Annotated in this window: 383 protein-coding genes, 1 pseudogene and 1 riboswitch; of the genes and pseudogenes, 115 read left to right on the top strand and 269 right to left on the bottom strand. The window is 47.3% G+C overall.

Annotated features, from left to right (window positions below; translation table 11 throughout):
* Positions 1 to 259 precede the first annotated feature (259 nt).
* The 53 genes from PAEAM_RS17580 to PAEAM_RS17310 form a co-directional block, all read right to left on the bottom strand.
* On the bottom strand, positions 260 to 442 hold the full coding sequence (locus tag PAEAM_RS17580) for an aspartyl-phosphate phosphatase Spo0E family protein (RefSeq protein ID WP_100528416.1): 183 nt from the start codon (positions 440 to 442) through the stop codon (positions 260 to 262).
* A 280-nt stretch (positions 443 to 722) separates the two neighbouring features.
* Positions 723 to 2,093 (bottom strand): helix-turn-helix domain-containing protein, encoded by a 1,371-nt coding sequence (locus PAEAM_RS17575; RefSeq protein ID WP_100528415.1) that lies wholly within the window; start codon positions 2,091 to 2,093, stop codon positions 723 to 725.
* Between the two features lie 422 nt (positions 2,094 to 2,515).
* Positions 2,516 to 2,893, bottom strand: coding sequence for a hypothetical protein (locus PAEAM_RS17570; RefSeq protein WP_100528414.1), 378 nt, complete (start codon positions 2,891 to 2,893; stop codon positions 2,516 to 2,518).
* 357 nt (positions 2,894 to 3,250) lie between these two features.
* Positions 3,251 to 3,973, bottom strand: coding sequence for a response regulator transcription factor (locus PAEAM_RS17565; protein WP_026081439.1), 723 nt, complete (start codon positions 3,971 to 3,973; stop codon positions 3,251 to 3,253).
* A gap of 7 nt (positions 3,974 to 3,980) precedes the next feature.
* Positions 3,981 to 5,141, bottom strand: a complete 1,161-nt coding sequence (locus PAEAM_RS17560) for a sensor histidine kinase (RefSeq protein ID WP_036612500.1) — start codon at positions 5,139 to 5,141, stop codon at positions 3,981 to 3,983.
* Positions 5,142 to 5,188: 47 nt separating this feature from the next.
* A complete protein-coding gene (locus tag PAEAM_RS17555) occupies positions 5,189 to 7,912 on the bottom strand; it encodes a stalk domain-containing protein (protein WP_100528413.1) in 2,724 nt (907 codons plus the stop codon).
* A gap of 303 nt (positions 7,913 to 8,215) precedes the next feature.
* Entirely contained in the window at positions 8,216 to 11,941 is a 3,726-nt protein-coding gene (locus PAEAM_RS17550; protein ID WP_100528412.1) for an Ig-like domain-containing protein, read from the bottom strand.
* Between the two features lie 216 nt (positions 11,942 to 12,157).
* Positions 12,158 to 13,360 (bottom strand): methionine adenosyltransferase, encoded by a 1,203-nt coding sequence (gene metK, locus PAEAM_RS17545; RefSeq protein ID WP_100528411.1) that lies wholly within the window; start codon positions 13,358 to 13,360, stop codon positions 12,158 to 12,160.
* Between the two features lie 255 nt (positions 13,361 to 13,615).
* On the bottom strand, positions 13,616 to 13,888 hold the full coding sequence (locus PAEAM_RS17540; protein ID WP_017691962.1) for an alpha/beta-type small acid-soluble spore protein: 273 nt from the start codon (positions 13,886 to 13,888) through the stop codon (positions 13,616 to 13,618).
* 148 nt (positions 13,889 to 14,036) lie between these two features.
* Positions 14,037 to 14,630, bottom strand: a complete 594-nt coding sequence (locus PAEAM_RS17535; RefSeq protein WP_047840684.1) for a hypothetical protein — start codon at positions 14,628 to 14,630, stop codon at positions 14,037 to 14,039.
* A 140-nt stretch (positions 14,631 to 14,770) separates the two neighbouring features.
* Positions 14,771 to 17,368 carry a hypothetical protein gene (locus PAEAM_RS17530; protein ID WP_100528410.1) on the bottom strand — a complete coding sequence of 866 codons (2,598 nt, stop codon included), beginning with the start codon at positions 17,366 to 17,368 and terminating at the stop codon, positions 14,771 to 14,773.
* A gap of 151 nt (positions 17,369 to 17,519) precedes the next feature.
* Positions 17,520 to 20,492, bottom strand: coding sequence for an S-layer homology domain-containing protein (locus tag PAEAM_RS17525; RefSeq protein ID WP_161799402.1), 2,973 nt, complete (start codon positions 20,490 to 20,492; stop codon positions 17,520 to 17,522).
* 603 nt (positions 20,493 to 21,095) lie between these two features.
* Positions 21,096 to 21,437: a hypothetical protein gene (locus PAEAM_RS17520; RefSeq protein WP_047840687.1), complete on the bottom strand. Its 342-nt coding sequence runs from the start codon at positions 21,435 to 21,437 to the stop codon at positions 21,096 to 21,098.
* Between the two features lie 206 nt (positions 21,438 to 21,643).
* Positions 21,644 to 25,543 carry an S-layer homology domain-containing protein gene (locus PAEAM_RS17515; protein ID WP_100528408.1) on the bottom strand — a complete coding sequence of 1,300 codons (3,900 nt, stop codon included), beginning with the start codon at positions 25,541 to 25,543 and terminating at the stop codon, positions 21,644 to 21,646.
* Between the two features lie 162 nt (positions 25,544 to 25,705).
* The gene (locus tag PAEAM_RS17510; protein ID WP_036612523.1) at positions 25,706 to 26,833 is read right to left on the bottom strand and encodes a glycosyltransferase family 4 protein; all 1,128 of its coding nucleotides are present in this window, start codon (positions 26,831 to 26,833) and stop codon (positions 25,706 to 25,708) included.
* Positions 26,834 to 27,206: 373 nt separating this feature from the next.
* Complete coding sequence (locus tag PAEAM_RS17505; RefSeq protein WP_100528407.1) at positions 27,207 to 27,968, bottom strand: WecB/TagA/CpsF family glycosyltransferase; 762 nt, start codon at positions 27,966 to 27,968, stop codon at positions 27,207 to 27,209.
* A gap of 7 nt (positions 27,969 to 27,975) precedes the next feature.
* Entirely contained in the window at positions 27,976 to 29,157 is a 1,182-nt protein-coding gene (gene csaB, locus PAEAM_RS17500) for a polysaccharide pyruvyl transferase CsaB (protein ID WP_076328737.1), read from the bottom strand.
* Complete coding sequence (locus tag PAEAM_RS17495) at positions 29,133 to 31,154, bottom strand: DUF5693 family protein (RefSeq protein ID WP_100528406.1); 2,022 nt, start codon at positions 31,152 to 31,154, stop codon at positions 29,133 to 29,135. Before PAEAM_RS17495 ends, csaB begins: the two co-directional genes overlap by 25 nt.
* 411 nt (positions 31,155 to 31,565) lie before the next feature.
* Positions 31,566 to 33,287, bottom strand: a complete 1,722-nt coding sequence (locus PAEAM_RS17490) for a phospho-sugar mutase (RefSeq protein WP_091036315.1) — start codon at positions 33,285 to 33,287, stop codon at positions 31,566 to 31,568.
* A gap of 111 nt (positions 33,288 to 33,398) precedes the next feature.
* The gene (gene fabZ, locus PAEAM_RS17485) at positions 33,399 to 33,830 is read right to left on the bottom strand and encodes a 3-hydroxyacyl-ACP dehydratase FabZ (protein ID WP_036613058.1); all 432 of its coding nucleotides are present in this window, start codon (positions 33,828 to 33,830) and stop codon (positions 33,399 to 33,401) included.
* 487 nt (positions 33,831 to 34,317) lie between these two features.
* Positions 34,318 to 34,545: a DNA-directed RNA polymerase subunit beta gene (locus PAEAM_RS17475; protein WP_100528405.1), complete on the bottom strand. Its 228-nt coding sequence runs from the start codon at positions 34,543 to 34,545 to the stop codon at positions 34,318 to 34,320.
* 12 nt (positions 34,546 to 34,557) lie between these two features.
* Positions 34,558 to 35,397, bottom strand: a complete 840-nt coding sequence (locus PAEAM_RS17470) for a flagellar hook-basal body protein (protein ID WP_076319216.1) — start codon at positions 35,395 to 35,397, stop codon at positions 34,558 to 34,560.
* 640 nt (positions 35,398 to 36,037) lie between these two features.
* On the bottom strand, positions 36,038 to 36,922 hold the full coding sequence (locus PAEAM_RS17465) for a flagellar hook-basal body protein (protein ID WP_076209801.1): 885 nt from the start codon (positions 36,920 to 36,922) through the stop codon (positions 36,038 to 36,040).
* A 100-nt stretch (positions 36,923 to 37,022) separates the two neighbouring features.
* Positions 37,023 to 38,021, bottom strand: a complete 999-nt coding sequence (gene mreB / locus PAEAM_RS17460) for a rod shape-determining protein (protein WP_036612542.1) — start codon at positions 38,019 to 38,021, stop codon at positions 37,023 to 37,025.
* A 219-nt stretch (positions 38,022 to 38,240) separates the two neighbouring features.
* Positions 38,241 to 38,528 carry a sporulation transcriptional regulator SpoIIID gene (gene spoIIID / locus PAEAM_RS17455; protein WP_024632710.1) on the bottom strand — a complete coding sequence of 96 codons (288 nt, stop codon included), beginning with the start codon at positions 38,526 to 38,528 and terminating at the stop codon, positions 38,241 to 38,243.
* A 170-nt stretch (positions 38,529 to 38,698) separates the two neighbouring features.
* Positions 38,699 to 39,439 (bottom strand): M23 family metallopeptidase, encoded by a 741-nt coding sequence (locus PAEAM_RS17450; RefSeq protein ID WP_100528404.1) that lies wholly within the window; start codon positions 39,437 to 39,439, stop codon positions 38,699 to 38,701.
* A gap of 1,036 nt (positions 39,440 to 40,475) precedes the next feature.
* On the bottom strand, positions 40,476 to 41,816 hold the full coding sequence (gene spoIID, locus PAEAM_RS17440) for a stage II sporulation protein D (protein ID WP_100528402.1): 1,341 nt from the start codon (positions 41,814 to 41,816) through the stop codon (positions 40,476 to 40,478).
* 467 nt (positions 41,817 to 42,283) lie between these two features.
* On the bottom strand, positions 42,284 to 43,630 hold the full coding sequence (murA, locus tag PAEAM_RS17435; protein ID WP_017691942.1) for a UDP-N-acetylglucosamine 1-carboxyvinyltransferase: 1,347 nt from the start codon (positions 43,628 to 43,630) through the stop codon (positions 42,284 to 42,286).
* Positions 43,631 to 44,152: 522 nt separating this feature from the next.
* Positions 44,153 to 44,410: a DUF1146 family protein gene (locus PAEAM_RS17430; protein ID WP_017691941.1), complete on the bottom strand. Its 258-nt coding sequence runs from the start codon at positions 44,408 to 44,410 to the stop codon at positions 44,153 to 44,155.
* 606 nt (positions 44,411 to 45,016) lie between these two features.
* Positions 45,017 to 45,421 (bottom strand): F0F1 ATP synthase subunit epsilon, encoded by a 405-nt coding sequence (locus tag PAEAM_RS17425; protein WP_036612555.1) that lies wholly within the window; start codon positions 45,419 to 45,421, stop codon positions 45,017 to 45,019.
* Positions 45,422 to 45,483: 62 nt separating this feature from the next.
* On the bottom strand, positions 45,484 to 46,887 hold the full coding sequence (gene atpD, locus PAEAM_RS17420) for a F0F1 ATP synthase subunit beta (RefSeq protein WP_036612557.1): 1,404 nt from the start codon (positions 46,885 to 46,887) through the stop codon (positions 45,484 to 45,486).
* Positions 46,888 to 46,980: 93 nt separating this feature from the next.
* On the bottom strand, positions 46,981 to 47,853 hold the full coding sequence (atpG, locus tag PAEAM_RS17415) for an ATP synthase F1 subunit gamma (RefSeq protein WP_076319219.1): 873 nt from the start codon (positions 47,851 to 47,853) through the stop codon (positions 46,981 to 46,983).
* 129 nt (positions 47,854 to 47,982) lie between these two features.
* Positions 47,983 to 49,497: a F0F1 ATP synthase subunit alpha gene (gene atpA, locus PAEAM_RS17410; RefSeq protein WP_036612563.1), complete on the bottom strand. Its 1,515-nt coding sequence runs from the start codon at positions 49,495 to 49,497 to the stop codon at positions 47,983 to 47,985.
* A 16-nt stretch (positions 49,498 to 49,513) separates the two neighbouring features.
* On the bottom strand, positions 49,514 to 50,062 hold the full coding sequence (locus PAEAM_RS17405) for a F0F1 ATP synthase subunit delta (RefSeq protein ID WP_100528401.1): 549 nt from the start codon (positions 50,060 to 50,062) through the stop codon (positions 49,514 to 49,516).
* Complete coding sequence (gene atpF / locus PAEAM_RS17400) at positions 50,059 to 50,547, bottom strand: F0F1 ATP synthase subunit B (protein WP_036612568.1); 489 nt, start codon at positions 50,545 to 50,547, stop codon at positions 50,059 to 50,061. The genes PAEAM_RS17405 and atpF overlap by 4 nt, the downstream gene beginning before the upstream one ends.
* Positions 50,548 to 50,660: 113 nt before the next feature.
* Positions 50,661 to 50,885, bottom strand: a complete 225-nt coding sequence (gene atpE / locus PAEAM_RS17395; protein ID WP_017691934.1) for a F0F1 ATP synthase subunit C — start codon at positions 50,883 to 50,885, stop codon at positions 50,661 to 50,663.
* 77 nt (positions 50,886 to 50,962) lie between these two features.
* Positions 50,963 to 51,781 (bottom strand): F0F1 ATP synthase subunit A, encoded by an 819-nt coding sequence (gene atpB, locus PAEAM_RS17390; RefSeq protein ID WP_017691933.1) that lies wholly within the window; start codon positions 51,779 to 51,781, stop codon positions 50,963 to 50,965.
* 45 nt (positions 51,782 to 51,826) lie between these two features.
* Complete coding sequence (locus PAEAM_RS17385) at positions 51,827 to 52,204, bottom strand: ATP synthase subunit I (RefSeq protein WP_017691932.1); 378 nt, start codon at positions 52,202 to 52,204, stop codon at positions 51,827 to 51,829.
* Entirely contained in the window at positions 52,197 to 52,451 is a 255-nt protein-coding gene (locus tag PAEAM_RS17380) for an AtpZ/AtpI family protein (RefSeq protein ID WP_017691931.1), read from the bottom strand. The genes PAEAM_RS17385 and PAEAM_RS17380 overlap by 8 nt, the downstream gene beginning before the upstream one ends.
* 185 nt (positions 52,452 to 52,636) lie before the next feature.
* Complete coding sequence (gene wecB, locus PAEAM_RS17375; RefSeq protein ID WP_100528400.1) at positions 52,637 to 53,794, bottom strand: non-hydrolyzing UDP-N-acetylglucosamine 2-epimerase; 1,158 nt, start codon at positions 53,792 to 53,794, stop codon at positions 52,637 to 52,639.
* Between the two features lie 223 nt (positions 53,795 to 54,017).
* Positions 54,018 to 54,647: a uracil phosphoribosyltransferase gene (upp, locus tag PAEAM_RS17370; protein WP_017691929.1), complete on the bottom strand. Its 630-nt coding sequence runs from the start codon at positions 54,645 to 54,647 to the stop codon at positions 54,018 to 54,020.
* A gap of 425 nt (positions 54,648 to 55,072) precedes the next feature.
* Positions 55,073 to 56,320, bottom strand: a complete 1,248-nt coding sequence (locus tag PAEAM_RS17365; protein ID WP_164783303.1) for a serine hydroxymethyltransferase — start codon at positions 56,318 to 56,320, stop codon at positions 55,073 to 55,075.
* A 218-nt stretch (positions 56,321 to 56,538) separates the two neighbouring features.
* Positions 56,539 to 57,132, bottom strand: coding sequence for a TIGR01440 family protein (locus PAEAM_RS17360; protein ID WP_100528399.1), 594 nt, complete (start codon positions 57,130 to 57,132; stop codon positions 56,539 to 56,541).
* 141 nt (positions 57,133 to 57,273) lie between these two features.
* A riboswitch (ZMP/ZTP riboswitch) is annotated at positions 57,274 to 57,355 on the bottom strand.
* 96 nt (positions 57,356 to 57,451) lie between these two features.
* Positions 57,452 to 58,024 (bottom strand): low molecular weight protein arginine phosphatase, encoded by a 573-nt coding sequence (locus tag PAEAM_RS17355; RefSeq protein WP_036612575.1) that lies wholly within the window; start codon positions 58,022 to 58,024, stop codon positions 57,452 to 57,454.
* A gap of 58 nt (positions 58,025 to 58,082) precedes the next feature.
* The gene (locus PAEAM_RS17350) at positions 58,083 to 58,643 is read right to left on the bottom strand and encodes a manganese efflux pump MntP (protein ID WP_076209792.1); all 561 of its coding nucleotides are present in this window, start codon (positions 58,641 to 58,643) and stop codon (positions 58,083 to 58,085) included.
* 175 nt (positions 58,644 to 58,818) lie between these two features.
* On the bottom strand, positions 58,819 to 59,991 hold the full coding sequence (locus PAEAM_RS17345; RefSeq protein WP_243391390.1) for an L-threonylcarbamoyladenylate synthase: 1,173 nt from the start codon (positions 59,989 to 59,991) through the stop codon (positions 58,819 to 58,821).
* A gap of 458 nt (positions 59,992 to 60,449) precedes the next feature.
* The gene (gene spoIIR / locus PAEAM_RS17340) at positions 60,450 to 61,109 is read right to left on the bottom strand and encodes a stage II sporulation protein R (protein ID WP_100528397.1); all 660 of its coding nucleotides are present in this window, start codon (positions 61,107 to 61,109) and stop codon (positions 60,450 to 60,452) included.
* A 255-nt stretch (positions 61,110 to 61,364) separates the two neighbouring features.
* Positions 61,365 to 62,585 (bottom strand): FtsW/RodA/SpoVE family cell cycle protein, encoded by a 1,221-nt coding sequence (locus tag PAEAM_RS17335; RefSeq protein ID WP_100528396.1) that lies wholly within the window; start codon positions 62,583 to 62,585, stop codon positions 61,365 to 61,367.
* Positions 62,586 to 62,855: 270 nt separating this feature from the next.
* Positions 62,856 to 64,076 (bottom strand): FtsW/RodA/SpoVE family cell cycle protein, encoded by a 1,221-nt coding sequence (locus tag PAEAM_RS17330; protein WP_036612586.1) that lies wholly within the window; start codon positions 64,074 to 64,076, stop codon positions 62,856 to 62,858.
* Between the two features lie 85 nt (positions 64,077 to 64,161).
* Positions 64,162 to 65,046 (bottom strand): peptide chain release factor N(5)-glutamine methyltransferase, encoded by an 885-nt coding sequence (prmC, locus tag PAEAM_RS17325; protein ID WP_100528511.1) that lies wholly within the window; start codon positions 65,044 to 65,046, stop codon positions 64,162 to 64,164.
* 24 nt (positions 65,047 to 65,070) lie between these two features.
* Entirely contained in the window at positions 65,071 to 66,138 is a 1,068-nt protein-coding gene (gene prfA / locus PAEAM_RS17320; protein WP_076319226.1) for a peptide chain release factor 1, read from the bottom strand.
* Positions 66,139 to 66,774: 636 nt separating this feature from the next.
* On the bottom strand, positions 66,775 to 67,875 hold the full coding sequence (gene ychF / locus PAEAM_RS17315; RefSeq protein ID WP_017691917.1) for a redox-regulated ATPase YchF: 1,101 nt from the start codon (positions 67,873 to 67,875) through the stop codon (positions 66,775 to 66,777).
* Between the two features lie 121 nt (positions 67,876 to 67,996).
* The gene (locus PAEAM_RS17310) at positions 67,997 to 68,467 is read right to left on the bottom strand and encodes a GNAT family N-acetyltransferase (RefSeq protein WP_100528395.1); all 471 of its coding nucleotides are present in this window, start codon (positions 68,465 to 68,467) and stop codon (positions 67,997 to 67,999) included.
* Between the two features lie 213 nt (positions 68,468 to 68,680).
* Here PAEAM_RS17310 and PAEAM_RS17305 point away from each other — a divergent pair, with 213 nt between their 5' ends.
* Entirely contained in the window at positions 68,681 to 69,115 is a 435-nt protein-coding gene (locus PAEAM_RS17305) for a hypothetical protein (RefSeq protein WP_100528394.1), read from the top strand.
* A gap of 59 nt (positions 69,116 to 69,174) precedes the next feature.
* Positions 69,175 to 69,627, top strand: coding sequence for a hypothetical protein (locus PAEAM_RS17300; protein ID WP_100528393.1), 453 nt, complete (start codon positions 69,175 to 69,177; stop codon positions 69,625 to 69,627).
* A gap of 149 nt (positions 69,628 to 69,776) precedes the next feature.
* Here PAEAM_RS17300 and fni read toward each other — a convergent pair whose 3' ends face one another.
* The 9 genes from fni to PAEAM_RS17255 all read right to left on the bottom strand — a co-directional run bounded on the left by fni (position 69,777) and on the right by PAEAM_RS17255 (position 80,391).
* Positions 69,777 to 70,844: a type 2 isopentenyl-diphosphate Delta-isomerase gene (gene fni, locus PAEAM_RS17295; RefSeq protein WP_100528392.1), complete on the bottom strand. Its 1,068-nt coding sequence runs from the start codon at positions 70,842 to 70,844 to the stop codon at positions 69,777 to 69,779.
* Positions 70,845 to 71,177: 333 nt separating this feature from the next.
* Positions 71,178 to 72,659, bottom strand: coding sequence for a phytoene desaturase family protein (locus tag PAEAM_RS17290; RefSeq protein ID WP_100528391.1), 1,482 nt, complete (start codon positions 72,657 to 72,659; stop codon positions 71,178 to 71,180).
* Entirely contained in the window at positions 72,656 to 73,804 is a 1,149-nt protein-coding gene (locus PAEAM_RS17285) for a glycosyltransferase family 2 protein (protein WP_100528390.1), read from the bottom strand. The genes PAEAM_RS17290 and PAEAM_RS17285 overlap by 4 nt, the downstream gene beginning before the upstream one ends.
* Before the next feature lies 1 nt (position 73,805).
* On the bottom strand, positions 73,806 to 74,567 hold the full coding sequence (locus PAEAM_RS17280) for a lysophospholipid acyltransferase family protein (RefSeq protein ID WP_076328725.1): 762 nt from the start codon (positions 74,565 to 74,567) through the stop codon (positions 73,806 to 73,808).
* Complete coding sequence (locus PAEAM_RS17275) at positions 74,536 to 75,303, bottom strand: carotenoid biosynthesis protein (protein ID WP_100528389.1); 768 nt, start codon at positions 75,301 to 75,303, stop codon at positions 74,536 to 74,538. Before PAEAM_RS17275 ends, PAEAM_RS17280 begins: the two co-directional genes overlap by 32 nt.
* Positions 75,303 to 76,175, bottom strand: coding sequence for a phytoene/squalene synthase family protein (locus PAEAM_RS17270; RefSeq protein WP_076328724.1), 873 nt, complete (start codon positions 76,173 to 76,175; stop codon positions 75,303 to 75,305). Before PAEAM_RS17270 ends, PAEAM_RS17275 begins: the two co-directional genes overlap by 1 nt.
* Positions 76,172 to 77,635 carry a phytoene desaturase family protein gene (locus PAEAM_RS17265; protein WP_100528388.1) on the bottom strand — a complete coding sequence of 488 codons (1,464 nt, stop codon included), beginning with the start codon at positions 77,633 to 77,635 and terminating at the stop codon, positions 76,172 to 76,174. The genes PAEAM_RS17270 and PAEAM_RS17265 overlap by 4 nt, the downstream gene beginning before the upstream one ends.
* The gene (locus PAEAM_RS17260) at positions 77,632 to 79,182 is read right to left on the bottom strand and encodes a phytoene desaturase family protein (protein ID WP_100528387.1); all 1,551 of its coding nucleotides are present in this window, start codon (positions 79,180 to 79,182) and stop codon (positions 77,632 to 77,634) included. The genes PAEAM_RS17265 and PAEAM_RS17260 overlap by 4 nt, the downstream gene beginning before the upstream one ends.
* Before the next feature lie 264 nt (positions 79,183 to 79,446).
* Positions 79,447 to 80,391: a MerR family transcriptional regulator gene (locus PAEAM_RS17255; RefSeq protein WP_100528386.1), complete on the bottom strand. Its 945-nt coding sequence runs from the start codon at positions 80,389 to 80,391 to the stop codon at positions 79,447 to 79,449.
* A 267-nt stretch (positions 80,392 to 80,658) separates the two neighbouring features.
* On the opposite strand from PAEAM_RS17255, the gene PAEAM_RS17250 reads away from it, so the two are divergent.
* The 9 genes from PAEAM_RS17250 (at position 80,659) to PAEAM_RS17215 (ending at position 92,116) form a co-directional block, all read left to right on the top strand.
* Entirely contained in the window at positions 80,659 to 82,134 is a 1,476-nt protein-coding gene (locus PAEAM_RS17250; RefSeq protein WP_100528385.1) for a phospholipase D family protein, read from the top strand.
* 126 nt (positions 82,135 to 82,260) lie between these two features.
* Complete coding sequence (locus PAEAM_RS17245) at positions 82,261 to 82,884, top strand: TetR/AcrR family transcriptional regulator (RefSeq protein ID WP_100528384.1); 624 nt, start codon at positions 82,261 to 82,263, stop codon at positions 82,882 to 82,884.
* Positions 82,881 to 83,222, top strand: a complete 342-nt coding sequence (locus PAEAM_RS17240; protein ID WP_017691902.1) for a DMT family transporter — start codon at positions 82,881 to 82,883, stop codon at positions 83,220 to 83,222. Before PAEAM_RS17245 ends, PAEAM_RS17240 begins: the two co-directional genes overlap by 4 nt.
* On the top strand, positions 83,222 to 83,536 hold the full coding sequence (locus tag PAEAM_RS17235; protein ID WP_017691901.1) for a DMT family transporter: 315 nt from the start codon (positions 83,222 to 83,224) through the stop codon (positions 83,534 to 83,536). The genes PAEAM_RS17240 and PAEAM_RS17235 overlap by 1 nt, the downstream gene beginning before the upstream one ends.
* Positions 83,537 to 83,839: 303 nt before the next feature.
* The gene (locus PAEAM_RS32520; RefSeq protein WP_279303093.1) at positions 83,840 to 83,971 is read left to right on the top strand and encodes a hypothetical protein; all 132 of its coding nucleotides are present in this window, start codon (positions 83,840 to 83,842) and stop codon (positions 83,969 to 83,971) included.
* A gap of 230 nt (positions 83,972 to 84,201) precedes the next feature.
* Complete coding sequence (locus PAEAM_RS17230) at positions 84,202 to 85,131, top strand: TetR/AcrR family transcriptional regulator (RefSeq protein ID WP_165789952.1); 930 nt, start codon at positions 84,202 to 84,204, stop codon at positions 85,129 to 85,131.
* A gap of 33 nt (positions 85,132 to 85,164) precedes the next feature.
* Positions 85,165 to 88,389 (top strand): efflux RND transporter permease subunit, encoded by a 3,225-nt coding sequence (locus PAEAM_RS17225; protein WP_100528382.1) that lies wholly within the window; start codon positions 85,165 to 85,167, stop codon positions 88,387 to 88,389.
* Positions 88,390 to 88,561: 172 nt separating this feature from the next.
* Positions 88,562 to 90,154: a hypothetical protein gene (locus tag PAEAM_RS17220; RefSeq protein WP_133120456.1), complete on the top strand. Its 1,593-nt coding sequence runs from the start codon at positions 88,562 to 88,564 to the stop codon at positions 90,152 to 90,154.
* Between the two features lie 321 nt (positions 90,155 to 90,475).
* Positions 90,476 to 92,116: a PucR family transcriptional regulator gene (locus tag PAEAM_RS17215; RefSeq protein WP_100528510.1), complete on the top strand. Its 1,641-nt coding sequence runs from the start codon at positions 90,476 to 90,478 to the stop codon at positions 92,114 to 92,116.
* 16 nt (positions 92,117 to 92,132) lie between these two features.
* Here the strand turns inward: PAEAM_RS17215 and PAEAM_RS17210 are convergent, their stop codons facing one another.
* From PAEAM_RS17210 to PAEAM_RS17160, 11 genes are all read right to left on the bottom strand, one after another.
* The gene (locus tag PAEAM_RS17210; protein ID WP_062836929.1) at positions 92,133 to 92,360 is read right to left on the bottom strand and encodes a hypothetical protein; all 228 of its coding nucleotides are present in this window, start codon (positions 92,358 to 92,360) and stop codon (positions 92,133 to 92,135) included.
* Positions 92,360 to 93,805 carry a dihydropyrimidinase gene (gene hydA, locus PAEAM_RS17205; RefSeq protein WP_100528380.1) on the bottom strand — a complete coding sequence of 482 codons (1,446 nt, stop codon included), beginning with the start codon at positions 93,803 to 93,805 and terminating at the stop codon, positions 92,360 to 92,362. The genes PAEAM_RS17210 and hydA overlap by 1 nt, the downstream gene beginning before the upstream one ends.
* Positions 93,802 to 95,097 carry an NAD-dependent dihydropyrimidine dehydrogenase subunit PreA gene (gene preA, locus PAEAM_RS17200; RefSeq protein WP_100528379.1) on the bottom strand — a complete coding sequence of 432 codons (1,296 nt, stop codon included), beginning with the start codon at positions 95,095 to 95,097 and terminating at the stop codon, positions 93,802 to 93,804. Before preA ends, hydA begins: the two co-directional genes overlap by 4 nt.
* A gap of 662 nt (positions 95,098 to 95,759) precedes the next feature.
* Positions 95,760 to 97,127, bottom strand: a complete 1,368-nt coding sequence (locus tag PAEAM_RS17195; protein WP_100528378.1) for an NAD(P)-dependent oxidoreductase — start codon at positions 97,125 to 97,127, stop codon at positions 95,760 to 95,762.
* Between the two features lie 49 nt (positions 97,128 to 97,176).
* Positions 97,177 to 98,058, bottom strand: a complete 882-nt coding sequence (locus tag PAEAM_RS17190) for a nitrilase-related carbon-nitrogen hydrolase (RefSeq protein WP_100528377.1) — start codon at positions 98,056 to 98,058, stop codon at positions 97,177 to 97,179.
* Between the two features lie 4 nt (positions 98,059 to 98,062).
* The gene (locus PAEAM_RS17185; protein ID WP_100528376.1) at positions 98,063 to 99,352 is read right to left on the bottom strand and encodes a M20 family metallo-hydrolase; all 1,290 of its coding nucleotides are present in this window, start codon (positions 99,350 to 99,352) and stop codon (positions 98,063 to 98,065) included.
* A 97-nt stretch (positions 99,353 to 99,449) separates the two neighbouring features.
* Entirely contained in the window at positions 99,450 to 100,823 is a 1,374-nt protein-coding gene (locus PAEAM_RS17180; protein ID WP_100528375.1) for an aspartate aminotransferase family protein, read from the bottom strand.
* 21 nt (positions 100,824 to 100,844) lie between these two features.
* Positions 100,845 to 101,909 (bottom strand): ABC transporter substrate-binding protein, encoded by a 1,065-nt coding sequence (locus tag PAEAM_RS17175; protein ID WP_100528374.1) that lies wholly within the window; start codon positions 101,907 to 101,909, stop codon positions 100,845 to 100,847.
* 144 nt (positions 101,910 to 102,053) lie between these two features.
* The gene (locus tag PAEAM_RS17170; protein ID WP_243391389.1) at positions 102,054 to 102,992 is read right to left on the bottom strand and encodes an ABC transporter permease; all 939 of its coding nucleotides are present in this window, start codon (positions 102,990 to 102,992) and stop codon (positions 102,054 to 102,056) included.
* A complete protein-coding gene (locus PAEAM_RS17165; protein WP_100528373.1) occupies positions 102,989 to 103,801 on the bottom strand; it encodes an ABC transporter permease in 813 nt (270 codons plus the stop codon). The genes PAEAM_RS17170 and PAEAM_RS17165 overlap by 4 nt, the downstream gene beginning before the upstream one ends.
* Complete coding sequence (locus PAEAM_RS17160) at positions 103,782 to 104,606, bottom strand: ABC transporter ATP-binding protein (protein ID WP_100528372.1); 825 nt, start codon at positions 104,604 to 104,606, stop codon at positions 103,782 to 103,784. The genes PAEAM_RS17165 and PAEAM_RS17160 overlap by 20 nt, the downstream gene beginning before the upstream one ends.
* A 364-nt stretch (positions 104,607 to 104,970) precedes the next feature.
* Between PAEAM_RS17160 and PAEAM_RS17155 the strand changes: the two genes are divergently transcribed.
* From PAEAM_RS17155 to PAEAM_RS32515, 3 genes are all read left to right on the top strand, one after another.
* Positions 104,971 to 107,196: a methyl-accepting chemotaxis protein gene (locus PAEAM_RS17155; RefSeq protein WP_347707881.1), complete on the top strand. Its 2,226-nt coding sequence runs from the start codon at positions 104,971 to 104,973 to the stop codon at positions 107,194 to 107,196.
* Positions 107,197 to 107,315: 119 nt separating this feature from the next.
* Positions 107,316 to 108,317, top strand: a complete 1,002-nt coding sequence (gene moaA / locus PAEAM_RS17150; RefSeq protein ID WP_100528370.1) for a GTP 3',8-cyclase MoaA — start codon at positions 107,316 to 107,318, stop codon at positions 108,315 to 108,317.
* 375 nt (positions 108,318 to 108,692) lie between these two features.
* Positions 108,693 to 109,529, top strand: a complete 837-nt coding sequence (locus PAEAM_RS32515) for a methyl-accepting chemotaxis protein (protein ID WP_036612668.1) — start codon at positions 108,693 to 108,695, stop codon at positions 109,527 to 109,529.
* A 212-nt stretch (positions 109,530 to 109,741) separates the two neighbouring features.
* Here PAEAM_RS32515 and PAEAM_RS17140 read toward each other — a convergent pair whose 3' ends face one another.
* Positions 109,742 to 110,350: a LysE/ArgO family amino acid transporter gene (locus PAEAM_RS17140; RefSeq protein ID WP_100528369.1), complete on the bottom strand. Its 609-nt coding sequence runs from the start codon at positions 110,348 to 110,350 to the stop codon at positions 109,742 to 109,744.
* Between the two features lie 135 nt (positions 110,351 to 110,485).
* Between PAEAM_RS17140 and PAEAM_RS17135 the strand changes: the two genes are divergently transcribed.
* Positions 110,486 to 111,979, top strand: a complete 1,494-nt coding sequence (locus tag PAEAM_RS17135) for an aminotransferase-like domain-containing protein (protein WP_100528368.1) — start codon at positions 110,486 to 110,488, stop codon at positions 111,977 to 111,979.
* A 160-nt stretch (positions 111,980 to 112,139) separates the two neighbouring features.
* Here PAEAM_RS17135 and PAEAM_RS17130 read toward each other — a convergent pair whose 3' ends face one another.
* From PAEAM_RS17130 to PAEAM_RS17105, 6 genes are all read right to left on the bottom strand, one after another.
* Positions 112,140 to 112,967 (bottom strand): carbohydrate ABC transporter permease, encoded by an 828-nt coding sequence (locus tag PAEAM_RS17130; RefSeq protein WP_100528367.1) that lies wholly within the window; start codon positions 112,965 to 112,967, stop codon positions 112,140 to 112,142.
* On the bottom strand, positions 112,964 to 113,848 hold the full coding sequence (locus tag PAEAM_RS17125; RefSeq protein ID WP_100528366.1) for a carbohydrate ABC transporter permease: 885 nt from the start codon (positions 113,846 to 113,848) through the stop codon (positions 112,964 to 112,966). The genes PAEAM_RS17130 and PAEAM_RS17125 overlap by 4 nt, the downstream gene beginning before the upstream one ends.
* A gap of 179 nt (positions 113,849 to 114,027) precedes the next feature.
* Complete coding sequence (locus PAEAM_RS17120) at positions 114,028 to 115,308, bottom strand: ABC transporter substrate-binding protein (RefSeq protein WP_100528365.1); 1,281 nt, start codon at positions 115,306 to 115,308, stop codon at positions 114,028 to 114,030.
* Between the two features lie 147 nt (positions 115,309 to 115,455).
* The gene (locus PAEAM_RS17115) at positions 115,456 to 116,565 is read right to left on the bottom strand and encodes a response regulator (RefSeq protein WP_243391388.1); all 1,110 of its coding nucleotides are present in this window, start codon (positions 116,563 to 116,565) and stop codon (positions 115,456 to 115,458) included.
* Positions 116,562 to 118,352, bottom strand: coding sequence for a sensor histidine kinase (locus PAEAM_RS17110; RefSeq protein ID WP_100528364.1), 1,791 nt, complete (start codon positions 118,350 to 118,352; stop codon positions 116,562 to 116,564). The genes PAEAM_RS17115 and PAEAM_RS17110 overlap by 4 nt, the downstream gene beginning before the upstream one ends.
* 290 nt (positions 118,353 to 118,642) lie before the next feature.
* On the bottom strand, positions 118,643 to 120,646 hold the full coding sequence (locus PAEAM_RS17105) for a beta-galactosidase (protein ID WP_100528363.1): 2,004 nt from the start codon (positions 120,644 to 120,646) through the stop codon (positions 118,643 to 118,645).
* A gap of 245 nt (positions 120,647 to 120,891) precedes the next feature.
* Between PAEAM_RS17105 and PAEAM_RS17100 the strand changes: the two genes are divergently transcribed.
* A complete protein-coding gene (locus PAEAM_RS17100) occupies positions 120,892 to 121,866 on the top strand; it encodes a helix-turn-helix domain-containing protein (protein ID WP_347707880.1) in 975 nt (324 codons plus the stop codon).
* Here PAEAM_RS17100 and mobA read toward each other — a convergent pair.
* Positions 121,836 to 122,465, bottom strand: coding sequence for a molybdenum cofactor guanylyltransferase (mobA, locus tag PAEAM_RS17095; protein ID WP_100528361.1), 630 nt, complete (start codon positions 122,463 to 122,465; stop codon positions 121,836 to 121,838). The genes PAEAM_RS17100 and mobA overlap by 31 nt on opposite strands.
* Before the next feature lie 157 nt (positions 122,466 to 122,622).
* Here mobA and PAEAM_RS17090 point away from each other — a divergent pair, with 157 nt between their 5' ends.
* Complete coding sequence (locus PAEAM_RS17090; protein WP_036612688.1) at positions 122,623 to 123,816, top strand: MFS transporter; 1,194 nt, start codon at positions 122,623 to 122,625, stop codon at positions 123,814 to 123,816.
* A 692-nt stretch (positions 123,817 to 124,508) separates the two neighbouring features.
* Here PAEAM_RS17090 and PAEAM_RS17085 read toward each other — a convergent pair.
* Positions 124,509 to 126,242, bottom strand: a complete 1,734-nt coding sequence (locus PAEAM_RS17085) for a glutamine--tRNA ligase/YqeY domain fusion protein (protein WP_074092566.1) — start codon at positions 126,240 to 126,242, stop codon at positions 124,509 to 124,511.
* Between the two features lie 259 nt (positions 126,243 to 126,501).
* Between PAEAM_RS17085 and PAEAM_RS17080 the strand changes: the two genes are divergently transcribed.
* The gene (locus PAEAM_RS17080; RefSeq protein WP_076253656.1) at positions 126,502 to 126,765 is read left to right on the top strand and encodes a DUF2164 domain-containing protein; all 264 of its coding nucleotides are present in this window, start codon (positions 126,502 to 126,504) and stop codon (positions 126,763 to 126,765) included.
* 127 nt (positions 126,766 to 126,892) lie between these two features.
* The gene (locus tag PAEAM_RS17075) at positions 126,893 to 127,441 is read left to right on the top strand and encodes a GNAT family N-acetyltransferase (protein WP_036612698.1); all 549 of its coding nucleotides are present in this window, start codon (positions 126,893 to 126,895) and stop codon (positions 127,439 to 127,441) included.
* A 113-nt stretch (positions 127,442 to 127,554) separates the two neighbouring features.
* Here the strand turns inward: PAEAM_RS17075 and PAEAM_RS17070 are convergent, their stop codons facing one another.
* Complete coding sequence (locus tag PAEAM_RS17070; RefSeq protein ID WP_100528360.1) at positions 127,555 to 128,343, bottom strand: SDR family oxidoreductase; 789 nt, start codon at positions 128,341 to 128,343, stop codon at positions 127,555 to 127,557.
* A 26-nt stretch (positions 128,344 to 128,369) separates the two neighbouring features.
* Positions 128,370 to 128,870, bottom strand: coding sequence for a GNAT family N-acetyltransferase (locus PAEAM_RS17065; RefSeq protein WP_100528359.1), 501 nt, complete (start codon positions 128,868 to 128,870; stop codon positions 128,370 to 128,372).
* A 267-nt stretch (positions 128,871 to 129,137) separates the two neighbouring features.
* On the opposite strand from PAEAM_RS17065, the gene PAEAM_RS17060 reads away from it, so the two are divergent.
* A complete protein-coding gene (locus tag PAEAM_RS17060) occupies positions 129,138 to 130,337 on the top strand; it encodes a methyltransferase domain-containing protein (protein ID WP_165789951.1) in 1,200 nt (399 codons plus the stop codon).
* A 79-nt stretch (positions 130,338 to 130,416) separates the two neighbouring features.
* Here the strand turns inward: PAEAM_RS17060 and PAEAM_RS17055 are convergent, their stop codons facing one another.
* Together PAEAM_RS17055 and PAEAM_RS17050 are read right to left on the bottom strand one after the other, a co-directional pair.
* Entirely contained in the window at positions 130,417 to 133,809 is a 3,393-nt protein-coding gene (locus tag PAEAM_RS17055) for a GH36-type glycosyl hydrolase domain-containing protein (protein ID WP_100528358.1), read from the bottom strand.
* Between the two features lie 161 nt (positions 133,810 to 133,970).
* On the bottom strand, positions 133,971 to 134,960 hold the full coding sequence (locus PAEAM_RS17050; protein ID WP_100528357.1) for a LacI family DNA-binding transcriptional regulator: 990 nt from the start codon (positions 134,958 to 134,960) through the stop codon (positions 133,971 to 133,973).
* A gap of 389 nt (positions 134,961 to 135,349) precedes the next feature.
* On the opposite strand from PAEAM_RS17050, the gene PAEAM_RS31605 reads away from it, so the two are divergent.
* The 4 genes from PAEAM_RS31605 to PAEAM_RS17035 all read left to right on the top strand — a co-directional run bounded on the left by PAEAM_RS31605 (position 135,350) and on the right by PAEAM_RS17035 (position 140,261).
* Complete coding sequence (locus tag PAEAM_RS31605; protein ID WP_133120455.1) at positions 135,350 to 135,580, top strand: hypothetical protein; 231 nt, start codon at positions 135,350 to 135,352, stop codon at positions 135,578 to 135,580.
* A 101-nt stretch (positions 135,581 to 135,681) separates the two neighbouring features.
* Entirely contained in the window at positions 135,682 to 137,331 is a 1,650-nt protein-coding gene (locus PAEAM_RS17045; RefSeq protein WP_100528356.1) for an AraC family transcriptional regulator, read from the top strand.
* Between the two features lie 110 nt (positions 137,332 to 137,441).
* A complete protein-coding gene (locus tag PAEAM_RS17040; RefSeq protein WP_076253663.1) occupies positions 137,442 to 138,470 on the top strand; it encodes an ABC transporter substrate-binding protein in 1,029 nt (342 codons plus the stop codon).
* Positions 138,471 to 138,548: 78 nt separating this feature from the next.
* The gene (locus tag PAEAM_RS17035; RefSeq protein ID WP_100528355.1) at positions 138,549 to 140,261 is read left to right on the top strand and encodes an ABC transporter ATP-binding protein; all 1,713 of its coding nucleotides are present in this window, start codon (positions 138,549 to 138,551) and stop codon (positions 140,259 to 140,261) included.
* Positions 140,262 to 140,314: 53 nt separating this feature from the next.
* Here PAEAM_RS17035 and PAEAM_RS17030 read toward each other — a convergent pair whose 3' ends face one another.
* The 11 genes from PAEAM_RS17030 to PAEAM_RS16980 form a co-directional block, all read right to left on the bottom strand.
* On the bottom strand, positions 140,315 to 141,889 hold the full coding sequence (locus PAEAM_RS17030) for a hypothetical protein (RefSeq protein ID WP_100528354.1): 1,575 nt from the start codon (positions 141,887 to 141,889) through the stop codon (positions 140,315 to 140,317).
* Positions 141,890 to 142,086: 197 nt separating this feature from the next.
* Positions 142,087 to 143,379, bottom strand: a complete 1,293-nt coding sequence (locus tag PAEAM_RS17025) for an ABC transporter substrate-binding protein (protein ID WP_100528353.1) — start codon at positions 143,377 to 143,379, stop codon at positions 142,087 to 142,089.
* Complete coding sequence (locus PAEAM_RS17020) at positions 143,358 to 145,133, bottom strand: sensor histidine kinase (protein ID WP_100528352.1); 1,776 nt, start codon at positions 145,131 to 145,133, stop codon at positions 143,358 to 143,360. Before PAEAM_RS17020 ends, PAEAM_RS17025 begins: the two co-directional genes overlap by 22 nt.
* A 92-nt stretch (positions 145,134 to 145,225) precedes the next feature.
* On the bottom strand, positions 145,226 to 146,875 hold the full coding sequence (locus PAEAM_RS17015; RefSeq protein WP_100528351.1) for a type 2 periplasmic-binding domain-containing protein: 1,650 nt from the start codon (positions 146,873 to 146,875) through the stop codon (positions 145,226 to 145,228).
* A gap of 27 nt (positions 146,876 to 146,902) precedes the next feature.
* A complete protein-coding gene (locus PAEAM_RS17010) occupies positions 146,903 to 147,772 on the bottom strand; it encodes a carbohydrate ABC transporter permease (RefSeq protein WP_100528350.1) in 870 nt (289 codons plus the stop codon).
* A 15-nt stretch (positions 147,773 to 147,787) separates the two neighbouring features.
* The gene (locus PAEAM_RS17005) at positions 147,788 to 148,648 is read right to left on the bottom strand and encodes an ABC transporter permease (RefSeq protein WP_481856115.1); all 861 of its coding nucleotides are present in this window, start codon (positions 148,646 to 148,648) and stop codon (positions 147,788 to 147,790) included.
* 332 nt (positions 148,649 to 148,980) lie between these two features.
* Positions 148,981 to 150,528 (bottom strand): response regulator, encoded by a 1,548-nt coding sequence (locus PAEAM_RS17000; protein WP_100528348.1) that lies wholly within the window; start codon positions 150,526 to 150,528, stop codon positions 148,981 to 148,983.
* A gap of 269 nt (positions 150,529 to 150,797) precedes the next feature.
* Positions 150,798 to 151,712 (bottom strand): class I SAM-dependent methyltransferase, encoded by a 915-nt coding sequence (locus PAEAM_RS16995; RefSeq protein WP_100528347.1) that lies wholly within the window; start codon positions 151,710 to 151,712, stop codon positions 150,798 to 150,800.
* 205 nt (positions 151,713 to 151,917) lie between these two features.
* The gene (locus PAEAM_RS16990; RefSeq protein ID WP_100528506.1) at positions 151,918 to 153,141 is read right to left on the bottom strand and encodes an MFS transporter; all 1,224 of its coding nucleotides are present in this window, start codon (positions 153,139 to 153,141) and stop codon (positions 151,918 to 151,920) included.
* 192 nt (positions 153,142 to 153,333) lie between these two features.
* Positions 153,334 to 155,397 carry a molybdopterin-containing oxidoreductase family protein gene (locus PAEAM_RS16985; protein WP_100528346.1) on the bottom strand — a complete coding sequence of 688 codons (2,064 nt, stop codon included), beginning with the start codon at positions 155,395 to 155,397 and terminating at the stop codon, positions 153,334 to 153,336.
* A gap of 424 nt (positions 155,398 to 155,821) precedes the next feature.
* Positions 155,822 to 156,673, bottom strand: coding sequence for a formate/nitrite transporter family protein (locus PAEAM_RS16980; RefSeq protein WP_100528345.1), 852 nt, complete (start codon positions 156,671 to 156,673; stop codon positions 155,822 to 155,824).
* 378 nt (positions 156,674 to 157,051) lie between these two features.
* Here PAEAM_RS16980 and PAEAM_RS16975 point away from each other — a divergent pair, with 378 nt between their 5' ends.
* Positions 157,052 to 162,619 (top strand): S-layer homology domain-containing protein, encoded by a 5,568-nt coding sequence (locus PAEAM_RS16975; RefSeq protein ID WP_100528344.1) that lies wholly within the window; start codon positions 157,052 to 157,054, stop codon positions 162,617 to 162,619.
* Between the two features lie 210 nt (positions 162,620 to 162,829).
* Here PAEAM_RS16975 and PAEAM_RS16970 read toward each other — a convergent pair whose 3' ends face one another.
* Positions 162,830 to 164,191, bottom strand: a complete 1,362-nt coding sequence (locus PAEAM_RS16970; protein ID WP_100528343.1) for an FAD-dependent oxidoreductase — start codon at positions 164,189 to 164,191, stop codon at positions 162,830 to 162,832.
* Positions 164,192 to 164,613: 422 nt separating this feature from the next.
* On the opposite strand from PAEAM_RS16970, the gene PAEAM_RS16965 reads away from it, so the two are divergent.
* From PAEAM_RS16965 to namA, 5 genes and pseudogenes are all read left to right on the top strand, one after another.
* On the top strand, positions 164,614 to 164,925 hold the full coding sequence (locus tag PAEAM_RS16965; protein WP_100528342.1) for a hypothetical protein: 312 nt from the start codon (positions 164,614 to 164,616) through the stop codon (positions 164,923 to 164,925).
* 19 nt (positions 164,926 to 164,944) lie between these two features.
* Positions 164,945 to 165,705, top strand: a pseudogene (locus PAEAM_RS16960) (DMT family transporter); the annotation flags it as partial.
* A 303-nt stretch (positions 165,706 to 166,008) separates the two neighbouring features.
* Positions 166,009 to 166,320 (top strand): ArsR/SmtB family transcription factor, encoded by a 312-nt coding sequence (locus PAEAM_RS16955; protein ID WP_100528341.1) that lies wholly within the window; start codon positions 166,009 to 166,011, stop codon positions 166,318 to 166,320.
* A 180-nt stretch (positions 166,321 to 166,500) separates the two neighbouring features.
* Positions 166,501 to 167,397 (top strand): alpha/beta hydrolase, encoded by an 897-nt coding sequence (locus tag PAEAM_RS16950; protein ID WP_100528340.1) that lies wholly within the window; start codon positions 166,501 to 166,503, stop codon positions 167,395 to 167,397.
* A 51-nt stretch (positions 167,398 to 167,448) separates the two neighbouring features.
* A complete protein-coding gene (namA, locus tag PAEAM_RS16945; RefSeq protein ID WP_100528339.1) occupies positions 167,449 to 168,468 on the top strand; it encodes an NADPH dehydrogenase NamA in 1,020 nt (339 codons plus the stop codon).
* Positions 168,469 to 168,909: 441 nt separating this feature from the next.
* Here the strand turns inward: namA and PAEAM_RS16940 are convergent, their stop codons facing one another.
* The 3 genes from PAEAM_RS16940 to PAEAM_RS16930 are packed head-to-tail and all read right to left on the bottom strand — an operon-like array spanning position 168,910 to position 170,929.
* Entirely contained in the window at positions 168,910 to 169,584 is a 675-nt protein-coding gene (locus tag PAEAM_RS16940; RefSeq protein ID WP_100528338.1) for a DsbA family protein, read from the bottom strand.
* 37 nt (positions 169,585 to 169,621) lie between these two features.
* Positions 169,622 to 170,254 carry an NAD(P)-dependent oxidoreductase gene (locus PAEAM_RS16935; RefSeq protein WP_100528337.1) on the bottom strand — a complete coding sequence of 211 codons (633 nt, stop codon included), beginning with the start codon at positions 170,252 to 170,254 and terminating at the stop codon, positions 169,622 to 169,624.
* A 36-nt stretch (positions 170,255 to 170,290) separates the two neighbouring features.
* Positions 170,291 to 170,929 (bottom strand): FMN-dependent NADH-azoreductase, encoded by a 639-nt coding sequence (locus tag PAEAM_RS16930; RefSeq protein ID WP_100528336.1) that lies wholly within the window; start codon positions 170,927 to 170,929, stop codon positions 170,291 to 170,293.
* 186 nt (positions 170,930 to 171,115) lie between these two features.
* On the opposite strand from PAEAM_RS16930, the gene PAEAM_RS16925 reads away from it, so the two are divergent.
* A complete protein-coding gene (locus PAEAM_RS16925; protein ID WP_100528335.1) occupies positions 171,116 to 171,544 on the top strand; it encodes an Rrf2 family transcriptional regulator in 429 nt (142 codons plus the stop codon).
* 337 nt (positions 171,545 to 171,881) lie between these two features.
* Positions 171,882 to 172,787, top strand: coding sequence for a pectate lyase (gene pelA, locus PAEAM_RS16915; protein WP_100528333.1), 906 nt, complete (start codon positions 171,882 to 171,884; stop codon positions 172,785 to 172,787).
* Positions 172,788 to 172,898: 111 nt separating this feature from the next.
* Here pelA and PAEAM_RS16910 read toward each other — a convergent pair whose 3' ends face one another.
* The 10 genes from PAEAM_RS16910 to PAEAM_RS16865 form a co-directional block, all read right to left on the bottom strand.
* Positions 172,899 to 173,378 carry a glutathione peroxidase gene (locus PAEAM_RS16910; protein WP_100528332.1) on the bottom strand — a complete coding sequence of 160 codons (480 nt, stop codon included), beginning with the start codon at positions 173,376 to 173,378 and terminating at the stop codon, positions 172,899 to 172,901.
* A 152-nt stretch (positions 173,379 to 173,530) separates the two neighbouring features.
* Positions 173,531 to 174,343, bottom strand: a complete 813-nt coding sequence (locus PAEAM_RS16905) for a (2Fe-2S)-binding protein (RefSeq protein ID WP_100528331.1) — start codon at positions 174,341 to 174,343, stop codon at positions 173,531 to 173,533.
* A 93-nt stretch (positions 174,344 to 174,436) separates the two neighbouring features.
* The gene (locus PAEAM_RS16900) at positions 174,437 to 175,324 is read right to left on the bottom strand and encodes an ABC transporter ATP-binding protein (RefSeq protein ID WP_100528330.1); all 888 of its coding nucleotides are present in this window, start codon (positions 175,322 to 175,324) and stop codon (positions 174,437 to 174,439) included.
* 659 nt (positions 175,325 to 175,983) lie between these two features.
* Positions 175,984 to 179,190, bottom strand: coding sequence for a GAP1-N2 domain-containing protein (locus PAEAM_RS16895; protein WP_100528329.1), 3,207 nt, complete (start codon positions 179,188 to 179,190; stop codon positions 175,984 to 175,986).
* On the bottom strand, positions 179,187 to 180,446 hold the full coding sequence (locus PAEAM_RS16890; protein ID WP_024632789.1) for a TRAFAC clade GTPase domain-containing protein: 1,260 nt from the start codon (positions 180,444 to 180,446) through the stop codon (positions 179,187 to 179,189). The genes PAEAM_RS16895 and PAEAM_RS16890 overlap by 4 nt, the downstream gene beginning before the upstream one ends.
* A gap of 90 nt (positions 180,447 to 180,536) precedes the next feature.
* The gene (locus PAEAM_RS16885) at positions 180,537 to 181,184 is read right to left on the bottom strand and encodes a beta-mannanase (protein ID WP_076209731.1); all 648 of its coding nucleotides are present in this window, start codon (positions 181,182 to 181,184) and stop codon (positions 180,537 to 180,539) included.
* Positions 181,185 to 181,203: 19 nt separating this feature from the next.
* The gene (locus PAEAM_RS16880) at positions 181,204 to 182,487 is read right to left on the bottom strand and encodes a vWA domain-containing protein (RefSeq protein ID WP_100528328.1); all 1,284 of its coding nucleotides are present in this window, start codon (positions 182,485 to 182,487) and stop codon (positions 181,204 to 181,206) included.
* A gap of 85 nt (positions 182,488 to 182,572) precedes the next feature.
* A complete protein-coding gene (locus PAEAM_RS16875; protein WP_100528327.1) occupies positions 182,573 to 185,020 on the bottom strand; it encodes a transcription initiation factor TFIID in 2,448 nt (815 codons plus the stop codon).
* Position 185,021: 1 nt separating this feature from the next.
* Positions 185,022 to 188,411, bottom strand: a complete 3,390-nt coding sequence (locus PAEAM_RS16870; protein ID WP_100528326.1) for a tubulin-like doman-containing protein — start codon at positions 188,409 to 188,411, stop codon at positions 185,022 to 185,024.
* Positions 188,412 to 188,690: 279 nt separating this feature from the next.
* Entirely contained in the window at positions 188,691 to 190,484 is a 1,794-nt protein-coding gene (locus tag PAEAM_RS16865) for a vWA domain-containing protein (RefSeq protein WP_100528325.1), read from the bottom strand.
* Between the two features lie 262 nt (positions 190,485 to 190,746).
* Here PAEAM_RS16865 and PAEAM_RS31845 point away from each other — a divergent pair, with 262 nt between their 5' ends.
* Together PAEAM_RS31845 and PAEAM_RS16860 are read left to right on the top strand one after the other, a co-directional pair.
* A complete protein-coding gene (locus PAEAM_RS31845; protein WP_164783298.1) occupies positions 190,747 to 190,890 on the top strand; it encodes a hypothetical protein in 144 nt (47 codons plus the stop codon).
* A gap of 2 nt (positions 190,891 to 190,892) precedes the next feature.
* Positions 190,893 to 191,825 (top strand): hypothetical protein, encoded by a 933-nt coding sequence (locus PAEAM_RS16860; protein WP_100528324.1) that lies wholly within the window; start codon positions 190,893 to 190,895, stop codon positions 191,823 to 191,825.
* 490 nt (positions 191,826 to 192,315) lie between these two features.
* Here the strand turns inward: PAEAM_RS16860 and PAEAM_RS16855 are convergent, their stop codons facing one another.
* The 20 genes from PAEAM_RS16855 to PAEAM_RS16760 all read right to left on the bottom strand — a co-directional run bounded on the left by PAEAM_RS16855 (position 192,316) and on the right by PAEAM_RS16760 (position 214,384).
* Positions 192,316 to 193,923 carry a DEAD/DEAH box helicase gene (locus PAEAM_RS16855; RefSeq protein ID WP_100528323.1) on the bottom strand — a complete coding sequence of 536 codons (1,608 nt, stop codon included), beginning with the start codon at positions 193,921 to 193,923 and terminating at the stop codon, positions 192,316 to 192,318.
* A gap of 1,408 nt (positions 193,924 to 195,331) precedes the next feature.
* On the bottom strand, positions 195,332 to 196,783 hold the full coding sequence (locus tag PAEAM_RS16850) for a SulP family inorganic anion transporter (RefSeq protein ID WP_100528322.1): 1,452 nt from the start codon (positions 196,781 to 196,783) through the stop codon (positions 195,332 to 195,334).
* Between the two features lie 518 nt (positions 196,784 to 197,301).
* A complete protein-coding gene (locus PAEAM_RS16845) occupies positions 197,302 to 198,972 on the bottom strand; it encodes an ABC1 kinase family protein (protein ID WP_036667829.1) in 1,671 nt (556 codons plus the stop codon).
* Positions 198,973 to 199,353, bottom strand: coding sequence for a phasin family protein (locus tag PAEAM_RS16840; protein WP_036612779.1), 381 nt, complete (start codon positions 199,351 to 199,353; stop codon positions 198,973 to 198,975). It abuts the gene before it with no gap.
* A 72-nt stretch (positions 199,354 to 199,425) separates the two neighbouring features.
* Positions 199,426 to 200,064 carry a ThuA domain-containing protein gene (locus PAEAM_RS16835; protein WP_036667831.1) on the bottom strand — a complete coding sequence of 213 codons (639 nt, stop codon included), beginning with the start codon at positions 200,062 to 200,064 and terminating at the stop codon, positions 199,426 to 199,428.
* 43 nt (positions 200,065 to 200,107) lie between these two features.
* Entirely contained in the window at positions 200,108 to 200,830 is a 723-nt protein-coding gene (locus tag PAEAM_RS16830) for an SDR family oxidoreductase (RefSeq protein ID WP_235193706.1), read from the bottom strand.
* 178 nt (positions 200,831 to 201,008) lie between these two features.
* Positions 201,009 to 202,508: a cobyrinic acid a,c-diamide synthase CobB gene (locus PAEAM_RS16825; RefSeq protein WP_243391387.1), complete on the bottom strand. Its 1,500-nt coding sequence runs from the start codon at positions 202,506 to 202,508 to the stop codon at positions 201,009 to 201,011.
* 206 nt (positions 202,509 to 202,714) lie between these two features.
* A complete protein-coding gene (locus tag PAEAM_RS16820) occupies positions 202,715 to 203,545 on the bottom strand; it encodes a uroporphyrinogen-III synthase (RefSeq protein WP_100528320.1) in 831 nt (276 codons plus the stop codon).
* A 130-nt stretch (positions 203,546 to 203,675) separates the two neighbouring features.
* Positions 203,676 to 204,878, bottom strand: a complete 1,203-nt coding sequence (locus PAEAM_RS16815) for a GerAB/ArcD/ProY family transporter (protein ID WP_100528319.1) — start codon at positions 204,876 to 204,878, stop codon at positions 203,676 to 203,678.
* Positions 204,879 to 204,935: 57 nt separating this feature from the next.
* A complete protein-coding gene (locus tag PAEAM_RS16810; RefSeq protein WP_100528318.1) occupies positions 204,936 to 205,157 on the bottom strand; it encodes a hypothetical protein in 222 nt (73 codons plus the stop codon).
* A complete protein-coding gene (locus PAEAM_RS16805) occupies positions 205,150 to 206,349 on the bottom strand; it encodes a Ger(x)C family spore germination protein (protein ID WP_100528317.1) in 1,200 nt (399 codons plus the stop codon). Before PAEAM_RS16805 ends, PAEAM_RS16810 begins: the two co-directional genes overlap by 8 nt.
* A gap of 4 nt (positions 206,350 to 206,353) precedes the next feature.
* Complete coding sequence (locus PAEAM_RS16800) at positions 206,354 to 207,949, bottom strand: spore germination protein (RefSeq protein WP_100528316.1); 1,596 nt, start codon at positions 207,947 to 207,949, stop codon at positions 206,354 to 206,356.
* 174 nt (positions 207,950 to 208,123) lie between these two features.
* On the bottom strand, positions 208,124 to 208,459 hold the full coding sequence (locus PAEAM_RS16795) for a hypothetical protein (RefSeq protein WP_036667838.1): 336 nt from the start codon (positions 208,457 to 208,459) through the stop codon (positions 208,124 to 208,126).
* A 44-nt stretch (positions 208,460 to 208,503) separates the two neighbouring features.
* A complete protein-coding gene (locus tag PAEAM_RS16790; RefSeq protein ID WP_100528315.1) occupies positions 208,504 to 209,205 on the bottom strand; it encodes a pirin family protein in 702 nt (233 codons plus the stop codon).
* Positions 209,206 to 209,502: 297 nt separating this feature from the next.
* Positions 209,503 to 209,916 (bottom strand): DoxX family protein, encoded by a 414-nt coding sequence (locus tag PAEAM_RS16785; protein ID WP_100528505.1) that lies wholly within the window; start codon positions 209,914 to 209,916, stop codon positions 209,503 to 209,505.
* 50 nt (positions 209,917 to 209,966) lie between these two features.
* Positions 209,967 to 210,827, bottom strand: a complete 861-nt coding sequence (locus PAEAM_RS16780) for a M56 family metallopeptidase (RefSeq protein ID WP_036667841.1) — start codon at positions 210,825 to 210,827, stop codon at positions 209,967 to 209,969.
* A gap of 1 nt (position 210,828) precedes the next feature.
* Positions 210,829 to 211,245 (bottom strand): BlaI/MecI/CopY family transcriptional regulator, encoded by a 417-nt coding sequence (locus PAEAM_RS16775; RefSeq protein WP_017691824.1) that lies wholly within the window; start codon positions 211,243 to 211,245, stop codon positions 210,829 to 210,831.
* Positions 211,246 to 211,453: 208 nt separating this feature from the next.
* Entirely contained in the window at positions 211,454 to 212,917 is a 1,464-nt protein-coding gene (locus tag PAEAM_RS16770) for a catalase (protein ID WP_100528314.1), read from the bottom strand.
* A gap of 289 nt (positions 212,918 to 213,206) precedes the next feature.
* Complete coding sequence (locus PAEAM_RS16765; RefSeq protein WP_036612804.1) at positions 213,207 to 214,013, bottom strand: winged helix-turn-helix transcriptional regulator; 807 nt, start codon at positions 214,011 to 214,013, stop codon at positions 213,207 to 213,209.
* Positions 213,989 to 214,384 (bottom strand): Fur family transcriptional regulator, encoded by a 396-nt coding sequence (locus tag PAEAM_RS16760; RefSeq protein ID WP_036612807.1) that lies wholly within the window; start codon positions 214,382 to 214,384, stop codon positions 213,989 to 213,991. The genes PAEAM_RS16765 and PAEAM_RS16760 overlap by 25 nt, the downstream gene beginning before the upstream one ends.
* Before the next feature lie 272 nt (positions 214,385 to 214,656).
* Between PAEAM_RS16760 and PAEAM_RS16755 the strand changes: the two genes are divergently transcribed.
* Positions 214,657 to 215,769, top strand: a complete 1,113-nt coding sequence (locus PAEAM_RS16755) for a GGDEF domain-containing protein (RefSeq protein ID WP_100528313.1) — start codon at positions 214,657 to 214,659, stop codon at positions 215,767 to 215,769.
* A gap of 139 nt (positions 215,770 to 215,908) precedes the next feature.
* Here the strand turns inward: PAEAM_RS16755 and PAEAM_RS16750 are convergent, their stop codons facing one another.
* Together PAEAM_RS16750 and PAEAM_RS16745 are read right to left on the bottom strand one after the other, a co-directional pair.
* A complete protein-coding gene (locus PAEAM_RS16750) occupies positions 215,909 to 216,847 on the bottom strand; it encodes an aldo/keto reductase family protein (RefSeq protein WP_100528312.1) in 939 nt (312 codons plus the stop codon).
* Positions 216,848 to 217,000: 153 nt separating this feature from the next.
* The gene (locus PAEAM_RS16745) at positions 217,001 to 218,638 is read right to left on the bottom strand and encodes a hybrid sensor histidine kinase/response regulator (protein ID WP_100528311.1); all 1,638 of its coding nucleotides are present in this window, start codon (positions 218,636 to 218,638) and stop codon (positions 217,001 to 217,003) included.
* A 481-nt stretch (positions 218,639 to 219,119) separates the two neighbouring features.
* On the opposite strand from PAEAM_RS16745, the gene PAEAM_RS16740 reads away from it, so the two are divergent.
* The 3 genes from PAEAM_RS16740 (at position 219,120) to PAEAM_RS16730 (ending at position 222,645) form a co-directional block, all read left to right on the top strand.
* The gene (locus PAEAM_RS16740) at positions 219,120 to 221,081 is read left to right on the top strand and encodes an anaerobic ribonucleoside triphosphate reductase (RefSeq protein ID WP_100528310.1); all 1,962 of its coding nucleotides are present in this window, start codon (positions 219,120 to 219,122) and stop codon (positions 221,079 to 221,081) included.
* Positions 221,078 to 221,587 (top strand): anaerobic ribonucleoside-triphosphate reductase activating protein, encoded by a 510-nt coding sequence (nrdG, locus tag PAEAM_RS16735; RefSeq protein ID WP_100528309.1) that lies wholly within the window; start codon positions 221,078 to 221,080, stop codon positions 221,585 to 221,587. Before PAEAM_RS16740 ends, nrdG begins: the two co-directional genes overlap by 4 nt.
* A 218-nt stretch (positions 221,588 to 221,805) precedes the next feature.
* Positions 221,806 to 222,645 (top strand): methyl-accepting chemotaxis protein, encoded by an 840-nt coding sequence (locus PAEAM_RS16730; RefSeq protein ID WP_100528308.1) that lies wholly within the window; start codon positions 221,806 to 221,808, stop codon positions 222,643 to 222,645.
* Between the two features lie 152 nt (positions 222,646 to 222,797).
* On the opposite strand, the gene PAEAM_RS16725 is transcribed toward PAEAM_RS16730, so the two are convergent.
* The gene (locus PAEAM_RS16725; RefSeq protein WP_100528307.1) at positions 222,798 to 225,620 is read right to left on the bottom strand and encodes a glycoside hydrolase family 3 C-terminal domain-containing protein; all 2,823 of its coding nucleotides are present in this window, start codon (positions 225,618 to 225,620) and stop codon (positions 222,798 to 222,800) included.
* 368 nt (positions 225,621 to 225,988) lie between these two features.
* Between PAEAM_RS16725 and PAEAM_RS16720 the strand changes: the two genes are divergently transcribed.
* The 5 genes from PAEAM_RS16720 to PAEAM_RS16700 all read left to right on the top strand — a co-directional run bounded on the left by PAEAM_RS16720 (position 225,989) and on the right by PAEAM_RS16700 (position 230,439).
* Positions 225,989 to 227,533, top strand: coding sequence for an FAD-dependent oxidoreductase (locus PAEAM_RS16720; protein WP_100528306.1), 1,545 nt, complete (start codon positions 225,989 to 225,991; stop codon positions 227,531 to 227,533).
* 296 nt (positions 227,534 to 227,829) lie between these two features.
* On the top strand, positions 227,830 to 228,159 hold the full coding sequence (locus PAEAM_RS16715) for a PadR family transcriptional regulator (protein WP_036667851.1): 330 nt from the start codon (positions 227,830 to 227,832) through the stop codon (positions 228,157 to 228,159).
* Positions 228,152 to 228,745, top strand: coding sequence for an HAAS signaling domain-containing protein (locus PAEAM_RS16710; protein ID WP_100528305.1), 594 nt, complete (start codon positions 228,152 to 228,154; stop codon positions 228,743 to 228,745). The genes PAEAM_RS16715 and PAEAM_RS16710 overlap by 8 nt, the downstream gene beginning before the upstream one ends.
* Complete coding sequence (locus PAEAM_RS16705) at positions 228,742 to 229,641, top strand: DUF4097 family beta strand repeat-containing protein (RefSeq protein WP_100528304.1); 900 nt, start codon at positions 228,742 to 228,744, stop codon at positions 229,639 to 229,641. The genes PAEAM_RS16710 and PAEAM_RS16705 overlap by 4 nt, the downstream gene beginning before the upstream one ends.
* A gap of 78 nt (positions 229,642 to 229,719) precedes the next feature.
* Entirely contained in the window at positions 229,720 to 230,439 is a 720-nt protein-coding gene (locus PAEAM_RS16700; protein WP_017691809.1) for a 3-ketoacyl-ACP reductase, read from the top strand.
* Between the two features lie 293 nt (positions 230,440 to 230,732).
* Here the strand turns inward: PAEAM_RS16700 and PAEAM_RS16695 are convergent, their stop codons facing one another.
* A complete protein-coding gene (locus PAEAM_RS16695) occupies positions 230,733 to 231,272 on the bottom strand; it encodes a helix-turn-helix domain-containing protein (protein ID WP_036667855.1) in 540 nt (179 codons plus the stop codon).
* Positions 231,273 to 231,336: 64 nt separating this feature from the next.
* Positions 231,337 to 231,702, bottom strand: a complete 366-nt coding sequence (locus PAEAM_RS16690) for a glyoxalase superfamily protein (RefSeq protein WP_076328698.1) — start codon at positions 231,700 to 231,702, stop codon at positions 231,337 to 231,339.
* Positions 231,703 to 231,930: 228 nt separating this feature from the next.
* Here PAEAM_RS16690 and PAEAM_RS16685 point away from each other — a divergent pair, with 228 nt between their 5' ends.
* The 6 genes from PAEAM_RS16685 (at position 231,931) to PAEAM_RS16660 (ending at position 237,463) form a co-directional block, all read left to right on the top strand.
* Positions 231,931 to 232,605, top strand: a complete 675-nt coding sequence (locus PAEAM_RS16685; RefSeq protein WP_100528303.1) for an alpha/beta hydrolase — start codon at positions 231,931 to 231,933, stop codon at positions 232,603 to 232,605.
* Positions 232,605 to 233,375, top strand: a complete 771-nt coding sequence (locus tag PAEAM_RS16680) for a DODA-type extradiol aromatic ring-opening family dioxygenase (RefSeq protein WP_100528302.1) — start codon at positions 232,605 to 232,607, stop codon at positions 233,373 to 233,375. The genes PAEAM_RS16685 and PAEAM_RS16680 overlap by 1 nt, the downstream gene beginning before the upstream one ends.
* 529 nt (positions 233,376 to 233,904) lie before the next feature.
* The gene (locus PAEAM_RS16675) at positions 233,905 to 234,501 is read left to right on the top strand and encodes an SMI1/KNR4 family protein (protein WP_076328695.1); all 597 of its coding nucleotides are present in this window, start codon (positions 233,905 to 233,907) and stop codon (positions 234,499 to 234,501) included.
* Positions 234,502 to 234,645: 144 nt separating this feature from the next.
* The gene (locus PAEAM_RS16670) at positions 234,646 to 235,647 is read left to right on the top strand and encodes a cation diffusion facilitator family transporter (protein WP_100528301.1); all 1,002 of its coding nucleotides are present in this window, start codon (positions 234,646 to 234,648) and stop codon (positions 235,645 to 235,647) included.
* 62 nt (positions 235,648 to 235,709) lie between these two features.
* Positions 235,710 to 236,558: an Abi family protein gene (locus tag PAEAM_RS16665; RefSeq protein ID WP_165789950.1), complete on the top strand. Its 849-nt coding sequence runs from the start codon at positions 235,710 to 235,712 to the stop codon at positions 236,556 to 236,558.
* A 404-nt stretch (positions 236,559 to 236,962) separates the two neighbouring features.
* Positions 236,963 to 237,463 carry a hypothetical protein gene (locus PAEAM_RS16660; protein WP_100528299.1) on the top strand — a complete coding sequence of 167 codons (501 nt, stop codon included), beginning with the start codon at positions 236,963 to 236,965 and terminating at the stop codon, positions 237,461 to 237,463.
* A gap of 375 nt (positions 237,464 to 237,838) precedes the next feature.
* Here PAEAM_RS16660 and PAEAM_RS16655 read toward each other — a convergent pair whose 3' ends face one another.
* From PAEAM_RS16655 to PAEAM_RS16640, 4 genes are read right to left on the bottom strand one after another with little or no spacing between them, the layout of a single operon-like run.
* Positions 237,839 to 238,912, bottom strand: a complete 1,074-nt coding sequence (locus PAEAM_RS16655) for an ABC transporter substrate-binding protein (protein WP_100528298.1) — start codon at positions 238,910 to 238,912, stop codon at positions 237,839 to 237,841.
* Positions 238,909 to 239,718 (bottom strand): ABC transporter permease, encoded by an 810-nt coding sequence (locus PAEAM_RS16650; RefSeq protein ID WP_036612847.1) that lies wholly within the window; start codon positions 239,716 to 239,718, stop codon positions 238,909 to 238,911. Before PAEAM_RS16650 ends, PAEAM_RS16655 begins: the two co-directional genes overlap by 4 nt.
* The gene (locus tag PAEAM_RS16645; RefSeq protein WP_017691799.1) at positions 239,693 to 240,526 is read right to left on the bottom strand and encodes an ABC transporter permease; all 834 of its coding nucleotides are present in this window, start codon (positions 240,524 to 240,526) and stop codon (positions 239,693 to 239,695) included. Before PAEAM_RS16645 ends, PAEAM_RS16650 begins: the two co-directional genes overlap by 26 nt.
* Positions 240,516 to 241,625 (bottom strand): ABC transporter ATP-binding protein, encoded by a 1,110-nt coding sequence (locus PAEAM_RS16640; RefSeq protein WP_036612848.1) that lies wholly within the window; start codon positions 241,623 to 241,625, stop codon positions 240,516 to 240,518. Before PAEAM_RS16640 ends, PAEAM_RS16645 begins: the two co-directional genes overlap by 11 nt.
* 255 nt (positions 241,626 to 241,880) lie before the next feature.
* On the opposite strand from PAEAM_RS16640, the gene PAEAM_RS16635 reads away from it, so the two are divergent.
* Complete coding sequence (locus tag PAEAM_RS16635; RefSeq protein WP_100528297.1) at positions 241,881 to 243,242, top strand: MFS transporter; 1,362 nt, start codon at positions 241,881 to 241,883, stop codon at positions 243,240 to 243,242.
* A gap of 49 nt (positions 243,243 to 243,291) precedes the next feature.
* Here the strand turns inward: PAEAM_RS16635 and PAEAM_RS16630 are convergent, their stop codons facing one another.
* Together PAEAM_RS16630 and PAEAM_RS16625 are read right to left on the bottom strand one after the other, a co-directional pair.
* A complete protein-coding gene (locus PAEAM_RS16630) occupies positions 243,292 to 244,503 on the bottom strand; it encodes a nitric oxide synthase oxygenase (RefSeq protein WP_100528296.1) in 1,212 nt (403 codons plus the stop codon).
* 127 nt (positions 244,504 to 244,630) lie between these two features.
* Entirely contained in the window at positions 244,631 to 245,110 is a 480-nt protein-coding gene (locus PAEAM_RS16625) for a Dps family protein (RefSeq protein WP_100528295.1), read from the bottom strand.
* A 406-nt stretch (positions 245,111 to 245,516) separates the two neighbouring features.
* Here PAEAM_RS16625 and PAEAM_RS16620 point away from each other — a divergent pair, with 406 nt between their 5' ends.
* Positions 245,517 to 245,756, top strand: a complete 240-nt coding sequence (locus PAEAM_RS16620; protein ID WP_207765577.1) for a hypothetical protein — start codon at positions 245,517 to 245,519, stop codon at positions 245,754 to 245,756.
* Positions 245,757 to 245,827: 71 nt separating this feature from the next.
* Here PAEAM_RS16620 and PAEAM_RS16615 read toward each other — a convergent pair whose 3' ends face one another.
* The 9 genes from PAEAM_RS16615 to PAEAM_RS16570 form a co-directional block, all read right to left on the bottom strand.
* Positions 245,828 to 246,568 (bottom strand): HAD family hydrolase, encoded by a 741-nt coding sequence (locus PAEAM_RS16615; RefSeq protein ID WP_100528294.1) that lies wholly within the window; start codon positions 246,566 to 246,568, stop codon positions 245,828 to 245,830.
* Positions 246,569 to 247,291: 723 nt separating this feature from the next.
* On the bottom strand, positions 247,292 to 248,050 hold the full coding sequence (locus PAEAM_RS16610) for a hypothetical protein (RefSeq protein ID WP_133120454.1): 759 nt from the start codon (positions 248,048 to 248,050) through the stop codon (positions 247,292 to 247,294).
* A 594-nt stretch (positions 248,051 to 248,644) separates the two neighbouring features.
* Positions 248,645 to 250,384, bottom strand: coding sequence for an adenine deaminase C-terminal domain-containing protein (locus PAEAM_RS16605; protein WP_100528292.1), 1,740 nt, complete (start codon positions 250,382 to 250,384; stop codon positions 248,645 to 248,647).
* Between the two features lie 176 nt (positions 250,385 to 250,560).
* On the bottom strand, positions 250,561 to 251,619 hold the full coding sequence (locus PAEAM_RS16600) for an ABC transporter ATP-binding protein (RefSeq protein ID WP_100528291.1): 1,059 nt from the start codon (positions 251,617 to 251,619) through the stop codon (positions 250,561 to 250,563).
* Between the two features lie 18 nt (positions 251,620 to 251,637).
* Positions 251,638 to 252,429: an ABC transporter permease gene (locus PAEAM_RS16595; protein ID WP_017691790.1), complete on the bottom strand. Its 792-nt coding sequence runs from the start codon at positions 252,427 to 252,429 to the stop codon at positions 251,638 to 251,640.
* Between the two features lie 4 nt (positions 252,430 to 252,433).
* Positions 252,434 to 253,255 carry an ABC transporter permease gene (locus tag PAEAM_RS16590; RefSeq protein WP_036612869.1) on the bottom strand — a complete coding sequence of 274 codons (822 nt, stop codon included), beginning with the start codon at positions 253,253 to 253,255 and terminating at the stop codon, positions 252,434 to 252,436.
* 279 nt (positions 253,256 to 253,534) lie between these two features.
* Positions 253,535 to 254,473 carry a nucleoside hydrolase gene (locus PAEAM_RS16585; RefSeq protein ID WP_100528290.1) on the bottom strand — a complete coding sequence of 313 codons (939 nt, stop codon included), beginning with the start codon at positions 254,471 to 254,473 and terminating at the stop codon, positions 253,535 to 253,537.
* A 99-nt stretch (positions 254,474 to 254,572) separates the two neighbouring features.
* Positions 254,573 to 255,643: an ABC transporter substrate-binding protein gene (locus tag PAEAM_RS16580; RefSeq protein ID WP_100528504.1), complete on the bottom strand. Its 1,071-nt coding sequence runs from the start codon at positions 255,641 to 255,643 to the stop codon at positions 254,573 to 254,575.
* A gap of 250 nt (positions 255,644 to 255,893) precedes the next feature.
* A complete protein-coding gene (locus tag PAEAM_RS16570; protein ID WP_100528288.1) occupies positions 255,894 to 256,238 on the bottom strand; it encodes a Na-translocating system protein MpsC family protein in 345 nt (114 codons plus the stop codon).
* 374 nt (positions 256,239 to 256,612) lie between these two features.
* Here PAEAM_RS16570 and PAEAM_RS16565 point away from each other — a divergent pair, with 374 nt between their 5' ends.
* The 3 genes from PAEAM_RS16565 to PAEAM_RS16555 all read left to right on the top strand — a co-directional run bounded on the left by PAEAM_RS16565 (position 256,613) and on the right by PAEAM_RS16555 (position 260,614).
* Complete coding sequence (locus PAEAM_RS16565) at positions 256,613 to 257,527, top strand: zinc ribbon domain-containing protein (RefSeq protein WP_100528287.1); 915 nt, start codon at positions 256,613 to 256,615, stop codon at positions 257,525 to 257,527.
* 364 nt (positions 257,528 to 257,891) lie between these two features.
* Positions 257,892 to 258,623 (top strand): DUF3105 domain-containing protein, encoded by a 732-nt coding sequence (locus tag PAEAM_RS16560; protein ID WP_165789949.1) that lies wholly within the window; start codon positions 257,892 to 257,894, stop codon positions 258,621 to 258,623.
* Positions 258,624 to 258,895: 272 nt separating this feature from the next.
* Positions 258,896 to 260,614, top strand: a complete 1,719-nt coding sequence (locus PAEAM_RS16555) for a methyl-accepting chemotaxis protein (RefSeq protein ID WP_100528285.1) — start codon at positions 258,896 to 258,898, stop codon at positions 260,612 to 260,614.
* A 149-nt stretch (positions 260,615 to 260,763) separates the two neighbouring features.
* On the opposite strand, the gene PAEAM_RS16550 is transcribed toward PAEAM_RS16555, so the two are convergent.
* On the bottom strand, positions 260,764 to 261,717 hold the full coding sequence (locus tag PAEAM_RS16550; protein ID WP_017691781.1) for a nucleoside hydrolase: 954 nt from the start codon (positions 261,715 to 261,717) through the stop codon (positions 260,764 to 260,766).
* A 269-nt stretch (positions 261,718 to 261,986) separates the two neighbouring features.
* Positions 261,987 to 264,218 carry an MMPL family transporter gene (locus PAEAM_RS16545; protein ID WP_100528284.1) on the bottom strand — a complete coding sequence of 744 codons (2,232 nt, stop codon included), beginning with the start codon at positions 264,216 to 264,218 and terminating at the stop codon, positions 261,987 to 261,989.
* A 178-nt stretch (positions 264,219 to 264,396) separates the two neighbouring features.
* Here PAEAM_RS16545 and PAEAM_RS16540 point away from each other — a divergent pair, with 178 nt between their 5' ends.
* Complete coding sequence (locus PAEAM_RS16540) at positions 264,397 to 265,023, top strand: TetR/AcrR family transcriptional regulator (protein WP_100528283.1); 627 nt, start codon at positions 264,397 to 264,399, stop codon at positions 265,021 to 265,023.
* Positions 265,024 to 265,181: 158 nt separating this feature from the next.
* Here PAEAM_RS16540 and PAEAM_RS16535 read toward each other — a convergent pair whose 3' ends face one another.
* Positions 265,182 to 265,979, bottom strand: a complete 798-nt coding sequence (locus PAEAM_RS16535; RefSeq protein WP_100528282.1) for an MORN repeat-containing protein — start codon at positions 265,977 to 265,979, stop codon at positions 265,182 to 265,184.
* Positions 265,980 to 266,309: 330 nt separating this feature from the next.
* On the opposite strand from PAEAM_RS16535, the gene PAEAM_RS16530 reads away from it, so the two are divergent.
* Complete coding sequence (locus PAEAM_RS16530; RefSeq protein WP_100528281.1) at positions 266,310 to 266,900, top strand: GNAT family N-acetyltransferase; 591 nt, start codon at positions 266,310 to 266,312, stop codon at positions 266,898 to 266,900.
* A 40-nt stretch (positions 266,901 to 266,940) separates the two neighbouring features.
* Here PAEAM_RS16530 and PAEAM_RS16525 read toward each other — a convergent pair whose 3' ends face one another.
* A complete protein-coding gene (locus tag PAEAM_RS16525) occupies positions 266,941 to 267,837 on the bottom strand; it encodes a diacylglycerol/lipid kinase family protein (protein WP_100528280.1) in 897 nt (298 codons plus the stop codon).
* A gap of 547 nt (positions 267,838 to 268,384) precedes the next feature.
* Between PAEAM_RS16525 and PAEAM_RS16520 the strand changes: the two genes are divergently transcribed.
* Positions 268,385 to 268,978, top strand: a complete 594-nt coding sequence (locus PAEAM_RS16520) for a hypothetical protein (protein ID WP_036667883.1) — start codon at positions 268,385 to 268,387, stop codon at positions 268,976 to 268,978.
* Between the two features lie 656 nt (positions 268,979 to 269,634).
* On the opposite strand, the gene PAEAM_RS16515 is transcribed toward PAEAM_RS16520, so the two are convergent.
* From PAEAM_RS16515 to uxaC, 4 genes are all read right to left on the bottom strand, one after another.
* Positions 269,635 to 271,512, bottom strand: coding sequence for an ABC transporter ATP-binding protein (locus PAEAM_RS16515; RefSeq protein ID WP_076253716.1), 1,878 nt, complete (start codon positions 271,510 to 271,512; stop codon positions 269,635 to 269,637).
* The gene (locus tag PAEAM_RS16510) at positions 271,509 to 273,236 is read right to left on the bottom strand and encodes an ABC transporter ATP-binding protein (RefSeq protein WP_076253717.1); all 1,728 of its coding nucleotides are present in this window, start codon (positions 273,234 to 273,236) and stop codon (positions 271,509 to 271,511) included. Before PAEAM_RS16510 ends, PAEAM_RS16515 begins: the two co-directional genes overlap by 4 nt.
* Positions 273,233 to 273,775: a MarR family winged helix-turn-helix transcriptional regulator gene (locus PAEAM_RS16505; RefSeq protein ID WP_036612904.1), complete on the bottom strand. Its 543-nt coding sequence runs from the start codon at positions 273,773 to 273,775 to the stop codon at positions 273,233 to 273,235. Before PAEAM_RS16505 ends, PAEAM_RS16510 begins: the two co-directional genes overlap by 4 nt.
* Before the next feature lie 400 nt (positions 273,776 to 274,175).
* Complete coding sequence (gene uxaC, locus PAEAM_RS16500; protein ID WP_100528279.1) at positions 274,176 to 275,618, bottom strand: glucuronate isomerase; 1,443 nt, start codon at positions 275,616 to 275,618, stop codon at positions 274,176 to 274,178.
* Between the two features lie 203 nt (positions 275,619 to 275,821).
* Between uxaC and PAEAM_RS16495 the strand changes: the two genes are divergently transcribed.
* Positions 275,822 to 276,565, top strand: coding sequence for an MBL fold metallo-hydrolase (locus PAEAM_RS16495; RefSeq protein WP_100528278.1), 744 nt, complete (start codon positions 275,822 to 275,824; stop codon positions 276,563 to 276,565).
* Positions 276,566 to 276,740: 175 nt separating this feature from the next.
* Here the strand turns inward: PAEAM_RS16495 and PAEAM_RS16490 are convergent, their stop codons facing one another.
* The 3 genes from PAEAM_RS16490 to PAEAM_RS16480 form a co-directional block, all read right to left on the bottom strand.
* Positions 276,741 to 277,373 carry a hypothetical protein gene (locus PAEAM_RS16490; RefSeq protein WP_133120453.1) on the bottom strand — a complete coding sequence of 211 codons (633 nt, stop codon included), beginning with the start codon at positions 277,371 to 277,373 and terminating at the stop codon, positions 276,741 to 276,743.
* 547 nt (positions 277,374 to 277,920) lie between these two features.
* Entirely contained in the window at positions 277,921 to 279,402 is a 1,482-nt protein-coding gene (locus tag PAEAM_RS16485) for an alpha-amylase (RefSeq protein ID WP_076253720.1), read from the bottom strand.
* A gap of 204 nt (positions 279,403 to 279,606) precedes the next feature.
* Positions 279,607 to 281,919: an ATP-dependent DNA helicase gene (locus PAEAM_RS16480; protein ID WP_100528276.1), complete on the bottom strand. Its 2,313-nt coding sequence runs from the start codon at positions 281,917 to 281,919 to the stop codon at positions 279,607 to 279,609.
* Positions 281,920 to 282,088: 169 nt separating this feature from the next.
* Here PAEAM_RS16480 and PAEAM_RS16475 point away from each other — a divergent pair, with 169 nt between their 5' ends.
* The 4 genes from PAEAM_RS16475 (at position 282,089) to PAEAM_RS16460 (ending at position 285,346) form a co-directional block, all read left to right on the top strand.
* Positions 282,089 to 282,301, top strand: a complete 213-nt coding sequence (locus tag PAEAM_RS16475; protein WP_036612923.1) for a helix-turn-helix transcriptional regulator — start codon at positions 282,089 to 282,091, stop codon at positions 282,299 to 282,301.
* Entirely contained in the window at positions 282,291 to 282,605 is a 315-nt protein-coding gene (locus PAEAM_RS16470) for a hypothetical protein (RefSeq protein ID WP_100528275.1), read from the top strand. Before PAEAM_RS16475 ends, PAEAM_RS16470 begins: the two co-directional genes overlap by 11 nt.
* Before the next feature lie 92 nt (positions 282,606 to 282,697).
* Complete coding sequence (locus PAEAM_RS32510) at positions 282,698 to 283,195, top strand: antibiotic biosynthesis monooxygenase family protein (RefSeq protein WP_100528274.1); 498 nt, start codon at positions 282,698 to 282,700, stop codon at positions 283,193 to 283,195.
* A 171-nt stretch (positions 283,196 to 283,366) separates the two neighbouring features.
* On the top strand, positions 283,367 to 285,346 hold the full coding sequence (locus PAEAM_RS16460; RefSeq protein ID WP_243391386.1) for an LTA synthase family protein: 1,980 nt from the start codon (positions 283,367 to 283,369) through the stop codon (positions 285,344 to 285,346).
* A 184-nt stretch (positions 285,347 to 285,530) separates the two neighbouring features.
* On the opposite strand, the gene PAEAM_RS16455 is transcribed toward PAEAM_RS16460, so the two are convergent.
* Entirely contained in the window at positions 285,531 to 286,478 is a 948-nt protein-coding gene (locus PAEAM_RS16455; RefSeq protein WP_347707879.1) for a LysR family transcriptional regulator, read from the bottom strand.
* 113 nt (positions 286,479 to 286,591) lie between these two features.
* On the opposite strand from PAEAM_RS16455, the gene PAEAM_RS16450 reads away from it, so the two are divergent.
* Complete coding sequence (locus PAEAM_RS16450; protein ID WP_100528272.1) at positions 286,592 to 287,449, top strand: alpha/beta fold hydrolase; 858 nt, start codon at positions 286,592 to 286,594, stop codon at positions 287,447 to 287,449.
* A 159-nt stretch (positions 287,450 to 287,608) separates the two neighbouring features.
* On the opposite strand, the gene PAEAM_RS16445 is transcribed toward PAEAM_RS16450, so the two are convergent.
* The 4 genes from PAEAM_RS16445 to cidR form a co-directional block, all read right to left on the bottom strand.
* Positions 287,609 to 288,280: a GNAT family acetyltransferase gene (locus tag PAEAM_RS16445; RefSeq protein WP_100528271.1), complete on the bottom strand. Its 672-nt coding sequence runs from the start codon at positions 288,278 to 288,280 to the stop codon at positions 287,609 to 287,611.
* Positions 288,281 to 288,326: 46 nt separating this feature from the next.
* Positions 288,327 to 289,001, bottom strand: a complete 675-nt coding sequence (locus PAEAM_RS16440; RefSeq protein ID WP_100528270.1) for a GNAT family N-acetyltransferase — start codon at positions 288,999 to 289,001, stop codon at positions 288,327 to 288,329.
* Positions 289,002 to 289,255: 254 nt separating this feature from the next.
* Positions 289,256 to 290,113, bottom strand: a complete 858-nt coding sequence (locus tag PAEAM_RS16435) for a carbon-nitrogen hydrolase family protein (RefSeq protein WP_036612939.1) — start codon at positions 290,111 to 290,113, stop codon at positions 289,256 to 289,258.
* Between the two features lie 112 nt (positions 290,114 to 290,225).
* Positions 290,226 to 291,110: a cidABC operon transcriptional activator CidR gene (cidR, locus tag PAEAM_RS16430; protein WP_100528269.1), complete on the bottom strand. Its 885-nt coding sequence runs from the start codon at positions 291,108 to 291,110 to the stop codon at positions 290,226 to 290,228.
* Between the two features lie 161 nt (positions 291,111 to 291,271).
* On the opposite strand from cidR, the gene PAEAM_RS16425 reads away from it, so the two are divergent.
* The 5 genes from PAEAM_RS16425 (at position 291,272) to PAEAM_RS16405 (ending at position 294,684) form a co-directional block, all read left to right on the top strand.
* On the top strand, positions 291,272 to 291,643 hold the full coding sequence (locus PAEAM_RS16425) for a CidA/LrgA family protein (RefSeq protein WP_017691758.1): 372 nt from the start codon (positions 291,272 to 291,274) through the stop codon (positions 291,641 to 291,643).
* Positions 291,640 to 292,320 (top strand): CidB/LrgB family autolysis modulator, encoded by a 681-nt coding sequence (locus tag PAEAM_RS16420; RefSeq protein WP_076251772.1) that lies wholly within the window; start codon positions 291,640 to 291,642, stop codon positions 292,318 to 292,320. The genes PAEAM_RS16425 and PAEAM_RS16420 overlap by 4 nt, the downstream gene beginning before the upstream one ends.
* A gap of 105 nt (positions 292,321 to 292,425) precedes the next feature.
* The gene (locus PAEAM_RS16415; RefSeq protein WP_047840820.1) at positions 292,426 to 292,944 is read left to right on the top strand and encodes an AbrB/MazE/SpoVT family DNA-binding domain-containing protein; all 519 of its coding nucleotides are present in this window, start codon (positions 292,426 to 292,428) and stop codon (positions 292,942 to 292,944) included.
* A gap of 127 nt (positions 292,945 to 293,071) precedes the next feature.
* Entirely contained in the window at positions 293,072 to 293,767 is a 696-nt protein-coding gene (locus PAEAM_RS16410; RefSeq protein ID WP_100528268.1) for a Crp/Fnr family transcriptional regulator, read from the top strand.
* Between the two features lie 77 nt (positions 293,768 to 293,844).
* Positions 293,845 to 294,684, top strand: coding sequence for a DNA alkylation repair protein (locus PAEAM_RS16405; RefSeq protein ID WP_243391385.1), 840 nt, complete (start codon positions 293,845 to 293,847; stop codon positions 294,682 to 294,684).
* A gap of 125 nt (positions 294,685 to 294,809) precedes the next feature.
* Here PAEAM_RS16405 and PAEAM_RS16400 read toward each other — a convergent pair whose 3' ends face one another.
* Entirely contained in the window at positions 294,810 to 295,190 is a 381-nt protein-coding gene (locus PAEAM_RS16400) for a DoxX family protein (protein WP_051447288.1), read from the bottom strand.
* A gap of 423 nt (positions 295,191 to 295,613) precedes the next feature.
* Between PAEAM_RS16400 and PAEAM_RS16395 the strand changes: the two genes are divergently transcribed.
* Positions 295,614 to 295,913: a winged helix-turn-helix transcriptional regulator gene (locus tag PAEAM_RS16395; protein ID WP_026081419.1), complete on the top strand. Its 300-nt coding sequence runs from the start codon at positions 295,614 to 295,616 to the stop codon at positions 295,911 to 295,913.
* A gap of 104 nt (positions 295,914 to 296,017) precedes the next feature.
* Here PAEAM_RS16395 and PAEAM_RS16390 read toward each other — a convergent pair whose 3' ends face one another.
* The 5 genes from PAEAM_RS16390 to PAEAM_RS16370 form a co-directional block, all read right to left on the bottom strand.
* The gene (locus tag PAEAM_RS16390; protein WP_100528267.1) at positions 296,018 to 297,022 is read right to left on the bottom strand and encodes a Gfo/Idh/MocA family protein; all 1,005 of its coding nucleotides are present in this window, start codon (positions 297,020 to 297,022) and stop codon (positions 296,018 to 296,020) included.
* Between the two features lie 68 nt (positions 297,023 to 297,090).
* Positions 297,091 to 298,749 (bottom strand): glycerol-3-phosphate dehydrogenase/oxidase, encoded by a 1,659-nt coding sequence (locus tag PAEAM_RS16385; protein WP_100528266.1) that lies wholly within the window; start codon positions 298,747 to 298,749, stop codon positions 297,091 to 297,093.
* Between the two features lie 401 nt (positions 298,750 to 299,150).
* The gene (gene glpK / locus PAEAM_RS16380; protein ID WP_100528265.1) at positions 299,151 to 300,638 is read right to left on the bottom strand and encodes a glycerol kinase GlpK; all 1,488 of its coding nucleotides are present in this window, start codon (positions 300,636 to 300,638) and stop codon (positions 299,151 to 299,153) included.
* Positions 300,639 to 300,666: 28 nt separating this feature from the next.
* On the bottom strand, positions 300,667 to 301,236 hold the full coding sequence (locus PAEAM_RS16375) for a glycerol-3-phosphate responsive antiterminator (protein WP_026081418.1): 570 nt from the start codon (positions 301,234 to 301,236) through the stop codon (positions 300,667 to 300,669).
* 192 nt (positions 301,237 to 301,428) lie between these two features.
* Positions 301,429 to 302,196, bottom strand: coding sequence for a GTP cyclohydrolase II (locus PAEAM_RS16370; RefSeq protein ID WP_100528264.1), 768 nt, complete (start codon positions 302,194 to 302,196; stop codon positions 301,429 to 301,431).
* Between the two features lie 323 nt (positions 302,197 to 302,519).
* Between PAEAM_RS16370 and PAEAM_RS16365 the strand changes: the two genes are divergently transcribed.
* From PAEAM_RS16365 to gntK, 4 genes are all read left to right on the top strand, one after another.
* On the top strand, positions 302,520 to 303,794 hold the full coding sequence (locus tag PAEAM_RS16365) for an ABC transporter substrate-binding protein (RefSeq protein WP_100528263.1): 1,275 nt from the start codon (positions 302,520 to 302,522) through the stop codon (positions 303,792 to 303,794).
* 128 nt (positions 303,795 to 303,922) lie between these two features.
* Positions 303,923 to 304,789, top strand: coding sequence for a carbohydrate ABC transporter permease (locus PAEAM_RS16360; protein ID WP_036613110.1), 867 nt, complete (start codon positions 303,923 to 303,925; stop codon positions 304,787 to 304,789).
* Between the two features lie 20 nt (positions 304,790 to 304,809).
* Positions 304,810 to 305,637 (top strand): carbohydrate ABC transporter permease, encoded by an 828-nt coding sequence (locus PAEAM_RS16355; RefSeq protein WP_036612996.1) that lies wholly within the window; start codon positions 304,810 to 304,812, stop codon positions 305,635 to 305,637.
* Positions 305,638 to 305,758: 121 nt separating this feature from the next.
* A complete protein-coding gene (gntK, locus tag PAEAM_RS16350; protein WP_100528262.1) occupies positions 305,759 to 307,309 on the top strand; it encodes a gluconokinase in 1,551 nt (516 codons plus the stop codon).
* 600 nt (positions 307,310 to 307,909) lie between these two features.
* On the opposite strand, the gene PAEAM_RS16345 is transcribed toward gntK, so the two are convergent.
* On the bottom strand, positions 307,910 to 308,299 hold the full coding sequence (locus PAEAM_RS16345; RefSeq protein WP_100528261.1) for a nuclear transport factor 2 family protein: 390 nt from the start codon (positions 308,297 to 308,299) through the stop codon (positions 307,910 to 307,912).
* Positions 308,300 to 308,653: 354 nt separating this feature from the next.
* Here PAEAM_RS16345 and PAEAM_RS16340 point away from each other — a divergent pair, with 354 nt between their 5' ends.
* The 3 genes from PAEAM_RS16340 to PAEAM_RS16330 all read left to right on the top strand — a co-directional run bounded on the left by PAEAM_RS16340 (position 308,654) and on the right by PAEAM_RS16330 (position 310,928).
* On the top strand, positions 308,654 to 308,971 hold the full coding sequence (locus PAEAM_RS16340; RefSeq protein ID WP_076329268.1) for an ArsR/SmtB family transcription factor: 318 nt from the start codon (positions 308,654 to 308,656) through the stop codon (positions 308,969 to 308,971).
* Positions 308,972 to 309,034: 63 nt separating this feature from the next.
* Positions 309,035 to 309,850 carry a hypothetical protein gene (locus PAEAM_RS16335; RefSeq protein ID WP_100528260.1) on the top strand — a complete coding sequence of 272 codons (816 nt, stop codon included), beginning with the start codon at positions 309,035 to 309,037 and terminating at the stop codon, positions 309,848 to 309,850.
* A gap of 118 nt (positions 309,851 to 309,968) precedes the next feature.
* Positions 309,969 to 310,928, top strand: coding sequence for an MraY family glycosyltransferase (locus PAEAM_RS16330; RefSeq protein ID WP_036613004.1), 960 nt, complete (start codon positions 309,969 to 309,971; stop codon positions 310,926 to 310,928).
* Between the two features lie 121 nt (positions 310,929 to 311,049).
* On the opposite strand, the gene PAEAM_RS16325 is transcribed toward PAEAM_RS16330, so the two are convergent.
* From PAEAM_RS16325 to PAEAM_RS16315, 3 genes are all read right to left on the bottom strand, one after another.
* Positions 311,050 to 311,868 carry a carbohydrate ABC transporter permease gene (locus tag PAEAM_RS16325; RefSeq protein ID WP_100528259.1) on the bottom strand — a complete coding sequence of 273 codons (819 nt, stop codon included), beginning with the start codon at positions 311,866 to 311,868 and terminating at the stop codon, positions 311,050 to 311,052.
* Positions 311,868 to 312,761, bottom strand: a complete 894-nt coding sequence (locus tag PAEAM_RS16320) for a carbohydrate ABC transporter permease (RefSeq protein ID WP_036613007.1) — start codon at positions 312,759 to 312,761, stop codon at positions 311,868 to 311,870. The genes PAEAM_RS16325 and PAEAM_RS16320 overlap by 1 nt, the downstream gene beginning before the upstream one ends.
* A 138-nt stretch (positions 312,762 to 312,899) precedes the next feature.
* A complete protein-coding gene (locus PAEAM_RS16315) occupies positions 312,900 to 314,243 on the bottom strand; it encodes an ABC transporter substrate-binding protein (RefSeq protein ID WP_100528258.1) in 1,344 nt (447 codons plus the stop codon).
* Positions 314,244 to 314,733: 490 nt separating this feature from the next.
* On the opposite strand from PAEAM_RS16315, the gene PAEAM_RS16310 reads away from it, so the two are divergent.
* Positions 314,734 to 315,765: a LacI family DNA-binding transcriptional regulator gene (locus tag PAEAM_RS16310; protein WP_100528501.1), complete on the top strand. Its 1,032-nt coding sequence runs from the start codon at positions 314,734 to 314,736 to the stop codon at positions 315,763 to 315,765.
* A 200-nt stretch (positions 315,766 to 315,965) separates the two neighbouring features.
* Here the strand turns inward: PAEAM_RS16310 and cydC are convergent, their stop codons facing one another.
* The 4 genes from cydC to PAEAM_RS16290 are packed head-to-tail and all read right to left on the bottom strand — an operon-like array spanning position 315,966 to position 322,232.
* On the bottom strand, positions 315,966 to 317,903 hold the full coding sequence (gene cydC, locus PAEAM_RS16305) for a thiol reductant ABC exporter subunit CydC (RefSeq protein WP_100528257.1): 1,938 nt from the start codon (positions 317,901 to 317,903) through the stop codon (positions 315,966 to 315,968).
* 1 nt (position 317,904) lies between these two features.
* On the bottom strand, positions 317,905 to 319,815 hold the full coding sequence (gene cydD / locus PAEAM_RS16300) for a thiol reductant ABC exporter subunit CydD (protein WP_100528256.1): 1,911 nt from the start codon (positions 319,813 to 319,815) through the stop codon (positions 317,905 to 317,907).
* Position 319,816: 1 nt separating this feature from the next.
* Positions 319,817 to 320,872, bottom strand: a complete 1,056-nt coding sequence (gene cydB, locus PAEAM_RS16295; protein ID WP_243391384.1) for a cytochrome d ubiquinol oxidase subunit II — start codon at positions 320,870 to 320,872, stop codon at positions 319,817 to 319,819.
* On the bottom strand, positions 320,817 to 322,232 hold the full coding sequence (locus PAEAM_RS16290) for a cytochrome ubiquinol oxidase subunit I (RefSeq protein WP_047840834.1): 1,416 nt from the start codon (positions 322,230 to 322,232) through the stop codon (positions 320,817 to 320,819). Before PAEAM_RS16290 ends, cydB begins: the two co-directional genes overlap by 56 nt.
* Positions 322,233 to 322,614: 382 nt before the next feature.
* Between PAEAM_RS16290 and PAEAM_RS16285 the strand changes: the two genes are divergently transcribed.
* The 4 genes from PAEAM_RS16285 to PAEAM_RS16265 are packed head-to-tail and all read left to right on the top strand — an operon-like array spanning position 322,615 to position 327,110.
* The gene (locus PAEAM_RS16285; protein ID WP_100528254.1) at positions 322,615 to 323,907 is read left to right on the top strand and encodes a tetratricopeptide repeat protein; all 1,293 of its coding nucleotides are present in this window, start codon (positions 322,615 to 322,617) and stop codon (positions 323,905 to 323,907) included.
* Complete coding sequence (locus PAEAM_RS16280) at positions 323,904 to 324,899, top strand: glycosyltransferase (RefSeq protein WP_243391383.1); 996 nt, start codon at positions 323,904 to 323,906, stop codon at positions 324,897 to 324,899. The genes PAEAM_RS16285 and PAEAM_RS16280 overlap by 4 nt, the downstream gene beginning before the upstream one ends.
* A 1-nt stretch (position 324,900) precedes the next feature.
* Entirely contained in the window at positions 324,901 to 326,442 is a 1,542-nt protein-coding gene (locus tag PAEAM_RS32355) for a glycosyltransferase family 4 protein (protein ID WP_243391382.1), read from the top strand.
* Positions 326,439 to 327,110 carry a class I SAM-dependent methyltransferase gene (locus PAEAM_RS16265; protein WP_100528252.1) on the top strand — a complete coding sequence of 224 codons (672 nt, stop codon included), beginning with the start codon at positions 326,439 to 326,441 and terminating at the stop codon, positions 327,108 to 327,110. Before PAEAM_RS32355 ends, PAEAM_RS16265 begins: the two co-directional genes overlap by 4 nt.
* Before the next feature lie 313 nt (positions 327,111 to 327,423).
* Here PAEAM_RS16265 and PAEAM_RS16260 read toward each other — a convergent pair whose 3' ends face one another.
* The 5 genes from PAEAM_RS16260 to PAEAM_RS16240 all read right to left on the bottom strand — a co-directional run bounded on the left by PAEAM_RS16260 (position 327,424) and on the right by PAEAM_RS16240 (position 335,884).
* Complete coding sequence (locus PAEAM_RS16260) at positions 327,424 to 329,460, bottom strand: glycosyltransferase (protein ID WP_165789948.1); 2,037 nt, start codon at positions 329,458 to 329,460, stop codon at positions 327,424 to 327,426.
* 108 nt (positions 329,461 to 329,568) lie between these two features.
* On the bottom strand, positions 329,569 to 331,539 hold the full coding sequence (locus PAEAM_RS16255) for a tetratricopeptide repeat-containing glycosyltransferase family 2 protein (protein ID WP_165789947.1): 1,971 nt from the start codon (positions 331,537 to 331,539) through the stop codon (positions 329,569 to 329,571).
* Positions 331,496 to 333,778 carry a glycosyltransferase gene (locus PAEAM_RS16250; RefSeq protein WP_165789946.1) on the bottom strand — a complete coding sequence of 761 codons (2,283 nt, stop codon included), beginning with the start codon at positions 333,776 to 333,778 and terminating at the stop codon, positions 331,496 to 331,498. The genes PAEAM_RS16255 and PAEAM_RS16250 overlap by 44 nt, the downstream gene beginning before the upstream one ends.
* A gap of 78 nt (positions 333,779 to 333,856) precedes the next feature.
* The gene (locus PAEAM_RS16245; protein ID WP_243391381.1) at positions 333,857 to 335,341 is read right to left on the bottom strand and encodes a DUF6385 domain-containing protein; all 1,485 of its coding nucleotides are present in this window, start codon (positions 335,339 to 335,341) and stop codon (positions 333,857 to 333,859) included.
* A gap of 45 nt (positions 335,342 to 335,386) precedes the next feature.
* On the bottom strand, positions 335,387 to 335,884 hold the full coding sequence (locus PAEAM_RS16240) for a DUF6385 domain-containing protein (RefSeq protein ID WP_091012617.1): 498 nt from the start codon (positions 335,882 to 335,884) through the stop codon (positions 335,387 to 335,389).
* A 230-nt stretch (positions 335,885 to 336,114) separates the two neighbouring features.
* Between PAEAM_RS16240 and PAEAM_RS16235 the strand changes: the two genes are divergently transcribed.
* Positions 336,115 to 336,648 (top strand): hypothetical protein, encoded by a 534-nt coding sequence (locus PAEAM_RS16235; RefSeq protein WP_100528248.1) that lies wholly within the window; start codon positions 336,115 to 336,117, stop codon positions 336,646 to 336,648.
* A 30-nt stretch (positions 336,649 to 336,678) separates the two neighbouring features.
* Positions 336,679 to 337,260 carry a hypothetical protein gene (locus tag PAEAM_RS16230; protein WP_100528247.1) on the top strand — a complete coding sequence of 194 codons (582 nt, stop codon included), beginning with the start codon at positions 336,679 to 336,681 and terminating at the stop codon, positions 337,258 to 337,260.
* Positions 337,261 to 337,405: 145 nt separating this feature from the next.
* Here PAEAM_RS16230 and PAEAM_RS16225 read toward each other — a convergent pair whose 3' ends face one another.
* The 8 genes from PAEAM_RS16225 to PAEAM_RS16190 all read right to left on the bottom strand — a co-directional run bounded on the left by PAEAM_RS16225 (position 337,406) and on the right by PAEAM_RS16190 (position 346,207).
* Positions 337,406 to 338,200, bottom strand: coding sequence for an ABC transporter ATP-binding protein (locus tag PAEAM_RS16225; protein ID WP_100528246.1), 795 nt, complete (start codon positions 338,198 to 338,200; stop codon positions 337,406 to 337,408).
* A 2-nt stretch (positions 338,201 to 338,202) separates the two neighbouring features.
* Positions 338,203 to 339,063 (bottom strand): ABC transporter permease, encoded by an 861-nt coding sequence (locus PAEAM_RS16220; protein ID WP_051154091.1) that lies wholly within the window; start codon positions 339,061 to 339,063, stop codon positions 338,203 to 338,205.
* 193 nt (positions 339,064 to 339,256) lie between these two features.
* Complete coding sequence (locus tag PAEAM_RS16215) at positions 339,257 to 340,306, bottom strand: ABC transporter substrate-binding protein (protein ID WP_047840843.1); 1,050 nt, start codon at positions 340,304 to 340,306, stop codon at positions 339,257 to 339,259.
* Positions 340,307 to 341,039: 733 nt separating this feature from the next.
* Entirely contained in the window at positions 341,040 to 341,687 is a 648-nt protein-coding gene (locus tag PAEAM_RS16210; RefSeq protein WP_081745846.1) for a helix-turn-helix transcriptional regulator, read from the bottom strand.
* A 12-nt stretch (positions 341,688 to 341,699) separates the two neighbouring features.
* Positions 341,700 to 342,587, bottom strand: coding sequence for an oxygen-dependent tRNA uridine(34) hydroxylase TrhO (trhO, locus tag PAEAM_RS16205; protein WP_036606654.1), 888 nt, complete (start codon positions 342,585 to 342,587; stop codon positions 341,700 to 341,702).
* A gap of 240 nt (positions 342,588 to 342,827) precedes the next feature.
* Complete coding sequence (locus tag PAEAM_RS16200; protein ID WP_100528245.1) at positions 342,828 to 343,934, bottom strand: TolB family protein; 1,107 nt, start codon at positions 343,932 to 343,934, stop codon at positions 342,828 to 342,830.
* Between the two features lie 60 nt (positions 343,935 to 343,994).
* A complete protein-coding gene (locus PAEAM_RS16195; RefSeq protein WP_100528244.1) occupies positions 343,995 to 345,500 on the bottom strand; it encodes a sensor histidine kinase in 1,506 nt (501 codons plus the stop codon).
* Complete coding sequence (locus tag PAEAM_RS16190) at positions 345,497 to 346,207, bottom strand: response regulator transcription factor (RefSeq protein WP_036671592.1); 711 nt, start codon at positions 346,205 to 346,207, stop codon at positions 345,497 to 345,499. Before PAEAM_RS16190 ends, PAEAM_RS16195 begins: the two co-directional genes overlap by 4 nt.
* A 394-nt stretch (positions 346,208 to 346,601) precedes the next feature.
* Here PAEAM_RS16190 and PAEAM_RS16185 point away from each other — a divergent pair, with 394 nt between their 5' ends.
* The 3 genes from PAEAM_RS16185 to PAEAM_RS16175 all read left to right on the top strand — a co-directional run bounded on the left by PAEAM_RS16185 (position 346,602) and on the right by PAEAM_RS16175 (position 347,819).
* A complete protein-coding gene (locus tag PAEAM_RS16185; protein ID WP_100528243.1) occupies positions 346,602 to 346,931 on the top strand; it encodes a hypothetical protein in 330 nt (109 codons plus the stop codon).
* Positions 346,932 to 347,111: 180 nt separating this feature from the next.
* Positions 347,112 to 347,534: a sigma-70 family RNA polymerase sigma factor gene (locus PAEAM_RS16180; protein ID WP_100528242.1), complete on the top strand. Its 423-nt coding sequence runs from the start codon at positions 347,112 to 347,114 to the stop codon at positions 347,532 to 347,534.
* A gap of 84 nt (positions 347,535 to 347,618) precedes the next feature.
* On the top strand, positions 347,619 to 347,819 hold the full coding sequence (locus tag PAEAM_RS16175; RefSeq protein ID WP_100528241.1) for a helix-turn-helix domain-containing protein: 201 nt from the start codon (positions 347,619 to 347,621) through the stop codon (positions 347,817 to 347,819).
* 81 nt (positions 347,820 to 347,900) lie between these two features.
* Here the strand turns inward: PAEAM_RS16175 and PAEAM_RS16170 are convergent, their stop codons facing one another.
* The 11 genes from PAEAM_RS16170 to lspA all read right to left on the bottom strand — a co-directional run bounded on the left by PAEAM_RS16170 (position 347,901) and on the right by lspA (position 360,882).
* Positions 347,901 to 348,797, bottom strand: a complete 897-nt coding sequence (locus tag PAEAM_RS16170; RefSeq protein ID WP_100528240.1) for a helix-turn-helix transcriptional regulator — start codon at positions 348,795 to 348,797, stop codon at positions 347,901 to 347,903.
* Positions 348,798 to 349,019: 222 nt separating this feature from the next.
* On the bottom strand, positions 349,020 to 350,429 hold the full coding sequence (locus PAEAM_RS16165; protein WP_100528239.1) for an MATE family efflux transporter: 1,410 nt from the start codon (positions 350,427 to 350,429) through the stop codon (positions 349,020 to 349,022).
* A gap of 236 nt (positions 350,430 to 350,665) precedes the next feature.
* Entirely contained in the window at positions 350,666 to 351,529 is an 864-nt protein-coding gene (locus PAEAM_RS16160; protein ID WP_047841074.1) for a carbohydrate ABC transporter permease, read from the bottom strand.
* Between the two features lie 216 nt (positions 351,530 to 351,745).
* The gene (locus tag PAEAM_RS16155; protein WP_036606643.1) at positions 351,746 to 352,627 is read right to left on the bottom strand and encodes a carbohydrate ABC transporter permease; all 882 of its coding nucleotides are present in this window, start codon (positions 352,625 to 352,627) and stop codon (positions 351,746 to 351,748) included.
* A gap of 38 nt (positions 352,628 to 352,665) precedes the next feature.
* Entirely contained in the window at positions 352,666 to 353,985 is a 1,320-nt protein-coding gene (locus PAEAM_RS16150; protein ID WP_036671596.1) for an extracellular solute-binding protein, read from the bottom strand.
* A 114-nt stretch (positions 353,986 to 354,099) separates the two neighbouring features.
* Positions 354,100 to 354,894, bottom strand: coding sequence for a response regulator transcription factor (locus PAEAM_RS16145; protein WP_036671597.1), 795 nt, complete (start codon positions 354,892 to 354,894; stop codon positions 354,100 to 354,102).
* On the bottom strand, positions 354,884 to 356,656 hold the full coding sequence (locus tag PAEAM_RS16140; RefSeq protein ID WP_165789945.1) for a cache domain-containing sensor histidine kinase: 1,773 nt from the start codon (positions 356,654 to 356,656) through the stop codon (positions 354,884 to 354,886). Before PAEAM_RS16140 ends, PAEAM_RS16145 begins: the two co-directional genes overlap by 11 nt.
* Positions 356,657 to 356,984: 328 nt before the next feature.
* Positions 356,985 to 357,812 carry a carbohydrate ABC transporter permease gene (locus PAEAM_RS16135; protein WP_036606635.1) on the bottom strand — a complete coding sequence of 276 codons (828 nt, stop codon included), beginning with the start codon at positions 357,810 to 357,812 and terminating at the stop codon, positions 356,985 to 356,987.
* On the bottom strand, positions 357,812 to 358,678 hold the full coding sequence (locus PAEAM_RS16130) for a carbohydrate ABC transporter permease (RefSeq protein WP_100528237.1): 867 nt from the start codon (positions 358,676 to 358,678) through the stop codon (positions 357,812 to 357,814). The genes PAEAM_RS16135 and PAEAM_RS16130 overlap by 1 nt, the downstream gene beginning before the upstream one ends.
* A gap of 24 nt (positions 358,679 to 358,702) precedes the next feature.
* Positions 358,703 to 359,893: an ABC transporter substrate-binding protein gene (locus PAEAM_RS16125; protein ID WP_481856114.1), complete on the bottom strand. Its 1,191-nt coding sequence runs from the start codon at positions 359,891 to 359,893 to the stop codon at positions 358,703 to 358,705.
* Between the two features lie 497 nt (positions 359,894 to 360,390).
* Positions 360,391 to 360,882, bottom strand: coding sequence for a signal peptidase II (gene lspA, locus PAEAM_RS16120; RefSeq protein WP_036606631.1), 492 nt, complete (start codon positions 360,880 to 360,882; stop codon positions 360,391 to 360,393).
* Positions 360,883 to 361,120: 238 nt separating this feature from the next.
* Between lspA and PAEAM_RS16115 the strand changes: the two genes are divergently transcribed.
* Complete coding sequence (locus PAEAM_RS16115; RefSeq protein WP_100528498.1) at positions 361,121 to 361,588, top strand: heme-degrading domain-containing protein; 468 nt, start codon at positions 361,121 to 361,123, stop codon at positions 361,586 to 361,588.
* A gap of 77 nt (positions 361,589 to 361,665) precedes the next feature.
* Here the strand turns inward: PAEAM_RS16115 and PAEAM_RS16110 are convergent, their stop codons facing one another.
* The 10 genes from PAEAM_RS16110 to PAEAM_RS16070 form a co-directional block, all read right to left on the bottom strand.
* Positions 361,666 to 362,613, bottom strand: a complete 948-nt coding sequence (locus PAEAM_RS16110) for a nucleoside hydrolase (protein WP_100528236.1) — start codon at positions 362,611 to 362,613, stop codon at positions 361,666 to 361,668.
* A 58-nt stretch (positions 362,614 to 362,671) separates the two neighbouring features.
* Entirely contained in the window at positions 362,672 to 363,076 is a 405-nt protein-coding gene (locus tag PAEAM_RS16105; protein WP_017691702.1) for a DUF350 domain-containing protein, read from the bottom strand.
* The gene (locus tag PAEAM_RS16100; protein WP_100528235.1) at positions 363,058 to 364,458 is read right to left on the bottom strand and encodes a glutathionylspermidine synthase family protein; all 1,401 of its coding nucleotides are present in this window, start codon (positions 364,456 to 364,458) and stop codon (positions 363,058 to 363,060) included. Before PAEAM_RS16100 ends, PAEAM_RS16105 begins: the two co-directional genes overlap by 19 nt.
* A 4-nt stretch (positions 364,459 to 364,462) precedes the next feature.
* On the bottom strand, positions 364,463 to 364,747 hold the full coding sequence (locus tag PAEAM_RS16095; protein ID WP_036671603.1) for a hypothetical protein: 285 nt from the start codon (positions 364,745 to 364,747) through the stop codon (positions 364,463 to 364,465).
* Entirely contained in the window at positions 364,747 to 365,214 is a 468-nt protein-coding gene (locus tag PAEAM_RS32125) for a hypothetical protein (protein ID WP_100528234.1), read from the bottom strand. The genes PAEAM_RS16095 and PAEAM_RS32125 overlap by 1 nt, the downstream gene beginning before the upstream one ends.
* A gap of 393 nt (positions 365,215 to 365,607) precedes the next feature.
* On the bottom strand, positions 365,608 to 367,689 hold the full coding sequence (gene abc-f, locus PAEAM_RS16085; RefSeq protein WP_100528233.1) for a ribosomal protection-like ABC-F family protein: 2,082 nt from the start codon (positions 367,687 to 367,689) through the stop codon (positions 365,608 to 365,610).
* Between the two features lie 98 nt (positions 367,690 to 367,787).
* A complete protein-coding gene (locus PAEAM_RS31835) occupies positions 367,788 to 367,949 on the bottom strand; it encodes a hypothetical protein (protein ID WP_017691697.1) in 162 nt (53 codons plus the stop codon).
* A 113-nt stretch (positions 367,950 to 368,062) separates the two neighbouring features.
* On the bottom strand, positions 368,063 to 368,347 hold the full coding sequence (locus PAEAM_RS16080; RefSeq protein ID WP_100528232.1) for a hypothetical protein: 285 nt from the start codon (positions 368,345 to 368,347) through the stop codon (positions 368,063 to 368,065).
* A 53-nt stretch (positions 368,348 to 368,400) separates the two neighbouring features.
* Positions 368,401 to 369,399, bottom strand: coding sequence for a glycosyltransferase (locus PAEAM_RS16075; RefSeq protein ID WP_047840852.1), 999 nt, complete (start codon positions 369,397 to 369,399; stop codon positions 368,401 to 368,403).
* Between the two features lie 18 nt (positions 369,400 to 369,417).
* Positions 369,418 to 370,401, bottom strand: coding sequence for an aminoglycoside phosphotransferase family protein (locus PAEAM_RS16070; RefSeq protein ID WP_100528231.1), 984 nt, complete (start codon positions 370,399 to 370,401; stop codon positions 369,418 to 369,420).
* A 160-nt stretch (positions 370,402 to 370,561) separates the two neighbouring features.
* On the opposite strand from PAEAM_RS16070, the gene PAEAM_RS16065 reads away from it, so the two are divergent.
* Positions 370,562 to 371,152: a TetR/AcrR family transcriptional regulator gene (locus PAEAM_RS16065; RefSeq protein ID WP_036671691.1), complete on the top strand. Its 591-nt coding sequence runs from the start codon at positions 370,562 to 370,564 to the stop codon at positions 371,150 to 371,152.
* Positions 371,153 to 371,462: 310 nt separating this feature from the next.
* Positions 371,463 to 372,041, top strand: a complete 579-nt coding sequence (locus PAEAM_RS16060; protein ID WP_076251861.1) for an NAD(P)H-dependent oxidoreductase — start codon at positions 371,463 to 371,465, stop codon at positions 372,039 to 372,041.
* A 599-nt stretch (positions 372,042 to 372,640) separates the two neighbouring features.
* Here the strand turns inward: PAEAM_RS16060 and nikE are convergent.
* The 10 genes from nikE to PAEAM_RS16010 all read right to left on the bottom strand — a co-directional run bounded on the left by nikE (position 372,641) and on the right by PAEAM_RS16010 (position 383,463).
* The gene (nikE, locus tag PAEAM_RS16055) at positions 372,641 to 373,441 is read right to left on the bottom strand and encodes a nickel import ATP-binding protein NikE (protein WP_100528230.1); all 801 of its coding nucleotides are present in this window, start codon (positions 373,439 to 373,441) and stop codon (positions 372,641 to 372,643) included.
* Between the two features lie 160 nt (positions 373,442 to 373,601).
* Positions 373,602 to 374,408: a nickel import ATP-binding protein NikD gene (gene nikD / locus PAEAM_RS16050; RefSeq protein WP_100528229.1), complete on the bottom strand. Its 807-nt coding sequence runs from the start codon at positions 374,406 to 374,408 to the stop codon at positions 373,602 to 373,604.
* Between the two features lie 39 nt (positions 374,409 to 374,447).
* The gene (gene nikC, locus PAEAM_RS16045; protein ID WP_100528228.1) at positions 374,448 to 375,278 is read right to left on the bottom strand and encodes a nickel ABC transporter permease subunit NikC; all 831 of its coding nucleotides are present in this window, start codon (positions 375,276 to 375,278) and stop codon (positions 374,448 to 374,450) included.
* The gene (nikB, locus tag PAEAM_RS16040; protein ID WP_100528227.1) at positions 375,275 to 376,219 is read right to left on the bottom strand and encodes a nickel ABC transporter permease subunit NikB; all 945 of its coding nucleotides are present in this window, start codon (positions 376,217 to 376,219) and stop codon (positions 375,275 to 375,277) included. Before nikB ends, nikC begins: the two co-directional genes overlap by 4 nt.
* Positions 376,220 to 376,294: 75 nt before the next feature.
* Positions 376,295 to 377,929: a nickel ABC transporter substrate-binding protein gene (gene nikA, locus PAEAM_RS16035; RefSeq protein ID WP_100528497.1), complete on the bottom strand. Its 1,635-nt coding sequence runs from the start codon at positions 377,927 to 377,929 to the stop codon at positions 376,295 to 376,297.
* A 295-nt stretch (positions 377,930 to 378,224) separates the two neighbouring features.
* Positions 378,225 to 379,166 (bottom strand): glycoside hydrolase family 113, encoded by a 942-nt coding sequence (locus PAEAM_RS16030; RefSeq protein ID WP_100528496.1) that lies wholly within the window; start codon positions 379,164 to 379,166, stop codon positions 378,225 to 378,227.
* A gap of 5 nt (positions 379,167 to 379,171) precedes the next feature.
* Positions 379,172 to 380,209: a glycoside hydrolase family 130 protein gene (locus PAEAM_RS16025; protein ID WP_100528226.1), complete on the bottom strand. Its 1,038-nt coding sequence runs from the start codon at positions 380,207 to 380,209 to the stop codon at positions 379,172 to 379,174.
* 22 nt (positions 380,210 to 380,231) lie between these two features.
* Complete coding sequence (locus tag PAEAM_RS16020) at positions 380,232 to 381,065, bottom strand: carbohydrate ABC transporter permease (protein ID WP_036606605.1); 834 nt, start codon at positions 381,063 to 381,065, stop codon at positions 380,232 to 380,234.
* Positions 381,066 to 381,067: 2 nt separating this feature from the next.
* Positions 381,068 to 381,955: a carbohydrate ABC transporter permease gene (locus tag PAEAM_RS16015; protein WP_017691677.1), complete on the bottom strand. Its 888-nt coding sequence runs from the start codon at positions 381,953 to 381,955 to the stop codon at positions 381,068 to 381,070.
* Between the two features lie 194 nt (positions 381,956 to 382,149).
* A complete protein-coding gene (locus tag PAEAM_RS16010) occupies positions 382,150 to 383,463 on the bottom strand; it encodes an ABC transporter substrate-binding protein (protein ID WP_100528225.1) in 1,314 nt (437 codons plus the stop codon).
* Positions 383,464 to 383,876: 413 nt separating this feature from the next.
* Between PAEAM_RS16010 and PAEAM_RS16005 the strand changes: the two genes are divergently transcribed.
* The 3 genes from PAEAM_RS16005 to PAEAM_RS15995 all read left to right on the top strand — a co-directional run bounded on the left by PAEAM_RS16005 (position 383,877) and on the right by PAEAM_RS15995 (position 387,465).
* The gene (locus tag PAEAM_RS16005; protein ID WP_100528224.1) at positions 383,877 to 385,067 is read left to right on the top strand and encodes an AGE family epimerase/isomerase; all 1,191 of its coding nucleotides are present in this window, start codon (positions 383,877 to 383,879) and stop codon (positions 385,065 to 385,067) included.
* Positions 385,064 to 386,248 (top strand): glycoside hydrolase family 130 protein, encoded by a 1,185-nt coding sequence (locus tag PAEAM_RS16000; protein ID WP_100528223.1) that lies wholly within the window; start codon positions 385,064 to 385,066, stop codon positions 386,246 to 386,248. The genes PAEAM_RS16005 and PAEAM_RS16000 overlap by 4 nt, the downstream gene beginning before the upstream one ends.
* Positions 386,249 to 386,388: 140 nt before the next feature.
* Entirely contained in the window at positions 386,389 to 387,465 is a 1,077-nt protein-coding gene (locus tag PAEAM_RS15995; protein ID WP_076320107.1) for a substrate-binding domain-containing protein, read from the top strand.
* 76 nt (positions 387,466 to 387,541) lie between these two features.
* Here the strand turns inward: PAEAM_RS15995 and PAEAM_RS15990 are convergent, their stop codons facing one another.
* The 3 genes from PAEAM_RS15990 to PAEAM_RS15980 all read right to left on the bottom strand — a co-directional run bounded on the left by PAEAM_RS15990 (position 387,542) and on the right by PAEAM_RS15980 (position 390,787).
* Positions 387,542 to 388,219, bottom strand: coding sequence for a hypothetical protein (locus PAEAM_RS15990; protein ID WP_100528222.1), 678 nt, complete (start codon positions 388,217 to 388,219; stop codon positions 387,542 to 387,544).
* Between the two features lie 336 nt (positions 388,220 to 388,555).
* Positions 388,556 to 389,983 carry a pectate lyase family protein gene (locus tag PAEAM_RS15985; RefSeq protein WP_036671620.1) on the bottom strand — a complete coding sequence of 476 codons (1,428 nt, stop codon included), beginning with the start codon at positions 389,981 to 389,983 and terminating at the stop codon, positions 388,556 to 388,558.
* A 288-nt stretch (positions 389,984 to 390,271) separates the two neighbouring features.
* Positions 390,272 to 390,787 carry a DUF2179 domain-containing protein gene (locus tag PAEAM_RS15980; RefSeq protein WP_036671622.1) on the bottom strand — a complete coding sequence of 172 codons (516 nt, stop codon included), beginning with the start codon at positions 390,785 to 390,787 and terminating at the stop codon, positions 390,272 to 390,274.
* A 346-nt stretch (positions 390,788 to 391,133) separates the two neighbouring features.
* Here PAEAM_RS15980 and PAEAM_RS32505 point away from each other — a divergent pair, with 346 nt between their 5' ends.
* Positions 391,134 to 392,348, top strand: coding sequence for a Leu/Phe/Val dehydrogenase (locus PAEAM_RS32505; RefSeq protein ID WP_279303094.1), 1,215 nt, complete (start codon positions 391,134 to 391,136; stop codon positions 392,346 to 392,348).
* 428 nt (positions 392,349 to 392,776) lie between these two features.
* On the opposite strand, the gene PAEAM_RS15970 is transcribed toward PAEAM_RS32505, so the two are convergent.
* The 14 genes from PAEAM_RS15970 to PAEAM_RS15910 form a co-directional block, all read right to left on the bottom strand.
* A complete protein-coding gene (locus PAEAM_RS15970; RefSeq protein ID WP_100528220.1) occupies positions 392,777 to 394,444 on the bottom strand; it encodes a hypothetical protein in 1,668 nt (555 codons plus the stop codon).
* A gap of 1 nt (position 394,445) precedes the next feature.
* Entirely contained in the window at positions 394,446 to 395,231 is a 786-nt protein-coding gene (locus PAEAM_RS15965) for an ABC transporter ATP-binding protein (protein WP_100528219.1), read from the bottom strand.
* A 234-nt stretch (positions 395,232 to 395,465) separates the two neighbouring features.
* Positions 395,466 to 396,974, bottom strand: a complete 1,509-nt coding sequence (locus PAEAM_RS15960; protein WP_100528218.1) for an RICIN domain-containing protein — start codon at positions 396,972 to 396,974, stop codon at positions 395,466 to 395,468.
* A gap of 35 nt (positions 396,975 to 397,009) precedes the next feature.
* Positions 397,010 to 397,252, bottom strand: a complete 243-nt coding sequence (locus PAEAM_RS15955) for a hypothetical protein (RefSeq protein WP_165789944.1) — start codon at positions 397,250 to 397,252, stop codon at positions 397,010 to 397,012.
* An 84-nt stretch (positions 397,253 to 397,336) separates the two neighbouring features.
* Positions 397,337 to 397,933 carry a PepSY domain-containing protein gene (locus PAEAM_RS15950; RefSeq protein ID WP_165789943.1) on the bottom strand — a complete coding sequence of 199 codons (597 nt, stop codon included), beginning with the start codon at positions 397,931 to 397,933 and terminating at the stop codon, positions 397,337 to 397,339.
* Positions 397,934 to 398,204: 271 nt separating this feature from the next.
* Complete coding sequence (locus tag PAEAM_RS15945) at positions 398,205 to 399,005, bottom strand: PepSY domain-containing protein (RefSeq protein ID WP_165789942.1); 801 nt, start codon at positions 399,003 to 399,005, stop codon at positions 398,205 to 398,207.
* Between the two features lie 78 nt (positions 399,006 to 399,083).
* The gene (locus PAEAM_RS15940) at positions 399,084 to 400,460 is read right to left on the bottom strand and encodes a sensor histidine kinase (RefSeq protein ID WP_076329244.1); all 1,377 of its coding nucleotides are present in this window, start codon (positions 400,458 to 400,460) and stop codon (positions 399,084 to 399,086) included.
* Complete coding sequence (locus PAEAM_RS15935) at positions 400,457 to 401,212, bottom strand: response regulator transcription factor (RefSeq protein WP_100528216.1); 756 nt, start codon at positions 401,210 to 401,212, stop codon at positions 400,457 to 400,459. The genes PAEAM_RS15940 and PAEAM_RS15935 overlap by 4 nt, the downstream gene beginning before the upstream one ends.
* Positions 401,213 to 401,267: 55 nt before the next feature.
* The gene (locus PAEAM_RS15930) at positions 401,268 to 401,912 is read right to left on the bottom strand and encodes an SDR family oxidoreductase (RefSeq protein WP_100528215.1); all 645 of its coding nucleotides are present in this window, start codon (positions 401,910 to 401,912) and stop codon (positions 401,268 to 401,270) included.
* 99 nt (positions 401,913 to 402,011) lie between these two features.
* Positions 402,012 to 402,152, bottom strand: a complete 141-nt coding sequence (locus PAEAM_RS31830; protein WP_165789941.1) for a hypothetical protein — start codon at positions 402,150 to 402,152, stop codon at positions 402,012 to 402,014.
* Between the two features lie 77 nt (positions 402,153 to 402,229).
* A complete protein-coding gene (locus tag PAEAM_RS15925) occupies positions 402,230 to 403,411 on the bottom strand; it encodes an NAD(P)/FAD-dependent oxidoreductase (RefSeq protein ID WP_036606574.1) in 1,182 nt (393 codons plus the stop codon).
* 24 nt (positions 403,412 to 403,435) lie between these two features.
* Positions 403,436 to 403,882 (bottom strand): DUF1641 domain-containing protein, encoded by a 447-nt coding sequence (locus PAEAM_RS15920; protein ID WP_017691658.1) that lies wholly within the window; start codon positions 403,880 to 403,882, stop codon positions 403,436 to 403,438.
* Positions 403,883 to 404,572: 690 nt separating this feature from the next.
* Positions 404,573 to 406,372 carry an RNA polymerase sigma factor gene (locus PAEAM_RS15915; RefSeq protein WP_100528214.1) on the bottom strand — a complete coding sequence of 600 codons (1,800 nt, stop codon included), beginning with the start codon at positions 406,370 to 406,372 and terminating at the stop codon, positions 404,573 to 404,575.
* Positions 406,360 to 407,343, bottom strand: coding sequence for a hypothetical protein (locus PAEAM_RS15910; protein ID WP_100528213.1), 984 nt, complete (start codon positions 407,341 to 407,343; stop codon positions 406,360 to 406,362). Before PAEAM_RS15910 ends, PAEAM_RS15915 begins: the two co-directional genes overlap by 13 nt.
* 192 nt (positions 407,344 to 407,535) lie before the next feature.
* On the opposite strand from PAEAM_RS15910, the gene PAEAM_RS15905 reads away from it, so the two are divergent.
* Positions 407,536 to 407,712 carry a CsbD family protein gene (locus PAEAM_RS15905; protein ID WP_100528212.1) on the top strand — a complete coding sequence of 59 codons (177 nt, stop codon included), beginning with the start codon at positions 407,536 to 407,538 and terminating at the stop codon, positions 407,710 to 407,712.
* Positions 407,713 to 407,877: 165 nt separating this feature from the next.
* Here PAEAM_RS15905 and PAEAM_RS15900 read toward each other — a convergent pair whose 3' ends face one another.
* Positions 407,878 to 408,879 (bottom strand): NAD-dependent epimerase/dehydratase family protein, encoded by a 1,002-nt coding sequence (locus PAEAM_RS15900; RefSeq protein ID WP_207765576.1) that lies wholly within the window; start codon positions 408,877 to 408,879, stop codon positions 407,878 to 407,880.
* Between the two features lie 152 nt (positions 408,880 to 409,031).
* On the opposite strand from PAEAM_RS15900, the gene PAEAM_RS15895 reads away from it, so the two are divergent.
* Positions 409,032 to 409,550, top strand: a complete 519-nt coding sequence (locus PAEAM_RS15895; protein WP_100528211.1) for a cupin domain-containing protein — start codon at positions 409,032 to 409,034, stop codon at positions 409,548 to 409,550.
* 277 nt (positions 409,551 to 409,827) lie between these two features.
* Here the strand turns inward: PAEAM_RS15895 and PAEAM_RS15890 are convergent, their stop codons facing one another.
* From PAEAM_RS15890 to PAEAM_RS15855, 8 genes are all read right to left on the bottom strand, one after another.
* Entirely contained in the window at positions 409,828 to 410,907 is a 1,080-nt protein-coding gene (locus tag PAEAM_RS15890; protein ID WP_100528210.1) for a DUF1835 domain-containing protein, read from the bottom strand.
* Positions 410,908 to 410,970: 63 nt separating this feature from the next.
* Positions 410,971 to 411,606, bottom strand: a complete 636-nt coding sequence (locus PAEAM_RS15885) for a TVP38/TMEM64 family protein (protein ID WP_240662165.1) — start codon at positions 411,604 to 411,606, stop codon at positions 410,971 to 410,973.
* A gap of 292 nt (positions 411,607 to 411,898) precedes the next feature.
* Complete coding sequence (locus tag PAEAM_RS32735) at positions 411,899 to 413,551, bottom strand: HNH endonuclease (RefSeq protein WP_481856113.1); 1,653 nt, start codon at positions 413,549 to 413,551, stop codon at positions 411,899 to 411,901.
* Positions 413,552 to 413,934: 383 nt separating this feature from the next.
* A complete protein-coding gene (locus PAEAM_RS15875) occupies positions 413,935 to 415,107 on the bottom strand; it encodes an acyltransferase (RefSeq protein ID WP_100528208.1) in 1,173 nt (390 codons plus the stop codon).
* 281 nt (positions 415,108 to 415,388) lie between these two features.
* The gene (locus tag PAEAM_RS15870; protein WP_100528207.1) at positions 415,389 to 416,735 is read right to left on the bottom strand and encodes a cryptochrome/photolyase family protein; all 1,347 of its coding nucleotides are present in this window, start codon (positions 416,733 to 416,735) and stop codon (positions 415,389 to 415,391) included.
* Positions 416,736 to 416,770: 35 nt separating this feature from the next.
* Positions 416,771 to 417,967: a response regulator gene (locus PAEAM_RS15865; RefSeq protein WP_243391378.1), complete on the bottom strand. Its 1,197-nt coding sequence runs from the start codon at positions 417,965 to 417,967 to the stop codon at positions 416,771 to 416,773.
* 62 nt (positions 417,968 to 418,029) lie between these two features.
* Positions 418,030 to 421,125, bottom strand: coding sequence for an ATP-binding protein (locus PAEAM_RS15860; protein WP_100528205.1), 3,096 nt, complete (start codon positions 421,123 to 421,125; stop codon positions 418,030 to 418,032).
* A gap of 240 nt (positions 421,126 to 421,365) precedes the next feature.
* Entirely contained in the window at positions 421,366 to 421,794 is a 429-nt protein-coding gene (locus tag PAEAM_RS15855) for an SRPBCC family protein (RefSeq protein WP_100528204.1), read from the bottom strand.
* A 227-nt stretch (positions 421,795 to 422,021) separates the two neighbouring features.
* Between PAEAM_RS15855 and PAEAM_RS15850 the strand changes: the two genes are divergently transcribed.
* Positions 422,022 to 422,789 carry a class I SAM-dependent methyltransferase gene (locus tag PAEAM_RS15850; protein ID WP_100528203.1) on the top strand — a complete coding sequence of 256 codons (768 nt, stop codon included), beginning with the start codon at positions 422,022 to 422,024 and terminating at the stop codon, positions 422,787 to 422,789.
* A gap of 311 nt (positions 422,790 to 423,100) precedes the next feature.
* On the opposite strand, the gene PAEAM_RS15845 is transcribed toward PAEAM_RS15850, so the two are convergent.
* Positions 423,101 to 424,135, bottom strand: a complete 1,035-nt coding sequence (locus PAEAM_RS15845) for an NADH:flavin oxidoreductase/NADH oxidase (protein WP_100528202.1) — start codon at positions 424,133 to 424,135, stop codon at positions 423,101 to 423,103.
* A gap of 48 nt (positions 424,136 to 424,183) precedes the next feature.
* The gene (locus PAEAM_RS15840) at positions 424,184 to 424,375 is read right to left on the bottom strand and encodes a tautomerase family protein (protein WP_017691642.1); all 192 of its coding nucleotides are present in this window, start codon (positions 424,373 to 424,375) and stop codon (positions 424,184 to 424,186) included.
* Positions 424,376 to 424,817: 442 nt separating this feature from the next.
* On the opposite strand from PAEAM_RS15840, the gene pepT reads away from it, so the two are divergent.
* Entirely contained in the window at positions 424,818 to 426,056 is a 1,239-nt protein-coding gene (gene pepT / locus PAEAM_RS15835) for a peptidase T (RefSeq protein WP_036671635.1), read from the top strand.
* 136 nt (positions 426,057 to 426,192) lie between these two features.
* Here the strand turns inward: pepT and PAEAM_RS15830 are convergent, their stop codons facing one another.
* Positions 426,193 to 426,885, bottom strand: a complete 693-nt coding sequence (locus PAEAM_RS15830) for a Crp/Fnr family transcriptional regulator (protein WP_100528201.1) — start codon at positions 426,883 to 426,885, stop codon at positions 426,193 to 426,195.
* 282 nt (positions 426,886 to 427,167) lie between these two features.
* On the opposite strand from PAEAM_RS15830, the gene PAEAM_RS32500 reads away from it, so the two are divergent.
* Entirely contained in the window at positions 427,168 to 428,007 is an 840-nt protein-coding gene (locus tag PAEAM_RS32500) for a methyl-accepting chemotaxis protein (protein WP_100528200.1), read from the top strand.
* A 145-nt stretch (positions 428,008 to 428,152) separates the two neighbouring features.
* Here the strand turns inward: PAEAM_RS32500 and PAEAM_RS15820 are convergent, their stop codons facing one another.
* Positions 428,153 to 429,589, bottom strand: a complete 1,437-nt coding sequence (locus PAEAM_RS15820; RefSeq protein ID WP_100528199.1) for an alanine/glycine:cation symporter family protein — start codon at positions 429,587 to 429,589, stop codon at positions 428,153 to 428,155.
* A gap of 329 nt (positions 429,590 to 429,918) precedes the next feature.
* Here PAEAM_RS15820 and PAEAM_RS15815 point away from each other — a divergent pair, with 329 nt between their 5' ends.
* The gene (locus PAEAM_RS15815) at positions 429,919 to 430,848 is read left to right on the top strand and encodes a response regulator (RefSeq protein ID WP_100528198.1); all 930 of its coding nucleotides are present in this window, start codon (positions 429,919 to 429,921) and stop codon (positions 430,846 to 430,848) included.
* 173 nt (positions 430,849 to 431,021) lie between these two features.
* Here the strand turns inward: PAEAM_RS15815 and PAEAM_RS15810 are convergent, their stop codons facing one another.
* Positions 431,022 to 431,198 carry an aspartyl-phosphate phosphatase Spo0E family protein gene (locus PAEAM_RS15810; RefSeq protein WP_017691636.1) on the bottom strand — a complete coding sequence of 59 codons (177 nt, stop codon included), beginning with the start codon at positions 431,196 to 431,198 and terminating at the stop codon, positions 431,022 to 431,024.
* A 435-nt stretch (positions 431,199 to 431,633) separates the two neighbouring features.
* Here PAEAM_RS15810 and PAEAM_RS15805 point away from each other — a divergent pair, with 435 nt between their 5' ends.
* A complete protein-coding gene (locus PAEAM_RS15805; RefSeq protein WP_036671640.1) occupies positions 431,634 to 432,257 on the top strand; it encodes an acetate uptake transporter in 624 nt (207 codons plus the stop codon).
* Between the two features lie 212 nt (positions 432,258 to 432,469).
* The gene (locus PAEAM_RS15800; RefSeq protein WP_026081401.1) at positions 432,470 to 432,982 is read left to right on the top strand and encodes an acyl-CoA thioesterase; all 513 of its coding nucleotides are present in this window, start codon (positions 432,470 to 432,472) and stop codon (positions 432,980 to 432,982) included.
* Between the two features lie 41 nt (positions 432,983 to 433,023).
* Here PAEAM_RS15800 and PAEAM_RS15795 read toward each other — a convergent pair whose 3' ends face one another.
* Both PAEAM_RS15795 and PAEAM_RS15790 read right to left on the bottom strand, forming a co-directional pair.
* A complete protein-coding gene (locus tag PAEAM_RS15795; RefSeq protein ID WP_100528197.1) occupies positions 433,024 to 434,100 on the bottom strand; it encodes an anthranilate phosphoribosyltransferase in 1,077 nt (358 codons plus the stop codon).
* Positions 434,101 to 434,118: 18 nt separating this feature from the next.
* Entirely contained in the window at positions 434,119 to 434,712 is a 594-nt protein-coding gene (locus PAEAM_RS15790) for an ANTAR domain-containing response regulator (RefSeq protein ID WP_100528196.1), read from the bottom strand.
* Between the two features lie 590 nt (positions 434,713 to 435,302).
* Here PAEAM_RS15790 and nirB point away from each other — a divergent pair.
* From nirB to cobA, 4 genes are read left to right on the top strand one after another with little or no spacing between them, the layout of a single operon-like run.
* Positions 435,303 to 437,744 (top strand): nitrite reductase large subunit NirB, encoded by a 2,442-nt coding sequence (nirB, locus tag PAEAM_RS15785; RefSeq protein WP_100528195.1) that lies wholly within the window; start codon positions 435,303 to 435,305, stop codon positions 437,742 to 437,744.
* A 16-nt stretch (positions 437,745 to 437,760) separates the two neighbouring features.
* Positions 437,761 to 438,078, top strand: a complete 318-nt coding sequence (gene nirD / locus PAEAM_RS15780; RefSeq protein ID WP_036612155.1) for a nitrite reductase small subunit NirD — start codon at positions 437,761 to 437,763, stop codon at positions 438,076 to 438,078.
* Positions 438,079 to 438,115: 37 nt separating this feature from the next.
* Positions 438,116 to 438,997 carry a formate/nitrite transporter family protein gene (locus PAEAM_RS15775; RefSeq protein WP_100528194.1) on the top strand — a complete coding sequence of 294 codons (882 nt, stop codon included), beginning with the start codon at positions 438,116 to 438,118 and terminating at the stop codon, positions 438,995 to 438,997.
* The gene (gene cobA / locus PAEAM_RS15770) at positions 438,994 to 439,764 is read left to right on the top strand and encodes a uroporphyrinogen-III C-methyltransferase (RefSeq protein WP_100528193.1); all 771 of its coding nucleotides are present in this window, start codon (positions 438,994 to 438,996) and stop codon (positions 439,762 to 439,764) included. The genes PAEAM_RS15775 and cobA overlap by 4 nt, the downstream gene beginning before the upstream one ends.
* A 234-nt stretch (positions 439,765 to 439,998) precedes the next feature.
* On the opposite strand, the gene PAEAM_RS15765 is transcribed toward cobA, so the two are convergent.
* The gene (locus tag PAEAM_RS15765) at positions 439,999 to 440,637 is read right to left on the bottom strand and encodes a TetR/AcrR family transcriptional regulator (protein ID WP_100528192.1); all 639 of its coding nucleotides are present in this window, start codon (positions 440,635 to 440,637) and stop codon (positions 439,999 to 440,001) included.
* Positions 440,638 to 440,832: 195 nt separating this feature from the next.
* Here PAEAM_RS15765 and PAEAM_RS15760 point away from each other — a divergent pair, with 195 nt between their 5' ends.
* Positions 440,833 to 441,600, top strand: coding sequence for an SDR family NAD(P)-dependent oxidoreductase (locus PAEAM_RS15760; RefSeq protein WP_036612166.1), 768 nt, complete (start codon positions 440,833 to 440,835; stop codon positions 441,598 to 441,600).
* A gap of 585 nt (positions 441,601 to 442,185) precedes the next feature.
* Here PAEAM_RS15760 and PAEAM_RS15755 read toward each other — a convergent pair.
* From PAEAM_RS15755 to PAEAM_RS15745, 3 genes are all read right to left on the bottom strand, one after another.
* A complete protein-coding gene (locus PAEAM_RS15755) occupies positions 442,186 to 442,473 on the bottom strand; it encodes a hypothetical protein (protein ID WP_370511430.1) in 288 nt (95 codons plus the stop codon).
* Positions 442,474 to 442,638: 165 nt separating this feature from the next.
* A complete protein-coding gene (locus PAEAM_RS15750; RefSeq protein ID WP_100528191.1) occupies positions 442,639 to 443,988 on the bottom strand; it encodes a sensor histidine kinase in 1,350 nt (449 codons plus the stop codon).
* Positions 443,988 to 444,665, bottom strand: coding sequence for a response regulator transcription factor (locus PAEAM_RS15745; protein WP_100528492.1), 678 nt, complete (start codon positions 444,663 to 444,665; stop codon positions 443,988 to 443,990). Before PAEAM_RS15745 ends, PAEAM_RS15750 begins: the two co-directional genes overlap by 1 nt.
* Positions 444,666 to 444,919: 254 nt before the next feature.
* On the opposite strand from PAEAM_RS15745, the gene PAEAM_RS15740 reads away from it, so the two are divergent.
* Genes PAEAM_RS15740 through PAEAM_RS15730 form a run of 3 tightly spaced genes read left to right on the top strand, consistent with a single transcriptional unit; the run spans position 444,920 to position 448,745 of the window.
* Positions 444,920 to 445,738, top strand: coding sequence for a polyphosphate polymerase domain-containing protein (locus tag PAEAM_RS15740; protein WP_100528190.1), 819 nt, complete (start codon positions 444,920 to 444,922; stop codon positions 445,736 to 445,738).
* Positions 445,731 to 446,411 (top strand): DUF4956 domain-containing protein, encoded by a 681-nt coding sequence (locus PAEAM_RS15735; RefSeq protein ID WP_100528189.1) that lies wholly within the window; start codon positions 445,731 to 445,733, stop codon positions 446,409 to 446,411. The genes PAEAM_RS15740 and PAEAM_RS15735 overlap by 8 nt, the downstream gene beginning before the upstream one ends.
* A gap of 27 nt (positions 446,412 to 446,438) precedes the next feature.
* The gene (locus PAEAM_RS15730; RefSeq protein ID WP_207765575.1) at positions 446,439 to 448,745 is read left to right on the top strand and encodes a carbohydrate-binding domain-containing protein; all 2,307 of its coding nucleotides are present in this window, start codon (positions 446,439 to 446,441) and stop codon (positions 448,743 to 448,745) included.
* A gap of 231 nt (positions 448,746 to 448,976) precedes the next feature.
* On the opposite strand, the gene PAEAM_RS15725 is transcribed toward PAEAM_RS15730, so the two are convergent.
* Both PAEAM_RS15725 and PAEAM_RS15720 read right to left on the bottom strand, forming a co-directional pair.
* The gene (locus PAEAM_RS15725; protein ID WP_100528188.1) at positions 448,977 to 449,555 is read right to left on the bottom strand and encodes a class I SAM-dependent methyltransferase; all 579 of its coding nucleotides are present in this window, start codon (positions 449,553 to 449,555) and stop codon (positions 448,977 to 448,979) included.
* Positions 449,556 to 449,581: 26 nt separating this feature from the next.
* A complete protein-coding gene (locus tag PAEAM_RS15720; RefSeq protein WP_047840896.1) occupies positions 449,582 to 450,253 on the bottom strand; it encodes an FHA domain-containing protein in 672 nt (223 codons plus the stop codon).
* A 234-nt stretch (positions 450,254 to 450,487) separates the two neighbouring features.
* On the opposite strand from PAEAM_RS15720, the gene PAEAM_RS31825 reads away from it, so the two are divergent.
* The 3 genes from PAEAM_RS31825 (at position 450,488) to PAEAM_RS15710 (ending at position 451,905) form a co-directional block, all read left to right on the top strand.
* Positions 450,488 to 450,643, top strand: coding sequence for a hypothetical protein (locus PAEAM_RS31825; protein WP_165789940.1), 156 nt, complete (start codon positions 450,488 to 450,490; stop codon positions 450,641 to 450,643).
* Between the two features lie 260 nt (positions 450,644 to 450,903).
* Complete coding sequence (locus PAEAM_RS15715) at positions 450,904 to 451,407, top strand: SMI1/KNR4 family protein (RefSeq protein ID WP_100528187.1); 504 nt, start codon at positions 450,904 to 450,906, stop codon at positions 451,405 to 451,407.
* 171 nt (positions 451,408 to 451,578) lie between these two features.
* Entirely contained in the window at positions 451,579 to 451,905 is a 327-nt protein-coding gene (locus PAEAM_RS15710; RefSeq protein WP_100528186.1) for a hypothetical protein, read from the top strand.
* 126 nt (positions 451,906 to 452,031) lie between these two features.
* Here the strand turns inward: PAEAM_RS15710 and PAEAM_RS15705 are convergent, their stop codons facing one another.
* Both PAEAM_RS15705 and PAEAM_RS15700 read right to left on the bottom strand, forming a co-directional pair.
* Complete coding sequence (locus PAEAM_RS15705; protein WP_100528185.1) at positions 452,032 to 454,620, bottom strand: DUF2339 domain-containing protein; 2,589 nt, start codon at positions 454,618 to 454,620, stop codon at positions 452,032 to 452,034.
* A 189-nt stretch (positions 454,621 to 454,809) separates the two neighbouring features.
* Complete coding sequence (locus PAEAM_RS15700; RefSeq protein ID WP_347707876.1) at positions 454,810 to 455,853, bottom strand: LCP family protein; 1,044 nt, start codon at positions 455,851 to 455,853, stop codon at positions 454,810 to 454,812.
* Positions 455,854 to 455,965: 112 nt separating this feature from the next.
* Here PAEAM_RS15700 and PAEAM_RS15695 point away from each other — a divergent pair, with 112 nt between their 5' ends.
* The gene (locus tag PAEAM_RS15695; RefSeq protein WP_100528183.1) at positions 455,966 to 456,940 is read left to right on the top strand and encodes an aldo/keto reductase; all 975 of its coding nucleotides are present in this window, start codon (positions 455,966 to 455,968) and stop codon (positions 456,938 to 456,940) included.
* A gap of 144 nt (positions 456,941 to 457,084) precedes the next feature.
* Here the strand turns inward: PAEAM_RS15695 and PAEAM_RS15690 are convergent, their stop codons facing one another.
* The 3 genes from PAEAM_RS15690 to PAEAM_RS15680 form a co-directional block, all read right to left on the bottom strand.
* Positions 457,085 to 457,546, bottom strand: a complete 462-nt coding sequence (locus PAEAM_RS15690) for a MarR family winged helix-turn-helix transcriptional regulator (RefSeq protein WP_036612197.1) — start codon at positions 457,544 to 457,546, stop codon at positions 457,085 to 457,087.
* Positions 457,547 to 457,680: 134 nt separating this feature from the next.
* Positions 457,681 to 458,358, bottom strand: coding sequence for a TIGR00266 family protein (locus tag PAEAM_RS15685; protein WP_017691614.1), 678 nt, complete (start codon positions 458,356 to 458,358; stop codon positions 457,681 to 457,683).
* Positions 458,355 to 458,750 (bottom strand): winged helix-turn-helix transcriptional regulator, encoded by a 396-nt coding sequence (locus PAEAM_RS15680; protein WP_017691613.1) that lies wholly within the window; start codon positions 458,748 to 458,750, stop codon positions 458,355 to 458,357. Before PAEAM_RS15680 ends, PAEAM_RS15685 begins: the two co-directional genes overlap by 4 nt.
* A gap of 164 nt (positions 458,751 to 458,914) precedes the next feature.
* On the opposite strand from PAEAM_RS15680, the gene PAEAM_RS15675 reads away from it, so the two are divergent.
* Both PAEAM_RS15675 and PAEAM_RS15670 read left to right on the top strand, forming a co-directional pair.
* Complete coding sequence (locus PAEAM_RS15675; protein WP_100528182.1) at positions 458,915 to 460,129, top strand: MFS transporter; 1,215 nt, start codon at positions 458,915 to 458,917, stop codon at positions 460,127 to 460,129.
* 196 nt (positions 460,130 to 460,325) lie between these two features.
* Complete coding sequence (locus tag PAEAM_RS15670) at positions 460,326 to 461,183, top strand: aldo/keto reductase (protein ID WP_100528181.1); 858 nt, start codon at positions 460,326 to 460,328, stop codon at positions 461,181 to 461,183.
* Positions 461,184 to 461,373 lie beyond the last annotated feature (190 nt).

The raw sequence follows: 461,373 nt of genomic DNA, 5'->3' as shown, positions 1-461,373 counted from the left end.
CCCGGCTGTTCGCCGGAGCATGTGCTTCATGTCCATATTCCATCTTCGTATGATCAATCTACTTATCACTATACCAATTGAATCTCGACTCTACAAATTCAGTCATTCAAAAAGTTTATTTCCCAACTCGAATTAAAGGTTGCTGATCAAGTGCTGAACAACTTCTAACCAGACTATTATATATATATCATTTAGATGAACCTTACTCTACGATGTATGTTTACTTCAATCATATTGGTCTGAAATGTCCAGGAACCAGTTATGTATTACTTAGTTTGGAGATGCCTGAGAACATTCGATTATATCGATTAATCAACTCATCTAAAATCTCGGATTGCTTAATTACGATTGGATGTTGTAAACCATAAATCGCAACCAACGCGTGCAAACTTTCCCGTTCACGTTCCAAGTCACTTTCCTGATTGTTCACAACATATTTCATAGCATCCTCACCTCTATGAAATAGTGTAACCCCTTATGTAAAAACCAAGATTCATGTCAGATATACAAAAAACCTATAAGAAAATGAAATGTGGCCATTCTCTCACAGGTAACTCTCTATAATCTATAAAATAAGATCTACCAACCACCTTGACCATGAGAATTAGTCGTCAAAATTTCTGGAACTTCAGGTGGTACATTCTCCGTAGCAGAAGACGTGTTAAATGGTACCACCATTGTTGTAATGGTAATTATGGTAGCAATGATTATGAATTTTATCTTCATCTCTCTTTTCGAACCTCCTTCAGCAGTGTAGTGTACTTATGAAGCTCTTCGTTTGTTGCTAAATGCCGAATGGAATCAAATGTACAGAACCCTCTGACCATACAAGCATCATTATTAATTCTAGCTGAGATTGCCAAACTATCCAGTATAAATTGAATCCCAACCCGAATCCGGTCTGAGTTTAGATAATAATCCGCTACATCTGCCAAGAAATTCACGAACTGATCATCTATAATCTGATTGGTATAAGACCCCACCTTCTCATGTGTGATCATAAATGATGATATTGTGGTCTTAAAGCGCTCCAACACATGATCCATATTCATATTATAATTTAGTGCTGCCTTAATAAGCTTAAATAACCCACGTAGAATCTCATTTTCTTTTGTAGATAAATAATCCACATACTCATCTAAAATCTCAATTCTTCCTGCCATTATTTCAAAGAGGTACCTATTTGCTGTTGCCCACTCCCGAAACTGACTCTTTGTAAGCTCCGCCTCAAGATCATTCTCAATAATCCATTCGTGATTTTCATAGCATGAGACATAGTATAACGCCTGCTGATATTCATTCTTTTCTCCATATATTGATGCTATGATCAAATCCGAGTATAAAATATAACCAAACAAAGGTTTGGAAGGCTCCTGATAACTCTTCCCCCTTCTAATCCGTTGCTGTTTGATTTTGTACTGCACCCTCGCCAGTTTGCCCATTCGTGTTGCCAGTTGTTCCGCTTTGTCCCAACGACGCAATGAGAGGTATAGATTCATCAGATCTTTCAGCGCATCCAGTTGATCCAACTCATTAAGGCGCACGACATACGGATCAAATTGCACAGCACATTCCAGATTATTCTGCTGATCATCATTAATCGAGAGCTTGAATATTCGATACTGACAGATCGCCAATCTTTCGGCATGCTGGTACCGTTCCCCTTCACACACTTTACGATATATAATTAGCGCAGCTGCCGCGCTCCCTTCGGCATTAAATGATTCGGCACAATCAAACAAAGGTTTGATATACGAAGGATTTTCCATCATTAGATCTACTGTTCTTTCAATACAATCGTTTTTCCCAAGCTCTGCACAGCGAGTGATAAACGGACGCAGTCGTCTCCAGTTCATTGTAAAATCATCAAACAACTCACTCACATACTGTTCATAAAAATATCCTTCTTCCAACCCCATATATTCTGTCATAATATCCAGGATTTTTACCGATATAGGCTGTGAACCATTAATCACTCTACTTAGCGTTCCAGAGTTAATGCCTGATTTCTCTGCAAAATGATAAAGAAGGATTTTGTTTTCCTCTATGTAATGTAAAAATTCTGTTCGGATCGTCTTATCTATTACACTCAAGAAGATACCCCCTTCCAGAAACACACTTTTCTCACGTCCAACATCCATTTTAAGTAATTATATGGTTTAATATACCATTGGTCAATATAATGGAAGAGTCTGCTTTCATTTTATGGGCTGATCTATCCCCTCTAGTACACTCACACCAATTCTGCTAATAACCAGAATCTTTCTATAAAATTGCGAAACTTTTTCCAATCTGAATCGTCTATACTTTTAAATTAAGATTTCTGACTTCGAAAATCTTATTTCTGTGATCAAGAACTCCTCATACCCAGACAATAACCATAGATTGCATAAAAACCCATTTTTAATTTAAAAGCAGACTTGGCTACAATTACAAAAAAAGACTACAGCTTCTGCTGTAATCTTTTCACTGTAGATCTGCGAAATGCTAATCCCATTTCCGTTCACATGATGATTTACTGCTCTGACTCACGCAAATCAATCAGGCGAAACGTGTGACCGGTCTGTGCTACCCGTTCAATATCAGCAGGGACAGCAGGCAGATAAGATGTCTCCATGCCTTGCCTTTGCATAAGCTTTTCAATAATCGTAATCGTTTCCGCTTCTGTACGATCAGCAACAACTGTTAATCTGAAGCTCTTACCACGGTATAATAATTCCCGGCAAAGTTCTCTTACAATGCCTTCGATCCGCCCTGCCTGATTGGAAGGGATGAGCAGGATATGCTCGAAACCTTCAGATTCCGGACGGGAAAGATGGCGCTGGTGCATGGCATGAACGGCCATTGCCGCCAGGAAGTATATGAGCAGAATCATAGTCAGATGAGCAACCATGGCAACTGCACCTCCTCGGAAGGTCATGCTCACCCATGGCGAACATCCCTGTATACAACAAGTATATGCTGTACTTCCTGAAGGGTTACACTTGCATTTCCTATCACTCATATTCCACGCTGATCGACACCGGACGAAGAAAGACAGGCCAGGTCATTCATTCACACCTAAGCTTGAACATATGTTCCGCACAACCTTACACTTTGCTCATTTGCAGTGATAAAGTCCATTAACCCGCAGACCAATCCAACATTCTGGAAAGGGCGCGAGTGAACACCAATCTATACTTCATCTAGGTTGAATCAACCAATGGACTGACTTACCGTAAGAATACTGCTTTACAAAAAACATAAGGTATTAGAGCGTAACCCAACCATATTTGATCGAATTGATAACAGCTTGAGTACGGTCGTCCACTTCCATCTTCTGCAGAATGCTGCTGACATGGTTTTTTACTGTTTTTTCACTGATGAACAGGAATTCACCAATCATTTTGTTGCTCTTACCTTCTGCCATCAAGCGAAGCACTTCAGCCTCACGACGTGTAAGCGGGTTATTGTCGCCAGCAACAAATTTAACACCTGCTTCCTTCGAAGCTCCTTCACTCATTGCCCCTGTTTCATTAAGATACGTCATACGACGCAGCTGCATGATCAGTTTGCCTGTTACTTTCGGGTGTATGAACGCATGTCCTTCATGCACGGAACGAATCGCATTGATCAGAGACTCGGCCTCCATATCCTTCAGCAAGTATCCGTTAGCCCCTTTACGAAGCGTCTCAAATACATAACTTTCATCATCATGAATGGACAAGATAATCACTTTGACATCAGGGAACAGCTCACGCAATTTCTCCGTTGCTTCAACCCCATTTTCGATTGGCATGTTGATATCCATCAATACGATATCAGGTTTATCCTGATTGCAGAATTCGAGCACTTGAATTCCATCGCCGCATTCGCCGATGACCTCAATGTCGTCCTCCATATTTAAAATGCGTTTCAGTCCCTCACGGAACAGCTGATGATCATCAGCCAAAAGAACTTTAATCGATGCTTTACCAGTATCACGGTTTTCCATCATCCTGCTACTCCTTTCCCTTATCCACGTTTGTCGGGATATGAATCACTATTTTGGTTCCTTGATTTTCTCCGGATTCAATCTCTATTCTTCCTTCTAACAGTTCAACCCGTTCTCTCATCCCAATCAGACCGAAGTGGGTATGATCCTTGCTTTTCTTCGCAAGAAGCTCCGGTTTGAACCCAAGCCCATTGTCCTGAACGACAATTTTGACGAGCTGAGCCTGGTATGTAATTTCCACTACAACATATGTGGGATAAGCATGCTTTGCAGCATTCGACAGACCTTCCTGCACAAGGCGGTAGATTGCAGCCTCCATGGCTGAAGATAAACGATGTTCCTTACCTCTTGTTTCAAAAAGCGACCGGATTTTCGTTTTTACCTCAAAATCCTGCACGTACTTCCGAAGCGTTGGAATCAGTCCCAGATCATCCAGTGCCATAGGACGCAGATTGAAAATAACTTTTCTCATTTCTTCAAGACTGGAACGAACCTGGCCTTTCAAATCTACTATTTCGGCCTGGACCATCTTAAAATCCTGCTTAATGAGCATTCTTTCTACAATTTCCGTCCTAAGCACTAGATTGGCGAGCATCTGGGCAGGCCCGTCATGAATTTCACGAGCAATACGTTTCCGCTCTTCTTCCTGGGCCAAAATTATTTTCAAACCAATCATTTGTCGATTTTTGGCATTTTCAATGATCCGGGTCACTTGACCTAGTTCACCTGACAGGTATTCGAGTACAACACCCATCTGCGAACCGATGGTCTCGGCACGCTCCACAGAAGCTTCCACATTTTTGGCACGCTTCTGTAGGTCATCCCGACGGGCCTTCAGATACATTTCCTTCTCACGATAAATCATCAGATCCAGCTGCAGCTGTGTTGCTTTCTCATATGCCTGCTTGATATCATGCTCGGAATAACGGACAAAGTCGCGGCTAACCTCAGTCAGCCGGATCCGGGAACGGCGGTAGTTCAGCTCCAACTGATCTACTTTCTCGATCGTTTCCGCCGTCTCCTTCAACACCGACTTCAACTCCTCGTTGAGCGTTTTCAGCTCATCGCGAGTCGAGTCCATGATTTCGAACATTTGATATTTGCTGTTTTCCATGACTTGTATGGCGTTTTTAATGACGCGGTCTATGGCATCGGCTTGTAAATCCACGTTTGTTCGACTCCATTTCTATCGTTTCCGGTATATATCATACCATATCACGATGAGATGGTAACGGTCTTCGTTTTCTGTTCCCATTTTACAGTCAGTCCAAGTTGCTCGGAAACGAGTCTGAGCGGGACTAAAGTCCTACCACCCGTTACGTATGGTGCAACAGTTGCGCTCTGTCTTTTACCATTCAGAATGAATTCTTTCTGCCCTACAACCAGATCAATCAGCTTGCCACCACGTAATACCGTGATCCGCTGATTTTTGCTATCCCAGCTTGCCTGACCACCAAAAGCGTCCAAAACATGTTTGATTGGCACATACGTTGTACCATTTTTAAGGACCGGTGCTGCATCAATCGCTTTTTTCGTTCCGTTCACCGTCATCGATTTCTGTCCAAGCACAAGTGAGGCAGTCCCCGTAGGCAATCCGACTTCACTGGACTTGGAAGGCATCGTGAATGCGATATTGTCAAAAGCAACCGTACCTGATTTCGCACGCTCATCCTGACCTTCCTCCACGTTCACCACATAGACCCGCTTCAGCTTCGCCGGATAGGCGATGTTCAGTCCATTCAGGTCCACGCTCAGCTTCTTCCACCCGTTCCAGTCAATCGCCTTGGCGAGATCGGCATATACCGTTTTGCCATTGGCATCCGTGAATTCGGCACGCAGCCAGTTCAGGCTTTTATCTCCCATAACATCCATTGACATCGATGTAGCTGCAGCAGATACCTCTCTACCGGTAGAGCCATTCAGTTGTGCATAAGCGTACATTTTGCCTGTTCCAGCAGTCATATCATAACCGAGTTGCAGTACATTGGAGCCGGCTTTTTCACCAGTTCCTGCTGTGACTGTTGCCGTACCAGTTACACCCGCTGCGTTCGTTGTGAAGTTAATCGGATAATTCACGTTCTCGAAGTTCTCCCAGATCGTTTCGCTGGCAGAAGCCGAGAGTACAACAACCGTGCTGTAACCATCATAACGACCAATCGCATATCCTACTTGTGCACCAGAATTGACGGAAGATACGGTTAATTGGTCAGCAGTAACTTTACCTTTGAATCCGATAAATTCCCATGTCAGTGAGTCTGCCGGAACCGTCACACTTTGTCCGCTCTTCGTTGTTGCCGTTACCGGAATGGACATCGTTGTGCCCGCTTTGAGGGAACCGAGACCTGATCCTGCTGTCAGGGAAGCCAATTCACTTCCACCCAGTACCGATACTTTAATGGAGGATGAAGCTCCATTGCTCGTTGCCGTCAGCGTTGCTGTTCCTGGCTTCACGCCTTTGATTGTTCCGTTGCTGACACTCACGATACCGTTGTTGCTGGACTTCCAGGACATGCTGATATCGCCTGTTGCGATTGGGTTGTAGTAGGTGTCATATCCTTTGGCTGTGTACTTGCCCTCTTGCCCCACCAGCAACGTTTGGCTGCCACTCACGGCAAAGCCCTTCAGTTTACCTACAGGAGCCGTAGAGAACACACCCAGCGTGTTTACAACCTGACGTTGCTCGGTGCCATACTCTGTGTTGAACGTCAGACCAGCGGTTTGCTCACCTAGCGGACGTGTTACCATCGTTGTGGAGCCGCCTCCGTCCAGGTTCATGCCTTTCCAGACACCCACACTGGTCATAAAGGATTGTAGTTCCGTCAGTGACATCCCGCTGCTGTTACTGTTTTTCTCCGCTGCAATGATGTAGACATACCGACCATCCTGGGAGTATCCTACTGCCGTTCTTGCACGAATGCCACCGATGCCTGAAGATGCGATATCGCGGGAAAAAGATGCTGCCTTTCCACCGTTCACCAAAATGGTGTGACCACCAATCATCATCTCCAGATTACTTGGATCGACCGATTCCCCGGTTGTTTTAGCTTTCAGTTTGTAATCCGCATCCAAGGTTTGACCAACGGACAGATGGCTCATGATCCATGTGGCTGCTGTTCCATGTGCACGCAAAATGTACCCATCCTTCGGCACCGTCATGTTAAGCGCTTTTTTATCCGAGATTTGGGTAATTACTCCGTTCTGCACGAGAACCTCTGTTGGCGTTGTGGAAGGATCATTTGGTCGTTTGCTCGATGTCCATGCCGGTGTATAAATATACATCGAGTTGGCATGACTATATTTCACTGCACCCGACTCTACCGTATAATCCTCTTTATTTATCCCACGCAAAGCAAAGGTTGAACCATCCTGTGCCTTCACTGTTCCGTCAAAGGAATACTCGTCGATCATCGGTTTGCCATCCTTGGTCACCGTCAGGGCATACATGCCTGACAGCTCAGAAGGTGTGGAGACCAGCACGCCATCGGAGACCTGTCCACCAATGGGGGCGAGCTCCCCGGAAACATTGAAATAATCGCCATTCACAGCAGCTACTGCACCATTTTCCTTAGCCATGGCTCCTGTGCTCTGTTTACTGTTCAGATTACCGCCCTTGCCTGTCATTACATCCAGCTTCACATTCGGGTTCTGCAGATCCACCTGGACTACATCCGCCAGTACGTTGACCTTGGAACCGGAACGTGTTGTTGTATATCTGTATTTCATGAGCTTCGCACCCGAAGTCAGAATTTCTTCACTCAACTTGCTTGTATTCGTAGATGCTGCAGCGGCCACCGATTGCCACGAAGTGCCTGACCACATCTGCCCGCCTGCGCTCATCACCGGTGCAATCCAGATCACACCCGCCAGCGTCACAATCGCCCATTTCTTCACCTTACTGCCCTTAACGTCTTCCAGCTGTTTCTCATGTTTCCCCAGCATGTCTGAAACGTCTCTCCCATCTTGTATATCAATCTTAGACATCACGAACACTGCCAAATAGGCAGCCGATAGCGAGATCTCTAGTATACTCTTCTATTAATAGACTGCTTTTTGTGGAAAAAGTTACGTTTGTCCCCTATATTAGCATGCATTCATTATGAAAATAGCACACTTTCATATCTCGGATGTAATATTCCTTTCATTCATATATAGGTCTATATAAAAAGAAACACATCAGCGTGAGTAGTTCGGCTGATGTGCTTTTTAGATACCTAACAATGATTTTGTCTTTAAGATTATCGGTTAAAGATAACCAATTCTATTTAGCATACGTTTTAGCATGACTGCCGCTTGTGCTTTTGTTGCATGTGCCAGCGGCTTAAATTCAGTATCCGACACACCATTAATAATTTCTGTCTGTACTGCTTTGGCAACAATGTCCTTGGATTTAATAGACTTCTTATCCTTGAATTTAGATAAGGTATCCTCAACTGACAGTTGAAGGGGTGCTGATTGCCCAGCATAATTCATTGCTCTCATCAACATAATGGCCATTTGTTCCCGGGTGATGAATCTATTGGGTTGGAATTTATTATCGCCAACCCCCTCAATAATTTTCGCCTCCACTGCAGCGCCTATATATGCATAAGTTGAACTGTTTGCATTCAAATCTCGGAACTGTTGTGCAGCTGCACGATTGCCTTTTAGCCCTAATCCTTTGGCAATCAACTCAGCAAACTCTGCTCTAGTAATTTTCATATCTGGCTTAAATGCAGTAAGGTTATCAGCACTTATGATCCACTTGGAGGCCAACTCTGTAATAGCATCTCGTGCCCATGGTTTTGCATTCGGGAAACTTACCAAATGAGTCACGGGGGCTACGATCTGATTACCGTTTAATTTACCTCTAGCAACCATTCCAGATGTTGTAGTTCTGAAAGTTGTTGGTACATAGGATAAAGTCTGTGTATTCGAATCCACAGCAGTGAATCCGGATAAAACTGTTGACGTGTTTCCAGGAAGTTGTATCCAAAACTGACTTTTGATATTCTGTTCTACAGTTTGCCCAGTATTTCCGTTATAGAGCTCAATATGAACTTCTGTCACGTTAGCCAGTCGCTGAGCGTTCGAACTTGTTAGCATATACTCTAACGTTCCTAAGGAGAATATAGGAAGGGCCTCTAACTGCACATATAATATGGCAGTACCAGGGGCTGTTGTTATCCCTGCACTTTGTCCCATAGCCACAACTTCCAGTTGCGACAAGGGCACAAGCCAGACACTATCACTATATTTAATGCCAAATGAACCAGTGCGGTAAGTTGCAGCTATCCGAGAGAGCGTATGAAACGGGATTCCCACAGATGCTGTTGCTTCACTCTCTGGAACTTCGAACATGACGGGTTGGTTTAGTTTCCCGCTTGAATACGCATATTCAAATACTTGGGCAAGCTTGGTCTCATCAATGGTAAACTGCCGTGTTGGACGATTGTTCCGTGAAGTTATAGTTTCGACAGCAGCTGTATCACTTTTCATAATGTACATTGATTGTCCAAAACCGGATTCAGCTGCACCTACTTCACTAATCCATGAGGGACGGCCCTCCAATGGAGCAGTGGGTGTGGGTGTAACTGTATCTACCTCTTTTATTTGCAATGTCAGTGGACCAAAAGCATCTACTTCAGTATTAAGAGCATCCCGAAGCGAAACTGCACCCGGTGTATAACTAACGATTCCTGTTTGTCCTGCAGATGCAGAAGTGGGCAACTTTAAAGTAACAACTGAGCCGGATGCCGATGCGGAGCTAACAGCTACGTTATTGCTACCAATCTGTACTCTGAACTGAGCTGGACTTAATGCAGACTCTGCCTTTAAAGCATTACGGAAGTTAATGAGTATCGTGTCTCCTTGTAACACACCAGACAGGATCGTTCCATTTCCATATGTGTACGTCACGGGGGTTAAATTCAAGTATCCCGCCGGGTTTCCGTTTAGGTCCGTTAGACGGCTCGTTCCAGGAACGTAAGATAGCGTCACAGTCTGTGTACTTGTAACTGGCGAGGCCAATGTCAGTGTAACGACATCATCTTCAATTTCCGAATCATTAACAAACACAGCTTTCCCGTCTACCAGCACCGAATACTGACTTTTCAAAGGTTTATTTGATCTACTTAGCGGTTCGTTGTAGCGAATCCATAGTTTATTGCCGCTGACCTCCGCGCTTTGGAACTCAGGGTTCTTCGTGTCAATACTATTACGAACGTAAAATTCGTTAAATCCGGCAAGCGCTTGACCGCGACTATCCTTTACAGCCCATTCACCCGGCTGATAGGATACACGGACGACTTCACCATTCGTAATCGAACGACTAAGGTTCAGGGTGATAAGTGAACTGTTATTGGTAGAAATGCTACTTACACCCACAGAAGTCCCATCCGCAGTCACGCTGAATTGTTTATATGCTTCACTAGAGTTAATATATACGGTCTCAGGATAATAGAGATTGAGCGTACTGTTATAGACGCTGCCTTCTCTAGGCTTGGACATGATTGATTCCAAACTATTTTCCACATCTCTGGCTCCGAAGGCAGCTGCCGAATTCATAGATAAATCCTGAATTTTGCGCGTTGATGTTCCAGGGGAGTATCCAATGCGAACCACTTGTCCTACTGCTACACCTGTATCTAGAACTACGTAAACACTATCTCCAGACACATAAGACGTAGATACACTACGTGACTCCCCATTAACAGTAACGGAGAAACTGGATGGCAGAGGATCAAGACTTGAGAGCAATTTATCATAGGTCAGACGAATGATGGTATTACTGTACATTTTGGAGGTTTTGAGCACAGGAGCAGTTCGATCTAACGTTAGTGTACGGAATGTCCACGATGTGGCTCCGTTAAGTCCTGTATACAGATTACCTGATTTGTCTCGCAACACTCCTCCTGGAATATCCACGGTATAGCTTGTATTGCTAGTTAGACTACTCGATGGGATAATTCGCAGCTGTCGATGATTCGAGCTATTGACAGACGTAGATGTTGTTATTACTGCTCCGTTCGCATTTCTTAGCGTTACTGATCCGGGATAGCGAGGATCAAGCTCTTTGTTATATGTAACTGTCAGCTCTCCTGTCAGCGCGACTCCACTCGCTCCGTTAGATGGTGATAGAGAAGATACCACTAAGGAAGTTGGGTCCGATTGAAAAACTGTAAATTGCCACCCGTTAATTCCTGTTCCAGCGACATCATTCCCTGCCTTGTCTCTTAAAGCTCCTTGATCTATGTCAACTGAGTATGTAGCATTATTGGAAAAACTTTTCACGGGATCAATTGTAAGCGTATTGCCGCTAATCACGACACGAGACTGCGGTAGAGCCATGTCATACTGCTCAAACTCAACGCCGCCTTCGTAAATTACGATTTCTCCCACACCAGCCTCAATTGGATTGCTAAAAGTTACTTGTAAATTTGAATCACGAGTAACAGAAACTGCACCGTTAATTGGGAATAAAGAATTTATAGTCGTAGCCCCTAGTCCCAAGGTATAGAATGACCAAGCTTCTTCATTTAAGCCATCAAAAGGCTCATTATCTCCGTATTCAAAGGATTTCGCTCCAATTCGAATGGCGTAGTGCCCACCTTTTAATGCTTCGTTCAACTGAAAATTAATGATTTTTCCTACACCCGGGATATCAGCGGAATCGGCTAAAACATTTACTGCAGAATTCACAGGAACTTCTGCAACCAGCTTGTTCTCCGGTAATCTGTATATGGATATGTTCTCTAGCGTACCTGTAACTTTTCTTACTGGCTTCTTGAAGACAAGACTAAATGGTAATGTACTATCAACGTTTCGAGCACCTAATGCTGGCATAGATGACTCAATCCCCAAACCCGTTAAATCATCATCTGCATATGCAGTACTCTCTTTCAACCCCAAACCACTATACCAACCTTGCGTAGTCAATAATACAATTAACAATCCGATGATCCCCTTGCGGATCATTCCTTTTATACTCACCTTTCGTTCCTCCTCATCCAGATTCAACTGTTTATTCCATGTATAGACCTCTTTATGTATTTCGGCAAAAAGGAAATATTTGATTAGCGAATAGTTATTATATGTAAATATAATTTCCTTTTTTGTAATGAAGAGATATCCATAATACTAATGCAAAAAAAGAAGCCCAAGATTCCTTATAGGAATCTTGGGCTTCTACACGTGTTGAACAGAAGCTTACAGACCTGCTTGAGTTTTCAAAAAGTCTACTTTGTCCACTTGTTCCCAAGGTACATCCAGATCTGTACGGCCGAAGTGACCGTAAGCAGCCGTTTGTTTGTAGATTGGGCGACGCAGATCCAGCATACGAATGATGCCAGCCGGACGAAGATCAAAGTTGTTGCGAACAAGCTCAACCAATTTCTCTTCGCTGACTTTGCCAGTTCCGTATGTATCCACGTTGATCGATACCGGGTTGGCTACACCAATCGCGTAAGCGAGCTGGATTTCCACTTTGTCTGCAAGTCCTGCAGCTACAAGGTTTTTCGCTACGTAACGAGCCGCATATGCTGCGGAGCGGTCTACTTTTGTTGGATCTTTACCAGAGAACGCACCACCGCCGTGACGTGCATAACCGCCGTAGGTATCTACGATGATTTTACGTCCAGTAAGGCCTGCATCTCCCTGAGGTCCGCCAATAACGAAACGTCCTGTTGGGTTGATAAAATATTTAGTCTGCTCATCCAGCAATCCTGCTGGAACGACAGGCAAGATTACATGTTCTTTGATATCTTTTTGGATCTGCTCCAGCGTAGTCTCTTCAGCGTGCTGAGTAGACACAACGATTGTATCCACACGTACCGGTTTGTCACCGTCGTATTCAATCGTTACTTGCGTTTTACCATCCGGACGAAGATATTCCAATGTACCGTTCTTACGCACTTCCGCCAGACGACGCGCGATACGGTGGGACAGAGCGATTGGCAAAGGCATGAGTTCAGGTGTTTCGTTCGTCGCAAAACCGAACATCAGACCTTGGTCACCTGCACCAATGTTCTCTGTTTCACGAGCGACTTGTTCCGGGTCACGGTTCTCAAGCGCTGCGTTCACGCCTTGGGCAATATCAGCGGACTGCTCATTCAGAGAAGTCAGAACTGCACAAGTGTTATAATCAAAACCGAACTTGGCACGTGTGTAGCCAATATCCTTAATTGTATTACGAACGATGGACGGAATGTCCACGTATTCAGAAGCTGAACTGATTTCACCGATGACAAGCACTAAGCCTGTGGCCACGGAAACTTCGCAAGCTACGCGAGCATTGGGGTCGTTTGCAAGAAATGCGTCCAATACGGCGTCTGAGATCTGATCGCAGATTTTATCCGGATGTCCTTCAGTTACAGACTCCGATGTAAATAGATGCCGGCCTTTAACAGACATGAAGTTTCAACCTCCCATAACTAGTAGTATGGCGATTGCCCGAACAAAACATGACAGCGATTCGTTCACTGTACCCTCGAAGCTTTCCAAAATGGAATAAGGACGCAGGGTCCGCAGTACCGAAGATAAGGATTTTTCAGGTAATTGCCTCAAACGAAAATCAACCTTTCCCTAGTGGAAAAGGTTGCATACCTCAAGTGCCATCTTAACGTATTTGTCAAGACGTGTCAAACGAAATGGGGTAAGGAAAATGCCCTATAAGTGCTGTTCTGCCTGGCGAATTAGCCTTTTTGTGATCTCTCCACCAACCGATCCATTCTCGCGGGAAGTCAGATGTCCCCACCCTTTGTATTGCCCATAGGAGTGATCACTCACTTCACCCAGTTCAGATCCAAATTCTGTATCCGCACCAGCCAAACCTCTGCCACCATAACCTACATTGAGACCAAACTCTGCAGCAATCTCATACTTCATCTGATCCAGCATTTGACGACTTTCGGGTACCACTTTGCGATTGCTTCTAGCCATGATTCCTGCACCTCCATTAATTGATTGTCAACAGTTATAGAGTGAGCAGGAACAAGGTTGGCTAGCCGTATTAATGTTTGTTAGAACTGGGTAATCTGAGCAAATGAAATGTATGACTAATGAATAATTCCTTTAACAGCTACAAAAACTATTTCAGAGTATATCCACCACGAACCATTACGGTTAAGCTGTATTTGTTTCCTTCCAATACCGTGATCCCCCGTCCATCCCTTGGAAAAGAGAGCAGGTGATTGGTCGGCGCCGCCTGTCCATTCGTCAGGTCAATCCCGTCCGTCAGATCAGCTACACCATTCGTACCCTCACTGACGATCACAGCTTTGCCGCTACGTACAATGAACTCCGCGCCAGACTTGCCGATCAGCTGTTGACCCGGCTTCACCGTTACGATCTCAACGGCTTCAGAAGCGCCCGAGACCAGTGGAGGAAGGGATGTGTCTCCACCTGTGCTACCGGAGTTACCGGTTCCTGTAGAGCCAGTGTTGTTACCATTTCCTGCATTGCTGTCTGTTCCCTTATTGGTACTTCCTCCTCCAGTCGGGATCTTACCGCCCAAAGCCTGTTGGATCTGCTGATCTACATAACTCTTTGTTACAACCGGATCATCTGCTGTTCCTGGCTGGCTTGTACCTGCACCGATGGCTGTATTACTGTATACCGACCCAACCCAGACGCCAACACCAATGGCGAGCGCAGCGAGAGATACTTTCATATAAGGTTTCATGTGAATCATTTTCCTCCTCTGGTAATCTATTAACTTTAACTATAGAGAAAAAATAGACATGCGACAAGCAAAACCTCGTTTCCATTGGGGAAGAAACGAGGTCTTGTGGACAAATCTAACGATTATTCGAATATCTGCATTTATCTCAAATCGACAGGTTCTTCCTTCGGAAGCTTGGTCAAATCATATCCGTAGCTCTGATCTGCAAGACGAAGACGTTGTCCCTGGAACTGATCATCTACGCTTAAGCGATACGAACCACCACGCAACTTCTCGTAGAAGCTATCTTCTACGCTCCAGCTCAGTGTCTGGTTGGTTCCCACTTTCAGATCGGTTCCCAAAGTCAGCTCTTTCTCATATGATTTACCTGCTTGGTCCGTCATTGTAAGGATTAACTTGTGCTCGTTCTCACCCATCTCAATCTCTTCATTACGGGATAAGCTGTAATTCATCTCGATCTGTACAGACGAACTCCCTGCCAGATATGCTCTCACACTGTTGGCAGTCCAAGAGTAAGGATAAAGATCAACATTGGTCAACGAGCCTTGAACACTAATGGAGGTTGGCGGCACTTCAAATGCCAGAGCATTCACATAAGCAGTCGCTTCACCTTCACCCGTTACAAACTTGCTGTCTGCAATACCTTCACCCACAATCAGGCGCAGGTCTGAGAAGGTAACGGACTTCGGAATCTTAGCCCAGAACGTAACAATCGACTTTTGACCTGGTCCAGGCAGACGCTCTGCTTGCTTCGCTGTTGCTCTGTAATACTGGCCATCCGATGTTTTGAAGTAACCTACCAGTTTACCGAGACCACTTTGACGTAGTGATTTGTTCGTCATCTCGAATTCGGTATATACGATGTCCGATGACGTTCCCGGATAACGAATCGTTCTCCGCACACCCATTTCGGTCTCTTTATCAGCAGTACCCGATGTGTATGTCTTGCCGCTTCCAACATAAGATACAGGCGGAATTAATCCAGACGTATTTAACGTAATCCACTCATTCGTCTCTTCTTCACTAACTTTCTCGTTTAGACTAAGTTCGAGACGAGATATACGTATTTCAGAAGGAATCTTGGTCAAAAGGTAAGCCTCGGTTGTCATGCCGGCTCCAAGTAGCTTGCCACTTTGTGTGTAGATTAACTTCTTGTCTCCTTCAATCTCAGCAGAATCAATCATAAACATTGCTTCAAGTTCAGGAAGTTGAACTGTTTTGTTACCTGCATTACGAATGGTCACTTTTGCGGCGATAATATCACTATCAAGCCACGGCAACCGCTGTAACGATCCAAAAGACACACCAAATGTACCTTTGTTATTCTTAATGACCGTTTCGGTTGTCAATCCATCTCCACTGGATACCGATTCAGGAATCCCATAGACACCTACAGGATAGGAGAAGACAAATCCATTTGTAGGAGAAGACGTTGTGGATTCTGTGCTTTCATTTTTGTCTACCGGACTCATCACATACAACTTGATTTTGCTCGTATCTCCATCACCCTGAAGGGTTGCACTGAGCTTAATGGTCTTGATATCACCCGGGTTCAACTTCAATGTATCCAATGCTTTAGTTTCAATCGGATAGACTGTTCCGTCTGTATTTCGTACCTCGAAGGTATATGTCGGCACCTTAATGGCTTTCTTACCTTCATTCTTGAGCTTCATTTGAAGATTAAGGCTATACTCACCATCATCGATTCGGACTTTAGCGGATTCAAGCAATGTGGATAGTCGTTGTCCTTCAACTGAAATAATGTTTGGTTGATTGGCAGCAACCTCTACATTCGTTTTGCTAGCCTCTGGCAATTGCAATGCAGCAACAGGCAGAACACTCTTCTCTTCACCCTGTTCTTCTACCAGCAACAACTCAGACTTTTGAAGCTTCACTGACGTAGGAAGAGATGCCATCAAACTGAGGGCCTTATTAGCTTGAGCCTGGATGCTGACACTCGTGCTGTCTTTATCCGGAGTTAACGGATAGTTGGTTCCACTTGGTGTACGCAAGATCCATTTGATATTCGGATTTTCAAGCAATTTATAACTAATATTGTTTAAATTCACGCCAATTTTCACATACTGTTTCTTATCCTCACCTGGAAACACTTTAATACCTGATACTTTCACCTTCACGGCAGAATCGCTTAGACGAACCGTCTTTGGTTTGCCTACAGGTGTGGTAATACTATAGGATGCGGGCACGTTAAACTTACCCAGCGTACGTTCATAGTTAGCTTGACTGAAATCCCATTTCACGATGAGGAAGTTCAGATCACTGAGTTTCACCTCGCGACCCACTTTCATGACATAGGTCAACTCAACTGTTGATCCAGGGGCGACCGTTTTCTTTTCCTGATCCTTCGCAATCAGTTTAGGTGCGAACGATGTTCCACCCTTGGTTTTCACCTTGCTCCAGTAATCGAGCATCATCATTGGGGTGCTGTCATTGTTCTTATAAGACAACGTATACGTAACCACATTGCCATCGTCCTGCGCCAAGATATTTACATCTGTTAATCTTACGGAACTTCGTGCAGTCACTTTAACAGCCGATAGGTTACCGAGTGTATGTACAACCTGTTTCGTGGTTGATGTCGTTTTCTTCGATGTGCTGCTATTTGAACTGGTGGCAGACGTTTTATTGGTTGTGCTCGCCGCCATAGCAATGCCAGCCGTTGAACTAATCAACATCGCACTCGCGAGCAAGCTCACAAACATTTTCTTTTGATCCACTTCCAAACCTCCCATAAGTTGCTTGTTGCTCTTATAGTATAAACGTTTGGAAAGGTGAGAAAGTTACGATGTTGTTGTGATTTATCGAATAAACCACAATAAAAAAAGACCCTTAGATTTCTCTAAGGGTCTTCTCTAAAAAACTTATAAATTAGTACTGTCTTTGTACGGAAACGTTGGAAGCATCAGCAGCGTTACCGGATTTGTCAGTTACAAATTTGTTAGTTGCATTTGTAGAATTGAGGTACAGTTCTACATAAGAACCAGTCAACTGTGTAGTACCAGCAGCTTCAAATGTAACTACTACTTCATTACTGTTAGTACCAGCAGCAACTGCAGTAACGGTAGCTTCAGATCCGCCAAGGCGAGCCAAGAAGCCAGTAGTGTTGTTAGCAACATTCAAAGCTTCGTTGAATGTCAATGTAGCTGTGTATTGTTTCTTACCATTGGTTTGGACTGTACCTTCAACTACGTTGAAGTTACTGTTTGCTGCCAACTTAGGCGCGATACCATCTGTCAAACCTTCGTTAACAGTACCAACTTTAATACCATTAGGGCTTACAGATTGGATGTTTTCAACAGAACGAATTGTTACAAAGTTAGCTGTGGAAGCTGTTGCATCCAAAGATTGACCTGTAGTGATTTCGAAGTGAGCCAAAGTGTTACCATCTTTAGTCTCAACACTGTTCAATTTCAAACCGTAAGTTGCGCTAGTCGCACTGATAGCGAAGTCACTTGCACTTACAGAGGACAAGTATCCATTGAATTGAACTTCAATTTTTTTGTCAGATACAGCTTTAGCTGACTCAACACCAATTTTTCTGGAGTCTTTAGCTACAACAGGCGTAGAAACTACGTTTCCAGCGATGTAGTTATCTTTAGTATCTGCTACATTAGCGATACGCAGATTCAGAGTATCAGTTGTAGCCAAGTATCCATTTTCTTTGGCAGGCAAGGAAATGCGCACTTGTTGTGCATTTACTTGAGTTACCTCAGTATTGTTAGGAAGTGGCAACAAAGGACCATTGCCGATTTGATAGTTATATTTGTTTGGATCAATCGCACTACCGTTACCACTTACAGCCATTTCTTTGCTGAATGTAACGTAGATATCCAGATCTTTCAAAGATCCATTACCAGTGTTTTCTTGAACGAACCAAGCATCGTTAACTTTTGGTTTAGCAACGTCACTTACATCTACAGTAGTAGTGTACGGCAACATTGTGTTTGCAATCGCAGCGATATCACGGATACCAGCGATTTCCAAAGTATATTTACCTTGTGGCAACTCACCGATTGTAGTGATTTGAACACGCTTGTTACCAGTACCATCTACGAATTTAGGAGCATTAACTGGGTGACCAGCAGCTGTGAAGCCTCTAGTTGTAACCAGTTCGCCTTTTTCATTCTTCAAAGTGAAGTTAGCGTTTGCTGTTTTCGCAACATCAGTAGCTTCAACAGCTTTGCTGAATTCAATAGTGAATACGTGGTTGTTGTTGTAAACTTCAGCAGTTACAGAAGCAACTTCTGGACGAGTAGTGTCAATCACTGGAGTCACTTTAGAAGTACGTGTAGCAGAGTTGTTGCTATAGTCTGTTACGCCTTCCAAAGTAATTGTGTTTTCACCCAAGCTAAGCTTGTTGTCGTTTTCGAAGTCAACAGTTACTTTGTTATCTTCAACAGTAACAGTTCCTGTTTTACCAGAAGACGTGTGGTAAGCTTTGCTCACGGATTTAACAGACTCGTTAAATTCGATTTCTACTTTGTTCAGGTTTGTAGCTTTAGCACTAACTACTTCTGGAGCTGTAGTGTCTTCAACTACTTCGAACTCAACTTCTTTTTGTAGAAGTTTGTAACCTGCATAGTCTTCAACACCATTTACTGTCAATGTGTGTTTACCAACGCTCAGGTCAGTTGTGATAACTGCAACACTTGGATAAGTGAAGTTAACATATCCAGAAATTGCTTTACCGTCGATGCGGAAGTTAGAAGTTGTGTTTACAGAAGAAGCTTTAACCGGCTCAGAGAATACAACTTTGAAAGCTTTAGTTCCGAGGCCTTTTACTTCTGAAACTTCTGGCAAAGTAGTGTCAACTGGAGTCACTGTTACTGTCTCTTTGAACACTTTTGATTTGTCAGAGTTTTTAACATTGCTTACATTCAACTTGTAAGCTTTTTGGGAAGTGAATGTTTGCTCTGCTGGCAGCAACAAAGTTACTGTTTTCTTGTCAGAAGACAATGTAGCAGATTTGAATTTGAATCCGTCTACTGTGTAGTTAGACTCAAGCTCAGCGCTATCAGCATCAACATCACCATCAAATGTTACAACAACTTGTTTAAGGTTGTTAGCAGTTGCACTAACAACTTTTTGAGCTGCAGTTACAACATAAGTAACTTTTTCAGTGAAAGTTTTATCTTTGTAAGTAAATTTCACTTCAGTTTCTTTGTTAGCTTCAAGAGCTTTATCCAAAGTTACTTTTACAGTTTCGCCGTCGCTGATTTTGAACTCAACTACTTTACCAGCTTCGGATACTGTGTAAGATTCAACTTTAATGCTTTGAGCTTGATCGATGGAGTAAGCTGCACCTACCAACAATTCACGGGAAGCATTACCAGAGAAGTTAGCGTTAGCGTCGATCAGACCTGCGTTGATCGCTGCTTGAACATAACCTTTAGCCCATGCTGCTGCATTGTTGTTAGTTTCAGTTGGGATTTCAAGATCAAGTGCACGAGTCAAGATTGTAGCCATTTCAGCTACTGTCACTTTACCGTTGAAGTCAAAGATTTTTTTCTCTACGTTTTTACCTTCCATGATACCTGCAGCAGTTACTGCTTCGATGTAAGGTACAGCCCAGTTTTTAGCTGTGTAGTTTTTGTCAGTGTAAGAAAGAGTTCCAGTGATCTCTTTCAAACCAAGCAATTTAGTGATAACTTTTGCGAACTCAGCGCGAGTCATCTCTTTGTCCAGACCAGCTGTGCCATCTGGGTAACCATTGAAGATACCTTTTGCTTTCAATGCATCAAACTGTTGTTGTGGTGTTACTGCTGTGTCACCGAATGCTACAGATGCAAACATTGAGAATGCCATTGCTGTAGACAGTGCTACGGATAAAATTTTCTTCATAACCTTTTTGTCTCCTCCTTGGGCGTTCATAACATTGGAATTTTCTTTAATAGGGTCGCTCGTATTCCTCATTCTATTGTCGCACCCCCTTTCCAGAGTTATGAGCAAGTTAATATAAATGATGTCTGTGAGCATATCACAGAAACTTGTAAACAAAAATAAATGATAGAATCATACGTAAATAGAGTAGTTTCCTAATCCTACCTTACGTATTATACAATGGGTCTCTCGTGCCGTAAAGCAATTTTTTCTAATAAATAGACAAGATTCTTCACGAGGTCATTCTTGGTAAGTTGCCCAATGTTTTCGACTCTACATCTTAAACGCAGCAGATTTCAAAAAGTTGCGGATTCATCAAAAAAAGTTTTGAATTTATTTATGTATTGATGCAGTGCGGGTCTTTATTAGGTTTGAAACCTTTATCACAGCTGTACTTATCACGATATTTTCTAAGAACATCTTGCGTAAGAAATGATTTAGTCGTTTATGTATACCCGTTATGTTCCACGATGAAGCGACAAATTCTACAAAATTAAAAATAAAAGAAGAGGTGCCCCTCGGGGCACCTCTTCTTTTAACACTACAATTGCTATAAGCTAACGATTAACGAATTTTCATTGCCAATTCAATAATCTGAGCACGCATATTCGGATCACTATTCAATCTCAGATACATATCGTCAATTGGTTGTCTGTTCTCCCGGTATGTCTTCTCATGCTTCATCGTGGTGTGAGACCATTCAATCAATTCATTCTCGGCCAGAACCAGACTGTTATACGCATCATGGAAGCCAGTGGACTGTACAAGTCCTTCCATTACTTCCTGAGAGATCTCCTCTTTCTTACGTGTATCTTCCAACTTTTTCTCCAGAATGACTGCCTGCTTCTCGAACTGTGTCTTTGCCTTCATGTAACCCAATTGGGCTCTCGAATAAATCGGTTTCATTAGCTAACTTCACCCTCTAGATCATTGTGTATTTACCGTTATTGTATCTTAATCTCTAACAAATTACAAAAATAGTTATTGGTAAAAAACAGATCTCTTCTATTATAAAAGAGTTCTATATCAGTTGCTTCACAGTCATAAAAAGAACCCACCCCTTGCAGAATGAGGGGCAGGTCCTTCCTAAAATGCATTAATCCATCTCAAAACTAGCTTAAGTTTTTAGGGAATACTTTTGTGCTCTTTTTGAGCAATTCAACTGCAATTTTACCCGCTTCTGCACGTGTCAGATTGCCTTTGGGATTAAATGCAAATTGTGGTTTGCTCTGACCTGTTACTGTGACTGGTGAGCCTTCCATAATCTTCGCTTTGGTAACAGCTTGTACCGAAGGTCCCGCATAGTTTTCCATGCTACCTGAGTCAATGAAAGACTTGGCCAATGCACTTTGGAGTTTACTATCATTTGTGGCTAATTTGAGTTCAAGCGCTCTCGCAATCATAACAGCTGCCTGCTCACGTGTGAGAGGACGGTCCGGACCAAATACTCCATCGGTCAAACCGGTAATAATCCCTGCTCTAGCTGCTGTTTCAATACTGTCATAATCCCAAGTGAAGGAACTCGTTCCAGGAGCTACATCCGTAAAGGTTCTTCTGCTGTCCGAAGTGATAGGCAAATTCAATCCTTTTACCAGAAGTGTAGCAAACTCACCTCTGGATGTCCGATCATCTGTGCCGAATTGTTCAAATCGCAATGGTGTCATAAAGCCTTTGGCATACAATGCATTAAGAATATTTCTGGCCCATCCATGGTTCGTAATATCGTTATAACTTCTTCTCAATTTCATTACTTTGTAATAACCAAAATTATCAAATGGTACAGTAATTGTGTGTTTCTTGGAATCAACTTCTCCACCGATTCGTTTCCATTCTCGACTTGGAGAGTAGTAGAAGACCGATATTGTAGAACCAGCATCATCAACGACATTTGAATCGTATGTCAATGTCAACGAACCACGAACAGAGGGTTTAATTTTGCGTTCAGTAGGCGTCAAAGGATTACCATACAAAGAATCCAAAGTATACGGACCAATCCCATTCGTTGGCTCCTTGTAATTATCAGTGCCTCTGGTTCCAGATTCTCCGAGACCACCACTAATCCAATAAATCTCTGAGATTGGACTAAAGTTTACAGAATCACCTGTTATAGCAGAGAATCTTCTATAATATTCGTCTGGTACGCTTAATGGATTAGGATCTCCATCCTCTGTTTTAAAACCAACGATACTGCCATAGTCATTGCGACGTTCCACAATTCCCGTATTCGGGTCTGCAATACCAAATAGCAACTTGTTATTCGGGTAAAACTTAGCAATTCCACTATTGTCTGTACTCTCCATTACTGTCCCTTTTGGAAAACTCAGCTCTAATTGCTTGTTGAATGCAGAGTATTTATTTGCAACTTTAGGTGCCATATACTGTGAATCCACACCTGCAGCACTCGTATAATACACCTCGATTGTATCGGTGGTCTTTACACCACTACGATCAATAGTAAGTTTAATTTTATTCACTTTATCCGCTTTGAGTCCAACATAGTCGAGAGCAAAACGGTCAGATTCCGTTCCTTGAAGTTTTTTAGCCGTTTCTTTGTCTATGACAATCGAAGTTGCTCCCTCAGCTTCAATATCAAAGTGAACAAAGTTTTTGTTAACGACAATTTGGCTACCGGAAGTGGGTTGTGGGGATATAATGCGATAACCAGCAGCTTCCCTTACCACTTCAATCTTTTGACTTGTTTTAGCACCAGTTTTGTTATACAGGTCAAGGGTATAGATATATGTGCCCGGAGTTTCTGCCTTCAAATCTCTTAGACGTACTACAAAATCCTGTTGTCTACCGGTACGATCAACAATAACTGTACCGTTGTTCAAAGCATACTCAGCAGAGATTTCTGGGTCTTCCCATGTTGTACTTCCGGCAGACCCTTCTGGTATGTTCAGTGTAAATATATTTTGGGTACCCATACTCAGACTCATACGGGTAGCTCCTGCACCACGAATAGCCAAATCGAAATTTTTAAGACTTGTGGTGTACTTCTTATCAGCAAATGTAAAATCGGTGGAAAGGTTGAATAAATTCTTCACCCATTGATCGTCAGGATTAAAGGGTTCCAAAAATGTTGAACGAGCTCTACTTGGTGACGGCTGTAGATTTTTAATGGTAGACACATTATTGTCATTGATATAAATGCGCAATTCTTTGGAAACTTCGTTTAACTGCCCCTTATCTCCCGTACCGGTACCTGTAAGTACAATACGGTTCTCCCCAAAGTAAAGAGGTCCCGTGTCTCCGTCTACTTTAATAATAGCCTTAAAGCTACCATCGCTACCCAAGGTAAGCAATTGTTGTGGTGCTGTTGTCCCAGTTGGATTCTGGGGATGAGTAGAATATACTTTGACACCATTTGCAAAAATTTCAGCTACGAAGAAGTTGCTATCCAGTGTCGCAAAATCTACATATTTACCTTCAACTGTAATTTCATCGGTCGCCTTTGAGTTCATATCATATGTTTGACCATCCGATAAATTACTTACGAAAATATAATTTTTGGATGCAAACGAAATGGTTGCATTGCGACTTGACGCCGATCCATCAAATTTAAACTGAACTGTCTGATTTCCGTTTTTGAAGCCTTTAATTTGATAAATATATTTGGTTGGCGTAACTTGCTGAACGAACTGCAGATCTATCGCACTAGTTCCTCTTGGAAGATACTCAGCTGATAACACTGCACCGTTTGGGTTTCTACTTGTCTCAACCAAAATGTAGAAATCCGCCGCATTGACACTTGCACCTGTCAAAGGCACACCATCAGGAATTGCACCTGTTCCTTTATAATCTCTGAGATACTTCAGATCTGTAATGACTGTCTCATTTGCCAAGTACTGAAAGTTCATATTTGTTGTTGCCGTGCTTTTACCATATTTCACAGTAAGTGAGTGATTCTGCAAACGATCCAATTCCGCAGGAGTTCCGGAGCTGGTAAAAGTAATGGATGGGATATCAAAAGAAATCAAAGCATAGGACGGTGTATTGACTCCAACACTCGGTATCGGTACAACATTTGGAGTAATTGTAGAGTTGATTGCACCATCAATTGTAATTTGTGGTAAAGCATTTGTCTCATCGTCTGGGACAAGCAATTCCACCTTCACATTGGCTTCCGCAGGATTTCCTCCATAAGTCGGTCTAGTAGATAACATGCTTTGAGCCAAAGCACCTGGAGCCACGCCCTCTATCAGATCCAATTTAGAGTATGGATTGGTTTCATCATAGTATAACAATGAGTAATTGAAGACGTTCTTGTCCACGCCACTCTCAATAGTTATTTTCACATCATTTAAACCAGCCTTCAGTCGCATCATCGGAGAATAAAATTGTCCATCCGGTTGCAAAGCGGTTGGAAGAGACTCACCATTATTCAGGGAAACCGTAACTTTGGATGAGTTTTTGGCAACACCACTAAGTGTTACTTCGCCTGTATCTACGACCACTTGAGATCCTTCATTCAGATCAAGGTTGTCTGCTCCTCCAAGAACTTGCAATTTTTCAATATATGGAACAGAATCATACAAAATATAAAAACTCTCTGATCTTTCACTTGGTCCTTGTGAACCTGTGAACGTAACTTTATTCATACCGGCAAACAATGTTAGTGTTGCTTTAAAGCGGTTATCCGGACGATCCGGATCAACGGTTACAACTGCTGGTGCTACTCGTGTGCTATCTGGAACCCAAGTTCCGTCTTTAAGATTCATGAGTTGAACGTTGGCCCCCAAAGTGGAGCCTGTAACATTGGTGAACGTACCAGTTACAGGCTGTTCACTACTAGTTACCACAAAAGCAGTTGAACGTGATAGCACATCCGTGCCGGTTCCAGTCAATTTGAGGCCTACTGTATCTTTCAATTGGACATTCCCAGCATTATCAGGAGTAAAGTAACTTGTCTGTCCCGCCGCCGATGCGACTGGTGCAAGGCCAGCTGGTATTAGAGATACAACCAGTGCCACCATCATCAGCCAGATTAACGGCTTCTTCGTACGTTGCATTCAATCATCTCTCCTCTTTTAAGTCAGTTACCATTATATATCGGCAAAAGGTTCCAATTATTTAGTAAAAATCTCAAAATAAACAAAAAACCTTATCCACAAGGGATAAGGTTGGGTCTGGAATAATATTCAAGAATAGCTGTAACCATTACATTTATCTATTTATGATTTCGAACGGGTCTCCGGATTCAGCTTGACGCGCATACGCATCAGGAAGTTAATAACCGGTCTTCTCGTTTTGCTAACAAGCCCGATGACTTCTGCTCCCACTTGAAGGAAGAACATCATGATACAGATGACCACAAATGTTACCCAGTTGGCTTCGAACATAGCAGCGGACGATTGGATAATCGCCAGAACTCCGAAGAATGCGGCAATTCCGTATATGATCAGTACCGTCTGACGGTGACTGAATCCAAGTTCACGCAAGCAGTGATGCAGGTGACCTTTATCCGGTGCGAAAATCGGTTTCCGTTGTACCGCACGACGGATAATCGCGAAGAAGGTATCCGAGAGCGGCACACCGATAATGATCAGCGGTGTGATAAAGGACACGATAGCAATTTGTTTGAAACCCAGCATGGACAGCATCGCAAGAGAGAAACCAAGGAATAGTGATCCGGTATCCCCCATGAAAATCTTGGCCGGGTGGAAGTTGAAGAATAGGAATCCGATAATACTACCCAGCAATACAAGACACATCAAGGCAATCATCATGTTACCCATCAGGAAGGACATCACGGCAATAGTACCAATCGCGATACCAGATACACCAGCTGCCAGACCATCCAGTCCGTCAATCAGGTTAATCGCATTCGTTACACCAACGATCCATAAGATCGTCAGCGGAATGGATACCCAAGCTTCGAGTGAAGAGTAGGAATCCTGAAACGGAATGTTAACGAAATCTACCCGGATATTAAATCCGAATACAACGACAGAAGCAGCAACGATCTGACCAAGCAACTTCACTTTGGCTGACAGTTCAAACCGATCATCGAGTGCTCCGATCAGCACGATAATTGTTCCACCAATCAGAAACGCGCTGACAAAACTCATATCCCGAGTCGTGAACCATGCCGATACAAACGGAAGCAATGCAGCAACTGTAATAATAAAGGCCAGGAATATCCCCAGACCACCAAGACGAGGCATGATCCGTGTGTGTACTTTACGTGCATTCGGCGTATCCATTGCGCCAATGCGGACTGCGAACTTTTTGACAAGTGGTGTCAGGGCAAGAGCCAGTCCCATTGACACGATAAATCCAATGATAAAGATCGCTACCATTTGAACATTCGACCCCCAATTATAATACCTGTACGAAATTATAAATCCCCTGATCTCTTTTTATATATAAAAAATATTTGTTAGTCACTTTTGATGAAAAATTTTGTTACACGATAACGGAGAGTGCAAGGAAAACTAGAGAAGTGTAACGTTCGCATTTATCACCGGATTTCATCCTTTGGAAAAGGATAAAAGGAAATCTGGGGATAACGGCGATCGACAGGTTGCCTTGCAATCGTAGTGCCAAGTGTAACGCTTCTGTTTTCATGGAGTGGCACACATGTAATCCGGAATGAATTATACGCTCATCACACCCGAAAAGCCATCCTCAATTTCTAGCAAAAACACGCATTTATCTCGCAATTACCTGTTTTTAACGGACTTTCGTCACGTTTTCTTTGTCACGCATCACCTTAACAGCGAATTTCGGAAGCGCAAGCATCCGTCCAGCCCGGCTTGGTTCACGCAATAAGCGATAGAACCACTCCAGTCTTAACTTTTGGAACAGCATAGGCGCACGTTTGGTTTTGCCCGAAATCACATCAAAGCTGCCGCCAACGCCCATGGTTACGGGAACTTGCAGTGCATCTTTGTGTTTGTGAATCCACGGTTCTTGGGTGTCGGCCCCACGTGCTACAAACAACAGATCAGGTGCTGCTTCCCGAATGGAAGCGACGACCTGTTCATCCTCAGCCGGACCAAAATAACCGTCGCGATAACCCACAATTCGAATCGCCGGATATTGCTGTTGTAACCGAACTGCCGTTTCTTGAATCACCTCAGGGGTGGAACCAAGCAGATATACGCCCCATCGATAGTTTTCTCCAACACGCAGCAATTCATGTAAAAGCTCAAAACCCGGCACTCGCTCAGCTACAGGATCTCCACAATAGTTTGCAGCCCATACGACACCTGTTCCATCAGGAACAATCAATTCCGCAGCTTGCATGACTTCCATGATTGCGGGATTTTCCAATGCGGCCATAACCATAATGGGGTTGGCTGTGATGACCTGATGTGGTGTCTGCTTGGACAGCACAGCTTCCTGGAGAACCTTTACCGTTTCTTTCATCGTCAGTTTGGAAAAAGGAATGCCGTAGATCGAAACGGTAGGTATTGATCCGGTCTGACTCATCTTTATCTCATCCTTTGCGGCCTAAATAGTTAATAATCTGCTGTGCAGGCACTCTGGCTTCCTGCTTCAGTTGGGTGATGCCTTCTTCATGTTCCTTCAACCACTGTGAACGTTGATCCAGCAGTCCAACAACAGTCTTGGCGAGTTTGTCGCCATCGAGTGTATCCGTATTGCCTGCTGGTTCACTGTCCAGACGAAGCAGGAATTGATCAATTTTCGGATCATACGAGATACCCACCGGAGGCACATATTGCGAAGCCGCATAGATCAGACTGTGCAGACGCATACCGATGACGAGATCACACTTGCTGACTTCCTCCAGCATAAGCTGAGGGTCGGTCAGATCTTCTGTGATGCTAATCTCGCTGCCTTTGCTGGTCACATCACCTAGCATTTCAATAAGGAATCGTGATGCCTGTTCATCCACTGGCAGATGAAATGGTAGAAAACGCAAGTGCACCGCTCTTTTGGAGCACAGCTTTTTCAATCCGGCGGCAATAGCCGTAAGTTCCTTCCGGTCTGACTCCCAGAAACGTACCGATACGCCGATCACAGGAAGCTTGGTATGTCCTCCAGTTGAAGGTTCCACTCGATTAGCTTGAGTAGCAGCATTTGCTGAGACAGCACCTGCGCCCCTCTCAACTTTTGTTTCAGGTAATGGCAAACCCATTACGGGGTCAGGTACAACATGGATCTGATTCCACTGTAACCCGAGCCCACGCAGGTAGTCTGCAGATTGTTCATCCCGAACGGATACATAGGTGCAGGCCTTAAAGACCGATTTGATCATCGGATTAAAAATTTTACGATTCACAGGGCCAATCCCCTGTGCATAGATAAACGTTGGTTTTTTCAGCCACTGGGCCAGCTTGATTACACCCAGATAATAAGGAATGGATTTCAGTCCAGTTGCATCTTGCAAAAGACTTCCTCCGCCACTGATTAACCCGTCACTCTCCTTGAGTGCTTCACGGACTTCCTTCAATTTCATACGATGCACGGAGCGCACACCGTACATGGCGGTTGTCGACTCGGGATCACCCGAGAGAACAATAGGTTCAATCGTTATGTTCGACCTTTGGCTTTCCTCTTCCAGCGCTGTCAAAATCGACTTTAGCACCGCTTCGTCTCCGCTATTGCGGAATCCGTAATACCCCGAGATGACTAACTTTTGAGAAGTGGTGACCATTTTTTCCAACATCCTTCCGCTACTTGCCACACACCCACAGCAATGATACCGAAGATTAAGCCAAGTCCCAATCCCATCACTCCACGAATGAGTGACAATACAGCCGGCGTATGGATATGCGCGAACGTATCCACCATGGACAACTGTCCAATCGCTGCAATAATGAGCACAAAGATGACTTTACGATATTTTAAAGCGGCGAACACGCCAACGATAAACAGCGGGTGTCCCAGCATAAATTCTTTGAATCTCGGACGTACACCGAACGTATCTTCCAACGTGGTACGAAGGAACATCTCTAATGGTGTTACTGAACCCGAGTTGCCTGTACGGCTCAAGTAATAGTACCCAACAACGGCAGCAACAAGCGCCAAAACAACCATTAACACATTAATTGGCATACGAAGCATTTCTTTAATTTTCTTAATAGAGAATGAACCCGAGCCACGATAAAACACAATATAGATCGCTACCAGTGCCATAGGTGCAAAGTGCAACAGACTCACGCCGCGGAACTGGTTAATGACCAGACTGTACGTAATGCTGTTAAGCAACGCGATGACAAAAGGTACCGCCAGGAATGACAGAATCGAAGTTCTTACATATAAAACTAATGTCTGTTTCAAACGACGACCCGCAGATGCGTCGGGTTGACGCTGTTGCTGATAGTTCACTGTACGAACGGCCAGCACCATCGCTATGGTCGGCGCGGCGATTGCCACAAGCAAGGCAATTCCTTGCTCCAGCAGCGTTGGTTTCAAAAGGAACAATCCTGCACTGCCCACCAAAGCGACCACAAATGCGATCAAAGTCAGTAGTGGGATAAAATAAGAAACCATAAGTGCAATCATGGCAATTGCACCAACAAGAGCAACCAGCTTGGCATAACGCTGAATCGAAGAATCCTTAACTGTAAATGCTTCAGCTTGTCCTAGCTCGAATCCATGCTTCGCCATGCGTTCTACCGCATGACCCGGCTCACCCAGACTATTGATCAGATTCTCAATTGGATCTGTAATCATAGCCTTTGCTGTATTCCGGCTTGGCGATGCATTCATGTAGAGCATACGAATATTGCGATCCTTGGTTGCGAGAACAAAACGGTCAGCAATCGTGTCTACGTCCAGATTGGCATCTCCATCACTAAGCGAGTACAGACGCGTAACGTTGTAATCCGTTTTATACGCAAGAGTCTGGAAACCAGACTGTGGTTTCTTCAAGTTCTCGATGGCTGCAAGACCAATATTGTGCTTGTTCAGCAACTGTGCGAATTGGTCGAGACTTTTCATCTCTTCATTATCATTGTACCCTTTCACAGCATCACCATCAAACAAGATGCGCTTTACGCCATTCTCTTCGAAGAAGGTAAGCAAGCGCTCCATCGATCCCTGGCTGTATGGCACACTGTCCGAGATCCGCGGCAAAATGTAGAAACCTTTATCACGCAGCATCTTCACGGCAACCGGATCGGGCTGCAAAGGCTGCATGTTGGCATTCTCCGGAGGAGTCTGCAATATTAAGCCGCTACGACCTTCATATTCCCAAGGCACTACCGGAATCTGCCGATCAGCGAACGTTTGTTCAATAATAGGGGTATACGTCTGTGCGTTTTCCTCCGATGTAAATAACACATACGTGTAATTCGCATTAGAAGGGATCACATCTTTGGTCAGGTTCGCGAGATCCTGGCCGTTATATACCATTAGTCGGCGTGTCTTTCTCAGCTCGTCCAATGTACTTTCGAACACAGCCATCGTTGTTACGCCTGCGTCTTTTAGACGAGTCAATTGTTCATTCATGAAATCTTGCGGATGTGCCTGATAGGCGGAAATATCCAGCAGACCTCGATAGTTGAAGACAAGCTCCACCTTTTTGGCAGAAGATTCTGTCTGCACCCGATCACTGATTACAGGGATGGACGCGACCAGACCGATAATAACGACGAGCCACAACCACTTCCGAGAAGCGTTATTCCAATAAAGCCATTTTTGACGCACTACATGTACCTCCTCAAGTGTTGGAACCAAATGCACGTTCAGCTCAAGTAATTCGTTCATTTAACATTTATACAATAGGTTACAAACAGCTTGTGTCAACAAGCCCTCTTATATGCTATATAGATTGAACTAAAACATTATTTACACTCGCCACTTCGATGGCAGAACAACCTTCCGATCGCTGTTATCCCCCGATTTTTTTGATTCACTTTTAATAAAGGTGAAAATCTGGTGATAAAGGCGAACGTTTCACTTCTTCAGGTTATTTCTGCCCTCTACGTTCTCGTGTAAATGTTCAGTTCAATTTATATAGATCCATCTGTAATATTATTTCAAAGAAAAACCCCTCCGCCAACCAACCTTACGGTGCGGAGAGGCCTTCTCATGTTCTTGCTCATTGTTGCATTTGTATTATTGTGCGTCTACACGCGACATCACTGTAGTCACCAGACGCTCGATCCGGCTTTCCGCATCTTCCAAATTCTCTCCACGCACGGCGAAGTATACTTTGATCTTCGGTTCTGTTCCTGAAGGACGCAAGCAGAACCATGAACCATCTGCCAAGATGAACTTCAGTACGTTCTCCTTCGGAAGACCGTCCAGACCAAGGGAGTAGTCCAGCACATCTTGTACCGCAATTCCCGCTACTTCTTGTGGCGGATTGGAACGCCAGTCCGTCATTTTGGCTTGAATCTGAGCTACGCCGTCTTTGCCTTTCAGCGTACGGGACTCCAGCTTCTCCAAGAAGTATCCGAATTGGTTGTACAGCTCTTGCAAGACATCATACAGCGTCTTGCCTTGGCTCTTATAATACGCAGCTGCTTCAGCAATCAGCATCGAGGCAAGGACAGCATCCTTGTCACGGGCATAGTTGCCTGAAAGGTAGCCATAACTCTCTTCATATCCGAACAAGAATGTATGACTGCCTGTTGCTTCGAACTGGTTCATTTTTTCACCAATATATTTGAAGCCCGTCAGTGTGTTCATCACTTCTGCACCGTAATGTTCAGCAATAACAGCACCCATCTCACTTGTTACGATTGTTTTGACAACCGCACCATTGCTTGGCAGTGTACCTGTCTCTTGCAGGCGACTGAGCAGGTAATGTACCATAATGGCACCAGACTGGTTACCGGACAAGACGAAATATTTGCCATCATTGTCTTTCACAACAGCACCCATACGGTCTGCATCCGGATCTGTTCCGATCAGAATGTCAGCGCCCACAGATTCGCCCAACTTCATTGCGAGGGTAAACGCTTCGCGTTCTTCCGGGTTAGGGGATTTCACGGTGGAGAACTCAGCATCCGGTTGTTCCTGTTCAGCTACAATGTGCACTTGCTCGAATCCGATCTGCTCCAGTACGCGACGTACAGGAATGTTACCTGTTCCGTGAAGCGGTGTGTAAACGATTTTGAAATCACGGCCTATGCCGGATTGGATCAGTTCACGGCTCAGACTGCGGCTTGCTACGGTATCCACAAACGCTTGGTCTTGGTCTTCACCCAACCAGATCAGGAGTCCTTGAGCTTCTGCTTCTTCTTGCGTCAGCTTTTTCACGTCAGCAAGGGAAGGCACTTCCTGGATGTACTGAATGACTTTTTCCGCTTCATCCGGTACCAATTGACCGCCCTCATGATTGTATACTTTGTAGCCGTTATATTCCGGTGGGTTATGGCTCGCTGTTACAACGATCCCTCCAGTTGCCTTCTGATGACGCACTGCGAATGACAGCTCAGGAGTTGAACGCAGGGATGGGAACAGCTTGGCTACAATGCCGTTTCCAGCCAGTACAAGCGCAGCATCCAGTGTGAATTCAGGTGAGAAATGACGGGAATCATGAGCAATGACAACAGAAGGTTTGCCTTCTTGGTCACCATGTTGCTCAAGCAGATAACGCGCAAATCCTTGCGTTGCCCGACCTACGGTGTAACGGTTCATCCGATTGCTTCCGGCACCAATGACTCCGCGCAATCCACCTGTACCAAACTCCAGGTTTCTGTAAAAACGTTCCTCCAGCTCTTTCGGCTGATCCTGCAAGTCACGAAGCTCCTGTTTCGTTGCTTCATCAATCGAAGCATCCTCCAACCATTGCTGCAACGTCTCTGCTGCTGCTGTGCTTAACTGTTCCATTCCGATAAACCCCTTCCGTCTATATAAATTCAGGTGTGCTGAGTTACTTCAGCATCTTGCATCATTCGGTCCGTCTACGTTCCTACATGATGTAAATGCTCACGTATGTAATCAGCTTGGGTCAGACAGTGCAAACATGATCTCGCCTTCAGCGACCACTTTGTCGTTCACTCGGGCAGTTGCTTTACCTTTACCAATAGAACCCTTCAGACGTGTAATCTCCACTTCCAGAATCAACGTATCTCCGGGCACAACTTGTCCACGGAATCGGAAGTTGTCCAGTCCCGCCAAAAAGCCTATTTTTCCTTTGTTGCCTTCCAAATTCAGAATGGCTACTGCACCAACTTGCGCCAGCGCTTCTGTAATCAGTACACCCGGCATTACCGGATACTCTGGGAAATGACCAATGAAGAAAGGTTCGTTAATGGTTACGTTTTTCAAACCAACGGCACGTTTGCCATCCTCAATCTCTAGAATCTTGTCCACCAGCAGAAACGGGGGGCGGTGCGGGATGATTTCTTGAATCTGTTTGATATCGAGCACAGTGTAATCTCCTCTCGGGATGTTTATATGAGCGTTCTTCATCATGGATTTTTCATGTGCGCATAGGTGACCGTTACGGTTACGGATCGTTCTTTCGATCGCTGTTGTTTCCTAATGTTTCTGAACTATTTTTCAGATGGATAACATTAGGAAACAAAGGCGAGCGCTTCGCTTCTTTCGAACGATTCCGTTCCCTTCACTGACTTTAGTGCGGACATGGAAAACCTGATTATGATCAAGTCGAAGCTCATATAAAAGGTTTTTAATTTTAAATTTTGTATGGAAAGCATATTTTCGGTTAACACTAGTTATATCCTTCATGACTGCAGTAGTGAAGGTTAAGATAAGGGGTCTCTCTTCGCGATGACGAATGTCTTTCGCAGGGGAGGCCTCTTTTGTGACGTCAAACGTCATCCATCATTATACTGTTTTCAACGTCAAAAAGAAAACTCCTGCCTGCGCAGGAGTTTTCGCTTTACTCGTTACATTATGGAGCGAATACCAGATTATATACATGTTCCCATGTACTCCATTGCCATACGGAACCGATATCCTGTTTGCCCAGTACCACATATCCAGCTACCATTCCGCCAGCAAGGGCAAGAACAAGCAGGACCGGAACCAGGAACCATCTTGCGATGCGCCATCCACTCTTCTTCTTCTTCTTGACTTCCTTTTTCTCCGGCTTACTGTTCTGCTGCTGTGTTTCTGTCATCACATTCACCTTTTACGCTCTCATATTGTTGGCAAGACCCAACATGGAATCACTTGAAGTTAGCGCCTTTGCCGCCAGCTGATATGTCCGCTGTCCTTGCATAAGCAAAGACATCTCCTGTGTCAGATCAACATTGGATTGCTCCAGAAATCCTGGTCGGATCAAGGCCGCTGCTTGACGTGTAGCTGCATTAGCGCCAAATACATCATCTTCGGTTAATCCCGCATCCAGACCAAACAGGTTATCCGCAAACTGCACCAGACCCTCAGGACGTTCAATGTCTACCACTTGCAGCTGTGCTCCAATGGTTGCGTTTGCCGCATTACCGCGTCGGATTAACAGGTTGCCATTTTCATCAAAAGCAACTTTGCTATTATTCGGTGCCGTAATACGATTGCCTTGACGATCCAGGGCAAAGTGGCCTTCGCCATTGACCATCACCATCATATCAGGTGAATTCGGAGTAGGCTTAGGTCTTGTATCAGGTACAAAATGAAATGCACCCTGACGTGTCCACATTTTCTCCCCATTCGCTTCAACTGCAAACATCGCATTTCCTTCAATGGCCAGATCGGTCGGAAGACCAGTCTCGTTCAAGGGGCCTTGAGACATATCCTTCGTTACATCTGCCAAACGAGCACCAAAACCGAGGTTATATCCCATCGGTGTGGAACGTCCATCCAGTTTGTACTTGTCCGGTTGTTGTTGAACCCGGGTCAGCACATCCTCGAATGCCGCCTGCTTGCTCTTATAGCCTGCCGTATTCACGTTGGCAATATTATCGGAAATGACATCCAGACGCTGCTGTATGGCAGTCATGGAAACCTTGGCACTAATCATGGAATTATTCATTGGTGGTATACCCTCCCTTGTGTCCTGTCCACCCTCCCAAACCCTCCCTAGTAGGGAGGGCCCCAGATGGCGCTGCCCTCTGGACTCCCGAAACAGGCGGATTAGGTAAGTGGGGTACGATCTTGCTAAGTGACGGTGGTGTGTGTTCGCCGCGACTGCCCGACTATGATTCCCGCCATCGTTTCACATGGCTGAATCATAGTCGGGCACGCTCTTTATGCGGCGTGTAGCTCCGCGTGGTCTCTTCCCTGCTTTGCTTCGCAAAGGGCTGTCGAGACCGTCGCTTCGCTCAGGTATTGCTACGTATTCCTCGCATAGGCTCGGATGCGATTGGTTTGCGCTTCGCGTGGTCTCTTCCTTGCTTTGCTTCGCAAAGGGCTGTCGAGACCGCCGCTGCGCTCAGGTACTGCCACGCATTCCTCGCATAGGCTCGGCTGCGTCTAGGCTCTTGCGCTCCGCGGGGTCTCTTCCTTGCTTTGCTCCGCAAAGGACTGTCGAGACCGTCGCTGCGCTCAGGTACTGCTACGCATTCCTCGCATAGGCTCGGATGCGTTTGGTTTGCGCTTCGCGTGAGCCTCTCTGCTTTGCTACGCAAAGGGCGTTTGGCTCTCCGCTGCGCGGTTATATTTAAACGTCGGCGTTATACACGCCCGACTTCATTGACGGCTTTATCAAGACTGCGGTCGTAAAATTGTACGACCTTCTGGTTCGCTTCATACGCACGGAATGCAGCGTTCATATCAACCGTTGCCTGTGAGGCATCAACATTGGAACCTTCCAGGTAACCCTGACGGATCTGCACATTATCACCAGCAGCCATCATCCGGGACGTTGCCCCGTTTGCATCGCTGAGACTGAAATTGCCATTACCTTGACGAACCAGTTGATTCGGCTGGTCAATGACACTAATGCCAAGAGTAACCCCTGTTGGTGCACCCGTTGCTGCATCTACCAAACGGCCTTGCTCATCCACTTTAAATTGCTCCACAGAACCTGTCAACACTACAGGTTGTCCATTATTATCCAACACTTGTGAACCTGTTGAACTCAGCAATTGTCCCGTTCCAGTGATCTCGAAGTGACCATCGCGTGTGTATCCGGTGTTACCTTCTGCATCCTGAACTGTAAAATACGCCTGAGGCTGGTAAGTCACCGTGCCGTCGGCCCGTACAAATTTGCCTGATGCGTCAAACGGGACAGGTTGTCCAGTCTGCGGATCATTGACAGTCATATTGGATGAAATGGAAAAATCATTTTTCTGCCCAGTCTCCATAATGGTCCCCTGCAAATTCATGGACAAACTCTCTTCCGCGAACACCCCCGTGTTCAGCTTGCCCAGCCGCTTTGTTGGAAGATTTGCATCTCCGCCTACCAAAGTAATGAGCATTTCCGGGAAGGAACGGCTTACGCTGTTCACCTGTTTATATCCCGTGGTGTTCATATTTACGATATTCTGTGTTGCTGTGTCATGGCGGCGTTGTTGCGTAATCATTCCCGCAGTAGCGGTGTACAGACCTCTTAACATGAATTAACCCCTCTCCTCAAGCGCTTGACCTGTCACAGGTTGGCTGCTTGTCCGTTCTGCTTTCCGAGCATGGCGAACCTTTGCTATTTATATCGGCAGATTAGAACTTTTTCTTAACCACCTGATCCAAATTATTAAGCATTATGCCTGTCCCCTTCACGACACAGTGCATTGGATCTTCCGCCACCCATACCGGTACATGCAATTCATTGGACAAAAGCTCGTCCAGTCCGTTCAGCAATGCACCTCCGCCAGTCAATACAACACCACGGTCGATAATGTCCGCTGACAATTCAGGCGGTGTACGTTCCAATACCGATTTGGCTGCCACGATGATGGATTGCACGGAATCCCAAAGTGCTTCCTGTACTTCATTTCCCGATATCGTTACGGTAACAGGAAGGCCGGATACCATATCGCGTCCGCGAATGTCCATCTCTGTTTGATGTCCACCCGGATGTACGGTACCAATCGCAATTTTGATATCTTCAGCGGTCCGTTCACCGATCATGAGCTTGTACTTGGCTTTGATAAACTTGATAATGGCTTCGTCGAACTTGTCCCCTGCGACTTTAATAGAAGAGGCGGTGACCACGTCGCCCATAGAAAGGACTGCAACGTCAGTCGTACCGCCGCCGATATCCACGACCATATTGCCGCTCGGCTGAAAAATATCCATTCCCGCACCGATTGCTGCCGCTTTCGGCTCTTCTTCCAGAAACACTTCTTTGGCACCGCTGCGTTCTGCCGCCTCACGGATGGCCTTCTGCTCCACGGAAGTAATGTTCGTTGGTGCACAGATCAGAATTCGAGGGTGGCTGTACCAGCTTCTTGCACCCACACGATTAATGAAATGTCTGAGCATCGCTTCTGTAATCTCGAAGTCCGCAATAACGCCGTCACGCAGCGGTCTAATGGCAACAATGTTACCTGGAGTACGCCCCACCATACGACGCGCTTCTTCCCCAACAGCAAGGACACGCTTCGTATCTCTTTCAATGGTCACGACGGAAGGTTCATCGAGGACAACCCCACTTCCTTTCACGTGAATAAGCACGTTGGCCGTGCCAAGATCAATACCGATATCCTTGCTAAACATAAAAGAGCCCCCAAAGTGATATTATTTGGTCAGCGTATCCTGTGAAAAAGAGTCCCTTATCACGTCACCGCTCGTTCGACAAAGTGCAACATATATATGTAAAAATCGGGCTGATAAGATGTCATAATTCGATCCTGTACCAGCATTTAACATATCATACTTCAGGGGAGGGATTCAATGCATGTGTGAGCTTTTTGGCCTACGTCTTTGTGAAGATGCTTACGATTTGGCGGAAGCCAACACCTCACGTTTCTTGCCACTCGTTTTTTTGTATTTAATTTTGGTCGCTTCACCGCCCCGCAAATGGCGGATCGACTTGTGATACTCCAAAATGTGTTTCACCTGGTCAGCAAGATCAGGGTTGATTTCCGGCAGACGCTCCGTCAGATCCTTATGCACAGTACTCTTTGACACGCCGAATTCTTTGGCTATGGTACGGACCGTATTCCTCGTCTCAACAATGCAGCGACCAATTTTGATGGTCCGTTCCTTGATGTAATCGTGCACGCTCCCGCCTCCCTACTGTGTGGATAGTTTGGTACATTATATGAGGAGCATGCCTATATATTCGCGGTTTAGAGGTGTGACAAGCTTCGAAGGTCCCATTATTTTCTGAAAAGCACAAAAAGAGCAGAGGTTTAACCCCCTGCCCGTCATGTTGCTGCGGTAAAATTCATTTATTTTTCCGGAAGATATCCTTGAGGGTTAACCGGCTGTCCGTCTTCGTACACTTCAAAGTGAAGATGGTTGCCAAGCGTTTTACCCAATTCATTGACGCCAGCGGATGCAATCGCATCTCCCTGTTTCACTTCGTCGTCCTGTTTCACTTTGACGTCTGCCAAGCTTTGGTATACCGTTTTCAGGTTATCGCTGTGTGTGATTTCCACAACTTGACCTGTGAGCGGATTTTGCTCAACCCGGGTAACTTTACCGGCAAGCGCTGCTTTTACTTCAAACGTTTTGTTATCCCCACGTGCCAGATCCACACCTGTGTTCGGGATGAATGTATCATTGTACTGCACCATTGCCGCTTCATGTTCCTCGGTTGAAGCTTCGCTATCATAGAAAGGTTTTACTACCGAAATTTCAGACGGTACCGCTACCGGCCATACAAAATTCTCCGACTTTGCAACAACTTCCACACTTTCTTCTTCTCCGCCTACTGCTGTTCCTTCTGTACCCGCCGATGCGCCTGTTTCTACTACCCCGCTAGCAGGGTCCGAGTTCAGCGTTTTGTCGCCTGTGCCCTGATAGACCCACACTAAGGTTAGTATAATGCCTGCTGCTGCGATGTAGGCTGCCGGGAAGACCCAGCGTTTGGACATTGCTCTTTTCCATGAAGAGGGCTGACTAGCCGGTACTCCTTGAGTTGTTTTAGGAGTTTCTTCTTGGATTGTTTTTTTGTTTTGTTCATTCATGTTAATCACCTCAGTAACAAGTGTTACCGGGTGCAACTCTTTTATACACGCGCGACTCTAATTATTTTCACGGAGGTTTCAGAGAGTGCTATATATGTGGGGGAGGAGTGATTAGTGCGTGCGCCGCTTCGGGGCCAGAAAACCTTTCGACCGGCTGTTATCCCCGGATTTCCTGATTATTTCTCCCAATGGAGAAATCCGGTGATAAAGGCGGCCGCTTCGCTTCTACAGGTCTTTTCTGTCCCCTGCGCTCCCCATACGCTAGCACTCTCCTCATATATAGCCGAATCTCGAAAGCTCCGGAAAGGGTGGTTGGTAGACTGGTCTGGATTGGCTGTAGAGGCCAATCCTTCTATGAAGTGCATTTATCGGTGAGAGCGAAATGATATAGGATGTGACTGATGAAATACCCTTTAAGCCACCTTAGGTTCGTTAAAACGAGATATGAGATTAGAGATTGGCGACGCCACATCAACAATAACTGTTCAATACAACATCTAGATTTAAAAGAAGCTGGATCATGAATGGTTACAGTATAGTTAGAAGTTGCTTAAAGGACTGGGAACATAAATCAAATTTGTAAGCTTAGGGCTTGGGAACTTGATTTCAACGTTCTGATTTTATTTTTGGTTCGGCTGCTTATTGCGAATGAGCATGTAGTGAATGACAGCACCCTCAATTTTGCTAATGATTAGATAATAAAATACTTCTAACGAACTCAGACGGCCTTATTGGCGGGGAAATCGTAGCTTAGGAATTCTAACGAACCGTAGGCACGCTAATTACTCTTTTGGGCGCTATTATCGAATCAGTTTGGTGGTATGTCGTGATATAACGTGTCTGAGATTCGTTAGAATTTCCATTCGTTGTGATATCGCCTGATAAGGTCTCTCAGATTCGTTAGCGCGCCAATGGTATGTGGGAAGTCTGATGAGTTCCAAACCTAAATTGCTCTCATTCCCATACTTTTGCACACATTCGCACATATTCCTACCCATTCGAATTATTTCGCTTTATCCATCCGTGTTCATCTCTCCTACTTCGATGCAAGCATCTTGGATGCCTGTCCGAATGAAATGCCGGTATAGTAGTGTTTGAGAATTTGGGTGGCCGTGTGTCCCTCCTGCGCCATGCCGTTTGCTCCCCATTGGCTCATGCCAACCCCATGACCGTACCCGTAAGTTGTAATCTGGATTTCGTCACCTGTGGTCTTCCAACTGAACTGGCTGGATCTTAATCCAAGCAGTTTACGAACCTCGGGTCCGCTGAATGTCTCACCTGCGATCTGCATTTCCTTAATCCGATGCCCTTTGGTTGTAGACAATACTTCCATCCACGATCCACCCTTCTGGGCGGTAACCGGAATGGCATCCAAGTTTAACTTCTGCAGAATATCATTACGCTTCATGGTGACGGTCTGCTTGAATCCTGGTGCCAGGTTTTTGTCCCACGGACTGTCTACACTTTGCAGATACGGCACGGCGTTCCCCCATACATCCTCGGCATTCTCGGTATACCCATTACTTGTGGAAAAAAAGGATGCGGTGATTGCCTTGCCCTGATATGTCATCACCGTATCTCGACTTTCGCGCACAGCCTGTTGCAGCTTCTCCCATTCCTTTGCCTTCCCTAGACGCGTCCAATCCGATTCCACCTGATCTGGCGGAATAAACACCTGATGGCTGACCGTATCCGTCACATCCGCCGCACCTGATGGAACACCGCTTGTATCACTCGCAGCTAACCTACGCACGATAAATGTACGAGCTGCTATTGCCTGCGCCTTTAACGCCTCCAGTCTGAATTCCGCAGGCATCTCAGCTGCCACCACCCCGGTAACATAGTCTTCCAATGGCAGATTCATCGTTGTGCCCGTTGCAGACAGGTATACGCGCACTTTAGGTTCAGGGTACGTAACAGGAACGGCTGGCGCAGGAGCTGGGGTTCTTGTACTGCTTGAATCTGTTGGAGCAGGGATCGGCTTAGGTGATTCGCTTGTCCGCGGCCATACCAGAATTACCGGAATCAGTAACGCCATTGCCAATAAGGCAGATACAGCGGCAGCAGGTTGCCATCGTGTCGTATTACGTCCCCATCGGGGTTTTCGTCCAAACGTCCTCATTCGGCGACGCTTCACTCGGCGGAACTGGTCCAGCTCAATAACAGGTATATGAATATGCTCGGTTGCCTTTCGGTTCAGTTCATCTGCCGACACCCGTCCTGGATTGGATAATCTTGCAGGCTGTGATGGAGCAGTCCTCAGGTTCAATGGGGAAGGCTTGTCTTTTTCCACTCCAGAAACGGTATTTCCCTCTGGCTCTTGCATACCTGGACGAGGGACAAGGGGTACCTTTACCTGTACACGAGCTTCTTTCATTCGAATATAACCCTCCGTTATCTATGGCCGGTCATGTACCGGTCGTGTTGTTCAAATCCATAGTTTAGGTTATGAGCTGGCTTGATCTGATAGAACCTGATTTGAGAGAAACGAGGCCCTTTTCGTTCTGTTCAATTTCTTATTTTCTTTTGCTATGTACATCTTAGAAACGTTGATCTGTCGCTGTATACCGGTGTTTAGCTGGATCCGACACCCATATAGAGTATGCTCTTTCATTTGGTTCAGAATCGATACAGAATACGATGTTATGCTATACAAGTTAGGACCAGCTATTAATAGAATCAGGTATCAAATATCTCGTCATCTTCTTAAAAGTAAACACAAAAAAAGCCAAGCCAGATGGCTTAGCTTTATCATTTTTTACAATATACGTTCCATCGCATTCATAATCCACACAACCGTGTGACTCATAATAGAGGAACATATTTTTTCTATTCAATCCAGTGTTAAGCCAAAGTTGGTTGTACCTTAAACATCGGTACTTCTTTCTCCACTTTTTCACTAGGTGCTTTGGTTGCTTCCAGCTTAGGCTCATCAACCGAGATCCGATAGATGTCAGCGCCAAGTCCGTTAAGCTTCTCAGCGAGATGTACATAGCCACGGTCGATGTGATGAACACCGCCCACTTCCGTTGTACCTTCAGCAACAAGACCTGCAATAATGAGTGCGGCACCCGCACGCAAATCGGTAGCCGTTACTTTGGCACCCTTCAGTTTGGCATTACCTGTGACGATGGACGAACGTCCTTCGACTTTGATCTCCGCATTCATCAATTGGAATTCATCCACATGCATGAATCGGTTTTCAAAAACAGTCTCTGTCACGACACTTGTTCCTTCAGATGCAAGCAAGAGTGCCATCATCTGGGATTGCATATCGGTCGGGAATCCTGGGTATGGTAATGTTTTTACATCCACAGCTTTAAGAGGGCGATCTGCGATTACACGCACGCCATTCTCATCCGGTTGGATTGTAACACCCATCTCTTCAAGCTTCGCGATAACGGAGCCTAAATGATCAGAGATTGCACCTTCAATGTACACGTCACCACCAGAAATTGCAGCAGCAGCCATATACGTACCAGCTTCTACCCGATCCGGAATAACGGTGTGTGTAACACCTGTCAGTTTCTCCACACCTTCAATGCGGATCACTCCAGTACCAGCACCACGTACGATGGCACCCATTCCATTCAGGAAGTTGGCAAGATCCACAATCTCAGGTTCTTTTGCCGCGTTCTCCAGAACAGTTACACCTTCGGCCAATGTTGCAGCCATCATAATATTTTGAGTGGCACCTACGGAAGCCACATCCAGATAAATTTTCGCGCCACGCAACCGACCTTGGCTACGAGCTTCGATATAACCTTGGCCCAAGCTGATCTCTGCGCCCATGGCTTCAAAACCTTTCAAATGCTGATCAATAGGCCGTGTACCGATGGCACATCCACCAGGAAGTGAGATTCTTGTATGACCCATACGAGTCAACAAAGGCCCCATGACCAGGAAAGACGCCCGCATTTTACTTACCCATTCATACGGGGCTTCACAGGAAGTAAGTTTCTCCGCATTTACGGTAATCACTTCGTCCCGGTATGTAACTCCCGCTCCTAGCGATTCCAACACCTTGTTAATCGTCATCACATCGTCTAGAGGAGGCGCGTCAATAATAACGCTTTGTCCTTCTTCCCCTAAGAGAGAGGCAGCGATGATCGGAAGAACAGAATTTTTAGCGCCGCTAACTTTGACACTTCCGGTCAACCTTTTGCCACCGCGGACGATAAATTTGCTCATCATGGTTCCCTCCGCGCTTTTATTCCCTTTTCTTCATTCCGGAATACGTAAGCCCCACTATGCTAGAAAGGACTGTTGCTGTGTGTGGAATTTCGACATATTCTGGCATATTGCCACAGATGTCTGTTCAGAAAAGAATTGGTTTTTATAATCCATATCAATGATACCATGTGCCGTGCATCTTGCTATTCAGCATGTAAAAATCAGTGTCTTACAAGCCAGCAGAGCATCAGAACAGACAGAGTGGGATGGTTATTAGCCGGCATGAACCGGATATCCCGTTTATAACTACAAAATAAGTGAACAATTGTGAATTCCCTAACTTCCATCATAACATTGTTGAATTGTACGATACAAGCATTTTTACATAAAACATCTCAAATTCATCCAATTTTACGTCACATTTTTTTCTTAATTTCTTTACCGACAACTCATACTCTAATTGTTAACACAATTAATCGATGTTATTCGACAATGAGCAGCTTGAAGAACCTAACAGATGATTAACCAACCATCTCAACATTAAAACAAATTACGCAACATTTGAGTCCAGGACAAGTAGTCAATGACAAAGCCAGCAACGGCATGCCCCAAAATGATGGCGAGCAACAAATGCAACAGTCTTCCCTGAGCACCTCGTGGCTGCCTGATGATTAAATCCAGTTTGAGATTTGTCAAAGCCCACCAAGACAACGCTATACATAACAGGGAGACGATGATTGAGACCAAGCCATTGGTGCTTAGAGCCTGGTTCACCTGATTCGTCAGATCAGTATCCATATATTCTTTACCTCCACATTTGTTGCAGCGATCAGCATATCATATGCCCGGCACCCATAACTTGTTAGTATACTGGAATGTCTTGAGCACAACATACTGAGCGTACTGTCAGATTTACTCCTGCCAGGCAGGAATCTCCTGATGCCCAATCACCGATCAGCAACAATGCGGCTGTGCATGACTATGGAATCTACTACGCAGCTTCCTGCTTCTGCTGACTCTATGGAATATAGGCTCTTTCATCATACATTGTCAATTACATTGATTTCCACTTCTAAAATATTTTAATTTTAAAATGCCGGGATTTTGTGACTAAAACGACATAAAAGAGCGCTATTTCGATATCGATTCTGTCATTTCCTCGGAAATAATTTAAATTTACTCATGAAAAAAATGGTTCTCTTAGTGGTAAATACGCCCACTACTTTAGTCCTACATTCTATTCAAATCCTCATAATTGGTGAATATTTTGCTTAAAATACTTCTGTTTACTGAAGGGATAGGATGGATTTGTGGTCAGCCCTTTTGATATATTCGATAAAACAATTCTATTAAACAAACTCAAAAAAGCCCGGCAGACTAAGCCGCCAGGCTTCAAAGAATCGTTTATTTGCCGAACACATTAATCCGGTTAACCGCTTTTTGCAGCGCAATCTCTGCACGACGGTGATCAAAGTGGTCCTGATTGCTTTGGCTTGCAAGCCGACGTTCTGCCCGCTCTTTCGCCGCACGCGCACGATCCACATCAATGCTTTCCGGGAATTCAGCACTCTCTGCGAGTACAACAACCTTATCTTTACGAACTTCGATAAACCCGCCACCGATAGCAACTCGTTTATTTTCTTTTCCGTTATGGATATAGATTGGTGCAATCTGCAAAGGTGTAACCATAGGAATATGACCTGGCAGAATGCCCAGTTCCCCTTCAATACCACGAGCCGTAATGCTATTCACCTGTTCTGAATAGACCAAACGCTCGGGTGTTACGATTTCCAACAAAAAGGTGCTCAATTCCATCCCTCCTGAAATATCCGAAGGATAGCCCGCTTCATAAGGACAATCCTGGATTCAGACTAAACCAGTGTTTTGGCTTTCTCCACTGCCTCTTCAATTGTACCAACAAAGAGGAAAGCTGCTTCCGGAAGATCATCATACTTACCTTCGAGAATCTCTTTAAAGCTGCGCACCGTTTCTTTAACTGGAACGTATTTACCCGGAATACCGTTAAATGCTTCAGCAACGTGGAAAGGCTGGGACAAGAAACGTTGGATTTTACGAGCACGGTATACAAGCGCTCTATCTTCTTCACTCAACTCGTCCATACCCAGGATTGCAATGATATCTTGCAATTCATTGTAACGTGCCAAGATACGTTTAACGCCTTGAGCTACGCTGTAGTGTTCTTCACCTACAACTTCAGGGGACAAGATCCGGGAGCTGGAAGCCAGTGGATCTACCGCAGGGTAGATACCCATCTCGGAAATTTTACGCTCCAAGTTCGTCGTTGCATCCAAGTGGGCAAACGTCGTTGCAGGAGCCGGGTCAGTGTAGTCATCCGCAGGCACGTAGATGGCCTGGATGGATGTTACAGAACCTTTTTTCGTTGATGTGATACGTTCTTGCAGTTGACCCATTTCTGTTGCCAGTGTAGGTTGGTAACCTACCGCGGAAGGCATACGTCCAAGCAAGGCAGATACTTCTGAACCCGCTTGGGTGAAACGGAAGATATTATCGATAAAGAGCAACACGTCACGGCCTTCTTCATCACGGAAGTATTCCGCCATCGTCAGACCTGTGAGGGCTACACGAAGACGTGCGCCTGGAGGCTCGTTCATTTGTCCGAAGACCATTGCTGTTTTGTTGATAACGCCGGAATCACTCATCTCGTGATACAAGTCATTACCTTCACGTGTACGCTCACCAACACCCGCAAATACGGAGATACCGCCGTGTTCTTGTGCGATGTTGTTGATCAATTCCTGAATGGTTACCGTCTTACCTACACCGGCACCACCGAAGAGACCGATTTTACCACCTTTAGCGTAAGGAGCAAGCAAGTCGATAACTTTGATTCCTGTCTCCAGCATTTCTGCTTGGGTAGTCAGTTCATCAAATGCAGGTGCTGAACGGTGAATCGGGTTCTTGTGCTCAGCAGCTACGGCACCGCCAGTATCAATTGCTTCGCCGAGTACGTTAAATACACGACCCAGTGTTGCTTCTCCGACGGGTACAGAGATTGGTGCTCCTGTATCTAAAGCTTCCATACCACGAACAAGTCCATCCGTGGAGGACATCGCAATACAACGTACTCGGTTGTCACCCAGATGTCTCGAAGCTTCGAGTGTAAGGTTCACACTTACGCCGCTCTCACTTACTGTAGTGATCGTAATGGCATTGAGGATTTCCGGCAGACCGCCGCGATCAAACTCGACGTCAACAACCGGACCCATGATGCTCACAACGCGTCCTTTGTTCATCTTAACGTTCCCCTCCTACAAGCCTGCTACTTTTGCAAAAATAATGTACCGTTCGTTTATCTTTGCTCTGCAAGCCTTCATTAATAAAAACAGTTAGCCTTGTGCTGCGTTGGCACCTGCCACAATTTCCGTAATCTCCTGCGTAATCGCCGCTTGACGGGCACGGTTATAGGTCAATGACAATTCGTTAATCATTTTGGATGCATTTTTGGTTGCATTACCCATCGCCGTCATTTTCGCGCCTAGCTCACTCGCCTTACCGTTCAAAAGCGCACCATAGATCAGCGTTTCCGCGTAACGCGGAAGCAAAACCTCCAGTACAGCCTCAGCAGACGGCTCGTATTCGTAGCTTGCCGTTGGTCCTTCCGCAGCAGTTACCTCAGGTGTTTCCATCGGAAGAAGTTTTTCTACCGTAGGAATCTGGGTCAACGCATTCACAAAGCGGTTATAACAAATGTACAATTCATCAAATTCAGCCAGTTCAAACCCATGAACAGCCTCGTGTGCGATGGATTTGATATCTGCAAATGAAGGCGAATCCGACAGATCCGTTGTTGTGGATGCCATCGCCATTTCACGACGTCTGAAGTAATCGCGTCCTTTACGTCCAATGACGAACAATTCGTAGTCATCTTGGGAGTTGTGGCGCTCTTTGAGCGTCTGATTAACCTGACGCAAAACGTTCGCATTGTATCCACCTGCAAGACCACGGTCCGATGTAATGATCAGGTAAGCTGTCTTTTTGACCGGACGGCTCTCCAGCATCGGATGCTGTATACCTTGCGTGCTTGATGCAATACTAGCTACAACTTCTTTCAGCTTCTCCGAATAAGGACGGGCTGCTTCCGCTTTTTCCTGCGCTTTACGCAGTTTTGCAGCAGCTACCATCTCCATTGCTTTGGTGATCTGCTTGGTGCTTTGTACGCTTTTAATTTGCCGCTTAATTTCGCGCATGCCTTTTGCCATGATTTCACCACCTTAAAGTTTTGACAAAGTCAAAACTACATCGTAAGCATCATCTTTTTTGACAGAGTCAAAGTATTACATGCAGACATGCGGAATCGGTTAGACAACTCCGCACCTGCAGTCATTTATTTAGACAGAGACAGCAAAGCTCTTTCTGAACTTCTCAATTGCACCTTTCAGTGCATTTTCGTTGTCTGCAGTCAATTCTTTAGTATCACGGATGGATGCAAGAATTTCCGGATGACTGCTCTCCATGAAGGCAAGGAACTCACCTTCGAAACGAGTCACATCACCTGTAGGAATTTCATCCAGGAATCCTTTAACGGCTGTGTACAAGCTGACCACCTGTTGTTCTACGGCCAGAGGCTGGTTTACACCTTGCTTCAGGATTTCCATCATACGTGCACCACGATTCAGGCGAGCCTGAGTCGCTTTGTCCAGATCGGAACCAAACTGGGAGAACGCTTGAAGCTCACGATATTGAGCGAGGTCGAGACGCAGGGAACCTGCAACCTTTTTCATCGCTTTGATCTGAGCAGAACCACCGACACGAGATACGGAAATACCTACGTTGATCGCCGGGCGTTGTCCAGCATTGAACAAGTCAGCTTCCAGGAAGATTTGTCCGTCCGTGATGGAGATTACGTTCGTTGGAATGTATGCTGATACGTCGGAGGCTTGTGTTTCAATGAACGGCAGTGCGGTTAAAGAACCACCACCCAGTTCATCATTCAGCTTCGCAGCACGCTCCAGCAAACGGGAATGCAGGTAGAAGACGTCACCCGGATAAGCCTCACGGCCCGGTGGACGACGAAGCAACAAGGAAAGCTCACGATATGCAGAGGCTTGTTTGGTCAAGTCATCATAGATAACCAGAACGTGCTCGCCTTTGTACATGAAGTACTCACCCATCGAACAACCGGAATACGGTGCGATGTACAAGAGTGGTGATGGATCGGAAGCTGCTGCAGTTACAACGATTGTGTACTCCATTGCGCCTTTACGACGAAGAGTTTCCACAACTTGAGCAACCGTAGACTGTTTCTGACCAATAGCCACATAGATACACTTCATGCCGCTACCTTTTTGGTTCAGGATCGCATCAATCGCGATGGATGTTTTACCTGTTTGACGGTCACCGATGATCAACTCACGTTGTCCACGACCGATTGGAACCATTGCATCAATGGCTTTGATCCCTGTTTGCATCGGCTCATGAACCGATTTACGATCCATTACGCCTGGTGCTTTACCTTCAACCGGACGGAATTCCGTTGTAGCGATTGGCCCTTTGCCATCTACAGGAATACCGAGCGGGTTCACAACGCGTCCAATCAATGCTTCGCCTACAGGCACTTGCATGATTTGGCCAGTACGTTTCACTTGGTCACCTTCACGAATATCGTAGTAAGGTCCCAAGATAACGACACCGACATTGCTTTCTTCGACGTTCATGGCGAGTCCCATAACACCGCTTGGGAATTCAACCAACTCGTTGGACATGACGTTCTCAAGTCCGTAAACACGAGCGATACCATCACCAACCTCGATTACCGTCCCGACTTCGACTACATCGATATCGGTCTTGTATTGTTCGATTTGGCTCTTAATTAATGTACTGATTTCTTCTGGTTTGATACTCAAGTGTCCTCACCCCAATCTACTGTACTCGTCTGTTAAAAGACTGCTCAAGACGTTCGAGCTTGCCAGCCAAGCTGCCGTCATAGATCGTATCGCCAATGGCGACTTTCAATCCGCCCAGCAGAGTCGGATCAACAATGTTCTCGATACGAATCTTTTTATTCACACGGCCACCGAATTCACGGGTTACCGCTTCTTTTTCTTCATCATTCAACGCATAAGTGGAGTAGACACGTGCATCAGCGATGCCCAGCGACTCACCTTGGATCTTCCGATAATCATTCAGCAAGTCTCCCAGCAATTCAACGCGTCCGCGTTCAATTAACAACAAAACTGTACGAAGGACAGGTTCGGATACCTTACCATCAAGACTTGAGTGAAGCACGTTCTGCTTGACTTCATCAGAGATATTAGGAGATACGATAAATTTCTCGATATCTGCATCTCCGGTCAATGCACTGACTACCGCAACCAGTTCCTGTTCAACCTCAAGCACCTGCTGTTGCTGAAGAGCAACTTCGAACAATGCTTTCGCATAACGCTTGGCAACTATCGTATCGCGGCTCATTGTCGGCCTCCTACCTCATTGAGGTATTGGTTCACAAGTTCTTCTTGTGCAGGACCGTTCTCAACTTCTTTTTTGATCAACTTGGATGCAATCTGAACGGAAGCTGTACCCAGTTCGCTGCGAAGTGCTGCGACTGCTTTGTTCTTCTCGCTCTCGATTTCGCGTACTGCATCGTCTTTCAGACGATTAGCTTCAGCTTTTGCATCAGCCAAAATCGATTCAGCTTGTTTGCCACCTGTTTGTTTGGACTGTTCAATGATGTCGTAAGCATCTTGACGTGCTTGTTCAAGAGCTTGTTTTTGTTCCTCCACATAGGCAATGGCCTGTTCCCGAGTCTGTGCAGCCTCATTCATCTGCGTCATCACGAGTTCACGACGTTTTTCCATAATGGAGAACAAAGGCCCGAAGGCATAACGGCTAAGCAGCCAATATAAAATTGCAAATGCAACAATCGCAAGAAGCGTATTTTCCCATATGAAACTCAATCTGTTCACTCCTTCCTGGAGGTATCCTTGAAACGTCATCCGTTAGAACGGACATTACCTAAAAAGAAGGCGCGGATGGCTATGGCCTTCCCCGCCAAACCTTTAAAATTTGATTAAGCCATACCGTAGAACATGAACGCGAGTACCACACCGATGATCGGCAATACCTCGATCAAACCTACACCGATAAACATTGTTGTTTGAAGAGTGGATTTTGCTTCCGGTTGACGGGCAATACCTTCCACCGTTTTGCTGATTACCATACCGTTACCAATACCTGCGCCAAACGCGCCCAGTCCTGCAACAATTGCTGCTGCGATTAATGCCATTGCTCCCATTTGTATATCCTCCTTAAAATGATAAATCGAATTTTTATTGTTCAGCCTGGTGAAGAAATCTTCGTAGGGCTTGAAACTTAATGCTCGTCATGCGTCTCGATGCTCTGTGAAATGTACACCATCATCAAGATAACAAACACAAATGCCTGGATCGCGCCGATAAAGATACTAAAGCCTTGCCACACCATAAGTAGCGGAATCGCTGCAATAGCACCAAACACTTTGAATGTGGTCAGTTTCAGGATCGTTGCGATCAGTACCTCACCTGCAAAGATATTCGCGAATAAACGCATACCGTGTGTCAACAGCTTGGATGCCGTCTCAATCAAGTTGATTGGCAAGAACAAGGCAAATGGCTTGAAGTAATGCTGGAGATACCCTTTGGTGTTACGGAACAATCCAAGTCCATGAGATACAAGGAACGCTACGAGAGCAAGTCCCATCGTTACAGACAAGTCGGCTGTTGGTGATTTCCACCAGGCCAGTTCAACGTGTGGGTGTGCTTCAGGGTCCTTGGCATGCGCTTTTTCAAACGCCTCCACCGCTGTAACAATCGGCTTACCGAATACCTGTGCCTGATTAACATCTGTTACCTCAGATACAGCCACGAGCGGAAGGCCCAGCATGTTCCCTACAAAAATGAACATAATCATGGAAAGAGCGAGAGAGATAAAATGTTTACCTTTCTTCATATCCATTGTACTGGAAATCAGATTGCGGACGAATTCTACTGCCCACTCCATAAAATTTTGCAGCTTGCCGGGATTTTCAACGGATAATCTCCGTGTTGCCAGTACAGCAAAAATAAAAACAATTGCACCTGTAACTACCAGCATCAACAGAACCGATAGATCCAGTCGAAATCCGCCAAGCATAATAATTGGAGCTTCATGCATATTTTTCTCACCCCTTTCTCGACTTGAAAGCTGCAGCCCTTAACATCATTCTGCTCTGCGGGAATAGACAATCCCTATAATCAATAAGGAATATTGTGCAATGACGAGACCGCCTGCAACCGCATATGTATTGAAGTACTGCGGAAAGCGCATCGATATGAATATACCGAGCACAGCGAATGCCGCTCTTGTCAAAAATCCCAAGTTGACACGCTTCAAGTTACCTTCTGCCGCATCATCAGACATTTTCCTTACTTTGTAGCCCAGGTAAAATGCATTGATCCAGCTAACTCCTGTACCCAGGGCCAGTCCCAAAGCAATTGTCTCCACACGTGGCATAAAGGCCGCTGCGAGAAAACAAATCATAAGAAAGTACATGACGAAAACAGTCATCGATCTGCGGTATCTGGTTAGTTCACTCATCACTTTCCCCCATGATTTTTTTCGCGATAAAGTAGATGCTTACACCGCCTGCCGCAAGAAAAAAGAGAACGCTTACGGCGATCCATATTCCGTTACCTCCGATGGTCTTGTCCAACCAGGAGCCAGCGTAATATCCGGCAACAGCGAGAATGGCAATCTCGATCCCAAAAGCTGTCACGAGTCCCATCGCTTTCCATACATTATCGTCATGGTTACGGGATGAATTTGGTTTGTTCGAATCGGCCATTTTCCACGCCACCCTTGCAATCCCAGTTAATTTTACTGAATGATGAGAGCCTTTGTCAATTGAATGATTTTAGCGTTTTAAAGGGGGAAACGACGGGAATACAGACCCTCAAAGCCCATAAACCCGCGTAAACCGTACAGTTTAACTGTATGCTTGCCCTTTATAAATCCGTCAGAAAAAATGTATTATTTTTTGAATTTTCTGTGAAATGATTCCGGACGCTCACTATTTACGCCGAAATGATGCAAAATCGCATTGACAATTCTTTCCGAAGCATGTCCATCACCGTATGGATTGGCAGCCTGACTCATGCTTTCATACAGGGTTTTGTCTGTAAGCAGAGCTTTGGTCCGTTCATACACACGTTCCTCTTCGGTACCTACCAATTCCAGCGTTCCGGCTTCAATACCTTCCGGGCGTTCTGTTGTATCGCGCAATACGAGCACAGGCACACCAAACGAAGGAGCTTCTTCCTGCAAACCGCCTGAATCGGTCAAAATCAAGTGAGTGTGCGGGTAAAAGTTATGCAAATCCACCACGTCTAGTGGATCAATTAATTGAATACGGGGATGATTCCCCAAGATCGCGTGAGCCGGCTCCTTCACAGCAGGACTTGGATGCACCGGGTACACGATGGCAATATCTTCGAATTCGTCGGCAATCCGTTTGACGGCCTGGAAAATGTTGCGGTGAGGCTCGCCTTGAGATTCACGGCGATGAGCTGTCATCAGCACAAGGCGTTTGCCTTGGGCCCAATCAAGTACCGGGTGTGTGTAGTCCTCCCGTACAGTATATTGAAACACATCTGTTACCGTGTTGCCTGTGACGTACGTACTAGACTCCGATTTATTTTCTTTGGCAAGATTGGAAGAAGACCAATCCGTAGGCGCAAAGTGTAGATCAGCCAGTACTCCCGTCAGCTGACGGTTCATCTCTTCCGGATATGGAGACAGCTTGTTCCATGTCCGCAGCCCCGCTTCCACATGTCCTACCTGAATCTGTTGCAAGAATGCTGCGTAGCTCGCTACAAAGGTAGTTAATGTATCCCCGTGAACCAGTACAATATCCGGCTTCGCTTCAGCTAACACTGGTTCCAGACCACCAAGCACACGAATTGTAATTTCATTCAATGTCTGACGGTCCTTCATCACATCCAGATCATAATCGGGATGAATGTCGAAAACTTCAAGTACCTGATCTAACATCTGGCGATGCTGCGCAGTTACGCAAACAATAGATTCAATAGACTCAGGGTGTTTCTGCAATTCCAAAATAAGCGGAGCCATCTTGATGGCTTCCGGACGCACCCCGAAGATCGTCATGACTTTAATTTTGTTGGACATTCGAGCAAAGCCCCTTTTCTATAAGTTCATGTTCAAAAAGTCCGGTTTTCAGTACCAAGAATATGGAATGAAGGTAGAAATGGAGTAGCGGAGCGTAGGGAAAACTACGTGAGCCACGGACATTTCGGCTGAATTTCATATTCGATGCCGATGATGCCCTTGGGCATCCTTCGTAATCAAAATTGGACTTTTTGAACAACCTCTTACAAAGCATGCGATATGCTTATTTAGTGCCGTATAGACGGTCTCCTGCATCTCCAAGCCCTGGAACGATATAACCATGATCATCCAGACGGTCGTCCAATGCTGCTACATAGATGTCCACATCGGGATGTGCATCTTGCACAGCTTTTACGCCTTCCGGTGCCGCAACCAGGTTCATCATCTTGATTTGGGTACAGCCACGTTTTTTGAGCACGTCAATAGCTGCAATTGCCGAACCACCGGTTGCCAGCATCGGATCAATTACAATCAATTGACGCTCTGTTACGTCTGTAGGCAGTTTGGTGTAGTATTCTACCGGTTGCAGTGTTTCCGGGTCACGGAACAGACCCACATGTCCAACTTTTGCCGCTGGCAACAATTTCACAACGCCATCCAGCATTCCGAGTCCTGCGCGCAGAATCGGCACCAGTCCGAGCATACGTCCAGAGATGACTTTACCTTGTGTTGCAGCTACAGGTGTCTGTACATCAATCGTTTCCAGTTCAACATCTCTTGTAATCTCATAAGCCATCAACGTTGCTACTTCATCCACCAATTCACGAAAATCTTTCGTATTCGTACGCATGTCGCGTATAAACGTCAGTTTGTGTTGAATCAAAGGGTGATCACATATTACTAATTTTCCCATCTAATTTGTCCCTCCGGTAAGTTCTTCATGTTCAGCATTTCCAAATATACCTAGCCGCCATTCATGGGCTCGATAAATCCTGTATATTATATCATCACCAACAACGAATTACACCATCAAAGGGCACCCAATCATTACAGATTACCGAATCCTATAAAAAACAGGACCGGAAAATGATCCATCCGGTCCTGTTTTGCTCCTGCTGTTATGTCATTGAGTATGTTCAAAAACGTGTAACCACTGATGATGCTCCGCAAACCGAATGACCTTCCGATCGCTGTTATCCCCTGATTTCTTTGATCCAATTATAATTGTTGAAATCTGGGGATAAAGGCGAGCGCTACGCTTCTTCAGGTTCTTTCGGTTTACTCCGTCCGAGTGTTTACATTGAAAAACTCAAATACAAACACCATGAGCAAAGTTTTTTAGTATTTAAGATCTGTATAGAGCGGGAATTGGTCTGTCAGTGCAGTCACTTCTGCACGAGCTTCATCCAGCTTCGCTGTATCTTTTGGATTTTTCAGCGTTTTGGCAATGATCTTACCGATCGCTACCATCGCTTCTTCGTTCATGCCACGGGAAGTTGCAGCAGGTGTACCAATTCGAATACCACTCGTTACAAACGGGCTTGTAGGGTCGAATGGAATTGCATTTTTGTTCACGGTAATACCGATGGAATCAAGCACATGCTCAGCTTCCTTACCTGTGATGTTCACACTGCGTGTGTCGATCAGCATCAAGTGGTTATCTGTACCACCGGATACGATGTTCAATCCTTCAGCGATCAGTGTTTCAGCCAGAACCTGTGCGTTTTTCACGACATTCTCTGCATACGTTTTGAACGAAGGTTGCAAAGCTTCACCGAATGCTACCGCTTTGGAAGCGATCACGTGCATCAAAGGTCCACCTTGGGAACCTGGGAATACGGCTTTATCAATCGCTGCTGCCCACGCTTTGCGGCACAGAATCATACCACCACGAGGTCCACGCAGCGTTTTGTGTGTAGTTGTTGTTACGAAATGCGCATGTGGAACCGGGTTTGGATGCAAACCAGCAGCAACCAATCCTGCGATGTGAGCCATGTCCACCATGAACAAAGCGCCAACATCATTGGCGATGGAAGCCAGCTTTTCAAAATCAATGGTACGCGGATATGCACTTGCACCTGCAACGATCAGACGAGGACGGTGTTTGAAAGCCGCTTTGCGTACTTCATCATAATCAATCAGGAATGTATCTTCCTGTACGCCGTATGCCACAAAGTTGTACAGCAAACCAGATGCGTTAACCGGGCTACCGTGTGTGAGGTGTCCACCATGGGCAAGGTTCATACCAAGTACAGTATCACCAGGTTTCAACGCTGCAAGATAAACTGCCATGTTCGCTTGTGCACCGGAGTGAGGTTGAACATTCACGTGTTCTGCTCCGAACAATTCTTTTGCACGATCACGCGCGATGTCTTCAACGATGTCCACATGCTCACAACCGCCATAGTAACGTTTACCTGGATATCCTTCAGCGTACTTGTTGGTCAGAACAGATCCCATTGCTTCGATTACTGCTTCACTTACGATGTTCTCGGATGCGATCAGTTCGATGTTGTTCTGTTGACGTTTCAGTTCAAGATTCATCGCTTCCAGTACTGCCGGGTCATTCTTGCGCAATTGTTCCATGATTAAATTCCTCCCAGTTATAAGTGAAGTTATAAAGTGAAACTAATGTTTACACGAAAACGGCGAGTGCAACACCAATCTGAAGAAACGAAGTGGTCGCCTTTATCACCGGATTCCCCCTTTAAATAGGGAATTAAAAAATCTGGGGATAACAGCGATCGGAAGATGGTGATGCAATCAAAGTCAGGAGTGTAACCCAATTAGTCTCGCTTTATATGTTAGTCACAAAATGTCGAATCTGGTTGTTCTTCCATACGATACACCGCGCGTTCGCCGCCAATCAACTTCGGACGGGTCAACGCTGTGGTTACACGAGCATCTCCAACATAGCGAAGCGCTGTACGATAGGGTACGGCTACATGCCGGAGATGCATCCCAATCATCGTCTCCCCAATGTCCAGTCCCGCATGGGCCTGCACATGTTCAGCCAGGCATGGATCGGTCAGCGAACGATATGCTGCGGATGCCATTGAACCTCCGGCCTTGGGCACGGGTACTGCACCAACCTCGGTCAATCCAAGTCGAGTAAGCACAGAACGTTCCATTACCAGCGCACGGTTCAGATGCTCACAACATTGGAATACCGTGTCAAAACCGAACTCTTCCTGCACCTCGCGTATACCCGCAAGAAGCTGATGCGCCACTTCAATGGCACCACTCGTACCAATCCGAGCGCCTGCGACTTCACTTGTGCTTGTACCGATCACAACGATCTGTCCAGGCCCAAGCTGTCCGGCAAGCGCCAGTTCATGCAGAATAGACGCGGTCTGTTCCTGCAATCCGGGTTGTTCCGAATCTAACTCTATAGTCATCCTATTATCGCCTCCCGATAAAATCATGCCCGCTGTCTCTTGGTTGTCCTTCGTATTCTTGCACGGCATCTCAGGTACTATTATAGCGAATAATCAGATGAAAGACGAAAAAAAGAGCAGTCTGCGGGTAACGCAGAATTGCTCTTTTGCCCAGGCGACCGGCCGTTTGTTCCGGTGCTCCATCGTGGTTATGCCCACTTCGTCGCCAGTTACACCGGATCCCTGTTTTCCCCTTCATCATAAAACAACCCGCGGCTAAAATCAACGGTTAATTTACATCACGTGTCCTATTTCTATAACCTGCCTCGCAGGATCAGAATTATCCCAGCTTATCCAAAAGCCGGTCCAATGCCGTCCGAATCTCAGCTGCAGCTATATTGTAATCATCACGACTTCCTCCAAACGGATCGGAGATGTCGAAACTTGGAATTCGTTGTCTAATCTCAATGGCTCGCTCACGCTCCGATGCCAGGATCTCTTGGCCAAGGGCACGTTTCATCTCAAGCGTTGCAAACAGGCTGTCCAACTCCTGAACATCACTTAATACCTGTTCATCATCCTCCACATATTCTTTCAATGTATAAGTTTTGTGGACTGAATCGGGAAAAACCTGCATGACATGTTGCTTATGACTCCGTGTTAACGTAAGAACCAGATCGGCCCAACCTACCAGGTTAGAGCTAAGCTGTGTGGAATGAGGTGGACCTTCAACGTTATGATCTCTCAAAACCGCTTCAGCATGTCGGGAAATCGGCATACCCGACGTTGCTGCCACCCCTGCGGAGCGAACCTCTACCTGAATGCCGCGCTCCGATGCCAGTTTTCGCAAAAGCCCCTCTGCCATGGGGCTGCGGCACGTATTTCCTGTACATACGAATAAAATATGTTTCATTGTGTTAGCCTCCCCATTTTACATATGATGCGAATGATATGATATCTCAAGTTTTATTCTAAAATATAAACAAAAGTCCAAACGCAAGCAAGATTGCGCCACCAATGGCTTCGCCGTAATCCCCGAGATTCTGGCTCACCCGACGGCCTAATAGCAGACCCATAACCGACATCACCCCGCCACACACACCGAAAGCAAGTACAGTTAAGATCAGATCACTGCTGAACATCCCTAAGGATACGCCAACGGAGAATGAATCCACACTTACGCTGAGGGAGAACAAAACAACGCCGAGCAGGGAACGGTGGTCCACCAGCTTTGTATCGCCTTCACGGAATGCATTCAGAATCATATGAGCACCCAGCAAAACAAGCAATCCACCTGCCGCATACGTCGTAATGTCACCGAGCAGGGAGCTAACGTATTTGCCCATATACATGCCGATGAGCGGCATGATGATATGAAATAGCGCCGTTACAATACTGATTCGCAATACATCCCGCAGCCGAATGCCCTTCATGCCAATTCCGATCCCGAGTGAGAACGCATCGAGGCCAAGCGCAATAGCCATGATCAAAATGGTTACCAACTGCCCTACATGGGCAGACACATCCCACATCCCCATACCCCCAAGTCACGTAAAGGTTCTTGTACACGATATGCGGACAAGGACCTAAACATGACCGATGAAAGGCAAACGGCGACGGATGTCTGGTCAGTTGCTGGCTTTATAGAATCTTGATTTTGTTTTGGAAAAAGAGTGATTACTCTCCTGACTGTATGATCAGGAGAGGTTATGAGGGTTGCTGGTTGCCAACTTGTATGAGTTGGTTCCCCGCAGCCTTGAGCAGCCGATTCATGACGGCTGCTCCCAGCCCTTCGCGTGAGCAGGCTTCAGCCACAATATATGTGGCGCCTTGCTCATCGCAGCTGCGCAGCGCGGCGTATAGCCGGCGCGCTGCTTCTTCCAGCTCGCTGGCGTCACCCAGCGAGAACACGGCATCGGCGCGGTACTGCTCCGCGTGCTCGGCGAACGCCAGCACAGCGGTGCGCTCTCCGCGCTGCGCCGCCTCTGCGAGGGCGGCGCTGATCCAGGCCGCCACCGCTGCGGGCGGCCCCTCCACCACGCACAGCGCCCCTGCGGGTGCATAGTGCGAGTACTTCATGCCCGGCGAGCGCGGCGCCGGGCTGCCCACGCCATCGGCCCCCTCCGCGAGTAGCGCGGGGTCCGTGGTGACACGGGCGGCAACGGCGGACAGTTGTTCCGCCGTAATGCCGCCAGGGCGCAGGATGGTGACGCTACCGTCGTCACCGACCTGCACAACCGTGGACTCGACGCCCACCCCGGTGGGGCCGCCGTCCACAATGCCGCCGATGCGGCCATCCAGATCCTCGCGCACATGAGACGCGAGTGTGGGGCTTGGCCGCCCGGAGCGGTTGGCGCTTGGCGCAGCTACAGGGCATGCCGCCGCCGCGATCAACTGCAAGGCCACCGGATGGTCCGGCATGCGCACGGCCACCGTGTCCAGACCGGCGGTGACACGCGGGGATACCGCACCCGGCCTAACCGGCAGCACCAGCGTCAGTGGTCCTGGCCAGAAGGCCGCCATCAGCGCTTCCGCCGTTTCATTCACTTCCGTGACCAGCGCATCCAACTGGTCACGGTGGGCGATATGCACAATCAGTGGATTGTCGGAAGGTCGGCCTTTGGCGACAAATACAGCCTCCACGGCTGCTGTGCTACGCGCATCAGCACCCAAGCCATAGACCGTCTCGGTCGGAAAGGCCACCGTCTGACCTTGACGAATGCAGGCTGCGGCAGCCTGCAAGTCGGCGAGCGCCTGTTGATCGGCGCTCCCCTTTTTCACATCCAATAATTCAATATTACCCAATCCGTGATCGTTCTCAGCGCTCACCAAGACACGTACATCCCACATCTCGGTGACCAGCTCTCCCGGAGCTTTCATATCACGTTCTTCTCTACCATCCCTCATCTCAGAGGTGTGTTGCACTGGTTCGTTTTCTCTGCTCATATATCATCATTCCTAAACTTCAAGTAGGTTAGTTCATATCCATATTCAATATAAGAGGTTGTTCAAAAAGTACGCTTTTGATTACGATAGATGCCTAGCGGCATCATCAACGTCGAATATGAAATTCAGCCGAAATAAGCGGGAGGCTTACGAAGTATTTTTCCGAAGAAAACATTTTGGTTGCTCACGTAATTTTCCTACGCTCCGCTACTCCATTCCATCTTCTTGGTACTGAAAAACCAGACTTTTTGAACACGCACTATAAGTAATTATAACATACCTGTCCCAACTCGGATGCCCTTCATACTTCGCTCGGAATTTCACCACTAATTCATATTAAAAGGGCAGCTCCCTGAATCGAAGTCGCCCTCTACTGTATTATAAATACGTTGTTATGCGAACAATCTAGTTACCCAACTCCATAGTTTCACAGCCATATCCCACAGAAAGAATCTCGCTTCCGGTGTGTCTCCCTGCACAGATGCCTCTGCATCTCCTGGTTCAGCCGCTGCGGCTGATACCGTTGAAGGTTTCGCCAGTGCATCCCCGGTCCCTGCATCAATGAAGCACAACGGCGGGAACAACACACACCACCAGTTCTGACCTTTGCCTTCCCCCAGCGTGATCCGAACCGCTTCATAATCTCCGGCAGGATAGACGGTACCCCCATACAGCTTGGTCGGGAACGGAACGGAACCCAGCTCCACCTGATACTCATAATTTAAACCGCGACTGGCCAACTCTTCTCCTACTCTATTCTCAATCTCGGACAAATGCTCACGAATAACCTTGCGCGCTTCATCCAGACTTTGCGGATTCTCCAGTTCGGCTACCCACTCGCCCATCTGAGCAACGACCGCATCCCGAATCTCGCGTTTCACCAATTGATCTCCCGGTGCATCCGAGTTTGCTAGAATACGCAAGCGAATCGATTGTTCTGGAATTGCTGTGGCCGCCACAGCTGCATCCGTTTTCTGACCTTCCCACATCATGATAATCAACATAAGACATACAATAATAAGTCCAATTTGCTTTACAATTCTTCTGCTCATTCCGTTCTCCCCCTCGGCTCTCTGATCACGTTGCCTGCAACTCTCTCATGTCTATCAGTATGCCCGGTAGAGACGGAAGTAAACCTAGCATTTGCAATAAATCTACTAAATCGTTTCTATGATTTACACTTTCTCACCTATCATGTTAAAAAGGCTGATCTGCACCTGGTTACAGGGCAAATCAACCTCTTTATTTCTATGAACGATCACTTTATACGTCACACCGCTTTACTTTTCACTACACCGACTCAACAGTTACACAGCACTTTTCTCTTTCTTGAGCATATTCCATAAACGTTCCGACAACCGGGGTTGCTGCTCTCCCATCAGAAGTTCATCCTCCTCTTCTTGCCCGTACAACTTAATGCTCATGACTACACCGATGCAAGCCATATTTATAAGCAAAGAGGTGCCGCCGTAACTGATGAACGGTAACGTAATACCTGTGAGTGGCATCAGTCCGAGGAACGCCCCCACGTTTTCAAACACCTGATACAACAACATTCCGATAATACCTACAATGATGACGGGTCCCGCGCGATCTCTGCATGCCAGAGCAATCAGCACCATGCGGTGGATCAGGATAAAGTACAACAGAATCAGTACGGATGCACCAACAAACCCAAACTCCTCTGCGATCACAACAAAAATGGAATCAGAATACGTATAGGGGACTCGTCCACTCTGAACGGATGTTCCTTGCAAATAACCTTTGCCGATGATGCCCCCTGAACCGATGGCTAAACCTGCATTTTTCGTATGCCAGGAAGCCTTTGAGGTAGCCTTTTCTGGTACAAGCCAGGGATCAATTCGCTCCGCCCAATGCTCACGTTTTATCTTTTCAAGAAAAGTGAAAACTTCACCATGGTAGAAGGTATAGGCTTTAACAAAACCAAAGAACGCCACTCCCACAATCGCCAGTGTAATCAATGCGTGCTTCAGCCTCATATTTCCGATCCAGAATACCGCAGCCAAAATCACCACATACCCCAGCGCATTCCCCAAATCATTCTGAGCCATAACAAGGGCAAACGGAATAAACGCCCAACAGCCAATCGGCACAATATCTCTCCAAAATTTCAGCGTGCCTCGTTGTCTCTTCACGATCAAATGGGCGAGAAATAGAATCAGAATCATCTTGAACAGCTCTGCCGGTTGAAAAGAAAAGTTCTCGCCCAGCTTCAGCCAACCGTTGGCGTTATTGATTGAACTTCCCAGGACATTGGCCAGGATCAGTAGTATGATCCCCAAGCCATACAAATAAAACGCATATTTCACGTATAACTTGTAATTCACAAGCCCGATCACAAGCACCGCAATGAACCCGGCCACATAGAAATACATCGTTTTGACATGATGATTCGCCAGATTGGCATCTGTCTGCGTTCCGCTATAAATCGCAAATACACTAATAATCATGAGTAACAGCATTACAAAAAGAATAACACCGTCCATCTTTTTCAACATTCTCAACATGACTCTGTCCATCCCCCTGAAATCTAGCATTCTATGATTTCCAATTGAACTCAATATTACCATTGTATATAATTGGATAATAAAATGGAAATCAGGGTCGTTTCAGGTTAAAAAACGAACTATTCAACGGCCTGAATTACGCCGTAAAAACAATAAAAACCCCAAAACATCCACCCAATGTAACTTGGGTTGGTCTGTTCCAGGGTTCTATAGTTATCTAGCTTATATACATAAATCTGACGTGCTATTTCACGGTTTGACTCAGAAACGTTATTGCTCCTGCTGGGATGGCTTGCGTCTTAGCAATTTCCTCACCAGATCCGTAATACTCGGTTGTTCCGCAGAGCCAAGAATATCCTCATTCTCTTCCGTGTGGACCTTAATACTCATCACAAGACCCATGCTGATCATGTTGATCATAATGGAGGTACCACCCGAACTGATAAACGGCAGCGTAATCCCTGTCAACGGCATCAGACCAATGAATGGACCAATATTAACAAAGATCTGGTAAAGCAGCATCGCTATGATCCCAACAATGAGATAAGGCCCCGCGCGATCCTTACACTCCAGTGCAATCAGCACCAGCCTGTGAATCAGGATAAAGTACAGGAGAAGCAGTACCGAGGCACCGATGAAACCAAATTCTTCCCCAATCTGCACAAAGATGGAGTCAGCATAGGCCAGCGGCACCCGATTTGACTGAATCGTTGTGCCTTCCATATAACCTTTGCCTGTAATCCCACCAGAACCAATTGCAAGCTTTGCATTATACGTCTGCCAGAGTACATCTCTTGAGGTCAGCTCTGGTACAAGCCAAGGATCAAAACGATCCGCCCAGTGCGAACGTCCAATGTCATTCAGGAATTTAACAATCTCATCATGGTAATGAATATACGCCTGTGTACCACCGATAAAAGCAGCCACTGCGATCATAAAGCCAATGAGGGCATGCGTAAATTTAATGTTACCAATCCACAGTAGGCCCACAAGAATGACTATATAGCTTAACGCATTTCCCAAGTCATTTTGAAGCAATACGAGTAGTAACGGCGGCAGAACACAGAGTGTAATCGGGATAACGTCACGTCCAAAATAGAGCGGACGGTTCTTCTTTCGGGCCAAAAAGGCCGATAAAAACACAATCAGGCATAACTTGAACAATTCAGCAGGTTGCAAACTGACCCCGAAGATGGACAGCCAACCTTTTGCACCATAATACTCCTTACCAAAGAACATAACGAATATAAGCAGGAGCATCCCCACGCCATAGATATATAAATAATTTTTGATTATGAATTTATAGTTGATCATCGACATCCCAAAAAAGACTACGAAGCCCAAAATATAAAAGATCACTGCGCTTTTCGGGAGTCCCTCCAGCTTTGGACGACCAAACGTTGTACTGTAAATCGATAAAATACTGATACCCATCAGAATAACGAGTATAAAGACAATAGAATAGTCTATCTTTTTAAATTTGTGCAGCATGTAATTATGTTCCCCCAAGCATTCAGAAATCTTCGGTATATCTCATTGTAGAGGATTTCACGGCAAAAAGAAAACCCGCAGAACCTTACATTTTCGTCACCTGTTCCGAAGTACGAACACCCAGGACATGCCGCTCGATTCCGGCAAGGTCCGGTACAATGATAATTTCCGGCCAATGTCCCGCCGTTTCAAGCAAAGCTGCAATGTCGCGAGCCTGCCCTTGGCCCAGCTCAAAACCAATGATCTGCGGCGGCGCAGGCAACAGCGCCAACTGCTCCAGCATGATACGGTACGGTGCAAGCCCGTCCGGACCGCCGTCCAATGCCATGCGCGGCTCATGATCGCGCACCTCTTGCTGTAACCCGGCGATATCAGCCGCCGGGATGTATGGCGGGTTGGACACCAGGATGTCCACCCGTGCCCCGGCGAACGGGGCCAGCAGATCGCCTTCACGGAAGTCGATCTGTACCCCGTTCGCAGCCGCGTTCCGCGCGGCCACTTGCAGGGCAGCCGACGAGAGATCCCCGGCGCCAACCTGCCAGCGCGGGCGCAGTGAAGCCATCGTCACCGCGATGGCGCCACTGCCCGTGCCAATATCGACGGCGAGCGGAGCGCCGTCAGGAAACACGCGGTCGGCTTCGCGTAGCACAGCCTCGACCAACAGCTCGGTCTCCGGCCGCGGAATCAGCACGGCCGGCGTGACCTCGAACGGCAGCCCATAGAATTCCTGGCTGCCGATAATGTATTGCGCCGGCTCACCCGCAGCCTTGCGCGTGACGGCGTCCTCCCAGCGGCTGCGATGCTCGCTGGGAAAAGGCTCCAGCTGCATCATGTAGTACTGGGCGCCATAGACGCCGAGTACATGTTCCAGCAGCAGCCGGGCATTGTTTTGCGGCTCGTACACGCCGCACTTCTCCAAAAAAGAGGAAGCCTCCACGAAGGCTTCCCGACAGCTCTGTTCCGGCGTCATGACAAACTGCGCGCGGGTCACAGATTATTCTCCTCTATCCATCAACTCGGTCTGCTGAGCAATCGTCAGTGCAGACAAGATATCTTCAATCTCCCCGTTCATGATCTGATCCAGCTTGTGCATCGTCAGGCCGATACGGTGATCCGTCACACGGCTTTGCGGGAAGTTGTACGTACGAATACGCTCACTGCGGTCGCCCGTTCCCACTTTGCTCTTCCGCTCAACAGAGATCTTTGCTTCCTCTTCCATACGTTTCATATCGAAGATACGTGTACGCAGAACCTGCAACGCTTTTTCCTTGTTGGAGTTCTGTGATTTTCCATCCTGACATGTCGCCACGATTCCCGTTGGAACGTGCGTTACCCGTACTGCGGATTTCGTGGTATTAACCGATTGTCCACCTGCACCACTGGAACAGAACGTATCAACACGGATGTCTTTATCATGAATTTCGATATCGAAATCTTCGGCTTCAGGCATAACCGCAACCGTTGAAGTTGACGTATGAATACGTCCGCCTGACTCAGTTGTTGGAATACGCTGCACACGGTGTGCGCCGCTTTCGTATTTCATTTTGCTATAAGCGCCGCGTCCGTTGATCAGGAAAACAACCTCTTTGAACCCACCGAGATCATTTGTGTTAACGTCCATCAGCTCTACACGCCAGCCTTGTGCATCTGCATAACGTGTGTACATCCGATACAGATCTGCTGCAAACAACGCTGCCTCATCTCCACCAGCTGCTCCGCGAATCTCAACAATAACGTTTTTGTCGTCATTCGGATCTTTTGGCAACATGAGTACACGAATCAATTCGTCCAGTTCCTTCTGGCGAGTGCTTAGTTCGTCAATTTCCATTTTGACCATTTCGCGCATCTCATCGTCCAGTTTTTCGCCCTGCATTTCCTTGGCGGCATCCAGATCCTCACTTACCTGTTTGTACTCATTGTACGCTTCATAAGTCGGTTGCAGATCAGATTGTTCTTTGGAATATTCCCGCAACTTTTTGTTGTCACTTGCCACATCCGGGTCACACAAAAGCTCACTCAACTTGTCATAACGGTCGGCTAACGCCTGTAATTTATCCAACATGTATAGTCACCTCACACATTATTTTGTCCATGCAAATATCGTTTTTAATAATTATTTCGGTTTCATTATTCATAACATCTATAATCTATATTCCACAACGCACAGGATTCTCACCGAATCCCCTGACCGCAGCATGTATTCACATTCCTGTATGATCGACGTATAACATCGCTACAACGTCATCAAATCCTTTACTTTTAAAGTGAAATCAAGAAATCGCGTACCCTGTATGAAACTCGCTTAAGCTCATCTGTCCAAGCGCGAATCTTAACGTGGTATACGACTCTTAATTATAGCATATTCTTATGGTTCTGAATAGTAACTGTTCCGCAGCGGATGAACTAATTTTTAGTGCTGCGAAATACAAAATGAAATTGTTGTTCGATGTTGTTCCGAAATGTAAAATAAACAAAAGCCACGATGCGCTAACATCGTGACTTCTCTAACAAAGGCCGGTGGGCGACCACGGCGAATTTCAATCAAACGAATGAAAAACCACCGGATTGCAAGGCGACTAACCTAATCCCGGTGGTTTTTCTTGTTCCGCACTGCAAAACTCTAAGTCAAAGACCCCACGAACTTCACGAGAAGGTCGCAGGGTCATGTTATTGAATCTAAATATAAACGAGTAACAACTTATACGTTGAAACGGAAGTGCATAACGTCGCCGTCATTTACAACGTATTCTTTACCTTCAAGACGAAGTTGTCCACGCTCTTTGGCACCGTTCATGGAACCCGCTGCAACCAGATCGTCGTAGGAAACAACTTCTGCACGGATGAATCCACGTTCGAAGTCGGTGTGAATGACACCCGCTGCGCCAGGCGCTTTTGTTCCTTTACGAATTGTCCACGCACGAACTTCCTGTACACCTGCTGTGAAGTATGTGTACAGACCGAGCAATTTGTAAGCCGCTTTGATCAACAGGTTCAGACCGGAATCCTCGATACCGAGTTCTTCCAGGAACATTTGTTTATCTTCGCCTTCCAGCTCAGAGATCTCTTCTTCAACCTTCGCACTGATTGGCACCACTTCTGCGTTTTCAGCAGCTGCGAATTCTCTTACTTTTTGCACGTAAGCATTGTTCGCCACGTCGCCGATTTCGTCCTCAGCTACATTTGCTGCGTACAGAACAGGCTTCAGGGTAAGCAAGTGCAGATCGCGCACGATCAGAAGCTCATCATCCGTAAGTTCCATGCTGCGTGCCGGCTTGTCATCGTACAGAACAGCCTTCACTCTCTCCAATACTTCTACTTCTTGAGAGGCAGTCTTGTTGCCGCCCTTCATGTTTTTCTTGGAGCGATCGATTTTCTTCTCAACACTCTCGATATCGGCCAGGATCAGCTCCAGATTGATCGTCTGGATGTCGCTCACCGGGTCAATTTTACCATCGACGTGTGTAATGTTCTCATCTACAAAGCAACGTACCACGTGTACAATTGCATCTACTTCACGAATGTGGGCAAGGAACTTGTTACCAAGACCTTCGCCTTTGCTCGCCCCGCGAACAAGACCCGCGATATCTACAAACTCAAACGCCGTTGGTACTGTTTTCTTAGGTACAACGAGTTCTGTCAGTTTGTCCAAACGCTCATCGGGTACTTCAACAATCCCCACGTTAGGGTCAATTGTACAGAACGGATAGTTTGCCGATTCGGCACCTGCTTGTGTAATTGCGTTAAACAACGTAGATTTTCCGACGTTCGGAAGCCCTACAATTCCTGCTTTCAAAGCCATGTATATGACAACTCCTCATTGATTACTTGTTCGGTATGGATAATCCTATACATTATATATGACAAACCTCAAGGCATCAAGGAACTTTGCCAATTCGACCAGAGTCCCATCCGCTATTGGTTTACCCTTTGATTTCCTTGTACATCGTCAGGTCCGTTACCTCATATCCCATCTTGCGATATAGGCTGCTCGCCCGCACATTATGTCCAAAGACATGCAAACCAATGCGATCCACGCCAAGACTCAAGGCCGTCTGTTCAAGCGCCTGCATCGTCTCTGTTCCGTATCCCTTACCACGGTGCGCTTCTTCAACCACAATATCCAGCAAAAAAGCATCTTTCCCGCGACGATTATCCGTGATATTAAACCAGATATACCCTACATTGCCGTCCACAGGATGCACCAGATTGTAGAGATACGCTCCGGGTGTGTTCAAGCCTTCTGGCAGATAACGTTCATAAGATTCCTCCGCCAGTTGCTGTGCCTCTTCCTCAGCCCAGGTGCCCGCTTCTACTTTTTCCTGTGCAAAATCCTTAATCGATCGAATGCGAAAACTCGCATAATCTTCCTGATTCATTGGAGAAAGTTCCATGTTGTTTACCTCCTTATTTCGAGTGATCTTAATTATGTATCATCTCTGTGCAGTCCTTTTTGCACTACTAGTATCTTATTGTATCCTGTTCTTCCGCTTAGCGCATAAAGTTATTCTGACGATTCGGTTTTCAATTTTCATATTTATCCATTTTAATCAAAACTTTTGATCTCATCCCATCGTTTATACCTCATAGGAAAGGAGTGGATCTTATTGAACACACGTCGCCGATTCTCCAAAAAGAAAATGATTATCTTATCCGCTATCATACTCGGAATCGCCATAGTCGCTTTTATGAGCTTTCTGAATGCAATGGATCCCTTTCGCCACTTAAGAATCACGATCCACAATCAGTCCGACTATGACCTCACCAATATTCAGGCTAGCCTAGTCCAAGGCGACAACTCGTTAAACAACAATGAGAGTGGCTCCACCTACGTATTCAATAAGGATATTCCCAGCGGAGCAAACGTGAAATTCGCCCCGCAACTGAAACTTTCCGGGGAGGGGGTCGTCTCCTTGGCGTTCACGGACAGTCGCGGAAAAACCTATAACAAAACGGTTTGCGGTTATACGGAATACTTGTCCGGCAATTCGTACGTTACTGTAACCAATGAGAATGTCACCGTGAAAGAGGAATGTATGTGATATTTTTGTGAATTATTAAAACATTTTTACATACCACTAGCATAGAGGAGGAAATTAGATTGATATTCAACGTAATTTTAGGTGCAGGCGTAGCTTTGTCCATATTACTTTCTGCACATCCAGCTAGTGCTGTTGATTTAGAGGATAGAGTGCAAGATGCTCTTACTACTTCTCCGATCACTATGGAGAACACTGAGGATCCGATTATTAATCCAATGGATGTACAGCTTATCAGACCATTCAATTACAGCAGTTACAGTGCATACGAAAAATCCTTCACATTGGATTCTGACAATGGAGAAGATGCCGATGTTTGGATTCAGAACAATAGTACGGATACTATTTATGCCAAACTTACTGTGGGCAATCTTTCCCCAATTGATATTCCAATCAAAAAAGGGACTCAAAAAACAACAAGAATAGGTGTCATAGGCACAACAAACGTCAAAGTTTATATCTATAGTTCAACAGGTCATAAAGTGGATATGAATATCAGTGCCCGCCAATTTTAATATTATAAATAGTGTAGAGGATACTTCTTAATGAAGTAACCTCTACACTATTTTTGTTTCAGATTATATAGGAAGCAATATGAGTAGACTCAAAATATATAATTAAATAACTCCAATGAAGTTTATATCATCTTCATTATAACCCCGGCCTAACGCCGTTCCACCAAACGTGTCGTCTGCTTCAAATCCTCGATCCGCCCAGCCCCGATGCCAAACATGACGGTACGCAGTTCAAATTCAACCTGTTCCAACCGCTCATTCAGAGCATCATCGGAAGCTACTGCGGATTCGAGAAGAGATCGACCAAAACCAGCCAGATCCGCACCGAGCGCGAGGGCTTTGGCCGCATCCACACCAGTGTAAAGTCCACCGCTGCCGATCAGGGCACCAGTAGGGTTCAACGCTCGTACTTCCTGAATACACTCCGCTGTGGGAATGCCCCAGTCGGCAAAAGCTTCAGCTGCTGCCCGGCGTACCGGGTTATTGTTACGGTACTTCTCTACCTGCACCCAGCTTGTGCCCCCTGCTCCGGCTACATCAATGAACGCGACACCCGCTTCATATAGGCGTTGAGCCGTCACACCATCGATGCCAAAACCTACTTCTTTCACGCCAACAGGCACGTCTAGCTCACGACACAAGTTTTCAATCCGCTGAAATAATCCGCTGAAGTTGGTGTTACCTTCCGGCTGGAAAACTTCCTGCAACGTGTTCAGGTGAAGGACGAGCATGTCCGCACCCGCAATATCTACGGCGCGCTGGAAGTCAGCTGTTGTGAAACCATAGTTCAGCTGCACCGCACCCAGGTTGGCAATGACCGGGATGTCCGGTGCCCAGCGCCGCACATCGAAGGTACTCGCGAGTTCCGGCTGTTCCACGGCAGCCCGGATCGAACCTACACCGAGCGTCCAGCCTCTGGCGTTCGCTACTCGCGCGAGGCGCTCATTGATGGCGCCTGTTGTTTTGCTTCCACCCGTCATCGAACTGATGAGCAAGGGTGTACGTACTTTTTTGCCAATAAACGAAGTCTCCAGATGCACCTCTTCAAAATCCAGTTCCGGCAGTGGGTGATGGCGAAACGCAAACCGCTCCATACCGCTGGTTACCCCTTCTCCTGCCACATTCTCCTCAAGACAGAGGCGCACGTGCTCCAGCTTCCGTTCTCCCGTAGCCACTTCGGGAAGCAGCCGCTCGCCGGCTCGCTCTTGTTCATTCATGATGAGACCTCCTATGTGAGAATCGTGCGGATCGACAGGATAACCTGCCTGTTCCTAGCTTCTATGTATATACGTCTTTTGCAAAAGACAAAAACATTAATCCTATAAGCATTGCAGCTCAGCAGTTTAACTCTATCCAGTATAACGTTCCAAACCATCTATTGAAAGGATGCCCCGACACCAAATGTCTCACTTAAATCCCGGAGCACCACTATTTTATGCCTACTCAAAAGCACGGATCATCTGTCGCACCTTCAAAGCTGGTTAGCACGGACGATGCACACGCACATGGATCAACAGAACACATTTCACTCCATCATCCTGCACAACGAACTATCTCAAGATTTCCGATGCCAATTGCTCACCAACAAGCTGTCCGGACAACGTCACTATGGGGGTTCCGCCTCCAGGATGCGTTGTTCCGCCTACGTACCAGAGTCCTTGTACATCTTTGCTTCGGTTGCCCGGTCGCATGAAGGTCTGTTTTACCGAATTGGACGAGATGCCGTAGATCGACCCTTGATGCGCCAAGGTATCCCGTTCGATATCTCGCGGTGTGTACCGGATCAGCACATCGGATTCATTCAACCCGGTAATTCCCCGCGCCGCCAATTGTTCCAGTACAAACGCTCCGTAACGTTCCGTCTGCTGCTCCCAATTCCATGAATCCGACAAATAGGGGGCATTGACCAGAATGAACAGATTACTGGCTCCCGCCGGAGCCATGCCTTCTTCCGAATAACCGGAGTAACAGATGTAGATCGTGGGATCGGCGGGCATTTTACGGTCACGGAAAATATGGTCGAACTCCGGTTCATACCGTTCCGGGAAAAAGACCGTATGGTGCAGCAGTGCATCATATTGTCTTCTCACACCTGCCAGCGTCACAAATCCTGAAATGGAGGGCTCATACTTCCGTATGCGGGCATCGCTCATTTCTTTCCGATGTTCCGGTGCGAGCAGCAGTCGATTTACGCTAAGCACATCTCCATTCGCAACCACTTGATCTGCTTCGCGGAAGCCTTGATCCGTGTCTACACCTGCCACTTTACCATTCCGAACAACAATCTGCCGGACCTCTGTGCCGGTAATGATCTGTACACCTTTTTCCCGAGCCAGCCGGGTCATTCCTTCGATCAGTTGATAGGTTCCACCTTTGACCCCGTAGATGCCGACTTCTGCTTCCACATGCCCCATCATGGCAAAAATGGAAGGCGATTGATACGGCGATGATCCCACATAGGTCGCGTACCGTCCGAACATAGCCAGCGTATGCGGATGTCGGAAATACGAGTGCAGCAACTTATCCAGCTTCACCGTTGGCCGCACGCGGAGCAGGCTGCGCAGCATTTGGAGATTGTATTTGTCAAAAGGAGACAGCAGCAACTTACCCAGAAAATGACGATTGGCTTCCGCATACAGTGCAGCAGACTCATCCATAAATGCATCATAACGAGCCGCATCCTCCGGACTGTACGCTGCGATCTGCTCCTTCATCCACCCGCGATTGCCTGACAAATCTACCACTGTGCCATCTGCAAATACATTACGCGTGCGCGGCTCTAGCTCATATAACTGTACGTAATCTTCCATTGCTACACCCGCATGGTCGAAGACTGAACGAAAGGTCGATGGCATCGTGATTGTGCTCGGTCCCCGGTCAAAATGATACCCGTCCCGCTCAAAATGCTGTAGCTTGCCACCTACGTGTTGCTGCCGTTCCAGAATGGTCACCTGCACACCTTGTGAAGCCAGTCGTATTGCACACGACAGACCTCCAAATCCTGCACCGATTATAATGACGTTACCTCTCAACTGTACCGCCTACCTTTCCATACATACCCCTTGCCGGAGCGGCCTGCCTGCCAGGAAGCGAATCCGATGGCAATGACACAGGCCATGCTGACCGGTTGCAGAAGGGCAAGCCACCAGGGTTGTCCGCCAGCATGATCCGCTACTCTTTTCACAGCCATACCTAATAATGTTCCTAACAATCCATACAGAATGGACACCGAACTACCCGTCATGAGTCCAATAATCAAGCCCAGCGGAGGCACAATATACATTAGCGTATACATTAACATCGTGCCAAGCAGCAGCACGTCTTTGCGCCCCATACCTTCGTACATGTTTTTCTTATATCCGTTCCATACTTCTGCACCGTTCTGATACATGCGGGTATTCGTTACGTCATGCACGTCTGTCAGCATTACCGGATGACCTGCACGCTTAACCGCTTTGGCGAGACTCATGTCATCCACCAGATGCGCCTGAATGGCAGCATGACCACCGGAAGCCTCGTAACTGGAGCGATGAATCAGCAAAAAAGCCCCCGTAGCGGCCACAAACATCGGACTGGATGATCTGCGTATCATAAAAATGGGCAGATGACTGATGATGGTGAAGACCATCATGGGTACAACAAGCTTTTCCATCCACGTCTTCGTTACTTGATAAGGAAAACCGGTTACCAGACCCCCGCTCTGCTCACACCCTGCCGCAAGAGTCTGCCGAATGGCACTTGGCTCCAGACGCACATCCGCATCCACGAACATATACCATTCTCCCTTGGCCTCCTGAACCAGCCTGTGACACGCATGGGATTTCCCCATCCAGCCTTCGGGAAGATCAACGCCATGCAGCAAACGCACACGCGTATCACGATCCGCAATCGCTTGTACCATGGCCGCTGTCTCATCTTCGGAGCGATCATCCAGCACCAATACTTCCATCCGGAATCCTGACGTATCGCTCGCGAGCACACTTTCCAGACATCCTTCGATATGTAGTCTTTCATTTCTGGCTGGAATCAGCACCGAGACCAGCAGGTCTGGTGGTTGTATTGAGTCTGCTCGGAATGAACGCACTTTGGGCAGACAGGAGACGTTCCATAGAGCGAACATCAACTGTATGCCCAATATGCAGGTAAGCACAATCCAGAAGATTTCAGATGCATTCATGCTAACGGTTCACCCGCTTTCGTGCCGCATCGTATTTTTCACTTGTCGAACGTACATGACGAATCAGTGGAATCGCATCTGGCAAACTTCCCTGCCCCATCCGTATAAGCTCTGATCTATGATCGTCTAACTGCTGTTCCAGCACATGGCCGAGTCTGGCGGCAATCTCTTCACTCTTCAACGCCTTCCAGTCTTCCATCACAGCTGGGCCCGCCTGCATCGATATTTCCGGTAAATCATGCTGGACCATCCCATGACACAAGGTTACCGGTACGGCGATGGCATTCGGAGAACGACGAAGCAACAATCCGATGCCTGGACGGAACTGAATCGGTCTGGCCTCCTGATGCAATATTTCTCCTTGGGGAAAAATCCAGACCCTTTTACCTGAATCCAATAATTCACTGGTGTACTGTAGAGAGGTCCGAATACCGGACGCACTCTCCTTATTGATCGAATACGCACCCAATTTACGAAAAAAAGCATATTGCTGAAGCTGTTGCTCCTCCATCATCACATAATGATCACCCCTCGATGTCTGCCTGGCCGCATGATAGAGCAGCAGACCATCCCACCAGGAGCTGTGATTCATGAAATAGATCACCGGACGAGTCGGTTCAATCGGGGAGTTGTCCCTGATGTCCACCTGTGGATCCAGTGACCCTGTGAGCGTGAAGGAGCGGAAGCGCCGACGTAGCAGATAATAGTGATTGTATAAGGCAAAAATACGATTAAACGGTTTTGATTTTACGGCGCGAATCATAGAGCCAGCTCCCTTCGGCAAGAAGCACACCAGCAATGGCGATGATAAAACTGCCTGTAATCCCTTCCTTTAGAGCAAGCAGGCCGAACAGAAGAATAAACAGCTGATACAACCATTTTGCACGCAGCAATGAGCTACGGTCATTAGGCATGGCCGGAAGGAAAAGAGATAAGAATGCACCCATCATAAACCAGCTTATGTAATTGGTCCACGGAACACCGTAGAATCCACCTGCGGCTTGCCACTCCCAGAATCCTCTTGCATGCGCAACAGGGTCGAGCACCAGATCAAGAACAATCGCCCAGAACCCGGTCTTCACTGCTCGAAGCAGTCTGCCAGTCCACGTTGAACCACCGCCACTTAACAGCGCCGAGTTACCCACCACTGCGATCCAGGCGAAACCCAGCGTAACTGGCACACTGAACAGATGAATCCCGAAGAAGTCTGAGTAAGCATACTCACCAAAGGGCCAATGCGTATGAACGCCTACCCACTCTACGCCCATACCTCCAAGCCAGATAATCACAGAGGATATCCAGAGTCCGGGTTTCAGCCAGATGACTGACTGGTCGGACAGGCCTGTCCGATTACGCCCTTGATAGATCAGATCCAGCACATACAATGCGTAGAAGATTAGAAATAAACCATTCGAAAAAGATAATACGTCAGGCACACCGATCGTTAGCATCAAGGTTGCTCCAATGACATACCACGCCCAGTAAAGCCACTGGATCATCAGGATACCGCCGTTCGGGAGGCTTGATAGGCCAGCATCGGGTAACGTTTCACAATCGCACCCAGCATCTCCAGTTTCAATTCGTCGCTAACATATGCCCGCTTGGTATATACGTCATAGTCGTTGCGTTCAACGGCGTGTAGAATGGTGGAGTAAAAGGCTGCTGCCAGCTCGATGGAAAATGCACTTTCCGTTGGGTACGTATCCAGACGATCCATGCCAATACGGAACCAGTTCAATGCTGCAGCTTTTAATTCATGAACAATGGCAATAAAACGTTCGTCCACAACCCCGTCTTCAAAGTCCTGCTCGGTGTAACCATGCTTCTCCATGATCTCCAGCGGAACATACCGGCGCACTCTGGCCCGATCTTCACCAACATCCCGAATAATATTAACGATCTGCATTCCTTTACCCAAAGCAATCCCGTTCATGGCTACTTCCGCTCCATTATCATCCCGCAATACAGGCAACAACATCTCGCCTACGGTTCCGGCTACCAGATAACAATAATGCTCCAGTTCCTGCATCGTTGTATAATGCGTTACTTTAAGATCTGTGAGCTGCCCTTCCATCTGACGGAAAAATGGCCCCTTATCCAGATGAGGGAAACTGCTGAATAACCATCTCAGTGCTGGCCAGATAAAGTGTCCTTCCGCGTCATCCAACTGATCAAACAAATCATGGATCTCGTGAATTGTATAGGGCGAATGTTCCGGCTCGTCTACACTGTCATCAATCATGCGGCAGAAGGCATAAATGACATATACCGCTTCCCGACGTGGACTAGGCAGCCCTCTAAAGGCCTGATAAAAAGAGGAAGAACCCTTTTGCATCAACTCTTCACACCTGCTCAAAATCGCTTCATTCATGTTCCCATCTCCTTCATGAGTTGATTGACGGCCATCCGTGCACTCTGCATTACAATCGGCACTCCGCCACCTGGATGTACAGATGCTCCTGCGGCATATAATCCCTTTATATTAGGGAATGGTTTGGGTTGCGGTCGGTATACACCGGACTGGAATAATACAGGTGCTATACCAAAGCTTCCGCCCCCATAGAGCCCGTCTCGCTCTGCGTCAGCGGGTGTACGTACCTTTTTCCACTTGATCGCTGCACGAAGTCCCGGGAATCCACGCTGCTCCGCTTCTTCCAGTACCCGTTCTGCCAATGCTTCACTCTCCTGATCCCAGTCGACACCTTCGGCATCTGGTACGGGAATGAGGAAATATAATACACTCTGTCCTTGAGGCGCTGCAGTTTCATCCAATGCGACCGGATTAAAAACGTAAAATGAGGACTTTGCCGGAATGCGTCGCTGATTGAACACTTCCTGCAAACTGCCTTCAAGACTCGGTGGCAGGAAGAACTGGTGCGTCGTTGCATCTTCCCAGGTTTTGTCCACGCCCACATAGAGCAATACACATCCGGAAGAGGGACGATACGGTTTTCTTTTACGTGCTACCTCTGGTGATTGTCCAAGCAAACCTGATAGATGGGGGAAATCACCATTGTAGATAACTGCATCCACATTTTCTGCGCCTGCTGCCGTTTCTATACCTTCACACACACCATTTTTAATCTTGAGTCCGGTCACTTCCGAATTCAGCACGACACGTCCACCACGTGATATCAGTTCCTGTTCCAGCATGGCCGGCAATGCTGCATATCCACCTTTGACCATCCAGATGCCATATTCATGCTCTGCGTAAGGTAAAAGGGAATAGATACCTGGCGTCCCAAACGGTGATCCACCAATGTATAAACTTTGCAGTGAGTATGCATCGAGCAGTTCCTCATGCTCAAAATAATCGCCTACCGCTTTCCGGACACTTTTGTGTGCACGCAATCTGCCCATGAGGGACATGAGCGAAGGGGTGAAGAAATCCCTTTTGCGCGGAAAAGCCCTTTCCAGAAACGCTGCCCTGCCTGCCGGAAACAACGTGTCCATATCTTTCATGAATCGTGTGAATCCCCGGCTCTCTCCCGGGAACAAACGCTCAATCTCCGCCGTCTGCTCTTCACGTGAGGTCATCTTGGTCATGACACGACCACTGTGGTAGTGGACTCTGTATAACGGATCACAGCGAAGTAACTCAATCTTCGAACGATCTACGCCTGCTTCCTCTATGATGCCAAGTAACATCTCCGGCAGCAGTACGATCGTTGGCCCCTGATCGATCCGATACTCGCCTTCCTGCTCATATCCAATGCGTCCGCCAACGCGGGAACCCCGTTCATACACGGTGACATCCCAGCCTTGACGGTTCAATAACAGTGCCGAAGTGAGTCCGCCAATCCCTGCGCCTACAATAGCGGCCCGCTTCATGAATGCCCTCTGGCTTCTGCCGTCTTCACATAAGAGGATGGCTTGGAACGTGTGCGTGCGTCCTCTTCCTGAATCAGTCTGACACTGATCCGTGCCGATTCGAAAATCGTGGGCAACCCGCTGCCCGGATGTGTTCCGCCGCCTACCAGCCATACACTTTTCAACTCTTCAAACTGGTTATGGGGACGCAGATACATCATCTGACCCAGGTTATGTGCCATATTAAACGTTGCTCCGCGATACACATCTAGTTCAGTCTCCCAATCAAGTGGAGTGAACAGCATACATTCTTCAATACGGCTGCGTATGTCTGCCAGCTCAGGAATTCCTTCCATTCGTTTCATCATGGCCTCCTGCACATTCTCCCGTTCTGCCTCCCAATCAATGTCTGCGGTAAGGTTAGGCGTAGGCATAAGAACATACAAAGCAGATTTCCCTTCCGGTGCCAGCGTCGAATCAAGTCTGGAAGGGTTATGAATATATAGAGATGGATCGGCTGATAACATTTTATGCTTTGTGATCTCATCAACGTTTAACCGGTAGTCCTCGGGAAAATAGATCGAGTGATGCGGCAGGTCCACCTCACCATCCACGCCCAGATACAGCATTGCTGTAGAGCAGGAATACTTTTTGCGTTTCATTTTCTCCGGGGTATATTTCTTAAGCACGCCTGGTTCGAACAGATGGTTAACCGCATGTGCAAAGTCGGCGTTCACCACCACATGGTCTGCTTCGATGCGTTCACCGTTCTCAAGCAACACACCTTCTGCACGACCATTGCGAACGATGACCTGTTTCACCGGAGTGGAAGTATGTATGCGTCCTCCGTGTTCTTCCACGACATCGGCCATGGCTTGGAAGATCCGATTCACGCCGCCAATGGGGTGGAACAATCCGTAGTGATGCTCAATAAACGATAGTATGGTAAAGGTGCCCGGACAATCCCAGGCAGACATGCCAAGGTATTTGGATTGAAATGTAAATGCCCAGCGCAGACGCTCGTCTGTAAAATAGCGGGACAAGATTCCATAGACTGTATTGTGGACATCAAGCTTAGGTAGAGCTGTTACCGCATCCTTGCGTAGATAGTCAGTCAACTTGCCAAAAGGACGACGGAGCAGAGGCATGACTTTGCCAAACTTCACTTCTTCTTCTTGCATGAACCGAAGGTAATTGTCTTCATTGCCCGGAAACAATTCCTTAATCTGCGCAGCTGTGTCTTCCCGATTACGAGAAGGCGTGAACACCTTATCACCAAAGTTCAGTGCGTACAGTGGGGTTAGCTCTTTCATATGCACATAATCGGATAACTTACGCCCCACCACGTCGAACATCTCTTCAATCAGCTGAGGCATCATCAAAAATGTAGCACCCCGGTCGAATCGATATTCACCCAGTTCCAATCTGGCAGAACGCCCCCCGATGACTGGCTGTTTCTCATACACATCTACCTCGTACCCCTGACCGGACAATAACATCGCTGCTGCAAGTCCACCCGGACCTGCACCAATGACAGCTGCACGTTTGCGTTGTTGATTCGGTATCATGCCACTCACCTTTCTATGTAGGGAATTCCTATAGTTCTCTAGCCCCTAACCTATTATTAAACCGCCCAAGAACACTTTAAGCGGTAACTAGTAAAAACATTATACAAATATAATACAAATATTATACGAGCTTGTAAACCAAAAAATGACCCGTCGGTCAAAATACCTGGTAATCCATTTATAAACACAAAAAACACCCTTTGATCACTTTCGTCAAAGGATGTCCTTTATACACTAACCTATTCATATCATTTGAGATTATGTTTAATTATTGGCTTGTCCGAACCGTGCACCAGGTGATCGCTCGGAGAGATATTCACGCTCCATCCACGACTGCCAGTCCGCAGAACTCTCCGGCATAATCCATTGCGGATAACGCGCATGCTCTGCACGCTCATAGCCTTTACCTCCAAGTACAAAGCGAATATGTGGGAACTCGTTCATAATCCGCTCGACGAGCTGATCACACCGTTCAAGAAGCCCTGGACTTGTGATCGACAGGCAGACCAACTTGATCTTTTGCTCCCGAATAATCGGGAAGATGCCTTCTTCTGGCGTGTTCGCACCGAGATACAGTACTTCCGCTCCATTTTTGCGCATAAAGAGAGAGAACAGCAGCAACCCAACCTGATGGTGCTCCCCTTCCGGACACAACGCCAGAACTTTGGGCAGATGCGGATAGATCGGGAACAGATGGAAAAACTGATAAAACCGCTGTGATATCAGCTGTGTCATGAAGTGTTCCTGAGCCACCGAAGCCCTGCCTTGCTCCCAGGCATCTCCAACCCGGACCAGAATGGGCACCAACACATGATAGAACATCGAGTCATACCCATACATGGTGAACCCAAAATCAATCAAACCATTGGCACGTTCACCCTGAAAGTTGTAGAGCGAGTCATAGATCTGATCAGCCATGCGTGCGTAGGCTTCTTCCATCGTAGGCACCGGAGCCATGATCGGCGTGGGCACAGCCTCGGGCGGATTTAATTTGTTTACTTTCAACATCCGTACCGCTTCCGAAATATTGGTCTGATGTAGCTCAACCTGTTCTTTCAACCAGCGCAGATCCGCAACATTCTCTTCGGTATACATTCGATAACCCGATTCCGTCCGCTCAGGGGTGACCGCACTATACCGATTCTCCCAAGCCCGGAGCGTCACCGTCGGGATACCGAGCATGGCAGCGACTTGTTTGATGGAATACACCTTATTACCCACTTTCTTTCCTAAATGTCCAGATTTCAAAGGTTATATCATTGGTTCCCCGTCCTTGTCAGGCATATGAAAACCCTAACATTCTACAAAAATAATACACTCATTATACACAACGCTCAGACACCTGTCGATTGCATACTGCCAATTTTGCCATATGCATTTTAACGCTACAGTCGTTATGCTAGCGGGTTCTCCTGCGTCAACGTTATCATCCGTGTGGTAATAGAAGTCAGCAAGTACAGAAGGGGGAGTCCACCGTTGGCCTCATTACGCCGCCATACATCAGACCGCAAGTCTTCACGCGGCAAATTTCCATACATACGAACAGGACTTGTCCTATTGGTCCTATGGCTCATCGCCGTCATGCTCTATCAGACCTACAAACCATTACCAGCGGGCATTTCCTACGAAAGTCCGGAGTATCGTGTGGATCAAATCGAGTTCCTGCATGACCTCACTTATCCTTCCTCCGACGGACAGATGCAGCATGAACAACAGATATTCCAGCGCATGATGCAGATTGTCGAGGAAGCAGAGCAGTTTGTCCTGGTGGATATGTTCTTGTTCAATAATTATCAACATAAGGGACAGAACTTTCCTCCCGTGAGTACTGAATTCACCGAAGCGCTGGTCACCAAAAAAAATCAGCATCCTGATATGGACATCTGGTTCATTACAGATGAAGTAAATACCAACTATAACTCAGCACCCAATCCGTTGCTGGAACAAATGAAACAAGCAGGCATTCATGTGGTCATCACGGATGTGGACCCTTTGCGTGATTCAACTCCAGTATACTCTGCGGTCTGGCGTACCTTCTTCCAATGGTTTGGCCAATCCGGAGATGGCTGGATCAAAAACCTGATGGCCACGGATGGTCCGGATGTCACTGTGCGTTCCTATCTCAAGCTGCTCAATGTGAAGGCCAATCATCGCAAAGTTGTTGTTAGTGAGAAGACGGCAATTGTCTCTTCTGGCAATATTCATGATGCGAGTGCCTACCACTCGAATATTGCATTTGAAGTAACAGGTCCAATCATTGGCGATATTCTTCAGTCAGAGCAAGCTGTTCTCGACATCTCAGGCGGAGGTAAGGTTCCTGCCTACACAGCTCCTTCCTCGAATTCAAACACGGGAGATTTGCGAATACGCTATTTAACTGAAGGCAAAGTGAATGACGCTGTACTCCATGAGATCAATCAGGCTGGCAAAGGTGACACCTTATGGATGGGCATGTTCTATGTGGCCTCTCCGAAAGTATTAGAAGCCCTGCTGGAAGCCGCAAAACGAGGAAGCGAGATCCGGCTTGTACTAGATCCAAATGAAAATGCCTTTGGTCAGGAAAAGATCGGTATTCCGAACCGTCCTGTCGCTGCTGAATTGCATGATAAATCCGACGGTAAAATACAGATCCGCTGGTATAACACCACCAAGGAGCAATACCATACCAAGATGATCTATCTTGCCAAAGCAACCGGAGATCATATTGTCCTAGGGGGTTCAACCAATTTCACCCCCCGAAACATGAATGACTACAATCTGGAGAATGATCTATGGGTTGCTGCACCTCCAGACAATAAGTTCACACTTGATATCTCGAATTATTTTGAGCGTATCTGGAATAATAATGATGCCGAGTTCACGTTAGACCTGGATGAGTTCCAGGAGAAGACTACGTTTTTGAAAGGTATCCTATATAAGCTGCAACTGATTCTGGGTCTTACGACCTTTTGATCAGAAACCACATCCATACCTGTTATATCCGCCTGTACTCTACTGTGCAGGCGGATATTTTCATCTTGACAGGTGATGTAAAGTGTGGAAATATAATTACCTAACGACCGTTAGGAAGGTGATTGAATGACTGCACAATCCATTCGGGATGCAGCCCTGTTCCATTTTGCCAGAGATGGCTATGAGGGAGCTTCTCTAAGAGCTATTGCTGATGAAGTCGGGATTAAAAAACCGTCCATATATGCGCATTTCAGCTGCAAGGATGACTTGTTTTTACACACACTGGACTTTGCATTTCACGAGGTAACACGGCACACACTGGAATATTTCCGTGATCATGCGGATCTGCCATTGGAGCAGAGGCTGAAAGGCTTGTTGATCTGGTTCGAACAAGAATACAATGCCCATGCTTCGGCTCGTTTGATGTTGCGTAATTGTTTTTACCCCCCCCTTTCTCTGTATGGCGAAGTGATGGATCAAGTGTATCCGTTTATCGATGGTATGGAACGTGCACTGACTCGTCTGCTGCAAAGGGCAATGCGTAATGGAGATATTCCGGCCATTCCCGCGGAACAGGCTGCCATTGCATTCATGACGTTTCTCGACGGTATTACCGTAGAAATTATCTATGGAAGTTCCCGTCGATACAAGAGACGGTTGGAAGCAGCCTGGCCTGTATTTTGGCATGGCATTCATCATTTGAACGGAGAGGCACAAAGCGTTGTGCCGAAAGGAGATTTAACAACATGAACCGCAACTGGTTATATGTATTTATCGGTGGAATTATTGAGATTGTCTGGGTAAGCGGGCTGAAACATGCCTCGAATGCCTGGGAGTGGACTTTAACGGGGATTGCCATCGTGATCAGCTTTGGACTGATCATTGCCGCTTCCAAAAGGCTGCCTGTGGGTACGGTGTATGCCGTCTTTACGGGAATTGGTACGGCGGGTACCGTCCTGACGGAAATGGTACTGTTCGGTGAGCCGTTCCGCTTGGCAAAAGTATTGCTCATCGGGCTGCTGCTCTGCGGCGTAATCGGACTGAAGCTGGTTACGGATCAGCAAGAAGCCAAAGGAGGTGCAGTATAATGGCTTGGATGGCAATTGTAGGTGCAGGGATATGTGAAATTTTCGGCGTAATCGGTATTAATGGTGCTTCCACCAAGAAAGGATGGCCATACATCGTACTTATGCTGGTGTCGTTTGTGTTCAGCTTCTCGTTGTTGTCCTACGCCATGACGTCTATTCCGATGGGCACAGCGTATGCCGTGTGGACCGGGATCGGGACGGTCGGCAGTACGTTAACAGGCATGTTCCTGTTCGGTGAACGGAAAGAAGCGAAGCGTATCCTGTTTATCGCGATGATTTTGGTGGCAGCCGTTGGGCTGAAGCTCATCACGTAACGGAACAACTGAATTACACTCTTATATCTCCGATTGCAGTCCCACTTTCCGATCGCTGTTATCCCCAGATTTCTTTGATTCCCTTTGAAGAGGGATAAATCTGGTGATAAAGGCGAACACTTCGTTTCTTCAAGTCGGTTCTGCAACCTCCGTTATCGTGTAATTCTTAGCTTCCATATATGATATCTATTAAATCTTGTAATATAAATTAGACGACTTCGATCAGAAAGTCGTCTTTTTTGGGGAATGATATAAATAGGGAACCTCTTTATACTTTGCCACGTAAGAAAGGATGTCGTAATCATGAGAAAATTATTGGCACGCATGGGCTCTTTTACCGGGTATACCCTTCTGATCGCCATGGCCATTTTCTATCTCATCGCTCTAGTCGCTATTATTATGCTTGCCTTATACGCCTTCACTGGAGGAAACTAACTTAAACGTTCTTGATACCTTATCCCTATCGTACATACAAGCTCACCTTGTTACTTGCCGTCTCTCCTTCCCTTTGATCAGCCACTTTTCCCCATATACATTTTCCAATTTACTCCCATTTGAATTCCTTTAACCAGATCGTTTATACTTGTTTTGACCTTAAAGTCAATTCAAGAACTCACAAGTTCCCTGATGAGGTGAAAGTATCGTTAATGAACCCTATACATGAGATGAATGAGAAGAAAAAACTCATCATTACTACAGCACTCAAGCTATTCTCGGCCAAAGGCAGTGCCGCAACCTCCATGCAAGAGATTGCAGAATTATGCGGGATGTCCAAAGGTAGCCTCTACATCATGTTCAAATCCAAAGAGGAATTAGAAGCCAGTACTCTGGAGTACTGCATGTACACGCTCATGGACGAGATGACACAGATTGAGCATGAAACCAGCCTTACCTCGCGTGAACGTCTTCACAAGCAAATTGAGACACTGTTGATCCATGTTGCCGAGCTCAAGGAATTTTTGCGAGTACAGATGCGCAGCATGATGATGGATGATGAACAGCAACGCAAGGAACAATGCCATCCGCTGCAAAGAGATCTGGAAGTCCGTACCTTACATTGGTTTAAGGATAAGCTGGAGGAGCAGTACGGATCGGAGATTGAACCTTATACGATTGACCTTATTTTGCTGACACAGGGGCTATTCCTTTCCTACGTCAAGATCTGGTTTACAGAGATGCCGTCCCTTACTGTTACCAAAATGGCAACAAATTTACTGCAAATGATGGATTATGCAGCGCACGGATTCCTTAAGCAGCGACCTTTGCCTTTGATTCCTTTGGAGGACTGGCCTGCATGGATTACCGAACCCCATCCGGATTCCACGGTGATGCGGCATCCTATTCATATTATCAAGCAAATGCAGGATATTGCTGCCTCCGAATTGCCTGCTGGGCAACCAAAGAATGATGTACTTGAGACCATTGCCATTCTCCGGCAGGAGATGATGGAATTCACACCGCGGCGTGCCATTATTCTGGGCATGATGCACAATCTGGAGAACGTAACTGCCATTCAATCTTTGCACTCCGAGCTTCAGCATATTCTGGATGCCATGTATAGCCGGTTCATCCAAGCTGACTCGTCACACACATAAACAGGAGAAACAGAGAGGAGAAGAAACCATCGTATGAAAGGTATTATTAATTTTTCACTGAACAACAAGTTTGCGATTTGGATTCTGACGATTATCATCTCTTTCGCAGGTTTGTACAGCGGATTGACGATGAAACAAGAGACAATTCCGAACATCAACGTACCGTTTCTGAATGTCACTGCCATTGATCCGGGGGCTGCACCGGAGGGAATTGTTGAGGATGTCACGAAGCCGCTGGAAGTAAAACTACGCAATGTAGATGGCGTGAAGACGGTGACCTCCACTTCCATGGAGAACGCAGCATCGATCACACTCGAATTTGATTATGGAACAGATCTGACCAACGCAACTGCAACCGTTCGTGAGGCACTGAATGAAGTTCAACTGCCTGACAGTGTGCAGAAGCCGACCATTTCCAAGTTCAGCATTAACTCTTTCCCGGTTGTATCTCTGAGCCTGTCCGACAAGGACGGCGGTGACCTGGAACAATTGACACGACTGGTTGAATCGGATATTCAGCCTGCACTCGAAGACATTGACGGTGTAGCTCAGGTTCAGGTGTCCGGTCAATATGTGAAAGAAGTTCAATTGAAGTTTGACCAAGCCAAAATGGCCGAGCTGGGCCTAACGGAAGATACGGTAAACGGCATCGTTCAAGGTTCATCCATTCGTGTGCCCCTTGGACTGTTTGAACTGGATAAATCCCAGAAAGCCGTTGTTGTAGATGGTAACATCATCGACATCGATGATCTGAAAAACCTTGCCATTCCAGTTGTACCCGGCGGTGCCGGTGCTTCCACAGGCAATGGTTCAAACGTAGCCCCACAAGGCTCTGGAGCACCAACTGGTGAAGCTGGTCAAGGTACCGCTCCAGGTGCTTCACAAGGAACGGACCAAGCCGCTGGTGGTAATGCCGGTGTAGGTAGCCCTTCAGGTGCTGCCAACGCAGCTGGTATCCCGACAGTAAAATTAAGTGAAATTGCCAAGATCGAAGTCATCGGTCAAGCGGAATCCATTTCCCGGACAGACGGCAAGGAATCGATTGGTATTTCCATTGTAAAATCCAACGATGCCAACACGGTTGATGTCGTTAACGCAGTCAAAGATAAAGCGGAAGAGTTGCAATCGCAGTTCAAAAATGCTGATTTGACTGTCCTTCTTGACCAAGGTAAACCGATTCAGGACTCGGTGAACACGATGTTGGGCAAAGCCGTTTTTGGTGCCTTGTTCGCCATCCTGATCATCCTGCTCTTCCTGCGTAATATTCGTTCAACCATTATCTCCATTATCTCGATCCCGCTCTCCTTGCTCATGGCATTGACTGCGCTCAATATGATGGATATTACTTTGAACATGATGACGCTGGGTGCGATGACGGTTGCCATCGGACGGGTTGTCGATGACTCCATCGTTGTTATCGAGAACATCTACCGCAGATTAACACTCAAAGGTGAGAAACTGAAGGGCCGTGAACTGGTTCGTGAAGCAACGCGGGAGATGTTTGTTCCTATCCTTTCTTCCACGATCGTAACAATTGCGGTATTCCTGCCACTGGCATTGGTAAGCGGAATGGTCGGTGAGTTATTCACACCATTTGCACTGACCATGGTATTCGCTTTGCTGGCATCCCTGATCGTTGCCATTACCATTGTGCCGATGCTTGCGCACACCCTGTTCCGTGGAGGGTTGAAGAACAAACAGAATCACGAAGAAAAACCAGGCAAAATGGCGGAAGGTTACAAACGCTTGCTGAACTGGACCCTGTCACACAAACTCATCACCGTCAGTATTGCAGTGATCTTGCTGGTCGGCAGTTTGTTCCTGTACCCGTTCATCGGTGCAAGCTTCTTGCCAGAACAACAGGATAAATACGTGACTATTACGTACAGCCCACAAACCGGAGCTTTGCGTGAAGATGTCGAAAAAGAAGCACTTGTTGCCGAGAAGTGGTTGCTGGAACAACCGGGTCTGGAGAAAATGCAATATTCCATCGGCGGCACGAACCCACTGAGCAGCATGGGTGGCGGTGGATCCAACTCGGCTCTATTCTATATTGAATATAACGAAGATACGAAAGACTTTACCAAAGTGAAGGAACAGCTTGTAGAAGGTCTGAAGAAAGAAGTTACCGTAGGTACCTGGAATGAGCTCGACATGTCCGGCGGTCTGGGTGGTAGCGGCCTGAGTCTCTCCATCTATGGCGATAATGTAGAGCAACTCAAACCTGTATCGGATGAAATTCTGAAACTGGTTGAAGCGGATAAGGATAATTTTGAAAAAGCAGACACTACACTCGCTGACACCTACGGGCAGTATACGCTCGTGGCGGATCAGGAGAAATTAAGTTCCCTGGGCCTGACTGCAGGCCAACTGGCGATGACGCTGAGCCCGGCACGGGAACGTCCTGTGCTTACGGAAGTCGATATTGATAACAAAACGTACAAAGTATATGTAGAGACAGACAACAAATCATTCAGCAGCATTAAAGAGATTGAGGATGAAACCGTCACTTCACCGCTTGGCATCGAGGTACCAATCAAAGATGTTGCCAAAGTGGAAGAAGGTACATCCCCGAACTCCATCATGCAAATTGATGGTAAAGTTGTTGTACAAGTCACAGCCAACATCCTGGCTTCGGATGTAACGAAAGCTTCGAGTAATCTACAGGCTGAGATCGACAAGCTGGATCTGCCTGATGGCGTTGAAGTGAAGTTCGGCGGTACAACCGAACAGATTAATGATACCTTTACTCAACTGGGTCTCGCCATGCTGGCGGCCATCGCCATTGTATACTTCGTGCTCGTTGTTACATTCGGCGGCGGATTGGCACCATTCGCAATCCTGTTCTCCCTGCCATTTACGGTCATTGGTATTATGGTAGGTCTGTTCATCGCTGGTGGTACGCTCGACGTCTCCGCCATGATGGGTGGACTGATGCTCATCGGTATCGTGGTCACCAACGCTATCGTGTTGATCGACCGTGTTATTCACAAGGAAAAAGAGGGTATGCCTACCCGTGAAGCCTTGCTGGAAGCCGGTGCAACTCGTCTGCGTCCAATCCTGATGACCGCTCTCGCGACCATTGGTGCCCTGTTGCCGCTGGTAACGGGTCTCGAAGAGAGTGCGGGTATCATCTCGAAAGGATTAGGAATTACCGTAATCGGTGGTCTGATCAGCTCCACGCTGCTCACGCTGGTTATCGTACCGATTGTGTATGAGTTCCTGATGAAATTTAAAAAGAAAAGAATCGAAGATTAAGAAGTCGTTGATTGTACTCATGTAACGGTTCGAGTACAACTTAAATGTAGACTATAATATTAGCTTCTCGCCCCTTAGCGCATATTGGAATGGTTATAAATTCCGATATAAAGCTAAGGGGCTTTTTTTTTGAATGAGAGCTCTAATTTTAATAAACTATAGGAGGGCATAGTTGTATATGTTATTTAGGTCCAGAACAAGTCTTTACACCTGTTGTTTACTTGTTATCTTTCTTATTTCTATCACAGTTGTCGGTATTCCAGGCACAGCACTCGCATTACCCATTGAAGAAAAGGAACTTCCCCAGGTCTCATCCAAGGAACATTTACGGTTTCGGGCTACATTTAGTGGAGATGTACAGAATGGTCAAATGGTTGTGACAGTAAAAATGAGTACGACCAGCTTTGACACGGGTGAACGAATGAATGAGAAGTTTACATTTAATCAGCCGCCAATCAAAAATATGAAGAAGTCATCAATAGATCTGAATTGGAGGAATCGAGGGCAAGGCGAACTTACGATGACACCTGCCGGATTGAAGGCCTATGGAATTATCGATCCTGAGGATGGTGTCGGTGGAGTACTCTTTGAGTTTAATCTCAAAACTGAGACATTGAGAAAAGTTGTGGATCTACCTACTGACGCTACGGTGTTCGTATATCCTTCAGCAGGCGCATATATGCTAGAAAGTAATTCTATTCGCAATCCGGCATCCTACTTGTATCGCATTACAGATAGCAAACCCATTCCTACAGCCACACGTTATCCAGACCGATTTAGTGGTGTTGGTGAGAGGTTCATGCCCTGGTTCAAAAAATATCCAAGTTATGGAACTCACATTATTAGTAGTACTGATTCAAAGAATCCAACCATGTTTACCTTGATTGATGGTCAACTAAAGAAGCTGGCAATTCAGGCTTCTACCGAGGAGTCCAATATTGGATATACACGCAGAATCATTCCTTTTAAGAAAGAGCAATTGGAGCTATACATGCCTCATACATACACTCCTTTTTCTGAAAACACAATAACTCTCAGCTACACTAAGGGAAAAAAGAAAAAGATCCTGTTCAAAGGCAAAGGATATCTGATGACCTTTATGTCACCGAATCAAAAATACATGTTGCTCTCTCAGGAAATCGTGGAAAAGGGAAAGCTCCAGCAATTAAGAATGTATCTATATGACTTATCCGGCGAACCCAAATTGGTACGTGAAATCAAACCTCATTATGGGTTGGGAAGTCGCGACGTAGTATGGTTCTCCGATGATTTAATGATGATTAATTATAGCACTGGTATGCCAAACACATTTCCACCTGTCTTCTATTCAGTAACAAGTGATTATGCCATACCTGCAGATGATCAGACCTTCATGTTTTATAAGTCCTATAGTCATCCAGAGAATTACTGGGACAATTTCAGCTATGAACAATTAAATTCACTTAACGATCCTGTACCTTTTATCTACAATGGCAAATATCTTGTTTTTAAAGGGCAGGGACCCTTCTCGCTAAAAGGAAAAACGTACTTTCCGATTAAAGCATTTGCCGAACAAACCGGGGTAACCCTAACAACAGATGCTACGCATGTCAATTTAACAAAAGACAATAACGCTGTGACTCTATTCAAAAAGGATCTTCCAAAATCATTTGGTAATTTATATATGTCTACCGGAGATCTTCGAAAGCTCGGTTTTAAATTTACAGATGCCGGTGCACACGGATTCGAATTTAACGACTCAAGTTCTACCGTTCAAACAGAATAACTACATTCACTTGTACTTCCGGATTCGCATGAAGCATCGTCCGGAAGTGCTTTTCGTTCATGATAGCGAACTCATCGTTAAATAAACGTCATATAGACTGACATACAAATTCTTCATTTTAATCAAAATCACAAAAAGAACAGTCCCATTTGTCATTTGAAACAAATGAACGTTAGATTTCAGCCCATTGGCTGTAAATAGACTTATAATATGGATTAATTATGTAAGTTGACGGATTCCAGACTCCAGATAGATCACATGTGATTGGGGAAGGATGGTGGTTGTGTGGGGGAGACAACGCTTCATATTCAAGTCAGAGACATGTTAAAACGTCCTGTGTTTCGCAAGGCAGAAGTCCTGGCCAGTGATCGTGCGCTGGAGCGGTATGTTCGCTGGGTTCATATCATGGAGGTTCCAGAAGTAGGGGACTTGCTCAATGGCGGGGAATTGGTGCTGACAACAGGCATTGGCTGGCAGGAGGGTGAGCAGCAAGGCCTGTCTTTTTTGCGTCAGTTAATTGCACGTGGGGCTGCCGGACTCTGTATGGAACTGGGGGATCACACCAAGTCGCAGCTCAGGGCTATGAAAGAAATTGCAGTAGCAGCGGATTTTCCGTTGATCTGGTTCCACGAACAAGTCCGTTATATTGATATTACGCAAGACTTGCATTTCACCCTGATTCGCAGTCATCAGCGGATGATTGCCGAACTCGACAGTCTCACCACCTCCTTTAACCAACTTCTTCTGAATGGAGACGGGGTACAACCCCTGCTTCGATTATTGTCACGAACAACCGGATATGCCGTGGCGTTATATCCACTTGAAGGGGAAGCAAGTAGCGTTCCCTACTGCTCTCCAGAGCAGCTGGAGAAGCGACGGCAGGATTGGTTTTTGCAGCGGGAACATTTGGCGGGGGAGGATATTTCGAATTTAATGCAGCTGTCAGATAACACATTGGATGTGATCAGCATGCCTGTTCAGGCGTTGGACTACACCTTTGCCGACCTTGTGCTGATGCATCAAAAGCTGACGGATCAAGATTCAAGCATACCGATCAAACCTTCGGATGAATTCGTCATTCAGGCACTGGAACGATGCGCGGCCGCGATTGCTCAGGACTGGATGCGAACCAAATACATGGAAGAGAAACGCCGCTACAAAGAAGATATGTGGGTCATTGATTGGCTTAACGGACACCACTCCACGAAGGAAATCCATGAATATATATCTACCGTTAATCCCCTTCTCGCAACGAGCAAAGCCACTATTATTTTATTCGACAGCAATCCAGCATACACAGATAGCCTCAGACTTCAGAAGTTATTGATCCAACGTAACATCGTCGCCCGGTCGGTATTTGCTCGGGAGAACTTCACCCTCTACAGCACCGTTCTGAACCACCAGATCATTCTTATCATTCTCGACCCACTACCTGGATCTCAGCGCAAAAGCAGTCTCTGGCGCTGCATCGAACAGCTACAGCAGCACGAGCAGGAACAGACCCACTGCCTCTTCTCAGGCTTGATCGGTATCAGTCATAACTGCACAGACCTCTCCCGTCTCAAGGATAGTCTGGAATCCGCGAAGGAGACACTGCGAATTCAGAAGGACATCGGTGTGATGCAGCAGCCCTTTTACAGTAATCTTCATTGTTACCGCATCATCGCTAGTATGAAGCAGAGTGGCAATCTGGATGATTTCATCGAAGAATATTTGGGGCCGCTCATTCGTTACGATGTGGAGAAAGGAGGTCAGCTGCTGCGGACCCTCAAGCAATATTTGGTCCTGTGCTGCTCCAAGCAAGAGACGGCCACCGCTCTATATATCGTCAGACAGACACTGTATCACCGTTTGGACAAAATCGAAGCCCTTTTGGGAGAAGACTATATCCTCCCCGAGAAAAGGGTCGCGATCGAACTTGCCATCTACGCTTATGAGTACGTACACGGCCCGATCGCATGAAGAGCTTCAGTATGATCTACGCTCCCCGTTGCTCCTGAAGCTGGCGAATCAGGATGTGACTGAACCACTTCCGTCCAGACGCCGTGCCTACGTATTGCTCTTGTTTCTCTTCGGGAAGATCCGGGTGCCCCCATATGACGTGAGCACCCTCCAGATGTTCCCGTACCGCATAGATCCGATAACCCTGTGCAACCATTCGCTCTATGGCGATCCTCTCGGCCTCAAACACATCATGATCCGACATCAGCTTCTCCCTCCATTCACTGCCGTCACAGGATGTTTCATCGGTATGGGCGCGCCTGCATCATACTTGTTGCGCTTCACATATTGGCCTGCCCCTGCTGTTCCGGTATACTGCCGATCTCGAATGACATACTCCCCGCGGCACAACACCGTCACCGGACATCCCTGTACCTGCATACCTTCAAATGCACTGTAATCCACGTTCATATGATGCGTATCTGCCGAGATCACCCTGTTTACAGAGGGGTCAAAAATAACGATATCCGCGTCTGTCCCGACAGCGAGAGTCCCTTTCTGCGGAAATAGTCCAAATAACTTGCTCGCTCTTGTCGAACATAGATCAACCCACTGATTCAGTGTGATCCTTCCTTTGACTACACCTTCGGAATACAGAATGCTGAGACGATCTTCGATGACAGGCCCCCCGTTAGGAATTTTGCTAAAATCATCTTTGCCCAAGTCCTTCTGCCCCTTGAAATTAAACGAGCAATGATCGGAGCCAATCGTTTGCAGTTGACCACTTTTCAATGCATTCCACAACACTTCCTGATGCGCTACTTCCCGCAGCGGAGGTGACCAAACATACTTTGCACCCTCAAAGTCCGGCTGATCCATGATCGATTGATCCAGTGCCAAATACTGAGGACAGGTCTCCCCCCAGATCCGGTAGCCCATTTCACGCATACGCGCAATTTGCTCCACTGCTTCCGCACAGGTCACGTGCACCACATACAGCTGTGAATCCGCAAGTGCAGCCAGACGCGCCGCACGCCCTGTTGCTTCTCCCTCCAGCATGGATGGACGAGTCAGCGCATGATGAATCGGCTCCGTGCGCCCTTCGGCGAGCGCCTGTCGAACCAGCAGGTCAATGACATCCCCGTTCTCGGCATGAACCATGACGAGTGCGCCGTACTCTTTTGCCTTTTGCAACGTCTGGAAGAGAATTCCGTCATCCGCCTGAAACTGGTTTTTATACGCCATGAACACCTTGAAGGATGACACACCCTCTTCTTCAATGATCTGCGGCAGCTCTTCTAGCACCTGATCATTCATCTCGCCAATCATGAGATGGAAACCGTAGTCGATGGCAGCTTTACCCCCGGCTTTGGCATGCCACTCCTGGAGAGATTCGATTAATGGACGGCCTTTTTGTGTCAGACAAAAATCAATGATCGTCGTTGTACCGCCAAAAGCTGCCGCTGTCGTTCCCGTCGCAAAATCATCCGCCGTTACCGTTCCACCGAAGGGCATATCCAGATGCGTATGCGGATCGATCCCGCCCGGAATGACGTAACAGCCCGCTGCATCCACAACTTCCGTTCGTTCATCTGGCACCAGCCCGATGCCAATCTGTGTGATTTTACCCTTTTCGATCAAAATATCTGCTTCAAAGGTATCTGACGCTGTGACCAACACACCGTTACGAATCAATTTGCGGGTACTCATGATATCGCCTCCTTGGTTGATTGATCTCTAACCGATTGCAACATCGCAATCGCAGACTGCCGTTCATTCCAGGTTACAGGTTCCTGCTCAGGCACAAGCTCAACCATCTCAATCGCCCCATCCACCGGGCAAACAATCGAACACAGATTACAGCCAACACAGTCCTCTTCCACCACTTCCAGATAGGAGCCGGACGGGTCGGTCAACATATCAATACACTGATGCGAGGTGTCCTCACAAGCAATATGGCATTTGTTGCAATTGATGCAGACATCGCGGTTGATGCGGGCGACCACTTTGTAGTTCAGATCGAGATTGCCCCAATCCGAGTAACGTGGAACCGTCTGACCTACCAGGTCTGCTACACTGCTCAGACCCTTTTCATCCAGATAATCGTTCAGCCCATCAATCATGTCTTCCACAATGCGAAATCCATGATGCATCGCTGCGGTACATACCTGAACCCCTGTAGCGCCCATGAGCAGAAACTCTGCGGTATCCCGCCAATCAGATATGCCGCCTATGCCAGAGATCGGCACACCCACCTCCGGATTACGTGCACACTCCGCAACCATGTTCAGTGCAATTGGCTTCACAGCTGGGCCACAGTATCCACCATGCGCTCCTTTGCCGCCCACATGGGGCACGGTATTCCACGAATCCAGATCCACACCTGCCAGGGAGTTAATTGTATTGATCAGGGAGATCGCATCCGCGCCACCTCGTACAGCTGCCCGGGCTGTCGCCGTAATATCCGTGATATTCGGCGTGAGCTTCACAATCACCGGTGTGGTCGCCACTTCCTTCACCCACATCGTCTGGAGTTCGACCAGGTCAGGTTGCTGACCAGAGGCAGCTCCCATGCCACGTTCAGCCATGCCATGCGGGCAGCCAAAATTCAGCTCCAGGCCATCGACGCCGACGGCTTCCACCTTCTTCACAATCTCATGCCACTTCTCTCGCGTAGGTTCCACCATCAGTGAAGCGACAACCGCACGATCCGGGAAGCGTTTCTTGGTCTCGGCAATCTCCCGCAGATTCACTTCCAGCGGACGATCGGATATCAATTCAATATTATTAAACCCCGCCACCCGTTGCCCACCAAAATGGACCGCCGCGAAACGGGAGGATGTATTGATAATTGGCTCACCCAGCGTCTTCCACACCGCCCCACCCCAGCCCGCCTCGAACGCACGCTGAACCTGATATCCCGTATTGGTCGGTGGTGCAGAAGCCAGCCAGAATGGATTGGGTGATCGAATACCTGCCAGATTAATGGATAAGTCAGCCATAACGATCCCTCCTTGGTGTTGTTTGAACTTACTATATAAGTTGAACTAAAGATTATTTACACTGACACTACGATGACAGAATAACCTTCCAATCGCTGTTATCCCCAGATTTTTTTGATTCCCTTTTCCGAAAGGGAAAATCCGGGGATAAAGGCGAACGCTTTGCTTTTTCAGGTTTTTTCTGTCCTCTCCGTTATCGTGTAAATGATTAGTTCAACTTATATAGTTACACTGGAATATTTGGTCGTGCTCAGGACCTCTGCGTAGTAATGGTGTTTCTGGATAGTACGCACCTAAATTCTAACGAACCGCACGCCTCTTATTCGGGACCTATGGGGCAATTTCAGGACCTAACGAATCTTAGAAAGCTTATTTGGCTGTAATCGCTCATTTCGGCTTCATTTCAACAGGTATTCGTCAAAATAAGACGTGTGAGATTCGTTAGATTTTCCAATCCTCCATAATTGCCACTATAAGGTGTGCTGGGTTCGTTAGCGCGTCAGGGACACGAAGAATTGATGTACCACACTTCTTGCTCAGATCTGATCTACACCTCTATCACTCTAGCAGTCCCTTACGCCCTCCCACCCATACTCTCTCCTTGCATGCTTTCATTTCACGCTTTCCGTGTACTCTCCACTTTTCCTTGTCTCCCTCACAACTCACGCCGTCTCTTCCACCTGCCCAGGTAGTGCCTTCATGACTGCGGCGGCAGCCAGCTTACCCTGCTGTGCAGCCGAGACAACCATCGCCTCACCCTGGCCCTGACCAAAAATGACATCTCCTGCCGCATAGATCTGAGGATGCGAGGTACGGTACGTATGCGGTTCGATCTCAACGACGCCCCATTGGTGACGCAGCCCAAACGCTTCGATTAATGGTAATAACCGATGCTGCCCAATCGCCCGGATGACCGTATCACATTCAATCATGAACTCCGATCCCTCCACAGGCACGGGCAACGCACTCCCACCACCAGGCGGGGTAATTAGCTCCATTTTCACGCATTCCACAGCTTGAACCCGACCGTTCTCGTCTCCAATAATACGCTGCGGCATCGTAAACCACCGGAACTCTACACCCTCCTGCTTGGCAAACGTATATTCAAACGCATAAGCCGTCATCTGGCTTTCCCCGCGCCGATATAACATCTGCACCCGCTCGGCACCAAGACGTACCGAACAGGTTGCTGCATCTACCGCCGTATTGCCCGCGCCAATAACGGCGACCTTCAGACCATTCAGCGCGGGCGGAACACCCTGCTTGGTAGACTCCACCAGTTCAATCGCATCATAGACACCTTCCAATGTCTCCCCTTCAATGCCCAGCATAGGTACTGGACCCATGCCACAGGCCAGAATGACCGCTTCATGCTGCTCCAGCAACTGCGAAGCAGGGATATCCACACCAATGCGCACCCCATAACGGATCTGTACACCAAGTGCCTCCACCTGCTCCACTTCCCATAGCGCAACCGATTCGGGCAGACGGAAGGACACGATGCCGTACGTATTCAACCCGCCACCTTTGGGTTTGGCCTCGTAGATCGTCACCTCATAACCCGCACGCCCTAGTTCACGTGCCGCCGACAGTCCTGCTGGCCCCGCTCCCACAACAGCAACGGTTCTCCCATTGGCAGGTGCTGCCTGGAATAACGGCTCATTCTTCGCCCGCGCCCAGTCGGTGGCGTAACGCTGCAAGTCACCAATGCGAATCGGCTTCGACGATTCGTTCAGCACACATGCACCTTCACACAATTCCTCTGTGGGACACACGCGTGCGCAGCTGGCTCCAACCGGATTTGCATCCATGATGGTGCGGGCCGAACCTTTCAGGTGCCCTGTGGATATTTTGCTAATAAAAGAAGGGATATTAATGTCGGTTGGACAGGCTTTGATACAAGGTGCATCGTAACAGTACAGACAGCGGTTTGATTCCTCCATCGCTTCCTTGCCTGTCATGGCGGGTTTCATCTCGGCAAAACGACTCTCCCACCCATAATCGGATAACGTTGTTCCTAAGCTGTTCATCAATGTCATGCACCTCCTGAAGTTTGATCCACGCAGCTTCCAGCTACTTTTACAGACTAACCAGATGTTCGTACGTTTCCGGCCTGCGATCTCGGTAGAACTGCCACACATTACGCACCTCACGAATCATCTCCGTATCCATCTCGCCAATAACGATCTCATCCTGATCCCGGCTGCCGATCGCTACCATCCTGCCTCGCGGGTCCACCAAGTACGACTGCCCATAAAATTCACCCATATTCCATGGTGCTTCCACGCCAACACGGTTAATGGCCGCTACATAATAGCCGTTAGCTACCGCGTGAGCAGGCTGTTCCAGTTTCCACAGATATTCCGATGTACCCGCAACCGTAGCGGACGGATTGAACACTATCTCTGCCCCCGCCAGCCCGAGCAATCGTGCCCCTTCCGGAAAATGACGATCATAACAGATGTACACGCCGACTCTGGCGTAGGCCGTATCAAATACCGGAAACCCGAGGTTGCCTGGTTTGAAATAATACTTTTCCCAGAACCCATTTGTACCCTCACCTGCTTCCACATGCGGGATATGATGTTTGCGGTATTTGCCCAGATACGTACCATCCGCATCTATAACGGCTGCCGTATTGTAATACGAAGCAATGCCCTCCACCTCGTATACAGGTAAAATAATCACCACCGCAAGCTCCTTTGCCAGCTCCTGAAAACGTCTGGTCGTGGGCCCTTCCGGCACCGGTTCAGCGGATGCATACCATTTGGGATTCTGCTCTGTGCAAAAGTACGGCCCGTAGAATACTTCCTGCAACCCGATGATCTTGGCCCCTCTTGCAGCAGCTTCACGAACCAGCGCAATGTGCTTCTGAACCGCAGCCTCCTTATGCACCTCAACGGGAGCCGAACCTTCAATCTCATGAGAAGCCTGGATTAATCCGATGCTGATTTTGCCCATAACGTCACAACGCCTCCTCAGTTAAAATGGTTGGTTCATTCTCTCCACTGCACATCCTCCGAATAGTGCGATACAATACTTCCGTACCCAATCCAATATCCTCCGGGGAGGAAAATTCACTGGGATGATGACTGATGCCGTCTTTGCTGCGGACAAAGATCATGCCATAATCACACACAAGCGAAAGGGCCAACGCATCATGGAACGGACCACTCATCAGTTCTGGCAAAGTAACCCCAATCTCTTCCGCGGATGAACGAATCACCGACTTGATTGACTCTGCACAATACCGCGGCTCACTATTCGTATCCTCTGTCAGCGAGTAGGTTAGACCATATCGGAAACTCACGTCATCCAAAATGTTCATCAATCGGGCTTCAAGCCGGTTCCTGCGTTCCATCTCCATGTCTCGTAAATCAACCGTGAAGCTGACTTCCTCCGGGATAATGTTACGCGAGTCTGGAAACACCCTCAGACTTCCCACCGTACCTACAGTTGGAGCTTCCGGGTCTTCTCTCACCATATCGTCAAAAGCCGCAATGACTTTGGCGCTACCTACCAGAGCATCATGCCGCATTCCCATCGGAACGGAGCCGGCATGACCCGCCATGCCTTTCATCGTCACCGTAAGCCACAACGGACCCGAGATGCCCGTCACCAGACCTACTGGTGCATTCATCGCTTCCAGCACCGGCCCCTGCTCAATGTGCAACTCCAGATAACTGCCTATGGAACCTGGCGGATAGATCGCTTCTTCAAAATCCGAAGGAGAACAGCCGAAGGCTTCCAGCGCCTCCCGACGGGTCACTCCGTTTTTATCCTGCCGCTCCAGTTCGCCTTCTTCCAACTGACCGGTTATACCACGTGAGCCGAACAGGCCTTTGTTAAAACGGGAACCCTCTTCATCGCAAAAGGCAATTATCTCAATTGGCATATGGGGCTGAATGCCATTTTCGATCAGGCACTGCACGGCTTCGAGTGCACCGAGCACACCAATCGCTCCATCATATCGACCGCCATAAGGCTGAGAGTCGATGTGGGAACCAATCATGAGGATCGGCAGTGCCTGATCCGCACCTTCCAGACGACCTATCAGATTACCGAAGGGATCAAGTCGTGTCGTCAGACCGGCATTTTCCATCCAGAGACGAACTTGTATGATGCCATCCATATCTTCCGGGGTCAGGGCAAGTCGGCAAACACCCGTCTCCGAGATTCGGCCAATCTGTGACAACTGCTCAATTCGCTCATTCAGCCGAAGCTGATTAATGACTTTGCCTGTTGTGGTCTGCATCCTTCCTCGCCTCCTTGCGCTTATTTTCGCGTAATGATATGAAAATTTTCATTTTGCTTGCTAAACCGTAAACGCCTGTCGTACCTGTGTATGGCAACTAACCTGCGTCCAGACTACGTAGCGCAATGAGCAAACTTCCAGCGATCAGATCCAGCTCATCCTCGGTGGTGACAAACGGCGGAGAGATCGTCAAAATGTTTGCAAACCCCGGTACGGTATCGCCGTTCTTGCCAATCAGGATGCCATCCCTTTTACAACTGGCGAGTACCTTCATTACTTTATCCGCCTCCGCAGGAGATCCGTCTGCTTCAATCAATTCAATGCCACAGGCGAATCCGAATGAACGGATATCCCCCACAATGGACAGCTCCAGTAGTGGCCCCAGCTTCTCACGAAGCAGGTATCCCAGCTCTTCCGCCCGGCTGACCAGATTCTCTCGTTCCAGAATTTCCAGGTTCGCAAGTGCCACCCGGCAGGACACCGGATTTCCACCAAAGGTATTCACATGGCGAAAATGGGCATCCGGTCCGGGCTCTCGGAACGTCTCATACAGATCGGCTCGCACCGCCGTTGCTGATAGCGGTGAATACGCACTGGTCATGCCTTTTGCCATCGTCACGATATCTGGCTGTACACCATAGTTCTGATGACCAAACTTCTGCCCGGAGCGGCCAAAACCACAGATTACCTCATCTACAATGAGCAGCACGCCATAGCGCTGACAGATCTCTTGCACGGTGCGCATATAATCCGGCGGGGGCACAATCATGCCGCCTCCTGTAATCACTGGCTCCATAATTACTGCGGCAACCGTCTCAGGACCTTCCCAACGAATCACCTCTTCATAGATGGTTGCACATTCGAGTCCGCATCCATCCTTGTTTCGTCCAAACGGACAGCGGTAACAATACGGTGGCGGAACATGAGAGAACCCTACGCCGAGCGGCTCGTATTTGATCTTGCGAGCAGCTTGACCGGTGGCGCCCAGTGCGCCCATGGAGTTGCCGTGATAGGCACGGTGACGGGAGATGAATTTGTGCCGATTAGGCTCACCATTCTGATGGTGATACTGACGGGCTATTTTGAAAGCCACCTCATTTGCATCTGAACCTGAGTTGGAGAAGAATATTCGATACTCCCCCTCCAGCCATTCATTCAGCTTCTCCGCCAGCAAAATCGCTGGTTCGTGACTCTGTGTCATCGGTACATAAGCAAGTGCTTTCATCTGTTCATAGGCACTCCGCGCAATCTCCTCACGGCCATGCCCCACATTCACACACCACAGTCCCGACATCGCATCCAGATAACGCGTACCATCCTGATCGGTAATCCAGCTACCCTCCCCACTCACTGCAATCATCGGATGATCGTTATGAGGCGAGATGTGATGCCATACGTATTTGCGATCCTTCTCCAGCCATTCTTCCTTCGTACTGCCAAGCGGCTGAGGCTGCTGATCCACAGAACTCATTCGTCATCCTCCTCCACGCGCTTATTTCACAGCTTCTTCATAGATGCTTTTCTCCAGCGCTTCGTCCAGATTGGCGGCTTTTTTGATCAAGCCATAGTTCAGTGCAATATCTGCAGTTCGGGTATATGACTCATCTACAAAGCTGCCGACTTGCTGCTCCGTAAATCCTTCCGGGCGAATCAGCTTTGCAATCTCTTCGAGCATCGTGACCTGATGTTCACGGGTGGTGCTGCCATCCGTCACATTACTCATCACGATATCCACCGTTTCATCCTGTTGATCAATGGCGTAGTTCCAGCCTTTCAGAATGGCACGGGTCACTTTAACCGCAAGCTCACGGTTGTTGTCTACCCAATCCTTCTTGGCAATCAGCGTATCCTCCAGCATGCCAACACCGGCATCTTCAATGTTGAACACATCCAGATCAGATTCTTTCATTCCACTTTCCAGCACCACGTGAAATTCGTTATAGATTGTTGCCGTCGCTACATCTACCTGATCATTGAAAAACTGATCCATTGTGAAGCCCTGCTTCACCAGTTCAATATCTTTCTTCGGATCGAGTCCATTCTTCTCCATAAACGCGAGCACCTGAAACTGCTGACTGCCAAACCAGGTACTGACCTTCTTACCTTTCATCTGAGCCGGATCAGTAATGCCTAGGGACTTCTTGGCAATCAAGCGATAACTACTCTTCTGCGAGATCTGGGCGAGCGAGACGAGCGGCAGACCGTTATCCCGGCTGACCAGCAAACTGTCTACACCCGTAATGCCCACATCGGCCGCACCATTGACCACCTGCTGCTCTATCACGATATCCGGACCACCCGGAATAATCTCGGCATCAATGCCTTCATCTGCAAAAAAACCTTTTTCCTTCGCTGCATAGATCCCGGCAAACTGCGCCTGCGGCACCCATTTCAGTTGAATTTTCACTTTGGTTAAGGGTTGATCTGCTTCGCCCGCCCCTCCTGAACTCGCAGCAACAGGCTCAGCCGCCGGCTCGGACTTCGTAGAACATGCGCTCAGCATCGTAACAACCAACAGGACCAATACCAGCAAACCCGGCTTCAACGTTTTGTACATGTACAGAACAACCCCCTGTTTATATACGATTTATCAAGCATCAGTCCGTGTTCAAAAAGTCTGCTTTTCAGTACCGTGGACTTTTTGAACAACCTCTATCAGGTATTAAGATCTATGGATGGATGGTTGTTACCCAGATGTACGTTAGTGATCTGTGCGTGCACGATTCCATGGAATGAGTCGCTTTTCTGCCAGGACAACCGCTTCATACAACACAATGCCGAGCGCGGCTGCGATAACAATGCAGGACCAGGCCAAGGGCATGTTTGCCAGTCGAATCTGATCCGAGAGCAAGTACCCCAGCCCCTGGGAGGCGATGAAAAATTCACCCACAATGGCCCCGATAATACTGGTCGACATGTTGATCTTCAGACCGGCGAAGAGGGAAGGTAGCGCATGAGGCAGTCTCAGCTTCCAAAAAAACTGCATCCTGCTCGCGGCTAGACCACTCAGCAGATCACTGTACTGCGGCTGAATGGAAGTCAGTCCTTTGAACAGGCTGACGGCCATGGCGGCCATCGTAATCACCGTGACGACTGCAATACGAGACCAGATCCCATCACCGAACCAATTGTTCATAATCGGGGCAAGGGCCACAATCGGAACTGCGTTCAGTGCCGACAAAACCGTAACCGCCGCCCTGCCACTTGTTGGAAAGAATGATGCACCTGCCGCTGCCAGAGCACCCAACAATGAACCGAGCAAAAAACCTCCCAGCATTTCGGTTCCGCTATACATCGCGTATCGAAAGAGCATATTGGCATTTTCCTGAATGGATGCCGCAATCGCGGAAGGCACAGGCAGTTGGTAGCTTTCCAGCGAGAATATCCAATGAAACAACCTGAGCTGCCAGAGGGTGAGAAACAACACACCCGCACCCCAAGGAAGCATGCTCAGTACAATTGAGCGCCTGCGAACGCCAGAGCCCAATCTGGCCTTTTCGGCTTGTCCCTGTTGTCCATGAATTTCTGATCCTGGAGCAGATGTTATCTGTGAACCCGTGAGGGGCGTAGCCGCGCCAGTTACAGCAGCAATAGCCACACCTTCATCACGCTTCCGTTGCAAAACTCTACCTTCACTCATGTGGCATCGCCTCCTTTGGCCCTGAATTCAGGCTGCCAGGGGGTTAGCCAACGTTCAGCCAGACTGATGGCCAGATACGAGATCAGGCCAATGCCAATGCTAAGCATGATGGTGGCCCAGAACATGCCAACTTGGGCATGGCCGTAATATAACGAACTGACCATCAGGACGCCGAGCCCATCGGGGGCCCCCATCAATTCCACAACGATGGAGGAGGTCACCGCCAGCGGAGCGGCTATTTTCATACCAGAAAATAGTCCCGGCAGTGCAGAAGGCAGCAGACATTTGATATATCGTGCAGTCAATGAAGCTCCACAGGAACGCATAAGCTCCAAATGCTCTGGTGCTGCACTTTTCAATCCTTTTAATGTATGGATGATGATCGGGAAGAAAGTGACATACGCGGCCATAACAATTCGGGCCCACTCCGCATTGTGGATGATCCCGTACACAATTGGTGCGAGACCAATAACCGGAACCATCTGTGAGGAGACAACATATGGAGATAACGTGCGCTCTAGCCAGACAGCCCCGCTCATGAGTAGAGCCAGACCCAGACCAAGCAACGTTCCCCCTCCAAAACCAATGGCTGCATTGCCAAACGTGACAGCCCCCTGCTCTGCGAGCGTACTCGAGTAACGAAACAAGGCTGCAAGGACTTCGTGCAGATAAGGAAGGCGAGACGCCGCCTGCTGGGGTGACAAGAACAGTTGGAGTATCCAGGCGATTCCTTCCCATAGCACCAATATGGTCATAATCCAGATGACAACCCAGGATCGATATCCCGGTTTAAAGAACCGCAGGGACATGAGATTCATCACGCTCCTCGTAGAAGCAGTTGCGAATGGTTGTAATCATGTGGTAGAAGGCTTCCGTTTCTCTCAGTTCACTATGACGTTCGGAAGGCAGATTGACGGAATGAATGGAATGTACTTGCCCCGGATGTGCCGAGAGCACGATGATCCGGTCGGACAGAAATACGGCTTCGGGGATGCTGTGTGTGACAAAGAGGAAGGTCTTGCCTGTTGAGCGCTTGATCTCAAGTAGCTCCAATTGAAGTTTTTCTTTCGTGAATTCGTCCAAGGCAGAGAAGGGTTCATCCATGAGCAGCAATGGTGGATCAAGTGCAAGCGCACGTGCAATGGATACACGTTGCTGCATCCCTCCACTGAGTTGCCATGGATAATGGTCGGCGAAGCGGGTTAGCCCTACCATTTCAAGCAGTTCACCGCTAATGCGGCGGCACTCCTTACGGCGGGTACCGAGCAGTTCCAAGGGCAATTCCACATTGTGACGAACGGTGCGCCAATCGAACAAGGCGGGGGTCTGGAAGACAATGCCGAACTGCCGCTGTAGCCGAGCCCGCTCAGGCTCCTGGCCTGCAATGCGTACGGTGCCTGAGGTAGGTTGAAGTAAATCACCCACCAGCCGGAGCAAGGTCGACTTGCCACAGCCGGAAGGGCCCAGCAGAGAGACAAACTCATTAGACTGGATCTGGAATGTAACATCCGACAAGGCAGTCACTTGTTGTGTACCTGTACCAAAAACAACGGACACATGATCTACATCAATATGGCAGGCTTCGGGGACTGTGGCTGAGGATATGGAGGACATGGGCATTCTCCTTTGTGGGAAGTTGTTTTCATTGCACACCAAGGCTGAATGGGAGGTTTATATACACAAACGTAACAGGTTTTGCTTGTTAGATAATACTATATCGCTTTGGGCGGAGATTACATTATACAGTGTGTTTTGAGTATGGGCCTGTTCATGTTACACAATGTAAAATGAGACGGATTCTCAGATACATACATGTGAGTTTTCTTCGTAGATAGCTAACATTCATTTCACCTAACAACAAGCGCACAATCATTTGTATTTATTGATTAAATATTCGGAAAATATGACATATCCCCTCGTATTCTTGTTCGTTTTCTTGTATAAAGATTGAATAGAGAATCCAGAAATCGGGGTGGTCATGATGTTTGATTGGCTGGGATGGAGAAAAGGATTGCCGCTGTGGCGATCGTATCGGTTGAACGCACATATAAAGGAAGATGTGGAACAGATTTTTGAGGGGATTGCCGAAACGAGACGGCAGCTTATGATGGACTGGGCAGATGAACAATGGAATCACCTGGACCGTTTGCTCCAACAGATACAGTCGGTCCAATTACAGGATGTATTACAAGGTTCACAGCAACGAAGCAAACTAGATGCATGGTTTCAATCCAGTTATATTCGAGCCGTAGACAGTACGGAGCTATTTATGCTGAACGAACAGAATCTGGTGGTATTCTCTACATATAAGAAACATATTGGACAGATCTATGAAGATTACGAAGCTTTAATTGGACCAGGATTGAAATACTCCAGAGCAGATCGTCATGGCAAAAAATGCTTATATGGCCCATATTCTGATCCACTGACGTTGGATATTGGTCCACGCTCGTCCGCTTTTCACGATGATGTCACCTTGCTGTTTATCTCCCCAATCCTGCAGGAAGGTCGATATGTCGGTTCATTATGCAGCCGTGTTCCCGGGGATGTACTCGGTGACCTGATCCAACGAGAATCAGGTCATATCTATCCCGATTCCGGTGACAATTACCTCTTTATGGCTGAGTCGATATTACGGCCCCATCTGCAACCCGGCACCGCCTTATCCCGAAGTCGATTCGAAGACCGTACCTTTACACATGGGGAAAATCTCAAAGATGGTGTCACCACCGAATGGGGTATCGTTTCCGTTAAGGAGCATACCGAGCTGGAACTCATGTTCACTGATCCATCGACCGGAGAACTACACCCCGGAGTAGCAAACACCATTCAGAATGGTTCCAATCTGTTCGTAGCCTTTCCCGGCTACTCGGATTACCGCCATATTTCTGTGATCGGCAAAGGCATCACCTTCCAGCTGCCACACTGTCCTGATCGCTGGGGCATGATGTGTGAAGGGGATCTGGAGGAAGTGTATCGGATACGAAGCATCGGCTGGCGCCAGTTCAAGCAACACAGTCTCTTCACGCTTTTGTCAGGCGTTGCAGGAGCAGCTCTTGTCTATGCCTTCACTGGTAGTGGTTGGAGCGCGGCAGCAATGGCCGCTTTTAACGTGTTATTCGGATTCTTCACTGCATTACAGCTGCATCGTAGCCAATATCAACGAGTTCATGAAGACTTGCGTCGCATCAGCCGATTTATTCGAATTAACGCCGAAGGCAGGGGTGATCTGACCCAGCGCCTGAACACGTCTGCTTTTGCCCAAGATGAATCAGGTGAACTGGCGAAGTGGATCAACAACATGATTGATTCTCTCGAAGGCATTATGCTGAAGGTACAACTTGCCACGGTAGACGTTATGGACAACCAGTATCAGATGCGAACCTCAACAGAGACAACCCAAGGCACGACTGAACGTGTGAACTACAAGCTTGGTTCGATGATTCAGGCCATTCGCACCCAACTGGAAGATCTCGACCAGGCCAAGATCGCTGCTGATCACATGCGCATAACGCTGCAACAACTGGAGACCTCTGCTACCGAACAGATCAGCGTCGCCCAGCAGGAAGTGGAACGAATCGGCGATAAAATGACCCAAATCTCAGGAGCGGTATCCGATACTAACCGGACCATCCTGTCCTTCATGGATACCATGAAAGAGATCTACCGTGCACTGGCTATCATTGATGAAATTTCAGCTCAGACCAACCTGCTGGCTCTGAATGCCACCATTGAAGCTGCACGCGTGGGCGAACATGGCCAAGGGTTCTCGGTCGTGGCAGGGGAAATCCGCAAGCTAGCCGAGTTATCCCGCTCTTCAACTGAAAATATTCATCAGATTCTGGACCGAATCTCAACGGCAGCAGGAGCTGCATCTCAATTGATCACAGAGGGTGATCAGGTACTTGCTGAAGGAACAACACTGGTTCAGGCCGCTTCGCAACTTCTGCAAAATGCTACTGCTGAAGAACCTGAGCGCACTCAAGTCGTGGATCAAGTGGTCATGCTGATGGAGAATATTGCTGCAATTAGTCATCAAAATCGGGCGACTTCTGCCGAGGTAGAAGCAGAAATGATGGAGCTGATCCGTGATATGTTGCAGGTTCAGCATTCTTCGCATAACGTGGAAGCCATTACGGTTTTTCTGCAACAACTCGTGGGACAATTCCATCTGAATCACCCCGCCAAAAATGCTGTCATCTGACGTCATCGTTGACGCGGATTGGAGAAATAGCTAAAATTTGATGCAACTGTTCCTTTTGAAATTGTCGTATCATTTATAATAGAAGATTTCCAATCTGAACCGATGAAAGGGTGGTCTGCATGGAACTGCTTCAGGATTCATTTGGCCGGATACATGACTACATCCGTATTTCTGTTACGGACCGCTGTAATTTACGCTGTGTGTATTGCATGCCCGCAGAGGGTATGGAGTTTGCTCCACATGATGAGATTATGAGCTACGAAGAGATTGCACAGGTGCTGAAAGTGCTTGCTCCGATGGGCATGCGTAAAGTTCGGCTCACGGGGGGCGAACCGCTGGTACGGAAGGATCTGCACAAGCTCGTCAGCATGATCTCGGCAATTGACGGGATTGACGATATTGCTCTGACTACCAACGCTCTTCTACTGGACAAACAAGCTCAGGCGTTGAAAGATGCTGGGTTGAACCGGATTAACATCAGTCTGGATTCCCTGCGCGCTGATCGCTTCTCCATGATTACCCGCGGCGGAGATGTGAACAAGGTGCTGAAAGGCATTGAAGCTGCAACTGCCGCTGGCCTTGCTCCGATCAAGCTGAATGTTGTGCTGATGAAGGGTATCAACGATGATGAGATCAAGGATTTTATTGCAATGACGATTGATCAACCTCTTCATGTGCGTTTTATTGAATATATGCCGATTGGACAGGCTTCGGATTCATGGCGCAAATCTTATTTGCCGCTGGAAGCCGTGACAGATGTATGTGCTGAAGCAGGCTGGACGGTAGAGAATACAACAGGCCCTGCGGGCAATGGCCCATCACGCAATATGAAAATTGCGGGCTCCGAAGGCACATTTGGATTGATTCATCCCGTGAGCGATCACTTCTGTGACAATTGCAACCGACTTCGGCTGACCGCTGATGGACATATCAAAGCTTGCCTCTACTGGTCAGATGAGTATAATGTCCGCCGCTTCGTGGATGATCCGAATGCCATGGCGGCACTTTTCCTCAAAGCGCTGGGTACGAAACCGAAGAATCATGAGATGGCTCTGGCTTTGGAACAAAAAATGCAATCTCATACACCGACGGTACGACGCATGTCCCAGATTGGCGGATAACAACAGTACGCATATAACACAACCGGGCATTCCTGCGTATGGATATATATCTGTACCGTCAGGATGACCTCCTCACACAACGGAAGAGGTAACGCTGGCTCGGTGACCCCTTACGTGAATCAGCATTCATAACGTGAAGTGGAGCGTGTCACAAGGAATAGGCGAATACCCAAAGCAGACAAGAACATGATGTTCTTGTCTGCTTTTTCGTTATATTTTCATAATTTTCTGAAAATCATCAATTCTCCTGTTTCATTTGTTGAAAATTTAATTAATATACGTTATGCCCTTATCAGGCCTTCAAGATCAACCTCATTCTGACGATGTATACAATACATCTAGATGATACACATACATTATAGGAGCTGAACCTTATTGAACATCGTTGAGGCACTCGTTGCAGCAAGTCCATATTTTAAAATTATGCTGAAAGAACACGATATCATGATTGCAGTAACCGACACGGAGAAGTTCTGGTATTATGTTCCCAGCAACGAACTCGATCTGGGCATCAAGGCTGGAGACCCCGTTTCCCTCGATGACCCTACACTACGCCGGGCACTTATACATGGGGAAACTTCAGCGAACCGTATTGATGCGAAATTCTATGGCACATCAATCAACTCGGCGGCCACCCCACTTCGAGATGAACAAGGAAATATCGTGGGCACACTTGCCATTGGTTTCTCTCTTCAGAACGAGGAAAAACTGGAGTACTTCACAGAATTGATCGGTGGTATCAGCGGAAAATTAACAGATATGGTGCAGACGGTAGCCGCCCAATCCGAGCAATTGACGGCATCTTCCACGCAGATTTTGGATAATACCCGCATGGCTGTGCAGAACTCAGGCGAAGTCAACAAAGTCGCCGCATTCATCCGTGAAATCTCAGAACAGACCAATCTGCTAGGCCTGAATGCAGCCATCGAAGCGGCCCGAGCAGGTGAAGCAGGTGCCGGATTCAGCGTCGTTGCATCTGAAGTACGTAAACTTTCTACAGGTACCAAAGAAGCTACGGTGAATATCGAACGTTCCTTGAAAGATGTTCAGCATTCCATTCAGCAGATGGAGCAGGAGATCACATCCATCTCACAGTCTAGCAACCAACAAGCGGTGCTGGTAACCGAGTTCAGCGAGGTCATTGATCAGTTGAACAGTGTAAGCCGTGATCTGAAAGTGTTTATTGAATCCATGCTGCTGAAGGCGGAATAGATCCGATTACGATGACCCTAATTCAAATGACCAACCATATATAAGAGACACAACACCAAAGCGTTATCGAGCACTACAGTTCCAACTCAATAACTTGATCACCAGGCATGCTGATAATCACATTCAGCATCCACATTGAACTCCCTGCGCGATAGACGTCACGGGGAGTTTTTTTATTTTAAATAAAATTAGCCCGCTACATCACGGTCCTTCTATGCATAGATGAGCTTCCACAGCATCATAACCGCCAGTCCAACCATGACCAAAGCGGAAAACCGATTAAACACCAGACTGATGCGTCCAGTTCGATCCGTTCTGCCAATCACCCTGCCTGCGCCTGCAAGTCCCAAGAACCATATCCACGATACAGCCGCGGCTGTTAGGGCAAAATAGATGCGCTCCACCCCTTCATACTGAAGTGAACTGGTGCCAATCACGGCAACCGTGTCCAGCAGAGCATGGGGATTGAGTAAAGATACCGATGCGGCGAACGCAATCTGTCGCCCCGCTGACATTACCGTCTGGGAACCTTCCACGGATTCCGACGACCTCCAAATACTCCATGCCATATATAGCAGAAACAGGCTTCCTACTGCATACAACACATTCGCTAGCAATGGCCATTGCAGCAAAATGAGCGACACCCCTCCAACGGCTGCCCCGATCAACAACGTATCACTGACCCCTGCCGTTATTACAGCAGGCAGGGCATGTATATAACGCCTCTGTCTCATGCCTTGGTTAAAAATAAATACATTCTGCACACCCAGTGGCAAGATCAGGCCAAACGCCAGAACCACTGCGTGAATAACAACCTCCATCGCGCTTCCCCCTTATCTCTGTATTCCATAGTAGGGCAGATGATGGCTGACGTAACCAACCACTTGGATGGCATCAGACCCAACCAAATGATATAGTGTTCGTTACAAAGAAAAACGGAGGTGATTCTGCCAGTTATGGAACGTTCTGATTCTCGGCTAAGCATGGGGTGGAAGCCGAACCCTTCTCTCGACTTGCCCTTATATCGCCAGATTGAAGCCTATATCCGGCAGAAAATCACAACGGGCGAATGGTCCGCAGGATATCGTCTCCCCTCACAGCGAATGTGGGCTGAGTCCATGGGGGTGAACCGCAGTACATTAGTCACCGCCCTTGATAATCTGGCCGCCGCTGGTCTGATTGAAGGCAGACATGGCGGGGGAACCTATATTTCCGGCTCCGGTTGGCATGGTATGGCTCACGAAGCGATGCCCAACTGGAATGAAGCCATTGAGGAGGGCTGGTATTATCCCAACCTGCCCGAGATCCAGCAGATTAATCAGGCTGAATTCCGACCTGGCATCATACGTCTTGGTACAGGGGAGCTTGCCCCGAAGCTGATGCCTCAGGATGCTTTCAACGACATTCTGTACTCCCTGTCCCATCGTTCTCGTACACTCAACTATCTGGAACCTCAAGGAAGCTTGGAGCTTCGTGAGGCTTTATCCGTCCATTTGCAGACTACCGGCATTCAAGCCTCTCCAGATTCCATACTGATCGTATCGGGTTCTCTTCAGGCACTGCATTTGATTTCGGTCGGACTGCTCCCTCGCGGATCAGCGGTTCTGCTGGAAAAACCGTCGTATCTCTATTCGATTCACGCCTTTCAGTCAGCAGGGTTGAAAATGAGTGGTATCCCGATGGATAACGAAGGCGTTCACATTGCACGTCTGGAGGACGCGGCGCAGCATGTCAAAGATCAAGACCACATCTCGCTTCTCTATACGATCCCGAGCTTCCATAATCCCACCGGCTCTGTGATGAGTGATCACCGCCGGGAAGAACTCATGACCACCGCTCGAACAATAGGCATCTCCATACTGGAAGATGCCGCCTACAGTGATCTGTGGCTGGATACACCTCCTCCGTCATCGCTGAAGGCGCGTGACCAGGAAGGACGGGTGCTGCATATGGGCACCCTGTCAAAGGCAGTCAGTCCTGGACTGCGCCTCGGATGGCTGGTTGGGCCAGAGCCGGTCATTCGTCGTCTCGCAGATATCAAGATGCAGACCGATTATGGTACCAGTTCACTCGCCCAAGAAGCTGCTGCCCTGTGGTTCGCAGAAGGACATCACGCTGGACATATGGAACGCCTTCGTCCTGAACTACGCAAACGCAGAGACTTCATGCTGGAGCTGCTTCAACGTCACTTCCATGGGATTGCGGAGTGGGAAATACCCGCTGGCGGGTTTTACATCTGGCTGCAATTCACTGTCTCTCCGCTCTCTATCCGCCAATTGTTCCATACCTGTCTGGAGCAAAATGTACTTATCCACCCGGGTTATCTGTATGACCGGTTAGATGCGAGTCATATTCGGCTGTCTTACGCTTATGCTTCCCCCGATGAGATGGAGCGTGGACTACAATGCCTGGCAGAGGCTGTCCACAGGCTTATGGATTCTGGCTCCTGACTTCGACGAATGCTTTTTCCTGATTTCACAATCAAAAAAACAGCCTTGACCTTGAAGGACCACGTCCTTCAGATCAAGGCTATTTGCGTAAGTTTCGTAAGTGTGTTCGAATAACAGAACGGGCAAACACCAGATGCGCTGCGGGATTCCTTTGAACGTTCTATCCTTTGACCGCACCCTCCGCAATACCCTCCATGATGAACTTCTGGAAGAACGCATAGATCAGAATAACCGGAATCGCAGTCAGTACCAGGGAGGACAGAATCAATGGCCATTCCTTATTATATTCACCAAACAGCATGTTTGTGGACAGAATCAGCGTATAACGATTCACATCGGTCAGCATGAGCAGTGGCAACAAGAAGTCATTCCAGATCCACAGGAAGTCCAGAATCGCGATGGTGACTGTGATCGGCAGCAAGAGTGGGAAGATAATCTGGAAGAATGTCTGTAACTCATTACATCCGTCCATCTGAGCTGATTCTTCCAATTCACGCGGAATGGACTTCACAAACCCGTGATAGAGGAAGATTGCCATGTTCACGCCAAGTCCTATATAGATCAGGGCCAATCCGTACGTGCTTCCTTGCACCCCCATGCCTTTGGCTACCCGTGTCAGCGGAATCATGATCGAGTGGAACGGCACCAGCATGGATGCAACAAACAGGAAGAAGATCAGGTTGCTCAAACGTCCGGAGGTACGTGACAGCTTGTATCCCGCAAGTGAGGCACAGAATACGATTCCCCCAATCCCCAGAAAGGATACAATTGCCGAGTTCATGGAACTGCCCAACAGATTGATTTTGTTAAACGCGTCCGAATAATTCTCCCAGTGCAACGTTGTTGGTAGCGCGAGAAAAGATTGGAACATCTCACCCTGTGTTTTGAAAGAGTTCACAACCGCCATGTAGATCGGCAGCATAGCGACGAGAGAGCCCAGAATCAGCAGCAGTCGAATCAGATAACTGTTCAGTCGTTGCATACTCATGCTTCCACCTCTTTCTTCTTCATGACGGTGATCTGGATGAGTGTAAAAATGAGTACGATGATGAACAGCACAACCGATTTGGCACTCGCATAGCCATATCTGAAGTTGTTGGAGAACGCTTCTTCATAGATATTCATCGTGATCACCTGCGTGGCCCGGCCCGGTCCACCACCAGTCAGTCCATACACCACTTCGAACACTTTGAATGCTCCGTTCAGCGTCAGGAAGAAACAGATGGTCACGGCATGAGTAATCATCGGCAACACCACATTGCGCAGTACTTGGAATGCGTTGGCCCCATCAATAACAGCTGCTTCCTTGAGACTTTTCGGGACACCCTGGAGAGCAGCCAGATAGATGATCATCATATACCCCACACCGTTCCAGAGCGATACGATCATAATGGAGTAAAATGAAAACTTCGGATCACCCAGCCATTGCTGGTCGAGGAACGAGAAAGCCAGTTTCTCTGCGAGCTGTGGCAGCACCTGAGAGAAGATGAATGTCCACATGAAAGCACTGATGATTGTACTGATCATGTTAGGCATGAAGAACAGCGTCCGGAAAAGCCCTTTGCTACGCGTCCGTGACTCAATCAACACAGCGAGCAGCAAGGCAATTCCATTTTGCAGAATCAGCATAAATATTACATATTTCATCGTGAACCACAGAGAGTTCAGAAAGTCAGGATCTTCTTTGAACAATTCCACGAAGTTGCCCAGACCGATAAAGCTGTAATCCTGATTAAGTCCGTTCCAATCCGTCAGACTATAGAACATGCCACTAAACGTGGGATACAGCAGGAAAATCGCATAGATGACAAAGGCCGGCGCAGTGAACGCGAGCAGTGACAGATACTTCTTGAACACATTCGTAGCCATTGGTTCTCCCCCTTTTCACTCGAAGCGGATGATTGTAAACGAGGGAACGAAGAACGTTCTGCCTGCCGTATCATCTGCTTGGAGACTCTGACGAAACAAAGTACCGCTCATTTGTTGACAAAACTCTCAGACCGTTGAGATTTGCCAACAAAAGCGGATACTCCATTCCTCACAGCTCCTTACTTGTTGACTTTGTTGTAGGATTTCCACGCCTTGTCGAGCGCATCGATAACCTGCTGTTGATTTAATTGCCCAGAGTAGTAGCCTTGCAACGCTTTGCCTGACTCGTCTTTCACCGCTTGAGGGAGGGATGGGTCCTCATAAGCTTTACCTTCACTCACATATTTCTGGGCATCGTCTACCCACGGGAAGCTCTTGAAGTCATGGATCTTGGCAATCGGATTAAATTTGAGCGCTTCGAAGAATGCACTTGAATCCTTGTCATCGAGAATGTAGTTCACGAAATCGAGTGCCACTTCTTTGTTTTTGCTAGATGACGATACTGCCAGCGAAGTGGAGGTGCTCAGATTGATTTTGGTATCATCCGGATTGTCATTGATCGGCATTGGTGCTACACCAAAGTTCAAGTCCGGGTTGGACTTCAGAATGGTTTCGGCAAACCAGGGTCCCTGAATCCACATCGCGGCGCTTCCTGATGCGAAGGCTGCTGAACCATCATCTCCGCCCACTTCCAGCGCTTTGTCCGTTCCATTGGCATTGACGAGATCAAAGATATCAAACAATGCTTTCATATCGGAGAAGGAGCCCTGATCCTGATTCATCTTCTCCACGAAGTCTTTGTGCTCAGACTGAGTTAATGCACCCACGGTAAGTGGCAGGAATAATTGCGGAATCCAGGCTTCTTTGTAGGACAGTTCAAACGGTGTAATGTTGGCTGCTTTGAGTTTCTCCACGACCGCTTTCATTTCCGTTAACGTCGTTGGCACTTCCAGCCCTTGCTCTTTGAAAATATCTTTATTGTACAGATAGCCCCATGATACTGTTTCCAATGGAATAGCTACGATTTTACCCTCCGCATCCGTTATGGAAGGTTTAACCGAATCCAGCAGCTTATCGACAAAAGGTTGGCCCGACAGGTCTTCCAGATAACCAGCTTTGCTGAATGGTGGAATCTCATTGACTGCATGCAGGGCGAACACATCTGGTGCATCATTGGAGGCGAGACGAGTCTTCAGAATCTGAGGGGCATTGTCCGCTGGCGGCATCTCCAGTTGCACGTTCACCTCAATGTTTTTCTCTGCTTTCTCCTTGGCTTTGAACTGTTCTATATATTTATCGTAATGTTCTTTCAGCCGAGGTTGTGCAACGAATACTTTGAGTGATACCGTGCTGCCTGATGCCGATTCCTCCTGCCCATTGTCCGTTCCTGCATTGGAACCGCAACCTGCGAGCAGAACACTGACCAGTACTGCACTTGCTACGCTTTTCCATACTTTCATCTCTTATGACCTCCCGGTGTGTAACTGGTTTGTCTTTCATAGGCTCATTATATATCAGAAAATGAAAGCGCTTCATTGGACAAAATTAGACTTGTGTATTGGATTATTTTAAACCTTAATCCTGCCGCAAATGCTCTATCAAACGGCTCATTCCGTGCTACTGGCTGAATTGCCTGATATACGAGCCTGTCCCTTCCGCATCTCCCCTGGAGATATTCCGAAATGCTTCTTAAACACTCGATAGAAGTAGGACACATCCTCATAACCCGCCATCTCGGCAATATGCTTGAACGGAATCTGTTCATCCATCACCCATTCTTTCGCTCTCGTCATACGTAATTGGACAACATAGTCGGTCACATTCACCTCATACTCTTTCTTGAATACCTTGCTGAGATATTCCTTGCTGACAAAAAAGATCTGGGCGAGCTGCTCCAGCGTAATCATCTCCATACAGTGCTGCTCAATGTATTGTTTCACCTCGTCCAGGTTCAGCTTATTCTTGAACTTACGCTGCGCAATCAGCTGCTCCAAAGCCTGATAGTACGGAGTCGAAATCCATGTGATCGTGGATTCGATGGAAGCCAGCGCAGACGCAGGAGGTAGCGCCGTTGCTTCGGGCCGCTCGTACAAGCCATTGGAGACGCACAGTTCGTCCAGCAAAGCCTGTAATTCATGAGCCACCCTTCCAAGCTGCCGAGGTCTGTTAATCTCGCATCGTTCCAGCTTCTGCTGTAATTGCTGGAACCACTCCCGCAGACTCTGAACGTTTAGGTCATTAAACCGCAAGCGAGCCTGCTGCTGAAACAGGGAGAACTCACCTGCGAACGAAGATGGGTACGATTCCCATGATTCAGGTGCTGATTCAACCTTTTCCAATTCCTTTGCACATTTAGCAAGTACACCATTCAGTTCATCCGGATTCACCGGTTTGAGCAGATAATCTGCAGCCCGATGCCGGATCGCATGTTTTGCATAATTGAAGTCATCATATCCGCTCACCACGATCACCTTGATCTGTGGGTATTGTCCGCTAAGCGTCTGCAACAGCTCCACACCGTCTGTGCCGGGCATGCGCATGTCCGTAATGATAATGTGAGGCTGATGCTGCTTGACCAGTTGAATGGCCTGCTCGCCATCCTCTGCCTCACCTGCAACGGTCATGCCGAGTTCATTCCAATCTCCCAGGTTGCGCAAAATATCCCGGTTCCACGGTTCATCATCCACCAACAGCACTCTGTACAGTTCCTTGTTCACAAGGCTTCGCCTCCTGTATTGCAGGGGATTCGTACCGTAACGCTTGTCCCCTGTCCGTATTCACTTTCTATGCTCATCCCATATTCAGGTCCAAAATGCATTACAATTCGTGAGGCCGCATTAACCAGTCCAATACTTGTACCTGAACTCCACACCCGATCTGCCTGCCGGGTAAGCCGCTCCAGTCTGGACTGCATCTCCGTTAGTTTCTCAGCATCCATACCCACGCCGTTATCACAAATTCGAATGGTTACATCTGTAGGTTCACAGACGACCTTAATACCCAGCTTCCACTCGCCCTGTCTCTTCTCCAGACCATGCAAAAATGCATTCTCCACAATGGGTTGCAAAGACAACTTGGGGATATAACACGCCCGAAGTTCTCCGGTGATTTCCAGTGTATATTCAAGCCTGCCGGCAAAACGCTGCTTCTGAATCAGCATATAATGCTCCAGCTGGTCCAGTTCAGACTGTAGGGGTACAAGTCCATCCGGCGCTCGCACAATATAACGAAACATCTCGCTTAAGGCTCGAATGACCTTGTAACTGTCTGCCGGTTTTTGCGAGTAGACCATGCCGCCAATCATCTGCAACGTATTTTGCAGGAAATGCGGATGGATCTGAGATTGCAGTGCTTTGAGCTCGGCCGTCTGCTTCTCCAGATTCATTAGATAGTTGTCGCGAATATGTTCCCGAATACGACTAGCCATGCCGTGCAGATTTTTCTCCAGCAGACCAATCTCATCTACCCGACCGCTTCGCACCACTTCCCTGTCCTTGATCAGTTGAATACCCTTCATGGAATTTGCCAATCTGACAATGGGCTTCGATGTACGCCAGGCTACGAGCGCAGCTAGTCCTACAGATATGACAGTGGCCAGGCCACCCACAACCAATCCGTATTTCATCGTTTCCAAGGCACTTTCGTTAACAACATGGGCAGGTACAATCTTGATCACACGCAGTCCTGACGGCTCAATGGAATGAAAGAATACGTACTCCTTGGCTGTACGGATAAACCCCGAACTTTCTTTTGTGCCTGCCAATTTCCCCAGTGCTTCCGCTGAAGGCTGAATATCTTGGTTTGGCTGATAGACCGGACTGCCCGTGCTGTCAGCAATGTATACCGCATAGTCACCCCGGCTATCCAGCAGCTCCAGGGTCTGGTTGAACTCAGCCCACTTGACCTCCAGACTGATGGCGCCGATCTGTGCCTGATCCTCGAAGCGGTTCATGCTGCGGGTCATGTGAAACTTTTGCGGATCGTCCGGATCATTGATAATCGTAAAATCTTTATGTTGTGCAAAAAGCTCATGATATCCTTCCGGTATTTCCGATACCGCTTTGATGCGAGAATCCATCGAGTTGAAGGTGAATAAGGTGTCCAATTCCTTCAGGTACAGTTCAACGCCAAATACATAATTGCCAGCCGAATAGTATACACTGTTCAGCATATTGAACATGGCCTTCTGTTCATCGAACCGACTGGCTGCCGGCGCTTCCTCGTTCAACGCCAGATATTGATGCAATTCGTCACTGATCTGAATCGAATAGATAATGTTGTTCATGCGCGCGAACTGTTCACCCAGATAGATGGAGGCCCAGTTCATATTGGCTCGGTTGGTCTCCATAATCTCCTCTTCCATGGAAGAGCGGGTATTCTCAGCAGCCATAGCGGTCATGGCAATGACGGGCAGAACGGCCAGCAGCGTCATGGTAAGAATCAATTTATTGCGAATGCTACGTTTGAAAGGATCTATCAGCTTCCGATAACATTCGGTAAACACAGCGCATCCACTCCTGAGCTAAAATAGACAAACGCCCCAGCATGGAAGCTGAGGGCGCTTTGGTCTTTATATTCGTTTGGAAATGTTACAACTAATGCTATTTACACGGACACTTCGATGACAGAACAACCTTCGATCGCTGTTATCCCCAGATTTTTTCTGATTCCCTTTTTGAAAAGGGAAAATCCGGGGATAAAGGCGCACGCTTCGCTTCGTTAGGTTATTTCTGTCATCTCCGTTTTTGTGTAAATTTATAGTTCAACATCCATTGCCTACTCTATTATTTCCTATTATTGTTCGACAATCCGTATGCCCCATGGCTCCAGTTCGATCTTCTCTCCAGCAGCAATCGGGGTTCCTGCCAGAAGTTCAGTCCCTTCTCCATAAGCATTCACGAAAGATGTTGCCTCATCCGAATAATTGAAATAGTAGCGAATCGTGTTCCCCTGATCGTTCACACCTGTCTTCACAATGATAGGAAAAGCCAGCTCCTGATCCGCTCCCCATACGCCCGCTTCCTTCATGACACGTTCCAACAACTTACGGATCACCGCAGAACTGGTATAACAGCCGACATAGGTTGCTTTGCCTTCTCCATAGGCATTCTGGGTAATTGCCGCATATTCACCCCAATGTGGATGATCATACCAAGCGAGTACTTCAGCCGTTGTTGGTGTAATCAGTTCCATCCAGGTGTGAATCTGGTTCTGCTCCTCACCAACCTCGAATGGATCATTGCGCAGCGAAACATGTTTTGGCTCTACAAAAAGGTTATAACTGATCCCGCATGCCTCACTAATCAGGCCGGGCTGGCGGGTAGAGCGTACCTTGATATGCTCATTTGCAAATCCGCTTTTGAACGAGTAGACGATATGTCCGCCATCCTCTACGAATTGATTTAATTTTTCCAGCAATGCATCCGAAGCAGCATACAGAGCAGGTACAACGAGCACATCATACTCCGTATAACTCTCAACCGATGGGTCGATGAGGTCACAGCCAATGTTCATTTTATACAATTCATCGTACATCCAGCGCACCACGTCATTGTAGTTCTTGTCACTGGTGAAGTTAAACCCAAACCATTTGATTGATGTCAGTGCCTCATTGCTGAACAGCACAGCCACCCGATTCGTTTTCTTCAGATTCACGAGCTTTGGACTCAGCCTTGCAAAATCCCTGCCAATGGTCTTCGCTTCGTTGTACACCGGATTCGGTTCAAAGTCATGACTGAGCAATCCTTTCCAGTACGTCTCAAACGAATTGTGCAACGAATGCCAGTGCCAGTAGGCAACCATATTCGCTCCTGATGCCAGATGACTGAATGCCTGCAAGCGCAGCTGCCCCGGATAGGGAACCCAATGCCAGAAAGCCTGCGCTTCGGTCTCCAGTACCAGATAATTCGATTGTTTGGTCGAACGCGCCACATCCCCGCCGAATGAAATTTCAATGCCCGTCAGATCATCTTGGGAAGGATGGTAGATGTCCACACTGGTGATGTCAAAAGGTTTCGATGCGGCAAAATGGTCCACATCCCCTTGAATGCCGTAGGAATATCCACGCCAATCGAAGTCAAAGTTCTGGGTAACAAACTGTCCTTCCTGTTTGTATTCATTCACGATCCCCACTTGCCAAGCCAAAAAATTGGTTACCAGCAGACGCTGGAACTTGGCAAACTCAGCGCCCAGACTGCCGTTAATCGTTCCTACAACAGACGGAAAGTCCTCCCAGCTATTGATCCGATTGCTCCAGTAATCAAGGCCAAATTCCTTGTTGAGTTCATCCAGAGAACTGAACTTGTTACGCATGTATTTCACGAATTGCAGTTGTACATTATCTCCAGCCGTATTGTAATGCTTCGTCTCGTTATCTGTCTGATAACCGATTACCGCTGGATGTGTGCTTACCCGAGAGATCAGCTTGCGGATGATCCGCTCGGCATAGAATAGATAGGTTGGATGTGTAATGTCCATGATCTGTCTTGCGCCATATTTGCCAGGTCCCTGTGAGGTTGTAGCCAGAACGTCCGGATGTTCCTTGACCATCCACGTTGGAACAGCATACGTTGGTGTGCCAACGATAACCTGAATCCCTGCCTCATGCATGGCATCCAACACGCGGTCTACGGAAGAGAAGTCAAATACACCATTCTGCGGTTCATGGGTACTCCAGGTTGATTCTGCAATGCGGACCACGTTGATCCCTGCATCCTTCATCATCTGAATGTCCTTGTCCAATCTTTCGTAGGGCATATATTCATCATAATAAGCTACGCCATATAATAATTTGTCCATGATTTAATCTCCTTTTTAGGTGGAAAATATAATGATCTTGACGTGTGCAAGAGTTGACATATTCCAATCCATAATGGTAGCGTTTACATTAATGTCGGTTGAAGAACTTGGATTGTTCAGCAACCACTTCAAACGCTGATGTATTCCATGGATTATCCATGCTTGCGTTAAACTGATTATAATGAAGTATACTACGGGTGCCGATTGTATAAGGCAAGTTGTTTTTACCCTTTTCCGAGGTGAATATGATGGATATCCGATCACAGCTCCGAGAAATGCCTCACCATACGCTGGCCCACTGGCTGCCTATTATCGACTGTAACATCAAATTCTATGGTGCTCACAGCCAACAAGTACCCTATGGATGGGCGATGCCGGAGGAATCACATCCGGGCTTTGAGATTATGTTGATCATCGAAGGTACGCAGGAGAGTGTGATTCACGGGTATACCTATACCGTGGAGGAAGGTTCCATTCTTCTCATTCCTCCCGGGTTCAAACATACAAATCAATGTGTATCCACGGAAGGCATGACTTATTTTAGCGCTCACTTTAATGTGGATGATCCCGTCTTCACTCTGAAGCTGATGTCACAGCACAGCCGAATCTACGCAGCAGGTACGGCAGATAATAAGAAGATTCGCGTTGTGCTGGAGAGTTGGATGGACATGATTAACGTATCTGAGGCCTATACCTCCACCGACAAAATGATCATGCAGGCACGCATGTTTGAACTGTTCGCCCTGTTGTCCCAAGCTGCTGACAATGAACCGGAGTCCACCACTTCCGTTGCTGCTTCACATGCACCAGCGCCAACAGCCATGCATTATGCGGGAGCTATAGCGGAGGCGATCAAGCAGGCATTCCATGCCCAGCTTCGAACCAAGGAAAGCAGTGTAACCACGGTCAAAGTAGAGCAGATTATATCCTCGTTTGGCATCAGCCCGGGATATGGTTTGCAGGTCTTTCGCAAGGTGTACGGGCGTTCCCCCAGGGCTTACCTGTCCAGCTTGAAGTTGCAGGAGGCCAAAGTGCTGATCGAACAGCCAGAGCTGTCGCTCGGGGAAATTGCGTGGAAGCTCGGTTACACCCATCTGTCCCATTTCAGCAGACAATTCAAACGTTGGACAGGCCAAAGCCCGCTTCAATATCGCAATCATCATGCAGATACATCAGGCGCTCCTGTATCCTACAGATCGGAATCGAGTCCAGAATCTTGATTACGGATACGCTCGTACTCTTCCGGCGTGTTCATATTACTCATTTGCATCGCTACTTGGTGAACACCCGCTCTCTCAAGCTCTTCCGCTTCGACATAACAGCAACCGATCTCTTCAAGCCATCGCATGACTCGAAGATGATCCTGTATCAGACGTTGCTCCAGATCAGGGAGCACTCGCTTGTGATAAGCACCTGCAAGTGGATGGACACGTCCATCCACGCGTGGAACGATAGCAGAATAAGAGTCATGCGACTCGGCCAGCTTTTTTATCCCATCAAAAAAGGACGTTTGCAGGAGCGGCATATCGCAGGCGCATACCAGATTCCAGTCTGTATCGGAAGCTTCCAGCGCCGCGTGAAGACCGGCGAGTGGCCCCTTCCCCGGATAGTGATCCTGAACGCAGTCGTAGCCTATTGCACCGTAGGTTGTCACATTGGGTCCGGCAGCCACGATGATACGGGATACGGCGGGTCTCATGGCCTTTGTGACATGTTGCAGTACAACGGAACCGTTCAGTTCCAACATGGCTTTGTTGGTCCCCATGCGGCTGGATAACCCCCCTGCCAATATGATGCCTGTCCATTCACGCGTGTTCATGTTGTTATCCTCCCTCCTGGTATGTGTTTGACTACATCAATTTCAAAACGTTCGCTATGCATTGAATCCCCTTTCAACAAATGATACATTGAACAATATGCATTTGAAAGGAATGGCTTAATTGGACAGACCTGCACCTTCAAGAGGCAATCCCTCATTGGTTTCTCTGAAACTATATAACTTTTTCATATATGGAGCCATCTCCATCTTCGCCGGATTCCTGCAGTTGTATCTGCAAGAGATTGGTATGACCAAACTGGAGATTGGCAGTCTCATGGCGATTGGACCCTTTGTATCCTTGTTTGCCAACCCGTTCTGGGGTTTCTGGAGCGATAAATCTCGCAACATTCGCATCATTCTGATGATTATGATGGGAGGCACATTTGTGCTCGCCCAGGGTGTATTCTATGCGCCCACATATACATGGATCTATGTAGCCATGATTTTCTTTTATTTTTTTCAAAGTCCATTATTTGCTCAAACGAACAGTCTGATTCTTGGATATATCGATGGTACAACCCAGAAATTTGGATCATTCCGGCTCTGGGGTTCACTCGGTTGGGCGCTGACTGCCGTCGCAGCCGGACCGCTCATTGACCGTTTTGGCATCGGCAGTGTATCCATTATATTTGCGTGCATGATTGCCACCGCCTTTGTATTATCCGTATTTCTACCCAGACAGCCGATTGCTTCGGATACACCGGTGGTTACTTTTCGGCGGTTTGGCAAAGTCATGTTCAATCCGTATTTTATGGCATTTATCGGCCTGGGTGTACTCGTATCGGTGCCTAATGCCATGAACAGTACTTTTATGTCGCTATACATAGTAGAGATGGGTGGCGATAAACAGATGGTCGGCTGGGCCATCTTCACCTCATCCATTCTCGAAGTCGGCGTATTCCTGCTGCTCGACCGTTTACTCAAACGCAAAATGAGCATGCTCCTGGCATCTCTCATTCTGATCAGTGTGCTGTTTGCACTTCGCTGGCAGCTCATGGCAATGGCTAACAACCCACTGGAGATTGTATTCATTCAGTTGATGCACTCCATTACGTTTGGTGGGTACTTCTATGTAGGTACGCAACTGACCATGCTGTTTATCCCAAGACCTTATCGTTCTTCCGGTCAAGCGGTGTATACGATGGCCTGGGGCGGTCTCTCCGGCGTCATTGCCGGTCTGTTCGGCGGCTGGTTGTTCCAAAGCTTCGGTGCAGAAATCATGTATAGCATTGGCGTATTCTTCTCGCTCATCGGCGCTGTCGGATTTAGCATCATGTGGTTATCGAATCGACGTAACGGCTATCAGCCGGTTGTGTTGACGGAGATGGGCAATATGGATGAGGACAGATAATCTTTTGTTTGAAAAAGTTGAGAGATCGTTTTACACAAGAGCACTACGATGACAGAATACCCTTCCGATCGCTGTTATCCCCAGATTTTTTGATTCCCTTTTCAAAGGGTAAAATCCGGGGATAAAGGCGAACGCTCTGCTTCTTCAGGTTATTTCTGTCCTCTCCGTTATCGTGTAAATAAACCGTTCAAACATTCAAACAAAAGATTAAGCATAGGTGCAGTAAAGAGAAAAGGCGTCTAAGGTTTGTTGCTCCTAACGAACCTTAGACGTCTTATTTGCAGCAATTTCACGAAATTCTAAAGCTAAGGAATCCCAGACACGTTATTTCGCATAAAAGACGCTAAAAATCCAAAAAAGACAGACCGAACGAGGAAATAAGGTGTCTACGATTCATTACGTTGCTGGAATGTCCAAATACACTTAAATAACGTGTCTTCGGTTCGTTAGATTCTTGCCTCATACGCACATCTATGGCCTTAGCTCATGTTCATGTTCATGTTCATGTTCATGTTCATGTTCATGTTCATGCGAAATTGTATTACTACGTCTAAAACTGTATCTAGCTAGACCCAGAAAAACAAAAAGGGCATCCTTCGCCATGATCATGACGAAGGATGCCCTCCCTTTAATTTATAACTTGGCTGCTTACCAGCACTCTGATGAACAGACCTTAAGTTCTTCCAACGGCATTATGCCTTCGGCAGTTGGAACGAGCTTTTCAGGGATACGACCCGGTTAAATACCGGACGACCTGGCTCGGAGTGTTTCGGATCTACACTAAAGTAACCGTGACGGAAGAATTGGAATTTATCCTGAGCGTTTGCTTCCTTCATCTCTTGTTCCACATACCCATTAACAATCTCAAGGGAGTTCGGGTTCAATTGATCCAGGAACGTTTTCTCCGGTTGCTCTTCCACAACCTCAGCTTCAGCCCCAGCTACTGCCACTTCAACCTCTGCTTCCGGTGCTTCATCCAGGATCAACGGCTCATACAGACGGAATTCAGCAGGTACCGCTTGAGTCGCTTCTACCCAGTGGATTGTTCCTTTGACTTTACGGCCAGTGAATCCACTGCCGCTCTTCGTCTCCACATCATAGGTACAATGAATCTCGGTTACATTACCTTCTGCATCTTTGATCACATCGTTACATTTAATGAAGTATGCATGTTTCAGACGAACTTCGTTGCCAGGGAACAAACGGAAATATTTGTTCGGCGGATTTTCCATGAAATCGTCTTGTTCAATATAAATCTCACGGGAGAACGGAATTTGGCGATTACCCATCTCTGGGTTCTCCACATTGTTCTCTGCTTCAAGCCATTCCACTTGCCCTTCAGGGTAGTTGGTAATAACCACTTTGAGCGGATGCAACACAGCCATCGTACGTGGAGCTTTCAGTTTCAAGTCTTCACGTACAAAGTGCTCCAGCGTTTGCAGGTCGATAACTCCATAGTTTTTGGAAATGCCTGTCTCATATACAAAATCACGAATAGCTTCCGGTGTATAACCCCGGCGGCGCAGACCCGAAATCGTTGGCATGCGCGGATCATCCCATCCATCCACATGTCCTTCATCTACGAGCAGTTTCAGCTTCCGCTTACTTGTCACCATCTGAGACAGATTCAGCCGACCAAATTCATATTGATGCGGTTGGTTCTCCATCTCACACTCGGCAATAACCCAATCGTAGAATGGACGTTGATCCTCGAACTCCAGGGAACAGAGGGAATGCGTTACACCTTCAATTGCATCTTCAAGCGGGTGAGCAAAGGCGTACATTGGATAGATACACCATTTGTCGCCCGTGTTATGATGGTGTGCATGTGAAATCCGGTAAATAACCGGATCGCGCAGATTGATATTCGGTGCAGACATATCGATCTTGGCACGCAGCACTTTCTCTCCGTTCTTGAATTCGCCTGCACGCATACGTGTGAACAGGTCGAGATTCTCTTCCACCGAACGATCACGGTACGGGCTGTTCTTACCCGGCTCCGTCAGCGTTCCGCGCATTTCACGGATTTCGTCGGCGCTTTGGTCGTCGATGTAGGCTTTACCTTTTTTAATCAACAAGACAGCACGGTTGTACATCTCGTCAAAATAATCCGAGGCAAAACGTTTCTCGTTCCACTCATATCCGAGCCATTTCACGTCTTCCTGAATCGATTGAACGTACTCTACATCTTCCTTGACCGGGTTTGTGTCATCAAAGCGCAGATTCGTTTTGCCGCCAAATTCGCCGCCCAGCGTAAAGTTAATCCAGATCGCCTTGGCATGGCCGATATGCAGATAACCGTTCGGTTCCGGAGGAAAACGGGTAATAACTTCCTGGACTTTCCCAGACCGGAGATCTTCGGTAATAATATTTTTGATAAAGTTAGGTGGGGTTGTACGATTGTCCACAGGTATCAAACCTTTCATGAATGGATTGGAGCCTTAGGGAATTGCAGCAATTCCGGCTATAATTCCTTAATAACGAAGTCATTTCCTGAAAAAATCTATTTTCTTGGAAAGTTTCGTACGCGTTTCATTTAAATATACCTTTAACGGGGGAGGAGTTCAATAAAGAACGGCACCAAAGTCAGGATTAGCCGTGCATAAATAGGCCCTAAACCATTTTGACGGGTTCGCTCGAATCATGTAGCATGATAGTAAAAACAAATTAAAGGGAGGGTTTCCCATTCCATCGAACTCGCTTAAACTGACCAAAGAACAGCAGGATGAAGCCATTCGCACCATCCAGTCGTATTTCGAAGAGGAACGTGGCGAAGAACTCGGCGATCTGGCCGCTTGGGGTGTCCTCGACCTGTTCATGACACAGCTCGCTCCCTACATATATAATCAGGCACTCCGTGACGCACGCACAACGGTTAATCAACGCATGGCCTCAATGGAAGAAGACCTGTTTGCACTGGAACAAAAGTTGCCCAAGACCTCACGTTAATCCACTACAAATACGTGTTCAAAAAATCTGGTTTTCATATTCGATGCTGATAATGCCATTAGGCATAATTCGTAATCAAAAGTGGACTTTTTTGAACAACACTATACAAAGAAAGAAGGTTGCATTCATGTTTACCTATTCATTGGATGAATATACCGAACTCCGGCCACTGGCCATGGAACATACCAAACCACTGTTCGAACTGACGGATCGCTCGCGGGATCAACTGAGACATTGGTTGCCGTGGGTGGATCATGTGACAGAAGTGGAACACACCTCGAACTTTATTACCAACGCGTTAAAACAAGGTGCCGAGAATGGCGGATTCACCGCCGGAGTATGGTCAAAAGGGGATCTAGCCGGCGTCATTGGATTCCACGAAATTAACTGGACCAATCGCTCGGTAAGCATCGGATATTGGCTTGGCAAAGGTTTTGAGGGTCAAGGCTTGATGACAAGCGCTTGTCGCGTTCTGGTTGATTATGCTCTGGTGACCCTGGACCTGAATCGCGTCGAGATTCGCTCGGCAACAAATAACAAACGGAGTCGCGCTATCCCTGAAAGACTCGGATTTGTTCTCGAGGGGGTCATTCGTCAGGCAGAGAAACTGCCTAAAGGTTACGTGAACCATGCGGTGTACGGCATGCTTCAGCATGAATGGGAACTCTTGCGCTAATTCGCCTACATAATAAATCGGAGTGATCTCTCCCAACATAATGGATCAACACGAATACCCTCGATCTCCACGTAATGTGGTGACAGAGGGTATTTTATTGTATTCAATGACTTTTATAGTGCTCGGACCATACCACCATCCACGATCAATGAGGTTCCGGTAATGTACGTATTGGCTCCGGATAACAGGAATACAACCGCTTTGGCAAACTCCTCTGGTTGACCATAACGGCCCAGTGGAATCTCTTTACGGAATTGGTCAGATACCTCTTCCTCACTGATTCCATTCTGCTCAGCCCGTGCTGCATCCAGCTCACGTATACGGTCTGTTGCAATACGTCCTGGTGCCACCGTGTTGATCAAAATTCCGTATGGAGCCAGCTCCTGGGATAACGTCTTCGCCAATCCAAACACGCCAGTACGGAACGTGTTGGACAGCACCAGACCCGGAATCGGCTGCTTCACCGAAGTTGAAGCGATATTGACAATGTGTCCTCCGCTTTCTTTCATATAAGGAAGAGCACCGCGAATCAGCCTTACATAACTGAGCACATTTAATTCAAATGCACGTTCCCAATCTTCATCCGTCAGTGACTCAAATGAACCCGATGGCGGGCCACCCGAATTGTTCACCAGAATATCAATCTGTCCGAACATTTCTGCTGTCTTGTGAATCAGAGCCTCAATATCTTCCTTGCGTGTCACATCGGTTGCACAATATTCCACACGTCCGCCACCACCATGCGCCAGAAGCTCCTGCTTCACTGCTGCGAGCTTTTCTTCGCTCCGGCTGGCGAGCATGACGTCAGCACCTTCTGCTGCCAATTGAGCGGCTACGGCTTTGCCCAGTCCTCGACTGGAAGCCAGCACCAGTGCTTTTTTACCTTGAAGTCCCATGTCCATCGTTGTTCCTCCTCCTCAGCTACTTTCTATTTGTTCTGGATAAAATAACCCATAAGAATATCGTCCACATATTTGCCTCCGATATAAAACTCGGACACCAACCTGCCTTCCGTCACAAATCCACACTGTGTATAAAACGTGATGGCTCCCGGATTGCTGGAAAGTACGCGCAGCCTGAGCTTGCGAACGCCTTGTTGGGCCGCATGCTGCTTAATGGCATCCATCAAAGCTGTGGCAATGCCACAACGCCGATCATGAGGATGAACCGCAATATGAATCTCGTAGACATGACGGTTGACGGGCATGCCTGTGGCTGGATTAAAGCCCACATAACCACATACCCGCTCTCCCTGCACCGCAATCAATTGACTGCCTGGCGGGCAATGCTGCAGATATTGTTGTCTGGAACGCCATTGCATCGGTGCAGGAGAGGTGTATTTGTCCCATACCAGGGCATCCAACTCCATTAGCTGGGCTGCATCTTTAATCTCGGATGGACGAATCGTAAATGTATGGCTGGTAAGCATAATGATTCAACCTTTCGTGCTATAGTCGACAACGCTGTGCGTTACAACGTCGGGAAAGTTAAGAGAGTTAAGAACGTTGAGAAACTTAGGAATAGGAAGACATTGTTCGTTTACTCCACTATTTAAGTTTTTTGTTCTATATATTGTAGCATAGCCTCAGCTTTGACTAAAATTCCACTCGGTATTGAACCTTTTCGCAAAATGAAATAAACACTTAACCTTGCCGTAACGTCATGGTTTATACTGATTCGATAAGGAGGGGGATGCATGATGAACATCAAAGAGGCAGCAAGCAGGCTTGGTATATCGGCGAGAGCCATTCGTTTTTATGAGGAAAAAGGATTAATTCTCCCCGCCAAACAGTCCAGTAACGGGTATCGTACCTATACGGAGAATGATATCTGGCGGCTTCAGACCATTGCTGCGCTGCGTGAGATTGGCATGTCGCTACAGGATATTACACATGCGCTCGGAGAGATTGATCAAGGGAATCAGCAGCGGCTGGAAGAATATCTGGAGCTGCAACAGGCCGTCATGTATGCCCAGTGGATTGAGCTCAAACGTATGATGGATACAACCCAGCGCATGATTGACCTGAATCGTCAGGACGGCCCGTTGGATGTCAGCCATCTGCACGATCTCGCAGACAGTGCCCGTCGCCTGCGTGAAGCACGGCAGAACTGGCATGATCGGTGGAATTATGACATGCAGGCAGCCATCCATGATCAGCGAGTGCAGGCAGAAGGCAGAGTCAGTACTGAACACCCCAATTCAGAGGACAGGCATCATTCGGCCAACCCCTCGCCTATAAGCGATGAGAATGAAGTTTCACATCCAAACCATAATGCAGGTCATTCCACGCCGGGCGATTCCAATGATACGGTACAGTCTTCCTTTTATCTGTATCACAACTATGACGAAGCGCTCGAACAGACAGCTCATTGGATCTCTCCCGCCCTTGGTGAGAAAGGACTTGATATTGGTACAGGCACAGGTAATCTGGCTGGGAAACTGCTACAGCACGGCGCAGACATGACTGCAATCGACCAATCCCGGGAGATGCTACGCAGATGTCGTACCAAATATCCTGAGATGCATGTGAAACTTGGTAATTTTCTGGCGTTGCCTTTTACCGATCATTCCTTCGACTTTGTTGTATCCAGCTTTGCTTTCCATCATCTAAGTCCAGATCAGCAACTATTGGCTTTACAGGAGATGCAGCGGGTATTAACCTCGCGTGGACGTATCGGTCTAACGGATCTGATGTTTGTTGATGCGACTCACCGTGATTCCTATATTCGGCAGGCAGAAACCACAGGACACGAGGAACAGCTGCTCGCCTTACGCCAGCGTCACTTCCCTCTGCTGGATGAGCTATGCGGCTGGCTGGAGCAACAGGGCTACGTAACAAAACATGTGCGGCATAACGAGCTGTTACATACGTTGTTGGCGGTTCCACTGCGCTAGTGGATTATGAGCATATGCCAAAAAGGCCATCCCGCCTTGATTAAAGGAGGATGACCTTGGTATACATCATGCTACAAAATTACATATAGATATCAACAACCGTACGCTCAGTTGCACTGCGTGCTTGTCTGAACTCATCCAGTGAGATGCTTACTCCGCCTTGACGGTAACGGTTCGCTGTACGCTCAGTACGAATGTCTTTGCCATTCACCGCTACACGGCTCACAGCACCTTCGTTCAAGTGATAGATAAACGTCACCGGCTCACCCGCATACTCAAATTCGAATTGCATGCCGTTCAGCTCAGCTGGCAATACCGGGTCAATGACCAGATCGCCGCCCTCTTGACGAATGCCAAGCGCATTGGAAATCAGCTGGTTCATGTAGATTCCAGGGCCGCTGGAGTAGATTCTCCATCCGCCTTTCACTTGTACAGTCCCTTTACGAAGCTGGTCAAAATGCTCCTGTGCCTCGTAACGCGTATTAAACTTACCGTCCGAACTACTGAAGTATGAGTTCGCTTGGCGAATCTCCGCGTTAGGTACAACCTCGCCGATACCAACCGGGTTGATCATCGCGAGACCATTCCACACCTGATCTGTCTTACCCAGCTTCGCCATCGCTTCCACGTAACGGATATGGGCGTGCACATATTGCAAACCAATCTCACGTCCGAAGTTGGACGCTTGCTCTGCACGTTTGAAGTGTGTGCTTACACCACCAGCATATTGAGCTGGACGATTCATCAGACGCACGCCATCCGGGCATAGGAACTGCTCACGGATCAAGGCATAATGCGATTCTGCTTGCTCCGCATTCAGCAATTCACCGATCATGCTGCGCGTCATTGGCAACAGTCGATATTGAATGCCTGTCTCTGTGTCTGTTGGATGAAGCATCAGCTTCGCTTTGTCCGCTTCTTCCATGTATACAAAGCCTGGAATCACATCTGTGCCCAGCATGTAACGGTTAAAGTCCTCACGAATGCCTTGAGCCAGCACATCAAGCTCCTGTGCAAAGTCCGCATCCTTGAATTTCAGCGCTTGCGAGAGCACATTCACGGACTGATACGTCAATGCCACCGTCCAACTGCTTACCATGTATTGCTTCAGCTGTGCATTGGCTGGTTGGAGCGTATCATCCCAGTCGCCATCTCCGTAGGAAGACAGGAACGTATCGTGCAGGAAGTGCGAACGGATATATTCAATCTCTTTTTTCGCGTGATCCAGTACCGTTGCCGTCTCTTCCGTGAACCCGAAGCTATGCTTGACGGTATAAGGTACTTTCTCATCCAGGATTGCATAGTCGCGAGTCGCTGTCAGGTAGTCCGCCAATACTTTCAACGGCCATACGATGATATCGCCATGGCTCTCTTCCTGTTGAATCGCAAAGTATTTATCAAACATGAACCATTGCGGCCAGTTGCCATCATCTTCATATTGGTGGGTATAAACCATTTTGATGATATCGCGAACTTGCTCATATTTTTGCGTTGCCATAAAGTACTCCACCGGACCTTGGCACACATCTCGTGTACCCCAAGCCGCGCCACCGTACTGCTCCAAACCGTGAGGCACAGAATAGTGAACCAGCATATTGTGGGTGTACCACCAAGCCAGCGCATTTACTTTGAACAGATCCTCAGCACTCTGGCCTTCGCCACGGGACAAACGGAACCCGTTCATCACACCTGCGAAGAACTCGCGGTATGCCTGCACTTCCTCCTCAAACGTCAGACTTGAACCTGCTACCACTCCGCTGTCCGCTTGGCCTTCCAATACCCCTTGTACCTTCAGCGTCCATTCAGCACTCGCTTCCAGACTAAGCGTAACCAGTGATGCGGAACCACTGCGGATACCACTTGCCAGCAACGTTTCGTCCCCTACATTCACAGCTGCGCCATCCACCGACATGCGGTATTGCAGATCTGGATACGTTCCAGCACTAATCGCTTGTGGATCAGCCTTGAAGATCAAAGTATCGCCATCCTGCGTCATATGCAGCGGATACTCGTATTCATTCACATTCATCGTAATCTGGTTTGTTACCAGGTAACGGTATGCTGTGCCACTTGTGGAGCGTACGTTCATGCTCACTTCGGTGGTGTGTGCCCCTGTATAGTTCGTCACGATGATCGTATCGGATGCCGTTTTGTAGATCCAACGTACATAGTTGAAGCCAATTTCGAACAGGGAAGGCATCGTCAGCAGACGATATTGTCCGTCCATTTCCACATAGATGCGTTGTCCCGCCGTTTTCGGCACGTTTAATGCATTGCGAGCATTACTGATCATTTTATTAAAATTGGTGTTACCAATAACTAGTTGTGAGTTGAAAATACCGTACATATATGATGTTGTTGTAATAACCTGTGCTCCAAGTTGCACGTTGCCACCACTCATCAGAATGTGACCGTGTGGACGCTCTACGAGCAATTCTTTTGCTTTCAGAACGATATGCTCATAGCTGCCTGTGAAGAAGGACAACAGTTCCTCACCACTGTGCTCTTCCTGATGACGATCAGGAAACAGATCATGAATCTCATCTTGTGTCAGATCAAGTGTAACCAGTGGTTCACCCAGGAAGGAGGACAGTTTCACCTGTTCCAACGTATCGCCGTTTTCCACAGTCAGAGCCTGTACTTCATTCCATGCTGCTGTAACTTCATCTCCAAATTCCAGTGCAGAGATTCCTTCGGCATGATTAGGCTTCGCCAGTCCATAGAAGACCACCTGTGCTTCTCCATTCAGATTCACCAGTTCAGATTGCAATGCCGTATAGGCAAATTCATACTGATATGTCTCATTTGCCAGCGTTGGGCGATTCAAGCCCTCTGGTTGATTCGTTTCCTTGTACGACAGACCGAAGAATTGGAATCCATCTGTGGAGTAACCAACTGCTTTGGTCAGGGAACCTTGTTGCATATATGGAAATGCGCCGCCCTGAGGCTGGTTTTGACGGGAACAAACGACATAACCTTTCGCTTCATCTTCAAACACCGTGTGGTCAATGTATTGTGACAGATAAGCTTCATTACTGCGTACCGCACCTGGATCAGCAAGCCCTACATCCTGTCCGTACACCACGTCTACGTTATCTTGTTGTCCTGTGAGCTTCACATCCCAGAACCATACACCTTGAGGTGTAGCAGTAAATACGACCTGGTAGCCAATACCTTTTTCGCTACCTTCCAGCTGGACTGTGCCCTCCCAGATCAACTGATTGCTGGATTGTGTTTTGCTTGTAATCACCTTGCTGTTCGAACGTACACCGAGCAACGGGAACGAGCTGATATTCTCTCCCTCGTGTACACGCAGGTACAGGTTGTTCAAAGATCCATCAATCTGGTTGCTGAGCAACTGGTTTAACATCGTTGTGCCGGATGTAGCTTGGTATAGGTCGCCACTGTTCAAAAAGGTAAAGGATAACTCTCCGGCACTTAACCGGATCGGTTCATTAATCATCGTTGTCATAAGGTTCACTCCTTGAATTAGTTAAAATCGAAACGTTTCGATAAATCTGAAAAAGAATAGGGGCCTCTTCAAACCGGCTTTTTACAGCCCGTCCGGACGATAACCCCATCATTAAACTTTTACTTCAGCATGCAGGCAGTTCTTTGTTGTTCAGACTCGGTCTAAACCGAACGTACAGAGCTGCGCTCGATCATATTAATCGTTAACGTATATGAAGGGTCAACCGCTTCGCCATTGAGCATCTGGAATAACAGATGTCCGGCGAGCGACCCGGCTTCATGCTTCGGCTGGCGTATCGTTGTCAGCGGTGGATGCACATATTCGGACAACTGAATATCGTCAAAACCGATCACGGAAATATCATCCGGCACCGATACACCACGCTCTTCCAATGCCTTCAGGCCACCAATCGCCATCTCATCATTACCGTAAAATACCGCTGAGGGAAGATCGCCCTGCATGATCATCATTTTGGTTGCACTGTATCCGCCCTCACGCACAAAATTGCCGTTCAGACGCCATTTGGACTTTTCTTCAAGTCCCGCTTCCCGCATCGCTCGCAGATACCCTTGGTAACGGAGCGCGTTGTCATACGAGTTGGATGGACCGCTGATATAAGCAATCTTCTGATGTCCTGCCTGGATCAGGTGGCGGGTTGCAAGGTAACCACCCTGCTCTCCATCCACCAACACGTTGACCAGATGGTCACTCGACAGCTGACGATCCATCACAATGATCGGAAAACGATGACCGGCAGATTCTACCAGAATATCATCATGGATGTTATGCGCCAGGATGATGGCTCCATCTACTCTTTTTTCACGCAAAAATCGCACTGCCGTTGAATCCCGTCCACCCATGGAGCTGCAAGCAATAAGGTCATACCCGTTCGCAAGGGCTACATCCTGTACACTACGGATCAACTCCGAGTAATACGGGCCCGACAGATCGGTCAGGATCAAAGCGATCGTGTTTGTCCGGCTCCGTTTCAGGTCCATGGCAAAGCCGTTCTTGCGGTAATTCAGTTCTCGTGCTGCCTCAAGCACTTTAGCCTTGGTCTTGGCACTAACCTTGCTATCCCCGCTCAGCGCATAGGAAGCAGTCGAGAGTGCTACACCTGCCAGCTTTGCCACATCCTTAATCGTTGCCATTCCACGTTCGCTCCTTCTAAACTATATATAAATTGAACTACAGAATATTTACACTGACCACTCCGATGACAGAACAACCTTCCGATCGCTGTTATCCCCAGATTTTTTGTTTCCCTTTTATAAGGGTGAAAATCCGGGGATAAAGGCGAACGCCTTGCTTCTTCAGGTTCTTTCTGCCCTCTCCGTTTTGTGTAAATGTTAGTTCAATTTATATAAAACAAATTCAAGGTTACCCCACATTTTATACGGTACATGGTTAGAACAACCACTAAATCCTTCATGATCGTTTATTAATCTTTATACATATCATAGCGATGGATGTCAATCGAAACGTTTCGAGGTGTTCTCAAAAAAAATCCTCGTTCCCATCCTTATGGGGCCACGGTTGAATGCGTCCCGTTCCAATCCATACCATTAGTGATGGTGGTGACACGTCTTTCAATCTGGCGCTCTATAAACAGTTCGTGCCTAATACAATGAAACTGGCAGTAAACGCCAGATTGAAACGTTTCGACATTTTCATTATAGTCGGTGTTGATAGCGATTTCAACCACTTTATCTATTTTTCACAGAAAAAGTTGAATTGTCCAATCTGTCCATCCACGTCACTCCGTTTATAGTATATACTGCATAATAGTCGAGATCCGAGAATTACGCCAGTACACCAGGGGCATGAGACGAAAAATGCCCCTGCTGACTTATGTAAGGAGACAGTTATCTAATGAATATTTCCAAGCCTATTTACCATAAAAAATCGCTGTCCCGCCCCATTTCCTTGCAGAAGATTCAGTCTGTACCTGTTGCCCTCTTCAAGCTATGCCATCTGGTGCAGCTTCACGACCGCGAGGCATTCTCCCGCATCGATGAGATGTGGAGCACTCTTCATGTGTTATACGTCATTACTGCTGGCCAGGCCAGGCTGATCAGTGCAGAGGGTAAACTGACATTAAATGCGGGCTCCGCAGTGGTTCGGCAAGCCGGAAGCCTGCTTCAGCACGAGAACAAGCGCGGCTCCCTGTCGCCAGTACAGGGCATTGCTATTGCTTTTGATTCCACTGAAAATGAACAGCTGTTCTGGCCGTTCGGGATACCAGTTCCCATTGCGAGTCGCACTCTCACCGACAGGGCAGTAGAGCTGGTTCAAGCCAGTACGGCAGGCCGTGATTCCAGCCCCTTCAGGCCACATGTGCTTTTCTATGAGTTACTGGATATTTTACGGGATCATGTGGCTCATTCTGCTCATGAAGATCACTCCTGGCTTGATGCCGTGCTTAGACATATCCATCAGATGTATACCCATCCGCTGACCCGCGAACAATTGGCACGGGATGCAAATGTAAGTCCTGAGCATTTTTCACGGGAGTTCAAGAAACATACAGGTCTTACGTTTGTTGAATATGTGACCCGTCTCAGAATCAGGATGGCTCAAGAACATCTGTTGTTCGCGAACCCTACCCTACAGGAAATTGCACAACTGACAGGCTACAGGGACACCTTTTATCTGAGCCGCAAATTCAAACAGATGGTTGGATCAGCACCAACACACTACCGAAAAATGCCCAAGAAGATTGTATCTTTGACTTACAATTATACAGCCTCACTTCTGGCACTGGGCTATACTCCCCACATGGGCGCCGTCGCCAGCTGGATGGAAGAAAAACTGGGGGAACATGATCATGATGGTCATGAACCATTTGAGCGACATTCCGAATATGAGCTGGTTAGACATACGGATCTGATTGCACACGCTCAGCCTGATGTCATTATCGGGTATGCACCGCATCCCGCTTCCGATGAACTACGTCTGATCGCACCGACCATTCTGATGCCCTTTGAGGAAATTGATTGGCAGGAGCAGCTTCTTCTTTTGGGCCGAATTACCGGGCTTGAGTCCAATGCACAGGCGTTGTTAGATCAATATCATCAACTTGAGCAAGAAGCCAATCATACGTTGGACCAACAGATGGAAGGAGGAACACGAGGGTCCGCTGTTTGCATGTTTATGATTGGAGAGGACGGCGCTTATATCTATGGTCATGGCTGGGGCAGAGCTTCTCATGTACTGTATCAATCGCTGGGCTTCACCCCACCTTCACGGATGGAGCAGGATGGGCAGTTACTCACGGGATACATTCATGTTCCGTTGTCTGAGATTCACTTGTATGCCGCAGATCACATGTTTGTCGCCTTCCCTGAGGAACCTACCGAACGAGAAATGCTGGATAACTTGCTGAATCAGGAATCTTGGGGCACCCTCTCTGCCGTTCGTGAAGGACGCGTATACGAGATTGATGCCGACATGTTCTATGGATTTGATCCCTTGTCCGTTATGGAGCAGTTGCAGCATATCATGCGTCACCTCACATCATAATTGTCCATGCAGTAGTGATCATAGTTGTCCATGTACAAATATCACATCTTCCTCTATGTTATTAATGAGAATAATAATCATTATTGATTATACACAGGGGGAACAAAAATATGTTTGCTGCAAAAAAACGCTTTTCTGGCTTGCTTCTTATGCTCGCCATCATTATGATTCTGGCTGCATGTAGTAGCGGAACAGGCTCGACTGCCACTGAACAGACATCGGCAGCGGGAACCGAAACAACAACAGCCTCTTCCGAGACGAACACAGACACGTCGTCCGGTTCAGACAATTCAAATGCTACACGGATCTACAAGTCATTAAGCGGAGATGTTGAAATTCCGGCTGAACCGAAACGAATCGTTACCGATATGTACGTAAGTGATCTGCTCGCACTGGGTGTGAAACCCGTTGGTGCTGTTCAATATTATTTGGAAAACCCGTTCTATGCAGATCAGGTAGCGGGCATAGAGAGTATTGGTGATCGGGCGGCGGTATCCATGGAGAAGGTTGTTGCCTTGAACCCGGATCTGATCATTACCTACTCTGATCAGGCCAGCGAAATTGAGAGTTATCAAAAAATCGCACCGACCGTGGTCATTCCGTATGGTACTTTCACCAATGTACATGACGAAATCCGGGGATTCGGAGAGCTGATGAACAAATCCGAAGCAGCCGAAGCTTGGCTGAAAACGTACGATGAACGGATTGAAGCCGCTCGCGCTAAGGTGAAAACAGTCATTAAACCGGAGGAAACCTTCTCCATCCTTGAAGTATCCGACAAGAGTTATTATGGATATGGAGACAATTTTGGTCGAGGAGGACAAGCGGTCTACAGTGCTTTGCAACTTGCCCCACTCGAAATCACCAAAAAAGAACTGATGGGTGATACCCAATGGAAAGAAATTTCGCGTGAAGTTGTTGGTGATTATGCAGGGGATCATATCTTCTTAACCGTTGGAGAGAACAATAAAAATTACCAAGGCGATTCCATCTGGCAATCCCTGCCGGCTGTGAAAAACAATCAGGTGTATGAATTGCTGGAAGACCGTTACTGGTACTTCGACCCGATTGCGATTCAAGGTCAGGCTGAGGAATTCGCCGATATGATCGTAGAACGTGCCGAGCAAAACCGTAAATAACATAAGCATGAATACAGGTGTCCGGACAGGCTAATGAGCCTGCTCGGGCATTTATGTCATATTGAGGAGGACTTACATATGCTTCGCCGTTTTATGTCTTATTATCGTCCTTACAAAAGACTCTTTATCTTGGACTTCTCCTGTGCCATCGCCGCCGCGCTGCTGGAGCTGGCCTTTCCACTCGCCGTTAACCGGGTGGTCGATCAACTGCTTCCGGCTGGCAATTGGTCCATGATCTTAGCGGCATGTGTCGGACTACTCGGTATCTACCTGCTCAGTTCCTTTTTCCATTATGCAGTCACCTATTGGGGCCACAAGCTTGGTATTAACATCGAATCCGATATGCGGCGTGAACTGTTCCAGCGTGTACAGAAACAGTCCTTCCGCTTCTTCGATAACAATAAGACCGGACATCTGGTCTCCCGCATGACCAACGATCTGATGGATATTGGTGAGATCGCGCATCACGGACCCGAGGATCTATTCATTGCCCTCATGACACTCGCCGGAGCTTTCGGGATTATGCTGGGGATCAACTGGCAGTTGGCTGTGATGACGTTCATCATTGTGCCGCTGATGATCTACCTGTCGCTGTATTTCAGTCGCAAAATGTCCAAGGCGTTCAAGCGCATGTTTGCGGATATCGCCGATTATAACGCACGAGTAGAGAACAATGTGAGCGGCATCCGTGTGGTACAGGCTTTTGCCAATGAAAAACATGAAGTAGGACGTTTCGTTGAGAACAACGAACGTTTCCGGCTTACAAAACTAATTACCTACCGTATTATGGCCTGGAACTCTTCACTCAGCTTCATTCTGATGAAATTTGTATCCCTGTTTGTACTGGTATGTGGAACATGGTTTGTCATTCAAGGAAGTATGACTTACGGGGAGTTCATCGCTTTTGTAATGCTGTCCAATGTATTCCTCGGACCGATCGAGAAGATTAACTCCGTCATTGAGACGTATCCCAAAGGCATCGCCGGTTTCAGACGTTATCTGGAGCTGCTTGAGGCCGTGCCGGATGTAGAAGATACACCACAGGCAAAACCAATTTCGGATGTGAAAGGCGATATTGCCTTCCATAACGTCACCTTTTCTTATGGAGAACATAAACCTACGCTGTCTGAGGTCAACCTTAATGTTCAGGCAGGCCAGACAGTTGCTCTGGTTGGACCTTCAGGCGGAGGTAAAACGACGCTATGTAGTCTGATCCCACGTTTCTACGATGTGGATGCGGGACATATCTCCATTGATGGCATTCCCGTGAAGGACATGACCCTGGAATCACTGCGCTCCCATATCGGGATTGTGCAGCAGGATATTTTCCTGTTTGACGGAACGATTCGTGAAAATATTGCATACGGCAAGCTAAATGCTTCCGATGAAGAAATCTGGCAAGCCATTCGCCGGGCCCAACTGGAAGAACTGGTACAATCCCAGCCAGATGGACTGGACACCATGATCGGTGAACGTGGCGTGAAACTCTCTGGCGGACAGAAGCAACGTCTATCCATCGCCAGAATGATCCTGAAGAACCCGCCTATCCTCATTCTGGATGAAGCCACCTCCGCACTCGACACCGAGACGGAAGCTGCCATTCAACTAGCCTTATCCGAGCTGGCTCAGGGACGTACAACATTGGTGATTGCCCATCGACTGGCGACCATTAGACACGCCGATCGCATCGTGGTGGTGGAGAATGGCAGCGTTGCTGAACAAGGAAGTCATGAAGAACTGCTCGCGCGTAAAGGCTCGTACAGCCGACTGCATCAAGCCCAATTTGGTTAAATGCAATGACAGAACAACCCTCCCTCTTGTAATAGAGGTGAAGGTTGTTTTGTTCATTTCAGGTATCCTTTGGATTTCCAAAATCGTTTTGCAAATGATTCAGCAGCGTAAGGCAGCTCCCCATTCAGTAAATCCTCATTCGCTTGAATGAGCACTTTGCGTCCATGTTCCAGCAAGTGAACGGCATGCAGTAACTGAGAGCCGCCGATGTAATGAAGTTCAAGCAACAATGGATCTTCTTCCTCGTCATCCTGAGCCGAGTATTCGATCAACACACTTTCCGAGCCGTCCGCATGTTGGTGCAGGGTATAATAGTATTTCTCCACCTGCGTCTCCCCTTGAGCATCCACATACTCTCTTCCAATACGTAGCATAGCTGGCTGGGGAACACCATCAGACATCTGACCTGCTTGTCGAAATGCATAATATAACTCTCCAATCCACAGCCCGTGCCGATCATCATCATAATAATCGTCATATGGCTCCACGACAGGCAGTGCTAATAAATCGTGGATCAGTTGGTGCGAAATTAAGGAACGGGCATACTGATAATTCGATACAGACTGCAACAAGGTGCTCCATCCTTGCTCGCTTAACTGCTGAATATCAGCAGGTGAGTTCTCCGAAAATACGTTCCATTCCGAATTCTCATTGTGAAGATAACGATATGCTCCTGAGATCATCCAGACAGGTTCACCCGGTTGTACGATATGTTTATCAGGAGAGTTGGAACCTTGATCTGATGGCTCCATCTTAAGCAACAATGCACAATTGTGGTCATCCTGAAAATACAGACTACGGAAATACCCCTCCGTATGCTCATCTCCATAGACCGATACTCGGCAAAATTGCTCGTCCAACCAAAATTCATAGCTGTTCAGTAACTCATCCTCCTCTCTTACAGGTAACAAAGATGGATGAGTAAGACGCTCTATGTTCTCAGCGGTAATCCGATGATCTTCGAACCAATCCGGCGCATCTGGCTCTGATTCATCAGCATGAATGTACTTTCGGTTGATTACAGGTTGTCCTTGCTGCAGCCTCTTTAACATTTCTTCTCGCCAAGGAAACGGCTCTGTATCTTCATCAATCACACATTCAGGAACCAATAACGCCAACATGTCAAAGCCCCGCCATGGTCCGAGATCCTCCCATTCTTCAAGCTGACGCTTCACATTACGCTGTCCTTGAACCTGAATCGTATATTGATCGGTACTTACCAGCAATCCACCTTCTACATTCCCTCTCACTGTCAATTCTCCATGGTTATAATCCCCCCAGAACATATCCTCCACATAGAGATTACCTGTAATATATATTTCCTGCCCACCCACGATCATATAGGGCGTTATGAGATTCCCAAGTACAACCAGATTTGAACTGGCCGCGTCGGAACTTGTATTTCCAATATAACGATCCACTGTCAGATTTCCTTCAACTAAGATCAAAAAGGGTCCTTCATCCAACAACAGTTCACTGATATGAAGATCACCAGAATGTAACCATACTTCCTCGGCTTCAAATTCACCGTTGTGCGCTTCATTCTGAGTGTACATCCAGCTCTCCTGAGGCAACTTCGTTTTCATATCGGCAAAAGACACCTTGTGACCTATCTGATGTATGGACATGTCCTGACACTCCTCATCCATTAATATATGGATAGAATCTATCTAATCTACAGATAGGACAACTACCCATTTTCATTATACTAGAGGAAATATACACCATTCCATAACAAAAACCCTCACCCGAGTAGAATGAAGGTTGAGCTTGTGAACGACAACAGCCCCAAGTCCATTAAATACATATATGATCTAGTCCATTCTTATAACTTCCCACCCAGAATGGCATTCGCCCGTTCACGAAATTCCACCGCCGCTTGCTCAGGCGTAATTTTGCCAAACAGTAGCAGATCATACAACTCACGTAATACCGCAGTGACCTCTGGCGCACCTACGGGATCAGGCGGGTCCATCTGAGTGCTGTTATCCGCAACCCAATCGATATAATCAAACACCTGCGCCAGCTCCGGTTCAACCACCAGCTTCATCCGCTCTTTGACACTGGATGAGACGGGCACACCCCGCTCCCCTTTGAGCAGCAGATTGGCATCCAAATCATTCACAAAAAAGCTGATGAACTTGGCAGCTTCCTCCTTATGTCTGGAATTACCCGCCATGGAGAAAAACATGCCTGGCTTCAAGAACAATCCATCCTGACTGTTTGGCCCAGGCATTGGGGAGATGGTTAAGGGTTTGCCATAACGCTGAGCGGTGCTGATAAATTGGTTGGAATACCCCCAGCTAAACAAAGCCTCTCCCAGATAAAACGGGTCGTTATCAGGCTGGCCAATATCTGATGTCCAGATATCCGGTGCAAAAATAAGCTTCTTCTCTGCAAGCTGCTGCATCCTGCCAAAGTATTCAATAAATAGCCCATCATCCTCATAACCCAACCTCTTGCCATCCTCCGCGTATAGCTTGGAACCATACTGTCTCAAGTAATACGCGAAAAACTGTTCCGGCGTAAAATAGGTTCCCAGATAGATGCCTTTCCCGAGCAATTGCTCGCCCATCCGGTCAAAATCCGCCCATGTCCACGTATCCGTTGGCAATTCAATATCATTGGCCTTTAACACTTCCGGATCATAGATGCTGAGCATGGCGTTAACCCCCAAACTGAGACCATAGGTTTTTCCATTCAGGCTACCACTCTCCAGCTGTTCCTTCTCAATATCTGTCGCGTCAATCAGTCCGCTCTGCATGTACGGCGTCATATCCTCCAACAGTTGCAGCGAGCTGTACTGGGACAGATAGGAGATGTCCATCTGGATAATGTCGGGCAACGCATTGCCTGCTGCATGTGGGGCAAGTTTTCTCCAGTATTCGTTGAAACTGCTATATTCGTATTCAATGTTCACATGTGGATTCAACTTCTCATACAGGTCGATAACGGCAATCGTTGCATTGTTGCGGAACTCTCCACCCCACCAAGCGATTCGCAGCGTTATCGGCTCTTCTTCCACAATCATGCCTGGCCTTTGATCCAACTGGTTCACGCAGCCAGGAAGAGTCAGCATAAGGCAGAGCATGCCTATCATTCGCATCCATCTTCCCATAACTTCTCCTCCTTACCTGGTGATGGGGGTGGCAGCAGCACCGTTACTCTCGTTCCAAGCCCCGGCCTGCTCTCCAGCAGAACATCATATTCTTCGCCAAAAGCCAGACGTACCCGCTCCCTGATATTCAGCAGACCAATACCTGTTCCTCTGGTTTTCACTTCACCGCGCAGCACCTGTTCCACATATTCGGGTTCCATGCCGGGGCCGTGATCCTCCACGATAAGAGCCAGCTTGCCACCGGATATCTCGGCATACACTCGAATCAGACATGATCCAACCTGTGGTTCCAAACCGTATTGAATGGCATTCTCCAGTAGTGGCTGTAGGGTCAACTTGGGAATGGCACAACCCAGATAAGAAGCAGGCACATCCATACGGAAATCCAGCCGTTGCCGGAAACGGTAGGTCTGAATGGTGATGTAATGGTTGACAATCTCCAGTTCTTCGGCAATGGTAATGATATTTTGCTTGAAGCTGATGGAGGAACGCAGCAAATATCCGAGTGATAACACCATACTGGAGATTTGCTCCTGCCTGTTCTTTTTGGCGAGCCAATGGATCGAATCCAGCGCATTATACAAAAAGTGAGGATTGATCTGTGCCTGTAGCGCCTTGAACTCCGTTTCTTTAATGACCAACTGGCTTGCATAATTTTCTTTGATCAATGTATTAATATGTGTAATCATCAGTCGATACGTACGCTGTAGTAACCCCAGTTCATCCATGTGCTGGTGCGTTGGAATGGACAGATTGGCGTCTATATTCTCCAGATCCCCATACTGAACCTCCTTCATCTGACTGATGAGCTGCCTGATCGGCCTTGTCAGACTTCGTGCGAACACCATACCAAGCGCGAGAACAACCAGAATGGCGATAAGATAAACGACGATCAGTATATTTTTCAACCATATAATGCGTTCAAAAATTTCATCATAAGAGGCCATATTATAATACACCCAGTCGGTGTATGCGGATTTCTTCTGGGAAAGAAATATCTCCCTCCCATCCAGATTCTTGATCTCATATCCCCCACTGCCTGGAAGTGGATTCAGTCCGGCGGACACCGCTTCTGGAAGCTGGCGATAAGGATACACCACATCACTACCTGCTTTTAAAATAATGTCACTGTCCTGGCTATCGATGCCCGCATACTCCTCGACGAGTCGCTCGATATTAATACGCAGAAACAGTATGCCTACCGGTTCCAGGGTCATCGGTTCATAGGCTCGCACTTGACGCACCATAACCAGCATCGGGTCATCGTCATCCGGGTATAACCAGCGCACTGCACCATTGGCCTGCTCCGCAGCCGCAATCATCCGATCATATTTTTCCTGAGATACGGTTAGTGTCTCGCCATATTTATTGACTCTTCCCCTGGAATCAATCAGATGAACGGACTGCACATATCGTGCAGCCCCACTAATATGCTCCCATAGCCGATCCGTGATCTTTTTTCGTTCAATAAAGCTTGAATATGCGCTATCGTCATCCAGCAACGACTTCAAGGCTCTTTGAATCTGCGTATCGGAGATCATGTTTAATGATAACGCTTCCAACTTCTGAAGTTCAACATCCACTGTAGACGAAGAAAGGTTCAGAAGTCGGGACGACTTATCAAACAGCTGTTTGTCATACTCCGAGTACGTATAATACAAGGACCCAAACGCGAGGATGATGACAAACGCCATCATGAACATAATCATCAGAAACATTTTCATTTTGATGCTGAGTTTGCGGTAGGCTGTCATGACCAAAGCGCTCCTTTGAACCACGTGATACTACTAGGTATATCACATACAGGAAGGTTTCCCCAAAGTTTTAGCGCTCGATTTCTCACGTATTATTTAGACTGATATCGATCATACGCAGCCTGATGAACCTCAATCGCCCGGTCAATATCCATGCTCTTGATTGTTTCGGCCATCTTGTCAAATTCGGTGATCGGCTTCTGTCCGCTAATAATGGCAGTCATCGTCTCATTCAAATACGTATTCACCTGACTCATGATGGATGTACTTGTGGTCACCTCATCTGTTGACAAACGAATTGGAGGAAGCGTTAATGCTGAGCTTGCTTTCATCCATTCCGCATTTGCCGCACGCTGTCCATCGTCAAATAATAATGCATCCAGATAACGACTATCCTGATTGATTGGACCGTCCATAATGGATAAGGCATAGGAAGCCAGTGCCTGGTCATACGTTAGACCGTTCGGATTATCAATGATGGTATCTGTGAATTTGACACCTTCCCCGTCACGAACATAGCTGTCATTTTCGATACCAAAGTTGAACAGATCACTACCCTCTTCGCTATAGTTGTAGTCCATCCACTGTACAATGTATTTCAATTTGTCTTCGTCTGCGGAAGCCGTAATGGCCTCACCATAAGACAACACTTTAGCGTCCAGATTAAATGTCGCATACGAAGTTCCATCCGGAGATACAGGCCATGGTACACCCGTCACGTTAAAGTTCGGATCCGTATCTCTCATCAGATTGAAGTATTTCCCCATGCCGCTGAACACACCACCCTGATATGCGCCTGCCAGATTGCTGGTGACCTTGTAATCGAAAGCTTTACCGTCATTGGTCATGATCTCGGGATCAATCAGCCCTTCTTTGTACCACTTGGCCATGGTCTCCAAGAAATCACGGTAGCCCGGCTGAATCGGTCCGAATTCCACCTTGTCTCCATTCATCTGGAAGCCACCAATGACACCAAAGGCCGCGGCAAAATCATGAAGCTTGGTCAGGTTACCCGGTCCCCAGTTTCCGGTGAATGGTAGCTCATCTGGCTTGCCGTTGCCGTTAGGGTCCTGTTCCTTAAATGCCTTAAGCACCGTATACCACTCATCGATGTTGGTAGGTACCTTGAGATTTAATGCATCAAGCCAATCCTGGCGCATAATTAAACCAGAAGTGGCATTCAGCTTCAATGCATCCAGCTTCAGCAGCGGGAACATATAGATCGTGCCATCATCGAGTGCAATCTGTTTTTTCACATCCGGATCGGATTCAATAATCCGCTTCAAGTTCGGTGCATAACTGTCGATCAGTTCGTTCAATCGAATGATTCGACCATCCTTGATCATTTTTTCCGGTCCGCCAACGGCATCTGCCCAGTTATAATAAATGACATCCGGCAGCTCCTTCGTGGAGATCAGCAGATTGAACTGGTCACGCTGTTGTCCAAGCGGAGGATGTGTGAACTTCACTTGGATGCCTGTTAGCTTCTCCTTTTCCTTATAAGCCGCCATATCGCCAAAATTGTTCAAGGAAGCTGTCAGTTTGGCATCATTGGCGCGCCAATAGTCAATAGTAAATGGCTCACTTATAATCGGTAGCGGAATCTCGGTCAACGCCTGAACCGCAGGTTCTGTTCCTTCTGCTGGCTCTGCGTTACCTGGTTCATTATCACCTGTACAGCCCGCCAGTAAAGACATGGTAAGTAGCGATGACAACAGGATGGACCCCATTCTTTTTTTCACGTAATTCGCCTCCATAGGATACATTTTTTATTGTTTCACAGCACCGATTAGAGCGCCCTGAACAAAATAACGTTGGATGAACGGATATACCAGCATGATCGGCAGTGTGGAGATAATAATAGTCGCATATTTGATGTTCTCCCCAATGGCAAAGCCGGTATCGGCGCCAGCGCCCATGGCCTCTGTACTGCTGCTGATCAGAATATCACGCATAATAATCTGTATTGGATATAACTCCTGACTACGCAGGTAGAGCATTGGTCCGACATAATCATTCCAATGGTCAACCGCATAATACAGCATCATGACCGCCAGGATCGGTTTCGACAAAGGCAATACAATTCGGAACAAAATCAGAAAGTCATTGGCACCATCAAGCTTCGCCGATTCGATCAGACTGATCGGAATGCCCTCAAAGTTTGTTTTCATAATAAGGAAATAAAACGTGCTGATGGCACCCGGAATAATAAGCGCAAAACGGGTATCCACCATGCCCAGATTCTGAATCAGCAGAAAAGTTGGAATCATACCCCCGCCGAAGAACATCGTGAACGTAATTAATTTCATCAGCGTTTTTCTGCCCATCAGATCACCGCGTGACATCCCATATGCAGCCAGCGAAGTCATGAGCAGATTGATGGCAGTACCCACCACAACATAGAACAAGGTGTTCATATATCCCGTATAGATGCGAGTATCCTGAAATACCGACTTGTACGCTCCCAGCTGAAAACCTTCAGGAATGAGCATCAGTGAACGGGAACGCAGCATCTGATCCGGGTCGCTGATTGAAGAATTGAACACGTACAGCATCGGGTAAAAGCATAAAACCATGATCACCAAGAGCAGCAGTGTATTAAATACATCAAAAAGTCGTTCCCCTATAGACTGTTTCATCGCTTCACCTTCCGATTACCATAGACTGGTTGAGTTAAGCTTTCTGCTGATCGCGTTTGCGATAATGAGCAGCGCGAAATTAATGACGCCGTTAAATAGTCCGATGGCGGTTGAGTACGTATAGTTCCCCTCCAAAATACCGGATCGATAAACAAAGGTGGATATGACATCCGATGTCTCATAGGTCGGTGCCGTTTGCATCAGCAATATTTTCTGAAAATCCGCGTTCATGACCGCCCCCATACGCAGAATTAACATGATCACAATCGTGGGCATAATGCCCGGCAGTGTAATATGTAACAGCTGTCTCCAGCGACCTGCACCGTCGATTTTGGAAGCCTCATACAATTGAGGATCAATACCACTTAGTGCTGCCAAAAAGATAATCGAGGCCCAGCCTGCGCCCTGCCATATGTTGGACAGGATGTACATCGGACGGAACATATCTTTTTCCGCCAAAAACATAATTGGCTGCAGATCAAAAAAGTCACGAATGATGTTAAATAACCCACCGTCCAGAGATGAGAACGTTTTCAACATTCCAACCACGACGACAACCGAAATAAAATGCGGCATATAACTGATGGTCTGTACTGCACCTCTGAACCACTTCTTCCGGACTTCATTCAGCAACAGCGCTAGTAGAATCGGAGCCGGGAAACCAAACACAATACTGTAAAAACTCAAAATCAGTGTGTTCTTAATCAGTCGCCAGAAATAATAACTTTCAAAAAACATGGTGAAGTTGTCAAATCCGACCCATTCGCCTGCCAAGATTCCTTTGATCGGGTTGTAGGATTCCTGAAATGCCATCAGTAGCCCGTACATTGGCCCATAGCTGAAAATCAGATAGTAGGCTACCACAGGAACGAGCATCAGATAGACGTATCTGTTGCGGACAAGTTCCTTTTTCACCGAACTCCATTTGCCAGCTGGCTTCAAACGCCCAGGTTCAATCCCCCGGCTTCGATTCAGCTCCATCCACTCAACCTCCACTCTCGATGTTCATTCACTAACATGACACTTCTAATGATAGAAGCGAGCGCCTTTTCTTCCCATGCTCATTTCCGATAAATGGATGTTCAAAACCGAGTTCCGTCCGACAAAAAAAGACCCTGCTGCCGATGAATGGCATACAGGGCCCGATCACAGATTAGATGTAGATCGGATATAAAGATTAGCTATGTAGAAGCGACAGCAACGCTGTCTTAGGGTACTTTTTTATACTCGGAAGGGGAGAATCCCGTGTATTTCTTGAACATTTTGCTGAAATACGGCCAGTTGGCACCAAAGCCTGTCTGTTCGGCAAGCGAGGATACAGTGTAGTGCCCGTCCTGCTCCAGAAGCTCCAACGCTTTACGGATGCGGTAGCTTAACACATAGTTCGTAAATTTCTCACCGGTTTCTTTTTTGAACATTTTGCCGATGTAGTCTGGATTCATGTATATTTCCCCAGCGATGGACTGGAGTGTTAATGTCTCGTCCTTGTAGCGTTTCTCTACCAACTGTTTCACACTGCCTACCATCTGCGATTGTCTGGAGCGATGTTGGTCATAGCGGCGCAAGGTGATTTCTTTGGCGACGGCAAGCAGAAACTGTTGAAAAGAATGCAGGGTGCTGGATTCAATCATGCCTGGCAACTGGTCCATATACCTTTTCATCTCGGCAGAGCCACTGAGTCGAATCATCTCCATAAACATCTGAATAAGATAGGACTTCGTTTGGGATATATCGTATCGCAAGCTGGCAAGCAGCTGAAACATCCGGTTCAGCTCTGATCCAACTTCCTGCCAGTGTCCCGCCTTGATTGCAGTAACCATCCGCTCCGGATCGTATTCGAATTCGGAAAGAATGCGCTCTCCGGGAGAGTAAATATCCCGTTCCATAATGAGACTGCCCTCACCGAGGTAAAAGCGGTAATTGAGATAAACCAGCGTCTGCATGTACAAATGGCGTGCCTGCGATAGGTCTCCTGGCTCGCTTAGCGCTATCGTGAGATCATCATGATAATATCGGGTAAAGGTGGCGCGAATCTCATCGATATTATGGAACAACTGCGTTTCAGACAACTTGTCCTCCATAATTAGTAGCACATGCCTTCCAACCGTGGCACTTAATATTGGATTGTAAAAAATATCTTCGGCAATGTTCTTCACCGCGAACAAGTGCAAATACTCATGATCCCCCTCAATCTCTACCAGCAGCAACCGCACACGCTGATCCTGAAACTGTACATCGAATAATTCCTCGAAATACTTCCATTCCTTGACCCCGTATGTTCTGTTCGTGACTAGCTCTTTCAGAAAATATTCCTTGGCATGTGGCAGTACTCGCTCCAGATTATATTGGATCGACTGCACAAAACGCTCCTGATCGGTTAACTCTCGCTTCTCACTGACCAATTCACTGATAGCCTGTACAAGATGCTCTTCACTGCAGGGCTTGAGCAAATAGTGCTTCACACCATACTGCATGGCCGTTTTCGCATATTCGAACTCCGTAAAACCCGTGAGCATGATGAATGAGATATGCTGATACTTCTCTGCCACAGCTTCAACCAGCTGTAACCCATCCATTCCCGGCATGCGAATGTCCGAGATGATGATATCCGGGCGTTGCCGCTCGATTGAAGCGAGCGCTTCCAATCCATCTTGAGCAATGCCGATCAGTTCTGTTCCTAATCGGGACCAGTTCACCACACTGGAGATCCCGTCCGAGATCATAAATTCATCATCAACCAGCAAAACCTTGTACATCGTATGCATCCTCCTGCCTTTAACCAGTTCCATTCTATTATATGGGCATTATGCACAAATAGAGGGGAGGACATTGAATGACATGGAATTGCACCCTAACAAGTCTGATTGTTGAACATTTGTATCACGTGTGATGTTATTGGCTACAGAATCATGGTTTGTGCTGTTCCTTTGATCAAACCAAACAACCTTCACCCTGCCACAGGGTGAAGGTTTGCCGCTGCTATGCAAATGCGGGCTATATAGTTGACTTACATGCCCGGGGCGATTTATTTTTTTACTGCGTGAATGAAATGTATCGTTTCAAATGCCCTTAGATGATCGATTCGATCCTGGAAAAACTGTTCCTGAATCGCCTCGGGAGTCAGATGCTCATAAATAAGTAGCCCTGCTTCATCAAGCAAGGCCTCCATCTCCACATATGCATAGCCGGATTGCATGGGCTCACCACCCATTGCAGCCATTTTAACCATATTTTCAACCCGATTAAACATTCCTTTTTCCTCAAAAAGGTGCTCATCTGCATAATCCAGAACTATAGAGCTTCCGGTTGGCAGGTTCGCAAACACATGACGAATCACGTTAAACAGATCATTCTGGGGCAAATAATACGAAACACCCAAGAGACTAGCCAACGTCTTCCGTTTCTTCAAACCTTCAATAGTCAAGCTGTCATTCGAAAGCTCACGCGTAAAATCCATGGGTACAAAGTGAAGATTGTCCGGAATAGTCAGCTCGGCCTGATTCAGCCGCTCTTTCTTGAATTGCTGTGTAGCCGGATAATCCACTTCAATGATATCCAGCGTGTCCTCCAATTCCGGATGCCTCAAAGCAAACGTATCCATCCCGGCGCCAAGAATGACTACCTGCTTCAATCCCAACGCAACTTCATGCAAAAGTACATGCTCACAGTAAGCGGCCCGAGCCAGAGTTATTGGAGATAACTGTACCTGGGTAATCCATTTTAGAACCTTTTCCGGGTCGTCCTTGAGCTGGTGAGCCATATCCGGGTTGAAAAAATGAATGCCTCTAACCATGTTATTGCTGATATCTGAAAACTCTTGAGGAGAGATCAGCAATCTCGCCATAAAATCGTCAAAAATGAGGGGTCTGTCATGTTGGCTGTGATAGGCTCGGCCAAAAGTCGAAATCAATGATGTGATACTGGATTCATTTTGCTTCATACTTATTCCTCCCGTACAAACAAAAATAAGATTCCCCTGGCCAGGAGAATCTTATTATATACGGAATATTTTTATATGTAAATTATAGCATAAATATATTTTTTTGTCAACTGTAATTTACGGATGAGCAGACAGATTACAGTGGATTTACCGTCCACTTCAACGCGTTCTTCCTTCCGCATCCTACCCAACCCGATTATATCTATTAGGCGTCCATCCCATACTCCTTCACTTCACGATTACGGTTCAACACTGCATGCAGCACAAAACCAAGTACCGCAATCGCCGCTGTGCCTGTTGCCAGCCACGCTACAGGAATAAGTCCCTGTTTGTCATACATAACCCCCATCGCGTAGGGTCCGATAACCCGTCCAACAGCACCAATTCCACCCGATATCCCGATGTAAAAAGGGGCTGCCCTGCCCGCATGCTCGGAGATAAATGCTGGTGTTGCAGGGGAGATCAGCATCTCTCCAAACGTGGCGAGTACCATTGCAAGCACCATGCCTAGATAGCTGTACATGGTAATCATCACAATGTAGGCCATGCCATAGAATACCGCACTCGCCGTCATCTGGGCAGTGGAGGTACGGGCCATGGTCCGTTTCACCCAGCTGGTAAAAGGTTGGCCCACAAAGATCAGCACCCCGTTCAGGGTCCAGAGCAGACCGTACATTCTTTTTTCCATACCCTCAGAGATGATATACGGGGACACACCTGTGTTCCAGATGGAGTTGCCGAATAACAGGAAGAGTACGCCCAAGCTCATAAACAGATATAGTCGGGTATTACCCAGCAATGCCCAGACGCCCGGCCCATCGGGGACGGTTTTCCGTTTGGTCAGATGTACTTCCCCCTGATCCGGTTCAACCCGCGACAGATAATACCAGAAGAAAATTGCAAATCCGGCTGAGGTCACCCCGTTCAGTACAAAGCTAAGGTGATAGGAAAAGTCAGCCAGAAAACCGCTCAACGCCGTACCAATCGCCACCCCGATATTGTTCGCCACATAGATAATATTGAATAATTCACCGCGTCGCTCCGCAAACCGGAAGCCAATAAAGGCTTGAATCGCTGGTAGCGACAATGAACTGAACAGCCCAATCCAGCCCATGGCACATATAAATACGACCCAATACGCACTAATCCACGGCAACGCAAACAAACCTAACGCATTAAGCGCCAGTGAACCAATGATCAGCTTCTTCACGCCCACCCGATGGTACAACGAACCACCCAGCAATTGTCCAAAGATGCCACCCAGTGACTGAATGAGGATCACAAAACCGGCGTTGGCCATCGTTCGTCCAAGCTCATCAAACACATACATGGTGGTCAGCGGCCACATCAAGGCACTGCCTGTTGCGTTAACCAGACTTGCTAATAAAAATATTCTCACTTCTTTTGGATAGTTATCCAGCCATCTCATCATCTCTAGTTCATTCTCCTTAGTACCTCTGCACATACAAATGGCCATAAAAAATAGACCTTTGCCCTGACGGCATAAATATAACCAGCCAGAGCGAAGGTTTTATGAAGTGTTACATCAATTGCACTATAATCCTGCTCAAATTCTAGCCTTTGTTCATCTTACCTCAAAAAAATCATGCTGCAAGCACACTCATTGACGCTTCACTTCAACAGTGGCTGAGAAGAAGGTCGCCCCGTTCCCCATGTCCGACAACCGATTGGACGTCAGTGAATTCGCCCGCTGCTTCTTGCCGTCACCATCCCACCATAAGCCTTGGCTAATCACTGTTCCCGGCAGCATGGCTTCACTCACCTTGGCGGTAAGTTCAATGCGCCCACGATCATTCCATACGACCACTGCATCTCCATCCTCCAGGTTTCTACGGATGGCGTCCTCGGGGTGTATCTGCAATAGAGGCATCTTTTCCAAACGCTGATGTTTGGCTGAATTACCAAAGGTGGAGTTCAGGAAATTATGGTTTGGCGGCGACAGGAACATCAATGGATACGTATCGGCAGGTCCAGCCGGATGCTCCCCATCATATCCTTCAACCAGAGCACTATAGGTAGGGAGCGGCGGAAGCCCTCTCTGTTCCATCGTCTCGGAATACAATTCAATTTTGCCTGAAGGTGTGGGCAGCTGATCCAGATATGCAGCATATGGCGTCATATCAAGCTTCACGAATCGATGTTCCTTCAGTCCTTCCAACGTGACCCCATTCATGTAGGGGTTGCCTGTGCCCTGAAGTGCGTCCTCAATCATCTGTTCCGGTGTTTCTCCGAAGATTGCAGGATCGTACCCCATAGCCCGCCCAAGCAGTGAGAACAGTTCCACATTGCTCTTGCTCTCCCCAATCGGTGCAATCACCGGCTCTTGCAGATGAACGTACTGATGCCAATAAGAGGTGTACAGGTCCGTCGCTTCAAATGAAGATGTGGCTGGCAATACGATATCTGCATACTTCGCCGTATCCGTCATGAACAGATCATGCACAACCGTGAACAGATCCTCCCGTGCAAAACCTCGCTCCACCCGCTCGGTATCCGGTGCCACCACCAGTGGATTGCTGCAGTAAACCATCATCGCTCGGATTGGCTGCTCTGCTTCCAGCAACGCTTCACCAATCCGGTTCATGTTCACCACTCGCGGCTCGGGATTCTGCCGGAGCTCCGGACGTTCGAGCGCGTCGCTATTTGTGCTCGCGTAGCTGTTAGTGCGAACGGCACCGCCGCCTTGCTTCAGCCATTGCCCTGTAATAGCAGGCAGACATGCAACGCTACGCACGTTCATCCCCCCATTATCATGGTGCTGGAGGCCATTGCCGATGTGAATATGAGCTGCTTGTGCGTTGCCGTATAGTTCGGCCAGCTCCACAATCGTTTCCTCCGGCACGCCCGTAATGCGTGCAACACGTTCAGGGGTGTAACTGCGGACATGATCACGTAGTGCCTCATGACCTATCGTATACTTTTGCATAAACGCTTCATCCGTTAGTCCCCGTTCGAACAACACATGCATTAATCCTAGCGCCAGTGCACTGTCCGTGCCCGGATACAGCGGAATAAACCAGTCGCCCCATTGGGCCGTGCGATTGCGATGAACATCGATTACGACGATCTTGGCGCCTTTCTTGCGTGCTTTCTCAGCCAAAACGACCTGATGCATATTGGTACTGACGATATTGCCACCCCACACCAGGATGAGATCTGCATGCTCCGTATCTTCCGGCACTGTTCCCCGATTGGCGCCCATCGTATATTTCCAGCCGGTATTTCCAGCGGAGTTACAGATCGTCTGCTCCAGTACACTCGCACCAAGCGCATTGAAGAAACGCCGATCCATGCCGTCTACGCCGAGAATACCCATGTTACCGTAAAAGCTGTAGGGCAGGATGCTCTCCGGGCCGTAGGTTTCGGACAATGCAGTGAATTTGGTCGTAATCTCACGAATCGCTTCATCCCAACTGATTCGTTCAAACTTGCCTTCACCTTTGGCTCCTACACGTTTCATCGGATATTGTAGACGCTCGGGGTGATATACCCGCTCGGTCATATTTCTGACTTTATTACAAATGGCACCCTTGGTGATCGGATGATCCGGATTGCCTGCCACCTTCACAATTTTGCCGTTCTCTTTATGTAATAACAGACCACAAGTGTCCGGACAGTCGAGCGGGCACACCGCCGCAAATACACCATTCTCCTGATCGATCATCGTAAGGCTCCCCTCTTTAAAAGCTATCCCTATATCATATCTTCTTCGAGGTTATCGCGTAAAGAGAACAGTATGTTTTTGCTTCATATTCACCGCTATAGCGGCTTTAAATTATTTTCAAAAAAATGTTTTTGAGTTTGATTCAACTTCAGAATTCAGGGGTAAATTAAAAATAAGGCATTAGGCTAGTGTTTCCCCACTTCCTCCTCATGCCATATCATGGACCACTCCCGAAATTCGCCATGAACAGGTTTCGTTCCCCCGAACCTTGTCATGGCGAATTTATTTTGCGTTAAACTCCAACAAGGACCTCATACAAAAAACGATCCCGCCCTGCTCCATCACAGCATATTCGCCATGAACCGAGCAAGATCAGAATCGTCTTTACTTCTAATATACGTGTATCCATACCTCGCTGTGCCCTCTATGCTTGTTTGCTCAACATTACTCTAGCCTCCGTCTCCATAGGTTCGATCGACGTCGCCATCTCTGGTTTCACTTTTGGCTCGGCTTGGCGCAGGTACACCACCCAATAGGCTGCAGCTACAAACAGAGCTCCCCCAGTCAGATTCCCGAGCCATACTGGAATAAAATTCATGACGTATTGTCCCCATGAATAATACCCTTCGAAGATTGCTGCTGGGATGAGAAACATATTGGCAACAACGTGCTGGAATCCAATGGCCACAAATGCCATCGTTGGAAACCAAATGCCCAGTACCTTGCCACTCATCGTATCTGATGCATAAGATAGCCACACCGCCAGCGCAACCAGCCAGTTACAGCCGATGCCGGAGATAAAAGCTTGCAAGAAGCCGTCATGCAGCTTATGCCCAGCCATATCCACCACTTTCGCCAGATAAACACCCTCTCCGGTCAGACCGAGCACATGTCCAAATGCGTATGCCACAAACAAAGCTCCAACAAAGTTACCAATCGTCACTAAGGTTAGATTTTTCAACATGCTACCTGCGGATAATTTCCGTGCAATCGTCGCGAGTGGAACAGCCATCATATTTCCCGTCAGCAACTCGCCACCACCGATGAGTACCATGATTAATCCCACCGGGAACACCGCTGCTCCAATCAAATTAACCAGACTCCCCCACTCTGCCGGAGCAGATGCAATCACCCGGATATCCAGTAGAAAACCCAGCGCAATAAAAGCCCCTGCCAGAAAACTGAGCACCAGTACAGAAGACACCGGATATTGAGCTTTCTTCATACCTGTTTGCGCCGTATATTGTGCAACCTCAAGAGGTGTTTTTGCTGCCATATCACTCATCCTCTCCTTCATTGTTCATCATTGGATAAAACCACCTGAAATTCATTAGTTTTGCGTTGAATGCCACATCCTAATTGTATCTCGGTCCTACACAAAACTTTGTGCAAATTATCACAATGTTGTTTACAAAGAAGATTTTAAAATTATGGTTTTCAGGCAAATACGATTGCTATAGAAACTTATACATATGAAGGAAATTGCTCAGAATTTGTTCAGAATCAATTTATATAATAGGCACACATATCGAATTTACATCTGTTGGGCAGGGTCGGATTTGGGTCAAAAACAGTTCCATGTTGTGTATGTCATCAAAATGATGTTCTGTAGGTCATTTCATAGCATATCTACGGACAAATAGGAGGTTCAAACATGTTCAAACACTCTTTACGCTGGAGAACAATTATGATGTATGTTTTGATATTCACTCTGGTTCTCCCCAATGTCCTTCTTCCCCAAGCTCATGCTTCCACTAACGGAAATGTGAATATATTGTCCGCAGTCAATAACAACGTCGATCGTAATCTGGTAAACGTTGTTTATGCTAACGGGAAATACACCGCAGTAGGTGAAAAAGGACGTATTGTTCAGTCCATAGATGGATTAAACTGGGCTGTAGTGAATACAGGAGTTTCTAACGAAAAAACATCATGGAGAAGCCTCGTGTATGCAAACCATGTATATGTCGCAGTCGGGGTGGAATCTACTCCTAATAAAGCAAGATTGATCGTTTCGTCTGATGGAGAAACATGGGTCGACAAATCATCAGGAATTAATGGAGACATTTTGCAAAAAGTCGTTTATACAAACGGCAATTTTTACGCTGTTGGTGGAAAATGGCATGCCAGTGACCGCGCGCAAGATGTAGGCATTATTTATTCATCTTCGGATGGGGTGACATGGACGTTATCGAGTACTGTACCAAAAATTTGGCCATCCAATGGTACTTCAAGCTCACCCTTTCATTTGACAGATATGGCCTATATATCAGGTAGATACGTTGTCGGAGGTAATGTATTTTCTGGATACGCTTATTCAAGTAACGGAAGTAGCTGGACGAATGTTTTTTTGAATGGCACTTCCTCCTTGGAACGATTCTCGATCTATAATGGGAAGCTTTATCTTATTAAAAATTCAACGATTGGCTACTCCAGCAGTGACGGAATAACGTTTGCACCTGATGCCTCTTATAACAATGCAATGAGTACTGTCAAAGCCGGATCAACACTCTACCGTTTTGGTCAGGCAGGCAAACTGGACTCATCCACGGATAACGGCGTCAATTGGACTTCAGAGCCTACGGTAACCAATATGACCATCCAATCTGCAGCTTCGAATGGAACGGGTATGGTCCTTGTCACCTCGGCTCCTAATAGTCTTGTCGTTACTGCGGACAAATCCGAGTGGAAAAAAACCGCGGCGAATCTGCAGGGTATCGCTTATAACGGCAGCACATGGGTGGTTGTCGGTGATTCATTATATGGCAGTGATACAACAGATAGCCTTATATTGAATTCCAACAGCGACTGGGAGCATCTAAGTACAAATAGCCAGTTGCTTCCTAAAGAGGCTTTTTCCAAAGTTGCATACGGCCATAACACTTTTGTCGCCATGGGTAAAAAAATTGGGGTATCCTCCGATGGCGAACATTGGACACTCAGCAATCTTCCCGCTGGTGTAACCGGCAGAGTAGTAGCGCTGACCTATGGTGCAAGTGGAGGTTTTGTTGCAGTAACGGGTACAGGCGATACGCTCAACTCCGTTGACGGATTATCTTGGACGAAAGGTGATAACCTGGGGAGCACGTATGGCATTAATGTGACATTTATAAATGGAGAATATTGGGCTTTTGGTGAGAGTGGAGTTTGGCAGGCGGGTGCAGGCGGATTGGAATGGGAGCCTGTAACTTCACTTAATGATTATGACGATCCAAACTATTACATGTTTAGTGATATTACCTACGCTAATGGGAAATATGTGGTCACCGGCTCAGATGAATTTGGTAAACCATTTGTCTTGGAAACGCCCGGGGGTTTGAATAATAGCTCAACATGGACCAAACATAACATCGATAATGTCAACGTAGTCGATTTAAAATCAATCGTATACGGAGAAGGCACCTATGTAGCAGCAGGTGTTTTGTATGACGAAAACTATAACGAATACTATATGATGTATTCTTCCTCGGATCTGATCAATTGGACGGCGTACGATGAGAACACACTAGGCATAGTCGGAAAAGGTTTAAACACCGTTTATTATCATGACGGAAAGTTCTATATTGCAGGTAACGACAATGCACGGATTGTATTAGGGAGTGCTACAATGGGCAGCAATAATGCTGGTCTGACAACTGTACTTGGACAGACTGACAGTGCTCCAGGAGGCGGAGATGGAACGACATCTGGGACAGCGGTTAACTGGGCAGTTAACGTGCCTAACACAACCTCAACACTGGGATTAGCCAATCTTGTACTGGCAGACAATCAGGCCAAGATGGAGTTGTTCAGCAACAGTGACTATTCCACTGGTGCAGTTACAGGAAACTCAACGATCCCGCTCACAGCAGGTGGAGCTATCACTGCATATATTAAAGTGACGGCAGCCGACAATACGACCGTACAATACTATGCAGTAACAGTAAACCGCACAGCTACACTAGAAACGACACCAGCCGCTGTCATCAGCTATGTAGATGAAAAGCTGACAGGACTCGTCCCTAATGCTGCATACTCCATTAATGGAGCGAATGCTGTAGCAGATGGTTTAGGACATATTACTATCGACAACAGTTGGATCGGAACCACGTTGTCCATCGTGAAGAAAGGCAATGGCACCTCAACTACAGATAGCTCAGCTCAAACCTTGGTCATCCCATCTCGTCCTGCAACTCCAACTGGCATTAGTAAGACGGATGAAACATCGAACGGTGCCCATGATGGAACGATCACGAATGTAACCGATCAGATGGAATACAAAAAAGACATCAATGGTTCATGGACAGCTATCGATGACACTTCAGTTACAGGACTCGCACCAAGTACGTACTATATTCGTACAAAAGCAACCTCCTCTGCATTTGCATCACTGGAAACGCCAGTGACCATTGGTTCGGCATCTGCTACACCAGAAGCAACACCAGCCGCTGTAATTAACTATGTGGACGAGCAATTGACTGGGCTCGTGCCTAATGCAGCATACTCGATCAACGGAGCGAATGTTGTTACAGATGGTTCAGGATATATCACCATAGATAACAGTTGGATCGGAACTACTTTGTCCATTGTGAGAACAGGTAACGGCATCACAACAACGGACAGTTCAGCTCAAACATTGATCATTCCATCTCGTCCTGCGACTCCTTTCGGAATCGGCAAGACCGATGAAACCTTTGATGGAGCGAATGATGGAACGATCACAAATGTCACAGATCAGATGGAGTACAAACAAGACGTCAACGGTTCATGGACAGCTATTGATAACACTACGATTACAGCTCTCACACCAGATCGATACTATGTGCGTATCAAAGCAACCTTTTCTGCATTTGCATCGGCCGAAGCACCCGTGACCATTGGTTCGGCGTCTGCTACACCGGAAACGACACCGGAGGCTGTCATCAGCTATGCAGATGAGCAACTGACAGGACTCGTGCCTAACGCTCCATATTCCATCAACGGAGCAAGTGCTGTTACAGATGGTTCAGGTCAGATTACGATCGACAACAACTGGATCGGAACCACATTGTCTATCGTGAAAACAGGCAATGGCACCACGACTACAGATAGCTCAGTTCAAACACTCGTCATTCCATCGCGCCCTGCGGCTCCAACAGAAGTCGGCAAGACCGATGAAACATCAAACGGCGCTCATGATGGAACCCTTACGAATGTAACTGATCAAATGGAATACAAAAAAGACATCAACGGCGCATGGACAACTATCTATGACACAACAGTTACAGGATTGGAGCCAAGTACGTATTATGTTCGTACAAAAGCAACCTCCTCTACGTTTGCATCATCAGAAACACCAGTGACTGTAGGTTCCAGTGCATCGGTCCCTGCTGCACCGAATGTCACTGCGGATGACCAGAACAACACCATTATCGGTTTGGACACTACCATGGAATATCAAATCGACAATGGAGCCTTTGTCCACTTTAACGACTCTAATACACCGGATCTCAGTGGTGAACACACAGTTAAGGTGCGTGTGGCTGCGAGTGGTTCAGTTCCAGCCGGGACGGAGAAAACACTTCACTTCACAGCGAATCTTGCAACCGACCTGATCGTGGTCGCTGTTGATCCTAGCGGGTCAACAAATGACGGAAAAACACTCATTACAGTAACCCCTGCAATTCAGGCTATTGGACATCGTTTCGTTTATAAAAACTTCGGTACCGGAAATATCAACGTGCCAGCTATTGGTGATGTAGCTACAGACTACGAAAACTGGCCGAACAATGGTCTAATCAACGCAGCAAACGGAGATAAAATCGCTGTTGCCGAAGTAGATGCCGAAGGCAAGATTGTAAAATCCGGATGGACTTCATCTGTAGTAACGAATGAGCCTGCACCAGGGACCAATAATCCCGATGTTCCCGTCGTCTCTCCGCCCTCAGGGGGAAACAACACGACGAATCCGACTACCAATAACGGTAACAATAGTAATACCAATGCAAGTGACGAAGATGTCATCATTATCGTCAACGGCAAAACTGAAAATGCAGGGAAGATGAAAACAACAGAAGCCAATGGTGTTAAAACCACGGTACTTATCGTTGATCCGGTGAAGTTACAAGCGAAACTGGATGCCGAAGGCCCTCGGGCAATCGTCACCATTCCGGTTAAATCATCCTCCAATGTCATCGTTGGCGAGTTGAACGGCCAGTCGGTGAAAAACATGGAACGTCTGTCTGCAACACTGGTTCTCCAGACAGATCAGGCGAGTTATACGCTCCCTGCTTCAGAAATTAACATTGATGCTCTTGCCGAAAGTCTCGGCAACGGTCTGAACCTGGAAGATATCGTGGTTCGTATTACGATAGCCAAATCTTCCGATACCATGAATCAGGTTGCAGTGAATGCAGCAGCTCAAGGTGATTTTACACTCGTTGCCTCACCTGTTGACTTCACGGTAACTGGACAGTACAACGGCCAAACGACTGAAATTACGAAGTTCAACGCATACGTTGAACGCAGAATTGCATTGTCTCCCGAGATCGATCCGAATAAGATTACAACCGGTATTGTTGTAGAGCCTGACGGTACAGTGCGACATGTACCAACCAAGGTTGTTGTGGATCAGGGAACATTTTATGCGGAGATTAACAGTTTGACGAATAGCACGTATGGAATTGTATGGAACCCGCTAACATTTGCGGATGTAGAGAAACACTGGGCGAAAGATGCGGTAAACGAGATGGGTTCCCGGATGGTCATCCAGGGCGTTAACGATACGACCTTCAACCCGAACAAAGCGATTACACGAGCTGAATTCGCAGCTATCATCGTCCGTGGATTGGGTCTCAAGCTGGGGGAAGGTACACAACCATTCCGGGATGTCACTACGAATGATTGGTATTCCAGCGCGGTTCAGACTGCGGCTTCCTACGAACTGATTAATGGGTTTGAGGATGGTACGTTCCGTCCGAATGACACGATTACACGGGAACAGGCCATGACGTTAATCGCGAGAGCGATGAAGTTGACAGGTCTTGCAGACCAATACGCTACTCTGGATGCTAACGAGATTCTCTCTACATTTAAGGATAGCGCTAATGCCGGCAACTGGGCGAAGGATAACATCGCACTGACAGCCAAAGCAGGCCTCATCAGTGGACGTAGTGATGGTAATCTTGCGGCAAAAGCCAATGTTACACGTGCAGAAGTAGCGACTCTGATTCAGCGTCTATTGAGCAAATCCGATCTAATCTAAAGATTATGAGTTTGCTCGAAGATCGGCCCACTTCATAAGAGTGGGCCGGTCTTATTTATTTTGACAACTTATGTGATATGTAAATTCATGTACTCTAGCTGTGATACAACCAGCAGCAATACACACACAAAAGAAGAAGACTGACGATATACTCGCCAGTCTTCTTCGCGTCTTTATACTCATCTATTATGATTCATTCATTCTGCTTCCTTACACCATTGCTGGTGCTTTTACTTCAATTGGAGGCAGTGCTTGCAGACCCGCCGTGTTCAGGAAGTTCCATGGTTTGTTGTAATGTGGCTGGAAGAAGAAGTCGATGAAGGCCAGCTCATCTACGGTCATGTTGTTTTGGATGCAGACCGAGATCGTATTAATCGATTGGGTCAGATCAACCTGAGACATCACCTGTGCTCCGACGATCCGACGAGTTGCCTGCTCATATACCACTTTAAGCAACAGTTTCTCAGCCGTTGGCATGAACTCCGGACGGTAGCTGTCTTCCAGTACAACAGCTTCCACAATCAGACCTTCTTCAGCAGCAGACATTTCCGTCATGCCTGTACCCGCGATATTTTGCTCATAAATTTTGATACCCGATGTTCCTTGCGTACCCATATACGGTGTCGTAGGACGTACCAGGTTGCGAGCTACCAGTGTACCCATCCGCACGGCGTTAGTCGCCAGTGGAATGTATGCTGCTTTGCCTGTCGGGTTGTAATGAATAGCACAGCTGTCACCCGCAGCGAAAACATCTTTTTGACTGGTTTGCATATATTTATCCACGACGATTGCACCGTTCGGCAGCATATCCACTTGACCTTTGAGTAATTCGGTATTTGGACGGAAACCAATGCACAGAATAACCAGATCGGTTTCAAACTCCCCTTTGGACGTGATTACCTTAGTCACTTTGCCATTCTCTCCAGTAAATTTCTGTACCGTTTGACCGAGAGCCAACTTGATGCCGCGTCCAGTCAACGTTTCTTCGATTGCATCCGTGAATTCAGGGTCCAGGTATTTGTTCAAAATCCGGTCCACACTGTCGATCAGGGTAACTTCCTTGCCGTTCATCTGGAACGCCTCAACCAGTTCAACGCCGATATATCCTGCACCCACAACGGTAACGCGTTTGGCATCTTTGGCTTTTTCAATAATCGTGTTGGAGTGATTGTAGTTTTTGCAAAGTAAAATGTTATCCATCTCAATGCCTTCAAGCTTCGGAACGACAGGCCATGAACCCGTTGTCACGATCAGTTTGTCAAACGTATCTTCAAATTCTTCCCCAGTTTGCAGGTTTTTAGCCTGAAGGGTATGACCCTTGGCATCAACTGCTGTTACTTCATGAAGCATCTTGGTCACTACACCGAGATCTGCCAGTTGATTAGGCGAAGAATAGAACAAACCGTCAGGGTCTTTCACAACTCCACCTACGTAGAGCGCAATGCCACAAGATAGGAAGGAGATATTATCATTGCGCTCATACACCGTGATGGTAGCATCCGGGTACAATTTGGCGGTGTTTACGATGGCTGCGGTCCCTGCGTGTGTACATCCGATAACTGCGATTTTCATTAAAAGTTCCTCCTCGAAATATATAAATGAGTTTGAATATAAGGTTATTGTAGTTGTGAAATATTTCACTTCTTAATCGATACTGTGTATGTGATTTATTTCACTTTATACACTCATTATAATGTGATCTTTTTCACATTGCAATAGGTTGAGCAAAAAAAGTTTGTCGAAAGAGGTGTTTTCCCTGTATTCAAGCCTTTCTTCCCTTCGTTTTATTGATTTCATTTTCCCCGGATTCGAGTCGATTTATGCTATGCAAAGGCTTACGCGTTCCCTGTATGGACGCTTGTAGGTAGAACCTTCTTCTCCATTCACGTTTTACTTGTACAAAAATTAAATGGCTTCAATTTTCAATACAGGGTTGATTTTTAAATCGGTAAGCGCTTACAATAATAAAAAATCCTTACAGAGCTGATGTTATTGTGTCTGGAACAGTTATTTCTCAAGAAGTAAAAAAAGACTTTGAAGGATTCCCTGTCACAAATACTACCATTCGGGTTCAAACTGTTTATAAAGGAGAACCTGATGAAACAGTAACAATACGGGTTAAGGGTGGGGAAACAGATAATATGATTTACACCTTCAATGAAGAAGCCTCTCCTACATTTAAAATTGGAGAAGAAGCCATTGTATTTCTTACTGGCAATAAAGGATCGAGACCGGATAAGAACGATTTCGGCTATTATTTAGTAGGACAAGCTCAAGGAAAGTTTGATTCAACTTTACAAAACTAAAAAAAAACGTCTAATATATATCGGTGGGGCCATTTTAATGATTTTTGCTCTACCTAAATACAAATCATTGCGATTTAAAGAAAACTGGCGTATTTATGTAATTTCATCTTTGTTTAATATTATTTTATATTATGGTCTTCAGACGGTTGGTTTAAATTATATGCCTGCTGGATTATTTTCAGCTGTTGTATTTCTCCAACCTGTCCTTTTAGGACTATTTTCATGGATTTGGTTGGGTGAGACGATGTATGGCCTAAAGATTATAGGTTTAATCTTAGGTTCTATTGGTGTGTTTACATTGAGTGCAACTAGTTTTAACGGAAACGAATCATCGGTCTCGGGTGTGATTTTAGCGCTATGCACCGCTCTTTTCTGGAGTTTTGGAGTTGTGTATACGAAAAAAACAATGAAAGAGTAGATGCAACTTGGGCAACAGCACTCCAACTGCTCATTGGTGGGGTGATTTTAACGGGAACAGGATCAGTATCTGAGAATTGGAATGATGTTGTTTGGAATGCACCCTTCATTTCCTATTTACTTATTATAGGGATATTTGTGATTGCAATTGGTTGGTTAATTTATTTCACACTTATTGGTTCTGGAGAAGTAAGTAAGGTAGGTTCTTATACATTCTTAATACCAGTTGTCTCTATAGTGATAAGTGCGCTATTTTCACATGAAAATATAACTATAAATTTATTAGTGGGACTACTGTTAATTGTAATAAGTATATTGCTAGTTAATATAAACCAAAAATCAATTCAGAAAAGTCGAACGTAAGATTAAGCTGACTATAATGGGCTAAACAATAATCTTATCTTCGTTCAACTAACTAATACAACTAAGAAAGCAGCTGACACAATGTGATCGGCTGCTTTTGTGCAACTAACGGGCAAGTTAGTGGAAAAAGAGAAAACGCATGTATTCTAATATGACGATTTATAAATATCTCAGGTTTGATGTAAACATTAGATATATTTGAAATTTGATAAAATCTATTTTATCCTTGAATTAGTAAGATGGTTATAAATAAATGACTTCTTCCTATTTGGTCAATATTATAGAAATGGAGATATTTAATAAATGGATGAATTAAAAGTATTAAAAGCTATATCAAATGAAACTCGTCTCCAGATATTAAAATGGCTAAAAGACCCTACAGAAAATTTCGAGCCACAATCACATTCATTAAGCACAAATAACTTTCTTGGAGGTGTTTGTGTAGCAAGTATAAAAAAAAAGGTCGGTTTGTCCCAATCTACTGTATCTATTTACCTTTCATTATTACATGAAAGTGGATTATTAGAGGCAAAAAATATTGGACAATGGACTTATTACAGAAGAAACCAAGAAGCTGTAGAAAAACTAGCTGACTGGTTAAAATTTGATTTGTAAAATTTCGAAAGTAACCTAAAATTTTTCACACTCACCCTATATGTTAACGGTGAGTTTTTTTATTATGCTTGACACAATTAAGAATGAGGTTTATTATTCACTCTTATATCGATATAATACGATTTAATAAATCTATTTTTTTAGATCAATAAACCACTTAACATGAAGGAGCTTTTATAAATGAGCAGTTATAAAGATAGACAAAAAGCAAGTAATTTCTTTAAAGATAATATGCCTGACTTCTCTATACCTGTTAACGAATTACGAGCACAAGCTGAAAAAGCATATGGAACATTACCAGTTGCCGATGATGTTGTAAGAGAAAAAGTAGATATTAATGGGATGGAGGGTGAGTGGCAAATAGTTCCTGAATCCCAGGATGATCGTGTACTTCTTTACCTACATGGTGGAGGTTTTCTATTTGGAAGCATTGCAACTCATCGCGGAGAAACGAGTGAATTAGGAAGAGCAGCCAAAGCACGCACCCTGGCTATTAACTATCGCCTGGCACCTGAACATCATTTCCCTGCTCCACTGGACGATGCAATGAACGCCTACATGTGGTTATTAGATCAAGGTTATAAAGGGAAAGATATTATCGTTGCTGGTGAATCAGCAGGAGGCAGTATGACTGCTGGGTTGTTAATGAGCATCCGTGACAATCATCTCCCTCTTCCATCAGCAGGAGTAATGATTTCCCCTTGGATTGATTTGGGGCAAACTAGTGAAACTTATATAACAAAAGAAGGAATTGATCCAATGAATTCAACTGCAGGTGTTAAATATTTAGCAGAAACATATTTGAATGGTGTTTCACCAGAGGTTCCTTTAGCATCGCCAATTTACGGTGATTTAAGAGGATTACCACCCCTTTATGTAATGGTGGGAGAAGTTGAAGTGATGTTAAGTGAAGCTTTAACATTTGTTAGCAATGCTGCATTAGCAGGAATTGATGTAAGATTTAGATCCTTCCCTGGTATGGTTCATAATTGGCCAGCATTTCATTCTTTCCTAGAAGAAGGCAAGGAAGCTATTGAAAGTGCTGGAGCGTTTATGGATGAAATTTTTTCAAAGTAATTATTTTGAGTAAACAAAGAAAATATAATTTTTTGATGAGGAGTCGAAACGATGCTTTTCTCCCCCTATAAAATAAAGGACTTAACACTAAAAAATAGAATCGTTATGTCCCCTATGAGTATGTACGCTTGTGAAGATGAATCAGGAATTGTGCAGCCTTGGCATAAAATTCACTACCCTGCTCGTGCGGTCGGAGGTGTAGGACTTATATTGGTAGAGGCTACCGCTATCACAATGCAAGGACGGATGACACCTCAAGACCTTGGTATTTGGAACAATTCCCATATCGAAGGACTTAGCGAGCTTACAGGTCTTGTTCACGATTTGGGTACTTCTATTGGAATACAGCTTTCACACGCTGGACGTAAGGCAAAAATAGATGGTTCAATTATTGCACCTTCACCTATTCCATATGAAGAAGGTCAAAAAGTGCCAGAGGAGATGACTAAAAATCAAATAAAAGAAGTAATCCATGGCTTTGTAGAAGGAGCGAATCGAGCTAGGAAAGCTGGTTTTGATGTTATAGAAATCCATGCGGCACATGGGTATTTAATTCATGAGTTCTTATCTCCTTTAAGCAACAACCGTCAGGATGAGTATGGTGGGTCTCGTGAGAATCGTTTTCGTTTCTTGAAAGAAGTAATTGAAGGTATTAAAACAGTTTGGGAAGGACCTTTATTTGTACGTATTTCTGCTGATGAATACCATCCTGAAGGGAGTCTACCAGAAGACTACGTGTATTATAGTTCCTTAATGAAGGAACTAGGCGTTGATTTAGTAGACGTCAGCACTGGTGGATTGGTTGGTATTCGACCGCAAACTTACCCAGGCTATCAAGTACCATTTGCAGACATGATTCGAAGTAAAGCCAACATCCCAACAGGAGCTGTTGGTTTAATAAAAGAACCAGAACACGCTGAAGAAATTTTACGGAATAATCGTGCCGACTTAATATTCCTCGGCCGTGAGTTAATGTGGAACCCTCATTGGGCATACATGGCTGCAAGTCGTTTAGGTGTCAAACTAGAACTTCCTAAATCCTATTCATGGTCGTGGATAACCAAGCTATAAAAACTGATATAAAATCGATGATTCCAACTTTACGAAACAACTTTCTTTATTCAAAGAAGAGAAGTCAGCCGATCAATGTGATCGGCTGCTTTTCATTTGGGGATTCGATCATTACGCTAACGGAAAACGTTAGCTTAATGAAAAAAGAATCAACGTGATCAACTGCGTTTTACAACTAACGGATGACAATAGGGATCGTTGCAGAAATGCTAACGATCCTTTTTTGTATACCTTTACAGAAAGTAGAGAACAGGAAAATTATATTAGGATGATGAGCTCCTCATTACGCTAACGGGCAGGTTAGTTTAGTCTTGTATTATGAGTGCATTTTATTGTTCGAAATAGCAAGTCGTGCTCGGTTTCTAGCAGAGGAGACGTCATTAGAAACTCAAAAAGCTCTGACCGCACGAATGCAGACAGAACTTTCCTTCTCAGCTGATATCAACAGCCGTTTTTATTATCTATTGAACAAAATACCGCTGTGGTATCTTGTTCTAAATTTGTGCGAGCTAAACGCTCTTCAAGCTCCTCAATGTCCATAGTCCCAGCAAGTGAGATTATCTCTTTGCCGTTACGGAGAAGGAGGGTAGGAAAGCTATTTATCCCTAAGTTTCTTACTTTGGTGAAGTCTTCGCGTGCTGCAGCGGCTCCCGATGGGTCTTTCAAAAGTTCCATTACAGAGTTTGGATCAATATTATTATCAACGGCAATTTTACGATAAGTTTCTGGATCACTGAGACTCAAACCATCGTAATAAAATGCATGCTGCATTGCGCAGGCGAGATAGATGGAACGATCCGGGGCTAGGGATCGCAAAGCATTAAATCCAATTGCTGATGAATTAGAATCCATAACGAAGCTTCCCTCTTTTAGGAGTTCCTGATAAGCTGTTCCAAACTCGGCTCCAGTAAGTTGACTAATCCGTTTATTAGCTTCTGGAATATGAGGGAATGAACCCATTGAATGACTTTGATCACCAATAAACAGACCACCGCTCAATACGGTAAGTGGCAGTTCTGGGTGATTTTCATGCAACGTACGGATGGTTTTTGAAAACCCATAACACCATCCACAATAGGCGTCCCATGCATAGATAAGCTCTTTGTCAGTATTCACAACTACTTCTCCTTTCTAAATCAATCTTTCCGCCTCGCTAACCTACTACCGTAAAGCGTTTATTTTGGTGCTGTGGTTTCTCAATTTCATCAAGCATTGCAATGGCAAAGTCAGGATAACTAATATAACTTTCACCAGCTGCGTTTAAAATGACGTAATCAGAGCCTACTTGATATGAACCAGTTCTTTTACCATCTGGGTCAAAAACTCCCCCAGGGCTAAGATATGTCCATTGAATATCATTGGTTTCTTGTAAATCCTGAAGATTTTTCCACATGTTCGTTGCGGTTGGAAAGTATGCCTCTGGGAATCCAGGTGCTTCGAATTTCCGGAGAGTTTTCGTTTCGTCAAGATACAAACTTCCTGCTCCTCCGACCACAACCAATCTTGTATTAAGAGCTCCTTTTAGCGCTTTGATTAGTACTTTTCCAGCTTCTACATGTTGATGTTCCTGACCATTTGGAGCTTTGAAGGCATTTACGATAACATCGTATTGCTTCAAATCGGACTCGTTTAAGTCAAAAATGTTCTTCTCCAACACTGATACGTTATCATCTTGAATTTTAGCAGCATTTCTTACAATCGCTGAAACTTCATGTCCCCTTTTTAAGGCTTCCTTCAAGATATAATCGCCTGCTTTACCACTTGCACCAATAATTCCAATTCTCATCTTCGGTTCCTCCTTATATTCACCTGTTTTGTCTAATTAGAACGTTTGAGCAAGATCTTTTGCACGGCGGAGTGCATCTTCCTTGATTTCCTGAGCTTTATCGCGGGCTTTATTGTGGCCCTCAACGAACAATCCTTCAAAAGAAGGAACACCAAAGAAATTCATAATGACTTGGAGATGACGATGGCCCATTTCAAGTTCTGATGCTGGTGCCTCAGAATAAAATCCACCACGTGCTTGGATGTGTAATGCTTTTTTGTCAGTCAAAAGCCCTACAGGTTGCCCTTGTTCGGTGTATCTGAACGATTTTCCGGCTACAGAAACTGCATCAATGTAAGCTTTCATAATAGGCGGATATGAGAAGTTCCAAAAAGGAGTAACAAATACATATTTATCAGCTTGGATAAATTGATCAGACAATTCAGCAAGACGTGTTACTTTATCTTGTTCCTCTTTTGATAATTGATTAAATTCTGTACCTGAACGAAGTTTCCCCCAACCGCTAAATACATCTGCGTCGATATAAGGGATATATTCTTTATACAAATCAACAGCGATTACTTCATCCTGTGGATTTACTGCTTTATAAGATTCAATGAACGTGCTGCCAACTGCCATGCTGTAGGACTGAGTTTCATCATGTGGATGCGCTGTGATATACAATACTTTTGCCATAATTGGTACCATCCTTTATAATGTATTTTGTATCCTGTAACCATTTAGATTACATGTAATTATAATAGTTACAGGATGAGCACTTGTCAATACTAAATTGTATATTGGCATTTACGTTATGCATTCATGCAGTTGTAATCAATCTATTACTGCTAAAATAGTTAAAGTATTAAGGAGGGATAAGCAATGTCGATCAGCAGTCGTTTCTCAGTAGGAATTCACATTTTATCGTTGCTTGAGGTAAATAAGACAGGGGTTAACTCATCGGAGGCAATAGCCAACAGCGTTAACACTAACCCTGTTGTAATAAGAAGAATTATGGGTATGCTTAAAAGTGCTGGATTGGTTAAAATAAAGCCTGGAGTCGCAGGTGCCAAATTAGCTCGGAAATTGTCTGACATCACTCTGTTTGATGTATACAAAGCAGTAAACGTAGTAAACGAAAATGAATTATTTAGTATCCATGAAAATCCAAATCCAGATTGCCCTGTTGGAAAACAATTGCAAGAAACGATTGAACCTATTTTTATTTTAGCCCAGTCAGCTTTAGAAAAGGTCCTCCAGGGAGTTACTATAGAAGATGTTGTTAATAATTTTAATAATGTTCCGAGTTAGGCACGTTGGCTAACACAAAACGTAAGCAGTCAACCTGGTGGTTGACTGCTTTTGTTCATTAAGCGGGGTGCGATTCACATAAAAGCTCAGTCAGTAAACGCTATGTTTTTATTAGACAAGGCATCCCTCAGCTCCATAATCGTCTGTCGGCTGGATGGCATTGAAACTCAAAAGAATGATGTAGAAACTCGTGACTTTGCTCATCTTGATTGGAATCTTTCAATTTATAACCCCCCAACCAATTGAACTAACGGGAAACGTTAGCTTAATGCTCAAAGAATCAACGTAATCAACTGCGGTTTACAACTAACGGATACCAATAGGGATCGTTGCAAAAATGCTAACGATCCTTATTGATATACCTTTACGGACATACACAGCCCCTTGGGATGGTGTAACAGCTCGATCAGGCTGGAAAGACCCGAATGGCATTGAACTTGGCACCTTCGATAATGATGCGACAACTTCCGAGATCCGATTCCTGGCTGACATGTATGAGAAAACAGGCACTCTCGCCTTTAAGAACAGTGTTCGTAAAGCGGTGGACTTTATCCTGATCTCCCAATATCCGTCCGGGGGATGGCCACAGGTCTATCCCAAACGAAGTAATTACTCTGATTCAGTGACTTACAACGACAATGCCATGGTGCAAACGATGGTTTTGTTAGACGATATGGTTGAGCGAAGAAGTGGGTTTAACAACGATATATTGACTACCAACGACCGCAGCAAGCTGAAGAAAGCTTTGGACAAAGGCATTGATTATACGCTGAAAGCGCAAATTATCAATGATGTTCAGCCCACCGTTTGGGGTGCGCAGCATGATCCTGTGACCTATGCCCCTGTGCCGGGCAGAGCCTATGAGTTAGCCTCCAAGTCGGGATCAGAGTCGGTGGCGATTACTGCTTTTCTGATGTCCAGGCCTCAGACTCCCGAGATTGAACAAGCCGCCAAAGGGGCTCTCCGATGGTTCGATACGGTACGAGAGAATGGAACCAAGTATAACCGACAAGGACCCATGTATTTTGAACCGGATGCAGGGAGTGTGATCTGGTACCGTTTCTATAACGTGGATGAAGATGTGCCTTTCTACGCGGATCGGGATGGACTGAAGTATATGAACATTCTGGATATCAGTGAGGAACGACGACACGGCTACTCTTGGGCCGGAAGCTATGCTCGTAACCTGCTTAAGCTGGCTTCGGATCAAGGCTATTACACGCTAAACCAGCCATTGCCTTAATCAGGGAACCAACCTCTACCTACAGAGAGACTGAAGCTACATCGTATACGAAGTCAACTTAAAAAAGCCTATCCTCGCTAATGCAAGGATAGGCTTCTCAACGTTCATGTATTAACCGAGCAATTTCTCGATCTCTGCGCTCATGGTTTCCGGGGATTCTTTTGGTTCAACACGACCTACTACTTCACCTTCACGGTTAACAAGGAACTTGGTAAAGTTCCATTGGATGTCGCTTGTTTCGCCTACGCCGGGTTGTTGCTCCTTCAGATATTGGAACAGAGGATGTGTTTCCTCACCATTCACATCTACCTTGGCAAACACCGGGAAATTCACACCATAGTTAATCTGGCAAAATGATTCGGCTTCCTCACTTGTACCTGGCTCCTGCCCTCCAAACTGGTTACAAGGGAAACCCAGTACAACCAAGCCTTGATCGCGATAACGATCGTAGAGCTTTTGCAATTCACCATATTGCGGGGTAAGTCCACACTTGCTGGCTGTATTGGCAATGACCAATACCTTACCTTGATACAGATCCAGTGAGACTTCCTGGTTCGCGGTGGTTACCGCCTGATATGAATATACGGACATGACTGATTCCTCCCATGACATATGTTAGTTTGGACTGTTGCGAGCACGTTGGTATAACCAATGAACCTACAGCCTGTCTTATTATTATAAACCTGATTCGATGCGATTACCAAATCTCGGATTTACCCATATCCCTTTGCTCCCGACGCACTTTAACCCGACTTGGCAGCCACAATCGCATCATACCGCTCTTGCCGCTCGGTCTTGGTCAGTTTGGGACAGCTGTAACAGTAGTTCTGCCCACCGTACACCTGATAGTGCAGGCAGCATGTCGGCTTCATCAGCATAGTCTCTCCCGGTTGATGGGGATTAGCAATCTCGACCGGTTTGAAGGACAGCAAATTCTTGCGTAACCCCAGAATCTCCGGTGGCAAGGCAATGACATGCTCATATCCCTGAATTACAGCTTCTCGTTCCGATTCTGTAATGTCCATCTTTACCACCGTCGTCTTGAACCATCTCAAGATGGATGCGAGCTGTGCCCACATCTGACCCGTGTTTGCTTCTCCAGCAAGGGCCACTCCTTCAATCAGTGGTCGTAGTTGTTCTCCGTAATATGCTGTAAGTAACTCATTCCGCCAGAGGGATCCACCTTCAACACCGTTGTTGACTGAACCAGGATGGGCATGCTCAGTTACATCCAAAAGTTGAAAATGGAGTACGGGGCGCCCCTCTTGAACCTCCAACTGCAGTTGGATATTCTCCAGCGAAATATTCAGCGACGTGTCACACATGCAAGTCATGTAATGAATACCAAGCAATAGACCTCGAACAGAGTGCATGAAATATACAGCAGCAGAGCGAAGAGAATCTGCACGCAGGTGCTCATTATAGGCTTCGAGCATAAGCTTTGCGTTCTCCGGATGTCTCAACAATGTCAAAGGCATACCAAAAACCGATTCGTTAACCGGACCGGTCGTTATACGTCCATATTGCTCTAACCACGTGTAGTTGATTGCTCCCATTGGTTGCAAACCTCCCATGAATGCGAATGAGCCGCGTGCATTATGCACAGCGGCTTCATTCTATAATGTAAGGACCACGTATGGCCCATTTCGTTAACTTCCTGTCGCTTGACGAGCAAGTTGCTCTGTCCGTCCGCCTGCATGAACCATCGCGCTGTTCATGACCATCTGGTCTGGCGTTTTGGATTGCTGACGTTCACCTGCAAGAGCGTATGGCAAGCAAAGCGGTACACCGGAGCGCGGATCCGTTACGATATCTGCTTCGATGTTAAATACTTCACGAAGTACATCCGTGTTCATAACTTCCACGGGTGAACCATGTGCAATGGCTTTACCTTTTTTGATACCAATCATGTGATGAGCATAACGGGAAGCATGATTCAAGTCATGCACAACCATAACAATGGTACGGTTGGCTGTGGCATTCAGTTGCTCCAGTAATTGCAATACTTCGAGCTGGTGAGCCATATCCAGGAATGTAGTCGGCTCGTCCAGGAAAAGGATATCTGTTTCTTGTGCAAGTGCCATGGCAATCCAGGCACGTTGACGCTGTCCACCGGACAGTTGATCAATCGGACGATCATGGAATTCAGTCATGGCTGTCACTTCGATAGCCCATTCAATCATACGTTTGTCTTCCGCACGCATGGAGCCAAATCCTTTTTGATAAGGAAAGCGACCATACGATACCAATTCAGTAACGGTAAGACCTTCAGGGGCTGTTGGATTCTGTGGCAAAATCGCAAGTTGCTTGGCAACTTCACGCGTGGACTGTTTATGGATGGACTTCCCGTCGAGCAATACATTACCTGCTTTTGGAGCCATAATGCGTGCCATCGTTTTCAGGATGGTTGACTTCCCTGAACCATTGGCTCCAACAAGTGCTGTAATTTTTCCTTGGGGAATCTGAATATTCAGATCCTCTACAATTAGTCTTTCCTCATAAGCGATATCCAGCTTGGTCGTCTCCAGACGAAACATGCGATCATCCCTCTCTCATTTATCCCGGTTATGTAATCCGGCTATGACAACAAAAACGAAATTGTAATTCTGTGATTTCCGACGCAAATATCTTCTACACTAAAGATACTGATAATCATTATCATTTGTCAACATAAAAAACCAAATTTTCTTCTCTTTTCGTACTTTATTTGCTCTTTCTGTAGCAGAAATTCCGCTCTTTTCTCAAGTACACATGAGATCTTTTCTCATTCATTCCGCGCACTTTATCACTTCTGACTGTTTTTCAAACTCTTGAATCGCAAATTTTGTGTCTGAATTGTGAATGTGGCCACTCCGATGACAGAACAACCTTCTGATCGCTGTTATCCCCAGATTTTTTGATCCTTTTGTAAAGGGTAAATCCGGGGATAGCATATGCTTCCGATGTAGCTTTCCTTTAGAAAGCTTTTAGGCGAACGCTTTACTTCTTCAGGTTATTTCTGTCCTCTCCGTTTTTGTGTAAATGTTAGTTCAATCTATCCAGCCGCCATATCAAATAAAAAAAAAAGATGACCTTGAAATCTAAAGTTCAAGGTCATCTCACATACGCTCGTTTAATAAGGTATGAAGTCAGCTTTTTTCATTATTGGATCAAAAGACACTTAATGAATCTATGCAACACGCTCATATAAAATAACTTACAGCTTCGGCTGCGGCATCAATTGGATTACAGTCATACTGCCCTGCGTACTCTTCACACTGGCAATACTCTCGGCATCCATATTCGCTGGAAGATCGATCTGCAATCCATACGGATAGAGACGATCTACCTCTCCAATAGACATCTGTGCAGGAGTGTTCGCATCCTGTTCATTGGATACAGATGTGTCAGGCGATGTGGAACCAGTAGCTTGATCGGCATCCGTACCTTGATCCGTGTCTCCACTCCCAGCATTAGACGGTGCATTCGTCCCTGTATCCGTTGTTGTATCAGTAGCAGGATCTGAAGTGGAATCACCCGATGTTGAAGGATCGGCCTGCTGATCGCCATCCTCCGTCTGCTCTATGTTTCCCGCTGAAGAACCATCCGTGCTTCCTTCGGAAGTACTTCCTGAGCCACCATCGGAAGGAACTTGGTTATCTGGCTCCTCATTCCGATTAAAACTCTCCCACTTACCTGTAGCATCCAACTCCTGCGTGCTGCCATCTTTCATCGTCAATTGCAGCGGGCCTTGCTCAAACTCAGTGCTTCCCGTATCATTCCTGAAACGGATCACCAGTTGAGCAGGTAATTCCGTACCCTCCTGTTCACTCGCAGGAATCATATAAGCAATCTGCTCCGCGAGCTGCACCTCCGGTTCAGCCGGTATGACAGGCTCCTGGGTAGATGGAGGGGATGCCGCTGGCGGCTCTACAGAATCTTTCATCCATGCATATGTACCGCCAGCAATACCCAGAACCAGGATCAAGAGGATTAATCCGAACAGATTTTTCCTTTTACCCGTTAGCATCCGCACCAGTGGAGAGGACAATTCCGTCTTCGCACGGTCATAGACCGGCTTCATTGTCTTGCTGGCTCTCACGTAATACGGTTTGAAAGCTGACTTCGACTTGAAAGCTTCACGGTCATGGGCTTTGAAATACGCCACGATGGCATCCGCATATCCTTTATGCGCATTGGAACCCCGGACAAACATCCGATGATCTCCTGACCATTCGAAGAATGGATACAGCCCTTCAGCACGACTTGCATTGGTGCGGATGAATTCAATCAGGCCAGGATAATCCAACCGATTGCTGCCGCTTCCTCCCCTATAAAAAGCCATTGGCAAAGCTTCATATGCCGCAATCCCCGGATGAGCCTGCAGCTCTCCGGCAAGCCAGCGACGCGTCCAGCGTTGAAGTTCATTGCGTTCTGCCAGGGAAAGTGCCTCCAATGCCTCTTCTTCATTCCCCTCGCCACTAAGCCACACTCTCGCAGCCAGCATCATGTTCGTTCGAGCAGATACATCAGAGCCCTGACGTGCCGCCCAATCCCGAACCTCATTGCCATGCTGCAAAATATCAATGCTTAATAGCTGTTCACGGTTAACCCGTTCCAGATCCAGATCCTGAATCATAAACAGGTTAATGACATAAGCCAGCTTGTCTGCAAGGCGGGTTAACTCTTCCTGATATGCCGGATCTTGACTGGCAGACGGAGATCCCCCTTTGCGATTAGGACGGGCTGTAGCTTCAGATTGACCAATTCGTGCCGTAATGCCTGTATCATAGGTGACATCAGCGGATACCCGATCCAGTATGTTAACACGCTGGAGAGCTTCATTCGCAGACTGTACCGGATTAGGCGCAGAACATAACCGTTCACGCAGCTCATTGGCTGTCCGCTCCTGCAAGAAGCTGTAGTGGATCGCAGATGGATGGGACGTAACCCATCTTCGGATCACTTCCACAACGTTCGCTGCCGATTCCGTGCGTTTCAGCTGATTGTCCAGATAAGGCTCGAACAACAGCTTGGTAAGCGATTCATTGGCCAGCACTTTATCAAAGAAAGCCCGATTCAGCTGCGGATCCCGATCCAGCACAGCATACAATTCCTGCACAGCACGCATACGCTTCTGGGCGCGGGCATTATTCACACCGTAGATAAAATAGTCCACAATCCGGGATTGCACCACGGGCGTGGCAACACTGAAATATTCGCCAATGCGAGCTGCGACGTCTTCTTCGGGTACGTTCTCACGCTTCACGCTGTCCAGTTCCCTGCTGAGCAAGGTCAGGAACAGCTCGTTCAGACGGGAACGTTGCTGTAATCCACCATCCGGCTTCAAATAGGTCAGCAAACCACTCAGGACATGACTTTTGTTATCCAGATACAAGTCTTCCATGCCTTGTTCAAGACCATAGAACACCGCAAGTTCGCCATAGGCTTCAATGGAAAGTTCCCGCCCAGGTTCCATGCCGGACAACATTTCATCCGCAAACGTATAGAACGCATCCGCCGCCGCAGGTTCCTGCAATAAGGCCCAAGCGAATTCCGCGTAAGGTAACTTCGCCACAGATGCATCCGCATGTGTCACTCTGCCTGATACCAGATCAAAGGTGAAATCCTTCTCCGTATTCCGGTCTTTCGGACGTAACGTCCCTCGCTCTACAAACTGGACGTGGATGCCCTTCTTGGCCTGTGGCTCCTTGGCAAACGTCATGAATCCCAGCTGCCGCCGGAATGCGTAGGGTAAAGCCGTGTACAGCAAACGTAACAATCCTTTGGCCCCTGCGGTCACTTCCTCTGCGGGAAGGTCCAGCGCAATGTATACTTTTCTACGTGTCGCTACAGACTGCATTACCGCATAGAGCAGGCGCTTGAACAGCACTTCGTTCATTTTCAAAGCGCTCAGCACTTGGGTTGGTGATCCTACGCCAGCATCGGTCGCCCCACCCTGTCCGCTCCGAGGTGATATAGGCAATTCAGCAAGCGCCGGCAGAACTGTACCTTGTTCGATGTCATAGGACGTGGCGAACACGGCATCCAGCCAGCCGCCTTGTTTCATCTGCTCTTCCGAGCGTTCGGGAGACAAGACGTAATTATGTGCAAAAAAGGCACTGCGTAGCCCGGTGAAATCTGCAGACTGGTACACATTTTGCCCAAGAATCGTCTCTCCACTCTCCAGATGAAGCAGGTGAATGGAAGCCGGAAACTTCGTCTCGTCCTTCTCGCTACGGCCTGTTAGCTCCGCTGGAGCGTCATAGACACAGTAGGGGTGAAGCACTTTTTTGATAAAAGAAGGGTCTAGTCCCGGCGATGCCGCAACCGTATCAAACCCCTCCGTTGTGCGAAACACCCCGCGCCGCTCTCGGGTATACAACTGTTGTTCAATGGGCGGGGTTACGGAAGAACGCATCATCCCACTCTCCCCTCAATGTACTTCAGCTTGTACAGCAGCCACAGGAAGGGTTCATCCACGCGGATGGGGCTAACCACACCCTGCAATTTCATATCCACCGGATTGCTGCCCAGCGCAGAGACTGCGAAATAGGCTGTATCCTTGAAGTACACATCCATCGTGCCCTTGAACGGACGATCCACCTTCTCGATAAAACGCCGGATCTCTCCATCGATATTCTCGAACTCGGTTAAGTCGAACCAATCGCGGTGCACCATGTTGCGGAAGACATTACTGTTGGATTTGATATAATCGCCCTCTTCATCCTTGAGGGAATGCAGCATGTCGCTTTTGGTGAGCACAACGGCCGTTGGAATATTGGTCTTGGCTTTATCCTGATACGCGATAAAATCTCCAAACATCGTCAGTACCACGTCACGTGGCTCATCGTATCGTGGTGTCCACTCTCCCGGCTCGTTGCCAAGGTTAATGCGGATTTTGTCCCGAATCGAACGAATCTGAAGCGGGTCCACCATAAACAGAATGCCTGCCGAGTTCTTGATGTGCTGCCCGTGAAGTCCGAGATAATCCTGCTCCACCATACCTTCACCCGCAACGTCAAAGAACACCAGAGTCAGCGGCGCTTTATCTTCGTCCTTGAACACAAATTGGAAGATAAACGGCTCCTGCAGTTTCTCCTTCTGTGTGGAATCCAGCAGATCCCCCCGTTCAAACAACGGTTCTTCATAATCCGCACGGAACCGGCGGCTAATCTCCGCATTCAATGGCATGCAAGCCGCGTCAAAATGATCGGCCGTATAATGCTGCAATGTATGAATTAATGAAGTCATGTAGACGGATTTCCCCACCTGGGATGCACCGATAATAGAAATGATGTTGCTCGGTGCTTTACCTGCCGTAACAGGTAGCTCGTTATGACATTGCGGACACAACCGGCGACGCGTAACGACACCATACCGATCGTTCAGACCCATCACGATATTATCGGAATAAATACGATGTTCCTCCGGTACATCATGCGGAGCCAATACGGCCTCCATATCAAATACCGTGTCGAGTCCGAACCTTTCGCGATACCGATTCAACTTCGCATCTTCCCCGAGTGCGTAGTCCTCGTCATCATCGCGGTGATGTGCGGCGCGGAACACCACCTCTTCCGGTGAAAACTTGCTGAAACAATAAGGGCATACAATATCATAAAACAGCGGACGTTCCTCCGGCTGTTGTCTCTTCAAAAACCGACTAAAAAAGCTCATAGCCACTCCCCTCCCCTGATCAGTCAGACTAAGGTGATTTACACTTGCACTACGATGACAGAGTAACCTTCCAATCGCTAGTCCAACTATCTAGTCTGATATAAGCCGATAGGCGGCTCCATATTTCGGTCCGTCCGTGAAGAATAATCGCACATAATCATCCTTGGCAACTTCAACGGGCGGCATCTCATTTCTTCCGGGAGCAAAATCACTCACAAAAGGATACACTGTACCATCTTCCTTATTCAGCGGAACCCCGCCCTGTTTGCGAACATAACAGAGGGCTTCCTTTGGAACAGGTACTTCCGCTGTGACGGTGATCAATACACTTTTTCGTTTCTGAAAAAAACCGCTCTTGTAGCGAATGGAAAAGCGGATATCCGCCTTCCCTGCGCTTGCAATCACCATGTTGTCCTCGTCTCGTTGACGGATCAGTACAGGTCCCTCTTCCTCCATCTGACACACATACACGGTGTACTTGATGGCACCAAAACCTGTAATCCGATCCGTGTAACCATTGCTCGCCTTATATTCCTCTCTCGTGTACAGCTTCAGCTTGCCCTGTGCAGGCTCTTCCCCGGTACGATCATCGCTCATCATATCCAGCTCCAGCCGTTCCACATACACAGCTTCTACCCGTTCCGGCCAGAGCCAGCGAAGTGTACAACGACCTTCGTCCACCGCAAGTGTCAGTTTTCGAATCAAGGGTGTCGAAGGGTCTGCATCCGTAAACCGCATTTCCATTGACCTCCCGACGTTAGAATCCTTTGCTGCGTGTATCTCTTGGTCTCTGACCAAACCCTTCGGCAGAAGAAGTTCCGCCGCCAGCTTCACGACGACCCCTGCTCTTCCGCGGCGTGTTCTCCTTAATCGGAACAATCCAGGAGAAGAGGGTCAATACGCCAGACAAAATGAGCATCGCAACGAGTCGTACAAATGTATCCCCCACGTTCGAACCGTCGAGTCCCCACTCCAGCAGAAGCCCTGCCAGTAGACCCGACACCGCACCACCAATACCAAAGCTGAGGGCGAGATGACGGTTATCAAATACAAGTCCGAGTGACACACCCAATGCTACTCCAATCAGTAACACGGCTGCTACACGGAAAATCGCCAGATAAACGCTATGCTCCATCATGCCTGTACGCTCCGTCACAAGCGTCCGTTCATCAATCGTATCGTAGATCTGCTGGAATGCCAGATTCAGACCACCGGAATCCGGTACATCATAGTACATGCCACCCGTTTGCTGGGCAATATTACGCAGCAGATCCGTACCTGATGGGTCCACCAGGCTTAGGCCGACTGTATTAATAGAGATCTGTTCGTTGTTATATTGAGACAAAATATCGGTCGTGTCCGCTTCACTGAAGCCATCGGATAACAAGATGACGACGGTACCGCGTTTCGGGTCCTGTTTGCCCTGAATCTGCTCCATGCCTTCCCGCAGCACGGCATCAAAATTGGTGCCGCCCGAAGTCGTGACAATGCCATCGATTTTGCTATAAACCTCATTCTTGGCCGCTTCACTATCCAGCGCAATAAACGGCTGTAACAACTGCGGCTGGTCATCAAACGTAATGACAGCTACCTGTTTGTCACTCTCCATTTGGCTGATCAGTGTCTTGGCTGCTTCAAAGCGTCCGTTATCCGGATCTGTCTCGCTCATGCTGCCCGAGTTATCGATCATCAGTACGATGTCCTTGACTTGCTTCACACCGCCCGGATTAATCTGATACAACAATTGCAGGGCGAGTCCAACAACAAACAACAGAGCGAGTGTTGCCGGAACAAGCAATTTCCACGACAGTCCCAGATACCGGAGCTTCCATGAAGCGCCATTCAGCTTGGGTGAGATCATCTCTGCGATCAAACAGAACAATCCAACGCTCAGCGCCAGTACGCCAAAGTATAATCCCATCAGCAACAGACGTGGCATCTCCCCAAGCCATTGACGCAGCATGATTTCTCCTGCCGCAAAGCCGACTGCCCCGCCAATCAGGCTGAACAGGACCAGGAGAAGATTGATTTTTCGCTGCATGTCTACATGCATCCTTTCCATACCAGCCCTAAGCAGGCTGAGTTAATACAATATTGGTGTTGGTTATAGGACACCGCCAGACGTCTTAACGGATGGGTGACAACTTCTCCACCAGACCTGCGGGGTGAAGTTCATAGCCATTTTCCGTATACGAGTCGTAATATACCTTACCGTTCCGATACACCATGAGATCTTCCAGATGGAAACCTCCCATCAGATTCAGCTTCTCCACCCCACTACTGCGTTCTTCGTACACCACACCCAACTTGTAGATACGTGACGTCTCTTCGGCATGTGCCGCGTAGTCCATGAAAGCACTATGATGGTCACCAAAGAAATACTTTTCTTCATATCGATGTTCCTGCGTATAATCGAATACCCGGACCCGAACAACCGCCTGATCCTCCAGCGTGTGGTACAACCTGCGGAACAGATCATCCCGGGTTAATACGTCTTTATCTCCGTAGGCAATCGTAACGTTAGCACGCTGCAACAGTTCTTCTTCAAATGGCAATCGCAATGGCTCGGCTGTAAGCAGCAACGAGTGACATACCTCCATCAACCGTTTCAGCAGACGATCATCGCCTTCTGTGGCAAGCCGGTTCATGTCTCCCATGTAACGGTCCTCAAACCATACATCCCGTCCGCGCTTGGCTTCCAGGTCGATGATTAGCTCTTCCGTCACTTTGCCGTAGTACTCCATCACGTTCTGGCCGATGTATTCATCGGCAGCAGCGATACTTTGGGCAGCTGTCTCTCGCAGTGTGCGTTCAAGCGCTTCAAGTGCTGCTGTGACGTGACGACTAAAACGGTGAAGTTCTTCCATCTCCGTATCGTAGATACGCAGCAGATGTAATTCATTTTCCAGTCGCAGTAATTCTACCTTTGGTACATACACTCGCTCCAGCATGCAGTCAATCAGATTGCGCACATTCTGTTTATCACGGAACAACGCTCGTTTGAACGACTGATCTTCCACTCGCTCTTGCTGACGTTGCTCCAGCAGAGCACGTGCCGATTCAAGCTGCATCGATTTATCCCGAATCAGTCCGAGCAGCGCTTCACGTACACTGCCAGGCTCACTGTCACTCCAGGCCGCCCACTGGAAGTAGCCAACCTCTGGATGCTCCGCGCGGGATTGTTCGGCCTGACGGCGCAGAGAGCCGCCAGAGCTGCGCTCACGCACACGCTCTTCGACAAGACGGACAACGTTATCGCGGAAGTACGCTTCAGCTCCTTGTCCAAACAACGCTCTCTCCGCTTCACGAAGTGAGATCGGCTTCAGATCAGAGAAACTGACGTTATGCGTCATGATGCCACTCATGCCACTAACCAGATCTTCATTGGGCAGCAGGCCTTCGACTTTGCGTTCCACTGAGGCTGCGTCCAGTCCAAAGAAAGCGAGCTTGTCCTTAATGCTCCAATCCGGCTCCTGCCGCATGCGTGCGAGCAGATACCGATACAGGTGATATAACACCGCCAGTGCAATCGGCTTGTTTGGCCGCCTGATCTCGGCAAAACCCGCGCTTGCATAACCATGCTGATCAGAAGTGGTACGAATATTGTTTTTAAAGGATGTATTGTTGTACGTGTTCGCTCCCGTGCTTGAAACGCTACCCGAATGATCTACATCCTGCTTCCTGTTCTTCAGTAGGCAGATCCGGCAGATGATCTCGGCATTTTCGATCCAGCCACCGGGAACGCCGGTTCCACGCTCATTTTTGTCGGACAACAGATATACCAGATCAAACAACGGTGACGCGGGATGTGTAACCGGAATGGAGATCCCATCCTCCGTCACCAGCAGTTTACCGCTGAACGTGTAGTCCAGCGACTGCATATAATCCAGTTCCCGCAGAAAAGCGAGGCCTGCTGCGCTGGCATACCCGAAGGAATCCACCTGTTCCATCTCGCTGACCAATACATGCAGATCCGTCTGCACCGACTTGAAGGCTTGGGACAAAATGGTCTCCGTCAGCTTGGTGAGCTCTGGCAACAATACATTCAGCGGATCATCCGCCCTGGTTACCACCGTAACGTAAATCCGATCAAATGACGAGTACAACCGTCCATATTCAGCAATTCGGTTACTGACCCGCCGAAGCGTACGATTCAGATCGTAGAGCGCCTGATCCGATTCGTGGAAACTGCGATGTACATCCTTACGCCGTGTTTTGGACGGTCGCTCCGTCTGCCCAGCGGACAAAGGCAAGCGATGACAAGTCACCTGACCATCATCGGACGAGCCACCATTCCTCGTTCCACCCGGATGCTCTTTCTGATCTTCTGTACCAATCTGAACGTAGACCACACCGTCTCCGTTATCCCATTTCAGCCGATTGATCTCCTGCACGGCAGACACCGCGGGTGCAACCAGATCACCCACGAAAAGGAACAAAGCCGGGTAATGGATACTGCTGCGTCCATCACCCAAGCTGCCTTGACGCTCCTGCTCTATTGCATACTGCGCTGCATACTTCTCCAGATCACGCTTCAGGGTATTGTTCGAATTGAACTCCATCCCGGCCGCCATCTTACTTCAGCCTTCTGCGAATGTCGTTCAGCTTGGACGACATCGTTCTGTAGAACTGATAGATGTCTTCTCCGTTAGCCAGTTCTACCCGCTCGTATTCGAGACGATCGCGCGATTCCATGAACAGCGCAGCCAGATCATCCAGCTTTGTCAGCAGTGGGGTGATATCCTCAGAAGCTGTAAGATCGTTATCGCGGCGGGAGGCTTTGCGCAACAATGTACTGCGATCCTTCTCCGCCAGACCGCGGAAGTTGCCAAACACTTCATACTCGGCAAAGTTACGGCTCTTCATCAAGTTTGCGAACGGCTCCCATGCGTCTTCTTCCGGGTCACGGTCATAGACGTAGAGCGCACCTTTTTTGACGATGGTGTCAGTATATAACGCTTCGATGAAGCGGTCATACCACTGCTCTTCGTCCTGGTACTGGGCAAGAATGCCTTCGAGTTCGGCGACTTTTGCCGAGATGGCATTCATCTTCGCCAGTTCCTCACGTACGCGCGCGATCAGCTGCGGAGAGCGTACCAGGTTTTCTTTGGCCATATCTTCATTAATACTGCCGAAAATATCCTTAACTCCCACACGTGGCAACCCTTCGGATTGCAGACGTTTTAGCTCGATCACCGCCCGCTTCACTTCGCCGAGGTTCGGCGTGGTGGACGTGAGACGCATGTCGTAGGCTCCCAGTTTGGCAGACAAATCAAACGCTTCTGTTGTCACAATCGCATACCGATTGCTTGTATTCTCATCAATCGATTTGGCTGTCACGATATTGTATCCGAGTGCCTGCTCAAATTCGTTACGCACACGGGCGTTATACTGCTTCACGCGGGCGTTCTCGTACACATCTCCCCATGATTTCTCCGGAATCGGAGACGGCAGATAGGTCCAGTTGTTTTTCTCCGTTTGCACCAAGTGACGACCGATGCCTTCTTTGTCCAAAATGGTACGTTCATAACTTTCCTCATATACTTTGAGCGGTGTATAGACAAAGAGTGGTACCCCGTTGCGGGTGTTCAGCCAGAATATCCGGTTACGAACTTCACTTTCCTTGACAGTAAAATGAGATTTGCCCACCGCATTGTTCTGATAATTGCGAATCCCTTTCAGAATGCCTGGCGCCTGTGCCGGCACCGATACAAATCCCCATGAAGGGAAATGCAGACTGCCCGTACTGTTGCTCAGATTAAACACCGGAACGGCCTCATCATCCAGCTTGCCAGCAATGAAACGTTCCACGAATTTCTCAACCGACTCATCCTGACCATATTTGATTACCAGGAAATCTTCCATGGAACGGGTAATCAGATCACCGAATTTCTCACTCAGGAAGTCGGAGATGGAGCTGACGATATCAATCTCGTTTTCTTTCACCCATTGGCTGGAGTTTTCCAGCAATTCACGAGAGAAGTCACGGATCAGATCATCTGTATCACGCTTATCCAACAGCCCGTCCACCACACTGACGATATCCGGTACACTTACAACGTTCCAGTAATATGTTTTGTTGCCTTTGTGATCGGCTTGTTCTTCGCCACGTGTCAGCAGGTCACCGTTCTTCGTGAATATCGAGCTAAGGGCATTCAGCGTTTCGGTAAATACGTTATAAATGCGGCTGTTCTCCTGGTTCAGCAACTCATACAGATCTTCATAGAACTCGATCATCTGATCGTTGCGTTCCACGTCGGCGTGCAGCCAGTACTCATGAATTTTTGCTTCAATATAAGCATTCTTTTTCTTCTCTTTGGAGACAAAAGCACTCTTCGCATCGCCCAGTTTCTCTTCGGACTGCTCCTGAGCTGCTTCAATATCACGCGGAATGCGGAAGGCATTCTCACGCAGCGTTTCGATGTACGACTGAATCATCTTCAGTACACAGAAACCTTTTTCCGTATAAATCAGACGAGAGACATAAAACGGACCTTGTTCGGGATGCAAAAACATACGCCGGATCTGTTCGGTGAACTGACCCGCAATCTCACCAGGCAGTTGTTTCTTCGCCTTGATATATTCTTCACGAGCACGAGCCAGGAAGTTCTGCTCCAGCTCGGTATCCATGTTCACGACCTGTGATTTCACCACGTTGCCATAGGATAAACGCTCGCTGTTCTGATACCCAGGCAGTGGCTCTGGCACGCGCGCTTCAAAGGACTTGACCACACTTTCGAGATCAATACCCAGCTTGCGGGCAAACTTCTCGGTATCCTCCTGGTTTGGTGCTTTGGAGAACATGGTGTTCATTTTATCGAACATGCGATACGCCAGATAAGTGGTCATCTCTTCAATCGGCAGGACAGCCGAAGATGCACCGATGATGTTGTAATCATAGTTAGCCGGGTACACCTTGTTCATCTGTGCAATGTTGGTGCGAATGTTGCTGATATAGTCATGGATCGCAAACTCCTCACCTGACTGCTTCTCCTCACTTGCCATGAAGTTGGTAATGTTCTCGGCCGTGACGTTCATGCAGTAATCGTAGGCGTTCTCCAGCAATTTGCCTTCGGTATTCGTCGCAGAGATTAGATGACACAGGTTAAATGGAGGCAGTGGTGAGTTAACTGTTAAAATATTGCCGTACTTCTGAGTAAATCGCTCACCGCGGCTATCCACGTTCATCCAGTAATCCAGCTCTTTGAGCGCAGCATATCCGTTCTTGCGAATGTATTCGCGAGTGTGTTCACTCAAGCTTTTGTTGGACAGGTTCACATCTGGCGTGAACAGATATCCCAGCGTATTCACGCGGTCAATCCCGGCAGAGCCGTGATCACGTTCGATAATGCCGCGCACGATATAGGAAATATCGAGGAAACAGCCGCTGCCTGTACCGCCGGACAGACCTGTCAGCAGGAACACCATCAGTTTTTTGTTGGTGCCTACGGATAAGGTTTTGATCTTTTTGTCGATAGCCTGTACGACCTGATTAATCTTGGTGAACAGGAGCAGACGTCCAGCCTGACGCACCCCTGCGGCGCCGTTCATGCCGTCCGTAATGCTCAGTTCGGGAGACAGCCAGTCCGTAATATACGGTTCAAGCACGCTGCGGTTCTGTAGAAGTCCGCCAATCTCAGCATTGGACAGCAATACGAATTCATTGATCGGATCAAGTCCGATCCCTTTATACTTTTTGGCACGATCCTGTTCGTTTGTCTCAAAAGCCAGAAACTCCACATTGTCCGGCTTGTCCATTTTTTTCTTGGATACCGGGTCCTGTGGCAGCTTGAAACGACGGTTGATCTGATATTTAAGGCGCAGCAGCGCATCAATTCCCGTTCCTCCCAGACCAATAATCAGAATGGGATTATCAATCGTATCAACTCTGATCTTCTCACTGACAATACCTCCGCCAAGTGATACATCCAGTTGCTGAATATGTTCTCTAACAATCGGTTTCATTCCATGTCCTCCCTTTAGTTAGACCAGTTGGGCACAAACTCATTACACTTGCCACTCCGATGACAGAGTAACCTTCCGATCGCTGTTATCCTCAGATTTTTTTGGTTCCCTTTTCTAAAGGGAAAAATCTGAGGATAGCGTATGCTTCCGATGTAGCTTTCTTTCAGAAAGCTTTTAGGCGAACGCTTCGCTTCTTCAGGTTTTCTCTGTCCTCTCCGTTCTCGTGTAAACAATTATATCCAACTTAAATTTGCATTCCTTTTAAACCAAACAATCAACTTACACCAGATACTCAATTAAAATCGTTTTGTCCGCCTGTTGCAGCGGGATGCTCAGTCGGTCACCGTTCTTCAGTTCAACGCCTGAGCTTGCATCGACTGCACGACCGGATTTCTCCAGCGTACCGCCTGCGGTGTTACGGATTATAATTCGATCCCCATTGCTGGGCGTAAATACGTATTTTTCGGTTTCCTTCAGCTCAGGGTCCAGTTGCAACAACTGATGCAGATGAAATCTACCGCGGAAGGATACCAGCTTTTTATATTGTGGATATGACTTGTCTCCCGTGTTCTCATCACGAATCTCCACAACCATCTGACCTACAAATCCCTGGTTTTTGCGTTTCAGCCAGCCCATCAAGAACCAGGCACCAACACCGACCACAATCAGAGCTATAACACCCAGGATGACAGGTAACCAAGGAAACGGCTTGTCCTGTTCACCGCCTGACGTTGTTGGTTGAGATCCACTTCCGGCTGATCCACTCGCGTTGATCGTGATTGGCTCACTTTCACGGTAGAAGCTGTCTTCTTCCGCACGGATGACTAATTCATAGTTATGATTGTCTGGTACTTCAAACGTTCCGGCAAAACCAGAACCTGTGTTTTCCAGCGGTTGTTCCTCGCTTTTACCTGTATCTACATCTTTCACAACCAGCGTCGCCTTCATATCCTTATACAGGTCATTATCCTGAAGCGGCTGACCTCCATTCTCCAGTTTGGCTGCAAGATCAACCTTATCCCCTTTGGTATAGGACTTGGTCTTAATTGGGTCCACAACGAGCTGAAGATCATAGTTGAACAACAGGTTGATATCGATGCTGTCTTTCGGAGCCCCTTTTACCCGAAGTTTCCAGTCTCCTTCTTGGGGTTTCAACAGCTTCACGAGTGAATAACTCTTCGACGTTGAGAGCTTTGCTGCGTCTGAGTTTAGATCCACGGCTTGTCCGGAAGGGTCAGTCAATTGTACTTCCACCGGCTTCGAGGACATGATCGAAATGTTTGCTTCCAATACACTGTCATTCGGTACATTCACGGTAACTTCCTGATAACTGCCGTTTCCCGTTACAGAGGGCAGCTTCACCACATTCAGTTTGGCATGATCGGCGAAGATTTCACTCAGAATCTGTGGCAGATCATCCGGCGTATCGGTAATGAATGATTTACCTCCAGTCTGCTGAGCCAGGTCTGCAAGTGCATTCTTGTTCAGCTTGCCATCGGCGTTCAATCCAATCGTATACACCGGAATACCCTGATCCTGTGCTTCCTTCACGGCTTTTTCCAGGTCAGCATCAGATTGTGCCTGTGTACGGCCTTTGGTTTTGTTAAAGTCATTGTTGCCATCCGCCAGCAGCACGATCATTGGCGAGTGGGATGGGTCTGCACCATGATTCAGTATGTTCACGGCTTCGGCGACACCAACTGAGACATCGGTATATGGCCCCCGGCCGAGCTGATCTATAAAATCCTTCAGGTTGCTCTTGTCCGCATCGGACTGAATCTCCAGCATAGCCTTTTCCCGCTCCACCTGATCGGTATAAGCGACAATTCCTACCTTGTCCCCCTGGACGGGCAGCATATCAATAAACATTTTCATGGCTTCATTACTGATCTTGTCACGGTCACTTGTATTCATTGAGTTACTTACATCGGCTACAAGTACCGCATCGATTCCGCTTGTCTGTGCCTGAGCCGCTGCAGCTTGTGGCAGCAACGCTTGAGGTAACAGTAGCGTTAGAATTGTCAGCAGAACCATCGTTCCACTAAGCCAGCGTATTTTGCGTGTCCGCAGCATTGGGTGTACTCCTTCACGTTTGAGATTAAAATGGGAATAGTTTATTATAGGCGTCAAGCCTTAAGGAAATCTTAACAGTCTACTAACAAATTCTGAAAAGCACCCCTATCTTGAGTTACAGTTTTGTAATGACTGACAAAAATCGACGATTTCATGCCTTCAACTGGCACAAAAGTACCAACTATGGAAATATGATATAGTTATTGCCAGCAAACTGCAATATAACAGCGCTTGTTCACCAAGCCATAGAAGGGAACGGATTATGGTTACATACGGATGCCTCGCCATATTGTTTCTTTTTGTCATTATAAAGGGTTTTGCACTCCAGCTTCATCGACGGAAACCGGTCTCCCGGGAAGACACGGATCGTACCCTCTACACTATTCTGAATGGTGAGCGTGATTGAGCATGAGTACTAAACTAGTTGTATCCATAAGACCATTTCATCGAACGACCTATGCCTATGAAAAGTTGCAAGTCTGCTCACGTTGTGGACAGTACACCTGCCTGTGGGAAGAGGAGTGCACGGCCTGTGGCCGGGGTACCCTCAATTCCGTTCAAGCGAAGGCAACTTCCCGTGTAAAACGCCGGATTGCACGCGACTTGTTCATTACGACATTGTTCGGTGTAGCTGCTACCTATTTCGGTGAGACCATAGATCAGACCATGGCGGCAGCCAGCGTTTCCCTGTTGCTTCTGGCCTTACTGATCTTCATGCAGAAACGTTCATTCGAGGTAGAGCAGCAGCGCGAGTTGAAGCGCACGTTACAACAGGATGAGGAACTCATCCGCCAGGGTATTAACCGCAATTGGGCTCTGGTCGCCGAAGCTCGAAAACAGGATGAAGCACTTGCCTATGAGATGCTCCGCGAGATCGGCTCACTCGTCTACAATGACCGGATTCGACTGCAACAGGTTGCGCTGTTACAATCCTTTGTCCTACGCAGTGATATGGATCTGCAGCTCAAGCCCTTGCTCTTACGCAGCTTCGAACGGCTGCTGGCTGAATATATTGGTGAGATTGCTCGGCTTAAGCCGGATTTGATCCGTGAAGATGCGATTCGTTATATCGCAACCTATGAAGTGAACATTTTACAGCTCCACAATGGAATTCAGATACTTACAGCCGTAGCTGCTGCTGCCGTGCGCAAGAGCAAATATATTGAGTTATTCCCTAGTCTTATTACCCGCTACGCCCGCTTTATGCCCAAGGATCGCTTCATGAGACTTTATCACACGATTGAACGCTATCCGAGCAAGGCACGAGGGGGATTGGCAGAGTCGGTAGGTCGGGTGTATAACGAGAAATATCGGGATCAATACGCAGATGTTCAGCTGTAGGGATGATATATTGAGAAAGAAAAACGTAGTTTAGTGCAAACTCACTCCCTGTATATAGACGAATGCAATTTTGTCCACCCCTGCATGCGCGTCAGCACCACAGATGGAAGGTTATGCTTCTAATGATATAAGAATTAATCCAAAAACACCCCATCCTTAGGTCTAGGATGAGGTGTTTTGAATTTTATGGCAGTCTGCCAAGTGCTATGAGCAGTACACGAAAAAAGAAAAACTAGATGGGGAATACCTAAAAGGCATCTTCCATGCAATGAAGCAGGTGCGCAAACAGGTACTCGCAGATGACAAAAACAATAAGCGCAAATGATCATCTGCCCTGGTGAAAAAGGGCCGCGACGTGGTTCCGTCGCGACCCTTGATCTGAGGGTTCGGTACAACTGTACCCGAACCCTCTCATATGTGCCATGCCAATCCCTGTGGCATGGCATGGTGCCTACGCAATTGCGGCTACATCGCCGCTTGCGCCAAGGCTTTACCGTCCGCGACGAGAATCGCGACGGTCACCCTTCGCCGGTCCGCGTCCTGCGGATTCCGGACGGCGAGAGCCTTCGCTGCTGCGCCCGGAGGTGCGCTTGTCGGCACTGCGGCCAGCCCAGCCGCTGCTAGCTGCACCGCGTCCGCTTTGGCCCGCTGCTCCGCGACTGCTGTCGCTGCTACGCGCGGAACCACGACCTGCGCTGCGCTCGTCACCACTGCGACCCGCACCGCGTCCACCTTGACCCGCTGCACCACGACTGCTGTCGCTGCTGCGGCCACCGCTACGACCACCACTGCGTCCGCCTTCACTGCGGCCACCTTCGCCACCGCGGGAACCACGCCCCCCACGTCCGCCATCTCTGCGATCGTTACGGCCTGCACCGCGACGGGCACTGCCAGTTCCGGAAGAGCGTCCGCCTGAACGTTCGTCATCCCCTTGACTGTTGATGGAACGTCTAGCTGCTCCAGTCGAAGCAATTGGACCTTCGCTTGTCCACTGGATACGGGACAGCTTCTGGTCGATACCTTGCTCAATACGTGCAAGTTCCGGTCTGTCGTGCTCTGTTGCAAACGTTACAGCAAGACCTGTACCGCCTGCACGGCCCGTACGACCAATCCGGTGAATATAACTTTCCGCATCATGCGGCATATCGTAGTTAAATACATGCGTAACGCCTTCAACATCAAGTCCACGTGCAGCTACATCTGTAGCAACGAGCACCTGCAGTTTGGCATCGCGGAACGCTTTCATTACGTTCTCACGCTTGGATTGGGACAGATCTCCATGAAGTTCATCACTTGCATAACCTGCTTCACGCAGATCTTGGTTCAGCTTGGATGCACGACGCTTGGTCCGACAGAAAATAATCGCCAAGTATGGGCGATACGTATCAATCATGCCGCGAAGTGCTTCTAATTTACCACGATCCGTGCATTCCAGCACTTGCTGGCGAATTTGTTTGATCGGGATAACAGATTGGGAAGACACTTTTACATCTTCCGGATCTTTCATGTAGGTCTTCGCCAGGTTGCGAATGCCCTTAGGCATCGTTGCTGAGAACAGCATTGTCTGACGTTTATGTGGCAGCTCGCTAAGAATCGTCTCCACATCGTCCAGGAAGCCCATGTGCAGCATTTGGTCGGCTTCATCCAGTACCAGTTTTTTCACATTATCCAGCTTCAACGTGCCACGGCGCAGGTGATCCAGCAGACGACCCGGTGTACCAATAACGATCTGGGTACCGTTCTGCAATTTACGCAGTTGCTTGTCCACATCCTGCCCGCCGTATACGGCAAGCACGTGCAGTTTATCGTCGTTAGCAGTAAGCTTCTTCGCTTCTTCCGTAATTTGCAGCGCAAGCTCACGCGTAGGCGCGATAATCAGCGCTTGTGGCGAACGGTCGGATACGTTAATTTTCTGAATAATCGGCAGCAAAAATGCCAGCGTTTTCCCTGTGCCTGTCTGTGCCTCAGCGATAATATCGCGTCCACCCAGCAGTACCGGAATCGAACGCTCCTGTACCGGAGTCGGCACGGCGATGCCCTGATGTTTCAGGATCTCGCACCATTCCGGGCGAATGCCCAGTTGTTCAAAGTTTGCCAATCGTTACACCTCTGTATATTCATTTAGATAAGTCCATTTCATAATGACTTCTGTATCAGTATCTGCCATCAAGACTAGTTTTCCTTATATCAATCATGATTATGAAATGAATTTTTTAAAAAGCAATCCACTCGTTGCTCTTCTTCTCCATACCCTGTAGTTTACACGTTAGTCAAGCAAAACAAAAGGGGATACAGCGTTACACCCCCAACTTGTAGCAGAAAATTCCAAGATCAGCGTAACTTGTATCGACCAAGTGAGTTTGGGGATGGTTTTGAGAGTAACTATAGGAGCCCCTCTGAGAATGATGATGAGTGGAGTAAGCTAAAGCGCTAGCCCGAAGTATGACCCTGACTCTGTAGAATGGGGTTGAGGATTGAACTGCACATGGTCAGGCGGAGGTTATAGCGGGCTACAGTGTCTGATGGCACTCCTTGAGAAAGATGTATTGGATCGTTATGTTCATAATCCTTGGATAGTTTAGAGATATCGTTAAGATTGAGATAGCTGCTATGATTCTATAAATTGTTGTGAAGTTCATCCTAAACAGATCAAAAGGAAGCGATCTTGCGAAAGTATCAGGAATTGAAAGGTACCTTACATAACTCCGTACATTGAGATCAAGATTCAAGATTTCTCGCGGTTCGAAAATAGCTCTTACGATGAAACCTCCTATGTACCACTAATCCTAACGAATCCAGGACACCCTATTACGACAATTAAAGCCGTTTGGATTTTCTAACGAACTCCAGTCACCTTATTACTCGAAAATACCTGCGAAACGGCATCAGTATATGTGGAATCAGCAAAATAAGATGTCTGAGATTCGTTAAAATAACGAAAACATGAAATACCCCCATATAAGACGTGCCAGGTTCGTTAGAGTTTACACACACTGAAGGAACAAGCTTGAGCACAATAACATCGGCTACAGTAATAACAACATTTACTAGGACCAGAACACCAACTACAAATACTAGAACTAACAACAACAACCAGCACTACCTATACTTCTACTAGAACTAATACTACAACTGCTACTCCAACTACCACTTCTACTAGAACTACCACTACCACCAATAGAACTACTACTACTTCTTCTTCGTTCTTTTTCTTTTCTCTTCTTCACTGTACACACCACACACTCTAATAAAAAAAACAACGACGCCCTCTCCCCAACTTACATTGGGAAAAAGTGCGCCGCTGATAAAAAGTATCTTTTTATGTTATCTACTACATAGGGATGTCACATGTCTGCTCAACACTACTTTAGGACAGTTGCCTTCATAACTTTATTACTTGTTTAGATCCTTAATTCCAGATTTACTAAACTGTTCATTTTTCACCTTGTCCGCGTAACTATAGTCAGACATTGCACCTTTGGACAACAACCTTCGTTGCAACCAAGTTACGAACCGTGCCCGCCTGCTGTCGCAAATCCACTCCGTTCAAGAATACGAGAGCTTTCCTCGTTTAACCCGCGCAGGTGCACGGTTTTGCCCAGCTTCGCGTATTTGAACTTCACTTTGCCGATAGCCACAACCGCGGTATTATCCCAGATATGTGACCCTCCGAAATCAATCGTGATTTCCTTCGGATCGGCCTCTGCATCGAACTCATCCACAAAGCGGGACGAAGAACCAAAGAAGAATGGTCCGTGAACCCGATATACTTTCTGCCCTTGTTCCTGGCTCGTCTGTACGCGAATCTTGGTCTGTTTCCAGCCAAAATGCAGCACACTGAGCACAACGCCGACCATAACCCCGATCGACAGATCGTGGGTATAGACCACAATCGCCACCGTCACGATCATGACAAAGGCTTCCGCCCGCGGCACGCGAGTTATATTTTTGATTGAACTCCAGTCGAATGTCCCGATACACACCATAAACATCACACCGACGAGTGCCCCCATCGGTACCTGTTTCACCACACCGCTAAACAGCAACAACAGGATCGCGAGAAACGCACCCGCAGTAAACGTAGATAATCTTCCACGTCCGCCAGACTTCACATTAATGACCGACTGCCCAATCATCGCACAGCCGCCCATGCCGCCAAACAAACCGTTCACAAAATTTGCAATACCCTGACCACGTACTTCACGGTTCTTGCTGCTCTTGGTCTCGGTCATCTCATCCACGATGGTTGCCGTCAGCAGAGATTCGAGCAATCCAACCAGTGCCATGGTGAATGAATAAGGTAGCAGAATCATCAGCGTGTCCCAAGTCCACGCAATATTTGGCAAGTGGAACATCGGCAGAGTGCTCGTTATATTTCCCATATTGCCTACCGTTCTTACGTCCAGATGGAACACCACGGTAATAATCGTCATTACGACGATTGCAATCAGTGGAGCTGGAACACCTTTGAAAAACCGTGGCAAAATATAAACGATCGCCAGCGTGCCCGCTACCATCGCATACATAATCCAGTTCGCTCCCGTGAAGTGGGTTAACTGCGCCATAAAGATGAGTATAGCCAGTGCGTTAACAAATCCGGTCAGTACCGAATGAGGCACAAACGTAATAAACCGTCCAACCCTAAATATGCCCAGTAGAAACTGGATAATGCCCGTCAATATCGTCGCTGCAAAAAGATATTCCACGCCATAATCCTTGACGAGTCCAACCATCAGTACCGCCATGGCACCTGTTGCCGCCGAGATCATGCCTGGTCTTCCACCAGCAATCGAGATCACAATCGCAATCGTAATCGAAGCGTATAATCCGACCATCGGATCAACACCTGCAATGATGGAGAACGCAATGGCTTCCGGAATTAACGCCAGCGCTACCGTAATGCCTGCCAGCACGTCTCCGCGAATGTTGCCAAACCATTGTTGTTTTAAAGTATTCATATGTTCTTGCCGTTCCTCCTACGTGTATTCCTTATAATGGACAATCCCGCTGAACAGTAACGGAAGCCGTTCACACTAACCATCTACCCAGGACAGCACAAAACAACGGATTCCTCTCCGCGTCATTCACCTATGCTCATCCCTGAGTTGCATCATTATTTACCATCCATATTGCTTTGAAGGGTTAATATGCACTCATGTCTTTTCCGTTCCAGTGTGTACCGCTGGTGTTCCATTACTGCCTCAGTTGTCTTACTCGTGCGACATCAGGAGCTGATCCTGATGCCAATAGGTTTTCCCCTCTCAGAAAAACCGGGTCCGTTAATGTACTGACCTATTATTATAGTCACAGGACCGGATATGTACTAATACAGTTAAGGCGAAAAAACAGAACCTTTTCTTCTATTATCTTAATCTTTCTATAATTTACTCACCAATTCTCTATTCACAAAAAATAACCCGCAAAGATCCTTTGGAGAAAGTCTCTTTACGGGTATTCTTGTGATGTAATGCTGTTGCTAGAACCTTCCCGATTTGAATATCGAATAGAGCAGGAAAGCCACCATCAGAATCGCCACCAGGAAACCAATCTCAATGACCGGAATATCCCACAGCATCGTGGACTGATGACTGATCGACGAACCGATAATCAATCCCACCATAATGATACAGAAGGCGAGTAACACGATACTGAAAGACAGCCGATTACTAATCTGGTCCATTCTACGCATGAGTGCATCGAGTTCAGGGACACTGATCTCCAGCCTCAGCTTACCTTTGCTAATGATGGATGATAACTGCCTTAACTGCCCTGGCAGACCAATGACACTCTCGGCCATATCAGCCGCACTGCGGAACAAGCGATTCTTGATTCTTCCTGCGCTAAAACGTTCCTTGATCAGCTTCCGCCCAAAGGGTTCGGCCATATCTACAATGCTCAATGAAGGATCGAGATGTTCGATTACACCTTCCATCGTCAGCAACGATTTACCAAGCAGTAGAATATCCGCAGGCATGACAACCCGGTGCCTCTGAGCTACGCCGAACAAGTCATTCAATGCCTGACCCACACTGATCTTGGAAAAGGGAATATCGTAATATTTGGTACGCAACTTGTCCAAATCCACATGAAGACCACGCAGGTCCATGTCATCTGGCATCATGCCGAGCTTCTCAATCGCCCGGATCATACTGTCCGTATCTTTGCGCATTAACCCAATAATAAGTGAAGCGAGCTGTTGTTTCATCTCATCACTCAGACTGCCCACCATACCGAAGTCTATAAAAGCAAGACGTCCATCCTTTAATACCATCAGATTGCCCGGATGTGGGTCAGCATGAAAGAAACCCTGAATAAAGATCTGATTTAATAATGAATCCACCAGCCGCTCGGCAATGTTATTCAGATCATGACCGCGTCTGACCAGTTCTTCACGATCATTGAGCTTGATACCTTCGATATACTCCATAGTGAGCACACGGGACGAAGTCTGATCCCAGTAAATTGCCGGGATTTTGACCTTGTTGTCCTGTTGGTACTGCTGTGCAATCTTTTCCGTATTGCGGCCTTCGACTGTATAATCCAGCTCGGCCATCAACGCCTGAGCGTATTCTTCGACCATTTGCGGAATCTGATATTGCTTCACCCAGTCCCAGCGCTTCTCGGCCATGGCTGTCAGCTCACGCAAAATATCCAGGTCACGCTGCACAATACGCGATATGCCCGGCCGCTGAATCTTGATGGCTACCGATTCACCGCTTTGAAGTTTGCCCAGATGCACCTGTCCAATGCTGGCCGCAGCTACAGGGGTATCCTCGAACCGGGAAAAGATCTCCTCCAGCGGTGTATCCAATTCCTGTTCCAAAATACCCCGTGCCGTCTCGGAAGAGAACGGCGGGACCTGATCCTGCAACTTCACCAGCTCACGAATGACAGACTCAGGCAACAGATCTGCCCTTGTGCTTGCGAGTTGCCCCAGCTTGACGAAAGCTGGCCCCAGCTCCTGCAGCACAAGCCTGATGCGTTCACTCAGCGTTTTGGTGGTGTGTGCTTCACGCGACATCCACCGTCTGGGCAGAGCCAGCAGCTGGAACAAGCCCAGCTCCTCGACCATATAACCGAAGCCATGACGCACTAGCGCCATGGCAATTTCACGGTATCTGCCGACATGTTTGATTCGCACTGCCATCTACTCGATCTCGTTTCCTTTGAGAGGAGGAGGAACTTCAAGTGGAGCTGGGGATTCATCAGGTTGAAGCTGTGGTGAGTGGCCCAGTTCGGCAAGTTTTTTCTCCAGAACGGCAACGCGCTGTTCCAGACTGGTTACATCACTTTCGGATGCCACACCAGCTTCCTGAAGCACACGCTTGACCTGTTCTTGAATCACTCTCTTGAACTGGCCTTGTTCTTCATCGCCCCGTTCCAGCAGACGTTCAACCAAAGCTTTGGATTCACCGGGCGCAAGTTCCCCGCGCTTGACCAAATCATCCACGGTTTTCTCAATTTTTTCTTTGCTTACGACAGTAAGACCAAGCCCTAACGAGATCGCCTTTTTGAACAAATCGCTCATTTTTGTCATCCTCCTCTTCGTTGATCTCTATATTATACCCCTTATACTCTGCATGCAAAAATGTCAGTCCGATCAGACGTAACGCGCAGCCCATTTGCCTGCTTGCAGAAGTAACTTCCGGTACGTTTCGTGTGCAAAAGACGGCACATGGTGACCCGGCATCAGATAAACAATACGCCCAACACCATATCGATGAGCCCAAACCGCAGGTTTTGGTCCTTCTTCGGATTGATATTCAAGCAATATCTTCGTTTCGGCAAAAGAACCAAATTCGAACTGATACGGCTCTTCTTCCATTGTGAAATTCGAAATGCCCTCCGTCACGGGATGGCTTTCCGCCGTTACAGTGAATTCAAGCGGTGCATACGCCGGATGATGCAGGAACTTGGCACCGATCATCTGTTTGAGCTCATAACGATTTTGGAGCGAAATGCCGTTATGTATAATGACCAGTCCACCTCCATTACTTACATAGGACAACAAACCTGCTGTCTGCTGTGGAGAGACTTTCCCCTTCCAATCGTCCATGTATGAGATACATACATCAAACCCGGTTATATTTTCTTGCAGTAGCATATTCCGATTCTCACTGCACTGCACTGTCATAGTATCATGGAAAATTCGGCTAATCTCCGCATCCACCCCCTGAAGCGGGTGCCAATCCGGATGTGTATAATCGCCAAGTAATAATGCTTTTTTACGATGATCCATTCAATTAATCTCCTTTCTTGTTCACCTCACTGTATAAAACCAACTACCAGGGGAGCTTCTCTCCCTTGTAGTCCACATATGCGGGCTGATCTCCTTTAAACTGTTCATGGCGGTCGATAAGTACTGCGATATGCTGTGCAGATTGCTCGGGCGTGAGATCCGCAGCAACATCCAATTCGCCCCTCATATAACTCTGTACCCAACCGGGATGCACAAGCATCACTTGTCCGCCTTCATCCTTCAGACCATTGTGCACAAGACGGGCCTGCATGTTCAAAGCAGCTTTGGACATACAATAGGCATACCACCCATCCCGACTGCATTGCTCTATACTTCCAGCCTCGGAAGAGATATCAACAATCAGCTTGACCTGTCCTTGAAGAAGGAGGGGCAACAGGGAATGAGTCACACGCAGTGTACCTAAGGTGTTCACATTAAATACTTCAGCCATCTCCGCCATATTCAACGGCCCGCGGATATGGTCCGTAATACTTCCTAGTATAGCCGCATTATTGATCAGCATATCCAAATGATTCGTATCCAGCTTCAATGTCTCCGTGAACAGAGCTACCGACAGGTCGTCCGCGATATCCAGTTCGATGGCGCGCAGATGGTCAGGATATCCTTCTGCAAGCATACGAATTCCCTCGGAATCTTCCACGTCCAGACCGGCCGCATACACAAGATACCCTCTCTTCAGCATCTGTGCCGTCAAAGCCAATCCCAATCCCCGAGCAGCTCCCGTTACACATACGGTTCTCATCATGATGTCCCTCCCTCGCATAATGATTCTGTCTTTTATTCATTCCACATATTCATCTGAAAACCTTTAATTCAGAATAGGATTGCCAACTTCACGACCAAAGACTCAGGAGGTAAAAGCGAGATTAGAGCCATTTTGCTTATTGAATTCAGCTATCTATTTGAGCTATAAATAGCTGTTATTATCTCTGCATATCTCGCTCCTGCCGATAGGCTAAACAATGTTCCACCCATCTTCGAGCAGCTGCCGGATAAGAGCCCAGATGAACGTGCGTATACCCCGCCACGATGTTGCCTGCGGCATATCCCTCTTGCTTCAAGCCACGCATCCCCTTGGTCTCATACGCATAAGGAATCGTTTCTTCATCACGATAGGTCATTGTCGAATAATGAAATTCATGACCCCGAAGTACTTCACCCTTTTTCAGCAAAAAGGAATCCCGAACGCTACTTGCTTCACGGTAGCCAAGCGCAGCGCGCTTCTTCTGCATCTGCACCTGTGCGGGGATAATGCCCGCCATATCGAAGGTGATACCCTCACGGTCGGTCAACGTTTCTCCAAGTACCATGTAACCACCACACTCGGCAAATAAAGGCATGTTGGATTGTGCTGCCTGTCGAAGCCCTTCCAAGAACCCTTGGTTACCGGCAATCTCTGCTGCAAATTCTTCAGGAAATCCTCCACCCAAATAGATGCCATCCACATCTGTTGGAATACCTTCACCAGCGAGCGGACTGAAGTATTGTAATCGTGCCCCGGCCGCTTCGAGCAATTCCAGATTATCGGGATAATAGAAATTAAATGCGGCATCGCGCGCAACGGCAATGACAGGCTGCATCACATATGATACATGTCGATTATTAACGTGGATCACTGAATTGGAATGTAGATCGTAATTCGAGCCAGATTCAGCATTAGCCGAATCAGCGTGGGCAGTAGTCGCAGGACTCAATTCTTCTGTATTCAAAGGCGGGGCGCTTGTCGCCAGATCCAGCAGAAGATCCAGATCGGTGCCTTCCATCAGCACATCGGCAGCCCGCTGAAATAATGGCTCCAGTTCACCGCGCTCAATGGCAGGTACCAGCCCCAGATGTCTCTCGGGGATGGACATGTCTTCATCCCGCTTCAGCCAGCCAACCACAGGAATGTCGCACATCTGCTCAATGGCTTTTTTCACAATGGTATAATGGCCCGCACTTCCACACCGGTTGACGATCACTCCGGCAATATGTAATTCAGGCTCCAGCTGTTGAAAACCCAGTACAATCGCGGCCGCACTGCGAGCCATGCTGCGTACGTCCACAACCAGGATCACAGGAGTCTGGGTCACTAGAGCAATCTCTGCAGTTGAGCCTGTATTGCTGAGCGGATCTTTGCCATCGTAGAGGCCCATAACGCCTTCTATAATAGAAATATCATGCCCCGCCGATGCCTTCTCGAACGTATCTCTCACATACTCAGGCGATGTCATCCATGCATCCAGATTACGTGACGGTCTGCCCGTGACGGCGGTATGATATGTCGGATCAATATAGTCCGGGCCGCATTTGAACCCTTGTACACTCAAGCCACGCTGAGCGAGTGCTCTCATTAGCCCTAAGGTTACTGTCGTTTTCCCTGCACCACTTCCGGTGCCTGCAATGATCAGTCGGGGTCTGGCGTTACGGATTGAAATGGTCATCGTCATTTCCACCTTTTCTTCGAGATAACAAAAGCCTCTGATCGAAGCACTATCAAGGATGTACATTCGTGTTTTAGTTGTAACGTATAAATTCTATAATCTAAACAAAACCGCATCATATAGCGATGCGGTTAAGATTAATGCACACTTTTTATTCATGAAGCGACGCCAAAAGCTTTTTGTCGAACTGATCTAAAAGCAGGCCACTAATCTCTAATCTTGGCCGCACGCCCTGCTGCAAAGTAACGCCCAAGCTCAACGATGAGTGCTCCCATCTTCTCTTCCTCCGGAATGACCAGTGCCTCAATGCCTTCTTCACGCATAGAGTTTGCTGTAACTTTACCTACAGACGCAGGAATTACACCTTGTCTGAAGGCTGCAAGCAACGGCTCAAGCTTGTCCTGGGAAGCCGCATATTGCGTCAGAAATCTAACCTGCGGTCCACTTGTGAACGCAACAGCATCTACCTCGAACTTTAGAATTTCATTCAATAACTGTTCCAGTTCTGCCTCTTCTGGCGGTACATGGCGGTAAGGAAGCACTTGTCTGACGATGGCACCTTGTTCTTCCAACCATGCAACGAGTTTGGGAGCTGTCTCCCCATGAAGCTGCAACATAACCTTTTTCCCTGCGAGATCATGTGGGGTGAATTCTCGGATGAGCCCGTCCGTGCTACCGTCATCATCTCGTACCAGCGGTGTTAGCTTGCGCTTTTTGAGCGCATTCACCGTCTTGTATCCCCTTGCCGCAATTGAGGATTCTGATAATACATCCAACAATTGGCCTGCCACTTCCATATCCTCAGCCATTTCAAACAATGCATCCAATCCCATACCCGTCGTTAATACCGCCCAATCTGGCGGGTCTGAGATCCAGGATACCAGCCCATCCCTGATACTCCGATCATCCAGGAATACGGTCCCCTGTGCCGGTCGCACAAGCGGGATTCCACCCATTTTTTCAACCAGTATGGACATTTCTTTCGATTTTCGTGGTCCTGTCAATGCTACACGCACACCTGCCAAATGTTGAGCCATTCATGTTCCCCCCGTTAGTTCAGCCGAATGTTCATCAGTCTGACTACAGTATACAGGGTACTTCTGTGAAGGGAAACTGTGCTTTCCCTCTTTTTGCCCGTTCATCTATAAGGATTTTTGATGGGATGTATCAGGAAGGCTGGAGTTCTCCGCCATGAGAATCTTTCCGTCTTTTCTCTCCGTCCTTTTCCGAATCAGCCGATTTTTGTTCCGGCTCATGTTTCTCTTTCTTTGACTGTTCTCCCGATCTCTGTTGGGTAGATTCTTTTTTATCCTTTTTGCGAGGACGAAGGAAAAGAAACAGCACGATAGGGAACATCACTTCAAATACAATGGCGATCCATGTCCATTCCCGAGTAAAACGATTGAGCTGAATGGCATTTCGGAAGAACCAGAATGCACAGACAAATCCGACGAGGGCAATCGGGCCTGTCAATACCTTCCCCGATACGTTCGGAATCATTCGCTTCAATCCCCAGCAGACAAAGTACAGGTCAAAAGCAATCTTCGTGATCATCGTAGGCAAAGTCGCTGCTGCCAGTGCCAAGTCAAACCGGTCCAGAAAGTCACTAATTTGCAGCTGTCTTGCAAGCTCGTAGGAAGGGTATACCAGTCTTGAAGCAATCGGAACGCCAATAGAAGTGATGGTTTCCACAACAATCAGCATCATGAGCAGTGCCGAGAGGATAATTCCCCCCAGGGCAGACTTAAAACGAAAATCACTACCCTTGATTACAAAGGGCAATGCAATCATCTCGCCATAAAATGAAAATATGTACCAACTCCCTTTACCTACGCCTGCAACATCGACATGAAAATACGGCATCAGGTTGTCCATGTCGACTTGTTGAATGAGCATGAAAGGTACAATTACCGAGTTCAACAGGAACAAAGTGACGTACAATTCCGTCATTCCAATCAAGGAGCCCAGTCCGCCCCGAACGATAAAAACGCCCATAATCATCAGTGACATTACAATGATAGAGATCGGTGTTGTCTCCAGCAATGTGATACTGATATAGTCACCTGTTAACCGAATATCTCTTGCAAACACAAAGAAAAAAAACATAATGTACAGAAACGCCATTAATCTTCCCAGTAAGGGGAATCTTCCGATGAGCGACTCAAACAGATCCTTCTCAGGAAATCGCCGCTGAACCCGGCTCAACATCCACATGGATGCAAGCATCACTACGACTACAGGTATATACGAGAGATAAGCATGTTGTTCCGCATAGTAGATAGCTTGCGCGTGTGGCTGAATTAACGTACCTGAAACACTGAGCAGCAGCACGAGCAGGATCATCTGACGGTGTGTCACTCTCTGATTCATGATATACCTCCTTTCCCTCTCGTGATCCCGCAAACTTAATGCGTCCTGTCCATAAACCTAGGGCAGTGGCAGTAAACGCTGGATAACGTGGCTTATCCATACCGACACAAATAAGGTTTTGCTTAGATTAGTGACATAGAACCAAATGCCTGTACCTACTGCTATCAAACTATAGGATAGCCAGCGATTAATGGCAGCTGCCTGTTTCAAATGTCTGAAATCCATCAAGATGACCACGATTGCCATGGCCAGGTAGGTAAATAAGAGTGGTTTAATCATGTACAACTTCCTCCTCTACAACGCCGATTGGTTTATTACTCACCCCAACGTTTTCAATAAGGACATGGGGGGTAACCGTCACCTCAACTTCAGGGTATATGTCATCCCAACGATCCTTCATCGTGTCCCACTTGGCCGGCAGATGTTGATGAATGGATCGACCAATTCCAAGGATGTCCGCATGGTATTTTCCCTGGACCAATCGGACACCTTCCTCGATATCCAATTTTATTTTCTCGTGAATAGCTTCATGTAACTTCAGAATCTCATTCTCACGCCGGTCACCATAATTGGATTCGTTATCTACGAGAACTCCCTTGGCATATAATTCAATATTCACGGTGACCTTGTCAGCCTTGATACTGGGATGTAGTGAAGCGTTGTTCTCGTTCAACTTGATGAACATATTTCCATCTCCGCCAGGAGCTTTAACCATAATCTCCGGCGCATTGGCCTCGCCCATAGCAAGAATGAGCGCATCGGCTGGAGCTTTGTCGATCATGCCAACCAGCTTATCTTTCTTGAAAATGGCCAACCCATCCAGCTTGATGTTTGTTTTGGCGTCCTTCCACCCTTTTGGAACATTGCTCACTTTCGAAGCGACCGGCAGGAATGGATCGACACCTTCACTCAGAATGGCATCTATAAACGTTTTAAGTGAACGTGGATTACGCATATTGAGGAAGCACAGTTCCCGCACCATCTCGGATGGAAACTTCTCTATAGGTGCATCCGTATCCATGACCTCATATGCTGCACCTTTTGTGACCACTGGCAATGCAGAGAATCGGTTCAGCGGATACCGCGTAAACAGATCAAGCATGGAGGCCACGCCATCCCGGGCAAGCTCCTCACCAATAAGCATCGTACGGCGATGCGCATAATAGATTGTTCGTGAGAGTTCCTTTTGACCTTCAATAGACGTACCATGCAATGATTTGGCTGTATTGGATAACATGAACCAGGATTTATCCCCACTCGTGCCGCCTCCGCCTCCCTCACTACCGGAAGAACCGGATTGTCCCGGCAGAGCAATCTGAAGACTGGATCTGTAATTGTCCCCCTCCTTATCAACAGCAATACCAATCACAAAGGCAACATCATTAATCTCCTTACGATCCCAGCAACCTGAAATAAAAGTGGTACATAACAACAGTGCTATCACTGCCCGGTACTTATATATGAACTGCATGGGTTCACCACCCTTCCTCAGCTTCAGGGGAACCGTTGATCTTTTCGGTCATCCGTTTCTGATCCCGATGTACCGTAGAAGGACGATTAATCATTTTCCACCATGGCACACGAATGAGAATGTCTTTGGTATCTGTTTTACTGTACGGGCTAAGACCAGAGAGATATGGGACACCGAACGAAGTCATCTGTGTCAGATGGACCGAGATCAGGACCAAGCCGATGACGATGCCGTATAATCCAAGCATACCTGCCAGTAACATGATCGGAAATCGGAGCAGACGCACCGTAATCGCGAAGTTAAATCGCGGGATCGTGAAGGAAGCTATTCCTGTCATGGATACGATAATAACCATCGGTGCGGATACAATCCCCGCTTGAACTGCGGCCTGTCCGATCACGAGTGCACCGAGGATACTGACAGCCTGACCCACTGTCTTGGGTAACCTGACCCCCGCTTCCCGGAGAGCTTCGAACGATAGCTCCATGATGAGAGCTTCGACCAGTGCCGGAAAAGGAATAGCTTCCCGTGCCCCCGCGATACTCAGTATCAATGTGGTTGGCAGCATGTCCTGATGAAATGTCGTAATAGCGATGTATAGGGCTGGCAGAAATAACGCAATGGCTACGAACAAAAAGCGAATCCAGCGCAACAGATTACTGATAAAGAATCGCTCGTAATAATCCTCGCTGGCTTGCAGCATCTGCCACATCGTGACTGGAGCAATCAGCGCAAAGGGGGTTCCATCTACCATAATGGAAAAGCGTCCCTCCAACAGATTGCCTGCAACGGTATCCGGCCGCTCCGAGTAGTGCATCTGAGGAAAAGGGGAATACGGATGATCTTCAATCAATTCCTCGATATAACCCGTCTCCAGGATGCCATCAATATTGATTTTTTCCAGACGTTTCTTGACATCTTGAATCGTTTTTGGATCGGCAATACCTTCCAGGTAGGTCAATACAATATCTGTCTTGGTGTCTGTTCCAAGGGTCATACTCACCATCTTGAGCGCAGGTGTTTTCAGCTTGAACCGCAATAAGGCCGTATTCACACGGAGCGTTTCGGTAAATCCCTCCCGCGGTCCCCGAATGACGGATTCTGTCTGCGGTTCCTCCACACCACGTCTGACGCCACCTTTGACATTGAACATCCAGGCTTTGTTACTTCCATCGACCACCAGAAGGGCAGAGGATGCCAGCACCCCTTCTGTCGCAGCAGCCCAGGTATCCACTCGCTTCACCTGTGTTAGCTCAACGGTTGTATCATCCAGTGGGACATCAGGTTCATCTGTTCGCTGCTGCACCAGCCCTCGAATAATCGGACGCAGCATGTGTTCCTGGATATCAGCCGAATTAACAATGCCTTCAATATAGACCAGAAGTCCTTTCACTTCAGGCGTAATCATGACGTTGCGAAAAACCACATCCGAGCATTCGGAGAATATCTCCTTTACCGCCTTAATCTGAGTTTCATGTACTGCACTAATCGGCTGCCGAAGAAAAGGCGGGGACGGCAGTCCCAAAGGAATATGTTTTTTTTCTTCTGAAGCTCGTCCCGGTTGTCGGGACTTGTCTTTCCCAGATGTTTTGTCTGCCATATGCCGCCCCTCCGTTCTTGTTTTTATACAAGGTAGCTTGTGCCAGACAGCAGGGAATTATGTGGTCTTTTTTGCAAAATTACGATTAAATTCTCTGAGTTTTCAGACAGCAAAAAGGCCTCTGTATTTAACAGAGGCCTCTGGGATGTTCCAAGTTCTATAGTTACTTATAGGTTAATCCGCAAAATAATCTTCAGGCACATAACGAATCTCCGACTTCGCATAGATGCTTAGCGTGTGACTCTCCCTGTCGTATACTACCCGTTCACCATCTACGTAGTACCAGTGTTTCAAAAGGGGCTGATCCTTGCGTTGGACGAATCGAAATACGTTCAGTTCCTGTCTAAGCTCCATAATCTGTTCCACAATCTGCTCGTCCAGACCCGTAACGGTAAATATGAAACCTGTACCCTCCTGTTGGAACCGATAGGACAGCGAATCTGTTTTGCTATTAGCTAATCCTCGCCCGGTCACCGCATGTTTGACCATAAACCATTCCTGTTGCGCCATACGTGTATATCCTCCTTCATCTTGGAGTTCATTTCATCAGCCATCTACGGCAAATCAATAATCATATAGAACGTATCTTCGTTTCCTTGCAGTTCGATTGAATCTTGCTGTTCCACACGAGCCGTGTCGCCTTCGTTCAACAGGTACTCTCCATCCAATCCCAGCTTGCCTTCGATGGAGAAAATGTACATTCGGCGGCCTGCATCCTGATTAAAGGTTAACGTTTCGTCTTTGGCTAATCGGCCAAGGTAGATCGTCATATCCTGATGAATGGTCGCAACTCTTGGTCCCCCATCTGGGGTTACAATCGGCACGAGTGCTCCTGCCAATGCCGCTGGATCAAATGATGTCGTCTCATAGGAGGGCTCCAACCCTTTTGTCTGTGGCATGAACCAGAGCTGAAGCAAACGTACTTCTTCGGTATCGGATGCATTATGTTCGGTATGAATCATGCCACTGCCTGCTGACATCCGCTGGATACCGCCAAAACCTGTAACGGCTACATTCCCAAGGTTATCTTCATGTCGCAACTTGCCGTTCAGTACGATCGATACAATCTCCATATCACTATGCGGGTGAGCCCCAAAACCGCGACCAGGCGCGATCACATCGTCGTTCGCTACCCGCATCGGTCCAAACGCCGTATTCTCCGGGTCTTGGTATTCTCCGAAAGAAAAGCTGTGACTACCACGGAGCCAGCCTCGATCGAAGCTGGAGCGGGCATCGGATGGAATGACGTTAATCATAAAATGCATCCTCCTTATTTTTTCTTAGTAGCATACTTATTCTCATTGTAACAAACCATAGGCATGTCGTCCAAACAAGGTGAAACGGCTGTCGCCGTCCTCTAGCGGCTCAGCGTGTTTCATTCCGAAGAAATATAGAGAAGGATGGTGAAATAACATAACTCCCTATATTTCGAAAAAAGTTCTCTACTGATCAGCCCGGTTCGCAAATCAATTCCCGAACCGGCCTGGCCAATAAAGAACCTCGTTACAGGACTCATCTTGCACTTCATTATTTTTTAGCGATCGTTAGTCAATTCAAGCACTCACATTCTGGCGAGCGTTCCCCTGTCTGGAGAACAGATAATCCACGGCCAGGAGGCGGCTTCCTGTGAATAGCAGTGTCAGGGAACCCGCCAGCAGCAGGTAATCTAACTCGGTACCACTCAGGAACGGCTCACCCACTTTGGCTGTAAACAGAACGCCAACCATCACGATGGCAAACAGGGCAGCAAACACACGTGTTCCCAGACCCAGAATCATCGCTGCACCACCTACCAACTCAATGATGGCTACAACGGATGCAAGAAATCCGGGAATACCAATACTTTCGAAAAAACCTACCGTACCGCTGATTCCACCTTCAAATTTACTCCAGCCGTGCAATACAAAGATCAAACCGATCATAATCCTTGAGAAAAGTAATCCAATCTCTACACTTTTATTATTCATGTTCATCTTCCTTCCTCATTATATTCGACTTCACATGTAGCCCAATTAATCTATCCGATGGACCAAACAAACAAGATAGACAGCAATAGAAAAACAGTAGCCGACATCAGAACAGCATAACGTGGCAACCTCAACGTCACGTCCTGTTCCGGGTCCAGCAGACGTGAAATCCGGACATTCACCGACGTATCCGCAAATGAGGATTGAACGGTCAGTTCTTTGGCCCCCCAAGGTTCAGGACAAGCACGGAGCAGCTTGAGCAAAGCACTGCCAATGCCTGCCACATTGCCTGTACGCTCGATGGCCTCATTGTCTGCCAGAATTTCTCTCACAATATTGTAATGTTTCGAAGTATGCTTCAATACGGGAATATACGGCATCATGATTGCAAATACCGATAACAGTGTTGTCTTCAGTGGGTCACGGTGCCACAGATGATGAACTTCGTGGTACACAACTGCAGTCTCCTCTTCTGCATCCAGCATCGTCAGAAGTCCCGTGGAAAGTACGATACAAGGTCTCCATAAACCAATTGTAAATGCAACCGGAGAATGCTTGTCCACCACAATGAATCCCGGCTGTCCGAGATGGTGATACTTGGACTCCAGTTCACGAGACAATGCACGCACTTCCATGGAGCGAAGCTTACGTACAGCTGCCCTGGTTTTCATCATACGCACCATTAACAACCAGCCTGTTCCCGCAAATGTCAGCAATACCAGTGCCAGCAGGAAATGTCCCACAGATAACCATCCCAGTCGACTCATCCAATGATTGCAGAGCCAGAGCAGGTTAAACGGGATATCCCAGCCAAAAATTTTGTACATCGCGTACATGAACATCTGCATGAACACGAGTAACGGAATGCCAAACCCGACGGTAAACAAAAGTTTCGAGCGGGTCTTCCACATCTTAATCGCTATCCTTTTTCCATTGTTTGATCTTCTGTTCCAAGCGTTCAATCAGACCCGCATCTGCTTCGTCCAGCGCATCCAGCATATGATTCAATGCCAAAGCTCCGAATTCATCTACCAACTCATGTGACAGTTCCTTGGATTGGTCGTTCATAAACTCCTCCTTGCTCTGTACCGGTTGGTACAAAGATGTTCTGCCCTTTTGTGACTTTCCGAGAAGTCCCTTGTCTACGAGCCGGTTCATCACGGTCATGACTGTATTAAAATTGACGTCTTTGTCTTGTTCAAGTGCGGTCTGCACTTCACGGATGCTGCTGCCAGGACGAGCCCATAAAATGTCCATGATCTTGGCCTCCAGCGGACCAAAAAATCGGTTGAGCCCACGCTCACCCACTTTGAAATTGTGTATTCTCATTTTCTGACACCCCTCACACTACCCATTGTAGTGCCATCAAATGAGAAGTCAACCTCTATGTCAGCTATTTTATGTAAATGATTTGTAAATTTGTTTTCCATTTCAGTAAAAAAGGCCAAAGACCGGGAGTTCCGCACGTTCGCGGTTCTGCCCGGTCTTCAACGAATATTAGTCCGTATGATGTTGTAGAACATGGTCAAACTGTGCTTTATTTTCCATCCTGTGACGGCATATGTGCAGAAATATCCACGCCGAGTCCATGAGCCAAACGTCCGCCAAGCTGTCCATCCGCTCGGAAGAAGTGGCACAGGGCACGCATTTGAATATCAACAGATACGCCCTTAAGGTCATTGATCAGATTATCAAGCAAATGCTGCTGCTCTACAGGAGTAAATGAACGGAAAAGCTCCCCTGACTGCGTATAATCATCCGTCTTCTCGATTTTCTCTCTTATAACATGCCCTTGTAACGGAACCTGACTGTCCCGGTATGCCGGATCTTCTTGCGGGCTGTTTCCTGAACTGTTGGGTTCATAGTTCACCGGAGATGGGTCCTGATTCACATTCATGAGTCCATCACGCTGATGATTACGAACGGGTGCGTACGGGCAATTCACCGGAATTTGCAAATAGTTCGGTCCAAGCCGGTGACGCTGTGTATCTGGATAGGAGAATAGGCGTCCTTGCAACAATTTGTCTTCGGAAGGCTCAATTCCGGGTACAAGCGCACTAGGAGAAAAGGCCGCCTGTTCCACTTCAGCAAAGAAGTTTTGCGGATTACGATTCAGGGTCATGGTCCCTACCGTATGGAACGGCAATACATCTTCAGGCCATGTTTTGGTTGGATCGAGCGGATCAAAAGCAAAATCATCCATTTGCTCAGGCTTCAAGAGCTGTACCTGAAGCTTCCACTGTGGGTACTGCCCGTTCTTGATATGTTCATGCAGGTCCCGGGTAGCATGATTAAAGTCTTGCCCCTGTACCTCGGCAGCTTCCTGACGAGAGAAGCCTCGCACGCCTTGTGCAGACTCCCATTTGTATTTCACATAGTGGACCTGTCCCTGTGCATTAATCCATTTGAAAGCATGTACGCTGAAACCATCCATCTCTCGATAACTTGCTGGTGTGCCTAGATCAGAGAACAACCAGGTCATCATATGTGTTGATTCCGGTGAGAGAGTCATAAAGTCCCAATATCGGGCAGGTTCCTGAATATTTGTATCCGGAGCCGGCTTCAAGGAATGCACCATATCAGGGAACTTCATCGCATCACGAATGAAGAAAACGGGCAGATGATTACCGACAATATCATAGTTGCCTTCCCGTGTGTAAAATTTGACGGAAAATCCACGTGGATCTCGTGCAGTCTCTGGTGATCCCGTACCATGAATAACGGTTGAAAAACGAACCAGCACATCCGTCTCCGTACCTGGATCTTGTAGGAAGTTAGCTGTTGTATACTCCTTCATACTTTGCTCTAGCGTGAATACGCCATGAGCACCTGCTCCTCTTGCATGAACCACCCGTTCTGGAATACGTTCACGGTCAAAGTGGGCTATTTTCTCAATGAGATGGTAGTCTTCAAGCAGTGTCGGCCCTCTTCTGCCTGCTGTGCGGGAATTCTGGTTGTCACCTACAGGTGCTCCCTGATTTGTTGTCATACGTTCTGTCATCATGTCGTCCTCCTCTAATGGGTCTCACGGCTGTTATATATCTACTATTAAAATCATATTCGGCTTCGGTTTAAATATACATTTAGACTTGATCTAACTGTTAAATTGATTCTAACATGTCCCACTCTACTCTTGCATGAGGTTCACATGAGATTAAGATGAGGTTCTTCAACATTCATGAATGAACTATGAACATGTTTTAAGGGAATGATTCTGATCTGCCTATCTATTAGGTAGTACCCGAAAAAGCATGAAGTGAAAGATAAAATTTGGGCAAAAAAAAAGCGGACTAATCCGCCAGGCGGTAGCCCACTCCTCTTACAGTGACAATATATTGCGGCGAAGACGCATTATCGCCCAATTTTTTGCGCAAGCTTTTGATATGAACATCGACCACATTACTTCCACCTGTAAAATCCGTCTCCCAGATATCGCTGAGCATTTCCTCACGGGAAATGACTGCACCTTTGGCATCAATCAGCTTGAGTAACAGATCATATTCGGTCTTGGTTAGATGAATCCGGTTATTATCGCGCTGTACACTCATCCGTTCACGATCAAGCCACAGATCTTTGAATCCGATACGGTGCCCTTCCTCAGGCAAAAAACCACGGTTGGGCAGAGCAGGGCTGTTGCCAATCATGCGCTGCACTCGGTAAAGTGCTTCCTGCGGGCGTGCAGGCCACACCAGCAACTCCTCCTGAAGCATCGGTCCACTCGCGCTACCAATCATCTTCTCACCGACCAGATACAGACAAGGGGTTGTGTGCTCAGCCTCACGATTCAATCGGCTGCTAATGCCGGCAAATGCATCGATAGTTCCAGCAACAGACAGATCATAGATCAACAGATCAAAGACAAGACGTTCATGCAGATCCGGTTCCCAACGATGGAAAACCAGTACATCAAAGCAGCTATCCGTTAAGGCTTTTACCAGTTCATGAACCTGCCCCGGCATCGGGCTGATCAGAATAACACGCCGTGTAACCGGACAATTGTCCACAAGGGGTGTTGAGTCAGACAAGGCTGGTTTAACCCTTAGGGGTAAACGGCGGCCAGGCAATTTTATTTTCACTTGATCCGTTTGTTTCTGCATTCCCCGCAGACACCTCCAAAGACCACATGAGCATGATCGATTGCATATCCGGTTTCTTCAGCTACCTGTTTCATCCATTGTGGAGGAACCTCTGTCATCACCTCGTCCACTTTGCCACACACTTCACACATAATGTGCTGATGATCATCCATACGGGCATCGTACCGGCTTGCTGTCTCTCCGAGTTTAAGTTCCCGTATCAATTCTTTGTCCGTCAGATAACGAAGAGAATTATACACCGTACCATAGGCCAGATTATATCCTTGTTCCACGAGTCGATTCATGACATCAGCAGCTGTCGGATGATCCTCTGAATGGCGCACCACATCATATACTGCTTGTCGTTGTATCGTCAGATTTAAAGTTCTCACAACCATTTCTCCTTTATTATTGATCCATTTTATATGAAATCAGACACTGATCTTCTACTTATGATGGTCTTCCCAAAAAGAAGGAATATATTTTGATTTAGATTAAGTATAAATCTCATTGCATATTGAAGTCAATATCACTCTAACATCCTGTATATGCAAATAAAACATCTTTCCCAGCAATCCCCTCATAAATTTGGGATATTATGGTTCGCTACAGCACCACTTTTCAGATAAAATATAGGGATGTGCGTAAAAAGGGGGAATGTCGGTTGTTTAGCACTTTTTTCATTAATATCTGTGTCATGATTACGTTTATGTATGTGTCCGGGATCATCGCAAAGTTCTATAGTATCCGATTGCCTTTTCCCTCGTTACGTGTTCAGTTGATCGGCGGCTTATTATTCGGTATATATGGCACAGTACTCATGAACTATTCTTTCCCTCTGAACGAAACTACGATTGTAGATCTACGGCATCTGGCCATCGTTACCGCAGCGGTATATATGGGAGGATTGGCTTCGGTCGTTACGGGACTCATGATCTCGGTCATTCGTATTCTGATGTTCGGCTTATCATCCTCTGCCATAGATGCAGGTTTTGTCATGACTCTGATCGGACTGTCCGGTGTATACTTCGCCTATGCTCCCTGGTCCAGACTGACCAAAATAATTACAATGAATCTGCTTGGCATGACATTAATCTTTATCATCCTTATGTTGAATACAGACAGCATGAATTCATTAATGAAGATATATCCGTTACAAATGACCATTTCTTTTGCCGGTGGAATATTTATCTATTTCATTGCAGAATTCATTAATAAATCTAATGAAATGTTATTTCTATTGGAAAAAAGAGCTTCTACCGATCATCTTACCAACCTGAGCAATCGACGACAGTTCGAAAAATCACTTCAACTGGAACTCCAGCGTGCGCGGGATTATCAACAGAAGCTTTCCTTGCTTGCCATTGATATTGACCGATTCAAAAAGGTAAACGACACCTATGGTCATTCCGCTGGCGATGCGGTCCTGAAGCAACTTGGACAACTGCTTGTTGAGCATGCACGTTCTGCTGATATCGTGTCACGAAACGGTGGGGAGGAATTCGCCATTCTCTTGCTCGACTGTGGACACCGTCAGGCCGTGGCTACCGCCGAATCTATACGACAGGCTGTAGAGAAATACCATTTTGCTCTGCCCGACGGGCACACGACACGTCTAACCATCTCCATTGGTGTAGCCGTGTATCCCGATCATTGTGATGATCATGACGATGATGACTTCTTCGAACAGGCCGATCGTGCTTTATATGAAGCCAAGAATACAGGGCGTAACCGTGTGTGTGCCTTAACTTTTCGTTCCTTGCCTCTTACGCTTTAAAGTAAGATCTAACCTTTCAATAAACTAACCTTTCAACCTTTTCAAAAAAGGGATGTCTGGCTCGCCTATCCAGGCGCACAGGACATCCCTCTTTTTATGGATCATTACATATCATCTCAGCTTGTGTGCTGACAGGAAATCAAGCAAGAATGCTCTCAATCTCTTCGATAATGGCAGCATCTAGCTTCACGCCAGATGCTGCCGCGTTCTCTTTTACCTGCTCGGGACGACTCGCCCCTACAAGTGCACTGGATACATTGTTCTGGCGCAGAATCCAGGCAAGGGCCAATTGGCCAACCTTCAGATCCAGCTTGTCCGCCACTTCAATCAGTTGACGAACTTTTCCGATACGATCCGCATTGATCTTTCCTTCGTCCCATCCTAGCTTGGCAGCACGGCTATTCTCTGGGATATCGGAAACGGACGTATATTTCCCGGTCAATAGACCTTGAGCAAGCGGGGAGTATACAACTTGTCCGATGCCTTTACGCTCGCCGAGCGGGATAATCTCATTTTCAATATAACGGTCAAACATGTTGTACACCGGCTGATTGACCACGATACGATCGAGGAGCAGACGATCTGCTGTACCTAGTGCATCTTCCATCTGAGCCGCAGTCCACTGGCTGACGCCAACATATAAGACTTTGCCTTGGCGTACCAGATCATCAAGAGCGCGGAGTGTTTCTTCAATTGGTGTTTCAGTATGATAACGATGGCAGTAATAGATGTCGACATATTCAACGCCCAGGCGCTTCAAGCTGGCTTCACATTGCTCCTTGATATGTTTGCGAGACAACCCCTGGTCATTCGGACCATCACCCATTTTGCCAAATACTTTGGTTGCAAGTACATAAGAGTCACGGGAATATGCTTTGAGCGTCTGCCCCAGCAGTTCTTCTGCTGCACCCCGTTCGTATACATTGGCAGTATCAAAAAAGTTAATGCCTTCATCAAATGCAGTTTCAATTGATTTCACCGCATTCTCACGTTCCACATACCCTCCGTACGTCAGCCAGCTTCCCAGGCTGATCTCGCTTACTTTCAGTCCGCTTCCACCTAATCTGCGATAATCCATTGATTGCATATCCTCCTCTGTTGGTTATAAAGATGAAGTTCACTTTCTATTGTAACGTAACCAGCTCGGAATAAAAGGGCTTTGGCTCAGAAAATGGAAAATGAAAAAAAGCGCACCTATAAGGTGCGCCGAATAAAAATCTATGATCATGATCTAAGGCAAAGTAATGCTCAATGCATTCAACAGATCAGCCTGTCTGACCGGCTTGGTCAGAACAGCATCAAAGGCTTCTGCTTCATGCAATTCAATGTGCATACCATAAGGAACAAGAACAATGACGGGCAGATTCTCCAGTCGCTGTTTCAGTTCATGTACAAAATCAACCGCGCCGCCTTCCATTAATCCCATATCCACAACGGCTACATCCGGCATGAATCCTTCCTTGATCCAATCATGCGCTAATGTCACACCCGAGGTCATGTGTACATCCATCTCCCACCTACGCATCAGGGAAGAGACACCTTGCAAAATGTCAGGGTCCTTGGCAAGCAACACCTTTTTCCCTTTTAACCGCTGCTGAACACTTGCGAGTTGAGGTAACTCCCAGTATCTGCGCAACGGAAGGGAGATGTTGAATTCCGTCTCATTTTCCTTCACACTGCTCACCTGAATACGGCCATGCATGAGAATGGCAAGATTCTGGCTTACAGCTAAACCCAGATTGCTTCCAATCAGTTTTTGGATATTCAAATTTTCATCTTGGCTGTTAAAGGTTGGTGTCTTCTTGTCCGATAACATCTGACCCGTGTACTTCACCTTGAGCTGAAGTGTACCGGTCTCCTCCAATTCTCCTCCGTTCACCACTGCTGTGATCAGAACGGAACCTTCACGCGTTGAATCGAGAGCATATTGAATGACGTGTGCAAGCAACTGTCCAATCTTGACTTCATCACCAACGAACACTTGAGATACATTCAGTTCAAGATTTAATCCCAGCTCAATGTTCTTGCCCGTCGCAATCCCGGCATAGAGATACACGGTATTCTCAATGGTGCCTACCAGATCAAACGGATCATCATGTATAACCGTTTTACCTGCTTCATTAATGTTGAAATTCATCATATTATTCAGCAAGGAAAGCAGAATATTGCCGCTTGTCTCAATCATGTTCACATATTCGGACTGCTCCTCAGGCATATCCGGTGTGCGCATCAGATCTGTCAGTCCCAAAATACCGTTCAAAGGATTGCGAATCTCGTGACTCATTAGCTTCAACATCTGTGTTTTGGTCATAGCCTCAGATTCGGCACGTTCTTTCTCTGCCTGGAGCTGTTCTTGCATTTGTTCCGAATCACTCAATTTCTGCTCCTGAACATGCAACGTGCTTTCCAGATCAACAACATAACCCAGGAATACAGCCATTGCCTTCAGTGTCTTCATATCGGTTTCGCTGATCACATAACCAGGATCATCCATCAGACAGATGGTGCCAAATGTTTCGCCCGATCTTCTCATAATAGGCACGCCCACGAAGAAGCGATTGCCAAGTCCGCTCGTAACGCCCATGGATCGTGTCATCGGATGTTCACATGTATCCGGGATCGTAAGAACGCTACCGTTGTCTCTTAATACCAGGCTGCAATATGAATCCGTAAATGGAAGTGCACTGCCTTTAACAACTAACTCTTCCGTACGATTAAAGGCCTCTAAAATGACATTGGTCACCCCGTCATTCGTGGCAACAAAGATGGTATTGACCTTCAATATACCACTTAATACGTCTACGATATGAGCCGCAGCTTCCTTTATATCTTCATAGAAGCCTCTTGTAATGCCTTCTGCCGTCCCCATGATTCACCCCTCTTATCTTAGCTGCACTTTCAAATCTGTATTTCAGAATGTTTAATCACGTACAGGGGTCATCAAAAATCCGAATAGCTGTCACAATCTATACTTATATGATTAACACCGTAGAAGTATAAGAGAATCATACTCCCTGCCTATTGCCCATTTGTGGACAAAAGCAGGTCTTAAACGGATGGTTTAACGACCGCGAATTCATTGCAACTCGCCTTTTCAACTTGATTAAAGTCCATCTTGTCCAACTTCGAATATTATCCTTGCAAGATAACTAGAAATTATACGCTTCTACTCAGACTTTGGAAACCTTTATCCGCAGCAATTAAGGGAAAGCCCACTTTGTTCAGTAAGCTGTGTGATCATGATCACACCCAAAAAACCACATATAGTTTATAAATGGATAATACGAATCTACATATAGTATTTAACGTGAATTGAATGATAACCAAAATCATTTTAGGAGGAACCTTACATGAACATGCTTGAGTATGCCACTCCACCGGCATCCGATCCATTATCCGACCTGGGAAGACGAATTATTGGCGCAGAAGACGCCGATACGCTGAGGGAGAATGCGAATCTGAACGGGGACTCCTTCAGCGGTAAGATGAGCAGGCTCGGTTCGGAGACCGCCAAGTGGCATGCTCTGCGTCATGTGTTGCCGGAAGAGCTTGCCCAAGCTGTGGAGAACGGAGATCTGTATGTACACGATCTGGATCAGTATGCTCTTGGAACGACCAACTGCATCTTTATCCCGTTTGACCGTCTCCTCGCTGCGGGTTTCAACACAGGCAACGGATCGGTTCGCACACCTCAGACGATCATGTCCGCAATGGCCCTGGTTGCGATCATCTTCCAATCCCAGCAGAACAGTCAATATGGCGGTGTATCGGCCAATAAGATTGACTGGGATTTGGCCCCTTATGTACAGCGATCGTTCCGCAAACATTATCGCAAAGGGCAACGGCTCTTTGGTGAAAATGTTCTGATCGGGGATGAACAGCTTCATCTGGATAGCATCGAAGCGAAGAATCAATGTCCGCGGGCATATGCCTTCGCCTATGAAGAGACTGTATTGGAGACAGGACAAGCTGCTGAATCACTGATTCATAACCTGAATACGATGAGCAGCCGGGCAGGTGGTCAGATTCCATTTACTTCACTGAACTATGGATTATGTACATCAGCAGAAGGTCGGTTGGTATCACGCTCGTTGCTGGAAGCAACCATTCGTGGCTTGGGCAACGGGGAGACTCCCGTGTTCCCTCAACATATTTTCCAATGTAAACAGGGGATCAATCAGGCTCAAGGTGAGCCGAACTATGATCTGTTCCGGCTCGCAGTCACCTGTTCATCCCGGCGGATGTATCCTAACTTTGTCAATGTGGATGCCTCTTTCAATCTGCCTTTCTATCATCCGGAAGATCCGGATACGATCATCGCAACGATGGGATGCCGCACACGTACACTGGCTGACCGGTTTGGTCGCAATCGTCAAAGTGGTAAAGGTAATCTGTCCTTCAACACCATTAACCTCGTCAAGCTCGGCATCCGGTTTGGCATCTGCCAAGGTGCCAGAGCTGTCGCTGACCGGGCCGGATTCTATACTGCTTTGGAGTCGGTTATGCATAATGCCGCTTCCGGCCTGCTGCACCGCTACCGAATTCAGACATTGCAGCCTGCCAAGGCATCGGACTTCATGATGCGGGAGGGTGTATGGGAAGGTGGAGAACAGCTTGACCCGAACGAGCCCGTTGCCGATCTATTAAAGCATGGAACATTATCTCTTGGTTTTATCGGTCTCGCGGAATGTATGACAGCTCTCTATGGGCGTCATCATGGGCAGGACCCTCATGTACACCGCGAAGCGCTCAACATTATTCGGACCATGAGAGAGTTCTGTGACCGGATGAGCGAGCAGCATAACTTGAATATCACCCTGTTTGCCACACCTGCTGAAGGGTTGTCCGGCAAATTCACGAAGATCGACAGAGCCCATTATGGCATTATTCCCGGGGTTAATGATCGTGAGTATTATACGAACTCATTCCATATCCCGGTCTATCACACTCTTCCAGCTTATCGGAAGATTGAACTGGAGGCCCCATTCCACACGTTATGTAACGCGGGTGCAATCTCCTATGTGGAGCTTGACGGAAACGTTCGAGCCAACACCGCAGCTTTCCTGCGAATTGTACAGTATGCACTGGCGCAGGATATCGGTTATTTCTCCATTAATCATCCGATTGATCGCTGCCCTGCATGTGGTTATGAAGGCGTCATTGGGGATGTATGCCCAAACTGTGAAGCCCACGAGAACCATGTACACTTCCAGCGGTTACGCCGCGTAACTGGCTATCTGACCGGGGATTACAAAGTACGCTTCAATGCTGCGAAGCAAGCCGAAGTGCGGGATCGGGTGAAACACCGGTGAATCTATATGGTTACATCCCGGAATCGGTGAATGAAGGAATCGGCCTGCGTGCCGTGTTGTTCATCAGCGGATGCCGTCACGCCTGTCCGGGCTGCTTCAGTCCGGATTCATGGAGCTTTCGAGCGGGTGAGCTCTTTACAGAGGAGCGGCAGCAGCAGATTCTGCATGAAGTGACGACCCATCCGTTACTGGATGGCGTTACGTTGTGTGGTGGTGATCCCTTTTTCTCGGCAGCAGAATGTACGTCTTGGGTCCAGCAACTCCGCGCTACACGTCCTGATCTGACGGTATGGGCCTACACGGGATTCGAATATGAAGAACTGATTACCGACCCTGCAAGAGCGGAGCTTGCTCGATTGTGCGATGTCATTATTGACGGTCGATACGTTGAAGCGGAGCGTGATGTCTCCCTTCCCTTCCGCGGCAGTCGGAATCAACGTTTGATTGATGTCCGTGCAACACTAGCCACTCGAACCATCGTTACAATGCAGCTCAGTATGCGGTAAACATTGGTTTTATTCCCCTCACAACAATTAGTAAGGCACGGGTCCCCGGGGACTCGTGTCTTTTTCGCGTATAGCCGCCTTCTTTAAAGAAATAAGTTTTATCCATTCTCTCTACTTTCTTCTCTATTGCATGACGATATATTATATAGGTAGTTAGTAATTTAGCATTTAAAATTTAACCGTTTACATAAGGTAACCAGGGAGGAATCATCTTTTATATGGATATTGTTCAAGCATTAATTACGTGTATGCCTTTCTTTCGAGACACCATCCGTCAGGATGTAACCATGTCCATTATTGATCAAGAAAAATTCTTATATTTCTCAGCAGGAGAATCGTTAAAGCAACTGAATTATCAACCAGGCGACCCACTATTGGATGGAAATCGAAATTTTGCTGATCTCAACGGCGGTACAGTCAAACGATTTGATCACTACCCTAAAGATTTATTCGGTGTTCCTTTTGACGTGGCTTTTATCCCCATTAAAAATGAGAAAGGTGAAGTCATCGCCCTGTTTAATCTGCTCTACAGTATGGATGACCAGGACCAGTTGCAACAGCTCATGGATGCTACCGAAAATCTGACCAACCAGTTAATTGACAGTGTACAGCATGTAGCTGCACACTCCGAGGAACTCAGTGCCACAACCGAAGAGATCCGGAACAATTCCAAACAAGCCGTACAGAAATCAGGCAATGTCACTCAGGTCGCCAGTTTCATTCGTGAAATCTCCGAACAAACCAATCTGCTCGGCTTGAATGCTGCCATTGAAGCTGCTCGTGTAGGTGAAGCAGGTGCAGGTTTTGGCGTTGTTGCCAAAGAAATTCGCAAACTGTCTGTGGATACCAAAGAAGCAACGGCCCGTATTGAAGATTCTCTTCTGTCGGTTCGGCAATCCATTCAAGGCATGGAGAATGAACTTGGTGAGATCACTGCAAGCTCCCAAGAGCAGGCTGAACTCGTAAACAATTTCATGAGCACAATTGAGAAACTGAATGAAACCAACAAACAATTGAAGCAATTTGTGCAAAAAATGATTACGTTTGACGGTAAATAAAAATACGTTTAATGGACCATACAAGCACGGTTCATATCATAGAAATTTGTATAATTCGTTTCCTACCGCTCAGGGGATTTATGCAAAATGGTCATTAAACAACAAACTAAGCCTCCGAATAAGTTCGGAGGCTTTTTCATGAGCTATTTGAATTAACGAATCTCAAAGTGACTGATGCGCACACCCGCAGACAACACAATGTATACATCCTGTGCACCTGATGCACCTGTGAGTTCCGCCTTCACGGTAGACCACTGCTGGGCTTCACCTTGCGCCAGTTCCACACGTCCTGCGAGCGTACCGTCTGGTGAACCGAGTCGAACTTCCAACACAGCACCTGCTTGTTCTGCGGAGACACGCGCTTCAATTGTTGCTGCCCCACTACCCAGATCGGCATCCTTGAAAGCAATCCATCCTTGCTCTCCAACGACACGGACAGCACTTCCACCCTCTTTGCTCTCATCCAGATCAACACCCAGGTAAGCATCATAATTCTCAGCACGGGTAGCCACACCCAGATTACGAGCGGGGATTGTCTCTCCTTCAACCGTCAGGTCTGCAACCAGCTGAACATCGGAGGATGACTTGGCAACCATAATGGAGTAAGTTCCACTTTCCACGACATACCGATCACGAGTTACATCCCAGATTGCCAGTTCCTGAACAGGCAAAGTAAAGCTGACCTTCGCTGTAGCTCCCGCTTCGATATGAAGACGACGGAATCCTTTTAACGTTTTGAGTGGACGTTTCACCCGGGATTTGCCTGCACGAACGTACAACTGTACAACCTCGTCGCTGGCAATTGAACCGGTATTGGTTACATCTACAGTTACCGTTGCGTTGCCCTCTGTACCCACTTGAGCTGGGCTAAGTTCCAAATTGCTGTATTTAAATGTTGCATACGTCAGACCATGTCCAAACGGATACAATACATTGCCTTCAAAATATTGATATGTCCGACCAGATTGAATGATATCGTAATCCTTGATGTCGGTCAGTTGATTTGCCGATTGTACCCATGTCATATTCAGACGGCCTGCTGGTGCATAGTCGCCATACAAGACGTCAGCTACTGCGTTACCCAGTTCCTGTCCTGCGTGTGAAGTATACAATACCGCCGGGATGTTCTCCTGAACCCAGTTGGATGTGAACGGATAACTACCCACGATGACAACTACCGTGTTCGGGTTCGCGGCATAGACCGCCTCAACCAGACGTTGCTGGGATTCGGCGAGATCCAGACTTGGACGGTCAATCTCTTCTTTACCATTTACAAGCGGATTATTACCAACAAAGACAATCGCCGTTTCCGCAGCCTTAGCCGCTGCTACCGCTTCTTCAAGTCCGTTCACAACCACATCCTGCTTGAACGTCTCTGTGGCACCAAAGGTTTTCAGTTCCTCGGACACTACGAATGCATCGTTTCCACCATTAGGTGCAGTCACCGTTTTGCCATTCCAAGTAGTCAGACCTACACTGCCATCCTCTTGTGGCAACAGGTGGAATACTTCCTTCACGAACCAGCCGTACACTTCATCAGCGGAAGCCGTTACGGTCTCTTCATCTGTGGTCAGATATTTGCCGTTGCTTTCGGCCTGCAAGGTATAACTTCCGAAGCCCCAGTCGGAAACCATAAACGTCTCCGCTTCTCCCGAAGCAATCACAGGTGATTTCTCACCTTCTGCCAGTCCAATTTTCTTCCCATTGGCTATGGAAGTTAACGTAATACGATCATTACCATCCTTGAACGATACTTTATCGTTGCCTACTTTGCCACGGATCGCTTCAAGCGGGGATACGTTATACGGCATGGTGCCTGCATACCAGTCACGATAGACGGTTCCGCCCAATTGACCAATCACAGCCACTTTACCAGCTTTTGTTTTGTCCAGCGGGAGCGTGCCTTTGTCGTTTTTGAGCAATACCACTTGTTCTCTTGCAGCTCTGAGCGACAGTTCTTTTGCTTTCTCTGTCATCATGGACTCTTCACCAATAGAAGCGTACGGGTTGCCTTCTTCCGGATCGAACTCGCCCAGACGGAAACGCACACGGAACGTATTGAACAACGCCTTATCGATGTCATCCATCGTGAGTGTACCTTGTTCCAATCCTTCACGCAGTGCCTGTTTGGACAGCTCAGCATCATCGGTGATGCTATCAATTCCGGCCTTCACGGATTCTACGGTACCTGGTGTGTGGGAATCATAGTATTTATGATCATTCTTGATGCCCATTACGTCGCCTGCATCACTGACAATGAAACCATCCATGCCCCATTCGCCTTTGACAATCTCGTTCACAAAAGGATGCAACAACGCTGGCGTACCATTAATGGAGTTGTACGCCGTCATCATGGACTGTGCGCCGCCTTCCTTAAATGGCTTCTCAAACGCCTTCAGATAATATTCACGCATGTTACGTGGATCAATGCTGGACGAACCACTTCCGCGATCCACTTCGTTATTATTGGCGAGGAAATGCTTCAAGGTAGCGACCGCTTTGTAATACTTTGGATGGTCGCCCTGGATTCCTTTGACCAATGCTGTCGTCAGCTCGGCTGTCAGTTCCGGGTCTTCACCATACGCCTCTTCATTCCGTCCCCAGCGCGGGTCACGTTCCATATCCACTGTAGGTGCCCACAGCGTAAGACCGTTCACTGCCGGATTTCGTTTATAAAATACACGCGCCTCGTCTCCTAGTACGGAGCCAATCTCCTTCATCAGATCCGCATCCCATGTGCATGCAAGCCCCACCGGTTGTGGGAAAGATGTTGCTTCTCCAAGCCAGGCCAAGCCGTGGGCCGCTTCTGTTCCGTGTTTGTATGCAGGTACACCCAGGCGGTCTACTGCCGGCTGATATTGCAGCATGGATTCAATTTTTTCATCTTCCGTCAAGCGGGATACAAGGTCCTTCACCCGGGTGTCTAACTCTAGTGCTGTATCTTGAAACGGATATTTCGTTTGGTTGGTCGTCATATAGAATCTCCTTTGGTTATCGGTAGTTAATTAAATGATAGCGAATACATATATTATAAGAAGATAGGGGTTAATTCGGATGAAATCTTTCTTCCGATGGATCAATTAATCCTTTTATAATCAACGTTTACAGGTGTAAAACTTGATCTCCTTTTCAAAACCTAAAACGATTTCGGTAATCTTATCATATAGCATGTTTAACAAAAAAAACAGAGGTTCTGCACAGGAAATTGTGAACATCCCCTCTGCAAAATCTGAACAACACCGTTTTTTCCTGGCATAGTCTGGCAATCATGAATAAGAGTACAACGATGTGCGCTGAACGACAACCGCATCAACCGAATGATGATGATTAAGGAGGAAGACAAATGAACGACAATCAGCAGCCCAAGACGGGTCTGCCCCCGGTCCCCGAATCACTGTGGCGTGCTACGCATGAATTCGATAGCTATCCGAAACTGACAGAAGATATCACCGCGGATGTAGCAATTATTGGTGCCGGTATTGCCGGCATTACTACAGCCTATCTGCTCGCGCAGACGGGTATGCGTGTAGTCGTGCTGGAAGCTGGAAAAGTATTGGATGGCACGACCGGTCATACCACGGCCAAGGTATCTGCACAACACGGTGTCATATTTGATGAAATTATGCATCACTTCGGACAAGAACAGGCTCGGATGTACTATGAAGGCAATGCCGATGCCGCGAAGTGGATGCGCAATCTGGTGAAGGAAAAACAGATTGATTGCCAGTGGGCAGAGGAAGATGCCTACGTCTACATTCAATCGGAAGAAAACATCAAAAAACTGGAGATCGAGCTGACCGCCTATGGCAAACTCAATATCCCTGGTGAGTGGGTAGACCCACTCCCTATTCCAGTTCCCGCAAGGGCAGGTATTCGCATGCCGGGTCAGGCACGTTTTGATCCGCTGGCCTACCTGCACTACTTGCTCGATTCCGCTGTGAAACAAGGGGTACAGATCTACGAGCATACGACAGTTACGGATGTAGAGGAAGACGCTTCACTACATGTCAGAACTTATGGAGATGGCCCATCCGTAACAGCGGAACATATTGTCGTGGCTTCTCATTTTCCTATCTATGATCCCGGATTTTATTTCACACGATTACACGCCGAACGATCCTACGCTGTATTAGTCGAACCGGAGAAACCCTATGCGGGCGGAATGTACATCTCGGACGATACACCGTACCGCTCCTTGCGTACCGTCTTACATGAAGGTAAGGAACTTATCCTCTTTGGCGGCGAAAATCACAAAACCGGACAAGGCATCTGCACCTTCGGTCATTATGAACGTCTGGAGCAGTTCGCAGCGGAGACATTTGGCATCCGCAACATTCCTTTTCGCTGGTCAGCCCAGGATCTGATCTCCATTGACAAGGTGCCTTACATCGGACCGATTACCGGAAGACATGAACGAGTCTATGTGGCGACCGGGTTTGCCAAATGGGGAATGACAACTGGCACGATGGCAGGACACCTTCTTGCGGATCGCATCACTGGACGTGACAACCCTCATGCTGCCATATTCGATCCGGCAAGATTCAAGGCCGATCCTGGTATGAAACACTTTATTGTGGAAAATGTGAATGTAGCCAAGGAATTAATCTCCGGTAAAGTAGGCATTGTGCACAAAAAGGTTAGCGAAATTGGTGATGACGAAGGAGCCGTCGTTCGTCATAATGGCAAACGTGCTGGCGCCTACAAGGACACCAGTGGCAAGCTGTTTCTGGTGGATACCACCTGCACCCATCTGGGTTGCGAAGTCGAATGGAACGAGGGCGAACGTTCGTGGGATTGCCCATGCCATGGTTCCCGCTTCGATTATGCAGGCCATGTCATTGAGGGCCCTGCTGTGGAAGACCTTAAAGTCCTGGATGCACAAGAATAACCGACATTTAGCGATTAACCTGTAAACCAAAGAAACAAAAGTTCATCTCACAGACCGGATCGGAATCCGCCTCCAGACGGAAGTAACCGATCCGGTTTTTGCGTATGCTGAATTATAGCTAAACAGACAGCTTCAGCTAAGCATCAGTATTAAACGAACTTATTATCGATCAATCGTGATACGGAACTATTTTAAAGTCACTACCTTGCATTAAACAGTACTGGATGCTATGATGACTTCACCACTACTGAACAATATACACTAGCGATAAATGAAGCTACGAAGGAGGAACCTGTGTGAATGTGAACATCCAGTTCAAAAAAGGAGTATTGGAGCTGTGCGTCCTGGTATTAATTAACCGGCAGGATCGGTATGGCTACGAACTGGCTCAGGCGGTCTCCAAACATATCGAAGTTGCTGAAGGTGCACTGTATCCCTTGCTTCGCCGGCTTGTAAATGACGGTTACTGCACCACCTACCTGCAAGAATCAAGCGAAGGACCGCCGCGCAAGTATTACCGACTATCCGATACAGGTCGCGACTACATGACGGCACTGACGACAGAATGGAATGAATTTGTGCGCAATGTCGCAAATCTGATTGAGGAAGGAATCCCCAATGAATAGACAACAATTTATGAAAGCCATGGAAATTCATCTACGGCCGATGGACCCATTCGAACGGGCTGAGTTGCTCGCCGACTATGATCAACATTTCGAGCTCGGACTACGAGAAGGCAAGCTGGAAGAAGAGATCGCTCGGGAACTCGGACAGCCGGAAGAAATCGCCAAGGAAGCACTCGGTGATCGTTATGAAATGCATACGCCGGGTTCAGATGCGTTCTATGCACCGACGTATCGCGAGATGCGGTCACCCAGAAACAGCACCAGCGCCACTCGCAAATTTTTCACAGCCATCGGCCTGTTGTTCCTGAATCTGATCCTTGGCATTCCTCTTGGTCTCATGATGTGGTCGGTATGGCTTGTTATTGCCAGCCTTTCCTTGCTGGTAGTGGCTCCTGTAGCAGCAGTTGTGGACTTTGTATTCCTGGGCCAACTCGATAAACCGGAAATTTTCGTTGCGATTGGCGCTTTCGGTGTCGGCATTTTGTTTGCCATCGCATCGAAGTATGTCTTTAGAGCCTTCAAAATCGTCACTCTTCAATATATTAGATGGAATAAAAACACGATGAAAGGAGATGTTTCCGCATGAGTACCAAAAAATGGCTTGCGCTTGCCGTGATATGTATCGGAATAGGTTTGCTCGGGACATCCATCTATGGCGTTCAGTTCGGGGATGAACGGGAGCATTATTCCAAACGATGGGATTTCAAAGCAGATGAATTGCAGAACATTATCATGAATGCTAATTTCAGTGCAGATATTGAATTTGTCATAAGCCCCGATTCGAATGGTTATATCGAAGTGGATGGTAAATGGGACCCTGCCATAGTCAAAAGCTTCGAACAAGCCACCTTATCCAAAGGCACATTCCAACTGGCTCAGACAGCACGTGAACGATTGCAAATTTTCACCTTGTACTGGAATGAGCAAGACTCCACAATAACCGTTGCTCTGCCTGAAGGACACCAATTAAATGAGGTTAAGCTGGACTCCTCTTCAAGTGAATGGGATCTGACAGGTCTAAATGCCAATCAGCTTGAGCTGAACAACACCTCAGGTTCCATACGTCTGGAAAACATCAAGGCGCCCAATATTGAATTGGTTCTAACTTCTGGCGACATTAACGCTTCCATGATTAATGGAGACATGACCGTGAAACAGACATCCGGAAGTTTTACGGCAGATCAGATTGCCGGTCATGTAAACAGTAAGATTAAATCAGGAGATATTGAGATTACTGAATTAAACGGCGCAGCTGATGTTCAATTCACTTCGGGTAGCATTCATATTGAACAGTCCCATTCCGCCCCGATTAATGCGTCTGGAACATCAGGAGATATTTTCATTCAAGCTGCACCTGATTTTGACGGAATCTACGACGCTAAGGCTACTTCCGGAAGTGTCGATGTACCTGAATCGCCAATGGTGAGCCGGGAAGTGATCAAGGCCCGTACTTCTTCTGGCAGCATCGAGATTACCAAATAGTGATGAAGCCAATTTCCGAACTGTGGGTAATAATAGTATAATTGAATGCTAGTCCATTTCTAAGGAGGAATTACCCACATGGAACTTAAAAATAAAACAGCGATCATCACAGGTGCCGGAAAAGGTATCGGCCGTGCGATCGCTGAAGCTCTTGCCAAAGAAGGAGTGCACCTCGGCCTTATTGCACGTACCGCTTCCGATCTTCAGGCTCTGCAACAGTCTCTGAGTCAAGAATACGGTGTGAAAGTAACCAGTGCAGTAGCAGATATCTCGGATCGCACGCAGGCCGAAGCCGCTGTAGCAGCCATCGAGATGGAACTCGGTGCGGTGGATATCCTTATCAATAATGCGGGGATCGGAAAGTTCGGAACGTTCATGGAGATGGAGCCGGAAGAGTGGGAGCGCATCCTGCATGTTAACGTTATGGGTACATATTACGTTACACGCGCTGTCCTTCCGAGCATGATCAAGGAAAGTAGCGGCAGCATTATCAATATTGCTTCCACTGCAGGTGAGCGCGGATTCGCTACAGGTTCGGCATACTGTGCGTCCAAGTTTGCATTGCTTGGCATGACCGAATCTCTGATGCAGGAAGTGCGCAAGTCCAACATTCGTGTAACGGCACTGACTCCAAGCACCGTTAATACGGAGCTTGCGACCAATGCCGGACTGAAAATTGGCGACGAAGATCGCATGATGCAAGCGGAAGATGTAGCTGAACTTGCACTCGCAACGCTCAAGCTGTCCGACCGTGTCTTTGTCAAAGCAGCGGGCATCTGGACGACTAATCCACAATAGACAGTATGCTTCTGATCTTTCTAACGAATCTCTCGCACCTTATTGTGCTCTGTTGCAGGAAATGAGAAACGTAATGAATCACTGCGAGGTTATTTCGCCAGAAGTCTGTGGAATGTAGACAAATTACACACACAGCAGTTAAATAAAGCGTCTGAGATTCGTTACATCTCGATATCTGCTTAGAATCATCTAATAGGGTTCGCTCAGTTCGTTAGAAATATAAAAGGACGTTTCCCATTGTACATGTATGCAGGTTCGCATGTTCATGACTTGGGAGCCGTCCTTTTTGTATTTTACAGATGATCCAGACCCAATTCTTTGGACACCGCAATGAGCACCACCGCAGGCTCCTCACCGATATTGGTCACTTCATGGGGCACGATCGCATTCCAAGTAAACGAATCACCCACTTCAAGAACTTCCACATCTTCGCATTGCTCCGCACGAATCTTGCCCTGCAACACCAGATGGCTCTCCTCCCCAGCATGTTTGCTGATCCCGGTCGAAGCACCTGGCGGTAACTCCACAATGGACATACGCATCGCACCTTTGGCTGTAAGCTGCTGCACTTTGATCTGTCCGCTTCCTGCTGTCGTCTCCTTACGCTCGTTCTTGCGTACCACGTTCATCCGTTGCTCTGGTGTCAGTAGCAAATAAGGAAGTGGCACTTCCAGATAATCCGCAATACTTTCAAGCGTAGCAATGGAAGGTGACGTTTTGTTGTTTTCCACGTTGCTGATAAAACCTTTGGACAACCCCGTTCCCTCGCACATCTGCATGATCGTAATCTGTTTCTGCTTGCGGATCGTACGAATAGCCAAGCCAATATCCATATCGCGTCCCTCCCCTTCTATTGATTTTCAAACACTAGACGTCCGCTTCGCTTCTTCAGGTTATCTATTCGGCGCTTGCCTCAACAAATATAATTCGGTTGCCAAACGGATCAGTCACGGTCATTTCTCTTGATTGCCAAGGGGTCTCCTCTATACCGGGTCTCGCATGTTTGTACTCTTTCTGACGAAGTGCATCATGGAATGTATCCAAGTTATCCGTCTCCACGCGCAAGGCAGCTCCAGGTGTACAATCTCCATGATGTTCGGAGAGATGAATCACGATGGAATCGAGTGAAATCTGCATATATAAGGGCATATCTTGCTCAAATCGATGTTCCCAATCCAATTGGAAACCCAGGTATTCAAGGTAGAACTCTCTAGCTTTATTTTCATCAAATATTCTCAAAATAGGCACGATACTTTTTAACATCCTGATCACGTCCTCGGGAATAAGATATGAACCATTCGCAGCGGCATTTATTGTAGAACCATTCAAGATTTTTTATAAACAACATATATTCATCATACAAAAAAAGTATTGACCCTACAATGAAACCATGATAAATTTTGTTCATAAATAAGAATATTTATTTCATATTGGTGAACTTAGTTGTCAGAACGATATATTTAACTCATTCCTCTTCAGGTGGTGTTTTCAATGAATTCTCCTTATATACATGAAGTCCGATTACCGTCTCATTACAATCCAGATCAGCGTTATCCCGTGATTTTCGCCTTACATGGCATGGGATCAGATGAGCAAGATATGCTTCGTTTGATGGAGCCTATGCAGTCTGATTTTATTATCGTCGCCATCCGTGGACCTATCGTTCAGGGTAGTGGTTATGCTTATTTTCAGATTAAAAGCATTGGCAACCCCATCCGTGAATTGTATGATGCCTCCGTTCAGGGACTGCAACAATTGATTGTTGATCTGTCCGCCAAATATGCTATTGATCCCACGCGGCGTTATATCGCCGGATTCAGCCAGGGCGCCATTATGGCAATGACCCTATCGCTGGTGATGGGAGATGCAATTAAAGGCATTGTAGCGATGAGTGGGTACATCCCGCAATTTGTGAAAGACGAGTACATGCTGCACCCCGATTCGGAGCTGTCTGTGTTCATCTCGCATGGGGATCAGGATCATCTATTCCCGCTGCAACTGGGGGAAGATAACGCCAATTTCTTCCGTCAACATACCGATCACGTCACATATGTACCTTACAACGGTGGACACCAGGTGACCCCCGATCTATATCAACAATTCCAACACTGGCTTCGGACGGATGCAAATCTGACTACCGAAGACCCGAAAGGACTGAATTCATAATGATGCCATCTCTTTTTATTGCTCACGGTGCCCCATCACTGGCACTGGAGGAGAATGTGTACACTGAATTTTTGCAAAAACTTGGACAGGAACTGCCAAAACCCAAAGCAATTGTGTTGTTCTCTGCTCACTGGGAATCCACAACTCAGCTTGTATCCTCGGTAGCCAACTATGAGACCATTTATGATTTCGGCGGTTTCCAGCCCGAGCTGTATCAGATCAAGTACCCGGCTCAAGGACAGGCAGAAACCACTGCTGAAGTGGAGCGCCTATTCGCAGAAGCTGGGATCCCGGTACAAACGGATGATGTTCGTGGCCTGGATCACGGCGCCTGGGTCGTTCTACGCCTGCTCTACCCGGATGCGGATATTCCCATAATTGCCTTGTCCGTGAATCGCTACCTGACAGGTGAGCAGCAATATCAGGTCGGACAGGCACTCACTTCCTTGCGTGAGCAAGACATACTCGTCATTGGCAGCGGCGGGACCGTTCACAATCTGCGTCGATTGAACTGGGAAAGTAACGGCGTTGACCCGTGGGCATCAGAGTTCGATAACTGGCTGCATGACAAGCTGGTGAGTTGGGATACGGAGTCTCTCTTCTCCTATGATAAGCTAGCACCTTCAGCTCAAGCCGCCGTGCCTACGCCGGAGCATTTTGTACCGCTGTTACTCGCCATGGGTGCGGGAGATCAGAACAAACGTGCATCGCTCCTGTTTAAAGCCTATCAGTATGGCAATTTGAGCTTGTCCTGTTGGAAGTTTGATTAAAGAGGACTATGTAAACCGAACTAAAGTATTTACACTCGCTACTCCGATGACAGAACAACCTTCCGATCGCTGTTATCCCCAGATTTTTTTATTTACTTTATATAAAGGTGAAAATCTGGTGATAAGCGTATGCTTCCGATGTAGCTTTCTTGCAGAAAGCTTTTAGGCGAACACTTCGCTTCTTCAGGTTATTTCTGCCCTCTACGTTTTCGTGTAAAAGATTAGTACTACTTATGATAGTAGATAAAAAATGTAGCGTGTGTTACAGGGATTACCCCTGTAACACACGCTTTATTTGTTGTTAGGAGTGACTTTCATGATGGTTGTACGTAATCGATTGGGATGGGGCTAAGTGTGCTGATATGCAACAACCGTCCTTGAATAATGAGACCATTGTAGTATGTAAGCAAGGACTTCGGTTTCTTGTGTGCTTTTCCGGATTATAACTATAATATGAGGTGAAATCAGGCACAGTTTGCTCGCATATCACTCACCATATTATCTGAATAGCTCATACGGAGGGAATTGGATGCCAGAACAGCGTATATATGAATTGATGGATGAACTGGATATGTTGCTGGAGGAGAAGGTACAAGATGAGGAAAACCGGGAGCTCTTGGAGGCTTATCGCGAGTTTGAAGGCGTGACGGATGAGCAGCTCGACGCATTCGAGCAGGAACACGATATTCGATTACCTGCTGATTTTCGTGCATTTTATAAACGTAAAAATGGGAGTGGTTATGGCTTTCACGTCTTGTATCCAAGCCTTGAGGAAGGACGGGAATCCGAACCATTTTACCTGTTATCCCTGGAAAAAATTCAAAAGGAGCAGTCCACGCTGGTGGAGAACCGCATGGATGATTATTTTACCGAAGAAGAGATCCGTGAGCTTGATCCCCGAATCAAACCCTACCTTTTTCAAAAGAAATGGATCACGTTTGGCATGCTTGGAGGTGGCTCACTGTATCTGATGTTCGACTTTGATCCGACAGAGCAAGGAACGGTTGGACAGATTATTATGTACGTGCATGACCCGGATTTTGTATATTATGTCGCTGGGACGTTTACGGAACTATTGGAACAATCCAATCGGAATTTACGTGCCTTGGAGGCTATCGAATACTGAGTTGCGCATGATGATATGACCTTTTTTGCATAATGCTGGGATATGTCAAAGCGGTTATAATAACATTTAGTGGAAATGCACATGCTGTATAGATAAGACTGCCTTTTCTACACCTAATACATTGATCTGGGAGGAACATACGAAGTGGCTGAACAACCGAAGTCTGAGAGCTTTATGTCTCTCATCAAAAAAGGAAACACATCCTCCGCCGTAGCGATGGCAGGTAATGCTGTTCTTGCTGTGTGCAAAGGGGGAGCCTTCCTATTCAGTGGCAGTGGTGCCATGTTCGCTTCGGCGATGCATTCACTCGCTGATGCCATTAACCAAGGGTTTGTCTTTGTCGGAAGTGTGTTGTCCGAGAAAAAACCTACACGCCGCTTCCCGACCGGATTCGGACGGGTCATTAACATTTTCTGTATGATCGCCGTTATTGTTGTTACCATTATGGCGTATGAAACGATCCATGAAGGCATCCATCTTTTGCAGCATCCTGTTGGTCATACCGGCGGTCTCTGGATTAACATCGGAGTGCTTGTTCTGAACATTGTCATTGACGGGGCCATCCTGATCAAAGCCATGAAGGAAATTCTAAAAGAAGCACGCGCACCCAAAGCCGCCGGATTTGCCTTGGTCCCTGCTGCCATTAAAAATGTAGGCCGTGCTGCGCCACCAACCCGTCTCGTATTCTACGAAGATGTTGTAGCAGTACTCGGTGCGACACTCGCCTTGATCTCCGTTGTAGTCATTGCATTAACCAATTTTGCATTGCTCGATGGCATTGTGACAACGATTATTGGATGTCTGATGATCGCTGTAGCCTTCCGTGTCGGTTACGATAATATGATTGGATTGATCGGTGTTGCGGCTCCACAGGATATTGAGGACAAAGTGTCCCAGACTATTCTCGCAGACACACACGTTGCTGACATTCAGATGATGCGTATCATTCAGGAAGGCCGTTATTATCATGTCGAAGGTCTGATTGAGTTGACCAAAGGACTCAGTCTTGCCGATGCGGATGACATCAAGTTCCGTATTCAGGAGAAACTGATGACAAACCCCGACATCGCCGACGCTGCCATCTCCATTATTGAGGATGACGGTGTGAACAGCTGGGGCAAGAAACATTCGGATGTGGTGAAATAACGAGCTTCGCTTTGTATGACTCAGCTTTACCATTCAGTAGTTGCTCAATTTAAGTTTAACTGTTGACTAAACAGTCAACGAATCGTATATTATTAATAACAGATCTCGCCCGCACCTCTGCTTATGCATGTGGAACAGGGCGAGACATTTTTGCGTTATGGGGTTCCTTGCCAGATGATGTTCAGCTACGTGAAATGAAAGCGCCTACTACATATGAAGAACAGCTCGAAAAGTTTAAAAACCGAAAAATGACAATTGAAAATGATGTAGAAGCAATTACAATCCTGAAACGCATTCACTATTACAGGTTTACTGCATATGCCTTAACTTTTAAACAGGATACCTCGGACAACTACATTGAAGGAACGACTTTCAAAAAAGTGTATAAGCATTATTTGTTTGATGCAGCCCTTAGAAATCACTTTATGAAGATTGTCGAGTACATCGAGATTGCCTTAAGATCACAAATTTCATACAAGCTCGCCCACAAATACGGTGCTCTTGGATATACGAATGCCGCTAATTTTTCTAAAATTCAATTTCACCAACGTTTTATGGAGGATTTGCAAAAATGCATTCAAAAACAGCACAAAGAAGTGCTTATTGCTCATCATAGAGAGAATTACCAAGATAGATATCCTATCTGGGCGGCCTTTGAAGTCAGTACAATTTCTATGATGTCCTCACTCTATAAAAATTTAAAAACGTCTGACAAAAAATCTATTGATCGAGAATACTACCCTTCTCCAAACATAAGTTATAGGGAACTTGAGAACTGGTTCCACGTCTTAACTGTTTTTAGGAATAGATGTGCTCACTACAGCAGACTTTTTAATTACAGAATCCCTGTTACCATAAGATACACACGAAATGATGAATTATTAGGCTTAGACAAAGCCTTTCTTTTTTGAGCTATCTACAATGCGAAGTACCTGATAAAGGATAGAACAATCTGGGATAGTTGGGTGACTGAGCTATCCTCATTAATCGAAGCTTACACTATAGTTGATATATCCCTTTTGGGATTCCCTACAAACTGGGAGCATCTGCTACGAAAGCAATGATAATTCTCTCTTGCAACATGCAAGCCTAAATCACATTTTTCTGTGTAACTTGTTCACCACCGTTTGGCACGGATTGTTTGTATGAAAAAACGACTGAGTATCTTTCGAACCTAGACTTTGGTCTAGGTTCATTTTAACTCCAAAGACGGAGGATAGAGTTTTCCAGTTCATGGTATGCTGTGAATAACAAAGTAATTGCTCTACATACAACCGTTCGGAAAATTGATCTTGTATTAAGAAGGAGAGATATTATGGCTAAACGTACGATCCTTGCGCCTGTTCTCATTTTACTGGGCGTGTACCTGATTCTGAACCAGGGAGGTTCTCTCGGTCCGGGTACGATCTTTGCGACTTTCTGGCCCACGTTATTCGTGATCCCACTCGGGCTGTTCTTCCACTGGCTCTACTTCTCCATGATTGGCAGAGGGGTTGGACTGCTGGTTCCTGGTGGACTGCTGCTCACCGTCGGTATTGTATGCCAGATTGCCATGCTGTTTAACAACTGGGATACGATGTGGCCGGGCTTCATTCTGGCTGTAGCCGTTGGATTATTCGAATTGTATTGGTTCGGTGGTCGGAACAAATGGTTGCTGATTCCCATCAATATTCTGACGGTTATATCGCTGCTGTTCTTCGCTGTGATGTCGATTGGCTCGATGCTGAGCAGCTTGAGCTTTATTCAACCGTTTGTGGCGATTGTGCTGATTATGGGTGGGGCATGGATCATGGTGGGTCGCAAAAAGCGCATGTAGTGTCATTCATATAAGATGAATAGGATGCGGGGTCACACTGAGCCACTCCGCGTGCAGAATAATCTTTCGATCGCTGTTATCCCCGGATTTTTTTATTCCCCTTTTACAATGGGAAAATCCGGTGATAAAGGCGAACGCTCCGCTTCTATAGCTTATTTCTGCCCGCTCCGTTAACGTGTGCCCTTTAATGTTCATCTTATATGGCACTTCAAGCGCTATTGCTCTGAAGTAGGTAAAAAAAGGGTTGCTTTGTCATTCAAATGAAATGACGAGCAGCAACCCTTTTTGTTTTTTTTCAGAATCTAACGAACTGTTCACACGCTATTGACTCTACTTAATAAGCCACGGTGAATCGTTATCAGATGCTATTACCTCTTATTTGCTATGCATTTTAAACTCCAGGAACAGGTCGTTATAATGCGAGAGCATTTTTTTGCCCAGATTATCGTAGACCTCCAGCTTGCCTGTCAGTGTCTCGTCCGGATAGAAGCGCTCATCCTCCGAAATGTCCTCTGGCAGCAGCTTAAGTGCCTCGGCGTTTGGTGTGGAATACCCGACATACTCCGCATTGCGAGCGGCATGATCCGGGTCCAGCATGAAGTTGATAAACTGGTGTGCCCCTTCAATATTACTCGCTGTTTTGGGAATAACCATGTTATCGAACCAGAGGTTCGAGCCTTCTTCCGGCACCATGTAATCCAGCTTGTCGTTCTCATCCATAATCTCGGACGCATCTCCGGACCACACGAGTCCAACCGCAGCTTCCTCGTTCGCAAGCAGCATCTTGATCTCGTCACCGACAATCGCTCTCACGTTAGGTGTCAATGTAGACAGCTTCTTCAGCGCTTCTTGCAGATGATCTTCGTTGGTATCGTTCAGAGAATACCCGAGACTGTTCAATCCCATACCAATGACTTCGCGTGCACCGTCAAGGAGCAGGATTTGATTTTTCAAACGCGGGTCCCACAGGTCGTTCCAGCTATCAAACGTCAATCCATCCACCAGTTCGGGATTGAACACAACCCCCACCGTTCCCCAGAAATAAGGGATGGAGTACTTGTTGCCTTCATCAAAGGACAAGTCCATGAACCGCGGATCAATGTTATCCAGGTGGGTCAATTTGCTATGATCGAGTGGAACGAGTAGGTCTTCCTCTTTCATTTTGCTAATCGCATATTCAGAAGGAATTGCCACATCAAACGTGGTACCCCCTTGCTCAATCTTGGTCAGCATCGCTTCATTGGAATCAAACGTCTGATAGATAACCTTAATGCCTGTCTCGTCCTCAAACTCCTTGAGCAGATCAGGGTCGATATAATCGCCCCAGTTATAGATGGTCAGTGTGTTGCCGCCAGAATACCCCTGACTCTTATTCAGATACGAAGCCAGGATCATCAGGGCAAAGGCGGCCACAAAAACAATCGCAAATGTCCGTACCAGTTGCTTCATGGACGTAGCCCCTTTCCTCCGGGTGGTATCCGTGTTGCACGGCGGTTAATGAAGTAATATCCAACCACCAGCAACACCGTGAGCAGGAACAATAGGGTGGACAAAGCGTTGATGGACAACGAAACGCCCTGCCTTGCTCTGGAGTATATCTCTACAGAGAGTGTGGAGTATCCATTACCCGTGACGAAGAATGTTACTGCAAAATCATCGAGCGAGTACGTCAATGCCATGAAGAATCCGGCAAAAATACCCGGTTTCACGTATGGCAACACCACACGCGTCAGAATCTGCCATGAACCAGCACCCAGATCGCGTGCCGCGTCCATCAGAGTTGGACTCATCTCCTGCAGCTTCGGCAGTACCATGATCACGACAATTGGTACGCTGAATGCAATATGAGACAGCAGAACCGAAGTGAAGCCCAGTTTGATACCAATCATGGTGAACAGAATCAGGAACGATGCACCAATGATGACATCCGGACTAACGATGAGCACGTTATTGAGTGACAGTAGCGTGTTCTTGGTCCGTTTGCGACGCACATGGTAGATCGCCAGTGCTCCTGCTACACCAAGGATTGTCGAGATCGCTGATGACAGGAGCGCAATGATAAATGTATTCAGCACAATGATGAGCAGCCGAGTATCAGCGAACACCTCTTTGTACCATTCAAGCGTGAATCCTTCGAAGCTGCGCATGTGGCCGCCACTATTGAAGGAATAGAAGATCAGATACGCAATCGGTGCGTACAATATGGCGAATACAACGGCTAGATAGACGTTAGACAGCTTTCCGTTTCTTCCCATTACGCACCTCCTTCTTGCCTGATCCAGTCAGGAACATAATAATCGCCATCGCAATAATCAAAAAGACGGCAATCGTTGAACCCATCCCCCAGTCCTGGGTGACGAGAAAATGCTGTTCGATCGCTGTTCCCAGCGTAATTACACGGTTCCCCGCAATGAGGCGGGTAATCATGAACAGAGACAGCGCAGGAATAAATACAGCCTGACAGCCTGATTTCACTCCACTAATCGTCAGTGGAAAGATAACTCGGCGGAATGTCAGCCACGATGAGGCTCCCAGATCACGCGCCGCATAGATCAACGATGGATTCATCTCTTCCAGCGCATTGAAGATCGGCAGGATCATGAATGGAATGAAGATGTACACCGAGACAAAAATAAAGCTGAAATCGGTGAACAAAATCTGCTGTGTACCAATACCCACCACTTCAAGCAGGGAGTTGGTCAGACCGTACGTTCCGAACAGGCCGATGAAGGCGTACGCTTTTAGCAAAAGATTGATCCAGCTTGGCAGAATGATCAGTAGCAACCATAGCTGCTTGTGCTTCGTCCGGGTCAGCATATACGCCGTTGGATACGAGATCAGCAGTGAGAACGCCGTAATCAGAAATGCATACCAGAACGAACTGAGCGTCATCTGCAAGTACACCGGTGTGAAGAATCTGGCGTAGTTGCCAAACGTGAAGTTACCCTCCACATCGAAGAACGAATAATAGATGACCAGCAGAACCGGCGCCACAACAAACAACACCATCCATAATACATATGGAATCAGATACGCATTGCGTGTGCTGGCCTTAGTCTGCATGAGCGGCCTCTTGGTAGGCTTCGAGTCGTTTGTCGAACTCTTCTTCGGTCTCGTTAAAGCGCATGACGTGTACCGCTTCCGGATCAAAATACAGTCCAATCCGTGCGCCTACAACGGCTTTCTTGGTTGAATGAACAAGCCACTCATTGCCCGCATCATCGTACGTGGATATCTCGTAATGCACCCCGCGGAATAACTGGGAATCCACATTGACCTTGAGTTTGCCTTGGTCTTCGGTTGTAATCTCCAGATCCTCTGGGCGAATGACAATCTCTACCGGCTCGTCCCGCTGGAGACCCTGATCGACACACTCGTGCTGTGCGCCAGCGAATTCCACCACAAAGTCCTGCTTCATTTTGCCCGATACAATGTTCGATTCACCGATAAAGTCTGCTACAAAGCGGTTAATCGGCTCATCATAGATATCATTCGGTGTACCGCTCTGTTGAATCACGCCGCCATTCAGGACAAAAATCTCGTCGGACATCGCCAAGGCTTCTTCCTGATCATGCGTAACAAAGATAAACGTGATGCCCAGTCGCTGTTGCAGCTCCCGTAGCTCGTACTGCATTTCGGTCCGTAATTTCAGATCAAGTGCCGAAAGCGGCTCGTCCAGTAGCAGAATTTCAGGTTCGTTCACAATCGCGCGTGCAATCGCGACACGTTGTCGTTGTCCGCCGGACATTTCGCCAATTTCCCGGTTTTCATACCCGGATAGATTGACGAATTTGAGGGCTTCCAACACTTTGCTGCGAATTTCAGCCGTTTTCATCTTTTTGATCCGCAAACCAAAGGCTACGTTCTCAAATACATTCAAATGTGGAAATAATGCATAATCCTGAAATACGGTATTCACCTGCCGCTGGTGGGCAGGCACTCGGTTGATGAGCGCACCGTTAAAATAAATACTGCCCTGTGTCGGCTCCGCAAAACCGGCAATCAGCCGCAATATCGTTGTTTTCCCGCAGCCCGATGGGCCAAGAAGCGTATAAAATTTACCCCGCTCAATCTCAAAGCTGACCGCCTTCAATACGGCTTCATCCTGGTCGTATTGCTGAGTCACCGCTTCGAAGCGGATAATCGGTTGTTGTTCTGACATGCTTCACATCGCCCCCTTATACTTGAGGTACCTCTTAAGTCTGTACACTTTTCGTTCATGCATCCTTATAGATAACCCATCTATTATATATGATTCAGGTATATCCGCAATGGTTTTGATGTAAACGCCGCGTGTCATTTCTTCTTATTTTCAAAAATTCTGCATACATTACGGGTAATGTCGATAATACGTACCCATATGGAGTAAATGAAGGATTTTAGGATTCCATTTTATGTGTGAGAGGAGTCTTGGCTCTTGGATATTCGTCGTAACCTGCCTTTGCTGATGACCATTTGTTTCTTAAGTCAGATGGGCGGATTCATGATCCTGCCCCTATTTCCTTTGTTTATTGAAGAATTCGGCCTGTCCGGCTGGATGATGGGGGTTATTTTTGCACTCTTTTATGTGGGGAAAGTAATTGGTGGCGTTCCAGCAGCGGCAATTTATAAGAAACTAGGTGGTAAAAAGGCTCTCATCCTGATGCTGATCCTGCTCGCTGTCTGTATGGGCGGCTTCGCGCTGTCTACTGCTGCGGTGTTATTCGGCCTGCTCCGACTTCTAGAGGGGCTCGCTTCCACGGGCCTTACCGTGGTCGTACGTTCCATCATCGGAGATGAGGGTAATGTAGACAACCGCGGCCTGTACAATGGATATATCAGCAGTAGTGAGGGCAGCGGCATGGTGCTCGGTCCGGTCATAAGTGGCTGGCTCGCGCTGCACTGGCCATTGTCGGTGCCTTTTTTACTCGTTACCGTATGTTGTCTGATGGCCGTGGTCGCTGCGATGGGGATGAAGACAACGGCACAAGCTAGAGCTAATCTTAAATCCGGTGATACGTTAAGTGATCATCTATTAGAAGGTCCTTCGGGTGTTGTTAAGCAGGAACCTCTGGTCAACTCAGCACACCCGGTGCTCCACACGGATGACACCCCTCCTTTACCTTCAACAACATCTGATGCACTGCATACGCAAGCTGCGGATACCTCCTTAACCTCCCAATCCAACCAAGCTCCCGAATCAACAACAACTGGCCCATACACAGGGTTCACCAGGCGGCAACAGCTTGTTGGCTACGGTACGGTACATTTTCTGGAGATGAGCGCCTATGCCGTATTTCTCACCTATTTTGCACTGTATGCAGCTCACATCATGCATTGGGACCCGTTTGCCACCAGTCTCGCCTTCACCGTCTCCGGGATTTCTACGCTTGCCGCTGCTCCCTTTGTTGGTTATCTCTCTGACCGGATGGGCGATCGTCTGCTGCTCTGCATGCTTGGCATGTTCCTGATTGGAATCGAAGTTGTTGTATTTCTAAGCACGTCCTCTCATCTATGGGTCTACGTTGGCATGCTGATTGGCGGGGTTGGCGGTGCATGTTACATGGATTCGTTCTTTGCTCATATTGGTGATCATACCCCGGACGAGAGTCGAAGTTCTGTCATAGGCAAAATTGTCTCTGCTGCCGAGATCGGCTCCATCGTGTCTCCACTGGTTGCAGCGCTACTTATGGAAGTTGGCTCGCTGTACTCCGTGTTTGTGTTTAATCTGGTGCTGATTGCTGTTGCCATTGTAGTTCAGGCTGTGATGCGCAGTCGATATCGATTGAAAGAGGGGTAGTTCTTCGTTTGATACAAAAGGATCACAAAAAATAACCCGTCTGCACAATTTAATGTGCAAACGGGCATTTCATTGGTGTATCCCCGGCCTGTGGCTGGTGATTCTCTACCTGTGCATTCTGCTGCTCACTGCTTCGCAACTCTGCGGTAGATACCACGCCATCTTTCAGCGTATACGCCTGATCTTGACGGAAAAAGTTCGGCTTCACGATCTCATTACGATAGGAGCTGTGGAAAATATGTGTTGTCGCCGGGGATAATGGCGGAATCAGCCACACCCAATCTCCGGTCAGTTCACGCCCAGCCTTCTCTTCCCGCTGTTCAAATAAATCGAACTGCGTTGCCGCCGTGTGGTGATCCACAATGCTCACACCTGCTTTTTTGAACGAATGCAGCACAGCCACATTCAGCTCAACTAACGCACGATCCTTCCACAGCGTCGTTTCACTCGACGTATTCAATCCAAATGCTTCCGCCACCGCAGGCAGCTTGTTATACCGGAACGTATCCGCCAGATTACGGGCGCCGATCTCGGTACCCATATACCAACCATTAAACGGCGCTGCCGGATAAGATATACCGCCAATCTCCAGTCGCATATCAGCAATCATCGGCACACCGTACCAGCGCATGCCCAGCTCGGCAATTTCCGCTTGCTCCGGATGTTCAATAAGAACTTCCACAATCTCTTCTTCTGGCACAACATACCACTCTGGGGCTTGTCCTTGTGCCTGAATAATGAGCGGTAACACATCATAGGGGCTACCTGCCCCTTGCCAGCCAAGTGACATCGCCGCCTTGGTCAGCTCCACCGAAGCAGGATCTCCGATAATACCTTGCTCTGTCTCATATCCCGCATAACGAATAAGCTGATGATTCCAGAGGCGTACCGGAGTTCCATTCGGCCCATCCGCTGGAAGGATGGTGATCATCGGGATTACTTTGCCAGCGTTGGATGCCACATGGATATGATTCAGCACAGCTTCCGCTGCCGTTCCTGCCGTATCAGCGTGACGGGCGTCCACGATCCGCAATTTATCCCAGAATAGCCGTCCGATGCAGCGGTTGCTGTTCCGCCATGCCATTTTACAACCCTGCTCCAATTCCTCTGTGGTGTGCACATAAGTACCCGTTACTTCGATCTCGCCCATAACGGCAACAAGCCGGGCCTGTGCGTCTTCACGCGAATGACCCAGCTCTTCATAACATGTATATATAAACCGTTCAGCTTCTTCCTGCAATTGTTCCAGGTCTGACCGCATCGTTCATTCCACCATTCTGTACATCTTGAATGCCATCATTATACGGCAAGCGCACCGGATTTGTAAGCGAACGGACACTTTGTTCACGGACTCTACATATCGTTGTCAGGATGTAGGGTGACTTTGCTTATTTGCCCAGATATGCGTTTAACATCCAAACCTCTTTATCCAGTGCAGACGTGAATCCAATCAGCATATCTTCCGTTGCGTTATCGTCTACTTCTCCTGCTTCGTGAATGCCTTGACGAATCACTTCCACCATCGTGCGTAGATCAGCAACCACCGATTCTACCATACGTTCAGCAGACAACTGGCCTTGTGCCTCTTCAATTGGAGACAGACGTAGCTGTTCACCCATCGTAGCCACCGGACGTCCACCAATAGCAAGCAAACGTTCTGCAACTTCGTCCATATTTGCCGTAGCCAAGTTATACAGTTCTTCGAATTTGGCATGCAATGTGAAGAAATGTGGTCCTTGGACATACCAGTGGACGTTATGAAGTTTCGTGTACAGTACGGACCAGCCTGCGATCTGACGGTTCAGGACATCTTGAAGTGCTGTGGCGTTGTTAGCAAAAGTGTTGTTTCTAGTTTGGATTGTGCTCATGGAATTTATCCCCTCTCGAATATAAAAATAGAATTTGAATTTTATAATGGATTGCTTTGATTCGCTTCTTTTTAATTTAGACTTAATCTAAATCTTGTTTTAATTATAACACCGCATATCCTGTTTGGGAAGGCTCTGAACTACTCTTTCAAATGAAGATTTCATGAAGCACAGCTTCATAGAAACATGGGCACAGGCTAATTAAAAAAGATGATTTTAAGCAAACTCTCCCCAACCTATTGGAGTTATGATAGACTCATCTGATCGGATTATCCATAAATTAGTGAACTAGGATGATACCCATCATAAAGATAGTTTCCATTATAGGAAGTTAACTTAGTCACTATTGCGGAGGTAAACATGAGGATATATAACGCGGACCAACAAAGCAGCTCATATCGGATGTATGCATTTAGCTGAGGGTGGGGTCATAGGTTATCATCAAGCTGTAGTTCCTCAACTCCTTTCAATAGTAAGTGGAGAGGGTTGGGTTAGAGGGGAAGCAAATGAATACATCAATGTTCGTTGTGGCGAAGCGGTTCTCTGGGATATACATGAATGGCACGAAACCAAAACAGAAGCTGGACTCATGGCAATTGTAATTGAAAGCGAAGAGTTAGACACCTCATTAATGATGCCTTTATAGAAGGTATAATATAAAAAAGCAGACCTGCACCTAAGACGGTAACAAGACTGCTCCTTTAAACATAAATCTCCTTAAGCTTGAACACACTCAAAAGTCAGAATACGACTGATCTCTTCATAGCTTGATGCTACAAAATGAGGTTGATGATCGGACTCCGGCAGCGCCTCCCGATGGTTGAACCAGATGACTGTCCAGCCTGCATCCACTGCACCTACCACATCATTACGCCACGAGTCTCCGATGTAATAGCTGGAACGAGCATCCGTCCCGGACTGCTTACTCACATATTCGAACAACCTGCGATCCGGCTTCGCATAACCAGTCGTACCGGAGATGAAGATCAGATTCTCGTCCACGAAACTGAGCACATCCAGTGCTTCAAGCTTGCGGCGCTGATGCTCTCCTTCTCCATTGGTGATTAGACCAACGGTATGGCCTTCTGCCTGAAGCCTTCTGATCAGCTCATACGCTCCTTCAAAAGGTACAATCTCAAACTGTCTGCTCAGATACTGTGCTTGTAGTTCTTCAGCCTGTCCCCATTGTAGGGGGAGTCCGAACTCTTCCATTGTCAACTCAAACCTCCGACGGCGCATTCGCTCTACTGCATCCGCTTCTGGTACAGCGGACAGATCTTCTTGTGCAGACAGCCAGTCACTATAGTAACGAAAACGATGATAGGCCTCAGCATAAGGGAACTCATCGGGCAGGCCGAGAACGTCCTGCAACGCGCCACGAAGTGGCTGCAAGTGATCATATAACGTATCATCCACATCGAAAAATATCGTTTTAGCATCATGTTTATTGGATAACATGAATTGGTATCACCTCCTTTTACCTCATCAAATAATACGAGTATATTCTAGTTATATTTAAATAAACTAGAGAGTTGTTAATTTCATGGTCCTAACAGGAAAATCAGGGCTCGGCATAAACCAAAATTCATACCTAAATCTATCGATTTTTTATAAAGATTATAATATCTTTACTAATAACAATTGTTGGCGTTAGCACCACAATCCTCATTGCTAATTGAGTTTCACAAATAGTATTAAAACGTTACATGCTAATAAAACAATCATGGATTAACAATATAAACAAAATCTTCAATTCTCATGCGGTCTTATAAAGACCTTGTATATATAGGTACAATCATCTTTTTTGTAGCTTTCGTAAACATCCTCATTAAAAAACATCTAATTGTTATTGTTGAAATCGAAAAAGAGTCCTGAACAGCCTGCATCTTTATATTTCCAGCCTGCAGGTCTTTCACCCACTGGCAATGGCAACCTTAAATATTATGGTGTATAAAATGACGCTTTTGGCGATTCGTGTGACGCTTTTAAAAAATTGCACCCGTATCATCCGTAGCACAACGCTGCTTTCTGTGCTTTAAATGCATACGTACTATGTAACTATAAAGAAAGAACAAGACCATTCTAATGAAACTACCAAATGCGGGTCAAGGAACAGAAAACGGGTGAGTACCGATAATACAGTACAAACCCGTCTTTTCCTTTAATTTAGTCACTATTTCATTACATACTTGGATATCCAGGAATTCGGAGTACATCAAATCTGAAACCAACATGACGATCTGAAGCACTATGAGTTTGCAAACTATCAGAGAAAAGTCCCTTCTTCCAAACTTCAAAGTGTCTTGTCATGTAACGATTGTAAGCATTAATCACTGTCTTGTGATTGTCTTTCGCGATGCTCTCACTGAAGGACGCTGTTGATGTCCAGCTTTGAGATACGTTATAACCAACAGTTGCAGACACAACTGATGCGCTGATACCTATGCTAGCATTAAAGGAGTTACCAACCGTCACCGATTGAGAAAGTGTTAATGTACCGCCAGAACTTCCGGTCTCTTCTACAGAAGCAACTACATAGTTAGGGTTAACTGTTGCATATTCAGCGCTGGGATTTTTAGCATATAAGTCACCGATTGCTGAAGGTGCTACTTCATGTTTCCAATCGTCATTCTTTGCTTCATCAAGGTAAGTAACATCCACCACTTTGATTAGTTTGTTTTCAATTGGATCTTGGCCAGTAGCTAGCAAATAAGCAGTCGAGTTAACAGGAACATACTCTGTAACGATAGCCCTTTTGACTTCTACTTTTCCGTCAGGAGTTTTAATTTCAATTCCCTTGACTCCTTCTGATGTTTTAATAAGAAGTTCATCAGGAACCACCACATTTGTCTCTTGTTCATCAACTGTAGCTTCTGCTGCCCTCGCTTGCTGAAAACCAACAATCGTAAGTAAGAGAACCAGACTCAATGCTACTGACAAGAACTTCCTTGTCCTTGACAATACTACCACCTCCGCAATTTTTCTGATCGAAACGATCAAATACAATTGTTCCATAATTATCCTAATTAAACAATGCTTTTCATAAAATTTTACATTGAATTTACAATTCTATATTCATATATCCATTATATGTTCACAATCTACATTTAGTAACCGTATTTAAGAAAGAAGGGCAACAAAGCGGCAAGAATCCGGCATAAAACCGGAACACCTTTTACACGACTGAGCTGACCATATCGCCGTAAACTGTCAAATCTAATGTAGCTTCTAAAACGATTGCCAAAGATATGGATTTGGATTCGATTTCCGGATTGACGGGATTTTCAATGGAAGAATTGAAAGCAATGAATCCAACTCATTAAATCTTCCTTTGACAGACTACCTACTTTTCAACAGAAGAGATGAGCAATCACGCAATGAATTCGAAAAGGCATACGTGCTGTACCCTGATAGGAGTACTGTACGCATGCCTTTTTATTATATTGAAACCTTCTAGTTATATCCGTCAAAGGCTTAAATGTTACTCTACAATCTAATCCAATTGGAGTTACATCACGATATGTGGTATTCCAATTATACAATTAACGATACAACCTTACCTGCATTCACATCAATCAGGCCATAGTCCGTAATCTTCAGCGCGGGACTTACCGCAAGGGAGTGCGTGCTAATCGACATGATCGGATTGTAATGCACGTACCCAAGAGACAACATCGCTGCTCTCAGTTCCTTCACTTGATGAGACACTACTGCGAGTGGTTCTTCCGTCAAAATACCACCTACGGGAAGTTCCAGATGGGACAGCACCTTGCCATCTTCCACTACACAGAAGCCGCCCTGGCTCGAAATTACCGTGTTAGCTGCCAATATCATATCTTCATGATTACGTCCTACAACCAGCAGGTTGTGATTATCATGTGAGTATGTCGTTGCAATAGCTCCACGCTTGATGGTGTCTCCACCGATCAGACCATGTGCACGATTGCCGTTCACGCCATAACGTTCAAAGGTCGCGATCTGCGCATATCCGCTTTCTTCCCAGCGTAATTCACCATCCGAGGACTGAACCGGTGCAATATGCTCTTCCACAAAAGTAGAACCATCCTTCACCATCATGACACGGCATTGGTACTCACCTTCACCAGCGAGTTCAACACCTGATCCACTGACTTTTGGGTCTGACAACTGAATTGCAAAATCTGCTACGCCCAACTTCTCCAACCGTACACTCTTATAGAAGTGAGGTGGAAACTGCCCGGTTATGCGTTCCTGCTTATACGGTTCGTAATCGTCATAAGCTTTGCGGCCGTTTTTGTACACCTGATCAATAGCGAGCTCCTCTAGGTTGGATACCAACACATAATCGGCCACTTTGCCTGGGGCAACGCTGCCACGATCGGTCATTTTCATCCGGGAAGCAGGGGTTGATGTTGCTGCATAAATCGCGTCTTCCGGACACATCCCCATCTGAATTGCCTTCCGTACGATATGATCCAGATGACCACGCTCCACCAGTGAATCCGGCATCACATCATCCGTTACGAAGCAGAAATGCTGCGCCACATCATGTTGAATCAGGTACTCCATGACTTCCGGGGTCATTGATTTCTCCTGAATTTCAATAAACATACCTGCCGCAATCCGCGCCTGCAATCCCTCAATGCTCTGATGAGTGTGGTCGGAATCGATGCCAGCGTAGATCAGTCGATGCAGATCAAGTCCAAGCAGTTTCGGTGTATGACCTTCGATCACAAGATCCGGATAGTTTTTGCGAATATGCTGTAAAATCTGATTTGTCTTGCACTCCGGATCACGGATGACATCGACATAGTTCATGATCTCGCCCAGACAGATGATCTCGCCAGTGGCGAGCAACACGTCCATATCTTCGATTTCAATCGAACCACCTGTTGTCTCCATCGGGGTTGCCGGAACGGAACTCGGGATCGCATAGAACATATCCACGGTGGTTTCCCGACTCACAGCCATCATCTCCTGCACACCCTCCAGCCCGAACACATTTGCCATCTCATGCGGTTCTGCGACAATGGACGTTACCCCGCAGCCAATCAGACCATGGGAGAAGGTTTCCGGTGTCACCATCGTACTTTCGATATGCAGATGGATATCGATCAAGCCAGGAATCATGTATCTTCCCCGCGCATCAATGACTTCGTCTGCCTGAATCATCTCAGGTCCGCCGGGTCCAACATATAGAAATCTGCCGTCCAATACAGCGACGTTGTTCATTTCAAACCGTTTATAATAACTGTTATACACATGTACATTCACAATCAGTTGATCTGCACGCATGGGGCATAATCTCCTTCTTCACAAGCATTTCACCACGATGCGAACCGGACAATGAACCTGCACTTTAATCTGCTGTACTGCACATGACTGCGCACCACTGCCATCGTCCGGAAATCATCGCATGAATTGCCTTCTTTACTGCTCTTATTTCTTAAAGCTACTCGCTACATTCACGACTACTCTACCAATACAAGCTTGTCCTGTGGGAAGATCAGGCTAACACGTTGCCCGCTAAGGTATGGTGTTTCCATCTCCTGATTTGCTGTAAAATCACCGAGTTCCGTCTCGATCACATACTGATAACTGCGTCCCAGATACGTGCTGACCTTGATAATCCCCGGCAAAGCATTCACCACATCCGCAGAAGTATCTCCACTAACGATCAGATCATCCGGGCGAATCGCGCCTTTACGAGCACCGGGACGTGCTGTTCCGGGATGTGCTGTTGCAGTAAATGTGCGTCCACCTGCACTCAGTGTGATTAATTCACCAGCATCACTACGCTCCGCGAATTCAATGAAATTATGGAACCCGATGAATCGTGCTACAAACTCCGTTGCCGGATATTTGAAAATGGTTTCCGGGCGGTCGAGCTGCTCAACCACGCCTTTGTTCATAATCGCTACCTGATCCGAGATCGAGAAGCACTCTTCCTGGTCATGAGAGACATACAGCGTTGTGATGCCCAGCGCTTGCTGAATGCGGCGAATCTCCACCCGCATGTTGAGTCGCAGGTTGGCATCCAAGTTACTGAGTGGTTCGTCGAACAAAAGCAGGTCAGGCTCAATGACCAATGCACGAGCAATGGCTACACGCTGACGCTGTCCACCGGACAGTTCTTGTGGAAAACGTTTCTCAAATCCATTCAGGTTAACGACTTCCAGGATTCGCATCACACGGGAAGAGATATCCTTGTCTTTCACCTTGCGCATCCGCAGGCCAAAGGCCACGTTGTCATAGACAGATAGATGCGGGAATAACGCATAACTCTGAAATACAAATCCGAAGTTCCGCTTGTTCGCCGGAACCTTCGTATAATCCTTGCCGCCGAACATAAACTTGCCCTGTGATGCTTCCAGAAATCCGGCGATGAGGCGCAGCGTAGTTGTTTTGCCGCAACCGCTCGGTCCGAGCAGGGAGAGCAGTTTACCTTTTTCCAGCTCCAACTGAAAATCCTTCAGGATTGTCTGCTTATCGTATGCCACGGATACGTGGTCTAATGTCAGCAATGCCATAGCGTTCTGCGCCTCCAATTAACGTTTAGTAAAGTATGAAAATCCGCCCATGATCCGTTCGATCACGAACATTAATAGTCCGGTCAGTACCATCAACAGCACGGAAATCGCTGCAATCGTTGGGTCAAAATAATTCTCCACATACGTCAGCATCTGGATCGGTAATGTGCTTACCCCTGGTCCGGTCATGAACACCGATATGTCCACGTTGTTGAAGGACTCCAGGAAGGCAATCAACACCGCAGCGATAATTCCTGAGCGGATGTTAGGAAGCACGATCGTGAAGAACGTTCTTACCCGTCCCGCACCAAGACTCAGCGCAGCTTCTTCCACTGCAAAGTCAAAGCTCGACAGACTCGACGCGATAACCCGAATGATAAATGGCAGCATGATAATCGTATGACCGATCAACAGTCCAAGGTACATCGGCAGATGGTAAATTACGATCAGGTATTTCATCAATGTAAAACCAAGCACGATTCCCGGGATCAGTACCGGGGACAGGAACAGTGCGTTCAGCACGGACTTGCCTTTGAAATCGTAACGACTGAGTGCATACGCAGCAGGAACTCCGAGTACCAGCGCCAACAGGTTTCCCAACAGGGAAATGATGATGGACGTCTGGAATGTGCGGAGGAAACCGCCTGTGTTGAAAATATTCTCATACCAGCGGAAGGAGAACCCTTCCGGCGGAAATTTGAGTACCGTTCCCGGTTCAAACGAAGTGACCGATATGATCAGAAGCGGGCCCAGCAGAAAGATAAAGACCAGCAGACTGAACAGGCCCAGCCCGATATGTTTCTCCCGCATATGTCTACCCCTTCGGATTTAAAGTTTTGGCCATTTTGTTCATGACACCAACCACGACAAATGTAATCACAATCATAATCGCGGCAACAACCGAGGCCAGATACCAGTCGTTGAGGGTCATGGCGTTTTGATACAGGAACGTAGCAATTACACGCTGTTTTCCTCCAAGGAGGGCAGGTGTGGTATACGCCGTCAGGCTTCCGACAAAGACAAGCACGGCTCCGATCACAAGTCCTGGCACAGCCAGTGGGAACACGACCCGGCGGAATGCCGTAATGCGCGATGCACCCAGACTTTGTGCTGCTTTGAGCAGGTCACCGTCAATGTTCTCCAGCACGCCCACCAGAGAGATAATCATCAGTGGCAGGAACAGGTGTGTCAGACCGATCATCATCGCTGCCGGCGTGTACAGAATGTCCAGCGGCTTGTCCACGATACCCAGACCAACAAGGGTGTTATTGATTAACCCTTTGCGTCCAAGAATGATCATCCAGCTAAACGAGCGCACGACCGGGCTCGTCAGCAGTGGGAAGATCGCCAGTGCCAGCAAAATGCCTTTGCGGCGCGGCGCTTTCTGCGAAATATAATAAGCTGTCGGGAATCCGAGCACCACACAGACGATGGTGGTGACCACGCTGACTTGCAGCGTCGTAAGCAATATTTTCAAAAAGTATGGGTCTCTGAAAAAATGCATGTATCCTTCAAACGTGAAGGAGTTTTCTTGGAAAAACGTCGACCCGATCGTCAGGACAATCGGAATGATCATAAATGCCGCCAAAAACACGAATCCCGGCAGCAATAGCCAGTAGATTACTGATTTCTTCATCGCGATACTCCTGACTTGTAAAATGGTTTTATTCACACGTTTTACTGGCGCACATTTCAAAAATAAACGTCCATGTTTATCGCACCAGCCGTTCCGGTTACGAATCGTTCTTACGATCGCTGTTATCCTTGGATTTTCTTGATCTCCTTCTTAGTAGAAGGAAAAATCCAAGGATAAAGGCGAACGCTTCGCTTCTTCAGAATCGATTTCGTCCCCTACACTACCAGCGAATTAGGTGGGTTGATTTTAGACTGAACTCCAATGCCGTGAAGTTCATAACTACGCATTTAACGCGTTGATAAACAGTTCAAGGAATGCTTCCGCATCTACAGTTTCGCAGACGAGGGTGTTGGGCTGCTCACCCAAACGGTTTTGGAAGTCACATACCATCTGGCCATCGCACAGGCGGCTGGCGGTTTCGACATCCACGTAATATGATTTGCGTCCTACCAGTTCCGGGGCAAGGACTACGCCTACGGCTAGTGGATCATGTAAAGCGCAAGCGCGGACGCCGTTCATTTGTTCGTAACGGTTGATGTAAATCTCCGTGCTTTGAGCAACGTACGCGCGCAGTGCAGGATCAGTGAGACGCTCAATCGTTGCTTCATTCAGCAATGTTTGACGCGTCACATCCAATCCGACTTGGGTAAGCTTCTCGATGCCTGCGTGCAGTACGATGCGTGCGGCCTCTGGATCAGCGTATGTGTTGTACTCGGCGGTTGGTGTAATGTTGCCATGTCCACGAACTACGCCACCCATGAAGATGACTTCCTTCAATAAAGAAGGTAATTCAGGGCACTTCATAAGCGCGAGTGCCAAGTTCGTTAAGGGTGCGGTCATGATTAATGTCAGTTCGCCCGGATGTTGCTTGGCTTGTTCCACGATAAAGTCTGGCGCAAAACCTTCCTCGGCTTTCTTAGACACGGCCGGATCAGGCAGCGCACCGCCCAATCCGTCCTGTCCATGTACCCGGTGTTCATAATGCGACTTGCGAGTGAGCGGCCCAGCTGCTCCGGCAATGACCGGAATTTCAGGTGCACCCGCGAGTTCAAGAATTTTACATGTATTCTCTGTTGCCTGCTGGAGTGATACGTTCCCACAGACTGTGGTGATGCCGAGAATGTCCAACTTCCGACTTTTGACGGCCAGCAAAATCGCCAGTGCATCGTCAATCCCCGTGTCCACGTCCAGAATGATGCGATTTTGCGCTCCACTCATCCGTTCTCAACTCCTATGCGGTGATATGGTTGCTTGCTGCACATGATATAAGTTAAACATGTTGACCAAAGATAACTTTTAAGTCAGTCGGTTACTTGTTTATTGTGCAATCTCACGGTTCCAGCGATCCGTCCAGCCTTTAACCTGTTGATTCACGAATTCCATATCCAGCTTGTTCAGCTTCTCAACAACTTCAGCGCCGTATGTTACGCCTTCTGCTTCTTCAGCAGTCAATTCAACCTTTGTGTTAACCGGGGAATCGACTTTGGCTTTAGCAGATTTCGCTTGTACATCCTGGCTGAGCTGCCAGTTGATGAACTCTTCAGCGAGCTCTTTGTTTTTGCTGCCCTTCACGACATTGATTGTGTTCATCACGGCATATGCACCTTCGCTAGGTGTAACAAACTTTGCATTAGGCACGGCTGCTTTCAGATCTTTGAAATACATTTCCATGATCGGTCCGCCCGCAATTTCTTCTTGGGAGAACATGTTCACGAACTCGGACGTTTGGCTATAGAATTTCACCACATTGCCGCTCAGTTTTTTCAGTTCAGCAAATGCCGCATCTTCATTAAACGTATCGTTTCCAGCTACACGGGAAGCTGCATCCACAACCATTGGGCCTGCTGTTGCCGTAATATTCGGGATGGTCAGGTTACCTTCGAACGCCGGGTCCCACAGGTCACTCCATGAAGTCACTTCTTTGGATACAAGATCCGGGTTATAAGCGATACCGAGCTGTCCAACCGTGTAGGCCGGGCCATAATCTTCACCAAGTGGTGCTTTGGCAATATCATAAATGTCATTTACATTTGGAATTTTGGAGCGGTCAATTTTCTCAAACAGACCTTCATCGATACCTTGTTGTGCATAGTAATCAGACAGGTAGATAACATCGACATTGGATGTACCTTGACGAATTTTATTCAGACGTTCAGCATTATTGCCGACTTCGAGCACGATGTCTACATTATGTTCTTTTTCGAATGGACCAAATACTTCTTCATTGAAGAAATCTTCAGAGAAGCCCCAAGTGGAGATAACCAATTTGTTCGCTGCGGTTCCCCCACTGCCTGATCCGCCTGTTGCATCATCCGTGCTGTTGCCACAACCTGCAAGTAATACCGATGTCATTGCCACTGCTGCCAAACCGCTAATCCACTTTTTCATCATGATCCTGATTCCCCCTGATATATGTGATGTGTATGAAAAAACAAAAAGAAAAGTGCTCTTGTATAAACAAGAACACTTTTCTTCGTAAACAAAGGAAAGCGACACCCGCTGCCGGTACATCATCGGTTTCTGCTTCAGAATCAATCCGAAGACAGACGCCATCATATGAAATTGTACGGAACCTGATCATGAATTCGGGCCATAACCTCTGCATACATCAACAAGAATTAATCCTGCCGATCCATCCTTAAGCCTGTTCCAGAATCACATTTGTGATCGCCCACTGAGTGGACGCATCATAATCCCGCAATATAGCTTCAATTGGCAAACCCATGTGTAGCTCGAGCTTCTCCCGGAATTTCTTCTTATATAAGACAGACATGCGGAAGTCCACTTCCAGCTTTAAGCCGGGGGCCTCCCCTTCCAGGGCGTCAGAGCGCGGTGAACGTCGGTGCTTCGCGTAGAAGGTCACAATATTCTGATCAATGGTCACTCTCAGGAGAGTGGTGCCAAATCCGAACAGTTCCTTCGAAATTTCGTTATAATACTGGCACATCTTCTTCTTGCTCTCATTGCTGTCCAGTAGTTCCATGAACTCACCCACATCTCTTACTACCGTACATTCGACGTGTTAACACGATTGATTATACATAAATATACGATCATAGGCAACCCAAAAGATATAGTTAACATGAGAATAACACATAAAAGCGAACGATGAGACATTAACCGCCAAAAACAATTCGTCTTAAACCACAGTGAATTTACATTAATATGCCTGCATGTCATTCCTATACTATTGTTGCTTCTACACTCCGTTTTCATACACAGGATTCGAGGCTTTGTTTCAACTTTCCCTAAATGGGTACTAATTCCTGCGAAACATAGACAAACTTCGTCATTAACCGTTAAAATGAGACACAATGTTGACATGTTTTTATTTTCTAGAAATTGGAGGCTTATACCATGAAATGTCCAGTATGTAATCACGAAAATGGAGATGCCCATTTTTGCGAGAGGTGCGGCTCTAATCTAACGCAAACAACCTCATCACCAACTCCTGTACCGAACTCGGAATCTGCTGCTTCCGAACCCGAATATACCCGTTGGTCCAGCACGCAGGCTACCTCTTCCCAGGCATCCGTTCCATCCAACACACCATCCGTCTCCATTCACAAGGAACAGGCGAGAGAATCAACAGGTACCAATGACCATGCTTCTGCAGGAGACAATAGCTCCAATCAGTGGAATAATATTGTGCAGAATGAGAAAGTTCAGCAAGCCAAAGAAGTAAGCAAACAGTATCTATCCTATTTCCTCAGTGTATTGGCCCGTCCTTATCAGACGATGAAAACCGTTGGCGACCAGCATTCCCTAAACGGATGGCTAACAATGGCGCTAATCGCAGTTCTATCTTCTACATACTTCTTAATTACCTTTAGTCGCATAGGCATGGACGGCTTGTTCATTGGTGGATTTTTAAGACCGCTGTTGTTCACCGTCATTATCCTGATTGCCTCTATTGCACTGATGTACGCTATTCTGAAGATTGAAAAAATAACCTTCCGTCCCAAAACACTGGTTGCCCAGTTTGGTACATTGCTTGTTCCTGCTGTCGTATCCCTTGTTCTTGCGAATCTGTTTATTATCATCTCGTATTCCATCGCGATCTCATTGCTTGCTGTCTCGTATATCATTATCTTTGTTGCTCTGAATTCGGTGCTGTTCCAGTATCCACTGAATCGTACCAAAGCAGCCATCGACAGCATGTACAGCGTGCTGATCGCTAATGTGGTTGTGTTCTTTATTCTGTATCAATCGCTGGGTGAGATTATTGTTGGACTGATCAGCCTGATGCTTTCACCGTTTGGTCGTCTGTAAAATAGTTCAGTTGGAATAAAGCTATTTACACTTGTTACTTCAATGACAGAACCACCTTCCGATCGCTGTTATCTCCAGATTTTTTAATTCACTTTTACAAAGGTGAAATCTGGCGATATAGGCGAATCATGGCTTTCCCTGCTGACGCGGGGAAGGTCTTTTTTAGTTTTATAAGGCAGCGTTGCGCTAGGCATGTTTCATACACTATAATGTGTAGTGCAATGGGTATGTTCTTATTTATGTAACAAATACGAAACTAGCAACTCCCGTTAGATTCACCATTGCAGTCAACACTACATCATGTAGTGTATTAATCACTCATTTTACAAAGAAAGCAGAGGAACTCTCTATGGACATGACTCATATGAACCATATGCAAATGGAGCACGAGGCAGGTACATCCTACCTGTGGCTCATCGTAGGTGTAATCGTGTTACTGTTCTCCATCGCCACCTATATCTGGGCATCACGCACACAGGGCAGAATCCTGGGCCACATGAAAAAGAAAGAGCGGGCGGACATCCAGAAAAAAAGTCGATCCCTTCGGCTGGCTGCACATGTAATGATGGCTGTTTCGATTATTACGTTTGGCCTGTTCTTCATGCAAGGAGCAGGTAAAACATATAATGTAGCCGATCTGGAGTCCAACGCGACAATCGACGTGACGGACGATAAATATTATGGGGCAGACCATACGGAGGACCCCATTCAGTATGAGATGACAATTCCAACATCGGGGCCGCATAATCCACATGATATCAAGTTTGGATTTTACACCGACTTCCCTGGTTATAATTACCTCGTACACAATCTGGAGCATGGGGACATCATCATCTATTATCGTGAGAACGCAAGCGAGGATTTGAAGGAACATCTGAAATACCTCGCCAAATTCCGTGAAGCCGGAGCAGGTATTCTGGCTGTACCCAACAAGGATATTCCCGCAGGCAGTGAAGTCGTCGTGACCGCATGGACCAAAACGATGAAGCTCGACCAATTCGACGATGCCAAGGTGGGTACTTTTATCCATAAATATATTAATCAGGGACCTGAAAAGATTCCTGCCTCTGTTCGCCAGGGCGGCGGAACGATGTAATGACCTAATCACTCAGTTATGTGAAGCCCCTCTAATAGTAACAATGAGGTGTGTTCCAATGATGGGCATCATCAATATAGGATTGAAAAGAAACTAGCTCCCGGATCAAATTGACTCGGGGGCTAATTCTTTATGGACCGGATGCCGATATTTCAAGTAGAAAACTGTATATTTGATATACAATACATACGAGCCAAAGAAGAACAACAAGCACCAAGTAAAGAGACAAAGAGACGATTGATTTAACAGATCAAGGGGGAACAATTTTACCAATGAACAGTTTGTTTATGAGGATCTTTTTATTTTTTTCCTGTCTGATGCTGGCCGCGGGTGCGGTTCTTGGCATTACCATGTACCGTTCATCGGCTCAACTGGTCGAACAATCCATGGGGATGCAGGCACAGGCTGTGGCTGAACGGGCAGTTCAGTCCATCGACACCTCCCTGTATGCGCCACTAAGCACGGGACAAGACGAAACGGACTATTATGGTACATTACGCGAACAGCTTAGCCAGCTTCGTGAGGCCAATGGGTTGAAGTATCTGTACACGCTCGGTAAACGGCAAGAGAATGGGGCCACATCGTATTATTACGTTGTAGATGGTGCTGCTTCGGATGTGGCAGAAGATGACTTCTCGCCATACGGTTCTCCTGAAGAGAACCATTATGAAGGCATGTTGCAGGCTTTTGAGCAAAATGAACCTGTACGAGGTGATCTGACCCAAGATGAGTACGGGGCAACTATTACAGCTTATGTACCTATTCATGGAGCCAATGGGGAACTACTTGGTCTGGTTGGTGCTGACTTGGACTCCACCGCTGTCTATGAACTAATGACACGGAATCGGATGACGATGATCTGGACAGCCCTCTCCATCGTGCTACTCAGTGTCTTGCTGGTGTATGGCTTCGCCCATTACTTGACCCGTCCATTGGTGAAGCTGAAGAAGTTGATTACCGAAGTTGGAAAAGGCGACCTGACCGTCAACGTTGAACTTAGTCGCAAGGACGAGGTAGGACAACTCGCTTCGGAGTTCAAACATCTGGTTACAGGTACCCGTGATGTCATGACGGGCATCCGTCAAAGCTCCGACTCTCTGCTACAAGCTGCAGAAGGAGTATCGAAACATTCACAGGCGACTGCTGAAGCCAGCCAGCGCATTGCTGAGCATACCAATCATACGGCCAGTGGAGCTGCTGAACAGGTGGCTCGTGCTGGCGAAGTTACGGTAGCCATGGAAGAGATCACACGCAGCATGCAGCATATTGCGAATTCTTCCTCCATGGTTGCGGATGTCTCACAGGAAACGACCAATAACGCGGTGCAAGGTCAGGCCAACATCAACACGGCGATGGACAGTATGGACAAAATTCATCAAGCGAATGTGCAGATGGTGGCCTCCACCTCTCAGCTGGAGCAGTACTCAGGTAAAATTGAGTCGGTGGCACATCTGATGAAGGGTATCGCTTCACAGACCAATCTGCTCGCACTTAATGCAAGTATTGAAGCAGCTCGTGCAGGAGAGTATGGCAGCGGGTTTGCGGTGGTTGCCTCAGAGGTTCGCAAGCTTGCGGGGGAATCAGAGCAATCGTCCCAGCATGTAACCGAACTGATCGCCGAGATGACACGCCAGACTGCCCTGTTGTCAGAACATATGTCTGCCAGCACATCAGCAGTCCAATCCGGTCTCGCTGTTGTTCAGGAGGCAGGCCGTTCATTCACATCCATTCATACCGGGATTGAGACGATGAATGAACGTCTGCACGAAGTATCCGCAGCATCCGAGCAGCTGTCTGCCAGTGCAGAAGAAGTATCCGCTTCCGTGGAGGATATGGAACATATCTCACGCGAATCCTCTTCAAGTATCCAGAAGGTATCGCACGCTACCGGTAGCCAGCTGCAATCCATGGATGAGATGAGTGCATCCGCCGAATCGCTGCGGGTATTGTCCAGTGAGTTAAACGGATTGATTGGTCGATTTAAAATATAGCGGGCAGCTAGATTACTATATAAATCAGCCCAAAACAAAAAGCCGCACGGCAGGGACGGGATTATGGGGTTCAACCCCATATCCAGACCACTGCCTGCGGCTTTATTTTGTTGTACCTTTAAGGATGGCAAGCCTTACAGCTGCCTGAATTAGTAGCGCTGCGGAGCAGCTTTTTTACCCAAATCCGTCATATACGTAAAGAACGCTTCTGGATCGGTATCATACACCAGTTGTACTGGACGTCCGTCTGCTTGCTCCACCGTGCGGCCTTGGCTAGGACCATCCGGGATGACAATACAGTTTACGGTTTTTTTCTTCACGATGTCCTCGCGTCCAACGGAAGCCGTTGTCAGCACATCCCACAGATAGTATGTGGAATTTGTCTCACTGTACACCAGTGGCGGACAACCTGCGTAACAGTTACCCAGGAAATCAACGCCTTCGAAGCGACGCTCTGCTGCCCAGCGGTTACGAACGGCTGGAGTCAGAGGTACTTTGTTCGTGCTTTCCAGTGCAACCAGATCGATCTGGATGCCGCTCTGCCACACACGATAAGCCGCTTCCGGGTCCCAGAATACGTTCCATTCAGCTGTACCATCATGCTCAGGCTCTTCTACGTTACCACGCTCGAATGTACCACCCATCCATACCAGCTTGTCGATTTTCTCTTCAATGTCTGGTGCTTCGTCCAGTGCACGCGCAAGGTCAGTCAGTGGGCCTGTGAACAGGAGCAACGTTTTGCCTTCGGTATTGCGCACTTTCTCGATCAGATGCTGGTGTGCCGGAACGGCAGAAAGTGGTGCTTCCATTTTGCCGGACTCGTTCAGTACAGGAAGTGCATCTACATAGAAGGAATGCAGTCTCCACGCCGCAGGAAATGGATTTTTCCCTCTGGAGTTGGATTTGGATACCTCTACGGAATATGTACCGAAACGATCGATAATTTTACGGCTGGCATCTGTTGCTGGCTCCAGATATCCGTCTGCCGGAATAACCGATACGCCGGTTACATGTACATTGTCCATTTGCAGAAGCATGAACAGCGATACGAGGTCATCTACGCCGCCGTCATGGTTGAAATACACATTAAGTTGGTTCGTCATGCTTGCTTTCATCCTTCCCCTGGTTGTCCCATTGATGTTGATCATCCGTCTGCTCAAGGCCGACGCTCTCTCTATTATGTCCCATAACCCTTGGTTACGTAAACCTTCCCCAATCAAAGAAAACAAGGATCACACCTCATCCTGCGGATATTTTACAGTTCCACCATTCCATCTCAGGAGGACAACTGGTAGAGGTCATTATCGTTCGGAAAATAAAGAAATGGACAGCAGGCTTGAAGCCCCGCCGTCCATTTCACCCAATCCATGCATTACATGGACTGGTTCTGTTTCTCTTCATTTTTCTCAGCAATCGGCACATACTTGCCTGGCCAGAAGGCCCATTTACCCAGCAATGCGGTGATCGCCGGTACCATGAACGGGCGAACCAGGAAGGTATCCAGCATGACACCAACAGCTGTGATAATACCAAACTGCACCAACACCTGAATTGGCAATGTAGCAAGTACCGCAAATGTTCCTGCCAAGATCAGACCTGCTGATGTAATAACAGAGCTTGTCTCGCCAACACCTTCTCTAATCGCTTGACGAAGCGGCATCGTTTTGCGTTTCTGCCAGATGCTAGAGATCATGAAGATGTTGTAGTCCTCACCCAGTGCCACGAGGAACACGAAGGAATACAGCGGGATCGCTCCCTGAATGGCATCTGCGCCAAGTCCGTAATGAATGATGATCCAACCCAGACCCAGTGCAGAGAAATAAGACAGAACGACCGTTGCAATCAGATACGCCGTAGCTACAACTGAACGCAGGTATAATAGTAATAACAATGTAATCATGCCGATGACCACGGGAATAATGATCTTGGCATCCCGTTCTCCGGTTACTTCAATGTCATACTGTTCAGCCGTCTGACCATCGATCCAGACCTGACTGCCCACATTAGCTACACCAGCATCTTGAAGCGCCTGTTCCGCAGTAGCCCGCAGATCAGGAATATGCTGCATTGCCTCCATGGAATATGGATTCAGATTAAATTCCACATCAAAGGCGGTAATGTTGGCATTCTCGGCACCCTGCTGCGCATCGCCTACTTTGCTAATGTAATCCAGCGATTCGAGACGTTGCTTCAGATCAGTTTCTTTGCCTTCGGCATCAACGATCACTTTCACTGGAGCCAGCTCACCTTGGGAAAACTGTTCGCCAATGACGGTGAAACCTTCGCGGGAAGGCACATCCTCCGGGAATGAGGACAACAGATCATACGTGAATTTAACCTGAGTAGAGAATGCTGCCAGTCCTCCCAGCAATACCAACGTAATTGCAAGAACAGTCCATGGCTTTGTTACCACAACACGGCCAATCCAGCTTTCCTTGATTTTGCGCGGGGCCGGAGCCGGTTTGCCTTTTTTCTTCGCACGTTCCACTTCCATCTCATGTGTACGAGGTACGAACGGGTAGAATGAACCCCGACCGAAGATCGCAAGAAGCGCTGGAACCAGCGTCAGACTTGCAATAAACATAATAAAGATGGACAGACTGAATGGTACGGCAAAGCGATGATATGCACCATATTCAGCCAGCAACAGCACCAGTAGTGCTGCAACGACCGTGAATCCACTCATGGCAATGGCGCCAGATGATCCGGTAATTGCCTGGAAAATGGCTTTCTTTTTGTCCGGCTCATGATAGAGAATTTGGCGGTATCTTGAGATCATGAACAGGCAGTAATCCGTTCCTGCTCCAAATAACAATACAGTCATGATTGAGATCGACTGTGCGTCTACCGTAATCCAGCCCTGATCTGCCATGAATCCGAGAATGGGGCTTGTCACCATGTACGCGAATCCAACCGCAATGATCGGGATAATCGCCAATACCGGCGAGCGGTAGATTAACAGCAACAGTACTAATACCAGTACAACCGTAGCGATCAGCAAGGATACATCGGCGGAGGAGAATAGCCCGCTCGCATCAATGGATATCCCTACTGGCCCTGTCACACGGGCAATCAGTGTATTGGTATCATCTATGGCTACATCGAACGGATTTGCCCCGAAGATGTCTTGTGTTTTTTGCTCAAGTGCTTCAATAGCTTCCTTCAATTGTTCTGAATCGGCACCTTCATTGAAGAAAAGTGGCATAACCAAAGTACTTCCGTCTTCCGAAAGCTGGCCTTTCAATGCCTGTGGTGGCAATTGATAGAGTGGCACAACGGACTGTTGTTGTTCTACCGGATCTTGATCCAGTCGCTCCGTTAATGCCTGAATGTTCTGAATCTGTTCATCTGTCAGACCGCCGGCTTGACGCCATACGATCAGCGCGGGCAGTCCTTCACCACCAGGGAATTCCTTCTCGGCAAGTGCAGCTGCCTGAACCGATGGTTTGGATTCACTCAGATCCTGTGCGTTATTGGTTTCACGATCACCTACAGCAGGCCATACCATGCCAAGCACAACGGCGATAATGATCCATACCAACAGCGTAATCCATTTGCTTCGTTTGCCGGCAACCCAGCGGCCGTAACCCGAACCTTCCTGCATTGTCTCTTCATCTCCCTATTCTGTTTCTATGAAGCCCTAATATATGTGATGGTGTAGTAATGAACCACGGGTCATAGTATAATCGAGTTAATTATATATACCGGAAGGTTAATTTTGCAATGCCTAATTTTGTGAACACGTCTAACAAGCGATTAAATACGTAAAGAGGTATGTACTTATGAGCAAAAAAACAAACATTCCCCGTTCACCGGGTAGACCCAAAACTGGTGTGGATCAAGCATCTGTGCAATCCAACATATTGATGACCGCGTCACGTCTGTTTATGGAATACGGGTATGAACCCGTCTCTCTCCAGCAGATCGCTTCGTTATGTAATGTGACCAAAGCATCAATCTATTATCACTTCTCCAGCAAAGCTGATCTGTTCACCGTTGCCATCACCCGCATGATGGCGATGGGCATGCAGCAGACTTCGCTCCGTCTGGATGAACCTGGTACGTTGCAAGAACGGCTGGTTAAGGTTGCCGAAGCCAAGATGCAGCATTCCCATATTGAAACGGAGACCATGATGCGAGAAGCCGAGAAACATCTGGACACGGAGCAACTCGCCCAGATTCGGGAAGCAGAGGTTCGCATATTTGAAGTGCTAGCCACCCATTTTCAGAAGGAGATGGACAATGGTTATTTGCGGGTCGGGAACCCCATGCTGCTTGCCCATGCGTTTACGTCACTGCTCATGCTCGCGAACCGCGAAGATGTACGCAACATGAATGGCGGCAGCATCGAGGAACTTGCACCGGAACTGGTGGGGCTATTTCTGGATGGAGCGGTTAAACGGTACTAAAATATATAGCTGTATCTCAAAAGCAGTTATGCCAAAAAAACCATCGGACCGATGCAATGAACACACCTACCGATGGTTTATTTGTTGAAATCTAATCATGATTATAGGACGCTGCTCCTGAAAATTTTGAACTGATCCTGTAATTACTTACCTGTTACTTAGTCAACAGTGATATAAATAGATATATTAGGGCCATCACTACTATTCTCCGTATAGAATTTACCTTCACCCGTTGGTCTTCCGTTTTTAAACATGCCCACATAGACTAACTTACCGTTTAAGTACCCTTTACCTTTGCCGGTAATGGCTCCATTTTTAGCCTGCCCATCATAGATGATTACACCATCTTCGTACAATTTAATTTTGCCAGAATACGTGGGTACTCCTTTATCAAATGCACCAACATAGGCAATTTCTCCATATTGATATGCTTTACCTTGTCCCTGTGGCAAACCATTCTTAAACGTACCCTGATAGAACATTTCACCATATTCTGTATACCACTTACCTTGACCATGAAACGAACCATTCAAAAAATCGCCCTTATATTTAACCGTTCCATCTGGATAATATTCGGTACCCTTACCTGAAGGAAGCCATGTTTCCTTATCCACCTTACCAACATAATTAAACTTTCCATTTGGGTAATAAGTCTTTCCCTGTCCATTAGAAATATCCGAGTACAGCTTTCCATCTGCGTTATACCTTTTTCCTTCATGAGGCATTCCCGCTACAAACTTACCTTCAAAGCTCTTCTTCCCATTTGGAAAGTAGGATATTCCTTTACCATTAGGAACACCATTTTTGACTTCTCCTACATATCTGTGTTTTTCTCCAGAAAGAGTGATATAGATCTCTTTTTTCGCTGCTGAGACCTGTCCAGGTGAAGTAAACAGCGGTGTAACCAAAATTAAAAAAACAGTAAACCACTTCAAACAATTCTCTAACTTTCGCATTTCGTTAAATCCCCATTTCTATTCGTATAGAATCTATCGGCCTGCTAAGGTAAACTGATACGTCTCTTTAAGACTATGAATGTCTGGTTTACTACAACGCAGCTATGTATACAGTACAGCAAATCAAAATATGTAATTCGAGCAGAGTAATACGAATCTTCAAAAATAAGTTTCTCTTCGACTTAGCAAGCACGACAATACTTATATCGACCATTATAGCTACAAGCATGAGAAAATATGGTAAAGTGTTGTTAATTATCTATTTCCCGTTGATTAATACGATACATAACATGAATAATACTAGCCTGGAACCTATAGGAGGAAATAACCATGTCACATTCAAAACCATCCCCACGTATCCCTCGTCTGCTAGAAACGTCGCGCATATACCTGCGCCCTTTCGAGATTACAGATGTGGATACTTATTTCCCTGGACTGTTTGACGCCGAGATGCGCAGGCTGACGGGTACACAGAACAGTTTCACACGTGCTCAGGTTGAACGTTATGTTGAGAGCGCTGCACAAGATGACACCAGACTCATGCTACTTATTGCTTTACAGGAAAATGACCAGATCATCGGAGATGTCGTCCTGATGGACATGCATGCCAAGAATCGCAGTGCACATATCCGGGTTGCCATCGATCAGGCGGAGCATCAAGGAAAAGGTTACGGTAGCGAGGCGTTGCTACTTATGCTGGACTACGGCTTCGGCATCTGTAACTTGCATCGAATCGAGCTTGAGGTGTACGCCTTCAACGAGCGAGCAATTCGCACGTATGAGAAGCTTGGATTCCAGCGCGAGGGTGTGAAGCGGGATGTCTTGTTCTACAATCATCAATACCATGATGCCATTCAGATGAGCATGCTTGAGGATGAGTTCAGGCAACGTGATATGAGAGATCAGCCAGGGAATGTTTAAGTTTTCGATCAACTAAAATCAAACTAAAAAACCGGGGGATTTAATAACCCTCCCCGGTTAGAAACTTCAGATGACCCGTCAGCACCGACAGCTCGGCGGGTGTCTTCATATACAATTCGCCGTCCGTGTCAGCTGACATCGGCGCATCGGTCTTCACTTTTAACGTAGATGCCTTGAAGTATGAAATACTCTCACTCTGAGGTTGCCATTCTCCCTCTGGCTTGTGCGACAGAATCTCTCGCAGCAGCGGAATGCCTGTCTCATGAATAATGAGCACGTCCAGTTCGCCATCCTGCAACGCATCCGGTGCAAAGGGCAATGCATTTGTTCCCAGAAAACGGCCATTGGCTGCATAGATCATCACCGCTTCGCCTTCCATCTCTTTCCCATCCGCCTCCAGTTGGTAACGAAACGGCTCTGTATGACTAATTGTCTGTAAAGTGCTGATAAAATAACTGAGCTTCCCCAGCGCGCCTTTCAGATTCTCGTTAATATTCTGCGATGCATCACTGATCAAGCCAATGCCAAAAAAGTTCGTGAACACCCGATCATTAGCTCGTCCAACATCAATAGATACCACCCGACCTGCCAGCATTTCTTGTGCCGCAATCTCTGCATCCGGTGAAATGCCGAGCGAACGCGCAAAGTCATTACAGGTGCCTCCAGGCAATGTACCAATCAACGGAGGATGTTGCAGATCGGCCAGTCCATTCACGCATTCATGCACCGTGCCATCCCCACCCAGGATAAACACCACATCAAATTGCTCCCCGCGTTCACGACACACCTTCTCTCCTTCACCAGCTTCATCCGTACGCACAATGACGAGTTCATGGACAGCGGGAGCCAGCACACCAGCCACAAGGCCCACTGTATTCTCACGACTGGCCTTGCCCGAATGATGATGATGAATTAACAACGCTTTGTTAAACTCCATCCCTCTTCCTCCATTCCAATGCTTGTTACCCTTTACCCACAAAGGTTGAAGCCGTAAACAAGCCCTTCGCTACGCACTCATCATGATTCCAAATAGGTTTCCCAATCAGGTATGCATCCTAATCCTCATTCATTCGTAATAGCTATATAAGTTCAACTTAAGATTATTCACACATGCCACTCCGATGCCAGAATAACCTTCCGATCGCTGTTATCCCCAGATTTTTCTGATTTACTTTTACAAAGGTGAAAATCTGGTGATAAGCGTATGCTTCCGATGTAGCTTTCTTTCAGAAAGCTTTTAGGCCAACACTTCGCTTCTTCAGGCTATTTCTGTCCTCTACGTTCTCGTGTAAATGTATAGTTAAACTTAAATAGATAACCCTTTTATCTAACTAGCCAATTCCTTTTTTAACCAGATGTATGCATGAGAAAAAGGGTTTCTCGGCACCTTAATGTCATAAGGCTGCAAATTTTGCTGGTGAGAACCCATTCAAATTGAGTCAAAACGGTTATATCTATACCATATACGAATGGAGGGATTCCCTATGATTCCGGCAACGTTGGAACAATTGGAGCAAGTTCGCAAGGAATGCCGTACCATGGTTCGCAAAAGAGCTACCGCATCTGCCGGTACAACACTCGTTCCGCTACCCGGTACAGACGTACTGGCTGATGTGGGGATGCTGATGCAGCTGTTGCCTGCCATTAACAATAAATTCGGATTATCACAAAAACAGTTGGACGGCATGGACCCCGAGACCAAATCCATGATCTATGGATTCGTCATGTCCATCGGAAGCAAAGTCATTGGTCGTATGATCACCAAGGAATTGGTTGTCCAGGTTCTGAAAAGAGTCGGCGTACGCGTAGCCACCAAATCCGTCGCCAAATTTGTCCCATTTGCAGGACAGGGATTGGCTGCCGCACTCAGCTTCACAGCCATGCGCTATGTGGGTAACAAACATGTGGATGACTGTTATGAGGTTGTCAAACGCATGATTGAGCAGCGCGAATTAATCCCGGGTGAACCCGCTCCGTCTGCGCTGGAGGAAGCTAACAGCGACGACGTGAAGGCAGAAGTAAAGTCGGTCTCTAGCAATGACACTGATGAACCTGCGAACGATTCTAAGGATCAGTAAAATGCGGGTCATGCCCTGTTCAAACAGAGGCATACAAAGTATCTCATGACCAATCTGGATGTCCCAATCGGTGATCTTATGCCCGTGTGGTTGTATCTCGATTGGTGTACGATGAATTCAAAATATAAACAAACGGGACAAAGCAGTGTAGTTACACCGCTTCGTCCCGTTTTTATTTTTGCACGCATGGCATATGTAAGACAATTATGACTAAGGTTTATTAGAATATTTTAACGAACTCAGCACACTCTAATAGGCACAATTCCACAATACCGGCGTTCTAACGAATCATAGACACTTTATTTCCTCATTCTTCAGTTTCTTTTACCGCTTTGTGTTGCTTATCAGAGAAATAACATGTCTCAAGTTCGTTAGAGTTGGGAGTGCTTGATAATCCTCCATATAAGGTGTCTACGATTCGTTAGCATGGACGAAGGATGAACCCTCATCCTGTCTGCACCTCACGCAAACAACTGAAAGGCTGACGAGCACCACACTCCAATTACTATGCCAACGTTCCATCACATCTTATAGATCCATCGTATCCAAACGAATCCAATCTGCTCCACATTAGAATCGACTCCTCTGGATACACGACAAATAGCCGGGAGCACCCCTAAGAGTGCTCCCGGCTATTCTAGTTAGTTACAGTGTAATCAGATCGCCTGCGGTTGTTGCTCCGCAAACTGACTATTGTACAGATCGGCGTAGAAGCCCTGACTTGCCATCAATTCATCATGATTACCCTGTTCAATCACGTTACCATGATCCATAACCAGGATCAGATCGGCGCCGCGAATGGTAGACAAACGGTGTGCAATGACAAAGCTCGTGCGATCCTTCATCAGATCATTCATTGCTTTCTGGATAAATACTTCGGTCCGTGTATCCACGCTACTCGTCGCTTCATCCAGAATGAGGATAGCCGGGTTCGCCAGAATCGCTCTTGCAATGGTCAGCAATTGTTTCTGCCCTTGAGAGATGTTCGACGCCTCTTCATTCAGCACCGTATCATAACCATCAGGCAGTGTACGGATAAAGTGATCCGCATGTGCCGCAACGGCTGCCTTGATTACATCGTCTTCCGTAGAACCTTCTCGACCATAGGCGATGTTGTCCCGAATCGTTCCGTTGAACAACCAGGTATCCTGAAGCACCATGCCGAACAGACTGCGCAGCTTACCACGCTCCATGTCCTTAATGTCTGCACCGTCAATCGTAATCCGACCATCCTGAATTTCGTAGAAACGCATTAACAGGTTGATCAGGGTGGTTTTACCGGCTCCCGTTGGTCCAACAATGGCTACCGTCTGTCCCGGTTTTACATCAATATTCATGTTATGAATGAGCAGTTCATTTTCTTTATATCCAAAATTAACACCTTGGAATGCAACCGCACCTTTAGGCTGCTGTAATTGCACGGGTTGTTTGGACTCCGGAACTTCTTCCTCTTCATCCAGCAACTCGAATACCCGTTCTGCCGAAGCAATCGTCGATTGAATAATATTCGAGATATTTGCAATCTGGTTAATCGGTTGTGTAAATTGACGGGAATATTGTGTGAAGGCCAGAATATCCCCAATAGAGATAGAACCACGTGTAACGAAGATCCCACCGACCACACAGATCAGTACATAACCCAAGTTACCCACAAAACTCATGAGCGGCATAATAATACCGGAGATAAACTGGGCTTTCCAGCCAGATTCATACAATTCTTCATTGACCTTCTCAAATTGCTGTACGGATTGTTCTTCGCGTCCAAATGCTTTGACGACCTTGTGTCCCGTGTACATCTCTTCGACATGACCATTCAGTTCCCCAAGGGATTTCTGTTGACCCGCAAAGTGTTTTTGCGAACGAGATGCAACCAGCATGACAACAACTACACTGAGTGGCAACGTCAAAATCGTGATCAGCGTCATCCATGGACTAATCGTCAGCATCATGATAATTACGCCGACAATTGTGACGATGGACGTAATGAACTGTGCCAAACTTTGCTGAAGTGTATTACTGATATTGTCCACGTCATTCGTGGCACGGCTAAGTGTCTCCCCAGTTGTGCGGGAGTCAAAATATTTCAAAGGAAGACGTCCAACCTTCGCACTGATCTGCTCACGCATGTCATACACAACACGTTGGGCCACACCGGCCATCAGGTATTGCTGAACATACATAAATGCAGCACTGAACAGATAGAGTCCGCCAAGCAGGTATAATACTTTTATCAATGCAGGAAAATCAATCCCGGCTCCCTGTACACCCTGAAGGATGGCAATGGCGCCTTTACTGAGAATATCCGTTCCTTCGGCCATAACTTTTGGACTGATGATGCTGAATACGGTACTCAAAATGGCTGCAACCAGCACACCTAGCAGACGAGAACTATGGGGCTGGAGATAACGAATCAAGCGACGCAGTGTGCCTTTGAAATCTTTTGCTTTCTCAGCGGGAGGTCGCATGCCCATTCCGGGACCTGGACCCGGCCCACCATGGGGACGAGGCGACTTACGTTCTGTACGTTCACTCATGCGATCTCCTCCTCTGTCAGCTGGGAGGATACAATCTCGCGATACACTTCATTGTGCTCCAGCAGCTCTTTATGTGTTCCTGAACCGACAATTCGGCCCTCATCCATAACCAGAATGCGATCAGCATCCATTACTGTACTTACGCGTTGCGCAACAATCAGCACAGCCGCTTCTGTCGTTTCGGACTTCAGCGCAGCACGAAGTTTAGCATCCGTTTTGAAATCGAGAGCAGAGAAACTGTCATCAAAGATATACACTTCCGGACGGCGAACAAGTGCGCGAGCGATGGACAGACGTTGCTTTTGTCCACCAGACACGTTGTTACCACCTTGTGCGATAAGGCTGTCATATCCCTCTTTCATCTCGGTAATGAAGTTCTCCGCCTGAGCTGTACGGGCAGCATGAACAACTTCATCCATTGTGGCATCGTCTTTCCCGTGGCGGATATTCTCCGTAATCGTACCCGTGAAGAGGACTGCCTTTTGTGGTACAAAGCCAATTTTGGCACGAAGATCTTCCTGCCGAATTTCACGCACATCCGTACCATTTACCCGAACACTGCCTTCCGTCACATCATAAAATCGTGGAATAAGGCTGAGCAATGTCGATTTCCCAGAACCCGTACCGCCTATGATGGCTGTTGTCTCACCTGAGCGAGCAGTGAAGGAGATATCGGACAAAGCTGGATTCTCTGCGCCAGGATAACGGAAAGTTACATTGTCAAACTCAATCATACCCTGCATGGATTTCATACCACGAGGCTGCTCGGGATTGCTAAGATCCGGCTGCATATCAAGCACTTCGTTAATCCGTTCTGCCGATGCTGAAGCTCTTGGAATCATGACAAAGATCATCGAAACCATAATAAGTGAGAACATGATCTGCATTGCATATTGGATGAAGGCAATCAATGCACCGATGTTCATATTACCAGTGTCGATCCGCATTCCACCAAAATAAAGGATGGCAATCATCGAAAAGTTCATAACCAGCATCATCACAGGCATGATGGTCGCCATGAGCACATTAACTTTGATCGATGAATCTCTCAGTTCTGTATTGGCCCCGTTAAAGCGCACTTTCTCATGCTCCCCACGGTTAAAGGAACGAACAACCCGAATCCCTGTTAACTGCTCACGCAGCACCAGGTTGAGTCGGTCCAGCTTTTTCTGAATGGTTTTGAACAAAGGTAAACCCTTGGCACCAATCAGCGCAATTGCTCCACCGAGTACCGGAAGCACGACCAGGAAAATCGTAGATAATTTGGCGTCCTGAGATACCGCCATGAAGATACCCCCGATACACATGAGCGGAGCCATAATCATCATGCGCAGCATCATTGTAAGTACATTCTGTACCTGTGTGATGTCATTCGTCGTACGCGTAATCAGCGAAGCAGTACCCATCTTATCGAACTCTTGGAGAGAGAAGTTCTCCACATGGCGGAATACTCTGCTACGCAATTGTTTGGCAAATCCGCCAGCTGTTCGAGATGAGAGATAACTGGCAATCACCGAACACGCTGTTCCGCCAATCGCGATGACCAACATCCATCCACCAATCTGCCAGATATACGGGATATCCCCTTTAATGATGCCGTCATTCACAATATCTGCCATTAACGTAGGCAGGTACAATTCAGCAAGCGACTGAAACAGTACCAACACCAGAATAAAAATAATCGGAATTTGGTATGGCTTCAGCATGCGAAACAGTTTCATCATGGCTTATCATCTCCTCTTGTCGAATCATCCTTTTGCAAGGAAGTTAATGTATCAAAAAAGGTGTATACCTTTGTCAACAACTCAGCCAGCTGAGTACTGTCTTGCTCACCCAAATGCTCAACTAACTTATTGAATATTTCCATGCGTTCTTGGTGAGCAGCCCGAATAATTTCACGACCTGCTTCAGTAATCGTGATGCGGACAGCACGGCGATCCTCCGGGTCCATCGTCCGTTTGACCAGCCCCTCATCTTCAAGGCCACGAATAACAGGTGTAATGGTCGGTGACTTCACTCGTAGCAATGCGCTGATTTCCGAGACTTTCATCCCGGGGTGATTGGATTCGATCGTGTCATTGAAATCAGGCGGATTGTCCTGCCAGTTCAATTGTTCTCCCGGATGCATCCCGTGGAGTAAACAACCCAGCACCATAATTTCATTGTGATTGCGCCCATGAGGTTTATGTTGCCTCCATTTGCCTTTATTAAACTGCATAATGGAGTACAAAAGCTTCTGAGCGACCGGATCTATACCAGTCATAATGGGTCCCTCCTTCTTTCTTTATCATTCCATAGACATCCAACATCATAGGACATCTATTAAATAGTAATGCAATTAAATAGATGCACAATTAATTAGGTGTACTAAGTATATTATCTCAAGAAGCCATTGTCAAACATCTAAAAATAACCAACATAAACCCATAACCAAGAGCATACACGCGCTTGATTATGGGTTTTGTCATATGGCCTCCATTGGAGTCCACTATAGTTATTATGTACAATTCCATGAATTCAACTTATAAAGAAACTCCCGTTCATTACTCCGGTGGATGATGGCCCGGAGGTAAGGAAGGGGAGCATTTTATTACGATTGAAAAGTAGACACAAAAGAATCTTCTTATTGCATAAATTGCATGATTAGGTGCCTTTGTTACTCATCAGGACTGTGAAGCAGAGACTGTTTTAGGCACTGAGGCAAACGGGAAATACTCTTTTGCATTGTTGTAGGCAATACCCTGTACGATCTGACCGAGCAGCTCCATATCCTGCGGTGCCTCCCCTTGTTCGGCCCATTCACCGATGAGGTTGCAGACGAGACGACGGAAATACTCATGCCGGGTGTAGGACAGGAAGCTGCGTGAATCGGTCAGCATGCCAACAAAACGGCTGAGCAGACCAACATTCGCCAGGGCTTTCATCTGAGTGAGCATGCCATCCTTCGTATCATTGAACCACCAGGCGGCACCAAGCTGGATTTTGCCCGGAATACCCCCGCCCTGGAAGCTGCCGATAATCGCCGCGAGCACTTCATTGTCCCGTGGATTCAGAGAATACAGAATCGTTTTGGGCAGTGCTTGTTGCTGCTCCAACGCGTCGAGCAATCCAATCATCGCTGCGGAAAGCGGCGTATCATTCACGGCATCGTAACCAGTATCCGGCCCAAGTTTGGCAAACATCCGTGTGTTGTTGTTACGGGCTGCATTAATGTGGAACTGCATCACCCAGCCCCGATCTGCATACAGTTTGCCAAGGAACGTCAGCGTTACCGTCTTGTACTTGTCCTCTTCCTCACGAGTTACCTTCTGACCCGCAAGTACCTTTGCAAAGATGGCAGCTGCTTCTTCGCGTGTAGCCACGCCGTAAGGAACATAATCAAGTGCATGGTCAGAGACTCTGCCGCCGACGGAATGGAAAAATTCCACACGTGACTCCAGCGCAGCAAGGAAGGATTCATAATCTGAAATGGCAGTGCCAGATGCCTGCGACAGCTTGCCCACCCATCCCACGAAGGTATCCCGGTTCAATTCCAAGCCTTTATCCGGGCGGAAAGAAGGTAATACCGCCGTATCAAAGCCTTCGATTTCCTGAATTTTCAGATGATACTCCAGAGAATCCGTTGGATCATCGGTTGTGCACACAACAGTGACATTGGATTTGGTAATCAGATCGCGTGCACCGAATCCGTCACTGTTCAGTTTGGCATTTACTTTTTCCCAGATGGCCGGTGCGCTTGTCTCATTCAATACTTCGTAGACGCCGAAATATCGCTGTAATTCCAGATGAGACCAGGCGTACAGCGGATTACCAATCATCATCGGTACCGTTTTGGCATAAGCCATGAAACGATCGTAATCGGTTACTCCCTCGCCGCCGGTCACATATTGCTCTTCAATTCCGTTTGCGCGCATGAGCCGCCACTTATAGTGATCACCGTATAACCAAGCCTCTGTAAGATTGCCAAAGGTTTTGTTCTCGTAGATCTCCTGAGGACTGAGGTGGCAATGATAATCAATAATCGGCATGTCTTTGGCATAATCCTCATATAACTTGATCGCCGTTTCATTGTGCAGCAAAAATTGTTCATCCAGAAAAGATTTCATTCGCCTCGCACGCTCCCTTTAGGTGAGTTTACGTTCATATGGGTTCACTTCCCATCTTTACGCTACACTGTTTATCATCAAAGTTCAATATAAAATGATAGCGTTATCAAAAAAGGTTGATTTAGGCATATATTCGGGAACAAGGTATACTGGATTTAACGCAAGGATGCTGATCTGAAGATCACACAAGGAGATGAAATGAATTGAAAGTTACTTTTCTCGGCACTGGAGATATGTTCAGCGTGGAGCAGCACCACAATAGTATGTTGGCTGAATTCGAAGACACGCATCTGGTCATTGATTTTCCAGAATCAAATGCTAAAGCACTCAAGGAATATGGATTCGCCATGACCGATATCCACAATGTGTTCATTACCCATTTGCATGAAGATCATATTAACGGTGTACAAATGCTGGGTTATTACGCACAGATCGTAGGCGACCGCAAACCCCGTCTGTTCATCCACGAACAATTGGTAGATCCGCTCTGGAACATTCTATCCCCCGGCATGCGCTACACAACGGATGGTGAACGTACCATGAGCGATTACTACGATGTCGTTCCCCTGCCAGATGGAGGCACATTCGAACTGGGCGGCGTGACGTTTGAGACGTTTCGGACACAGCATGTTCCCGGTATGGTCAGCAATGGGCTACTCGCCAAGCCTTACTTCTATTACAGTGCTGACAGTACACTCGACCAGGAACGTGTGGAGCAAGTTGCCGCTGATGTGCAGCTGATTTTCCATGAATGTCATATGCACGATCTGGTCATCAAATCCCATACCTCATTGAAGGATCTGGAGCAGTTACCCGCGGAAGTGAGACAGAAAACCGTACTGATGCATTATCATGATCAATACGCGGATGCGGACAGACGGGATCAGTTCAACCGCGAGCATAATCTGCGAATGGTTGGCACGTTGGAATCATTTGAACTGGAGTAGGTAAAACCACAAACCTGAGAAGCCTGGAGCATTTTCAATGGAACGAAGTGAGTTCAATCGAATGTGGGATACGATGAATCAGTATTTTGAAAAGTAATAACCTTACTATCTCAAATAGATAACCGGCAGCGTCTACTCAGATTCCTCATACGGAACTGGTGGGCGTTGCTTTTTCCTATTTTTCTTTCTCCCATGACTTCATATGCTCAATTGTCCTCGGAGAGGGCTCGGCATGGATGTGAAAATAATCTTCCGTTCGCTGATCATTTGGGCCATAGGAAATTTTGATATACATATCTGCATAACGCTGGAGGATATTGCTGTCGATCTCCGCCTTGGGCTTCAAGACGTAACTTCTGCTCAAACTCAATCCAAGCGGTTCCTTGTCAGACTCTAAACTAATCTCGTGTGTATTGCTCACATTGGAATGAAATAACGCTCCGGCATCTATTCGATTTATCATGTTGGGATCGAGGGTGAAGGACTGAATGACATTAACCATGGGCACCCGAGCCTCATTCACCAAAATCTCATAAGTAATCCGATCAACTCCGGATTCATGACTCACATCCACCGTTGCTGTCAAATTATAATCATCTGGCGAGTTCGTCTGAAAAGACTCAAGGTTCTTCGTAACCCGCTCATTCAAATCTCTTCGCTCCGAATTCAACGTATACTCATCGGTTCGCTTCGGTTCACCCGCTGGCCCCTGGTTTGGTCCCAAACTGCAAGCCCCCAGACACACGGCTATTACACATAGGTACATGACTAACGGGAAGAAACGGTTCATCTCTCTTTTGGGACTCATGCCGCCCCTCCTCTTCTCCAATCTTCTGCAAAGAATATCGCTTATTACGTTCTCTCATTTTGTTTTCTAACACTCCATATTTGGATTATTGTACCATGTATTAAGATGTGGGACCGAACTGTTTCTTTCTCATTTCATGTTTTTAATTGTAGCAATAATTCGTTTGCGTATGGCGGCGACACTTAACCCACGTTAAGCTAACGAATCTGAGAGACCTTATTCGGCTGAAATCATAGTTACCAGTATTCTAACGAATCTCAAACGCGTTAATCAGGTGATGTTGCTCCAATTGGCGCTATTTCATTCGTTTTTGAGAGTAATAAGGTTACTGAGATTCGTTAGAATTCCAATAACGCTAATTCAGTGCAAATAAGGTGCCCTCGGTTCGTTAGGATGGAGTTTTAGTTGAACCTAGATAAATGCAAAAAACCACCTGGACACAGGTATACTCGCTCTCCTGTTCAGATGGTTTAACGATAACGATCTATCTATATACTGTTTTCATATCAATCCGTGTACCTTTTCTTATCCTGCCTGGCACATGCCGTTACTCAGCGTCAGCGCAGTCCTCATTCTGTTCCGGAAGGGCCCATACCGAGACGCCTCCACCGCACACATGGAAGGTGGCCCAGCCGTCTTCCTCAATGGTAATCTGATCATCACAGCTCTTCGTCAGATCCACCCAAACCTCACCAGCACGATGCTCTCCAATGAACATTCTCTTCTCACCGTCATCCCCGTTGGAGATGACCACTGCACAACCGGAACCTTCGATTTCCTCTACGCCACGACGTACCCAGCCAATCGTATTGGCGTGATCGAAGTAATCTTCTTGCTCTCCATACGCCTTGTTGCAACGGGCTGACAGCAGAATGTCCAGAATTTCTTTTTTGCCATCCACAGGTTCAGGACCACCAATGCCATAATAATCTCCGTAAAATACAACCGGATAACCATCGCGACGTAATAGTGTCAACGCATAAGCACTCGGCTTAAACCAGTCTCCAATCCATGATTCCAACGCTTCATGAGGTTGTGAGTCATGGTTATCTACGAAGGTTACCGCATGTGTGGGATGGGTCTGCACCAAGGTGTCATCAAAAATTTTGGAGAGATCAAAGTCTCTACCTGCAAGCGAAGCCTCATGCAACTTGTAGTGAAGAGACACGTCAAACAGGTCGATCTGATAGTCTACCGTATCGAGGAATTCACGACATGCATCCAGGTTTGAATTCCAGAACTCGCCTACGATGTAGAAATCCTGACCGCGTTTGCGGATCATCTCCGCTGCGAATTCCTTAATGAATTCATGGTTGATATGCTTAATCGCATCCAGCCGGAACCCACCACACTGGAGGGTATCGATCAGCCATTTCCCCCAATCGATCATCTCGCGCCGAACATCCGGGTGGTTATAATCTATATTGGCGAACATCAGATAGTCATAGTTACCAAACTCATCATCGACATTCTCATTCCATTTTTTATTCTCTCCCGCGATGCGGAATACACCTGTTCGTTCTCCCTTGGCATCAAAGTCCGTGCCGTTGAAGTGTTCAGAGTTCCATTTAAAAGAGGAGTATTGATCCCCGCGACCCGGGAATGTGAATTTGGTCCAGCCCTCAATCTCAAACGGCTCAGAAATTTCCTTCGTTCGATCATTGGGATCAACCTCGATCACTTTGAACACTTCCGTCTCATCTGCTCCGGCCTTGTGATTCATAACCAGATCCACATAGACGGCAATGCCGTTCTTCTGACACTCAGCAATGGCCTCTATCAGTTCCTGCTTGGTGCCGTATTTGGTACGCACGGTACCCTTTTGGTCAAATTCACCCAAATCATACAGATCATATACACCATAACCTGTATCCTCAGCTGATACGGCTTTGGTCACAGGAGGCACCCATACCGTATCAATGCCTTTGGCTTTCAATTCCGGGGCCATTTCAGCCAGTCGCTTCCAATGATCTCCGTCTGCAGCCAGGTGCCATTCAAAAAACTGCATCATGGTATGATTTCTCTTCATTATAACCGACCTCCTTGATTGCTTTCGAAGCGGACCGCGGAACGGATAGGGTAATCGCCGTTGTTCGTTCGTTGCTAACCAAGTTATAACCCTTTCACCCTACCCTTCAATCATATAAAGGAAAGAAATCTGAGAAAAATGTTAAACTTCTTGGTTCAGCATTTGCCTGATTCCATTGAAAATTACTGTGGAGATGCATCATATTCAAATTCGTTTATAGTCCCGCCACTCCTCGGGCAGCAGGGAACGATACGGTTCTTGGATAAAACGATCGTCGACCAGCACCAACACGCCCCTGTCTTCCTCTGTCCGAATCAGCCTTCCTCCTGCCTGTAGCACCTTGTTCATACCGGGGAAAATATAGGCATAATTGAACCCGTTGCGGCCTGTACGGTCATAATAATCACGAAGCACATTGTTCTCCAGACCAATCTGCGGCAACCCCGCACCTACCACAACGACGCCATTCAAGCGGTCTCCCGGCAGATCGACACCCTCAGAGAATACGCCACCCATGACAGCAAATACCAAGCGTGTTCGTTCAGGATTCGGCTGAAATCCATCCAAAAACTGCTCCCGTTCCAGTTCGTTCATGCCCTGCTTCTGTATGACCGTATCCGCTTCATTCGGAAGCTGTGCATAGGTTTCATATATCTCGCGCATATAAGGGTAGGAAGGGAAGAAGACCATCAGATTGCTGCGCGGCCATTCACTTACCAGCTGTTGCAGCATCTCTGCAATGGGGCGCCGGGATTGCTCCCGGTCCTTATATCGCACAGATAAGGGCAGAAGCCTTACATCCAGCTGTTCACGCTGAAATGGCGATGGAATCTGCAATGTATAATCCTCTTCCTCTGCACCCAGCATATCCCGATAATAGCGAAGGGGTGACAATGTGGCTGAGAAATGAATGAGGGAGCGGAATCCTTTGGCCGTCTGACGAAGCAGTACCGAAGGATCGAGACAGAATAACTTCACTCTCACTTCACTTCGAACACACTCTGCATACGTAATAAAACGTTCATCATACAGCTTGGCAATACGCAGGAAATTCTGTGCCGTGAAGTAGGCATCCAACAGCAACTGATCCGTCTCGGCATTCCCTGAACCACCTTCAACAAGACATTGCTCCGCAACCATGACAAAAGGCTCCAGTCGTTCAATCAGTTCCTCCGGTGCTTCCTGCTGGATGATCTTTCCTTCTTCTCCACCGTTTTTCCGAAGGGTAATCAGATACTTATCAATGGCCCCGGTGTAGTCAACAATGGCTTTGGCAGCAGGCACACTGCTGTCCAGCGACTGGAACTCTCTTTTCACATCCAGAAATACTGCCTTCTCCAGCTCAGCGGAAAACATCATTCGGCCACGATCGACCAGATTATGAGCCTCGTCCACCAATAACACCGTCTTGCGTTTCTGCTCCTCCAACATTCTTTTCAGAGAGATCCTCGGATCGAAAATATAGTTATAATCGCAGATCACCGCATCGGCTGCATACGCCGCATCCAGTGAAAACTCAAACGGGCACACCCGATGTTTGCGCGCATACTGCTCGATGACCGGACGTGTCATCAACGTCTCATGTTCCAGCATGTCCAGCACGGCCCCGTTAATACGGTCATAATATCCTTCACACATGCCGCACTGCCCCTTATCACAAGCTTCCTCTTCCTTAAAACATATCTTGTCCTTCGCGGTCAGACTGATCACATGCATCTTCAATCCTTCCGATTGCATCCGGGCAAAAGCTTCTTCTGCCGCCACCCGTGTCGTCGTCCTTGCGGTCAGATAGAACAATCGGCTCGCTTCGCCTTCGCCAATCGCTTTGACTGTGGGGAACAGCACGGACATCGTTTTACCAATGCCTGTTGGTGCTTTCGCCATCAATCCCTGACCCTCACGGATTGTCTTGTATACGGCTCCTGCCAGCTTCCGCTGTCCCTCCCTGTATTTGCGAAAAGGAAACGGTAGCTCTTTCACACTGATATCACGCTTTTCTTCATATGCAGCGATCATCTCTGCATATGGCGCATAACCGGCAATCACTTCTGCCGCAAACTGCTCAAGTTCCTGCCGTTCTGCCATTCGGCGAAACCGTCTTTCTTCATGGGTTACCGAATGCACATACGTCAACTGCACTTGCATGCGTGGTTCATCTTGCTGAACGGCGTACATGTAGGCATACATCATGGCCTGCGCCCAGTGCACTGGAAGACCTTCTCCCAGATCATCCAGATTGCCCGCAGTTGATTTGATCTCATCCACCGTCAACTGACCCTCCAACCGGATCAGGCCATCACATCGTCCCTCCACCACATAGGTCAGATCCCCATGTTGAATCTCAGCTTCGAGCACAATCTCTTTCAGATCCTCTTCCGTGTACTCCTTCTGTACCCGCTGATGGATTCGAGTTCCCTCCTGCATCGATGCGTTGGTCCGGAACCCTGGACGTATGCTGCCACTGCGGTACACATACTCCACCAAAGGTCTAACCGATATCCGAATTGTTGTTGTCATACGATCACCCGTTCTGTTTGTAGTGACTATACTTTATCATGAAATATGCTTTTGGACACAGCACCACCTCGAAGAAGTGGAAAATATTATAAAGAGAGATTGACATTCCATCGTCGCATAAGTAAAGTTAACTTTACGTAAAGCGAACTTTACTTATGGGAGGATATACTTGCAAAATCTAATCAGAGACAAACGAATACATATGCACATCACACAGGAAGAACTGTCTCAACGGCTTAAGGTCTCCAGGCAGACCATCATATCGTTGGAATCCGGAAAGTACAAACCTTCTCTTGTTCTTGCTCACAAGCTTGCCCAATTATTTGGCTGTCAGATCGAGGAATTATTTATTTTTGAAGGAGATGAGAATATTGAGTTCTGAATTACTGAATCGGATGATCGGGATCGGTGGAATTGTAGCTGGTTTGTTATTTGCAATACTCATTATTTTTTTCACAAGGTTGATTGCAAGAAAGCAAAACGGACTGGATGAGCGATACCTCTATTGTATCACGAGAGCAAAGGCCTTCTCCTGGAATGCGACAACCATCAGTCTTGCTCTGGCTTGGATCCTCGTAGTTATGCTAGACGGAATATCGCTTTCCTTTTTCATTATTACTGCAGTGTTTGTCATTCATTGTTTATCTTCTATTGCGGCAAACCTATACTACTCAGCTCGGAATTAGCCCACCTGTCCGATACATGTGAACCGATTGGACTCGCACAATCCCATATGCTATGTTGAAATGGAAAGCATTTAAATAAGGAGGCAGCTTCTATGTATATCTATTTGGTTCCTTCACCGATTCCGGATGCACTTGCTGCATACCCGCATCTGACTTTGCGAAGCGAAGAGCACGTGCGTCTGGCTATTGAATCCGCAGAACGCCTGATGAATATTGAGTCTGATGATAAAGTAGCCGCATATGAAGCTTTTGATGCCGCAGGCTCCTGGACTGGCGGTGGTTACGCTGTTCTCAACAATATCCCTGTCACAGAGGATGGTCGTAACGATTTTGAAGAACGGTTTAAGAACCGTGCCCGCAAGGTAGAAGACGAGCCTGGCTTTGTCGGTATTCGTGTGCTTCGTCCTCTGAAGGATGACACGTATGTCGTACTTACACTCTGGCAGTCGGAAGAAAACTTCAAAGGCTGGCAGGAATCCCAAGCATATAGTCACGCTCATCGCAACCGCAGTACAAGCGAAGGGCTGACCGCACAGAAGCCCACCATGTTCCCCAGACCTTCTTACGTCACAACGTACACTATAGAATAACGAAATTGGGTCGCATCTGGCTTTTATCGCAGTGGCCCATGTTTTTTCAAACCTCTTCCTGCATGGAAGAGGTTTTTTGCCGTCAATTGTAGAAGGCTCTCATTTTTGACACAGCCATGCTCAGATAGGATAATACTTGTTAAATGAAACTTCGGAAGGGAAGGCGGTACCTTGTCACGCAGTTCACTCACCCGATTTCTAAGCGGACCGTTTATATTCTTTACCATTATCATGATGATCAAAAGTTCACTGGCCTGGATTGTTATCTTTGATGACATCCCTGTCTGGAAACCACTGCTGACCGAATTGCCGCTCATCTGGATCGGCTTCTGTCTAATCGAGTGGTTTGCTGCCAAGCGGCGAATGTGGATATACCTTGCCATGAATTTGCTGCTCTCAGGGATTTTCTTTGCAGCCATCATGTACTACAAATACTATGGTGTAATCGTTAACTATCACGCGCTGGCACAGGTGAATCAGGTGACCTCGGTCAAGAGCAGCATGTTTTCTTTGCTTGACCCCTATTATTTGTTTATTTTTGCAGACGTTCTGATTATCGGGGGGATACTCATTCGTCGTCGGATCAAGCTCGGGAGTACAGAACGTCCGAACCGCATTCCGCTTGAACGACGTGCCAGAAGAAGGGTTGCCTCGGTCATTCTGACCCTTTCCATGATCCTGTGCATGCTCAACATCTATCCCAATCGGGCCAGCATGAGTGAGCTTACACAAGCAGAACAGATGGGCATCCTCGGTTACGAGGCGTATACCATCCTGGATCGACCTGATAAACCTGTGCCCATCGCTCACATTGATCAGACTGACATCGACCAACTGAAGCAATCGACCGAACTTCCTGCGATTGTGGAGCAGGGTGCCGCAAACGGACGCAATGTGATTATGCTCCAGTTGGAATCGTTTCAGAACTTTCTGATTGGATTAGAGGTAGATGGACAAGAGATTACGCCTAATCTGAATCAATTGGCTAGACAGAGCCTGTATTTTCCGAACTTCTATCAGCAAGTGGGACAGGGAAATACATCAGATGCAGAATTTGTTGTGAACACATCTTTTTACACCCCACCGAACGGGGCAGCAACAACCGTATATGCGGATAAAGCTCTGCCGAGTCTACCCAAGTTGATGTCGGCAAACGGATATCAAACAGCCACATTCCATACAAATGATGTTCGTTTCTGGAATCGGGATCAGTTATACAAGGCACTTGGATTCGACCATTATTATGATATTGATTATTTCGGCACGCAGGACTCTATCGCCTTTTCAGCCTCGGATGAAGTACTGTATTCCAAAACACTGGATAAGCTGGAATCCATGCAGTCTTCGGGGAATCCCTTCTATGCCCATATCATCTCTATGTCAGCCCACCACCCGTACACTTTGCCTAAAAACAAGGTGAAGCTGACGCTGCCAGAGCGTTACAAGGATACGTTGCCCGGTGATTATTTGATATCACAGCATTATGCGGATGAGGCAGTTGGACAGTTGATTGCTGGATTGAAAGAACGGGGATTATGGGAAAATAGCTTGTTTGTCTTGTACGGGGATCACCTGGGGCTTCCCATCTACTCACTGGATCGGGATGACAAAGTCCTTATGAAAGAATTGTATGGTCGGGAATACACATCAGCAGATATGATTAATATTCCACTCATTATCTCGGCCCCGGGTGCTACTCCCGGTGTACAGCTGGAGCAGATCGGAGGCCAGGTGGACATTCTGCCAACGATTGCGGGACTCACCGGAGTATCGCTGAAGGACCAATTACACTTCGGACAGGATTTGTTGCATGAAGGTGATAATCTCCTACCCCAACGTTATTACCTTCCTTCCGGGTCAGTGCTAAACGATGCTTCTCTCTTCATACCGGCGAAAGGATACGGGGACGGAACGCATTATTCCCTAGCTGATGCGGGCAGACAAGATACCGAGCAACAGCAGACGGGTGTTCCTTCAGAAGAGATATCGAAGATTTCGGCGGAAAAGGTACCTTCAGTATTCTCCACACCCAATAACAGTGGGCAGTCTTCACGGTTTATAACGAAGGAACAATATGATCGGGCATTGGATCTTGCACACTTGTCCAACAGTTATTTGAGCCAGTTACCGGATCGTAAGTACGCGAACTGATTTTATTTTTTTAATATTCTAAAAAGAGCTTCATAGTGAATCACCAAGTACTGAAGTTTCTTCAAGATTACACATCTATAACGTACATGACCAATCCTGCAAGGATGAACATGTGCGTTATTTGAATTACACACAATCGGCATTCAACCCTTTACCATTTCAGAAGGCTACAAGAGCTAATGGATCAATATTCTTTAAAATATTTAAGTAGTTCCGATTGGAAACTTTCAGCAGTAAAACTACGCTCTCGATTTTTATGAACAATCAGACCATGCGTAAAGCTTATTTTAGAAGTAAAAGGAAGAATTTTTAATCTACCCATCTTTAGTTCGTTTTTGATCGCTATTTTAGGGACCAAGGCAAAACCTTTTCCACAGCATACAAGTTCCTTGATCATCTCAAGACTTGAAAGCTCTAACGCATCCTTAACCACAATCCCTTCATTCTTTAGAACATCTACAGCAGTCGTATGATACAAACAAGATGTGCCGTTACTGATAAACACCTCGTCATTTAGAATCTGCGCCCCTACACTTTCCACTTTCCAAACCAAATCCTCAGATGCAACAAAAACAATAGTCTCTTCCATAATCGGATAAAAGAGAATGTCATGTCGCTCAGGGTTTTGAGGAACAATGCCAAAATCCAGGGCATATTCCAGCACACTTTTTAGAATATCTTGATGCGCCCCTTGTTCAACACGTAAATATACGCTTGGAAAGGTTCTCGTATATTCCTGTACAAATGGAAGCATGCGCGTAAGAAAAAAGGATTCCTGTAGTCTAATATTTATTGTTCCGCACGGCTCATTCATATCATTCATACTTTCTTTAAGGGATTCACTTAAGTGGACATACTGATAAGCATATTTGGAAAATACTTTTCCAGCTTCCGTAGGTTCCACCCCTCGTGGAAATCGATGAAACAACTTCTGTCCGCAGATCTTCTCCAGCTGTTGAATATGAGTTGTTACTGTGGACTGGACATAACCTAAGCGCTCCCCAGCTCGGCTGAAACTCTTCTCTTCAAGCAAAGCAATAAATGCCTGAAAAAAACGACCCTCTAAGGAATTTATCATATCTTTCACCCTTTTGTATTTCGATTTAAAATAGCTAGTATTCAATCTATTCATTATTCAAATAAATAGTTTAATTATACAATAAAAACACGTCATCACCAGTTGTACAAGTAAGTAAGAGAAATAATATTGGACTTCTTAATGAATCCAGAAGGAGATGTAAAAAAATGAAGATTAGTTATCAGCACCAGAAAGTTGGAGATGTCGAAGTTTTTTACCGTGAAGCCGGGCCTAAGGATGGCCCAGTTATTTTACTATTACACGGGTTTCCATCCTCTAGTCATATGTTTCGCGACCTTATTCCCAAACTGGCAGAACAATATCGTGTCATTGCCCCTGATCTTGCTGGGTTTGGTCGCACAGCAACTCCACCGCGTAGTCAGTTTGACTTCACATTTGACAGCCTGTTTCGAGTTATTGAAGGTTTCACTGAAGCATTAGCTCTTAAGAAATATGTAATGTATGTGTTTGATTATGGGGCACCTGTCGGTTATCGCTTGGCAGTGGCTCACCCGGAACAAGTTCAAGCCATTATTAGTCAGAATGGCAACGCATATGTCGAAGGGTTTAGTGACGCATGGGGACCTTGGGAGATGTATTGGCACTCTCCAACACCTGAAAATCGTGAAGCATGTCGTGATTCCTTAACCCCCGAAACTATCCGTAACTTTCAGTATCTTCATGGAACTGATGCTAGCCTTGTTTCACCAGACGGATATTCACTGGATATTGCCTACATGTCACGCCCGGAAGCTGAAGAAATCCAACTGGATTTAATCCTCGATTATAGAACAAACGTGGATCTTTATCCTGAATTTCAGGCTTATTTCCGCAATTATCAACCTCCTCTTCTAGCTGTATGGGGTAAAAATGATCCTGCTTTTCTTCCTGCTGGAGCTTTAGCTTATAAGCGTGATATCCCATCTGCAGAAGTGCATTTACTTGATACTGGGCATTTTGCTCTCGAAACACATGTGACAGAGATCCATGAGCTCATTCACCACTTCTTAAAGAAAATATTTTAAAACCAACTTACATTGGCTCAATCTCAACCTCGAACTAAATAGAAAAAACCCGTAGAAAGCAGGTCCAATAATGGCCTGTTCTACGGGCTTTTTGCATCTGTCATCATTCTTCAAGGTACTTGCAACGCCACTATGATTTAATGTTCTATCCCGTCCAGTTTACAACGGCAGTAGCGCAACCGACTTGCGAGCAGTCAATTGCTCTACCATGGCAAGCCATTCCTGCGGTTTGTTAGGAAGCACTGCATAATATCGATTCAGGAAATCAGCCACTAGGCTTGCTGGCAGTTCACCAAGCGACTCATCACCTGGCATGAAGCACAGGTCCAAGCCGCCAACCGCTTCACCGTCACCTTGCCAAGATGGATGAACATACGGGAAGTCCAGACGCTGATATCCCAGATGGGACAGCACTTCGCGACGCACATACGGGTCCATTGGCTTGATACCGCCAAACTCGTGATCCTGACTCAGATAAGGATTATAAATTTCGGCAAACATACCAAACAATTCTTTCCCGTTTGCTGCAGCCAGCTTTTGCAGATCACGCTTGCGGTGATTCGCCAGGAAACTGCCGATCCCCAGTCCTTCGCGCCCAATAATCGTGAAGTCCGTCATGGCAACGTTCCAATCCTCGTAATAACGGTACTCCGTCGCTCCAACAACCTGTCCCTCATGCACAGCCACGAACACCCGAATACCCGGGTCTTCCAGCGGTTTTTCCCACAGGGGGAAGTCCAGCACTTCTTCCCGCGGGAAAATCTCCTGCATCAGCTTGTGCATTTGTGCAAACAATGGATCTTTAATGGATGTAATACGCGTGAATTCCATGAATAAATACCCCCTCGATTGATAATGTATCTCATTTAACATTTCTTTATCTGAACGGATTCTGCCACTCCATCAGGGCTGCATAGTTGCAGGATTCCTCATCGTCCAGATAGTCTGCGGTCACACCAACCGGCATGCGGCCACAGCGAAGCAGGAACGAGATCACCGGGTCACGCCTCTCTCCCACTGCTACCTGATCCAGATATTCCTGCGCAGACAGTTGGTCTGCAACCAGATGATAACCGGGCATTCTACCAGCACCTAGTAACCGATCCATCCCCTGAACGATGACAAGGTGGTACATCGCCTGCATCATAAGTTGAGCCAGTCCCCATTTGCGGTACTTTGGACGAACACAGAGATCAACAATATACAGCGTGTTGCCATCCCTCTGGTGGTTACGAATATAACCGTCATCCGTTACTTGGGCCCAGGTATGACTTGCTGGATGTGCAGGGTCCCACTGCATCCGTAGCGAGGTCATTGATCCGGCCAACTCTCCATCGACTTCAATACAGATGGCACCCTCCGGGTAATGCTGTACATGACTGGTGAGCTGCTCGTGACTCCAGAGCAGCTCTTCCGGATAAGGAGGAGGGAAACTCTCCGCCTGAATGCGAATGAGTTCCTCAAAGTCGGATGCAACATAATTGCGAACGACTGCTTTTACCCTTTTGCCACTTCGCTCCGGGTCGGTGATCAGCATTTCTTTGGTATACATGTTGCCGGGTCACCCCTTTCCACTGACAAAATGAATTCCCTACTCTGTTTCGCTTCGGTTTTAATTATGTGTTCAAAAAGGTCGGTTTTCAGTACCGAGAAGATGGGATGAAGCTAGAAATGGAGTAGCGGAGCGTAGGGAAGACTACGTGAGCAACGGACATTTCGGCTGAATTCCATATTCGATGCTGATGATGCCACTAGGCATCCTTCGTAATCAAAAGCGGGCTTTTTGAACAACCTCTATAAGGTTGCCTACTCCCAATCGGTATACAGATCAGTACGGCGGTCACGCCAGGTCGTTACCGATCCACGTTCACGTACCTCATACAACAAGTCCAGATCCAGATCGGCGGTCACGATCATATCGTTGTTAATCTCACCCTCGGCCAGAATGCCACGTGGCGGGAACGGGATATCATTCGGCGTAATAATTGCAGCCTGTCCATAGTTGGCACGCATGAAATCAACGGTTGGCAGGTTACCCACTGTTCCGGTTAACACAACATACACCTGATTCTCTACCGCGCGGGCATGACTCGTATAACGCACACGGTAGAATCCGTGACGATCGTCCGTACAGGAAGGACAGAAAATTACGTCTGCGCCTTTGGCTTTGGCCATCCGTACAATTTCCGGAAATTCAATATCGTAACAAGTCAGCATCGCAATACGGCCTTTGTCCGTGTCGAACACCTCAAGTCCCTCTCCGGGAGCCATGTTCCATTCCTGGACTTCGGTTGGTGTAATGTGAATCTTGTCCTGCCGCGCAATGCGACCATCCGGGTAGAACATGTGGGCTGTATTATACAGCTTCCCTTCACGGCGAATGACGTGGGTTCCCCCGATGACGTGCATGCCGTACTTGGCAGCGAGTGACGTGAACAGTTGTTCATATTGTTCCGTAAAGTTTGGCAGATCCTCAATTGTCAGTGCATTGCCTTGTTTGTCCCCAATGGACATTAACTGCGTTGTGAAAAATTCCGGGAACAGGACAAATTCGGTTCCGTATTCACTCGCTGTCCGTATGTAATGCTCAGCCTGAGCGGCGAACTGCTCAAACGAGCTGATTGTGTGCAATTGGTATTGTACAGCGGATACCCGCAGTTTCATGTTCGTACACCTCCATCATGATTATGCTTCCATTGTAACAACGATCCGGGGTCAACAAAAGAGTATTTACACGGAGCATTACAATGACAGAACAACCTTCCGATCGCTTCCCTTACTCACCCAGCATCGACTGAGTGAATCCAATCCACTCTCTCGTGGCAAATGAAAGATAACGATCCTTCCGCCAGATCATGCCGAGCTGCCATGGAATCACCGGTTCCACCACGGGTATAATGCGCACGCGCATATGGTCTACCTCACGACAGATCGTCTCCGGCAGTAAGGCTACCCCCAAATTTGCAGCAACCATCGCGCTGAGCAGATCCCACTGGGAGCTCTCATATACCACACGGGGCTGGAACCCAGCATTCTGACAGGCCACAATAATCCGGTCATGCAATGCAAAATCCTCCCTAAACAGCACAAAGGCATCGTTTTCCAGTTCATGCAATGCAACCGACTCTTTCCCCGCAAGTGGATGTGAAGGGTGTACAAGCAGGTTCAGCTTCTCTTTGACAAACACAAAATGATCCAACAGTTCATCCACGGTTGGCAGTACGGCAACGCCAATATCCAGTGCACCACTGATCACATCGGTCTCTACTTTTTTGGCACCATCCTCAAACAGCTGAATGGTCACCTGCGGGTAGGCTTTGTGAAATTCACCAATGATCATGGGGAAAAAGCTGGACCCCACCATTGGCGGCAAGCCAATCCGCAGGTGGCCTTTCTTCAAGTTCATCAGATCGTCCAATTCGGACGACAGACTGCGGAATGATTTTTCAATCTCAAGTGCCTGCCGAAAAAACACATGACCCGCATCGGTTAGTTCAACTTTCTTCCCATAACGGTCCAATAACGTGATACCCAACTCCTCTTCAAGACTCTTGACCGTCTTGCTGATCGTGGGCTGGGTGATATACAGAACTTCGGCGGCTTTAGTGAAGCTCTGCTGCCGGGCAACTTCCAGAAAATATTGCAAATGGCGGATATCCATCGGTTGATACTCACCTCTCATAGACAAATGGAATAGTAAACATTCTTAATATGCATTTTACTCATGAAAGAATGCCATGTAAAATTTGTGATATCAAATGAATCATTTTCATTTTCATAATAACTTAAACGATTACGTTGATTATACAAGGAGGGATTGAAGTGAAAAAATGGGGCCTTGGTATTGCACAGGTTGCGCTCTTAATGGTTTTTTCACTGCTCATGGACCTGCTGGCCCGTACTCTCCATCTTCCTGTACCAGGTTCAATACTCGGTATGGTTGTGTTATTCATTCTGCTTCAGACTCGTGTCGTGAAGCTGCGCTGGATTGAAGTTGGAGCTGCCTGGCTGCTCGGTGAACTATTGTTATTTTTTATCCCGTCAGCCGTTGGCATTATGAACTATATGCCCATGTTAGAGCATGACGGACTACAGATTTTATTCATCGTACTGCTTAGTACATTCCTGGTCATGTCCTGCACAGGCCTGGTGGCTACACGAATTGCCAAACGAAAGGAGCGTCACACCGGATGATTGGATTCCTCTGCCTGTTGTTAACCGTCGGTATCTATTGGGTTACCAAACGAATGTATCGCAATCTGCCTAAAGTATATCTGTCTCCGTTGCTCATTACACCGCTTCTTGTTGTTGGCATATTGCTTGCAACCGGAACGGATTATGCCACGTATAGCAGTGGTGGCAAATGGCTGAGTCTGCTTCTTCAACCGGCCACGGTGGCTTTTGCCGTACCGCTCTATACCTTTTTCCATGTACTCAAAAAACATATTTCCGAGATTGTCTTCAGTGTCATGACCGGTTCGGTCGTTGCCGTACTTTCTTCTGCCCTGCTCGCCAAATGGTTGCGCCTGGATTCCGGTCTCATTCATAGTCTGATCCCAAGATCGATCACCACCCCAATTGCCATGAACGTATCCGCCACTATCGGTGGCATACCCGCAGTGACAGCTGTTTTTGTTATTATGACTGGTCTGCTCGGAGTAATTATGGGCCCTTCCATCGTCAAAATGCTGCGCATCGATGGGGAGATTGCACGAGGCACACTGTTTGGAACCGGTGCCCATGGCACAGGGACATCCAAGGCGTTTGAACTGAGTTCCCTGACCGGTACCATCTCCAGCATCTCCATGGTGCTCGCTGCATTGTTCACTTTAGCGGTTGCACCCGTGCTTTCTAAACTTATTTTCCCATAATGGATGGAATTATCCACTTTTTTGAAATATTATTGTTGTATTAAAGCCCTTTCTTCCTTACAATAAGGACAGGTTTTTAATTGTGAATATTGCGGGGGAGATGCGATGAAAAGAACCGGAATGAAGAGATCTCTGGACCGTCTTGGACGAATTGTCCTTCCCAAAGAAATGCGGGATACGATGGAAATCCATATCGGCGATCCGCTTGAGTTTTTCATTGAAGGAAAAGAGTTGATTTTAAGAAAGTACAAATCAACATTATGTATTTTTTGCGGTGATGTAGATACGGAAATGTATTTCAAAGAACAATTCATCTGCCGGACTTGTGCAATTCAATTAAAACACCCGGATGACTCTCCCGACTGGTTCGTACCTCAGAACAAACAGGCTCCTGCACCCGTGGAGCGTCCTGCTTCCAAATCCGCCCCAGTCTCATCTCCCGCTAGGGAAGAAGGGACGACAGCTGACAACCAAGAATACCCGGACCTGCGGCCAAAGACGGCACGTATGCTGCAACAGATGAAAGAAATTGTTGAACAGAATCCCGGTTTGGCTCAACAGCAAATTGCGGAAAAGCTTGGCATCAGCCAAGGACGCGTCTCTCAATTAAAAAAGTTACTATAATCAAAATGGCATTTGATCATTTATAGTCAGAAGACCTTCCGATCAGGAAGTCCCGCTGCAAGAGAACCCGTTGTTTTTCGTGGGTTCTTCTTTTTTTTATATTCATATTGTAATGGAAAGGAGTTCTATGGATAAAATTCTGTATTTATCACAATTCGACCTCATGTCCTCCTTATCCGAGGCAGACCTGATTGAAATGGATGGGATGACTTCTATTACGACCATACCTAAAAACAGACAGATCCAGACACCCGATACGTTTACAGAAGGTTTCTATTTTGTAAAACGGGGAAAGGTTCGTTTATATACATTAAATCCGGAGGGCAAGCAGTTCACTCTCGATATTTTGACGGAAGGTAACGTGTTTGGAGAAATGAACGGAATCTCACTCGGAACACGTGCCGTTTATATCGAAACGATGGAGGAGTGTGATATTTGCCTGATGAACAAACAACGCTTTGAACAGTTTCTGATTGAACATCCGGAATTTATGATGAGACTAATGAACGTACTAAGCGAGCGGATCAAACGAATGAGCGAGTTGACACAGACGCTCGCACTCGGAAACCTGCATGAAAAGGTGATACATAATCTCTTCCGGCTGGCTGAACAGATGGGATGGATCGAAGAAGATGAGTACTGCCGGATTCAACTCGGGCTTACCCATCAGGAGATTGCCTGGATGGCAGGAGCCACACGGGAATCGGTTACGATTGTCATGCAAGAGTTAGCAAGAGCCGGCCGTATTCGTACCGGATTCAAATCAGTCTCCCTTCATCGTGACGAAATCGCTAACCTCCGCAAAATCACTACCCACTTGTAAGATGCCTTACATCCCTGTTCTCCAGCCAGTTGTATTGTATAACGCATGATGTTATACAACCAAGGAGGAATATACTGTTGAATGCTAAGCCAGATCTATTTATCCCTGAAGACATTTTTCTTCGCAAAGGTGCCCGTAAAGCAACGGAAATTCCTGAGCATATCCGCAATTGGCTACAAGCAGGACATATCGAATCGGTCAATCTGACCGAATGGCTGGCTGTAGATCATGTTTCTCTTTTTCAGAAGGTTACCCATGAATGGGGAATGGATGCCGAAACCAGAGCAATTACAGAGCAGTTAACACAGATGAATGAGCAGCGGATCATGAAAATCATCCCGGCCATAGCCATGCAATGGCTTGATCTGTTGAAACGTCCATCAGTCAATGAAAAAACGAATCTCTTTTGTTCCATTGCAGAGCATCGTTCAGACAGTGTTCGCTGCTGGGCGGCTTATATCATTGGGCTAGATTCCGGTCTGAACCTGACTGAAAAGTTGGAGCATATTCGGCCCTTTGCAGCAGATCATCACTTTGGTGTAAGAGAAATCGCCTGGATGGCTGTACGGGAGTCCATCTCTGCCGAATTATCCTTAGCCTTGCAGCAGTTAATCCCATGGAGCGTTGACCCTGATCCACTGATCCGTCGCTTTGCCATAGAATCAATCAGACCTCGTGGCGTCTGGGCCAAGCATATTCAGGAGTTAAAAGAAAATCCGGCCATGGCCCTTCCCTTGCTTGACGCAGTAAAATCCGATGCCCATAAGTATGTACAGGATTCGGTAAGTAACTGGCTGAACGACGCCAGCAAGACCAATCCAGAGTGGATGCGGCAGGTCTGTGCCACTTGGACTCAGCAGTCGGATACCCAACATACGCGGCGAATCGTTACACGTGCCACGCGAAGTCTTACATAAAAAAAGATGACCACCGCTCTCTGGCAGTGGTCATCTTCTGCATAGGCATCCGCGTTTACATTCCTTTTGACAGGAATACCTTTTCCACGTTGAACAGCCCAATTACGTTCCCTCTTATCTTTAACTTACGCCTGAATCGCGTCCATCTGGCCTTCTTCTTCCGCTTCCAATCTGCGCATGCCCACAACCAAAACAATTATGTTAGCTACCAACAACACAGCCGGGAACGGAACAGCAGCGTATTGTGCATAGATCAGATGACTTCCCACGGCCCCAATCAGAATGAATGTCAGTATGCCAGAAGCCAGGATGCGAGTACGTGGAATCAGCAAACCTACTGCACTAAGCAACTCCGCGGCACCCAGCAGATACATGGTCCATGTCGGATAAGAGAAACTTTCGAATGTCTGAATCATCATGTCTGCTCCACTAATCTTGTTAAACCCCGTCATGACGAAGACACCTGCTAACACAACCAGAAAAACGTAACCCAAAATCTTGTTCATATGTATATCCTCCTGTAACAAATTATATGTTCCTACTAGGTAATGATTATTTTGCTTCACATTGTAAAAAAAAGAATCTATGTAAAAGTTCCCAAAGGTCACTCTGTTTTCAAGCGTTCAGCCCCGTTCAATTTTCAGAATAGTACGCGTTCATATTATACGTATTATTTATCACCAACTTACTTTTGTGAAGTTAGTATATAATAATAATATAATTTCTTCAAGTAATTTTTCACTGTATGATGTATAATACATACAAAAGGTATGTTACAGTATATTTTGTAGTAACCCTCATTTACTTGGATGTCCTATATTCTTAAAGCGGCAGAAATCATGTCCTTTCATATACAACTTTGAAGAAAATCATTATGAATCGAGGTGAACACGTTGAAGCTGAAAAAAGTAAAATCACCAAGTCCCTGTATGATCACTCAAGCCATAGACATCATAGGCAAGAAGTGGGTACTGTTAATCATGTACCAACTGTTGTCCGGACCCAAGCGGTTTACGGAGCTTGAAGCAGAGATGGCGATCAGTGGACGACTTTTATCGGAGAGATTGAAGGAAATGGAGACGGAAGGTATCGTAACCCGACACATGTTTCCCGAGATACCTCCCCGTGTAGAGTATGAATTGACACCGAAAGGCAGAGCCATTGAACCTGTCATTGATCAGATCTACAGTTGGTCATCCGACTGGTTGAAACAGCAGAAATCCGAGTAGTTGAATTGCTACTTAATAATCTCTACTCAACACAAATACGCCTGAATCAGGCTGATCTGCGGATCATTCCCTGATTCAGGCGTATTTATATTACCTTCAACCTTTTAATGAGAAAGATGTTTTGAAGGCTGAAGCTGTACCGGCAGACCGGAATCTGCCGATGCCAGCGCCGCCGTCGTAATCTCCTGTGTACGGCAGGCATCCGCATAATCGGACAGAATTCGTGAACGGTCTCCCGTACGCAGGGCGTGAATGAACGCTTCATTCTCACGCTCGTATGGGTTATGTCCTGCCGGAATCTCCAGACCTGCCATCGCATGTTTTGCGGCACTTGGCAGAAGCAAACGTTCTGGCGTCCAATCCCACACACCTGCATCCGTGTAGAACTGGAGTCCTGCGCCGCCCTCTCCGTCTGGCAACAGACATGTATTGGCGATACTGGCAATCGCTCCACTTTCCAGCTTGAGCGTCACATTTGCCACATCGGCTACGGTCACATGCTCATGCTTCTCATGCATGCTTCGCTGAGCTGCTACAGCATATACCTCCGTAACTTCTCCTGCACAATACCGAAGCAAGTCTACAATATGTGTAGTCTGCTCTACGAATTGTCCTCCTGAACCGTCCTGACGCCGCCACCAGGCGACCCCTGGCATTCCGCCCATCCAGCGGCCAAGAGCCATGCCGACCGTCTGTTCTTTCATCGATTGCCGCAGGACCTGCGCAGCCTCCTGATAACGGAAATGGTATCCTACAGAGGTTAACAACCCACTCTTTTGCACCTGATCCAACACCTGACGCGGAACATCCATTCCGGTGCTCAACGGTTTCTCCACCAGGAATGGAATACCGCGGCGGATTAATTCGGATTCAATCGATCCGTGAGACATCGGAGGTACACAGATATACACCGCATCCAGCTTCTCACCATCCAGCATATGTTCAAGTTCCCCGTAACCAACAGCATCATAAACGGAGGCCATAGCCTCTGCCTTTTCGAACGATGTTCCACAGACACTCGCAACACGAATACCTTCCATCCGTGCGAGAATATCCGCGTGTACCTTACTGAACCAGCCTGTTCCAATGATTCCGATCTGTAATGTCATGGATGTAATCCCCTCTCTATGTTACACGCTTACATGTTCCATTCGACTCTCGATCTTGAAATCCTGCCTTAGATTTTGCCGGATGCTTCCAGCAACAGCTGATCCAGTTCCTCTGTATGTTTAACCTCTTGCTCTTCAGACCAGTCCAAACGACCTGCCATATACGAGATAACTGCTGCTTTATAGCGACGAACTTCATCAATACGGAAGAATAAATCACCTGTTCTTCGTACCAAAAAGTCAGATGGGGTTGCAGCCATCTCTTCATCAATCGCGTAATGTAGCATCAGCAATAACTCCTGTGGCATGCCATGAAGCTCGGACTTGGTGCGTGGATCGGGCATTCGCTCATACAGTGCCTCCACATTGGAACCATACGTGCGAACCAGCCGCTCCGCAGCCGGTCGGGCAAGCCCGAGGGCAACACCGTCCTTGATCTTGCGCTCCGCATACGATACAAATCCAGCCGATCCCCCTACATCACCGCCGGAGATGGGCATCTTCTTCGTTACACAAGGGCCTATGGAATGCCCACTCTCCTGCTCCATCTGGCGTGCGACCAGATCAACAACCATCTCGGCCATTTTACGGTATCCAGTTAACTTGCCCCCGGCAATCGTAATCAGATTGGATTCGGATACCCAGACTTCATCTTTACGTGATATTTCGGAAGGATTCTTGCCTTCCTCATGAATTAGTGGACGTACACCCGCCCATCCGGATTCCACGTCCTCGGTACCAATGTGTACATCTGGAAACATGCCATTAACTGCATCAATCACATAATCGCGATCCGCGTCGGAAATTTGCGGGTGTGCAGGATCATCCTGATATACAGTGTCGGTTGTGCCTACATAGGTTTTTCCATCACGTGGGACAGCAAAGACCATTCGACCATCTGGTGTATCAAAATAGACGGCCTGTCTTAATGGGAATCGTTCACCATCAAAGACCAAATGAATGCCTTTGGTCATCTGCAGTGTTTTCCCATGGCGCGAACCGTCCAATTCCCGCAGACCGTCCACCCATGGACCGGAAGCGTTGATCACCTTGCTTGCTTTTAGCGTATAGATCTGCCCATCGATCTGATCCACGGCTTCAATACCTGTAATCTTGCCATTCTCCTTCAGGAAACCTTTCGCCTTGACGTAGTTCACTGCCTGTGCCCCACGTTTGACAGCTTCTTTCATAACTTCTATGGTGAGCCTGGCATCATCAGTCCGGTACTCCACATAGAGTCCACCACCCAACAACCCCTGTTTGCGTAACAGAGGTTCACTATCTGACACCGCTCCAGCATTCAACATTTGGCGCCGTTCACTGCGCTTCACCCCGGCAAGCCGATCATACACCATCAGTCCAATGGATGTGCTGAAACGGCCGAACGTGCCAGCCGTATAGATCGGTAACAACATCGGTTCCGGTGTGGTCACATGTGGCCCATTTTCATAAACTACAGCCCGCTCCCGTCCTACCTCAGCAACCATCTTCACTTCATATTGCTTCAAATAACGCAATCCGCCATGGACAAGTTTGGTCGAACGACTGGATGTACCTGCTGCAAAATCCTGCATTTCTACAAGCGCCGTCTTCAACCCACGCGAAGCCGCATCCAATGCAATCCCTGCGCCTGTAATCCCGCCGCCAATAATCAATACGTCAAAATGTGCATTCGCCATATTTTGCAAATATTCGGTCCGTTGTGCTGACGAGAACGTTTCTGTCATTCTTGAACCTCCCATTGATTTCCTTAATATTTCCGTAAAAAACAAAAAAAGGACCACGTCATTCGCTCAGCAATTGCTGAGCGGCACGTGGTCCCTCCCGATCTCCAGACATCATTTTTTTTAACTTGTGCCTTTATCCTATCACAGATTTTTGACGGCGTGAAGTACTGAAATGACACATTATTCAAAAAAAATTCAAAAAGTTGTTCTGCCAAAGGATGGAATTTCAAATGAATCCACTAACCTTGTTTTTTTCCTTATAGTGGATATATATTTTGCCTTCTCCAGGAATAATAACCCTGTAAATCATGCATCATTTTCCACCAGTAAATATCATTTATAACATATGTTTAGTTAAAAAGTACAAATACCCACACCAAGAAATATTCATTTCATTTCTTTTATTTAAAAGCCATTGCTGCATTCACTGCACGCTTCCAGCCTGTATACAGTTCTGTTCGTTGTTGCTCAGCCATAACAGGCTGGAAGACACGCTCCGTATTTTCATGATCCGTCAATTCATCCGCACTCGTCCAATATCCAACCGCCAATCCTGCCAGATAAGCCGCACCCAATGCAGTCGTTTCATTCACCGTTGGGCGTTCGACAGGAATGCCCAGAATATCACTCTGGAACTGCATGAGAAAATCATTGGCCGCCGCCCCGCCATCCACACGCAGAGCATGCACGGGAATACCCGAGTCGGATTCCATTGCCTCCAGTACATCTTTGGTCTGATACGCCAACGCCTCAAGCGTAGCACGGATAAAGTGTTCCTTTGTCGTGCCTCGGGTCAGGCCAAACACCGCACCCTTAACCTCACTATCCCAATACGGACTGCCCAATCCCACAAATGCAGGTACCATATAAACGCCGTCTGTCGAAGGCACACGTGAGGCGTAATCCTCGCTATCTTTTGAAGAGCGAAGCATCCTTAATCCATCACGTAGCCACTGAACCGCTGAACCTGCAACAAAAATGCTGCCTTCGAGCGCATATTCAACCTTGCCATTCATCCCCCAGGCAATCGTTGTAATCAGTCCGTGATTGGATTGTACCGGGTTCTCTCCCGTGTTCATAAGCATGAAACAACCGGTACCATATGTATTTTTCATACTACCCTTGGTGTAACAGCCCTGACCAAACATCGCTGCCTGTTGATCTCCTGCCGCTCCCGCAATCGGAATCCGATGACCGAAGAAATGATAGTCTGTTGTGTGTGCATACACCTCGGATGAACCTCGCACTTCTGGTAGCATAGCCTTGGGAATGTCGAGGATATCCAACAATTCGTCATCCCATTGCAGATCATAGATGTTATAGATCAGAGTACGTGAGGCATTGGATATATCCGTGACATGTGTACCCCCGCTCAGTTTCCAGATCAGCCAGCTATCAATCGTGCCAAACAGCAGTTCACCCTTCTCTGCCCGCTCCCGGGCACCAGTGACATGATCCAGAATCCACTTCACCTTTGTTCCCGAGAAGTAGGGATCGATCAGTAATCCTGTTTTACGGCGGAAAAGGTCCCCGAGACCCTGCGTCTTCAATTCTTCACAGATATCTGCGGTCTGTCTGGATTGCCATACCACTGCATTATAGATGGGTCTGCCTGTTTCTTTGTCCCATACCACAACGGTCTCACGTTGATTCGTAATTCCAATTCCGGCAATCTGAACAGGTTTGATTCCGCTCTCTGCCAGACATGAAGCCATCACGGCAAGAATGGAACTCCAGATTTCGTTGGCATTCTGCTCTACCCAGCCCGGTTTGGGGAAATATTGAGGGAATTCCTGCTGTGCAATGTGCACAATCTCCCCGTCACGGTTAAATAGAATAGCTCGGGAGCTTGTTGTTCCCTGATCCAGAGCCAATATATATTTTTCCATACAGCCAACCTCCTGTTGTGGGTTCTTTTTACGGTGTAAGCGATTTCTCGAAGTGTCGGATCAGATCTGCGTTGGATGTGGTCACTGCCGTAGCCCCGACGCCAAGCGCAAGTTCAACCTCTTCCGGTGAACGGATCAATCCCCCTGCAATAATGGGTATCCCTGTACGCACAGATACTTCCGCAATAATATGCGGAATGACGCCAGGTAATACTTCAATATAATCCGGTTGGGTTTTGGCCAGCAGCAGATAACTTTTCTCCAGTGCATGGGTATCGAGTAGAAAAATACGTTGAATCGCTGTAATGCCTTTCTGCTTTGCCTTCTGAATGACACTCGCTCGCGTAGAGATCAGTCCTGCCGGGCGAATGTGCTGACACAGATACTCTGCCGCATACTCATCGTTTTTTAAACCCTGAACCAAATCTGCATGCAAAAGTATCTTTTTGTCGTACCGCCGAGCCTCGTCCATTACACTCTGAAGCTGTGCAATATGCGTTTCCAGCATCACCCCATAGGTATAAGGGCCTTCAATCATCGCTTCAAACTGCTTCATGCTCTTTGCAGCCGGCAATATACGTTGTCCCTCAAATGGCACCTTGGTTCCTCCCGCATTCATCAGATGCCTATATTGTATAATTCGCACTGCGGGAACGGCAAGCCATTCCGTGAATCAGGAAAACCTGATCGCTACCCTATCATCTATAGCAAAAAGCCGCTGTTGTACTTCTCCATAACAGAGAGTACATCAACGGCTAGCCATCTATTCGTATACGTCTATAAATAATGATTAACCCTGCGCATGCGGAAGTAGCGTCTCTGCCCCAGCCCAACCATCACTTTCTGCCAAATGACCGGAACGGTTCACTTTCGTTTGCAGATATTTCTCGTTGAAAGCAGAGCGATCTCCCCATAGTGGCACACGTCCGCCCACATTCAATCCCGCTTCCTGCAAAGCAGCCAGCTTCCGTGGATTGTTGGTGATCAATGTAACCGGTGCGGAGCGAAGCGCACGCAATACGGCAATCGCATCGTCATAATTGCGGGCATCGTCTGTGAATCCGAGTTGCAAGTTTGCATCTACCGTATCCAGACCTTCTTCTTGCAAAATGTACGCCATCGCTTTGCTGAACAGACCAATGCCACGTCCCTCATGGTTCGCAAGATAGAATAGTGCGCCTGCTCCGTGAGCGGCGATCATTTTCATGGATTGCTCCAATTGGAAGCCGCAATCACAGCGTTTGCTGCCAAAGATGTCGCCTGTATGACAGATACTGTGCATGCGAATGAGCGCATCCTGTGCTTCGGCAAAGTCACCATACACCAAAACACTGGATTGTTGACGCTCTGCCAGTTCAGCCTCAGCAAGAGATTCGATTAACTCGCCGCTCTCCATCGCTTTGTCTGACTTCATCCAGCTATACCACTGGAATGTCTTGGTCTCCCCATCGAGGTTTACCGGGAGTTTGATTGGCCCCACCAGGTATATGAACTCTTTTCCACTCGGAAAAGTCTGAATTTTGGGGGCAAGCAGTTGAATAATATTTGAATTGATCATTGTCGTTCCTCCTGTTTAGGCCAACTTGTCTGTTGATTGATTCGCATCCAAAGCGAAAATGGATCACTTGGATGTTATATAGTACGTATCTATATTATTCTCATCATCATTAGTTACTTTATGTAAGTTAGTTTAGAATAAAAATTATAATGTGTCAAGTAACTTTTATTTTTAAAGTAACTACCCAATTTATGTTACGCAATCGACACAAATATGTGTTTCATTTTAGGAATATTGGGTATGAGTTTATAAACTGCTCATACACTAATGTTGTAGTCCAAAGCACTTCATGCCTCGAACTTAATGATGAGGGGGTAATACACATGATCCGCCGGAAAAGAACATGCTGGACAGCCATACTGATGGTCTGCGTCCTGCTCATAAGCGGATGCTCCATCTGGCCCGGACAGGACGATTCAGCGAACAACAAAAAGGTAGCGCTTACATTATGGTACTGGAATCGTTCCATCGATGATAAGTTGATTGCCAGGGCTAAGGAAAAGTTCCCCAATATCGAACTGACAGCTCAGAAAATCGGCGGTGATTTCAAAGCAAAACTCAAAACAACACTCGCTGCACGCTCAGGTGAACCAGACATTGTAGCATTGAACGACTGGATCATGGAGCTATTCCCCAGTGAGGACCGTTTCTATAATCTGTATGATCTCGGTGCAGGAGATATTGAAGACCAATATCTGCCGTGGAAATGGAAGCAAGGCGTTACGCCAAGCGGACAGATGATCGGTTTCCCGATGGATACGGGCCCAACAGCCCTCTTCTACCGAGAAGATCTGTTCAAGGAAGCCGGATTGCCATCTGATCCCGAAGACGTTACACGCCAGATCAACAGTTGGGATGCATATGCTGCTGCCGGAGAACAGCTCAAGGAAAAATTCGGTGGCAAGGTTTTTCTAACCGACAATATTGCAACCGTTTACAATCAAGTCATATCGCAGTCTGCGGAGCGTTATTTCCGGCCGGACGGGTCCTTTATCGGCATGGATTCCCCTATTGTGGGCAAGAGCTGGGATACAGCCGTTGCTTTCAAAGAGAAGGGACTGCTAGCCAATGCAGATGGCTGGACTCCAAGCTGGAACGCCGCGATGAATAATGGCGAAATCGCCTCTTTCGTGGGCGCTGTCTGGATGAAACAAGTTCTTCAGGAAGCCGCTCCGGATACATCCGGGAAGTGGCGGGTCGCTCGGGCACCAGGGGGAGATGGCAACAACGGAGGATCATTCCTGTCCATCCTGAAGTCGAGTGAACATCCTCAGGAAGCCTTTGAACTGATTCGCTGGCTGCAAAGTCCCGAAAATCAACTGGAGCAATATCAGACACTGAACCTGTTCCCTTCTGCACCAGGTGTGTTTGATGATCCTGCCATGAAAGAAAAAGAACCTTTCTTCGGTGGACAGGCGACAGGGCCTGTATTTGCCGAATCGGCACAGGATGTGCCGGATGCTTTCTTTGGCGAAAGATATCCATCCGTACACAACATTATCACCCGGCGGCTGAATGATGTCGCGAAGCAAAATGCCGATCCACAGCAGGTCTGGACGGATACGGTACACCGCGTCGAGCGGGAATTGCAGCGTTAACCTGAAGAACGTGTGGTTTCGTTATCCGCAAAGGAGGAATTCATATGGCTGTAACTGAACCTCGTCTTACTCCCGATCCCGGAAATGCAAGACCTGATCTGGATCGGCAGAAGTCACTGTGGGCCAGAATGTGGGAGCATCGTGCACTCTATGTTGCGATATCGCCGTTTTACATTCTGTTTGCGGTATTTGGGCTGTTCCCGATCGGATTCTCACTCTATCTGGCTTTTCATAAATGGGATGGCATCGGTGTCATGACGTTTAACGGACTCAACAATTTCAAATACATGCTGACCGATGCCGAGTTTTGGCAAGCCGTGGGCAACACGTTCATGATCTGGATCTATTCGACGATTCCGATGCTCTTCTTCGCCCTGATTATTGCCTTTTTGCTGCATGCACCATTTGTGAAGTTCCGTACCCTGTTTCGGGTCGGTTATTTTCTGCCAAACGTCACATCCATTGTAGCGGTAGCCATTATCTTCGGTGCTTTATTTGCCAACAATTATGGCTTTCTCAATTATCTGTTGCAGTCGGTCGGGCTACCTGTTGTGGAGTGGCTTAATGCACCATGGGGCATTAAAGTCGCAATCTCCTCCATGGTGGTCTGGCGCTGGACCGGATATAACGCCGTCATCTATCTGGCCGGACTTCAGAGTATTCCGCAGACATTATACGAAGCGGCCAAGATTGATGGCGCATCAGCGATACAGTCCTTTTTCCGAATTACAATTCCGATGCTGCGTCCTGTGATCCTGTTTACGGTCATTACGTCAACGATCGGCGGAATGCAACTGTTCACCGAGCCACAAGTATTGGTGGGCAATGATGGCGGCGCTGGTGCAGCAGGCATGACGATTGTATTGTACCTCTACCGTGAATCCTTCATTAACAATTACTTCGGATATGGTGCTGCCGTTGGTTGGGGCATGTTCCTCATTATCGCCCTGTTCTCGATTGTGAACTGGAAGCTTGTTCAAGGCAAATCATCCTGATGTGATAAGGGGGAGCGCACATGGCGACCAAACACCTCAAATCGCTGGTGTTGTATACCGGTCTTATCGGGGGCATGCTCATATCCATGTTCCCGTTCTATTGGCTGATTGTAATGTCCACCCGGACAACGTCCGATATCTACAAGTTCCCGCCCCAGCTCTGGTTCGGGGGCGAATTGTGGAATAATATTACGCGGGTGTTACAGCAGATTGACTTCTGGGGCGCCTTTCTGAATACGTTGTTTGTGTCGGGCTTAGTCACGATCCTGGTGCTGTTTTTTGACTCACTGGCGGGATTTGCGTTTGCGAAGTTTGAATTCCCCGGCAAAAAGTGGCTCTTCATCTTGCTGCTCGCAACCATGATGGTACCTTCCCAGCTGTCGCTGGTGCCTTCCTTCGTACTCATGGCTACCTTCGGCTGGGTCGGTTCCTTCAAAGCCCTCATTATTCCGGGCATGGTGAACGCCTTCGGCATCTTCTGGATTCGCCAGTATGCAACAGAGTCGATTCCGAACGATCTGCTGGATGCAGGCCGCATCGACGGCTGTAATTTCTTCCGGCTCTATTGGAACGTAGCCCTGCCAATTCTGCGACCTGCCTTTGCTTTCCTCGGCGCGTTCACCTTTATCGGCGTATGGAATGATTATCTGTGGCCTTTGATCGTCCTGACGGATGAACGCAAATACACGTTGCAGATTGCGTTGTCTCAATTAAACGGGTTGTATAACACAGACTATGCAATGGTTATCGCTGGTACGTTGCTTGCCGTCATTCCGCTCATCGTTATGTTCCTGTTCATCAGCCGCCAGTTTATTTCGGATATTGCCGCAGGGGCGGTGAAGGACTAAGGTTGTGGCATTTTGATCCATCCCTCAAGTCTGATATTCTTATCTATAGATGAAATAACAGATGCCATATAAGTTGGATGAAAAGCACCACCTTATATATTTAAGAAAGAGGGATGACAAAATGGCTTCTTCACCCTATATGATCGGCGTAGATATCGGCACAACCTCCACCAAGGCCGTCTTGTTCGAACAGAACGGAACCATTGTGGCACAAGGCAGTGCCGATTATCCGCTGCACACCCCCACACCTGCGATTGCGGAGCAGGATGCGGAAGATATTTTCAAAGCAGTCATCGAGTCCGTTAATCAGGCCACGTCCAAAGCGGGAGTGAAGCCAGAGGACATCCTGTTTGTATCGTTCAGCTCAGCCATGCACAGTATTCTGCCTGTCGATCAACACGGCAAACCGCTGATGCGAGCCATGACTTGGGCAGATAATCGCAGTGCCGAGTGGACCGAAGCACTCAAATCCGAGATGAATGGTCACGAAATCTATCTGAGAACAGGTACGCCGATTCATCCGATGTCCCCTCTCACCAAGATCATGTGGCTCACCCGGGATCAGCCTGAATTGTTCAGACAGACGCACAAATTCATATCCATGAAAGAATATGTTTTCTATAAATTATTTTCTGAATACGTCATTGATCACTCCATGGCCTCCGCAACCGGACTCATGAATCTGGAGAAACTCGACTGGGATGCAGAAGCACTGCATGTGGCGGGCATCACGCCGGAACACTTGTCCCGATTGGTCCCAACCACACATGTGCTGAAACATGGGTTGCACCCGGAGTACGCCAAGGAGATGGGCATTGCGGTCACCACACCATTTGTCATCGGTGCAAGTGATGGTGTGCTCTCCAATCTGGGCGTGAACGCCATTGATCCGGGCGTCGTGGCCGTGACCATTGGTACCAGTGGAGCGATTCGTACAGTCGTAGATAAACCGGTGACCGATCCCAAAGGACGCTTCTTCTGTTATGCGCTCACGGAGGATGCCTGGGTCATTGGTGGACCGGTGAACAATGGCGGTGTTATTTTCCGCTGGATTCGGGACGAGTTTGCAGCTTCCGAGGTGGAGACTGCGAAACGACTTGGCATCGATCCATATGAAGTGCTCACTCGTGTCGCAGAAAACGTACCTCCGGGTTCGGAAGGTCTCTTGTTCCATCCGTATATGACGGGTGAGCGGGCTCCACTCTGGAATCCGAACGCACGCGGCTCATTTTTCGGTCTGACGCTGCATCATAAGAAAGAACATATGATTCGCGCTGCGCTCGAAGGTGTGTTGTTTAACCTGTACACGGTCATGTTGGCGATTGAAGAAAAAATCGGTCGTCCGAAAAAAATCCAGGCCACAGGCGGCTTCGCCCGCTCTGAGTTGTGGCGGCAGATGATGGCCGATATTTTCGATCAGGATGTCATCATCCCCGAAAGTATTGAAAGCTCCTGTCTCGGCGCAGCCGTACTGGGCTTGTACGCCCTTGGCCGCATCGATTCCCTGAGCGCCGTCTCCGGCATGATCGGATCAACGCATCGGCACCAACCAGACCCGGACAGTGTCCGCGTCTACCGGGAACTGCTGCCGATCTTCATCCGCATCTCCCGCAAATTCGAAGAAGAGTATGCGGATATCGCTGCCTTTCAGAATAAGACGATGCAGGTGTAGGGAAGGAGTGGGATGTTACACGTCGGAGATTCAAAAAGTCGAACATGGAATACGCTAACGAATCGTAGACGTCTTATTTGAAGCTTTTAGCATGTTTTCAAAATCTAACGAACCTGAGCCACCTTATATCGGCTTACATGGGTAAAAACCTGCACAAGAACTGAAAATTTAGCCTATTAACGTGTCTGTGGTTCGTTAGAAAATTACTTTTGCCAAATACCCTCCAATAGCACGTCTCAGATTCGTTAGAATTGAAAGAACATCGTTTCCATGCAGCAAGACACCATCTCCTAAGCTGCGTCTGGCTCAGAATAAACTAAGGCTCTAGCGACTACGTCTTATGCACGTTCATGAGGACCATCCGCCATGTTTAAAACAGGTGGGAGGGTCTTTTTCATGAACAGATTTTTATGTACAAATCTTCATGTACAGTTTTTGTGTACCAATTTACCTGTAGAAACTGTGCTAACAGAATGATGAAGCCCTCGTCCTCAGCGCCGTTCAAATCACCTAAATATGCGACCAAAAAAAGCCCCACAGCTTGAAAGACTGTAGAGCTTCGTTTCCTAACGTTTCATTATTACCATTTATACTCCGCTATTACTGATTATACTTGCTGAACGCATTCTGGTCGGCCTGTACATTCTCCAGATACACAATCTGTCCCGCATCATTTACACGTGCGATATCGATGCCTGCTTTGGCATATACCGTTCCGTCTGCCGCTTGTCCACATACCGCCCAGTTGGTCTGGTAGCTGCCGTCAGGCTGTTGCACCCAGGCGTCCCACATATGTTTTACATCCTTATTGTACTCGTAGAAAGCTTTCATGAAACCATCGAATCCTGATCTGCTGGTGCCGTTAAGCACAATCTCTGCGTCAGGTGTAAACAGGGACAATAAATCCTGCATGGCGCGCTCATCTGTACGTGAAGCATCAAATAAACGGAAATAGTTGTTCAACAGTGTAGTGGTACTCATAGTACTCATTTATATTCCTCCTAGAATAAAAAGCCGTTTTCCAATCTTTCAGTTCGAATATTTTCGAACTATTGAAAAGAAATGTATCATACTTCTTATACTGCCTGCAAGAAATATATAAGTTGAGACCGACTTTTACACTAACACGGAGAGTGCAGAACCAATCTGAAGAAGCGAAGCGTTCGCCTTTATCACCGGATTTTTCCCTTGGACCAAGGGAATAAAGAAAATCTGGGGATAAGAGCGATCGAAAGATGGTACTGCAATCGGAGTAAACAAGTGTAATAGTTACAAGTTCAACTTCTATAGTTCGAAATATTTCAAACATTGAAAGAGAAAGCCGAATATGCTAACGTCATAGATATGAGAACTCCAACGATACCTATGGCTTCGGAACTGAAGCTGACCACGGTCTGCAATGCATTGGGCGATCCGATCCGCATGAAAATTGCACACTGTCTGGCCAGCTCTGGCGAGAAAAACTGTTCCGCTTTCGAAGTAGACCATATTTCCAAATCCACGTTGTCCCATCACATCAAAATTTTACGTGAAGCTGGCGTGATCCAGCCACGCATTGAAGGTAAACAGCACTTTTATTCCCTACGAAAGGAAGAACTAAACGTACGTTTTCCAGGCCTCGTCGACATGATTCTGAATACAACCGAGGAATACGCACATTAAGTAGGTCTGAGATAAAGAATCACATTCATCATAATCGCAATTCCCATAAAGGAGGCTAACCATATGGACAAAAAAGCGGCAAAGATACTGCTGAGCACCTTCTGGGGCGGTGGTGGCTGGAAAACAACCTCTCTACCCTTCTCCGGGGAGGAATTTGAATACGCCAAAAGCAAAGGTGTTATGTTCGATCCACTCACGATAACGCATGACGAGATTGTCCAGCGTCTGTACGACATGCATCAGGAGGACTCGTTTAAGGAACGGGTGATTTCGGCATTTCTACATAGTCTGTCCACCAAAAAAGCCTATCTACGCAGCGCATTATCCAGCTGGGCTTTAACATCGAACATGCCTTTACACACCTATGCAGAGCGCCCTGCCCTTCACCCTAACACCAGTGCCTGTGGAGATTGTAACTTCCTGCGTTTGCAGTCAGACAAGGAATATTCCAACGTCGACTTAAACGTCCTGAACTTTGAACGGATCAAGTGGGGCGGCGTGCGTCATGGCTGGCTTATCTATTGCCTAATGGATTTGGAATTACTGCTTCAGGACAACGATGCGAACTATGAAGTAACTCCTGAAGACCAAGCCATCCTGGTCAACCTGCTTGAAGCAGCTCAGACGGAAGACCCCAAAGACAGTGCTCGCTCACTTGAGAAGAAGTGGAAGGATCTCTTCCCTTCCAGCAAACAGGAGCGGGATGCCCTGCTGGAAATCTGGGCGGCAGCCGGCATACTGGCTCCTGGAGATAAACCGAGAAAACGCAAAGGTGGTTCCAGTGATTTTGTCTTTGCAGCAACCTGGCAAGGTGATGATGGATATCATACAGAAGCCGTAAAACATTATTTCGGCTCCTATCTTCCTCACATGCAATAAAACCTGAACTTTTGCTCACCTTTGCGTACGTCTGGTTACAATAATGACATCGACAGATTTCCTGTTTAACTCGTATAATAAGGGGAAATTGGTAGATGGGAGTGAAACAAGCGAGTTTATGGTATACATACTGGCTTTTATAGTGTCTTTTGCTGTCGTGGTTCTGCTTATTCCACCGCTTGGTCGATTGGCTCACCGGCTCGATTTTGTGGACAAGCCTCGGGAAGATGTGGAGCGTAAGCTACACAGGCAACCTATCCCGCTCACGGCGAGTTACGCGATATTTACTGGATTTTTCCTGACATACATTGCTCTGACGAAAGAAATCACATGGGAAACAGCGGCTCTTGTCGCTGGTGGTATGCTTCTGCTAACGATTGGTACCGTCGACGACTGGTACAAAACAAAAGGCAAAGATTTTCCTGCCCTGCCCAAAATGCTCGTACAAGTCTCTGCGGCAGTACTCGTATTTGCTTCTGGCATTGCGTTCACCGGATTTGTGAATCCCTTCAACGCGGAATATGTCATGCTTCCGATCTGGCTGCAATTCATTCTCACGATCCTGTGGATCTTCGGGGTGACAACAGTCATCAACTTCTCGGACGGCATGGACGGACTGGCTGGCGGGTTATCGGCCATCTCGGCAATTACCCTGTTCATCGTGGCGCTTGCCAAAGGTCAAAGTGATTCCGCACTCATGTCGATCATTCTGGTCGGTGTAACGATTGGTTATCTGAAGTACAACAAAGCTCCTGCCAAAGTGTTCATGGGTGATGCAGGCGCTACGTTCCTTGGCTTCATTCTGGCGGTTATCGCTCTGGATGGTGCATTCAAACAAGCAACCATGTTGTCCATCTTCATTCCGATTCTGGCGCTGGGTGTACCGATCTTCGACAACATCTTTGTCGTTATCAAACGTTTCATTCAAGGTAAAGCGATCTATCAGGCCGATGCAAGTCAAGCTCATTATCGGTTGCTGCGTGCCGGATTGAATCAAAATCAGGTGGTGGGTGTGCTGTATCTAGTCAGCACATGTCTGTGTCTATCCTCCATTATTCTGATGTTAGTGGAGTTATAAAAACAAAATAACGATGAAAATAATAGAAGCCACCTTCATTGCGTTGAGGGTGGCTTTCTTATGATGTTTTTTTGGGTCGCTTGCCTTTTTTTCTTTTCAGTTAAAGCGGAGTGATTCTAACTTACGATTTAACAGCCCCTGCCATAGCACCTCCAACAATGAAACGTTGCAAAGCAACGTACAGGACAACCAGTGGCAAGGTAACAATCAGAATACCACAGGCGAGCAGCGGCCAGTTGTTCATGTACTGTCCATAAAATGTAAAGAGTCCTTTGGTTACCGGCTGATAATTCGGATCAGATAAATAAATGGTCGGCCCGATAATATCGTTCCATACACCAATCGCGGTAAGAATAATACCTGTTGCCAGGATTGGTTTCATTAACGGAACAAGGATAGTGAACAGATAACGTGTATATCCACTCCCGTCCATGGCTGCCGCCTCATCCAGTTCACGCGATATTGATTTGATATAACCCACAAACATGAGAAAGGCAATGCCCGTACCTGTCGTCTTCAATAAGATGTACCCGATTTGGGTGTTGTAAAGACCCAGATTATTGATCAGGGAAAACTGCGGAATGAGGGGGTTGGGAAGGTAGATGGAAATCAGAAAGAAAATATAAATGAGTGTGCTGAATTTAACATATCTGCGTGCGAGCGGGAATGCAGCAAATATAGATAAAATCAACGTCAGCAGGGTGGACATCCCTGTATAGAGCACACTGTTCCACATATACTGAGAGAAGTTCCCTTTGTTCCATGCTTCGGAAAAGTTCTCAAGCCTGATCCCTTCGGTAAGAGCTACAGGATCGAGCAGATACTCTGTCTGTGTCTTCATGGATACATTGAACAGATAGAATAGAGGGAAAACGTACAACGCAAGCATGAGCAGAACGATAACGTAGCTGACCATTCTGGACGTTTGACTCTGTTTCATTACGCTTCCACCTCTCTTCTGCGGAGATAAAATAAAGCAACCATCGATATGGTAAATACAAAGAGGAACTGAATCATCGCGACAGCAGAAGCCAAACCGTAATCAGCCGTTCCTGTGCCAAATGCCGTAGCATAAACATCAAACGCAAGCGTCGTTGTATTGAACTTGCCGCCTGTAAGTACATAGATAATATCAAAGGTTTGCAATGCCCCTATGATAGACAAGAGCATGTTAACCGTGAATGCAGGAGCAATCATGGGGAATGTAATGTTCGTAAATGCTTTCCACCCCGAAGCACCATCCATGTAACCCGCCTCATACAGATCACTCGGAATAGACTGCAGACCTGCAAGAAAAATCGTCATGGAGTAACCCATGTACATCCAGATTTGAACAAAAATAATCAATTCGAAGGCAATATTATAATCGCCAAAAAAGTTGGAACTGGTACCCAAGAAATTCAGAAAGGACTGGGCTGGTCCGCCCAGCGGATTTGCAACGAGTTGCCAAATGAGTCCAGACACAGTAACCCCCAGCACCACTGGCAAAAAGAATACCGCGCGATATAATTTATCGCCTCTAAGCTTTTTATTGATCAAAATCGCTATAAACAAACCCACTGCATTTTGTATGATCACAACAGCAAACGCAAAGTATAAGGATCGCCCAATAGCATCCATTCGGTCTCCAGCATTGGATGCACCAAAAAATGTTTTATAGTTTTCAAAGCCGATAAAGCTCCATTCCTGGCCCCGAACACCAGTAGCATCTGTAAACGAAAACAGTATCGTCACAAGTGATGGACCGAAGCCAAACACGACATAAAGTAACAACGGAATGCTCAAATACAGATAAGGAATAAGTCTTGCCTTACCTTTCCCAAACGGATACATCGTCCTCACACCTTTCATGGGGTAAAACTAAGACATAAAAAAACCGGAATAACAGCCTTGTCTGGCCTGAAGGCTCAGACCCGAGCGCTATTCCGGCGCATACGGCCAACTTGTGCCATGAATATGAATGATTATGAATTACTTTGGAGCAGCAGCATCCCAGTCCGCTTGGGATTTACCCGCAAGCTCTTCCGGTGTTGCAATCGGTCCGGCTGGCTTGAGCATCTCTGCGTGAACGCTGGCCTCTGAAATGTACTGTCCTACATTCTGACGGTTAATGAACAACTGATCCCAAGAAAGTTTAAAGTCCTCCAGGTAAGGCTGAATGCCTTGGATAAACTCACTTGTCATCTCCACATCAGGCTGTGTTGGCAGGAATCCGGCTGCATTCACAAATTCCGTATAGTTCTCTTTCTCCGATAACATATCAAGCCATTTCATTGCGTAATCCTTGTTCGGTGAGTTATCCACCACCATCCAGGTCATATCGTATTTACCCGCCAGATTTTTGTTCTTGGCTGCATCATTGCTACCTGGAATTGGGAAATATCCAAACTTCAGATCAGGGTTGGCCGTTTGAATTGTTGTTGCATCCCAAGTGCCGTCAGCAATCATAGCCACCTTGCCTGTAGCGAACAAACTGGGCAATGTTCCGTAGTCAATACCCATGAAACCAGGCATTGCATTGTTCATCAGATCCTGAGATTTCTGCAAGACTTCAAGTTGAACCGGATCAGTCAGCTTGGTTTCACCAGTCCATAGACCTTTGATATAAGCAAGCTGATCTTCATGAATAGAGGCCTGAAGCCCTTGCACCGCAAGACCTATTGGCCATACATCTTTACCCGCCAGACCCAGCGCTTCGACACCATTGTCTTTGAACACTTTGATAACATGTTGCAATTCATCCCAGGTTGTAGGGATTTCCAAATTATATTTTGCGAAGAGTTCCTTATTGTAGAACAGTCCTGTGAATGCCACCTTGCCCATGTTTACACCGTACACCTTATCGTTATACGTCATTGCGTTCTGTACATCCAATTCATTGTAGTTTTTGATAAAAGATTGATCAGACAGATCACTGATTAACCCGGCATCGATCCATTGCTTCCACATCGGATCAGCAGCACCACTGGACCATTCCTGTGGAGCGCCTACAAAGCTTGATTTGAGTGGAATGATATCCACGTCCCCATTACTTCCGGCGTTCATCCGTGTTTGCATCAACTGATCGTAAGTCGCGTCTGCCGGAACCGTAGTATATTCCACCTTTACGTCCGGATATTTCGCTTCAAATTTCGTATTAAACTCTTTGATGTAGTTGTTAATATTCTCTTGCTGCCAGTGAATGATCTTCAAGGTGACTTTTTTGCTGCTGTCTGTAGCCTGAGTCCCTTCTGATTCCGAAGAGCTGCTACTACAAGCGGCGAGCACACATAATAAAGCGGTTACAAGTAGAATGGCTAAAGTCATTTTCTTCATTTTCGTTGTCCCCCATATTTTTGAATTAAATCCACGAAATCAGTTTCGTTAATTTCACCCTTATTATGACTTCAGATCTTTATTTTGTAAATAGTCATTTTGTTTTTTTGATTCCCATGCTCCAACCTGCTTGATAAAAGCTTTATTTATTGCTGTATACGTTGAAATCAAGGTAACCTTTACGATAGTTACGAAAGTTACGAAACACAGCTTATGACATAATTTCATATAGAGCCCCAGATAACCCGGTATTCCTTTAACTGGACTCAAAATCTGTAAAACAATTAAGATTACGAGCTAAAATTCGTCTTTATTTTCGCAACAAACATCCTTGATCACTTAAAACCTATGGATGCATATCATTTCAAGTGTGAAACCCTCTCTCTGCTGTTGACTCTCCGGTCTATGTAGCATAGAATACTTGCAAGAAAGCGAAAAAACCGATACAGCCCCAGTTTACGAAACCAGTTTAGGAATCCGAGGGATGTTTATGAATATCAAAACGATAGCGAGTTTAGCCGGCGTATCTGTAGCCACGGTGTCCAAGATTATCAATAACTATCCAGATATTAGCGAGGAAACGCGCCAGCGTGTGCTTAAAATTATGGAAGAGACAGGCTATCGTCCATCTTCTTCAGCCAAAACACTGGCAACCAAAAAATCCAGCCTCGTTGGCGTTGTGTTTGCAGGGAAGCTGAACGTGGATTTCAGCCACCCTTTCTTCGTACAGGTTATCAATGCGTTTAAGAAACAAATTGGCTTGCTTGGATACGATCTACTCTTCTTCTCGAATGAGAAGTTTCTGGATCAGGGTGAGGACTACTTGGCGAGATCCAAGTATTTTCAAGTGGATGGCTGTATTATTATTGCGGGGGATGAGGTCGAGAGCAGCATATTCGACCTGGATGCCAGCCCGATTCCTTGTATCGGAATAGATATCAAGCTAACAGGACAAAGCTCCTGTTACATCATGTCCGATAACGATAAGATCTCAACCAAAGTTGTAGAACAATTTTATATGAACGGTTATCGAGATGTTGGTTTTATCGGGCTGGAGCGCGCCTCTCTTGTGATGCAACAGAGAGAGATGGCTTTCAAACGTTCACTAAATCAGTTTAGTCTTGATGAAAAGCCCGAGTGGGTTGTATACAGCAAAGATTATGCTGCAGCGGATGGATACGAAGCGGCCAAGAAAATGCTCGCCTGCAAGACTCTGCCACGTGCCGTGTTTGCAGCCACAGATCTACTTGCCTTTGGAGCTATTCGCGCCTTTAAGGAAGTGGGGTTACGCATTCCAGAAGATATAGCTGTGGCAGGTTGTGACGACATCGAAGCCTGCCGTTATACCGATCCACCACTAACAACCGTCAAGCAGGATACGGACAAAATTGGACGCCTTGCTGCCATGATTCTGTTCGATCTGATGAACAAACAAATGGATAATCGTTGCATTAAAGTAGAGCCGGAACTGGTTGTGCGTCAATCCTGTGGCACAGCCATGCTGCTGGCACAGGAGATCTGAGCGTTAAGTCTTTGGGACTGGCTGCTACAGATCAATTCACATCATAGACATAGCGATTTTTCATAAAACTCCACACCAAGAAGCAAAAAGGGGATATCCCATAAGTCATGAATATGACAGGGGACATCCCTTGTTTGTGTTATTTTGTTTTAATGAACCTGAGACAAGCTATTCACTTCCATTTGCCGAGAAAGTTCCTGCTATCTGGAAGCGGCAGTAGGCAGCTTGCCCTCTACTGTCTGCAAGTCAGACCATCCGGGTCGATCAAGTTCGATGAGACGGCGGTATCTCTCTTCCCCAGCCAGCAATTGTTCGTGAGAACCTTGCATGGCAATCTTTCCATTTTCCATAAAAATAAGTTCATCCATCTGTTCCGCACCAATCAGGTGATGGGTCACCCAGATCATCGTTTTGCCTTGCAAGCTATCCAGAATGGTCCGCATCAACTCTCGTTCCGTCACCGGATCAAGCCCTACGGTTGGTTCATCCAATATAATAACAGGTGTCTCCCGAAGCAGTACCCGGGCCAGAGCAATCCGTTGCCTTTCCCCACCAGAGAAACGCAGCCCCGTCTCCAGCATCGGCGTATCATATCCCTGCGGCAAGGATTCGATTAGACCGGATAACCCTACTTGGGCGGCCACCTGACGAATCTCCTCATCCGTTGCATGTGGACGACCAATCCGCAAATTATTGGCTACCGTGGTGTCGAACAGGTGAGGACTCTGATTCAGCACTGCGATGACATCAGTGACACTCTCACCCAAGGTCTGCACAGGCATATTATTGATCAGAACTTTCCCCGCAGATGGAAGCAATGCCCCCTGAATCAGCTTCAACAAGGTTGATTTGCCGCCGCCGCTTCGTCCAAGAATAGCTAATCGTTTGCCTTGTGGCAGATGAAGGGATACGTCCTGTACGGCGTAGGAATCATCCGCTGCATAACGATAACTTACGAGATTAATCTCGATGTCTGCTCTGAGTTTGGGTGGAATACGAAGACGAATTCGTCTGTCTGGGATAACATTCGCAGCTGGCAAGGACTCCGATGTCTGTCCAGCCATCACGTTGCCGTTTTTTACTACAGAGATCGATTCGCCCGTTCCATCCGCATCACCAACTCCATTCTGCAACGGAAGATACCCTTTCCCTTCGAGCTGTTTCAAGCGATCCAGCGATTCTCGATACTGGGGAAGATGCTCCACCGCATCCCCTACAGGCAGAAGTGTTTCCGTGAGCGGAAATAACACCAGTACAAAAGCAGCAATCATCACAGCAGGCAATTGTCCGACAGAAGCGGCATTTCCGGCCCATAACGTAACCGATACCACCAGCAGGCCAATGACAGACTGGGCCATCAGATCACGCCAGCGTGTCCAACGCCGCAACTTGCGACGAATCACGTCGACCTGTTCCTCTGCCTCTTCCTGCTGCTGAACAAATTCGGCCGCTCGTCCACTTGCAAGCCAATCTCCCAGTCCAAGTACACCGTCGGTCAGACGGGTATACAACCTGCTGTTTTCCTTTTTTAGCCGTATACGCCATTTCCACGTCACTTTCAGAGAGATTACAGGTAACACGGCAACGAGAAATAACATATACAAGCCCATCCACACCGCAAATCCCAGATCAACACTGCCAAAGGCAATCACAGCCCCACCGTACATCACAAGCGCGGTAACGGCGGGGAAGACTGTACGCAGATAGATATCCTGCAACCGTTCCACATCATCGGCCAGTGCTCCAAGCACATCTCCGGTCTGCATACGAGAGCGCAGGAACAGGGCCTGCGGCTCCAGAATGCGATATAGCTTCACCCGTTGATCGGCCAATACCCGCAGTACGGCATCATGTCCTGCCAATCGCTCGATATATCGAAACACGGCGCGGAATATCCCAAATGCACGTACACCAACAATGGGTACATACACCATCAGAATATTTTCAGGACGCAGCGCAGACTTGGAGATCAGAAATCCGGAGGTAAACAGCAGCAGTACCGCACACAGTGCAGCGCATGTACCTAGCGCAATAACTGCGATGAATCTCCAGCGGTACTGTGCCACATACGGAGCAATCCAGCTATTTTTTTCTTTTTCGTTACGGACGGTCTCCATATGCTCATATCCGGACTTCATTTTATATCGCCTCCATCTGGGCCTGAATCATCTGATAATATACGCCTTGTCGTGCCAGCAATTCCTGATGTGTTCCCGTCTCTGCCACTGTGCCGCCATCCATGACAATAATTCGATCCATATGCGGCATCCAGTGCAGACGATGGGTAGCCAAAAATACAAGTTTTCCTTCAAACAGCGGCAGCATCGTCTGTTTCAGTTCATACTCTGTTTCCACATCCAGATGTGCTGTCGGTTCATCAAGCAACAGGATGTTTCGTTTACTAAGCAAGGCCCTTGCCAGCGCCACGCGTTGCTCCTGCCCACCACTGAGCTGTCTGCCGCCAGCCCCAATTAGCTCATGCAGCCCACCGGATAATGAAGACAGTAGCTTGGTTAATCCAGCTGCGCTAATGGCCTTCGCCACTTCCGCATCCGATGCCTCCGGCATGTAGAAACGAACGTTATCGGCCAGGCTTCCACTGAAAATATACGGATGCTGCGGGATAGCTGCTGTCTGTCTTCGCCAGGATTCAAGCATATCCTGTGTCACAGGCTGTCCGTTGGCTAATACTTGGCCTGAAGTAGGCAGCTGAAATCCAGCCAATACATCAATCAACGTGGATTTGCCTGCTCCGCTGGCGCCAATAATACCGATTTTGCCAAGACCCATGATCTGAAATGTGACATCCTTTAGCGAATAAGGACCTTCATCATCATGCCGTACCTGTACATCCGTTAGAGCCAATCTGCTATTCTCATTCCAAGAGAACACTGAGGAAGAGGAAGAAACAAGCTCAGGAGTAGTAGAAACAGAAGCAGAATCAAGATGCCCCGCAGCCATTTTATCATTCAACACGACACGTATGGTCGAAGTGCCTGCTTTCCTTTTACCCGAAGATAACGATGATGCAGATCCCGTCCCATCCTCTGCCATGTCCGCATGCGCAACAACGTTTGCATAAGCTTCTTTTTGTTTCCGTTCAGCAGCTTTCCCCCGTTCAATCACTTGGTTGATAGCCGCTCCAGCTTCCTTACCGTCCAATGTGGCATGATAATCAGCGCCGAGCATACGTACAGGCAGGAAATATTCGGGTGCCAAGATCAGTACCGTCAGCGCAGGGCCAAGCAGCATATGCCCTTCTGTCAGACGTAATCCCAGACCAACCGCTACGGAAGCAACGGACAACATCGTAAAGAAATCGAGTGCAAACGAAGAAAGAAAAGCCATGCGCAGCGTAGACATCGTTGCTTTCCGATACCGCTGACTGACCCGCAAAATGGACCCTTCATGTGTTTTGCTCTGTCCCAATGTTTTTAGCGTTTCCAGCCCCCGCAGGGTATCAACAAAATGGTTGGCGAGTGCTTTGTAAGATCTGAATTGTCCGTCTATCTTACGCTGAGCTGCGAGGCCAATCAGAATCATGAATACGATCAGGATTGGGAGTGTCAGCATCAGAATAACCCCGGACATCAGATCCAGCTTGAACACATACAGCAAAATGACGATGGGTGTGAATCCTATGCCCAGCATGCGAGGAATAAATAGTTCCAGATACGTCTTGTATTGAGCTGTTCCCTCACGTGCCAGTGTGACCAGATGGCCTGTGCCCTCTGTCTTGGCATAACGCGGCCCGAGCCTGAACCACTGCTCCACCATCTGTCTGCGCAGATCAGTCCCTGTCCTCTCCGCATATCGTGAAGTCACGAGTTGTAACCAGAAGGATAGGGCGTAGCGGGCGGCAAAAGCAGCCAGGAACAGCAGCAGTACAGGGTACTGCTCCGTTACGGATGAACCTTCAAATAATGCCGTTATGGCCTGTGCTAGCCATTTAGCCTGCATAATGATCGTCATCGCCTGTAGCAGCACCAGCGCTGAGGCCAGCGCAAGTACCGGCCGGATGCCCGGCAGCTTCATCAGCCCCCGTCCCATATCAGTACTCCAGGTGGTGCTGCTCGTTCAGACGTTTGCGGAAGATATAATAACTCCAGATCTGATAGCCAAGAACAAACGGCAGCAATGTGCAAGCTACAATGGTCATTACTTTCAATGAATAAGCGCCGGATGCGGCGTTGTATACAGTCAGGTCATATGCCGCCCCAAAGGAACTCACCATCACTCTTGGGAAAAGTCCGATAAAGACCGAGGCAATGGCAATGGCAATCACTGCCCCAGTCATACCAAAAGCCCAGCCTTCACGCTTCTGACGAACAAAGTATGCCGCAAGTGCAAGCGAAACTGCGCCAAGTACAACCATGATCCAAAGAGCCCAGCCTCGTACGGCGAACACATCCGTCATGAAATACGTCATTAACGCGTAAACAGCGAGTAGTGCAGCCAGCGGCAGCATCAATTTTTGCGCTGTCTTCAAGGCACGCTCTCTAAGATCACCTACTGTTCGTAGTGATGCAAACAGCAATCCATGAACCAGACACAACAGGGTTACACTCAAGCCACCAATCACGGTGTACGGATTAACAATATCGAGGAATCCTGCACGCAACTGCATCTCCCCATCAATGGGCAGACCTTTCATCAATGTGGCAAAGACCACGCCGAACAGGAAAGGCAACAGCGCGCTGGAGACAACAATGATGATGTCCCATGTTTTGCGCCAGCGCTGCTGTTTTATTTTACTGCGGAATTCGAAAGCAACTCCGCGGCCAATCAAGGCGAGTAACACCACCACAAGTGGCAGGTAAAAACCACTGAACAACGTGGCATACCAGTGCGGGAAGGCAGCAAACATCGCGCCCCCTGCCGTAATCAGCCATACTTCATTACCATCCCAGAACGGACCGATTGAGTTAATCAGGGTCCGGCGTTCACGATCTGTTTTGGCAATAATGCCTGTAGACATCCCCACACCAAAATCAAAACCTTCCAAAAAGAAGAAACCAACAAACAATACGGCAATCAGCAAAAACCACAACTCACTTAGTGACAACGGAATAACCTCCATCCACGCCGAACGGATCGGCCGATTCATCGTGATCTTCTGGCTTCTCGACCGCAAACGGTCCTGCTTTGATCTCACGTACGAACAGGTATACCATCACGATTCCGAGAACCGTATACGCAGCGGTAAAAGCGATGGTCGAGAACAGGATCATTCCTGCGGATACGTTCGGCGAGACCCCGGCTTCGGTTGTCATATAGCCAAATACCGTCCATGGCTGTCTTCCTACTTCGGTCATAATCCAACCTGACGTATTGGCGATAAACGGCAGGGAGATGGCGAACACCATCAGACGCATAAACCACTTTCCAGCGACCTCCAGCTTCTTACGCATGGCTAGGAACGTACCGTATAGCGCCAATGCAATCATTAAACCACCCGCTGCGATCATAATGCGGAAACTCCAGAATGTTGTCCGTACCGGCGGGATGTAGTCCCCCGGTCCATACGTCTGTTCATACTCAGCTTGAAGTTCCTTCATACCTTTGACACTACCGGAGAACTTGCTGTAGGACAGATAACTGAGCAATCCGGGGATTTTGATCTCACCCGTACTCTCCTGTTTATCCGGGTCAATAAAGGCGACCACCGTCCATGGTGCCGGATCTTCTGTCGTTGTCCATGTGCCCTCACTGGCTGCCATCTTCATCGGCTGTGTCTCCACCAGATATTGCGCCTGGAAGTGACCCGAGAATGCGACGCCGAATGAAGAAACAAGAGCGATAATGATCGCGATATTAAACGATTTGCGGAAGATCTCCACATCCTGCTTTTTCATCAATTTGTAGGCACTGATCCCGGTTACGACGAAGGCCCCTGTCATCAATGCCCCAAAGATTGTATGTGGGAACTCGACGAGAAGCTGACCATTTGTGATGAGTGCAAAGAAATCATTCATCTCAGCTCGGCCGTTGTTAATCTCAAACCCAACAGGATGTTGCATAAATGAATTGGCTGCCAGAATCCACAGCGCGGACAGGAATGTGCCAACAAACACCAGCCAGATGCAGGCCAGATGCACTTTTTTGGACAAACGATCCCAGCCAAATATCCACAATCCAATAAATGTAGACTCCATAAAAAACGCCAGTAGCGCTTCAATAGCCAGTGGCGCACCGAATACGTCCCCGACAAATCGGGAGTACTCGGACCAGTTCATGCCGAACTGGAACTCTTGCAAAATACCTGTGACAACCCCGACGGCAAAGTTAATCAGGAACAGCTTGCCCCAGAACTTCGCCATCGTTTTGTAGATCTCCTTACCCTTAACAACGTACAACGTCTCCATAATCGCAACCAACAGTACAAGACCGATGGATAGCGGGACAAAAAAGAAATGGAAAATCGTTGTAAGTGCATATTGGATACGCGATAACATAATCGGATCCATACCGTTACCCCTTCTTTCTGTTCACTTCGCAGTATGCGTATCTGGCATTGAAGCTGCACCTTCGCTGTCTGTCCGCCAAATACGTTGATGAACGTATTGTGCCAGATTACCTATTTTATACATGTGAGAATTATCACAATCTTCGTCTCTAGAGCAAAAAAAAGTGATCCTGGTCACACAAAAGATAAAATTCAGCCTATTATCACAGCTTGCCAGCTTCATCTATTCATGGAAGATACTCATGTTTGGGACGGAATGCCCATATGTTAGTCTCAGGCATATCATGCGAAGTACCGTGAGGGCTTTACATATGAAGTGAAAGCATGAAGCACATGCAGAGCGAAGACGCTCCATATTACAGTCAAGGTGAGGTGAACTATTCATGGAAAAACCTGCACCACTACCAGGTGAAGACGCCGAAGCCAGCCTGGATAAGCCCAGTACAACACAGCCCACTGTCCGGTATGTTCTCTTCCCTCGCAAAGGAGGCTGGTCATCCTTTCCCTATCCCGATATTGCTGCACTGCTGTCGATCGAGGGAGAGGTCTACTATGTCAGCAGCCTGACGCAAACAGAAGATGTACCTCCGGTCATTACTGTCATCTCCCTCCCTGAAGCCGAACAGCTATTGCTGGAACCTCGCACCGTAGCCGTAGTCGCCCATCCCTACTGGCTAATGGCTACAGCTTCGCTGGAGCCTGAGCTATGTATTGCCCTGCTCCCTGAGCCTGCTGGAAACGAAGCAGAATCTCCGCTATGGGAGAGCAGTATTTCCAAACTCGTCGGCATCGCCGATCTGGTCGGCACATCCTCCGAGACACGTTATATGAAGCTGTTATTCCAAGGCGTACGTGCCATCTGGCTGGGCGGAGAAGACCCTGCACCTGCGGGTACGATGCAAAGGGATGATCTCGAAGTCCCTCTCCGGGACTACGAACTGCTCTTCTTGCATGCGCTGCGGCAGATCCTGTCAGGTACTCCAGATAGCGTCACCCTGCTTCAATGCAGTGTACGTGCCGACTTCTACCGTCAGCTCCGTGCCAAAGCAGGTGCACATGAGACGATATCCTTTTTGCTGGCAGCCTATGAGTACTTGCTTGAAGATCCGCGGGCCGTCCATTCGTTGCAAGAGGCCTTCACCCATGCGGTCATGAATGGTCGCAGTGATTGTGTGGTCTCCCATTATCGATTCCTGTCTGCCATCCATGCCCGGGCTGGACAGTTGGAGGACGCCCTGCGGGTGTATGGAATTAGTGCAGCAGATGAACAAGAACGGCATCATTATGAACAGTTATGTCGCTGGTTTGAGGCAGGAGAAGATCAACTTGTACGAGCGGAACTACTCCGTATGAACGATGATTACGGAAACGCCCTGCGTATCCTGGACGAACTTGGCGGAGAAACGGCGAGACATTGGAAATTCCGCATTTACCAGGAGACTGGACGTGTGGAAGAAGCACTGGCTCTGGTGCATGCAGTCGATATTCAGGATGATGCCAGTCGCCGGGATTATCAGCAATTATCCGGCAGTGCGCTGGCACTGCGAGGGGAACGACACGGGGCAGTCCGACATTTCCTTGAGACAGCACTGGAGGATGAAGATGCGCTGGCCCGGATTGTGGAGCTGGAGCTGTTGGATCATGCTGTACAGCAATTGCTTGGGGAGGTGCCATGATGCTGGACCCAAAGAAGCGTAGACAACAGTTGAATGGACCAATGGTGCACAGGGATATCCGAACTGAAACCACTTACACGCCAACCGAAACAGTCGATCGAACACATACAGACGCATTGGAAAATGGAGATCACACCCCGGATCATGCACAACCAACGCAGGACATCCGAAGCCAAGTGCATCACTGGAATGATTCACAAGGTCAGGCAGAACAGAATGCTGCTGTAACACAAGAGGAAACAAGTGTATTCAAAGAGCCTTTCTCCATTCATCGGGTTCGCAAAAGCAAAGGCAACAAGCTGACCGCCATGCTCCAGGTTCGCAATGAACGCGGCCGATACCTTGAAGAAGTATTGCATGATCTGAGTGAATTCGTGGATGAGATCGTCATTGTGGACGATGCCAGCACAGACGGAACACCGGACATATGCAAAGCCTATCCAAAGGTGGTCCGTCTGGAGGTATTGGAGAAACCACTGTTCGCCGAGGAATGGCGACTTCGCAACACCTTGTGGCAAGCGGCTGCGGGAACATGTCCCGACTGGTTGCTCTCAGTTGATGCGGATGAGCTGTACAGCTCAGAGGCCAAGAAAGCCATACGCACTCTGATTAATCAGGAGTATGCGGACTGGTTTGCATTCCGATTCTACGATATGTGGGGTGGCCGGACCCACTACCGGGAAGATGATCTCTGGTCTCTGCACAAACGGCATACCGCTTCACTTGTACGATATATGCCTGGATATCCTTATTTTTATCCACAACAGAATCATCATGTTCCCCGCCTCCCCTTGTCCTGCACGGTATTGCCTGGGGTCAGCACGGAATTGAAGGTTCAGCATCTCGGATGGGCAGGCAGTCTCGAGGACCGGGTTCGTAAATATTTGCGTTACAAGCGCATTGATCCTGGCGGTGAGTGGGGCAATCTTGCACATTACGAGTCTATTCTCGATCCGGAACCTCGGCTGATTCCCTGGAAGGAGGGACCGTGAGATGGGCGTGGTGAGTATTCTGACGCATAGTTTCACCGACGGGTACAACCGGGAATTCGGTCGTGTATTTGGTGGTGGACTGGAACGTTATATTCTGGATCTGTGCAGTGTCATCCGAGGACTCGGGCATATTCCCGAGGTTCATCAGCTCTCTTATTTTGAAGCATTCCAGACTCGGACGGAGCAGATTGACGTATTTGGTTATTCGTACGACATGGATAATGTACCGGAAGCCTTTGACCGGATGGCAGCAGCAGCGCGCGGCCCAGTGATCTATGCCAGCTGTCTGTGGCAACCCATCACCTACAAACCCGGCAGTCTTGGCATCTGTCACGGCATTAACTGGGATCGTCCCAGACTGCCACTGGAGACCAAACAACAAGTCGCGGAACATATTCAACTGGCTCTGGATGGACTCGTGCGCATTGTATCCGTGGATTCCCATTTCCAGACCTTTTGCCGGGCTGCGTGCACCTATACCGATCCAAGGCAGGTTGTCCTGATTCCCAATGCAGTGGATACATCCTATTTCACACCAGCCCCGCCAACACGAATCTTCGAGCAGAAACAGGAAGACGAATGGCTTGTCGCATGGAAGAATGATCTGGCGAGTCATGAAGAAAGTGTTGGTGCAGTTATATCAGGAGTGCAAGCTGTAGAAGGCAAGGATGGAACGAGAGGTGATGGAGCGAACAGTGGTAAGGCTAACAGAGATGGAGGTGGAGATACAGATAGCGATCAAGAACAAGAGGGGAAAGAAACGGTAGATTTCCATTTACAGTTATCGAAACGGGAAGAAGTCAAGGCAGATGGCGTAACGTATAGGTTTGCTCATAATCACCGGAATTCAAAGGATTGGGCTACGGAGATTCTGGTAGAAGCAGATGCTGAGTATCAGGTTAATGGTCCGATTCAGGGACAGGTTGAAAAGAAAACTGTGGATGCCCGTATAACCTCTCCCCGCCCAATTCGCATTATCTATCCACGCCGCATCAGCATGGAACGGGGTATTATTCCAATGATGCTGGCAGCGGATAAACTACTTGGAGCCTTTCCAGATCTGGAGATTGAATTTGCCGGGGAACTGGTCGAAGGCAGCACGGTCGGGAGAGTCTTTCGTTACTGGCATCGTACTCATCCACATGCGGAGCGAATTAACCAGCGCACGTATGATTTCCGGGATATTCGGGAGGCCTACCATCAGGCAGATATCGCCGTAATTCCAACCGTGTTCTCGGAAGGCACCTCCTATGCCTGTCTGGAAGCGATGAGCTGTGGACTTCCGGTAATTGCCTCCAATGTTGGCGGATTGAATGATCTGATTCAGGATGGTTTTAATGGGCTACTGGTACCTCCTGGTGAGCAGGAACTAACCGCTGCACTGGTACGTCTTGTACAGGATCGGGCCGAGCGAGAACGACTGGGAATCTATGCGCGAGAGACTGCACTGTCCTATGATTTGTCCAGGTGGCGGAGCCGGTGGAGCACGGTGTTGGAATCTTTTTTGGCAGAGACAGGATTAAAGGAGGGAATTCGGGGATGATGGATACGCCCAAGGCAACGGAATTCATGGAATCAAGATACATTCGGCAAAGTGACCCTAAAACGGACACATTGGTCTTCCCGCTGCATCCGGCATGGTGGAGCCGTCCCTACGAATATGAATGGGCCCGGCGATTTGCACGTCCGGACGATGTGGTCCTTGATGCAGCCTGCGGCATCTCCCATCCATTCAAATTCTGGCTTGCCGAACACTGCCGCGAGGTTCACGCTTGTGACTGGGATGAACGCATTTTGTCTGAAGAGGCGATAAGACTGGATATTGTTTCTGATTTTGGAGAGCAAGCCGCTCAGGATCTGCCAGAATCAACTCTCGACCGATTGCACCGTGCAAAGGCTAATCTGGCCCAGCTTCCGTACGAGTCGGGTAAGTTTGATCGGGTATTCTGTATCTCTGTACTGGAGCATCTGGATACGGGTACAATGCTACGAGCGTTTCGTGAATTCGCTCGGGTGCTGAAACCAAACGGACAGTTAATCGCTACCTTCGATGTGCCCGAGATGCGGCCTGATCTGCTGGAGACAATCATGGCTGTCACCGGATTAACCATTGAAGATAAGCTGAACGTGAACGAGCCGGACGATGCCATCTGGTCTGACATGTATGGCACGCCGATCCGCTGTTTTCGAGCGGTGATATGCAAAGGTTGAAACGAATTGGGTTACGTTGAGTTAAGTGCAGAGTGGAAGATTGAGGGCTTACGGGCTCGACCCATTAGCAACGGAACAATACACGGTTCGGGCAATGCTCCGATTACCGGTAGCTCCGTTGCTTTTGCAATTTCAATTGGATGGGCTAGTGCGGGAATATGTGGGGATGTACAGGGGTTGGAGGTTCGGGACTAGAGACTAGAAATAAGAGATTAGAGATTAGAGATTAGAGATTAGTGATTAGTGATTAGTGATTAAGGATTAAGGATTAAAGATTAAAGATTAAAGATTAAAGATTAAAGATTAAAGGAAATTATAGGTGTACCAGTAACATGTTGCACTGGTTGGTGTATTCATCAGCAGAGGCTGCGCCGGGTGCTGTCAGGCGCAACAGGGTTTGCAGGCCCGGCGGGATTGTCTTCGCCGGGTGACCTGTGGCGGCAGGTTGCCGCGCAGTGAGTTGGGCCAACTCGGCCCATTCACGCGCCAGGTTCTGCCGCCCGGCGAGCAGCGCGAGCGTGCCCGCGAGGAGCGCGTGAGCGGTGAGCTCCGAGGCGGACACTTCGTCCGCGTGGGGCTGCTGCGTGCCGTCAGGCGTGCCGCATAGCGCAAGCAGCCCTTCGCGGACGCTCGCGGGTGCGCGCAGCAACCCGCAGCGTGCCGCAGGCGGAAGCGCTGCAAGCAACGCCAGCGCGCCGCGAGGCGGCAGGGCTTGCAGCAGGCGCAGCCATGCGGCCCAGGCGCCTACGCCGGCGAGCGCTTGCGCAGCCGGGAGCATGCCGCTAGGCGCGGGCGCGGCTGGGCCTGCTGGCGTTGCGCCGCGGGACGGGCCGCCTGGCGCTGCGCCGCGGCGCGGGCTGCACGCCAGGCCGCTGCTGCTGCGCGCCAAGGCCCCGCGCAGCAGCAGCGCCTCGGCGGCGTGGGCCTCGGCAGGCAGCGCTGCCTGCTGGCGAGCCGCCGCTCGGGCGTTGCGCCCGCCGGGCTGCTTGTGGCCCAGCGCCCACAGCGCCAGGGCCGCCTCTGGCCCGTGCTGCGCATGCGCCGCCCAGGGCTGCAAAGCCGCCCGAGCCGCGGCGTCCTCACCCAGCTGGGCCAGCGCAAGCCCGGCGGCCAGCGGCTGTGCCCGCAGCGGGCCAGCCAGCGCCGCCGCATGGCGCAGCAGCCACTCCGGCCGATGCGCGGCAAGCGCGGCCGGGATCAACGCTTGCCATGCCGCAGGTGGCAAGCTTACCCGAGCGGCAACGCTGGCGATGGCATGCGGCCGCCCTGTGGCTGCGGCCAGCAACAACAGCCGCTGCCATGCAGGCAAGCTGCTGGGTTGCATGCTCAGCGCCGCCGTGTACGCGGTTTCTGCCTCTGCCCAACGGCCAGCCCGCTCATATGCCATGCCTTCCAGCGTCAGGCTACGATAGGTCCCAGCACCAGAGACTGATGTATACCTGCTGGCCGTGGAAGCAGCTGATTTAGCCTGTTTTAACCAATTCAAGGCCACGTCCTCTCTCCCTTGATCCAGTTCAAGTACAGCACCAAACTCCAACAAATCCGGAAAATCCTCATACAGGGGCGCCCATGCTTCCACTACAGCAAGCGCCCGTTCCGGGCTGCCAATCTCTCGCCAGGCGTAAGCCGTTTTCAGCACCAGATCCGAGTGATATCCACACTCCGGCTTAAGCTGTGCCAATAATGGCTGTAACAAACGGAGTGCTTCATCATACTTCGCTTGCTGAAACCATTCGGCGGCCAGAGCATATAACAACTCCGGTTGATCTCCCTCCTGATTCAACGCGGAACGAATCAACTGCATGTTCCGTGCGCCTTTATTTTTGGCGGTAATCACCTGCTCCAGATATCCGTAATGAATGACTTCAAGTCCAGAATGAAGCACACCTTGCGGAGCCAGAGCCATGATGGAAGAAGCAATCTCTTCATGAATTCTGCCCTGAAAGGCAATTCGGGGATCATTTCGGAACAAACGACACACCACATCCGTCACATGCTCTTCACCGGACACACCCAACAGACTTGTGACCTGTATCCAGTATCCCCACACGTCATCCCTACTTGCCGCTAACAACCGCACGAGTTCTGTCTTCATCTGAGGGGTCTGTACCCATACCTCATCCGCATCAAGCACCAGAATCCACGGTTTCGTAGCAGCGGCCAGTGACAGATTACGGGCTTCACTGAAATCTCCGTTCCATTCCGTACGAATTACAACGGCCCCATGGAGACGAGCAATTTCAGTTGTATCATCTATCGAACCTGTGTCCACAACGATGATCTCATCCACAACATCCCTGACTGCATTCAAGCACCGCTGGAGTGACAACGCTTCATCCTTCACGATCATACACAAGCTAATCCCTATGCCCATATTCATCACCACCCCTCACCAAAGGAGTTCAGCCGCACCCATTAGCCCGCTGAATTAAGTTGAACTCCCGCTGCCTGATCCCTCTCAGCTCTCAAACCCGTCCGCTCCCGGCAACTCCAGCCGAATATGCTGAACGACAGGCCAACAACGGTGCCGCTGTCCATCTGCATGCTGAGCGAACACCTCCAGATGATGGTCCGCAGCACTGACCAATCCTTTCACCAGCCAGCTTGTTCCCGTCAGGGTATCCGAAGCCCCAGGGAACGACTCAATGTCACTCACCTTCCCGTTTTCCTTTTTCCCTTCCATCTCTTTCTCCTTCTCTCCCATTCGAACGCTCTGTTCCACCGATAATCCTTCTCCAGCCAATTGCTGTCGACACATCTGAATCAGGCTATGCAGCTCTTTCCATCTCCCTGACTGTACACATCCTTCCATCATCAGTCCGAGCGCCTGCCAGCCATCATACTCTGCTCCTGCAACCGTTCCGTCCATACCTGAGTCCGTGTCCTTCTTCTTTGTCGCTCTCAGACCAGCAATTCGTCCTGTCTGCACATCAGGTTCTTCATTCGTTCCTTCACCCACCTGCGAACTAAGCTTCAACCACAAGGTTAATGGATCATCTCCGTTGACTTCCTTGCCTTCTATCCACTCCAAACGTTCGAGCCATCGTGCAGACGAGATCGCGAGTAGCCCTTTTTTCCGTTGCACAGGTTCCAATTTCAGACGTGCCTTGTTCCATCTCCCCTGTTGGATTTGGAGCATCGCCTCCGCCACAGATAAACGCTCCCTCATCTCTGCGGAAGGTTGTGAAGATATACCCGATAACAATTGCAAAGCCGCATCATAACAACGGGATTGCTCCAGAATGCCCAATACTTTGTGTGTAGCCTCTTCCGAACTGAGTGCAAAACGCTCCCTCACCAGCTCTGGAATCTGATGTTCCTGCCCGGAGACTCGCATAATTCGAAATATCCGATAGAGCGGAGGTAACAGACTCGATTTGGCACGTACCGCTTCCACGTAAGCATCTACCGCCCCCTCCAGATCGGCCCTTCCTTCCAGTAATCGCCCTAACGTATACCACGTCTGATAGGTGCCGATGCCTTCTTCCGTATGATATATGGGTGGAGGTGGTCCCATGCGAACAGCTTCACGCAGCGAATATTCTGCCCGATCTGCATCACCCAATGCGTCCGCACATACCCCGCGATGGTGCATCAGATCCGTGTACTCTGGAAAGAGTTCAAGCGCAGCATCAATGCGATCTAATGCCTCCTGCCAGCGATTCAGATGCTGGAGACAACGAACTTCATATTTGAACAGCAAATGCGCGTAACTGGTCACCGCAGGATCAATCCCCATCCGAGCCACACCAAACGTCTCCAAGGCCCGCTCCGCTTCCCCCACACGCAGATACTCGACACCCAGATTATAGTGATGGAACGGTTGATTAGGTTCTTCCTGCACTACCTGTTGCAGCAGGCGAACATTGCGGTTCACCTTATCTTTGCGCTCCACAATCGCCGTCTGATACCCATAATGATGGATGACCATGTCCGTCACATGAAAAGCAGCCTCTGAATTCCTACGGCAAATCGCCGCCGCAATCTGCTCATGAATTCGACCTTCGAACCGATGCTCCGGGGCATTACGGAAGAGACGCAAAACCGGATTCACGGTAACCCCCTGCTGACCCGTACCTGTATAGTTATGAATGTTTAAAAACAATCCGTCACATCCGCTGACCAACGTCCAGCTCCTGATCTGCTCCCGCGCAGCCCTATCGAGCGCCTCGTCCGCATCAAGAAAGAGAATCCAATCGCTGGAAGCGCGCTCCAGGCCAGCATTCCGTGCTGCGGCAAAATCTTCGCACCACTCAAATCGCACAACCAACGCGCCATATTGCTGCGCAATCTCCGCGCTGCGATCCGATGAACCGGTGTCCACTACAATAATTTCGTCCACCGCTCCCTGGACACTGGCAAGACAATGAGGCAGTAACTCTTCCTCATCCTTCACGATCATGCATAGGGAAATTCGTTCCGCTCGCAAGCTGATTCCTCCTTTCCTTTGCATGGAAAAGCGTACGCCACGGGATGCCTTCGGTCGTTCGCAGCCTTTGTTCCAGAGCATTATGTTGTGCAGCGAGTACCCCTGAAGACGGAGAACGAACCAATTCCTGCCGAATCGCCTCCATTGCCAATTGCAAGTAACATACAGCTGCTCCAACTCGAGCCTGCCACATATCAGGCTCCCGCTCCAGAGCCTGCTCGAACAGAGAGAGCGCTTGATCATTGTGGCCTTTGGTATACAGCGTTTCACCCAGCCAGAATAACCCTTCGGCATCCAGCTCACTCTCGGTCATACACTGAATCAGGATGTTCGCGGCTACCATGGTATACCCGTGACGATACAGCAGACTTGCAAACTCCCGTCGTAAAGTTACAGCCGTTCCCCAATGGTCACGCATCATCATGGCCCGCAACTCATGCAGTTGCTCAGCAAGTGTAAGCTGACCTGTCTTTACGGCTTGCTGCACAACCTTTTCTGCTACCATCTCTGCCTGCGGACCCCATTGCATAAGCTTTTGTTCTTGTGAAGCAGGTTTCATGCTTCGCGGCTCTTTGGTTAACTGATCCAGCAGTCGATCCATGACCTTCCACACGTTCTTTTCTTGTGGAAGCGTAGTTGCGAGGAATGCCTCGGATAATCGTAATCCGTTGGTCCAACAAGCCAGTGCCCAATCCATTCTGTGCTCAGCCGGCAGATTGACTTCATGCACACACCCCACGCTCCAGTGTTCTTCTGCCAGTTGCAGCGCTTCGGAAACCCTATTCGCACACAACATCCAATGTATTTGATCCGCTACATGGATACGAGCAGTACACGAATCTGCATTCAGCATTTTCAATGCCTGTTCATATGCTCCACAGCCTGTTAGAACATAAATCATTTGCACCAGATGATCCTCATTTGTCACTGCATATGAATGGGGCATTTCACCACGAATCAAATCACCGTGATCTGACTCTCCGATTCCTCTGCTTCTGGAAAGTAATGTTTCTGCTATGTTCTCATCCGTTTCACCGGATTGTTGCAGCACGTCTGCCAACCCGGCCCATGCCGGAGCATATGTGAACATGCTGTCCAGAGCCAGCCCGTACAGATGTGCAGACTCTTTATAGAATCCCCGTTTCTGTGCAAGTCTTGCCATCGCAGTATAGGCTCTGTAACTGTTAGAACCCGCTTCCGTTACATATGACGCGTCTAACGTGCTACCGCCATCACTGTGTCCAACACGGTCTATTCCCTCCCGACAGTCCGTTGCTCGAGCATACGATTGATATGCACGCTCCTCCAAACCTTGCAGCTCCAACGTCTCTCCATACAACAGGTGCAGATCAGCATAAGATGGATAACGCTGTCTTTCCACAGCCAGAATTGCATGCGCCTCGTCGTAACGTTCCGATCCCACAAGGGTCTTTGCATAATCTCTAACCAGTGTAGGTCGATATGGTGCGAGCAACTCTGTCAGGTGTAATGATTCACTGAACGCTTCAATTGCCTTTTCGACCTCACCAAGCTGGCAATACGTTACTCCCAGATTGTACAGGTGAAAAGACTGTTTCGGGTCATCCTGTAATTCACGCTCAATCAGCTTTAAATTACGTCTTGGCTTATGCTCTTGCGCAATCGTTGAAGCCAGATATCCATCATGAATCAGACATAGTGGAGCAAGCGGTTCAGTCTCGATCAATTGGCTTTGTTCATCGGTATAGGTCTCGCTCTTATTCATATCAGCAGCCTCTTCCTGGGTAAGCTCGCTTGGGCCGCTACGAACCAATTGCTCATGAATACGCCCCTTGTATCGATATCCCTGATGAGCACGGAACAGCCTCACTGGCTGAGAGATAACGCTCTCTTCTACCCCTTCGCCGTATCGATTTTCTATGGTAATACGTAATCTGGTAATGCTTTTATGGACTTTAGGTAAATAATTCAGCAGTTCTTCCAATCCCTGCGTAACGTACTCATCCGCATCCAAACACAGGACCCATTCCGTGCTCGCCAGAGGCAGACTGATATTTCGTGCATGGGCAAAGTCATCTTGCCAGCAGGCGTGCAACACCGTTGCTCCGTACGTTCTGGCGATCTCGGGTGTACGGTCAGATGAGCCGGTATCGGTGATAAAACATTCCGTGCTGATATGCTTCAAGCTGTCGAGACAGCGGGGCAGGTGATGTTCTTCATTTTGCACAATCATATGAATTCCAAGTAAACGGTTCTTCAAATGCAACCACCTCCAATACAAAAAAGTACATGAAGTCCACCAAAGGAACTCCATGTACCTATATGACAAATAAATGGGTTATGTGCCTTGTCCATTGAAGAACACATCAATCGTGCTTGGTGCGCCGATTAGGCTGGAGCGGTAGGAAAGACGCGTGTATTTGAGAAAACGCTGCGGTACCAATACATCGACTGACCCGGACAAAATGCCCGTTACCGTCGTTACATCCGTGTACCAGTTTGTTCCGTTGGCGCTGATCTCAACAAGAGCATCTACCCGGTTTACACCCGGCCCCCGGTTATATACAAAGAAAGAATACGTGCCAAATACACTGGTCGTAACCGCCGGGAGCGCTGTGAAGGTGTTGGCGGTCGGGGTGCTTATGAGTTGGGACTCCTGAAAACTCTTCTGTGAAATGGACGTCACACTGCTAAGTGTTCCCGCGGTAATTGTAGCACCGAGCACGCTGGTGATTGTACCATTCAGCAAGTTCGTCAGGGTTCCTGCGGTGATCGTTGCCCCGAGTACACTCGTAATCGTACCGTTCAGCAGGTTCGTCAAGGTACCAGCAGTTACGGTTGCGCCAAGTACGCTTGTAATGGTTCCGTTCAATAAGTTCGTCAGGGTCCCGGCTGTAATCGTTGCTCCCAGTACACTCGTAATCGTACCATTCAGCAAATTGGTCAACGTACCCGCTGTTACCGTTGCGCCGAGCACACTGGTGATCGTTCCGGCGGTAATCGTTGCTCCGAGTATACCTGTGATGGTACCTGCTGTAATCGTGGCTCCAAGCACACTTGTGATCGTTCCGGCGGTAATCGTTGCTCCCAATACACTTGTAATCGTACCATTCAGCAAGTTCGTCAATGTTCCTGCGGTCACCGTGGCCCCAAGCACACTCGTGATCGTTCCCGCCGTAATCGTTGCTCCCAATACACTTGTAATCGTACCATTCAGTAAGTTCGTCAATGTTCCTGCTGTTACAGTTGCCCCGAGCACACTGGTGATCGTTCCCGCGGTAATCGTCGCTCCCAATACACTGGTGATCGTACCATTCAGCAAGTTCGTCAGTGTTCCTGCGGTCACCGTGGCTCCGAGCACACTCGTGATCGTTCCGGCGGTAATCGTCGCTCCCAATACACTGGTGATCGTACCATTCAGCAAGTTCGTTAGTGTTCCTGCTGTTACAGTTGCCCCGAGTACACTGGTGATCGTTCCCGCCGTGATCGTTGCTCCCAATACACTTGTGATCGTACCATTTAGCAAGTTCGTTAATGTACCCGCTGTAACTGTGGCCCCAAGCACACTGTTGATCGTACCTGCCGTGATCGTCGCTCCAAGCACACTCGTGATGGTTCCGTTCAGAATGTTGGTAATGGTTCCGGCGTTAATTGTAACCGTGGTCAGACCTGAGATGTTACTGATCGTTCCGTCCAAAATAATACCAACCACGTTCCCGCTTGTATCCGTTCTGACAGGCTGGGCTGTGCCTGTACTATCCTGGCCAAAAATCAACGTTCTCAGATTATCCGGATTCGTATTAAACGTTGTAAAGTTAGGCATGTGCCTCGTCCTCCTCCCTGGTCAAATCTGTGAGATCATACTCCCTTATGGCATACGCTGTGCCTGAAAGTAAACATCGAGCCGGGTCGGCTGATCCGGTTCAACGGATCGAATTGCAAGCCGGGTATAGTGCAAAAATCGCAATGGTACCAGCGCTTTGGTCTGGCCTCCCGCGACCACCTCCTGGCTGTCCACAGCATAATCCACGGCATTGGGGCTGATCTGGATCTGTACAAGAGCCGGATGTTTTCCCCGATTCACAACGCCATAGGTATACATGCTGAGTGATGAGGTGTCTTGTGCCGGGAGTGAATCCATGCTGCTACTGGTTTCGGCTCCGACATACGTATGCTCTGTAAAACAATGAATAGCACCAGGGAGTTTCGTACGTGAGGAAGCACCCTGCTTGAACCGGGGACGAGTAATCCGGGAACAAGGGGGTTTCAGCAATTTAGCGCGGCAGGAATGACGGGAGCGGCGGCGACTGACATATTTAGTTGGTTGCTTCGTTCTCTTCTTGCTTTGCTTCGCTGTTCGACTCATCTCGATTTCCCCTTAAAAAATGTGCTTACGCATCGTATGCCCGGATTGGATATACGGGCACGGCAACCGCCGTTATTTCCAGATATACGGCTCAGTCCCCAATCCATTTGCTTCTTTTCACATACACTGCAAGTACAATGAAATGCGAATCAAGAGGCACCCTTCGTAATCAAAAGCGGACTTTTTGAACAACCTCTATAAGTTAATCTGGTCTATGGGAGGTGGATGAGATGACCAACTATAATGTATTCAACCAATCTAATCGTCCCCTGTTTACTCAATTGACCAATACCTTCTCAGCCCCAGGCATTGAAGCGTCACCAGACAGCGGTGCAGCTGCTGCAGGCAGTTTTTTTGCCCTGACGACCAACAATACCTTAATTCCTTCCAACCAGAGTCTTCTTCTACAGATCCTGAATGCGGCCGGTAGCGGCCGAACAATACGTATATCCAGCCTCACAGGAGGCACAACAGCGGCAGCTACTCTTGTTATCTATTCAGGAGGAACCGTGACTGCTGGTAGCACACCCGTGCCCGTCAATACGTTACTTGGAAATACCAACGCCAGTGTAGTTACCACAAGACAAAATACAGGTACCCTGGGGGGTGCCTTCACGAGCATTGCAAGTATTCCGCTCACTGCAGGAATGTATTCATTGGGTCTGAATGGCTCCATTATTGTTCCACCGGGACAAACATTATCCATTAGCGTAGGCACGGGGAATCAGACCGCAGCCATTAATCTATTCTGGTGGGAATTCTGAGTTTGATCCTGATAAAAGGAGGTGCACACTGTGCCAAACAATAATGTATTCAACCCGTTAAGCCAGCCCGTCTATACGTCCAACACCAACACGTATATTTCTCCCGGTATTGTTGCACCTCCAGAGAATAATGCTGGCAGTACAGGCAATCTGTACAACGCAGGTTCCACCAACTCCACAACACTAGGATTACTGGGAGGAACGGTGATCGCCACCGTACAATTAGCTAATCCCGCAGGGAGTGGGAAAACCCTATACGTATCGCGGCTCTCTGGTGGAATTACGGTCTCACTCAATCTGTTATCTTCCTTCAGCGGTTCCATGAGTCTGAGCGCTAATGGAACACTGACATCGCCCACCACACTCACGCCGGTAAACAGTAATCTTTCCAGCAGCAATACCAGCGTAGCCACGGTACGGTTCTCTGCTGCTACACCTTCAGGAGCGACCCCATTGATGGCTATGCCCCTTCAAGCAGGGCCGTTTCTGTCCAATGAATTTGGCCGTTACGTGGTTCCTCCGGGTCAAGCCATTAACCTCTCTGTCAGCGGATCACTTTCGGTTGGTGGACTGATGGCCTCCACTGCTTATTTTGCTTGGTGGGAAGTGTGATTCGTTCATCGATGTATAACAAAGGCAACGTGCAAATAGCCGCCTTCGGATGAGTACCGAAAGCGGCTGTTCTTTATATTGGAGATGCAATGATGATAAAAAATGTTGTCCGATTCCCGCACACACGAACAAGTGTTCCCTTATCTTAACCCAGCACGACACGATCATCTGCCATCTTTTTGCCGCTAATCCGTTCGAATTCACCAAGCAACTCAGGTACAGTCAACGTACGCTTGCGCTCTTCGCTGACATCCAGAATAATTCGGCCCTTGTCCATCATGATCAGACGGTTACCCAGACGAATGGCCTGCTCCATATTGTGCGTCACCATCAATGTAGTCAGTCTCATCTCACGCACAAGTGTCTCTGTTAGTTCCGTGATCAGTTCGGCACGTGAAGGGTCAAGGGCTGCCGTATGTTCATCCAGTAGCAAAATCTGCGGCTGGGTAAACGTAGCCATCAACAGACTGAGTGCCTGTCGTTCACCGCCAGACAAAAGCCCCACTTTTGCATTGAGACGCTTCTCCAGTCCGATTCCCAGCTTCTCCAGTTGCGTGTTGAAAATCTCACGTCTGGCACGGGTAACTCCGAAGCCCAGTCCGCGTCCTTTGCCACGTTTATATGCCATCGCCATATTTTCTTCAATGGACATATGTGGTGCTGTACCTGCCATCGGGTCCTGAAACACCCGGCCAATCCAGCTGCTGCGTTTATGCTCCGGCAGATTTTTAATGGAGCGGTCATTGATCAGTACATCGCCCATATCCGGCTTCATCACACCCGAAATGATGTTCATCAACGTGGATTTACCGGCTCCGTTACTGCCAATCACCGTCACAAAATCTCCCGGATTCATCGTCAGATTCACGCCAACCAGCGCGGTCTTCTCATCCGTTGTACCTGGGTTGAACAGCTTGGTTACTTGCGTAATCTCCAGCATGATCACATACCTCCCTTCGCCTGATGACCCCCGGATCGCATCAACTCTTCTGTTCGTTTGCGAGCCAGACTTCGCTGCTTCATGGAGCGCTGCATCGTTGGGAATACAAGAGCAATAATGACGATCACCGCGGTGATCAACTTCAGATCAGATGTATCGAACCATTCGACTTGAAGGGCAAGCGCGACCACAATCCGGTAAATGATTGAACCAACGATCGCTGCAAGTGTAGCCCAGAATACCGTTCTTGCACCAAGAATGGCCTCACCGATAATCACGGAAGCCAGTCCGATAACGATCATACCGATGCCCATCGTGATGTCCGCAAAACCTGATTGCTGTGCAATGAATGCACCAGACAGTGCAACCAATCCATTGGATAAGCTGACACCTACAATCGTAGTCACATCCGTATTTGCACCAAAGCTGCGAATCATGCGTTTGTTATCACCTGTCGCACGGAGTGCCAGTCCAACATCTGTTTTCATGAACAGATCGAGCATGATTTTAAACACCAGCACCACGATGATAATTAACACCATGACATGCTCACCTGAGAATGGATTATCCATACCCATAATGGATTTATTCGGTGCGCCAAGAATACGCATATTAATGGAGTAGAGCGCGATCATCATCAAAATCCCGGATAATAATCCGTTGATTTTGCCTTTGGTATGAAGCAGACCTGTACAAGCCCCAGCCACCATGCCGCCAGCCATTGCCGCCAAACAGGCAAGCCAAGGAGAGAAGTCATTGGAGATCATAACCGCCGCGATTGCGCCTCCTGTTGTAAAACTTCCGTCTACGGTAAGGTCAGGAAAATCGAGTATGCGGAACGTAATATATACACCAAGTGCCATCAGTGCATATAAAAGCCCCAGCTCGATCGCCCCTTCAATTGAATTCCAGCTTATACTCACACTACTTCCTCCCTGTCTATCGAAAAGAATGAGGCGAACCCGTTGCATGTTCGCCTCGCATCCATACTGCCGGATTACACTCTGGTCAGATTATTGAATCAATCTCATAACTCATTAAATTTATGAATTGATTCTATTGAATAATGTTGTTTTCCTGGTCTTTTACTTCCGCTTTCATCTCATCCGTAACCGTGATACCTTGGGCTTCAGCCGCTTTCAGGTTCAGGATCAGATCCAGTTTGTCCGGAACGGTGACTTTCATATCACCAGGTTTTGTACCATTTTTCAGAATGTCCGCGGCCATCTCACCCACCTGATATCCATGGTCATAATATTTGAAGCCAACGGTTGCGAAAGCTCCTTTTTCAACGGTATCCCGATCACTGGAGAAGAACGGAATTTTATTACTGTTTGCCGTTTGGATGATCGTATCCACCGCACTCACAACAGAGTTATCAAGCGTGATGTAGAAGGCGTCTACTTTGCCAACCAGAGAATCCGTTGCCTGTTTTACTTCAGATGTATTCGTAACTGGTGCTTTCACCAGCTTGATATTATGTGTTGCCAGCGCTTTTTCAGCGTTATCTGCCATAACCACCGCATTTGGTTCACCTTCGTTAATGACCAAGCCCACCGTTTTCACATCCGGCAGATTTTTGGCGATAAAGTCAGCCAATTGTACAATGGCCTCTGGATTCGTATCCGATGCACCTGTAACATTGCCGCCCGGCTTGTCCATATCGGTCACCAGTTTGGCACCCAGTGGGTCTGTCACTGCTGCGAACAACAATGGCTTGTCCTTCACTTGTTGAGCCAGAGCCAGCGCAGATGGTGTTGCGATGCCGAGTACGAGATCATTTTTGGAATCACCTGAGATTTTCTGTGCAATGGACAGGTTGTTCGTCGAATCACCTTGCGCATTATTGTAATCGATTTTGAGGTTCTTGTTCTCTTCAATGCCCGCTTCCTTCAGGGCTGCGATGAACCCTTCACGTGTAGCATCCAGAGATGGATGTTCAACAATCTGCGAGATGGCAATCTGATATGATTTTTCCTCGCTGCCTCCACCTGTTGTAGTCCCTGATCCTTCGGATTCCGAGCCTGTACCGCTGTTATTTCCGCAACCTGCTGCAACGATCATTGAAGCAACCATCATCAGTGACATCCAAAATTTCTTTTTCATGTGTGAGAACCCCTCTCCATCTTATAAAATGTGGTTACCCTTATCGAGATTCCATTGACACGATAGGGCGGGACAAAACAAACGCTTCAACGCACTGTTGCTTTGATCGACAAAAGCAGACAAATATAGAATTTTCTCATGCGACTGAAGTCCATGACCCGTGTTGGTGTTTTATTGTTCCCCTAATATTAAGGGGCGTCCCGATATCCGTCAATGGTTGAACCGCTTCCAATTTAGTTTCATCGTATGGTTGTGATAGAAAACATTACATAAAGAAAAAAAAGCAACCCGCAAGTTATGCGAATGGCTCGTCAAGAAGCTGTAATGTGCTTAACGCTTCACGTTGACCAGCTGTACCAAGCCAACGTGTTAGCGCCAAACAATAAAATTGCCCTTTCTCCAATGCTAACGAACCCGAGACATCTTATTGGGGGAATAATCACGATATGCAAATCCTAACGAACCTCACACTCGTTATTCATTCTAATATTAGAATTCGATACCGAGAATCGGCCAAATTAAGCAAAATAGCGCCTTTACGATTCGTTAAATTTTGAAAAGATCTTTGGAGAGGAAAATAGCGTCTACAGGGTTCGTTAGAGAAATTTCTTTCATACAGTTTCACGTAACGCAGGATATAAAAAAAGAGATGGCCTCGACGAAACTCGATACCATCTCTTCTTCTTTACACTTTGAATATCTTTTATTATCTTTTTTTCAAACTCTCACCCAGTTAATTTCCCGACGCTTCGCGAATCTCATACTTGCACCTTTTACCGCCATCGGCGTAACATTCTGTGCGCTCCACCTCAGCTTGAAGTAGCGAGCGAAACAGTTCCAGTTCACAGCGGCAAGCCTGCTTGTAGACACTCGCAACTTGTACAATCGGGCAGTTCATTTCCGTAATGACGTAAGTTCCATCGTCTTCTCTGGACGCATCCGCCATATATCCGTTGGCATTCTGGATTCGAGCGAGTTCCTCCACCCGTCCAGCCAGATCCTGGCCCTCCATCTGTGGCAATCCGCTGCGAAGCAACTTGTCCCGGCGACTCTCGAACAATGCATCTACCACACCGCTCCCGGCTGAGTCAGACAATTCTTCAAGAAGTTCCAGCGTAAGGGACGAATATGATTTTGGAAAAAAGCTGTCCCCGCGTACCGTCAATTGGTACACCGAGGACGGACGTCCGGCCGTAGCCCGGGCCTCCCGAACCTCAATCCAGCCGTCCTGCTCCAGTGCCGTCAGATGACGGCGAATGGCCATGCCGGTCAGACCCAGATCAGCTGTCATTTCCCTCGCGGTCAATGTACCTTGCTGCTTCAGCATGAACAAAATCCGTTCACGCGTCGTTCGTTCCTCTTCGCGCTTCACGATCAGCACCTGCTCTCCTGCTTATGCGTGTACCGGTGCTGCCTCCCGGCAGGCATCCGAGCAAAAGCGGTTATGCGTCTCTTCGCAATCCTCACAGCTTACATGCTGCAGGTTGCAGGTTGGACAATTAATATATCGGTCATGTGTCGTTCCACAGTGATAACAGCTGGCAATGACAATATCCTCTTCTGTCCGGTTAATCGGTACAGAGATCCGCTCGTCAAACACGTAACACTTACCATCGAATAGATGGCCTTGTACTTCCGGATCTTTACCGTACGTGACAATACCGCCGTCCAATTGAGCCACATCCTGGAATCCTTCATTGATCATGAACCCGGTCAGCTTCTCGCAGCGAATGCCGCCAGTGCAATAGGTAATAATCGTTTTGTCCTTCATGTCACCCAGGTTCTCCCGAATCCACTCCGGAAACTCACGGAACGACTCCACATCTGGACGGATGGCCCCGCGGAAATGACCAATTTCGTATTCATAATCATTGCGACCATCGATAACGATAACGTCATCACGTTGTAGATGTTCATGGAACTCTTTCGGCGAAAGGCGTTTGCCGCTAGTCACATTTGGGTCAAGTTCATCTTCCACACGGAAGGTTACCAGCTCTGCTTTGTGACGAACAAAGATTTTTTTGAACGCATGCTCCTCGACATCATCAATCTTGAACACCATGTCGCTGAATAGCGGATTAGCCAGCATATCTTTCATGTACTGTTCCGTCTGTTCAGGCGTACCGGATACGGTACCGTTGATGCCTTCGGATGCGATCAGAATACGGCCTTTCACACCCAGGTCCTTACAGTATTGTAGATGCTCTTGTGTAAACGTCTCGGGGTCTTCAATCTTCACGAACTTATAATATAAAAGCACGCGGTACGCGCTGTTACACATGTATATCACCTGTTCCTATTCCATGTTGTTATTGGCCGGATCATCCGGCAAGACGACTACGTTGCAACCTTACTTCTAAAAAAGAAAATAAACAGCCGCCCGAAACATCGTCTCGAACTGCTGCCTGACATTCGACTTTTATTCCTGCATTCTAGTTTATCGGAAGCGGAACAGCTTAGTCAATATAAATGTATAGAAAGGCATGAAAGATATGGAACATATCTTTCTGCACCATTCACCCTATTCCGAGATCGTAATGACCGAGGTTACAAAGTGATACGATTCATTCTCCAATACCGCCTGTGATAACAGGATTTTATTTCCTTTCGGGCTCCAGGCGAGTGGGTCAGAAGCGTTGTCCATATCGGCCGAGATCTGGAACTGTTCTGCCGACTCTGTGTTGGAGACAAATAGCCCTTTCTCATTATCATTCTCAGAATTGATGGTGTATGCAATCTTGGAATCATCACCCGACCAACTTGTGCCGAAAATCTGTGTGCCTCTGGCGAGTGTAGCCTTCTCATTGCCTTCCAGATCGGTGAGCACCAGCGCCCGTTTGGTATCCGCTGTTCTTTTCACAATCGCAAGCCTTGTTCCATCATTAGAAGGGATGACCCACTCCACACTTTTCAGCACCTGTTTCACGTCACCCGTCTTCGCATCGTATGCATTCAACTGGCCATCTTCGCCCGTAATATAATAGAGCATATTGCCTGACATCTTGATACTCCGTACATTGAAATTACCTGTCTCCACCAGCACTTTCGTTGTGCCATCTACACTTGCCGAGATCAGATCACCCTTCATATTGGGGAAAACGACATGTTCATTATCCAGCCACGCTCCCTCTTGGATGAATCCATCCTCCTTACCCGCAGGGGTTGTCTCCCCGTTATGCAGGTTCAGGAAGTAGCCTTTGCCCGTATTTTCCTCCGGCTCGCGGTAGAACAGGTACTGACCATCCGGTGATACCAGCGGTGCACCCAGACTGGCTTCACTTTCTTTGAGCGGCGTGTCTGTACCTTTCGTCAGATCATACATATATAAGTTATGCGGGTATCTTTCCTGGCCTTCAACCGTGACGGGTTTCAAGGACTTGTTCTCCTTGTCGGATACAATCGAATCATCACTAAGCCATGCAATTCCGCGCATATTCGGCAATTTATCAATCTTCTCCAGCTTGAAGCTCTGGTACACGGACGTGTTGGTATTATCTTTTACCGTAATATCCGTGCCCGTTTTCCCGCCTTGTGCGTTGCCCCCCGGCTCCGTTGTTCCCCCGCATGCCGCTGTCGTTAACAGGGCAATGGCTCCGAACGTGCCCATAGCTGCTTGTTTCCAATTCATGATGGTCCCCCCTGGTTTCTCTTGCTATAGACCAAGCATATACATCGTATACTTCCAAAGTTATTCAGACTTATTTCGAACTTGTAAACTTGAATCAGCCAAAGGGAACATGAGCTGGAACGTCACACCTTCCCCATCTTCTGGATCACCCGACAGCAGGGTGATTGTACCGCCCTGTTTTTCAATAAACTGCTTCACGAGAGATAGCCCCAGTCCGGTTCCTCCGGTTTTTCTGGCTCTGTCTTTGTTCACGGTGTAAAAGGGTTCAAAAATCTTCTCCTGTGCCTCTGCCGGAATCGGCGTACCCGAGTTGTAGATGCGAATGACCGCTTGACGCTCCTGCATCCGCAGTTCATTCTTCACCCGGATCACACCATCCGGAACGTTATATTTAATGGCATTATCCAGCATATTGATGAAAATATGCATAAGACTCTCCCGATCGCTGCGGATCACCGCCGGTTCAAGATCCAGTTCCATGTTCAGCCCAAATTTCTCGGCTTTCCCCCGCATCCGGCCACAGGCATCCTTCAGTAGAGCGCTGACCTCTACATCTTCGGCCTGGTTCTCGAAGTCATACTTCTCCAGAGCAGATAAATGTAAGACTTTCTCGACCATCTCGTACAGCCGCTCCGTTTCTTTGCCAATGTTACTTGTGGCATCATCAAGCAGTTGCGGATCATCCTTATACATGTCGAGCAGCTCCACATAAGCTTTGATCGATGTCAGCGGTGTCTTGAACTCATGGCTGATGTTACCGATATATTGTTTCTGTTGCTGTTCCAGCGCCTGAAGTTTCTCAATCGCCAGTTGCAGCTTCTGCTGCTCCGCATGCATGGCTGTGATATTTTGCTGAATGGATGTACTCATATAATAAATGCCCTGCCCCAGCTCCCCCAACTCATCCTTGCGCTTTAAAGGAGACTCCGTAATGTAATTCCCTTCGCGAATGGAATCTGCGGACTTTTTCAGCCGAGTAATCGCAACGGCAAACCGATTGTAGAACAGATAACCTAATATGAAGCTCAGCGCAACAACGACAATGCCCGCCCATATGAACAATTGAAGGATGCGAGTATAGAATTCATGGTAGCTCTGGACCGGATATTGCATCCATACGGCACCCATCTGCCCATCCGGACCGTCCAGTGGTGCGGCATAGAGCAAGGTATCCCCTTGTTCATGATAGGCAATTTTATTTTGCAGTGCATAGTTGAGCGTATCCTGAACAATCGCACTCTCCCCGGAACTGATCGATGAGCCAACTTGCTGGCCCTTCATATTATAGAGAGCAATTGGCAATCCGGTAGAGTTGGCCAGTTCCTGTGCAAGCCTGCGGCCGTTTTGTTGTAAAAAGACTTCCTGTTCCAGATGAACGGACTCCGTGTAGTAGGACTGTCGCACATTCAGATTCACCAGCCGTGTCTGCTGTGATAAAATACCTTCAATCTGTGACTGCTGATTGCGTTCAATACCGCGCAGGACCAGTGAACTAAGCACCACCACGGTAAGGATAAGCAAGGCTGCCAGAAAAACACTGAACTTCAGCTTGATGCTGACTCTCATATGGCCCCGCCTGTTTCAGGTGCAGATGCCTTGTAGCCAATCCCGTATACGGTCTGTAATTTTTGCTGATCCGTATCTCCAATTTTTTTACGCAAACGCTGGATGTGAATGTCTACGGTTCGTGTACCACCCGCATATTCCATGCCCCACACTCGATCCAGCAGATCGTCTCGTGTGTACACACGTTCAGGATTGGACATGAGAATGGTCAGCAGGTCGAACTCTTTTGGTGTCAGATCCAGCTTCTCCTCATTAACGGTCACCGTGCGGTGAGCAACATGAATACGCAGTGTGCCATTCACGATGGCCTGATTCTTCGAATCGTCAGGTGGTGGACTGCTTTTCTCGACACGGCGCATGAGCGCTTTCACCCTTGCAAGCAGTTCACGGATCTCGAACGGTTTGGTCATGTAATCATCGGCGCCCATTTCCAGGCCAACAATTTTGTCCACGATATCATTTTTGACGGTCAGCAAAATAATGCCGATATCCTCGCGGTCCTCCAGCCTGCGGCATACGCCATATCCATCAAGCCTTGGCATCATGACGTCCAAAATCATGACCTGCGGATGAAACGATGCGACCTTGACCAAGGCCTCTTCGCCGTCACTCGCAGTATCTACTTCATATCCTTCGCGCCGCAGCGCGTAAGCAATGGCACTGACAATACTTGATTCGTCATCTACCACGAGCACTTTTTTATTCATAGGGTTCATCCTCTTTATCTATGTCATGAGTTGGTTTATGGGTCTATGTTAGCAAGGTCCGTGCGAATTAGCTATGAAGGACTTAGGGTTTACAAAAAACGTGTGTCCTCTCAGCTTGGACTCGGCTCTATCTTTTTTATACCCAAAAGGCAGCAAAAGGACATTAAAAACCTTATGAAGTAAAACTTCGATAAATGCTGACCCATATAGTTCAACTTTAATTTTCCTGCTTGGTAAAGAGTGCAACGCGACAAATTACTGTGGAACTATTATCTGATAAATAAAATATTTATTGGGGTTGTTTTTTTTCGAGTTCGCATCTCTTTATCTTATTACAAGGCCGCTCTTATCCGGAAAGAACGTTCTTGAAATTAAATATTAAGGGGAGATATTAATGGCAGAAGCAGTATGTACCACTTATGGAGCAAGTCATAGAATGTATTTACAGGGGGCAGCTTATGTTGCAGATAGTACTGGCAAGCTTTTAACTAAACAGTTTCCTGGACATAGCGGATTCTTCAAATGTAAGTGTGGTGATCGATTTGTTGCAGAAGGTGCACCAGAATCCGGCGCGGTAATTGGCAACTATGTTACACAAGGAGGTATCCTTGCAGCAGAATCCAAACAGGGCGTTGCTGCAGTTAAAGTTAATACTAGTATGATTAGAAACACTACTGCTCGCACTCTTTCAGGGTTCACATTTTATAATTCCAACCCAAATTAATAGTAATTAATTCAATAAAAAAGGTAACTCATCTAAATGATGGGTTACCTTTTTTTTATTTATAATTAATGTATTTAATTCCTAAATTAACAAGCATTTTTTACAAAAGAAGTGTATAATAAAACAAGAACATATGTTCCTAATTCGTTATACAAACTTCATTTAAAAGGAGGAAAATTTATGGTTGACACAAAAGGTTTACAGAATAGTATGAAAGCTGAGCTCGAGAAAAAATTTGTTAGTTACATATCAACTCTCCTACACTTCAACTCAATAAACTTTGATAAAAAAATTCGAAAACATCAAGATAGGTTTGCCTTAATCATGGATGATGTTGAAGAAAGTGATTTAAATCATGCGAATGATGAGTTGTTTAAGCAAGAGTTATATGGATTAGAAAACCAGATTAGTGACCCCAATTTACACAAACTATTTTTGGAATTATCGCATCGCGAAAAGGAGATATTAAACCTCTCTTATGGTAGAGAGGAGAGAGATATAGAAATTGCTCAAAAGTTGGGCGTAAGCCAACAGAGTGTTTCAAAAACAAGAAAAAATGCATTAAATAAATTACGTAAGTTTCTTTACTCAGAGAAAAGCTAAATATTAACTCATACATCTTATCCAATCTTTGCACAATCACTAGACTCTAATCACAGCATTAAATAAATTAATAGGAGGTACATAATGAATAATTCATATGAGATGTACGATCTACTGACTGAGGCAAAATCAGGGAGTCAGACTGCAGTTCTGGAAATCATCCAAAAGTTCGAGCCAAAAATCAAAAAATCTCTTCGTCAGACAAACAATCAAAACAGGGAGGACTTAAGACAAGAACTAATTACTAAATTCCTTGAAGTTCTATACTCCTATGAGATTAAATAATCTAATGGACTTTAATCGTATCTCAGGTTCAATTTTATTTATATACAGTTCATAATCATTATGAACTGTATATAAATATGCTTACTCCTCAAATGACAGATTGAGCGGCTCGTCCGACATCTCGTACTCTGTCTCCATATGTGTCAGTGGTGTGTTCGGATCAACCTCCTCGAAGCGGAAGCTGTCGACCCACACTTTTCCTTTGCCGTTCAAAATAACCCCGAATGAAATGACCGCGCTACCCTCCGGTACATCAAGCACAATACTATACTGATTCCATGGCTGCGTACCCGTAATTGGCCGATCATGCATGTTATCAAATTGAAGTACATCATGCACGTTATTATCCACACGCATCCATAATCCGCAGAACGCATCCACATGCTCGGTCTTCACGAATCCCGATAACTTCATCCGCTTACCCACATACTTGTCCGCTCTGAACTGTTGCATCATTGTTGCGAACTCGTTAGGCTCCATCGGCGTAACGGCCTTCAAATATCCTGAAGCTTTTCCCTGATGCACTTCAGCCGGATCAATGCCCATCTCATAATTCTGCGGGTGACTTCCGGTTAACATCCAACCTGTAATTGTTGACGTCTGATTCATCTGTAATTCTCCTCCTCTGGTTCTTCCTTCGAATAATTTCAGATCAAACAATTTGCGAAAACGTCCTGGTGGCATGCCATATAATTTGCGGAATGCACGGGTGAAGGCTTCCTGACTCTCAAAACCACAAGCCAGCGCGATATCCAAAATGCCCGCATCCGTCGATCGGAGGGTGGTGGACGCCAGACTCATCCGACGGTTTCGGATATAATCCACCACGGTCATGCCCACCTCATTACGGAAAATTCGATGGTAGTGATACGGCGACAACAACGCCTCGGATGCCACTTCTTCCAGTCCAATCTGCTCATGCAGATGAGTCTCAATATAGAACAAACTTTGCTGAATCATTGCACGATAACGGCTCAACTGAGGTAAAGCCCCCTTCCATATCCTTACTATACGTGAAGGATGTCATCGCCGTTTTGATCATTTTTGCTATCTTTATTTCTGCTTACCTCTGCCGGAGATGCAAAAAGAGTCAATCACGGATTGAATCCTGTCCGTAATTGACTCTTCTGGGAAACTGCCGCCCTGTGGCTACTCTAGAGCCACTTCATTGATCTACAGCAGGTTCATTTTATCTATTCGTCAGACAGCTGGTACCGGCTGTGCACCAACCTCTTCTTCATCATGCTCCACAAGGTCATGCTTCTCCCAGGCACGACTTTTCCAGCGGAAGTACATAATGACCGCGCGGGTCCACTCATCCGCCGCAATGGCAAGCCACACACCAGCGAGCCCCAGATGAAGCTTGAATATGAGCAGGTATCCCAGAGGCAGACTCATGCAGACCATAGAGATCAGACCCATGTATACCGGGAACTTTGCATCCCCTGCCGCACGCAGGGAACCAATGATCACAATATTGCAGGTACGCCCGGTTTCGAGCAAAAGACTGAGTAGAATCACTTGAGCCCCCAGCTTGATAATTTCCGGATTATCCGTAAAGATGCTCATCAGCGGTACACGGAAAAAAATGATGATTACATCAATGATAACCGTAGCCAGAAGGGCCCATTTTACACTGTCAAAAACACGTTTGTACGCATCGTCTTTGCGCCGCGCACCCACAAGCCGACCTACAATGATCGATGTCCCCATACCAATTGCCATACTGAACAAGTAGATATAGCTGGAGATATTACCCGCATACTGCTTGGTTGCCATAGCTTCTGCGCCCAGATAGGTCACATACAGCGTGAACACGAGCTGGCAGGAATGATATACCATGGATTCCATCGCAGACGGAATGCCAATCCGCAGAATTTTGCCAATGAATTTCTTGGACAACTTAATGTAGTATTCAAAATCCACCCGTACCTCGCTCACACGATACAACAACCAGAAGAAGATCAGCAGGCAGATAAAACGGCTTCCCACCGTGGAGATCGCTGCCCCTTCCACCCCAAGCTTCGGCAGGCCGAAGTGTCCAAAGATCAATGCATAGTTACCAACAACGTGAATCACGTTCATGAATACAGCAACATACATCGTTTCTTTGGTGTAACCATGTGTACGAATCGTCGCAGCCAGCGCATTAATGAGCGCCTGAAGGAAGATACCGCCACCGACGATATTTATATACGAACGGGCAAAATCGTAAATTTCGCCTTGAATGTTCAGGAGTGATAACAAATGTCCTCCGAACAGAAGGAAAATTCCGCTCAGGACCAGACCTACGATAAGATTCAGTGTGATCGCATTACCCGTAACTTGTGCTGCTTCACTTAACTTTTTGGATCCGATATATTGTGCGACTACAATCGCAGCACCATGTCCAATGACTTCCAATACAAGGATAGCGATAGAAATAATCTGATTGGCTGCTCCAACGCCGGAGACCGCATTATCGGACACCGAGCTGAGCATGAGCGTATCCACGCTCCCCATCAACATAAATAAGAAGAGTTCCAAGAAAATAGGCCATGTAAGTCGAATCAGATTCAGATCCTTGGCATCAGAACGAAGGGACTCTTTGGTTGAGGATATTGCTGTCATTTTCTCACCTTTCCCATGTGGGCTTTAATTCTTAGGGTATGTTAGCACAGGTGGTTTGAAAATGCAGTAGTTTTGCGAAAAAAGTTGAAAGTTTTTTGTAATTCCATAAATAGGTATTTTCACTGCTTTCATATAGCCCATCTTCCGTACGCCTGCCAGAGGTTTTAGAAGACAAAAAAGGTCCTTCCCAACTCGCTTTTGAGCAAGTAATGGAAGGACCTTAAACCCTCAGCCTTTTAACCTTTAACAGAACCCGCAGCAATTCCCTCCACGATTCGGTTACTCAGGATGAGAAAAGCAATCAGGATTGGCATAATGCTAATCATCAGCGTTGCACCAATGGCTCCCCAATCCGTTGTGTATTGACCGATAAAGTTCTGTACACCAACAGTCAGGGTTTTGTACGAATCTGTGCTGATGAACGTATTAACAAAGATGAATTCATTCCAGTTATAGATCATGTTGATGATCGCCGTTGTGGAAATGACCGAAGACGTCATTGGCAGCACAATCCGAAAGAAAATCCGATGCACGGAGCAACCATCCATCACTGCGGCTTCTTCCACTTCTCGGGGAAGCGCGTAGTAGAATCCGAGTAGAATCATAATGGTAATTGGCATATTAAAGGCAATATAAGACAGGATGACTGACAAAGGATGATCGGTGAGATGAAGCTTCAGGAACAAGCTGAACAGCGGGATCAACGTGGAGTGTACAGGGATCATCAGACCCACCATAAACAGCCCCAGCACCAGCGAACGACCCTTCCAGCGCATACGCGTAATGGCAAAGGTCACCAGGCTGGCAAACAGCACAGTGACCACCACCGAGACCACCGTAATCCATACACTGTTGAAGAAGTACAAGCTGATATTTCCCTCTGTCCATACCTTGACATAGTTTTCCCAACGCGGAGTAGCAGGAAGGGAAAAAGGCGCCATGTCGAATACTTCCTGATTATTTTTAAGCGAGAATAACAGCAGCCATACCAAAGGTAAAATTTGCAGCAAAGCTACCAGGGACAAGAGGAAATACAGCAGAATATATCCGAATCTCCTTAACCATGCCGAACCTCGGCTTGTCCCCGGGTAAGTTGGCAATCTAACAGCCGTATCCGTCTTCACCGGGATGGACCTCCTTTCATTTCACTAGGGCGTGTCTGGAAACTCCGAAGGTGGCAGATTTTGCCGAATTTTCGTTCCAAGCAAGGAAATTTTCCGCAGGCGTGCCGGGGCACGTCAAGGGAAATTGACGCAGCAGGGGGCGAAAAGGCGGTAAAAGATGCACTTCAGCGAGTTTTCAGACACGAACTAGCGTCAGGAATACTGGATCGTATCTTTGGATGCTGTCGCTTTACGAAGCAGCCAGGTAACAAGCAGACAGATCAAGAGCAGGAAGAACCCTACAGCACTGCCGTAACCAAAGTCGAAGCTACGGAACGCCTGACGATACATATAGGAGGCCATCACTTCGCTGGAGCCATTTGGTCCGCCATCGGTCATCACGTAGATGAGATCAAAATACTTGAGTGAGCCTACCACAGCCAGTACCACAGTCACCTTGATGACTTCTGTAATAAGGGGCAGCTTGATTCGAAAAGCGATCTGCCAAGGGCTTGCTCCATCAATCCGGGCTGCTTCCACCAGAGATTCCGGAATATTTTTGAGGGCCGCATAATAGATCAAAATATAGAAGCCTGCATACTGCCATAGAATCGGCACGAACAGTGCATACAACACCAGGGATGGCTCCGCCAGCCAGGCTGGCGGATTGCTGAAGCCGATCGCTTCCAGAAAGGTGTTTAGCACACCATTGCTGGGATGATAGATCTTCAGCCATAACTGGGCGATCGCGACCGAAGACAGCAGCATCGGGATCAAATATATTTTACGGAACAGATTGGCCCCCTTGATCTTGCCTGACAGCACCAAAGCGATCATGAGATAACCGATCAGACTCAGCGCGGAGAACAGAGCAAGCAAAAAGGTATGATTCGCACTCTGCCAGAATGTCCCGTCTTGAAGCAGTCTGGCGTAATTATCCAATCCAATAAAGGTCATTGCACCGATCCCGTCCCATTGCATCAACCCATAATATCCGGTGAGCACGATCGGGATGTAAACCAAGACCAGCAGCAGAAGCAGTGCAGGAAGCACGTACAACGCAGCAACGAGACGGTTGGACATGACTTTGTCCATCACATTATCCTCCCTTCAAGCGTTCAAACGTGTGTACGTCAATTGCCTTTATCAATTGCAGCCTGATGATTCTTTACAAAGTCCTCCGGTGTTACCGCTTTGCCAAACAATGCCTGAATCATGTCAAGATGGGCCTGAGCGGCTGCCGGTTTCATCTGTACATCTGCAAAGAGTGTAAGGCTGCTGGCCTGATTCAATTCGTTCAGCAGGTCAATATAGAGCTGTGGCAACTGTACTGCCGCCGTATCTACTTTGGTTGCCGGGATGACGCCTGCCTCAGTTACCGAACTTTCACCCCATTTTTCCACAAAGTATTGCACAAACTTCTGCGCTTCTTCCTTCACTTTGGAGTTCTGGGCAACGAACAACCCTACGCCTGGACCACCTACCCAGCTGTTAATGTCGCTCTTGCCATCTTCCATTGTTGGGAATTTGAAAAATCCGATCTTGTCCTTAAATTCCTGCGGGATGTCCGGGTTAGTCGTGAAGTTTGGCAGTTCCCAGGTACCCATCAGGTACATGGCAGCTTTTTCGTTCATGAATTCGGATTTACCCTCATCGTTAGACAACCCGTTGAAACCTTTGTTGAAAGCATTCATATCCACCAGTTTTTGTACCTCGGCAGCAGCTTGAGTCAGCGCAGGATCATCAAACTTGCCAGAGCCATTGATCGCCTTTTCCAGTGCATCTCCACCTAACCGATTCGCCAGATACATATACCAGAGTGAGCCGGTCCAGCGGTCTTTATTGCCCAGTGCGATCGGAACCTCACCGTTCTCTGTCAGTGTCTTCAGCACACTCAGGAATTCATCGTACGTTGCTGGCGGCTGCAAGTTATATTTTGCAAAAATGGCTTTGTTATAATAAATGGGGGAGATATTCAACTCGATTGGTAGCGCATATGTTTTACCGTCTATCGCATAAGCTTCTGTTGTTCCGGCTATGAATTTCTCGCCCAGCGAGTCACTCAACAGATCATCGACCGGTGCGAACAGGTTCCCCTTCACATAAGGCTCCAGAAATCCAGCAGCCCAAGTTACACCAACATCGGGAAGTTCATTGGATGCCGACAGGATTTTCAATTTGTTCTTATATTGTTCATTCTCCAGCACTTCCTGCTTAATGGTTACATTCGGATGATCCGTCTGATACTGCTTGATGATATCGTTGACCAGTTTGTTTTGCTGTGCGGAACTGCCTGCTGGCCAGAGGTGCATAAATTTGAGGGTTACTTTCCCATCTGTGCCGTTGCTGCCTGTTTCACCCTCTTCATCCGAACTTGAACTGTTACATCCGGATAAAATTACGGCGAGAACCAGCGTCCATGACAGAAGAATGGCCATCGTCTTTTTGCTCATTATTCCAACCCCCTTGGTTTTTTCGGTTAATGTAACCGCTTTAACCAAATTGTAGCACGCGCCTATCACACCTATAAGACCAGAGTAATTTGGAAAAACTCCACTTTTTTGAGGTTATTTGTTATTTCGTTCAGATAGGGAATGCCGATATTTGCTTGGACTAAGCCCCTCAAGACTTTTAAATACCGTGATAAAATACTTATCCGTCTGATAACCCACCTGTTCCGCAATCTCTGAGATTGGCATCGTTGTCTGCACAAGCAACTCCTTCGCGCGCTGAATGCGTTTGCGGGTAAGGTATTCACTAAAATTGATGCCGATCTGTTCCTTGAACAATACGCTGAAGTAACTGGAGTTGAGATGAAGTAAATCAGCGATTTCACGCATGGTCACATGTTCACCCAGATGAGCATCCACATAGGTCAAAGCTTCACTGATCTGGCTATTGAGCCTCTGTTCCCCTCGCTCCTTAACATCCAGCAGCTTGGGGTCAACCATTTCCTGCATCGTTTGAATACGTCGTTGTTGTTCGCTGAACTTTAGGGCTTTTTCGACGGTCTGTAGCAATTGTTCCTTATCAATTGGTTTCAACATATACTCCACAACACCCAACTTAATGGCCTGCTGGGCATACTGAAAATCGGCATGTCCCGACATAATCAGGACAACAGGCTTGTTCGAAAAGTGCTGAATGGCTTCAATCAGAGACAAGCCAGAGAATTCCGGCATGCGAACATCCGTTATTAACAGATCTGCTGGCTTTTTCTTGAGCCATTCCACAGCCTCGACGCCACTTTCTGCAGTCTGAATATGATTTCGTCCTGCCGACCATCCTTCCAGTGTTTTGCGAATACCCTCTCTTGTACGCGGCTCATCATCAACGATAAGAATCGTTTTGTCATGAATCATATGCACCCTCCGTTCCCTTGGGAATCTCAAAACAAATGACAGTTCCTTCCCCAACCTTACTTGTTATGGAAAGCTTGCAACGTTCGCCAAGTTGGCTGCCAAAGTAAAGCTTCAGTCGCCGATGTACGTTGATTAGACCTACACCTGTACCCTTGTTAGATACAGCGGGCCCGCCATGTAAAGCATGAATGACAGATTGAAGCCGTAATTCATCCATACCGGGACCATCATCCCGGACCTCAATGCAAACCAGATTTTTCTCTGTCGAAGCATCCACATGGATGCTTATCTTTCCCGGTCCCAGTTTACTTTCAACCCCATGAAGAATCGCATTTTCCACCAAGGGCTGTATGAGCAATTTCGGAATTGCGACCTCACGTACCGCATCGCTCAGCTGAATCTCCCATTGCATTCTCTCTCCCAACCGCATCTGCATAATTTGAAGATAACGCTCCGCGTGTTCCAGCTCGTCGGCAATCGTAACCCATTCATCCTGTTGCGAACTGGAGATGATGTAGCGAAATAATCGGGACATCGCCACCACCATACGTGCCATCTCCTCGTCTCCCTTTTCCTCAAGGGACCAATAGAACGCTTCCAGCGTGTTGAATAGAAAATGGGGATTAATCTGAGATTGCAACGCTTTCAACTCGGCCCGGGACTGCATGACCTCCTTCTCATGAACCACACGGGTCAATTCATTCTGCCTGTAGACCATCTGGTTATACACGTTGTTGAGTTCATTGATCTCCATCGTAGAGCTAACCATTAGATTAGGTCTCATTGCTCCCGGCTCTGCACTGCGCATGGCCCGCATCAGCCGTATGAGTGGACGTGTAATCATTGTGGACAGGAAGAAGGACATGATAAGGAACAGAACAACACCAATCATTCCCGAGACGAGTAGCGCCGTTCTCAGGATGGATACACCTTCCGTTGTCTCCCGCAACGGGGTCAGGACAGCAAGTGTCCATCCCGTTAACTCCGATTTTTGCCGGACGACGATATAGGATTCCTCCCCGTTCTGCACGACTGATCCGCTGTCCAATATGGCCTTTGGATCGAGATTAATTTCCAGATCGGAACTCACCACTTCGCCTGCACCATCCAAGAGCATGATAGAGTCCTGCGAACCATCTGTCCCATTCGAATCATTGAGTTGAAAAAAACTGCGCTGCATCCGCACCACCACATAACCTCCGTGTTCGAAAGAATGATCCAGCAGGTTAATCCGCCGAATAGCCAGGAGCACACCCGGATCTTCAGGGTCAGCGCCTGCCCATACCAGTCTGCCTTTTCCTTCATCCGCCAGGTTGATCCAGTTGCGCTCCACTCTGAGATCGAGGGATCGGTCATCCATCGGAAAGATGCGGTTATAACCCGTAGTGTATATCTCCATACTCTGCGCGCCATTAATGAAAGACTGATAACTGCCTGCAATCTGCAAGAGAGCTTGGCGCTGATTAAAGGTGGCCGGGTTACCTTGCTTCTCATCGCTGAGCAGACGCTGCACGTATGAATCATCCGCCACCTGGGCGGTCAGCGAATTCACTTGTGCAATGAGCGCATCCAATCTACCACTGGCTTGGACGGCGGTTTGGTGAATATGTTTCTCCGCATTGCTTTTCAGCAGGGCAGCTACCCGATCATAAGCCGATATGCCTGCGAGCAGCAGAACAATAAGCATCACCATAACAAAACCAATGAAGATCTGATTCCGAAGTGAGTTAAAATGTCCTTTTTTCCCGTGCAACTTCCCCATTCTCCTCTCTTTTTGGCATGAAAAAGAACCCACCACCTACGCCCGTGCTCTTGAAGACTGGGTACAAACGATGCCGGATTTATCTACGTATTCAGTTTTTTTCGTTAAAGCGCTTGCAGAAATGAACCTTACTCTTCTTCTCTCTTAGTCTTTGTTTATCGATTAAACTAACGACTAAAAAATAGCATAGTTTTACAGGTTAATCAATCCTCCCAGGAGTTCCCAAACGTTAAATGACAAGGATCAAAAAAAGAGAGGGGACTTTTAAAGTCCACCTCTCTTTGTTCATATCCCTTCACACATATCCTTCTCTGTGACACAACTTCAGTTATTTCACAGACCCTTGGGTAACCCCGTTGATGATCCACTTCTGCGCAAACAGGTAGATGATAATCATCGGCAGCAACGCGAGCAGGTAGGATGCAAACGCAAGGTTAAATTCAGTATTGAACTGTCCTTGGAATACATACTGTACCAGCGGCAGCGTGTACTGTCCCGGATCACTGATAATAATGAGTGGCAGCAAGAAGTCGTTGTACGTCGACAGGCAGGTCAGAATACCAACCGTGGCACTGATGGGCGCCATGAGCGGGAAAATAATTTTCCAGAACGTGCCCCAGGTTGTCGCCCCATCTACAAACGCCGCTTCCTCAAGCGCTACCGGAATGGACCGGATGTAGCCAACGTACACAAATACGTTAAATGCCAGGCCATAGACCGTGTGCAGCAGGATCAGGCCTACCAGATTTGTCATCTCTAGCGATGCTGTCAGCTTAACAATCGGCAGCATGATGATTGGAAATGGAATGAACATCGCACTGACGAAGTAATAATAGAGTCCTTTGAAAAACTTGCGTTTCTCCATATTCCGCGCAATCGCATAGGCCACCATCGAGTTACTGAGCAACGTCAAGAGCACAGTAGATGCGGTAACGATTGCACTGTTACGGAACGATTGGAAGAAGTTTGTCATGTCGATGGCTCTCGCGAAATTCTCCCAGTGAAGTGTCGTCGGAATGGCAAAGACCGATTGGGCCATCTGTTCCGGATTTTTCAAAGCTATTGTAACGGTCATATACAATGGGAACAGGATAAACAGGGTACCCAGCACAACAAGCAGCATAACGAGCCAATTAATTCGTGTACGGCTTCTCATTACAGATCCATCTCCCTTCTTTGCAGGAACCGGATTTGCAGAATTGAAATCACCGCAATAACGATGAAGTAAATAACCGAGTTCGCAGATTGATATGCATATTCGCCGCCTTCAAATCCGCCGGTGTAGATCAAGTGGGAGATGGACTGCGTCGCCCGCCCGGGACCACCGTTGGTCAAGGCTACGATTTGGTCGAAGACCATAAGCGAGTTTTTCATCGCCAGCACCATATTAATGGTGAAGAATGGAGCAATGAGCGGGAATGTAATCCTCCAGAATTCACGCCATTTGCCTGCGCCGTCGAGGTTGGAAGCCTCGTACAGTGTCGTTGGTATCGTTTGCAGACCAGCCAAATACAGAATTGTATTCAGGGCCACGGATTGCCATACTGCAACAATGACGATACCAATCCAAGCCAGACTCTCGCTGCCGAGAATGTTGGTGGATAGCGCATTGATGCCCAGATTTTGTCCCCAGATCGGGAATACGTTGGAGAACAGGTAGTTAAATATGTAACCTACGATCAGTACACTCAGAATATTGGGCAGGAAGTAAATGCCGCGGAAAAAGTTACGGAACTTAATCTTGGCATTCAGCCCGAGTGCAATGAGCAAGCTCAGAATATTGGTCAGGATCGTCACCACGATCGCAAATTTGAACGTAAACCAGTAGGCATTGCCTACATTGTCATCTTGGAACAAGTTGAAATAGTTTTTAAAACCAACAAAATCATATTCTTTCCCGAAACCGTTATAATTCGTAAATGAATAATAGATGCCCTGGAGGGCCGGCAGTGTCATAAATACAAAGAACAATACAACCGCCGGAACCGTCATCCAGTAATAAGGTGCGATACGCTTGTTCATACTCCATCCTCCTTCAGACAAGGCTTAGCGCCGATTGGCAACCTTGTCCCATTCTTTGTCGAGTGTATCTAGATAGTTGTCGATGTTTTGGTTCTGCAAAAAGGACTGTACGATGGAATTCAGCTGCACCGCAGCCGGAATATAGTGATCGGGAAAGTCAATAACCTTGCCCTGCTCGATATATGGCATCAATTCCTGTACGGCAGGATCATCCTGCTTCACACCTTCTACCGCAGAGAACAGCGTCTGTTCGTCAATATATCTTCCGATATTTTCAGGCTCTAATAGAAACGCAATAAACGTCTCTGCCTGCTCGCGATTAGGCGTGTCCTCCGCAATGGTAAACAGGGAGTCGATCCCGTTCACCAGCTTGATCTCGCTTGCATCGTTGCCTGTTGGGAATGGGAAGAAACCAATTTCAACACTCGGGTTCGCTTTGCGAATCTCCGAGATGGCCCAGGTTCCCTGGATGTACATAAAGGCTTCACCGTTAGCAAAAGCGCGGTTACCGTCCGAATAAGCTTTACCAAAGTTATCGCCGTGACCGTATTTCATGAGTTCCAGTTGCTTCTCAGCTACCTCGCGGTACTTCTCCTTGAACGTCACTTTGTTATCTCGCCGCTCTTGGTAGAAATCAATACCGACCAGATTGGAAGCTAGTGCATTGAACGGCAGGCTCGTCTGCCAGTCATCCTTGTATGTGAAGTAAAATGGAATCTCACCTGCATCCTTAATCTTTTGGGCGGTTGCAATGAGTTCATCCCACGTCTTGGGCACGTCCAATCCCATTTCCTTAAACAGCGTTTTGTTGTACATGATGCCGTTTGCATTAGTCGCGTAAGGAATACCTGTCACTTCGTCCATGCCTGTGAGATCCTTCAGCATTTGTATGTAGTTCGGATCAATCGTCTGGAGTAATGAGCTGTCCGTCAGATCGGTGAAAATATCACTCTGGGCCAGAATGGAATAGGTGTCGGTTGCCCCCATGGCCATAATATCTGGTATAACATTTTTGACGACACGTGTCTTCAGTACTGTCTCCGCATCGGGCGGATTCACCTGTGTCACTTGGATATCGTCATGCTCCGCATTAAATGTTTTAATTAATTCATCAAAGGTTGTTTTGGCTTCAGGCTTGTTCTGGAAAAATTCAATCTGCACTTTGCCATTCGCGCTATCCCCACTGGTACAGGAGGATAGAAGTACAGCCATCATTCCACACAGCAACATTGTCCCGAGAGCCTTGGTAAGCGTTGTTCTCATGTTGTACCTCCCTCAGCTTTAAAAATTGAACTAATGTGATTTACACGGTGTCACTCCGATTGCAGTACCATCTTCCGATCGTTGTTATCCCCAGATTTTTTTGATTTCCTTCCTCAAAGGGAAAATCCGGTGATAAACACGCACGCTTCGCTTCTTCAGATTGGTTCTGCACTCTCCGTGTTCGTGTATATCTTAGTTTCACTTTATATACGTAAAGATTTACCCATTCAGGTGGTGAAATAACCATTTGGTTAATCCTTCCAAACCGACTTCAATCTGAATGGATGATATACGTCTTTATTATTTCTAAAACGGTTTCGATAAAAATGAATCAAGGCAGTTCTTCCCATGACCCGAATTGGGCATAACAAAAAGGACACTGGATAATATCCAATGTCCCTCATTTTTTCAGCTTATATTCAGCCACTGTAACGCTTTTATCCAACCTATTACGAACGTTCTGCTTTCGGCAAAGCATTACGTAAACGCTTGGCCCGATAACTCTGATATGCACGAATCAACATGCCGATGATGATCATGACCACACCGATGTTAATTGCGACATCAGCGAGATTCAAAATCCCGCGTCCTGACGGAAATACGAGGAAATCCGTTACCCGGGCATAGATAAATCGATCGATTGCATTTCCCAACGCCCCACCGACCATAAAACCCGCGCCAGCTTGCATCCAGAAACCGCGAATCTCACCTTTACTCCGGTAATACAGCATGCCTGCTATGAACAGAACAGCAATCACACCAAACAAACGCGCATTTCCCTGAAACATGCTGCCCGCCATTCCACTGTTCTCGTAATGCTGTAACTGCATGCCTGAGTTACCCAGTCTCATGACGTCGCCAACTTCCATATACATCCTCACTGCAATCTTGGTTCCCTGGTCCACCAAAGTCACCAGCAGTGCTACAAAATAAAACAGCATCGTGCTTCTCCTCCTGCCTACGTAGCAATAACTTATTTTAACTTTAAGAGTTATGTATATTAGGTTCCCTTCACTTTAACACAGCCGATGTACGGTCTCCAAATGAACGGTCTTTAACCACGCAAATAACGTCCACTAACATCGTTCAGACTGCATCCAGAAGGGACTACACCAATCCATGTCGAATGTAGACATCAATCATATATGTAAAGGGGCTGCCTGTAATTTGAACCTGATCATGACAGAGAAATTAAAGGAAATGCAACAGGAAGAAAGTGACTTGGTATTTGGCAAATTTGATTCTGAAACGGCGCTTAACCTTGGCCTGCATCTGGTCGAAGAAGCGAAGCGTCGTTCCCAAGCCGTGACCATCGACATTACCCTGAAAGGACATCGTCTCTTTTTGCATGCGATGGGAGGCACTCATCCCGACAACGAAGACTGGATTCGCCGCAAGAACAACGTGGTGAATCATTTCTCATCCAGCTCTTGGCACACGGCTCTGCGCCTGAGAAACGAGGACCAAACGCTTGAGCAGGATTTCAACCTGCCTGCATCTGACTATGTTCTGGCTGGTGGCGCTTTCCCGCTTATTCTGGAAAATGAGGGACAAGTCGGCACCATTACAGTATCGGGTTTGCCTGATGAGGAAGACCATGATCTGGTCACGACAGGTATCCGCTCGTTTTTGTTGCAGCAAAACTAGATTAAAATGGGCATAAAAAATCCGTACCTGGGATAGGCACGGATTTTCTTCTTTTTCCTGTAGTTAAATTCCTGCGTTTATTGGATCGCCGAGAGAACGTCCAGCAGCATGGATTTGAACTTGGGCCGATCGATGGCTTCACAGACACGTACATTCGGCTCTTTGCCAAAACGTCCGTTGATATCAACCACACTGTATCCACGTGTCAGTTCTCCTGCCGCTTCCACATCCACATAATATTGACCCGACTTGGTCATGATGAATTCATCTGCCGCAACAGCCATCAGCAACGTATCGGGATGAGTGGTGCCATTGAGTTTATGTACCGACTTGTTGAACTGCATAACCACTTTGTTGATTGCAGTGAAGAAATCGGCACCCGATGTACCCAGAGCCGCAATCTCTGCATGATCATCATCATCCATCACTGAATATTGCGTGCACATCTCCCAGCCAACCATCGTGATCGGAATGCCTGCATGCAGTACAATTTTCGCTGCTTCTGGGTCTACGTAGAAGTTATACTCCGCCGCCGGTGTGATATTACCCAGTGCATTATTCGTTCCGCCCATGATGTACAGGTGAGCAATCTCCGGAATAATCGTTGGGTCCTTCTGGATTGCCATCGCAATATTAGTCAAAGGGGCAATCGCCAGAAGTTCAATTTCACCTGGATGTGCATGCACCTTCTCAATGATAAAATCAACCGCATGCCCGCTCTCGGGACGCTGATCTGCCTTCGGGAAATGCGCGCCGCCCATACCATCATCGCCATGCACATCTTCCACTGTCCGGTGCTGAGCCTTTCCGTAGGCCATTAGCGGACGCTCGCAACCTTTATACACAGGCACCTTGCCGCCATGTCCAGCAACCTGTACCGTGTACAGAGCATTTTCAACCTCCTGGTCGAATTGTACGTTACCGCCCGTAATGGTGATGCCTTCCACCTGAAAGTGATGCAATGCCGTCAAGATCGCAATCGTATCGTCTCCTGCTGTATCTGTATCGATGATGACTCTTCTCATGATGCCGCGCTCCTTCTTCCGTTCATATAGTACATTCTATAAAACACTATGTCTTATTTTACATCAAAAACGTACCAATGACGATGGAAACGCCGATGATAATCGAACGCAGCAGCTGGGCTACCGCCATATTGCCTCGTGCAATTTCGTCACACACCCGCATTTTTGGAATCAGGAAATCAAATATAATATAGACCAGGCACAGCACAATAATTCCAAACGCCGACCACAGCAGCATATCCAACCACGAATGCGTCGAGAAAGATACCATGCCCACAATAATACACAGTCCCAGCAATTTGCTGCCCATGTACATGCCTGCCGCCTCGTTACCTTTGGCAATTTCCTCACTATCGTTATACCGGGTCAATTTGCTAAAAGCGAAATATCCACATACCAATACCACCAGCAGAATGCCTACACCCACCGCCACATTCACGAGGTTTAATCCCAAGTTTTCCATTCCTTCTCCTCCTCATCATTCATCCGTTCACGAACCGTAGCCGCGCAATAATAGGCCATATCTCCGGTTACTTTCTCCCCGACCCGTGGTAGTATCCCAGCCAAACGCCCACCGATAACAAACACCCCTGTAAGCAGATAGCCGCTGTATGCTCCAGCTTCCGTCTCGATCACAACCTGTTCCATCGGAACCAGTTGCTGATAGATTTTGGGCTGATTTTCGTAATAAGCTGTGATCTCTTCATCCTCGTCTGTTGCCCCAGATGCAAGATTGGATTCCAGCGCCTCGTTAAGAGGATGCTCCATATCCTGCTTTCCAAAGGCATTGTCCGTTCCTTCATCCAGCAAAAGAGTTCCTCTGCCTTCGCGCCCCCAATAACTCTTCGCTACATATGGCGTGGCGTTCAGCTCGAAAGGCTCTGCCGAAAAATAGGTGGGCAGCAGATATCGGGAAATCACGTCCATCTCTGCTTCATCAAAGAGGGTAAACCCGCAATATTCCGGGGTTTGCTCGTTCCGCTCGTAGAGCGACCAGATTGCCGCCATGAAGCCTTTACTCTGCATCAGTACATGCTGAACAGGATTCATCAGGCCCAGTCGTCCTTCACGTACAAGTTCAAGCAGTGCAGCACCAATGTCCACCCCTGTCGTCTCATCCCGATCATCGATCAGATACTCCAGCGGATAAAGGCGATACAGTAGGTTAATCTCCCGACCCTGATGGTAAAGCGCCTCCCCCGGAACAATCTCCAGTTCCTCCAGTGGAGCATAGAAGACTTCATATCCGGCTTCCTGACAACGTCTCATCAGGTATTCCGTATTCGTTCGATCTTCGACATGTTCGCCAAAAGAAGTGAACGTCACCGGACCCTTTAATCCCTGCTCTGCATAGAATTGCAGCCATATCCTGAAGCACTCCCGAATACGTGTATCCATCTCGGCAGATGGTGCAGTTAGCGTAGCATCCTCAGCAAAATCGACCAGAATACCTTCCAATGCAGCAGCCTCCGGTATACCCGTTGGGGTGTCCGTATTATTTTCAATACACTTCGGCCCAGCTTCTCCGATAATCCAGTCCTGACGGGTAATGCCTCCAGTTACCAACTCCATACGTGCCGCCGGGATAAGCCCCGGATGGATACCGAGCTGATGCTTCAAAAAAGAATCCGGCATGTATTGCTGGATAAATCGCATCACTTTACAGTAAATGCCTTCTACCGCCTCGGCTGCGGTATGCAGTTCCAGCACCTCCGAGGGAGAGTAGACCGTCAATGCAGGCACACAATATTGCTTCCCGTACATTCGATGATATGGAATCTGTTGTTCCGTTTCACCCTGAAATACCTCTTCGTGACTAAACGGCAGTTGAACCACTTGCCTCATCCGGTTATCCTCCCGAGCTACGGAAGAAGCTACCGAAGCCGCTTGATTTGGACTTGGATTTGCTATAGGAGCTGTTACTGTCCTTATTGCTTCGATACGACGACCCACCGTAGTAATAGTGCCCACTGCTGGAATCATATTCACATCCGGTATCATACTCCGGGTCACATTCATCATTATTGCTACCACAACCGGATAACACGGCAGGAACCGCCAGCATCAGGGAGAAAGCAACCAGCTTTGCTTTTGACCCGGGTTTCGATGCTTGCCCCCGCTCTTGGTCACTCATCACAGATCCACCTCTTTCATATAAAACAACACTTTCTTGCGATCCGCATCCAGCACGGAATACAGGAATTCATACGTCTTGCCAGCGCGAACCATGTAATGGTCCAGCAGTTGCTCGGCAAGCTCCATTGTATAGGTGGAGGAAGCTGTGAGTTCCAACTCCTGAAATGAACTTCCATTCCACAACATATACTCTGCGCTGTACATGGAAGACATTTTGCACATCGCCAGCGCAGCGTCCGCAATCGCCGCACCATATTGTTCTGGCATTTGCTTGTCATATGCCGTCACGTATACTGCATGTTCCCGCCCATCCTGGCATTCATTGGACAGATGCGCCCAGAGTTTGTTTTTCACCAGGGTGGCATCCACCAGTTTGCGCATGAACAGTTCATCTCGTGTGACTGAAGCCTGTTCCAGCACCCCCGTCTCCGCCTGTCGATCATCCGACCAACTCCGATACGTCAATGAATAATAGATACCGATAACCTCCCTTTTTGCGAGCTCTTAGGTGAGCCGTTTCAATTCATACAAACGTATTTAACGCATCAGAAGGAAAAAAGTTACACTAGTGAATCAATTTCATAGTACCTTTAGCTGCTTCAAATCAAGGCTAGACATAGATCAAAATGGTTTAATTTGTCTATGTGTAGTTACAAAACTTCATTTTTAGTGATTTATGAAATTGATTCTATTCACCATGACATGTAATAAAGAACATGTTGGCTACCTTCGTTCTCCGATTAACGAAGCAGGAAATAACATACTGTTTTCTACTTTTAGTATGTAATCCAGTTCAAAAAGGCCGGAGAAGACTCTCCGACCGCACTTTTTTTAATCTTATGCTCATGCCATTCTGACTTATAACTCAGCCCACTGTGCCAATACATCATTATATTCAGCGGACAATTGCTCGCGATCATTCCAGATTTGTTCCAGTTCAAGCGGATTGTTCTGCACCATTTCCAACTGTTGATCCAGCACCTGAATCTGTGCCTCAAGACGAGCCAACGTCTGTTCCAGCTTCTCCGCAGATTGTTGGTTGCCACTGCCACTTCTATGTTTCGATGCAGTTGCTGCCGAAGGAGTCAACGCCTTACCTGATTCAGTAGAAGCTTTATGATCATGACTTCCACCGGCAGCTACAACAGTGGATCCGTTCATTGTCGAGGTTGCTCCTGGCTTCTTCCCTGATCTGGCAGTCCCGCCAGGCTCGGACGTTAAACCTGACTTCATCTCTGACTTGGTGTTCCCACGAGAAGAAACGCCCACGCCTGCTGTAGCCTGAGTTGTCGCCGCCGCACGAGCTTGCAAATCAAGCTTCTTCTCACGATACGCCTCATAGTCTCCCAGATAAGCGGTCATCTGACCGTCCTCCAGTTCCCAGATACGGGAAGCGAGGCAATTGACGAAGTATCGATCATGCGAGATGGCAAGTACAGTTCCTTCAAAATCAACTAAGGACTCTTCCAGCGCTTCTCTGGATGCGATATCCAGATGGTTGGTTGGCTCATCGAGCAACAGTACATTGGGTTTACGTTGCACCAGAAGAGCTAGCCGCAGACGCGTCCATTCCCCGCCAGATAATTGCCCGACAGAGCGGAATACATCCGCTCCATAGAACAGATATCGGGCCAGAATTCCGCGAGCCTCTCCCTCTTCCACACCTGCTTCCAGACGGAAGTATTCGAGTACGTTCAGCTTTGGATTCGTAGGTTCCTCCTGTTGAGCCAGATACCCTACATCCACGCGTGCTCCCCACTCCAGCTTGCCCGCATTGGGCTGCTCGTCACCAAGCAACAGCTTGAACAGTGTCGTCTTGCCGGAGCCATTGCGGCCAATGAGTGCAATTTTATCTCCATATTCCAGCAGACCCGAGACCCCGTGCAGGATTTCACGCTCACCATAGCTCTTCTCGACCTGTTCCAATACCGCTACCCGTTTACCCGTTCGATCCGTAGGACGCACATCGAACTCGGCATTGCGGCGCTCCAGTACAGGACGCTTCACCTGTTCCATCCGCTCGATGGCTTTACGCATAGAAGCCGCCCGTCTGAAGAACTTTTCATTCCCACCAACTCGGCCCCACTCCTCTAACTGGCGGATCGTTTCTTTCATTTTTTTGATAACCTTCTGCTGCTCCTTGAACTCCTCGAATTGCTGCAACAGCCGTTGTTCCTTCACTTTCATATATTCCGTATAACCGCCAGCAGACGTTTCCGCTTCTCCATCCTCCAGCTCCAGTGTTCGATTCACGACCCGATCCAAAAAATAGCGATCATGCGAGATCAGGACAATGGTGCCGGGATATTCACGTAAAAATCCTTCCAGCCACTCAACCCGCTCCAGATCAAGATGGTTTGTCGGCTCATCCAGCAATAACAGGTCGGGTCTTACGATTAGCTGTGAAGCCAGAACCACCCGAGTTTGCTCCCCACCAGAGAGTGAACCAAAGCGCCAACCATAGTGTGCCTTGGCGATATCCAAACCGTCCGCCACCTGATCGATCCGGGCATCCATTTCGTATCCACCCTCACGCTCGAACTGGTCTTGCAGTGCCGCGTAGCGTTTCAGCAGGCTCTCCAATTGATTAGGGTCTGCTGCACATGCCGGATCGGACATCTGCTGCTCCATTTCCTTCATTTGCGTGCGACATATCATAAGCTCCTTGAATCCAAGACTCAGTACATCCAGTACGGTATGGTCATCCAATCCTTCTGGAACCTGAGCCACATATCCCATTCGTGTATCTTTCTTGATCATCAATTGCCCTTCATCCGGCTTGTTCAGTCTTGCCATCAGGCGCATAAGTGTGGTCTTGCCGCTTCCGTTGCGGCCAATCAGGGCGACCTTGTCACCTTCCATAATTTCAAACGTAATGCCGTCCAGCACCAGATGTGCTCCGTGGTATTGAGTCAGTTGTTGCGCGCTAATAATCATCATAATAAGGTTCCTCCTATGGTATGGAAGATCCTGACCGCAACACAAAAAGAGCCGCAGGAGGTTAGCTCCGCGGCCCTTCAGAATTCAAGCAATATCGCTTATCGTCCGAATGAGGTCAAGGCAGGCATCTTCTCGCAAATGTTAACTTCCGTATATTCAAAATTGGACAGACTTCTCCCGTTGGTCAGAAAAGTATGAACAATGCCAGCCATAGCAATCGGCAGCTGGCTAATACGGTTGTTAAGCATCTCGTGATTCACCTGTCTTCACCTCCCTTGTCATAATTAATGTCAATATATCACAGACGGATGCGTTCCTGCAACCATCCCATCGCCCAATTCAATCATACTGTACAGTAGTTTCATTCTTACGCTTAATTCCTGCCCCGTCGCCGAAGCATTACATCCCTGATCGCCACCGTAATAAGTGTTAACATTCCCGAGGTACCCAGTGATGCGCCGAGCAGGGCATATCCGATGCCGTTCCACCCGCCAATATCGATGCTGATCATGATTACAACGGCACCGCCGAGCAAGGCCACACATGGCAATATATATTGCACCCACGTCATTCGCCGTCCTTGCAATCGGTAAATAAGCCATTCAATCAGCAGCTGCACCGCCCACAATCCCAATGTCCACAAGATCAGTACTTCCATAAGGTTCCCCTCCTGTTGCTGGATGGATTAAGCCCTTTGTTACAGACCTTACGTTACTTCAACCAATCCGAGAAAAAGTTCCGGTACCCTTCTTTCATTTTCGTGCGCGAAAAAGCACCAAACGCATACTCCCGGTTGTCTTCTGACACACTGCGCGGCGCAGCCGCAGCCATGTTCACCAGTTCAAACCAGTTATCCTCATTGCCTGCAAAGGCATGCGTGGAACGAATATGACCGTAGCAAGCATGCTCCGGTTTCACGACCATTTTGCCCATCGCCATCGCTTCCGTCAGCGGCATCGCAAACGTATCAAAGGCCGAACAATTCCAATACACCTTGGATGAGTTCATCAACGTAAATATCTCATCCTGCGTGAGCGCAAACTTCAGCTTCACGTTGGAAGGAATGTCGTACTTCTTCATTGTTTCCTTATAGCGTACACCGCCAAACACCATATATACTTCCTTGTCCGGGTTCTGCCGAGCGTATTCCAGCACCAGATCCGGGCGACGATTCGCCTCATCCCGACCGATCCAAAGCACCCGATTATGCACAACCTGACTCGGATCATAGTGCCGGTTCGCCAGCTCTTCGCTAAAGCCAATCGGGATGACGTTCACGTCATGTACGCCGAAATTGCGGCCCAGTTCTGTTTTCAAAAACTCCGTCTGTACAATGGCTTTATCCACCATCGTATAGAATGGCTTCATCATCTCATATCCTGTTAGCGCGGGATCGGGAAAACTGTGCGGGAACAATACACTCTTCGGTAAGAACATCTTCAAAAACGTAAACCCGGATACGGTGTAGATGACATGCTCTATATTTTGGCTATGAATCTGGTCCAGCACGATATCGTAGTTCACCAGGTCACCTTTCTCATGCTCATAACCCGGCAACCAGTCGTATCCGCTGACATGACGCTCCGGCGAGATGAACACAATATCCACGCCCAGCTCCAGACCAATCTGCTTCAGCCGATCCGCAAATACGCGTGGCCCCTGTGCTTCTGTGAATTGAATTTTACGCATAACAAGTCCGACTTTACGCAAGCTTCTCACCCCTCATTTCTATTCCTCACCCATGTGCTTCATGCACTGTTCCAGCGTACCTACCGTCTCATGCCATTGATTCCGCAACTGTTCCTTCGGCCACACACATTCCTCACTTCTCAGATCGCCATCAATCAAACGCAGCATCCAGAGCGAGAATACAATAGCATGAGCGTCGTACCATTCTGCAAAAGAAACCCGTTCAATCTGCATGTCCAGGCTCCCCAGTTTGTCCAAATAAACATCCATGACCCGCTCTCGCAATGCAGGCGTAACCGTTCTGGGAAACAGCGGATGCGAGAGATCAACTAGGTGAACTACATCCCACAGTGGCGTATTCAGATGAGCATGCTCCCAGTCCAAGATGACCAGTCTGCCGTCCACCTCCGCCATGTTACCGGGATGCAGGTCTCCGTGACACAAAACAGTAGGAAGTTCTTCCTCTGCCGTGAGGATCAACCTTGAGATCTTGTCCCAATCGGATGCGGATAGCTGCATATCCAGTCTGGATAACAGTTCATCGGTAGATTGCCTATGCATTTGCAACTCATCCAACATTGTGCGAATGGACGGTTTCTGGCCCACGCGAGGCAGCTCACTCCAATCCGTAACAGGCAATGCATGCCATGCTGCCATATGTGCCGCTGCCCCGAGCATCGTCGCTTCTTGCGAATCATGCACCAGTTGCCCCAGATCCTCGTAGATCATCCAGCTCTGTGCTGGAGCAATGGTAAGATCCGACGCTGCAATGAGTTGCGGATAGATTGGTGGTAAGCCAGACATCACACGCTCGTACATCCATCGTTCCCGTCCATGCTGTACAGGATTCGTCAACGGTTTGAAAATATAACTTTCACCGCTAGGAACAGTGAATCGCTCCACATATCGTCCGTTCATTCCTTTATACAACTGTTCACGGCTTGTTATATAGTGATCATTCAGCATTCCTTCGGGCGTCACCCAGCTGTATGCATCCAACTCTTCGTTCACGCTACCCACCATCCATTTCGTTCTCCCTGCTACTCCGATGTTGATTTCTATTCATCATACGTTGCCGCTCACAAGCCTGCAAGCTTTGGTCGTAAGCGCTTATTCAGTGTCTCAATTCAGAGTTTCAAAATTGCTTATTGCATTTTGGTTAGTAATCACTTACTATACAATCATGAAGAACAAATCTCATGTGGATAGCAAAAAGAAAGATATCCTACAAGCGGCGATGCGCTTGTTCGCAACCAAAGGCGTTGACGGCATATCCGTCAAAGAGATCGGTGACGCCGCCGGAGTAACCGATGCGGCGATCTACAAACATTTTAAAAACAAAGATGCCGTTGCCCTGGAAGCCTTCACCCAATACTGTGTCGACTATACTGCACTCATTGATGGGTATGTTCGACAGGAAGGTCCGGTGTTGGAACGCTTCAAGCAACTGGTTACCGAGGTTCTCCATCTGCATGATGAAGATCCCTACGGACTGCTGCTGATTTCACAGAATCATGAAATATTCATTGAAGCCGGAAGCAGCGAGGATTACCGTCAGCCATTGGATGCGTTAATGGATCTGATCGATCAGGGAATGATGCGGGGCGAACTGCCTCAGCAGGATTCTCGGCTCACAGCCGTGCTGGTGATCGGTGCAATTACACGTATGGCGGTCTCCAGTATGCAAGGTGAACTACCGGAGCTGTTGGTACCTTATACGGGGGAAACGGTTCACAGACTTGCATCGATGTTAGGGCAGGTACCCCAGGAGTAACAATGGAGATGGGATGAAGCTAGAAATGGATTAGCGGAGCGTAGGGAAAACGACGTGAGCAACTACATTGTTTCCGAAGGAAACAACCTTCGTAAGTTTCCGCTTATCTCAGCTGAATCCCATATTCGATGCGGATGATGCCGCTAGACATGATTCGTAAACAAAAGCGGACTTGTTGAATAACTTCTAAAGAGAATCGTCAGCATACCATTAGGATATACAGATGGATTACCGGGTCATACGTGACCTTTTCTTTTTGCACATGAGGTTAGTGTTCATTAACTAAAATAGTCAGGACGTGTCATCTTCCATGAAGAAAATACTAATTATTCAAGGCAATCCCGTCTCCCCCAGTTACAACGGCGCACTAGCCGAGGCTTACCGTAAAGGTGCTGTGCAGGCTGGTGCTGACGTCCGCATGATCACCCTGAACGAGTTGGCGTTCAACATGAATCTGGAGGGAGGATATCGTAATAAACTTCCACTTGAACCAGATTTGCTACAGGCCCAAGAAGCGATTAAGTGGGCCGAGCATCTCGTATGGGTATTCCCAATCTGGTGGGGAGGACCGCCTGCCCTGCTGAAAGGTTTCGTTGACCGAATCTTCATGCCAGGTTACGCCTTCAAGTATCAAAAAGGAAAACCTTTCCCGGATCAACTGCTCAAAGGCCGCACCGCTCGCATGATCACCACGATGGATGGTCCGAGCTGGTACTTCAAATGGTTCCAAGGTGAGCCTGCACATAAAATGATGAAAATCTCCACATTTGCACTGACTGGCATCAAACCTGTGCGGATAACAACTGTAGATCAAGTTGGTAAAAAGTCAGATGAACAGAGAAAGAATTGGCTTGATAAGATTGAGCAGCTTGGGCGGAAGATGGGGTAAACACTCTTCTGCAAGAAAATCTCATCGGAAGTATAGGATTCTCTCCGGATTTTCACGTTGTTAGTTAAATCAAAGAGCTGGGGATAAACGCAATTCGAAGGTAGTCCTGTAATCCACGAGTGGCGCAATTGTAATTATAGTCTGACTTATAACAGAAAGCAGAAATGTGCCTATTCCCAGTTACAAAAAAAGGGTTGTCCCCTACGTCTTGAACAAGACGTAGGGGACAACCCTTTTAGTATTCATTATGATCTAACGAACCGTAAACACGTTATTAGCGCCATTTCGAATAAGTCTGAGGTTTAACGAATCGTAGACGCGTTATTTCCTCGATCTGTGTATCATTTGGCGGTTTTAAACCAGTTTGCACCGGAATAACTTCACTGAGGTTCGTTACATTTTGCATTGCACGCTAAATCGCCATTTAACACTCACTCGGTTCGTTAGCGACCTGCACTTATAGAGACAAATCCGCACTACAGGTCAGCTTGATACGCCAATCGCCCGCCTTTGGAAAGTCGACTTCGCATCAGTAATGCAATGGAAACGACCATGGTTAGCGCCCCAATGAACAGCCATCTACAAATACAAACAACGCATTACCTAAACGAAATACGACCTGATGGATGCTCAGGCAAAATAGCTGTAACCAGCTGCTGCACAGCCGGATGATCCGACTTCATCACCGAATCCCCCGCATCACCGCTATAGACAATCCTGCCCTGATCCATCACGGCAATGCGGTCACAGATCGTCATGGCAGCCCGAATGTCATGCGTGATAAAAAGGTAAGACAACCCGTAGGATGCTCTTAACTCTCCCAGTAAGGATAGGATTTGCGTCTGGTGCACCATATCCAGGCTGCTGATTGATTCGTCCAGTACGATTAACTTTGGCTTGAGCGCAATGGCTCGTGCGATGTTAACTCGCTGTAATTGCCCACCGCTGAACTGTTGCGGAAGCTTGCTCCCATCCTCAGGTGTAAGCCCAACCTGCTCAAGCAGTTGTCCGACCACACGAAGTTGTTCTTTTGCCGAAAATCGCTCGTAATTATCCAGCGGCTCACCGATGATCTGCGCGGCAGTCATGAGTGGATTCACAGCCGAATAACAGTCCTGGAACACGACCTGCAGATCGCGCCGTAATCCCTTAAGCACGGGTTTGCTGGATCGATAGATATCCTGACCCTGAAATAAAACCTGACCCTGGCTGGGCTTCTCCAGACCAAGAATGATTTTACCCAAGGTACTTTTACCTGCCCCGCTCGTACCCAGGAGCCCCAGACACACACCCTTTTCGATCGTAAGTGAGATATCTGCCAGCACAGGAGGACGCGCTCCCGAACGATCCAGCCAGTTGCGTTTGCCATAGCTATGGCTTACTTCACGTACCTGAAGCATCAGGTCACCCTCCTCTTTTGTACTTGGCAGAAGCAATCTCCGAAGAAGCTGAAATTACACATCACCATGCCCATTCCACCCCTACGACTACCCACTCAAAATACAGTTCATACCCGCTCTACGCATACATTCACTAACGATTCAACTCATCTGTCATTCGCTATTGTCCTAAATACATACTGGGTCTGGCATTTAACAACATCCGTGTATACTCATGCTGCGGGTGATCGAACAGTTGGTACACATCCGCCTGCTCCACAATTCGCCCCTTCTGCATGACCGCGACTTCATCCGCCATTTGCGAGATCACGCCCAGATCGTGGGAGATGAGCAAGATGGATGTGCCGTATTCCGTACGTAAACGATCCAATTCCTGAAGCACCTTGAACTGATTCACGACATCCAGTGCCGTCGTTGGTTCATCCGCAATAACCAAAGCCGGTCGCAGGCACATCGATATGGCGATCATCACCCGCTGCAACATACCGCCACTCAGTTGGAAGGGATATCGCTTCATCAGTTTAGCTGGTTCGGGTAAGTTCATATCTGCCAAGGCAGCAATGGCCCGCTCCCTGGCAGTTGCTTTGGACATTCCCGTATGCGTACGCAAGGTTTCAATGAATTGAGATCCAATCGTATATACGGGTGTAAAAGCATTCATCGGATTCTGCATAATAAATCCGATGTCCTTGCCGCGGATGCGCCGCATCTCCTCACCTGACAACGAGCCAAGCTCCCGTCCATTCAGGTGGATGCTGCCCGACACTTCCATCCTGCGCGGATCAAGCAGATGGAGCAACGCGTTACATGTAACGGTCTTACCGCTGCCACTCTCACCGACGAGACCGAAGACACGACCTTTTTTTAATTCAAAATCAATGGGCTCCAGTAACGGGACTGAACCCTCCGCTGTTCTTAGATTCACTTGCAGACCACGAACTTCGAGTACCTTCGCTGCATCATCCATCGTTACGTTCACCCCTCATATGCCTTCGATTCCGAACCACTACCTTTTTGCAATGCCATAACGCTCGGATAACGCTTCTCCCAAAATATTGAACGTAATGACTACGAGCAGAATCAATGCCCCCGGGTAGATCATCAACTCCGGATGACTGCGAATATAACCTGTCCCTTCATGAATCATAGCGCCCCATTCTGCATTCGGTGGTTGAATACCGAGTCCCAGGAAGGATAGAGCAGATATATCCATAATCGCCCACCCCATCTCCAGCGTACCCATCACAACGATCGGACGCTGCACGTTAGGGATGATATGTTTCCGAATAATCGTCCACGAAGAGGAGCCGCTAATCCGCGCCGCTGCGATGAAGTTCCGTTCTTTCAGACTAACGACCATGTTCCGGCAGATACGTGCATAATACACCCACTGTACCATCATGAGTGCTAGAAGCACCTGCATCAGACCTGGACCAAAAATCCCTACAATACCGAGCACCAGCACCAGATTTGGAAACGCCATAATGCCTTCACACAAGCGCATCAGCAGACTGTCCACCCAGCCACCAAGGTAACCGGAGATTGAACCTACAATGACACCTATGAGCAAAGATGACAGGAAGATCAGGGTAGCAAATCCAAGCGACACTCTCGCTCCATACATCAGCCTAGTGAGATTGTCGCGTCCCAGATGATCCGTTCCGAGCCAATGCTCAAGCGATGGACTCGCCAGCTTCTGCAACAGATTCACCTTCACCGGGTCATGAGGAGCAATCCATGGGGCTAATAACGCGATCACGAAGAAAAACAATATGATCACCGAGCATATCTGGATGGCTCTCTGCCCTTTAAATACCGCACGCCATTTGTTTATCAATGTTCTGCCCGTCCTTTCGCTGAAATCCGTGGGTCCATAACGAGCTGCACCAGATCAACGAGCAGATTGCATACGATGAACAGGCAGGCCGCCAGGAAGACATAACATTGAATAACGGGAATATCCCGATTAAATATCGCATCGACAAAATAACGTCCGAACCCAGGCCAGGAAAACACCTGCTCTACAATAATGGTGCCTGTGAGCAGCTTGCCCATACTCATCCCCATTCCTGTAATAAGGGGCGATATGGCGATTTTCAGGACATGCTTGAGCATAATCACTCTTTCGCGAATCCCGCGTGTTCTCGCATACTGTACATATGTCTCCTGCAATTGCTCCAGTACACTGGAACGTAACAATCGGGTGTAGACCGCAATAAGAATCAAGGAGAGAGTAATCGTAGGCAGAACCAGATTCTCCCACGATCCACGCCCCTCCACAGGTAGCCAGTCCAGCTTCACCGAGAAAAAGAAGATCAGCAAGTAACCGAGCCAGAATTGCGGAATAGACGCGCCAAAATAGGAAATCGCACGGCTGACCATGTCAATCCAGCTATTCTTGTACACCGCCGCCAGTATTCCCAAGGGAATACTCACCAAAACCGATAACAACATACTCCAGAAGGCTAGTTCAGCCGTAGCGGGAATCCTTAGTTTCACTTCATCCCATACGGGTTTGTTGGTGAGATATGAGGTGCCAAAGTCGAGCTTGGCAATCTTCTGAATCGTATGCACATACTGGGTTAATAAAGGCTGATCCAGACCGAACTCATGCCGTTTTTGCGCAAGCAGCTCCGGTGTTGGATAGATATGAGCGGCTGTCAGATAAGCCTCGGCCGGATCAACTGGTGAAATATGAATAAGCGCAAAGGTAACGAGTGTAGCGATAAAAACGATAGGAATGATCGCGATCATTCGTTTCCCGATATAACTGATCAACAAACTTCCTCCCTTTTATCAAGCTACATGACCTTGCAAAGGCCTTACCATTTCCGAAATTAAAGTATTTACTACTTATTGATTGCCCAACTCAATGCCTACAAACGGATTCTCATCACGGTTTGCCGGGAAAATAAAGTTGGAAATTTTCTTCTGATATACCGCCGTTTTCTTAACATACGAGATGGGGACAATCGCCGATTGTTCCTGAAGTGTTGTCAGGATAGAGCCATACAGCTCCTGACGTTTCGTCTCATCTGTTGATGATAGTGCGGCATGTACCTGCTCGTCCAGTTCCTTTTTCATCGGCAAGGCACTGAGCGTCTCAGAGATACCAAATCCAGGGCTCGCTACAACGTTAATGAAGGAATGTGGATCATACGGAGCACCATAGTTGTACCAGAAATACAGGTCAAAATCATTGGCTTTCAAACGTTTGATCTGTACCGTCAGTTCCAGCCCAGTGAGGTTTACTTTAACCCCAAGCTCGCTCCATTCCGCCTGAATGGTCTCAGCCATCGCTTTCTGAATCGGGTCCGTCTTGTCAAAAATCATTTCGAATTCAAGCTGTTGGCCGTCTTTCTCACGAACGCTACCATTCGCAGGCATCTTCCAACCCGCTTCATCCAATAAAGCTTTGGATTGTTCCACGTTATATTCGATCGGTTTCAGGTCAACATTGGTGTATGGGTAGTTTTTGGATAGTGCCGTATCTGCCGGTTCTTCCAGACCCAGAGTGATGCCTTCCACCATCGCTTTTTTGTTAAATCCTTGCTGGAGCGCCATCCGTACTCTGAGATCAGACAGCTTCGGATTGGAGGAATTCAGCAGCAGATCTCGCGTACCTACCGGATCAGACAGCTGACTCACATATTTATCGTTGTCACGAAGCTGTTGGAACGCATCCAGACTGATCATACCTTCACCATAGATCAGGTCGAGATCGCCTTTTTCAAAAGCAAGCACGCGGGTTTCTGCATCAGGGATGATCTTAACCGTAATCTGATCCACCTTCGGTGCGGTTCCCCAATAATTCGGGTTGCGTTTGAAAACAGCATATTCGTCCTGCTTGTAATCAGCCAGCATCCACGGGCCCGTTCCAACTGGCTCTTTGATGCCTTGGGATGTATCTCCGTCATCCGGGAATCCGGCTTCACCCAGGAAGCGGAAAGGACGAACCACCGACAAGTCCTGAAGAACAGGATAATACGGCTCTGTGAGTGTCAACCGGAAAGTCTGATCGTCCACAACCTCCGTCTTGTCGAGCACACCTACAATGCCCAGCCAGCTATGTGTATCTTTATTTTTCATTACAGCATCAAAGTTCTTTTTCACAATCTCAGCATTAAATGGTGTACCATCTGAGAATTTCACACCTTGGCGAAGCTTGAATGTATATACTTTGCCGTCATCGGAGATTGTCCATGATTCTGCCAGTGCAGGTTCCAGTTTTCCGTCCTTCTGGTAACTGATCAGTGGCTCATAGAGCATCGATTGGGCAAATAATTGCGAAGGATTGTACGTATGCGGATTCATTGTACCGATATCACGTGGCCATGACATCGTAATCGACTTCGTAGACGTTTGATCCGAAGCAGCAGATGAGGATTCATCTCCACTTCCTGTATTGCTGCAACCCACAATAACGAATAACAACAAGAACATAGTTGCCAACGTGAGGGCCGAAGATTTGCGATGTTGTACAGACATGAATGTTGAACCCCTTTTCTCTATTTTATGATAATGATTATCATATTCATCCATTAAGAATAGGCAGGAGCCCTCCTTTTGTCAACAAAATTCGACATGGTATGTGTTGTTACTAAAATAGCCAAAAAACCTTTCCTATGGGAGGAAAGGCTTCTTGACATGAATGTGAATTACAACTAAAAAAATAAGCTCCATCATAATCTGTTATTCATTGCTCACAGCATGGAAATCACGAAAGTACATATGGAGATATATCACTGAGATTCATCATCACATACACCTTCTTGTTTCTCGTTTAAACTTCTACAGCGATGCCCTCATAGAACCGACGAATTACCTGCTCCGCTGGCTTGCCGTACACTCCATATCCGTCATCGGTCAGCGCATCCTTCTCCGCGTGTAAATGTGCGCTCCAATCCCACAGACCGAATCCGCGTACCCAGTCACGCTGACTGACATGCCGGAACATGGCTTCATAGAAATGCTCCTGTTCCTCCGCGCTGACTTCACCTTCCAGCCCCCAATCGTTTGGTACGTGGGCTGATCCGCTCCGGCTGGGACAACCAGCTTCCGCAAAGAAAAAGGGTTTGCCATAAGGGGCAATCGCCTGTTCAATACGATCCAGTTGCGCCTCCCAATCTCCGATGGGATAATAACCACTGGAAGAGATGACGTCAACGGCATCCCACCATTTCACATGACCTTCCTGATATTTATCGGTGTTGTATGACACCAGTCCTGTGTACACTTCACGCACACTGGCGATCACCTCGCGCCACTCTTCATCCCGACGCTCGGATTGCACCATCTCACAGCCTACGATGAACATCTCACACTTTTCCTGCTCTGCAATCCCTGCATAATGCTTCTGAAATGCCGTATAGCTGCGGAACCAATCCTTCCACTTCGGCTCACAAGGCACATCGATATCAAAAAAGTTAATATGTGCACGCCATGTGCCATCGGTGCAGTTGATGGTGGGTTTCAGAATGACACGCAGCCCGAGTGTACGGGCATAATGAATCATGTCAACCAGTTCATCATCCTCGACCAGATGGTCACCCCGATACTTAACCTCTACCGCCTGCGGATGATCCTGATGTGCCGCCAGTGCAAAAATAACATGTGAACTGCCTGTGCGTTCAGCCATCAGACGCAACGATTCTTTGGCTTCCGGCTTACGGAAGTCGCCCTTGCCACTCATCCAACCAAATGTAAATCCCTTAATATAATCCATATGCATTACAGCTTGCCCTCTTCATGATCTCCGGCAATAACTTCATCCGTCTCGATCACATAGTTCACGATCTCTTCGATGGTTGTGTAAGCCACGCCCACATACGTGTCGGCGGCGCCGTAATAGATAGCGATACGTCCGGTATCAGCATCATGTAGTGTTGCACACGGGAAGATGACGTTATCAACGAAGCCTTGTTCTTCGTACCATTTTTCCGGTGTCAGTACAAAGTTGGAGGAACGATATTTTACTTTGGATGGCTCATCCAGATCCAGAATGACCGCCCCCATGCTATAGACAAAACCATTACAGGTCCCAGTGACGCCATGGTAGAACATCAGCCAGCCTTCGGACGTTTCGATCGGAGCAGGCCCGCCACCAATTTTGACCGATTGCCACCAGCCTTGGCCGCCCTTGCTCATCACATGACGATGCTTGCCCCAATACACGAGATCCGGGCTTTCACTCAGGAAGATGTCCCCGAATGGAGTGTGTCCACTGTCACTCGGTCTGGACAACATTACATAGTTATCGTTGATTTTGCGCGGGAACAATACGCCATTACGGTTGAACGGCAGCATTGGATTTTCGAGGCGGACAAATGTTTTGAAGTCATCTGTTTTGGCCAGGCCCAGTGCTGCGCCGTAGAAGTCTGTACACCAGATGATGTAATACGTGTCCTCGACTTTGACCAAACGTGGATCGTACGCATAGTTCGGCATAAACGGATCGCCATTTTCATCTACAAATGCAATGCGTTCCTCTTCAATTGTCCACTCCAGACCATCTTCGCTTGCGCCCATGTGAAGGTGTGGACGTCCATTAACGGTTTCGGCGCGGAATACCCCAATGAATTTTCCTTCATACGGTACAACGGCACTGTTGAAAATGCGGGCAACACCTTTGACCGGGTTACGCGGAACCACCGGGTTCGCCGAATGTCTCCATACCGGGCCTTCCGTTCCCTCCGGTTTGTTCTCCCAAGGCATATTCGGCAAAGCGTCCCCAACAATGTGTACGTTTTTTGTTTCAGCAACTGACATTTTTCATTTCTCCCTTCGGGTTTTATTTAACTGAGCCTTGCGCGAAGCCGTTGTAGATGTACTTCTGTAACAGCAGGAAGATGATCATGGTTGGAATAATGGCGATCATGATGCCGGCGCTGATGACCTCCCACTGCGATCCGAACGGTCCCTTGAATTTGAACAAGGCGGTGGATATGACCTGTAGATCGGTCTTTGGCATGTAGAGGAACGGTGTGTAGAAGTCATTATAGATGTTCACACCCTTCACGATAATGACCGTTACAATGGCCGGTTTCAGCAGTGGCAGAATGATTTTCCAGTAGATCGTGAAGTACGAAGCGCCGTCCAGCATGGCGGATTCATCCAGTGCACTTGAGATAGAGCCAAGGAACTGCAGGAAGATATAAACCGCGATGATATCTGTACCCAGGTACATCACGATGGCCGCCCAGCGTGTGTTAAACAGGTCGAGCGCGTTGATGATCTGGAATGTGGCGACCTGCGTTGTAACACTTGGAATCAGGGTAGCGAGCAGGAATGCCGCGACCATAATTTTCTTGCCTTTGAATTTGAACCGATCCAGCACATAGGCGATCATGGAACCCGTTAAGGTTGCCCCTATAATAGAGATGATCAGGATAATAATTGTATTTTTGAAACCGACCAGCATGTTGCCATCCACAAAAGCCTTCGCATAGTTCGCGAAGTTCAGCCAGTTGGCTGGCGGGGCAAGCGGGCTGCTGGTAGCGTACTCCGCATTGGTTTTGAGAGATGCAAACAGGATGACCACGATGGGTAACAGCGCGATAAACGCCGCAAGTACCAGGGAAGCATATTTAACCACGCTCGCAAGGGTGTATTTGAGTTGTGTCACGTTTATTCCTCCCCTTTCATGGTGACGCGCTGCACAAGCGTAACGAGAATAACGATTAAGAGCAGCACCACAGCCATGGCGGATGCCAGTCCCAGCTTGCCATATTTAAACGCCAAATGAACCGTCTGGATTACAAATGTCATACTGCCGTTGGAACCATCGGTCATGATATATGGAATATCGAACGCACTAATTGCGCCGCTAATCGCCAAGATCAGGTTGAGCTGCAGGATACGTGTAATACTCGGCAGGATGATGTGGCGGAATTGCTGCCAGCGATTGGCGCCATCAATATCGGATGCTTCATACACATCCTTCGGAATGGAAGAGATTGCACCCAGGAAAATGATAAAGTTGAAGCCCATGTATCTCCATACTGATGCACCTGCGAGTGACACGTTGATAATATTCGGATTACCGAGCCAGAGCTGTGTGTATTGTCCCAGCCCTACAGCATGCATGAGCATATCGAGTGTACCGTCCGGTTTGAAGAAAAAGAGGAAGATAAAACCGATGGCTACCCCATTCAGCAAATAAGGGAAAAACAGTATGCCTTTGAAGAAGTTTTTGCCTCGAACTTTGAAACTCAGAATGGTGGCAAAGTAAAGCGCCAAGCCCATCTGTAAGAACGTAGCCACGAAGTAATACAAGCTGACAATAAATACTTTGAAGTATTCGGGATCACTGAATATGCGCGTGTAGTTCTCAAAGCCAACATAATCAAACCTTTTGCTGTATCCGTTCCAATCGGTGAAACTGTATTTGAACATGTTGATGACCGGTAAGTATGCAAACGTGAACAGCAACGCCAGCGGAATAATTGAGAAGGCACAGATGATAAATATGCGTTGCGCTGAGTAGCCCCAATTCGAAAGTTTTAAGTACTTCATGCTCTCCACACCTCCAAGCGGTTCTCCCGCCTATATATCGAAAGACTCCGTCCAATGGAATTCCTGCGGAATAACTGCCGGGGAAGAGCATGGGTACCATGCTTTCAAATACCACATATTCCATGCTCCATTCATATATGGATTCCTATATCCCCGCAGTCCATTCATCACCTGATCCACTTACGTTAATCCAATTATTTCGTGAGTTCTGCTCTTGCTTTTACCCACTTGTCGTTCAGATCTTTCATGATGTCGTCATACGATTCCTTGCGGTTCCCAATACCTGCTTCGATAATGCGTTTCTTGAAGTCAGGCTGCCAGAGGCCGATTTCGCCTTCGTTATCAATCTTGTCGACCAGACCTTCCTGACCTTCTTTGGCAGGTGTAAGCGTGGAGAATTTCACATCTTTATATTGATCCAAAATCGGTGGCAATTCAGCATTCTTGTCTGCATCCATACCGCCGCCCTGTTCAACTGCGTAGTTCGATTTCGCCAGGAACCAGTCAATCCAAGCTTTGGCAGCAGGTTTGTTCTCACTGTTTACGTTCATGCCGATGTTATAGTCGGCGGAGAGCGGAACCACAACCTCACTAGCATTGGTTGGAAAAGGTAAGAATCCAATGTCGTCCGGGGTATCCGTCATACCTTGGATCTGTGTGATGGCCCAAGAGCCCAGTGCCATTGTGGCAATTTTGCCTTTGGCAAGATCTGCTTTGGAGCTTTCCCAGTCGGTTGTTGTTGGATCTTTCTCGATTAGACCGTTCTTGGCTGCATCATAGAGCACTTTATATAGTTCATAATGCGGCTGACCAGGCACAAAGTTCTCATCTGTGTTCGGTTGGTCCACGTTAACGTAATCCACACTGCCTGCAACGGTTGGCAAATCCGATTCCCATTGGGTGAGAGCCCAGCCGGATGCATAGTTGGTGTAGAGCGGAACCGCATCTGTATTGTCTTTGACCAGTTGAAGCGCAGCCTGGAATTGCTCCGGTGTTTTGGGAACTTCCATAATGCCTGCGTCTTTGAAGACCTGTTTGTTATAAATGATTCCAGAGAACGTAATTACGGTAGGAATACCGTAGACCTGACCATCCACCATGCGTTCTTCAATAGCGGTGTATTTGTCTTTCAATTCATCGTACGTGCCGAGCGGCTCGAAGAAGTCCGGGATATCCGCGATCGGAACGCTCGTCGGGATCATCAATACGTCACCGTAATCTTTGGTGCTCATACGGATTTTCACTTGTCCTTCATAGTCTGCCAGTGCCTGAAAGTTCACTTTGACATCCGGGTATTCCTTATTGAACTCAGCAGCGTAATCTTTAAATACGGTATCAACAATATCTGTACGTTGTGTAAGGACGGTAATTTCGCCCTTGATATCTGCCGGATCTGTACTGATCTCCTCCCCTGCCTGCGAAGATCCACCTCCGGATGAACATGCAGCAAGTAGTGAAGTGATGAGCAGCATCGTCAGCAACATCATCCAACCTTTGTTTTTTCTCAATTGTTTCGACCCCTCTCTTAAGTTAATTAAGTTATCGTTAAGGTTACAAAATGAATTCTATTATGGTAACGCTTACCTGTCAATTAATTTATTTATAACTTAACAAGAAAAATTGCGATGCATTTCGTTGACATCTGTTTTTCAGAGCACTAATATTGATTAATAAAGTTACCGTTAACTTAACTATATATATTGATTAAACATTTACACGAAACGTAGAGGACAGAAAGAACCTGAAGAAGCGGAGCGTTCGCCTTTATCACCGGAATTTCACCTTTGAAAAAGGGAATCAAAAAAATCTGGGGATAACAGCGATCGGAAGGTTATTCTGTCATCGGAGTGGCCAGTGTAAATATTCTTTAGTTCAATTTATATATTAAGATTTATGTAACACGTTGAAGGAGCGCTCACTTATGAATACAAAAACAATCGAACTTCAATCTGAGATTAAAGCGCATTGGGAGACGCAGATTTTACCCTTCTGGTCCAACCTAAAAGATACAACCGACGGTGGATTCTACGGCTGGGTTGGCATTGATCTTCAGGTGAATCCACAGGCACCCAAAGGCGGGATCGCCACGGCACGGCAACTTTGGTCTTTTGCAGCAGCCTATCGGGTAACCGGAAACGAAAGATGGCGCGATCACGCGGAGCACGCCTATCGGTTTCTCGCTGATCATGTGATGGACACCGAATATGGCGGTATGTACTGGATGGTAGATTACACAGGGGAAGCACTGGACACGAGCAAACATGTGTATACGCAATCATTCGGCGTGTATTCACTCAGTGAGTACTATCGTGCTACCGGGGATGCTTCTGCATTGGAACTTGCGAAAACGCTTTTTGCCCTAATCGAGGACAAAGGTTTGGATGCCGAACTACCTGCGTACAAGGAACAATTTGATCGCACATGGAAGGAACAGCCTAATGAAATGCTGAGCGAAAATGGGGTGATTGCGGATTACACAATGAATACGCATATCCATGTGCTGGAGGCCTACACCACGCTCTATCGCGTGTGGCCGGATCAACAAGTGAAGGCGGCGCTGGAACGCCTGCTCGGAATTCTATATGAACGGGTGTATGACCAAAACACCAAGTTTCTCGGGGTATTTTTCAACAAACAGTGGGAATCCATCATTGATCTCCGCTCGTTCGGACATGACATTGAGGCCAGCTGGCTAATCGACGAAGCACTGAAAGTTCTGGGGATGGAACAACATCTGGAGTATGCGGCGATGGTAACAGATATCGCCTATAACATCTCCAATGTAGCCGTGAATGCGGATGGTTCCCTGCTCAATGAACAAGAAGGTGAACATATCGATGAGAAGCGAATCTGGTGGGTTCAGGCCGAGGCGATGGTCGGTTTCTATAACGCGTATCAGCGTACAGGTGATCCATTGTTTCTGGAGAGAGTGGAACGCTTGTGGGACTACACAAAAGAAAACATCATTGATCAGCGCGCTGGTGGGGAATGGTACTGGTCGGTTGATGGGAACGGAACACCGGATCAGAGCGAAATTGCCGGACCGTGGAAATGCCCGTATCACAATAGCAGATTCTGTATTGAACTAATCGAGAGGATGGGATCAGAATGATACACCCGAAATACAAGGAGTTACTGGAGAAACAGGAGCAGTTGCTTACTCGCCCTAATGAGATCAATTCTTCCTTCTACAACGGCGTATATGACCGGTACCAATATCCGGTAATCACTCGCCATCACGTACCACTGCATTGGAGATTCGATCTGAATGAGACGACAAACCCGCATTTCATGGAACGCCTGGGCATTAACGCAACACTGAATCCAGGAGCCATCTATTTCAATGGCAAATACGTCATGGTCATCCGTACGGAAGGATTGGATCGCAAATCAATCTTTGCACTCGCCGAGAGTGACAATGGAATTGACGGGTTCCGTTTCACGGGTAAACCATTGGTCTGGAATGATATCGATGCGGATGAAACCAATCAGTATGATATGCGCCTTGTTCAACATGAGGATGGCTGGATCTATGGCATCTATTGCTCGGAACGCAAAGATCCAGAGGCACCTGCATTTGATACGTCCAGCGCAGTTGCACAGGCAGGACTGGTTCGTACACGAGATCTCACAAGCTGGGAACGGTTGCCCAACATTACAACGAATTCCCCTCAACAGCGCAATGTCGTTTTGCACCCGGAATTCGTGGATGGAAAGTATGCCTTCTACACCCGTCCACAGGACGGTTTCATCTCAACAGGCAGTGGCGGCGGAATCGCCTTTGGTCTGTGTGAGGATATCTTGAACCCTGTCATTCATGAAGAGACAATTATCGACGAACGGCAATATCATACGGTATATGAGGTCAAAAACGGTCAGGGCCCTGCTCCGCTTAAGACGGATCGTGGCTGGATTCACATTGCTCACGGTGTTCGGAACACCGCGGCAGGCCTGCGTTATGTGTTATACACCTTTGCCACCGATCTGAATGATCCGGCGCGTATTATTGCCAAGCCGAGCGGCCACTTCATTGCCCCTTATGACGATGAGCGTGTAGGCGATGTGTCCAATGTTATTTTCTGCAATGGTGCTGTAGTCAACGAAAATGACGAGGTCTTTATCTATTACGCATCCAGTGATACCCGCTGTCATGTGGCAACAACGACGCTAGAAAAACTAGTCGATTATACGTTTAATACACCGGCTGATCCATATCGTTCCCTGGATTGTGCCAGCCAGCGGGGTCAGCTGATTGAACAGAATGAGAAGCTTTTACAGAAACAATTAACGTAACATCGGTAGAGCGTCCTCTCAGGGAAACCTGCAATGTGCTGAAAATTAGCGAAACAACAGCCAGAATTGCTTTATTCCAAGTGGGTAACGATGTATACTGATATGGATTGTTATTATGTGCGGAGAAAACACTCATCATAATGACAGCACATTGTGCCTATACCGGCTTGAAGGAGGCGACCATACTGAAGAATAATATCACCATGCGGGATATCGCCGACAGGCTCGGGGTCAGCAGTGTGACCGTCTCGAAAGCATTGAATGATAAAGATGGCGTGAGTGGCGAATTAAAGGAAAAAATTAAAGTGCTTGCTGTTGAAATGGGCTATCGGTATAATGCCGCTGCCCGTTCCATGAAGGAAGGCTTAACCCATAATATTGGCGTAATTATCCCGGAGCGTTTTACCGGGCCTACGCAGTCGTTCTATGTACGCGTGTTCCAGCGCATCACCAAACATCTGGAGGAACAGGGCTACTACGGCATTCTGCACATTCTGAATGTGGAGGATGAGGAGGAATTAACACTGCCCAAGCTGTACAGCGATAACAAGGTCGATGGTTTCATCGTGCTCGGACAGATCAGCAAAGAGTATATTGAACTGGTGCGATCGATGGAAGTTCCCAAAATGTTTCTCGACTTCTACGATGAACATTCGGACATCGATTCCGTCGTTACTGATAACTTCTACGCTGCCTATGAGCTGACGAACTATCTGGTTCAGCAGGGCCACCGTAACATTGCTTATGTAGGTAACCTGTATTCCACGAGCAGTATCCAGGACCGATTCCTCGGGTACTACAAATCCTTGCTGGAACATCGCTTGCCGATGAATCCGGATCTGGTTCTGAATGATCGGGATGAACGGGGTACGTTTATTGAGATTGATCTGCCGGAACAGCTGCCAACCGCTTTTGTATGCAACTGTGATCAGGTCGCTCATCTGCTCGTTCAAAAACTGACTTCAATGGATATTCAGGTGCCTGGCCAATGCTCTGTTGTTGGTTTTGATAATGATATCTATGCGATGCTCTCCGATCCCAAGCTCACAACTGTTGAAGTGGATGTGGAACAGATGGCACGCACGGCAGTTCAGTCCATGCTCAAAAAGGTCGACAACCCAAACCGCAGTTTCGGCCGTGTACACGTGAAAGGCAACATCATCTATCGTGACTCGGTGAGTACTGTGTCTGCCTCATCAGATACTATGGATATCTGAATTAAAAAAATGAAATAAACGAACACAGATGACTGGCCTTTATCTTACTGGCCAGTCTTTTCTGATGCATTGGAGCTTAACGACGGCGATGATTTGTTGAATCCATCAAAAATGTAGTCGTTCTCCAAATCGAGAGGATGAGGATCAGCTCATACACATTGGTTAAAGTACCGGTTTCCACTGGCAGGGAGATTAACTGCCCTACAAACAACAAGGCAGTTCCAACAAACAGCCAAACCCATTTATGTTTGAAAAGAACGACCAGGCTAACAAATAACAGAACAATCCCCACGATGATCACCATCATCGGCGGACCTCCATGACCTTCTGCCATATATCTCAGTACTCCATACTCTTCTATCACCTTGAGATTTTTAACCTCGGATAAAGTAAAACCTACAATCTGGTAGACAACCAGACCTAAAGTTATCAGCCATGCCACCACACTCGTTATACTTCTATTGGCAAACTTGGCACCTGAGCTGCGCAAGATATGGTAGCCAACAAGAATAAGGGTAGGGGTAGCAAAGGCATGTAGCCAAAATCGAAGGCTACTGAGGACCATTAACACTTCCCCATCCCCTATCAAATTACCTATAGCAATAATTCCATTGTCATATGCCAAGCTGAATGCTACAAATAGCTGAAAACTGGAATACGCGAGCCATTGCTTCCTCTGGGTTAAATCGACGGCCATCCAAACAACAAGTATCAAATAAACAAGAGTAAGTACGGAGTATATCCATACATCCAAGCTGCTTCACCATCCTTATTGGTCAATTCTAATAAATTATATTTACCGGTAAGTAAAATTACAAGGCGTACTTGTATAAATGGTTAATTTGTCATAAATTACTCACAAAGGTAATGAAGATAAATGAAGATAAATAAAGATTCACAACGATCACCGGCGAGACTAACACATGCTGTAGCTGGAGATGATCCACCCTAACAAGGAGTCACTTTTCAAGCGGCCCGCCAAACTGTTTATGGAGCTAAATTATATAAAAAGAGCACCCCCGGCTATCGTAGCTGCAGGAGCACTCTTTTCCTTATTTGAAGAACGTAAAAGCAACAGTTTACTCTGATATCAATAACTTGTCTTCAACCAATTGTCCTTGGACCAGGTCAATTTACCCGAACCCGCGCCATTGGAAGCCGTGAGGCGTGCATTCAACGTAGATGGATCATCTGTGGTATAGCTGTAAGGCAGTGACGAGAAGCCGTTCCAGGAGAACGATTTCACCACGGCCGGGATTGGCGCCAACGGGCTGCCAGACGTATCACTGCTGCCACGGAATGAGCTTCCATCCAAAGAATACATAGTATCGGTCACTCTGATTTTGCCGGTATAGGTTGGGTCTGCCGGATCGGTCTGATTGTTGCGAACAGGATACAGCACGTCCTTGATGACTGATTTCTCGACCAATACGGCTCCGCTCTCTGTGGAGATTGCCCCATTGCCAATGATATCGAATTTATAACCTTTGGACGCAATCGCTGTTGCCATCGCCGTTGTAATTTTGGCTTTAGCGGCACGTGCCCCTGTCGAATCCATCACGATGTTGTATGCATGTGCGTTGCCTCCACGCAGGCGCGGCATCCGATCCTGAATATCTTTGTACAGATTATGGTGCAGCGTCATGGACAGGTTGGCGTTAGCTGATTCCAAGCTGGTCGAACCGACCAGATGTCCTTTCTTTTGGGGTCCGGAGATGGCGATAATATCGGCTTTGCTGAGACCTACAGCACTGCTGCGCAGGTAGTTGTACATGGGATAGGAAGCCTTATTTGCTTCCAATTCGTTAATCTGCTGGGTAACCCAGCTGTTCGAGCTGCCGTCATCCCCTTTGAAGAGGGACCAGGAGATGGTCACGCCACTGGTTCCTTTTTTCGAATCGACGAGTCCGTCATAGGCTTTATTAAATGTGCAGTGATCAATCCACACGTTGCTGTTCTCCTCCAGGGTGATGTAATCCCAATCGTTCTTGTCGTAATCACCTTTGGTGGATTCATCCCATTCCCATAACTCATCAAATTCCAGGTTGCGGATGATGACATTTGAGCTTCGTTTCACGCTGATCGCAGCGTGTTTGATCTTGGAACCATTGGCGGAGAAAATCGTGAGTCCATTGAAACCATCAATCGTGAGCTTGCTAACACCGGTCTGTTTTAATACGGGATGTGTCAGCGCATCATTATGCTTGGCAAAAGGAGAAGTCTGCGCTGCGCTCGGAATTTCATTCCATCCCAGATTCAGATCGTTCATGATCTCAACAACTTTGACACCGGAGTTCTTTTTCAGCGCCAATGCCAGATCGGTCGCATTATACACTTTCTTATACGTGGCTGTGTTTGATTCGCTAATGATGCCGCCGCCCGCGTTCCCTTGGGAGAAGCCCGTAAGATTGTAGTCTGCGTTACCCGCTGCCTGCACACTTGCCGGGCCGGACAATAAAGTTAACCCCAACGTTAGAGCCAGAGCTGTGCTGCATAAGCTTCGAAATTTGCTTTTCATCGATTCCATTCCTCCCAATATATGATGATGACATTCGTCCATCGCTGCCATGCCAGGTACGAAGGACATGTTCTCAATGTAAATGTTGAAAGCGATTACAACAATAATCCGTATCTCACATGTGTTAGGAAAGGCTCGTATGGTAAGGGTTTGTACTGTAAGCAACCTTGAATCGTACAGAGTTAACTTGGAGAGTGAGGTTTCAGGGATACATCGAGGTAACAAGAACAATCCAGATGGGATGAAATTAAAAAAGCAGGACTGCATCTGCCGCAGACCTGCTCGATTTTACTTTTTAATGGAACGTGTCCAGAAGCCGCCATGGAACTGTTTGGGCTCCACAGTAATGACAAATGCTTTCGGGTCCAGACTGAGAATCGTCTGATAGAGCAGTTTCTGGTTTTTTCGTTTCGCCAGAATCTCCATCACAAGCCGATCTCCATCACGTCCACTACCCACCCACGCAGTAACACCGTACCCTTTATCCCGCAGGGCATTCGCGACGCTTCCATCCAGCTGATTACAGATTACTTTAACGGTGATATAACCGAGCGCAATCTTTTCTTCAATCCACGCTCCGAGTAGCACACCCAATCCGTAACCTACCGCATATACAATCAGGGCCTCCGGTTGTTTAAGATAGTTTAACACCAGATTCAGACCGAGCACATAGATCACAATCTCACCCATGCTGATCAGTGCAGCGATGTATTTCTGTCCTTTGAGTGTCAGAATCATCCGGAGTGTATAAGCGGATACGTAGACAATCTGGATCAAAAAGATAAATACCAATATTTTAAACAATCACAATCCCTCTTTCCTGGCCTTCACAACGGAATTGGCCCTTTGCTGCATATACTCGACGATTTCGTTTCATCTATGCTTCCTGTATGTTTGCTCTATCTCCATCATTGGACGTTATGCCCTCATTCTAAACGGTTGGATGTAAATCCGTAGGCATTTTCTGCTCTCTGGCATGCCGGAACTGCAATTATAGAACCGTTTGTACCGATTATCAACCCGGCGGAGGTCCCAGGGTCGAAAATCGGTACCTGTGAATATGCTGTATCATCATAAAGCCAAGCACGCTGGCACAGGATATCAGGTCAAAACCAGGATGGATGGGTCAAAACAAAAAGGGGGTACCGTCATGCAACTATGGCAGGAGATGGAGCGGGAAGGCATGGAGGAACTCATTTTTTGTCATGATGCAGTTAGTGGATTGAGGGCGGTCATTGCCATTCATAACACGGTCCTTGGACCTGCGCTCGGCGGATGTCGCTACTGGACGTATGCGTCCGAGGAAGAAGCTGTTCGGGATGCTGTGAAACTTGCCAAAGGCATGACGTACAAAAATGCAATCTCTGGACTGCCGTATGGTGGCGGGAAAGTGGTCATATGGGATGTACCTTTTGCGAAGAATGCAAAGTCGAATGAGGATGGATGTGGATCTCAAAGTGGTGAGCAGGTCGCCGCAGCTCTAGGGGTAGAGCAGCAAAAGGGCGCTGCCGCTGAACGGAAAGTCGTTGCCAATCAGGTGGCGCATCCACAAGATAAAAGTCTGGATACGGACGTATCCAAGCGGGCGCAGCGCTTTCGCGCACTGGGACGTTGTCTGGAGCGGCTGAACGGACGGTACGTGACCGGTCTTGATCTGGGTACCACGGCGACAGACATGGACCAGATCCGGCTGGAAACCGCACATGTGACGGACACCACGGGTTCACTTGGGGCGCAGGATGACTTCACTGCCGAGATGACCGCCTACGGCGTACACATCGGCATTGTGACCTCGCTGCGCCAGCAAGGCATTGCATCTTTGCAGGGCATTCCCGTTGCCGTCCAGGGACTGGGCAAGGTCGGGTATGCCCTGTGCCGTTACCTGCATGCAGCCGGGGCACGGCTCATTGTGGCAGACGTTGTACCGGAGCGTGTACAACGTGCCCTTGTGCAGTTCAGCGGCGCCATCTCGGCCGATCCGGCCCATATCCACGCCGCTGACTGCAAGGTCTTCGCCCCCTGTGCCCTAGGGGGCGTACTGACCCCGGCAACGGTGGAGGAGCTGCGCTGCTCCATCGTTGCCGGGGCGGCCAACAATCAGCTGAGTGAACGACAGCTGGTTGCAGGCCGCATGCAGGCGCGCGGCATCCTGTACGCGCCTGATTATGTGCTCAACGCAGGCGGAATCATCTCCACCGCCTACGAGCTGGAAGGCGCCGGGCCTGACCTGATCCGCCAAAAAGTGGCGGGGATTGCAGGCACGCTGAGCAAGGTATACGCAGAAGCTGCGCAATCTGCGATCTCCACAGCCGATGCAGCCGATCGGCTAGCCGAATCCATCCTCCGCTCAGGCCATACAAAATAGGGTGCCTCCTCCTGGGGAACCTCCACTGCTTTACTTCATTCTAACGAACCTGATACACGCTATTTGGTCCTTTTAGCACGAATCTAATATCTAACGAATCTTAGGCACGTTATTGTGCCTAGTTTGGTTCTTTTTCAAGCTAAATAGCTACTTTTCCGAAGGATAGCGTTCCTGAGGTTCGTTAGAATTTATATTTCAGATTTTCACCCTGAATAGGTTGTCTCAGGTTCGTTAGCGCTGCGGCGAAGGTTTCCTTGGGGTAGTATCTATGGGGTAAGGATCACCTATCAAAAGAGCTAACCCCGACATCCGTGTCCAGGTTAGCTCTTTTACCCTCTCTTATCGTTTAGCGCTCTTACTCTCTTACTCTCTCTTACTCTCTCTTACTCTCTCTTACTCTCTCTTACTCTCTCTTACTCTACTACTCCTTAAACTGCAACCGACCTCTTCTTCGCTGTCTTCTTCTCTCGAAACAGTAGCGTCCACAGCAACACATTCGCCACGATCAGTAGCGCACCATAGATCCACACGCCCCCCGACACTGATCGGAAAAAGACATGGACTCCCCATAACATAGCAAGCACAGGAAGGGCGGCGAATACATACCAGCCATCACTTTGCTGTGCCATACTGAAGGATTGGGAGAACGGCGGCTTACGCAACAACAATTTGCCTGCCAGTGGGACAAGCGCCGTAGCTGTCAGCATAATAATTGCAATATCCGGCAGTATCCGTGATCCAAATGTCCAGGTAAACAAAACGGCATTTGCCAGAAATATAGGCAGGAACATGTTGCATAAGAATGCCTTTAGAGCGCCTTTATACAACGCGCTATCATTCGCCATCGGTGCAGCGCGAAAAGTCCAGAATGCCTTATATTGTCCTGAAAATTTCAGCATGACTACAACCGTTACAACCAGCATTAGTACGATATAAAAAGTGTATACAAACGAACTTTGCCTAAACTCCGCCCAGGTAGAAGACTGCAATTCGGTAAACCAAAATACATAAGGTAAAACAAATGATAAACCAAGCGATGGATACACCTTCAGCTTGAATTCCCGTTCATTACGCATCATGCTGGCTGACAGACGGAAGCAAGCCTGCTCCTCTCTCGAACGACTGACCACCTTGGAGATCAACCGATCCCATCTTCCACGTCTGCGTCCGGAGGACTGACCCGAATGTGCCATTTTTTCCAAATACAATTCAAAGGAAGGCATAAGCTTCACATATACGATCATACTCACCACAGGAACCAAGATTGCAAGTGCTGTGAACGTATAGATCCACACATTCCCGCCCCCTGCAAATAACCATTCATATGCAGCCGCATACCATAACGGAGGCAACAGCAACTGCCACCAAGCCGGGGTAAATACCATACCAAAATCAATAATGCTGAACGAACGAATGACCAGCTGATAACCGATCGCAATCCCCACGGAAAGCAGAATCTGCACCATATTGATCATATCCTTCAGCTTCTCACCATCCAGAAACTTCATCATGAACAGATAGATCAGAGACGTTGTCACCAGAATTAGCATATTGATCAGAATCAGTTCCACAAGGAAAATCAGAAAGAATCCGATCCCATGCGTCACCAACGCGGCAATTAGCGGTATACCGGTTAATGAACCCGTCAGCAATAGCAGATATACGCCCGCATGGATGGCTCGGGCCATCCCCACCGTTCGTCCATTAACGGGCTTGGTCATAATAATATTACGATCCCGGATGTCCAGCAGCACAGAGGAAAAATCCGAGATCATGGACGTCATGATCATAAACATTAAGATGCCAAACACAAGTCCCATCTGAAGCATGAAATGCCCCGTATCCCAGACGATGAAGGGAACCATCATCAGTCCCATTAATCCATACAACCACAGGGATCGAAGAAACTGATTACCTTCCTTGCGCTCTTTTTTCCCTGAATTGTTGGACAAAATGGTAGGTACTCTGCGTTGATCCATCTGGAACTTCACTCGCAAGATCAGGCGCAGCACATCATAATCCGCCCCTGTTCTGGCGATGAGCGGACGAAAGCGATCCAGAATCTTGAGTGTGCGGAAGTCGGAGGATTCCTCCATATCAGTACACCTCCTGCACAATGGATACAAAACGCTCCGCAATGGCTTTATGTTCATTAAAGCCCGTCAATTGATTGAACACTTCTTCCAGCGTGCCTTCCATGGATTGCTGTTGGAGCTGCTTGAATGTACCGTCTGCCACTACGTGCCCTTCAGCAATCAGTACAATTCGACTGCTGATCTTCTCCACCACATCCATGATGTGTGAAGAATAGAAGATCGTTGTGCCTTTGGCTGACAATTGTGACAAAATCTCTTTGACCACCATCACACTATTGGCATCCAATCCGCTGAGTGGTTCATCCAGGAACAACAGATCCGGGTCATGCAGCAGCGCAGAGATCAACAGCACTTTCTGACGCATACCTTTGGAAAAAGAGGCAATGCGGGAATGATATGATTTTTCCATTCCAAAACAATCCATCAATAGCTTGGCTTTGTAATCCGCATCCTCATAGGACATACCGTATAACTCTCCCGTAAAAGTCAGATACTCCGCAGGCGTTAATTGTTCGTACAATTCCGCCACCTCCGGAACATAACCGATTCTGCGTTTATACTCTACATCCCCATCCGCAATATCTTTACCAAAGATCCGCACCGTGCCTACATATCCTTCAACCAGCCCGAGTAAAATCTTAACCGTCGTACTTTTGCCAGCCCCGTTTGGGCCAATATATCCAATCATCTCACCGCGATTTACTTCCAGATCGATGCCGTTCAGCACATAACGTCCGTTGTATCTCATACGCAAGCTTTCAATGGATAGCACTTGTTGTTCACTCACTTCGTTATCCAGCTCCTGTCTCTATCTTTTTCTACAATTCTACTAGTTTACCACAGATTGGGATGGTAATGATCGGAAATAGGTCACGATATGAGCCATCAACTGGATATCCCCTTCGAGTAAAAGCATCACGTAACATGCGTGAATACATCACAAAGCCCCTATCCCACCTTATGGTAAGAGACAAGGGCTTCCACTTTATGTTGAAACTTATTTTATAATATTTAAAACGTCTTACTGCACCTTAACAATCTGAAAATGCTGATTCGTACCGCCATTATCCGTCCACTGGATGGCCGCAGCCCCATCTGCCAGGGATTGACTGGAAATATCCAATACTTTGCCTGTACTGCGGTTCTTCAGTTTATAATAACCACCACCTACATGGACGAGCTGCCATTGCTGGCTGGCCCAGCCACCATCATTCCACTGTTCAATGACAGCCCCATCCGTCGTGGCACCATTCTCCACACCGATCAGCTTGCCACTGGAACGGTTGATGATTTTGACATAACCGCCACCCGCATCGGTAATCTGCCACTGTTGACTTGTCATCCCCCCATCTGCTCGCTGCTCCAGGTCCGCACCGTTGACGGAAGAACCCCCAATGACATTTAGCAATTTGTTACTCTTACGACTAATCAGCTGATATGAAGCATTCGGGTCCCAGACATCCGGTGTACTCACTCCGGTCACAGTCCCTGTTGCTGTATCAATCGTAATACTGCTGGCCCAGTTCATCGCCAGACTAGTTCCACTAGGGAACGATAGGGGCAGCCAAACATACTTGGAATCCTGCACCGGTCCGCTCCATGCACCAGCCCAGCGGTCACCCATGTAGAGATAGGATGTGGTCTGTGAACCTTCTATAGGAACGACATAGGTGGATTGGGAACCATACGTTGTGCTGTCTCCAAAATTGCTAAGCCCGCTCCATGTGCCTGTAATGCTGGAGGCTGTCGCATATTTGGCCTGATTTGGATTCCAGCCGGTCGCACCCGAGGTGATCAGGAAGTAGACGCCGTCTTTTTTGAATAGGGCTGGTGCTTCACGATATTGTCCAGGCCACAGCGTTGTGACTAGGGATTCCACACCCAGAAAATCCGGGGTCAGCTTATATATATTCAGATCAGCATTCACTCTGGTCGCAGAGATCAGATAAGCGGTTCCGTTATCGTTGTATACCGTCATGTCTCTGGAATCATACCCAAGTGGACGATAACTGCCCACATATGTGTAATTGCCATCCACCGTATTCGAAGTAGCTACCGCCACTCGGGCCTCGCCATAATCCAGACCATTCTCCTTGTGCATCCACAGCACATATTTGCCGGTAGCACTGTTGTAGATGACCTTTGGGCGTTCAATGTTAGAGATATTTAACTCGGCTGCCGAGCTGCTGGTCAGCACATCATTACGATACTCCCAGTTCTTCAGATCCGATGAACGATACACGGACACTGCCTTGAACGTTCCATTCGTATTGCGGTTCTCTCCAAACCAGTAATAATACCCATTTGCCTTAATCATCCCGCCCCCATGAGCATGAACGACATTGCCATTGGTATCCTTGAACTGTATCCCGTTCGTTACACTAAGTGGAGCAGCTGAAGCATTCGGTCCGGGTGCAAGCAACATACCTATGGATTGCAGCGCCAAAACCAAAGCAAGCAGATAACTTAAGCGGAGGGTAAAGCGACGTGAATGTTTATTCTTTTTCAACCATCCATCGTTCATAGCCATATCGTAATGCACCTCCATGTTTTTTTGTGAAGCGCTTACATAAAATAAAATCGATATGTCTTATCTGCCTCCGATCGATGATGCATTTCAGCATTAGAATTCCTGGCAATACTGGCTGGGCGTTCACCTCCCTGATTCCGATTGTATCCGCCACGTTCCTGCTCGAATAGTGAACAATCCGGCGGAAGATGTACAATTTTATACTCCGCTCTCTCGATCAACAACAAAAAGACGCTTCCCCCGAAGCGTCCTCTGCTATACCTGCCCTGCCCCTCCATGATGTAACGATCTCTAGCTGTGTGCGGCTGTTCATAGGCAGGTTTTTATATGATGTTTTATCGGCGTATACTCGCCCTTATTGCTTAATCTTGGTCGTCAAAATCCTGGTCAAACGATAACACTTTACCTGTGTTGGCATCGATATCTACATCTGCTTCACCTTGAGCAGTTCTCAGTTCGATCTCATACACATAGCGACCATCATCATGATCCAGCTCGACTTTGGTTACTTTACCACCCGTAACTTGTTTCAACGCAATGTTTGAAGCCTGGGATGCCGTCAATTTGACCTGCTTGGAAGTAGAGTTATTAGATGTGTTGCCTGTTACAGTACCTTTATAATCGTCGTCATCATCGTAGTCTTCATCATTCACGACCGCAAGGATTTTGCCTGTATAAGCATCCAGACGAACGACAACATCATTGGTTCCTTTTCTGTCGATCTCAACTTCATAGAACGTTTGGCCGTTTCTACGCTCCAGATCCACGTCATCCACTTTACCATCGGCTGCTTTTAACGCCAACGCTTTCGCTTGGGATGCATTCAGCATTTTACCTGTGCTGTTCTGATTCTGTGTTGCAGATTGTGTTGTTGACGTTGGTGTAGTTTGCACCGATTGTCCGTTCACATTCCCGCTAGCCGCTACGGCCGATCCACCAAGTAATACTGCTGCTGACAAGCTACCAATCCAAAGTTTATGTTTGTTCATCATCATCATTCATCTCCTCGTTGTTGTTGTTTCGTTCTCGTCTACATTTATAGAATAACCTGCAGGAATGAGAGATCAGCGAGAGTTAGATTAGAATTTGATGAGAAAATGAAGAGAATGCTCATTTAATGAGTGTTCATTATGTATGTAATCTAAAAGAAATGAAAAAGATGACCCCAACATTAGGAATCATCTATCCAACAAGGTGTAACTCTATATTCAATGGATTCCTGTACAAATGTTAATCATCGTCCTCATCCCAAGTCACCGAACGAATTGCTCCTGAGATGGCATTCACTTGCACAATAGCCTCCCGGCCATCCTCCAAATCAATTTCAACCAGATAATATGGATTCCCGCTGTTGGTTCCACGCAGTTCGATGTCGTCCACTTCCCCCGGAACCTCCGCAAGTGCCTTCTGTTTGGCTTGTTTCTCGCTCAGAAACTGAGGTTTGGGATCATCCTTGGTTGGTTCAGTTGTCGGGGCTGCTATTGTTTTGGAAGCTATCGTCTCTCCCGTGTATGGATCAATCGTGAGTTCTTCACGACTGTTATCCTTTGCCTTCACTACCGCGGTGTATACCGGACTGCCTTGCTGCTCCACAAGTTCAAGCGAGACCAATTGGTTATCTGTCTGTTGTTTTAACAACGCCGTCTTGATCTGCTCGCGGCTCCATAACGTCTTCTCTTCCGCTTGCGGGTTCGACTCCAGCCGTTTAATGGAATTCACAGCAGCTGTAACGGCATCCACTTGCACATCATATAGGCCAGTCTCCGAACGGAGCTGCATGATATACGTCCCGTCCTTCAACGTGGAATTCACAATCTCACCTGGATATTGATCAAGCACCGATTGTGCTGCCGCATCTGCCGTAAGTACCGCACCCGTCGATTGCCACGGCTTCCACCACACCACAACTGCCACAATCAGCACAACGAGAAGCCCTGCACCCCACCAGAGTGACCTTCGCGATTTCGCCCATCCGCTGTTCCCTTGTTCATGCCGTTTCATCTCCGGTGGTCGCTGCTCATGTTCTGTCATCACGTTTCCCCCTATGCACTCTCTTATCATCCCCAGTTGATCTGATGCTTATCAGTATATAAGAGAAGAATGAGAATTTCATGAGAGCGGCCCGTTCTGAACCGATAAAGGCAAAATAATCGAAGCCTCGGTGCCTTCACCCTCGGTGCTGGTCAGTTCGATCCGTGCTCCAACTGCTCCTGCAAGCTCTTTGGCAAGTGACAATCCCAGACCTGAACCACTTGCACCTAAGCTGCGTGTTCTGGCCGGATCAACCCGGTAGAATCGGTCAAATACCTTCTCCAGCTCGTCCTCCCGCATACCAATCCCGGTATCCACGATTCGAATACGGCACTCTTGTCCCTTGGCTTCCAGCCTGACTTCAATTGCATCCTCACTATACTTCCGGGCATTATCCAGCAAAATAAACAAAAGTTGCTTCAGCTTACTCTCATCGCTGATCGCCCAGATTGGACCTGGATCTTCACACCGAACTTCACGGTGATAGGCTTCGCGAAACGCACGTGTGGAGTCTGTAGCCAGTCTCGTGATATCCACACGCTCCAACTGTACATTCCACTGCTCTGGTTGCTTCGCGAGCAGTAACAATTGCTCGGTCATCTCTCGCATACGAACCGATTCGGACAGAATCGCTTCCACCGCTTCATCAAATACCTCGGGCCGCTCTTTTCCTCGCCGCTGTAGCAGACTGGCGTAGCTCTCAATAATGGTTAGCGGTGTTTTGAGCTCATGAGATGCATCGGATACAAATCGCTCCTGTCGCTCAAAGTTGGATTCGAGCAGATCCATCATCCGGTTGAACGTCTGTCCCATCGTTTTCAGTTCATCCTTAGACCCTTCCTCCAGTGGAAGACGCTTGAATTGGCCGCTGGACTGGATATCAGTCATCGTGCGTGTCATCTGCTGAATCGGTCTGGTCATTCGATTCGCCAGAATCCGGCTGGAGATAATGGCTGGAATGAGAGCAATAATCGTGACCGCCACAAGCACAGTTCGCAGTACAGACAGACGATTCTCCGTCTCTGCAATGCTCTCGGTGACCTGTACATTCACCACCTCGCCATCAGGCCAGATGACCGGGACTGATACCCACACATAACCAATCTGTTCAACTTGGGTATACTCCGATTTCTTCTCACTTTCGTACTTATAAGGCAGCTTGCTCAGCTGCTCGGAAGCTGCTGTTGTTGTCACCGGGGAACTGGTGCCGTCTTCATTAACGATCCGAAGCATGCCGTTCACAGGCGCGTAGGCCCGCAACAAGTCGTCCGGCGGAATGGAGCCGGCAGACTGACGCACTCCTTTGACAATAGACTCCGCTTCCGCTTCCACCCGATTAACCTCGTTATCAATCGACATCCGTTCAAACACGATGTAGACCGAAAGGTTCACCGCGATTAACAGCACAGCAAATAATACAGACGAATATCCGTAGATTTTACTGCGCAGGCTCATAACTGTTCCTTCAGGACGTATCCAACGCCCCGTACGGTATGTATTAAGGGTGGTGTGAATCCGTTATCCACCTTTTTGCGCACATAACGGATGTACACATCCACCACATTAGTATCTCCATAATAATCGTATCCCCACACGGCCTGCACAATCTGATCACGACTGAGCACCTGACGTTGATTCTGAAGCAGATACACGAGCAGGTCGAACTCACGTGGAGTAAGCTCAATGGCCACACCATCTCGGGATACCTCTCGCGTTCCTTCATTTAGTTTCAACCCGGCAGCCGTCAACCAGCCCGCCTCAGCTTCATCCTGATGCCCAGAAGAGTCATTCCCCATATCAGCAGGTGTAGAAGAAGAAGCGGAAGAAACAACAGACGCCACTGCACTAAGCCGCAATGCAGCCCGAACTCTCGCAAGTAGCTCTTCAATCTGGAACGGCTTGGTGATGTAGTCATTGGCTCCAAGATCCAGGCCGGATACTTTGTCTTCTACAGAATCTTTGGCAGTGAGCATAATGATCGGGACCGTAGCATCTTTGGCCCGAACTCGCCGCAACACTTCAATTCCACTCAGACCAGGCAACATCACATCCAGCAGAATCAGATCCCACTGTCCTTCAGCATACTTCTCCAGTCCTTCTGTTCCACTACCAGCCTTGCCCACCTGATATCCCTCATACTGTAGTTCCAGTTCCAGCAGACGTGCTATTTTGGGCTCATCCTCTATGACCAGCACGGCTTCGTTCATGCAGCGCTCCCCCTCATCCCCATCATTTCATTCTCCCGTTATCTTACAATAACATCTACAATTTGCCCAAGGCATCTTCAACCGGATGCTCCCCGGCAATCAGATCAAAGGCCATACGGTACGTCTTCTCTTCCTGCAAAGAAGCCACGATTACGCGGGCTACATCTTCACGCGGGATGCTTCCGGGCTCCAGATCGGTTCCAACTGTGATCTTACCTGTGCCCGGTTCATTCTTCAGACCACCTGGACGTATAATCGTGTAATTGAGATCACTTGCAAACAACACACGATCCGCATAATGTTTCGCCACGTAATAAGGCTTAATGGACTCAGACCATTTCTCCCGTTGATCTGCGCCATACGCACTGACCAGAATATATCTGGAGATTCCTTGCTGCTCTGCGGCTTCCATCGTTTTCACCGCACCGTCGAGATCAATAAGCAGTGTTTTGTCCTGACCGGTAGATCCGCCAGAACCCGCCGTAAACACAATGGCATTATGATCCTTCATTGCCTCAGCCAAATCCTCTACACTACCCTCCAGGTCACCAATCACCACATCTGCACCGAGTTCCTTCAGTGCATCCGCCTGCTCCGGTTTGCGGATCATAGCCGTTACTTTATGTTTGCCTTCCTGTGCCAGCTGTTCCACCACAAACTTTCCGATTTGTCCATTTGCTCCTATAACTAAAACGTTCATACGTCATTCTCCTCTCAGTTGAACGGATGGCTTGTTGATGCTCCCCGTTCTTTTTATTTAAAGATACTCATCCTATAATTTAAACGAAAGCCGGCGCTTCTAAGCGCCGGCTTCATGTCCATGCCCGTTCAGTACCTCTATGAAATGTGAAGGATTCCATCGTTCCTTTAATATGCCATATCCCCTAGGTACTTTATACGCGACCTCACATTTGACCACTTCTGCCGCACCTTTTTTCATTCTGAATATCTGTTATCCTTTGTAATCGTGACAACCAAAAAGGACGCCCAAAAGGGCGCCCTTGAATGGCATTAAGATTAGTAAGCCAGTGCGAACAAACCGTGAATATGAGCCAGGTAACGGATGTTACTTGCTTCTTTCATCATGGTTGCAGGCAGACCTTTCAGACGAGTCTGGTTGCCACCGATCATGCCGACAGCATCTTTACGACCCAGACTTCCCAGCGTACCGGAGAATACTGGTGTGAAGGATTCCATTGCGCCACCTTTGAACATAACGCCCAAGTTGTGACCAATAGTCTCACCCATTTGCCAAGCCAATTGTGCTGTTGGAGGGTAAGGGCGAGCGCCTTCGCTAGGGAAGACTACTGCGCTGTCACCAGCAACAAACACGTCTTTGTGAGAAGTAGATTGCAGAACTTCCGTAACTTTCGCACGGCCACGATCCACTTCAATTCCGCTGTTAGCAACAACAGCGTTGCCTTGTACGCCACCTGTCCATACGAGTGTGTTCGTAGGGATGGAGCTGCCGTCTTTCAGCAGAACTTCGTTTTCTTTCATCTCGGTAATCGCTACGCCAACGATGAAGTTAACGCCACGTTTCTCAAGACTTGATTTAGCACGTTCAACCAGCTCTGGCGGGAATCCTGCAAGGATGGAAGGACCTGCTTCAACTGTGTACAGGGATACTTCTTTGAAGTCGATGCCTTTTTCTTGACATACAGCAGGAAGCAGGTCAGCGAATTCGCCAACAAGCTCAATACCTGTCAAGCCGCCGCCACCAATAACAAACGTAGCGTCTGCTTTGTTGCCGGACTGTTTGTAAGCATCAAGACGTGCTTCAACGTGTGCACGAATACGGTTTGCATCGCTAACCGATTTGAGCGTGAAGCTGTACTCTTGCAATCCCGGAATTCCGAAGAATGCCGTTTCGCTGCCCAAGGCAACAACAAGTGCATCGTAAGAGTATGTGGAGCCGCTGGTCATCAGAACTTTCTTCTCGTCCGGCTTGATTGTATCCACCGTATCGATTTTCAAGTTCACGTTTTTGCCACGCAGCAATTTTTCGAGTGGAAGAGCAACTGCTTGTTCAGCAATGCTTCCCGCTGCAAGACGGTGCAGTTCCGTGATAATTTGGTGTGTAGGGTAACGGTTCACGACAGTAATTGTCGCTTCTTCCGGAGACAAGTATTGACGTGCAGTCAATGCAGTCAACAGACCGCCGTATCCTCCACCCAAGATCAAAATTTGCTTCGACATATCCATCCTCCGTTCTTCTAAGTCTTAACGTTTCGGTTGTTGACGCTCGTTCAAGATGCTCAAGAAAGATTGAGCAAAACGAAGCGATTGTTGTACGTTTGGATCTTTAAGCATTTTCAGCATAGCGAACAAGCCAACTGAAGTTTGCTCTGTTTGCGCACGGTCATTGGCTTCGATGGCAGCAGAAGCTACACCTTTAGCTTTGTCTACAACAGGCTTAGCGAACTCGCCCATTGCGCTCATTGTGTCGCTGATCAGAACTTTGTCTGTTGCTACACTTTGTGCAAAGTCATAAGCTTTTGTCATAGCAGTAACCATTTCAGCCAATTTAGGCAGGTTCTCCACCAGAACGGTTAAAGACTCCTGTACCTCAGGCTTCATCAGTTGATCCAGAACGTCCAAGGACTGGCGCTCGGAAACGTTGGCACCTTCTGTAACTGGCACCTCTTGTTGAGTAGGCGATTGTGACATAAGAGAAAGTCCTCCTTTACTTTGGGATAGAAGTCCGCGACTTTCATGATGCCTGTCAAGCAGAGCCGAACCACAAAATACATCGAATACATTTAAATGTACCAAATTTCACACAATAGGATGAGCGTAGCTCAGGGCCACTCCCATATCATGCATTGTATCTTGGATCTATTGCGGACAACATGTGTTGACGCACAAAACGACAAGCAGGCCGAAACCGAACTCTATACCCTTATATTACACCTCTTACACATGAACATGAAAAAGAAATTTTTTACACTTGTGAAGATATTGTGAACATTGTAACAAAATCGATTTTTTTGTCAACCCATGAAGGCAAGCTAACCCCGCCGATCCTCCTGTCCAAGATCCGTATTCCTACCACATGTGGTATTAAGACAAGATCACATATGACCAGATGTGCGATATGTACACAAGGAAGGATTTGTTTATCCAAATGTTCAGGAATTGTTTTCCAATATCACAATTTTCATGCAACGAAATTGGTCACTGTCGTTATTATGCAGCGTTGGGCTCAGCCTTATTCCAACATTGAGACATCTTTTCTATTTCAAGTATGAACCTCTTGCGTCACGAATGCAAAAAAAAGACAGAAAGAAGGCCTGACGGATCGCCCTGCCTCCTGATACTCGTTTTCACTTTATGCCCGATCTGATCGGTACAATTAGGTCAAACCATAACTATTTCTGGGGAATACTGATCCATTTCTTCAAGCAATGCTTTTATTGCAACGACGGCGGCTCGCTCCAATTCCTCCACTTCCAGCAGTATCGAGATGGCCTGATCCGCATGAAGCTTCTCATTAGGCAGTCCTCCATCTGGAAAAGGAAATAATTCTGCGAGTGTATTTAACTTTTGGGACATGTTTCGATATAACTCTTCTGCCTGAAGACAGAATGAAATCAAGTTGGAATAGCTGGCAATCGAAGCCCACTTTAGTGAAAGTTCTTTGAAAAACTCGCTTGCATAACGTCTTGCATCCCACAAAACCGCAATGTTATAAGCGTGACCGTTCGGTTCTACCCGTCTGTATTCTAGGGCTTCTCTCCAGACTGCATAGGCATCCACACCACTGACTGTGTTCGGCAAGGTATACGGGTCCTCTCCACGATAATGAGCCAACGCAGCTGTCAGTGCCGCGTGCAAGTTCATTTCTCGTATCATGCCATCTGATTCCGCTGCCAGTACAAATACTTCCTGATTCACGCCCCGGCCTACATGATCATAGGGAATTGTTCCTGATTTAATGAAATCGGTACCGTATAGGGTCCGGGCTGCATCATCATAGCCATAGATCAACCCGAATTCGGGAATATTCAGGTCCCACACGACGGCCGGAATTCCCCGATGAATGGCGTAACGTACCAGGGAGAGGGCCTGAACAAGTCTTGGATTAAGCAACCTTTTCCCCTTCGCTTTCTCCTCTAGCATCGAAGGATTGACCAGATTGGCATTGAGTCCCGCTTCGCTCGCCAAAGCCTCAACCGCATGGGAACGATAACCCATATGTTGCAATCCTCTTGTAAGCACCTCTTTGAAGTTATAGGCGGTAGGGCCAGCAATATGTATGTCCTGAGGCAGGATGGTCAAACGAAAAGAAAGTCCACTCATCCCCATAACCATGGGGAGAGACGGAGATGGACCGATATAACCTAACATCTCGTGAATGGATGCTGCTGCCGAGTTCCAGGTTTGGGGAGTCCGAAACGAAAGGGGTTCCTCCAGAGTCACTCGATTTTGCCCGAGTGAATTCCACTCGGCCAGCATTTCTTCTACAGATAAATGAATATGAAGCTGAGACACTTTTTTACGTGAACGGGACAGAATTTGATACACATTGGCACTTGTCAGGTTGAATTTGCAGGCTATTTCTTGCGGTGACAGCTGCTCCATCCAATATGATGTGAAGACCTGTTGTTCTCTTTCATTCAGACAACCCAACAGCCTGTGGAGATTGTTCCTCATTTCCTGCTGAGCAACAGCTTGATACGGATCATAGCCTGTCTCCTGCGATCTCCAATCTGTGTCATTCAAAAGATGATTCAGCGTCATGTCGAGCGAGTCTTGATCGCTCCATGAGGCATCATCGGCTCCAAATCCAAATGCAAAGAACGAAGAAAAATGTTGTTCCCTCTGCTGCTTTTGGCGCTGCATATGTGAGTACGCCTGATTACGTACAATACGCTGCATCCAGGCCATAAAACGCTCAGCATTCTGAAGCTGTCCCATATGAATGAACGCACGAATAAGCCCATCCTGTAAAATGTCTTCTGCGAGATAAGAATCATACGTAAGCGCTCGCACATAACGAAACAATTGCCCACGGTAACGGTGAATCAACTCTCCAAAGGCCTCTGTATCCCCCGTTTGGGCTCGTTGGATAAGCGCGATATCCGGTTCCTTTTGCCGATCCTCTAATATCTCATCTTCCCCTGGCCTGATATGGCGATTGTTAGTTAATCCATCCATGTATATCTCCCTTTCTTATAGCGCCGCTTCACTTTCATTACTCCATCTTCAAACATAGAAGCTTCGATCATGGCTTCCGTCTCCGCGAGTGCCACCATGATTGTCGCAGCAGCCTCCCAGTTCCGAGAGACAAGACGGGATTGGCATTCCCCGAATTGGCGGGATTGTGCGTATTTCAAAGCAGAAAGGTCAGGATGGATTGTGTTAAAAAACAAACCATAATCATGGGCACGACGCGCGCCTACTGGCAGAGCAAAATACACATAATGAGCCCACTCATTACCATCGATTGCTCCAGCACGAACCTGTTCCGCCTTATGCAGAATGGCTGAAGCTCCGGTTCGTCCTTCCCGTGCAGCAATATCATGGGTCTGTTCTGTAAGGGTTGATTTGAACCAAGTGAAAGCCCGGCGGTTAATCTCCTCCAGATCAGGATGTTCAATGCGTTCAGGACTCCACCATCGTCGATACACACCACTACTCCATGGGAATTCAGACTTCCATGCTTCCTCAAGTTTATCCAGTGTCAGGAAGACATTCGGAAATCCAGCCGGGTCATGCAGACATATTTCATCGCCCATCATATTGAGCGCAACTACATAATGATCGCAACCACCCAGGTTGGGAGAGTTGGGATTGTAGACGAGTTTGCCCATATCCAGCGGCCCCATCATCACAGGGCCCTGCTTCAAAGCCTCTCTTAGCTCATCTACAGGCATCTCTGTACCCCGTGCTTGCACACTTTCGCGCACACTAAATCCCAGAATGCTCATCGCCTTGCTGATGGCCAGATCAGGACTGGAGGTACAGTTATCAAAAAAAAGCATATCTTCCTGCGTTCGAAAGGCCCCTAGTGAAAAGCCACCGATGGTTTCAAGCAGACCGGGATCTATCTTTTCTCCAATGGACGACAGCAGCATTGAAGCTGAATTGGCGTAACAATACGCACCATTTCCAATATAATTGCTCATATCATAACATCCTCTCATTCCTTTAATGAAGCACGCGATTAAGCAATGCCTATACTTATACTGACTCTTCGTACAGATCATTTCTGACAGAATATCCAGAACAAATTTCTGACCGCCACGAAATAGCGAACGTTTAGAATGCGGACATCCCGGTTAATAAGGACTACACCAGAAACGAAGGAGATGTTCGATATGAGTAATTCAACTGGCGACAAAATCAAAGCAGGCGTAAATAAAGCCAAAGGCGAAGTGAAGGATCAGATCGGTAATGCAACCAACAACAGATCCCTTCAGGCTGAGGGCAAAAAAGACAAAGCCAAAGGTGCTGTACAGGATAAAATTGCCGACCTTAAAAAAGATCATCACTAGATCCTTTTAATGTGAGGTCCAACAGCACGAACATTTCGTGCAATAGATTATTTTAAAATAGCCTGACCGTCCGTGTTCGGAAGCTATCCGAAAATGAGACGGAGGCGCAAAAAAGCCAAGGAAGGTGTTACTCAATACACCCTTCCCTGGCTTTTTTTGTGCATTTTATACTGCTGGAACTGCGTATCTTGCCATATCGATAATGAAACTGCGCGTTTCCCTTGTTGTATGGTATTCACGGCTGAACTGTCTGACCCATTCGGGATGTTCCTGATACCAACGGAAGGTTTTTTCCAATCCCTTTTCCAACGTGGTTTGCGGTAACCAACCCAATTCCGCTCGCAATCTGCCTGAATGTACGACCAGACTCGACCCTCTGGACTGGGTTGGTTCTTGCTCCCGGATCTCTACAGCAGCAACGGATCGATCCATTGGTTTCAATATCTCCCCGATCTCCTGCATGGTTGTTCCAAGCCCTGTTGATATGTTGTAGACCTGTCCGTCTTTGCCTTTCAGCATGATCTGTTCAATGGCCCGGAGGGCATCATCTACATACAAGAAATCACGCACTGCCGATCCCTGAATATCCAGAGGCAGTCCGTCCAACATCCGACCAAAATTTCGGGGAATAATACGGTCTGGCAACTGCCATGGACCATAGAGGTTGGTCAAACGAAAGAGTTTGACTGGAAGCTGGTAACATTGAGCATAGGAGTGAGCCAGCATTTCACACGCGACTTTGGACGCGGAATAAGGAGAGACGGGTGCATACGGATCTGATTCGTGATAGACTCTGCCCCAATCGCCGCCATACACTTCAACGGATGAAGCCAGCAAGACTGGAATGTGATGTTCCGTAGCATATTGCAGGATAGCCTGTGTGCTAAGTGTATTATTGCGGAAAACTTCCCCTGGCTGATGATACGAATAATCCACGTGTGGCATGGCCGCCAGATGGATTATGTAATCTGTTCCTGGAGGTAGATGAATCCGGTCCGCTGCAAGGTCACAACAGATGAACGGCATCTCGTGCAGAGGAGAGATATGAACCAGCCTCTGACAGTAATCATCCCGATCCAGAAGGGTAATTCGATGCCCCTTTTGCGCCAAATACTGTGAAAGATTAAATCCCACAAATCCAGAAGCCCCTGTAATCACAATGTTCACACACGATTCCCCCTTGCGATTTATACAACGAGTGCATTGAAGAGAGTTTATGTACTGAGTATACCCTTAAAATGATACATTTTGTATCATTTTACAATTGTTTTTTGTTCGTCCTTGAGGTTATCGGGTAATTTATAGTGAGGTGATGTGAGATGAATGAACGGAAAAAGGACATAGAGACGTTATTCCTTCAGGATGACGGTGTAATTCCCAATCATCCGACCCTGCCTGTGCTTTTGTATAAGAATGTATGGGCTGAAGAGGCCCTTCACGCAGAATCGTTGCTGAACCGTAACGGATGGGGAAATAGCTGGTTGAATGGTGTGTTCAACTATCATCATTATCATAGTAATGCTCATGAGGCTCTTGCTGTGGTGAGTGGATTCGTGAAACTGATTTTAGGCGGAGAAAACGGTCAGAAAGTTTACCTTCAAACAGGCGACGTTGTCGTGCTTCCCGCTGGAACAGGGCATAAACGTCTGGAGTCCAGCACTGATTTTCGTATTGCCGGAGCTTATCCGGGCGGCATGAGTTACAACACACGCACAGGTGAGGAAGGCGACCGTGCCAAGGCTCTTCAGGAAATCCGAGAGGTTCCGATCCCGGTTACCGATCCGGTCTATGGACAGCACGGACCGCTACTAGAAATCTGGAATGGGAAGAAATCATAATACAAATGAAGATCATAAAGATGAATGTTATTGGACAATGCACTAGCGAAGCTGGTTCGGTACTTAACGAGAAAAAATAGACTGTTCCCCGGAAAAGTAGGAGTTACTCACCGATGGAACAGTCTATTTAAGTGTTAAATCTGAACAGCTGGTATCGGGAACACTTCGTGATCATCTTACTATATGGGCAAGGAACTGCTCAAATTTTCCGTCTTATTTCAAACTTCGCGATCTCGTCGCTTGTTTTTCTATCCGTGCGTTTCAGCCTTAGTCCCCTTCAGCGCTCGGCAAGCCGAATACTGTAATACCTCATTGCAAGTGGCTTTCCATCCATTTCAAGTTGGCCTTGCAGCACCAGTTGTCGTAGACGGTACTCCACGAACGCATCACTTATATGCTGGCTACTTGTACCAATCACTTCACCCACAATACGAGCTGCTCGGATATACTTGCCTGGCTCCCAGTTCGGTGTCAGTTCCCTCACCTTCTGCATAATGTACTCGTCCAACGCATCTTCAGTTAAGCTCCGAATCACGCCATTCTCCATCATACGTAATAGCCCAGGCTGTACCGAAAGTTCCAGCCAATCCTGTTCCAGTTGGCGGCGTTCTCCCTTGGACAGCGGCTCTTGCTCAGAGCAGACGTGCCACATCGCCAGAAGCTTTTCCGGAAGAATCTCGCCTGTGTGGAGCACATCGTATTGAACGTCAGGTCTATCAAATAATTGCTTATATAAGCCACTCGTTTCGATAAGATATATGGGACTCTCGCTGTTCCGCAATAGATACATGGCGTAGAGCAGTCCCGTCTTCTCCCGTGCATTATTCGCATACCAGATAATGATCGACGTCTTGGAATCAAAGGACTGTATTGTGGCGTTGAGCTCAAATAATGATTCCAGTTCATGCATGCCATATGCCTCACGGTCATTGAGACACATTCGTTCGGTCAGCCAGAGATGCCTGCGTTGCAAGTCTGCACGCCGGGTCAGATTACCCAACGGCCCTACCGCATAATTATCATCTATAGAGAAAAAACTCCGTTTTTCCTGATCAGGTAATGTACTCATTCCCATTTTCAGACTACTTAGAGGTGATTCTCCAAACGTAATATGAATTTCATTTGGCTTGTCGATCTCGGCAAGAGCTTGTTGTTCCAGACGACCCAGATCAAATGGGGTATCCATATTCCGAAACAGTGACTGTACCGCTTCCGCAAAATCCACCTTTTCGCCTTGCTCTTCCTGCCGCTTGACCACATGTCCTGACTTCATATAGAGCAAACGCAGTACTGAACGAAGTTCATCTTCACTCATACGATTTATCGTTCGGCTGAATGCATAGATATTATCATTCATGCTAGGTCCTCCTTCGAGCTAACGAGATTACTGACATCCTATATCTGCTCACTGATAATTCTTTTAAGAGGAAATCGATTTTCCAGTTGGTTGATTCAGATCATGCAGATCTTCTCCATCTGACGATGACCGGGTAAAGTGTCGCTCCAGTTTGCGGCTTGCCCACAGGGATACCGCAATAAACAGCAATACGCCTACCCAACGTACAGGGTGCTCCAGAAATTGTTCCACATTGGAACCGATATACGTAACTGAGAAGATCATTATCGCTTTGCCACAACCCACCGCAAGCAGGAAGGATAACAATCGCATTCGCGCGATACCTGCCGCCACATTAATAATGACAAACGGACCTACCGGGAAGATACTCAGCAGAAAAACATAACTGAATGCATTCCTTCGAATCCATACCATGCTGCGTTGCACACGAGGTTTGCGTGCCCATCGCTCTACAAAAGCGGATTTCCCAATCTCCCGTACGATCAGGAATGTAACAGTGCAACCGAGGACCATGCCGATCCATGAATATAAAAACCCTGCCCACAGACCGTATACCGCACCGTTCACGCCCACAATCAACAGCGTTGGAAGTGGCGGTACAAATGATTTCATAAACGTAAGCAAAATTCCCGGTAACGGGCCCAGAGAGCGAAACTTCTCCAGCCAGAAACGAATATTTTCTTCCGTAATATATGACATAATGTCCAATGCTGCCGGGGTCATCTGCATCCATCCAATCTATACAGTCTAAGTTCTCAGGTTTGATGTTCACTATACATTTCATCATTCATATGGATGATGAAGCTTCTTTAGTAACTCCCTCCCAGTATAACGTACATCTTCGATGAACACCGTTGTCAATTTGAAGAAATTATTGCACGGCAAACTCACTTCCCACTCAAATCACAATTAAATCAAAAAAGCACACCTAGACCCCTGTGGTCTTGGTGTGCTCTTCATATCGAAACCCCGATCCATCTTCGGGGGCATATTATCCTTCTTCCAGCTGCGCTTCCTGCATGGCCAGTTCAATCAATTCTGCCTGATGGGCAGCATTCCATTCGGGAATACCGGAACGCATGAACTCTTCGGCATCCATCGCTGCTTTGGACTGGTTGCACAGATTACAGGCGCAGACACAGTTGAGCGGAGTGGTATGTCCACCTTTGGCACGCGGCAGCAGATGGTCAATCGTATCTCCATACGATCCACAGAAGTAACAGGTGTAGTGATCCCGGGTCAAAATATACCGTTTGAAATCCTTGTTGCTGAACAATCGGCGAATCGTGTACCGATTGACCACCACAGCGGCTTTTTCCTTCACCAGCGTGACCGCAAGCTCCATGTCCACTTCCTGATGCCAGCGTCTGCCTTTGTCCGTCTTACCTCTCATCCGTACCATGCCTTGCCGGTTGGTCCGGAGCGAAGCCGGATCTTCCGGGTCGATGGCTACCGGGGCCGACGGGGTCTGGCGGCGGGGACGGCCATCCGTGCCAGCCCCGTGACTACGGCTGGCGTGCGCGGGTCGCTGCCCGGATGCAACGCGGGCAGCGTCTTCGCCGCTCGCCTTGGGCGCACGCTCCTTGCGCGTCTGGCGCGGCTTGGACCCTGGCGAGCCAGGCTGGCGCACGGGCGCAGGAGGCCCTGCCTCCGCAGCGGCCCCCGGCGCTTGCCCGGGCTCGCGCCCGGTGGCGGCAGGCTGTGCCTCCGCCGCCGAAGGTGCAGCGACCGTGGTGGCATCGCCACGGTCGCTCAGTGCCGGCGCATGGGCCTCAGCAGCTACGCTGCGGGCCTGCCCTGCGCCGGGCGCGAGCGCGGCAGCACGCTTGCGGCGCCGCTTGCGCTTGCGTTTGGCTGCGGTCGGTTGATCCGCAGCCATGGGCTCTGCTGCCGGGCCTTGCGGCTCAGCCGGCAGCAGAGCCTGGTGGGCCGCCGCAGTCTGCTCGGCGGCCTGCACTGCAGCGGCTGCTCGCGCGCCAGCCCGCTGTGCACTGCCTTTTTCATTCGCAGCAGCATGCCCCTGCGAATGCCCTTCTTCCCCACGCCAGTGCTCACCTGGCTGTGGCTCATCTCCTACCTCACCCGCCAAACCATCATGCTCCAGACTCGTCTCTCTCAGCTCATTGCCCGTTATGCTCTCTGAACGCTTGCTCTTCCTCCGTCTTCTCCTCTTCTTCCGAATACCTGAAGAAGAGGGTGAAGAGGGTGAAGAAGTCACCAAGTCAGCGCGTTCATCGTCATTCGAAGATGACGAGTCTTCTGACGGTTGAGACAACAGACTTCTGTCAGACTCAGACACCGTAGCTGATCCCTGCTCCATACCATGGGAGATACGACCTGCCTCATTTCTTGCAGATGCAAAGGGTCTGGCAGTAACAGCACGTGTCTCCAAGCCATCCCGTTGATGCTCGATCCGTTCATTCGTTCGTCCGCTCACGCTTGAACCTGACTCGTGGTCAGCCTGTCCACCAAGCTGGCGACAGCTGCGGCAGGCTCCACGCCTGGCTCCGGGACCTGCCCGCTTTCCGGTTCTGCGCCGGAATTCGGACATCGGCCGCTGTTGTCCGCAATACATACACGTTTTGCTCAGTCGCGCTTCTTGTTCCGTCTTTCCTTGCCGGAAAGGGGCTGGACCCGTCTCCATGTTGTCACCTCGGTTCCGTATGAATCCGGTTTCTTTCTATTGTATCACATCTGCTCGTGAACACCCTCATGGCCATAGGCCTGATAATCTTTTGAGTTGTACTCCTGTGTCTGTTCACTGCATTCGTGAAGAATGTGTTCCACATATTCCAATATATCCTGCATCGGTCTCCCGCATTTTTCGCATGTTGTCATTATATTCACCTTAATCCTGTCATCCATAATGTATTATCGTTCCGCCTTATGATTACCCCTCTTACATGAAAAAGAAACACTCGTTCCCCATATTACACATATCTGCATACATCAAAAAAACCGCTTCCTGCTCTCCCCTAAGGTCGACCAAGAAACGGTTTATTATTCCTGTGTTGGAAATACATCTTATCAAACGTCCAGTTGGCCCGAGTTCTGTTGTGGGACCAGACGTGGTTTGGGTTTTGGCAGATTGCCAAAGATGACCCATGCATATGGAACAAACCTTGCCGTCAATCCAACGACGATCCACGAAGCGATTAGAGCTACACCGAATCCTCCGGCATACCATAGATGCACTAACCACGATACTCCTGTTTGAGGTGGATAATTCCGATACACCAGCAGGAAGAATGGATGAATCAGATAGATGCCAAAGGACAATGCCCCAAGCCGATTCAGCGGCTTGACGATGAGTGACGGCCCTTTGCGATAGAGCAGATAGGCAATCTGGATAAGCACCAGCGCACAAGCAAAGGTATGCACATTCCAGAAGAATTCATACCACAGTGTGTTATACGTTGCGATCTTCAGACGCAGCAGGTAATAGATATACACATGACCAAGCCCAGCAATGATCCATACCGCCCAGAGCAGAATCCATGAAGCTACGCGTCCTTTGGTTGCATTGGCCCGACTGATGACAAACCATTGCTTGATTTTAGGGAAATATACCCCGATAAAAGCACCCAGCATGAAATAGGAGAAGTACGAGAACGCCCAGCTTCCCTTGTTGGGTACCTGGAATCCATATTTATTACTTACGATGAATGCCCATTGAATCAATAGTCCAATCGGAACAGACCATTTCACCACAGAAGGATATTTCTTAAGCAACCATAACACCAATGGGAATAACAGATAAAATTGCATGTTAATAAACACAAAGTACAGATGGGTATAGGCCTTACCTGTAAACAATTTCGTGATAAAACTTACTGCCGATTCGCCGAAAGGTCGGCCCTGATAATGCGTGAAATGCAGCAACACAAAATACATTAATGAAAAAAGGAAATACGGAAGCAAAATATACACAAATCTTTTCTTGTAGAAGTTACTCACGAGTTTCTTATCCAGCGGACGGGAATAATAGTTATAGAACAGTACAAAACTGCTCATAAAAATAAAGGTTGGCGTACCATATTTCATAAAGATATTAATAAAGTTGTACAGCCAGTAGTAGCCTGAACCCGTCATGTCCACCGTTGCATAGGACGTGGAATGCACGCACAGTACGCCGATAATTGCCATGGCACGCACCAGATTCAGTTCTGGAATTCGCTCTCTTTTCAGTGTTTCACTCATGTTTACGTTTCTCCTTAATGTGTTCGTCAATATGTCAGATATGACTTAATACAATAAAGCTCTCTATCTATTAAAAGCCATAATGCTTAAGATGGATAGTCCATTTTCTTAACAATTCCTAAATTTTCAACACATTTCACACTATTTTCATGTCTATATATGTAAAAAAGACCGCGAGTACGCGGTCTGTGGAACATCCTGCTCTCAACCAAATGAATATTGGATCAACCGGATGAGAATGGTAAATTTGGGTTTGGACATGATCACGCCCCTGACTGAGTCTACTTCGCACGACTCGCCAGAATCTGTTTATACACGTCAATAGCTGCCTGTCTCGATGCCTTCAGATCAACAATGGCATCTTTGCGTGGCTGATGGATGTCCTTGCTATGCAGATCCTTCAATTCAGGCAACCACTTGCGAATATAATCACCTTGCGGATCATATTTCTTGGATTGTGTTACCGGATTGTTCACGCGAAAATACGGAGCCGCATTCTCACCAAGCGAGGCACACCATAACCAGTTACCACGGTTTTGAATGTTATCATAGTCACGCAGCTTGCGCCTGAAATAAGCTTCGCCCGAGGTGAATGGGCACTGCAGGTTTTTGATGAGAAACATCGCCGTGAGAATCCGCAGCCGGTTTGGCATATGTCCGGTTTCATTCAGTTCCGTCATCGCTGCATCAATAATCGGAATGCCTGTCTCCGCCTTGCACCACCGTTCAAAGTGATCATCATGGAGAGCCGAGAGATCGTACACCTTTTCATATGTAAAATAGTGACTCTCATAGACCGCTCGATACAGATAGAAGTCGCGGAAGCACAACTGCCTGATCCATTCCCCAGCCTCAGCCGTGCGACTCGCCGCATCATACATTTTGCGAATGGATACAGCTCCCACAGCTACGTAAGAACTGAGATGACTCGGCTCGTACGCCTCATATTCATCCCGATGATCTCCGTATTCAGCAATTCGATCCGACAAAAATTGATCCAACAGCAGATGCGGGTCCTCGTCATTCGAACCACTGCCCTCCAGCAACTCCGGAGGTACCTGCATTGCATCCGGCCATTCAATCTGACGATCACTCACCTTCAACGCTGCAACCGTTGTTGCCGAAGGAGGGTTGGGATGTTCATTCATGAATTCCACCCACCGCCGATGGAAAGCCGCAAATACCTTATATGGCTCCGACTTGCCTGTAAAATTGGCAAATCCATTCAGATCCATCAGCAGATGATCCGTCAGCTGTGTGAACGTAACCTCGTGCGCCTCACTGACTTTGCGTATGGCCCTATCCCGCTCGATTGCATATGGCGTCATGTCCCGATGGACCACAATCTCGTTAATCTCACCTTTGAATTCGTTCAGGATGAATTCAACCACTTCAGCCGGTTTGCCATAAGCAACATGCAATTTTCGATTGGCTTCAAGATACTGTCTGCCTAATTCCGCTGCGTGCTGCCTGAAATTCACACCGCTGTGTTCCTTCTCTCGGCCTTGCCGCAGGAGGAATGAATCATAGATGAGAACATGCACACTCTTTTCTTGGTGTTCCCGCAAATAATCGAATGCGGCCAGATCATCCGTACGCAAATCTTTGCGGTGTATGAATAGCTTCATGCTCACCCTCCTGTCTGAACTTACATTACATACGTTTATTTGTCCGTCAGGTTCTTATATAACCTGCTTGTTTCGGGCTCGGGCTGATACCCCAGATCCTCATTTAATGTCAATGTAAATGAATGATACAAACGAAGTATGCCTTGCTGATCATCCATGGATGCATACACTTCCATCATGAGTCGGCAGATCTCTTCCGAATAAGGCTCCCGTTCCTGTAATATCGTTAATTGCTCAATCGCTTCCTTGCCACGACCATGCTCCATGTCCCATCTCGCGATATCCATAACTAGCGCTGTATACTTGCGTCTGAGTTCCCTTGCTTTGGCCTGTGCCCAATGATAATCATGCTCTTCCAGATAATCGCCACGATAAAGCGGAATCATATGCCTCAAGTCATCGACATTGTCGGATGTGATGACATGGTAAACCATGGATTTTTCAAATTGATCCACATCACTTACCAGATTGCCTGATAACAGACGATAACGGTTCATATTGTACTCCAGCTTGCCTGTCATGTTCCATTCCTTAAGCAGCTTTCGAATCTGGTACACGGAAGTATGTAGATGGGTTAATCCCTTTTCCTGGGAAACATCACCCCATAGCTTATCCAGCAGAATCTCCTTGCTTACCCATTCTTCCCTGTGATGAAACAAAAAAGCAAACAATTCCTGTGATTTGGTTGTGCGCCACTTATGTTTCTTGGCACCCTGATCCAAGCTTCTGTAGATATCCAGATGTTTGAACGTAAGCAGCCCCGGAACTTCAGTATCCAACTCCACAGGTACAGGTTCCGATCCCTGTACCTCGGCGGTGGCTGCAACTTGAGAATTATGCGACATTATGCCCGCGATTCGATCAACGGTTTTGGCCAATCGGGTCGAGCTGACCGGTTTCAGTACATAATCCAGTGCATGCAGCTCAAATGCTTCCACTGCATGGTCCGCATAAGCCGTAACAAAGATAATACGAATACTCTGATCCAATTGCTGTATATATTCAGCCGCTTCCAGGCCATTCATCTCCGGCATTCCAATGTCCAAAAATACAACATCTACACGTTCCTTTGCCAGAAAATGGAGACCATCACGAGCTGTTGAAAAACATTGCACGGGTGTAATTCGTCCGTCCGTTCGTAGTAGTCGCTCCAGATGAAGCTGCGCTGGCTTCTCATCATCGATCACAATGGCTCTCACCGTTCTTTCAGCCTCCTGCCATGAAAGATTCAATAGGAATACCGATTTTATCGGCACCCCCTAGTCTGTTAACCATAATTGCTTCACTTGGCACACTAATTGGAATAATCCACCTTTTGCACGGGGATACGGAATCGGATCTGCGTGCCTTTACCCACATGGCTATGAATCTCCAGCCCCTGACCATAGAGAGACATCAGACGACGGTTTATATTTTGCAGCCCCACACCTCCCGGACCTTCGGTACGCCCAGACTTGACCTGAGCCATACGCTCAGGAGGGATACCTACACCATCATCCTGGACCTGTACGACTACATGCTCGCTCTCTTGGAAAATCCTAAGATGAACTGTCCCGCCGGCTGCCCGCTCCATCACGCCGTGGCGAATGGCGTTCTCCACAAGAGGCTGAATACTGAGAGGTGGCAGATACAGAAGTACGTCCGATTCCACCTCATACTCAACCACCAGTCTTTCCTCAAATCTCGCCTGTTCCAGATGCACATAAGACTCCACCAATTCCAGCTCTTTGGTCAAAGGAACAAGCTGCTCCCTGTTCTGGAAGTCAAAACTTCCGCGCAGGTAATGACTCAATTCAATCAGCAGATCGGTTGCTTTGTCCGGATTCACTGCACAGGTTGCGATAATAACATTGAGTGCATTATATAGAAAGTGTGGCTTGATCTGGGCCTGCAAAAAGGCCATTTCGGTCCGAATAGCCTCCTGCACAGAACTCCGCATCTCAATTAACGTCCGAACTCTGGCGCGCAATTCACCGGCATCCACCGGTTTGCTCAGGAAGTCATTGGCTCCCGCTTGGAATCCGTGTTTGATATCCTCAGGCAACCCACGGGCGGTCAGCATCAGAATCGGTAACTCAGACAAGGAACTGTGCTCGCGCAGTTTGCGACATAACTCAAGTCCGGACATCTTAGGCATCATCCAGTCCGTAATAACAAGATCAATGGACGGGAACTCCTCACGGAGTTTCAATGCAGTGGACCCGCTGTCCGCTGCAATCACACGATACCGCTCCGTCGATAACAGATTAAGCAATACCTGTCGATTCACGGGATCATCGTCTACAATCAGAATCGTATGCTCCGCTTCCGTAAGATCATCCTGCTCATCTGACTCTCTTGTCACAAGCTCCTTCGCCCCTGCCCCCTGTGCAGCAACATATCGGGCGGCAGCTGGTTTCGAATGAGTTTGCAAAAGTGGCATCTTCATAACAGGCAGGGTGAAATGAAAGGTCGAACCTTGCCCCGGCTCCGATTCAACCCAGATCTCACCACCGCCAAGCTCAACGAGTTTTCGCGTAATACTCAGACCCAGTCCGGTTCCATTATTCAATCGCTCAATCGTGCCGTTACTCTGCTCATACGCCTGGAAGATATCCTCCTGTTTGTCCAAGGCAATGCCTACCCCTGTATCAGCGACCGATACCTTCACCCAGTCCCCTTCAACGCTGGCGTACAATCGAATCTCACCCTGCTCAGTGTACTTATAGGCGTTACCCAGCAAGTTATACAGAACTTGCCTTAGGCGATCTTCGTCTGCCTCAACAAGTGGTAAGGACTGGGGCCATTGTTGAATCAATATAACCGGCTTGTCCTCAAACGTGAAACCCGAGACTTCAACCACAGTACGAGCAACGGATTCCAGATCAACAGCTACCCGTTTTAACTCGATCTCACTATTTTTTAATTTGGCAAAATCCAAAATATCGTTAACCAGCAGTGAAAGGCGTTTGCCAGTTGAAGTAATCATGGAGAGATTTTTGGCTTGCTTGGGCGTGACTGCTCCAGCCGCCCCTTCCAGCATGGATTGCGCAATATTAATGATGCCATGCAGGGGAGTTCGCAGCTCATGAGACGTATTCGCCATGAACTCGTCCTTCAGGCTGTCGATGGCCAGCAAACGCTCCGACAGGGCTTCCACGTCTCGGAATGATTGTGCAAAGCGGATTGCGGTCACAATCATCTGGGCAAATACAAATAATAAAAGTTCAATCAGCGCAAAGAACGCTGTGTCTAGGGTAGTGAACGCACCAAGCGTATATAACACAACAACCATGAGTATGCTCATCATACTCACCAGTGCAAAGTGGCTGTCATTCGGCCGTCCTTTCAACCAATAGAAAATGGCTCGCAGCGTATATAACATGACAACAAGTGAGATCAGTAACATGGGAAGCTCAAGAGACGAGAAAAGCGTTGGAGGAAGCGTAAGACCCACAATAGTCTGGGTAACGATTAGCACGACAGCCAGACGAACAAACCACTGATGAACTGCTCCTGGTACACGGGCATCCATATACCGAAGCAAAAAATAATAGGCAAAGGCTGAACTAAGGAGCTGAATCCGAAGTATCTCATTATTGGTCAGGAACGGTACAAACGTACCCAGTAACTTCTCCCCATGTGTCAGAGCGTACACCGCACCAGAAAGGCTGAATAATCCGAGAAAACGAAGCTCCTTCTCCGTACGTCGTAATCTGAACAGAAGTAGAAAAAAGGCGGCTGGCAAGATAAAACCGAATAAGGCCATCAGATCCTTGAGCCAACCTTGTTGCTGGCTTTTCAGAATACTATGCTCGTCTCCAAACAAAATGGGCGCTACAATGCCCCCAGACGAGTAACTATAATTTGATACTTGAATGATAATGTCAGCCGTATTGCCCTCAATGGACGTGAATCCTGTAAAGGGCAGATTTAATTGTATATCTGTTGCCCTAGTCTTTCCTGGCAGGCCTTTGCCACCAATCTCTTTCCCATCGATAAATACCCGGTGGGCCATGCGTATATTCTGTGTGCGTATACCATAATCATTTTTCATCGTCCGGGGTGTAAGCTGAACTTGCAAATGATAGGTTCCATACCCATGGGCCTGCCCCAAAGATTTGTTCCATCGGGCAGGAACTTGAGTGCCCGACGAAGCCGGCAAAGGCTTGCGACCGGATACACTTGCTTCAATATCTGCCGGGCTCAGCAACTGCCCAGGGTAGAAATCCCAGACACCCTTTAGAGACGCTGCACCCTTGCGATCAAAGTCCCATTGGGTCAGGTCAATTTTCCCATCTGTAGCCTGGGGGTTAATCCGCTCGCTAATTAACGTCTGGGCGATCCAACCCAGTGGAACAATGACAATACATATGAAGCTTATGGTCAGCATAATCCAGTGTTTTCTCATCTATGTATTCCTTCCATCCACAATGGCGAGAGACGTCTAATTCTGTCGATTTATCACTATAATTCATGTTACACGTTTCTGGTGCTCACGGAAATAGTTTCCGTATCATAATCGGTCAAATTCGTTATAATTTGAAGGATCTCTATCTGTTTCCGTCAGCTCTTGGTACACCAAGGAACCCCATGCCGAATTTCACCGGAATGAACGGGCGAAATGGCCTGGGGTTGATTGAATGAAGATTTATTTAACAACTTGGGCAAGCTTCTGAACGATTCCGGCCCATCCCTGTTCCATACGTTCGCGTACGATAGCGTGGGCCTGTCCAAACTCGGTCAGTTTATCCGCATCCCAACCGCTGTGAATCAGTGTGAAATCCGTACCTTCGGGCTGTTCATTCAGTTCGAACGTCAACGTCCAGTCCTTCCCCCAGCGGAATGACAGCTTGTGCAGCGGAAGAACTTCCGTCACCTGACATGGTGATTGGCCGAAGGGGCCTGCTTCCAATATAAACTCGTGACCTTCCACGGGTTCCAGATTGCCTGGCATGAACCAGGTTCTCAGTCCCTGCTCGGTCGAGACCATCTCCCACACTTTCTCTACAGGTGCATGGAGCATAAGTTCCTGCCGGATATCTGGCAGTGCACTTGATGAACTTGATGATGAATCCATTCGAATCACCTCCTTATACATTTCATTTCGTATAACTACCCGAATAGAAGTTGACCTCCGCTTTATCCCCACCCTATAATTGGAACATATTACATAAAAGGTGCGTGATTCCTATGATAGTCTGCTCTGAAAATTCCAATTCCAACCGTTGTCGGAAGGGATAATCCTGCTCACTCCCCTTCCACGTTTTCATTTTAATATATTTACATGTGGGGGACACCTATACTATGTCATTCAGTTATTACGGTCCATTATGCACTGCCGTTTATGATCTCACCAAACCTGTGGGACACTCCTTGGGAGGAGACATTGAATTCTATCGCCATTATCTTCAGCGCTGCAATGGACGTATCCTTGAAGCCATGTCAGGATCAGGCCGAGTGCTCATTCCTTTGCTTGAAGCAGGCTTGAAGGTGGATGGAATTGATTATTCAATGGATATGATCAACTCTTGCCGTTCTCGTTGTATGGAGCGGGCATTACCCATGCCTGAGCTGTTCGTTGCCGATCTGGAGAAGCTTGACCTTCCATATCGATACGAGGCAATTATCATTCCCGGAGGTTCTCTGCTCCTCATCCAAGACAGACAGGCGTCGATTAACGCATTACGTAATCTATTTCAGCATTTAGAACCTGGCGGCAGGCTCGTGTTTGATCTGTTTCTGCCCGATGTGACACAACCCTCTTCTGTAGAAACATCAACCGTTTCATTACCCGATGGTGATACGATCACGGTAGAAGTGAAAACCATTGAAGTGAACCTTCTACAACAGTACAAAGTGAGTCTGATCCGTTACGAACAATGGCATCAGGGTGCTCTTGTTGCTACGGAGCTGCAACAACTTACCTTGCGTTGGTACGGCATAGAAGAGTTACGCCTAATTCTCGAACACATTGGTTTCTCTGACATTAAAGTGTACGCCGATTTCAACCCGGATCAACCACCCACGCAGTCGAATCAAAAATTCGTATATGAAGCAACTCGAAGAGCGTAGTCATCCGTAATCGGATGGATATGATTCTCAATATCCAAAATCAGGCCACAGCATGAGGTTTAACCCATGCTGTGGCCTATTTTACTATATAAAATTTGCAATAACATTTACATGAGAACGCAGAGGGCAGAAATAGCCTGAAGAAGCGGAGCGTTCGCCTAAAAGCTTTCTGAAAGAAAGCTACATCGGAAGCTTACGCTATCCTCAGATTTTCACCTTTGAAAAAGTGAATCAAAAAAATCTGGGGATAACAGCGATCGGAAGGTTATTCTGTCATCGGAGTGGCAAGTGTAAGTATAATTTGGAGCAGATTAGTATCCACGAGAATATTGCTCTGCAATGGCAGCTTGATCCTTGCTGACGCCCAGTTCCAGAGCGGCATGGTTCGCCCAGTACGGGTCACGCAACATGCCTCTGCCAACCGCAACCAGATCCGCATCGCCGTTGCCAATAACCGCCTGTGCCAATGCTGCATCCTCCAGCATACCCACTGCGATTACAGGAACGTTCAGTTCTTCACGGAAACGACGGGCAAATGGTACCTGATACCCTGGATAGTTCCCTGGTTTCCGCTGACCGGAAGGTCCTTCGCCGCCTGAACTGATATGGAACATGTCCACGCCTGCATCTTGGTAGGCACGAGCGATAGTGATGGTGTGGTCGATATCGTATCCACCATCTGCATATTCTACGGCCGAAATCCGCAAAATCAATGGCATATCTGCTGGCATTTCTTTTTTCACTGCACGAATGACTTCTACGCCAAAACGGGACAGATCCTGCCCATATACATCCTCACGATGGTTCATCAGCGGGGAATGGAACTGGTGGATCAGGTATCCATGTGCACCGTGCAGCTCAATGGTATCTACTCCAGCCTGTACTGCGCGGCGAACACCGTCTGCGAACTTCTGCACCATAGCTTCTACCTCTTCCGTACTTAACGCACGAGGCTCCTTGTACTTTTCTCCCGGGAATGTAACTACCGATGGGGCAACCGGCTGCGGTGCATCCTCTGCTTTTCGTCCTGCATGTGCGATCTGAATACCTACTTTGGAGCCGTAGGCATGGATTCCATCTACAAGTTTGGTGAAGGCAGGCACATGCTCATCTGACCATATACCCAAGTCATTATCGGTAATACGTCCATCCGGATCTACATCGGTCATCTCAATTACAATCAGTCCTGTTCCTCCAACCGCACGGCTCACATAGTGAACCTGATGCCAATCGTTCGGAATGCCGTCCTTCGCAGTGACAGAATATTGGCACATTGGTGCCATGACGACACGGTTATTTAATTGCAGGCTCTTGAATTGATAAGGGGAAAATAATTGTTCAGTCATTGATGTTACATCTCCTGTTCCATGATCATGATATATATGAACCCTTACTTATTTGTCTAAGTCCGAAAACAGTTTTCCGTTCTTGCCGTAATTGTCCTTTTCCAAATCCTCAATGAAGATAAAGACTTTGCTCGGATCAACATCCAGTGTCTCACAAGCCACCTGAGTCATACGTTCAATCAACTGACGTTTCTGTTCGACCGACTTGCCTTCCAGTACCTTAACCGTGATAAATGGCATGTCTTGAACACATCCTTTCTGCATCATTTATTATGAACCTCAGTTATAGAAATACAAGTACGTACATTTTTGTGACCTAGTACCCTTTTTGATACCTAGAAATCCTCATATTTCGGATCTGCCCCATTCTGGAAATGACTGCAAAACATGATATGATAACCGTAGAGAACCACAATAATTACTATACCCAATTTACATAAGTTGTGACTAACGGTTACACGATAACGGAGAGGGCAGAAATAACCTGTAGAAGCGGAGCTAAAAGCTTTCTCCAAGAAAGCTACTTCGAAAGCATACGCTATCCACAGATTTTCACCTTTGTAAAAGTGGATCAAAAAATCTGGGGATAACAGCGATCAGAAGGTTATTCTGGCCTCGTAGTGGATCAGTGTAAAACAAGTAGTTCAACTTATATACTACTCAAGCTAGGGAGAGGTTATATATGAAAGATATATTAATTCAAAGACTGAGTACTTATGTTCAGATGGATACCCAATCCGATGAAAATAGCGAGACATGCCCTTCCACACCCGGCCAACTGGCCTTGGGCAAACTGCTCGTTGAAGAATGTACCTCCATTGGTCTGCAAGATGTGACGATGGATGAGAACGGTTATGTCATGGCTACACTGCCATCCAATACCGACAAGGATGTTCCTGTAATTGGTTTCCTGGCTCACCTCGATACAGCGACCGACTTTACTGGAAAAAATGTCAAACCACAGGTTATCGATAACTATGATGGTGCTGACATTGTGCTGAACTCGGAACTGGATGTCGTACTGTCCAATAAGGATTTCCCGGAGCTGCATGAGTATAAAGGCCACACCCTGATCACAACCGACGGTACAACGTTGCTTGGTGCAGATAATAAAGCAGGCATTGCCGAGATTATGACCGCGATGGCCTATTTGATTGAACACCCGGAAGTGAAACACGGTAAGATTCGGGTTGCGTTTACCCCGGATGAAGAGATTGGCCGTGGACCGCACAAGTTCGATGTAGCTGCTTTTGGAGCCAAATATGCGTACACAGTTGATGGCGGACCGCTTGGTGAGCTGGAATACGAGAGCTTTAACGCAGCTGCCGCCAAAATTACCGTACGAGGCACCAATGTGCATCCCGGAACAGCGAAGGATAAGATGGTGAACTCCCTGAAAATTGCGATGGAATTGAATCGACGCCTGCCTGTGGAGGAAGCTCCTGAATTCACGGACGGTTATGATGGTTTCTATCATCTATTGTCTTTGGAGGGTGACGTTGAGCTGACAAAGATGAGTTACATCATCCGTGATTTCGACCGGGAGAAGTTTGAAGAGCGCAAAACAAATCTGCTCCATATCGCAAACGAACTGAAGACCAAGTATGGAGAGAAAAGCATCACGGTTGAATTGAATGACCAGTACTATAACATGCGCGAGAAAATTGAACCCGTACGCCAGATCGTCGATATTGCCCATGAAGCCATGACCCGACTGGACATCGAACCTGTTATTCGCCCTATTCGGGGAGGAACAGATGGTTCCCAGCTATCCTATATGGGCATGCCAACACCAAATATCTTCACTGGTGGTGAGAACTACCACGGTAAATTCGAATATGTATCGGTAGACAATATGGTGAAGGCCACCCGTGTTATTGTAGAGATCGCTCAATTGTTCGAACAACGCGGAGATATCTAATCCACTTGAAGTGCAGAGCAAAAAGAGCACCCCTTGGTTTATTCGTGAGGGTGCTCTTTGTTGTGCCGTATTGTATTTTATTGTGTCGCGTCATGTCGCTTAGATATGCAGGCTTGGTCTTACTTTTAAAATACCATCACTCATATATATTGCCTCCTGCGATGACACGCAACTGTTCCAGATCACAGATCACTAGCTTTCGCTGCACTTTGCGAATAATATCTCGATTACACAGATCTTGAACAACTCTATTAAGATGTCTATAGCTGGTGCCCAGCATATCGGCCAGTTCGGTGAGCTTGGAGGTCTGGATCTCTTCCGAAGAAGACTCGTCCTGGCCCATTGCGGACAACAGATAGCTGGCAAATCGGCTCTCGACCGGATATAACATATTCAGACTCGACAGGTTGGAAAAGGTATGCAATTTGTGCGTAACTTGACTCAGCATAAAGTGGAGAAACTTAGGGTTCTCTGCATACGTATTCTGGAGAGCGCGATAGCTGATACCCAGCAGCAGGCTTTTGCTCACAGACTCTACCGTATTCATAGCCTCCTTGCCATTTACCAGTTCCAAATCTCCCACAAGCGCAAGTGGTGTACTGAAACGAAGTAATAGAGACTTGCCGTTAGGCAGGGTGGTATAGATCTTGAGCTTGCCCTGCACGAGAAAATATAACCGCTCGGGTCGTTCACCTTTGGCACATATCATCTCGCCCTTCGCAGCCTCAAGTAGTCGCAACTCAGCGAGCGCAGGCTCGTCCAGCACCTGATCCAACCCATTCTCACGGGCGAGTTGCCGCACAAGTCCAAAGTCCATAATTTCTTTCATTCCGACTTCCCTCCGTTGTCGTATATAACGTATGTAAAAGGACATATGTCCTATATTTGATATACATTCGTACAAATATCTTGATATAAAAATAGTTACAACTAACACTTATATCCAATAAATCATTTTAGATGGGAAATATTTTAAAATTTAATCATAAAATGTTCATTCTTTCATGCAAAATGCCGTTCACGAAAAGTCATTTCCGTCCGATGAAAGATAGAGCATTCCATAGATCGTTAAAAATAATACACTCAAATATTGAAAGGATGGTCCTCTTCCATGAACGTTGTAGATGCCCTGCTTAAAGTAATGCCTTATATCAGCCTGATCCTCAGAGAACCAGCTAGTTTAACTCTTTACGATCACGAAAAAGTATTAGATGTCATTATGACAGATAAATTTGATCTTGGTTTTGAAAAAGGAATGTCACTCTTGGAATCGTATCAAAACTTTGCCATCTTAAAAAATGGAAGAGAAGCGACCCTTGCTACTCTCTCTAAGGAAGTTTATGGTATCGAACTGGATATTCTGAACATTCCGATCTTTGATGATCACCACAAAGTTGTTGCTGTTTTCTGTGTATCTTATGACCAATCTAACCAGAACCAACTTGAAGACATTATACAAGAAAATCAAACCATCAATGGTAACCTCGTTGATATGGTGCAACATGTCGCCGCTCATGCCGAAGAACTGCAAGCAACCAGTGAGCAGATCTTGCAGAACACCAGACTTGCTGTTCAGAACTCTTCCCAAATCAACAAAGTCGCCGGGTTCATTCGTGAAATATCTGAGCAAACCAACTTGCTTGGCCTGAATGCCGCTATTGAAGCCGCTCGTGTTGGTGAAGCTGGTGCCGGCTTCGGTGTGGTTGCTTCCGAAGTACGCAAACTCTCTGTGGATGCCAAACAAGCTACAAGTGACATCGATACTAGTCTGAGAGATGTACAACAGGTCATCAAACAGATGGAAGTTGAAGTCTCCCAGATTGCAGCCTCTTCACAGGAACAAGCAACACTTGTATCCTCCTTTACGGATGTGATTGAGCAGCTTAATGAAACAGGGGAGCGAATGAAAGCTCTGTCCGAACAACTGATCAGCTATTCCGTTAAAAATTAATCAAATATATCTTTGATGAACTTTGGCTAGTGCAAAGATACATTTTATATGCAACAAACAGGACTCGGGTTGCCCATGATGGATAATCCAAGTCCTGTTGTTTGTTGTGCCCATTTTATATAACCAACTACGTTCAGATAAAATCTTAATTGGCTACATGTATTGATTTATCTCCTATAACTTCTTCTTCCGACTGCCAGCATTCCACTTCACCCGGAATATGAATCCGGTCCCGGGTAAAGACGGGATCACGGCCTTCAGCCTTCTGTTTCTTGTAGTCCTTCAACGCTTCGAAAGTCACCTTGGAAAGCATCAGAATTGCAATCAGGTTCACCACCACCATGAGCCCCATGAACAGGTCAGCCAAATCCCATACCAGCTGTACTTTGGCTACCGCTCCAAACACCACCATCGCGATAACGCAAATGCGGTATACCCACAGCCAAACTTTGTTGGATTTGATAAACTCAATGTTAGTTTCTCCATAGTAATAATTTCCGATTAGCGTACTGAAGGCAAACAGGAACACCATAACCGCCAGGAATCCCGATGCCCATGAACCAATATGTACACTTAATGCAGCCTGAGTTAATTCAATGCCTCCCAGATTGGAACCTTTGTATACCCCGGATAACAAAATAATCATGGCTGTGCTTGTACATATCACTAACGTATCTGTAAGCACGCCAAACGCCTGAATAAGTCCCTGTTTCACCGGATGTGTTGTATCCGCCGTTGCAGCAGCATTCGGGGCGCTACCCATGCCCGCCTCATTGGAGAATAATCCGCGTTTCACACCGTTCATCAGTGCAGCGCCCAACGTTCCGCCAGCCACCTGTTCGATGCCAAAGGCATTTTTGACAATCAACGCAATCATGGCCGGAAGCTCGGTAATATTCGCCAGCACCACAAAAGCCGCTACCCCAATGTACAATACAGCCAGTACAACAACGATGTATTCCGATGCTTTTGCAATCCGCTTGACACCGCCCATGATAATTCCTGCAAATATCACAGCCATAATGATACCCACCGTTAACCGATCCGTTCCAAATGAGTTCTCAAATGCAACGGTAATCGTGTTAGACTGCACCGCATTAAAGACCAAACCGAATGAAAGCGTAATGAGAATGGCAAATAAAATCCCCATCCAGCGTTTGCCCAACCCACGTTCCATATAATATGCAGGACCGCCGCGGAATCCGCCCTTATCCTTCACTTTATAGATCTGAGCCAACGTACTCTCCACAAAACTGGAGGCTGACCCGATAATTGCAATGATCCACATCCAGAATATAGCCCCAGGTCCACCCAGTGCGATCGCCAGTGCAATACCGGTAATATTCCCTGTACCTACACGGGCCGCCATACTAATACAAAACGCCTGAAAAGGTGAAATTTTGCCTGGTTCCTTGCTTTTTGGCTCTCGAAGCACCTTTACCATATCTCCAATCATGCGGAATTGCATGAATCGGGTCTTGGTGGTGAAGTATATACCACATACTACCAATAATATAATTAACACTTTGGACCATAGAAAATCATTGAAAATGACGACAATATCTTGTATTGTTTGCTCCATCGGTATGCCCCTTTTTATGGTGTATTTCAAGCACAGAGATGGTTACACGAAAAGTTTGTACCATTCTGCACAACACTAGCCCCAGACTTCGGGATGTTACTTATACTACAAGGGCATCTACGGAAATCGACAAATACCTACATGCAATTCCTACATTTATTTTAAAAACGGGCTTTGATCGCCCAATCATTGTCATTTAACCTGACATGTCAGGTTCTATGCAAGAAGGAAAGGAACGATTACACTGGAACGAGAGTTCATCGCGGCGTTAACCGCCTTTACCATAGATTTATCAATCACACCATTCGCAGAGAAAGGGAATGACTGACATGCGTTATTTTATCGTGGATGATGATCCTGGCGTTCGTTCCATGTTGATGGATATTATTGAGGATGAAGGCCTGGGCGATATTGCCGGGGAAGCTGAGGACGGAGCACATATTCACGCGGAACTATTGGAACTGCATAAGGTGGATGTACTGCTGATTGATCTGCTGATGCCCCAACGAGACGGGATTCAGACTGTGCGAGCGCTTGAAGGAAGGTTCGAGGGCAAGATCGTCATGATCTCTCAGATCGAGTCGAAAAATATGATCGGAGAAGCCTATTCACTAGGCATTGAATATTATATTACGAAGCCGATTAACCGGTTGGAGATTCTATCTGTTCTGCGGCTGGTGAGCGAAAGGCTTCGGATGCAGCAATCCATCGCAGATATTCAGCGGACATTGCAGGGATTGTCCGGTTTAAATTCTACCGAACGTGCTGCGGCTCCGGTTCCGGACAAAACAATCACGACTGCAGGACATTTCCTGCTGTCCGAGATGGGCATGATCGGCGAAGCGGGCAGCAGGGATCTGCTGGACATGCTGGAATATCTGGAGCAGGTAGAGACAGATGAACATAAGCTGTCCCCCTATACGTTCCCATCCCTCAAAGACATCTTCCAGAATGTAGCGATACGTAAACTGGGAGAAGACGCCTCTCTCGCAGAGGTGAACAAGGAGATCAAGGCATCGGAACAACGTGTTCGCCGTGCCATCTTCCAGACTCTGAGCCATGTGGTTTCTCTGGGATTAACAGATTATACACATCCCAAGTTCGAGAACTATGCATCCAAATTTTTCGATTTTACCGAAATTCGCAAGAAAATGCTGGAGCTGCAAAACAACGTGGAGCCTTCCTTGTCCCAGACACGCATTAATACGAAAAAATTCGTACAGGTCCTTTATTTGGAAGCCAAACGATTACTGCATTAAACAGATGCATGATGGATAAGATGCAAAAACAAACGGGCATGAATATCACACCGGTAGGATACCGCCTCTTCAACTGAGGCTGTCCATACCGGCTATATTCATGCCCGTCTGTACGATCAAGCGTTACAATCTATGTGATTTGTTCCGTGTATAAAATTAAAATCGCTTTGGGTTTAGGCCCGTGAATGGTTTCGGCTAATTCGGTTATACTCATTAATCAATTCGTCCAATGCCATAGACTGCCGAATCACATCGGGATGCCCAAGACCACCCTTGTTATGCTCTACCAGCATATGAAGGTTATGTCTGGCCTTCTCTATTTTATTTTTCAAATCCAAACTCATAACCATGACCCCTGATACCTCCTTATTCTGTGAACCATTTTAGTTTTTCCTGTCAATCTATAGTTGGATTAACATATGGCATAGGAGACAAGGATGTTTTGTATTCTTCTCCAAATTTTGATAAAGATTATTTTATCACACTAGAGCTTATCCGAAAATGGCTGATATGACGCAATTTTAGTGGTAACACCGAGGGTTGGATTCTAACGTCTGGCCTCATCATTCACGGCCAGAACGGATTGTGTCGTAAATGTGTATATTGAAAAAACAAAAAGTCTATTGGTTCAAAAGGTAATAAAATCCCTTTCCATAATGGGGTCATTCAGGTACAATAGGGCGATGTGTGTGTCCGGACCCGGCGGATACAAATGATGTAATGTAGAGGACGGCCAACGACGGCCATTGATCCTGATTTGATATTATTGGAGGCTTATCATCACCATGCAGACCGATTCACAGACTAAAGTCAAAATTGTTAACGCCGATCCCAGCGCAATGGGATTATTTGGGTTGGCTATCGTAACCCTGGTCGCTTCTTCCCAAAAGCTTGGCATTACAGAAGGACTTAGCTACGCTATTCCTTGGGCGATCTTCCTGGGTGCTTTTGCCCAGCTATTCGCATGTATTCAAGATTCCAAACGTAACAACACCTTTGGCACAACGGCTTTTGGCGCGTACGCATTCTTCTGGTTTGCCATGGCTGCCAACTGGATGATCAAAATGGGCGTATTTGGCTCCACTCTTGCTGAACAGGCCGATGGCAAGCAGCTCGGATTTGCTTTTGCCGGATACCTCGTATTCACCCTGTTCATGACGATTGGTGCTATTGAAGCGAATAAAGTATTGCTTATCATCTTCATTCTGATTGACTTCCTGTTCCTTGGCTTGACCTTTGACGCTTTCGGCGTAGCTCCTCACATTTTCCACACCATTGCAGCATACGCTGAACTGGCGATCGGAATTGTGTCCCTGTATGGTACAGGTGCTTCGGTACTGAACGCTCACTTCGGTTATGCGTTCTTGCCGATCGGCAAACCGTCCGGCATTTTCAAGCCCAAGGCTTAATATACAGCAGTAAACCGCCAGCGCGCCGGTCCGCGCCTGGCGGTTTTTTTTGCAGTCCAACTTCATTTGAATATGTATCTGACCGACACCTATACTAGGGATACTAGATCAGAAGTAGACCCTGCAACACCTGAAATGAAATGTAACAGCAGCCATACTGTAAGGAGGAAAAAAGCATGAGAGAGATACCGAAACCAACGGAGATGGATCAGGTGGAGAAAAAATATGTACGCGAAACACGTTGTTTCAAGACGGCACGGGTGTTCCCAACCGATGTCAACAATCATAATACACTGTTCGGTGGCAAGCTGATGTCCTACATCGATGATATTGCATCCATTGCCGCTTCCAAGCTATGCCGGGTCAATACTGTAACGGCTTCAACCGACTCTGTCGATTTCCTGTACCCGATTAATCCAACGGATTCGGTTACACTTGAATCGTTCGCGTCCTGGACAGGACGAAGTTCCATGGAGATTTTTGTGAAAGTGATTCGAGAGGATCTGAAGACCGGAGAGAAGAAAATTGCGGCGACTGCATTTCTGACCTTTGTGGCCTTGGACGAAAATAATCGCAAACTGATCGTACCCCGCATTATCCCGGAGACGGAAGAAGAGAAGAAACTATACGAGACCGCTCCGGATCGGGCGGCCATGCGGAAACAACGGCGGGAAGAGAGCAAGAAATTCGCTGACTTCCTGACCGTTACTTATCCTTGGGAATAAAAACACGCTAAACAATAACAAGATTGAACACCAGCATTACATTATCTGGTCGATGCCGGATAGATGGACACCGCTCTGCTATCCGGCAGTTCACCACCCATGGAGACACACCACTGCTGATAGATGCGATACGCTGCACCACTCTCCAGTAATCCCTGACACGTGTATATGCCCTCTTCGATGGAATTGACACGCCCCGCCGCATACAAGCGGAAACCTCCATTTAACAAGACCTGATTCACAAAAGCAATATGAGCCTCACCGCTTAACACACTTTCCGCCACTTCAAGCTGCTTCGCAGCCGTCCAGACCAGCTCCGGCACGGGCATATCCAGTTCATAGGCTGCAGGATCAACCAGTTCCAGCTTCATATCACCGTCTTCCACGGCGTATACGCGGGTTGGCCGATCAATATACAGATCCTCAGAACCTTCCATCCCCTGTACAACATAAGCACGCCGATAGTTAAACCGGGTGAGCAACTTCGCAATCCGATCCAGAAAGGTATTATGAAACACACCAAACACCAAATACGGTGAATGGTTATAATCAATCAGTTTCTCCGCTGTGTTAAACACCGTTCGAAAACCCAACTCTTCCCGTAACGGACGAAGCTTACGAAGAGGTTCGCACCAATCCTCGGAGGATGCGTACATGACACCCGAACGCAATGCAGCGCTCCGTGCATCTTCCCGATCCATTTTACGTGTATCAATTCCTGCTTCCTTTAACAGAACCGACAGCGTAACTCCCCATTTGGGTGGTAAAGGGTCACTCCCATGCAAAGTCACCGGCAACCCGGCCGCCGCGAGTACAAACGCAACAGGAAACGTGGCCATGAACGACTTTGTTCGTCCATCATAGGGACCCGCACAGTCCAATCCATCCTGAAATATGGAGAAACGTTCCGCACTGTTACGACAAGCATGAACAAAAGCTTCCAGTTCCTCGACGTTTTCCATTTTCATACGTTCAGCCATTAGGAACGCAGCCGTCTGGGCAGGGGAAACCTCCTGTTTCAGGATTTTCTCTGCTACGGTCAGTGCTTCTGCATAATTCAGATCACGTGAGCCTCGTTTCCCACGTCCGACCTCTCGGAGTATCTGAGACATATCCATGGAGAATCCTCCTTCCAATTAAGACTGGAGCAGTTGATGGGCCTTCACAATCGCTGTGGCTACATCGACCATTCGTTTTCGTTCATCCATCGCTTTCTTGCGTAACAGGTCATAGGCTTCGGCCTCTGAAATCTGCTTCAGATCACTAAGAATAGCCTTCGCCATATCAATCCACTTCCGATCCTCCAGCCTGGATTGCAACTGCTTCCGTTCCTGCTCCCACTGTTTGCGTTCCATGTAGCGTCGGGCTGCAAAGTGAAGAGTCCAGTGAATCTCGGACCCAGTCATGGATGGTGTAAGTATTCCATCAAATGATGTTTCGACCTCGCAGGATTCTGCGGAGGAAGAGGCTGTATCTGGCGCGCACCACCAAAGCAGCGGTGAATCCGACTTCCCCTTTCCCAGGCAGTTCACCCAGTACTCCACATCAGCCAGCGACAGATGCAAAATGGACGCTTCGGCCGCACGAGCTAGCTTCACCGCTTCCGCTTCACTGCCCGCCACCTGTACATGGTACCCGTTTGCTCCCAGTAGCCTCTCCGGTGTCAGAGGGATTGCATCGGATGAGGCAGCTATCGTTGGTTGAACACGGATGACCAATAAAGATCGCATGATGGATCAATCCCTCCCCTATTGCTATAATCAGAGTCCACATCATTTAAGACGTTAATACACGAAAGCAATAAACATGTTACATTACCTAACAAAAATTAAGTAGTGACGATTATGCGTCTTATTTTTAACATTAGAATGATCTTTTCATGCCTCATCATGTTGCAATTAAAAAGGGTGAAACACTATACATGGCACCTTTTCTACAGTATTTATCGTATCCAGCGTGCTAACGTTATCTAGAAGCCTTTAAACTAAGAAGATATACTCGTAAAACTTCGTCGTCCATTCGATATTCCAATAAACTCATGTAAACATAATTAACTTTAAATTTCAAATACTTTTTTATGTTAACTATCTTGACATGATTAGATCGATCTTTTATAGTTAAGCCATAACAACTCCATATTTGAATCGATCACAGTTACAACGGCGTAGCTGGTTGAAACGGCAATGAAGCCTGTTTTGCAATCTCGGAGCAAGGGATGCGTATGTATATACGCAGTCCTCCGAGGCATAACAGGCTTTTTCGATTTTAGAGACAAGGTTTTGAGGCATTTTGCAGAATGGACCTAAGGGGGCTAATCATAATGAGTACAACGAAAAAACTGGTGCTGGTTGGCAATGGCATGGCGGGAATCCGCACAATCGAACATATCCTTAAGCTTGCTCCACACGCTTATGAAATTACAGTCTTCGGCGCAGAGCCGCATCCCAACTACAACCGGATCATGTTATCTTCCGTACTGGCTGGCGGAACATCCATCGAGGATATCGTAATCAATGAGTGGAGCTGGTACGAAGATAACGGCATTCGGGTGTACCCGGGTGACCCGGTCGTTCAGATCGATACCAAGCACAAGGAAGTTGTATCTCAAAATGGTGTACGCGCAGCCTATGATGAGCTGATTATGGCAACCGGTTCACAAGCGTTCATCCTCCCTCTTCCCGGAGCTAACAAGGAAGGCGTGATCGGTTTCCGCGATATTAAAGACTGCGAGACCATGATGGCAGCATCACAAAAGTATCGCAAAGCTGCCGTCATTGGAGGTGGATTGCTAGGACTGGAAGCAGCGCGGGGGCTGCTCAATCTGGGCATGGACGTCACAGTCATCCATATTAACGGTCATCTGATGGACCGGAACCTGGATTTGCCGGCAGGTCTGATGCTCCAGCGTGAGCTTGAAGAACAGGGCATGAAGTTCCTTTTGAACAAACATACCGAAGAAATCACAGGCAAACAACGAGTAAAAGCCATTCGTTTTACTGATCAAACGGTGCTTGAAGCGGATCTGGTTGTCATGGCTGTCGGGATTCGCCCTCAGATTGAACTGGCTCGCAATACCGGCCTCGATGTGAATCGTGGAGTCATTGTAGATGATTATATGCATACCAGCATCCCAAGTATATCTGCCGTCGGCGAATGTGCAGAACACCGCGGTATTGCCTACGGACTGGTTGCTCCATTATATGAACAAGGTATGGTGCTCGCAAAACGCCTGGCTGGTGCGGCAACCGATGGATACGCAGGTTCAGTCACTTCTACCAAGCTGAAAGTATCCGGTGTTGACGTATTCTCTGCCGGACAATTCAAAGACGCTGCGGACACTCGCAGCATTCGTATTCAGGATGACGTTGATGGCGTGTACAAAAAGATGGTGATCAAAGACGGACAGCTGATCGGAGCTGTATTGTTCGGTGATACCACGGATGGCGCATCGCTGTTTTCCCTCATTAAGAGTGGTGAGAACATCAGTGGTCGGGAGAAAGAAATTCTACTCGGTGTACCTTCCGGTGGTTCAGGCTCGGGTCCATCTGTCGCAGAACGCATGGCAAGTATGCCGGATGACGAGATCGTCTGTGGTTGTAACGGTGTTACCAAATCTTCCATCGGAGACGCTGTTCTGAATAAAGGCTGTAATACACTCGGTGCAATCAAATCCTGTACCAAAGCTTCCGCTTCTTGCGGTGGGTGCAAACCTATTATCGAAAACCTGCTCACATATTATGCCGGTGATAATGTAGGTGAACAGACTAAAGAAGGCATCTGTGGCTGTACATCCTATGATCGGGATGAGATTGTTGCACAGATCAAGGAGATGGGACTCAAAAGCGTCAAGGAAGTCATGAATGTTCTCGGTTGGAATGAACCGGAAGGTTGCTCCAAGTGCCGCCCTTCCCTCAACTATTATCTCGGGATGATCTGGCCGGCTGAATACACAGATGAGCGTGTATCCAAATTCACCAATGAGCGTTATCACGCCAATATCCAGAAAGACGGTACCTACTCCGTTATTCCACGGATCTATGGTGGTGTCACTTCCCCGGCGGAATTGATCAAGATTGCAACTGTCGCAGAGAAATACGATGTTCCGTTGGTGAAATTCACGGGTGGGCAACGACTCGATCTGCTCGGTGTACAGAAAGAGAACCTGCCGAAGATCTGGGAGGAACTCGATATGCCTTCCGGTTTTGGTTATGGCAAGGCGCTTCGTACGGTGAAGACTTGTGTAGGTAATACGTTCTGCCGATTCGGCACACAAGATTCCATTGAGATGGGTATTCGTCTGGAGAAAAAACTCGACAAGATGGTGGCTCCAGCCAAAGTGAAACTCGCTGTCTCCGGATGTCCGCGGAACTGTGCTGAAGCGACCATCAAGGATCTGGGTGTTGTCGCCATTGATGGCGCTTGGGAGATTCATGTTGGCGGTAACGCGGGAGTCAAGGTTCGTGCAGCCGAGTTGCTGTGTACGGTGAAGACCGATGCGGAAGTGGAAGAGTGGACTTACTCTTACCTGCAATATTATAGAGAGAACGCAAAATGGAATGAGAGAACAGCGGCTTGGATTGAACGGGTTGGTCTGGATCATGTGAAGGAAGCATTGGCGGATCGGGATGTACGTCTCGCTCTGGTTGAACGTCTGGAAGTTACACTGGGTCACACGGTTGATCCTTGGAAAGAAATCATACAAGACGAGAAATTACGTAAAAACTTCACCCCACTGTCCGGTGCCGAGCCGGTAACCCACTAGAAGAGGAGGAACAGCGATGAACAAATTCCGGATTGGACACCTTGCAGATATTGATGAAAAGGGAGCACGGACCTTCCTGATACAGGATACGGAAATTGCAGTCTTCAAACTGAGCGACGGAAGTCTGCATGCCGTCGAGAATCGCTGCCCTCACAAGGGCGGCAAGCTGTCGGAAGGCATGGTGTGCGGGACAGCGGTTCATTGTCCTTTGCATGATTGGAAGATTGATCTGCGTAACGGTAAGGTACACGAGCCGGACGAAGGCTGCTTGAATACCTACAAAACAGAAGTAGACGGCAACAGCGGAGAAATCTTCATCACAATTGCGGGTTAAAGGCTAGAGATACCCTGACATCAAGGAGGCGTGCGCTATGGATTTTGTTAAACCTGCAGAAGTGCTGCAATCGATGGTCGAAGCTGGTGAGAGCAAAGCCAGAATGAGTCGGGTACAGATGCTGCTCCGCGGTTTTCTGGCAGGGGCAATCCTTGCCTTTGCAACCACAATGGCATATACCGCTGTATCTCAAACTTCCGTTGGTTTGGCAGGTGCACTGATATTCCCGGCGGGATTTGTCATCATTATTCTGCTGGGTCTCGAATTGGTGACAGGAAACTTTGCGATGCTTCCACTCGCAGTGTTGAAACGTAGAATTACATGGATGGATATGCTCCGAAATTATTTTTGGGTGATCACAGGACATCTGCTCGGATGTGCATTCTATGCTCTGTTATACGGCCTGACCATTACCAAGATGGGTACGGATATGAGCAACCCTCTAATTCAAACGCTGATCCAGACCAGTGAAACCAAAACATTGGGGTATCAGCACTTGGGTGGGGCTGGCATTGTACTGGTCATCATCAAAGCCATTCTATGTAACTGGATGGTCACACTCGGGGCAGTGATGGCAATGACGTCCACTTCCACACTGGGCAAAATCGTAGCGATGTGGCTGCCCATTACCATATTTTTTGCTCAGGGATTTGAGCATGCTGTGGTAAATATGTTTGTCATCCCGGCAGGCATGATGCTTGGTGCACAGGTCAGTCTCGCTGACTGGTGGCTATGGAATCAGATTCCGGTATTGCTGGGCAATCTCATAGGCGGAGCCGTATTTACTGGTCTCGGTCTGTATGCCGCACACCACTGGGGAAATCCGGTGAAGATATCTACTAAACTGGCAACCATTCAGGGTGGTCGTTCAGGATTGGCAAGTTCTGATGCTGCACCGAAATTGGGGACACGATCATGAGCCGGGGCTTAGTTAGTATTGTTGGCGCTGGTCCTGGAGATCCGGATCTGATTACGGTAAAAGCCCTGAAACGTATTCAGTCCGCAGATGTCATTATGTATGATCGGCTTGTGAATGATCAATTGCTCGCTGAGGCTCGCGAAGGAGCACTCCGCATCTACTGCGGCAAGGCTCCAGGCCTTCATTCCATGAGTCAGGAGATGATTGGACGGATGCTTGCTGCACATGCGGCGGAAGGCAAACAAGTCGTAAGACTCAAGGGCGGCGATCCGTTCATCTTTGGCCGTGGTGGTGAAGAAGCGCTTGTGCTGGCGGAAGCAGGGATTGCATTTGAGATCATTCCTGGCATCACTTCAGCTGTAGGTACATCCGCTTCATCCCTTATTCCCTTAACCCATCGCGGGGTTGCTTCATCCTTCGCATGTGTCACGGGAACCGGCAGTGATGGAAGTGTATCTTCGGTCCGCTGGGATCTGCTCGCCCATAGTGTGGATACACTGGTCATCTACATGGGCATTAGCCAACTACCCCAGATCCAACATGAATTGCTTCACCATGGCAAAAGCGGACACACCCCTGCGGCTTTAATCGAACGGGGAACCACTTCGAAGGAACAAATTATTACCGGCACACTTGCCGAACTCCATTCCCTCGCCAAGTCGCATCAAGTGAATAATCCCGCATTAATCATGATCGGAGAGTCGGTCCTGATCCGCGAACAGCTGCTTCAGATGCAACAGGCCGCTAACGCCTCCATGACAGGATAATCGAATTGGATTTCTTCATCTATATCAATTGAACTAAACATTTACACAAAACGGAGAGGACAGAAACGACCTGAAGAAGCGGAGCGTTCGCCTTTATCCCCGGATTTACCCTTTATAAAAGGAATCAAAAAAATCTGGGGATAACAGCGATCGGAGAGGTTGTTCTGTCATCGGAGTGTGCAGTGTAAATATTCTTTAGTTCAATTGATATAGAACAAAACTCTCATTCGACCTTTAATCCAACAGCATACGCTCGTGAATAGTCCGACCCTTCTGCCCTGGTTCAATCAGCAGACGGGTCGGTTTGATGTTAATCAGCGCCGTAAGCTGCTCTCCCATATAATGCGCAGAATATTTGAATCCAATCTCCGCCCAATGCATGATTACGCCTACCGTAGCAGATACCAGATAACTTAACATGATGTCGTAATTAATCGTCCACTCACTATCCTCGGTCACCAATACAAAATCTTCGGTTAGATACGTTCTAAACATATTGCATAGCCGAGAGCTCATATCTGAATGCATCGTTATTAATGCACGAAAGATATCCTGATGGGCTTCAATATATTCGAATACAGGCATCGTGGATGGCAGCAATGCAGTCATGTCCACTTCTGTAAGCTGTGCGTATGGTTCTGCATAAGCTCGCCCCACTCCCTGCATGAAATCATCCAGAATGAACTGCAACAACTCCGGTTTGCCGGGAAAATGTAAATAGAAGGTTCCCCGGTTGTAATCTGCCCGTTCCGTAATATCCCGGATTGTGAGGGCATCCGCTCCCTTCTCTAATATCAAAGAAACCGCCGCAGCGATGATCGCATCCTGCGTTCTTCGTGCTCTCCGGTCCTGAGGATGTTCAATGATCAACATTTTCGCCTCCTTTGTTCATTATTGTAATATAAATGAACACCGCTTACACCTCTGTCCGATAGCTGACATATGCGATGTCAATGATTATTGTCACATTGCTATGTATATCTTAACATTGAGACAGGAAAGATAGACGACAGGTTGAAACTTTTTTTGAGAAATACCTGCCAATAATGAATAAGGAGCGGATAGTTCATGAGTACATCTTATACACATACAGCCGTTATTACAGGAGCAGCTGGAGGCATTGGTAAAGAATTGGCACGCCGCCTGGCTGAACGCAAAATCAACTTGGTTCTGGTGGACCTGAATGAAGAAGCCATCCAGCAGACAATTACTGATCTGAACCTCGACAAAGAGCACGTCATCGCCGTAAAAGCGAACGTATCCCAAGAAGCAGACGTGAAAAACTATGTGCAAAAAGCATTGGATGCTTTTGGTCGAATCGATTATTTTGCCAACAATGCCGGAATTGAAGGTCCAACAGGGCTGATCGAAGACCTGAGTGTTGAAGCACTCGACACCGTATATAACGTCAACATTCGTGGAGTATTCCTGGGTCTGCAAAATGTCATTCCAGTGATGAAAAAACAAAAATCCGGTGCGATTCTTAATACCTCTTCCCTCGCGGGTCTGATGGGTGCACCTGCTGTATCTCCATATATTATGTCCAAACATGCCGTAGTTGGTCTCACTCGTACCGCTGCAAATGAATTGGCACCTTATAATATCCGGGTTAACGCTGTATTGCCCGGTACAATCAATACACGCATGATGCGTCAGATCGAAGCTAATTCCGGTAACGTGGAAGATTATCAATCAGCAACCGTGTCTAGCATTCCAATGGGCCGTTACGGCGAACCGGAAGAAGTCGCTGCGGTAATGAACTTCCTGTTGTCCGAAGAAGCATCTTATGTAACAGCTTCCCTTTACACCGTAGATGGCGGTATGGTTGGTCAATAAGAAGCTATAAACGGTGGGATTGATAGGGATTGGGTCGATAGAACTTCAAGTCCATCCTTAAAAAAGTTATACCGACAGGTGTTCCCGAAGGAATGCCTGGTCACTACAATCTAAAAAAGGCCTCAACACCACAGTATTGTGGAGTTGAGGTCTTTTTTATAGTACAACACTTGCCATTCATTAGGCCGCATCTCTGAAAATGTACTTTTGAAACAGCCAGTTAACGCCTCGTTGCACCTTGTGATCACTCTAACGAACCTAAGGCACCTTATTTCGGCAAAAAGCGCTTATTTCCCGAACTAACGAATCTCAGACACGCTAATTCCGCGGAAATGCTTTAACTGCATGGGAAAGTCCTAAAATCCAGAGAATAACGTGTCTGAGATTCGTTATATTCCCAAACGAGCGAGAAATACCCTTATAAGGCGTATCAGGTTCGTTAGATTTTGCCCGGGTCACAGAAAGGCTTAATCGCTGGACTGAACAACCTACGCACACCAATAATCTAGCCCCTCATGCGCCGATCATTGATACAAATCTCATTAAACCTCACGCCACAGTCCAAGCTCCAAATCCACGCAGAACTTAATCCACGTATCCCGCGTGACCCTTGTCCATCAAGTAGTCCATCTCAGCATCCAGGATGCTTTCCACGGTCAACTCATCCAGCTTCACATCTTTACGACTAAGAATGTAGTCAGCCAGATCATCGCCGTCAATATCAACATCATTGCCTTTGGAATTCTCATGCGCCTTGTTGATGTACGCTTGCTCATGCTTCAGCACAAGAGCGATGTTCGCTTGGCTTGCCTTCGTTTTATCTGCAATATATTGCATCATTTCTTGTTCATTAATTGCGTTTGCTTCTGCCACGTTCAGTCATCTCCTTGATTCATACATACTGTTGCCATTGTAGCATAGGTTAACCCATTACAGGCAGAACTTATGCCTGAAGAACAATTATAGAGCGGGAGCGAAGGATTAGTGTTGAGCCGAAACGTAGGTAGCATTTTTTCATACGCCAGCGCATCTCCACCCCTACGACAACCGCACGTAAAATGTAGCACCCTCTCCAACTACACTTCGAGCATACACCTCTCCTTTGTGCTGATCCACAATGGAACGAGCAATCGCCAGCCCCAGACCATGCCCACCATGTTTGCGGGCTCTTGAAGAATCCGTACGATAGAATCGATCGAAGATCCGATCCAGATGTTCCGGTGCAATGCCTTCACCTGTGTTGGATACGGCCAGCATGACATCATTATTCTGTTTCTGGAGGGTAACGTTTACGGCGCCTTTTGGACCGGAATACTTCACCGCATTATCGAGCAGGATCAGAATGACCTGTTTGATCTGCTCACTGTTCCCATGCACCGTAAGATTCGGCTCAACGTTGTAGTCGAGGGAGATGTTTTTCTCAAATATTACGGCTTCCATCGGCAAAATAATACTTTCTACCGCATCGCTCATATTGAACTTCGCATGAATCATCGTGGAGCGTGAATCATCCATCTGGGTCAGATAGAGCAGATCATTCGTAAGTCCGGTCATACGCTCGGTTTCCGACTTGATATAGTGTAGCCACTTCGCCTGGTTTGCTATGGTATCCTCCTGATTTGCAAGCAGTACGTCAGCATTGGTATTGATGATCGCCAGAGGTGTCTTCAGCTCATGTGAAGCATCCCCGATGAATTGTTTTTGCTTCTCAAACGCTTCTCTGACTGGTGCAATGGAGCGATTCGCAAAATAACGGCTCAGGAAGTAGATCACAATCAACATCACCAGTCCGACAACAGCAAAGGTATAAATCAAATTCGTAAGAATACCTTGTTGCGCCGTCACATCAATGAATACGATCATGTGCCCGGCACCGCTCGGATCAACCACATAGGCCCAGTCCGTTCCATCCAGCGCAAATTGCCCCGTCTGCCGTTCCGAATCACCAACTTTATTCTGGTCAACCTTTTGTAACGCCTCGGTGTAGAACGTATCTTCCATATCAAATCGGGAATGTGTATCCGTAATCTTCCACTGATCATCCGTCTTAATCATGAACGAAACGGAACGTGCCGGAGGTGAGTTAGGATCACCTCCCGGTCCTCCATTATCACCACCCATGGTATCGGAAGGAAACGAATCTGAACCAGAACTTGAACCAGAGCCTGTACTACCCCCTGTACCGGAACCCTGCCCTTCCCCGCGCGGCATCTTGGATGAATTATAAGGACTGTGATAGAAATCAGACACCTTGTACAACTCCATATTTGTCTCACGCTGCACATTCTGATAAGTAATCGTATAGATCGTCGCAAATGCCACCAGCATCATAATGGAGATGGACACCAGATTCACGATCAGGAATCGATTTCGAAGTTTCTTGAACATCAGGACGTCACCTCAAGTACATACCCCACACCCCGAATCGTGTTAATGCGGACGGCAGAGTTCAAGAAGGTTAATTTTTTGCGTAAAAACGAGATGTACACCTCCACATTGTTATACTCCACTTCCGAATCAAATCCCCATAACTTCTCAATAATCTGCTCTTTGGAGGTAATCGCCTGTTTGCGGGCAATCAACAGCTCCAGCAGTTCATTCTCCTTCAAATTCAGCTTGATCTCCTTACCCTGAACGCTCAGCTTCAGTTGAGTTGTATTCAGCTCAATGTCGCCAAACTTCAGCCCATCCTCGGGAATCACTTCGCCCTTCCGTCGTAAGGCTGCACGAATCCGGGCCAGTAATTCCTCTGTGGCAAAAGGCTTGGCGATATAATCATCGGCACCATAATCGAGGCCTGTGACTTTGTCCGATAGTTCACCTTTCGCAGTAAGCAGAATGACAGGCGTATGATTGCCTTCACTGCGAAGTTTCTTCAGGACGGTGATCCCGTCCATCTCCGGCATCATGATGTCGAGTAGTAACAGGTCGTAGATGCCACTCTGCGCATAATCCAATCCTGACCTGCCGTCGTGGACCATGTCCACGGAGTAGTTGTTTTTTTTCAAAATCTGCGATACAGCCTCTGCCAAATGAACCTCATCTTCCGCAATTAATATTCTCATCATCTATTCATTCCTCTGCTTGAATTATTTCTCTCAATGGGACTTGTTTTATATGTTCTTATTCTATCAATGAAACCTTGAATCAATCTTAATTCATTTTGTGTATGCGCACTATTATAGGAAGGTAAAAAAATGTTAACGCAATGTAAAACCATTTAAGATTCATTCAAGGTTGGGGCTCTAAGATACAGACATGGAAGCAATACACGATGCAACAAAACATACAACCCACCAACGAAAGGAATGAGTCGCACATGGCTATTGAAGTATTCAACCGATATGAGAGCAAGTATCTTCTGACGGATGAGCAGTACGCACATTTCTACAATGACCTGCTGAAATACATGGAGCTGGATGCCTACAACAAGAAACATGAGTACTACTCCATCAGTAACCTGTACTTCGACACTCCGCAGGATTCGCTGATCCGCGCCAGTCTCTCCAAACCAAAATACAAGGAGAAGCTGAGACTGCGAGCTTATGGAATCCCTGAAGAGAACGCCAAAGTGTATCTGGAGATCAAAAAGAAAGTCTTTGGCCTGGTGAACAAACGTAGAACAGCCTTGAAACTGGATGAAGCTTACGAATTCGTCCGTTCGGGGCAGGCGCCAGAGCTGGCGGATTACATGAACAAACAAGTTGTCGAGGAGATCAAATATTTCCTTCGGGTATACGATCTGGAACCGAAAGTATATCTGGCATATGAACGCAAAGCGCTCTTCGACAAGAACAGCCGGGATCTCCGCATTACCTTTGACACCAACATCCGCAGTCGCAGATACGATCTGAAGCTGGAACAGGGAGATTACGGTGAACCGCTGGTGAAGGACGGACGATGGCTGATGGAAGTGAAAGCCGAGAAAACCGTTCCGATGTGGCTGTCACAACTGCTGTCCGAACATGGACTGTACCGTACCGGATTCTCCAAATACGGCAACGAGTACAGACACCTAGCTAGAACAACCAACCTAAATTACCAGACAGAGCGCATTCTTGTACCAGGTACCGATTTTAACCCATCCATAGAACAAGATAAAACGATTATAGAAAGAGAGCGTGTCCTATATGCTTGATTCACTGTTCAGTTCAGCCCTAACCGATACCAACCTGACGTTTAACAACGCAGTCATCACCATTGGTCTTGCCATCATTCTGGGGTTGATCATCAGCCTCACCTACATGAAAACTAACCAAAGCACATACTCCCAGAGCTTCACCTTAACGATGGTTGTTCTGCCCGTCATTGTCGCCATCATCATCCTGCTCATCGGTAGCAACATCGCACGAGCTTTCAGCTTGGCAGGTGCCTTCTCGATCATCCGATTCCGAAGTGCCCCTGGTGATCCAAAAGACATTGCTTACGTATTGTTCACGATGGCTTCCGGTCTTGCCTGCGGTGTAGGCGCTTTTGGATACGCGGTATTGTTCACCATTATCCTGTGTGTACTGATGTTTGTTCTGAGTCGCTTCAACTTTGGCGGCAAGAAGAGTCAGCTGAAAACGCTGAAAGTCACCATTCCCGAAAACTTGAGTTATGAAGAAGCTCTTAATGAAGTGTTCCATACATTCAACGTACCTTTTGATCTGAAAAAAATCAGAACGACCGAACTCGGCAGTCTGTATGAGCTGGTCTACAGTGTAACCATTCACGAAAGTGTTAGCCAAAAGGAATTCCTCGATGCGATCCGCACACGGAACGGCAACCTGGATATCTCATTAACCATGAGTCCAACAACGGAATATTAATTTATAATTCGAAGGGAACGATCTAATATGAAGAAAAACATGATAACAGGTAGCAAACTTTGGTCCATCGCCATGATTACCAGCCTACTCGCAGCATGCAGTTCACCAGCAACCACAAGCACAACGGCCAATGCCGCAACTTCAACGACAGGAACAACCAAAACGGTATCTGTCAGCGAGCAAACTTCTGTAAAATACGCCGATCTGGTCTCTCTGGATGCTGACGATACCAATATTAGCTGGAGTGAGGCAGATTCCACAGCGATTAAGCTGAACGGAACAACTGCAACGGTAACCGGTTCGGGCGCCAAAGCAGCGAATGGTTCGGTAACCATCTCTGAAGCAGGTACTTATGTACTTAGCGGTGAGCTAACGGATGGACAGATCGTGGTTAACGTTGCCGATAAGGGTACCGTACATCTCGTATTAAACGGAGCAACAATTCATGATAACGACAGCGCCGCAATCTACATTCAGAAGGCTAGTAAAGCGGTGATTACACTCGAAAAAGGAACCAAAAATACCGTTTCCGATGGTAAAACATATGTGTACGCCGACGCCACGACAGACGAGCCGGATGCTGCAATCTTCAGCAAAGCAGATCTTACATTCAATGGTGCAGGTCAATTGACCGTCACAGGTAACTATAATGAAGGTATTACGAGCAAGGATGATCTGAAAATCATTAGTGGTAGCATCAGCGTCAAAGCAGCCGATGACGGCATCAAAGGTAAAGATATGGTCGCTATCCAAGCGGGTACGATTACCATTGAAGCCGAAGGCGACGGTATTAAATCAACCAATGACACAGATACCACTAAGGGCTACGTTTCCATCGCAGGAGGTACCTTCGATATCCAAAGTGGCAACGATGGTATTCAAGCCGAAACCGCACTTGTTGCGGATGGCGGCACATACAACATTGTAACGGGCGGCGGTAGCGCCAATGCACCAGCCAAAGTAGAAGAAGGTCCGTTTGGCGGCGGCGGCGGCGGTGGATGGGGTGGCGGCACACCTCCAACAGATATGGGCACACCACCAGATGGCGAACCTCCTGCGGATATGCCAGAGATGCCTAATAACAGCGGTACGAATGCAGGTGCTAATACAAACGGGGCAGCAGCATCCAACTCTGCCAACACAACAACAACGGATAACAATGCCGATGCGGACACTGCAACAACAGCAACCGAATCCACAAGTGCCAAAGCACTTAAAGCAGGTACAGATCTTACGGTTAATGGCGGTACGTATACCATTGATTCCATGGATGATTCCCTGCACAGCAACAATAACGTGACAGTCAACGATGGAACATTCAGCATTGAATCCGGTGATGACGGCATCCATGCCGATCAGGCCCTGACGATTAACGGCGGAACCATCACGATTGCGAAGAGTTATGAAGGACTTGAAGGTGCAATGATCACCCTGAACGATGGGGATGTAGATGTAACGGCATCCGATGATGGCGTCAATGCTGCAGGTGGCGAGACGGAAACGGCTGCGAATACAGCGGCAAGTACAGATAGCGCGACTACAGCAACCGATGCAGCCACAACATCCAACATCTCTGTAACCGAAACGACAGGTACAACATCAACTACCGATCAGGCATCCCAAGGTACAGCTGTTAATCAGCAAGGACGTGGACCGGGCGGTATGGGTGGTGCAGCAGCAAGCAATAACGAGTTCCACATTAACGGCGGTTCCCTCACCGTGAACGCAGGTGGTGACGGGCTGGATTCCAATGGTTCCATTAACATGACAGGCGGGACGGTTATTGTGAACGGACCGACGAATAGCGGCAACGGAGCATTGGATTATGACGGCACATTTGAAATCAGTGGTGGATACCTGGTGGCTGCCGGAAGCTCGGGCATGGCACAAGGAACATCCGATGCGTCTACGCAAAATACCATTGTGATGACATTCCCTGCAACGCAAAAAGCTGGAACACTTGTACATGTACAAGATAGCGAAGGCAACAACATTCTGACGTTCGCTCCGGCAAAAGATTATCAAACCGTGGTTGTCAGCTCACCGGATCTTGCGAAAGATGGCTCCTACGTGATCTACTCCGGTGGTACGTCTACAGGTAAAGCGGTGGATGGACTCTATACAGACGGTACCTATAGTGGTGGAACTCAAGTGGTTGCCTTCCAATCGACCAGTAATGTGACTTGGGTGAATGAATCTGGTGTAACCACTGCCAATACAGGTATGGGCGGTCCTGGTGGAGGCGGTGGACAAGGCGGATTCGGAGGCGGACGGAATCGTTCGCAATCCGGTACAACATCCGAGAGCACAGGCACTACCGATTCTGCAAAATAATACGTGTGGTAAGTAATAATCAAGCAATCTCTTGCCCCAACTCAAAGGCGAGACAAAAAGGCTCCGAATCACTTCATAGTGAGTTCGGGGCCTTTTTCACATCCTCGTTCTTACGTGGTATCTGCATTACTATGATATGGAGCACACTCTTTCATCCATTAACGTTATGGCAGAAGGTTTACAGCACTCCAGCTGAGCAAAAACCTGGTGATCACTTTCCTGTTCTTTTCTTTAAAAGGAATACACATACACCTTGGTGCGCAAGGCATCCCGGCATGTAATGGTGCGTAGCGGTTCCTTACCCGGCAGCGCAAAACAGACACTAATCACCTTGGCACCCGGCGGAAGCTCTCGACTGAACTTGTCCAGAAGCTTAGTCATAGCACCCGGGAACAGATAACAGATCACACAATCCGCATGTTCATAGGAACTGGTGTAGATATCCCCGCGCATGAAGCGCAGCCTGCTCTTGAGAGAGTGCTGTTTTCCCTTGGCTCGACGTAAGCGAACACTGAGATAGGCAATCAGTTGGGAAGACCATAAGGGAACGATAGAATTCTCAATCCCGGTCAGCCTTTTGCCAGGGCAATGCCTTACAACATCCAGTCCCAATGTGCCCCATCCAGAGCCCGCTTCGAGCACATCCCCGTATCCTGGAATACGGTTCACTTCCTGAATGACCACCTGTCTGACACGACTGGATGTGGGCATCGGGGAAATCCCGTTTTTCCAACTCACGAGTACGATCGATATGACACCGATCAATGTCACCACGGCAATCAGCCATGGAATCAGGTAAATGATGAACATGAACTCATCCCTTTGTTATCACTCATTCATTCCGGCACATGAGACTTCATATATACACCCTTTTTATAAACGGACTTGATCGTAAAATGTACACCCAGCTTGCGATTCGTCCGATAGATCAGCGAGTTAATCTCGTCGATCCCTACCGCTTCACTCTCCAGCATACTACGCTCCGGCCACACCTGAGCCACAATTTGTTCCCTTGTCACAAAGTGGTCCAGTTGACTATACAGCAGCTTGAACAGCTGATACTCCTTCTTGGACAGCGGAATCTCCACTTCACCGATCTGTACGGTTTGCAGGTGATCCAGTAAACGTACGCCCTCACCCAGCAAGTCCGACACACGATATTCCCTCGTCTCTCCAAGATCACCTTCCGTGCGAAGCTGGATCAGGCCGTTGACCAACGTCAGGCTATCGCCCTCGCTAAACGGATATTTCTCATAGGGAACGAGGCGCTGCCCGTTCAGTTCGGTTCCATTTTTGCTATCCAGATCTTCGATCCATAACTGTTGCTGTACATCATAATGAATGCGGCAATGCCGCTTCGATATCATCTGATTATAAACAGACAAGTCCAATTCACTTCCGCCTGTGTAACGTCCCACCGTAATGGAGCGACCTTGGCTTACATAAGCGAATGAGCCGTCACTTTCCTGTCCTGGCGTACGAATGACGATTTTTGCCGTCTCCCGCATGTTATTCTCCCACCTTCAATGATCACTCACTCGATCTCTATAAACATACCTTCAACAATAATGATAAATTCATCAGATTTGTTCCATTGTTTGCACCGCTATACTTCAATATAGTGGTATACAGGAACGATTTTTGTTCGGTTCTACTCACTCTACTATACCAGACGTTGTGCTTTTTTTCTCATGACGGCCGGATGTCTACTTTAGCTCATTCAACAAGAGAGGTACCTTTCTATGAACAAAAAAAATGTTTTCATATACGTATTGCTCGCCTTTGCCCTGTCCATGACATTAACCGTGCTCTCCCGTATGAACGATGATGGCGGAGAATCACTGAAAGGCACATCAGCTGCCGAAACCTCATGGTTACAAATGAAGATCCAACCCTAAGTCTACTCTATTATAACGTGATCTCCGCGCAAAACGTTTCACGAATGTCATATTAGGCTAAGCCATATACTAACATCAATAAGGCCCCAGATTGCTGTTCACAGCAGCCCGGAGCCTCATTTTGGATTGAAAAATAAAGCCGAAAGTATAGATGATTGCATGATATTCAATCATAAACTGCCCTTACGTAAACGGGTAATATGATAAACTGATTTTACAGAAATCTGTAAAGTCAGTTTTTTTGAGGAGGAGCTATATAGATGTTAATTAAAGCATTTAAGGAATGGTCGGACCAAAATGAAGGTCAGATTGAAATACTTGCTCCTACTGGGAAAACGACTGTTATGAATAAATTCAAACCAAGTGCATCCGAAGATAAAATTAAAGAGCTTTCCGAGTATTTTTCTACTCCATTACCTCCAGATTACATAAGCTTTTTACGATTATGTAATGGAGCCTCCTTGTTCGAAGACCCCGAATATGGCGGGGAGAGCTTCTTATACTCAGCCCAAGATGTTATTCATTACAATGAAGCATCAGATAATAAAATTGTAGTCGCCAATATTCTTGATGATCGAATCCTAATTGATTTAGAGCTTTGGAGTTCAGGTAATGAGCAATATCTGTTGCTTTGTGAGAGTTTATATTCTGTTGAACATACGGGATCTTTTTACAGTAACTTTGAGACATGGTTAGACCGTTTTATAATCTCTCAAGGATCGAAGTTCTGGTATTGGAAAACAAAGCGTAGTTTTGTTGAATAAAAAGAAATCTTCTTCAGTTAGGTTGCTATTAAAAATATACCCTTTAAGATAGACATTTTGGAGCAAGTCCCTCTTAACGGGTATATTTTATTTTTCATAGGCTCAGTTCATTTTCAAGGCATGATCAATAGCTAGACCCGTGATTTTAACTTTATTTCCGGAGGTGTGAGTATGCTCGATGAAAGAGAGCTTCAAATTAAAGAGAGAATACAAGAAAGATACGATATTACGGAGCAAATATATTCAGCTTGGTTTACTGAAAATTCTGCGGTGCTTTTACCGAGTAATAGATTCTATCAAAAGGAAAACATAGAAAAGTACAGAGCAATTTCATATCTGCTAGACAGAGGATATATTGTTGCACAACCCGTAGAGAATGATCCGGAGACAGTTGCAGTAACTATAACCCCTGATGGCATAGACTACTATGAGCAAGGATATCTTAATGGAAAAGCAAACGGCTTTCAAGTCGTCGAAGAGACTAAGAACAAGGAATAAAGAAGGAACTCTGGATATGAAACACATCCGGAGTCCTTCCATTTAGTTCAAACAAGAACATACACCAACAAGAACGTCCGTTCAAACCGCCCACACACATCATGGACTGGAATTAGAATCATTACATCAATCTTGGTCTTCCTCAGGCACAGTCGGCTCGTCGTCAGGCTTCGCTGTCACTCTGGACTGTACTTCCTCCATCCGGCTGGACACCTTCTGATACAGGTAAGAGATCCCCAGCAATAGAACGCCGAAGCTGAAATAGGCAAAGATTTTGCTACCCGAGGTAAGCATCCCCACATCATAGAACACCATCTTACCCGTGGCGAACAACGTTAGTCCCAGGCCCAGACGCCGAATCATGACATATTTTCTACGGAATCCATAGGCAATATAGAGAATCGCGAGCAGCAGATAGATCAGGCTGAACATCAGCCCCACATCACCCCACTGGAACTGAATCGTCAGGAATACGGTGATGACACCGAGCAGATACACCCCTGCGATAACCGGGTACCATTCAATGCTCTTGAACTGCCCGCGGATGCCTGCAATCAGCAGATCCCTTCCTGCAAAGAATACCCCTACGTTAAAGATAATCAATACCAGCAAACCAACAATCTCCGCCGCCGTATGCTGCGGAACCTCCGGCTGAAGCGCTGGCATGGTTAAGGTTACGGCCAGTGCAATACAGCAGCCAATAGCATGCAAGAAGGTGGTATACACCTGCACGTATTGATCACGCAGCAGCTTCACCTTGTTCAGTCCATAGGCCAACGCAATGGTGAGCGCTGCGAACATGAGTAACTTGTAGAACATGTATAACAGGAACGTCCCATCGACAGCTCTGGTATACAATTCATTCGACTCATACAGCACATATAACCACAGATTCGCAAGTGTCACATACTTGAATCCGTTCAGAAAACCCAGCTCCAGCGGGCTGTAATTAAATCTCTCTCTGGAAGATGAGTTGCTGTGAACTGCCCAGGCATAATACAGTGTAATAAGCAAGGTTCCCAGCGTAATACTGGAGTATTTTAACATAAAGTAAGAACGTTCCCCGATGAAGAATAGCGCCAGCAGATCATAGTACACAAAAGTGATTAGACATAGAAGAACAATGCCCCATCCGGCACGTTCCACCGACTTGAGCCGTTTCAGATGTCCAAGCGTAACCAACAAAACTCCTTCGATCAACCAGCCCATCGATAACCACTTGGCCCCGAATTGGAACGGAATAATCAGAATGGCAAAGGTCAGGGAAGTGACATAGAAGAGTAATATCGTCTGTTTCTCCTGAGCCATATGGCGCTGGACGAATCGTGCGAGGCCCAGATACACCACGCAGAAGATCAACGCCAGCAAGCCCTGAGCATCATTCCAACCCGCCACATCAAATAATACGTATAACATCAGACAACTAATGCTCGTATTCATGGCGAGTAGAGCGAAATCCCACCAGGTTAACTTCATTCGGTGTTTGAATGGATATGCCAGCGTAATGCCCAGATATAATGCAAACGTCACAATGGAATACAACATGCCAATTTTCTCACTTGGCGACAGCCATAAGAGGATGAGCATGGATGGTGTGTTAAACAGGAAACTGATATAGTGCACCACCGGCCACCGTTTGCCAAACGAAATGAACACAATAATCCCGTTTAAGAGCAGCAGATAGATCATGGCTACATAAACAGCAGGGCCATCAAGCCCAAACGAGAACATGTAGGAGAATAGCGGAAGATATCCGCCTACCAAACCTAGTGAACAGATGGTCTTCGACTGGTATCTCAAGGACAACAATACGGAGATTGCCGATACCAATACAGATAGGGCAAGTCCCGTATATAATCCGATAATATGCAGTAAAAAGTAACTATAGAAGACGGAGCCAAACAACACGGATATCCCACCGCCGAGCAGCCCCATCGCAAACGTCTGCCTTTTGCGGCGGAACAGCCACTCTCCTCCAGCGAGCATCAGTGCACCGAGCAGGAAAAAGGCTCCGCTCTTCATCTCGTCATTAAACCAGGTCGAGTACGAGTATTGAAACGCTGCTCCAACCCCCAGAATGAGGAGCAAGATGGCTACTTTGTTGATCCAGCTGAGTCCAATCTTCATCTCCATGCGATTCTGCTTGATCCGGCGTTGAATAGTCTCTTCGCTCAACCCTTCCTCCGCCATGTGCTCATAACCACGTTCCATGTGCCCACGCAGAGCCTCTTCTCTATCCCGTACGGCTCGTCTGTGCGATTCAATGCGCTCATTCACCTCTGCTGCAAGGTAAGCTATCCTCTCCTTCACCTCGTGGGAATCCTCTTGCAACTCCTGTGCGGCCTGGTTGTACAGCGCGTTTAGATTGGATTTGGTTCGATGTTCATGGAATGCAATTCGATCATTATGTACTGCTGTTTTCCCTTGAAAATAGGTCTCCATCTTCTCTCGCGATACCCGGATTAGATTCAGCTTCTCATCCAGCATCTGTTCGGATAACGCCATGCGAAGACGTGCATTCTCTTCTTCCATCTTGCGTGAGCGAAGTTCGAGCTGTTGCAGCTTGAGTTTGTGAGCTTCATACTGTTCCTGTAACTGTTCATTCTGAACGATCAGGTCATCGGACTGGTATTCCTGGAGCAAGGCATGATACTCCTTCGCCAGTTGCTTTTGTTGCTCCTGAACCTGTTGAAGCCGATCCTTAAACTCCTTCATGAGCTTCCTCCGTTGGTTGATGTTTAATCTTTTCCCTATATTTTACTATATGTATGCCATAAAAAGAGGTTTAAACATTAGATATATCTGTGCAATATTTCATCCGTAGGATCTCAAACGCAAAAAAGCCGGGAAGCAACTGCTTCGCCGGACTTATATTCATATGAGCATTTGCACAAGAATCGATGCTTATGCCGCATCACTCGTCTCCGATTGGTCCGCTGACTCGGGCTCAATTATCTCGTTCGCATCTGGGTCCAGCCAACTGGCGATCATGCCACGCACATATTGTAGATCGTCCTCAGACAGATCGTAGTACCATGTGCCACTGCGCGTTGCACCCTCACCCTTCAGCATGTAATTGCTGATCGTTGGTATGCTATCTTTCATATATAAGGACTCGGCAAATTTCACGATAAAGTCCGAGGTCATGTTGGTTGTAAAATTCGATCCGGCAATCTGGATTACGTCCGGGATCTTGGTCAGATTTTTGACTTCCAGCGCACGATTCATGAAGGCACTTAAGAAAATCCGGTGACGCATCGTCCGATTGAAATCGGAATCTTCCCGGTAACGCACATATCCAAGCGCTTCTTCGCCGCTATAGATTGGTTTATTCGCTTCAACAAACAGCTTCTCATGAATTTTGAGCTTGTTCTCGATGTTCTTCTTGATCGGCAGTTCAACGCCACCCACCGCATCAACAATATCCTTGAGCCCGTTAAAATTAATCGCGGCATAGAAATTCACTTTGTTCCCCAGCAAATTCTCCACCGTATCCATTGCCATCTTGGCTTCACCATGGGCATACGCTGAGTTGATCTTTGACTTCACATCCCGGCCGACAATCTCGGTATAGGAATCACGTGGAATGGACAGCAGCAGCACTTTATTGTCTTCTGGACGCACGACGGAATAGATGATGGTATCCGAACGACTTGGTTCGTTATCCCGTTGGTCAATCCCTAGCAGTAACAACGAGAATGGGTCCGTATGTTCCACGACAGGAGCATCCTTATCGCCAGCTGGTACAAAGGAGTCATCCAAGGCTTCCCTCACCGTAGCTGAAGCGAACAAATTAAAGGCAAACACGACGAGTTGCTTTCGATAGATAAATCCGAGTCCTCCCAACACAAGCAGCACACTTAGGGTGATGATCAATGGTTTCTTCCATTTCTTCTTCGGTTTCTTCGGCTTCCGTCTTGTTAAATGTGCGGCACTGTTTTCCATCATATCTCCTTTAATAACGGGTTCTTAGAATCATTTAACTATATTAATAACACGTTTTCAATAGATTACGTTATAATCTGCATTACATAAATGTACATAAAGGGAGCGATGAATGATGGAGTATCGACGTTTGGGCCATAGTGGTTTGCGTGTGTCGGCACTGGGGCTCGGCACCAATGCGTTTGGCAAACGCGCGGATGAAGCAGCTTCTACCCGCATTATTCATGCAGCGATGGATCAGGGCATCAACTTTATCGATACCGCCAATATCTACGCAGGCACGGAATCGGAACGCATCATTGGACAGGCCCTCACAGGTCGACGGGAAAACGCGGTGCTTGCTACCAAAGCCGGATTACCCCGGCATGATGGTCCTCATGGGCGGGGTTCCTCCCGCTACCATCTGCAACAAGAGCTGGAACATAGCCTGCGGCGCCTGCAAACGGATTATGTGGATCTGTACCAGATCCATACTTTTGATCCGCATACACCACTGGATGAGACACTGCGCACACTGGATGATATGGTTACTTCCGGCAAAGTCCGTTACATCGGAGCCTCCAACTACGCAGCCTGGGAGCTGATGAAAGCTCTGGGCATCAGTGAACAGAAAGATTATGTGCGCTACATCTCCACCCAAACCAGCTACTCTCTGGCAGACCGTACACCCGAGCTTGAACTGGTACCGATGTGTCTCGATCAGGGTGTAGGCATTATCCCGTATTTCCCGCTGGCAGGTGGTATTCTGACAGGTAAATATAACGGACAGACCCGTGTGCCTTCTGGTTCCAGAGCAGACACCGATCCATCCTTCAACCGTTTCCTGCTGGAGCATAATATCCAACTGAGTGAACAAGTGAGTGCTAAAGCTGCCTCATATGGTTGCTCCCCGAGTGTGCTGTCACTCGCATGGCTACTGACACGTCCAGCTGTATCCACAGTGATTGTCGGGGCTACACGCACCGAACAGCTGGAACATAATCTGGCTAGTCTGGACATGTCACTGCCCGATGAGCTGTTGGCCGATCTGGACCAGATTAGTGACTCTTTCCGTCGCCGCGAGCCGTTTGCGTCCTATCGAATCGATTGAGCAACCGAAATAGACCTCCCGACAAGATGAAGTCAGAAGGTCTATTTGTATTTTACAGAGGTGTTATAATTATTAATAATCAGAAAATTTTCCAGTTCCACTACATTCTGTAGTTTAATACATTAAAAAAAGATATATTACGGATCAACTCTCTGTTTTTTGGCGAAGAAACTCCTGCATGATCTCCAAATACTCTCCCTTACGTTCATCCAGAGTTTCGAAAAATGCCTTGTCCGATTCCTCGACCAGATGGATTCCCTCCACAGCCAATCGGGTTCCTTCTTCCGTTGTTGTGATAATATTGGCACGCGTATCTGTCTGATGACGAGCGCGGGTAATTAATCCCCTTTTTTCAAGCGCACGTAGAACCTGAGAAGTCACGTTAACATCCACCTTGGCAAACTGAGCAATTTGAACCTGAGTCACTCCCTTGCCTTCCTCATCGTGTTCATTGAGCCATAAACAGGCGTGCAATAATACAAATTGAGGTTGTGTCAGTTCGAGGGGCTCCAGCACCCTGCGTACTTCCTTTTGCCACATGGCTGTAACCTGCCATAACAGATATCCCGGACTTTCTTGTGCATTTTTATACCGTGAGCTTGTCATCTCATACCTCCATGATGTGCGACCTTATGCAACAGAATATATACCCGTCAGTCAATGAAGTAAATCCATTATTCATATAACGATGATGGAAACATATCCGTTGCAACTCTGTGTGTTCTTTCTCAAAAAAATAATTAGCGCGCAGGGATAAACTGCTTCACCCATTGTCCGAATCCTTGCGGATTGCGGCTCTGTATAAGAATGGTTCCTTCTCCCCGGAACCTACATACCAGTCCTTCTCCACTTGTAACACTGGATAACCAGCCCTGTGAAGCTTTCTCAATACGGTAATCTACATAATGAGGCCATGCCACCAAATGGGCGTTATCCACGATCATTTCTTCACCTGCTGCCAGATTAATCGCATGGATGGCACCATAGGAAGACAGAAATACGGTTCCACGTCCGCTGATCTCAATAATGAAGAAACCTTCTCCCGAAAAGAGACCTTTTTTCAGGTTTTGCATTTTGGTATTCACCTGAATGCCCTCGGTTCCTGCCAGAAATCCGTCTTTCTGCACATAGAGTGAATAGGAACCGTCCAATTCAACAGCTTCTACATCGCCCATACTTGAAGGTGAGAGCAGAATCTCTGCCGACCCGCCCGCAGCCGTCAGTTCCTGAAAGAAAAACTTCTCCCCGCTCAGCATCCGACCGAACCCGGCAAACATCCCACCTTCTGCTGAACCCTTCAGTTCAACCGTAGGAGTCATAGATACCATCGCACCACTCTCGGCCTTGAACCGCTCTCCCCGTTGCAAATGTACTTTGAGCATCGCAAAAGCACCATCATATAAAATCTCATAGTTCACGGTTGCACCAACTCCCTATTGTCAGAGTTAAAATCATTGAGTCCATTATCTTCCAGAACTGCTGATTTGTCTCCGTATTCCTTCACAATATGTTGATCTCCCCAATTGCAGAGCGCATTGAGAATCGGTTCAAGACTTCTCCCGTAATCACTCAATTCGTATTCTACTTTGGGAGGGACCTGATTATATACGATACGGTTTACGATTCCGTCGTTTTCAAGCTCTCTGAGTTGCTGTGTTAACATTTTTTGTGTAATTGCGGGCATAATACGCTTGAGGTCACTGGTTCGTCTTTTCCCATGTGTCAGATGACAGAGAATGACGCATTTCCACTTGCCACCGATCACCTCTAGGGTAGCTTCAACCGAGATGTTATATTTTTTTCTAACCATAACTTGCTTCCTCCCTGATGAATTGAATTACATCCGTCGCATGCTGTATAGGCACCAAAAAGTACGTAGGGTACTAAAAAGTACGTACTATTCAATCTATACCGAATAACTCATAATAGCATTTGCCGGTACGTAAATCTACATTCTGGGGAGTGGAGCAAGAAATGTTACAAGATTCAAAACGCAGCACGTGGGCGCTGCTGGCGCTGGCTATCAGTGCGTTCGCTATCGGTACCACAGAGTTTATCAGCGTTGGTCTACTGCCCCTCATTGCAGAAGACCTGGGCATTTCCGTAACTACAGCGGGACTGACCGTTACTTTATATGCATTAGGCGTTACCTTTGGGGCTCCTGTTCTGACCTCACTGACGTCTACCATATCACGCAAAGCGCTATTGCTTGCCATCATGATTGTCTTCATTGCGGGTAACACGATGGCTGCACTATCCACGGGCATCACCATGTTACTCATTGCCCGAGTAGTATCCGCTCTGGCACACGGGGTGTTCATGTCCATTGGCTCCACGATTGCAGCCGATCTGGTGCCTGCCAACCGTAGGGCGAGTGCTATTGCCATCATGTTCTCTGGTCTTACCATTGCCACAGTAACCGGTGTACCTCTCGGTACACTCATCGGCCAACATTGGGGCTGGCGCGCTGCCTTTATCCTGATTGTTGGGGTTGGCATCGTTGCAATGATCGGGAACCTGATACTCGTGCCATCCACGTTGAAGCGAGGAACACGGACGGCATTTCGGGATCAGCTGAAGCTCGTTACAGGTGGACGCTTGCTGATTGCTTTTGCCATCACGGCTGTTGGGTACGGAGGAACATTTGTTGTCTTTACGTATCTGTCCCCGTTGTTGCATGATATTAGCGGTTATTCCGAGAAAACAGTAGCGTTCATTCTGTTGTTGTACGGAATCGCCATTGCTGTTGGCAACATCATCGGCGGCAGAGCAGCCAATCGCAACCCGCTCAAGGCGCTCTTCTACATGTTCATCATTCAGACCATCATTCTCGGCGTGATGTACTTCACCGTCCCGTTTAAGTTGGCAGCACTGCTCACCATTATGGGTATGGGCCTGCTCGCTTTCATGAATGTGCCTGGTCTTCAGATGTACGTGGTAACCTTGGCTGAACGATATGCACCACAGGCCAAGGATGTAGCCTCAGCCTTTAACATCGCCGCATTTAATGCAGGGATCGCTATAGGTGCCTATTTGGGTGGAGTGATCAATGATTCCATCGGTTTGATTCACACGACATGGGTCGGTGCCTTGATGGTTCTCGTAGCTGTAATCCTGACCGCTTGGGCTAAAATGCTGGAAAGCAAGGATCAACATGCATCAGTCGAAATGGAGAAAGCTTCGTGCTAATTTCCATCCGACCATAGGTCTCACTCTTATATATATCAGTTCCAGCCTTCGAGGGGAACCGGTTTCATATGGTATTTTATTATACTATAATACGTTGAACCCAATTTGATCTACTATGATTTAATTTTGTATGATAAAACAAACAAAAATTCAGCTTAATATGACTGATTTTTACACAATTTAAGGAGGAAATCTCATGACAACAGCTCAAACCGCACAACATTTACAATCCACAGTAACTCTGCATAACGGTGTTTCTATGCCTTGGTTCGGACTTGGGGTATTTAAGGTAGAAGAAGGATCTGAACTGATTGAAGCCGTGAAAAATGCGATTAAACATGGATACCGAAGCATTGATACTGCTGCAATATACGGCAATGAAGCCGGTGTTGGTCAAGCGATTGCAGAAGCTTTGCAAGAAAACAACCTGAAACGCGAAGAACTGTTTGTTACATCTAAAGTATGGAATGCAGACCTTGGATATGAAGAGACACTTGCCGCTTTTGATACCACATTGAACAAACTGGGACTGGAATACCTTGACCTGTATCTGATTCACTGGCCTAAGGCAGGCAAATACAAAGTAGCCTGGAAAGCGATCGAAGAACTGTACGCAGCCGGCCGCATTAAAGCTATTGGCGTAAGCAACTTCCAGATTCATCATCTCGAAGACCTGATGCAGGATGCCAAAGTGAAACCGATGATCAATCAGGTGGAATACCACCCTCGCCTGACTCAGGTTGAGCTTAAGGCTTTCTGTGAGAAGCATGGTATCCAGCTTGAAGCTTGGTCGCCTCTAATGCAAGGTCAGCTGTTGGACAACCCAGTCCTCACGGCGATTGCTTCAGACAAAGGCAAATCGGTTGCACAAGTCATCCTGCGTTGGGATCTGCAAAATGGAGTCATTACGATTCCGAAGTCCACCAAGGAAAACCGGATTATCGAGAATTCCTCCATCTTCGACTTTGAACTTTCGAATGAAGAGATGGATCAGATCAGTGCTCTGAACGAAGATGTACGCGTTGGACCTGACCCGGACAACTTCGATTTCTAATAGATAGCCTTTTGGGAGGCTACTTTGTCTGACATAACATAACGAAAAAACACCGGACCAGTAGTGGTATTATCCCCTTTAAGTAGACATTTGAAAAAACCTTCATGTTATCATGAGGGTTCAAGTGACACTTGGAGGGGATATTTTTATGGCCAAAAAAGGACAAACATTTCACACGTATACCGAAGAA

The organism is Paenibacillus sp. GM1FR (assembly GCF_002803315.1).
GTDB lineage: Bacteria > Bacillota > Bacilli > Paenibacillales > Paenibacillaceae > Paenibacillus > Paenibacillus amylolyticus.
This window is presented reverse-complemented; position numbering and strand designations above follow the sequence as displayed.

Coding starts and splice junctions, on each gene's coding strand:
- PAEAM_RS17580 (WP_100528416.1), bottom strand. CDS start 442: ATGAAATATGTTGTGAACAATCAGGAAAGTGACTTGGAACGTGAACGG.
- PAEAM_RS17570 (WP_100528414.1), bottom strand. CDS start 2,893: ATGGTTGCTCATCTGACTATGATTCTGCTCATATACTTCCTGGCGGCA.
- PAEAM_RS17565 (WP_026081439.1), bottom strand. CDS start 3,973: ATGGAAAACCGTGATACTGGTAAAGCATCGATTAAAGTTCTTTTGGCT.
- PAEAM_RS17555 (WP_100528413.1), bottom strand. CDS start 7,912: ATGCTGGGGAAACATGAGAAACAGCTGGAAGACGTTAAGGGCAGTAAG.
- metK (WP_100528411.1), bottom strand. CDS start 13,360: ATGTCTGTTAAAGGCCGGCATCTATTTACATCGGAGTCTGTAACTGAA.
- PAEAM_RS17540 (WP_017691962.1), bottom strand. CDS start 13,888: ATGGCTAGAAGCAATCGCAAAGTGGTACCCGAAAGTCGTCAAATGCTG.
- PAEAM_RS17535 (WP_047840684.1), bottom strand. CDS start 14,630: ATGAAACCTTATATGAAAGTATCTCTCGCTGCGCTCGCCATTGGTGTT.
- PAEAM_RS17525 (WP_161799402.1), bottom strand. CDS start 20,492: ATGAAGAAAATTTTATCCGTAGCACTGTCTACAGCAATGGCATTCTCA.
- PAEAM_RS17520 (WP_047840687.1), bottom strand. CDS start 21,437: ATGAAACCGATTTATTCGAGAGCCCAATTGGGTTACATGAAGGCAAAG.
- PAEAM_RS17515 (WP_100528408.1), bottom strand. CDS start 25,543: ATGCAACGTACGAAGAAGCCGTTAATCTGGCTGATGATGGTGGCACTG.
- PAEAM_RS17510 (WP_036612523.1), bottom strand. CDS start 26,833: ATGGTAGCGATCTTTATCATTGGATTTATCGTGTCAATGGGACTGGCT.
- PAEAM_RS17505 (WP_100528407.1), bottom strand. CDS start 27,968: ATGAGTCAGACCGGATCAATACCTACCGTTTCGATCTACGGCATTCCT.
- csaB (WP_076328737.1), bottom strand. CDS start 29,157: ATGGTCACCACTTCTCAAAAGTTAGTCATCTCGGGGTATTACGGATTC.
- PAEAM_RS17490 (WP_091036315.1), bottom strand. CDS start 33,287: ATGGAACAGTTAAGCACAGCAGCAGCAGAGACGTTGCAGCAATGGTTG.
- PAEAM_RS17475 (WP_100528405.1), bottom strand. CDS start 34,545: ATGACAGAAACACAGCAGCAGAACAGTAAGCCGGAGAAAAAGGAAGTC.
- PAEAM_RS17470 (WP_076319216.1), bottom strand. CDS start 35,397: ATGAATAATTCCATGATTAGTGCCAAGGTTTCCATGACTGCCATACAG.
- PAEAM_RS17465 (WP_076209801.1), bottom strand. CDS start 36,922: ATGTTAAGAGGTCTGTACACCGCTACTGCGGGAATGATTACGCAACAA.
- mreB (WP_036612542.1), bottom strand. CDS start 38,021: ATGTTTAGCAAGGATATCGGTATTGATCTTGGCACGGCCAACGTGCTT.
- PAEAM_RS17450 (WP_100528404.1), bottom strand. CDS start 39,439: ATGAATGAACAAAACAAAAAAACAATCCAAGAAGAAACTCCTAAAACA.
- spoIID (WP_100528402.1), bottom strand. CDS start 41,816: ATGAAAGAAGCTCGTGTACAGGTAAAGGTACCCCTTGTCCCTCGTCCA.
- murA (WP_017691942.1), bottom strand. CDS start 43,630: ATGAGCAAATTTATCGTCCGCGGTGGCAAAAGGTTGACCGGAAGTGTC.
- PAEAM_RS17430 (WP_017691941.1), bottom strand. CDS start 44,410: ATGGATACTGATCTGACGAATCAGGTGAACCAGGCTCTAAGCACCAAT.
- atpD (WP_036612557.1), bottom strand. CDS start 46,887: ATGAACAAAGGACGCGTTGTGAGCATCATGGGTCCGGTTGTTGACGTC.
- atpG (WP_076319219.1), bottom strand. CDS start 47,853: ATGGCAAAAGGCATGCGCGAAATTAAGCGGCAAATTAAAAGCGTACAA.
- PAEAM_RS17405 (WP_100528401.1), bottom strand. CDS start 50,062: ATGAGCCGCGATACGATAGTTGCCAAGCGTTATGCGAAAGCATTGTTC.
- atpE (WP_017691934.1), bottom strand. CDS start 50,885: ATGGGAGCAATGGCATTAATCGCAGCAGCAATTGTTGCAGGACTGGGC.
- atpB (WP_017691933.1), bottom strand. CDS start 51,781: ATGCATGAAGCTCCAATTATTATGCTTGGCGGATTTCGACTGGATCTA.
- PAEAM_RS17385 (WP_017691932.1), bottom strand. CDS start 52,204: ATGAGTGAACTAACCAGATACCGCAGATCGATGACTGTTTTCGTCATG.
- PAEAM_RS17380 (WP_017691931.1), bottom strand. CDS start 52,451: ATGGCCGATTCGAACAAACCAAATTCATCCCGTAACCATGACGATAAT.
- wecB (WP_100528400.1), bottom strand. CDS start 53,794: ATGTCCAACAAAATTAAAGTCATGACGATCTTCGGGGTGCGTCCGGAA.
- upp (WP_017691929.1), bottom strand. CDS start 54,647: ATGGGAAAATTAGTAATATGTGATCACCCTTTGATTCAACACAAACTG.
- PAEAM_RS17365 (WP_164783303.1), bottom strand. CDS start 56,320: ATGGAACAATTGCGCAAGAATGACCCGGCAGTACTGGAAGCGATGAAT.
- PAEAM_RS17360 (WP_100528399.1), bottom strand. CDS start 57,132: ATGACTATAGAGTTAGATTCGGAACAACCCGGATTGCAGGAACAGACC.
- PAEAM_RS17355 (WP_036612575.1), bottom strand. CDS start 58,024: ATGAAACATATTTTATTCGTATGTACAGGAAATACGTGCCGCAGCCCC.
- PAEAM_RS17350 (WP_076209792.1), bottom strand. CDS start 58,643: ATGTGGGATGTGTCTGCCCATGTAGGGCAGTTGGTAACCATTTTGATC.
- PAEAM_RS17345 (WP_243391390.1), bottom strand. CDS start 59,991: ATGAAAGCTCCGGGAGAGCTGGTCACCGAGATGTGGGATGTACGTGTC.
- spoIIR (WP_100528397.1), bottom strand. CDS start 61,109: ATGAGCAGAAGAATTGTAAAGCAAATTGGACTTATTATTGTATGTCTT.
- PAEAM_RS17335 (WP_100528396.1), bottom strand. CDS start 62,585: ATGTTGAGAATGTTGAAAAAGATGGACGGTGTTATTCTTTTTGTAATG.
- PAEAM_RS17330 (WP_036612586.1), bottom strand. CDS start 64,076: ATGCTGCACAAATTTAAAAAGATAGACTATTCTATTGTCTTTATACTC.
- prmC (WP_100528511.1), bottom strand. CDS start 65,046: ATGACGCCGGAACAGAGCTGTCGGGAAGCCTTCGTGGAGGCTTCCTCT.
- prfA (WP_076319226.1), bottom strand. CDS start 66,138: ATGTTGGATAAATTACAGGCGTTAGCCGACCGTTATGACAAGTTGAGT.
- ychF (WP_017691917.1), bottom strand. CDS start 67,875: ATGGCTTTGAAAGCAGGAATTGTAGGGCTTCCGAACGTCGGAAAATCT.
- PAEAM_RS17310 (WP_100528395.1), bottom strand. CDS start 68,467: ATGGAACTTTCTCCAATGAATCAGGAAGATTATGCGAGTTTTCGCATT.
- fni (WP_100528392.1), bottom strand. CDS start 70,844: ATGAATGAACAAGAGCGAGCCGGCGAGCGGCTGCTTCCCGAAGTGGCT.
- PAEAM_RS17285 (WP_100528390.1), bottom strand. CDS start 73,804: ATGAATGCATCTGAAATCTTCTGGATTGTGCTTACCTGCATATTGGGC.
- PAEAM_RS17280 (WP_076328725.1), bottom strand. CDS start 74,567: ATGATTCGCGCCGTAAAATCAAAACCGTTTAATCGTATTTTTGCCTTA.
- PAEAM_RS17275 (WP_100528389.1), bottom strand. CDS start 75,303: ATGATCCAGTGGCTTTACTGGGCGTGGTATGTCATTGGAGCAACCTTG.
- PAEAM_RS17270 (WP_076328724.1), bottom strand. CDS start 76,175: ATGAATGAAGCGATTTTGAGCAGGTGTGAAGAGTTGATGCAAAAGGGT.
- PAEAM_RS17265 (WP_100528388.1), bottom strand. CDS start 77,635: ATGAAGCGGGCCGCTATTGTAGGCGCAGGGATTGGCGGACTCACTTCG.
- PAEAM_RS17260 (WP_100528387.1), bottom strand. CDS start 79,182: ATGATACCGAATCAACAACGCAAACGTGCAGCTGTCATTGGTGCAGGT.
- PAEAM_RS17245 (WP_100528384.1), top strand. CDS start 82,261: ATGACTGCACAATCCATTCGGGATGCAGCCCTGTTCCATTTTGCCAGA.
- PAEAM_RS17240 (WP_017691902.1), top strand. CDS start 82,881: ATGAACCGCAACTGGTTATATGTATTTATCGGTGGAATTATTGAGATT.
- PAEAM_RS17235 (WP_017691901.1), top strand. CDS start 83,222: ATGGCTTGGATGGCAATTGTAGGTGCAGGGATATGTGAAATTTTCGGC.
- PAEAM_RS32520 (WP_279303093.1), top strand. CDS start 83,840: ATGAGAAAATTATTGGCACGCATGGGCTCTTTTACCGGGTATACCCTT.
- PAEAM_RS17230 (WP_165789952.1), top strand. CDS start 84,202: ATGAATGAGAAGAAAAAACTCATCATTACTACAGCACTCAAGCTATTC.
- PAEAM_RS17225 (WP_100528382.1), top strand. CDS start 85,165: ATGAAAGGTATTATTAATTTTTCACTGAACAACAAGTTTGCGATTTGG.
- PAEAM_RS17215 (WP_100528510.1), top strand. CDS start 90,476: ATGTTAAAACGTCCTGTGTTTCGCAAGGCAGAAGTCCTGGCCAGTGAT.
- PAEAM_RS17210 (WP_062836929.1), bottom strand. CDS start 92,360: ATGTCGGATCATGATGTGTTTGAGGCCGAGAGGATCGCCATAGAGCGA.
- hydA (WP_100528380.1), bottom strand. CDS start 93,805: ATGAGTACCCGCAAATTGATTCGTAACGGTGTGTTGGTCACAGCGTCA.
- preA (WP_100528379.1), bottom strand. CDS start 95,097: ATGGCTGACTTATCCATTAATCTGGCAGGTATTCGATCACCCAATCCA.
- PAEAM_RS17195 (WP_100528378.1), bottom strand. CDS start 97,127: ATGAACAGCTTAGGAACAACGTTATCCGATTATGGGTGGGAGAGTCGT.
- PAEAM_RS17190 (WP_100528377.1), bottom strand. CDS start 98,058: ATGGGCAAAATCAGCATCGGATTAATCCAGGCTTCTCATGAGATTGAA.
- PAEAM_RS17185 (WP_100528376.1), bottom strand. CDS start 99,352: ATGCAGACCACAACAGGCAAAGTCATTAATCAGCTTCGGCTGAATGAG.
- PAEAM_RS17180 (WP_100528375.1), bottom strand. CDS start 100,823: ATGAGTTCTGTGGATCAGCAGCCTCAGCCGCTTGGCAGTACGAAGGAA.
- PAEAM_RS17175 (WP_100528374.1), bottom strand. CDS start 101,909: ATGTACAAAACGTTGAAGCCGGGTTTGCTGGTATTGGTCCTGTTGGTT.
- PAEAM_RS17170 (WP_243391389.1), bottom strand. CDS start 102,992: ATGAGTGAAGGTAGAGTTTTGCAACGGAAGCGTGATGAAGGTGTGGCT.
- PAEAM_RS17165 (WP_100528373.1), bottom strand. CDS start 103,801: ATGTCCCTGCGGTTCTTTAAACCGGGATATCGATCCTGGGTTGTCATC.
- PAEAM_RS17160 (WP_100528372.1), bottom strand. CDS start 104,606: ATGTCCTCCATATCCTCAGCCACAGTCCCCGAAGCCTGCCATATTGAT.
- PAEAM_RS17155 (WP_347707881.1), top strand. CDS start 104,971: ATGATGTTTGATTGGCTGGGATGGAGAAAAGGATTGCCGCTGTGGCGA.
- moaA (WP_100528370.1), top strand. CDS start 107,316: ATGGAACTGCTTCAGGATTCATTTGGCCGGATACATGACTACATCCGT.
- PAEAM_RS17140 (WP_100528369.1), bottom strand. CDS start 110,350: ATGGAGGTTGTTATTCACGCAGTGGTTCTGGCGTTTGGCCTGATCTTG.
- PAEAM_RS17135 (WP_100528368.1), top strand. CDS start 110,486: ATGGAACGTTCTGATTCTCGGCTAAGCATGGGGTGGAAGCCGAACCCT.
- PAEAM_RS17130 (WP_100528367.1), bottom strand. CDS start 112,967: ATGAGTATGCAACGACTGAACAGTTATCTGATTCGACTGCTGCTGATT.
- PAEAM_RS17125 (WP_100528366.1), bottom strand. CDS start 113,848: ATGGCTACGAATGTGTTCAAGAAGTATCTGTCACTGCTCGCGTTCACT.
- PAEAM_RS17120 (WP_100528365.1), bottom strand. CDS start 115,308: ATGAAAGTATGGAAAAGCGTAGCAAGTGCAGTACTGGTCAGTGTTCTG.
- PAEAM_RS17105 (WP_100528363.1), bottom strand. CDS start 120,646: ATGGACAAATTATTATATGGCGTAGCTTATTATGATGAATATATGCCC.
- PAEAM_RS17100 (WP_347707880.1), top strand. CDS start 120,892: ATGATGGATATCCGATCACAGCTCCGAGAAATGCCTCACCATACGCTG.
- mobA (WP_100528361.1), bottom strand. CDS start 122,465: ATGAACACGCGTGAATGGACAGGCATCATATTGGCAGGGGGGTTATCC.
- PAEAM_RS17085 (WP_074092566.1), bottom strand. CDS start 126,242: ATGAAAGGTTTGATACCTGTGGACAATCGTACAACCCCACCTAACTTT.
- PAEAM_RS17075 (WP_036612698.1), top strand. CDS start 126,893: ATGTTTACCTATTCATTGGATGAATATACCGAACTCCGGCCACTGGCC.
- PAEAM_RS17070 (WP_100528360.1), bottom strand. CDS start 128,343: ATGGACATGGGACTTCAAGGTAAAAAAGCACTGGTGCTGGCTTCCAGT.
- PAEAM_RS17065 (WP_100528359.1), bottom strand. CDS start 128,870: ATGCTTACCAGCCATACATTTACGATTCGTCCATCCGAGATTAAAGAT.
- PAEAM_RS17060 (WP_165789951.1), top strand. CDS start 129,138: ATGATGAACATCAAAGAGGCAGCAAGCAGGCTTGGTATATCGGCGAGA.
- PAEAM_RS17055 (WP_100528358.1), bottom strand. CDS start 133,809: ATGACAACGATGATTAATGAACCGATCCGGTTAAGTGCCGGAGAGTTA.
- PAEAM_RS17050 (WP_100528357.1), bottom strand. CDS start 134,960: ATGGCAACGATTAAGGATGTGGCAAAGCTGGCAGGTGTAGCACTCTCG.
- PAEAM_RS31605 (WP_133120455.1), top strand. CDS start 135,350: ATGCGTCCCGTTCCAATCCATACCATTAGTGATGGTGGTGACACGTCT.
- PAEAM_RS17045 (WP_100528356.1), top strand. CDS start 135,682: ATGAATATTTCCAAGCCTATTTACCATAAAAAATCGCTGTCCCGCCCC.
- PAEAM_RS17040 (WP_076253663.1), top strand. CDS start 137,442: ATGTTTGCTGCAAAAAAACGCTTTTCTGGCTTGCTTCTTATGCTCGCC.
- PAEAM_RS17035 (WP_100528355.1), top strand. CDS start 138,549: ATGCTTCGCCGTTTTATGTCTTATTATCGTCCTTACAAAAGACTCTTT.
- PAEAM_RS17030 (WP_100528354.1), bottom strand. CDS start 141,889: ATGTCCATACATCAGATAGGTCACAAGGTGTCTTTTGCCGATATGAAA.
- PAEAM_RS17025 (WP_100528353.1), bottom strand. CDS start 143,379: ATGGGAAGATGGATGCGAATGATAGGCATGCTCTGCCTTATGCTGACT.
- PAEAM_RS17020 (WP_100528352.1), bottom strand. CDS start 145,133: ATGACAGCCTACCGCAAACTCAGCATCAAAATGAAAATGTTTCTGATG.
- PAEAM_RS17010 (WP_100528350.1), bottom strand. CDS start 147,772: ATGAAACAGTCTATAGGGGAACGACTTTTTGATGTATTTAATACACTG.
- PAEAM_RS17005 (WP_481856115.1), bottom strand. CDS start 148,648: ATGCTCGTTCCTGTGGTAGCCTACTATCTGATTTTCAGCTATGGGCCA.
- PAEAM_RS17000 (WP_100528348.1), bottom strand. CDS start 150,528: ATGTACAAGGTTTTGCTGGTTGATGATGAATTTATGATCTCGGACGGG.
- PAEAM_RS16995 (WP_100528347.1), bottom strand. CDS start 151,712: ATGAAGCAAAATGAATCCAGTATCACATCATTGATTTCGACTTTTGGC.
- PAEAM_RS16990 (WP_100528506.1), bottom strand. CDS start 153,141: ATGAGATGGCTGGATAACTATCCAAAAGAAGTGAGAATATTTTTATTA.
- PAEAM_RS16985 (WP_100528346.1), bottom strand. CDS start 155,397: ATGATCGATCAGGAGAATGGTGTATTTGCGGCGGTGTGCCCGCTCGAC.
- PAEAM_RS16980 (WP_100528345.1), bottom strand. CDS start 156,673: ATGGCAGCAAAAACACCTCTTGAGGTTGCACAATATACGGCGCAAACA.
- PAEAM_RS16975 (WP_100528344.1), top strand. CDS start 157,052: ATGTTCAAACACTCTTTACGCTGGAGAACAATTATGATGTATGTTTTG.
- PAEAM_RS16970 (WP_100528343.1), bottom strand. CDS start 164,191: ATGAAAATCGCAGTTATCGGATGTACACACGCAGGGACCGCAGCCATC.
- PAEAM_RS16955 (WP_100528341.1), top strand. CDS start 166,009: ATGGATGAATTAAAAGTATTAAAAGCTATATCAAATGAAACTCGTCTC.
- PAEAM_RS16950 (WP_100528340.1), top strand. CDS start 166,501: ATGAGCAGTTATAAAGATAGACAAAAAGCAAGTAATTTCTTTAAAGAT.
- namA (WP_100528339.1), top strand. CDS start 167,449: ATGCTTTTCTCCCCCTATAAAATAAAGGACTTAACACTAAAAAATAGA.
- PAEAM_RS16935 (WP_100528337.1), bottom strand. CDS start 170,254: ATGAGAATTGGAATTATTGGTGCAAGTGGTAAAGCAGGCGATTATATC.
- PAEAM_RS16930 (WP_100528336.1), bottom strand. CDS start 170,929: ATGGCAAAAGTATTGTATATCACAGCGCATCCACATGATGAAACTCAG.
- PAEAM_RS16925 (WP_100528335.1), top strand. CDS start 171,116: ATGTCGATCAGCAGTCGTTTCTCAGTAGGAATTCACATTTTATCGTTG.
- pelA (WP_100528333.1), top strand. CDS start 171,882: ATGCTAACGATCCTTATTGATATACCTTTACGGACATACACAGCCCCT.
- PAEAM_RS16910 (WP_100528332.1), bottom strand. CDS start 173,378: ATGTCCGTATATTCATATCAGGCGGTAACCACCGCGAACCAGGAAGTC.
- PAEAM_RS16905 (WP_100528331.1), bottom strand. CDS start 174,343: ATGGGAGCAATCAACTACACGTGGTTAGAGCAATATGGACGTATAACG.
- PAEAM_RS16900 (WP_100528330.1), bottom strand. CDS start 175,324: ATGTTTCGTCTGGAGACGACCAAGCTGGATATCGCTTATGAGGAAAGA.
- PAEAM_RS16895 (WP_100528329.1), bottom strand. CDS start 179,190: ATGATGCGTTCTTCCGTAACCCCGCCCATTGAACAACAGTTGTATACC.
- PAEAM_RS16890 (WP_024632789.1), bottom strand. CDS start 180,446: ATGAGCTTTTTTAGTCGGTTTTTGAAGAGACAACAGCCGGAGGAACGT.
- PAEAM_RS16885 (WP_076209731.1), bottom strand. CDS start 181,184: ATGCGGTTTACGGATGCAGACCCTTCGACACCCTTGATTCGAAAACTG.
- PAEAM_RS16880 (WP_100528328.1), bottom strand. CDS start 182,487: ATGCAGCGAAAAATCAATCTTCTCCTGGTCCTGTTCAGCCTGATTGGC.
- PAEAM_RS16875 (WP_100528327.1), bottom strand. CDS start 185,020: ATGGCGGCCGGGATGGAGTTCAATTCGAACAATACCCTGAAGCGTGAT.
- PAEAM_RS16870 (WP_100528326.1), bottom strand. CDS start 188,411: ATGAAACCGATTGTTAGAGAACATATTCAGCAACTGGATGTATCACTT.
- PAEAM_RS16865 (WP_100528325.1), bottom strand. CDS start 190,484: ATGCTGCGGACACGCAAAATACGCTGGCTTAGTGGAACGATGGTTCTG.
- PAEAM_RS31845 (WP_164783298.1), top strand. CDS start 190,747: ATGGTTACATACGGATGCCTCGCCATATTGTTTCTTTTTGTCATTATA.
- PAEAM_RS16860 (WP_100528324.1), top strand. CDS start 190,893: ATGAGTACTAAACTAGTTGTATCCATAAGACCATTTCATCGAACGACC.
- PAEAM_RS16850 (WP_100528322.1), bottom strand. CDS start 196,783: ATGAATACTTTAAAACAACAATGGTTTGGCAACATTCGCGGAGACGTG.
- PAEAM_RS16845 (WP_036667829.1), bottom strand. CDS start 198,972: ATGGCAGTGCGAATCAAACATGTCGGCAGATACCGTGAAATTGCCATG.
- PAEAM_RS16840 (WP_036612779.1), bottom strand. CDS start 199,353: ATGAGCGATTTGTTCAAAAAGGCGATCTCGTTAGGGCTTGGTCTTACT.
- PAEAM_RS16835 (WP_036667831.1), bottom strand. CDS start 200,064: ATGGATCATCGTAAAAAAGCATTATTACTTGGCGATTATACACATCCG.
- PAEAM_RS16830 (WP_235193706.1), bottom strand. CDS start 200,830: ATGATGAGAACCGTATGTGTAACGGGAGCTGCTCGGGGATTGGGATTG.
- PAEAM_RS16825 (WP_243391387.1), bottom strand. CDS start 202,508: ATGACCATTTCAATCCGTAACGCCAGACCCCGACTGATCATTGCAGGC.
- PAEAM_RS16820 (WP_100528320.1), bottom strand. CDS start 203,545: ATGGCTCAACATTTGGCAGGTGTGCGTGTAGCATTGACAGGACCACGA.
- PAEAM_RS16815 (WP_100528319.1), bottom strand. CDS start 204,878: ATGAATCAGAGAGTGACACACCGTCAGATGATCCTGCTCGTGCTGCTG.
- PAEAM_RS16810 (WP_100528318.1), bottom strand. CDS start 205,157: ATGATTAAACCACTCTTATTTACCTACCTGGCCATGGCAATCGTGGTC.
- PAEAM_RS16805 (WP_100528317.1), bottom strand. CDS start 206,349: ATGCAGTTCATATATAAGTACCGGGCAGTGATAGCACTGTTGTTATGT.
- PAEAM_RS16800 (WP_100528316.1), bottom strand. CDS start 207,949: ATGGCAGACAAAACATCTGGGAAAGACAAGTCCCGACAACCGGGACGA.
- PAEAM_RS16795 (WP_036667838.1), bottom strand. CDS start 208,459: ATGGCGCAACAGGAATGGTTTATGGTCAAACATGCGGTGACCGGGCGA.
- PAEAM_RS16790 (WP_100528315.1), bottom strand. CDS start 209,205: ATGATTAACGTCATTCCATCCGATGCCCGCTCCAGCTTCGATCGAGGC.
- PAEAM_RS16785 (WP_100528505.1), bottom strand. CDS start 209,916: ATGAATAATAAAAGTGTAGAGATTGGATTACTTTTCTCAAGGATTATG.
- PAEAM_RS16780 (WP_036667841.1), bottom strand. CDS start 210,827: ATGTGGAAGACCCGCTCGAAACTTTTGTTTACCGTCGGGTTTGGCATT.
- PAEAM_RS16775 (WP_017691824.1), bottom strand. CDS start 211,245: ATGAGAATACACAATTTCAAAGTGGGTGAGCGTGGGCTCAACCGATTT.
- PAEAM_RS16770 (WP_100528314.1), bottom strand. CDS start 212,917: ATGACAGAACGTATGACAACAAATCAGGGAGCACCTGTAGGTGACAAC.
- PAEAM_RS16765 (WP_036612804.1), bottom strand. CDS start 214,013: ATGCAGAAACAAACGGATCAAGTGAAAATAAAATTGCCTGGCCGCCGT.
- PAEAM_RS16750 (WP_100528312.1), bottom strand. CDS start 216,847: ATGGATTATCGCAGATTAGGTGGAAGCGGACTGAAAGTAAGCGAGATC.
- PAEAM_RS16745 (WP_100528311.1), bottom strand. CDS start 218,638: ATGGGGACGGCAGAAGGCATTACAAGAGGCTTCTATGAAGATATAAAG.
- PAEAM_RS16740 (WP_100528310.1), top strand. CDS start 219,120: ATGAACATGCTTGAGTATGCCACTCCACCGGCATCCGATCCATTATCC.
- PAEAM_RS16730 (WP_100528308.1), top strand. CDS start 221,806: ATGGATATTGTTCAAGCATTAATTACGTGTATGCCTTTCTTTCGAGAC.
- PAEAM_RS16725 (WP_100528307.1), bottom strand. CDS start 225,620: ATGACGACCAACCAAACGAAATATCCGTTTCAAGATACAGCACTAGAG.
- PAEAM_RS16720 (WP_100528306.1), top strand. CDS start 225,989: ATGAACGACAATCAGCAGCCCAAGACGGGTCTGCCCCCGGTCCCCGAA.
- PAEAM_RS16710 (WP_100528305.1), top strand. CDS start 228,152: ATGAATAGACAACAATTTATGAAAGCCATGGAAATTCATCTACGGCCG.
- PAEAM_RS16705 (WP_100528304.1), top strand. CDS start 228,742: ATGAGTACCAAAAAATGGCTTGCGCTTGCCGTGATATGTATCGGAATA.
- PAEAM_RS16700 (WP_017691809.1), top strand. CDS start 229,720: ATGGAACTTAAAAATAAAACAGCGATCATCACAGGTGCCGGAAAAGGT.
- PAEAM_RS16695 (WP_036667855.1), bottom strand. CDS start 231,272: ATGGATATTGGCTTGGCTATTCGTACGATCCGCAAGCAGAAACAGATT.
- PAEAM_RS16690 (WP_076328698.1), bottom strand. CDS start 231,702: ATGTTAAAAAGTATCGTGCCTATTTTGAGAATATTTGATGAAAATAAA.
- PAEAM_RS16685 (WP_100528303.1), top strand. CDS start 231,931: ATGAATTCTCCTTATATACATGAAGTCCGATTACCGTCTCATTACAAT.
- PAEAM_RS16680 (WP_100528302.1), top strand. CDS start 232,605: ATGATGCCATCTCTTTTTATTGCTCACGGTGCCCCATCACTGGCACTG.
- PAEAM_RS16675 (WP_076328695.1), top strand. CDS start 233,905: ATGCCAGAACAGCGTATATATGAATTGATGGATGAACTGGATATGTTG.
- PAEAM_RS16660 (WP_100528299.1), top strand. CDS start 236,963: ATGGCTAAACGTACGATCCTTGCGCCTGTTCTCATTTTACTGGGCGTG.
- PAEAM_RS16655 (WP_100528298.1), bottom strand. CDS start 238,912: ATGAAGCAACTGGTACGGACATTTGCGATTGTTTTTGTGGCCGCCTTT.
- PAEAM_RS16650 (WP_036612847.1), bottom strand. CDS start 239,718: ATGGGAAGAAACGGAAAGCTGTCTAACGTCTATCTAGCCGTTGTATTC.
- PAEAM_RS16645 (WP_017691799.1), bottom strand. CDS start 240,526: ATGCAGACTAAGGCCAGCACACGCAATGCGTATCTGATTCCATATGTA.
- PAEAM_RS16640 (WP_036612848.1), bottom strand. CDS start 241,625: ATGTCAGAACAACAACCGATTATCCGCTTCGAAGCGGTGACTCAGCAA.
- PAEAM_RS16630 (WP_100528296.1), bottom strand. CDS start 244,503: ATGCGGTCAGACCTGGAACAATTGCAGGAAGAAGCTGAACGGTTTATA.
- PAEAM_RS16625 (WP_100528295.1), bottom strand. CDS start 245,110: ATGAGCACAATCCAAACTAGAAACAACACTTTTGCTAACAACGCCACA.
- PAEAM_RS16620 (WP_207765577.1), top strand. CDS start 245,517: ATGCATTTAGCTGAGGGTGGGGTCATAGGTTATCATCAAGCTGTAGTT.
- PAEAM_RS16615 (WP_100528294.1), bottom strand. CDS start 246,568: ATGTTATCCAATAAACATGATGCTAAAACGATATTTTTCGATGTGGAT.
- PAEAM_RS16605 (WP_100528292.1), bottom strand. CDS start 250,384: ATGCGTGCAGATCAACTGATTGTGAATGTACATGTGTATAACAGTTAT.
- PAEAM_RS16600 (WP_100528291.1), bottom strand. CDS start 251,619: ATGGCATTGCTGACATTAGACCACGTATCCGTGGCATACGATAAGCAG.
- PAEAM_RS16595 (WP_017691790.1), bottom strand. CDS start 252,429: ATGCGGGAGAAACATATCGGGCTGGGCCTGTTCAGTCTGCTGGTCTTT.
- PAEAM_RS16590 (WP_036612869.1), bottom strand. CDS start 253,255: ATGAAGAAATCAGTAATCTACTGGCTATTGCTGCCGGGATTCGTGTTT.
- PAEAM_RS16585 (WP_100528290.1), bottom strand. CDS start 254,473: ATGAGTGGAGCGCAAAATCGCATCATTCTGGACGTGGACACGGGGATT.
- PAEAM_RS16580 (WP_100528504.1), bottom strand. CDS start 255,643: ATGAAAAAGTGGATTAGCGGTTTGGCAGCAGTGGCAATGACATCGGTA.
- PAEAM_RS16570 (WP_100528288.1), bottom strand. CDS start 256,238: ATGGAACTACTGGACAGCAATGAGAGCAAGAAGAAGATGTGCCAGTAT.
- PAEAM_RS16565 (WP_100528287.1), top strand. CDS start 256,613: ATGAAATGTCCAGTATGTAATCACGAAAATGGAGATGCCCATTTTTGC.
- PAEAM_RS16560 (WP_165789949.1), top strand. CDS start 257,892: ATGAACCATATGCAAATGGAGCACGAGGCAGGTACATCCTACCTGTGG.
- PAEAM_RS16555 (WP_100528285.1), top strand. CDS start 258,896: ATGAACAGTTTGTTTATGAGGATCTTTTTATTTTTTTCCTGTCTGATG.
- PAEAM_RS16550 (WP_017691781.1), bottom strand. CDS start 261,717: ATGACGAACCAACTTAATGTGTATTTCAACCATGACGGCGGCGTAGAT.
- PAEAM_RS16545 (WP_100528284.1), bottom strand. CDS start 264,218: ATGCAGGAAGGTTCGGGTTACGGCCGCTGGGTTGCCGGCAAACGAAGC.
- PAEAM_RS16540 (WP_100528283.1), top strand. CDS start 264,397: ATGAGCAAAAAAACAAACATTCCCCGTTCACCGGGTAGACCCAAAACT.
- PAEAM_RS16535 (WP_100528282.1), bottom strand. CDS start 265,979: ATGCGAAAGTTAGAGAATTGTTTGAAGTGGTTTACTGTTTTTTTAATT.
- PAEAM_RS16530 (WP_100528281.1), top strand. CDS start 266,310: ATGTCACATTCAAAACCATCCCCACGTATCCCTCGTCTGCTAGAAACG.
- PAEAM_RS16525 (WP_100528280.1), bottom strand. CDS start 267,837: ATGGAGTTTAACAAAGCGTTGTTAATTCATCATCATCATTCGGGCAAG.
- PAEAM_RS16520 (WP_036667883.1), top strand. CDS start 268,385: ATGATTCCGGCAACGTTGGAACAATTGGAGCAAGTTCGCAAGGAATGC.
- PAEAM_RS16515 (WP_076253716.1), bottom strand. CDS start 271,512: ATGAGTGAACGTACAGAACGTAAGTCGCCTCGTCCCCATGGTGGGCCG.
- PAEAM_RS16510 (WP_076253717.1), bottom strand. CDS start 273,236: ATGATGAAACTGTTTCGCATGCTGAAGCCATACCAAATTCCGATTATT.
- PAEAM_RS16505 (WP_036612904.1), bottom strand. CDS start 273,775: ATGACTGGTATAGATCCGGTCGCTCAGAAGCTTTTGTACTCCATTATG.
- uxaC (WP_100528279.1), bottom strand. CDS start 275,618: ATGAAATCTTTTCTGGATGAACAATTTTTGCTGCACAATGAAACGGCG.
- PAEAM_RS16490 (WP_133120453.1), bottom strand. CDS start 277,373: ATGAGTCCCAAAAGAGAGATGAACCGTTTCTTCCCGTTAGTCATGTAC.
- PAEAM_RS16485 (WP_076253720.1), bottom strand. CDS start 279,402: ATGAAGAGAAATCATACCATGATGCAGTTTTTTGAATGGCACCTGGCT.
- PAEAM_RS16480 (WP_100528276.1), bottom strand. CDS start 281,919: ATGACAACAACAATTCGGATATCGGTTAGACCTTTGGTGGAGTATGTG.
- PAEAM_RS32510 (WP_100528274.1), top strand. CDS start 282,698: ATGTATATCTATTTGGTTCCTTCACCGATTCCGGATGCACTTGCTGCA.
- PAEAM_RS16455 (WP_347707879.1), bottom strand. CDS start 286,478: ATGAATAGATTGAATACTAGCTATTTTAAATCGAAATACAAAAGGGTG.
- PAEAM_RS16450 (WP_100528272.1), top strand. CDS start 286,592: ATGAAGATTAGTTATCAGCACCAGAAAGTTGGAGATGTCGAAGTTTTT.
- PAEAM_RS16445 (WP_100528271.1), bottom strand. CDS start 288,280: ATGGAATTCACGCGTATTACATCCATTAAAGATCCATTGTTTGCACAA.
- PAEAM_RS16440 (WP_100528270.1), bottom strand. CDS start 289,001: ATGTATACCAAAGAAATGCTGATCACCGACCCGGAGCGAAGTGGCAAA.
- PAEAM_RS16435 (WP_036612939.1), bottom strand. CDS start 290,113: ATGAAACTGCGGGTATCCGCTGTACAATACCAATTGCACACAATCAGC.
- cidR (WP_100528269.1), bottom strand. CDS start 291,110: ATGGATATCCGCCATTTGCAATATTTTCTGGAAGTTGCCCGGCAGCAG.
- PAEAM_RS16420 (WP_076251772.1), top strand. CDS start 291,640: ATGATTGGATTCCTCTGCCTGTTGTTAACCGTCGGTATCTATTGGGTT.
- PAEAM_RS16415 (WP_047840820.1), top strand. CDS start 292,426: ATGAAAAGAACCGGAATGAAGAGATCTCTGGACCGTCTTGGACGAATT.
- PAEAM_RS16410 (WP_100528268.1), top strand. CDS start 293,072: ATGGATAAAATTCTGTATTTATCACAATTCGACCTCATGTCCTCCTTA.
- PAEAM_RS16400 (WP_051447288.1), bottom strand. CDS start 295,190: ATGAACAAGATTTTGGGTTACGTTTTTCTGGTTGTGTTAGCAGGTGTC.
- PAEAM_RS16395 (WP_026081419.1), top strand. CDS start 295,614: ATGATCACTCAAGCCATAGACATCATAGGCAAGAAGTGGGTACTGTTA.
- PAEAM_RS16390 (WP_100528267.1), bottom strand. CDS start 297,022: ATGACATTACAGATCGGAATCATTGGAACAGGCTGGTTCAGTAAGGTA.
- PAEAM_RS16385 (WP_100528266.1), bottom strand. CDS start 298,749: ATGACAGAAACGTTCTCGTCAGCACAACGGACCGAATATTTGCAAAAT.
- glpK (WP_100528265.1), bottom strand. CDS start 300,638: ATGGAAAAATATATATTGGCTCTGGATCAGGGAACAACAAGCTCCCGA.
- PAEAM_RS16370 (WP_100528264.1), bottom strand. CDS start 302,196: ATGATCAATTCAAATATTATTCAACTGCTTGCCCCCAAAATTCAGACT.
- PAEAM_RS16365 (WP_100528263.1), top strand. CDS start 302,520: ATGATCCGCCGGAAAAGAACATGCTGGACAGCCATACTGATGGTCTGC.
- PAEAM_RS16360 (WP_036613110.1), top strand. CDS start 303,923: ATGTGGGAGCATCGTGCACTCTATGTTGCGATATCGCCGTTTTACATT.
- PAEAM_RS16355 (WP_036612996.1), top strand. CDS start 304,810: ATGGCGACCAAACACCTCAAATCGCTGGTGTTGTATACCGGTCTTATC.
- gntK (WP_100528262.1), top strand. CDS start 305,759: ATGGCTTCTTCACCCTATATGATCGGCGTAGATATCGGCACAACCTCC.
- PAEAM_RS16345 (WP_100528261.1), bottom strand. CDS start 308,299: ATGAGTACTATGAGTACCACTACACTGTTGAACAACTATTTCCGTTTA.
- PAEAM_RS16340 (WP_076329268.1), top strand. CDS start 308,654: ATGAGAACTCCAACGATACCTATGGCTTCGGAACTGAAGCTGACCACG.
- PAEAM_RS16335 (WP_100528260.1), top strand. CDS start 309,035: ATGGACAAAAAAGCGGCAAAGATACTGCTGAGCACCTTCTGGGGCGGT.
- PAEAM_RS16330 (WP_036613004.1), top strand. CDS start 309,969: ATGGTATACATACTGGCTTTTATAGTGTCTTTTGCTGTCGTGGTTCTG.
- PAEAM_RS16325 (WP_100528259.1), bottom strand. CDS start 311,868: ATGAAACAGAGTCAAACGTCCAGAATGGTCAGCTACGTTATCGTTCTG.
- PAEAM_RS16320 (WP_036613007.1), bottom strand. CDS start 312,761: ATGTATCCGTTTGGGAAAGGTAAGGCAAGACTTATTCCTTATCTGTAT.
- PAEAM_RS16315 (WP_100528258.1), bottom strand. CDS start 314,243: ATGAAGAAAATGACTTTAGCCATTCTACTTGTAACCGCTTTATTATGT.
- PAEAM_RS16310 (WP_100528501.1), top strand. CDS start 314,734: ATGAATATCAAAACGATAGCGAGTTTAGCCGGCGTATCTGTAGCCACG.
- cydC (WP_100528257.1), bottom strand. CDS start 317,903: ATGAAGTCCGGATATGAGCATATGGAGACCGTCCGTAACGAAAAAGAA.
- cydD (WP_100528256.1), bottom strand. CDS start 319,815: ATGGGACGGGGGCTGATGAAGCTGCCGGGCATCCGGCCGGTACTTGCG.
- cydB (WP_243391384.1), bottom strand. CDS start 320,872: ATGAATCGGCCGATCCGTTCGGCGTGGATGGAGGTTATTCCGTTGTCA.
- PAEAM_RS16290 (WP_047840834.1), bottom strand. CDS start 322,232: ATGGATCCGATTATGTTATCGCGTATCCAATATGCACTTACAACGATT.
- PAEAM_RS16285 (WP_100528254.1), top strand. CDS start 322,615: ATGGAAAAACCTGCACCACTACCAGGTGAAGACGCCGAAGCCAGCCTG.
- PAEAM_RS16280 (WP_243391383.1), top strand. CDS start 323,904: ATGATGCTGGACCCAAAGAAGCGTAGACAACAGTTGAATGGACCAATG.
- PAEAM_RS32355 (WP_243391382.1), top strand. CDS start 324,901: ATGGGCGTGGTGAGTATTCTGACGCATAGTTTCACCGACGGGTACAAC.
- PAEAM_RS16265 (WP_100528252.1), top strand. CDS start 326,439: ATGATGGATACGCCCAAGGCAACGGAATTCATGGAATCAAGATACATT.
- PAEAM_RS16260 (WP_165789948.1), bottom strand. CDS start 329,460: ATGATCGTGAAGGATGAAGCGTTGTCACTCCAGCGGTGCTTGAATGCA.
- PAEAM_RS16245 (WP_243391381.1), bottom strand. CDS start 335,341: ATGCCTAACTTTACAACGTTTAATACGAATCCGGATAATCTGAGAACG.
- PAEAM_RS16240 (WP_091012617.1), bottom strand. CDS start 335,884: ATGAGTCGAACAGCGAAGCAAAGCAAGAAGAGAACGAAGCAACCAACT.
- PAEAM_RS16235 (WP_100528248.1), top strand. CDS start 336,115: ATGACCAACTATAATGTATTCAACCAATCTAATCGTCCCCTGTTTACT.
- PAEAM_RS16225 (WP_100528246.1), bottom strand. CDS start 338,200: ATGCTGGAGATTACGCAAGTAACCAAGCTGTTCAACCCAGGTACAACG.
- PAEAM_RS16220 (WP_051154091.1), bottom strand. CDS start 339,063: ATGGCACTTGGTGTATATATTACGTTCCGCATACTCGATTTTCCTGAC.
- PAEAM_RS16215 (WP_047840843.1), bottom strand. CDS start 340,306: ATGAAAAAGAAATTTTGGATGTCACTGATGATGGTTGCTTCAATGATC.
- trhO (WP_036606654.1), bottom strand. CDS start 342,587: ATGTGTAACAGCGCGTACCGCGTGCTTTTATATTATAAGTTCGTGAAG.
- PAEAM_RS16200 (WP_100528245.1), bottom strand. CDS start 343,934: ATGAATTGGAAACAAGCAGCTATGGGCACGTTCGGAGCCATTGCCCTG.
- PAEAM_RS16195 (WP_100528244.1), bottom strand. CDS start 345,500: ATGAGAGTCAGCATCAAGCTGAAGTTCAGTGTTTTTCTGGCAGCCTTG.
- PAEAM_RS16190 (WP_036671592.1), bottom strand. CDS start 346,207: ATGAATAAAAAAGTGCTCGTGGTAGATGACGAATCAAGTATTGTCAGT.
- PAEAM_RS16185 (WP_100528243.1), top strand. CDS start 346,602: ATGGCAGAAGCAGTATGTACCACTTATGGAGCAAGTCATAGAATGTAT.
- PAEAM_RS16180 (WP_100528242.1), top strand. CDS start 347,112: ATGGTTGACACAAAAGGTTTACAGAATAGTATGAAAGCTGAGCTCGAG.
- PAEAM_RS16175 (WP_100528241.1), top strand. CDS start 347,619: ATGAATAATTCATATGAGATGTACGATCTACTGACTGAGGCAAAATCA.
- PAEAM_RS16165 (WP_100528239.1), bottom strand. CDS start 350,429: ATGACAGCAATATCCTCAACCAAAGAGTCCCTTCGTTCTGATGCCAAG.
- PAEAM_RS16155 (WP_036606643.1), bottom strand. CDS start 352,627: ATGGACAAAGTCATGTCCAACCGTCTCGTTGCTGCGTTGTACGTGCTT.
- PAEAM_RS16150 (WP_036671596.1), bottom strand. CDS start 353,985: ATGAGCAAAAAGACGATGGCCATTCTTCTGTCATGGACGCTGGTTCTC.
- PAEAM_RS16145 (WP_036671597.1), bottom strand. CDS start 354,894: ATGATTCATGACAAAACGATTCTTATCGTTGATGATGAGCCGCGTACA.
- PAEAM_RS16140 (WP_165789945.1), bottom strand. CDS start 356,656: ATGGGGAAGTTGCACGGGAAAAAAGGACATTTTAACTCACTTCGGAAT.
- PAEAM_RS16135 (WP_036606635.1), bottom strand. CDS start 357,812: ATGAGAAGCCGTACACGAATTAATTGGCTCGTTATGCTGCTTGTTGTG.
- PAEAM_RS16130 (WP_100528237.1), bottom strand. CDS start 358,678: ATGAACAAGCGTATCGCACCTTATTACTGGATGACGGTTCCGGCGGTT.
- PAEAM_RS16125 (WP_481856114.1), bottom strand. CDS start 359,893: ATGATGGCTGTACTTCTATCCTCCTGTACCAGTGGGGATAGCGCGAAT.
- lspA (WP_036606631.1), bottom strand. CDS start 360,882: ATGCTGTTTTATTTTGTAGCACTGCTGGTGACTTTGGTGGACCAGGGA.
- PAEAM_RS16115 (WP_100528498.1), top strand. CDS start 361,121: ATGACAGAGAAATTAAAGGAAATGCAACAGGAAGAAAGTGACTTGGTA.
- PAEAM_RS16110 (WP_100528236.1), bottom strand. CDS start 362,613: ATGAGAAGAGTCATCATCGATACAGATACAGCAGGAGACGATACGATT.
- PAEAM_RS16105 (WP_017691702.1), bottom strand. CDS start 363,076: ATGGAAAACTTGGGATTAAACCTCGTGAATGTGGCGGTGGGTGTAGGC.
- PAEAM_RS16100 (WP_100528235.1), bottom strand. CDS start 364,458: ATGAGGCAAGTGGTTCAACTGCCGTTTAGTCACGAAGAGGTATTTCAG.
- PAEAM_RS16095 (WP_036671603.1), bottom strand. CDS start 364,747: ATGAGTGACCAAGAGCGGGGGCAAGCATCGAAACCCGGGTCAAAAGCA.
- abc-f (WP_100528233.1), bottom strand. CDS start 367,689: ATGATGATTATTAGCGCGCAACAACTGACTCAATACCACGGAGCACAT.
- PAEAM_RS16080 (WP_100528232.1), bottom strand. CDS start 368,347: ATGGAAGTACTGATCTTGTGGACATTGGGATTGTGGGCGGTGCAGCTG.
- PAEAM_RS16070 (WP_100528231.1), bottom strand. CDS start 370,401: ATGGTGGGTAGCGTGAACGAAGAGTTGGATGCATACAGCTGGGTGACG.
- PAEAM_RS16065 (WP_036671691.1), top strand. CDS start 370,562: ATGAAGAACAAATCTCATGTGGATAGCAAAAAGAAAGATATCCTACAA.
- PAEAM_RS16060 (WP_076251861.1), top strand. CDS start 371,463: ATGAAGAAAATACTAATTATTCAAGGCAATCCCGTCTCCCCCAGTTAC.
- nikE (WP_100528230.1), bottom strand. CDS start 373,441: ATGCTTCAGGTACGTGAAGTAAGCCATAGCTATGGCAAACGCAACTGG.
- nikD (WP_100528229.1), bottom strand. CDS start 374,408: ATGGATGATGCAGCGAAGGTACTCGAAGTTCGTGGTCTGCAAGTGAAT.
- nikA (WP_100528497.1), bottom strand. CDS start 377,929: ATGTCTGTACAACATCGCAAATCTTCGGCCCTCACGTTGGCAACTATG.
- PAEAM_RS16030 (WP_100528496.1), bottom strand. CDS start 379,166: ATGGATTATATTAAGGGATTTACATTTGGTTGGATGAGTGGCAAGGGC.
- PAEAM_RS16025 (WP_100528226.1), bottom strand. CDS start 380,209: ATGTCAGTTGCTGAAACAAAAAACGTACACATTGTTGGGGACGCTTTG.
- PAEAM_RS16015 (WP_017691677.1), bottom strand. CDS start 381,955: ATGAAGTACTTAAAACTTTCGAATTGGGGCTACTCAGCGCAACGCATA.
- PAEAM_RS16005 (WP_100528224.1), top strand. CDS start 383,877: ATGAATACAAAAACAATCGAACTTCAATCTGAGATTAAAGCGCATTGG.
- PAEAM_RS16000 (WP_100528223.1), top strand. CDS start 385,064: ATGATACACCCGAAATACAAGGAGTTACTGGAGAAACAGGAGCAGTTG.
- PAEAM_RS15995 (WP_076320107.1), top strand. CDS start 386,389: ATGACAGCACATTGTGCCTATACCGGCTTGAAGGAGGCGACCATACTG.
- PAEAM_RS15985 (WP_036671620.1), bottom strand. CDS start 389,983: ATGAAAAGCAAATTTCGAAGCTTATGCAGCACAGCTCTGGCTCTAACG.
- PAEAM_RS32505 (WP_279303094.1), top strand. CDS start 391,134: ATGCAACTATGGCAGGAGATGGAGCGGGAAGGCATGGAGGAACTCATT.
- PAEAM_RS15970 (WP_100528220.1), bottom strand. CDS start 394,444: ATGGAGGAATCCTCCGACTTCCGCACACTCAAGATTCTGGATCGCTTT.
- PAEAM_RS15960 (WP_100528218.1), bottom strand. CDS start 396,974: ATGGCTATGAACGATGGATGGTTGAAAAAGAATAAACATTCACGTCGC.
- PAEAM_RS15955 (WP_165789944.1), bottom strand. CDS start 397,252: ATGGAGGGGCAGGGCAGGTATAGCAGAGGACGCTTCGGGGGAAGCGTC.
- PAEAM_RS15945 (WP_165789942.1), bottom strand. CDS start 399,005: ATGACAGAACATGAGCAGCGACCACCGGAGATGAAACGGCATGAACAA.
- PAEAM_RS15940 (WP_076329244.1), bottom strand. CDS start 400,460: ATGAGCCTGCGCAGTAAAATCTACGGATATTCGTCTGTATTATTTGCT.
- PAEAM_RS15935 (WP_100528216.1), bottom strand. CDS start 401,212: ATGAACGAAGCCGTGCTGGTCATAGAGGATGAGCCCAAAATAGCACGT.
- PAEAM_RS15930 (WP_100528215.1), bottom strand. CDS start 401,912: ATGAACGTTTTAGTTATAGGAGCAAATGGACAAATCGGAAAGTTTGTG.
- PAEAM_RS31830 (WP_165789941.1), bottom strand. CDS start 402,152: ATGAAAAAAGGTGCGGCAGAAGTGGTCAAATGTGAGGTCGCGTATAAA.
- PAEAM_RS15925 (WP_036606574.1), bottom strand. CDS start 403,411: ATGTCGAAGCAAATTTTGATCTTGGGTGGAGGATACGGCGGTCTGTTG.
- PAEAM_RS15920 (WP_017691658.1), bottom strand. CDS start 403,882: ATGTCACAATCGCCTACTCAACAAGAGGTGCCAGTTACAGAAGGTGCC.
- PAEAM_RS15915 (WP_100528214.1), bottom strand. CDS start 406,372: ATGGATGGATTAACTAACAATCGCCATATCAGGCCAGGGGAAGATGAG.
- PAEAM_RS15910 (WP_100528213.1), bottom strand. CDS start 407,343: ATGAGCAATTATATTGGAAATGGTGCGTATTGTTACGCCAATTCAGCT.
- PAEAM_RS15905 (WP_100528212.1), top strand. CDS start 407,536: ATGAGTAATTCAACTGGCGACAAAATCAAAGCAGGCGTAAATAAAGCC.
- PAEAM_RS15895 (WP_100528211.1), top strand. CDS start 409,032: ATGAATGAACGGAAAAAGGACATAGAGACGTTATTCCTTCAGGATGAC.
- PAEAM_RS15890 (WP_100528210.1), bottom strand. CDS start 410,907: ATGAATGATAATATCTATGCATTCAGCCGAACGATAAATCGTATGAGT.
- PAEAM_RS15885 (WP_240662165.1), bottom strand. CDS start 411,606: ATGTCATATATTACGGAAGAAAATATTCGTTTCTGGCTGGAGAAGTTT.
- PAEAM_RS32735 (WP_481856113.1), bottom strand. CDS start 413,551: ATGGAGACGGGTCCAGCCCCTTTCCGGCAAGGAAAGACGGAACAAGAA.
- PAEAM_RS15875 (WP_100528208.1), bottom strand. CDS start 415,107: ATGAGTGAAACACTGAAAAGAGAGCGAATTCCAGAACTGAATCTGGTG.
- PAEAM_RS15870 (WP_100528207.1), bottom strand. CDS start 416,735: ATGAAGCTATTCATACACCGCAAAGATTTGCGTACGGATGATCTGGCC.
- PAEAM_RS15860 (WP_100528205.1), bottom strand. CDS start 421,125: ATGAGAAAACACTGGATTATGCTGACCATAAGCTTCATATGTATTGTC.
- PAEAM_RS15855 (WP_100528204.1), bottom strand. CDS start 421,794: ATGGATTCATCATCAAGTTCATCAAGTGCACTGCCAGATATCCGGCAG.
- PAEAM_RS15850 (WP_100528203.1), top strand. CDS start 422,022: ATGTCATTCAGTTATTACGGTCCATTATGCACTGCCGTTTATGATCTC.
- PAEAM_RS15845 (WP_100528202.1), bottom strand. CDS start 424,135: ATGACTGAACAATTATTTTCCCCTTATCAATTCAAGAGCCTGCAATTA.
- PAEAM_RS15840 (WP_017691642.1), bottom strand. CDS start 424,375: ATGCCATTTATCACGGTTAAGGTACTGGAAGGCAAGTCGGTCGAACAG.
- pepT (WP_036671635.1), top strand. CDS start 424,818: ATGAAAGATATATTAATTCAAAGACTGAGTACTTATGTTCAGATGGAT.
- PAEAM_RS15830 (WP_100528201.1), bottom strand. CDS start 426,885: ATGAAAGAAATTATGGACTTTGGACTTGTGCGGCAACTCGCCCGTGAG.
- PAEAM_RS32500 (WP_100528200.1), top strand. CDS start 427,168: ATGAACGTTGTAGATGCCCTGCTTAAAGTAATGCCTTATATCAGCCTG.
- PAEAM_RS15820 (WP_100528199.1), bottom strand. CDS start 429,589: ATGGAGCAAACAATACAAGATATTGTCGTCATTTTCAATGATTTTCTA.
- PAEAM_RS15815 (WP_100528198.1), top strand. CDS start 429,919: ATGCGTTATTTTATCGTGGATGATGATCCTGGCGTTCGTTCCATGTTG.
- PAEAM_RS15810 (WP_017691636.1), bottom strand. CDS start 431,198: ATGGTTATGAGTTTGGATTTGAAAAATAAAATAGAGAAGGCCAGACAT.
- PAEAM_RS15805 (WP_036671640.1), top strand. CDS start 431,634: ATGCAGACCGATTCACAGACTAAAGTCAAAATTGTTAACGCCGATCCC.
- PAEAM_RS15795 (WP_100528197.1), bottom strand. CDS start 434,100: ATGGATATGTCTCAGATACTCCGAGAGGTCGGACGTGGGAAACGAGGC.
- PAEAM_RS15790 (WP_100528196.1), bottom strand. CDS start 434,712: ATGCGATCTTTATTGGTCATCCGTGTTCAACCAACGATAGCTGCCTCA.
- nirB (WP_100528195.1), top strand. CDS start 435,303: ATGAGTACAACGAAAAAACTGGTGCTGGTTGGCAATGGCATGGCGGGA.
- nirD (WP_036612155.1), top strand. CDS start 437,761: ATGAACAAATTCCGGATTGGACACCTTGCAGATATTGATGAAAAGGGA.
- PAEAM_RS15775 (WP_100528194.1), top strand. CDS start 438,116: ATGGATTTTGTTAAACCTGCAGAAGTGCTGCAATCGATGGTCGAAGCT.
- cobA (WP_100528193.1), top strand. CDS start 438,994: ATGAGCCGGGGCTTAGTTAGTATTGTTGGCGCTGGTCCTGGAGATCCG.
- PAEAM_RS15765 (WP_100528192.1), bottom strand. CDS start 440,637: ATGTTGATCATTGAACATCCTCAGGACCGGAGAGCACGAAGAACGCAG.
- PAEAM_RS15760 (WP_036612166.1), top strand. CDS start 440,833: ATGAGTACATCTTATACACATACAGCCGTTATTACAGGAGCAGCTGGA.
- PAEAM_RS15750 (WP_100528191.1), bottom strand. CDS start 443,988: ATGTTCAAGAAACTTCGAAATCGATTCCTGATCGTGAATCTGGTGTCC.
- PAEAM_RS15745 (WP_100528492.1), bottom strand. CDS start 444,665: ATGAGAATATTAATTGCGGAAGATGAGGTTCATTTGGCAGAGGCTGTA.
- PAEAM_RS15740 (WP_100528190.1), top strand. CDS start 444,920: ATGGCTATTGAAGTATTCAACCGATATGAGAGCAAGTATCTTCTGACG.
- PAEAM_RS15735 (WP_100528189.1), top strand. CDS start 445,731: ATGCTTGATTCACTGTTCAGTTCAGCCCTAACCGATACCAACCTGACG.
- PAEAM_RS15730 (WP_207765575.1), top strand. CDS start 446,439: ATGAAGAAAAACATGATAACAGGTAGCAAACTTTGGTCCATCGCCATG.
- PAEAM_RS15725 (WP_100528188.1), bottom strand. CDS start 449,555: ATGTTCATCATTTACCTGATTCCATGGCTGATTGCCGTGGTGACATTG.
- PAEAM_RS15720 (WP_047840896.1), bottom strand. CDS start 450,253: ATGCGGGAGACGGCAAAAATCGTCATTCGTACGCCAGGACAGGAAAGT.
- PAEAM_RS31825 (WP_165789940.1), top strand. CDS start 450,488: ATGAACAAAAAAAATGTTTTCATATACGTATTGCTCGCCTTTGCCCTG.
- PAEAM_RS15715 (WP_100528187.1), top strand. CDS start 450,904: ATGTTAATTAAAGCATTTAAGGAATGGTCGGACCAAAATGAAGGTCAG.
- PAEAM_RS15710 (WP_100528186.1), top strand. CDS start 451,579: ATGCTCGATGAAAGAGAGCTTCAAATTAAAGAGAGAATACAAGAAAGA.
- PAEAM_RS15705 (WP_100528185.1), bottom strand. CDS start 454,620: ATGAAGGAGTTTAAGGATCGGCTTCAACAGGTTCAGGAGCAACAAAAG.
- PAEAM_RS15700 (WP_347707876.1), bottom strand. CDS start 455,853: ATGATGGAAAACAGTGCCGCACATTTAACAAGACGGAAGCCGAAGAAA.
- PAEAM_RS15695 (WP_100528183.1), top strand. CDS start 455,966: ATGGAGTATCGACGTTTGGGCCATAGTGGTTTGCGTGTGTCGGCACTG.
- PAEAM_RS15690 (WP_036612197.1), bottom strand. CDS start 457,546: ATGACAAGCTCACGGTATAAAAATGCACAAGAAAGTCCGGGATATCTG.
- PAEAM_RS15680 (WP_017691613.1), bottom strand. CDS start 458,750: ATGGTTAGAAAAAAATATAACATCTCGGTTGAAGCTACCCTAGAGGTG.
- PAEAM_RS15675 (WP_100528182.1), top strand. CDS start 458,915: ATGTTACAAGATTCAAAACGCAGCACGTGGGCGCTGCTGGCGCTGGCT.
- PAEAM_RS15670 (WP_100528181.1), top strand. CDS start 460,326: ATGACAACAGCTCAAACCGCACAACATTTACAATCCACAGTAACTCTG.